Source organism: Alcaligenes sp. LTN-3 (assembly GCF_059735605.1).
The window spans coordinates 171,579-627,185 of sequence record NZ_JCAPDN010000002.1 but is presented as its reverse complement, the minus strand read 5'-3'; the positions used below and the strand labels follow the sequence as shown (position 1 = coordinate 627,185).

The 455,607-nt window shown below is 58.1% G+C and carries 429 protein-coding genes, 9 tRNA genes, 1 other RNA gene and 5 pseudogenes (2 of these 444 running past the window's edge); 212 read left to right on the top strand and 232 right to left on the bottom strand.

The features are described 5' to 3' along the window. The 13 genes from AC6I6N_RS11235 to rnpB form a co-directional block, all read right to left on the bottom strand. On the bottom strand, positions 1 to 675 hold the 5' portion of the coding sequence (locus AC6I6N_RS11235; protein ID WP_094195756.1) for a cell division protein FtsQ/DivIB. It extends 117 nt beyond the left edge of the window; only the first 675 of its 792 coding nucleotides appear in the window; the start codon lies at positions 673 to 675; its stop codon lies beyond the left edge, outside the window. A gap of 17 nt (positions 676 to 692) precedes the next feature. Beyond that, on the bottom strand, positions 693 to 1,643 hold the full coding sequence (locus tag AC6I6N_RS11230) for a D-alanine--D-alanine ligase (RefSeq protein WP_094195755.1): 951 nt from the start codon (positions 1,641 to 1,643) through the stop codon (positions 693 to 695). Then, complete coding sequence (gene murC / locus AC6I6N_RS11225; RefSeq protein ID WP_094195754.1) at positions 1,640 to 3,046, bottom strand: UDP-N-acetylmuramate--L-alanine ligase; 1,407 nt, start codon at positions 3,044 to 3,046, stop codon at positions 1,640 to 1,642. The genes AC6I6N_RS11230 and murC overlap by 4 nt, the downstream gene beginning before the upstream one ends. Next, entirely contained in the window at positions 3,043 to 4,116 is a 1,074-nt protein-coding gene (gene murG, locus AC6I6N_RS11220; RefSeq protein ID WP_108728034.1) for an undecaprenyldiphospho-muramoylpentapeptide beta-N-acetylglucosaminyltransferase, read from the bottom strand. Before murG ends, murC begins: the two co-directional genes overlap by 4 nt. Beyond that, the gene (gene ftsW, locus AC6I6N_RS11215; protein ID WP_497943513.1) at positions 4,113 to 5,306 is read right to left on the bottom strand and encodes a putative lipid II flippase FtsW; all 1,194 of its coding nucleotides are present in this window, start codon (positions 5,304 to 5,306) and stop codon (positions 4,113 to 4,115) included. The genes murG and ftsW overlap by 4 nt, the downstream gene beginning before the upstream one ends. Next, a complete protein-coding gene (murD, locus tag AC6I6N_RS11210; protein ID WP_094195751.1) occupies positions 5,303 to 6,832 on the bottom strand; it encodes a UDP-N-acetylmuramoyl-L-alanine--D-glutamate ligase in 1,530 nt (509 codons plus the stop codon). The genes ftsW and murD overlap by 4 nt, the downstream gene beginning before the upstream one ends. After that, positions 6,829 to 8,001 (bottom strand): phospho-N-acetylmuramoyl-pentapeptide-transferase, encoded by a 1,173-nt coding sequence (gene mraY / locus AC6I6N_RS11205; RefSeq protein WP_094195750.1) that lies wholly within the window; start codon positions 7,999 to 8,001, stop codon positions 6,829 to 6,831. The genes murD and mraY overlap by 4 nt, the downstream gene beginning before the upstream one ends. Continuing rightward, positions 7,991 to 10,768 carry a bifunctional UDP-N-acetylmuramoyl-L-alanyl-D-glutamate--2,6-diaminopimelate ligase MurE/UDP-N-acetylmuramoyl-tripeptide--D-alanyl-D-alanine ligase MurF gene (murF, locus tag AC6I6N_RS11200; protein WP_497943512.1) on the bottom strand — a complete coding sequence of 926 codons (2,778 nt, stop codon included), beginning with the start codon at positions 10,766 to 10,768 and terminating at the stop codon, positions 7,991 to 7,993. The genes mraY and murF overlap by 11 nt, the downstream gene beginning before the upstream one ends. Then, positions 10,765 to 12,504, bottom strand: a complete 1,740-nt coding sequence (locus AC6I6N_RS11195; protein WP_497943511.1) for a peptidoglycan D,D-transpeptidase FtsI family protein — start codon at positions 12,502 to 12,504, stop codon at positions 10,765 to 10,767. Before AC6I6N_RS11195 ends, murF begins: the two co-directional genes overlap by 4 nt. After that, positions 12,501 to 12,803, bottom strand: a complete 303-nt coding sequence (gene ftsL / locus AC6I6N_RS11190; RefSeq protein WP_094195747.1) for a cell division protein FtsL — start codon at positions 12,801 to 12,803, stop codon at positions 12,501 to 12,503. Before ftsL ends, AC6I6N_RS11195 begins: the two co-directional genes overlap by 4 nt. Further along, positions 12,800 to 13,870: a 16S rRNA (cytosine(1402)-N(4))-methyltransferase RsmH gene (gene rsmH / locus AC6I6N_RS11185; protein ID WP_094195746.1), complete on the bottom strand. Its 1,071-nt coding sequence runs from the start codon at positions 13,868 to 13,870 to the stop codon at positions 12,800 to 12,802. Before rsmH ends, ftsL begins: the two co-directional genes overlap by 4 nt. Before the next feature lie 7 nt (positions 13,871 to 13,877). Continuing rightward, on the bottom strand, positions 13,878 to 14,306 hold the full coding sequence (gene mraZ, locus AC6I6N_RS11180) for a division/cell wall cluster transcriptional repressor MraZ (RefSeq protein WP_003803565.1): 429 nt from the start codon (positions 14,304 to 14,306) through the stop codon (positions 13,878 to 13,880). A gap of 289 nt (positions 14,307 to 14,595) precedes the next feature. Further along, an RNA gene (gene rnpB / locus AC6I6N_RS11175) (RNase P RNA component class A) lies at positions 14,596 to 15,002 on the bottom strand. A 65-nt stretch (positions 15,003 to 15,067) separates the two neighbouring features. Here rnpB and AC6I6N_RS11170 point away from each other — a divergent pair. Next, positions 15,068 to 16,882, top strand: a complete 1,815-nt coding sequence (locus tag AC6I6N_RS11170; RefSeq protein WP_108728036.1) for an ATP-binding cassette domain-containing protein — start codon at positions 15,068 to 15,070, stop codon at positions 16,880 to 16,882. 16 nt (positions 16,883 to 16,898) lie between these two features. Here AC6I6N_RS11170 and yfaE read toward each other — a convergent pair whose 3' ends face one another. From yfaE to AC6I6N_RS11130, 8 genes are all read right to left on the bottom strand, one after another. Further along, positions 16,899 to 17,207 (bottom strand): class I ribonucleotide reductase maintenance protein YfaE, encoded by a 309-nt coding sequence (gene yfaE / locus AC6I6N_RS11165; protein WP_094195744.1) that lies wholly within the window; start codon positions 17,205 to 17,207, stop codon positions 16,899 to 16,901. After that, complete coding sequence (nrdB, locus tag AC6I6N_RS11160; RefSeq protein ID WP_094195743.1) at positions 17,204 to 18,340, bottom strand: class Ia ribonucleoside-diphosphate reductase subunit beta; 1,137 nt, start codon at positions 18,338 to 18,340, stop codon at positions 17,204 to 17,206. The genes yfaE and nrdB overlap by 4 nt, the downstream gene beginning before the upstream one ends. A gap of 18 nt (positions 18,341 to 18,358) precedes the next feature. Continuing rightward, a complete protein-coding gene (gene nrdA / locus AC6I6N_RS11155; RefSeq protein ID WP_094195742.1) occupies positions 18,359 to 20,638 on the bottom strand; it encodes a class 1a ribonucleoside-diphosphate reductase subunit alpha in 2,280 nt (759 codons plus the stop codon). A gap of 198 nt (positions 20,639 to 20,836) precedes the next feature. Then, positions 20,837 to 22,663, bottom strand: a complete 1,827-nt coding sequence (gene recQ / locus AC6I6N_RS11150; RefSeq protein ID WP_094195741.1) for a DNA helicase RecQ — start codon at positions 22,661 to 22,663, stop codon at positions 20,837 to 20,839. Between the two features lie 9 nt (positions 22,664 to 22,672). After that, the gene (locus AC6I6N_RS11145; protein WP_094195740.1) at positions 22,673 to 23,809 is read right to left on the bottom strand and encodes a fimbria/pilus outer membrane usher protein; all 1,137 of its coding nucleotides are present in this window, start codon (positions 23,807 to 23,809) and stop codon (positions 22,673 to 22,675) included. A 21-nt stretch (positions 23,810 to 23,830) separates the two neighbouring features. After that, entirely contained in the window at positions 23,831 to 25,603 is a 1,773-nt protein-coding gene (locus AC6I6N_RS11140) for a ClcB-like voltage-gated chloride channel protein (protein ID WP_094195739.1), read from the bottom strand. An 8-nt stretch (positions 25,604 to 25,611) separates the two neighbouring features. Then, on the bottom strand, positions 25,612 to 26,661 hold the full coding sequence (locus AC6I6N_RS11135) for a cytochrome d ubiquinol oxidase subunit II (protein WP_094195738.1): 1,050 nt from the start codon (positions 26,659 to 26,661) through the stop codon (positions 25,612 to 25,614). Continuing rightward, a complete protein-coding gene (locus AC6I6N_RS11130) occupies positions 26,658 to 27,998 on the bottom strand; it encodes a cytochrome ubiquinol oxidase subunit I (RefSeq protein WP_094195737.1) in 1,341 nt (446 codons plus the stop codon). Before AC6I6N_RS11130 ends, AC6I6N_RS11135 begins: the two co-directional genes overlap by 4 nt. 161 nt (positions 27,999 to 28,159) lie before the next feature. Between AC6I6N_RS11130 and AC6I6N_RS11125 the strand changes: the two genes are divergently transcribed. The 5 genes from AC6I6N_RS11125 (at position 28,160) to AC6I6N_RS11105 (ending at position 33,425) form a co-directional block, all read left to right on the top strand. Further along, on the top strand, positions 28,160 to 29,917 hold the full coding sequence (locus AC6I6N_RS11125; protein ID WP_497943510.1) for a glutamine--tRNA ligase/YqeY domain fusion protein: 1,758 nt from the start codon (positions 28,160 to 28,162) through the stop codon (positions 29,915 to 29,917). Positions 29,918 to 29,927: 10 nt separating this feature from the next. Next, the gene (gene minC / locus AC6I6N_RS11120) at positions 29,928 to 30,698 is read left to right on the top strand and encodes a septum site-determining protein MinC (protein WP_321277692.1); all 771 of its coding nucleotides are present in this window, start codon (positions 29,928 to 29,930) and stop codon (positions 30,696 to 30,698) included. Between the two features lie 223 nt (positions 30,699 to 30,921). Beyond that, positions 30,922 to 31,737: a septum site-determining protein MinD gene (minD, locus tag AC6I6N_RS11115; RefSeq protein WP_094195734.1), complete on the top strand. Its 816-nt coding sequence runs from the start codon at positions 30,922 to 30,924 to the stop codon at positions 31,735 to 31,737. A 1-nt stretch (position 31,738) separates the two neighbouring features. Further along, positions 31,739 to 32,017 (top strand): cell division topological specificity factor MinE, encoded by a 279-nt coding sequence (gene minE, locus AC6I6N_RS11110; protein WP_042483380.1) that lies wholly within the window; start codon positions 31,739 to 31,741, stop codon positions 32,015 to 32,017. A gap of 259 nt (positions 32,018 to 32,276) precedes the next feature. After that, positions 32,277 to 33,425, top strand: a complete 1,149-nt coding sequence (locus AC6I6N_RS11105) for an aromatic ring-hydroxylating oxygenase subunit alpha (protein ID WP_249461233.1) — start codon at positions 32,277 to 32,279, stop codon at positions 33,423 to 33,425. Positions 33,426 to 33,578: 153 nt separating this feature from the next. Here AC6I6N_RS11105 and AC6I6N_RS11100 read toward each other — a convergent pair whose 3' ends face one another. From AC6I6N_RS11100 to ettA, 3 genes are all read right to left on the bottom strand, one after another. Next, positions 33,579 to 33,806, bottom strand: a complete 228-nt coding sequence (locus tag AC6I6N_RS11100) for a YMGG-like glycine zipper-containing protein (protein ID WP_094195732.1) — start codon at positions 33,804 to 33,806, stop codon at positions 33,579 to 33,581. A 125-nt stretch (positions 33,807 to 33,931) separates the two neighbouring features. Further along, a complete protein-coding gene (locus tag AC6I6N_RS11095) occupies positions 33,932 to 34,468 on the bottom strand; it encodes an isochorismatase family protein (RefSeq protein WP_108728041.1) in 537 nt (178 codons plus the stop codon). A 10-nt stretch (positions 34,469 to 34,478) separates the two neighbouring features. Next, positions 34,479 to 36,152, bottom strand: coding sequence for an energy-dependent translational throttle protein EttA (gene ettA, locus AC6I6N_RS11090; protein ID WP_009455087.1), 1,674 nt, complete (start codon positions 36,150 to 36,152; stop codon positions 34,479 to 34,481). 162 nt (positions 36,153 to 36,314) lie between these two features. On the opposite strand from ettA, the gene AC6I6N_RS11085 reads away from it, so the two are divergent. Then, complete coding sequence (locus tag AC6I6N_RS11085; RefSeq protein ID WP_346549062.1) at positions 36,315 to 36,821, top strand: hypothetical protein; 507 nt, start codon at positions 36,315 to 36,317, stop codon at positions 36,819 to 36,821. A 117-nt stretch (positions 36,822 to 36,938) separates the two neighbouring features. On the opposite strand, the gene AC6I6N_RS11080 is transcribed toward AC6I6N_RS11085, so the two are convergent. Together AC6I6N_RS11080 and AC6I6N_RS11075 are read right to left on the bottom strand one after the other, a co-directional pair. Next, complete coding sequence (locus AC6I6N_RS11080) at positions 36,939 to 37,862, bottom strand: glycosyltransferase family 2 protein (protein ID WP_108728043.1); 924 nt, start codon at positions 37,860 to 37,862, stop codon at positions 36,939 to 36,941. A gap of 257 nt (positions 37,863 to 38,119) precedes the next feature. Further along, the gene (locus AC6I6N_RS11075) at positions 38,120 to 38,248 is read right to left on the bottom strand and encodes a hypothetical protein (RefSeq protein WP_003803595.1); all 129 of its coding nucleotides are present in this window, start codon (positions 38,246 to 38,248) and stop codon (positions 38,120 to 38,122) included. Between the two features lie 225 nt (positions 38,249 to 38,473). Between AC6I6N_RS11075 and uvrA the strand changes: the two genes are divergently transcribed. The 3 genes from uvrA to AC6I6N_RS11060 are packed head-to-tail and all read left to right on the top strand — an operon-like array spanning position 38,474 to position 45,919. Further along, positions 38,474 to 44,173, top strand: a complete 5,700-nt coding sequence (uvrA, locus tag AC6I6N_RS11070) for an excinuclease ABC subunit UvrA (protein WP_497943509.1) — start codon at positions 38,474 to 38,476, stop codon at positions 44,171 to 44,173. Beyond that, complete coding sequence (pabB, locus tag AC6I6N_RS11065) at positions 44,146 to 45,258, top strand: aminodeoxychorismate synthase component I (RefSeq protein WP_264672450.1); 1,113 nt, start codon at positions 44,146 to 44,148, stop codon at positions 45,256 to 45,258. Before uvrA ends, pabB begins: the two co-directional genes overlap by 28 nt. 10 nt (positions 45,259 to 45,268) lie before the next feature. Further along, positions 45,269 to 45,919 carry an aminotransferase class IV gene (locus AC6I6N_RS11060; protein ID WP_094195726.1) on the top strand — a complete coding sequence of 217 codons (651 nt, stop codon included), beginning with the start codon at positions 45,269 to 45,271 and terminating at the stop codon, positions 45,917 to 45,919. Here the strand turns inward: AC6I6N_RS11060 and AC6I6N_RS11055 are convergent. Beyond that, positions 45,896 to 46,696, bottom strand: coding sequence for a tRNA threonylcarbamoyladenosine dehydratase (locus AC6I6N_RS11055; protein WP_125277047.1), 801 nt, complete (start codon positions 46,694 to 46,696; stop codon positions 45,896 to 45,898). The genes AC6I6N_RS11060 and AC6I6N_RS11055 overlap by 24 nt on opposite strands. A gap of 252 nt (positions 46,697 to 46,948) precedes the next feature. On the opposite strand from AC6I6N_RS11055, the gene AC6I6N_RS11050 reads away from it, so the two are divergent. From AC6I6N_RS11050 to purU, 5 genes are all read left to right on the top strand, one after another. Continuing rightward, positions 46,949 to 47,620: a gamma-glutamylcyclotransferase gene (locus AC6I6N_RS11050; protein WP_042483350.1), complete on the top strand. Its 672-nt coding sequence runs from the start codon at positions 46,949 to 46,951 to the stop codon at positions 47,618 to 47,620. A gap of 9 nt (positions 47,621 to 47,629) precedes the next feature. Continuing rightward, positions 47,630 to 48,262: a pyridoxamine 5'-phosphate oxidase gene (gene pdxH / locus AC6I6N_RS11045; protein ID WP_094195724.1), complete on the top strand. Its 633-nt coding sequence runs from the start codon at positions 47,630 to 47,632 to the stop codon at positions 48,260 to 48,262. Between the two features lie 39 nt (positions 48,263 to 48,301). Then, on the top strand, positions 48,302 to 48,814 hold the full coding sequence (locus tag AC6I6N_RS11040; protein ID WP_249461224.1) for a flavin reductase family protein: 513 nt from the start codon (positions 48,302 to 48,304) through the stop codon (positions 48,812 to 48,814). An 87-nt stretch (positions 48,815 to 48,901) separates the two neighbouring features. Beyond that, the gene (locus AC6I6N_RS11035) at positions 48,902 to 50,017 is read left to right on the top strand and encodes an NAD(P)/FAD-dependent oxidoreductase (RefSeq protein ID WP_497943508.1); all 1,116 of its coding nucleotides are present in this window, start codon (positions 48,902 to 48,904) and stop codon (positions 50,015 to 50,017) included. 25 nt (positions 50,018 to 50,042) lie between these two features. After that, a complete protein-coding gene (gene purU / locus AC6I6N_RS11030; protein ID WP_166727032.1) occupies positions 50,043 to 50,897 on the top strand; it encodes a formyltetrahydrofolate deformylase in 855 nt (284 codons plus the stop codon). A gap of 320 nt (positions 50,898 to 51,217) precedes the next feature. On the opposite strand, the gene ggt is transcribed toward purU, so the two are convergent. Then, positions 51,218 to 52,963: a gamma-glutamyltransferase gene (ggt, locus tag AC6I6N_RS11025; RefSeq protein ID WP_108728046.1), complete on the bottom strand. Its 1,746-nt coding sequence runs from the start codon at positions 52,961 to 52,963 to the stop codon at positions 51,218 to 51,220. After that, positions 52,960 to 53,841: a LysR substrate-binding domain-containing protein gene (locus tag AC6I6N_RS11020; RefSeq protein WP_094195720.1), complete on the bottom strand. Its 882-nt coding sequence runs from the start codon at positions 53,839 to 53,841 to the stop codon at positions 52,960 to 52,962. Before AC6I6N_RS11020 ends, ggt begins: the two co-directional genes overlap by 4 nt. A gap of 301 nt (positions 53,842 to 54,142) precedes the next feature. Here AC6I6N_RS11020 and AC6I6N_RS11015 point away from each other — a divergent pair, with 301 nt between their 5' ends. After that, positions 54,143 to 55,336 (top strand): acyl-CoA dehydrogenase, encoded by a 1,194-nt coding sequence (locus AC6I6N_RS11015; protein WP_108728048.1) that lies wholly within the window; start codon positions 54,143 to 54,145, stop codon positions 55,334 to 55,336. 336 nt (positions 55,337 to 55,672) lie between these two features. Here the strand turns inward: AC6I6N_RS11015 and AC6I6N_RS11010 are convergent, their stop codons facing one another. Further along, a complete protein-coding gene (locus tag AC6I6N_RS11010; protein WP_094195718.1) occupies positions 55,673 to 56,119 on the bottom strand; it encodes a MaoC family dehydratase in 447 nt (148 codons plus the stop codon). A 528-nt stretch (positions 56,120 to 56,647) separates the two neighbouring features. On the opposite strand from AC6I6N_RS11010, the gene AC6I6N_RS11005 reads away from it, so the two are divergent. Further along, entirely contained in the window at positions 56,648 to 57,463 is an 816-nt protein-coding gene (locus tag AC6I6N_RS11005) for an alpha/beta fold hydrolase (protein WP_094195716.1), read from the top strand. A 64-nt stretch (positions 57,464 to 57,527) separates the two neighbouring features. Here AC6I6N_RS11005 and AC6I6N_RS11000 read toward each other — a convergent pair whose 3' ends face one another. From AC6I6N_RS11000 to AC6I6N_RS10965, 8 genes are all read right to left on the bottom strand, one after another. Beyond that, on the bottom strand, positions 57,528 to 58,553 hold the full coding sequence (locus AC6I6N_RS11000) for an L-threonylcarbamoyladenylate synthase (protein WP_497943507.1): 1,026 nt from the start codon (positions 58,551 to 58,553) through the stop codon (positions 57,528 to 57,530). Next, positions 58,546 to 59,718, bottom strand: a complete 1,173-nt coding sequence (locus tag AC6I6N_RS10995) for a 5-(carboxyamino)imidazole ribonucleotide synthase (RefSeq protein WP_094198263.1) — start codon at positions 59,716 to 59,718, stop codon at positions 58,546 to 58,548. Before AC6I6N_RS10995 ends, AC6I6N_RS11000 begins: the two co-directional genes overlap by 8 nt. Before the next feature lie 24 nt (positions 59,719 to 59,742). Further along, a complete protein-coding gene (gene purE / locus AC6I6N_RS10990; RefSeq protein WP_162496909.1) occupies positions 59,743 to 60,255 on the bottom strand; it encodes a 5-(carboxyamino)imidazole ribonucleotide mutase in 513 nt (170 codons plus the stop codon). Between the two features lie 240 nt (positions 60,256 to 60,495). Beyond that, complete coding sequence (locus AC6I6N_RS10985; protein WP_108728050.1) at positions 60,496 to 61,377, bottom strand: phosphoribosylaminoimidazolesuccinocarboxamide synthase; 882 nt, start codon at positions 61,375 to 61,377, stop codon at positions 60,496 to 60,498. Positions 61,378 to 61,517: 140 nt separating this feature from the next. After that, entirely contained in the window at positions 61,518 to 62,582 is a 1,065-nt protein-coding gene (gene fba / locus AC6I6N_RS10980; RefSeq protein WP_094195714.1) for a class II fructose-bisphosphate aldolase, read from the bottom strand. An 80-nt stretch (positions 62,583 to 62,662) separates the two neighbouring features. After that, positions 62,663 to 63,292 (bottom strand): molybdopterin adenylyltransferase, encoded by a 630-nt coding sequence (mog, locus tag AC6I6N_RS10975; protein WP_497943506.1) that lies wholly within the window; start codon positions 63,290 to 63,292, stop codon positions 62,663 to 62,665. Between the two features lie 80 nt (positions 63,293 to 63,372). Then, positions 63,373 to 64,131, bottom strand: a complete 759-nt coding sequence (locus tag AC6I6N_RS10970) for an SDR family oxidoreductase (protein WP_094195712.1) — start codon at positions 64,129 to 64,131, stop codon at positions 63,373 to 63,375. A 136-nt stretch (positions 64,132 to 64,267) separates the two neighbouring features. After that, complete coding sequence (locus tag AC6I6N_RS10965) at positions 64,268 to 65,710, bottom strand: aldehyde dehydrogenase family protein (protein ID WP_108728052.1); 1,443 nt, start codon at positions 65,708 to 65,710, stop codon at positions 64,268 to 64,270. Between the two features lie 75 nt (positions 65,711 to 65,785). On the opposite strand from AC6I6N_RS10965, the gene AC6I6N_RS10960 reads away from it, so the two are divergent. Both AC6I6N_RS10960 and AC6I6N_RS10955 read left to right on the top strand, forming a co-directional pair. Further along, entirely contained in the window at positions 65,786 to 66,628 is an 843-nt protein-coding gene (locus AC6I6N_RS10960) for an NAD-dependent epimerase/dehydratase family protein (protein ID WP_230019045.1), read from the top strand. Positions 66,629 to 66,637: 9 nt separating this feature from the next. Beyond that, positions 66,638 to 67,027: a type II toxin-antitoxin system HicB family antitoxin gene (locus AC6I6N_RS10955; RefSeq protein WP_125277051.1), complete on the top strand. Its 390-nt coding sequence runs from the start codon at positions 66,638 to 66,640 to the stop codon at positions 67,025 to 67,027. Positions 67,028 to 67,102: 75 nt separating this feature from the next. Here the strand turns inward: AC6I6N_RS10955 and AC6I6N_RS10950 are convergent, their stop codons facing one another. From AC6I6N_RS10950 to tkt, 3 genes are all read right to left on the bottom strand, one after another. Next, the gene (locus AC6I6N_RS10950; protein ID WP_275263375.1) at positions 67,103 to 68,293 is read right to left on the bottom strand and encodes a phosphoglycerate kinase; all 1,191 of its coding nucleotides are present in this window, start codon (positions 68,291 to 68,293) and stop codon (positions 67,103 to 67,105) included. Between the two features lie 62 nt (positions 68,294 to 68,355). Next, a complete protein-coding gene (gap, locus tag AC6I6N_RS10945) occupies positions 68,356 to 69,369 on the bottom strand; it encodes a type I glyceraldehyde-3-phosphate dehydrogenase (protein ID WP_094195708.1) in 1,014 nt (337 codons plus the stop codon). Positions 69,370 to 69,381: 12 nt separating this feature from the next. Beyond that, positions 69,382 to 71,427 (bottom strand): transketolase, encoded by a 2,046-nt coding sequence (tkt, locus tag AC6I6N_RS10940; protein WP_497943505.1) that lies wholly within the window; start codon positions 71,425 to 71,427, stop codon positions 69,382 to 69,384. Between the two features lie 194 nt (positions 71,428 to 71,621). Here tkt and AC6I6N_RS10935 point away from each other — a divergent pair, with 194 nt between their 5' ends. Beyond that, positions 71,622 to 72,350, top strand: a complete 729-nt coding sequence (locus AC6I6N_RS10935) for a 16S rRNA (uracil(1498)-N(3))-methyltransferase (RefSeq protein ID WP_108728056.1) — start codon at positions 71,622 to 71,624, stop codon at positions 72,348 to 72,350. Between the two features lie 10 nt (positions 72,351 to 72,360). On the opposite strand, the gene AC6I6N_RS10930 is transcribed toward AC6I6N_RS10935, so the two are convergent. The 4 genes from AC6I6N_RS10930 to AC6I6N_RS10915 form a co-directional block, all read right to left on the bottom strand. Next, positions 72,361 to 72,828 carry a barstar family protein gene (locus AC6I6N_RS10930; protein WP_009455142.1) on the bottom strand — a complete coding sequence of 156 codons (468 nt, stop codon included), beginning with the start codon at positions 72,826 to 72,828 and terminating at the stop codon, positions 72,361 to 72,363. Then, on the bottom strand, positions 72,828 to 74,024 hold the full coding sequence (locus tag AC6I6N_RS10925; RefSeq protein WP_125277053.1) for a patatin-like phospholipase family protein: 1,197 nt from the start codon (positions 74,022 to 74,024) through the stop codon (positions 72,828 to 72,830). The genes AC6I6N_RS10930 and AC6I6N_RS10925 overlap by 1 nt, the downstream gene beginning before the upstream one ends. 8 nt (positions 74,025 to 74,032) lie before the next feature. Beyond that, positions 74,033 to 76,327, bottom strand: a complete 2,295-nt coding sequence (locus AC6I6N_RS10920) for an NADP-dependent malic enzyme (protein WP_497943504.1) — start codon at positions 76,325 to 76,327, stop codon at positions 74,033 to 74,035. Positions 76,328 to 76,544: 217 nt separating this feature from the next. Then, positions 76,545 to 77,444: a hypothetical protein gene (locus AC6I6N_RS10915; RefSeq protein ID WP_125277055.1), complete on the bottom strand. Its 900-nt coding sequence runs from the start codon at positions 77,442 to 77,444 to the stop codon at positions 76,545 to 76,547. Between the two features lie 142 nt (positions 77,445 to 77,586). Between AC6I6N_RS10915 and AC6I6N_RS10910 the strand changes: the two genes are divergently transcribed. Next, positions 77,587 to 78,747 (top strand): pyridoxal phosphate-dependent aminotransferase, encoded by a 1,161-nt coding sequence (locus AC6I6N_RS10910; protein WP_094195702.1) that lies wholly within the window; start codon positions 77,587 to 77,589, stop codon positions 78,745 to 78,747. Between the two features lie 94 nt (positions 78,748 to 78,841). Here AC6I6N_RS10910 and AC6I6N_RS10905 read toward each other — a convergent pair whose 3' ends face one another. After that, positions 78,842 to 79,681: a lytic transglycosylase domain-containing protein gene (locus AC6I6N_RS10905; protein WP_094195701.1), complete on the bottom strand. Its 840-nt coding sequence runs from the start codon at positions 79,679 to 79,681 to the stop codon at positions 78,842 to 78,844. Between the two features lie 96 nt (positions 79,682 to 79,777). Here AC6I6N_RS10905 and AC6I6N_RS10900 point away from each other — a divergent pair, with 96 nt between their 5' ends. Beyond that, positions 79,778 to 81,322: a UbiD family decarboxylase gene (locus AC6I6N_RS10900; RefSeq protein WP_497943503.1), complete on the top strand. Its 1,545-nt coding sequence runs from the start codon at positions 79,778 to 79,780 to the stop codon at positions 81,320 to 81,322. 124 nt (positions 81,323 to 81,446) lie between these two features. Here AC6I6N_RS10900 and gloA read toward each other — a convergent pair whose 3' ends face one another. Further along, positions 81,447 to 81,863 carry a lactoylglutathione lyase gene (gene gloA / locus AC6I6N_RS10895; protein ID WP_230019040.1) on the bottom strand — a complete coding sequence of 139 codons (417 nt, stop codon included), beginning with the start codon at positions 81,861 to 81,863 and terminating at the stop codon, positions 81,447 to 81,449. A 94-nt stretch (positions 81,864 to 81,957) separates the two neighbouring features. Beyond that, complete coding sequence (locus AC6I6N_RS10890) at positions 81,958 to 82,881, bottom strand: LysR family transcriptional regulator (protein ID WP_238988587.1); 924 nt, start codon at positions 82,879 to 82,881, stop codon at positions 81,958 to 81,960. Positions 82,882 to 83,187: 306 nt separating this feature from the next. On the opposite strand from AC6I6N_RS10890, the gene AC6I6N_RS10885 reads away from it, so the two are divergent. After that, a complete protein-coding gene (locus AC6I6N_RS10885) occupies positions 83,188 to 84,567 on the top strand; it encodes an MFS transporter (protein ID WP_230019039.1) in 1,380 nt (459 codons plus the stop codon). A gap of 247 nt (positions 84,568 to 84,814) precedes the next feature. Then, on the top strand, positions 84,815 to 85,249 hold the full coding sequence (locus tag AC6I6N_RS10880; RefSeq protein ID WP_497943502.1) for a hypothetical protein: 435 nt from the start codon (positions 84,815 to 84,817) through the stop codon (positions 85,247 to 85,249). Between the two features lie 60 nt (positions 85,250 to 85,309). On the opposite strand, the gene AC6I6N_RS10875 is transcribed toward AC6I6N_RS10880, so the two are convergent. The 13 genes from AC6I6N_RS10875 to dacB form a co-directional block, all read right to left on the bottom strand. After that, on the bottom strand, positions 85,310 to 86,620 hold the full coding sequence (locus AC6I6N_RS10875) for an amidase (RefSeq protein WP_497943501.1): 1,311 nt from the start codon (positions 86,618 to 86,620) through the stop codon (positions 85,310 to 85,312). After that, positions 86,601 to 87,767 (bottom strand): oxamate carbamoyltransferase subunit AllG family protein, encoded by a 1,167-nt coding sequence (locus AC6I6N_RS10870; protein WP_321277716.1) that lies wholly within the window; start codon positions 87,765 to 87,767, stop codon positions 86,601 to 86,603. Before AC6I6N_RS10870 ends, AC6I6N_RS10875 begins: the two co-directional genes overlap by 20 nt. 9 nt (positions 87,768 to 87,776) lie before the next feature. Further along, entirely contained in the window at positions 87,777 to 88,391 is a 615-nt protein-coding gene (locus tag AC6I6N_RS10865; RefSeq protein ID WP_108728757.1) for an NAD-dependent dehydratase, read from the bottom strand. A 47-nt stretch (positions 88,392 to 88,438) separates the two neighbouring features. Then, on the bottom strand, positions 88,439 to 89,311 hold the full coding sequence (locus AC6I6N_RS10860; RefSeq protein WP_497943500.1) for an NAD-dependent epimerase/dehydratase family protein: 873 nt from the start codon (positions 89,309 to 89,311) through the stop codon (positions 88,439 to 88,441). 20 nt (positions 89,312 to 89,331) lie between these two features. Then, on the bottom strand, positions 89,332 to 90,297 hold the full coding sequence (locus AC6I6N_RS10855; protein WP_249461200.1) for a PDR/VanB family oxidoreductase: 966 nt from the start codon (positions 90,295 to 90,297) through the stop codon (positions 89,332 to 89,334). 18 nt (positions 90,298 to 90,315) lie between these two features. Next, positions 90,316 to 91,539, bottom strand: coding sequence for an aromatic ring-hydroxylating oxygenase subunit alpha (locus AC6I6N_RS10850; protein ID WP_094195694.1), 1,224 nt, complete (start codon positions 91,537 to 91,539; stop codon positions 90,316 to 90,318). Between the two features lie 496 nt (positions 91,540 to 92,035). Beyond that, positions 92,036 to 92,914 carry a LysR substrate-binding domain-containing protein gene (locus tag AC6I6N_RS10845; protein ID WP_094195693.1) on the bottom strand — a complete coding sequence of 293 codons (879 nt, stop codon included), beginning with the start codon at positions 92,912 to 92,914 and terminating at the stop codon, positions 92,036 to 92,038. Positions 92,915 to 93,073: 159 nt separating this feature from the next. Next, positions 93,074 to 93,463: a hypothetical protein gene (locus tag AC6I6N_RS10840; protein ID WP_094195692.1), complete on the bottom strand. Its 390-nt coding sequence runs from the start codon at positions 93,461 to 93,463 to the stop codon at positions 93,074 to 93,076. Then, positions 93,460 to 93,849 (bottom strand): phage holin family protein, encoded by a 390-nt coding sequence (locus AC6I6N_RS10835; protein WP_094195691.1) that lies wholly within the window; start codon positions 93,847 to 93,849, stop codon positions 93,460 to 93,462. Before AC6I6N_RS10835 ends, AC6I6N_RS10840 begins: the two co-directional genes overlap by 4 nt. A 158-nt stretch (positions 93,850 to 94,007) precedes the next feature. Then, entirely contained in the window at positions 94,008 to 94,325 is a 318-nt protein-coding gene (locus AC6I6N_RS10830) for an ElaB/YgaM/YqjD family protein (protein ID WP_094195690.1), read from the bottom strand. A gap of 145 nt (positions 94,326 to 94,470) precedes the next feature. Then, entirely contained in the window at positions 94,471 to 95,187 is a 717-nt protein-coding gene (locus AC6I6N_RS10825) for a hypothetical protein (RefSeq protein WP_108728758.1), read from the bottom strand. Between the two features lie 102 nt (positions 95,188 to 95,289). Further along, positions 95,290 to 95,940 (bottom strand): uracil phosphoribosyltransferase, encoded by a 651-nt coding sequence (upp, locus tag AC6I6N_RS10820; RefSeq protein ID WP_042483245.1) that lies wholly within the window; start codon positions 95,938 to 95,940, stop codon positions 95,290 to 95,292. Positions 95,941 to 96,010: 70 nt separating this feature from the next. Beyond that, a complete protein-coding gene (gene dacB, locus AC6I6N_RS10815) occupies positions 96,011 to 97,459 on the bottom strand; it encodes a D-alanyl-D-alanine carboxypeptidase/D-alanyl-D-alanine endopeptidase (RefSeq protein ID WP_094195688.1) in 1,449 nt (482 codons plus the stop codon). Positions 97,460 to 97,617: 158 nt separating this feature from the next. Between dacB and queA the strand changes: the two genes are divergently transcribed. The 5 genes from queA to secF all read left to right on the top strand — a co-directional run bounded on the left by queA (position 97,618) and on the right by secF (position 103,172). Continuing rightward, positions 97,618 to 98,682 carry a tRNA preQ1(34) S-adenosylmethionine ribosyltransferase-isomerase QueA gene (gene queA / locus AC6I6N_RS10810; RefSeq protein ID WP_094195687.1) on the top strand — a complete coding sequence of 355 codons (1,065 nt, stop codon included), beginning with the start codon at positions 97,618 to 97,620 and terminating at the stop codon, positions 98,680 to 98,682. After that, on the top strand, positions 98,679 to 99,815 hold the full coding sequence (gene tgt, locus AC6I6N_RS10805; protein WP_094195686.1) for a tRNA guanosine(34) transglycosylase Tgt: 1,137 nt from the start codon (positions 98,679 to 98,681) through the stop codon (positions 99,813 to 99,815). Before queA ends, tgt begins: the two co-directional genes overlap by 4 nt. An 89-nt stretch (positions 99,816 to 99,904) precedes the next feature. Beyond that, positions 99,905 to 100,249 carry a preprotein translocase subunit YajC gene (yajC, locus tag AC6I6N_RS10800; RefSeq protein WP_003803689.1) on the top strand — a complete coding sequence of 115 codons (345 nt, stop codon included), beginning with the start codon at positions 99,905 to 99,907 and terminating at the stop codon, positions 100,247 to 100,249. Between the two features lie 60 nt (positions 100,250 to 100,309). Then, the gene (secD, locus tag AC6I6N_RS10795; protein WP_094195685.1) at positions 100,310 to 102,181 is read left to right on the top strand and encodes a protein translocase subunit SecD; all 1,872 of its coding nucleotides are present in this window, start codon (positions 100,310 to 100,312) and stop codon (positions 102,179 to 102,181) included. A 52-nt stretch (positions 102,182 to 102,233) separates the two neighbouring features. Beyond that, the gene (gene secF / locus AC6I6N_RS10790) at positions 102,234 to 103,172 is read left to right on the top strand and encodes a protein translocase subunit SecF (protein ID WP_108728069.1); all 939 of its coding nucleotides are present in this window, start codon (positions 102,234 to 102,236) and stop codon (positions 103,170 to 103,172) included. Between the two features lie 589 nt (positions 103,173 to 103,761). Here the strand turns inward: secF and map are convergent. Both map and AC6I6N_RS10780 read right to left on the bottom strand, forming a co-directional pair. Next, positions 103,762 to 104,529 (bottom strand): type I methionyl aminopeptidase, encoded by a 768-nt coding sequence (gene map, locus AC6I6N_RS10785; protein ID WP_406611756.1) that lies wholly within the window; start codon positions 104,527 to 104,529, stop codon positions 103,762 to 103,764. Beyond that, the gene (locus AC6I6N_RS10780) at positions 104,526 to 104,747 is read right to left on the bottom strand and encodes a ParD-like family protein (protein WP_094195682.1); all 222 of its coding nucleotides are present in this window, start codon (positions 104,745 to 104,747) and stop codon (positions 104,526 to 104,528) included. The genes map and AC6I6N_RS10780 overlap by 4 nt, the downstream gene beginning before the upstream one ends. 263 nt (positions 104,748 to 105,010) lie before the next feature. On the opposite strand from AC6I6N_RS10780, the gene miaB reads away from it, so the two are divergent. From miaB to lnt, 5 genes are all read left to right on the top strand, one after another. Further along, a complete protein-coding gene (gene miaB, locus AC6I6N_RS10775; protein WP_094195681.1) occupies positions 105,011 to 106,411 on the top strand; it encodes a tRNA (N6-isopentenyl adenosine(37)-C2)-methylthiotransferase MiaB in 1,401 nt (466 codons plus the stop codon). 3 nt (positions 106,412 to 106,414) lie between these two features. After that, complete coding sequence (locus tag AC6I6N_RS10770; protein WP_125277061.1) at positions 106,415 to 107,410, top strand: PhoH family protein; 996 nt, start codon at positions 106,415 to 106,417, stop codon at positions 107,408 to 107,410. Further along, positions 107,403 to 107,879, top strand: coding sequence for an rRNA maturation RNase YbeY (ybeY, locus tag AC6I6N_RS10765; RefSeq protein WP_249461191.1), 477 nt, complete (start codon positions 107,403 to 107,405; stop codon positions 107,877 to 107,879). The genes AC6I6N_RS10770 and ybeY overlap by 8 nt, the downstream gene beginning before the upstream one ends. Before the next feature lie 147 nt (positions 107,880 to 108,026). Beyond that, positions 108,027 to 108,908, top strand: coding sequence for a CorC family transporter (locus AC6I6N_RS10760; protein WP_094195678.1), 882 nt, complete (start codon positions 108,027 to 108,029; stop codon positions 108,906 to 108,908). Further along, the gene (gene lnt / locus AC6I6N_RS10755; RefSeq protein ID WP_125277062.1) at positions 108,895 to 110,517 is read left to right on the top strand and encodes an apolipoprotein N-acyltransferase; all 1,623 of its coding nucleotides are present in this window, start codon (positions 108,895 to 108,897) and stop codon (positions 110,515 to 110,517) included. The genes AC6I6N_RS10760 and lnt overlap by 14 nt, the downstream gene beginning before the upstream one ends. 57 nt (positions 110,518 to 110,574) lie before the next feature. Here the strand turns inward: lnt and AC6I6N_RS10750 are convergent, their stop codons facing one another. Beyond that, the gene (locus tag AC6I6N_RS10750; RefSeq protein WP_497943499.1) at positions 110,575 to 113,403 is read right to left on the bottom strand and encodes an EAL domain-containing protein; all 2,829 of its coding nucleotides are present in this window, start codon (positions 113,401 to 113,403) and stop codon (positions 110,575 to 110,577) included. Between the two features lie 537 nt (positions 113,404 to 113,940). Between AC6I6N_RS10750 and AC6I6N_RS10745 the strand changes: the two genes are divergently transcribed. From AC6I6N_RS10745 to AC6I6N_RS10700, 10 genes are all read left to right on the top strand, one after another. Further along, positions 113,941 to 114,016 (top strand) — tRNA-Ala (locus AC6I6N_RS10745). 24 nt (positions 114,017 to 114,040) lie between these two features. Further along, positions 114,041 to 114,116: transfer RNA gene (locus AC6I6N_RS10740), tRNA-Glu, on the top strand. 24 nt (positions 114,117 to 114,140) lie between these two features. Further along, positions 114,141 to 114,217 (top strand) — tRNA-Asp (locus AC6I6N_RS10735). A gap of 124 nt (positions 114,218 to 114,341) precedes the next feature. Further along, positions 114,342 to 114,417, top strand: a tRNA-Ala gene (locus AC6I6N_RS10730). A gap of 24 nt (positions 114,418 to 114,441) precedes the next feature. Continuing rightward, a tRNA-Glu gene (locus AC6I6N_RS10725) sits at positions 114,442 to 114,517 on the top strand. 24 nt (positions 114,518 to 114,541) lie between these two features. Further along, a tRNA-Asp gene (locus tag AC6I6N_RS10720) sits at positions 114,542 to 114,618 on the top strand. 373 nt (positions 114,619 to 114,991) lie between these two features. Next, positions 114,992 to 115,603: a TetR/AcrR family transcriptional regulator gene (locus tag AC6I6N_RS10715; protein WP_094195675.1), complete on the top strand. Its 612-nt coding sequence runs from the start codon at positions 114,992 to 114,994 to the stop codon at positions 115,601 to 115,603. A 54-nt stretch (positions 115,604 to 115,657) separates the two neighbouring features. Then, the gene (locus AC6I6N_RS10710; RefSeq protein ID WP_108728076.1) at positions 115,658 to 116,743 is read left to right on the top strand and encodes an efflux RND transporter periplasmic adaptor subunit; all 1,086 of its coding nucleotides are present in this window, start codon (positions 115,658 to 115,660) and stop codon (positions 116,741 to 116,743) included. After that, positions 116,740 to 119,811, top strand: a complete 3,072-nt coding sequence (locus tag AC6I6N_RS10705; protein WP_497943498.1) for an efflux RND transporter permease subunit — start codon at positions 116,740 to 116,742, stop codon at positions 119,809 to 119,811. Before AC6I6N_RS10710 ends, AC6I6N_RS10705 begins: the two co-directional genes overlap by 4 nt. 191 nt (positions 119,812 to 120,002) lie before the next feature. Next, a complete protein-coding gene (locus AC6I6N_RS10700) occupies positions 120,003 to 120,485 on the top strand; it encodes a DUF3293 domain-containing protein (protein ID WP_321278121.1) in 483 nt (160 codons plus the stop codon). Here AC6I6N_RS10700 and AC6I6N_RS10695 read toward each other — a convergent pair. Next, positions 120,462 to 120,884, bottom strand: a complete 423-nt coding sequence (locus AC6I6N_RS10695) for an acyl-CoA thioesterase (RefSeq protein ID WP_094195671.1) — start codon at positions 120,882 to 120,884, stop codon at positions 120,462 to 120,464. The two genes, AC6I6N_RS10700 and AC6I6N_RS10695, sit on opposite strands and share 24 nt — an antisense overlap. A gap of 288 nt (positions 120,885 to 121,172) precedes the next feature. Between AC6I6N_RS10695 and bioB the strand changes: the two genes are divergently transcribed. Together bioB and AC6I6N_RS10685 are read left to right on the top strand one after the other, a co-directional pair. Next, positions 121,173 to 122,189 carry a biotin synthase BioB gene (bioB, locus tag AC6I6N_RS10690; RefSeq protein ID WP_094195670.1) on the top strand — a complete coding sequence of 339 codons (1,017 nt, stop codon included), beginning with the start codon at positions 121,173 to 121,175 and terminating at the stop codon, positions 122,187 to 122,189. 1 nt (position 122,190) lies between these two features. After that, positions 122,191 to 123,042 carry an EamA family transporter gene (locus AC6I6N_RS10685; protein WP_108728079.1) on the top strand — a complete coding sequence of 284 codons (852 nt, stop codon included), beginning with the start codon at positions 122,191 to 122,193 and terminating at the stop codon, positions 123,040 to 123,042. Positions 123,043 to 123,253: 211 nt separating this feature from the next. Here the strand turns inward: AC6I6N_RS10685 and AC6I6N_RS10680 are convergent, their stop codons facing one another. The 5 genes from AC6I6N_RS10680 to AC6I6N_RS10660 all read right to left on the bottom strand — a co-directional run bounded on the left by AC6I6N_RS10680 (position 123,254) and on the right by AC6I6N_RS10660 (position 128,886). Continuing rightward, complete coding sequence (locus tag AC6I6N_RS10680; protein ID WP_497943497.1) at positions 123,254 to 124,762, bottom strand: MFS transporter; 1,509 nt, start codon at positions 124,760 to 124,762, stop codon at positions 123,254 to 123,256. A gap of 165 nt (positions 124,763 to 124,927) precedes the next feature. Continuing rightward, positions 124,928 to 125,437, bottom strand: a complete 510-nt coding sequence (locus tag AC6I6N_RS10675) for a peroxiredoxin (RefSeq protein ID WP_094195667.1) — start codon at positions 125,435 to 125,437, stop codon at positions 124,928 to 124,930. Positions 125,438 to 125,825: 388 nt separating this feature from the next. Further along, complete coding sequence (locus AC6I6N_RS10670) at positions 125,826 to 127,151, bottom strand: TRAP transporter large permease (protein WP_230019029.1); 1,326 nt, start codon at positions 127,149 to 127,151, stop codon at positions 125,826 to 125,828. Further along, a complete protein-coding gene (locus AC6I6N_RS10665) occupies positions 127,148 to 127,783 on the bottom strand; it encodes a TRAP transporter small permease (protein ID WP_094195665.1) in 636 nt (211 codons plus the stop codon). The genes AC6I6N_RS10670 and AC6I6N_RS10665 overlap by 4 nt, the downstream gene beginning before the upstream one ends. 119 nt (positions 127,784 to 127,902) lie before the next feature. Beyond that, positions 127,903 to 128,886, bottom strand: a complete 984-nt coding sequence (locus AC6I6N_RS10660) for a TRAP transporter substrate-binding protein (protein ID WP_094195664.1) — start codon at positions 128,884 to 128,886, stop codon at positions 127,903 to 127,905. A 115-nt stretch (positions 128,887 to 129,001) separates the two neighbouring features. Between AC6I6N_RS10660 and AC6I6N_RS10655 the strand changes: the two genes are divergently transcribed. From AC6I6N_RS10655 to AC6I6N_RS10625, 7 genes are all read left to right on the top strand, one after another. Further along, positions 129,002 to 130,972, top strand: coding sequence for a PAS domain S-box protein (locus tag AC6I6N_RS10655; RefSeq protein ID WP_108728081.1), 1,971 nt, complete (start codon positions 129,002 to 129,004; stop codon positions 130,970 to 130,972). Next, entirely contained in the window at positions 130,965 to 131,603 is a 639-nt protein-coding gene (locus AC6I6N_RS10650) for a response regulator transcription factor (protein WP_123051116.1), read from the top strand. The genes AC6I6N_RS10655 and AC6I6N_RS10650 overlap by 8 nt, the downstream gene beginning before the upstream one ends. Before the next feature lie 80 nt (positions 131,604 to 131,683). Next, positions 131,684 to 132,187, top strand: coding sequence for a cyclic pyranopterin monophosphate synthase MoaC (gene moaC / locus AC6I6N_RS10645; protein WP_094195661.1), 504 nt, complete (start codon positions 131,684 to 131,686; stop codon positions 132,185 to 132,187). 19 nt (positions 132,188 to 132,206) lie between these two features. After that, positions 132,207 to 132,464, top strand: a complete 258-nt coding sequence (moaD, locus tag AC6I6N_RS10640) for a molybdopterin converting factor subunit 1 (protein WP_009463873.1) — start codon at positions 132,207 to 132,209, stop codon at positions 132,462 to 132,464. A 1-nt stretch (position 132,465) separates the two neighbouring features. Beyond that, on the top strand, positions 132,466 to 132,945 hold the full coding sequence (locus tag AC6I6N_RS10635) for a molybdenum cofactor biosynthesis protein MoaE (protein WP_094195660.1): 480 nt from the start codon (positions 132,466 to 132,468) through the stop codon (positions 132,943 to 132,945). Further along, positions 132,938 to 133,468 carry a molybdenum cofactor biosynthesis protein B gene (gene moaB, locus AC6I6N_RS10630; RefSeq protein ID WP_497943496.1) on the top strand — a complete coding sequence of 177 codons (531 nt, stop codon included), beginning with the start codon at positions 132,938 to 132,940 and terminating at the stop codon, positions 133,466 to 133,468. The genes AC6I6N_RS10635 and moaB overlap by 8 nt, the downstream gene beginning before the upstream one ends. Positions 133,469 to 133,568: 100 nt before the next feature. After that, positions 133,569 to 134,774: a molybdopterin molybdotransferase MoeA gene (locus AC6I6N_RS10625; protein ID WP_094195658.1), complete on the top strand. Its 1,206-nt coding sequence runs from the start codon at positions 133,569 to 133,571 to the stop codon at positions 134,772 to 134,774. Positions 134,775 to 134,887: 113 nt separating this feature from the next. On the opposite strand, the gene mobA is transcribed toward AC6I6N_RS10625, so the two are convergent. The 3 genes from mobA to AC6I6N_RS10610 form a co-directional block, all read right to left on the bottom strand. Then, positions 134,888 to 135,487, bottom strand: coding sequence for a molybdenum cofactor guanylyltransferase MobA (mobA, locus tag AC6I6N_RS10620; RefSeq protein WP_094195657.1), 600 nt, complete (start codon positions 135,485 to 135,487; stop codon positions 134,888 to 134,890). Continuing rightward, on the bottom strand, positions 135,484 to 136,518 hold the full coding sequence (gene moaA / locus AC6I6N_RS10615) for a GTP 3',8-cyclase MoaA (protein ID WP_249494420.1): 1,035 nt from the start codon (positions 136,516 to 136,518) through the stop codon (positions 135,484 to 135,486). Before moaA ends, mobA begins: the two co-directional genes overlap by 4 nt. A 284-nt stretch (positions 136,519 to 136,802) precedes the next feature. Next, positions 136,803 to 137,909 carry a substrate-binding domain-containing protein gene (locus tag AC6I6N_RS10610; RefSeq protein WP_162496910.1) on the bottom strand — a complete coding sequence of 369 codons (1,107 nt, stop codon included), beginning with the start codon at positions 137,907 to 137,909 and terminating at the stop codon, positions 136,803 to 136,805. 202 nt (positions 137,910 to 138,111) lie between these two features. Here AC6I6N_RS10610 and AC6I6N_RS10605 point away from each other — a divergent pair, with 202 nt between their 5' ends. Genes AC6I6N_RS10605 through AC6I6N_RS10585 form a run of 5 tightly spaced genes read left to right on the top strand, consistent with a single transcriptional unit; the run spans position 138,112 to position 144,265 of the window. Continuing rightward, the gene (locus tag AC6I6N_RS10605) at positions 138,112 to 138,618 is read left to right on the top strand and encodes a formate dehydrogenase subunit gamma (RefSeq protein ID WP_094195656.1); all 507 of its coding nucleotides are present in this window, start codon (positions 138,112 to 138,114) and stop codon (positions 138,616 to 138,618) included. After that, positions 138,615 to 140,183 (top strand): formate dehydrogenase beta subunit, encoded by a 1,569-nt coding sequence (locus AC6I6N_RS10600; protein WP_497943495.1) that lies wholly within the window; start codon positions 138,615 to 138,617, stop codon positions 140,181 to 140,183. The genes AC6I6N_RS10605 and AC6I6N_RS10600 overlap by 4 nt, the downstream gene beginning before the upstream one ends. A 13-nt stretch (positions 140,184 to 140,196) precedes the next feature. After that, on the top strand, positions 140,197 to 143,118 hold the full coding sequence (gene fdhF, locus AC6I6N_RS10595; RefSeq protein WP_094195654.1) for a formate dehydrogenase subunit alpha: 2,922 nt from the start codon (positions 140,197 to 140,199) through the stop codon (positions 143,116 to 143,118). Between the two features lie 32 nt (positions 143,119 to 143,150). Continuing rightward, positions 143,151 to 144,017, top strand: coding sequence for a formate dehydrogenase accessory sulfurtransferase FdhD (fdhD, locus tag AC6I6N_RS10590; RefSeq protein WP_497943494.1), 867 nt, complete (start codon positions 143,151 to 143,153; stop codon positions 144,015 to 144,017). After that, complete coding sequence (locus AC6I6N_RS10585) at positions 144,014 to 144,265, top strand: formate dehydrogenase subunit delta (protein ID WP_108728092.1); 252 nt, start codon at positions 144,014 to 144,016, stop codon at positions 144,263 to 144,265. Before fdhD ends, AC6I6N_RS10585 begins: the two co-directional genes overlap by 4 nt. Positions 144,266 to 144,416: 151 nt before the next feature. On the opposite strand, the gene AC6I6N_RS10580 is transcribed toward AC6I6N_RS10585, so the two are convergent. Together AC6I6N_RS10580 and AC6I6N_RS10575 are read right to left on the bottom strand one after the other, a co-directional pair. Beyond that, the gene (locus AC6I6N_RS10580; RefSeq protein WP_094195651.1) at positions 144,417 to 144,878 is read right to left on the bottom strand and encodes a universal stress protein; all 462 of its coding nucleotides are present in this window, start codon (positions 144,876 to 144,878) and stop codon (positions 144,417 to 144,419) included. A gap of 87 nt (positions 144,879 to 144,965) precedes the next feature. Further along, a complete protein-coding gene (locus tag AC6I6N_RS10575) occupies positions 144,966 to 145,307 on the bottom strand; it encodes a protein tyrosine phosphatase family protein (RefSeq protein WP_108728093.1) in 342 nt (113 codons plus the stop codon). A 50-nt stretch (positions 145,308 to 145,357) separates the two neighbouring features. Here AC6I6N_RS10575 and AC6I6N_RS10570 point away from each other — a divergent pair, with 50 nt between their 5' ends. Continuing rightward, the gene (locus AC6I6N_RS10570; protein WP_125277071.1) at positions 145,358 to 145,621 is read left to right on the top strand and encodes a GNAT family N-acetyltransferase; all 264 of its coding nucleotides are present in this window, start codon (positions 145,358 to 145,360) and stop codon (positions 145,619 to 145,621) included. Here AC6I6N_RS10570 and AC6I6N_RS10565 read toward each other — a convergent pair. Beyond that, the gene (locus AC6I6N_RS10565) at positions 145,597 to 146,355 is read right to left on the bottom strand and encodes a ChbG/HpnK family deacetylase (protein ID WP_125277072.1); all 759 of its coding nucleotides are present in this window, start codon (positions 146,353 to 146,355) and stop codon (positions 145,597 to 145,599) included. The genes AC6I6N_RS10570 and AC6I6N_RS10565 overlap by 25 nt on opposite strands. Before the next feature lie 60 nt (positions 146,356 to 146,415). Between AC6I6N_RS10565 and AC6I6N_RS10560 the strand changes: the two genes are divergently transcribed. After that, positions 146,416 to 146,793, top strand: a complete 378-nt coding sequence (locus tag AC6I6N_RS10560; RefSeq protein ID WP_121738104.1) for a GtrA family protein — start codon at positions 146,416 to 146,418, stop codon at positions 146,791 to 146,793. Here AC6I6N_RS10560 and AC6I6N_RS10555 read toward each other — a convergent pair. Next, positions 146,732 to 148,402, bottom strand: a complete 1,671-nt coding sequence (locus AC6I6N_RS10555) for an ArnT family glycosyltransferase (protein WP_497943493.1) — start codon at positions 148,400 to 148,402, stop codon at positions 146,732 to 146,734. The two genes, AC6I6N_RS10560 and AC6I6N_RS10555, sit on opposite strands and share 62 nt — an antisense overlap. 117 nt (positions 148,403 to 148,519) lie before the next feature. Beyond that, positions 148,520 to 149,539, bottom strand: coding sequence for a glycosyltransferase family 2 protein (locus AC6I6N_RS10550; protein WP_094195647.1), 1,020 nt, complete (start codon positions 149,537 to 149,539; stop codon positions 148,520 to 148,522). 344 nt (positions 149,540 to 149,883) lie between these two features. On the opposite strand from AC6I6N_RS10550, the gene AC6I6N_RS10545 reads away from it, so the two are divergent. Next, complete coding sequence (locus AC6I6N_RS10545; RefSeq protein ID WP_094195646.1) at positions 149,884 to 150,288, top strand: group III truncated hemoglobin; 405 nt, start codon at positions 149,884 to 149,886, stop codon at positions 150,286 to 150,288. A gap of 2 nt (positions 150,289 to 150,290) precedes the next feature. Then, positions 150,291 to 150,743 (top strand): RrF2 family transcriptional regulator, encoded by a 453-nt coding sequence (locus AC6I6N_RS10540; RefSeq protein ID WP_094195645.1) that lies wholly within the window; start codon positions 150,291 to 150,293, stop codon positions 150,741 to 150,743. Between the two features lie 76 nt (positions 150,744 to 150,819). Here AC6I6N_RS10540 and serA read toward each other — a convergent pair whose 3' ends face one another. The 7 genes from serA to AC6I6N_RS10505 form a co-directional block, all read right to left on the bottom strand. After that, on the bottom strand, positions 150,820 to 152,028 hold the full coding sequence (gene serA, locus AC6I6N_RS10535) for a phosphoglycerate dehydrogenase (RefSeq protein WP_094195644.1): 1,209 nt from the start codon (positions 152,026 to 152,028) through the stop codon (positions 150,820 to 150,822). A gap of 224 nt (positions 152,029 to 152,252) precedes the next feature. After that, the gene (locus AC6I6N_RS10530; RefSeq protein ID WP_094195643.1) at positions 152,253 to 153,254 is read right to left on the bottom strand and encodes a cytochrome-c peroxidase; all 1,002 of its coding nucleotides are present in this window, start codon (positions 153,252 to 153,254) and stop codon (positions 152,253 to 152,255) included. A 271-nt stretch (positions 153,255 to 153,525) separates the two neighbouring features. Then, a complete protein-coding gene (locus AC6I6N_RS10525; RefSeq protein ID WP_094195642.1) occupies positions 153,526 to 154,230 on the bottom strand; it encodes an ABC transporter ATP-binding protein in 705 nt (234 codons plus the stop codon). Further along, positions 154,223 to 155,044: an ABC transporter ATP-binding protein gene (locus AC6I6N_RS10520; protein WP_094195641.1), complete on the bottom strand. Its 822-nt coding sequence runs from the start codon at positions 155,042 to 155,044 to the stop codon at positions 154,223 to 154,225. The genes AC6I6N_RS10525 and AC6I6N_RS10520 overlap by 8 nt, the downstream gene beginning before the upstream one ends. Then, positions 155,041 to 156,003: a branched-chain amino acid ABC transporter permease gene (locus AC6I6N_RS10515; RefSeq protein ID WP_094195640.1), complete on the bottom strand. Its 963-nt coding sequence runs from the start codon at positions 156,001 to 156,003 to the stop codon at positions 155,041 to 155,043. Before AC6I6N_RS10515 ends, AC6I6N_RS10520 begins: the two co-directional genes overlap by 4 nt. A gap of 3 nt (positions 156,004 to 156,006) precedes the next feature. Next, positions 156,007 to 156,927, bottom strand: coding sequence for a branched-chain amino acid ABC transporter permease (locus tag AC6I6N_RS10510; protein ID WP_094195639.1), 921 nt, complete (start codon positions 156,925 to 156,927; stop codon positions 156,007 to 156,009). A 20-nt stretch (positions 156,928 to 156,947) separates the two neighbouring features. Further along, positions 156,948 to 158,117 (bottom strand): ABC transporter substrate-binding protein, encoded by a 1,170-nt coding sequence (locus AC6I6N_RS10505; protein WP_094195638.1) that lies wholly within the window; start codon positions 158,115 to 158,117, stop codon positions 156,948 to 156,950. 325 nt (positions 158,118 to 158,442) lie between these two features. Here AC6I6N_RS10505 and AC6I6N_RS10500 point away from each other — a divergent pair, with 325 nt between their 5' ends. The 4 genes from AC6I6N_RS10500 to AC6I6N_RS10485 all read left to right on the top strand — a co-directional run bounded on the left by AC6I6N_RS10500 (position 158,443) and on the right by AC6I6N_RS10485 (position 161,307). Next, positions 158,443 to 158,880 carry an Ivy family c-type lysozyme inhibitor gene (locus AC6I6N_RS10500; protein ID WP_427957473.1) on the top strand — a complete coding sequence of 146 codons (438 nt, stop codon included), beginning with the start codon at positions 158,443 to 158,445 and terminating at the stop codon, positions 158,878 to 158,880. 73 nt (positions 158,881 to 158,953) lie between these two features. Further along, positions 158,954 to 159,148 (top strand): heavy-metal-associated domain-containing protein, encoded by a 195-nt coding sequence (locus tag AC6I6N_RS10495; protein WP_022983238.1) that lies wholly within the window; start codon positions 158,954 to 158,956, stop codon positions 159,146 to 159,148. Positions 159,149 to 159,375: 227 nt separating this feature from the next. Next, the gene (ada, locus tag AC6I6N_RS10490) at positions 159,376 to 160,440 is read left to right on the top strand and encodes a bifunctional DNA-binding transcriptional regulator/O6-methylguanine-DNA methyltransferase Ada (protein ID WP_264672431.1); all 1,065 of its coding nucleotides are present in this window, start codon (positions 159,376 to 159,378) and stop codon (positions 160,438 to 160,440) included. 117 nt (positions 160,441 to 160,557) lie between these two features. Then, positions 160,558 to 161,307, top strand: coding sequence for an SDR family oxidoreductase (locus tag AC6I6N_RS10485; protein WP_094195635.1), 750 nt, complete (start codon positions 160,558 to 160,560; stop codon positions 161,305 to 161,307). Positions 161,308 to 161,366: 59 nt separating this feature from the next. On the opposite strand, the gene AC6I6N_RS10480 is transcribed toward AC6I6N_RS10485, so the two are convergent. From AC6I6N_RS10480 to ccmA, 10 genes are read right to left on the bottom strand one after another with little or no spacing between them, the layout of a single operon-like run. Then, positions 161,367 to 162,104: a cytochrome c biogenesis CcdA family protein gene (locus tag AC6I6N_RS10480; RefSeq protein WP_094195634.1), complete on the bottom strand. Its 738-nt coding sequence runs from the start codon at positions 162,102 to 162,104 to the stop codon at positions 161,367 to 161,369. A 1-nt stretch (position 162,105) separates the two neighbouring features. Further along, positions 162,106 to 162,981: a c-type cytochrome biogenesis protein CcmI gene (ccmI, locus tag AC6I6N_RS10475; RefSeq protein ID WP_094195633.1), complete on the bottom strand. Its 876-nt coding sequence runs from the start codon at positions 162,979 to 162,981 to the stop codon at positions 162,106 to 162,108. Then, the gene (locus AC6I6N_RS10470; RefSeq protein ID WP_094195632.1) at positions 162,978 to 163,451 is read right to left on the bottom strand and encodes a cytochrome c-type biogenesis protein; all 474 of its coding nucleotides are present in this window, start codon (positions 163,449 to 163,451) and stop codon (positions 162,978 to 162,980) included. The genes ccmI and AC6I6N_RS10470 overlap by 4 nt, the downstream gene beginning before the upstream one ends. Continuing rightward, positions 163,448 to 163,978, bottom strand: a complete 531-nt coding sequence (locus AC6I6N_RS10465; protein WP_094195631.1) for a DsbE family thiol:disulfide interchange protein — start codon at positions 163,976 to 163,978, stop codon at positions 163,448 to 163,450. The genes AC6I6N_RS10470 and AC6I6N_RS10465 overlap by 4 nt, the downstream gene beginning before the upstream one ends. Then, positions 163,975 to 165,948: a heme lyase CcmF/NrfE family subunit gene (locus tag AC6I6N_RS10460; protein WP_094195630.1), complete on the bottom strand. Its 1,974-nt coding sequence runs from the start codon at positions 165,946 to 165,948 to the stop codon at positions 163,975 to 163,977. The genes AC6I6N_RS10465 and AC6I6N_RS10460 overlap by 4 nt, the downstream gene beginning before the upstream one ends. Further along, positions 165,945 to 166,394: a cytochrome c maturation protein CcmE gene (gene ccmE / locus AC6I6N_RS10455; RefSeq protein WP_094195629.1), complete on the bottom strand. Its 450-nt coding sequence runs from the start codon at positions 166,392 to 166,394 to the stop codon at positions 165,945 to 165,947. The genes AC6I6N_RS10460 and ccmE overlap by 4 nt, the downstream gene beginning before the upstream one ends. Then, the gene (ccmD, locus tag AC6I6N_RS10450) at positions 166,387 to 166,572 is read right to left on the bottom strand and encodes a heme exporter protein CcmD (RefSeq protein WP_230019015.1); all 186 of its coding nucleotides are present in this window, start codon (positions 166,570 to 166,572) and stop codon (positions 166,387 to 166,389) included. Before ccmD ends, ccmE begins: the two co-directional genes overlap by 8 nt. After that, positions 166,572 to 167,303 (bottom strand): heme ABC transporter permease CcmC, encoded by a 732-nt coding sequence (ccmC, locus tag AC6I6N_RS10445; protein WP_094195628.1) that lies wholly within the window; start codon positions 167,301 to 167,303, stop codon positions 166,572 to 166,574. The genes ccmD and ccmC overlap by 1 nt, the downstream gene beginning before the upstream one ends. A gap of 5 nt (positions 167,304 to 167,308) precedes the next feature. Continuing rightward, positions 167,309 to 167,977 (bottom strand): heme exporter protein CcmB, encoded by a 669-nt coding sequence (gene ccmB, locus AC6I6N_RS10440; RefSeq protein ID WP_094195627.1) that lies wholly within the window; start codon positions 167,975 to 167,977, stop codon positions 167,309 to 167,311. Then, on the bottom strand, positions 167,971 to 168,591 hold the full coding sequence (gene ccmA, locus AC6I6N_RS10435) for a cytochrome c biogenesis heme-transporting ATPase CcmA (protein ID WP_108728103.1): 621 nt from the start codon (positions 168,589 to 168,591) through the stop codon (positions 167,971 to 167,973). The genes ccmB and ccmA overlap by 7 nt, the downstream gene beginning before the upstream one ends. A 222-nt stretch (positions 168,592 to 168,813) precedes the next feature. On the opposite strand from ccmA, the gene AC6I6N_RS10430 reads away from it, so the two are divergent. Beyond that, entirely contained in the window at positions 168,814 to 169,350 is a 537-nt protein-coding gene (locus tag AC6I6N_RS10430; RefSeq protein ID WP_497943492.1) for an ureidoglycolate lyase, read from the top strand. Positions 169,351 to 169,395: 45 nt separating this feature from the next. Here AC6I6N_RS10430 and cynR read toward each other — a convergent pair whose 3' ends face one another. Next, positions 169,396 to 170,283 (bottom strand): transcriptional regulator CynR, encoded by an 888-nt coding sequence (gene cynR / locus AC6I6N_RS10425; protein ID WP_094195624.1) that lies wholly within the window; start codon positions 170,281 to 170,283, stop codon positions 169,396 to 169,398. A 108-nt stretch (positions 170,284 to 170,391) separates the two neighbouring features. On the opposite strand from cynR, the gene AC6I6N_RS10420 reads away from it, so the two are divergent. Beyond that, positions 170,392 to 171,042 carry a carbonic anhydrase gene (locus AC6I6N_RS10420; RefSeq protein WP_094195623.1) on the top strand — a complete coding sequence of 217 codons (651 nt, stop codon included), beginning with the start codon at positions 170,392 to 170,394 and terminating at the stop codon, positions 171,040 to 171,042. A gap of 104 nt (positions 171,043 to 171,146) precedes the next feature. Here the strand turns inward: AC6I6N_RS10420 and AC6I6N_RS10415 are convergent, their stop codons facing one another. After that, a complete protein-coding gene (locus AC6I6N_RS10415) occupies positions 171,147 to 171,788 on the bottom strand; it encodes a DsbA family protein (protein WP_497943491.1) in 642 nt (213 codons plus the stop codon). Between the two features lie 488 nt (positions 171,789 to 172,276). Between AC6I6N_RS10415 and AC6I6N_RS10410 the strand changes: the two genes are divergently transcribed. Further along, a complete protein-coding gene (locus tag AC6I6N_RS10410; RefSeq protein ID WP_094195621.1) occupies positions 172,277 to 173,890 on the top strand; it encodes an ABC-F family ATP-binding cassette domain-containing protein in 1,614 nt (537 codons plus the stop codon). A gap of 366 nt (positions 173,891 to 174,256) precedes the next feature. Here AC6I6N_RS10410 and AC6I6N_RS10405 read toward each other — a convergent pair whose 3' ends face one another. Continuing rightward, on the bottom strand, positions 174,257 to 174,589 hold the full coding sequence (locus AC6I6N_RS10405; protein ID WP_108728107.1) for a hypothetical protein: 333 nt from the start codon (positions 174,587 to 174,589) through the stop codon (positions 174,257 to 174,259). Positions 174,590 to 174,857: 268 nt separating this feature from the next. Between AC6I6N_RS10405 and AC6I6N_RS10400 the strand changes: the two genes are divergently transcribed. Then, positions 174,858 to 175,541: a LuxR C-terminal-related transcriptional regulator gene (locus AC6I6N_RS10400; protein ID WP_108728108.1), complete on the top strand. Its 684-nt coding sequence runs from the start codon at positions 174,858 to 174,860 to the stop codon at positions 175,539 to 175,541. A 371-nt stretch (positions 175,542 to 175,912) separates the two neighbouring features. Beyond that, positions 175,913 to 177,409, top strand: coding sequence for a sensor histidine kinase (locus AC6I6N_RS10395; protein WP_230019012.1), 1,497 nt, complete (start codon positions 175,913 to 175,915; stop codon positions 177,407 to 177,409). Between the two features lie 61 nt (positions 177,410 to 177,470). On the opposite strand, the gene AC6I6N_RS10390 is transcribed toward AC6I6N_RS10395, so the two are convergent. From AC6I6N_RS10390 to AC6I6N_RS10375, 4 genes are all read right to left on the bottom strand, one after another. After that, the gene (locus AC6I6N_RS10390) at positions 177,471 to 177,623 is read right to left on the bottom strand and encodes a hypothetical protein (protein ID WP_162988100.1); all 153 of its coding nucleotides are present in this window, start codon (positions 177,621 to 177,623) and stop codon (positions 177,471 to 177,473) included. A 370-nt stretch (positions 177,624 to 177,993) separates the two neighbouring features. Continuing rightward, positions 177,994 to 178,878 carry an EamA family transporter gene (locus AC6I6N_RS10385; RefSeq protein ID WP_125277086.1) on the bottom strand — a complete coding sequence of 295 codons (885 nt, stop codon included), beginning with the start codon at positions 178,876 to 178,878 and terminating at the stop codon, positions 177,994 to 177,996. A 51-nt stretch (positions 178,879 to 178,929) separates the two neighbouring features. Continuing rightward, the gene (gene asnB / locus AC6I6N_RS10380; RefSeq protein WP_264672426.1) at positions 178,930 to 180,837 is read right to left on the bottom strand and encodes an asparagine synthase (glutamine-hydrolyzing); all 1,908 of its coding nucleotides are present in this window, start codon (positions 180,835 to 180,837) and stop codon (positions 178,930 to 178,932) included. A 101-nt stretch (positions 180,838 to 180,938) separates the two neighbouring features. Next, the gene (locus tag AC6I6N_RS10375; RefSeq protein WP_125277088.1) at positions 180,939 to 181,709 is read right to left on the bottom strand and encodes a crotonase/enoyl-CoA hydratase family protein; all 771 of its coding nucleotides are present in this window, start codon (positions 181,707 to 181,709) and stop codon (positions 180,939 to 180,941) included. Positions 181,710 to 181,805: 96 nt separating this feature from the next. Here AC6I6N_RS10375 and AC6I6N_RS10370 point away from each other — a divergent pair, with 96 nt between their 5' ends. Continuing rightward, entirely contained in the window at positions 181,806 to 182,603 is a 798-nt protein-coding gene (locus AC6I6N_RS10370; RefSeq protein ID WP_094195619.1) for an AraC family transcriptional regulator, read from the top strand. Between the two features lie 132 nt (positions 182,604 to 182,735). Here the strand turns inward: AC6I6N_RS10370 and AC6I6N_RS10365 are convergent, their stop codons facing one another. The 12 genes from AC6I6N_RS10365 to AC6I6N_RS10310 all read right to left on the bottom strand — a co-directional run bounded on the left by AC6I6N_RS10365 (position 182,736) and on the right by AC6I6N_RS10310 (position 192,728). Next, complete coding sequence (locus AC6I6N_RS10365; RefSeq protein WP_094195618.1) at positions 182,736 to 183,386, bottom strand: DUF799 domain-containing protein; 651 nt, start codon at positions 183,384 to 183,386, stop codon at positions 182,736 to 182,738. 11 nt (positions 183,387 to 183,397) lie between these two features. Continuing rightward, entirely contained in the window at positions 183,398 to 183,820 is a 423-nt protein-coding gene (locus AC6I6N_RS10360; RefSeq protein WP_497943490.1) for a DUF4810 domain-containing protein, read from the bottom strand. Positions 183,821 to 183,829: 9 nt separating this feature from the next. Further along, entirely contained in the window at positions 183,830 to 184,513 is a 684-nt protein-coding gene (locus AC6I6N_RS10355) for a CsgG/HfaB family protein (RefSeq protein ID WP_094195616.1), read from the bottom strand. Positions 184,514 to 184,824: 311 nt separating this feature from the next. Continuing rightward, positions 184,825 to 185,916 carry a redox-regulated ATPase YchF gene (gene ychF / locus AC6I6N_RS10350; RefSeq protein WP_094195615.1) on the bottom strand — a complete coding sequence of 364 codons (1,092 nt, stop codon included), beginning with the start codon at positions 185,914 to 185,916 and terminating at the stop codon, positions 184,825 to 184,827. A 131-nt stretch (positions 185,917 to 186,047) separates the two neighbouring features. Then, a complete protein-coding gene (locus tag AC6I6N_RS10345) occupies positions 186,048 to 186,869 on the bottom strand; it encodes a CPBP family glutamic-type intramembrane protease (RefSeq protein WP_094195614.1) in 822 nt (273 codons plus the stop codon). A gap of 3 nt (positions 186,870 to 186,872) precedes the next feature. Then, positions 186,873 to 187,469, bottom strand: a complete 597-nt coding sequence (pth, locus tag AC6I6N_RS10340) for an aminoacyl-tRNA hydrolase (RefSeq protein ID WP_094195613.1) — start codon at positions 187,467 to 187,469, stop codon at positions 186,873 to 186,875. A 128-nt stretch (positions 187,470 to 187,597) separates the two neighbouring features. Next, positions 187,598 to 188,197 (bottom strand): 50S ribosomal protein L25/general stress protein Ctc, encoded by a 600-nt coding sequence (locus AC6I6N_RS10335; RefSeq protein WP_094195612.1) that lies wholly within the window; start codon positions 188,195 to 188,197, stop codon positions 187,598 to 187,600. 96 nt (positions 188,198 to 188,293) lie between these two features. Further along, on the bottom strand, positions 188,294 to 189,244 hold the full coding sequence (locus tag AC6I6N_RS10330; RefSeq protein WP_162496912.1) for a ribose-phosphate pyrophosphokinase: 951 nt from the start codon (positions 189,242 to 189,244) through the stop codon (positions 188,294 to 188,296). Positions 189,245 to 189,348: 104 nt separating this feature from the next. Then, positions 189,349 to 189,425: transfer RNA gene (locus AC6I6N_RS10325), tRNA-Gln, on the bottom strand. 5 nt (positions 189,426 to 189,430) lie between these two features. Beyond that, positions 189,431 to 190,369, bottom strand: a complete 939-nt coding sequence (gene ispE / locus AC6I6N_RS10320; RefSeq protein WP_497943489.1) for a 4-(cytidine 5'-diphospho)-2-C-methyl-D-erythritol kinase — start codon at positions 190,367 to 190,369, stop codon at positions 189,431 to 189,433. A gap of 20 nt (positions 190,370 to 190,389) precedes the next feature. Further along, on the bottom strand, positions 190,390 to 190,986 hold the full coding sequence (locus AC6I6N_RS10315; RefSeq protein ID WP_121738076.1) for an outer membrane lipoprotein LolB: 597 nt from the start codon (positions 190,984 to 190,986) through the stop codon (positions 190,390 to 190,392). Further along, positions 190,983 to 192,728 carry a tetratricopeptide repeat protein gene (locus tag AC6I6N_RS10310; protein ID WP_238988589.1) on the bottom strand — a complete coding sequence of 582 codons (1,746 nt, stop codon included), beginning with the start codon at positions 192,726 to 192,728 and terminating at the stop codon, positions 190,983 to 190,985. Before AC6I6N_RS10310 ends, AC6I6N_RS10315 begins: the two co-directional genes overlap by 4 nt. 122 nt (positions 192,729 to 192,850) lie before the next feature. On the opposite strand from AC6I6N_RS10310, the gene mutM reads away from it, so the two are divergent. From mutM to fahA, 6 genes are all read left to right on the top strand, one after another. Then, positions 192,851 to 193,678, top strand: a complete 828-nt coding sequence (gene mutM, locus AC6I6N_RS10305) for a bifunctional DNA-formamidopyrimidine glycosylase/DNA-(apurinic or apyrimidinic site) lyase (RefSeq protein WP_094195607.1) — start codon at positions 192,851 to 192,853, stop codon at positions 193,676 to 193,678. Between the two features lie 164 nt (positions 193,679 to 193,842). Further along, positions 193,843 to 194,799, top strand: coding sequence for an MBL fold metallo-hydrolase (locus tag AC6I6N_RS10300; protein WP_094195606.1), 957 nt, complete (start codon positions 193,843 to 193,845; stop codon positions 194,797 to 194,799). Positions 194,800 to 194,823: 24 nt separating this feature from the next. Next, positions 194,824 to 196,497 carry an FAD-dependent oxidoreductase gene (locus AC6I6N_RS10295; RefSeq protein ID WP_125277090.1) on the top strand — a complete coding sequence of 558 codons (1,674 nt, stop codon included), beginning with the start codon at positions 194,824 to 194,826 and terminating at the stop codon, positions 196,495 to 196,497. Further along, the gene (locus AC6I6N_RS10290; RefSeq protein WP_009461092.1) at positions 196,485 to 196,694 is read left to right on the top strand and encodes a DUF2783 domain-containing protein; all 210 of its coding nucleotides are present in this window, start codon (positions 196,485 to 196,487) and stop codon (positions 196,692 to 196,694) included. Before AC6I6N_RS10295 ends, AC6I6N_RS10290 begins: the two co-directional genes overlap by 13 nt. Before the next feature lie 15 nt (positions 196,695 to 196,709). Further along, positions 196,710 to 198,014, top strand: coding sequence for a homogentisate 1,2-dioxygenase (hmgA, locus tag AC6I6N_RS10285; protein ID WP_094195604.1), 1,305 nt, complete (start codon positions 196,710 to 196,712; stop codon positions 198,012 to 198,014). Next, on the top strand, positions 198,011 to 199,336 hold the full coding sequence (fahA, locus tag AC6I6N_RS10280; protein WP_094195603.1) for a fumarylacetoacetase: 1,326 nt from the start codon (positions 198,011 to 198,013) through the stop codon (positions 199,334 to 199,336). Before hmgA ends, fahA begins: the two co-directional genes overlap by 4 nt. Positions 199,337 to 199,508: 172 nt before the next feature. Here the strand turns inward: fahA and AC6I6N_RS10275 are convergent, their stop codons facing one another. Together AC6I6N_RS10275 and AC6I6N_RS10270 are read right to left on the bottom strand one after the other, a co-directional pair. Further along, entirely contained in the window at positions 199,509 to 200,195 is a 687-nt protein-coding gene (locus AC6I6N_RS10275; RefSeq protein WP_094195602.1) for a phosphatase PAP2 family protein, read from the bottom strand. A gap of 21 nt (positions 200,196 to 200,216) precedes the next feature. Then, positions 200,217 to 201,632: an FAD-binding oxidoreductase gene (locus tag AC6I6N_RS10270; RefSeq protein WP_497943488.1), complete on the bottom strand. Its 1,416-nt coding sequence runs from the start codon at positions 201,630 to 201,632 to the stop codon at positions 200,217 to 200,219. Between the two features lie 129 nt (positions 201,633 to 201,761). On the opposite strand from AC6I6N_RS10270, the gene AC6I6N_RS10265 reads away from it, so the two are divergent. After that, complete coding sequence (locus AC6I6N_RS10265; RefSeq protein WP_094195600.1) at positions 201,762 to 203,150, top strand: phosphomannomutase/phosphoglucomutase; 1,389 nt, start codon at positions 201,762 to 201,764, stop codon at positions 203,148 to 203,150. A gap of 170 nt (positions 203,151 to 203,320) precedes the next feature. On the opposite strand, the gene AC6I6N_RS10260 is transcribed toward AC6I6N_RS10265, so the two are convergent. The 9 genes and pseudogenes from AC6I6N_RS10260 to AC6I6N_RS10220 all read right to left on the bottom strand — a co-directional run bounded on the left by AC6I6N_RS10260 (position 203,321) and on the right by AC6I6N_RS10220 (position 214,065). Beyond that, positions 203,321 to 204,436 (bottom strand): glycosyltransferase family 4 protein, encoded by a 1,116-nt coding sequence (locus tag AC6I6N_RS10260; RefSeq protein ID WP_335641838.1) that lies wholly within the window; start codon positions 204,434 to 204,436, stop codon positions 203,321 to 203,323. 207 nt (positions 204,437 to 204,643) lie between these two features. Next, positions 204,644 to 205,714: pseudogene (locus AC6I6N_RS10255) on the bottom strand (glycosyltransferase); the annotation flags it as partial. Continuing rightward, entirely contained in the window at positions 205,711 to 206,838 is a 1,128-nt protein-coding gene (locus AC6I6N_RS10250) for a glycosyltransferase family 4 protein (RefSeq protein WP_094195598.1), read from the bottom strand. The gene AC6I6N_RS10250 and the pseudogene AC6I6N_RS10255, both read right to left, overlap by 4 nt. Before the next feature lie 63 nt (positions 206,839 to 206,901). Next, positions 206,902 to 208,011: a glycosyltransferase family 4 protein gene (locus AC6I6N_RS10245; RefSeq protein WP_094195597.1), complete on the bottom strand. Its 1,110-nt coding sequence runs from the start codon at positions 208,009 to 208,011 to the stop codon at positions 206,902 to 206,904. A gap of 42 nt (positions 208,012 to 208,053) precedes the next feature. Then, positions 208,054 to 209,415: a murein biosynthesis integral membrane protein MurJ gene (gene murJ, locus AC6I6N_RS10240; protein ID WP_094195596.1), complete on the bottom strand. Its 1,362-nt coding sequence runs from the start codon at positions 209,413 to 209,415 to the stop codon at positions 208,054 to 208,056. Next, entirely contained in the window at positions 209,412 to 210,437 is a 1,026-nt protein-coding gene (locus AC6I6N_RS10235) for an SDR family oxidoreductase (RefSeq protein WP_094195595.1), read from the bottom strand. Before AC6I6N_RS10235 ends, murJ begins: the two co-directional genes overlap by 4 nt. A gap of 16 nt (positions 210,438 to 210,453) precedes the next feature. Continuing rightward, positions 210,454 to 211,728 (bottom strand): Vi polysaccharide biosynthesis UDP-N-acetylglucosamine C-6 dehydrogenase TviB, encoded by a 1,275-nt coding sequence (tviB, locus tag AC6I6N_RS10230; RefSeq protein WP_269467008.1) that lies wholly within the window; start codon positions 211,726 to 211,728, stop codon positions 210,454 to 210,456. 55 nt (positions 211,729 to 211,783) lie between these two features. Further along, complete coding sequence (locus AC6I6N_RS10225) at positions 211,784 to 212,908, bottom strand: MraY family glycosyltransferase (RefSeq protein WP_094195593.1); 1,125 nt, start codon at positions 212,906 to 212,908, stop codon at positions 211,784 to 211,786. A gap of 200 nt (positions 212,909 to 213,108) precedes the next feature. Next, the gene (locus tag AC6I6N_RS10220; RefSeq protein ID WP_094195592.1) at positions 213,109 to 214,065 is read right to left on the bottom strand and encodes a LysR family transcriptional regulator; all 957 of its coding nucleotides are present in this window, start codon (positions 214,063 to 214,065) and stop codon (positions 213,109 to 213,111) included. Between the two features lie 289 nt (positions 214,066 to 214,354). On the opposite strand from AC6I6N_RS10220, the gene uraD reads away from it, so the two are divergent. From uraD to AC6I6N_RS10190, 6 genes are all read left to right on the top strand, one after another. Continuing rightward, positions 214,355 to 214,885 carry a 2-oxo-4-hydroxy-4-carboxy-5-ureidoimidazoline decarboxylase gene (gene uraD, locus AC6I6N_RS10215; protein WP_094195591.1) on the top strand — a complete coding sequence of 177 codons (531 nt, stop codon included), beginning with the start codon at positions 214,355 to 214,357 and terminating at the stop codon, positions 214,883 to 214,885. A gap of 148 nt (positions 214,886 to 215,033) precedes the next feature. Then, positions 215,034 to 215,546 (top strand): ureidoglycolate lyase, encoded by a 513-nt coding sequence (locus AC6I6N_RS10210; RefSeq protein ID WP_094195590.1) that lies wholly within the window; start codon positions 215,034 to 215,036, stop codon positions 215,544 to 215,546. After that, entirely contained in the window at positions 215,543 to 216,334 is a 792-nt protein-coding gene (locus AC6I6N_RS10205) for a class II aldolase/adducin family protein (protein WP_094195589.1), read from the top strand. The genes AC6I6N_RS10210 and AC6I6N_RS10205 overlap by 4 nt, the downstream gene beginning before the upstream one ends. 24 nt (positions 216,335 to 216,358) lie before the next feature. Then, positions 216,359 to 216,544 carry a 4-oxalocrotonate tautomerase gene (locus AC6I6N_RS10200; RefSeq protein ID WP_094195588.1) on the top strand — a complete coding sequence of 62 codons (186 nt, stop codon included), beginning with the start codon at positions 216,359 to 216,361 and terminating at the stop codon, positions 216,542 to 216,544. 371 nt (positions 216,545 to 216,915) lie between these two features. Then, positions 216,916 to 218,400, top strand: coding sequence for a nucleobase:cation symporter-2 family protein (locus AC6I6N_RS10195; protein ID WP_094195587.1), 1,485 nt, complete (start codon positions 216,916 to 216,918; stop codon positions 218,398 to 218,400). Positions 218,401 to 218,598: 198 nt separating this feature from the next. Next, on the top strand, positions 218,599 to 219,474 hold the full coding sequence (locus tag AC6I6N_RS10190; RefSeq protein ID WP_108728134.1) for a hypothetical protein: 876 nt from the start codon (positions 218,599 to 218,601) through the stop codon (positions 219,472 to 219,474). Positions 219,475 to 219,537: 63 nt separating this feature from the next. Here the strand turns inward: AC6I6N_RS10190 and AC6I6N_RS10185 are convergent, their stop codons facing one another. Next, a complete protein-coding gene (locus AC6I6N_RS10185; protein ID WP_094195585.1) occupies positions 219,538 to 220,455 on the bottom strand; it encodes a LysR family transcriptional regulator in 918 nt (305 codons plus the stop codon). Between the two features lie 110 nt (positions 220,456 to 220,565). Here AC6I6N_RS10185 and gcl point away from each other — a divergent pair, with 110 nt between their 5' ends. The 6 genes from gcl to pyk all read left to right on the top strand — a co-directional run bounded on the left by gcl (position 220,566) and on the right by pyk (position 227,437). Continuing rightward, complete coding sequence (gene gcl / locus AC6I6N_RS10180) at positions 220,566 to 222,341, top strand: glyoxylate carboligase (RefSeq protein WP_321267690.1); 1,776 nt, start codon at positions 220,566 to 220,568, stop codon at positions 222,339 to 222,341. Positions 222,342 to 222,369: 28 nt separating this feature from the next. Beyond that, positions 222,370 to 223,158 (top strand): hydroxypyruvate isomerase, encoded by a 789-nt coding sequence (gene hyi / locus AC6I6N_RS10175; RefSeq protein WP_497943487.1) that lies wholly within the window; start codon positions 222,370 to 222,372, stop codon positions 223,156 to 223,158. Positions 223,159 to 223,197: 39 nt separating this feature from the next. Continuing rightward, positions 223,198 to 224,082: a 2-hydroxy-3-oxopropionate reductase gene (locus tag AC6I6N_RS10170; protein ID WP_094195582.1), complete on the top strand. Its 885-nt coding sequence runs from the start codon at positions 223,198 to 223,200 to the stop codon at positions 224,080 to 224,082. Between the two features lie 205 nt (positions 224,083 to 224,287). Beyond that, positions 224,288 to 225,565 carry a glycerate kinase type-2 family protein gene (locus AC6I6N_RS10165; RefSeq protein ID WP_108728139.1) on the top strand — a complete coding sequence of 426 codons (1,278 nt, stop codon included), beginning with the start codon at positions 224,288 to 224,290 and terminating at the stop codon, positions 225,563 to 225,565. Between the two features lie 22 nt (positions 225,566 to 225,587). Continuing rightward, the gene (locus AC6I6N_RS10160; protein WP_009461115.1) at positions 225,588 to 225,986 is read left to right on the top strand and encodes a GlcG/HbpS family heme-binding protein; all 399 of its coding nucleotides are present in this window, start codon (positions 225,588 to 225,590) and stop codon (positions 225,984 to 225,986) included. A gap of 29 nt (positions 225,987 to 226,015) precedes the next feature. Then, a complete protein-coding gene (gene pyk, locus AC6I6N_RS10155; protein WP_094195580.1) occupies positions 226,016 to 227,437 on the top strand; it encodes a pyruvate kinase in 1,422 nt (473 codons plus the stop codon). A gap of 611 nt (positions 227,438 to 228,048) precedes the next feature. On the opposite strand, the gene coq7 is transcribed toward pyk, so the two are convergent. Genes coq7 through AC6I6N_RS10125 form a run of 6 tightly spaced genes read right to left on the bottom strand, consistent with a single transcriptional unit; the run spans position 228,049 to position 232,937 of the window. After that, entirely contained in the window at positions 228,049 to 228,717 is a 669-nt protein-coding gene (gene coq7 / locus AC6I6N_RS10150; protein WP_094195579.1) for a 2-polyprenyl-3-methyl-6-methoxy-1,4-benzoquinone monooxygenase, read from the bottom strand. 31 nt (positions 228,718 to 228,748) lie between these two features. Next, complete coding sequence (locus AC6I6N_RS10145; protein ID WP_108728140.1) at positions 228,749 to 229,384, bottom strand: hypothetical protein; 636 nt, start codon at positions 229,382 to 229,384, stop codon at positions 228,749 to 228,751. Next, a complete protein-coding gene (locus tag AC6I6N_RS10140; RefSeq protein ID WP_094195577.1) occupies positions 229,384 to 230,019 on the bottom strand; it encodes an SCO family protein in 636 nt (211 codons plus the stop codon). The genes AC6I6N_RS10145 and AC6I6N_RS10140 overlap by 1 nt, the downstream gene beginning before the upstream one ends. Positions 230,020 to 230,040: 21 nt before the next feature. Next, on the bottom strand, positions 230,041 to 230,628 hold the full coding sequence (locus AC6I6N_RS10135; protein WP_497943486.1) for a c-type cytochrome: 588 nt from the start codon (positions 230,626 to 230,628) through the stop codon (positions 230,041 to 230,043). 55 nt (positions 230,629 to 230,683) lie between these two features. Further along, positions 230,684 to 231,274 (bottom strand): cbb3-type cytochrome c oxidase subunit II, encoded by a 591-nt coding sequence (locus AC6I6N_RS10130; RefSeq protein WP_094195575.1) that lies wholly within the window; start codon positions 231,272 to 231,274, stop codon positions 230,684 to 230,686. A 7-nt stretch (positions 231,275 to 231,281) separates the two neighbouring features. Continuing rightward, positions 231,282 to 232,937, bottom strand: coding sequence for a cbb3-type cytochrome c oxidase subunit I (locus AC6I6N_RS10125; protein ID WP_094198253.1), 1,656 nt, complete (start codon positions 232,935 to 232,937; stop codon positions 231,282 to 231,284). A 546-nt stretch (positions 232,938 to 233,483) separates the two neighbouring features. Between AC6I6N_RS10125 and AC6I6N_RS10120 the strand changes: the two genes are divergently transcribed. The 3 genes from AC6I6N_RS10120 to AC6I6N_RS10110 are packed head-to-tail and all read left to right on the top strand — an operon-like array spanning position 233,484 to position 235,208. Beyond that, the gene (locus AC6I6N_RS10120) at positions 233,484 to 233,906 is read left to right on the top strand and encodes an OsmC family protein (RefSeq protein WP_162496913.1); all 423 of its coding nucleotides are present in this window, start codon (positions 233,484 to 233,486) and stop codon (positions 233,904 to 233,906) included. A gap of 10 nt (positions 233,907 to 233,916) precedes the next feature. After that, a complete protein-coding gene (locus tag AC6I6N_RS10115) occupies positions 233,917 to 234,717 on the top strand; it encodes a thymidylate synthase (RefSeq protein WP_094195574.1) in 801 nt (266 codons plus the stop codon). Continuing rightward, positions 234,714 to 235,208 (top strand): dihydrofolate reductase, encoded by a 495-nt coding sequence (locus AC6I6N_RS10110; RefSeq protein ID WP_094195573.1) that lies wholly within the window; start codon positions 234,714 to 234,716, stop codon positions 235,206 to 235,208. The genes AC6I6N_RS10115 and AC6I6N_RS10110 overlap by 4 nt, the downstream gene beginning before the upstream one ends. Before the next feature lie 265 nt (positions 235,209 to 235,473). Here the strand turns inward: AC6I6N_RS10110 and gcvH are convergent, their stop codons facing one another. The 8 genes and pseudogenes from gcvH to apbC form a co-directional block, all read right to left on the bottom strand. After that, positions 235,474 to 235,848, bottom strand: coding sequence for a glycine cleavage system protein GcvH (gene gcvH, locus AC6I6N_RS10105; RefSeq protein WP_086060363.1), 375 nt, complete (start codon positions 235,846 to 235,848; stop codon positions 235,474 to 235,476). A gap of 86 nt (positions 235,849 to 235,934) precedes the next feature. Then, positions 235,935 to 237,164 carry a BaiN/RdsA family NAD(P)/FAD-dependent oxidoreductase gene (locus AC6I6N_RS10100; RefSeq protein WP_094195572.1) on the bottom strand — a complete coding sequence of 410 codons (1,230 nt, stop codon included), beginning with the start codon at positions 237,162 to 237,164 and terminating at the stop codon, positions 235,935 to 235,937. Positions 237,165 to 237,170: 6 nt separating this feature from the next. Beyond that, positions 237,171 to 239,444, bottom strand: a complete 2,274-nt coding sequence (locus tag AC6I6N_RS10095) for an arginine/lysine/ornithine decarboxylase (protein ID WP_264672411.1) — start codon at positions 239,442 to 239,444, stop codon at positions 237,171 to 237,173. Positions 239,445 to 239,453: 9 nt separating this feature from the next. After that, on the bottom strand, positions 239,454 to 240,017 hold the full coding sequence (gene dcd / locus AC6I6N_RS10090) for a dCTP deaminase (protein WP_094195570.1): 564 nt from the start codon (positions 240,015 to 240,017) through the stop codon (positions 239,454 to 239,456). A 127-nt stretch (positions 240,018 to 240,144) separates the two neighbouring features. After that, a pseudogene (locus AC6I6N_RS10085) lies at positions 240,145 to 241,185 on the bottom strand (translocation/assembly module TamB domain-containing protein); the annotation flags it as partial. 2,574 nt (positions 241,186 to 243,759) lie between these two features. Next, a pseudogene (locus AC6I6N_RS10080) lies at positions 243,760 to 244,218 on the bottom strand (translocation/assembly module TamB domain-containing protein); the annotation flags it as partial. After that, positions 244,218 to 245,996, bottom strand: a complete 1,779-nt coding sequence (locus tag AC6I6N_RS10075) for an autotransporter assembly complex protein TamA (protein WP_108728146.1) — start codon at positions 245,994 to 245,996, stop codon at positions 244,218 to 244,220. The pseudogene AC6I6N_RS10080 and the gene AC6I6N_RS10075, both read right to left, overlap by 1 nt. A 6-nt stretch (positions 245,997 to 246,002) precedes the next feature. Further along, on the bottom strand, positions 246,003 to 247,088 hold the full coding sequence (gene apbC / locus AC6I6N_RS10070; protein WP_094195567.1) for an iron-sulfur cluster carrier protein ApbC: 1,086 nt from the start codon (positions 247,086 to 247,088) through the stop codon (positions 246,003 to 246,005). A 102-nt stretch (positions 247,089 to 247,190) separates the two neighbouring features. Between apbC and AC6I6N_RS10065 the strand changes: the two genes are divergently transcribed. The 3 genes from AC6I6N_RS10065 (at position 247,191) to AC6I6N_RS10055 (ending at position 250,828) form a co-directional block, all read left to right on the top strand. Then, positions 247,191 to 247,448 (top strand): hypothetical protein, encoded by a 258-nt coding sequence (locus tag AC6I6N_RS10065; RefSeq protein ID WP_094195566.1) that lies wholly within the window; start codon positions 247,191 to 247,193, stop codon positions 247,446 to 247,448. A gap of 218 nt (positions 247,449 to 247,666) precedes the next feature. Then, positions 247,667 to 249,736 (top strand): methionine--tRNA ligase, encoded by a 2,070-nt coding sequence (metG, locus tag AC6I6N_RS10060; RefSeq protein WP_108728148.1) that lies wholly within the window; start codon positions 247,667 to 247,669, stop codon positions 249,734 to 249,736. Between the two features lie 195 nt (positions 249,737 to 249,931). Then, positions 249,932 to 250,828, top strand: a complete 897-nt coding sequence (locus AC6I6N_RS10055) for a cation diffusion facilitator family transporter (protein ID WP_497943485.1) — start codon at positions 249,932 to 249,934, stop codon at positions 250,826 to 250,828. A 45-nt stretch (positions 250,829 to 250,873) separates the two neighbouring features. Here AC6I6N_RS10055 and AC6I6N_RS10050 read toward each other — a convergent pair whose 3' ends face one another. After that, positions 250,874 to 251,776, bottom strand: a complete 903-nt coding sequence (locus tag AC6I6N_RS10050; protein WP_094195563.1) for a LysR family transcriptional regulator — start codon at positions 251,774 to 251,776, stop codon at positions 250,874 to 250,876. Between the two features lie 162 nt (positions 251,777 to 251,938). Here AC6I6N_RS10050 and AC6I6N_RS10045 point away from each other — a divergent pair, with 162 nt between their 5' ends. The 10 genes from AC6I6N_RS10045 to AC6I6N_RS10000 all read left to right on the top strand — a co-directional run bounded on the left by AC6I6N_RS10045 (position 251,939) and on the right by AC6I6N_RS10000 (position 263,009). Next, positions 251,939 to 252,130, top strand: a complete 192-nt coding sequence (locus AC6I6N_RS10045; protein WP_497943484.1) for a hypothetical protein — start codon at positions 251,939 to 251,941, stop codon at positions 252,128 to 252,130. A 158-nt stretch (positions 252,131 to 252,288) separates the two neighbouring features. After that, positions 252,289 to 253,125 (top strand): bifunctional allantoicase/(S)-ureidoglycine aminohydrolase, encoded by an 837-nt coding sequence (locus AC6I6N_RS10040; RefSeq protein ID WP_094198251.1) that lies wholly within the window; start codon positions 252,289 to 252,291, stop codon positions 253,123 to 253,125. Between the two features lie 173 nt (positions 253,126 to 253,298). After that, entirely contained in the window at positions 253,299 to 253,772 is a 474-nt protein-coding gene (locus AC6I6N_RS10035; protein WP_094195562.1) for a nucleoside deaminase, read from the top strand. A 128-nt stretch (positions 253,773 to 253,900) separates the two neighbouring features. After that, a complete protein-coding gene (locus AC6I6N_RS10030; protein WP_249461080.1) occupies positions 253,901 to 255,070 on the top strand; it encodes a YncE family protein in 1,170 nt (389 codons plus the stop codon). 371 nt (positions 255,071 to 255,441) lie between these two features. Further along, positions 255,442 to 256,851 (top strand): GNAT family N-acetyltransferase, encoded by a 1,410-nt coding sequence (locus AC6I6N_RS10025; RefSeq protein WP_497943483.1) that lies wholly within the window; start codon positions 255,442 to 255,444, stop codon positions 256,849 to 256,851. Positions 256,852 to 257,227: 376 nt separating this feature from the next. Beyond that, positions 257,228 to 258,013, top strand: coding sequence for an aldolase (locus AC6I6N_RS10020; RefSeq protein ID WP_427957805.1), 786 nt, complete (start codon positions 257,228 to 257,230; stop codon positions 258,011 to 258,013). A 39-nt stretch (positions 258,014 to 258,052) separates the two neighbouring features. Beyond that, positions 258,053 to 259,381, top strand: coding sequence for an MFS transporter (locus AC6I6N_RS10015; protein ID WP_094195558.1), 1,329 nt, complete (start codon positions 258,053 to 258,055; stop codon positions 259,379 to 259,381). Continuing rightward, a complete protein-coding gene (locus tag AC6I6N_RS10010) occupies positions 259,378 to 259,986 on the top strand; it encodes a 2-hydroxychromene-2-carboxylate isomerase (RefSeq protein WP_427957802.1) in 609 nt (202 codons plus the stop codon). Before AC6I6N_RS10015 ends, AC6I6N_RS10010 begins: the two co-directional genes overlap by 4 nt. A gap of 692 nt (positions 259,987 to 260,678) precedes the next feature. Next, positions 260,679 to 261,557: a helix-turn-helix domain-containing protein gene (locus AC6I6N_RS10005; RefSeq protein WP_497943482.1), complete on the top strand. Its 879-nt coding sequence runs from the start codon at positions 260,679 to 260,681 to the stop codon at positions 261,555 to 261,557. 312 nt (positions 261,558 to 261,869) lie between these two features. Continuing rightward, entirely contained in the window at positions 261,870 to 263,009 is a 1,140-nt protein-coding gene (locus AC6I6N_RS10000) for a calcium:cation antiporter (RefSeq protein ID WP_497943481.1), read from the top strand. Between the two features lie 28 nt (positions 263,010 to 263,037). Here the strand turns inward: AC6I6N_RS10000 and AC6I6N_RS09995 are convergent, their stop codons facing one another. Further along, positions 263,038 to 263,937: a LysR family transcriptional regulator gene (locus AC6I6N_RS09995; RefSeq protein WP_094195555.1), complete on the bottom strand. Its 900-nt coding sequence runs from the start codon at positions 263,935 to 263,937 to the stop codon at positions 263,038 to 263,040. Between the two features lie 193 nt (positions 263,938 to 264,130). Here AC6I6N_RS09995 and AC6I6N_RS09990 point away from each other — a divergent pair, with 193 nt between their 5' ends. After that, positions 264,131 to 264,904 carry an SDR family oxidoreductase gene (locus tag AC6I6N_RS09990; RefSeq protein ID WP_497943480.1) on the top strand — a complete coding sequence of 258 codons (774 nt, stop codon included), beginning with the start codon at positions 264,131 to 264,133 and terminating at the stop codon, positions 264,902 to 264,904. Between the two features lie 147 nt (positions 264,905 to 265,051). Here the strand turns inward: AC6I6N_RS09990 and AC6I6N_RS09985 are convergent, their stop codons facing one another. The 5 genes from AC6I6N_RS09985 to AC6I6N_RS09965 form a co-directional block, all read right to left on the bottom strand. Then, entirely contained in the window at positions 265,052 to 265,261 is a 210-nt protein-coding gene (locus AC6I6N_RS09985) for a helix-turn-helix transcriptional regulator (RefSeq protein WP_094195553.1), read from the bottom strand. Continuing rightward, positions 265,262 to 265,672 carry a hypothetical protein gene (locus tag AC6I6N_RS09980; protein ID WP_230018976.1) on the bottom strand — a complete coding sequence of 137 codons (411 nt, stop codon included), beginning with the start codon at positions 265,670 to 265,672 and terminating at the stop codon, positions 265,262 to 265,264. It abuts the gene before it with no gap. A gap of 206 nt (positions 265,673 to 265,878) precedes the next feature. Then, entirely contained in the window at positions 265,879 to 266,916 is a 1,038-nt protein-coding gene (locus tag AC6I6N_RS09975) for a DUF72 domain-containing protein (protein ID WP_497943479.1), read from the bottom strand. Positions 266,917 to 267,717: 801 nt separating this feature from the next. Continuing rightward, positions 267,718 to 268,422, bottom strand: coding sequence for a hypothetical protein (locus AC6I6N_RS09970; RefSeq protein WP_029578165.1), 705 nt, complete (start codon positions 268,420 to 268,422; stop codon positions 267,718 to 267,720). After that, positions 268,419 to 269,075: a DUF1889 family protein gene (locus tag AC6I6N_RS09965; protein WP_029578164.1), complete on the bottom strand. Its 657-nt coding sequence runs from the start codon at positions 269,073 to 269,075 to the stop codon at positions 268,419 to 268,421. Before AC6I6N_RS09965 ends, AC6I6N_RS09970 begins: the two co-directional genes overlap by 4 nt. 515 nt (positions 269,076 to 269,590) lie before the next feature. Here AC6I6N_RS09965 and AC6I6N_RS09960 point away from each other — a divergent pair. The 7 genes from AC6I6N_RS09960 to AC6I6N_RS09930 all read left to right on the top strand — a co-directional run bounded on the left by AC6I6N_RS09960 (position 269,591) and on the right by AC6I6N_RS09930 (position 275,225). Further along, the gene (locus tag AC6I6N_RS09960) at positions 269,591 to 270,352 is read left to right on the top strand and encodes a hypothetical protein (RefSeq protein WP_024889637.1); all 762 of its coding nucleotides are present in this window, start codon (positions 269,591 to 269,593) and stop codon (positions 270,350 to 270,352) included. 110 nt (positions 270,353 to 270,462) lie between these two features. Beyond that, on the top strand, positions 270,463 to 270,681 hold the full coding sequence (locus tag AC6I6N_RS09955; RefSeq protein ID WP_009461157.1) for an AlpA family transcriptional regulator: 219 nt from the start codon (positions 270,463 to 270,465) through the stop codon (positions 270,679 to 270,681). Between the two features lie 40 nt (positions 270,682 to 270,721). Then, positions 270,722 to 271,588 carry a ParA family protein gene (locus tag AC6I6N_RS09950; protein ID WP_024889635.1) on the top strand — a complete coding sequence of 289 codons (867 nt, stop codon included), beginning with the start codon at positions 270,722 to 270,724 and terminating at the stop codon, positions 271,586 to 271,588. Next, positions 271,572 to 271,820 (top strand): hypothetical protein, encoded by a 249-nt coding sequence (locus tag AC6I6N_RS09945; RefSeq protein ID WP_029578162.1) that lies wholly within the window; start codon positions 271,572 to 271,574, stop codon positions 271,818 to 271,820. The genes AC6I6N_RS09950 and AC6I6N_RS09945 overlap by 17 nt, the downstream gene beginning before the upstream one ends. Then, entirely contained in the window at positions 271,813 to 273,450 is a 1,638-nt protein-coding gene (locus AC6I6N_RS09940; protein WP_497943478.1) for a ParB family protein, read from the top strand. The genes AC6I6N_RS09945 and AC6I6N_RS09940 overlap by 8 nt, the downstream gene beginning before the upstream one ends. A 17-nt stretch (positions 273,451 to 273,467) precedes the next feature. Continuing rightward, positions 273,468 to 274,028: a DUF2857 domain-containing protein gene (locus tag AC6I6N_RS09935; protein ID WP_029578160.1), complete on the top strand. Its 561-nt coding sequence runs from the start codon at positions 273,468 to 273,470 to the stop codon at positions 274,026 to 274,028. Positions 274,029 to 274,031: 3 nt separating this feature from the next. After that, positions 274,032 to 275,225, top strand: coding sequence for an STY4528 family pathogenicity island replication protein (locus AC6I6N_RS09930; protein ID WP_497943477.1), 1,194 nt, complete (start codon positions 274,032 to 274,034; stop codon positions 275,223 to 275,225). 51 nt (positions 275,226 to 275,276) lie between these two features. Here AC6I6N_RS09930 and AC6I6N_RS09925 read toward each other — a convergent pair whose 3' ends face one another. Beyond that, entirely contained in the window at positions 275,277 to 276,494 is a 1,218-nt protein-coding gene (locus AC6I6N_RS09925; protein WP_196785118.1) for a phospholipase D family protein, read from the bottom strand. A gap of 237 nt (positions 276,495 to 276,731) precedes the next feature. Between AC6I6N_RS09925 and AC6I6N_RS09920 the strand changes: the two genes are divergently transcribed. Genes AC6I6N_RS09920 through AC6I6N_RS09910 form a run of 3 tightly spaced genes read left to right on the top strand, consistent with a single transcriptional unit; the run spans position 276,732 to position 278,463 of the window. Beyond that, complete coding sequence (locus tag AC6I6N_RS09920) at positions 276,732 to 277,520, top strand: PFL_4669 family integrating conjugative element protein (protein ID WP_032963671.1); 789 nt, start codon at positions 276,732 to 276,734, stop codon at positions 277,518 to 277,520. Further along, positions 277,517 to 278,065: a DUF3158 family protein gene (locus tag AC6I6N_RS09915; RefSeq protein ID WP_034365971.1), complete on the top strand. Its 549-nt coding sequence runs from the start codon at positions 277,517 to 277,519 to the stop codon at positions 278,063 to 278,065. The genes AC6I6N_RS09920 and AC6I6N_RS09915 overlap by 4 nt, the downstream gene beginning before the upstream one ends. Beyond that, positions 278,062 to 278,463, top strand: a complete 402-nt coding sequence (locus AC6I6N_RS09910; RefSeq protein ID WP_032963659.1) for a single-stranded DNA-binding protein — start codon at positions 278,062 to 278,064, stop codon at positions 278,461 to 278,463. The genes AC6I6N_RS09915 and AC6I6N_RS09910 overlap by 4 nt, the downstream gene beginning before the upstream one ends. 99 nt (positions 278,464 to 278,562) lie before the next feature. Here AC6I6N_RS09910 and AC6I6N_RS09905 read toward each other — a convergent pair whose 3' ends face one another. From AC6I6N_RS09905 to AC6I6N_RS09895, 3 genes are all read right to left on the bottom strand, one after another. Next, positions 278,563 to 280,269, bottom strand: a complete 1,707-nt coding sequence (locus tag AC6I6N_RS09905) for a UvrD-helicase domain-containing protein (RefSeq protein WP_497943476.1) — start codon at positions 280,267 to 280,269, stop codon at positions 278,563 to 278,565. Then, a complete protein-coding gene (locus AC6I6N_RS09900; protein WP_121372569.1) occupies positions 280,269 to 282,113 on the bottom strand; it encodes an ATP-dependent nuclease in 1,845 nt (614 codons plus the stop codon). Before AC6I6N_RS09900 ends, AC6I6N_RS09905 begins: the two co-directional genes overlap by 1 nt. A 336-nt stretch (positions 282,114 to 282,449) precedes the next feature. Continuing rightward, positions 282,450 to 283,181: a hypothetical protein gene (locus AC6I6N_RS09895; protein WP_051594437.1), complete on the bottom strand. Its 732-nt coding sequence runs from the start codon at positions 283,179 to 283,181 to the stop codon at positions 282,450 to 282,452. Positions 283,182 to 283,579: 398 nt separating this feature from the next. On the opposite strand from AC6I6N_RS09895, the gene AC6I6N_RS09890 reads away from it, so the two are divergent. The 6 genes from AC6I6N_RS09890 (at position 283,580) to AC6I6N_RS09865 (ending at position 289,517) form a co-directional block, all read left to right on the top strand. After that, positions 283,580 to 285,595: a DNA topoisomerase III gene (locus AC6I6N_RS09890; protein WP_497943475.1), complete on the top strand. Its 2,016-nt coding sequence runs from the start codon at positions 283,580 to 283,582 to the stop codon at positions 285,593 to 285,595. A 780-nt stretch (positions 285,596 to 286,375) separates the two neighbouring features. Continuing rightward, positions 286,376 to 286,612, top strand: coding sequence for a hypothetical protein (locus tag AC6I6N_RS09885; protein WP_080700298.1), 237 nt, complete (start codon positions 286,376 to 286,378; stop codon positions 286,610 to 286,612). A gap of 25 nt (positions 286,613 to 286,637) precedes the next feature. Further along, on the top strand, positions 286,638 to 287,030 hold the full coding sequence (locus AC6I6N_RS09880; RefSeq protein ID WP_124128847.1) for a hypothetical protein: 393 nt from the start codon (positions 286,638 to 286,640) through the stop codon (positions 287,028 to 287,030). Positions 287,031 to 287,280: 250 nt separating this feature from the next. Further along, positions 287,281 to 287,997 carry a DUF5983 family protein gene (locus tag AC6I6N_RS09875; protein ID WP_200291160.1) on the top strand — a complete coding sequence of 239 codons (717 nt, stop codon included), beginning with the start codon at positions 287,281 to 287,283 and terminating at the stop codon, positions 287,995 to 287,997. A gap of 290 nt (positions 287,998 to 288,287) precedes the next feature. After that, the gene (locus AC6I6N_RS09870) at positions 288,288 to 289,085 is read left to right on the top strand and encodes a GTPase (protein WP_497943474.1); all 798 of its coding nucleotides are present in this window, start codon (positions 288,288 to 288,290) and stop codon (positions 289,083 to 289,085) included. A gap of 66 nt (positions 289,086 to 289,151) precedes the next feature. Further along, the gene (locus AC6I6N_RS09865; protein ID WP_497943473.1) at positions 289,152 to 289,517 is read left to right on the top strand and encodes a DUF3085 domain-containing protein; all 366 of its coding nucleotides are present in this window, start codon (positions 289,152 to 289,154) and stop codon (positions 289,515 to 289,517) included. 130 nt (positions 289,518 to 289,647) lie between these two features. Here AC6I6N_RS09865 and AC6I6N_RS09860 read toward each other — a convergent pair whose 3' ends face one another. Then, positions 289,648 to 289,770, bottom strand: a complete 123-nt coding sequence (locus tag AC6I6N_RS09860) for a hypothetical protein (protein ID WP_268750658.1) — start codon at positions 289,768 to 289,770, stop codon at positions 289,648 to 289,650. A gap of 91 nt (positions 289,771 to 289,861) precedes the next feature. Between AC6I6N_RS09860 and AC6I6N_RS09855 the strand changes: the two genes are divergently transcribed. From AC6I6N_RS09855 to AC6I6N_RS09825, 7 genes are all read left to right on the top strand, one after another. Then, complete coding sequence (locus AC6I6N_RS09855) at positions 289,862 to 290,413, top strand: STY4534 family ICE replication protein (RefSeq protein ID WP_003141036.1); 552 nt, start codon at positions 289,862 to 289,864, stop codon at positions 290,411 to 290,413. 55 nt (positions 290,414 to 290,468) lie between these two features. After that, entirely contained in the window at positions 290,469 to 291,080 is a 612-nt protein-coding gene (locus AC6I6N_RS09850; protein ID WP_003141033.1) for a DUF3275 family protein, read from the top strand. A gap of 89 nt (positions 291,081 to 291,169) precedes the next feature. Further along, a complete protein-coding gene (locus AC6I6N_RS09845; RefSeq protein ID WP_020308045.1) occupies positions 291,170 to 291,535 on the top strand; it encodes a hypothetical protein in 366 nt (121 codons plus the stop codon). An 84-nt stretch (positions 291,536 to 291,619) separates the two neighbouring features. Then, positions 291,620 to 292,270 (top strand): hypothetical protein, encoded by a 651-nt coding sequence (locus AC6I6N_RS09840; protein ID WP_058875873.1) that lies wholly within the window; start codon positions 291,620 to 291,622, stop codon positions 292,268 to 292,270. Between the two features lie 65 nt (positions 292,271 to 292,335). After that, entirely contained in the window at positions 292,336 to 293,445 is a 1,110-nt protein-coding gene (locus tag AC6I6N_RS09835) for a DUF6094 domain-containing protein (protein ID WP_034365946.1), read from the top strand. 102 nt (positions 293,446 to 293,547) lie between these two features. Next, positions 293,548 to 293,853, top strand: a complete 306-nt coding sequence (locus AC6I6N_RS09830; RefSeq protein WP_019486119.1) for a hypothetical protein — start codon at positions 293,548 to 293,550, stop codon at positions 293,851 to 293,853. Between the two features lie 99 nt (positions 293,854 to 293,952). Then, a complete protein-coding gene (locus AC6I6N_RS09825) occupies positions 293,953 to 296,223 on the top strand; it encodes a helicase-related protein (RefSeq protein ID WP_176392681.1) in 2,271 nt (756 codons plus the stop codon). Between the two features lie 93 nt (positions 296,224 to 296,316). Here the strand turns inward: AC6I6N_RS09825 and AC6I6N_RS09820 are convergent, their stop codons facing one another. Further along, on the bottom strand, positions 296,317 to 297,243 hold the full coding sequence (locus tag AC6I6N_RS09820; RefSeq protein WP_497943472.1) for a ketopantoate reductase family protein: 927 nt from the start codon (positions 297,241 to 297,243) through the stop codon (positions 296,317 to 296,319). A gap of 111 nt (positions 297,244 to 297,354) precedes the next feature. On the opposite strand from AC6I6N_RS09820, the gene AC6I6N_RS09815 reads away from it, so the two are divergent. The 8 genes from AC6I6N_RS09815 (at position 297,355) to AC6I6N_RS09780 (ending at position 304,147) form a co-directional block, all read left to right on the top strand. Then, positions 297,355 to 297,951, top strand: a complete 597-nt coding sequence (locus AC6I6N_RS09815) for a helix-turn-helix domain-containing protein (protein WP_497943471.1) — start codon at positions 297,355 to 297,357, stop codon at positions 297,949 to 297,951. Between the two features lie 179 nt (positions 297,952 to 298,130). Further along, complete coding sequence (gene pilL2, locus AC6I6N_RS09810) at positions 298,131 to 298,715, top strand: PFGI-1 class ICE element type IV pilus protein PilL2 (RefSeq protein ID WP_320524261.1); 585 nt, start codon at positions 298,131 to 298,133, stop codon at positions 298,713 to 298,715. Beyond that, on the top strand, positions 298,712 to 299,359 hold the full coding sequence (locus tag AC6I6N_RS09805; RefSeq protein WP_279870453.1) for a hypothetical protein: 648 nt from the start codon (positions 298,712 to 298,714) through the stop codon (positions 299,357 to 299,359). The genes pilL2 and AC6I6N_RS09805 overlap by 4 nt, the downstream gene beginning before the upstream one ends. A gap of 71 nt (positions 299,360 to 299,430) precedes the next feature. Beyond that, positions 299,431 to 300,120 carry a TIGR03759 family integrating conjugative element protein gene (locus AC6I6N_RS09800; RefSeq protein ID WP_407722247.1) on the top strand — a complete coding sequence of 230 codons (690 nt, stop codon included), beginning with the start codon at positions 299,431 to 299,433 and terminating at the stop codon, positions 300,118 to 300,120. Further along, complete coding sequence (locus tag AC6I6N_RS09795) at positions 300,105 to 300,683, top strand: lysozyme family protein (protein ID WP_151181684.1); 579 nt, start codon at positions 300,105 to 300,107, stop codon at positions 300,681 to 300,683. Before AC6I6N_RS09800 ends, AC6I6N_RS09795 begins: the two co-directional genes overlap by 16 nt. Beyond that, positions 300,680 to 301,231, top strand: coding sequence for an integrating conjugative element protein (locus AC6I6N_RS09790; protein ID WP_279870451.1), 552 nt, complete (start codon positions 300,680 to 300,682; stop codon positions 301,229 to 301,231). Before AC6I6N_RS09795 ends, AC6I6N_RS09790 begins: the two co-directional genes overlap by 4 nt. A 10-nt stretch (positions 301,232 to 301,241) precedes the next feature. Next, positions 301,242 to 303,401 (top strand): type IV conjugative transfer system coupling protein TraD, encoded by a 2,160-nt coding sequence (traD, locus tag AC6I6N_RS09785; protein WP_497943470.1) that lies wholly within the window; start codon positions 301,242 to 301,244, stop codon positions 303,399 to 303,401. Beyond that, positions 303,398 to 304,147, top strand: a complete 750-nt coding sequence (locus AC6I6N_RS09780; RefSeq protein ID WP_034036927.1) for a TIGR03747 family integrating conjugative element membrane protein — start codon at positions 303,398 to 303,400, stop codon at positions 304,145 to 304,147. Before traD ends, AC6I6N_RS09780 begins: the two co-directional genes overlap by 4 nt. A gap of 83 nt (positions 304,148 to 304,230) precedes the next feature. On the opposite strand, the gene AC6I6N_RS09775 is transcribed toward AC6I6N_RS09780, so the two are convergent. From AC6I6N_RS09775 to mads1, 10 genes are all read right to left on the bottom strand, one after another. Further along, positions 304,231 to 306,066: a DUF262 domain-containing protein gene (locus AC6I6N_RS09775; protein ID WP_034036928.1), complete on the bottom strand. Its 1,836-nt coding sequence runs from the start codon at positions 306,064 to 306,066 to the stop codon at positions 304,231 to 304,233. A gap of 35 nt (positions 306,067 to 306,101) precedes the next feature. Further along, positions 306,102 to 306,533, bottom strand: coding sequence for a hypothetical protein (locus tag AC6I6N_RS09770; protein ID WP_153576318.1), 432 nt, complete (start codon positions 306,531 to 306,533; stop codon positions 306,102 to 306,104). A 76-nt stretch (positions 306,534 to 306,609) separates the two neighbouring features. Further along, a complete protein-coding gene (locus AC6I6N_RS09765; RefSeq protein ID WP_034036929.1) occupies positions 306,610 to 309,384 on the bottom strand; it encodes a DEAD/DEAH box helicase in 2,775 nt (924 codons plus the stop codon). Between the two features lie 10 nt (positions 309,385 to 309,394). Then, positions 309,395 to 309,892 carry a hypothetical protein gene (locus tag AC6I6N_RS09760; protein ID WP_034036930.1) on the bottom strand — a complete coding sequence of 166 codons (498 nt, stop codon included), beginning with the start codon at positions 309,890 to 309,892 and terminating at the stop codon, positions 309,395 to 309,397. Next, entirely contained in the window at positions 309,889 to 313,101 is a 3,213-nt protein-coding gene (locus AC6I6N_RS09755; protein WP_213152847.1) for a DUF1156 domain-containing protein, read from the bottom strand. Before AC6I6N_RS09755 ends, AC6I6N_RS09760 begins: the two co-directional genes overlap by 4 nt. Further along, on the bottom strand, positions 313,102 to 315,732 hold the full coding sequence (locus AC6I6N_RS09750) for a S8 family peptidase (protein ID WP_034036932.1): 2,631 nt from the start codon (positions 315,730 to 315,732) through the stop codon (positions 313,102 to 313,104). It abuts the gene before it with no gap. Next, entirely contained in the window at positions 315,732 to 316,760 is a 1,029-nt protein-coding gene (locus AC6I6N_RS09745) for an AAA family ATPase (RefSeq protein WP_034036934.1), read from the bottom strand. The genes AC6I6N_RS09750 and AC6I6N_RS09745 overlap by 1 nt, the downstream gene beginning before the upstream one ends. 34 nt (positions 316,761 to 316,794) lie before the next feature. Next, positions 316,795 to 317,796, bottom strand: a complete 1,002-nt coding sequence (locus tag AC6I6N_RS09740) for a hypothetical protein (protein ID WP_034036935.1) — start codon at positions 317,794 to 317,796, stop codon at positions 316,795 to 316,797. After that, complete coding sequence (locus AC6I6N_RS09735) at positions 317,796 to 320,522, bottom strand: DUF499 family protein (protein WP_249364538.1); 2,727 nt, start codon at positions 320,520 to 320,522, stop codon at positions 317,796 to 317,798. Before AC6I6N_RS09735 ends, AC6I6N_RS09740 begins: the two co-directional genes overlap by 1 nt. After that, positions 320,522 to 320,785 (bottom strand): methylation-associated defense system helix-turn-helix domain-containing protein MAD1, encoded by a 264-nt coding sequence (mads1, locus tag AC6I6N_RS09730; protein ID WP_034036938.1) that lies wholly within the window; start codon positions 320,783 to 320,785, stop codon positions 320,522 to 320,524. The genes AC6I6N_RS09735 and mads1 overlap by 1 nt, the downstream gene beginning before the upstream one ends. A gap of 176 nt (positions 320,786 to 320,961) precedes the next feature. Here mads1 and AC6I6N_RS09725 point away from each other — a divergent pair, with 176 nt between their 5' ends. The 10 genes from AC6I6N_RS09725 (at position 320,962) to AC6I6N_RS09680 (ending at position 329,382) form a co-directional block, all read left to right on the top strand. Then, positions 320,962 to 321,312: an integrative conjugative element protein, RAQPRD family gene (locus tag AC6I6N_RS09725; RefSeq protein ID WP_497943469.1), complete on the top strand. Its 351-nt coding sequence runs from the start codon at positions 320,962 to 320,964 to the stop codon at positions 321,310 to 321,312. After that, a complete protein-coding gene (locus AC6I6N_RS09720; protein ID WP_009463356.1) occupies positions 321,309 to 321,542 on the top strand; it encodes a TIGR03758 family integrating conjugative element protein in 234 nt (77 codons plus the stop codon). Before AC6I6N_RS09725 ends, AC6I6N_RS09720 begins: the two co-directional genes overlap by 4 nt. 83 nt (positions 321,543 to 321,625) lie before the next feature. After that, positions 321,626 to 321,925, top strand: a complete 300-nt coding sequence (locus tag AC6I6N_RS09715) for a TIGR03745 family integrating conjugative element membrane protein (protein WP_437340646.1) — start codon at positions 321,626 to 321,628, stop codon at positions 321,923 to 321,925. A 6-nt stretch (positions 321,926 to 321,931) separates the two neighbouring features. Next, a complete protein-coding gene (locus tag AC6I6N_RS09710) occupies positions 321,932 to 322,342 on the top strand; it encodes a TIGR03750 family conjugal transfer protein (RefSeq protein ID WP_124086392.1) in 411 nt (136 codons plus the stop codon). After that, positions 322,339 to 323,028, top strand: a complete 690-nt coding sequence (locus AC6I6N_RS09705) for a PFL_4703 family integrating conjugative element protein (protein ID WP_032958271.1) — start codon at positions 322,339 to 322,341, stop codon at positions 323,026 to 323,028. The genes AC6I6N_RS09710 and AC6I6N_RS09705 overlap by 4 nt, the downstream gene beginning before the upstream one ends. Beyond that, positions 323,025 to 323,912 carry a TIGR03749 family integrating conjugative element protein gene (locus AC6I6N_RS09700; RefSeq protein WP_279870438.1) on the top strand — a complete coding sequence of 296 codons (888 nt, stop codon included), beginning with the start codon at positions 323,025 to 323,027 and terminating at the stop codon, positions 323,910 to 323,912. The genes AC6I6N_RS09705 and AC6I6N_RS09700 overlap by 4 nt, the downstream gene beginning before the upstream one ends. Further along, positions 323,902 to 325,302, top strand: a complete 1,401-nt coding sequence (locus AC6I6N_RS09695) for a TIGR03752 family integrating conjugative element protein (RefSeq protein WP_279870437.1) — start codon at positions 323,902 to 323,904, stop codon at positions 325,300 to 325,302. The genes AC6I6N_RS09700 and AC6I6N_RS09695 overlap by 11 nt, the downstream gene beginning before the upstream one ends. After that, a complete protein-coding gene (locus AC6I6N_RS09690) occupies positions 325,283 to 325,714 on the top strand; it encodes a TIGR03751 family conjugal transfer lipoprotein (protein WP_043223459.1) in 432 nt (143 codons plus the stop codon). The genes AC6I6N_RS09695 and AC6I6N_RS09690 overlap by 20 nt, the downstream gene beginning before the upstream one ends. After that, positions 325,714 to 328,593, top strand: a complete 2,880-nt coding sequence (locus AC6I6N_RS09685; protein WP_497943468.1) for a conjugative transfer ATPase — start codon at positions 325,714 to 325,716, stop codon at positions 328,591 to 328,593. Before AC6I6N_RS09690 ends, AC6I6N_RS09685 begins: the two co-directional genes overlap by 1 nt. Before the next feature lie 12 nt (positions 328,594 to 328,605). Continuing rightward, the gene (locus tag AC6I6N_RS09680; RefSeq protein ID WP_279870435.1) at positions 328,606 to 329,382 is read left to right on the top strand and encodes a DsbA family protein; all 777 of its coding nucleotides are present in this window, start codon (positions 328,606 to 328,608) and stop codon (positions 329,380 to 329,382) included. A gap of 39 nt (positions 329,383 to 329,421) precedes the next feature. Here the strand turns inward: AC6I6N_RS09680 and AC6I6N_RS09675 are convergent, their stop codons facing one another. From AC6I6N_RS09675 to AC6I6N_RS09660, 4 genes are all read right to left on the bottom strand, one after another. Continuing rightward, positions 329,422 to 329,838, bottom strand: a complete 417-nt coding sequence (locus tag AC6I6N_RS09675; protein ID WP_279870434.1) for a nuclear transport factor 2 family protein — start codon at positions 329,836 to 329,838, stop codon at positions 329,422 to 329,424. A gap of 31 nt (positions 329,839 to 329,869) precedes the next feature. Further along, positions 329,870 to 330,463 carry a biotin transporter BioY gene (locus tag AC6I6N_RS09670; protein WP_114861715.1) on the bottom strand — a complete coding sequence of 198 codons (594 nt, stop codon included), beginning with the start codon at positions 330,461 to 330,463 and terminating at the stop codon, positions 329,870 to 329,872. A gap of 64 nt (positions 330,464 to 330,527) precedes the next feature. Next, a complete protein-coding gene (locus AC6I6N_RS09665) occupies positions 330,528 to 330,986 on the bottom strand; it encodes a PaaI family thioesterase (protein WP_279870433.1) in 459 nt (152 codons plus the stop codon). Between the two features lie 4 nt (positions 330,987 to 330,990). Next, the gene (locus AC6I6N_RS09660) at positions 330,991 to 331,785 is read right to left on the bottom strand and encodes an enoyl-CoA hydratase/isomerase family protein (protein ID WP_279870432.1); all 795 of its coding nucleotides are present in this window, start codon (positions 331,783 to 331,785) and stop codon (positions 330,991 to 330,993) included. Between the two features lie 200 nt (positions 331,786 to 331,985). Between AC6I6N_RS09660 and AC6I6N_RS09655 the strand changes: the two genes are divergently transcribed. The 7 genes from AC6I6N_RS09655 to AC6I6N_RS09625 all read left to right on the top strand — a co-directional run bounded on the left by AC6I6N_RS09655 (position 331,986) and on the right by AC6I6N_RS09625 (position 335,667). Continuing rightward, positions 331,986 to 332,297 carry a cupin domain-containing protein gene (locus AC6I6N_RS09655; RefSeq protein ID WP_279870431.1) on the top strand — a complete coding sequence of 104 codons (312 nt, stop codon included), beginning with the start codon at positions 331,986 to 331,988 and terminating at the stop codon, positions 332,295 to 332,297. Positions 332,298 to 332,440: 143 nt separating this feature from the next. After that, positions 332,441 to 333,034 (top strand): LysE family translocator, encoded by a 594-nt coding sequence (locus tag AC6I6N_RS09650; protein ID WP_320524247.1) that lies wholly within the window; start codon positions 332,441 to 332,443, stop codon positions 333,032 to 333,034. 4 nt (positions 333,035 to 333,038) lie between these two features. Beyond that, positions 333,039 to 333,431: a nuclear transport factor 2 family protein gene (locus AC6I6N_RS09645; RefSeq protein WP_279870828.1), complete on the top strand. Its 393-nt coding sequence runs from the start codon at positions 333,039 to 333,041 to the stop codon at positions 333,429 to 333,431. Next, a complete protein-coding gene (locus AC6I6N_RS09640; protein ID WP_279870829.1) occupies positions 333,428 to 333,829 on the top strand; it encodes a cupin domain-containing protein in 402 nt (133 codons plus the stop codon). Before AC6I6N_RS09645 ends, AC6I6N_RS09640 begins: the two co-directional genes overlap by 4 nt. Then, a complete protein-coding gene (locus AC6I6N_RS09635) occupies positions 333,826 to 334,125 on the top strand; it encodes a DUF1330 domain-containing protein (protein WP_024889585.1) in 300 nt (99 codons plus the stop codon). Before AC6I6N_RS09640 ends, AC6I6N_RS09635 begins: the two co-directional genes overlap by 4 nt. Further along, complete coding sequence (locus tag AC6I6N_RS09630; protein WP_279870830.1) at positions 334,118 to 335,080, top strand: alpha/beta hydrolase family protein; 963 nt, start codon at positions 334,118 to 334,120, stop codon at positions 335,078 to 335,080. The genes AC6I6N_RS09635 and AC6I6N_RS09630 overlap by 8 nt, the downstream gene beginning before the upstream one ends. A 191-nt stretch (positions 335,081 to 335,271) precedes the next feature. Then, complete coding sequence (locus tag AC6I6N_RS09625; RefSeq protein ID WP_279870831.1) at positions 335,272 to 335,667, top strand: VOC family protein; 396 nt, start codon at positions 335,272 to 335,274, stop codon at positions 335,665 to 335,667. Here AC6I6N_RS09625 and AC6I6N_RS09620 read toward each other — a convergent pair. From AC6I6N_RS09620 to AC6I6N_RS09605, 4 genes are read right to left on the bottom strand one after another with little or no spacing between them, the layout of a single operon-like run. After that, positions 335,619 to 336,326, bottom strand: a complete 708-nt coding sequence (locus AC6I6N_RS09620; protein WP_279870832.1) for an AraC family transcriptional regulator — start codon at positions 336,324 to 336,326, stop codon at positions 335,619 to 335,621. The two genes, AC6I6N_RS09625 and AC6I6N_RS09620, sit on opposite strands and share 49 nt — an antisense overlap. After that, a complete protein-coding gene (locus tag AC6I6N_RS09615) occupies positions 336,323 to 336,907 on the bottom strand; it encodes a peroxiredoxin (protein ID WP_279870833.1) in 585 nt (194 codons plus the stop codon). Before AC6I6N_RS09615 ends, AC6I6N_RS09620 begins: the two co-directional genes overlap by 4 nt. A gap of 4 nt (positions 336,908 to 336,911) precedes the next feature. Beyond that, positions 336,912 to 337,415, bottom strand: coding sequence for a GNAT family N-acetyltransferase (locus tag AC6I6N_RS09610; RefSeq protein WP_279870834.1), 504 nt, complete (start codon positions 337,413 to 337,415; stop codon positions 336,912 to 336,914). A 6-nt stretch (positions 337,416 to 337,421) separates the two neighbouring features. Continuing rightward, positions 337,422 to 338,336 (bottom strand): LysR substrate-binding domain-containing protein, encoded by a 915-nt coding sequence (locus tag AC6I6N_RS09605; RefSeq protein WP_029578117.1) that lies wholly within the window; start codon positions 338,334 to 338,336, stop codon positions 337,422 to 337,424. 181 nt (positions 338,337 to 338,517) lie between these two features. Between AC6I6N_RS09605 and ilvE the strand changes: the two genes are divergently transcribed. After that, positions 338,518 to 339,495: a branched-chain-amino-acid transaminase gene (gene ilvE / locus AC6I6N_RS09600; RefSeq protein ID WP_009463302.1), complete on the top strand. Its 978-nt coding sequence runs from the start codon at positions 338,518 to 338,520 to the stop codon at positions 339,493 to 339,495. A gap of 65 nt (positions 339,496 to 339,560) precedes the next feature. Here the strand turns inward: ilvE and ptsJ are convergent, their stop codons facing one another. Continuing rightward, positions 339,561 to 340,862: a MocR-like B6 salvage transcription factor PtsJ gene (gene ptsJ, locus AC6I6N_RS09595; protein WP_497943467.1), complete on the bottom strand. Its 1,302-nt coding sequence runs from the start codon at positions 340,860 to 340,862 to the stop codon at positions 339,561 to 339,563. A 70-nt stretch (positions 340,863 to 340,932) separates the two neighbouring features. Between ptsJ and AC6I6N_RS09590 the strand changes: the two genes are divergently transcribed. The 5 genes from AC6I6N_RS09590 to AC6I6N_RS09570 are packed head-to-tail and all read left to right on the top strand — an operon-like array spanning position 340,933 to position 344,507. Next, positions 340,933 to 341,736, top strand: coding sequence for a YggS family pyridoxal phosphate-dependent enzyme (locus tag AC6I6N_RS09590; RefSeq protein WP_052151667.1), 804 nt, complete (start codon positions 340,933 to 340,935; stop codon positions 341,734 to 341,736). Then, positions 341,733 to 342,446, top strand: coding sequence for a glutamine amidotransferase (locus tag AC6I6N_RS09585; protein WP_124086416.1), 714 nt, complete (start codon positions 341,733 to 341,735; stop codon positions 342,444 to 342,446). The genes AC6I6N_RS09590 and AC6I6N_RS09585 overlap by 4 nt, the downstream gene beginning before the upstream one ends. Next, entirely contained in the window at positions 342,447 to 343,289 is an 843-nt protein-coding gene (locus AC6I6N_RS09580; RefSeq protein WP_497943466.1) for a PfkB family carbohydrate kinase, read from the top strand. Next, positions 343,286 to 343,561, top strand: a complete 276-nt coding sequence (locus tag AC6I6N_RS09575; protein ID WP_024889575.1) for a hypothetical protein — start codon at positions 343,286 to 343,288, stop codon at positions 343,559 to 343,561. Before AC6I6N_RS09580 ends, AC6I6N_RS09575 begins: the two co-directional genes overlap by 4 nt. A 37-nt stretch (positions 343,562 to 343,598) precedes the next feature. Beyond that, entirely contained in the window at positions 343,599 to 344,507 is a 909-nt protein-coding gene (locus AC6I6N_RS09570) for a LysR family transcriptional regulator (RefSeq protein WP_029578113.1), read from the top strand. Between the two features lie 103 nt (positions 344,508 to 344,610). On the opposite strand, the gene AC6I6N_RS09565 is transcribed toward AC6I6N_RS09570, so the two are convergent. Continuing rightward, complete coding sequence (locus tag AC6I6N_RS09565; RefSeq protein WP_134552533.1) at positions 344,611 to 345,498, bottom strand: PhzF family phenazine biosynthesis protein; 888 nt, start codon at positions 345,496 to 345,498, stop codon at positions 344,611 to 344,613. Between the two features lie 61 nt (positions 345,499 to 345,559). Then, positions 345,560 to 346,297: a LysE family translocator gene (locus tag AC6I6N_RS09560; protein WP_497943465.1), complete on the bottom strand. Its 738-nt coding sequence runs from the start codon at positions 346,295 to 346,297 to the stop codon at positions 345,560 to 345,562. Positions 346,298 to 346,404: 107 nt separating this feature from the next. On the opposite strand from AC6I6N_RS09560, the gene AC6I6N_RS09555 reads away from it, so the two are divergent. The 12 genes from AC6I6N_RS09555 to AC6I6N_RS09500 all read left to right on the top strand — a co-directional run bounded on the left by AC6I6N_RS09555 (position 346,405) and on the right by AC6I6N_RS09500 (position 356,963). Further along, positions 346,405 to 347,016, top strand: coding sequence for an RBBP9/YdeN family alpha/beta hydrolase (locus tag AC6I6N_RS09555; protein WP_447721811.1), 612 nt, complete (start codon positions 346,405 to 346,407; stop codon positions 347,014 to 347,016). Positions 347,017 to 347,018: 2 nt separating this feature from the next. Then, positions 347,019 to 347,225: a DUF1737 domain-containing protein gene (locus AC6I6N_RS09550; RefSeq protein ID WP_043172047.1), complete on the top strand. Its 207-nt coding sequence runs from the start codon at positions 347,019 to 347,021 to the stop codon at positions 347,223 to 347,225. Positions 347,226 to 347,238: 13 nt separating this feature from the next. Next, positions 347,239 to 347,874 (top strand): LysE family translocator, encoded by a 636-nt coding sequence (locus AC6I6N_RS09545; RefSeq protein WP_497943464.1) that lies wholly within the window; start codon positions 347,239 to 347,241, stop codon positions 347,872 to 347,874. A 12-nt stretch (positions 347,875 to 347,886) separates the two neighbouring features. After that, positions 347,887 to 348,645, top strand: a complete 759-nt coding sequence (locus tag AC6I6N_RS09540) for a sulfite exporter TauE/SafE family protein (protein ID WP_029578107.1) — start codon at positions 347,887 to 347,889, stop codon at positions 348,643 to 348,645. 214 nt (positions 348,646 to 348,859) lie between these two features. Continuing rightward, the gene (locus AC6I6N_RS09535; protein WP_497943463.1) at positions 348,860 to 350,236 is read left to right on the top strand and encodes a CoA transferase; all 1,377 of its coding nucleotides are present in this window, start codon (positions 348,860 to 348,862) and stop codon (positions 350,234 to 350,236) included. 44 nt (positions 350,237 to 350,280) lie between these two features. Continuing rightward, positions 350,281 to 351,492, top strand: a complete 1,212-nt coding sequence (locus tag AC6I6N_RS09530) for an MFS transporter (RefSeq protein WP_497943462.1) — start codon at positions 350,281 to 350,283, stop codon at positions 351,490 to 351,492. Between the two features lie 11 nt (positions 351,493 to 351,503). Next, a complete protein-coding gene (locus AC6I6N_RS09525; RefSeq protein WP_497943461.1) occupies positions 351,504 to 352,082 on the top strand; it encodes an AAA family ATPase in 579 nt (192 codons plus the stop codon). Between the two features lie 203 nt (positions 352,083 to 352,285). Further along, the gene (locus AC6I6N_RS09520; protein ID WP_497943555.1) at positions 352,286 to 352,723 is read left to right on the top strand and encodes a TIGR03757 family integrating conjugative element protein; all 438 of its coding nucleotides are present in this window, start codon (positions 352,286 to 352,288) and stop codon (positions 352,721 to 352,723) included. Next, positions 352,720 to 353,670: a TIGR03756 family integrating conjugative element protein gene (locus AC6I6N_RS09515; RefSeq protein ID WP_497943460.1), complete on the top strand. Its 951-nt coding sequence runs from the start codon at positions 352,720 to 352,722 to the stop codon at positions 353,668 to 353,670. The genes AC6I6N_RS09520 and AC6I6N_RS09515 overlap by 4 nt, the downstream gene beginning before the upstream one ends. A gap of 11 nt (positions 353,671 to 353,681) precedes the next feature. After that, complete coding sequence (locus AC6I6N_RS09510) at positions 353,682 to 355,079, top strand: integrating conjugative element protein (protein WP_497943459.1); 1,398 nt, start codon at positions 353,682 to 353,684, stop codon at positions 355,077 to 355,079. Next, positions 355,076 to 355,426: a hypothetical protein gene (locus AC6I6N_RS09505; RefSeq protein WP_497943458.1), complete on the top strand. Its 351-nt coding sequence runs from the start codon at positions 355,076 to 355,078 to the stop codon at positions 355,424 to 355,426. Before AC6I6N_RS09510 ends, AC6I6N_RS09505 begins: the two co-directional genes overlap by 4 nt. Before the next feature lie 13 nt (positions 355,427 to 355,439). After that, positions 355,440 to 356,963: a conjugal transfer protein TraG N-terminal domain-containing protein gene (locus AC6I6N_RS09500; protein WP_134552030.1), complete on the top strand. Its 1,524-nt coding sequence runs from the start codon at positions 355,440 to 355,442 to the stop codon at positions 356,961 to 356,963. A gap of 14 nt (positions 356,964 to 356,977) precedes the next feature. Here the strand turns inward: AC6I6N_RS09500 and AC6I6N_RS09495 are convergent, their stop codons facing one another. From AC6I6N_RS09495 to AC6I6N_RS09485, 3 genes are read right to left on the bottom strand one after another with little or no spacing between them, the layout of a single operon-like run. Then, the gene (locus AC6I6N_RS09495) at positions 356,978 to 357,349 is read right to left on the bottom strand and encodes a DUF3742 family protein (RefSeq protein WP_024889561.1); all 372 of its coding nucleotides are present in this window, start codon (positions 357,347 to 357,349) and stop codon (positions 356,978 to 356,980) included. Positions 357,350 to 357,405: 56 nt separating this feature from the next. Further along, entirely contained in the window at positions 357,406 to 357,819 is a 414-nt protein-coding gene (locus tag AC6I6N_RS09490; protein ID WP_020649368.1) for a putative toxin-antitoxin system toxin component, PIN family, read from the bottom strand. Next, complete coding sequence (locus AC6I6N_RS09485) at positions 357,819 to 358,037, bottom strand: AbrB/MazE/SpoVT family DNA-binding domain-containing protein (protein WP_021205410.1); 219 nt, start codon at positions 358,035 to 358,037, stop codon at positions 357,819 to 357,821. Before AC6I6N_RS09485 ends, AC6I6N_RS09490 begins: the two co-directional genes overlap by 1 nt. A 331-nt stretch (positions 358,038 to 358,368) precedes the next feature. Between AC6I6N_RS09485 and mobH the strand changes: the two genes are divergently transcribed. Continuing rightward, positions 358,369 to 360,198, top strand: a complete 1,830-nt coding sequence (gene mobH, locus AC6I6N_RS09480; protein WP_320524239.1) for a MobH family relaxase — start codon at positions 358,369 to 358,371, stop codon at positions 360,196 to 360,198. Here the strand turns inward: mobH and pdxR are convergent. Further along, a complete protein-coding gene (gene pdxR / locus AC6I6N_RS09475) occupies positions 360,190 to 361,713 on the bottom strand; it encodes a MocR-like pyridoxine biosynthesis transcription factor PdxR (RefSeq protein ID WP_124086451.1) in 1,524 nt (507 codons plus the stop codon). The two genes, mobH and pdxR, sit on opposite strands and share 9 nt — an antisense overlap. A gap of 102 nt (positions 361,714 to 361,815) precedes the next feature. Here pdxR and AC6I6N_RS09470 point away from each other — a divergent pair, with 102 nt between their 5' ends. From AC6I6N_RS09470 to glyA, 3 genes are all read left to right on the top strand, one after another. Beyond that, positions 361,816 to 363,057, top strand: coding sequence for a benzoate/H(+) symporter BenE family transporter (locus tag AC6I6N_RS09470; RefSeq protein WP_279870843.1), 1,242 nt, complete (start codon positions 361,816 to 361,818; stop codon positions 363,055 to 363,057). Between the two features lie 65 nt (positions 363,058 to 363,122). Continuing rightward, entirely contained in the window at positions 363,123 to 364,355 is a 1,233-nt protein-coding gene (locus tag AC6I6N_RS09465) for an aspartate aminotransferase family protein (RefSeq protein WP_029578096.1), read from the top strand. Between the two features lie 42 nt (positions 364,356 to 364,397). Further along, positions 364,398 to 365,669: a serine hydroxymethyltransferase gene (gene glyA / locus AC6I6N_RS09460; protein ID WP_279870844.1), complete on the top strand. Its 1,272-nt coding sequence runs from the start codon at positions 364,398 to 364,400 to the stop codon at positions 365,667 to 365,669. 66 nt (positions 365,670 to 365,735) lie between these two features. Here the strand turns inward: glyA and AC6I6N_RS09455 are convergent, their stop codons facing one another. Next, the gene (locus AC6I6N_RS09455) at positions 365,736 to 366,035 is read right to left on the bottom strand and encodes a helix-turn-helix domain-containing protein (protein ID WP_029578094.1); all 300 of its coding nucleotides are present in this window, start codon (positions 366,033 to 366,035) and stop codon (positions 365,736 to 365,738) included. A 59-nt stretch (positions 366,036 to 366,094) separates the two neighbouring features. Here AC6I6N_RS09455 and AC6I6N_RS09450 point away from each other — a divergent pair, with 59 nt between their 5' ends. Further along, on the top strand, positions 366,095 to 366,763 hold the full coding sequence (locus tag AC6I6N_RS09450) for a LysR family substrate-binding domain-containing protein (protein WP_497943457.1): 669 nt from the start codon (positions 366,095 to 366,097) through the stop codon (positions 366,761 to 366,763). A 27-nt stretch (positions 366,764 to 366,790) separates the two neighbouring features. Here AC6I6N_RS09450 and AC6I6N_RS09445 read toward each other — a convergent pair whose 3' ends face one another. Both AC6I6N_RS09445 and AC6I6N_RS09440 read right to left on the bottom strand, forming a co-directional pair. Beyond that, complete coding sequence (locus AC6I6N_RS09445) at positions 366,791 to 368,716, bottom strand: tyrosine-type recombinase/integrase (RefSeq protein ID WP_124086457.1); 1,926 nt, start codon at positions 368,714 to 368,716, stop codon at positions 366,791 to 366,793. Between the two features lie 238 nt (positions 368,717 to 368,954). Next, positions 368,955 to 369,028: transfer RNA gene (locus AC6I6N_RS09440), tRNA-Gly, on the bottom strand. A 202-nt stretch (positions 369,029 to 369,230) separates the two neighbouring features. On the opposite strand from AC6I6N_RS09440, the gene trmB reads away from it, so the two are divergent. The 6 genes from trmB (at position 369,231) to AC6I6N_RS09410 (ending at position 373,476) form a co-directional block, all read left to right on the top strand. Further along, positions 369,231 to 369,998: a tRNA (guanosine(46)-N7)-methyltransferase TrmB gene (gene trmB / locus AC6I6N_RS09435; RefSeq protein WP_108728157.1), complete on the top strand. Its 768-nt coding sequence runs from the start codon at positions 369,231 to 369,233 to the stop codon at positions 369,996 to 369,998. Then, entirely contained in the window at positions 369,995 to 370,942 is a 948-nt protein-coding gene (gene pip / locus AC6I6N_RS09430) for a prolyl aminopeptidase (RefSeq protein ID WP_094195549.1), read from the top strand. The genes trmB and pip overlap by 4 nt, the downstream gene beginning before the upstream one ends. A 42-nt stretch (positions 370,943 to 370,984) precedes the next feature. Beyond that, a complete protein-coding gene (gene thiS / locus AC6I6N_RS09425) occupies positions 370,985 to 371,185 on the top strand; it encodes a sulfur carrier protein ThiS (RefSeq protein WP_108728158.1) in 201 nt (66 codons plus the stop codon). A 133-nt stretch (positions 371,186 to 371,318) separates the two neighbouring features. Further along, positions 371,319 to 371,762 (top strand): peptidoglycan-binding protein LysM, encoded by a 444-nt coding sequence (gene lysM / locus AC6I6N_RS09420; RefSeq protein WP_094195547.1) that lies wholly within the window; start codon positions 371,319 to 371,321, stop codon positions 371,760 to 371,762. A gap of 546 nt (positions 371,763 to 372,308) precedes the next feature. Further along, complete coding sequence (locus AC6I6N_RS09415; protein ID WP_159063891.1) at positions 372,309 to 372,533, top strand: hypothetical protein; 225 nt, start codon at positions 372,309 to 372,311, stop codon at positions 372,531 to 372,533. Positions 372,534 to 372,729: 196 nt separating this feature from the next. Beyond that, entirely contained in the window at positions 372,730 to 373,476 is a 747-nt protein-coding gene (locus tag AC6I6N_RS09410; protein WP_497943456.1) for a hypothetical protein, read from the top strand. Between the two features lie 171 nt (positions 373,477 to 373,647). Here AC6I6N_RS09410 and ffh read toward each other — a convergent pair whose 3' ends face one another. Continuing rightward, the gene (gene ffh, locus AC6I6N_RS09405; RefSeq protein ID WP_497943455.1) at positions 373,648 to 375,072 is read right to left on the bottom strand and encodes a signal recognition particle protein; all 1,425 of its coding nucleotides are present in this window, start codon (positions 375,070 to 375,072) and stop codon (positions 373,648 to 373,650) included. Positions 375,073 to 375,175: 103 nt separating this feature from the next. Here ffh and AC6I6N_RS09400 point away from each other — a divergent pair, with 103 nt between their 5' ends. The 3 genes from AC6I6N_RS09400 to ampD are packed head-to-tail and all read left to right on the top strand — an operon-like array spanning position 375,176 to position 376,887. Continuing rightward, positions 375,176 to 376,027 (top strand): cytochrome C assembly family protein, encoded by an 852-nt coding sequence (locus AC6I6N_RS09400; protein ID WP_094195544.1) that lies wholly within the window; start codon positions 375,176 to 375,178, stop codon positions 376,025 to 376,027. Further along, on the top strand, positions 376,020 to 376,271 hold the full coding sequence (locus AC6I6N_RS09395; protein WP_094195543.1) for a PP0621 family protein: 252 nt from the start codon (positions 376,020 to 376,022) through the stop codon (positions 376,269 to 376,271). The genes AC6I6N_RS09400 and AC6I6N_RS09395 overlap by 8 nt, the downstream gene beginning before the upstream one ends. 4 nt (positions 376,272 to 376,275) lie before the next feature. Then, positions 376,276 to 376,887, top strand: coding sequence for a 1,6-anhydro-N-acetylmuramyl-L-alanine amidase AmpD (ampD, locus tag AC6I6N_RS09390; RefSeq protein ID WP_321267642.1), 612 nt, complete (start codon positions 376,276 to 376,278; stop codon positions 376,885 to 376,887). On the opposite strand, the gene AC6I6N_RS09385 is transcribed toward ampD, so the two are convergent. From AC6I6N_RS09385 to AC6I6N_RS09365, 5 genes are all read right to left on the bottom strand, one after another. Then, positions 376,875 to 377,987: an alpha-hydroxy acid oxidase gene (locus tag AC6I6N_RS09385; RefSeq protein WP_497943454.1), complete on the bottom strand. Its 1,113-nt coding sequence runs from the start codon at positions 377,985 to 377,987 to the stop codon at positions 376,875 to 376,877. The two genes, ampD and AC6I6N_RS09385, sit on opposite strands and share 13 nt — an antisense overlap. A gap of 21 nt (positions 377,988 to 378,008) precedes the next feature. Continuing rightward, complete coding sequence (locus AC6I6N_RS09380) at positions 378,009 to 378,689, bottom strand: Fe2+-dependent dioxygenase (protein WP_264672399.1); 681 nt, start codon at positions 378,687 to 378,689, stop codon at positions 378,009 to 378,011. 98 nt (positions 378,690 to 378,787) lie between these two features. Further along, on the bottom strand, positions 378,788 to 380,983 hold the full coding sequence (locus AC6I6N_RS09375) for a TonB-dependent receptor (protein WP_230018973.1): 2,196 nt from the start codon (positions 380,981 to 380,983) through the stop codon (positions 378,788 to 378,790). 410 nt (positions 380,984 to 381,393) lie between these two features. Next, a complete protein-coding gene (gene htpG, locus AC6I6N_RS09370; RefSeq protein WP_264672398.1) occupies positions 381,394 to 383,298 on the bottom strand; it encodes a molecular chaperone HtpG in 1,905 nt (634 codons plus the stop codon). 93 nt (positions 383,299 to 383,391) lie between these two features. Beyond that, positions 383,392 to 384,276: an EamA family transporter gene (locus AC6I6N_RS09365; RefSeq protein ID WP_094195538.1), complete on the bottom strand. Its 885-nt coding sequence runs from the start codon at positions 384,274 to 384,276 to the stop codon at positions 383,392 to 383,394. 166 nt (positions 384,277 to 384,442) lie between these two features. On the opposite strand from AC6I6N_RS09365, the gene AC6I6N_RS09360 reads away from it, so the two are divergent. Continuing rightward, a complete protein-coding gene (locus AC6I6N_RS09360) occupies positions 384,443 to 384,754 on the top strand; it encodes a monooxygenase (RefSeq protein ID WP_108728165.1) in 312 nt (103 codons plus the stop codon). 140 nt (positions 384,755 to 384,894) lie between these two features. Here the strand turns inward: AC6I6N_RS09360 and AC6I6N_RS09355 are convergent, their stop codons facing one another. After that, positions 384,895 to 385,437 carry a carboxymuconolactone decarboxylase family protein gene (locus AC6I6N_RS09355; protein WP_094195536.1) on the bottom strand — a complete coding sequence of 181 codons (543 nt, stop codon included), beginning with the start codon at positions 385,435 to 385,437 and terminating at the stop codon, positions 384,895 to 384,897. A 131-nt stretch (positions 385,438 to 385,568) separates the two neighbouring features. Between AC6I6N_RS09355 and AC6I6N_RS09350 the strand changes: the two genes are divergently transcribed. Next, a complete protein-coding gene (locus AC6I6N_RS09350) occupies positions 385,569 to 386,423 on the top strand; it encodes an AraC family transcriptional regulator (protein WP_094195535.1) in 855 nt (284 codons plus the stop codon). Here the strand turns inward: AC6I6N_RS09350 and AC6I6N_RS09345 are convergent. Further along, complete coding sequence (locus AC6I6N_RS09345; RefSeq protein WP_094195534.1) at positions 386,415 to 387,308, bottom strand: LysR substrate-binding domain-containing protein; 894 nt, start codon at positions 387,306 to 387,308, stop codon at positions 386,415 to 386,417. The genes AC6I6N_RS09350 and AC6I6N_RS09345 overlap by 9 nt on opposite strands. Before the next feature lie 154 nt (positions 387,309 to 387,462). Here AC6I6N_RS09345 and AC6I6N_RS09340 point away from each other — a divergent pair, with 154 nt between their 5' ends. The 3 genes from AC6I6N_RS09340 (at position 387,463) to AC6I6N_RS09330 (ending at position 391,212) form a co-directional block, all read left to right on the top strand. Continuing rightward, positions 387,463 to 388,455 (top strand): Bug family tripartite tricarboxylate transporter substrate binding protein, encoded by a 993-nt coding sequence (locus AC6I6N_RS09340; protein ID WP_094195533.1) that lies wholly within the window; start codon positions 387,463 to 387,465, stop codon positions 388,453 to 388,455. A 15-nt stretch (positions 388,456 to 388,470) separates the two neighbouring features. Beyond that, positions 388,471 to 389,646 (top strand): amidase, encoded by a 1,176-nt coding sequence (locus AC6I6N_RS09335; RefSeq protein ID WP_094195532.1) that lies wholly within the window; start codon positions 388,471 to 388,473, stop codon positions 389,644 to 389,646. A gap of 252 nt (positions 389,647 to 389,898) precedes the next feature. Beyond that, positions 389,899 to 391,212 (top strand): ferredoxin reductase family protein, encoded by a 1,314-nt coding sequence (locus AC6I6N_RS09330; protein WP_094195531.1) that lies wholly within the window; start codon positions 389,899 to 389,901, stop codon positions 391,210 to 391,212. Between the two features lie 158 nt (positions 391,213 to 391,370). Here the strand turns inward: AC6I6N_RS09330 and AC6I6N_RS09325 are convergent, their stop codons facing one another. Then, positions 391,371 to 391,979 (bottom strand): TetR/AcrR family transcriptional regulator, encoded by a 609-nt coding sequence (locus AC6I6N_RS09325; RefSeq protein ID WP_094195530.1) that lies wholly within the window; start codon positions 391,977 to 391,979, stop codon positions 391,371 to 391,373. Between the two features lie 144 nt (positions 391,980 to 392,123). On the opposite strand from AC6I6N_RS09325, the gene AC6I6N_RS09320 reads away from it, so the two are divergent. From AC6I6N_RS09320 to AC6I6N_RS09300, 5 genes are all read left to right on the top strand, one after another. After that, positions 392,124 to 393,632: a DHA2 family efflux MFS transporter permease subunit gene (locus tag AC6I6N_RS09320; RefSeq protein WP_094195529.1), complete on the top strand. Its 1,509-nt coding sequence runs from the start codon at positions 392,124 to 392,126 to the stop codon at positions 393,630 to 393,632. 34 nt (positions 393,633 to 393,666) lie between these two features. After that, entirely contained in the window at positions 393,667 to 394,047 is a 381-nt protein-coding gene (locus AC6I6N_RS09315; protein WP_026484973.1) for an RNA-binding S4 domain-containing protein, read from the top strand. 434 nt (positions 394,048 to 394,481) lie between these two features. Further along, positions 394,482 to 395,636, top strand: coding sequence for a mandelate racemase/muconate lactonizing enzyme family protein (locus tag AC6I6N_RS09310; protein WP_094195528.1), 1,155 nt, complete (start codon positions 394,482 to 394,484; stop codon positions 395,634 to 395,636). Between the two features lie 30 nt (positions 395,637 to 395,666). Beyond that, positions 395,667 to 396,641 (top strand): Bug family tripartite tricarboxylate transporter substrate binding protein, encoded by a 975-nt coding sequence (locus AC6I6N_RS09305; protein ID WP_094195527.1) that lies wholly within the window; start codon positions 395,667 to 395,669, stop codon positions 396,639 to 396,641. A gap of 115 nt (positions 396,642 to 396,756) precedes the next feature. Continuing rightward, a complete protein-coding gene (locus tag AC6I6N_RS09300) occupies positions 396,757 to 397,398 on the top strand; it encodes an HD domain-containing protein (protein WP_497943453.1) in 642 nt (213 codons plus the stop codon). Between the two features lie 13 nt (positions 397,399 to 397,411). On the opposite strand, the gene AC6I6N_RS09295 is transcribed toward AC6I6N_RS09300, so the two are convergent. The 5 genes and pseudogenes from AC6I6N_RS09295 to AC6I6N_RS09275 all read right to left on the bottom strand — a co-directional run bounded on the left by AC6I6N_RS09295 (position 397,412) and on the right by AC6I6N_RS09275 (position 400,033). Further along, positions 397,412 to 397,786 (bottom strand): nucleotide pyrophosphohydrolase, encoded by a 375-nt coding sequence (locus AC6I6N_RS09295; RefSeq protein ID WP_108728172.1) that lies wholly within the window; start codon positions 397,784 to 397,786, stop codon positions 397,412 to 397,414. 70 nt (positions 397,787 to 397,856) lie between these two features. Beyond that, positions 397,857 to 398,318: a YaiI/YqxD family protein gene (locus AC6I6N_RS09290; RefSeq protein WP_094195524.1), complete on the bottom strand. Its 462-nt coding sequence runs from the start codon at positions 398,316 to 398,318 to the stop codon at positions 397,857 to 397,859. A 3-nt stretch (positions 398,319 to 398,321) separates the two neighbouring features. After that, the gene (locus tag AC6I6N_RS09285) at positions 398,322 to 398,588 is read right to left on the bottom strand and encodes a hypothetical protein (protein ID WP_094195523.1); all 267 of its coding nucleotides are present in this window, start codon (positions 398,586 to 398,588) and stop codon (positions 398,322 to 398,324) included. 360 nt (positions 398,589 to 398,948) lie between these two features. After that, positions 398,949 to 399,233 (bottom strand): annotated as a pseudogene (locus AC6I6N_RS09280) (peptidylprolyl isomerase); the annotation flags it as partial. A 98-nt stretch (positions 399,234 to 399,331) separates the two neighbouring features. Beyond that, the gene (locus AC6I6N_RS09275) at positions 399,332 to 400,033 is read right to left on the bottom strand and encodes a TerC family protein (protein ID WP_108728174.1); all 702 of its coding nucleotides are present in this window, start codon (positions 400,031 to 400,033) and stop codon (positions 399,332 to 399,334) included. A 289-nt stretch (positions 400,034 to 400,322) separates the two neighbouring features. Between AC6I6N_RS09275 and AC6I6N_RS09270 the strand changes: the two genes are divergently transcribed. Next, positions 400,323 to 400,571, top strand: a complete 249-nt coding sequence (locus AC6I6N_RS09270; protein ID WP_321267618.1) for a TonB-dependent receptor — start codon at positions 400,323 to 400,325, stop codon at positions 400,569 to 400,571. 103 nt (positions 400,572 to 400,674) lie between these two features. Here the strand turns inward: AC6I6N_RS09270 and AC6I6N_RS09265 are convergent, their stop codons facing one another. The 9 genes from AC6I6N_RS09265 to kynU form a co-directional block, all read right to left on the bottom strand. Beyond that, positions 400,675 to 401,484 carry a phosphodiesterase gene (locus tag AC6I6N_RS09265; protein ID WP_321267616.1) on the bottom strand — a complete coding sequence of 270 codons (810 nt, stop codon included), beginning with the start codon at positions 401,482 to 401,484 and terminating at the stop codon, positions 400,675 to 400,677. A gap of 9 nt (positions 401,485 to 401,493) precedes the next feature. After that, positions 401,494 to 402,336, bottom strand: coding sequence for a carbohydrate ABC transporter permease (locus AC6I6N_RS09260; protein WP_094195519.1), 843 nt, complete (start codon positions 402,334 to 402,336; stop codon positions 401,494 to 401,496). After that, positions 402,336 to 403,226, bottom strand: a complete 891-nt coding sequence (locus AC6I6N_RS09255) for a carbohydrate ABC transporter permease (RefSeq protein WP_094195518.1) — start codon at positions 403,224 to 403,226, stop codon at positions 402,336 to 402,338. The genes AC6I6N_RS09260 and AC6I6N_RS09255 overlap by 1 nt, the downstream gene beginning before the upstream one ends. Before the next feature lie 12 nt (positions 403,227 to 403,238). Continuing rightward, a complete protein-coding gene (locus tag AC6I6N_RS09250) occupies positions 403,239 to 404,501 on the bottom strand; it encodes an ABC transporter substrate-binding protein (protein ID WP_094195517.1) in 1,263 nt (420 codons plus the stop codon). Positions 404,502 to 404,520: 19 nt separating this feature from the next. Continuing rightward, positions 404,521 to 405,615 (bottom strand): ABC transporter ATP-binding protein, encoded by a 1,095-nt coding sequence (locus tag AC6I6N_RS09245; RefSeq protein WP_094195516.1) that lies wholly within the window; start codon positions 405,613 to 405,615, stop codon positions 404,521 to 404,523. Next, a complete protein-coding gene (locus AC6I6N_RS09240) occupies positions 405,612 to 406,382 on the bottom strand; it encodes a DeoR/GlpR family DNA-binding transcription regulator (RefSeq protein ID WP_497943452.1) in 771 nt (256 codons plus the stop codon). The genes AC6I6N_RS09245 and AC6I6N_RS09240 overlap by 4 nt, the downstream gene beginning before the upstream one ends. Before the next feature lie 165 nt (positions 406,383 to 406,547). Beyond that, the gene (locus tag AC6I6N_RS09235) at positions 406,548 to 408,410 is read right to left on the bottom strand and encodes an amidohydrolase (RefSeq protein WP_249461038.1); all 1,863 of its coding nucleotides are present in this window, start codon (positions 408,408 to 408,410) and stop codon (positions 406,548 to 406,550) included. 357 nt (positions 408,411 to 408,767) lie between these two features. Next, positions 408,768 to 410,141, bottom strand: coding sequence for an amino acid permease (locus tag AC6I6N_RS09230; protein ID WP_094195513.1), 1,374 nt, complete (start codon positions 410,139 to 410,141; stop codon positions 408,768 to 408,770). Between the two features lie 35 nt (positions 410,142 to 410,176). Then, the gene (gene kynU, locus AC6I6N_RS09225) at positions 410,177 to 411,427 is read right to left on the bottom strand and encodes a kynureninase (protein WP_497943554.1); all 1,251 of its coding nucleotides are present in this window, start codon (positions 411,425 to 411,427) and stop codon (positions 410,177 to 410,179) included. 143 nt (positions 411,428 to 411,570) lie between these two features. Between kynU and AC6I6N_RS09220 the strand changes: the two genes are divergently transcribed. After that, entirely contained in the window at positions 411,571 to 412,032 is a 462-nt protein-coding gene (locus AC6I6N_RS09220) for an Lrp/AsnC family transcriptional regulator (protein ID WP_094195511.1), read from the top strand. Positions 412,033 to 412,075: 43 nt separating this feature from the next. On the opposite strand, the gene AC6I6N_RS09215 is transcribed toward AC6I6N_RS09220, so the two are convergent. Together AC6I6N_RS09215 and AC6I6N_RS09210 are read right to left on the bottom strand one after the other, a co-directional pair. Continuing rightward, positions 412,076 to 412,780, bottom strand: coding sequence for a GntR family transcriptional regulator (locus tag AC6I6N_RS09215; RefSeq protein WP_094195510.1), 705 nt, complete (start codon positions 412,778 to 412,780; stop codon positions 412,076 to 412,078). Positions 412,781 to 412,887: 107 nt separating this feature from the next. Then, a complete protein-coding gene (locus AC6I6N_RS09210; RefSeq protein ID WP_094195509.1) occupies positions 412,888 to 413,316 on the bottom strand; it encodes a hypothetical protein in 429 nt (142 codons plus the stop codon). Between the two features lie 540 nt (positions 413,317 to 413,856). Here AC6I6N_RS09210 and lldP point away from each other — a divergent pair. The 4 genes from lldP (at position 413,857) to dld (ending at position 419,242) form a co-directional block, all read left to right on the top strand. Next, positions 413,857 to 415,524, top strand: a complete 1,668-nt coding sequence (gene lldP, locus AC6I6N_RS09205; protein ID WP_094195508.1) for an L-lactate permease — start codon at positions 413,857 to 413,859, stop codon at positions 415,522 to 415,524. 78 nt (positions 415,525 to 415,602) lie between these two features. Next, entirely contained in the window at positions 415,603 to 416,382 is a 780-nt protein-coding gene (gene lldR / locus AC6I6N_RS09200) for a transcriptional regulator LldR (protein ID WP_497943451.1), read from the top strand. Next, a complete protein-coding gene (lldD, locus tag AC6I6N_RS09195) occupies positions 416,379 to 417,518 on the top strand; it encodes an FMN-dependent L-lactate dehydrogenase LldD (protein WP_108728180.1) in 1,140 nt (379 codons plus the stop codon). The genes lldR and lldD overlap by 4 nt, the downstream gene beginning before the upstream one ends. Before the next feature lie 2 nt (positions 417,519 to 417,520). Then, on the top strand, positions 417,521 to 419,242 hold the full coding sequence (gene dld, locus AC6I6N_RS09190) for a D-lactate dehydrogenase (RefSeq protein ID WP_094195505.1): 1,722 nt from the start codon (positions 417,521 to 417,523) through the stop codon (positions 419,240 to 419,242). A gap of 204 nt (positions 419,243 to 419,446) precedes the next feature. On the opposite strand, the gene AC6I6N_RS09185 is transcribed toward dld, so the two are convergent. From AC6I6N_RS09185 to AC6I6N_RS09175, 3 genes are all read right to left on the bottom strand, one after another. Beyond that, positions 419,447 to 420,007 (bottom strand): GNAT family N-acetyltransferase, encoded by a 561-nt coding sequence (locus tag AC6I6N_RS09185; protein WP_427956642.1) that lies wholly within the window; start codon positions 420,005 to 420,007, stop codon positions 419,447 to 419,449. Between the two features lie 98 nt (positions 420,008 to 420,105). Beyond that, positions 420,106 to 421,107 (bottom strand): 2Fe-2S iron-sulfur cluster-binding protein, encoded by a 1,002-nt coding sequence (locus tag AC6I6N_RS09180; RefSeq protein WP_497943450.1) that lies wholly within the window; start codon positions 421,105 to 421,107, stop codon positions 420,106 to 420,108. 88 nt (positions 421,108 to 421,195) lie between these two features. Next, positions 421,196 to 421,717: a MarR family winged helix-turn-helix transcriptional regulator gene (locus tag AC6I6N_RS09175; protein ID WP_497943449.1), complete on the bottom strand. Its 522-nt coding sequence runs from the start codon at positions 421,715 to 421,717 to the stop codon at positions 421,196 to 421,198. Between the two features lie 101 nt (positions 421,718 to 421,818). On the opposite strand from AC6I6N_RS09175, the gene AC6I6N_RS09170 reads away from it, so the two are divergent. Together AC6I6N_RS09170 and AC6I6N_RS09165 are read left to right on the top strand one after the other, a co-directional pair. Further along, the gene (locus AC6I6N_RS09170) at positions 421,819 to 422,796 is read left to right on the top strand and encodes a Bug family tripartite tricarboxylate transporter substrate binding protein (RefSeq protein ID WP_497943448.1); all 978 of its coding nucleotides are present in this window, start codon (positions 421,819 to 421,821) and stop codon (positions 422,794 to 422,796) included. An 18-nt stretch (positions 422,797 to 422,814) separates the two neighbouring features. After that, the gene (locus AC6I6N_RS09165; protein WP_497943447.1) at positions 422,815 to 424,377 is read left to right on the top strand and encodes a sulfatase-like hydrolase/transferase; all 1,563 of its coding nucleotides are present in this window, start codon (positions 422,815 to 422,817) and stop codon (positions 424,375 to 424,377) included. A gap of 108 nt (positions 424,378 to 424,485) precedes the next feature. Here AC6I6N_RS09165 and chrA read toward each other — a convergent pair whose 3' ends face one another. Then, the gene (chrA, locus tag AC6I6N_RS09160; RefSeq protein WP_497943446.1) at positions 424,486 to 425,718 is read right to left on the bottom strand and encodes a chromate efflux transporter; all 1,233 of its coding nucleotides are present in this window, start codon (positions 425,716 to 425,718) and stop codon (positions 424,486 to 424,488) included. Positions 425,719 to 425,998: 280 nt separating this feature from the next. Here chrA and AC6I6N_RS09155 point away from each other — a divergent pair, with 280 nt between their 5' ends. After that, positions 425,999 to 428,182 (top strand): DNA/RNA helicase domain-containing protein, encoded by a 2,184-nt coding sequence (locus tag AC6I6N_RS09155; RefSeq protein ID WP_497943445.1) that lies wholly within the window; start codon positions 425,999 to 426,001, stop codon positions 428,180 to 428,182. A 30-nt stretch (positions 428,183 to 428,212) separates the two neighbouring features. Here the strand turns inward: AC6I6N_RS09155 and AC6I6N_RS09150 are convergent, their stop codons facing one another. The 14 genes and pseudogenes from AC6I6N_RS09150 to AC6I6N_RS09085 form a co-directional block, all read right to left on the bottom strand. Next, positions 428,213 to 429,388: a DUF4236 domain-containing protein gene (locus tag AC6I6N_RS09150; protein ID WP_497943553.1), complete on the bottom strand. Its 1,176-nt coding sequence runs from the start codon at positions 429,386 to 429,388 to the stop codon at positions 428,213 to 428,215. A gap of 1,124 nt (positions 429,389 to 430,512) precedes the next feature. After that, on the bottom strand, positions 430,513 to 431,193 hold the full coding sequence (locus AC6I6N_RS09145; RefSeq protein WP_497943444.1) for a DUF2290 domain-containing protein: 681 nt from the start codon (positions 431,191 to 431,193) through the stop codon (positions 430,513 to 430,515). After that, complete coding sequence (locus tag AC6I6N_RS09140; protein WP_497943443.1) at positions 431,190 to 433,400, bottom strand: DEAD/DEAH box helicase; 2,211 nt, start codon at positions 433,398 to 433,400, stop codon at positions 431,190 to 431,192. Before AC6I6N_RS09140 ends, AC6I6N_RS09145 begins: the two co-directional genes overlap by 4 nt. 144 nt (positions 433,401 to 433,544) lie before the next feature. After that, a pseudogene (locus AC6I6N_RS09135) lies at positions 433,545 to 433,651 on the bottom strand (site-specific integrase); the annotation flags it as partial. 550 nt (positions 433,652 to 434,201) lie between these two features. Beyond that, the gene (locus tag AC6I6N_RS09130; RefSeq protein WP_497943442.1) at positions 434,202 to 434,762 is read right to left on the bottom strand and encodes a MobC domain-containing protein; all 561 of its coding nucleotides are present in this window, start codon (positions 434,760 to 434,762) and stop codon (positions 434,202 to 434,204) included. Positions 434,763 to 435,157: 395 nt separating this feature from the next. Further along, positions 435,158 to 435,460 (bottom strand): hypothetical protein, encoded by a 303-nt coding sequence (locus AC6I6N_RS09125; RefSeq protein WP_086059791.1) that lies wholly within the window; start codon positions 435,458 to 435,460, stop codon positions 435,158 to 435,160. Between the two features lie 2 nt (positions 435,461 to 435,462). Continuing rightward, complete coding sequence (locus AC6I6N_RS09120; RefSeq protein WP_497943441.1) at positions 435,463 to 436,542, bottom strand: TrbL/VirB6 family protein; 1,080 nt, start codon at positions 436,540 to 436,542, stop codon at positions 435,463 to 435,465. Between the two features lies 1 nt (position 436,543). After that, entirely contained in the window at positions 436,544 to 436,804 is a 261-nt protein-coding gene (locus AC6I6N_RS09115; protein WP_497943440.1) for an EexN family lipoprotein, read from the bottom strand. Continuing rightward, positions 436,801 to 437,241: a hypothetical protein gene (locus AC6I6N_RS09110; protein ID WP_497943439.1), complete on the bottom strand. Its 441-nt coding sequence runs from the start codon at positions 437,239 to 437,241 to the stop codon at positions 436,801 to 436,803. The genes AC6I6N_RS09115 and AC6I6N_RS09110 overlap by 4 nt, the downstream gene beginning before the upstream one ends. A gap of 11 nt (positions 437,242 to 437,252) precedes the next feature. Beyond that, positions 437,253 to 437,981, bottom strand: coding sequence for a P-type DNA transfer protein VirB5 (gene virB5 / locus AC6I6N_RS09105; protein WP_497943438.1), 729 nt, complete (start codon positions 437,979 to 437,981; stop codon positions 437,253 to 437,255). A 239-nt stretch (positions 437,982 to 438,220) separates the two neighbouring features. After that, positions 438,221 to 439,093 carry a hypothetical protein gene (locus AC6I6N_RS09100; RefSeq protein WP_497943437.1) on the bottom strand — a complete coding sequence of 291 codons (873 nt, stop codon included), beginning with the start codon at positions 439,091 to 439,093 and terminating at the stop codon, positions 438,221 to 438,223. A gap of 578 nt (positions 439,094 to 439,671) precedes the next feature. Next, a complete protein-coding gene (locus tag AC6I6N_RS09095; protein WP_497943436.1) occupies positions 439,672 to 440,736 on the bottom strand; it encodes a site-specific integrase in 1,065 nt (354 codons plus the stop codon). Between the two features lie 135 nt (positions 440,737 to 440,871). Beyond that, a tRNA-Leu gene (locus AC6I6N_RS09090) sits at positions 440,872 to 440,956 on the bottom strand. 308 nt (positions 440,957 to 441,264) lie between these two features. Continuing rightward, a complete protein-coding gene (locus AC6I6N_RS09085) occupies positions 441,265 to 442,329 on the bottom strand; it encodes an AI-2E family transporter (RefSeq protein WP_094195494.1) in 1,065 nt (354 codons plus the stop codon). Between the two features lie 384 nt (positions 442,330 to 442,713). On the opposite strand from AC6I6N_RS09085, the gene AC6I6N_RS09080 reads away from it, so the two are divergent. The 4 genes from AC6I6N_RS09080 to AC6I6N_RS09065 all read left to right on the top strand — a co-directional run bounded on the left by AC6I6N_RS09080 (position 442,714) and on the right by AC6I6N_RS09065 (position 446,564). Beyond that, on the top strand, positions 442,714 to 443,094 hold the full coding sequence (locus AC6I6N_RS09080; protein WP_094195493.1) for a cupin domain-containing protein: 381 nt from the start codon (positions 442,714 to 442,716) through the stop codon (positions 443,092 to 443,094). 61 nt (positions 443,095 to 443,155) lie between these two features. Beyond that, entirely contained in the window at positions 443,156 to 444,154 is a 999-nt protein-coding gene (locus tag AC6I6N_RS09075; RefSeq protein ID WP_395013702.1) for a Bug family tripartite tricarboxylate transporter substrate binding protein, read from the top strand. Between the two features lie 17 nt (positions 444,155 to 444,171). Beyond that, positions 444,172 to 445,401, top strand: a complete 1,230-nt coding sequence (locus AC6I6N_RS09070; RefSeq protein WP_321267582.1) for a CaiB/BaiF CoA transferase family protein — start codon at positions 444,172 to 444,174, stop codon at positions 445,399 to 445,401. Further along, on the top strand, positions 445,398 to 446,564 hold the full coding sequence (locus AC6I6N_RS09065; RefSeq protein ID WP_108728196.1) for an acyl-CoA dehydrogenase family protein: 1,167 nt from the start codon (positions 445,398 to 445,400) through the stop codon (positions 446,562 to 446,564). Before AC6I6N_RS09070 ends, AC6I6N_RS09065 begins: the two co-directional genes overlap by 4 nt. A gap of 8 nt (positions 446,565 to 446,572) precedes the next feature. On the opposite strand, the gene AC6I6N_RS09060 is transcribed toward AC6I6N_RS09065, so the two are convergent. Next, the gene (locus AC6I6N_RS09060) at positions 446,573 to 447,328 is read right to left on the bottom strand and encodes an IclR family transcriptional regulator (protein WP_094195490.1); all 756 of its coding nucleotides are present in this window, start codon (positions 447,326 to 447,328) and stop codon (positions 446,573 to 446,575) included. 2 nt (positions 447,329 to 447,330) lie between these two features. Then, positions 447,331 to 448,158, bottom strand: a complete 828-nt coding sequence (gene nadE / locus AC6I6N_RS09055) for an NAD(+) synthase (protein WP_094195489.1) — start codon at positions 448,156 to 448,158, stop codon at positions 447,331 to 447,333. Positions 448,159 to 448,318: 160 nt separating this feature from the next. On the opposite strand from nadE, the gene AC6I6N_RS09050 reads away from it, so the two are divergent. Continuing rightward, on the top strand, positions 448,319 to 448,972 hold the full coding sequence (locus AC6I6N_RS09050) for a GntR family transcriptional regulator (protein ID WP_086059780.1): 654 nt from the start codon (positions 448,319 to 448,321) through the stop codon (positions 448,970 to 448,972). Positions 448,973 to 449,055: 83 nt separating this feature from the next. On the opposite strand, the gene AC6I6N_RS09045 is transcribed toward AC6I6N_RS09050, so the two are convergent. The 6 genes from AC6I6N_RS09045 to ilvD form a co-directional block, all read right to left on the bottom strand. Next, a complete protein-coding gene (locus AC6I6N_RS09045) occupies positions 449,056 to 450,504 on the bottom strand; it encodes an amidase (RefSeq protein ID WP_497943435.1) in 1,449 nt (482 codons plus the stop codon). Then, the gene (locus tag AC6I6N_RS09040; RefSeq protein WP_094195488.1) at positions 450,501 to 451,793 is read right to left on the bottom strand and encodes a TRAP transporter large permease; all 1,293 of its coding nucleotides are present in this window, start codon (positions 451,791 to 451,793) and stop codon (positions 450,501 to 450,503) included. Before AC6I6N_RS09040 ends, AC6I6N_RS09045 begins: the two co-directional genes overlap by 4 nt. After that, positions 451,794 to 452,306, bottom strand: coding sequence for a TRAP transporter small permease (locus AC6I6N_RS09035; RefSeq protein ID WP_094195487.1), 513 nt, complete (start codon positions 452,304 to 452,306; stop codon positions 451,794 to 451,796). A gap of 19 nt (positions 452,307 to 452,325) precedes the next feature. Further along, positions 452,326 to 453,348: a TRAP transporter substrate-binding protein DctP gene (locus AC6I6N_RS09030; protein WP_321278010.1), complete on the bottom strand. Its 1,023-nt coding sequence runs from the start codon at positions 453,346 to 453,348 to the stop codon at positions 452,326 to 452,328. A gap of 153 nt (positions 453,349 to 453,501) precedes the next feature. Continuing rightward, entirely contained in the window at positions 453,502 to 453,987 is a 486-nt protein-coding gene (locus tag AC6I6N_RS09025; RefSeq protein ID WP_094195485.1) for a cupin domain-containing protein, read from the bottom strand. A 172-nt stretch (positions 453,988 to 454,159) separates the two neighbouring features. Next, positions 454,160 to 455,607, bottom strand: partial view of a dihydroxy-acid dehydratase gene (gene ilvD, locus AC6I6N_RS09020; RefSeq protein ID WP_094195484.1) — the 3' portion only. It continues 412 nt past the right edge of the window; 1,448 of the gene's 1,860 nt are visible here — the last part of the coding sequence; the start codon falls outside the window, past its right edge; its stop codon occupies positions 454,160 to 454,162.

Below are 455,607 nucleotides of genomic sequence, written 5' to 3'. Positions count from 1 at the left end.
CTGCACAAATCGTTCGACACGAACCGCAAAGGGCAAAGCCCCTTTTCGGCCGTGCGGGTCGGCGATATCAGCCGCCGGGTCGCGGCCCAGGCTCAACTGCACACCGTTCGACAAAACCACATCCCAGGCATAGCGCGGGCTCAAGGTCACTTCACTGACCTGCACATCCAATGGGCCAAACCAGCGTGCCAGCTCGGCATAGCGCTGCACCACCAGACGCTCCGAGTTCGGAGGGCCACTTAACTGGGGTAAATCCACATCATCGGGCACCACCGCTTTATTAGCCGAAAATGACTCACCCCAGGTGTTGATCATCTCGTCTTCATTCCAATACGCCAGCGGCTGCTGCTCTTCAATCCGTACCGACAGGCTGTTGGGCCAGACGCGGCGAATTTGCGCACGTCGCACCCAAGGGGCCGTTTCAACCAAAGCGCGAGACTGATCCAGGTCTACCGTAAAGAAATTTCCCTGCAAACGACCGGCAATCGTGGCTTTCACCCCTTCTGGAGTGACGTAGGCCAGACGTTCGCCTTGCGAGGACTCGATCTGAATGCGCTCGATATTGAAGTACGGACGACGCACCGCCCAAACCACAACACCGATCACCAATGCCGATACCGCTAGCAAAGCCAGCGTATTGGCGATCAGGTTGGTCAGACGGGCATCGGAAAACATGACTCAGACTCCACGCTCTATAGGCTGCGGGCAATGGCCTGCACTTTGCAGCGTGCCGTTGCCAAAATGTTCACGCACAACTGGGCGTAGCTAATACCCTCCGCTTTGGCCGCCATAGGCACCAAAGAGTGGCTGGTCATGCCAGGAGAGGTGTTCATCTCCAGCAACCAGGGACGGTTCTGCTCGTCCAGCATGAAATCGGCACGGCCCCAGCCTTCGCAGCCCAGTGCATTAAATGCACGGACCGAGAGGTCCTGAATATGCGCCGTCAGTTCAGGCGACAGATCAGCAGGACAGAAGTATTGGGTTTCGTCCGAGTAGTACTTGTGTTCAAAGTCGTAATTGCCTTGCGGAGCCACAATGTCGATCACAGGCAAGGCACGCGCCTGGGCACCCACGCCGATGATGGGCACTGTCAGCTCGCGACCACGAATGAATTGCTCTGCCAACACGTTTGTGTCGTAATGCATAGCCGTTTCGAAGGCGGCAACAGCGTCCTCGGCGCGATCCACACGCACCACACCCACAGTCGAACCTTCATGAGGGGGCTTCATGATCAGGGGAACACCCAGACGTTCCACTGCGGCGGCAACCTGGCTGACATGATCCAATTGCGCAAAGCCAGGGGTGGGTAAACCCAGATGCTGCCAGACGTGCTTGGTCATGATTTTGTCCATGGCCAGACCGGAGGCCATCACTCCGCTACCGGTGTAAGGGATACCCATCCATTCCAGTGCCCCCTGCAAGGTGCCGTCTTCGCCGTAACGACCATGCAAAGCAATGAACACGCGATCAAAACCGGCCTGAGCCAGTTCGGTCAGTCCTTTCTCGCCCATATCGAACAAATGCGCATCCACCCCCATGCTGCACAGAGCTTCATGCACGCCTGCACCAGACATCAAGGACACTTCCCGTTCGGCGGACTTGCCGCCGTACAACACGCCGACCCGACCAAAATCCGCTGTCATGCCATTTCTCCCAATTGAGCAGGAATCCGGCTGATGGATCCTGCACCCATTACCAACACCACATCACCGTCACGGACAAAGTCCAGAACGGCTTGTGCCATATCGCTGATTTCGGCCACAAAAATAGGTTCGACCTTGCCCAGTACGCGCACGGCGCGACTCAAGGCACGACCATCGGCGGCCACCAGGGGCGCCTCGCCTGCGGGATAGACCTCACCCAGGAGGACAGCGTCAGCCTGGCTAAGTACCTGCACGAAATCTTCAAAGCAATCACGGGTACGCGTATAGCGGTGTGGCTGGAACGCCAACACAATGCGGCGATCAGGCCAAGCACCCCGTGCGGCCGCCAAGGTAGCAGCCATTTCGACAGGATGGTGACCATAATCGTCAACAACGGTAAACGTCCCGCCGCCTTGCGCCTGGGAAACTGGGAAGTCCCCCACCATGGAGAAGCGACGGCCCACACCGGTGAACTCTTTCAGGCCTTTGGCAATGACCTCGTCGCTGACACCCAATTCAGTGGCTACTGCAATAGCGGCCAAGGCATTGAGTACATTGTGTTTTCCGGGCAGATTCAGACACACGGACAGCAAAGGAAGCTCACCTGTTGCCCCTTTGCGCTGCACATCAAAACACATGGTGGTGCCACGGCTTTCGATGTTGATCGCGCGGACCTGAGCATCGGTATCAATACCGTAAGTGGTGACAGGGCGCGATACAAAAGGAATGATTTCGCGCACATTCGCATCGTCATTGCACACAATGGCACTGCCGTAAAACGGCAGGCGATGCGTAAAATCAATGAACGCACTTTTCAGTCGGGCAACGTCATGACCATAGGTGTCCATATGGTCTACATCGATATTGGTGATGATGGCCATCACCGGCAACAGATTCAAAAAGGAGGCGTCAGACTCGTCGGCTTCCACCACGATGTAATCACCCTGCCCCAAACGAGCATTGGCACCCGCCGAATTCAGGCGACCACCGATCACAAAGGTCGGGTCCAGATCAGCAGCCCCCAACAGACTGGCCACCAAGCTGGTGGTGGTGGTCTTGCCGTGCGTGCCGGCCACGGCAATACCGCGCTTTAAGCGCATCAGCTCGGCCAGCATCAGGGCGCGTGGCACCACAGGGATGCGGGCTGCACGCGCAGCCAGAACTTCGGGGTTGTCGCCTGCAATGGCGGTGGAAGTGACAATAGCGCCCATACCAGCGACGTTTTCAGCCTTGTGACCGATAACAATACGGGCACCGAGCTGCTCCAGGCGACGAGTTACCGCCGTTTCCTGGATATCCGAACCACTGATGGCAAAACCCAGGTTCAGCATGACTTCGGCAATGCCGCTCATGCCCGAGCCGCCAATCCCTACAAAATGAATATGTTGAATGCGGTGTTTCATTCCACCCTCCTTGCCGCCTGCTGACATGCTTCGGCAATTTGCTGCGTGGCATTCAACTGTGCATGTTCTTGCGCGTGGCTGGCCACGCGACTTAATTCTTCACGGTCCAGTCCTTGCAACCATTGTGCAAGCCACTGGGCCGTCAACTCCGATTGTTTCTTTAGCCACGCGCCCGAACATTCGCTCAGGTAACGGGCATTGGCGCTCTGGTGATCGTCAATAGCGTGTGGCAGAGGCACAAACAAGGCCGCCACACCAATGGCGGCGACTTCGGCCACCGTCATGGCCCCGGCACGACAAATCAGTAGATCGGCCTCTTTCATGGCCTGAGCCATATCACCAATAAAGGCTTTACAGTCCGCCTGTACCTGATGATCTGCGTAGCGTTGCTGCAAGCTCTCCAGATGCTGCTGACCGGACTGGTGTGTGACATGCGGACGCTGCTCGGCAGGGATCAGTGCCATGGCCTCAGGCACCACCTTGTTCAGTGCTGCCGCCCCCAGGCTGCCGCCCACCACCAGAATACGCAGCGGTCCTGTCCGTTTGGCATAACGTTGCGCAGCGGGGCCCTGACCTACGAAGGCATCACGTACAGGGTTGCCAACCGTCACAGCGCCAGGCAAGGCACCCGGAAAACCGGTCAATACACTGGTCGCCATTTTGGCCAAGTAGCGATTGGCCGTACCGGCCACCGCATTTTGCTCATGCACAACCAAAGGACGGCGCGACACAAAAGCCATCAGGCCACCCGGGAAGGCGACATAGCCACCCATTCCCAAAACCACATCAGGTTTGGCTTGCTGCAAGCAACGGTGTGCCTGCCAGCAGGCACTGATCAAGGTAAAGGGTAAAGAGAGCAATGCCTTCACGCCCTTGCCTCGTAATCCGGAAAATCGCAGAGGCAGCATTTTAATCCCATGCTGGGGGACCAAGCTACCTTCCATGCGCTCGGGATGACCTAACCACACCACTTGCCAGCCACGTTGCTGCATGGCCTGGGCCACCGCCAGTCCGGGCATGATGTGCCCACCTGTACCGCCAGCCATGATCAGGATGGTTGGAGTGCTCATGTGCGCTTACCTCGCATCATTTGCCGGTTCTCAAAATCAACCCGCATTAACAAGGCAAAAGCCACCAGATTCATCACAATGCCCGAACCACCATAGCTGACCAAAGGCAGCGTCAGGCCCTTGGTCGGCAAGAGGCCCAACACGACACCAATATTGATAAAGGCCTGTACGCCAAACCAAAGCGCCACACCTTGAGCAACCACACCACTGAACAAACGATCCATGGCGCAGGCCTGACGACCAATATTGAAGCCGCGCCAGATAACAAACCCAAAGGTCAGGACCAAGGCGGCAACGCCCACAAAGCCCAGCTCCTCGCCAATAACGGCAACGATAAAGTCGGTATGGGCTTCAGGCAGGTAATGCAGTTTTTCCACGCTGGAGCCCAAGCCCACGCCAAACCATTCACCTCGGCCCAAAGCAATCAGTGAGTGCGACAACTGATAGGCACTGCCATAGGCATTGTCAGGGTTCCAGGGGTCCAGATACACAAACAGACGCTCACGACGCCAAGGCGAGAGCCAGATCAGCAAAAGAAAGCTGCTAACCATAATCCCCAGCAAGGCAGAGAACAATTTTCCGTTAATCCCACCAATGAAAAGAATGCCCACCGCAATAGCCACGATGACCATGAAGGCACCGAGATCGGGCTCCATCAAAAGCAGCACACCGACCAAGCCCAAGGCCACCGCCATAGGCAGGAACCCTCGCACGAAAGCATGCAAATGCTGCTGTTTGCGCACCGTGTAGTCAGCGGCATACAGCACCATGGCCACTTTCATCAGCTCCGAAGGCTGAAAGTTGATGATGCCCAATGGAAGCCAGCGGCGTGCACCGTTCACTTCTCGGCCAACTCCGGGGATCAAAACAACCACTAACAGGAAAATAGCCAGTACAAACACGGGCACAGCCAGCTTCTGCCACACCCGCAAGGGAACCGTAGCCGCGAACATGGCCAGCACCACACCCACTACGATGAACAGGGCGTGACGTATTACAAAGTAATAGCGGCCATAACTTTCATAACGCGGTCCGTCAGCCAAAGCGATCGAAGCAGAATACACCATCAGCAGACCGAACAGAGTCAGCATCAGTGTGGCGGTCAGCAAGGGACGATCCAGCACAGGCAATGCCGTACGTCCAGGACGCACCGCATTGACACCTGAGGTCAGCTCAGCAAACAGGCTCATGCCAACTCTCCTTTGTCCAACGCCATCTCGGTCACGGCAGCAACAAAGCACATGCCACGATGGTGATAGCTTTTGAACATATCCATGCTGGCGCACGCCGGGGACAGCAAGACCACATCGCCCGAACGGGCCTGTTCGGCGGCTGCCTGCACCGCAGCTTCCAGACCATCACAAAAACGGTGACGGACATCGTGTGCGGCTAGAACAGCAGCAATCTGCTTGGCGTCCTGCCCAATCAGAAAGGCCTCAGCCACATTTTGGGCAGCAGCCACAGCCAGCGGCTCAAAATCCTGACCCTTGCCCAGCCCACCGGCAATCAGCCAGACGCGCTGATCGAAGCCACGCAAGGCGGCAACGGTAGCGCCGACATTGGTGCCTTTGCTGTCATCCAGATACTGAACACCATCGAGCACACGAATCAGCTCTACACGGTGCGGCTCGCCTTGATAGGTGCGCAGGCCATTGAGCAACTCCGCCCAACCCAGCCCCAGGCAGCGAGCCAGCAGCAAAGCTGCTTGAGCATTCAAGGCGTTATGACGGCCCTTGATCTGCAAAGCCTCAACCGGCATCAGACGCTTCAAGCCGCCCTTGCCACGCACGGCGGGCTCAAGCGGCGCATTACGTTTTTTCAGACCGGTGGCAGGCAGCTCAAAATCGGTAGGCTCGTTGGCCACCAGCCACTGCATACCGCCATCCGTCAACAAGCCCATATCGCCCAGCAAAGCGGGCTTGTCCAGACCGAAGCTGCGCACCGACTCCTGACCGGCATCGGGAATCATGGCCATGACGGCAGGGTCATCGCGATTGACCAAGGTCACATCGCACATGCCATACATACGTTGTTTGGACTGGATATAGGCATCCATGCCGCCGTGCCAGTCCAGATGATCCTGCGAAATATTCAGTACAACGCCAGCATCCGCCTGCAAGCTAAAGGTGCTATCCAGTTGGAAGCTGGACAGTTCCAGCACCCAGACTTGAGGCAAAGCGTTATTTTCCAGAGCGTCGCACAAGGCGGTCAGCGCAGCAGGGCTGATATTGCCCACAGCCAGCGCAGCGACACCAGCTTGTTCGAGCAAGTGGCGCGTCATGGCAGTGACCGTCGTTTTGCCATTGGTGCCGGTGATGGCCACTACGCGGCTTTCATGCCCTTGATCGGCCAAATCTTTCAGGGCACGAGCGAACAGCTCGATCTCGCCAATAACTTCAATGCCACGATCGCGTGCCTGAGCTAAAAAGTCAGCCAAGACAGGATCCACTGGCGACAGACCGGGGCTGATCACCACCGTGTGTACACCGCTCAGGCTATCGGCCTGCAAAGCGCTCTGCCCCAAACGCACATCCAGAGCCGTGCCAGTCAAGGCCTGGAGCTTGTCCAGACCTTGCACGTTTTCGCGCGTATCCGCCAAACGAATGCTAGCCCCCTGAGCCAAAGACCAACGAGCCGCAGCAAAGCCAGTCTCGCCTAACCCCAGGATAAGCATGAGACCGTCTTTACGGATCGAAGGAAAACTCAAGGCATTCATCGCAGTTTCAATGTAGATAGGCCAATCATGACCAGCATCATGGTGATGATCCAGAAACGGACCACTACCTGTGTTTCTTTCCAGCCGCTGACTTCAAAGTGATGGTGCAGCGGTGCCATACGAAATATTCGTCTGCCTTGTCCGTAACGTTTCTTGGTGTACTTGAACCAGGTCACCTGCAACATCACCGACAAGGTTTCCACCACAAACACGCCACCCATAATGAACAGCACGATTTCCTGACGCACGATCACAGCGATCGTACCCAGCGCCCCCCCCAGAGCCAGAGCGCCTACGTCGCCCATGAACACCTGCGCGGGATACGCGTTAAACCACAGAAAAGCCAAACCCGCACCAGCGATGGCCGCGCAAATCACTAGCAATTCGCCCGCACCGGGAATATAGGGAAACAAAAGATATTTGGAGTAGTCCACACGGCCGACCACATAGGCAAAAATGCCCAGTGCGGAGCCCACCAGCACGGTAGGCATAATCGCCAGCCCGTCCAGACCATCTGTCAGATTGACGGCATTGCTGGAGCCCACGATCACTGCCCAGGTCAACACGACAAAACCCAGCACTCCCAGGGGGTAGCTCACAGACTTGAAGAACGGCACGATCAGATCAGCCTGGGTCGGCAATGACATGGTGAAGCCGCTCAAGACCCATTCTTTGAACAGGGGCCACAATTCGGTATTGGCAGGCACCGAAACGGCAAAGCTCAGGTACACGGCCGCCACCATACCGATCAGGGCTTGCCAGAAGAATTTCTGACGTGAGGACATTCCCTCGGGGTCACGGTTGACGACTTTCTTGTAGTCGTCAGCCCAACCAATCCAGCCAAAACCGAACGTCACCAGCAAAACGACCCAGACAAAACGATTGGTCCAATCTGCCCACAGCAAGGTGCTGATACCGATAGCGATCAGGATCAAAACACCGCCCATGGTGGGGGTACCGTTCTTTTGCAAATGCGATTCCGGACCGTAGGCACGTACAGCCTGACCGATCTTCAGTTCGGTCAGCTTGCGGATAACCCAGGGACCTGCCAACAAGCCAATTGCCAGCGCGGTGGCGCTGGCCAAAATAGCACGCAGGGTGATGTACTCAAACACCCCAAAGGCGCGAATATGATCGTCCGATAGCCAGCGTGCCAGTTCAAGAAGCATGAGTGGCCCCTTCGTTATGGGAGAAATGGCTTTCCAAGGCGGCAACCACACGCTCCATACGAGCACTGCGCGAACCCTTGATCAACACATGGGACGGCTCCAAAGCCAATAGGTAAGCCACCATGTCCTCCAGCGTCTCGAATTGATGCGCACGTGCACCAAAAGCCTGAGCAGCATGGCTGGCATCGCCACCCAAGGTCAGCAATTCATCCATGCCGCGCTCTTTGGCGTAGGCACCAACTTCCGCGTGCAACTCAGAGCTGTTGTCACCGATCTCGGCCATATTGCCCAGCACCAGCACCTTGCGTCCTTTCAGTTGTGCCAGTACATCAATCGCGGCGCGCACCGAATCCGGGTTGGCGTTGTAAGTGTCATCAATCAACTGGTAACCGGAAGACAACTGCTTGGGCTGCATCCGTCCCGAGACAGGACGAAAGCTCTCCAGACCTTGCGCAATCGCGCTCAAAGGAGCACCGGCGGCATGGGCGCAAGCGGCAGCCGCCAAGGCATTACGCAGGTTATGAATACCAGGGCTGTTCAAGGTCAAGGCGCAGGACTGCCCTGCCACGTGCAGCACAAAACGGGTTTGGGCCGGCTCGACAAACATATCGGCTGCAAATACCGTCTCCTGACCACTCAGGCCAAAGCGCAACACGGTGCGCTGACCGGCTTGTTCGGCCCACATCGCACTGAAAGCATCGTCATCAGGAATGACCAGCGCGCCGTCTAGAGGCAGCGCATCAATAACGGCCCCGTTTTCACGAGCCACCGCTGCCACGCTGTGCATGAACTCCTGATGTTCGCGCTGTGCGTTATTGATCAGGGCAATCGTGGGGCGAGCCATGGACGCCAGCACGGCGATTTCGCCGGGATGGTTCATGCCCATCTCCAGGACGGCAGCCTTGTGCTCGGAGCTCAAACGCAGGATGGACAGGGGTACGCCCAGATCGTTGTTCAAATTGCCGCGAGTTGCCAGGCTTTCTGCTTCGCCCAACCAGGCGCGCAAGATAGCGGCAATCATTTCCTTGGTCGTGGTCTTGCCATTGCTGCCGGTCACGCCGATGACAGGGATGTCAAAGCGCGAACGCCATTCGGTGGCCAAGGTCATCAAGGCACGGCGTGTATCACCCAATACAAGTTGGGGCAGTTCAACTTCGGTATCCCGTTGAGCCACGATGGCGGCAACAGCGCCCTGCTCTTTGGCTTTCTCCAAATAGCGGTGACCATCGAATTGCTCACCACTCAAAGCCAGGAAAACATCCCCTTTGGCCAAGCTACGGGAGTCGGTGCTCAAACGCACACCACGCAACCACAGCAAGGCCGCTTTGGCCCAGTCGCAGTCATCAAACACAGAGCGTTCGCCCTGCACTTCCTGGTAGGTTTCATGCCCTTTGCCGGCCAGCAGCACAATATCGTCAGGACTGGCAGCCCAGATTGAGGACAGAATGGCGCGGGCGCGATCCATTTGTACGGCAGGCGCTTCAGGCATACCAGCCACAATCTGACGAATGATCTCGGCAGGATCTTCAAAACGAGGATTGTCAGTCGTCACCAGCACGTCGTCGGCCAGACGGGCGGCTATTTCACCCATGATGGGACGTTTGCTGGTGTCGCGGTTACCGCCACAACCAAATACGCAGATCAGCTTGCCACCCCGAACACTGGCCACTTCACGCAGTGCTTGCAGGGCACGCTCCAACGCGTCAGCGGTATGAGCGTAATCCACCACGACCAAAGGCAGAGGCTGACGGCCAGCGGTGCTCTTGGGCGTCACAATTTGCAGGCGACCAGGAACGGACTCCAGTTTGTCCATGATGCGAGCGATCTTGGAGACGGGCCAGCCCACCTCTTGCAGCACACCGGCCACCAACAGGAGGTTGGCCACGTTATGCTCGCCCAGCAGGTGGGTCAAAATCTGTGCAGTACCGTGCGCGGTGACCAGGTTGAATACCTGGCCATCAGCCCCGGTATGCACATCCTGTGCCAACAAATCCACCTCCGGTTGGCTCATGGAATACGAAATCACACGAGCAGCCAAGCCGGACTGCATCAGCTCACGGCCGGTTTCATCGTCCGCATTCACAACGGCGCTACGCAGACCGGGCCAGCTAAACAGGCGCAGCTTGGCCTGTTTGTATTCTTCCATGCTGTGGTGATAGTCCAGATGGTCATGCGTCAGGTTGGTGAACCCGGCAATATCAATGCGGACACCGTCCAGGCGGCCTTGCTCCAGGCCAATCGACGAGGCTTCCAGCGCCACAGCATTACCACCTTGGGCGCGAATGGCGGCCAAGCTGCGATGTACGGTCAGTACGTCCGGCGTCGTCAGTACGCCACCCAGATTGGAGCCGTCAGGCAAGGTCACGCCCAGCGTACCAATGGTGCCGCAAGGCACTTGGGAATGATTCAGAGCCGAAGCCACCCACTGCACCGTGGAGGTCTTGCCATTGGTACCGGTCACCGCGACAACCGTCATTTCCTCGGAAGGGCGGCCCCACCACTGATGAGCCACTTCACCCAACAAGGCACTGAGGTTGGCAACCTGCAAAACAGGTACGCCGGGATCCACCGCCTGATCGCCCTGCTCGCGCACAATCGCAACCGCACCTTGCTGCACAGCCTGAACTTCATACTCACGACCATCACCTTGATGACCAAGGCAGGCAAAAAACGCATCACCCGCCTTGATCTGGCGGGAATCCAAACACAGGTTAGCCGTGGGCGCTACATGCTGCGCCAGCCACTCCAGTATTGCTGCGGCGTTCATCGTACATTCTCCGCACCGGGGCCAACGGCCACCAGCGAATCTATGGGCGCATCAGGCTGGACACCTAGGCGTCGCAAGCTCCGGGCCACAATTTCTGAAAAAATCGGCGCGGCAATACGCCCGCCGTAATAATTGGAACTATGTGGCTCGTCAATCGTGACGGCCACCACAATGCGAGGATCAGAGACGGGCGCAAAGCCTACAAAAGAGCCGCGATACAGAGATTTGCTGTAACGGCCATCCACAATCTTGCGGGCCGTACCGCTCTTGCCAGCAACGCGATAACCTTGCACCTGAGCCAGACGGGCACCGGCCGGGCCTGCCGCCGCTTCCAACATGGCGCGCAGTTCCGCCGCCACTTTAGGGGTATAAACCTGAACACTGGCGGGTTTACCCTCGCGCTTGAGCAAGGTCATGGAAACCATATCGCCATTACGCGCAAACGCCGTATAGGCGTGGGCAATTTGCAGCAGGGAAACCGACAGGCCATAACCGTAGGACATGGTGGCGCGTTCGATAGGACGCCAGCGCTCCCACGGACGTAGTCGTCCGCTGGCAATACCGGGGAAGTCGGCCTGCGGAGAACGGCCAAAACCCAGCTCGGTAAATTTGTTCCACATTTCCTGCGATGTCAGACGCTCGGAAATCATGGTCATGCCGATATTGCTGGAGCGACGCAAGATTCCCGCAGCATCCAAGGTACCATTATGACGGCTGACATCGCTGATCACATTACCTTGGTAGCGATACTGACCATTACCCGTATTGAACAGGGTGGACGTGGTAATGCGGTTGATATCGAGCGCCAACCCCACCGTAAAGGGCTTCATGATGGAACCGGGCTCGAAGGTGTCGGTCAAGGCACGGTTACGCAGAGCCGGCCCCTTGCGGTCATCCCGGTCATTAGGGTTGTAGGTAGGCAGATTCACCAGGGCCAGGATTTCCCCGGTTTTTACATCCATGACCACAGCGGCAGCCGCATTGGCTTTGACGTCTTCCATCCCCTTTTTCAGGGCGGTATAAGCGTCAAATTGCAAACCAGCGTCAACTGACAGGTGCAAATCCTGACCGTGAGTAGGCGGGATGACGGCGCGTACGTCTTCAACCACACGGCCCAAACGGTCACGAATCACACGACGCGAACCAGGTGTGCCGGACAAGGCAGAATTAAAGGCCAACTCGATGCCTTCAATACCTTGGTCCTCAATATTCGTAAAGCCCAGAATATGCGCCATGACTTCCCCTTCGGGATAGAAACGGCGCATTTCCTCTTGCTGGTGAATGCCTGGAATTTTCAGTTCGGCAATCTGGGCAGCCACATCGACGTCCACCTGACGCTTGATGTAAACAAAATTACGGTCCTCGACGGACAAACGGCGCTCAATATCGGATGCACCCATGCCCAACAGCTTGGCCAATTGTCCGATCTGCTCGGGCTTGGCATTACGGGCATCATCAGGAATAGCCCAGATTGCCTTGACCGGCACGCTGGAGGCCAGCACCACCGAGCCACTGCGATCAAACACCTTGCCACGCATGGGCGGCAACACCTGGGTGCGCTCGTAGCGACGCTCGCCTTGTTGCTGCAAGAATTCAGTAGACAGGCCTTGCAAGTACAAAGCCTTGACGATCAGGGCGCCGAAACCCAGGAATAAAAGAACCAGCACCAAACGCGAACGCCAAAATGGCATCTGCACGCTCAGGGCGGGATTCTCGTGATAGCCGTATCGTTTCATGGCTGCGCTCCGGGCTGCGCCAGCGTCGAGCTGAGCTGACCACCTTGCACATAGAGAGTGCGCTCAGGAGAGCTAAGCACCAGGCCCAATTCATTACGGCCAATATCATCCACCCGGGCATTACGAGCCAGTTCGGCCCGCTCCAGTTGCAAACGACGCCAGTCCGTATCCAGTTCACCGGCTTTGGTGACCAGACGATCGGTTTGCACAAACAGTTCGCGCGCCTGATAGCGCGCCGTCACCAAAGAGATGGCCGACAGCATCAACACCAAAGAGAGGGTGATGACCAGGCGCATCATCGGCGGCCTCGCTTGCCAGCAGGCTGGCGGCTATAGGCGGCCTGTTGCAGCAGACGCTCGCTGGCGCTGCGCATCCAGTCCTGGGGAATAGGGGTGTCGGTGCGTTGCACCACACGTAATACCGCCGAGCGGGCTCGGGGGTTGTCGCTGGACTCCTGGTCGGTGGGCAAGATTCTGCCCAAAGACTGCACCAGAGGCTGGGGCAAGTCTTTTTCAAGAATAGGTAGACGTGACTGTTCCTGCGCGGGACGCGCAGCTGCGTTCATGAACTGTTTGACCATGCGGTCCTCCAGTGAATGAAATGCAATCACCGCTAGCCTGCCCCGAGTCGCCAATCGACTCAGAATTGACGGAAGCGCGTACGCGAGCTCTTCGAGCTCACGATTGAGGTAAATCCGTATAGCCTGGAAGGTCCTGGTTGCCGGATGTTGACCCTTTTCGCGCGTGCGGACGACACCGGCGACGAGCTCGGCGAGATCACGCGTTGTATGTAGCGGGCGGGATTGGCGGCGATCAACAATCGCCTTTGCAATCTGGAAAGCAAACCGTTCTTCGCCATATTCTGCAATGACCTCCTTTAAAACTTCCACGCTGACCTCGGCCAGCCACTGTTCAGCGGTCAAACCACCGCTGGTATCCATGCGCATGTCCAAGGGACCTTCGCGCATAAAAGAGAAACCTCGTTGTGCGTCGTCGATTTGTGGCGAGGAAATGCCCAAATCCATCATGACGCCTTGCAATGGCCCCACCTCCAGCTCGTCCAGAGCCTGGGCCAGATCACCAAAACCACTATGTACAACCGTGACACGGCTATCTTGTGCCGCCAGCTCCTGGGCCACGGCAATGGCCTGCGGGTCCTTGTCGATCACGATCAGGCGCCCCTGCGGGCTCAAGTGCGACAACAGCAGCCGGCTATGACCACCACGACCAAAGGTGCAATCGACGTACACCCCATCGACCAGGCCCTGGATTTCAGGGTTTTGCGCCCAGCGCCGGGCCTCAAAGGACGGATCCACGAGGGCCGCCACCGTAGGCTCCAACAGCACGGATCGATGTACCAGCGTCATGACTTACTCAGAAAGAAAAAGTGTCGAATACGTCTGTGGAGTTTTCAGCCAGATCCTGGGCCTGTCGGCGTTCCAGTTCCTGGGCATTCCACAACTCAAAATGGGTGGCCATACCCAGCAGCATGGCGTCGCGCTCCAGCCCCACTGCGGCGCGCAGTTCGGGAGCGATCAATATCCGACCAGCGGAGTCCAGATCAACGTCCTGAGCACTACCCAGCAGCAGGCGTTGCAAGAAACGGGCACTCATGGGAAAGCGGGCAATTTGTTCGCGCTTTTCTTCCCACACACTGCGCGGATACACCAGCAAACAGCCGTCGGGATGGCGAGTGAGGGTCAAGCGGCCTTGTTCCTGTTGCAAAAGCGCGTCACGGTGCCGAGTCGGAATGGACATCCGACCCTTAGCATCCAGTGTGAGTGCGCTGCTGCCTTGGAACACTTTTTTCCCCCACTTTTTTACACTATTTCCTACTTTTCCCCACTCTACGGGGGAAAGGCTTTTCGGTCAAGGCAGCGGTTGCAATTTTTTCAATCACAACAAGCACTTAGCGCACTATCCTAGAAGTGACGGAAAAAAAATACTGTGTTAAATCAAGAAATTGCGTTGCGCATTAAAAGTGAATTGTTATAAAAACGCGCACAAGCGACTCCTGCCAAGGATTCAACATCCTTAACAATTGCTTTCAAATGTACGAAATCAATGCAATTGGTGGCGAATGCCAGGAGAAGTGTGAGACAGGCCTATAGGCCGGATTCTGTATGCCAGCGGGAACCCGCTGACCGGCAATCATTCCTCTGGACCGACCATTGCTGGCCGGTTCTAGCTACCTACCCGCATACTAAGACGAGCCGCCTATCGGCTAAAAAGCCTGCGTATGCCTATTTGGTATTGCTCCGGGTAGAGGTTACCGCGTTTCACCCCACAGCACTTTGCACCGAAATGCAAGAAAACACGGAAGTGGCCGTATCTGTGCCTGCTTGCGCAAGCCCTTGCTGTGGTCTCGTCTCTGTGGCCCTAGTCCTCGGCTTATCTGACGTGATGCCAGCCTTGCCGGACGGCTGTTAGCCGCTACCCTGCTCTATGGAGTCCGGACCTTCCTCGATACTTGCGTACCGCGACTGCCCAGCCTGCCTCACAGATGCATTGTAACCTGCGACAATAGAGAAATTCGCAGGACGCGCTGTTTTATCTGGAGTCTTATGTCCAACAATCTGATTTCCCTGACCGATGTCCAGTTGGCATTCGGCCACCATCCCTTGCTGGACCATGCCGATCTGGTCATACAAAAAAACGAACGCATCGGTCTGATCGGGCGCAATGGTGCTGGCAAATCATCACTTCTGAAAATTCTGGATCAACGCCAGGCGCCTGACGACGGCCAGATCAAACGACTGGGTGGGCTGAAAATTGCCACCGTCGAACAAGAACCCGAGCTAGATCCCGAAGTCAGCATTTACGACTTTCTGTGTGGCGATTTCACCGAAACCGAGGACTGGCAACGCCCTGCCCGAGTCAATGCTCTGATGGACAAGCTGGGGCTGGACCCCGACGCCCTGACCGGCAGCCTGTCTGGCGGCCAGCGCAAACGCGTGGCCCTGGCCAATGCGCTGGTGGAAGAGCCTGATCTGCTCTTACTGGACGAGCCCACCAACCACCTGGACTTTGACGGCATTCTTTGGCTGGAACAGTTGCTGCTGGATTTTCGCGGCAGTGCCGTCATCATTACCCACGACCGCCGATTCCTGGATGTGGTAACTACCCGCATCATCGAGCTGGATCGTGGAAAACTCTTCAGCTTTCCCGGCAACTTCAGCCAATGGCAGGAACGCAAAGCAGAGTTCCTGGAAGCGGAAAAGCAACAAAATGCCAAATTCGACAAATTCCTGGCCCAGGAAGAAGTCTGGATTCGTAAGGGCGTGCAAGCGCGCCGCACCCGCGACGAGGGCCGGGTGCGCCGTCTGGAACAATTACGCCGTGACCGTGCCGAGCGTCGCGAACGTTCGGGCGACGTCAAATTCGCCATTTCTGAGGGCCAACGCTCCGGCAAACTGGTTGCGGAACTGCAAGGCGTCACACACGGCTACGATGGCCGCATCCTGATCAAAGACTTCTCGACCGTGCTGATGCGTGGCGACCGTATTGGTCTAATCGGCCACAACGGCGCAGGCAAGACCACCTTATTGCGCATCATGCTGGGTTTGCAGGAACCCAATTCCGGTGTAGTACGCCACGGCACCAAACTGAATATTGGTTACTTTGACCAGATGCGTAGCCGCCTGGACGAAAACGCCACGCTGGCTGACACCATCAGCCCTGGCAGCGAGTGGGTGGAAATTGGCAATCAGCGCAAGCACATCATGAGTTACCTGGAGGACTTTCTGTTCCCCGCCGCCCGCGCTCACTCCCCTGTACGTAGTCTGTCCGGCGGTGAGCGTGCCCGTCTGGCGCTGGCCCGTATGTTCGCCCAACCCACGAATGTATTGGTGCTGGACGAGCCGACTAACGATCTGGACATTGAAACGCTGGAACTGCTGGAAGACCTGATTCAGGATTACACCGGCACTGTGCTGCTGGTCAGCCACGACCGTACCTTCCTGGACAACGTAGTCACTCAGGTCATTGCTGCTGAGGGCGACGGCCATTGGGGTGAATATGTAGGTGGCTACGACGAGTGGCTGGCACAACGTCCGCAAACCAGAACCGAGACAGCGGCCAGCAGTGCTCCAGCGCCAGCCGCAGCCGAAAAATCTGCAACCGAGCGCAACACCAAGACTGCCAAGCCTGGCCGTCTGGCGCCATGGGAAGAAAAGGAACTGGAAGCGCTGCCCGAGAAAATTGCAGCCATAGAAAGCCAGCAAGCCGAACTGGCAGAACAACTAAGCGCACCGGATCTCTATAAAGATGGCTCTACCCTGGCCGACGAGATCAACAGCCAACTGGATCAGCTCAATAAAGACTTGGAGCAGCTATTTGAACGCTGGGAAAAACTGGAAGAAAAACGCTTAGCCAGCTAAAGGGGAGACGGGGGAATCAGGGATTCAGCCCTGTAAAGCCGAACTGATCCACAGATTCCTCTTCAGTCCGGGCAACGCGCTGACAATCGACCATGATCGGCTCGAGTACCGTGCAACAACACGGCAGAACCTCGCCTGGGCCGACATACGCTAAGGGCTGCTCTTTATAGGCAACCTTTCCATAAACAAGAGGAATACGGCAGGAGCCGCAATAGCCGCTCCTGCATTGGTACTCGACCTGATGGCCGGTTCGCTCCAAACCTTCCAACAAGGTTTCGCCGTCCCGCAACTGAAAGTAATCATCAGTTGTCCGGACTAGACTCATAGCTCAATACCGTCGAAGTCGCCAGCCGACACGGCCGAATCAATCTGACCGACCAGGTAAGAGCTCAACTCCACCTCTTGAGGTGCCACCTGCACGGTGTCCGAGGACAACCAGGTGTTGATCCATGGAATGGGATTGTGTTTGACAGACTCAAACGCAGGCTTCAGGCCCACTGCACCCATACGGATATTGGTGATGTATTCCACATACTGGCTCAGAATGTCTTTGTTCAGGCCAATCATGGAACCGTCGCGAAACAGGTAATCCGCCCACTGCTTCTCCTGCTCGGCCGCGTCTTTGAACATGTCAAAACACACCGGCTCTAGCTCATGAGCGATCTGAGCGAACTCAGGATCGTCACTACCAGAACGCAAGATATTAATGATGTGCTGCGTACCAGTCAGGTGCAGCGCTTCATCACGAGCGATCAGGCGAATGATCTTGGCATTACCTTCCATCAACTTGCGCTCGGCAAAGGCAAAGGAGCAGGCAAAGCTGACGTAAAAGCGGATGGCCTCAAGAATATTGACGCTCATCATGCACAGATACAGCTTCTTTTTTAGCTCATAGAGGCTCAACGTGCGAGTCTCGCCGTTGATCTCATGTTCACCAGCCCCCAACTGGGCGTACAACATGGTGTCACTGATCAGGTCGTCGTAATACGACGAAATATCGGCGGCACGCAACTGGATGTTCTCGTTACGCACGATGTCGTCAAAGATAACGGACGGATCATTGGCAATATTGCGAATGATGTGCGTGTACGAGCGTGAGTGAATCGTCTCGGAAAACGCCCAGGTTTCGATCCAGGTTTCCAGCTCTGGAATCGACACCAGGGGCAGGAAGGCCACATTGGGGCTACGCCCCTGGATGGAGTCCAGCAAGGTTTGATATTTCAGGTTGCTGATGAAAATGTGCTTTTCATGATCAGGCAGGTTCTGATAGTCGATCCGATCCTGAGTAATATCGACTTCTTCTGGGCGCCAGAAAAAGGACAGCTGTTTTTCAATCAGCTTTTCAAAAATCGGATATTTCTGTTGGTCGTAACGCGCTACGTTAACCGGCTGCCCAAAGAACATGGGCTCTTTGAGCTGATCGTTATCCGTTTTAGAAAAAGTACTATAGGTAGTCATGATGCTCTTTACCCTTGCTTAGATCTTGCACGCGCCGCCTGCGCAACCGTCGTCCTCTACTTCGCCATGCGAATCATCCGCTCCGTCGCGGGTGTTGTGGTAGTACAAGGTCTTCACACCGTATTTGTAGGCCAGCAGCAAGTCCCTGAGCAGTTGCTTCATCGGGACGCGACCACCCTCAAACCGCTGTGGGTCATAGTTGGTGTTTGCAGAGATCGACTGATCGACAAACTTCTGCATCACGCCAACCAACTTCAGGTAGTCGTCGTTGCCGGGCATTTGCCATAGCAATTCGTACTGATCCTTATATTTTTCAAATTCAGGCACTACCTGACGCAGGATGCCATCCTTGGATTGCTTGACGGACACCAAACCACGCGGGGGCTCAATACCGTTGGTGGCATTGGCGATCTGGCTGGAGGTTTCCGACGGCATCAGGGCGGTCAGGGTCGAGTTACGCAGACCATGCTTGACGATGTCAGCACGCAGGGCTTCCCAATCCAGGTGCAACGGCTCGTTGCAAATACCGTCCACGTCTTTCTTGTACGTGTCGGTAGGCAGCAAACCAGCGGCGTACGTGGTTTCGTCGAAGGCCTCGCAAGGACCGTATTCGCGCGACAACTGCACCGAAGCCTTCAACAGGTAGTACTGGATGGCTTCAAACGTGCGGTGGGTCAGACCCAAGGCAGCAGGATCGGAGTAGCGGGTGCCGTTCTTGGCCAGGTAGTACGCGTAGTTGATAACGCCAACGCCCAGGGAACGACGCTTGTTGGTTGCATTCAGCGCGGCCTTGACCGGGTAATCCTGGTAGTCCAGCAAGGCATCCAGAGCACGAACAATCAGTTCAGCCAGGCCGTCCAGCTCGTCCAGGGACTCCAGAGCCCCCAGGTTGAAAGCCGACAGAGTGCACAGTGCGATTTCACCTTCAGGATCGTTCAGATCGTTCAAGGGCTTGGTGGGCAGAGCGATTTCCATGCACAGATTGGACTGGCGCACAGGAGCGCGGTCAGCCTGGAATGGGCTATGCGTGTTGCAATGGTCCACGTTCTGAATGTAGATACGGCCGGTGCTGGCGCGCTCTTGCATCAGCAAAGAGAAAAGCTCCACGGCAGGCAGGCTGCGCTTGCGGATGGCGGGATCTTGCTCGTACATCTCGTACAGACGCTCGAACTCGTCCTGGTCGGCAAAGAAGGCTTCGTACAAACCGGGCACGTCATGCGGCGAGAACAGCGTGATGTGGCTGCCCTTGATCAGGCGCTGGTACAACAAACGGTTGATCTGAACGCCGTAGTCCAGGTGACGGATACGGTTTTCTTCCACACCACGGTTGTTCTTCAGGACCAGCAGTGTTTCCACTTCCAGGTGCCACATGGGGTAGAACAAGGTTGCCGCACCGCCGCGCACGCCGCCCTGCGAGCAGGACTTCACCGCAGCCTGGAACATCTTGAAGAAAGGCAGGCAACCTGTGTGTTGTGCTTCACCACCCCGAATTTCGCTGCCTACAGCGCGAATACGTCCACCGTTGATACCGATACCGGCACGCTGTGACACGTAACGAACAATGGCGCTGGTCGTGGCATTGATGCTGTCCAGGCTGTCGTCACATTCGATCAGCACGCAAGAGCTGAATTGACGGGTGGGTGTGCGCACGCCAGCCATGATGGGCGTGGGCAAGGAAATCTTGAATTGCGATACGGCGTCGTAAAAGCGCTTGATAAAGCCCAGGCGAGTATCGGCCGGGTAACGGGCAAACAAGCACATGGCCACCAGCATGTACAGGAACTGGGGACTTTCGTAGATGCGCTTGGTCACGCGGTTTTGAATCAGATACTTGCCTTCCAACTGCTTGACGGCACCGTAAGAGAAGTTCATGTCACGCCAGTGATCCAGATGCGCATCCAGCTCATCGAACTCGGCGCGCGTGTAGTCTTGCAACAGATGCGGATCGTAGCGACCCTCCTTGGTTTGCAAGGTCACATGATCAAACAGGCTGGGAGGCTCAAACTGGCCAAAAGCGATTTTGCGCAGGTGGAAAATCGCCAGGCGGGCGGCCAGATATTGGTAGTCAGGCGTATCTTCAGAGATCAGATCCGCCGCCGACTTGATGATGGTTTCGTGAATATCGCTGGTGCGAATGCCGTTGTAGAACTGAATGTGAGAGCGCAGCTCTACTTGAGAGACGGACACATTACTCAGACCTTCAGCAGCCCAATCAACTACTCGGTGAATCTTGTCGAGGTTAATAGGTTCTGTACGGCCATCTCGCTTAGTGACCATTAACTGTTCGGTTGATTGCATGTCAGTCTCGGAAATCGGTGGTGATTGACGGGGGACGCGGCTTTTGCAGCCGCCAGCGTCAGTTGATGCACACCATATATAGTGTGATATTGCCGCCATTCTACTACATATAGCGGATTGAGCGAATAGCGGATTTGTCTTTGCAACGCAAATTCAGCGCAAAAAAAATGCAACCAATCTTTGCGCCATTAACAATTTTTATTGCGTTTGCAGTTCTTGAACGCAGCGCAGCAAAGCCTCGCCATAGGCTTCTCTTTTGCGTACACCTATGCCTGTAATCGGCTCCAGATCAGCCTCTGAGCTGGGGCAACGGATGGCAACTTCCCGCAAAGTGGCGTCATGGAAAATGACATAGGCCGGTACGCCGTGTTCGCGTGCGGTAGTGGCACGCCAGGCGCGCAAAGCCTCGAACCGTCGCTGTTGATCGGGCTCCAGAGCAGGTCCGGCAGGCGCCTGACCTTTTACGCGATGGGCGGCTGGCCCACGTGTTACGGTTTCGCGCCGCAACATCAAGGTGCGCTCCCCTTTGAGCACTTCTCGGCTGGCCTCGGTCAGCAACAAGGTGCCGTACCCTTCCGGGTCGACCGCGACCAGACTATGCGCCAGCAACTGGCGCAGCACCCCGCGCCAAGCCTGATCGGTCAGTTCCTTGCCCACACCAAAGACGGTGAGCTTGTCATGCTCATGCTCTTTGACACGCTCGGTCAGCTTGCCCAACAAAATATCAATAAGATGGCCGGCGCCAAAGCGCTGGCCACGCTCGCGCCACAATCTATAAATAGTGGACAGCATTTTCTGCGCGGCCACAGTGCCATCCCAGGCTTCTGGAGCCTCCAGGCAAGTATCGCAGTTCCCACACGGTTCGATCTGCTGATCGAAATAGGCCAGCAAGCGCTGACGGCGGCAGGAAATGGTTTCGCACAGGCCCAGCATGGCATCGAGCGCATGGCCTTGCTGGCGCCGGTGTGCCGCATCGCCTTGCGACTGGTTAATCATGCGATGCAACTGCACCACGTCTTGCAGGCCATAGGCCAGCCAGGCGGTAGCGGCTTCACCATCGCGCCCTGCTCGCCCGGTTTCCTGGTAATACCCTTCTACCGATTTGGGCAGGTCAATGTGGGCCACAAAACGCACATCCGGTTTATTGACGCCCATGCCAAAAGCAATGGTCGCCACCATGACCACCCCTTCTTCTCGAAGAAAGCGAGCCTGGTTGATGGCGCGTTGCTGTGCATCCAGCCCTGCGTGGTAGGGCAAGGCATGAATGCCGTTCTTGCACAGAAACTCGGCCGTGTCCTCCACGCGAGAGCGCGACAAACAATACACAATTCCCGCATCGCCCGAGTGCTCTTCCTGAATAAAACTCAAGAGCTGCTTGCGCACCTCGTTCTTTTCGATGATGCGATAGCAAATATTGGGGCGATCAAAACTGGCGACAAAATGCCGGGCCTCTTCCAGCTTCAGGCGCTGGGCAATTTCTACCCGCGTCAACTGAGTGGCAGTCGCCGTCAAGGCAACCCGCGGCACCCCTGGCCAGCGCTGAGCCAGCAAATCCAGGCCCAGATACTCCGGGCGGAAGTCGTGCCCCCATTGCGATACGCAGTGGGCTTCATCAATGGCAAACAAGGAGACCTGGCCGCGTGCCAGCAAATCCAGGCAGCGATCTGTCAGCAAACGCTCAGGGGCGACATAGAGCAAGTCCAGTTGTCCCGTCAGAAACTCGCGCTCGACCTCGCGGGCGGTCTGCCAATCCTGGGTGGAGTTCAGATAGGCGGCATTCACACCCAATTCATTGAGCGCATCCACCTGATCCTGCATCAAGGCAATCAGAGGGGACACGACCACGCCGGTGCCGGGTCGCACCAAAGCAGGAATCTGGTAACAGAGCGATTTTCCGCCGCCGGTGGGCATCAAGACCAGGGCATCACCGCCTTGGATCAGGGTCTCGATAATCTCGTGCTGAGAACCACGAAAACTGTCATAACCAAAAACTTCCTGAAGAACCTCAAGTGCTGACTGGGCCATGCCGCCTGCTTAAAAAATCGGAATAGAAAAACGCAGCGCGATGTTCGACTGGCGACTTTCCAGATGACGGCGAGCTTGCAAACCCACCCTAAGGTGGGGACTGTACCAGAACTGCTGCGTGACCCCAAGGTAGCGATTCTGCCCACCGGCCATTGCCTGCTGCACCTCGTACTGGGTCTTGACCTCGCCCCAGCGACGCAAAGGCACGGACAGCCCCACCACCTGTCGGCTGCTGGCCGCATCGATCTTCATGCCCTGATAGCGGCTTAGATCCAGGAAGTGATCCTGGTAGCGTTCGCCTTGCCATTGCAGGTGCAAATCATCCAACACATCCAGGCCGTAAGCTGCCTGATAGCGCCAGCCCTGCCCGACCGCATGGGAAGCCTTGGCCACACTGGCCTGCCACACCCCAAAATCAGGAGAACGGTAGGTAGCGCCCACCCCGGTCAGGCCAAAATCACGCGCGCTTTCCATCTGGGTATCAATACTGGTCCTGCTGGTGACGTCGGTGCTGACCATCAAGCTGCTTGCCGACGATCCGTACACCAGATCCCCATTGTCTTGCTTGCCGGTTATATCCAGCGCACCGACGGCCAGCGCATAGCGCCAAGGACCAGCCGGGCCTTGTTCAAACTGCTGGGTAATATTGATGCCGCCCAGCTCCACAGGCCGAGCCCAGTCTGGGGCCGTCACCGTGTCATTACCTAGGGTCAACTGCAAGCCATCTTCATTGACGTAGCGCCAATTGCGCTCGCCAAACTGCCAGACCTGATCGGGTGCGCTGCTCAACCAGCGCCCATTCCAGATCGGCGAGGACTGCTGACTATATTGAATGGAGCGAGCCAGACTGGCAGTAGTGGAACCGCTCAGGCTGAAATCAGAAAAAGAAAAATCAAGGGACGCGGCAGGGTTGAGCAAATCCTGGTCGCCCTGGCGATGCCATTGCGAAGCATCAAAAAACGGCTCTACCGGGGGAAGGTCCTGAGAGGGAATCGCCTGGGCCTCATCCACACCATACACCTGCGTGGCAGACAGGTTCTCCAGCCCGACACGGTTTTGAGCAGTGGCCAATGGAACAGCGAACAGCATGGCAAGACCGACAATCAGCCCGCCTGCCAAGCCTCGCTGGCAAGCTTTGGTACGCATGGTTTATGTCACAAAAAGAGTTTAGCGCCGGGCATCCAACATCACTTCGCCGCTCGCATCCAAGGAGCGTTTGATGGCGGAGTATTTTTCCAGCACAGCAGACTTATAGACTACACCAATCAGGCGGCCCGAGCCGTCACCATTCAATACAGGCAGGCGCTCTCCAGCAAAGCTGACAAAGTGCTCCTGAGCCTCGTCCAGGCTCATATTCGGGTAGAGCGTCTTGACGAAATCCATACGCAAAATATCGCCCACCACACGCTCCTGGGCAGCGTTGTCGTCCAACAACATCCGGGTCAGGTCAGGCTGGGCAATCACACCTTGATAGATCTGCTCCTCGTCCACCACATAAAGATAGCGCACGGGATAATCCAGAAACATCTGCAAGGCATCACGCATTTGGGTGGTGGTGCTGACCACGGTATCGGCCGGACGCACCAACTCGGCCAAGGTGGTGTGACGCAATTTGTGACGTAGCAAGGCATCGCGTTCGCGCACCAGTGTGACTTCATACATGGCCACCTCGGCCACACCCCGCGAGACAAAATAGGCCATGACACAGGCCACGATCAGCGGCAACACCAACTGATAGCTCAATGTCATTTCAAACAGCATCAAAATGGCCATGAAGGGCGCACTGGTTGCCGCCCCCAAAAACGCCCCCATGCCCACCAGGGTGAACAGATACAAAGGCAAGTCCAGACCCGGCAAGATCAACACGCTCAACTGGCCAAATAAAGTACCAAAGGCGGCGCCCACAAAGATCGCAGGGGTGAACACACCACCGACAGCGCCCGAACCGACTGTCAGGCCCGTCGCCAGAACCTTGAGTGCCAGAATCAGCAGCACGCTGTACCAGGCCCAGTCGCTATGCAGCATGGAAGACACGACACTGAAGCCGTTACCTGCCACGCGCGGCATCACGATCAGCAAAAGCCCCAGCAACAGCCCCCCCAGCGCCAAACGCAAGGGCAGACCCAGGCCGGTACGCTTGAACAGGGTGCGAAACAGATTGAGCAACTTCAAGAAAGCGGGCGCAGCCAGACCAATCAGCACTCCCAGAACCAGAAAAGGCAGAATGTCCCAACCCGCAACCGCCTGCACATTGGTCATTTCATAAGGAGCGTGATAGCCGCCCAGCACACGCATGGTCAGATGGGCACTAACGGCTGCCATCAACAAGGGGCCAAAGCTGCTCATGGTCATGGTACCCAGCACAATCTCGGCCACAAACACAGCGCCGGCAATAGGGGTGCCATAGGCGGCAGCCACCCCGGCTGCGGCACCACAAGCCACCAGCAAACGCAGACGAGCTTCACCAAACAGCGTGAAACGGCCAATCGCAGAAGCAGACAAGGAAGCCAGGTGTACCATCGCCCCTTCCCGCCCAATAGAGCCGCCCGAGGCCACCGTCATCAAAGAGGACAAGGATCGCAGCAAGCCCTGGCGAATGGACAAACGGCCATCACCAATAGCCACTGCTTCCATATAGTCTGAATTGCTGCCCGACGGCAGACGCCCCGCCAGCCACAACAAGATACCGGCACACAGACCTCCCAAGGTGGGAAACAAAAGGCGCATGTACCAAGGCAAGCTTTCCGTTACCGCGACGATGCCACCGTGCTGTCCTGTGACCACTTGCTGCACAAAGCGCATGCCCTGATGAAAGGCCAAGGTCGCCAAGGCCCCCAGGATACCGGCCAAGACCGCCCAGGCCAGCATGGCGGGCATGTCAGACAACCACTTGAAACCCTGCAGACGCTTGCGCATCGACAGCACGGAATGGGCAATCATAAAAAAGGTCAGCCTTTAAAGCTGGGCGGCAAAGGTGGGCGGGACAATCCAAACATACGCCAATACACCCACACGTTAAATATCAACACGATGGGCAAGGTAATCACAATCGCCGACAGAATCAGGCTCAAGGCGGGTACCCCGGCGGCGGCGTCCCAGATCGTCATCTCGTCCAGAATCAAATAGGGAAAGAAACTGAAAGCCAAACCCGCCATGACACAGACCATGACGAACAAAGTCAGCAAAAAGGGCAAGGCGGTAGTGCGATAGCTGCTGTTGATCATGCGCTGCAGGCTCATTTCAATCGACACAAAGCAGCTAAGGATCAAGGCCCACAAGAACAGGACCAAGCCCCAGTAAGGCCCATCGCTCCATTTAAGCAGCACACCGGCATTCACAAAGGCCAACACCACCGAAACGCCCACCGCACCGGCCGCAAACCAACGCACCGAGCGACGCCCCCAGTTCACTGCACGGGCACGCAGTTCGCCTGCCTCGCGCATGATGAGCCAACTGGCGCCCAACAAGCAGTAAGCGGCAATAGCGCAAAAGCCCATGAAGATAGAGAACCAGATATAGCCCGCATCGCTTTGAAAACCTACCACGACTTGTGCCAACAAAACGCCATGGGAGAACGCCGTCAACCAGGAACCCAGGGCAAAGCCCATTTGCCAGCGAGACTGACGCTCTACCGGTGCACGCAGCCGGAACTCAAAGGAGACGGAGCGGACAAAGACACCCACGCCCAAGGCGCATAAAGGCGCATACAGTCCCCCCATCACTGCACCCCAGGCTTTAGGAAAGGCGCAGACAAACAAGCCCAAACCCAGAAACAACCAGAATTCGTTGGCATCGCGCCAAGGGCTAAGCAAGGACAGCATGCGCGGGCGCAGGGAATCCGGTGCCAGCAAGGACAGGCAGCCCACACCAATATCGAAGCCATCCAGAACCGTACCGGCCACAATAATCAAAAAGAACAGGGCCAAAAAGGCCAGCGGCATCCAGAACGCGGGATCATGGGCCCCCAAACCCAGCGCATTTGCAAAAGAATCAATCATGCCCGACCCCGATGACGTGCGATCGGCACCACACCAAAACGAACGGCATGTCGTAATTTCTGGAAAAAACCAATCATGCACAAGACGTAGACCAGGCTATAAAACAGCAAACCCAGTCCCACAGTAAAAACAGGTTCGGTACTTTGCACTTGTACGGCCTGAATATCGTTACCTACCAGATAAGGCAGAAAGCCCAGCAAGACATACGCTGCGCCGCCCAACAACATGATCCAGCCCAGTACAGACGCGACCACCATACCCTGGCGCTCTCTATAAGAAAGCGAATGCGGATCCAGGCCATAACGACGGGTACGCAACCAGACCCACATCAAGAGAAAAAACATCAATGCGCCGGCCAGCACCGCCACACGAAAGGACCAGAAGGTCAAGGTAACGGGGGGCATGGCTTCAGAAAACTGATCCAGACCCATCAGGATGCCACTGTCATTGCGGCCCAGCCAGCGACCACCGGCGTGTGACCAGCGCAACACACCCAGGACGCTGTCCTGCATGGCCGAGGGCGCGGCGACCAGAATCAGATCAGGTTGCGAGCCGCTTTCCCAATACGCTGCCGTCGCCGCTGCCTTGGCAGGCTGATGCTCGGCTGTCATGAAACCATTGCCCACCACCGCAAAAACCAGGGCCAGCCAAGCGGCGGCGCCTAAAAACAAGGCACTACGAAAAGCCAGACGCTCCTGATCGGTAACCGGTTTTTGCATGGTTTGCGCACAAGTCACGCCCAAAATAAAAAAGGCGACCGTCAGTAAACTGCCTGCAAATAATAGACCGGCATACCACGGCAAGGCCGGTGTGCTGAGCACATCCAGCCACTCCAGCACCACGTAATGGCCTTCAATAACATCCACCCCCGTTGGCACCTGCATCCAGGCCACCATCGCCACCAGCCAAAATGCCGTCACGGTGACGCCCAGGGCCACCATCAGCACCACCAGGGTATGAACCAGATTGGAGAGCATGCGCTGGGCAAACAGCATGACTCCCAGAAAACAGGACTTGAAGATAAACAGCGACAACATGGAGGCGGCCAGCATCGGGCCAATCACATCACCTACCTGCGCCATCAGCCCTGGCCAGACGCTGCCAAACTGAATCAGTACCGGCATGGAAGCAGCAAAACTTAAAATGAACGCCAATGCGAACAGACGCACCCAAAAACGGTACGCGCCCATCCAGGCCGTTGCGTTGCTGCCGAAGGTTCTGACTTTGAAATACAGCAACACCCAGGCCAACCCCAGCTCCAGAGCCAGAAACAGCAGCATGAATCCCAGACTAAGGAAAAACTGGGCATGAGACAGGGAAAGGGCGGAGTGCGTCATAATGAGCGCTAGTGTAGGGTGAATTGGCCAGCAAACGCCACCATACTACCCCAAGTTTCCTCCTGATTTTTCAGAACACGTTCATGGGGTAAATACCCCTCTAAAACAAGAACGTGGCAAAATGGCCGATTCGTCTGTCGGCTTCTTTATTTCAAACGTGTATGACCTCTGACACCACTCCCGCTCCCGTATCTAATTTTCTGCGCACGATCATCGACCAGGACTTGAGCGCTGGCCGTTACGCACAAAAGACCTGGGCCGGTCAGCCGGGCCCGGCAAGCACCCAGGAAGGGGCGGCTGTTGATGCCGCGCGTATTCGTACGCGCTTTCCCCCCGAGCCCAATGGCTATCTGCACATCGGGCACGCCAAAAGTATCTGTTTGAACTTCGGGCTGGCCAGCGACTACCAAGGCGCCTGCCACCTTCGTTTTGACGACACCAATCCTGAAAAAGAAGAGCAGGAGTACGTGGACGCCATTATCGACATGGTGAAATGGCTGGGCTTTGACTGGACCTTCAAGAAAGAAGAAAACCTGTACTTTGCCAGCGACTACTTCGACTATATGTACCAGTTTGCCGAAGCACTGGTAAATGCGGGTCATGCCTACGTTGACGAACAGAACGCTGAACAAATGCGTATCAACCGTGGCACCCTGACCGAAAAAGGCGTGAACTCGCCCTGGCGCGACCGCCCTGCCGAAGAATCCATCAAGCTCTTGCGCGAAATGCGTGACGGCAAGCACCCCGATGGCAGTATGGCCTTGCGTGCCAAGGTTGACATGGGCTCGCCCAATATCAATATGCGCGACCCGGCCATGTACCGCATCCGCCACGCGGAACACCATCGCACGGGCGACAAATGGTGCATCTACCCCATGTACAGTTGGGCACACCCTGTGGAAGATGCGTTGGAGCGCATCACCCATAGCCTGTGCACCCTGGAGTTTGAAGACCAGCGCCCCTTTTACAACTGGATTCTGGAGCGTCTGGTCGAGCTGGGTCAGTTATCCGACCCATTGCCCAAACAATACGAGTTTTCGCGTTTGAACCTGTCCTACGTGGTCACCAGCAAGCGCAAACTGCGTCAACTGGTTCAGGAAAACCGCGTATCAGGTTGGGACGATCCGCGCATGCCTACCTTGGCCGGTTTGCGTCGCCGTGGTTACAGCGCCGGCGCCATCCGTCTGTTTACTGACCGTCTGGGTGTGTCCAAAGCCGCCCAGCACGTGGACTACAGTTTGCTGGAACAAGCTTTGCGCGATGACTTGGATCCCGTGGCCGACCGTAGCGTTGCCATTCTGGATCCGATCGAACTGATCATCACCAACTACCCCGAAGGCCACAGCGAGCTGTGCCACGCACCGCGCAATCCGCACAATCCGCAGGCTGGTCAACGCGAGTTCCCTTTCTCCGGTCGCCTGTACATCGAGCGCGAGGACTTCAAGGAAGAGCCACCTAAAAAGTACTTCCGCCTGTTCCCCGGCAATACCGTGCGTCTGAAATATGGCTATGTCGTGCGCTGCACCGGCTGCGTGAAAGACGAGCAAGGCAATGTCACTCAGGTTCTGGCTGAATACCTGCCTGACACCAAGAGCGGCACGCCCGGTGCGGACTCGGTCAAGGTCAAAGGCAATATCACCTGGATCAGCGCCGAGCACGCGATTGCCGCCGAGATCCGTCTGTACGACCGTCTCTTTGCCCATCCCCAGCCCGACGCGGCCGACCAGGACTTCCTGGAGCACATCAACCCGAACTCGCTGCGCGTGATTCAGGGCTGGCTGGAACCCGGCACCAAGGCCACCCCCGATGCTCGCTGGCAGTTTGAGCGCCTGGGCTACTTTGTGGCTGACCGTGTGGATTCGACACCAGAAAAACCCGTTCTTAACCGTACAACGACTCTGAAAGACACCTGGGTCTAAGGCTATTGACGTGAACGATCAGACTCATGCCAAGGGGCCTCAAGCCCTGGATTTCAAAAGCGCCACCCTGTACGCCGTACGAGTGGTGCTGCGTTCGGCTGATACGGCCGAGCAATTAGCCGCACTGGCTCAACGCATGAAAGACGCTGGCTCCTTCTTTGAGGACGAACCCGTCGTCATCGATGCCAGCGCCATTGACGCGCCGGTGGACTGGACCGCACTGGTGGACGCGCTGCGTCAGCACAAACTGCATCCGGTCGGCATCATTGCCCACCCCGGTCATGCCGACAACGCCATCGACAGCGGTTTGCCACACGTTGAACTGTCCAACCCACCTGCCCGCCCTCAAGCCCAGGCAGCTCCGGACAAGGACGTGCCCGTGCTATCGCAAACGGCCCAGCAACAGGTACCCGCAACGCCCACCCCACCGCCGCCTGCTCAAGCCCCGGCTGCCCTTCTCATCAACCGTCAGTTGCGCTCCGGCCAGCGTATCTATGCGCGCCACACCGACCTGATTGTGATCGGGGCAGTCAGTCAGGGCGCAGAAGTAGTGGCCGATGGCAATATCCATGTTTACGGCCCACTGCGAGGCAAAGCCATGGCCGGTGCCCGTGGCGATACCAAGGCACGCATCTTCACGACCGAGCTGGACCCGGAACTGATCGCTATTGCCGGCGTGTATCGCATTATTGAAACGCGACTGGATGCGCAGTTACGCAACAAGCCAGCCGTGGTCACGCTGGAAGACGACACGCTCAGATTTGATCCCCTGAGCCCCTGACAGTACAAGGCGCCGGCATTTGCCGGCGCTTTTTATAGTGGCTTGCACTGAGAGCCCGCCTGAGAGCAAGCAAGTGCAAGTGCAACCGTGTAAGCTGACACGGAACAAAGCAATTGATATGTTTTGTTTCTAAGCAGTAGGTAAAGTGGCAGAACGGATGTCAAAATAAGGCCCGTTATGCTTTACGATTATGTGACTTGAAAAACAAAGGAATCCGATTGTCATGGCGCGTATAGTTGTAGTGACCTCCGGCAAGGGTGGTGTGGGCAAAACCACCACCAGTGCCAGTTTTGCATCTGGTCTTGCGATGCGCGGTCACAAGACCGTGGTCATCGACTTTGACGTCGGTTTGCGCAACCTGGATCTGATCATGGGTTGCGAGCGACGCGTAGTGTATGACTTCGTCAACGTGATCCAGGGCGAAGCCACATTGAACCAGGCCCTGATCCGTGACAAACAGCTGGAAAATCTGTTCATCCTGCCCGCTTCCCAGACGCGTGACAAAGACGCCCTGACCCGCGAAGGCGTGGAGAAAGTACTGGAAGAGCTCAAGGGCATGGGTTTTGAATACATTGTGTGCGATTCGCCCGCAGGTATCGAAACCGGCGCCTTGATGGCCTCCTACTTCGCAGACGATGCACTGGTTGTGACCAACCCCGAGGTATCCTCGGTTCGTGACTCGGACCGCATCCTGGGCATTTTGGCCGCCAAATCGCGCCGTGGTGAACAAGGCAAAGAGCCCATCAAAGAATATTTGCTGCTGACCCGTTACAGCCCCAAGCGCGTATCGGACGGCGAGATGCTGTCCTTGCAGGACGTGGAAGATATCTTGCGCATCAAACTGATTGGGGTCACTCCCGAGTCGGAGACCGTGCTGCAAGCATCCAACCAAGGAGTACCCGTTATCCATCTCAAAGAAAGTGATGTGTCCCAGGCCTATCAGGACATCGTAGATCGTTACCTGGGTGGTGAAAAACCGTTGCGTTTTGTGGATTACGAAAAACCAGGGCTATTCAAGCGCCTGTTCGGAGGAAAGTAATATGTCTTTCCTGTCCTTCCTGCTCGGTCACAAAAAAACCTCGGCAACGGTCGCCAAAGACCGTCTGCAACTGATCCTCATTAACGAACGTGGTCAAGGTGGGGTTGCCCCGGACTACTTGCCCCGCTTGCAAAAAGAGCTGGTCGAGGTCATCTCGCGCTACGTGAAGATTAATCCCGATGATATCAAGGTAAACCTTGATCGCCAGGACTCGCTGGAAGTGCTGGAAGTCAAAATCGAAATGCCGCAAATTGATGCCAGTGCGCTGGAAAACAAGTAAAGCGCCACTGGCAATCAAACGCTTGCTGCTTGAAATGGCCATCCCATGCGGATGGCCATTTTCTTGGCAGCTCCCTATACCAAAAGCAAGGCGAAAAACACCTGTGACGGCTGGCGCAATGCGGCTAGGTGGCTAATAGATAAGGTACAATTTCGCCTTGGTAATCGGCCAGTTCCGATTTTTCTTCGCGCCAGAGATGGCAAGCAATGCCATCCAATGCCCCCAGAGGCCTGGCTTATTGACCCATGCGGAGGGAATCATGACCGAGCTCGGTCAGATGGCACGTCTTGTGCCCGCTCACCCCCAGCTTCCTGTTAGCGCCTATTTTGACCATGCTCTGTTCGAGCGCGAACAAGAGCGTATTTTTCAGCAGTCCGCCTTATACGTCGGTAATGAAAAACTCGTTCCCGAACCCGGCGACTGGCGCACCTTGATTCAGGAAAATGCCGCCCGTACGCTGATACGGAGCCACCACGGCGTAGAACTACTCTCTAACGTCTGCAGACACCGTCAGGCCCTGATGCTAGGTGGCATGCCCGGCCAACCTAATCAGGCCAGCCATGGCTCCCTGAGCAGCACTGGAGGCAACATTGTCTGCCCCTTACACAACTGGACTTATAGCGCTCAAGGCAACTTGCTGGCGGCACCTCGCTTCAAAGACAAACCCTGTCTGAACCTGGAGCGCTACCCCTTGCAGGACTGCCATGGCTTGCTGTTTGAAGGCCCACGCGATCCAGCCAAGGATATGGCCGCCTTATTCAGCCGCCCCGAGTTCGACTTTCAGGACTATGTGCTCGATCACGTCGAAATCCACCAGTGCAACTACAACTGGAAGACCTTCATCGAGGTCTATCTGGAGGACTATCACGTCGCCCCCTTCCACCCCGGCCTGGGTCAGTTCGTGACCTGCGACGATCTGGAGTGGGAGTTCAGCGACTGGTACAGCCTGCAACGAGTCGGTGTGCATCAGGCTCTGGCTAAGCCGGGCTCACCCACCTATCGCCAATGGCATGACAATCTGCTGGCCTACCGTCAGGGCGAAGCACCGGACTTCGGTGCAGTCTGGGTAACCTATTTCCCCACCCACATGATCGAGATCTACCCGCACGTACTGGTGCTCTCCACGCTGTACCCCAAGGGGCCGCAGGAAACCATGAATGTGGTGGAGTTTTACTACCCGGAAGACATCGTGGCCTTCGAGCGGGATTTTGTAGAAGCACAACGCGCCGCCTATATGGAGACCGCAGTAGAAGATGACGAGATTGCCGAGCGCATGGATGCTGGCCGCCGCGCCTTGATGGAACGCGGGGTATCAGAAGTTGGCCCTTACCAGTCACCACTAGAAGATGGCATGAAGCACTTTCACGAGTGGTATCGCTCCATGATGGATGAGGATGCGTACCGATAGATCCGGACATGCCTGTCAGAAATCGCGCACAGGCACAGCAGCAAACGCCTGTTGGACGCATCATGAAAAAAGCCTCAAGGTCGGGATCCATTCCCAATGCCTTGAGGCTTTTTGCTTCGGCGAGCGTGTCAGCTCAACCAAACAATCTTCAATTTAACGGTTCTTGCCGACCTGGTCGCCAATCACACCACCAATCGCTGCGCCGCCCACAGTGCCCAGTACGCCGCCGCCAGTAATCACCGCCCCGGCCACGCCACCCACACCAGCGCCTGTAACGGCCCCCTTCTGACGCTTGCTCATACTATCCCAGGAAGAGCAGCCCGCCATCACGACGGCTAGAACCGTGGCCATACCTACTTTAGTGATAGTCGTCATTTTCATCCGTAAACCTCCGTGAAGTCTCCGTGCTTAACACGGCGTTAAAGTCTATCTTCACCCTATGGAGCAGATTAGTCCAGACCTGATTGTTAGGTAACGCAACAGATGTAATTCAGCTTTTGTTCAGTTTATTTAATCAAGGCCAGAACCTGCTTGAATGCGGGGTTAGCTGGCGTTTCCAGCCATTCAAACATGGCCATTTCGGCGCTAACGCGCTCCAGTCCGTGCATCGCCCAGCGATCCCAGGCGGCCTGGCGGGACTGGGGATGACGCGAGCCGACGCAATCGCCGACCAGTACCGGCTCATAACCACGCTCCATCAAACCCAGGCCAGTTTGTAACACACACACATGAGACTCTGTACCCAGTAACAAAACGCGCGTGCGTCCTACAGGCAAGGCTGGCAAAAAATCGGTTTCACGCGTGGCATCGAAATGGGTTTTATGCAGCACTTTGTCTATGTGGGGCAACAAGGCTGGATCAGTTGGGCCGATTTTCCCGGCCCAGTGCTCGGTTGCCAGAACCGGCACCCCTAAAAGGCGGGCCGCCTGTGCCAGCTTCCCGGCCCGTTCGACCAAGGCTTGGTGGTCTGCGATAGCGGGCAAGAGCCCGGTTTGCATATCAACAATCAAGACGAAAGACTGGTGGGCATTGAGCACAGGCATGGCACTTTCCTTATTTCAGGGACTTGTAGCGGATACGACGGGGTTTGGCAGCATCTTCGCCCAGACGTTTTTTCTTGTCTGCTTCGTATTCCTGATAGTTGCCATCAAAGAATACGACCTGCGAATCACCCTCAAAAGCCAGAATGTGGGTGGCGATACGGTCCAGGAACCAGCGATCGTGACTGATCACCATGACCGAGCCGGCAAACTCCAACAAGGCGTCTTCCAGGGCACGCAAGGTTTCCACGTCCAGATCGTTGGACGGTTCGTCCAGCAGCAAGACGTTGCCACCAGCAATCAGTGTCTTGGCCAGGTGCAAACGACCACGCTCCCCGCCGGACAGATTGCCCACGATCTTGTTCTGATCCGCGCCCTTGAAGTTGAAGCGGCCCAGATAAGCACGTGATGGCATTTCAAAGCGGCCCACCGTCAGCAGGTCAGCACCATCGGCAATCGCATCAAACACAGTTTTTTCATTGGCCAAGGCATCACGCGACTGATCCACATACGCCAGCTTGACGGTCTGGCCCAGTTTGACCGTACCGGAATCAGGCTGCTCTTTACCAGCCAACATGCGGAACAAGGTGGACTTACCGGCACCGTTAGGACCAATAATCCCGACGATGGCACCCGCTGGCACCTTGAAGCTCAGATTGTCGATCAGCAAACGATCGCCATAGCCCTTGCTGACATTTTCAAACTCAATCACCTCGTTACCCAGACGCTCGGCCACCGGAATAAAGATTTCCTGGGTTTCGTTGCGCTTCTGGTATTCATGCGAGGACAGTTCCTCAAAGCGGGCCAGACGGGCCTTGGCTTTAGCCTGACGTCCCTTGGGATTCTGGCGTACCCATTCCAACTCTTTCTTGATAGTGCGCTGGCGTGCGCTTTCCGAAGCCTCTTCCTGCTTCAGACGATCATCTTTTTGCTCCAGCCAGGAGCTGTAGTTGCCCTTCCAAGGAATACCGTGGCCACGGTCCAGTTCCAAAATCCACTCGGCAGCATTGTCCAGGAAGTAACGATCATGGGTTACTGCTACAACCGTGCCGGGGAACTGGCGCAGGAACACTTCCAGCCAGTCCACACTTTCAGCATCCAGGTGGTTGGTGGGCTCGTCCAGCAGCAACATATCGGGCTTGGACAGCAGCAACTGGCACAAGGCCACGCGGCGTTTCTCGCCACCGGACAGATTGGCAATGGACGCATCCCAAGGTGGCAGACGCAGCGCATCGGCCGCGATTTCCATCTGGGTTTCGATGTCGTCAGCACCGCTGGTCGCGGCGGCGGCAATAATGGATTCCAGCTCGGCCTGCTCTGCCGCCAAAGCGTCAAAGTCCGCATCGGGCTCGGCGTATTCGGCGTAGACCTGTTCCAGACGCTGGCGCGCCTCGAACACCTGGCCCAAACCGGCCTGCACAGCTTCGCGCACGCTGTGTTCGGGGTTCAGTTGAGGTTCTTGTGGCAGGTAACCGATCTTGATCCCCGCCATGGGGACGGCTTCGCCCTCGATTTCGGTATCTACCCCAGCCATGATCTTGAGCAAGGTGGACTTACCCGAGCCGTTCAGGCCCAGCACACCAATCTTGGCACCTGGAAAAAAGGACAAGGAGATATTGCGCAGAATCTGCCGCTTGGGCGGCACAATTTTGCCCACGCGGTTCATCGAATAAACGTATTGAGCCATATAAACCTAAAAGGGAAAAACAGGTCGTGTTCGGAAAACTGGGATTGTAGGCGTTTGGCGCCCAAAAGGCGCGCTTCTGTCTGGTCCAGAACGAAACACCCGGCCTGAATGCAGGCCTGTCTCAGGTAATATACTCACTTTTGCCGACAATCCAAAAACGCTATGTCCACACCTGACGCCCCTGAACTTGTATTTACCACTGAAGAGATCGAAACCCTGGGCCGCACTGCCGATGCGCTGAGCGCCTACCTGGGTCGCGCCGTACTGGCCGAGATCGTGGGCGCAGAAGAAACCGGCTTTGAATGGGTCATCTTTGCCATGCCCCTGGACAAGAACGAGGACGAAAGCGAATTCACAGTGGTTCAGGTCGGCGGCGCGCAGGCCCGCATCGTGGGCAACCGCGGTGGCCTGGACCCCAAGGACAATGCTGTCTACGCCTGCCGTTACCTGTGGGCCATCCAGTTAAGCGATGCCGAGCCCGTGCGCTTTATCAAAGTGGATGAAGAAGGCGAGGAAGTCGCCTGGACAGAAACCCTGGAAGAATTGCTGCCGTTCGCCTTGAGCGAAGATGCCTTTGCTCCCGAAGACGATACGGACGAAGACGACGACGATGATGATGATGATGATGACAGCCCGGAACCGGGTGTTCACGGTCATACCCTGCACTGATCGTGTCCGGCTCAATTGCCCGAATCTGATGTAAAAGCCAGGGGGCCGTGTTTTGACACCGCCCTACCTGTCGCATTGGTACGCCCCGCTCCCTGTAATACCTAGAGCCCCATAAGCTCAGGCCCGCCGCTTGTCGCGCAGATATAAAGCGACACCTGCCGGCCACATCAAAGCGACCAACAAATAAGAGGCCAGGCCTTTCAAGCCATAGCCTGGTGGTGGTTTGCGCCCGCTGGCGCGCAAGTGCAGCCCAAAGCGCGTGTAACGTGCGGCAGCCATCAAGAAAGCCTTGGGTTCGTAACGAAACCAGGGCAGGCACTTCACCACCGTATCCTGCGCCAGCAGCCACAAACCCAGTGCATGTTGCTGACTGGTCTTGCCTTGTACCGACAAAGAATCCGGGCTGTCGTGATAGACACGAAACACGGTATTTACGAAACGGTTTTTATAGCCTGCCCGGGCAATGGCACGCCATACCAGGCTTTCAGGCACAAAGCCTTCGATCTGATCAGGAAAGGGAAACTTGCGCAGCACAGCGGTGCTCAAACAGCCAAACTTTTCGCCCCGCACGTGGTAGCGAAAGCTCATGTCCAGGGAGCTGGCATCAAAGACATCCTGGGGAAACATATCCCCGACAACCTTGCCATCCGGACGCACACACAGACCGGTAATGCCTGCATAGCCTGCCCGCTCTGAGACGGGGATGTCGGCCCAGATCTGCGCCATGTCGTAGAGCGCATTGACCAGCAAGGTGTCATCACTGTCCAACGCGACGATCAGTTCTCCTTGGGCCAGGGCCACGCCGTGATTGAAAGCAGCCTTTTTGTGACGATTTTCCTGCCAGACATAGCGAATTGGAAAGGCAGCCTGCTGTTGCCAGCCCTCTACCAGCTCCCGTGTGCCATCCGTGGAGCCGTCATCAACCACAATCCACTCAAAGTCCTGACAGGTTTGCTCGCACAGTGAACGGTAGACGCGCTCCAGAGTATGAGCGCGGTTATAACTGGGTGTCAGAACAGTGAATAAATGGCGCCATTCCATGAGCTAATGTCCCCAAAATATGCAATCAGCCGTTTTGATTATTATTACGGGCAACGCTTACTTCTGCATGAAGATGACACCATCATAAGGCAAGCTTCTTCTTGGACAAGGTACGATGTGCAACAGATTTTCCGAACTCGCAGAAAAATCAAACGCGCACAAAAAAACCACAGGCAAGCCTGTGGTTTTTTTGCTGCTGGCTGTGATTTCAAGCTGGAAAATCAGATTCCTGCCTGTCCACCGCCCAAGCCAGGCACTTAGACGCGCTTGACTTTTTCCAGCATTTTGAAAACGCCCTTGGGTGCGCGCACAAACAGACGTTTGAATGCTTTACCCAGGCAACGACGCTCCAGCGTGTTGCGGCGAGTGCGTTTGATTTCCGCCATGGTGATCTCCGATCTTAATGTAAGCCCTGCCGGATGATCCCGACAAAAGCGCAATAGCTAACCAGAAATTCTACCGTAATCCGCGTTAAGATACAAAGGCTAGAGTGAGCATCCCTGGCAACACCTTGCTGGCATATACCGCTCTGACTGGCGCATGGGGCCTGTTTGACAGGCCTTTTCGCTGCCGCTTTCCCACCCAGCCCTCTCCAGAAAGCCGACCTTGCCATGAGCTCAGAAATTCGCATTTTTGGCGCCCGCCAGAACACTCTGAAAAACCTGAATGTACGTATCAAAACGGGCGAGTTACTGGTTATTACCGGCGTTTCCGGCTCAGGCAAAAGCTCGCTGGCCTTTGACACCCTGTATGCAGAAGGTCAACGGCGCTATGTGGAAACCTTCTCTCCCTATGCACGCCAGTTCCTGGATCGCATGGACAAGCCCCAGGTTGATCGCATTGAAGGCATCTTGCCCGCCATTGCCATTGATCAGGTGAACCCGGTGCGCAACTCGCGCAGTACCGTGGGCACCATGACGGAGCTGAACGATTACATCAAACTGCTGTACGCTCGTTTAGGCGAGCTGTATTGCCGCCAGTGTGCCCAGCCTGTACGCCGCGACAATGCCGACAGCATCGCCAAACAGATTCGCCAACTGGCGGTAGACCACGACGACCCCCGTCTGGTCCTGACCTTTGCCGTCAAGGTTCCGGCCAACTTCACGCAGCAAGAGATTGAAACCTTGCTGCATCAGCAGGGCTACACCCGCCTGCACCACGAAGAGACGCAGACCATCACGGCCAGCAGCACCAAGAAAGGCAAAAGCAGCAAAGCCGCCCCCACAGAACAAAAGCTTCTCTATGTGATCCAGGACCGTTTTCGCGTCAGCTCGGTAGAACCGGAACGTTTCATGGAGGCCATTGAAGCCGCCCTGCGTCATGGCCAGGGCAAGCTAACTGTCTATGCCTCGGCCAGTGCCGACGGTCCGGAAACTGCTTGGCGTTTCAGCCAGGGCCTGCACTGTGCCCCGTGCGATATTGAATACAGCACGCCGGTTGCCAGCACCTTCTCCTTCAACTCGCCCTTGGGCGCCTGTGAGTCCTGCCGTGGCTTTGGCCGGGTGATGGGGATTGATTACGGTCTGGTCGTTCCCGATCCCAGCAAAAGCCTGCTGGAAGGCGCGATCCGCCCGTGGCAGACGGCCAGCTACAAAGAATGTCAGGTCGAGATGGAACGCTACGCCCCAGCGGCAGGTGTCCGTTTGGGCGTGCCCTGGAAAGACTTGAGCCAGGAAGAACGCGACTGGGTGATTAATGGCACCCCGGACTGGAAGGGCGGCAATCAAGCCTGGAAAACCCAGTGGTACGGCGCCCAGCGTTTCTTTGACTGGCTGGAATCACGCGCCTACAAAATGCATGTGCGTGTGTTGCTGTCCAAATACCGCAGCTACAACACCTGCCCGGCCTGCGCCGGCTCTCGTCTGAAACCCGAAGCCAGCTTGTGGCGTGTGGGCGATCAGGCCGCCCCCGCCGATTCCCGCTACCCACGTTTCATGCCCGTGCATTCCAACTGGCTGCGCGAGCAACTGGATGCCATGCCCGGCCTGAGCGTCCCGGACCTGATGCGCCTGCCTATCGAGCACGTGCGCACATTTTTCCGTGGCCTGCACTTTGGCGACGCACGCGATGCAGCTATCGATCTGCTCCTGAAAGAAACACTATCCCGTCTGGATTATCTGTGCGATGTGGGCCTGTCCTATTTGTCCCTGGACCGCCAAAGCCGCACCCTGTCTGGCGGCGAAGTACAGCGTATCAACCTGACCACAGCGCTGGGCACCTCGCTGGTGAATACCTTGTTCGTGCTGGATGAGCCTTCGATTGGCCTGCACCCGCGCGACATGCACCGCATTATTGAAGTGATGCACCGTCTGCGCGGCAATGGCAACACCTTGGTGGTGGTTGAGCATGACCCACAAGTGATGGTGGCTGCCGACCGTATTCTGGACATGGGCCCCGGCCCTGGCGAGCGTGGTGGCCAGATTCTGTTTGATGGTTCGCCCCAAGCCTTGCGCGGCGCGCAAACGCTGACTGGCCGCTACCTGAGTGGCGAGCTGAGCATCGAATCGCCCCGCCCAATGCCGGTGGCCGAGAACACGCCCCGCCTGCTGCTGGAAGACGTCAGCGCGCACAATCTGTGCCATATCTCCGTGTCCATTCCGCTAGGCCGTCTAGTCTGCGTGACGGGCGTATCCGGCTCGGGCAAATCCACGCTGATTCAGGACGTGCTCTACCCGGCCATCCTGAAACAACAAGGCAAACCGACCGAAGCCCCAGGCCCTTACGGCGCCTTGCTGGGTGCCGAGCAAATTGCCGAAGTGGTGATGGTGGACCAGACGCCAATCGGCAAGACGGCCCGCTCCAACCCGGCCAGCTATGTCGGTGCCTTTGACCCTATCCGCAAGCTGTTCGCCCAGGCTCCGCTGTCCAAAGAACGCAGCTACACGCCCGGCACCTTCAGCTTCAATAGTGGTGATGGTCGCTGCCCGACGTGTGGTGGCACGGGCTTTGAACATATCGAAATGCAGTTCCTGTCCGATGTGTACCTGCGCTGCCCGGATTGCGATGGCAAACGCTTCCGCCCCGAGGTGCTGGAAGTGCGTATCGAACACTTTGGTCGCAGCGCCTCGATTGACGAGGTACTGGACATGACCGTGCATCAGGCCATGGAATTCTTTGAAGGCCTGCGCGATGTGCAAACCGGCCTGGCGCCGCTGGCCGATGTAGGTCTGGATTACCTGAAACTGGGCCAGCCTGTGCCCACACTCTCGGGCGGTGAGGCACAACGTCTGAAGTTGGCGGCTTATCTGGCCCAGGCTTCGCGCACTCGCTTGAGTCAAGTGAAGGTCGCCAAGAAAGGCAATCTGTTCCTGTTCGACGAGCCCACCACCGGCCTGCACTTTGACGATATTGCCCGCCTGATGCGCGCCTTCCGCAAGCTGTTGGCTGCCGGCCACAGCCTGCTGATTATTGAGCACAACCTGGACCTGATCCGCGCGGCCGACTGGATTATTGATCTGGGTCCAGAAGGTGGCGAACATGGTGGTCAATTGTTAGGCGCGGGAACACCGGCGGACATCATGGCCCTGGAGCACTCGCACACCGGCCATGCCCTGAAAGAGTACGAGCAAGCCACCATCGGTTCAGGCTCGGCTCTGTTCCAGGAACCTGCGGTGGACTACAAAGCCAGCTCGGGCGGCAGCAACGATGGCCAGATCGCCATCCTGAATGCGCGCGAACACAACCTGAAAAACATCTCGGTACACATCCCGCACAACACCTTCACGGTGGTGACGGGTGTATCCGGTTCGGGCAAATCCACCCTGGCCTTCGACATTCTGTTTAACGAAGGCCAGCGCCGCTATCTGGAATCCCTGAATGCTTATGCCCGTGCCATTGTGCAGCCAGCCGGTCAGCCCGATGTGGACGCGATTTACGGCATTCCGCCCACTGTTGCCATTGAGCAGCGCACCAGCCGGGGGGGACGCAAGTCCACCGTGGCGACCATGACGGAAATTCACCACTTCCTGCGCTTGCTGTACGTGAAGCTGGCCACCCAATACTGCCCGGACTGCCGCGTGCCCGTGGCCCCACAGACCGCCGAGCAAATCGCCGCGCAACTGCTGCGCGATCACAAGGGTGAGCATATTGGTTTGCTGGCTCCCTTGGTCACGGCCCGCAAGGGGTACTACACCGACCTGGCCAAATGGGCGCAGGGCAAGGGCTATACGCATTTGCGCGTGGATGGCGAGTTCATCCCCGTCAACCCTTGGCCCCGTCTGGACCGTTACAGCGAACACACGCTGGAACTGCCAGTAGCCGATCTGATCATTGACCCTCGCCACGAACTGCAACTGCGCCAAGCCATACGCGAAGCGCTGGAACTGGGTCACGGCTCCTTTAGTGTGCTGGCCCCCTTGACGCCGTCGGGCACCCTGTCACTGGAGCAACGCCGACAAGGTCAACCGCTGTCCAATGCCAGCCAGCAACATTTCTCCGTCAAACGGGCCTGCCCCTGCTGCGGCACCAGCTTCCCCGAGCCGGACCCGCGCATGTTCTCCTACAACTCCAAGCACGGCTGGTGTAAGGACTGCTTTGGTACAGGTTTGAAGCTGACTGGCTTCGACCAGGAACAAACGGGCGAGGAAAACAACTGGAACAACGGCTACGATGGCGAAGCGGTGGAATGCCCAAGTTGCCATGGTCAACGCTTGAACCCGGTCTCGCTGGCGTTTGAATGGCGCGACCAGTCCATTGCCAAGCTGGCCGGTCTGCCCGTGGACGAGGCACAGACTTTTTTTGGCAACCTGAACATGAGTGGCCGCGAAGCCGATATTGCGCGCGACATTCTGAACGAGATACGTAGCCGTCTGGACTTCATGCATGAAGTGGGCCTGGGTTATCTGGCGCTGGATCGTGCCGCCCCCACCTTATCGGGTGGTGAGGCCCAGCGCATCCGTCTGGCCGCCCAATTAGGCTCGAACCTGCAGGGCGTGTGCTATGTGCTGGACGAACCCACCATTGGCTTACACCCCCGCGATAACCAGATTCTGCTCAACGCCATGGCGCGTCTGGAAGGCAATGGCAACACGCTCGTGGTCGTTGAACACGACGAAGACACCATACGCCGTGCTCAGCACCTTATTGATATGGGCCCCGGTGCCGGCAAACGAGGGGGTGAAGTCATCGCCCAGGGCACACTGGCAGAAATCGAGGCCAACCCCAATTCACTGACTGGCCGCTATCTGCGCGAACCACTCAAACACCCCATGCAGGCACGCCGCCCTGTTCAGGCCGATGTGCCCATGCTAACGGTGCACGATGCCAGCCTGCACAACCTGAACAAGGTAAAGGCCGGTATTCCACTAGGCAAGCTCAGTCTGGTAACGGGCGTGTCGGGCTCCGGCAAATCCACCTTTGCCCGTGATGTGCTGCTGGATAATTTGCAGCGCGTTGTCGGCAGCAAAGAAAAGCCTGTGTGGCAGGGTTGCGCCAGCATCAGCGGCTGGGAAAGCCTGGACCGCGTGCTGGAAGTGGACCAGACCCCGATCGGCAAAACCCCCCGCTCCTGCCCGGCCACCTACATCGGCTTCTGGGACGAGGTGCGCAAACTGTTTGCCAACACCAACGATGCCCGCCTGCGGGGCTGGAGCGCCTCACGCTTTTCCTTCAATACTGGCGATGGTCGCTGCCCTTTGTGCGAAGGCCAAGGCATGCGCACCCTGGAAATGAGCTTCCTGCCGGACGTAAAGGTGCCTTGTGACGCCTGCCACGGCCAGCGCTTCAATCCGGAAACACTGGCGGTGACCTGGCGCGATGTCTCCGCCGGCCAGCTTTTGCAAATGGATGTGGACGAAGCTGTTGAATACTTTGCCGCACATCCTAAAATATTGCGCCCGCTGCAATTGATGCAAAGTGTGGGCCTGGGTTATCTGACCCTGGGCCAACCTTCCCCCACCCTGTCCGGTGGCGAAGCGCAGCGCGTCAAGCTGGTCAGCGAACTGGTCAAGGCCCGCCTGGACGAGGGCCTGACCCGTACGGGCCGCGCCTACAAGGCGCCGCATACGCTATATGTACTGGACGAACCCAGCGTGGGCCTGTCCATGGCAGATGTGGAAAAGCTGATTGTGGTGCTGCACCGACTGGTCGATGCCGGTCACACCGTGCTGGTCATTGAACATAATCTGGATTTGATTGCCGAAGCAGACTGGATTGTCGATCTGGGCCCCGAAGGCGGCTCGGGCGGCGGCAGGCTGGTGGTGCAAGGCACGCCAGATCAAGTACAAGCCAACCCTGCCTCGCATACCGGCATGGCCTTGGCGGAATTTTTAAAGGAACACGGCGCATGTATGGCCGATTTGAAGACAGACTAAAAGGCTATGCGCTGGAAATGCAGGGCTACCTGGGCCATATCCAGGCCCGTCGCCCTGAAGACTTAAGTACTGCTTTTGAACAAATCGAACAGGCTCGCCAGGCGGGCCACTGGGTGGCCCTGGCACTGGACTACGAACTGGCCGAACTGTTCGAACCCCGTCTACCCGCTCGTGATACTGCGCCACATGCGCTTCTGAACGCACTGGTATTTGAACAGGCACAGGAAGTGGCGTTATGGGATAGCCAGGCCACACCCGAGCTGACGGTCAAACTGCCAATCAACCAGCAAGACTATCGGGATGCGCTGGCCCAGGTTCAGCAGGGTTTGCAGGCTGGGGATTTTTACCAGATCAACTACACCATGCCCTTGAGCATTCAATCAGGCATGGCTCCGCGTGATCTCTATACCGCACTGGCCAGCCGCCACCCGGTGGCCTACGGTGCTTATCTGGATCTGGGTGATCGCCATATCCTGTCGCTGTCACCCGAGCTGTTTCTGGAAAAACGTGGGAACACCGTGCGGACCCGCCCCATGAAAGGCACACGCCCGCGCGATACCGACCCTGTTCAAGATCAGAAAAACGCCCAGGAGCTGCAAAGCAGCCTGAAAGACCGGGCCGAAAACCTGATGATTGTGGATTTGCTACGTAACGATCTGGGCCAAGTGGCCCGCACCGGCACCGTGCAAACCACCAGCCTGTTCGATGTAGAGCAATATGCCTCGGTCTGGACCATGACTTCCAGCATTCAGGCCGAAGTCGAGCCGGATTGCACGCTGGAAGCCTTGCTACGCGCCCTGTTCCCCTGTGGTTCGATTACCGGCGCCCCAAAGCTGGCCGCCATGCAATGCATACGTCAGCTGGAGACGCAGCGACGCGGTATTTACTGTGGCTCGGTAGGCTACCTGAACCCTAACGGCGACCTGTCCCTGAATGTCAGCATCCGCAGTCTGGAGCTGGACAATCACGGCCAAGGAAGGTTTGGCGTGGGTGGTGGCATCGTTCTGGACTCGGACCCGGACCAGGAGTGGTTGGAGTGCTTGTGGAAAGCACGTGTATTGCAGGCCCCTGTAACACTGACTTAAAGGCAGCATCATGAGCCAAAGCAAACCTGAATTGATAGAAACCTTGCGGGTAGACGCAGACGGCCAGATCCCCCTGTTGGAACTGCATCTGGAACGCGTGGCACGCAGTTGCGCGGAACTGGGCTACGACTGGGACGCACAAACCTGGCTGCAAGCCATGCATACGGCGCTGGGCCAGGCTCCCGTCAATACTCCCTTGCGGCTACGCATTCTGTGGAACGCAAAAGCCAGTGCGCAGGCCGAGGCGCAGGCCTTGCCCGCTCTGGAAGGGCCCTTGCAACTATGCTTATCCAAGACCCCTTTGCCGGCCCAGGACCCACTGCTCTCGCACAAAACCACGCATCGCCCCTGGTATCAGGACGCCGCTGCCCTGCTGGAAAAGCATCCCCAACTTTTTGATGTAATTTTTCTGGATACGCAAAACCGGGTTTGCGAAGGCAGCCGCAGCAATATCTATATCCAGGATGAGCAGGGCCACTGGTGGACGCCACCCGCACAAGGCTGGCTCCTGCCTGGTGTGCAACGACAGGCGCTCCTAAATAGCGGTCTGGCGCGTGAAACGGAGCTTTTTCTGGATGACTTGCTGCATGCACGGGCGATTCGTATTTCGAACGCCCTGCGCGGCTGGCAGAACGCCTTACTGGTTCAGAATCCGGTTTAAGGCGTAGTCGGCGGCCTGCATCCCCATGCTGGCCGTAATCGTCACTCCGGAGCCATAGCCTGCGCAGGCCAAACCTTGCAGGGCACCGTCTTCAGCCTGGGTCCAGTTTTGCGGCAAGCGGGTTTCCTGCTCGAACCACAAGCAATCCACACCCATGCGAGGCACGCGCTTCAAGGCACGGCCCTGGGCATCGCTGCCACGCGCAAAGCCATGCTGCTTGCGCAGGATCTGCCGCAGTTTGCCTAACAGGGCATCGTGGCGTGCCACCGACAAATCTCCCCGGCGCAAGGTTAAAGGGTCGGTTTTTCCGCCCGCCCCGCCACAACTCAATAAGGGGACGTTCAAACGCCTAGCCTGCAAGATCAGGGCGATCTTGGCACTGGCCTGATCGGTGCAATCCAGAAATACGTCGGGACGCTGCTCCAGCAGACTGGCTGCATTGTCCTCGGTGACGAAATCTTCGATCAATTGCAGTTGACAGTGTGGATTGATCTGCGCAATGCGCTGGGCCATGGCTTCAATCTTGGCCATCCCCAAAGTGCTGTCCAGGGCAGGCAATTGGCGGTTGATGTTGGACTCGGCAATATTATCCAGATCAATCAAGGTGATTCGGCCCACGGCAGAACGGGCCAAAGCCTCCACTGCCCAGGTCCCTACGCCCCCGATACCCGCCACCATCACATGGGCGGCAGCCAGACGCTCACGCGCGCCGGCTCCATACAAACGATCCAAACCACCGAAGCGGCGTTCGGCATCCATGTTGTGCTGCTCTGTCATGCAATCTGTCCATCACCGGCCCATGCGGCCAAACCCGTTCATTCTACGTCTAATTGCGCCTGCCCAGCCCCGGAAACAGGCCTTATGCCCTGGTGGCTTGACGGTGCTCTGCCAAATAGCAACACTCATATAAGCAAATTAGTATTTTTCCTTAGTTATCAGCGGCAAAGCCCGCTACAGTGGACTGTGCTTGCTCTACAATTGCCATAGGTTTCAAGCATCTGTGATTTTGGCTTACCACTTCTTTACGCCGTGAACATCGATTCTATTTCCGCCTCGCCTTCCGCCGTACCCACACCGTGCAGCTTTCGTGTCCTGACTGACGAAGAGCGCAACGCCTCTTTGCGTCAATCCCTGGAAGAGGCGCAATGGTGTGAAAAACAAGACCTGTGGGTCTACGGCTACGGCTCCCTGATCTGGCGTCCCGATTTTGAATTTGCCGAGCAGCGCCAAGCCTTGCTGCGCGGCTACCACCGGGCGCTGTGCTTGTGGTCACGAATCAACCGTGGAACGCCCGAGCAGCCCGGTCTGGTCTTTGGGCTGGATGTCGGTGGTTCTTGCCGTGGCATGGCCTTCCGTATTCCTGCCGAAAGCGTACCCAAAGTATTCGATGCCCTGTGGCTGCGCGAGATGCCCAGCGGGGCTTATATCCCCCGCTGGTTGCGCTGCCGCACCAGCCAAGGCGACATTCGCGCCCTGGTCTTTACCATGAACCGCAAGACCGATGCTTACGTACCCCGTATGCCGGACGAACAGTTGCGACAGGTGGTGTATTCGGCCCAGGGAACCAACGGCCCTTGCATCGAATACGTCATGGAAACCGCCTCGGCGCTGCAACGCTCTAAAATTCTGGATAAACGCCTGCAATCAGTGGTTCAATTACTACAAAGCCAGACTGCACTGCTTAATCCTCAACAAGCCTAAGAGCGCCCCATGTCCCTTGCCGATTTGCGTAACGAATACGAACGCTTTTCCCTGAGCGAAAACGAACTGTGTGCCGACCCTCGCCAGCAATTCCAACGCTGGCTGGATCAGGCCATTGAACTGAAGGAAGTCGAACCCACGGCGATGACGCTGGCCACGGTGAACCCAGAAGGTCGCCCATCGGCGCGCGTTGTCCTGCTCAAGGCTTACGATGAACAAGGCTTGGTGTTCTTTACGAACTACCTGTCTCGCAAGGGAACGGACCTGGACCACAACCCTTGGGCCAGCCTGTCCTTTTTCTGGTCTTCCATGCAGCGCCAGGTGCGCTTTGAGGGCCGCATCAGCCGCATCAGCGCGGCCGAATCCGACGAATACTTTCACAGTCGTCCTCTGGGCTCGCGCATTGGTGCCTGGGCCTCACCACAAAGCCAACCCATCAGCCGCGCAGAGCTGGATGCCCGTGCCAAGCAGTACACTGAAAGCTTAGGTGAACATCCCGCCCGCCCTGAACACTGGGGTGGCTTCCGACTGACTCCAGACCATGTCGAATTCTGGCAAGGCCGTGCTTCGCGCCTGCACGACAGGCTGGTGTTCGACCGCAAGGACCCATCTGATTGGCAGGTGAGCCGACTGGCTCCTTAACACGTTCCCTTGGGGACGCCTGCCCTCAGACTCGATGCAATGACTGTTTTTTCTTCTACTTTCGATAGCGACTTCTTTCGTTCGGCACTGGGCCGTTTCGCCACAGGCGTGACGGTCGTGACCGGCGCCAATAAAGACCATCCGGATCAGGCCATTGGCCTGACCGTCAGCTCCTTTAACTCTGTGTCTCTGGACCCGCCTCTGGTGCTGTGGTCGCTGGCCAAACGCTCCCAGTCCCTGCCGCATTTTGTGGATGGCGAAGGTTATGTGATTCACGTTTTAGGAGCCAGTCAGCTATCGCTGGCCAAACGCTTTGCCTGGGGCAGCCAGGCCGAGCGCTTTCACGATCACCCCACTAAACGCTCCCCGCACGGCTTACTCATGCTGGACGACGAGCGTTGCAGCGCCTGGTTTGAGTGCAAGCCTTATGCCGTTCATGAGGCCGGCGACCACCTGATCTTTATCGGTGAAGTCACCCATTGCGAACGCAGCGCTCACCAGCCCCTGATCTACCACGCGGGCGACTTTGACCTGACCCCTTCCCTGGCGTGACAGGGTGTTGCAAGGCCCCCCTGACGAGGGCTGCATGGCAGGAGTACACTACGCCTTTTGCTCTTACACGCCAATAAGGTCCTGATCATGGCAAACGACGTTGATTGCATAGTGCTGGGAGCAGGGGTAGTAGGGTTAGCCTGTGCCCGACAAATGGCCCAACAAGGCATGGAAGTTCTGCTGATCGAGCAAACCGCCAGCATTGGCAATGGCGTCAGCTCGCGCAACTCAGAGGTCATACACGCGGGCATTTACTACACTCCCGGCAGCCTGAAGGCCCGCTTGTGTGTAGAAGGCAAAGCCCAACTGTATGACTACTGCCAGAAACACCATATAGACCACGCCCGTTGCGGCAAACTCATTGTGGCGACCACGCCCGAACAACAAGCCGATCTGCTGAAGCTGCAGGCGCAAGCGCGTGCCTGTGGAGTGGACGATTTGCAGTGGCTGGATGCGGCCCAAGCCCAGGCTCTGGAGCCGGCCTTGAATTGCAGCGCTGCCCTGCTTTCCCCTTCTACCGGCATTGTGGACACCCATGCCTTGATGCTGGCTTTGCAAGGCGATGCAGAGAATAACGGTGCTCAGTTGGTTTTCAATACGCCCTTTGTCAGTGCTCGTGTCCTGCCCGGACAAGGCTTTGAAGTACACGTCGGTGGCGCAGAGCCGTTCAGCCTGACAAGCACCTGCCTGATCAATGCGGCCGGTCTGGGCGCTGTCGCCGCTGCACGCCAGATCGAAGGGCTGGATGCCAGCCATATCCCGAACGCCTATCTGTGCAAAGGCAGCTATTTCTCGTTGGCGGGTCGCTCCCCCTTCAAGCACCTGATTTACCCCATGCCCAATAAAGCCGGACTGGGTGTGCATCTGACGCTGGATCTGGCCGGTCAGGCCCGCTTTGGCCCGGACACCGAATGGGTGCAGGATGAGAACTACGATATGGACCCGCAACGAGGCCACTCTTTTTACGCCGCCGTGCGCGAGTACTGGCCCGCTTTACCCGATAACAGCCTAAACCCCGCCTATAGCGGCATCCGGCCTAAAATTGTGCCCGCCGGCCATGCGGCTGCCGACTTTGTCTTTTCCGGGCCTGCCACCCACGGCATCCCCGGACTGCTGAATCTGTTCGGCATCGAATCCCCTGGCCTGACCGCGTGTTTAGCGATTGCACGTCACGGCCAGGAAACCCTGGCCCAGGCAGCTTAAAAACTTTTCTGAAATCTTTACAATACTGTTGATGAACGATTACATCTTGACCCTATCCTGCCCGGATCGTACCGGCATTGTCCACAACGTTTCGGGCTGGCTGCTTGAGCAGAACGGCAACATTGTTGAGGCACAGCAGTTTGGCGACGCCGCCACCAACCGCTTTTTCCTGCGCATCCAGTTTTCCCTGCCTGAAAAGCAGGATGTGAACGCATTGCAAACCAGCTTCGCGCCCATTGCCGAAAAATTCAGCATGGATGCCAATATTTATGACGCCCAGCGCAAAGCCCGCCTGCTGATTCTGGTCAGCCGCCAGGGCCACTGCCTGAACGATCTGCTGTTTCGCGCCCATAGCGGCCAATTGCCGGTTGAAATTGCGGCCGTGGCTTCCAACCACACCGACCACGCTGGCCTGGCTTCCTCCTACGGCATTCCTTTCCATCACCTGCCTGTGACACCGGAAACCCGTCCCCAGCAAGAGCAACAGATCATCGACCTGGCTCGTGACCTGAAGATTGATCTGGTTGTGCTGGCCCGCTACATGCAGATTCTGTCCACCAATCTGTGTCAGTCCCTGTCTGGCCGCGCCATCAATATCCACCACAGCTTCCTGCCCAGCTTCAAGGGCGCGCGTCCCTACCACCAGGCCCATGCTCGCGGTGTGAAGATTATTGGCGCTACTGCTCACTACGTGACGGCGGATCTGGACGAAGGCCCGATCATCGAACAGGACGTGGAACACGTCACCCATGCTGTCAGCCCAGCTGAGCTGACCCAGATCGGTAGCGATGTGGAGTCTCTGGTTCTGGCCCGTGCCGTGCGCGCCCACGTTGAGCACCGTATCTTGCTGAACGATCAGCGCACCGTGGTATTTCGCTAAGCGACACGATCAGGTCTGTCTCAAGACTTAAAAAAAAGCCCTCAATGCTGTGGATATAGATCCACGCATTGAGGGCTTTTTACTGGTCACCCATTTTTTCAAAAGCCAGACGACTTGAGCCTGCTAGCTACTTGGCAATTAGTTCTACCAGCCTCTGGCAACGATCGACTGCTGTCTCTGCCAATCTCTGACGAGTATCTGCTTCACATCGCCAACAGCCTCTCCCGAATACTGACTGCTTCCCCAAGTCCGCCATGCGCTTGCAACATGTCTCGTAGGCAAGACCATGTTTACCTGGGGTACACGGCTACAAGCTCTGCTTACTGCCCTAGCGCCAAGCCTTCCCGTCGAGGATCTACCCCCGCCTCCAGTCCTTTCTGGGTCCAGCGAATCACATGCGTACCGCTGGGAAAAGGCTGCTCTCGTACTTCATGACCCATCGCTCTCAAAGCTTGGGCCTGCGTGGTCACCGCCGTTCCCGCTTCCAGCTCGGTCGCCCAGTTGCGGCTGCCGTAATGCGGCAGGCTGACTGCCCGTTGAGCGTCCAGATCCCACATCAACATGCCGGTCAGGGCCTGAGCCACGTAAGGAATGATGGCACTGCCACCCGGTGAACCCAGGGCAATGACTGGACGCCCCTGTTGCAACACCATCATCGGGGCCATGGAACTGCGTGGACGCTTACCTGGCTCCACCCGATTCACAGACAGGCGTCCCATCTCGTCCTTGGGACTCAAGGCAAAGTCCGTTAACTGATTGTTCAACAAAAAACCACGCACCATGATTTTGCTGCCAAAAGCAGACTCTATTGACGTGGTCATGGATACCACCTGCCCCTGAGCATCCGCTACGGATAAATGCGTGGTGGACGGCAGCTCGGGCGTGTTGTCACTGGCGGCTTGTGAGTCAGCCAACGGCTTGCCTGGTTGAGCATGCCCCATGGAACGGTCTGGCTGGATCAAGGCAGCGCGTGATTTCAGATACGCTGGAGCCAGCAAAGCCTGCTGGGGCACAGACACAAATGCCGGATCCGCCACCCAGGCATCCCGATCCGCAAAAGCCAAACGCCCTGCTTCAGAAAAATAATGAATCGCTTCCACAGATTGCGGTTCTGCGTCAGCAATGGGGGTGTGCTGTAAGATGCCCAGCATCTGCATCACACTGATAGCCCCCGAGCTGGGTGGTGCCATGCCACAGAGCGCCAACTGCTGCCAGTCCATACAGAGGGGTTCACGTCGCAGCGCACGGTACTGCTTCAAGTCGGACTCTGCCAAGTCACCCGCAATCGGGTCGGCGGCAACGGCAGCCACCATATCCTGGGCAAGCTCACCTTGATAGAAAGCCTGTGCGCCCTGTCTGGCCAAAAGGCGCAGCACCTGGGCGTATTCCTTGTTCTGTAAACGATGGCCGACGGGCCAAGGCCTGCCCTGTTCGTCCAGAAAATAGGCGCGTGTAGCGGCCTTGTCTGCCAGCTCAGGATTATCGGCAATCAAGGTATTCAAACGGGGGCTGACCTCAAAGCCGACCTCGGCCAGCTCAATCGCCGGATCAAACAAATTCGCCCACGGCAGCACGCCACCATCTTTATGCATCAACTCCAGGGCACGCAGCAAACCCGGTACGCCTACCGAACGACCACTATTGACCGCCTGTTTGAAGGACATGGTTTGGCCGTCCAGCTCGAAGCGATCCAGACTGCTGGCTGCAGGCACGGTTTCCCGTCCGTCATAGCTCATCAAGCCGGTCTTGGGCTGAAACATCAGTAAAAAGCCGCCGCCGCCAATACCGGAGGACTGTGGCTCGACCAGCCCCAGCACCAACTGGGCCGCAATGGCCGCATCCACCGCACTGCCGCCCTGGTCCAGAATGCGCAAACCGGCCTGAGTAGCCAACGGATTGGCCGTCACCACCATACTTTTTTGTGTGACGAGCTTGTCACGTTGCACGGCCCTGCTGGCGGTCTCCGGATTCAAATGCTGGCTGGCCGCTTCCCGAGCATGCGCAGGCAGCACCAAGGCTAGGGTCAAGGCCGCCGACAGCAACGCCGGTTTCCAGTGCAATCTCATGTATTCTCCTTTTCGTGCTCAAGCAGCCATTGTTCCAGCAAACGCACCGCCTCGCTGGGTTCATTGGCCGTGGGGTAACTAAAAAAGTAAGCCTCGCTCACTGGCATGGCATGGTCCAGCGGCATAATCAGCTCGCCCTGCTCCAGCGCCTGCTGCACCAAAAAGCGCGGCATCAAAGCCACTCCCATATCGGCATGCAAGGCCGCCATCACCAGGCTGAACAGCTCATAACGCGGGCCGGAGCTGACGCGCAGATCCGGCTCCAGCCCGGCAGACCGATACCAGTCCGACCAGCTATCGGGGCGTGTAGACATATGCAAGTGAATCAGCTTTTGCCAGTGGCCACTGGCAGCCAGCGTGGGCGAGCACACCGGCACCAGCTCGCCTTCGTCAAACAGCTTGATACCCTCGGTTTGGGGCCATAACTGCCGTCCATGATAAATGGCGGCATCAAAGGGATGGTCGCCAAACTGAAACGGAGTGGTACGCACAGACAGACTGACCGTAATGTCAGGATATTGCCGGGAGAAACGGGCCAGACGCGGCATCAACCACACCGTGGACAAGGTAGGCAGCACCGCCAGATGAATGCTGCGGCCCACGCCAGCACGCGCAATCAGGCTGAAGGTGTCTTTGCCGATTTGCTCCAGATGGTGACGGATACGGGCGGCATAATCGCGCCCCGCCGGGGTCAGCACCAGACGCCGCCGCACCCGTGTCAGCAAAGTCACACCCAGACGCTGCTCCAGGCCGCTTACCTGCCGGTACACCGCACTATGCGTCAAGGACAATTCCTCGGCCGCACGGGAAAAGGTCCCCAGGCGGGCCGTCGCCTCAAAGGCCTGTAATGCGCCCAGACTGGGCACGCCTTGTCTCATTAGACACTCTCCTGATTGTGAAACCTCTTCCCTGCCCACCCGTCGCTAGGCGGGATCGTTACGCCAGCACACGACATTGTGCAATTTTATCAATTGATTTGTGCGCTTTATGCACATTATGCTGAGACCTTACATGGATATCGCTTGTGCGCAGCCGCCTGACCATGCGCCACCTCTAACGCTATTGCCCACCGTTGCCAGTGCCAGCGATACTCACATGGCTCTTTTCTATTTCCCAGACCGATGGCGCCCATGTTGGCCCCACTTAACTGACCGTCTTTGATCTTCCCGGAGTACCTCTATGTCTGCCAATCCCTCTTTTCATTGGGACGACCCTCTGCTACTGAATCAGCAGTTGAGCGATGAAGAACGTATGGTGCGCGATGCCGCCCATGCCTATGCGCAGGAAAAGCTGTTGCCGCGCGTGCTGCAAGCCTTTCGTCACGAGCAGACCGACCCCGCCATCTTTGCCGAAATGGGCGCGCTGGGCTTGTTGGGAGCCACCATTCCTGAAGCCTACGGGGGTGCCGGTCTGAACTACGTCAGCTACGGTTTGATCGCCCGCGAAGTGGAGCGTGTGGATTCGGGCTACCGCTCCATGATGAGCGTACAGTCCTCTTTGGTGATGGTGCCGATTTTTGAATTTGGCAGCGAAGAGCAGAAACAGAAGTACCTGCCCAAGCTGGCCAGCGGGCAATGGATTGGTTGCTTTGGCCTGACTGAACCCAATCACGGTTCGGACCCCGGCGCCATGGAAAGCCGCGCTGTCAAAGTAGACGGCGGCTATCGCCTGAGCGGCAATAAAACCTGGATTACCAACTCCCCCATTGCCGATGTGCTGGTGGTTTGGGCCAAAGTCGTGGGTGGTGAAGACGACGGCAAGATCCGTGGCTTCATTCTGGAAAAAGGCATGAAAGGCCTGTCCACCCCGGCCATTCACGGCAAAGTAGGCTTGCGCGCTTCCCTGACCGGCGAGATTGTCATGGCCGATGTGGACATTGCAGACAGCCAAATGCTGCCGCATGTCTCGGGTTTGCGTGGTCCCTTCACCTGCCTGAACTCGGCCCGCTTCGGGATTGCCTGGGGTGCCTTGGGTGCGGCTGAATCCTGCTGGCATACCGCCCGCCAGTACACCCTGGACCGCAAACAGTTTGGTCGCCCCTTGGCCGCCAATCAGCTGATTCAGAAAAAACTGGCCGATATGCAAACCGAGATTACGTTGGCGTTGCAAGGCTGCCTGCGTCTGGGGCGCATGAAAGACGAAGGCACGGCGGCGGTGGAAATTACGTCCATCATGAAACGCAACTCCTGCGGCAAGGCACTGGATATTGCCCGTCTGGCACGCGACATGCTGGGCGGCAACGGCATCTCTGACGAGTTCGGCATTGCCCGCCATCTAGTCAATCTGGAAGTGGTGAACACGTACGAAGGTACTCACGATGTCCACGCCCTGATTCTGGGACGTGCGCAAACCGGGATTCAGGCCTTTTTCTAAGCGAAGCTCAATAAGGGCAAAGCAAAAAGCTTTGCCCTCTTTCATTCAGAATCTAATCAAACTTGCCGATTACATGCGGTGGGAGCGCATCGCCAGCTTGCATCCTTTTTACACCAAGCAAGCTCAAGGTAAAAAGTGTCCTCCAGGCAAGCAGTCTGCGAACCGTGTCGCGTGGCGACTTTTCTCTTACCACCGCGCCGTTCCCAAGATACCCCCTTCAGAGCGAGTAAGCCCAAAGCGTAGCGCGGAAGTTTTCTCGTGTCGCCAAGCCGTTCCAAAAATAAAAACCGGCCCCTCGAAGAGCAACAGGCCAAATAGATAAGTGGGTGGTCTTTCTTAGTCTTGTAAAACCTTCAACTCAAACATACTGGTGGCTTCCAGCTCCAGCACCCGTTCATCACGCTGGTTAAACACATCCCAATTCCAACGGATGATGCCTAAATCTGACCGGCTGCTGGACACACGCTTCGATATAACGGTGGCCTCCAGACGGATAGAGTCACCTGCCCGTACGGGCAGCACCCAGCGCAAACGTTCCAAACCTGGCGAGCCAAAGGACTCGGAGTCGTGCAAAGCAGAATCCACAGCCATGCGCATGGCTTTGCCACAAGTGAGCCAGCCGCTGGCAATCAAGCCGCCCCAATGGCCTTCTTCGGCTTGCTTATCGTCAATATGAAAGGACTGCGGATCGTATTTCTGAGCAAAATCGAGCATCTCTTCGCGAGTCACAGGTACAAGTGGGTGCTTGATGACCATACCCACTTCAAATTCAGCAAATTTCATGTTGTGGTGCAATGAAAAAGAGCCCCCACGCTGCACCTTCGGCTTGCGCTCCACCTCGCGGCTTGTATGCCGCTCGGATTCGCTAGGCACACAGCAGTCCGCAATGGACTGCTGTGTGTCCAGGCTCATCCCCGAGGGGGAGCTTTTTGCCTTAGGGCGGCCCGGCGGCAAAGAAAAAGCCCCCTCGCTACGCCTTCGGCTTGCGCTCCACCTCGCGGCTTGTATGCCGCTCGGATTCGCCAGGCACACAGCAGTCCACAATGGACTGCTGTGTGTCCAGGCTCATCCCCAAGGGGGAGCTTTTTGCCTTGGGGCGGCCCGGCGGCAAAAAAGACCGAGAGCGCCACTCTACCATCTCTGTCAAAATTTGCAGCACCTGCCCCTAAAGCGCCACAAACCGCAGCAAACTGTCCACATCGGGTATCGGGAAAAGCAAGCCTGTGCGTCCTCTACCAATCTATGGCATAAAGAGAGTTTCCTAATTACTTGAACGCCCAATTTGTTTGGGGTTTATGCACATCAACCGCTATGACAACACTAGCTTCATCTTTGCAATTTGCAAGCCTGACTCAAGGCACGCAAGCCATTGAACTGGAATATCAACGCATTTTCCCCGAGCGGGTCGCGGCTCCTTTGCTGGTGTTTCTGCATGAGGGTCTGGGTTCGATTGCCATGTGGAAAGACTGGCCAGCACAGTTGTGCGAACAAACCGGTTGTAGCGGTCTGATGTACTCACGTTACGGATATGGCCGCAGTACCCCGCGCCCCGACAATAGCCCCAAAGAGCCCGACTATCTGCACGAACAGGCACTGGACGTACTGCCGCAATTGCTGGAACAACTGGGCGAGGACGGCCAAAAGCGCCCGATTATGCTGGTCGGCCACAGTGATGGTGGCTCGATTGCCCTGCTGGCAGCCAGCGGCTTTGGCGACAAGCTGCAAGGCATTGTGGTGATGGCCCCGCACCTGTTTGTGGAAGACATTTCCTTGCGCGGCATTCTGGTCGCCCGCGAAGCCTACGAGCAAGGTTTTTTACGCGAGCGACTGGCACGCTATCACGATGATGTGGAGTCCGCCTTCTGGGGCTGGAACGCCACCTGGACGGAACCCCAATTCCGCGACTGGAATATCGAAGAGGACGTCAGCCGCATCACCTGCCCGATTCTGGCCATTCAGGGCGTGGATGATGAATACGGCACGCTGGAGCAAATCCGTCGCATCAAGAAGCTGGTGCCGCACACGGAGCTGCTGGAGCTGGAGCAATGCGGTCACCTGCCCTACCGGGATAAGGAAGCGCAGGTGAACCAGGCAATTGTGGATTTTCTGAAGCGAACAGCCCGCTAAACAGCGAACTCACCCAGTCCCTAAGCTCAGTCCCTAAAGCACACACGCCTACTAAACAGCAGCCTTACTCAAAGGCGGCGGCTGCTCGGCCCAGGCGGTCATTGACCGCCTGCCAGTCTGGCGTATCCGGGCAACGCTGCACCCAAATATGCTGATACTGGCCTTGGTCCAGACGACGCAACATGGCGTACAAATCCTGGGCATAAAGCTGCGCATCCGGGCTGCACACATACCAGTCGTGTACATCCGCCGAAAAGGGCGGCAAAGAGGCAAAGGCAACAATGGCCTGCTTGCCCCCTTCGGCCAAAGCAGCCTGCACCGTTGGCGCACTGCTTTCATCAAATAAAGACAAAGGGGTACGCGGCGCATAATGCGCTTTCAAGCTGCCCGACACTTGTGGGGCTTGTTGATCCGGACTGGCGGGTTCGTAGCCGATGACCTCGGCAATCATGGCTGCCGTGATATGGCCGGGCCGCAACAGCACCGCACCCACGCCTTGATGGGTACGCGAGACGTCCACAATGGTGGACTCGATACCCACTTCCGACGGGCCCGCTTCCACAATCAGCAGTTCCTCTGCGCTCATGTCCGCAAATTCATCGCGCACATGCTTGGCGGCCGTAGGCGATACCTGACCAAACTTGTTGGCCGAAGGCGCCGCCACACCGGCCTGACCGCTGGGCTTGAGTTCCGCCATGCGCTTGAGCAAGGCTTGAGCCACCGGATGGGAAGGACAACGAATACCAATGCTGCTTTGTCCGCCACTGACCGTATCCGGAATAGCCGGATTGCGCGGCAAGATCAGCGTCAACGGACCGGGCCAGAAGGCATCCATCAATTGCTGCGCCACGGGCGGAATATCCGTCACCCAGTAACGCAGGTCAGCACCAGGGGCCACATGCACAATCAAGGGATGATTCGCAGGGCGGCCCTTGGCCTTGTAAATCAGTTGCACTGCAGCCGGGTTTTCTGCATCCGCGCCCAGACCGTAGACTGTCTCAGTCGGAAAGGCCACCAGCCCCCCTTGTGCCAGCACACGGGCGGCTTGCTCTATCTGCTGCTCGGAAGGGCTGGAGGGGGTGTCAGTCATGATCAAAAGCGATGTGCAAAGCGGCGGCAGCTCGGGCAGTGCGCTCGCGCACTTGCTGATCCGACTCGCCCACAATATTCACGTGCCCCATCTTGCGGCCAACACGGGCCTCGGCCTTGCCATACAAGTGCAAGGACACACCAGGCACAGCCAGCAAGGCAGCCCAATCCGGCTCACGCATCTGGCCTTGTTCGTCAAACCAGATATCGCCCAAGATATTGAGCATCATGGAAGGACACAAAGCGCGGGTATCGCCCAAAGGCAAAGCGGCCATCACGCGGGCCTGTTGTTCAAACTGACTGGTGACGCAAGCATTCATGGTGTAGTGGCCGCTATTGTGCGGACGAGGAGCCACTTCGTTGGCCAGCAAACGGCCGTCTTCCAGAATGAAGAACTCCACACACAACACACCCACATAATCCAGCGTACGGGCAATAGCAGCCGCTGCCTGACGAGCCTGTTCGGACAAGGCATCGTCCTGAAACTGGGCACTGATCGTGGACACGGCCAAAATGCCGTCACGGTGCTCGTTACGGGCACATGGGAAGGTTTTGACCTGATCGTCCAGGCCACGGGCTAGGACCACCGAAATTTCGGATTTCAAAGGTTGCAGGGCTTCCAGCACACAGGCCTGGGAGCCGAACTCCTTGAAGGCAGCCAGCGCCTGCTCCCGGTCTGCCACACGCGCCTGCCCCTTGCCGTCGTAACCAAAGCGCGCTGTCTTCAGAATGCCGGGGAACAAGGCGCTGTCAGCGGCCTGCAAATCGTCCAGGCTTTCGATGGCGGCATAGGGAGCCACCGGCACACCGGCCTGCGAAATAAAGGCTTTCTCACGAATGCGATCCTGCACAATGCCCACAGCATCACCGGACGGCGTGACTCGGGTGTGCTGAGCCAGAGTCAGCAAGGACTGCGCCGGGACGTTTTCGAACTCGGTACTGACGGCTTGGCACAGTTCCCCCAGTTGAACCAATGCTTGTGCATCATCGTAGGCCGCACAGATATGCAGATCCGCCACGGCACCGGCCGGGCTATGGGTGTCGGGGTCCAGTACCGCCACTTTATAGCCCAGGCTTTGAGCGCTATGGCAGAACATGCGGCCCAGTTGGCCGCCTCCAATCATGCCCAGCCAGGAGCCAGGGACTAGTAGGACAGCATCAGTCATGGGGGTCATCATCACAAAATAAAATCAGGCAGTGGCAGGCGGAACACGCATCGCGCGGGCGGCCTCAGTCTGGCGGGCACGGTACGCAATCAGTTTTTCAGTCAGGATCGTATCGTTGACGGCCAGATTGGCAATCACGTGCAGCGCGGCATTGGCGGCACCCGCCTCACCGATGGCGAAGGTGGCAACCGGCACGCCCTTGGGCATTTGCACAATCGACAACAGAGAATCTTCACCGCGCAGATAGCGCGAAGGCACGGGTACGCCGAACACGGGCAAGTGCGTCAGGGCCGCCAGCATACCGGGCAAGTGAGCCGCACCGCCTGCACCGGCAATAATGGCTTTCAGGCCACGGGCTGGGGCCTGGGCGCCGTAATCCACCATATCAATCGGCATGCGGTGGGCAGAGACCACGCGGCACTCATAGGACACGCCAAATTCATCCAGAATGGCCACGGCCTGGCTCATGACATCCCAGTCGCTGGAAGAACCCATCACAATACCCACGGTGGGGGTCGCAGGAGTTTGTACGCTCATTAGAGATACGCCCTAAAAGGAAGAAGGCGCCATGCTACCAGGCGCCTTGGTCAATAGAAAAACAGCAGGGTCCATCCAAGGATGGGTTTTCCGGCGAGGCAGACTTTGCTCTGCCCATCGCCCTCCCCCAAAGCCCGGCTCGCTGTAGCAAGTCGTCCACGGACATGAGCCGCTTGGCACCCTGCGAAGGACGAGCAGGCAGCTCGTTGACGATGAGTGCCTGTCCGGGCTGCAAACCGTTCACGCCGTCAGGCGTTCCAGGGCTTCACGATATTTGTCAGCCGTACGCTGGGCCACTTCAACAGGCAAGCGCGGTGCGGGCGGCGTCTTGTCCCAGACCTGGGTTTCCAGCCAATCGCGCACAAATTGCTTGTCGTAGGACGGTGGGCTGATACCTTCGGCATAGCTGTCGGCTGGCCAGAAACGCGAGGAATCCGGAGTCAACACTTCGTCCATCAAATGTAGTTGGCCTTGATCATCCAGGCCAAATTCAAATTTGGTATCGGCGATAAGAATGCCACGGCTGGCTGCATAGTCGGCAGCTTCGGTATACAAACGCAGGGTCACGTCACGGATTTGCTCGGCCAGTTCCTGACCGACTTCCTTGACCACGTGAGCAAAATCCACATTCTCGTCGTGCGAGCCCATTTCAGCCTTGGCCGCTGGAGTAAACAACACGTGGGGCAGCTTGGCAGCCTGCTTCAAACCTGCAGGCAAGGTGATGCCGCAAACCGCACCAGTCGCCTGGTAGTCTTTCCAACCCGAACCAATCAGGTAACCACGAGCCACCGCTTCCACCATGATGGGCTTCAAGCGCTTGACCACCATGGAGCGGCCTTCGACTTGAGCACGCTCCTCAGGCGCCACCACATCAACCGGGTTCACGCCCGTCGTGTGATTAGGGATGATGTGTGCCAGCTTGTTCAGCCAGAATTCGGTCATCTGCGTCAAGACAGCGCCCTTGCCGGGAATGGGGTCGTCCAGAATCACGTCGAATGCCGAAATGCGATCACTGGCCACAATCAACAACTTATCCTCACCCACCGCATACATGTCCCGAACTTTGCCGCGCGCGAGTAGCGGCAAGGAGCTCAGGCTGGATTGATGTAAGGGCTCTTGCACGATTTCATCCTTAAAACGAAAACATCCCGCTGACTATGGATGCAGGCGGGACGACAATCCCGGCGCCTGCGGCACCGGGCAAAGACGCGGAGACCGAGGCGGGCAGTCGTGCTGCCCACTCCTGCCGCCGCCTGACAAAATTACTGAACGATCTGGGACAGCTCGCCGGTGCTGTACTGGCGGGCAATTTCCTGCAAAGGAATAGCCTTGATCTTGGAAGCCTGACCGGCGGCGCCGAACTGCTGGTAACGGGCCACACACACTTTCTTGGCGGCTTCGCGAGCAGGTTTCAGGTATTCGCGCGGGTCGAACTTCTCTGGGTTTTCAAACAGGAAACGACGGATGGCGGCAGTCATGGCCAAACGGATATCGGTGTCGATATTGACCTTGCGCACGCCGTACTTGATGGCTTCCTGAATTTCTTCCACAGGCACGCCGTAGGTTTCTTTCATGTCACCACCGAACTGACGGATTTCCGCCAGCAATTCCTGAGGCACGCTGGAGCTGCCATGCATCACCAGGTGGGTGTTAGGTAAGCGACGGTGAATTTCTTTCACACGCTCGATGGACAGAATGTCGCCAGTAGGCTTGCGGGTGAACTTGTAAGCGCCGTGGCTGGTACCGATGGCAATAGCCAGTGCGTCCAGTTGGGTGCGGGTCACAAATTCAGCCGCTTGCTCGGGGTCGGTCAGCAGTTGGTCCAGGGTCAGAACGCCGTCGGCACCGTGGCCGTCTTCCTTGTCGCCCTGCATGGTTTCCAGAGAACCCAGGCAACCCAGTTCACCTTCAACGGTCACGCCCAGTTTGTGAGCCATATCGACCACTTTGCGGGTCACTTCCACGTTGTATTCAAAGTCGGCAATGGTTTTGCCGTCGGGCAGCAAGGAGCCGTCCATCATCACGCTGGAAAAACCCAGTTCGATGGCGCCTTTGCAAATCTCGGGGGACTGGCCGTGATCCTGGTGCATCACCACAGGGATGTTGGGGTAGGACTCGACAGCCGCTTCGATCAGGTGACGCAGGAACGCTTCGCCTGCATATTTACGAGCACCAGCCGACGCCTGCATGATGACGGGGCTGTCCGTCTCCGAGGCGGCTTCCATAATGGCCTGGACCTGCTCCAGGTTATTGACGTTGAACGCTGGAATACCATAACCGTGCTCGGCCGCATGATCGAGCAGCTGGCGCATGGAAACTAGGGCCATGAGAAGACCTCCTGAAGACGAAAATAATTGAAAAACTTGGCTGGGCACGGTTCGTGTCCAGCCGATTGTTTGTAAGCGTATTAACTGGCGGTCCGGCGCGCCGACTTGGGGCGGAACGCTTGCACCACATGCTCGTGAGTTTGTGCGTAAGGTCCGCCAATCAGGTCGATGCAATACGGGACAGCTGCAAAAATACCCGGCACCAATACTTGTCCGGTTTCCGTATCCCGTAATCCTTCCAGAGTTTCCTGAATGGCTTTGGGCTGCCCAGGCAGATTGATAATCAGAGCAGCGTGGTCCTGAATTTCTCGGATGACCGCAACTTGCCGCGACAAAATCGCTGTTGGTACGAATTTTAAACTGATTTGACGCATCTGTTCACCGAATCCGGGCATTTCGCGCGTTCCCGCGTCCACCGTGGCCTCCGGGGTCACGTCACGACGGGCCGGGCCAGTGCCACCGGTGGTCAAAATCAGATCGCAACCGGCGTCCACCAGCTCGACCAAAGTGCCGGTAATCTGGGCTCGCTCATCAGGAATCAAGCGCTCCAGATAGGCAGGTGCGACCGTCAAGGCGGAATCCAGCCAGCGGCGCAGCGCCGGTATACCTTGATCCTGGTACTGTCCGTTGGAGGCGCGATCCGAAACCGACACCAAGCCGATACGCAATTGATCCGGATGCTCGCGGGGAGACTGTCGATTGAATGTCATGCTTTTCCTTGGAAGCGAAATAAATTACAGGCCCTGAACGGGCCTGCCAACCGCAGGATTGTAACGAATCGCAGTGGGGCTTAAATACAACGGCCGCCATCGACCTCGATGCAGGTGCCGGTCACAAACTCGGCCTCGTCCGAGGCCAGATACAGCGCTGCCGCCGCCACGTCCTTGGGTGTGCAAAAACGGCCCAGCGGAATTCCCGCCAAAAAGCGGCTGCGATTTTCCGGCGTATCGGGCATACCCATGAATTGTTCCAGCAATGCCGTGTCACCAATCACCGGATTAATGCAGTTGACCCGAATATTATCCGGGCCCAATTCGGCTGCCATCCCCTTGCTGATCGTCACCACTGCACCTTTGGTGCCGTTGTACCAGACCAATCCGGGGCGCGGACGCAAAGCGGCGGTGGAGGCAATATTGATGAACGACCCCGAACCTTGAGCCCGCAAGTACGGCACAAAGTGTTTGGCACTCCAGTAAATGCTTTTCACATTGACGGCATAGACCAGATCGAACTCGCTTTCGCTGACCTCCAGCAAAGGCTTGTTGCGGTGTGTAGTGCCTGCATTGTTCACCACAATGTGCAGCCCACCGCACTCACGCAAAGCAATATCCAACAGGGCATGCACTTCGTCCCCTTGCGAGACATCACAAGCGGCAAAAATGGCCTGACCACCCGCAGCCTGAATCTGGGCAGCGGCGGCTTTGCCTTGCTCCTCATTCAGGTCGGCAATCAATACACGCGCTCCTTCACGTGCAAAACGTTGCGCGATACCCAGGCCAAAACCCGATGCACCGCCCGTCACGATAGCCACTTTGTCTTGCAATCGCATCTTTGTCTCCTTCTGCTTTCTATATAAAAAATGGCGGCTTTGCGCCGCCATTAATGAAACCTGTTTAGCGTTCAGCTGCCATGCTGCCAGAAAACCCGGCCCACCACAGCCACGCTTACCCTAGATTCCCTCAAGATCAGTTCGCAGCATGACGCAGCGCAACTGTTTTCAAGGACGTCAGCGCATACAGAGCCTCAAACCCTTTTTCGCGTCCTATGCCAGACTGGCCGGTTCCACCAAAAGGCAGCTCTACCCCACCTGCCGCGCCGTAATTATTCACAAAGACCTGCCCGGCCCGAAGTTGTCTGGCCATGCGTACCTGACGGGCTCCGTCGCGGGTCCAGACCCCGGCCACCAGACTGTAAGGCGTACCATTGGCCATGGCGATCGCGTCCTCCTCGGTGCCGAAAGGCTGAGCGACCAGAACCGGACCAAATATTTCCTCCTGCGCCAGGCGATGATCAACTGGCACATGCCCCAATAAGACAGGCACTTGATAAAAACCACCAGCCGGGGCCTTGGAGTCCAGCTTGCCTTTGGCAAGCACCACAATGCCGTCCTGGTCCAGATTTTCCAGATAGGAGCGCACTCGCGCTTGCTGCTGGGCGCTGATCAGCGGACCGCAATCCAGATTGTCGCTTGCCGCCCCGGTCAGCAAGGCTTTAAAGGCCTCGATCAAACGCTCGGTAAAATCACCATAAATAGCGCGCTGAATCAGCACCCGGCTGCCTGCCGAGCACGTTTGCCCTGCGTTCTGCACAATCGCGTTGACCACGACCGGCAAGGCCGCATCCAGATCCGCATCCGAGAACACGATTTGCGGAGACTTGCCGCCCAGCTCCAAGGTGACTGGCACAAAGTTACGCGCCGCTTGCACGGCTACCTGACGGCCCGTGCCGGGAGAACCAGTGAAAGAAATATGATTGATGTCGGGATGTGCGGACAGGGCCTGCCCCGCCTCGCTCCCCAGCCCCGTGCAGATATTGAGCACACCCGCCGGCAAGCCCGCTTCGTGCAACAACTCGGCCACCCGCAGCAAGGACAGGCTGGCATCTTCCGCCGGTTTCACCACGCAGGTGTTGCCTGCCGCCAGGGACGCGGCCACGCTGCGCCCAAAAATTTGCAAGGGGTAATTCCAGGGAATGATATGCGCGGTAACCCCCAAGGGTTCACGCAAGGTAAAGGCCGTCATTTCCCAGCCCAATGGGATGGTTTGACCGTGCAGCTTGTCCACCGCGCCCGCATAGAACTCAAAATAGCGGACAATGGCAGCAGCATCGGACTGGGCCTGGCGTAAAGGCTTGCCGGTATCGCGGGACTCCAGCCGCGCCAATTCCTCGCGGGCATCAGACAGGGTTCGGGCGCAGCGCAGCAGCAATTGGCTGCGCTGGGCGGCAGTAAGATGGCTCCAGGGCCCCTGACTGGCACGTCGGGCGGCCTGTACAGCCCAATCAATATCCACCTCGGACGATTGTGCTAGCCGGGCAAAGATTTCGCCCGTGGAGGGGTCGATAACCGGTAGCAAACCACCGCCCTCCGCGCCAAGCTGCTGTCCGTCAATCCAATTGCGACACTCCATGACCGCCTCCAATGCTATTGTTATCCCAGCCAATCGAGCTTTGCTCGAGATCATTCTACTCAAGGACTTGCCGCTTTGGACTCTCGACAACGTACTTTGCTCTTAGCGGGCGCTGGCGATCTGGGCACCCGCACCGGTATGCTGGCCCGCCATCACGACTGGCCGGTGATCGGTCTGCGCCGTCATCCCCCTTTGGACGATGACAGCGGGATTGAATGGGTGCAGGCTGATTTAAGTGAGCCCTCCTCCCTGCGCCTGAAACACCGCAAAATCAGCCACGTACTTTACGCTGTCTCCCCCGGCCAGCGTAGTCAGGCTGCTTATGAACAGGTATTTCTGCACGGTCTGGAAAACCTGCTCAACGAACTGGACCTGAAAGCCCTGAAACGCTTCGTCTTTGTTTCATCCACCGCCGTCTACGGGCCAAGCAATGAATGGGTGGACGAGAACTCGCCCACCGAACCGGCACAATTTAACGGGCAAGTGCTGCTGCAGGCCGAGCAGTTGCTGCACCACCGGATTCCAGCCCAGGCTGTCGTCATCCGACCCAGCGGCCTGTACGGGCCAGGACGCACCCAATTACTGGATCGTCTGCGTGAAGGCCGCGCCACCGTGCCAGACGACCCTGAACATTGGGCCAACCGCCTGCATATTGAAGATGCTGCGCGCGCCTGCTGGCACCTGCTACGTGCTCCTGCGCCCTTCCCTTGCTATATAGGCACTGATAGCCGTCCTTACCGGATTACGGAACTGTATGACGGACTGGCTGATTTGCTGAAAGTACCGCATCCCGAACGGCGTCAGTCCAATGAAGGTGGCAAACGCCTGAGCAACCAGCGACTGCTGGACAGCGGCTTTCAGCTGGACTGGCCCGATGCCATGCAAGGGTATGCGCAGTTGATTAAAGATGGGGCGTAAGCGCAGCTCATACTCTATCCCATCCACGTACACAAAGAAGAACATAGCGCCTATGGTGCATCCTTTCCGGACTTTCCAGGTTGTTTTGCAGCGGCTGACGAATTACAGGATCTACCTAAGGCGGCTCAAGAAGCCGTTGAGGCCCATTTCTTCGGCGACAGCTCATCCATTCCTGCTCCGACCACACCTGAAAGCTGGTCTTGGCACGATGACTATAAAGACGGATTTTGGATGATGGTTGATATTGACCTATCCAAAGTCAACAACAAAGCCATTCGCTTGAATATCAGTCTGCCGGAGTCCTTAGTCCACCGCATTGATGCTGTCGCAAAAGCCCAGCATCTATCCCGCTCTGCATTCCTGGCAAAAACTGCTGAACGCGAAATGGCCAATGCCTGAACCATAAAAGCTATGCACACAAAAAAGCCAGTCAACTTGCGTTGACTGGCTTTTTCTTATGCAGCCAAAACTGACTTAAGCCTTGTCTTCCAACGCAGCCACAGCAGGCAAACGCTTGCCTTCCAGGAATTCCAGGAATGCACCGCCGCCGGTGGAGATGTAGTCCACATCCTCACCAATATTGAACTGGGCAATCGCGGCCAGGGTGTCACCACCGCCAGCAATCGAGAAGGCCTTGGAGTCTGCAATCGCGCGTGACAGGGTTTCGGTGCCTTGTGCGAAGGCCGGGAACTCGAACACGCCCAGAGGGCCATTCCAGACCACGGTGCCAGCCTTGGCAATGATGTCAGCGATCTGCTGAGCCGTTTGTGGGCCCACGTCCAGAATCATGTCATCGTCCTGGACTTGATCAGCAGCCTTGATTTCAGCCGCTGCATCAGCAGCAAAGGACTTGGCGCACACCACATCCACAGGGATAGGCACTTCCGCACCGCGCTCTTTCATGATGCGGATCACTTCGCGGGCTTCTTCCAACTGGCTGTCTTCCACCAGGGATTTGCCCACGGACAGGCCGCTGGCCATCATGAAGGTATTGGCAATGCCGCCACCGACCACCAGTTGGTCAACCTTTTCGGCCAAAGCGCGCAGGATGGACAGTTTGGTGGATACCTTGGCACCACCCACAATCGCGACCAGAGGACGTGCAGGCTGATTCAGGGCACGGCCCAAGGCTTTCAACTCGGCTTCCAGCAAGGGACCGGCGCAAGCTACAGGAGCAAAGCGGGCGATCCCTTCGGTAGTCGCTTCAGCACGGTGAGCCGTACCAAAGGCGTCGTTTACGTAAACGTCACACAAGGCTGCCATTTTACGGGCCAACTCGGGATCGTTCTTCTTTTCCCCCACGTTACAGCGGCAGTTCTCCAGCAAGACCACCTGACCGGGCGACACTTGGACGCCATCGAGCCAATTGCGACGCAGCTCAACGGGCATGCCCAACAACTCGGATAAACGTTGCACCACGGGTTCCAGCGAATCCACAGGCTGGCACTCGCCTTCTTTAGGGCGACCCAGGTGAGACGTGACCATCACCGCAGCGCCGGCATCCAGCGCCATGCGAATGGCAGGTACCGAGGCACGCACGCGCGTGTCTTCGGTAATACGTCCGTCTTGCAGAGGGACATTCAGATCAGAGCGGATAAATACCCGCTTGCCTCGCAGCGCGTCCGTTTCGGCCAGCGCAGACAAGGTCTTGATGCTTGTAGACATGGTTTTTTGTTCTGGGAATTAACGTGACAGGGGCGGGAAATCCCGCCCCTGCTATTCAGATCTTACTTGGCCGACATCAGTGCGATGGTGCTGTCGAGCATACGAATGGAGAAAGCCCATTCGTTGTCGTACCAGGCCGCCACTTTGACCATATTGCCGCCGGTAACTTTGGTCAGCAGGGAATCAACCGTGCTGGAAGCGGTGGTGTGGTTAAAGTCGATGGACACCAGAGGCTCGGTGCAGTAGTCCAGAATACCCTTCATGGCGCCTTCCGAAGCTGCCTTCAGAATGCCGTTCACTTCTTCAACGCTGGTGTTGCGGCTGGCCACGAAAGTCAGGTCAACCATGGACACGTTGATGGTAGGAACGCGCACAGCGTAACCGTCCAGCTTGCCATTGAGTTCTGGCAACACCAGACCCACAGCCGCAGCCGCGCCGGTCTTGGTAGGAATCATGCTGCTGGTGGCCGAACGGGCACGGCGCATGTCCTTGTGACGCACGTCGGTCAGGACCTGGTCATTGGTGTACGCGTGGATGGTGGTCATCAGACCGCTGACCACGCCCAGTTCCTTATGCAAAGGAGCAACCAGGGGAGCCAGGCAGTTGGTGGTGCACGATGCGTTGGAGATAACGGTGTCGGTGCTTTTCAGAATGTCGTGGTTCACGCCGTACACGATGGTGGCATCCACATCCTTGCCACCGGGGGCCGAGATGATGACTTTCTTGGCACCGGCTTGAATGTGCTCACTGGCTTTTTCCTTGGTGGTGAACGCGCCGGTACATTCCAGCACCACGTCCACACCCAGTTCAGCCCAAGGCAGGGTCAGCGCATCGCGCTGGCTCAGCAGGCGGATACGGTCACCGTTGACCACCAGGTAGTCGCCATCCAGCGACACATCGGCGTTGAAACGGCCATGCACGGAGTCATAGCGAGTCAGGTGTTCATTGATCTCGGCACCGCCCGAGGCGTTGATGGCCACGATCTCGATATCGTGTTTTTTGCCGTACTCGTAGTGGGCACGCAAGATCATGCGGCCGATACGACCATAACCATTGATTGCGACGCGAATCGTCATGTCAGACTCCAATTACAAAATTTCTTGAACGGCCGCAGCGACCTTCTCTGCTGTCAGACCAAAATGCTTGAACAGGACGCCAGCCGGGGCGGATTCACCGTAGGTATCAATACCCACTACGGCGCCTTCCAGACCCACGTACTTGAACCACAGACCGGTGGTCCCGGCTTCAACTGCAACGCGTGGAATGCCTGGGGTCAGGACCTGATCGCGCCACTGCTTGTCTTGAGCATCGAAAAGGTTGGTACAAGGCATGGACACCACGCGGGTCGCAATCCCTTGCTGAGCCAACTGTTCCTGGGCTTGCAGCGCCAAACCGACTTCCGAGCCGGTTGCCATGATAATGGCGCGCGCATCTTGCGCGTCACGCAGCACGTAGCCACCACGACGGATGTTCTGGATGGTTTGCGCATCGCGTTCGACGAAGGGCAGATTCTGGCGCGACAAGAGCAAGGCGCTAGGACCGCCGCTCTGTACGTCCATGCCGATGCTGGTAGGACGCTCGACCGAACATGCCCAGGCCACGGCAGTTTCCGTGGTATCACAAGGACGCCAGACGTGCAGGTTGGGGATCAGGCGCAGGCTGTTGGCGTGTTCAATGGACTGGTGTGTAGGACCGTCTTCGCCCAGACCGATGGAGTCGTGGGTAAAGACGTGCACAACGCGCTGCTTCATCAAGGCAGCCATACGAATGGCGTTACGCGAGTAATCGGAGAAAGTCAGGAAGGTGCCGCCAAAAGGCAGGTAGCCACCATGCAGGGCGAGACCATTCATGATGGCGGCCATGCCGAATTCACGCACACCGTAGTTGATGTGGCGACCAAAATGCAGACCATCAGCGTGAGCGCGAACCGCTTCGGCCCCTTTCCAGTCGGTGAAGTTCGAGCCGGTCAGGTCAGCCGAGCCGCCCAGCATTTCTGGCAGCACATTGACCAAGGCGCTGATGGCCAATTGCGAGGCTTTACGCGATGCAATGGTTTCGGCCTTCTGAGCGGTTTCTTCAATAAAGGCCTGGACTTTGGCGCTGTAGTCAGCAGGCAGTTCGCCTTTCAGACGACGGGCCAGTTCGGCGGCCAGTTCAGGATAAGCCTGGCTGTAGGCGTCAAAACGCTTTTGCCATTCGGCTTGCTGAGCACCACCTTTTTCGCGGCCATCCCAGCCTTGGTAGACTTCCTGAGGGATTTCAAACGGACCGTGGTTCCAGTCCAGTGCAGCACGGGTGGCAGCGATTTCATCAGCGCCCAGTGGAGCACCGTGGACTTTCTCGGAACCGGCGGCATTAGGAGCGCCCTTGCCGATCACGGTACGGCAGCAAATCAGGGTAGGTCCCGTGCCCTCTTTCGCGTTGCGGCGAGCCTGTTCAATCGCGCTATTGATCGAAGCGGTATCGTGGCCATCAACCGCGCGAATCACGTTCCAGCCGTAGCTTTCAAAGCGGGCGGGAGTGTCATCACCAAACCAGTTCTCGACCTTACCGTCGATAGAGATGCCGTTGTCGTCGTACATCACGACCAGCTTGGAGAGCTTCCAGGTACCGGCCAAGGAGCAAGCCTCGTGCGAGATACCTTCCATCAAACAGCCGTCGCCAGCGAAAACCCAGGTCAGGTGGTCGACCACATCGTGGCCTTCGCGGTTGAACTCGCGCGCCAGCAAGGCTTCAGCCAGTGCAAAACCGACCGCGTTACCCAAACCCTGGCCCAAAGGACCCGTGGTGGTTTCCACGCCAGCGGTAATACCCACTTCAGGGTGGCCCGGAGTGCGCGAATGCATCTGACGGAAGTTGCGCAGCTCGTCCATGGGCAGGTCGTAGCCGCTAAGGTGCAACAAAGCGTAGATCAGCATGGAACCGTGGCCGTTTGACAACACAAAACGGTCACGATCAAACCAGGCAGGGTCGGCAGGGTTGTGTTTCAGGTGCCGGGACCAGAGAACCTGGGCGATATCGGCCATGCCCATGGGCGCACCGGGGTGGCCCGAATTAGCTTGTTGCACGGCATCCATAGACAAGGCACGGACGGCATTGGCTAGGGTTTTATCAGAGGCTGACGCAATATCCATTAGAAGCTCATTGGGGCGGCGGCGCGACAATTCCGGCAAGCGGACGGCTCACGACCCTGATTAGTTTATAAAACGCGCTATTTTAGCATTGCTGGCGCTAAATCGCCCCCACTAGAGCTGGGGCCTTGTGCTTTCTCCCCCAAGCCCGGGTACGGTATGCTTGTGCGGTTTTTTATGCTTGATGGTGTCTTGATATGGCAGCTCCCCGCTTCTACCACCCCTTGGGCCTGACGGCCCAGACCGAGATCGCCCTGCCCGAGGCACTGGCGCATCATGCCATCCGGGTGCTGCGTTTAAAGGACGGCCAGGACATCGTCCTGTTTGACGGACTCGGGACTCAATACCCCGCCACCTTGCGCATTGATGGCAAAAAAGGTTTCGCCGCCCTGGGCGCTGCCCAAACACCGGTCCGCGAGCTGGCCGGTCGCATTACCGTCCTGCAAGGCATTGCCTCCAGCGACAAGATGGACTGGATTATCGAAAAAGCCGTGGAAATGGGCGTCAGCCGCCTTGTGCCGATTCGCGCGCAACGCAGCGTACTGCAACTGAATGCGGAGCGGCAGGCCAAACGCATGGGCCATTGGCAAAGAGTGATCGAGTCGGCCAGCGAGCAATGTGGTCGCAACCGCTTGATGGAACTGTCTGCGCCGCTGACATTGGCCGAGTACTTTCGCGAGGCTGAAACTGGCCTGCATCTGTTTTGTGATCCCGATGCGCCCCTGCAACTGGCGCAGGCCATTGGACCGCAGGATCAGGCCATGACGATATTGATTGGCCCCGAAGGCGGTTGGTCGCCCGAAGAGCAAAAGGTGGCACTGGGTGCCCAGGCTCGGGCGATTCGTTTCGGGCATCGCGTGCTGCGAACCGAAACTGCCGCCTTGGCGCTGACAGCAGCGATCAGCGCCTTGCAAGGCTGGGAATAAAACCGATAACTTATTCCTCGTCCTGGCTGGAGTAGGAAGCAGGCGTCTCGCCCGGTTCGGGGTCAGGGTGCTTGCCAGCGTGTAGAACGACACAAACAAAACGGCGCTCGTTGTTCGAGGCCCAGGCATGTACATCTTCACACACGCCCAAAATAGCCTGAGCGTCTTTTTCCAATGCGGGATCACCACTGTGCAGATTGTCCAGCCACAGGGCCAGGCCTGCTTTCTGGTCCAGCACGGTGTCACACAGGCAATCGTAGAGCGCATCCAGATTGCCACCAAAAAACTCAGGGTAATCGACAGCCTTGGCGACTGCTCGCAGCACAGCGGAACGATTGCGCGCACGATCGCAACTTACTTCCAGGGCGGTAAGCCCCTGGTCCTGTGCCTGCTCCAGAAAATCAGCAGCCGTCAGGCCCGTTGCGTCGAGCACGCCGCCTTGTTGCAAAGCCTCTTGCAAAGTCAGGGATTGGCTCATCAGGACGCTTCCTTAAAAAACGCTAATACTTCTTCACGACGACTCATGGTATCGGTCTTTCCTAACTCGATCAGCTCTTGGGTATAGCCGGACTCGAATAACAAATATGAGATTAATGCACCGCCTGTGGTCGGACCGGACTTTGAAGATACACCAAGTACTCGAAATAGGGTACGTGCAGCAGTTGGCATCTGATGAATATGCCGAGTGGCAATTTCATCCAGCGAGCGGCTGGGAGTGATGGCAAACGTGCTGACAGGACGCAGCGATTGGCTTTGTAATACATTTGCAGGCATATAGGCAAGCAATGTATTGATGCGTTCCATACGCTCAATATCCGTTGACACACTATCGAGGAATATGTTGGATAAGGCATAGCCACTGATCTGCGCCAAAGAGGGATAGGGCGGATCCTTGCACTCTTGCTCGTGGTAGGTGTTGTCCGCGTATCCCGTCCCTACAATCAGGACCTTACGCGCCCCCAGATGAATCGCCGGGCTGATAGGGGCCAACTGACGCATCGTCCCGTCCCCACACCACTGGGTTTGCTTGCCTACCCGCAAGGACTGGGCCGGAAACATGAAGGGAATCGCACTGGAAGCCATCAGGTGATCCACCCCGATCACACCGGGGATGGCTCGGCGCAGATTACGCGTCCAAGGGCGAATACGCTCGTCACATTGATAAAAAGTCAGGTGCTCACCCGTGGTGTAGGCAGCCGCCGTAATCGCCAACGCCCCCAGGTGCTGTTGAGCCAGATTGCGCTGCAAACGATCAAAGTCCAGATTGTCTTCCAGCAAGTCGCGCAGCGGCGAATTGTCCAGCATGGAGTGCGGCACATGGTCACGCAGACGCGGGGCCAGCCAGCCCAAAGCCAGCGTAGCCACCCAGTGCGCACTGGTGGCCAGCAACTGCAACGGGTCGGCATGAAAAATATCGTTAGTGTGCAACGAGCCCCACAGCTGTTGTATATGGTCGACAGCCTCGTGAGGCTTGTCAGCACGGCAAGCCAATCCGGCAGCATTGATGGAGCCTGCCGAAGAGCCACAAATAATATCGAAAGGGTTACGAAACTGAGGGTTGCGGTCCGGGTCCAGCAGTTCCAGCAAACCAGCCAACACCCCGGCCTGATACGCGCCGCGCGCCCCGCCCCCATTCAAGATCAATGCCACGGAAGCGGGAGAGCGCTGGATCATGACAGGTATCAGCCTTCAGTAGCAACGTTGGCATCGACCACCGTGACCGCCGTCATATTGACGATACGGCGCACCGAGGAGGTGGACGTCATGATGTGAACCGGTGCCCGTGCCCCCAACAAGAAGGGACCGATCGCCACGTTGCCACCGGCCGCCGTCTTGAGCAGGTTGTAGGCAATATTGCCCGCTTCCACGTTGGGGCAGACCAGCAAGTTCGCCTCGCCAGTCAGGGCCGAGGTGGGCAGGATTTGATGGCGGGCCTTTTCATCCAGCGCGCAATCGCCGTGCATTTCCCCGTCCACCTCCAAACTGGGATCGAGCTTGCGCACGCGCTCCAGCGCACCACGCATGGTGACCGCCGCGGGCGAATCATTGGTCCCGAAGTTCGAGCTGGACAGCAACGCCACCTTGGGTTCGATATTGAACTGGCGCATCTTGCGAGCCGCCGCCAAGGTGATCTCGGCCACCTGATCCGAATCGGGATCGTGGTTGATATGCGTATCGGTCAGGGCCACGCTGCGCTCACTGAGCAGCAGAATATTCATGGCGGCATAGGTTTTGACGCCGGGGGCTTTGCCAATTACCTGATCCACCAACTCCAAATGGTTTTCGTAACGCCCCACCGTGCCGCAAATCATGCCATCGGCATCGCCCAGGTGCAGCATCATGGCGCCGATCAAAGTCGGACGACGACGCATTTCAACACGTGCCATCTCTTTGCTGATGCCACGACGCGACATGATTTCCCAATAGCTGGTCCAGTAACGGTGAAAACGATCATCCTGCTCGGGGTTGGTCACTTCCACATCAATGCCTAGACGCAGGCGCAGGCCGTAGCGCTCAATACGTTGCTGCAGGACAGCGGGACGGCCCACCAGAATGGGGCTGGCCAGCCCTTCGTCCACAATAATCTGTACGGCACGCAACACGCGCTCGTCCTCGCCTTCGCTGAACACCACACGCGACTTGGCGCCGTCTTGCACCAGGCCACGGGCCAGCGAGTAAATCGGCTTCATGAACGAGCCGGACTTGTAGACGAACTGACGCAGCTGATAGATGTAGCTGTTCAGATCCGCAATCGGACGGGTCGCCACGCCCTCTTCCATGGCCGCTTTGGCAACCGCAGGAGCGATACGCATAATCAGGCGCGAATCAAAAGGGCGGGGAATAAAGAAGGACGGACCGAAAGACACTTCTTCCAGACCATAAGCGGCAGCAACGCCTTCATCCTGCTCTTCACGTGCCAACTGACAAATGGCCAGCACAGCGGCTTTTTCCATGCCGCGCGTAATCGTGGTGGCGCCCACGTCCAGTGCGCCACGGAAGATATAAGGGAAGCACAGCACATTATTGACCTGGTTCGGATAATCCGAACGGCCAGTTGCCATAACCACATCATCACGCACGGCGTGAGCATCTTCAGGCAAGATCTCGGGGTTCGGATTGGCCAAGGCCAGGATCAAGGGCCGGGGAGCCATTTTCTTCAGCATCTCGGGCTTGAGCACGCCACCGGCGGACAAGCCCAGAAACACATCGGCCCCATCAATCACGTCACTCAAAGTACGGGCGTCGGTCTGTTTGGCAAAGCGGGCCAGCTCGGGCACCGGATTACCGGGACGGCCTTCGTACAACACGCCCTCAATATCCGTCACCCAGATATTTTCCAGCGGCAGCCCCATATCAATCATCAGGTCCAAACAAGCCAGCGCGGCAGCACCTGCACCCGAGGTCACTACTTTGACCTGCTTAAGGTCTTTTTCCACCACGCTCAGGCCATTCAGAAAGGCAGCTGTCACGCAAATTGCGGTGCCATGCTGGTCGTCGTGAAAAACAGGAATGCTCATGCGCTGGCGAAGCTTGCGCTCTACCTCGAAACACTCGGGCGCTTTGATGTCTTCCAGATTGATGCCGCCAAAGGTCGGCTCCAGGCCTGCAATAATATCGACCAGCTTGTCAGGGTCGGTTTCATTGATCTCGATATCAAACACATCCAGACCGGCAAAGCTCTTGAACAGCACGGCCTTGCCTTCCATAACCGGTTTGGCAGCCAGAGGGCCAATATTGCCCAGGCCCAGCACCGCAGTGCCATTGGAAATCACTCCAACCAGATTACCCCGACCGGTATAGCGAAAGGCATTTTGCGGGTCGTTGACGATTTCCTCGCAAGCAGCCGCAACCCCGGGCGAATACGCCAGCGCCAGATCCCGCTGGTTAGAGAGTTGCTTGGTCGGCGTGACCGATAACTTTCCGGGCCTGCCCTGCTCATGATATTCCAGAGCTGCTTTCCGAAAATTGGCGTCCATGCTGTATACCTACCAAAAAATCCATTTAAAACGGACCGGGATCGCCAGAAAGCGGCCATTGCCTGTCAGCGTGAATTCAAACCAGCGCGTGGCTTGATACGCTAAATGCTGTTCTTGTCTCCGAAACCCCGATCGCCTTGCCTGGCCCTCAAGGCCAAAGCAAGGACCATTCTAGCCCTTGAGTTACAAGCTGGGTCAAGCGCAGGCCAGGACAAACTTACAGCGTCTGGCCTGGGTAAGAAAACCGGTCAGTAGGATCAAACAACGCCTTGATACGGCTATCCACATCCTGAGCCTGCCAGGATTGCTCCTGATTCGGCCAGGACCAGTCTTGCGGGTCCGAGCCGCTTAACACAGCCTCATCCAGCACCAGCCATTCCACCCAGGCCAAATCACCGCCGTGGCCTAGCATTAAATGAGCCAGATTGATGCCCTCGCCTTCAACCGGTTCCAGCGCGTCCAGCCTATAGCGGCAAGGCCATTGCTCTTGTCGCAGGGCCTGGGTGTCCGACTCGCCCATCAACTGGAACAAGGCAGGAATCAATTGCTGCATGCGCAGGCTATCAAGGGGATTGCGATTGTCCTGTCCAAAAGGGCCCAGGGCCGCTTGCGTGTTGTCCGCCAGAATGACTGAACAATGCAACACACCTGACAAGGCCGTGCGACCACTGGGCCAATCATGCTGACGCCGGTCGGCCAACCAGGCAGCGACGGTCATGCCTGCCGGGGCATTGGCCAGACCTTGAAAACCTTTGGCTTCCATCTCGCCCAGCAGACAGCCGGGCTGAACAAACCAGCGATTGGAGTTCGGTTCCAGACGGTCACAGCGGGCCATCTGTCGGCCTGGGGCCAGGACTATCATGGGGTCATCGGTTTCACTGGCCTGCGGCACGCCTTCCAGACACACCGTCACGCCGTACTCGGCCGCCAGCGTCAACACCATATGCACGTCCGCACTGGAAGCGGGCTCCAGACGAGCCTGCTCGTGATGCGCTTCAGTGCCAAGTTCGGACCACTGGCCCTGCACTCGGGCTTTCAGGCGCGAACAAAATGTCTGCCAAGCCGTCTGGGGAGGACGACGCCCCATCAAAAATGCACGCCGCGACGAAGAAACCATAGACTTTTCCTGCAACAAACCTAAACTTGAGTCTCACTGGCCCGCCGGTTTGCACCCCTACTGGGCACACGCACACGCCACAGCCACCTGACGCCCTTTTGAGCAAGGTCCTACAATACACTTTTTACCCGAGATTTGCCGCATGTCCCGCCTCGCCCGTCGTACCGAACACGTTCTTCCCTTTCACGCTGTTGAACTCTTCAAACAGGCCAATGCCTTAAAGGCCACTGGCCGCGACATCATCAGCCTGGGCATAGGCGAGCCGGACTTTACCGCCCCGCAAGCCGTGGTCGATGCACTGCATCAGGCCAGCAATCAAGGTTTAGGCCAATACACCGCCCCTGCCGGTCTGACCGCTCTACGTGAACGCATCGCCCTGTATTACGAGCAGCAGTTCCAGGCCCGTGTCGACCCCTCGCGTATTGTGGTCACGGCGGGCGCATCGGGTGCCCTGTCTCTGGCTACGCTGGCCCTGATCAATCCCGGTGACGAAGTACTGATGCCCGATCCGTCCTACCCAGCCAACCAGAACTTCATCATGGCCGCTGGCGGCACAGCCCGCCTGATTCCCGCATCGGCAGACGAACGCTTTCAGCTAAGCGCCCAGCATATTCGTGAACACTGGGGTCCCAAGACCCGTGGCGTTCTGATTGCTTCGCCCAACAATCCCACTGGCGCGACGATTTCCCGCCCTGCCCTGCAAGAACTGATCAAGGAAGTGCGCGCCCGTGACGGCTTCATCATCATGGACGAGATTTATCTGGGTCTGTTTTATGAAGAAGCCCCCCTGAGCGCCCTGACCTTGGATCAGGACATTATTGTGATCAATAGCTTTTCCAAGTACTTCCACATGACGGGCTGGCGTCTGGGCTGGTTGATTCTGCCCACCTGGATGACCGAAGCCTGCGAGCGCATGGCCGCCAGTCTGGCAATCTGCGCCCCCTCCCTGGCCCAACATGCCGCCCTGGCCTGCTTCGAGCCGGAAACCATGGCCATTTATGAAGAGCGTCGTCTGGCCTTTAAACAGCGCCGTGATTACCTGCTGCCCGAGCTGGAGCGTCTGGGTCTGCGCGTGCCCGTACGCCCGGATGGCGCTTTCTATATTTATACGGATATTCGCGAATACAGCCAGGACAGCGATGCCTTCTCGCAGCAACTGCTGCACGAGGCGGGTGTGGCGGCGGTGCCGGGCCGGGACTTTGGTACGGCCCATGCGCCTTATACCTTGCGTCTGTCCTACGCAACCGGCATGGATCGCCTGCAAGAAGCGATCAGCCGTCTGGGGCAGTTTCTGGGCCGCTAAGCCCAGCCTCTTTTCCGTCTGTCGGGCGATCAAGCCCGATTCCATAAAAGTATTTCGGGCCGCAAGGCCCGATTTCTTTTTCTATCCAGACTGCTTAGCGTGCCCGAATCGGAATACCCGAGGCCAAGGCAATACGACGGCGTTCAGCCAGTACCTTCGCGCCATAACCACCATCGCTAGGACCGGTGGCTCCCACATAACAGGCCAACCCCCCCTCCAAAGACCCACGGCGACGGATGCAGTCCGACAGAATCTGCCCGCCCACCCGAATATTCGCTTCCGGGCTAAGCACGGCCAGCGTGCCTTCCATATAGATATCAAACTTCTCTTTATGGACTTTGGTCATCACCTGCATCAGGCCCTGCGCACCCACATGGCTTTCTGCATAGGGGTTGTAGCGCGACTCAATGGCAATCACCGCCAGAATCAGTTGCGGGTCCAGGTTCTTTTCCTTGCCCACAATAAAAGCGGTGTGAATCAAAGCACCCGCCACCGAATAGGCAATCTTGTACTTGCGCGCCAGGTAACTGCGCAAAGCCTGCTGCTGAGCCGCCGTGACGCCGGCAATAGGCTGCCCGGTGACCGACGCACGCAGATTCTTCATGAAGCCCTGATAGGTAGAGACCGCTTGCTGCTGCTCCGCCTGACTCAAGTCTTCGCCTCCTTCCGACAGGTTGGGCTGAGTTTTATCCGCAGGCCAGACTGCCTGGCTGTACGCATCGTATTTCAGCGCCTCAGGGCGCAGGGTTTGCACGAGACCGGTGTAAAGCTGGTTAAACTGAGCGCGCATCGATGGCACAACCACACAAGCTGCGATCGTGACCAGTACGGCAATGCCCAGGTACATGGCACATACGTGCACGAACTCGCCGATGCGATACGTCAGGGTGCGGGCCGAGCGACTAAGTACATAGTCCATATCTTGGAAGCCCATGGGATCATCCTTAGTATTGCTAACTGCCCGATGTTAACCTTAGAACCTGTTCAAGGTCTTAACCAAACATATCTGCAAGCGGAGCCCCGTTCTTCTGTGAAATACCGTGACTTGAGAGACTTTATTGCCCAGTTGGAAGCCAAGGGCGATCTGAAGCGGATTACGCAGCCAGTTTCCACCTCGCTGGAAATGACTGAAATCAGTGACCGGGTACTACGTGCCGGTGGTCCGGCGCTTTTGTTTGAGAACGCCCAGCATCAAGGCGCTAAAGCTGCCATGCCTGTCCTGGCCAATTTGTTCGGTACGCCGCAACGCGTCGCCTGGGGTATGGGCGCGCAGGATGTGTCGGCATTACGCGACACTGGCGAACTGCTGGCCAATCTGAAAGAGCCGCAAGCGCCCACCGGAATGCGCGATGCGCTGTCCAAAGTGTCCATGCTCAAGTCCGCCCTGTGGGATATGAGCCCCAAGAACGTTCGCTCTCCCGCTTGTCAGGAAGTAGTGCTGGAAGGCAAGGATGTGGACCTGAACCAGATCCCCTTGCAACTGTGCTGGCCCGGCGACGTGGCCCCCTTGCTGACCTGGGGCTTGGTGATTACCAAAGGCCCCCATGCCAAACGCCAGAACCTGGGCATTTATCGCCAGCAACTGATTGGCCGCAACAAGCTGATCATGCGCTGGTTGTCCCACCGAGGCGGGGCGCTGGATTTCCGCGATCACGCCCTGACCAACCCCGGCAAACCCTTCCCGATTGCTGTGGCTCTGGGCACTGACCCTGCAACTATTCTGGGTGCAGTCACCCCCGTGCCTGATAGCCTGTCCGAATACCAATTTGCCGGTTTGCTACGCGGCTCGCGCACCGAAGTGGCCAAAGCCTTGGGGAGCGACCTATCCGTGCCCGCCTGGGCCGAGATTGTGCTGGAAGGCCATATCCTGCCCAGTGATCACCCGGAGGCTCTGGCCCCCGACGTGCCCGAAGGCATGAAACCGCCCGCAGACAGCAGCTATGAAATGGCACTGGAAGGCCCTTACGGCGACCACACCGGCTACTACAACGAGCAGGACTGGTTCCCGGTCTTTACCGTCGAGCGCATCACGATGCGCCGTAATCCGATTTACCACAGCACCTACACTGGCAAACCACCCGATGAACCTGCCGTTCTGGGTGTGGCACTGAACGAAGTCTTTGTGCCCCTCCTGCGCAAGCAATTGCCTGAAATTGTGGATTTCTACCTGCCACCCGAAGGCTGCAGCTATCGCCTGGCCGTCGTGTCGATTCGCAAGCAATACGCAGGCCATGCCAAGCGCGTGATGTTTGGCGTCTGGAGCATCTTGCGCCAGTTCATGTACACCAAGTTCATCGTCGTGGTGGACGAGGATGTGAACACGCGTGACTGGAAAGAAGTGATCTGGGCCATGACTACCCGTATGGACCCGGTGCGCGACACCGTGCTGGTGGAGAACACACCTATCGACTATCTGGACTTTGCCTCGCCGGTCTCGGGACTAGGCGGCAAGATGGGCATGGATGCCACCAACAAGTGGCCCGGAGAAACCCAGCGCGAATGGGGTACGCCTATCAAGATGGATGAGGCCACCAAGAAAAAAGTGGACGATATGTGGGGATCGCTGGGGCTGTAAACCAGAACGCACCTTCATCCGGCGCATTCAACAACAAACAAAGACCATCACCGCAAGGGTGCATGGTCTTTGTTTTATTCAGCTCATCAAAGCGAGCCATCCCACACGGCGCCCACAACCGACGCTAGGTCGGCAAGGCCAGTGGCTCCACCAGCTCAATCAGGTACTCATCCGGGTCAAGCACAAAGGCAATCGTGCGTTTGCCGTGATTCATCTGCTTGGGAGGCGTCTTGACCCTGACGCCCTGCTCTTCCAGATAACGCACGGCCTGATGCACGTCCTGGACCATCAAGGCCAGATGACCAAAAGCCCCGCCCTTCTCATATGACTCTTTTTGGTCCCAGTTCCAGGTCAGCTCCAGACTGGACTGCGTGCCCTGATCAAAACTGAGAAACACATTGGTGAAGCGGCCGGACTCATAGTCCGTATGGCGCACAACATGCATGCCCAGAATATCGCGGTAGAACGCCAGGGATTGTTCCAGATCCAGGACGCGCAACATGACATGATCAAGGCCAAACTGTATTTCGGAAGTGCTCATAGCGAGGGGCAGAGGGTGGAAAATTGCAATGTAGCAAAACCGCCCCCCTTGCATCATGACCGCTCATCAAGGGTCCATGAGAAATACTCAAGCCTTACGCACTGGCCGCCATCAGCTCCGACGAGATGGTCTGGATGAATAAAGGCACACAGGGATTGGCATTGCTTTCCTGCCACATGATGTTGATGAAGGACTGCGGATGCTGCCCCGATAAGTCCAGATCAATGGCCACCAAATCACGGTGTACGTACTTGCGCAAGGACTGCGATAAGACAGCAATGCCAATATTGGCCGCCACCATGCTCATGATGCCGGTAATGGTGCTGGCTTCCTGCACGGAATTGGGATGAAAACCGGCATGTCGGCACAGTGAATAAAAATAGCGCCGCCAGACCTGCCAATGCGTCTTGCTGCCCACCACAAAACGCTCATTGGCCAGTTCCACCAAGGGGATGGATTTTTCCTTTGCCAAAGGGTGATCGCTCTGCAAAAGAACGATAGGGTCATCATGACAGACCGGCTTCCACTGCACGCCCAGTTCCTCGGGATCATCAGAGAAAGCAAAGCCAAAGCCCAAGTCCAGGCTGCCCTGCTGCAAGCCCTGAATTTGCTGCTGCGTGGGCATATATAACAAATCGGTTGTGATGTTCGAATACTGCTGCTTGAAGTGCTCCAGCGTTCTGGGTAACACGTCCTGCACCGCGTAGTCGTTATAGGCAATGATCAGGTGTCCGATATCGCCAAACTTGGCTTTCTGGGCCAGTTCGATACCGCGCTCCAGATGCACAAAAACCTGCTCGATTTCCTGCAGCAGCAAAAAGCCTGCCGCTGTCAGCCTGACTTGGCGGGTGCTGCGTTCAAACAGATCCACCTGCAAGTCCTCTTCCAGCTTTTTGATGATGCGCGTCAGCCCCGGTTGCGTGATGTGCAACCGCTCCGCCGCCTTCTTGAAATGCAACTGTTCGGCCACCGTTTTAAAGGCGCGCAGGTGATGCAAGTCCAGGCGTGCGGGAATCATGGTTTCGCTCATTTTTTAGATTGATAACATCGCGATCAATAATAGTGCGCGAATAGTGAATGGACAAGCAATTTGCAGAGGATTAGCTTATCTAGCACGCACTGGATGGCGCTTTGCAAGCATGCCAGGAGCGGATGCCCAGCCCCACAGAAAGGAGGAACTCATCCTGTTGCAGCCGATGCTCTAACCGAGCTTTCAACCAATACCAAGAAAAGACAGACACGTATAAATAATAAAAAAACCAGCTACCCCCACAGGGTTTGATTTCAAAAAACAGATAGTCCCAATACTTGAGGAGACATAAGTATGCAAAGGGAAAGCACCGTGGCCGAATCGGAACATACCGATACGGGTCACATCAAGAAAGTAATGATGGGTTCAGCGGCCGGTACGATCGTTGAATGGTTCGACTTTGCCTTGTTCGGCTATATGGCCGTGTACATTGCACAAAACTTCTTCCCCACGGAAGACAAGATGGCGGGCTTGCTGGCCACCTTTGCAGTATTTCTGGTGTCCTTTATTGTTCGCCCCCTGGGCGGGATCTACTTTGGCCGACTGGGCGACCGCATTGGCCGCAAGAAGATTCTGGCCCTGACCGTCTTGCTGATGTCCGGCTCGACCGCGGCCATTGGTCTGATTCCAACCTATGACAGCATTGGCATCTGGGCTCCGGTTCTGCTGATCATCATCCGCTGTATTCAGGGGCTGTCGGCCGGTGGCGAATATACCGGCGCCACCATCTACACCGTTGAACACAGTCCCATGAACAAACGCAACTCCTACGCTTGGGCGATGTCCGGTGCCACCTATTTTGCGTTTGCACTGGCAGCAGGGATCAGCGCCGGTCTGGCCGCCATTGTCGGTACCGAGGCCATGGGCGATTGGGGCTGGCGCACCATCTTCCTGCTGGCCGTTCCCATGGGCATCGTGGCCTTTTTCATTCGCGACCACCTGGCCGAATCGCCCGAGTTCCAGCAGATGCGTGCGGAAAAGAAAGGTCAGCTCAGCTACAGCGCTTCCCAGGTGTTCAAGGCAGAGGGTTCCAATATTGTGAAGCTGGGTGGCTTTATCGTGCTGTACGCCCTGTCCTTCTACATTTTCTCTACCTATATGAACACCTTCTTGCGCACGGTCATTGGCTTGTCCTCCGTCCAGTCCCTGACTGCGAACATGGTTGCCCTGCTGTTCGTCACTGCCCTGACCCCGCTTGCCGGTGTGATCTCGGACCGGGTGGGCCGCCGTCGCATGATGCAATTTGCCGCTGTCTGGCATGCGCTGTTCACCATTCCGGCCTATATGATCGTCAGCAAGGGAGCTTCTTTGGAGGCCGCTATTTTCGGCATGCTGATTATCGGTATTGGTCAGGTGGCAGCCAGTGTGGTGGCCGTCACTCTGCTCTCGGAGATGTTCCCTACCGACATGCGCTATACCGCTTCCAGCATGTGCTACAACATCACCTTCGCGATTTTTGGTGGTACTGCACCGTACCTGGCCATCTGGCTGACGGCGCAGACAGGCAGCTATCTGGCCCCGGCGTTTTATGTCACGGTGGTCGCGGTTCTGTGCTTTTTCTGGGTGACGGTGCTGATGCCCGAAACCGCCAACAAGCCTTTACGCCGCTATCACACCGAACCGGCTCATGATGCCAAACCGGCAGTCAGCATGGGCAAGGCAAGCGCCAGTTAAGCCCTCACCATTCCCGCTGGTTTTCCGTCATCAACAGCCCTGATTTACAGGGCTGTTTTTTTTATGGAAAAAGAGCATTGATTTACATTAAAAGCAATTCACATAAAGCTGATTCTGCCTATACAGAAACCGTATTACCATACCGGCTTCTATAGAATAGCCTTCTATAGCCCGCGTCAAATATAGACTCACCTCCTGCCTTAAGCAGGCAGAAGAATACGCTTGCACTGCCCAAGGAATTTGCACCATGACCACCATCAGCCTCACCAACGTAACCGTAAGCAGCGACGCCAACTCGCATGCCCAAGGGTGGCTGACGGTTCAATTCAGCAATGGCTACAGCATCCAGGCCTACTGCCCCGAAAGCAGTGACAACTGGGCCCAAGGAGCCCGGCAGCTGTGCAAACCAGGACATCACGACGGTCTGGCCCCCACGCAGGTAGACGAGCTGCTGATGCAAGCGGCCGACGATGGCAGCTATGTCGTCCTGCAAGCCACTCTGCCCAAGGCTGCCGTTCCCATGACTTATGCCCGGCCCGCTGACGAGCACGTCTATATGGAGCTGTCCCACAAACAGCAAAGCGTTTTCAGCGCGGATTTCCTGGCCATTGCCGCGATTATTTTCGGGGCGCTGTATGGTTTGAAATGGCTATTGGAAAAGTATCTGCTGCCAAAACTATAAAAAAACGCAGCCTAAAAAAAAAGCGCCCTGTAAAAACAGGACGCCTAAAAAAAAAGAAAACTACGCCGTCAGCACTGAGCTGCTATTTAAAAAGCGCTGCTGCAACTGACGCGCCTGTAAAAGCAAAACATCATCCTGATGCGGTTTACCAATCAACTGCAAACCCATGGGCAGTTTCTGGAAATAACCCAAAGGCAAGGACACCACGGGCAAGCCCAATAACTGCCAGGCACGACTCATGAATGGCGCCCCCGTTCCTTCGGTTTTATAAGGCGCAACACCGGCTGCCGCAGGCGCCAGAATGAAATCCGCCCCACTATCTGCAAACCACTGCAACACTGCCTGTTTGAGCGTGTCCGCTCTTTGCAAGGCAGCAATGTACTCCATGTAGGGAAAAGCCAGACCCGTGCTCATCAAGGACTGCATATGGGCACTCAAGGTTTCATGCTGCTGTTGCTCGTACACCAGATTCCGGGCCACTTCATATGCCATGATCTGGGCATGCAAGGCCGTCAACTCAACGACGGCATCCTGCAAGGGGAAATCAACCAACGTATGTCCCTGTTCCGACAAATCCTTCTGGCACGCCTGCAAGGTCTCCAGCATCTTGCCCTGAACTTCGCCCAATGCTTGCCCAGAGAAAACACCGAACACACAAGCCGCCTGCGCTCCCGGCGTGCTCAAACTCAAGGGTTTGTGCAGCAGGATGTTGCGCAGCAAGAGCGTGTCGAGCACATCGTTGCTGAGTATGCCCAAAGAATCCAGCGACTGCGCCAGCGGTTGAATATTACGCAAGGAAAACTCGTTCTTGCTGCCTACATAGCCAATGCAGCCGCAGTAGGATGCGGGCCGTATGACCGATGCCGCCGTCTGTGTGCCGAAGGCTACCGGCACCATGAAATCGGCCACGGCAGCAGCAGAGCCGCTGGAGGAGCCGCCGGGTGTACGTTCAGCATCATGCGGGTTATTCGTCTTGCCAGCCTGAAAGTAAGCAAACTCGGTTGTGACCGTCTTGCCCATCAAAATGCCCCCTGCCGCTTTCATCGCGGTAACGCAGGAAGCATCCATATCCGGAATCCGATCCTGGTGAATGGCTGAGCCCATTGTGGTGGGAATACCGGCCGTATCAATTACGTCCTTGACCGCAAAGGGCAGGCCCATCAAGGGCGAGGCCTTGTAAAAATCGCTGCGGCTTTCGTACTCGGCCAGATAGTCGTCTTGATCAATCAGATACTGCCAGGCACCAATCTTGTCATCGCGTGTGGCAATGCGCTCGTAGAAGGAAGCCACGATCTCCGGCAGACTGGCTTCGCCCGTATGCAGAGCGTGCAGCAATTGATGCAAAGGCAGCTTAAACCACTGTCGTTTCATGCTGCCACTCCTTGAGAGCTTGAAATAAAGAGGCATCCACCGTCGCCACTCCACCGCCAATACGACCGCGCTCTCCGGCACCGTCGATCATGCCCAGCAACACCAAAGGCCCGGTATTGCTGGCAATCACTTGCGCAAAATCACTGATGCCATTGCGCCCGGCCAGAAAGGGCAAGCGGGTTTTCAGAAACAGGCTTTGACGAGTCAGGTAGTTCGAGGGCAAAAAGGCATGCAAATTCTTCGCACTAATCCCGGCCAGATCCAGACACTGACCACCCAGCCCTACAAAATCCACCACCGCACTATCGCCCAAGGCTCCCAGCGCGTTTGCCTGTTCATTGCCGGGTTCTTTATTGCCAGCAATAACAGGGGCATCCGTAACCAACCAAGTTGTCGAACTGGCCAATTGCAGACCAAAGCGCAAGCCATTGCCGCCGACTTTAACGATGGCATCCGCGCCATCAGCGGGCGTCTGGTTTGCCAGAATCAAGGCACTGGCGGCCATCCAGTAATTCAAGGCCCAGGCCATCGCACCGTACAGAAAGCTCTGGCTGGCTTGGTCATTAATGCCCCAGGAGACAATAATGTCGGCCAGTTGCCTGGAGCCATGCATGGTACGAGCATGGCCATCATCACCATTGAGCAAGGAAGCCTGGACAATGGAGGCCAGATCTACCGGCCCCTGAAACTGTGCAGCCAGCCGTGCGCCCAAATCCTGATGCAGCCAACGCAGATGCGGCACCATTTCATCAGCAAAAATACCCAGGCGGGTGCACCACTGCATGCCTTCATTCAGCACCGAGTATTTCTTGTTTTCGGGCTGATTGCTGTCGCTGACCTCAATCAAATACATGGACGGCGTGACGACTCCGGCCAATGGCACCACCACGCCGTAATCCTGCGCGGGAGCCAGTTGCACGCCCCCTGCGTCCAGCAAGGCTTGCGCCTCTTGTTTGTTGCCCGCCCAGCCCTCATACAGAATGCCGATCAAAACCGAATTTCGGATTGCGGCAGGCAGCTCCTGCGCATCCCGAAACGGTGGCCCGGCATGCAGGACCAGGCGGCTTTGCGAGGGCAAAATGGATTGCAGGGGACGGACTCCCGTCCAGGCTGGCATCACGGCCTGCGTCTCTACATGCTGAGCCATATCGTCTCCTTACGCTACGCGCACCCAGGTTTCACTATTCGCCAGGCTGGCGGACTGCGCACGCGAGCCGTTAAAGTCTCGCTCTATGGTGTTGCCTGGCAAGGCCTTGCCATTGATCAGCACTCTGGCTTGCTGCGCCGGATGGAATACACACATCATTTCGTGCTTCTGGGTTTGGGTCTGGCTTTGCGGCAGGTCCACACAAATCGCGGGCTGCGTCATTTGATGCCATTGCAATTCCACCGTCAGACCTGCACTGGCGGAGGAGACAGACTCGCTGACCAGCTCAGGGAAACGGTTCACCGTCTGGAAAACGCCGTCACCCAAGACCTGCAACTTATCCAGCGCCACCGCCTTGCGAAACAAGCCAAAATGGCGCACAAAATCCCGTACCAGATACTCGGCCAAAGGCTGGTTGTCTGTAATCAGCAAACGTGCGTCGCTGTCCTGCCCGTCCTCGTAGGGCTTGTCCAATACCAGAATGGCCTGGCCGCTGCCATACGCCGAGCTGGCAATGCGAAAGTACAGGGACAAGGACGACCAGTCCTGCTCAGGGTCGGTCTTCAAGTAAATAAAAGGGTTGTCACCCGTCCAATCCAAGGTGCCGGTTTTAATTCCCGTCATGCTCAAGTCTCCGTGTTCAATGTATTCGTTATGGGAGCCTGGGCGTTTCACGCCAGGTCTTTTTCCACCGCGTATTCCTGGCGCAGTTGCTGAAAATCCGTGCTCGGCTGCCAGCCCAGAATTTCCTTGGCCGCATGGCTGCTGAAAATAGAGGCACGGGGATTATTCTGATACCAGCGCGGGTTCTTGATTTCAGGCACAGGGCCAATAATCTGCTGATACCAGTCTGTGGTTGCCAAGGGGTGGGAGCTATCGTCTGCGCTGATGAAAAACACGCCGTAGCGCAAACCTTGCAGATTCACGGCGGCCTCAAAAGCACGCGCCAGATCCGCAGCCCAGATGTAATAGAACAGCCAGTTACGCTGCGGGCTGTCAACGAACTGGATGTACTCGGCAATGGTTTCCGGCAGCACCACAGCCAGCGGACGCAGGCAGATCACTTCCATATCACCGGCATCGCTAAAGCTTTTTGCCATCTGCTCCATGACAATCTTGCTGACGCTGTAGGCCTGATAAGGCTTGTTTTCATGGGCCTCGTCTACAGGCAGATACTGAGGTTTCCAATCGGCGCGCATCTCCGACAGACCGCAGGCTGAAATACTGGAACACAGCACCACTTTCTTGACGCCGTTTTCACGACAGGCTTGCAGCACATGCCAGGTGCCGCGCACATTGACGTTGATGTACTGCTCCTCAGCAGCCTTCCAGTCGAAATCAATCGCCGCCAGGTGAATCACGGCATCGGCATCTTTGGTGGCCGCACGCACGGCCTCCAGATCCATCACATCCGTTTGAATAAAAGAAACCTGATGCTGGCTGGGTTTCAGATCCGCCACGACCACATCCATGGTCTGCATCAATTGCTGTACGACGTACGAGCCCACACGGCCCGAGCCACCTGTAACCACCACTTTCTTCATGGTGTTTCTCCTGTTTATTGTTATAGATCCAAAACCAATTCAGCCGACAAGGCGCGCGAAACGCAGATCATCATGGTTTCATTCAGCCGCCGTTCTTCTGGCGACAGCACAAAATCCCGATGCTCCGGCAAGCCGGAAATCACTACGGTCTCGCAGGTGCCGCAGGTGCCGTTCTGGCATGAGCACTTGACCCGTATGCCTTCCCGTTTCAAGGCGGCCAGAATCGTTTCATCCCCCGCTACCGCGATGCTTTTGCCCGACTTCTTCAGGGTCACGGTAAAGCCCTTGCCTTGCAACATGGCCGGATCGGTCTCTACCGAGAAGCGCTCCAGCACCAGTTGCCAGCCAATATCGGCCTGTTCCTGTTGATAGTTTTCCAAGGCGGTCAGCAAAGGCTGCGGACCGCAGGAATAAACGACGGTTTGCGCATCCAGCGCTTGCAATGCGCCTTGCAGATCAAACAGACCGTCCTGATTGGAGGCATGCGTGGTGATACGCGCGCCATCCACTTCTTGCAGCTCTTGCAGAAAAATAAAATCCGCTGCGTTTCTTGCCAGATACAGCAAGTGCCAGTCCAGACCCGCTGCCGCAGCGGCCTGGACCATGGGCACGATAGGCGTGATGCCTATGCCCCCGGCAATAAAGAAGCACTTCTTGTTTGCAGCAAAGGGAAAGTGATTTTTCGGAATGCTGACGGCCAGTGCATCACCTTCCTGCAATACCTCATGGATATACGCAGAGCCGCCCCGCCCGGCATCCTCTTTCAGAACGGCAATTTGCCATTCGCGGGTATTGGCCTGTTGGCCACACAGCGAATACTGACGGTAAAGCGGCTCGGTCTGCGACACCGCCAGTTCCAGCTCAATGTGCGCCCCTGGCTCCCAGACGGGAAACGCGCCCCCGTTTTGCAAACCCAGAGTCAGACCCACAACGCGCTCTGACAGCCTGGTTTTCTTCAGCACGCGTGTTTGCAAAGTTTGCTGCATGATGCTGCTCCTGCTCCCTTAGGCAATCGCTCGGATCGGCAATACCCGGCTTTGCTCGTCCGCACGGCGCTCTTCGGCGCGGTACAGATCAATCAGCCAGTTTTGCAAACGCTTGATGACCAGCTCTTCATTGGTCAAGCGGCCACGGGAAGCAAAGTTCGATTGCATGCCCTGATGCGAACGACGCCAGGCAAACAAATCCTCGATCATCACGGGGTACAAATCATCGTGTTCCTGATCGAACTTCTCTTTGTGATCCTCGCGCTCCAGTGTTTCTTGCGGATACATCCAGGACACGCCGTAGGTCGATTGCTTGGCGCTTTTGGGTAGCCACATGAAGTACTTCACCTTATCGGGCATGGCCACCAGCAAGAGGTTAGGAGCCACCGTCACGTAAGAAAGCTGGGTCCGCTCCTGATCGGTCAGACCATCCATGGGCGGCTGCAAGATGGAACCGGTATGCGTCGGCGCGGCGTCCTTGTGGGTGGAGAGCAGGTTGTAGGACACAATGCCATTGGCTACGTCATTAAAGACAGCAGTTTCATCGACACGATCCGGATTGGTTTCGTACATGCCGCCCCAGGACGAAGCGTGCAGGAAGCTGCAGTGGTAGCACTCGTCATTGAAGATCTTCCAGTTCCAGTCGAAGCTCTCCATCTTCAGAGGCTCCGAGGACTTCAACTCGGACATGCGGTAGTTCGCCAGTTGCTTACCCAAATTGCCCAGGCGGGTATGCAAGGCAGGCGCCATGGCGTCGTAGTTGATGAAGATGAAGCCTTCCCAAACCTCGGCACGGATTTTGGGCAGACAGACGCTCTTGGGGTCAAAGCTGGCGCCGGTATCAGTCAGACCAGGGGCGGAAACCAGTTCACCTTCCATGTTGTAGACCCAGGCGTGCAAAGGGCAACTGATACGGCGCACATTCCCTGCCCCTTCCAGCAACAGCATATTGCGGTGACGACAGACGTTGGATAGCACATTGATGCCACCTTCACGAGTGCGGATAGCGAACAGCGCATCATTACCTACGTCAAAGGTGAAAAAGTCACCGGCATTGGGAATGTCAGTCGCACGGCCCACACAGAACCACTGTTTTTTCCAGACGGCATTCAGTTCAAACTGGAAAAACTCTTCTGAGTTGAAACACTCGGGGGGCAAGGCGAAAACCTCATCGGTTTCCTGTTGAAAGTAGCTGCGGTCAAATTCTTCAATCGCAATGGGTGAGCGTAGAGCGGTAGTCATCTCAATATCTCCTCTGGTTTGCATGAGCACCATGAATGGCTTTTATTAGGTCAGGCCAATCATGCGACAGGGAGCGACCCTTGAAAATTGAGCAAATTTGACGGAACGATGAGTTTTTTTTGTTGTTGAATTGGACTAAGGGAAAGCGGTGGATCGCAAACACTGCAAAATGAAGCCGTTCTCGACGACGTAAAGTCCGATTGAGGACTGCGTGTCAGCTACTTGGGACTAGGTATGAGCGATGTGAGAACTAGGCGGAGCTTGATAAAACCTCCAGCCACGCGCGTCAGATCGGGTTTCCACACCCTGATCGATGAGAAATGAGCAATGAACGAAGTGCGATGTGCATCCAGCCTGGTTCGGGAAGGCCGATACATAAAAAAACCTGCATATTTGCAGGTTTTTTAAAGACGCAGGCACAGCGACACGGTCAGCAAAGAACAAAGAAAGCCCAGTCACCGAACGCAGTATAGGGGCGTCGCCAATCAACTACCGCCTAACGAATTGCAATCGACGCGACCCAATCCACAAACTCCTGCTCCTGTCGGCTAAGGTTCGCCTCCTTGGGGTAGGCCAGGAAATAGGCGTACTCTTCCAGGCAAACATCGAAAAGCTGGACGATCTCTTTCTTGTCGATCAAAGGCTGCAGCAAGGCCGGACAGCCCAGCATCACCCCTTGGCCGTTCAAGACGGCATTCATGCGCACATTGGTGTCATCAATGTGAAAGCTCTTCTTGGCCGTCAGCTCCTGCCCCGCCGCCTTGCGTAACCACTGCTCCCAACAAAGCTGATTTTCCTCGTGAATCAGCACATGCTGGTTCAGATCCGCCGGAAATGTGATCTGGCCATGCGCCTGCAAATAAGACGGCGCACACACAGGCGTCAAATTGCCGGGAATGATGCGCAAGGTCTGCAACTGCGGCCAGTCGCCCTGCTTGCCCCAGACAATTGCAAAATTGATGTTGTCCCTGAAAAAGTCCGGTGCCTGCAACCTGTGAAGCAAGTTGATTTCAATGTCCGGATGCTTCAGCCAGAAATCCCCCAGTTGCCCAGTAAACCACATGCTGGACACAAAGGGCCGCAGGGACAGATTGATGCGGCTCTTGCCGTGCGGCATGCGCAATTCACTCAAGGCCTGATTGATCTCGTAAAAAGGCCGTTGCAAACGGTCGAACAAAAACTGGCCCTGATCCGTCAACTCCAGGGAACGGTTTTTACGCAGAAACAGCTTGCAGCCCAGATACTCCTCCAGCACCTTGATCTGGTGACTGACTGCCGAAGGAGAGACCAGCAGGTCTTCTGCCGCCTTGGTGAAGTTCAACCTTTGCGCGGATACCGTAAAGGTTCTTAAGGCATTCAGTAATGGCACCTGCATGACGGGCTATGTCTCCTGATGTGGCTAGCTTTGTTCTGAAATTATTTATTATCGGAGCATAAGCCTTGCCGTCTTCAAAAACCAGTCGGCTGAACACGGGGTCCCTCAAGCGCGCATAAAAAAACCGGCCTGGGCCGGTTTTTGAAAATACAAACAGACTTACTCGTTCGCATCGGTTTTGCGCCGTACCGGAACCAGAACATTGCGTGCTTGCTCGCGTGCCGACTTGGAAGCATCAAACAATTTCCAGGCTCCCAGAGCCAAGGCTCCGATACGCAGCCAGCGCCCGCCAAAGCTACTGAGCACCGCCGAGGCACCAGATAACAGAAACGGATAACGGCGTGACAAGGACAATGCACTGGCCACCACACCGCCCATGCTCAAACCCGACGGCTTGACGCTGTTCCACAAGTTGCCGGGGCTTAAATCTTCCCCCAGGGAATGGATCTGGGACGACATGGCCTGCCGCTCCAAGGAGGCGCGGACTCGCAACAGTTCAATACGCACCGCCCGCTCCTGGGCGGACATGCTCTCTTGCTTCGTGCTCATTTCCCGTCTCCCTCGGAATCCCTCAAGCGCTCAATAAACGCGACATCGCGACGCAGCTCGGACAAGGTCGCTGAAAAAGGAATTGGACCTGTCGTCAGACGACGACGTACGGCCAGGAAAAGCCCCACTCCCAAACCGGCATACAAAACGACCAGTCCCCCCAAGGCCCAGTAACGATACTCCGTAGGCCAGAAGTACAAGGCCAGCAACAAGCTGAACACCAGCACCGCCAGAGTGGAGAACAGCAGTGCGCCAAACACCATAGTGAAAATAGTGATCAGGCTCGCCTTTTGCTGGCCGGCCTCCAGAGCAAACAGCTCCAGCCGAGTACTGACAGCTCCTATCAAGGTAGAACCAAGCTGACTGATAGTTTGCCTAAGCGCCATGATTTATCCCTGCTCTGCGACATCTTGTCCTTACCTGCAAGGACAAGAGCCTGGTTTCTAAAAGGCTGCCGATCTGGACGGCAAAGTCCAGATCGGCAGGGTCGCTTTTTATGCTGCTGCAGCCCTACGAAAGGCCCGCAGCGCAGAGCACAGACAGATTAACGACGACTGATCAGCATGCCGAACATCAGGCCCACAATACCGGCCACGCCAATAGCTTGCCAGGGCTTGTCGTGGACATAATTGTCGGTTGCTTTGGCTGCACGCAGGCTGTGATCAACCACCGCTTCCTGGGCATCGTGCAAGGAATCCCGGGTCAGACGCAATGAGCGCAAGGCTTTTTCCCGCAATTCACCGGCTTTGTCGCCCGTGGCTTCGGCTGCTTCACGCATCAGTTGTTCTGCTTCATCCAAGCTCGCTTTCACTTCCTCGATGAATTTGTCTCCGCTGTTTTCCAGACTTTTCTTGGTAGCCATAAATAACTCCTTGCCGTTGAAAGGGACACGCGACAAATACGTATCGCCAAGTGAATGGCGCCATAGCAGCGCCGCACAAAATTCTTTAACCCGCACTTTTCAGGATAAAGATACTCGGTGAACCTGTGAGATATTCATCACAAGCTTACTTCAGTTGGGTTACCTCTACCGTAGACGGTACACCGTTCTGAATACTTTCTTGCTTCATGACCATCTGCACCTCCGGACAATACCAATCGGTAACCTGTGAATTGATTCCCGGAATAGGCAGGCTGATGCCACTGAAACTGGCCTGGGTAGGCTCAATCTCGCGTTGATAGCGAATAGGCCAGCACTGGTAATTGCCCAATGCAGTCTGTATGGATTGTTGGGAGCCGACCGTCTTGGCACCAGTATGAATGCGCAGAACATTGGCCTGGCTACGCTTGTCCAGATTGATCTGATAGCTCTGACGGGGGAAAGTCTGTCCGTCTTGCAGACCACCATGTTCGTAAGAGAACAGCCCCAGCAAACGCAGGTCAAACGAGCCTGGAACGGCTTGCAGACCACCCCGGCCATCATCACGTTGGAAACGGGTGCGACCATCGCGCACGGTCATGACATAGTCAATATTAGGCTTGCTGGCAGGCAAACCCGCCAAGGCCACGCTGGCCTTGCCCTGTACGCGAGCCTGGCACTGATCGCCGCCCTGCTTTTTCACATCAGAAAACGCCAGATCAGCGCCCAAGGCCAGAAAACCCGAGCCAGTCAGTTGCACCTGACCGCCGTCACGCATAAAGGGGACGTCACACAAGCCGGCCTGGGCCGAACCCAGGCCCAAGGTAAGCAACAGAGGAGCAGCCATCCAAGCATTCAGTTTCATATGCATTCTGGATTCAGTGAAACGTAGACTTAACGCTTTATTATGCCTATCCCCCCTGCCATGCTGGCAAGGGATTGTAAAAAAGCACAACAAGTTCCGGAATTACACCTCGCCGTCCTGAACCTTCTGACGCGTACCAAAAATACGGTCGCCCGCATCGCCCAGGCCCGGCACGATATAACCGTGTTCGTCCAAATGCTGATCAATGGACGCAGTATAGATATGCACGTCAGGATGGTGTTTTTCAAGAGTGGCGATGCCTTCAGGGGCCGCCACCAGCACCAGGGCACGAATATTCTTGCAACCCGCTTTTTTCAGCAGATCGATCGTGGCAACCATAGAGCCGCCGGTGGCCAACATGGGGTCGATAATCAGGGCCAGGCGCTGGTCCAGCTCACCGACCAACCGTTCCAGATAAGTCTGGGCCTCAAAGGTTTCTTCATTTCGGGCGATACCGATCACGCTGACCTTGGCGCCGGGAATCAAGCTCAACACCCCGTCCAACATGCCAATACCGGCGCGCAAGATGGGAACAACCGTCACTTTCTTACCAGCCAGCTTTTCCACTTCCACATTGCCACACCAGCCTTCAATAGTGGTGGGTTCCAAGGGCAAATCCTTGCAAGCCTCGTAGGTCAGCAAAGAAGCAATTTCCTGGGACATTTCGCGGAAATTTTTTGTGCTCAGATCTGCCTTGCGCATCAAACCCAGTTTATGGCGGATCAAAGGGTGGCGTATTTCGTGTATGGGCATGATTGCTTCATCAAATTAGGGACTAACTAAAAACGGGGCTGCTGCACAGCAGCCCGCACTATCGTGATCGTTAACGCACTGCCAACCACTTCACCACCGAGTCAAAAAAGGGCCGGGCAGCGGCAGAACGTTCGTCATTGACCATCATGACAACAATATACCGCTTTCCGCTGGCTCCCAGCACGTAACCGGCCAGCGCACGACTATCGCGCAGTGTGCCGGTTTTCAGGTGAGCACGGCCCTGAACCTCGTCATCGCGCAAGCGCGAACGCACCGTGCCATCCACACCGGAAATCGCGAAGGAGGAAATGTACTCGGGCATCCAGTTCGAGCGCCAGGCAACCTTCAGCATGTCGGCCATCCCGCCCGCCGTAACGCGTCCATTACGCGACAGACCGGAGCCATTGTCTACCGTCCAGCCAGCCGTGTTGACACCCTGACGGCCTAATACTCCCATGACTGCCCGTTCACCACTGGCGACGGTCGCACCCGGACCGCTCATCTCAGCGCCCACGGTCAGCAAAATGGTCCGAGCCATCACGTTATTGCTTTGCTTATTAACAAGGCGAATCAAATCAGACAATGACCGCGAGTCATGCCAGGTAATCGCCTGGGCACGGGCAGGCACGCGGCCTGTCTTGATATCGCGGGCCAAGGTGCCGCCCAGATCGCGCCACAGGCTACGAAACAGTTTGTCGAAAAATTCGGTTTGGGAATGCACCAGTCGGTACACGCTGAACTCACCGCAAGAAGCAGCGGCCTTGCCACTGACACGCACCACCATGCCACCGGCTTCAGGCTGAATCTGGGTTCCAACTACAGGTGAACCAGGGCAGGTGGCCGTCGACCACTCGACTTCACCCTGAACGCGCACACCCGGCAGGGGCGGGTCAATAATCGCAATCCATTTGCGCGCCTGGGTATCGGGTTGGAACACCAGGCGGGACGCCCCCAGCCCTACCATCATGGCGTCCGGGCTGGCGTTATAGGGACGGTCACCCGCATTATCGAAGTCGCCCGGATTAATGGTGACGTTACCGAAAATGGAACGATCCACAATAACGTCGGTCAGATTCTTCACCCCACGCAAGCGGAGCTCGCGCAACATGTCCCACAACTGCGGCACGGTCAAAAACGGATCGCCCCCGGCCTTGATATACAAAGGCCCTTTCAGCGTGCCTTGCTCGTCCACTTGCAGGCCATCCTGGGCCATCAAGGTCGTGCGCCACGTGTATTCTGGCCCCAGAGCGGACAGACCAGCCCAGGTGCTGACCAGTTTCATCACCGAGGCAGGGTTACGCGGCTCTTGGGCGTTGACGCCAATCAGACGCGGGCCATCAGCCTCGTCCACCACGATGGACAGGGACGATTGTGGCAAACGGCTGGCATTCCAGACCGAAGCCAGCTCGGGCGGCAAGGCCTGGGCCAGGGCTAGCGATGCGCCTTGCACCATGAGCAAGGTGGCCAAAGCCACATGCTTGCAACGACTCAAAACAGGCTTTGCCTTTAAAACGCCCATGCCCTCGTCTCCAACAGATCAATTCAGGAAAGATCCAAGCATACCGAAAGAAAAACACCACGGATATGGCCGTTTCAGCAATCTGGCGGCAAAGCGTTAAAATAGTCGGTTACCCCACCAGGCCCGGTCTTTTGGCCCACGGCCCTTTACGACAAACCATGAGCATCGACCCCTCTTTAACTATCGCCCAGTTCGACTACGAGCTTCCCCCTGATCTGATCGCTCAAAGCCCGCCGGCCCAGCGCCAGGGCAGCCGTTTGCTGCATCTGGACAGTGCCAGCCAATTGCATGACCGCCAATTCACCGACCTGCCCAGCCTGCTGCGCAAGGGTGACCTGCTGGTCTTTAACGACACGCGCGTTATCAAGGCCCGCCTGCACGGCCAAAAAAGCAGCGGCGGCAAGGTGGAAGTGCTGATCGAGCGCGTGACCGGCCCTGATACGGCCCTGGCCCATATCCGCGCCAGCAAATCCCCCAAACCCGGCACCTTGCTGGAACTGGCCGAAGGCCGCGTACTGGCCGACTGCACCGGACGGGAAGACGCCTTGTTTGCCCTGCGCTTTCACGAGCCTGTGCTGGACATGCTGGAGCAGTACGGCGCAACACCTCTGCCGCCCTACATTACCCACGCGGCCGATGAACAGGACGACTCGCGCTACCAGACTGTCTACGCCCGTCACCCCGGTGCCGTAGCCGCCCCCACAGCAGGCCTGCACTTTACCGACGACATGCTGGCCACCTTGCGCGAGCAAGGCGTGGACCAGGCCTTTGTGACCTTGCACGTGGGTGCAGGCACGTTCCAGCCTGTGCGCGTGGACAATATCAGCGAGCACGTCATGCACGCCGAACGCTACCACGTCCCCGCCGCCACCCTGACCAAGATTGAAGCCACCCGCGCTGCTGGTGGCCGCGTCATTGCCGTGGGCACCACCAGCGTGCGTTCGCTGGAATCTGCCGCCAGCAAAGAGCCCGGCATGAACCAGCGCTGCGCCGATGGCAGCATTGAAGGCGACACGCGTCTCTTTATTACCCCCGGCTTCCAGTACCAGTGGGTAGATGCGCTGATCACCAACTTTCATTTGCCCCAGTCCACCTTGCTGATGCTGGTATCGGCTCTGGCGGGGATCGAACCCATACAACGTGCCTACCAGCACGCCGTCCAATCCCGGTATCGCTTCTTTAGTTACGGCGATGCTATGTTCATTGAGCCCCCTACCCCATGAGTGGACTGAAGTTTGACCTTTTAAGCACCGATGGCGGCGCTCGCCGTGGCCAGATCACCCTGAACCACGGTGTGGTGCAGACCCCCATCTTCATGCCGGTAGGCACGTATGGCAGCGTCAAGGCCATGATGCCGCACGAGTTGAACGAGATTGGCTCGCAGATCATTTTGGGTAACACCTTTCACCTGTGGCTGCGTCCAGGCACGGAAGTCATGGACAAGTACCAGGGCCTGCATAACTTCATGCAGTGGGACAAGCCCATCCTGACGGATTCGGGCGGTTTTCAGGTGTTCAGCCTGAAAGGCATGCGTAAAATTACCGAGGAAGGGGTGAAGTTTGCCTCCCCCATCACCGGCGAGCGCCTGTTTCTGACACCTGAAGTGTCCATGCAAATCCAGTACTCCTTGAACTCCGACATTTCCATGGTGTTCGACGAGTGCACTCCCTACCTGATTGATGATCGCCCCGCTACGCATGATGAAGCGGCCAAATCCATGCGTATGTCTCTGCGCTGGGCGCGTCGTTCGCGCGAGGAATTCAAGCGTCTGACCAACCCCAATGCCCTGTTTGGTATTGTGCAAGGCGGCATGTACGAAGATTTGCGCGACGAATCCCTGGCCGGTCTGACCGACATCGGCTTTGAAGGCTACGCCATTGGTGGCCTGTCCGTAGGCGAGCCCAAAGAAGACATGATGCGCATTCTGGCGCACACCACACCCAAACTGCCCACCAACGCCCCCCGCTATCTCATGGGGGTCGGTACGCCAGAAGATCTGGTGGAAGGGGTCAGCCAGGGTGTGGACATGTTTGACTGCGTGATGCCCACCCGCAACGCCCGCAATGGCTGGCTTTTTACGCGCTACGGCGACATCAAAATTCGCAATGCCCGCTACCGTGACGACACACGCCCGCTGGACCCAAGCTGCACTTGCCATACGTGTCAGCATTTCTCACGGGGCTACTTGCATCATTTGCAGCGTTCCAATGAAATTACCGGCTCGCGTTTGAATACCTTGCACAACCTGCATTTCTATCTGCAGATCATGCAAGAGATGCGTGATGCCATTGAGCAAAAGCGTTTTGCGGCCTGGCGCGAGCAATTCCACCAGGATCGAGCACGCGGCATTGAATGACACGCGGTTTGTGATACCGCAATAAAGTGCCGCTACAATACACCGTTAGTTTTTGACAACCCACACAAAAAAATCCTCAGGAGCCCCACATGTCCGCTGTTGACATTCTGACTCTCATCCCCGCCCAGGCAGCTGCCGGCGGCGAAAATGCCTTGATGGGCATGCTGCCCATCATCTTGATGTTCGTTGTGCTGTACTTCTTGATGATTCGCCCTCAAATGAAGCGTCAGAAAGAGCACCGCAATCTGGTGTCCAACCTGGCCAAAGGCGACGAAGTCATCACCTCCGGCGGTTTGCTGGGCAAAGTCAGCAAAGTTCACGACAACTACCTGACCGTTGAAGTGGCCAACCTGACCGACAAGCCTGTTGAAGTTCTGGTCCAACGCGTGGCCGTTACGACTGTTCTGCCTAAAGGCACCATCAAGTCGCTGTAATGCCTCCGACCCCGGACCTCGGTCCGGGGTTGCCATTTCTGCACCCGTCGTAGATATCCCATGAATCGTTATCCCCTCTGGAAATATGTCATCGTCTTGGTCGCGCTGGCGATCGGCCTGATCTATACCTTGCCCAATCTGTTTGGTGAGTCTCCTGCTGTGCAGGTTTCCAGCGCCAAATCCACGGTCCGGCTTGAAACCAGCCTGATCAGCCATGTTGAAGAGCTGCTCAAGCAAAACAATATTCCTACGACGGGCTCGTATTTTGAGCAAAACGGACCCAACGCCACCGCGCGTTTCCGTTTTGAGTCCACCGATGTTCAGCTCAAAGCCAAAGATCTGATCGAGCGCGAGCTGAACAAGGACTCCACAGCGACCGCTCCCGACTACACCGTCGCTCTGAACCTGGTGTCCGCGTCGCCTGCCTGGCTGACCGCATTGGGCGCGCATCCCATGCACCTGGGTCTGGACTTGCGCGGCGGCGTTCACTTTCTGCTGCAAGTCGATATGCAGGGCGCACTGCAAGCCCGCTACGACTCCATGGTGGCTGATGCCCGCAGCGTGCTGCGCGAAGCCAAAGTACCTGTCGGGACCATCGAGCGCGATGGCCAGTCCCTGCGTATGGACTTTGCCTCGGCTGAGAATCGCGACCGCGCCCAGTCCGAAATGCGCCGCGCCATGCCTGATCTGGAGTTCATTCCTGCCGGCGATAGCGGCTTGACCGCTCGTTTGACGGAAACCGCCACCATCCAGGTACAGACCAACGCGCTGACACAAAACATCACCACCTTGCACAACCGCATCAACGAGCTGGGCGTGGCCGAACCCGTTATTCAACAACAGGGTTCGGACCGCATCGTGGTTCAGTTGCCCGGGGTACAGGATGTAGCGAAAGCCAAAGAAATTCTGGGCCGTACCGCCACGCTGGAACTGCGCATGGTGGAAGACTCCCCCGCTGCCGTTGCCGCGTTGAACTCGGGCACCGTGCCCTTTGGCCTGGAGCGCTACACCGAACGTGGCGGTGCTCCTTTGCTGCTGCGCCGTCAGGTCATCCTGACCGGTGAGAACCTGCAGGACGCCCAGCCTGGCCGCGACTCGCAAACCCAGCAGCCCACCGTCAACCTGACGCTGGACAACAAGGGTTCACGTATCTTTCGCGACATTACCCGCAACAATATCAACAAGCGCATGGCTATTGTGCTGTTTGAAAACGGCGTGGGTGAAGTGGTGACAGCTCCGGTTATCCGCAGCGAAATTCCTAACGGCCAGGTACAGATCAGCGGCAGCATGAATGCTCAGGAAGCCGCCGATATTTCCCTGCTGTTGCGCGCCGGTTCGCTGGCCGCCCCCATGAGCATTATTGAAGAACGCACGATTGGCCCAAGCCTGGGTGCCGACAATATTCGCCAAGGCTTTAACGCCACGCTGTACGGCTTTATTGCAATTGCCATCTTCATCATGCTGTATTACCACTTGATTGGCCTGTTCTCCACCATTGGCCTGACCTTCAACGTGCTTTTGCTGCTGGCTGTGCTGTCCATGCTGCAAGCGACCTTGACCTTGCCCGGTATTGCGGCCATTGCCTTGACACTGGGTATGGCCATTGACGCCAACGTGCTGATCAACGAGCGTATCCGCGAAGAATTACGCAATGGCGCCTCACCGCAACAAGCCATTCACCAGGGTTTTGATCGTGCCTGGGCCACTATTTTCGACTCCAACCTGACCAGTCTGATTGTGGGCGTTGCTTTGCTGGCCTTTGGCTCGGGCCCCATCCGTGGTTTTGCGGTGGTACACGTGATCGGTATTCTGACCTCCATGTTCTCTTCGGTGGTTGGGGTCCGTGCCCTGGTCAATCTCTGGTATGGCAACCGTCGTCGCCTGCAAGGGATTTCTATCGGCCAGGTCTGGAAGCCACAGGACAAGAAGTAAAGCGCCGGGGCCGGTGCAAACCGGCCAGGCCCAACTACAGGCATAAAGCATCATGGAATTTTTTCGTATTCACCGCACTATCCCGTTCATGCGCCATGCTTTGGTGCTGAACCTGATCAGTTTTCTGACGTTTATCGCAGCGGTCGTTTTCATTATCTTGCGCGGCTTTCACCTGTCCATCGAATTTACCGGTGGTACGGTCATCGAAGTGCACTATCAGCAAACTGTACAGGTTGAGGATGTGCGCCGCTCGGTTCAGTCTTTGGGCTATACCGATTTTCAGGTGCAGAACTTTGGAACGTCGCAGGACATCATGATCCGCTTGCCCGTTCTGGACGGACAAGATTCGACCCAGCAAAGCGAACAAGTGCTCCAGGCCCTGAAGCAGCAACACTCAGATGTAGAGCTGCGCCGCGTGGAGTTCGTCGGCCCTCAGGTCGGGCAGGAGTTGTTAAATAACGGCTTGATGGCCCTGGCCTTTGTGGTTGCAGGCATCTTGCTGTACCTGGGTTTTCGCTTTGAGTGGAAGCTGGCTTTGGCATGTGCCCTTGCCAACTTGCACGACGTGGTCATCATTCTGGGCTTTTTCGCGTTCTTCCAATGGGAGTTCTCGCTGTCAGTGCTGGCCGGTGTTCTGGCTGTCCTGGGTTACTCGGTGAACGAATCCGTTGTGGTGATGGACCGTATCCGTGAAAACTTCCGCAAGCAGCGCAAGATGTCGGTATCGGAGATTATTGACCTGTCCATTACCCAGAACATCTCGCGTACCATCATCACCCACGGTTCTACCCAGATGATGGTGCTGTCGATTTTCTTCTTCGGTGGCCCCACGCTGCACAACTTCTCGCTGGCGCTGACCATCGGTATCTGGTTTGGTATTTACTCCTCCGTGTTCGTGGCCGCCGCTATTTCCATGTGGCTGGGCGTGAAACGTGAGGATCTGGTCAAGCCAATCAAGAAAGACGAAGGCGGCGAGGTTGTAGAAGGTTAAGTTGCTTCTTTAGTCGTTGTTCAAGACTAGCCCGACATTGTTGTGATGCCGGGCTTTTTTGTTTCTGGAGCTGCTAGATTGCGGGTAATAGGGTGGCAGGCGTTTGTTTTATTGAGGGCCGGAGCAGGTCGGCTTGGCGGGTTATTCGCCCGTGCTGCGCACGGGTCCCCTTGTCAGAGGCCAGATGCGGGCGGGTCGTGAACTCGGAGCGCGGTTTGTCCCCCGGACAAACCGCAAGCGTGCTCCTCAAACAGCACGCCCCTTGCACCCCGCATCCAGCCTCCGCCCACGGCGAACAACCTGACTCGCCCGCCGACCTGCTCCGGCCCTCAATAAAACAAAAAGGGGTTTACTGCTGCCACCCTATATTCGGAATACTTCGGCACGATGGCTATACAACAAGCGATATTGCGATGGCAATATGGCGGAACTTCACTACTGTAGCGATCACGACAATGTCTACAGAGAAGCTCATTTCCATCAGGCTGATAGAACTTGCCGCAGTCATTTTCAGATCACAAGCAGCAAGGATCGGATAAGGCACGACAAGCCGACGGTGTGGGGAACGAAATGGTCGCAGACGACTTAATTAATGCGGGATGGTTTCATCCGGCCGCAACGTCAATACGCGCACACCACTTTCCGTCACAGCCACCGTGTGTTCAAACTGTGCCGACAGCAAGCCATCGCACGTACGTACGGTCCAGCCATCTTTCCCGGTTTGCACCGCATGGCCGCCTTGATTCAGCATAGGTTCAATGGTGAACACCATGCCCTCTTTCAGTCTCAAGCCTGTCCGCGGTGTCCCCCAATGCAGAACCTCGGGGGCTTCGTGCATTTCTCGCCCGATGCCATGCCCGCAGTAATCGCGCACAACGGAGTAGCCATTCTTGCGTGCGTACTGCGAGATGGCAAATCCTACATCGCCCAAAGTCGCACCGGGACGTACGGCTTGTATGCCCTTCCACATCGCCCTATAGCAGGCATCGACCAGTTTTTGCGCAGCAGGAGCAACCTGCCCCACCATGTAGGTTTTGCTGGAATCCGCAATAAAGTCGTTCTTCTCCAGGGTGATATCGAAGTTCACGATGTCTCCCTCTTTGAGCACATCCGCCGTGGACGGCATACCGTGGCACACCACCTGATTAGGCGAGGCATTCAGAACATAGGCATAACCGTACTGCCCTTTGCTGGCGGGCCGGGCTTGCAGATCTTCCACGATGTAGCTCTCGACCAGATCATTGATCTGCATGGTGCTCATGCCAATCAGATCCAACTGATCCAGGTGCGTGAACACTTGAGCCAACAAACGACCTGACTCGGCCATCAAGGCAATTTCATCCGCCGTCTTGATCATGCTGACTCCATCTGATCCAGCGGCACAGCAGGCTCACCCAAACCGGCCGCCTTCATTTCACGAGCAACAATGTCGTTAAAGCTCAAGGTCGGATTCAGTTCGCACAGCAGCCCCATACGTATCCAGAAAGCGGCCTGCGCATTGATGGAGCGACATGAAACGGTGCTCGCTTTGCGTAACTGATCGTGCAGCTCGTCATCAATATTCACGATACCCATTTCCCAACCCCTATATGATTCATATACGAATCATATATTTCACAAAAACAGGACGCAAGCAAAACCTGGCCGAGAATCCTTATCCAACTCGATGCCCTGGCAAGGCTGCTTCCAGTTATCACCAGCCAAAGGGCGGCTTGTCTGCAACAAGTCCCACCACAGGAATCCCTGCTTGCTTGTGGCTCAAGCGAAGCTGGGCGTTATAATGCTCGATTCATCATTTTCAATGGCCCGCGGGATATACACCCGTCACGGCTCCTTCTATGACCGACACCACAATCTCTCCCCCCGCCAGCGCGGACGCTGCCACCAAGCCTGCCCGCAAGCTCTTCATCCGCACCTTTGGCTGTCAGATGAACGAGTACGACTCCGAAAAAATGGCCGACATCCTGAATCAGGATCGCCCTGTGGAGTTAACCACCAACCCCGAAGAAGCAGACATCATCCTGTTCAATACCTGTTCGGTGCGCGAGAAAGCGCAAGAAAAGGTGTTCTCGGATCTGGGCCGGGTTCAGCATCTGAAAGCGCTCAACCCTGATCTGGTGATTGGTGTGGGTGGCTGTGTCGCCAGTCAGGAAGGCGACACGATTATTCGCCGTGCTCCCTACGTGGACGTGGTGTTCGGGCCACAGACCTTGCACCGCCTGCCCGAGCTGATCGTCAAGCGACGCAACAGTGGCCGCTCGCAAGTGGACATCAGCTTTCCGGAAATCGAAAAATTCGATGCCCTGCCCCCAGCACGTGTGGAGGGATACTCGGCCTTTGTGTCCATCATGGAAGGTTGCAGCAAATACTGCAGCTTCTGCGTGGTGCCCTATACTCGTGGCCCCGAGGTCTCCCGCCCCTTTGACGACGTCCTGATGGAAGTGGCCGATCTGGCCGACCAGGGTGTGCGTGAAGTCACACTGCTGGGCCAGAATGTGAACGCCTACCGTGGCCCGACCGACGTCGCGGGCGAGATTGCCGACTTTGCCATGCTGCTGGAATACGTACACGAGATCCCCGGTATCGAGCGCATTCGTTACACCACCTCGCACCCCAAGGAAATGACCTCGCGCCTGATTGCCGCGCACGGCAACCTGCCCAAACTGGTGCCCTTCCTGCACTTGCCCGTACAGGCCGGCAGCGACCGTATTCTGGCTGCAATGAAACGCGGCTACACTTCGCTGGAGTTCAAATCCATCGTGCGCCGCCTGCGCGAAGCCCGCCCAGACATTGTCTTGTCCTCGGACTTTATCGTGGGCTTTCCCGGTGAGACTGAAGAAGATTTCCAGAAAACACTGAAGCTGATTCGCGATGTGAATTTCGACCAGTCTTTCTCTTTTGTATATTCCCGTCGCCCCGGTACGCCTGCCGCTGACCTGGAAGACACCACCACCAAAGAGGAAAAGCTGGACCGCCTGCATCGCTTGCAAGCGCAAATCAACGAGCAGGCACAGGCCATCAGCCAGGCCATGATTGGCAGCGTGCAACGCATTCTGGTCGAAGGCACCTCGCGCAAAGACGACTCGGAACTGAAAGGCCGTACCGAAAACAACCGCATCATCAACTTCCCCGGCGATACTCGCCTGATCGGACAAATTGTGGATGTGCATGTGACCCAAGTACTGACCAACACCCTGCGCGGAGAAATTGTGACCCATGACCGGGTTGCAGGAGCCTAATCGATGACTAGCCAACGCCGCCGCATGCCCACTGCCTTGCGTCTGGATGGAGACAATACCCATCTGGCCAATCTGTGTGGCCCTTTGGACGAAAACATCAAGCAAATTGCCATTGCCTACGGGGTCACCTTGCGTCGGCGTGGCAGCCATGTTTCGATTGAAGGCGAGCGCGCGGACGAAGCCGCCAAGGCCATTGACTGGTTCCATTCGCGTGCCGTACACCGTGCGCTGAATATCGACGATATTCAATTGGGCCTGGTCGAGCTGGGTGCCAGTCGTAGCCACGAAAAAGAGGACAAACCCGAGCCCCTGCCCGAGCTGCCCCCCGTAGGTCAGGAAGAAATTTCCCTGCGGACCGCCAAGCGCGACCTGCGTCCTCGCACACCCGGCCAACGCGAATACCTGCGCAATATCCTAAGCAACGACATCAACTTCGGCGTCGGTCCGGCCGGTACCGGAAAAACCTGGCTGGCAGTGGCCTGCGCCATTGATGCTCTGGAGCGCGAAGCCGTCCACCGTCTAGTGCTGACACGGCCCGCCGTAGAAGCCGGTGAGCGTCTGGGGTTTTTGCCCGGCGATCTGGCCCAAAAAGTAGACCCCTATCTGCGGCCACTGTACGACGCGCTCTACGACTTGATGGGCGTGGAAAAAGTACAGCGTCTGTTCGAGAAGCAAGTCATCGAGATCGCACCACTGGCCTATATGCGCGGCCGCACCCTGAACCACGCTTTTGTGATTCTGGACGAAGCCCAGAACACCACACCGGAACAAATGAAAATGTTCCTGACCCGCATCGGTTTTGGCAGCAAGGCCGTAATTACCGGCGACCCCACCCAGGTGGACTTGCCCAAAGGCCAGCGCAGTGGTTTGAATCACGCCGTCCAGGTACTGGAAAACGTGCAGGGTATTTCCTGCTCGCGTTTCAGCAGCCGCGATGTGGTGCGTCACCCCCTGGTGGCGCGAATTGTGGACGCCTACGAGCGAGCCGGTGATGCCTGATCTGTCCCTGAGCGTCCAGTACGCTGTTGATTGCCCCGAGCTAAGCCGCTCCCGTATCCGCCGCTGGATGCAGCGCACCATTGACATGGCCGTTGAACGCATCCACCCCGAGGATCGCTTCACCGCGCTGTCCGCCACCTTGCGCATTGTGGATACCGAAGAAGGCCAAAGCCTGAACCTCAGTTACCGGGAACGCGACTACGCCACCAATGTGCTGACTTTTGAATATGGTCAGGACGAAGACGGTGTGGTCAGCGGCGATATCGTGCTTTGCCTGCCAGTGCTGGAACGTGAAGCCCAGGAACAGCAGAAACCGTTTCTGCACCACGCAGCCCACCTGGTCGTGCACGGCTGTCTGCACTCCCTGGGCTACGACCACCTTGAAGAGGATGAGGCCAAAGACATGGAAGCACTGGAAACTGCAATCCTGGCCAGTTTTCGCATCCCCAATCCCTATGAAGAGCGCTAGACCATCTGGGTACAGCGACTCGCGGTCAGCCATCAAAAAACAGCCCCAACACTGACCGTCCTGTGCGCATTCCGAATGATGACAGGTACATACCTTGTCATCGTTTTTCGGTTATGCTTAATTATTCCTTAACTCGTCCTTCGGACAATGTCAGACTCTGCTCCCGACCCCGAGCCCCGTCCTTCAAAGACCAGCTCAAGCAATCCCATCTCTCGCTTAAGTGCTTTTTTCAATCGGCGTCACGAACCCGAAGACCGAGAAGACCTTAAGTCTGTCTTGGTTGCGGCCCACGCCCGCAACGTTATCGACGACGAATCGCTGTCCATGATTGCCGGCACGTTGGACATGGCCAACAAAACCGTGGCCGATATCATGGTGCCACGATCCAAAATCGATATGCTGGACATCGCCAAACCGTTGACCGAGATGCTGCCCATCATTATTGAGACGGGCCACAGTCGCTTTCCGATCTACGAGACAGAACGCGACAACATCATCGGTATTTTGCTGGCCAAGGACTTGCTGCTCTCGATTGCCAATCCCACGCTGGATTTGCGACCGCTGATCCGTCCTGCCGTATTTATCCCCGAGACCAAGCGCCTGAACGTCTTGCTGCACGAGTTCCGTGGCAGCCGCAACCATCTGGCCGTCGTGATTGACGAGCACGGCGGTACGGCAGGCCTGGTCACCATGGAAGACGTGCTGGAACAGATTGTGGGCGACATCGAAGATGAATACGATGAGGACGCCGAGCAGACTATCTTCCAGGCCGGCCCCGACAGTTGGCGTGTCATGGCACTGACTGAAATTCCCGATTTCAACGAAGCATTCCATACCAGGCTTCCTAACGACGACTTCGATACAGTCGGTGGTTGGCTGGCATCCGAATTAGGGCACATCCCTCGCCGGGGCGATGTGGCCCAACTCGATGGCATCAGCATCACCGTTGTACGCGCCGACGCCAAGCGAGCCTTATGGTTGCACGTTCAGCGAGCCACACCCGCCGAGCCCGATCTTGAACAAAGCTGATTCCAAACCCTTACCCCAGGCGCTAAGCGTCGCTTTATTGCTGGTCCTGGGGGGCTTGCACGCCCTGTCCTTCTCCATTGGCCCGCTGCCATCCTGGCTTCTGCCCTTCTACCAGATCACCTTGCTGGCTATCGCCTGCTCACAGATCATGGGCTCCAGGTCGGTGCGCCAAGCGTTTGGACGCAGCTACTTGTTTGGGCTTGGCCATTTTGGTGTAGGAATTTACTGGCTATACATCAGCATGCACCAATATGGTGGCATGCCTTCCTGGATGGCCGCTTTGGGTGTTCTATTGCTAGCCGCTGCCCTGGCCCTCTTTCCGGCCCTGGCTTCAGCGGTATGGCAAAGATTGCGACCCAAGCACGATAGTGATTCCTGGTTACCACGATTGCTATTGTCCGCAGGCTGGGCAAGCTGTTGGGCACTCAGCGAATGGCTGCGCGGCAATTTACTCACTGGTTTTCCTTGGCTCAATATCGGCTACGCCCACGCGGAAGGGATGTTTACCGGCTGGGCACCCGTTGTGGGTGTATATGGTCTGGCCTGGTTGTCGGCTTTCAGTGCCGCTGTGATTGCACAATTTGCCGCGTCCAAAGACAAGAACCAAAGCCCGTCCAGCGCGATCGGCATTGGTATCGCCATGATTTTCGGCCTGATCGGCATCAGCCTGCCGCATATTGCCTGGGTCCAATCGCATGGCGCGCCCTTTATTGCCCGCCTGGTGCAAGGCAATGTCGACCAAAGCGCCAAGTTCGGCCCTGATATGAGCGAGGGCATAGAGCGTTACTACGAGCTGGCGAACTTGCCCGCCAAATCCCCCGAAGACGCTCCGCGACTGATCGTTCTACCTGAAACCGTCATCCCTATCTTGCAAAACCGCTTAGAGAGCAGCTTCTGGCTGCGCTGGACGGAACTGGCACAGCGACATCAAGCCAATCTGGTGCTGGGCGTCCCCATGGACCGTGGCACCGTCAACGGCAAGCTCAGCTATACCAATAGCGCTTTGCTGATCAGTCCCGAAACTCAACCCCAAGACATCATCAACAGCACGGCCAGCTACTACGACAAACATCATCTGGTGCCTTTTGGTGAATTCATCCCCACCGGCTTTCAATGGTTTGTGGACATGATGAACATCCCCCTGGGGGATTTCCATCGCGGCGCTTTACCTCAAGCCCCCTTCAAAATGGCAGAGGGCCGAGTGGCCCCCAACATCTGTTATGAAGACGTGTTTGGCGAAGAGATCATCCGGGCTGTCCAAGGCGGCCCTGATCAGGAAGGTGCCACTTTGCTGCTGAACATCAGCAATCTGGGTTGGTTCGGCGATTCCTGGGCTTTGAGCCAACATTTGCAAATCTCCCGCATGCGGGCTTTGGAAACTGGCCGCCCCATGCTACGTGCGACCAATACCGGCATGACAGCCGCCATTGATCCTTATGGCCGGATTCGCGCAGTCTTGCCACCGCTGACCCCAGGTGTGCTGGATGTGGAAGTACAAGGCACTACCGGCCTGACGCCCTATGTCAAGTACGGCAATTTGCCCTTTTTGATTTGGGCGGGTCTGATTCTGCTTGTTTTCGCCTGGCGGTCTCGCCGCCACCAACCTTAAGCGGCACACACGCCCTCGCAGGTGTTGCGACTTGCCACTGAGCATGAAACGCCTCTACTACTGCAAAGTCTGGGGGGCATTGGCGGTGATATTGAATCGTCCCACGAACCCGCCTGCCTGCCTTTGGTTCCAGGCTTTACACCAGTCCACAAATTCATTGGCTGGGATAGGTGCGGAACACAAATAGCCCTGCATGAAGTCGCATCCCGCGCCGTTCAACAAATCCAGCTGCTCTTGAGTAGTCACCCCTTCTGCCACGACATGCAAGCCCAGCTTTTGGGCCATGACGATCATGGCCTGGGTCAGTACCAGATCCTCGCTACTCAATGCCAGATTACGGATATAGCACTGGTCGATTTTGAGCACATTGATAGAAAACCGCTTCAGGTGCGACAGAGACGAATATCCCGTACCAAAATCATCCAGCGCCACACTCATACCGTATTCACGCAAGAAGCTTAGTTGTTGCAAAGCCTGCCCTTGATCGTCCAACAGCAAGCGCTCGGTAATTTCTACCACCAGCGCATCGCCCGGGATACCTTCGGCTTGCAAATACTGCACCCATTCGCGCGCACAAGAGCCATTCAGTTTGAATTGTGCAGGCGATACATTCAAACTGACTCTGAAGGCAGGGTCCAACTCTTGTCGTAGCTGAACAGCGGCCTGAGCAGCCGTCTCAAACACCCACTCACCGATCAGGACAATCAGCCCGGAATCCTCGGAAAAGGGGATGAACTCTGACGGTGGCACCAAGCCCAGTTGCGGGTGCTCCCAGCGAATCAGGGCCTCGGCACGCGTGACACGCCCGGTACGCAAATCGACAATGGGTTGGTAATAAAGCTGAAACTGCTGCTCGCTCAAGGCGTTTTGCAAATCCTGGGAGAACCGAAGACGCGCCTCCACGGCTTCGCTCATGGCAGGCAAAAAGCGGCAGTATTGATTGCGGCCACACGCCTTGGCGGCGTACATGGCCATATCCGCATTTTTCAAAAGCTGCCCAGCATCGTCGCCATCCTCGGGAAACAGAGTAATGCCCACGCTGGCAGAGACGGATACCGAGTTATTGTCCAACTGAAACGGCTCCTCAATCGTATCCAGCAAACAGCGACAAGTACGTTCCACAATTGAAGTATCACTGATATCCGAGATGATGACAGTAAACTCGTCCCCGCCAATTCTGGCCACGGTATCCGTTACCCGCACGCAGCGCTGCAAGCGCTGCGCCACTTCCTGCAAAAGTACGTCGCCCTTTTCGTGCCCCAAGGAGTCGTTCACATCCTTGAAAAAATCCAGATCCATAAAGATGAGCGCAAAGGGTAAACCGGTGCGGCGGGAGCGTTCTCGAGCTTGCTGCAAACGATCCTGGAACATCTGACGGTTGGGCAAACCCGTCAAATGATCGTAATGCGCTTGCTTCCACATCTGTGCTTCACGCTTTTTATGACTGGTAATGTCGGTGAACAAGCCAATGTGGCGATACACCGTACCATCCGGATTCCAGGCGGTACTGATAGTCAAACGTTCGGCAAAGTCCTCACCATTCTTGCGACGATTCCAGATATCGCCCTGCCACCGCCCCGTCTCTAAGATCTCGCGCCACATCTTGCGGTAGAACTCGTTGTCCTGCCGTCCGGAATTCAAAATAGACAGGGTACGGCCACGAACTTCGTCCAGCTCATAGCCCGTAATGCGGCTGAAAGCCGGGTTGGCATCGACCACATGACCAAAACGATCCGTCACCACGATAGCTTCACAGGTGTTCTCATACACTACGGCGGCCAAGCGCCCTGTCACCTCATTGCGCACCCGGGTGGTGATGTCCTGCACCACCGCCACCACGGCCATACGTCCGTCCAGTTGGATGGGAATAGCACAAATCTCTACATCAATGGATTTGCCGTCATAGCGCAATGCCCGTGTTTCATAACGCAAACTGCTACCACCAGAACGCGAATCGGGCACTACTTGTGTCAGGGACGGGAATCGAGGTGACAAAAAAACTTGATCAACCGTGAACTCCTGACGCAATTGTGAACGGCTATAGCCCAATGTTTCAGCAAGCTTTTTATTGACGAAATCAAAGCGGCCATCGCGAGATATATAAACCCCCAATAAAGGGTTGTGACTCAAACTACGGTATATGGCGTTGAGCTGAGATAAATGACGTTGCTGAATAGAAAGCTGTGCATCCAGCTGTTGGATCTTCAAACCGCAGGCATTCAAAATTTGCGACAAATAGCGCGTTTCGCTGGTACCGGAACTGGTACTTTTGGCCCGATAATTACCATTCGTAAAGGCATGCCCTTGGGTCATCAACTGTCGCAAGGGATCGGCAGCCCAGGCACGCAACATGAAGTAAAACAGGCACAAAGCGACCAAATCCAGACCCAACATGAAAAACACGGTCCAGCGGTGCTGAGCCAGTGTGCTTTCGCGTGAGGCGTCAAAGGCATCCAGCAATTGCTGGGTATTATGGCGAAACAGGGAGTCTTCCGCATTCAGGCTGGCAGCCGGCAAGAGCACCTGTTCCGAGCTGACCGGAAAGTCCAGACGCATCAAACGCCGCTGCCATTCATTGGTCAGCTGTGACACCAGCCCCAGCAAGGGTTTGTCCAACGGCAGCAGCATGACGCCATCGACCATGCCCCCTTCTCTGAGCAGATGCACTACCCCCTGGAACTGTTGATCCACTTGACGCAAGCGAGCGGGGGTTGAACTGGACGGTACCGCCAAGGCGACGGAATAGCTGATATCCGAGAGCTGGCGCAAGAGGCCGCTACTGGCTTGCAGACGCGTCTGTGCCTGATTCTGCTTGTAAATGACCGTAACCGTTGCCGAGATCAACAACAACCAGGCCAACAGCACCCAAATCAGCAAGGCACTCAAACTGATTCGTCTTTGTGCATCCACTGGAACTGGCAGAGGTGATGATATGCACTGCTTTGCTGACATAGCGCCATTAAATAAGAAAATGCAGGCTAAGAGATCGACCTACAAAACGTAATTATTGCAGGTGAAATGTTACTCAACGAAGCATAACATCATTAGATTACAGAGCAGCGAAAATTTCCTATAAACCCTTCATTTATGCGCCTAAGGAGCGGCGTAATGTTCCTTTGAAGGAACAAAAAAGCGATGCTAATACAGGAAATCATTTTCTTTTATTAGCCCATAAATGAAATACTACGACACAAATAGGCACAAAGTTTTGTAACAAACAAAAAGATACAAGAACCTCCCAGGACTAGGCCCCCCCTTTACCCCCTCCCCCGGCTGGGACATCATTTTCTGCCCCCCCAAACCGCGTCATCTAAAGTTTTTTCACTTTATTTTGTTTTTTTTCTTCAAAAGACTTGCACAAAGGCAAAAACATCTTCATAATCTCAATTCTTCGTTGGTGGTCAACACAAAGAACACCGAAATGGGGGTATAGCTCAGCTGGGAGAGCGCTTGCATGGCATGCAAGAGGTCAGCGGTTCGATCCCGCTTACCTCCACCAAAACGAAGATTAGCTGTAAGTCCTGTCCCCTTCGTCTAGAGGCCTAGGACACCACCCTTTCACGGTGGGTACAGGGGTTCGAATCCCCTAGGGGACGCCAAAGCTTTTGCTTGGCAACCGCTGCGGAGCGGTAGTTCAGTTGGTTAGAATACCGGCCTGTCACGCCGGGGGTCGCGGGTTCGAGTCCCGTCCGCTCCGCCAAAAGATTTTAAAAATCAGTCTTGTACTGGTTTTAGCAGTTTGAAGTGGCAAGCCTCGTCAAGCCTGACACTTATTTCGATACTTGGGTGTTTTGACACAGTCAAAATACAAAGTAAAGAAAATTGGGGGTATAGCTCAGCTGGGAGAGCGCTTGCATGGCATGCAAGAGGTCAGCGGTTCGATCCCGCTTACCTCCACCAAAACGAAGATTAGCTGTAAGTCCTGTCCCCTTCGTCTAGAGGCCTAGGACACCACCCTTTCACGGTGGGTACAGGGGTTCGAATCCCCTAGGGGACGCCAAAGCTTTTGCTTGGCAACCGCTGCGGAGCGGTAGTTCAGTTGGTTAGAATACCGGCCTGTCACGCCGGGGGTCGCGGGTTCGAGTCCCGTCCGCTCCGCCAAAGAATTCAAAAAGCCTGATAGATTTCGATCTATCAGGCTTTTTTCATGCCCGCTACTCAAGTTACCTAGCTTCAGCACCAGACACACCTCAAAATGGCAGCTCTGGTCCATTATCAGATCTCGATCCTCTATAGCTGGCACGCTCATCAGACTCCCAGAAAGCCAGATAGCTCTGCTGACATCCAGCAGGTTCCTCACCTTCTTTCTCGCCAATCCACAAGCACGTTGCTGCGTAGCCGGACGCGGCACCCCAACCACCAACCCCTCCGCGACCAAACAGTCAATTCGTGGTTTCAGGCACGCAATTATCTTGCCCCTGAGACGCAAGGAAGTTAATGTATTGCGTTATCGTTACTTCAACATTCAACTTCCATGTCCGCCAGCACCTTGGGCCAGCGAGGCCCGACCGAGCACCATCGCCGCGAACAGATTATTGAGCAAGCCAATGCTCATTTCCGGCTCTACGGATATCGCAAGACCTCGGTTGCCAGCCTGGCCAAGTCCATAGGCGTATCCAGCGCCTATCTTTATCGTTTTTTCGACTCCAAACAGGCCATTGGCCAAGCAATTTGTCATTCCGTGCTCAATGGCATGCACGTGCAACTGCAGCAAATTGTTGAAGGCGATTTACCGCCTATTGAACGCCTGCGCCATTTCATTGAAACCGCCTGCAATCTAAGCCTGGAGCTGTTCTTGCGGGAAGGCCGCATGCAAGAGGTGGTGATTGAGGCTCTGCAAAACAACTGGGCCACAGTCAACCAGCACAGAGAGGATTTGCTGACCCAAATTACCGCACTGGTGCGTGCGGGTCGGGAAAGTGGCGACTTTGAGCGTCGTACTCCCCTGGACGAAGTGGTCCAAGGCATCTTGTTTGCCTTGACCGCCTGCCTGCACCCCGTCTTGCTAGAAATACACCCCCCTGAAAAAACCCGTCAAGGCTTGCTGGTGGTCACCCAGCTAATCCTGCGCAGCCTGATGCCCTGAGCATCAAATCCCAAGTTACAGTTCATCCAACTCTTTACTTACCCGGAGTCCTGCATGGCTCTTTTCCGCTCTCTTAGCCCCGTTTTAAGTTTGTCTGCCGCCCTTGTACTGATGGGGTGTAGTCAGCAGACCCAAGAGGCAGACCCTCGCACTCAGGCTCCTTTGGTAATTCAAAGTGTTGTTGCGCCCAAGGCCGATCAGCAGCGGCGTTTCCTGGGCTTGGTTAGCGCGCGAATCGAGAGCCCGCTGGCATTTCGGGTAGGCGGCAAGATTGATACGCGCCAGGTCCAAAACGGCGAGCATGTAAAAAAGGGTCAGCTCTTGATGACTCTGGATCCCAAGGATCTGCAACTGGATCATCGCGCTCGTCTGGCTGCCGTGCAGGCGGCCCAAGCTCAGGCAGAACAAGCCCAGTCAGACTACAAGCGTTTATCCCTGCTTGTCGATCAGGGGGGTGTCTCCCGTCAGGCCCATGAGCAAAGCAGACAAGCGCTACGCAGCGCCCAGGCGAACTTGAAGTCAGCGCAAGCACAGGCTGACCTTGCCCGCAACGCAGGCCAGTACAGTTCCCTGAAGGCTGAGGCCAGCGGCATCATTACCGCCCAGTTGGCTGATGTCGGTCAGGTTGTCAGTGCGGGGCAAGCCGTGCTGCGCCTGGCCCAGGACGGCCCACGTGATGTCATCGTCAGTTTGCCCGAACAATGGGATCTTCCACTGGGCACCCGCGCCACGATCGAGCTGACTGACTCCCAGGAAAGCCTGCCCGCCCAACTGCGTGAGTTGGCACAATCCTCTGACCCCGCCACTCGCAGCTATCAGGCCCGCTTTTCCTTCGAGGGTGAGAACGTCACTGCCCGACTAGGCTCCAGCGCCATCGTGCATTTGACACCTCCCGATGCAGACGCCTTGAATCAGGTGCCACTGACCGCCATTTACGATGCAGGCAAAGGCCCCGGCGTATGGGTCATTGATAATCAGAAAACCGTGCACTGGCAGCCTGTGACGATTGCCAAACTGGCCCAAGAGTACGCCTACCTTTCCAAAGGCCCTGAAACCGGTACAACCATTGTGGCCCTGGGTGCCAATCTACTGCACGAAGGCCAGGAAGTACGCCCAGAAATGCGCGGGGCCAAACCATGACAGGCCGCTTCAATCTTTCAGCATTGGCCGTGCGCGAACGGGCCATCACACTGTTCCTGATCATTGCTCTGGCAGCCTCCGGCATTTACTCCTTCGTGAAACTGGGACGAGCCGAAGACCCGGCGTTTACCGTAAAAGTGCTGACGGTCACTGCCATGTGGCCCGGAGCGACGGCTCAGGAAATGCAGGATCTCGTGGCCGAACCCATGGAAAAACGCATGCAGGAGCTGCGCTGGTTTGACAGGGTAGAGACGGTTACCCGCCCTGGCACAGCCCTGATGGTCGTGACCTTGAAAGACACCATGCCGCCGGCGGACGTCCAAAGCGAGTTTTATCAACTACGCAAAAAGCTGCAAGATCAAGCTCCACGTCTGCCCAAAGGCGTGCAAGGCCCCTTCGTGAACGATGAATACTCGGACGTGTCCTTTAGCCTGTTCGCCCTGCAAGCCCCAGGCTTGCCACCGCGATTACTGACTCGCGAAGCCGAGAAGGTGCGCAGCCAGTTGCTGCAGGTTCCCGGCGTCAAGAAAGTCAACATTCTGGGCGAGCAAAGCGAGCGCATCTTTGTCGATCTGGACGAGGCCAAGTTGCACAATCTGCAACTGAATCCTCAACAGATCCTGGAAGCCTTGTCCAAACGCAGCGCCATGACCGCCAGTGGTGCGGTCAGCACCGATGGACCACGCATTCATCTTCGCCTCAGTGCCGGACTGGATGATATAGAGGCCATCAGCAATACCTATATCTACGTACAAGGTCACACCTTGCGACTGGGCGATATTGCCACAGTCAGCCGGGGTTACGAGGACCCGCCCAGCTTCGAGATTCATCACAACGCCCAATTTGCCATGCTGCTGGATGTCGTGATGCAGGAGGGCTACAACGGCCTGTATCTGGGCAAGGATCTGGAAAAGGCACGGGAAGATATTGCCGCTGCCCTGCCTCTGGGTTTCTCGCTGGAGACCGTGACCAACCAGTCGGTGAATATTGCTTCGGCCGTGGGCGAGTTCATGTTCAAGTTCTTCGCAGCACTCAGCGTCGTGCTGCTGGTGTGTCTGATCAGCATGGGCTGGCGTGTGGGAATTGTGGTGGCAGCAGCCGTCCCCCTGACGCTGGCCATGGTGTTTGTCATCATGATGATGACGGGCAAGGTGTTTGACCGGGTGACGCTGGGCGCGCTGATTATCTCGCTGGGCCTGCTAGTGGACGACGCCATTATTGCGATCGAGATCATGATCGTCAAAATGGAAGAAGGCATGGACCGCCTGAAAGCCGCTGCCTATGCCTGGAACCATACGGCTGCACCCATGCTGTCCGGCACACTGGTGACGATCATCGGCTTTCTGCCAGTGGGTTTTGCCCGTTCCTCTGCTGGAGAATACGCGGGCAATATCTTCTGGATTCTGGCCGCCGCCTTACTGACTTCCTGGCTGGTTGCCGTGGCTTTCACTCCCTATATGGGCGTGAAACTGCTGCCCGCCATTCCTGCCCGTCCAGGCGGTCACCAAGCCATTTATGACACCCCCAACTACAAGCGTCTGCGCCGCATGATTGCCTGGTCGGTACACCACAAGTTTCTGGTGGCCGGCATTGTGGTGGGTGCCTTCGTGCTGGCAGTTGTAGGCATGGGTTTCGTCAAACAGCAATTCTTCCCCACCTCCGATCGGCCCGAGCTGCTGGTAGAAGTGCAGTTGCCTGAAGGCAGCAGCATTCAGTCCACGCAGGCCGTTACTCGCAAGGTCGAGAGTTGGTTGCGCGAGCAGCCCGAGACCAAGCTGGTGACCAGCTATACCGGGCAAGGCGCACCGCGCTTCTTTCTGTCCTACAACCCAGAACTGCCCGACCCTTCTTTTGCCCGTCTGGTGGTGCTGACCGCCGATTATCACGACCGCGATGCTCTGCTGCAACGCTTTCGCCAGGTGGTGGCCGATGGTTTGACGCCAGAAGCTCGAGTGCGCGCAACGCAACTGGTGTTCGGCCCATCCACCAAATACCCCGTGGAGTTTCTGGTGCGCGGCCCCGACCTGAACACGCTACGCGATATTTCCGAGCAGGCCATGACGATTATGCGTGCCGACAAGGACATGCGTCAGGTGAACGTGGATTGGGGTTCGCGTGTGCCCGTCTTAAAGCTAAATGTAGACCCTCAACGCCTGCAGGCACTAGGCCTGAATCGTCAGAGTCTGGCAGAACAAATCCAGTTGCAGTTGGACGGCGCAACGGTTGCGGAATACCGCGAGGATTTACGTAATGTACTGGTCGTAGCGCGCAGCTCGGCCGTCAACCGCCATGATCCCACTCGCCTGTCCGGCCTGACCGTCATGAATGATCAGGGCCAGAATCTACCTTTGGAGCAAGTCGGCAAGCTGGAAGTCATGCAGGAAGAACCCAAGCTGGCACGTCGCAACCGCCTGCCTACCATGACGGTACGGGGTGATATTGCTCCGCACGTACAACCGGCAGAGGTCGCCAACCGGGTGATGAAGGAGTTTGCCTCCTTGCAAGCTTCCCTGCCCCCTGGCTACCTGATCGAGATGAGCGGCATTACCGCCGAGGCCAAGAAATCCAACGACGCGCTGCTGCCCGTTTTCCCGGTCATGATTGCGCTGATGCTGCTGGTTATCGTGATTCAAGTGCGTTCGCTATCGAACATGATCATGGTGTTCCTGACGGCCCCCTTGGGCCTGATCGGCAGCGTACCTGCCTTGCTGATTTTCCAGCAGCCCTTTGGCTTTACCGCGATTCTGGGGCTGATCGGTCTGGCGGGGATTTTGATGCGCAATACCTTGATTTTGATTGAGCAGATCAAGACCAACCGGGCCGAGGGTGCCTCGCCCTACGACGCCGTAATCGAGGCCACCGTACAGCGTGCCCGCCCCGTTATTCTGACGGCGCTGGCGGCGGTACTGGCCTTCATCCCGCTGTCCTTCTCCGTGTTCTGGGGCTCCATGGCCCTGACGCTGATCGGTGGCACGGCGATTGGCACCATCCTGACCCTCCTGTTTTTACCCAGCTTGTATTCGATCTGGAATCGAATCCAGGACCCGCGCGTCTCATCACTTGCTTGAAGGCTGAAACTATGTAAATAATGGATGCATGGTTTGGACCGAACCCCGCACGCGAGGCAGGCATACCGCCTGCCAGCCGCCCCCACAAAAGGGAGCATTTTTTGCCCACGGACGGGGGTTTGTGAGGGAAAAACCATGTGTCCCACGGCCAGTCTTGTGGGCCTGGAGAACAGAACGACGCCAGTTAGCTTATGTCTACACCGAACAACTTGCCCGCCGCCCTGTCTCACGCTTTCGAGAAGGCAATTTACCGAGTACACAGCCCTCAGGGCGATATAGACGTGCGCATCGGCCAGCTCAACCGCACTCTGAATCAATTGCTGGAACAAGAAAACAGTTGTGGCGCAGCGATTTTGACCGCCTGCAATCCAGGCGCCCAAATTTGCAGCCGCGCCTTTAACGATGCCGTTCAGGAAACCCTGCTACGCGATTTGCAAAAACAGGACCTTCATTGGTGGCCCGCCGTGAACCTGGACCCCAAAGGCAAATGGCCGGATGAACCCAGCTTGCTGGTATTGGACATCAGTCTGCAACAAGCGCGCTGGCAAGCACGCCTGTTCAAGCAATTGGCTTTTGTCTATATCCCGACCAATGGCAAACCACAGTTGCACCACGTGCAGCAGCGACTGCCTGTCTCCAATCAGGCTGATTTAAACAGCCCTGCTCCCTTCTAGACGCTGACGGAAACCATCGGCAATGGCAGCTCCTTTCAGCCGCCCCTCCGGCAAGACCCGCGCCCAGGCACGCCACTCGTGGCCAGTTGCTACCAGCACACCATCCATATTGAAGACTTGATATTCAAGCTTGAAACGCCGCTCCAGCCATTGGGTCACATGCACACAAACGCGAATTTCGCGGTCATAGGTAACAGGTGCGCGGAAGTTGGCACCGACATCCACCAACGGGGTTACGGCATCGTATTCTTGTCGCAAGACACGCTGGCTCAAACCAGCCTGCCGCAGCCACGCCTGATACGTGCAATCAAACCAGTAAAAATAGTTGGGATAAAAAACAATCCCGGCCTCATCGCAATCACCCCACTCCACCGTGATGCGGCGCTCGAACACGTGCATGTTTATCCTTTCGCAAAATCACCGGTCAGTTTACCGCGGATAAAAAGGTGGAAACCACGCTAATCAGGTACTAAACCAGCAACAGAAACATTTTGCAAACACTGACCAAGAAACAATTTGTATCGCGATCAGGCATATCAATTAAGCGAAGTTAGCAACAATTTCGCTTAATTATCACTGAAAAAAGCCTCTGAAGAGGGAAAACCGTCACGCCCAAGCAGGGACAGAAGTCGTCTTTCACAGGCAGAGCACCTAGCATAGCCGCGTCACTGAATAAGGTAGCCTGCCATGTCTGTAAATAACCCCGCGCCCTGGACAATTCGTCGCATCATGGAGCTTTACGAACTGCCCTTTATGGATCTCGTATTCCAGGCGCAAAGCGTACATAGACAGCACCACCCCGCCAATCAAATCCAGCTCTCCAGCCTGCTGTCCATCAAGACTGGCGCCTGTCCCGAGGATTGCTCCTACTGCCCGCAATCCTCCAAATATCAGACCGAGCTGGAACCCGAACCCTTGATGCCTCTGGAACAGGTACTGGAGGCGGCCCGCGCGGCCCAGGCACAGGGCGCACAGCGTTTTTGCATGGGTGCCGCCTGGCGTTCCCCTACAGAAAAGCAGTTGGACCAAGTCATTGATATGGTCAGTGCCGTCAAAGCGATGGGGCTGGAAACCTGTGTCACTTTGGGCATGCTGAAAGACGGTCAGGCCGAACGCCTAAAAGAGGCTGGGCTGGATTACTACAATCACAACCTGGACACCTCTCCCGAGTTCTATGGCCAGATCATCAGCACACGCACCTACCAGGACCGCCTGGACACGCTGGAGCGCGTACGTGCAGCCGGCTTGAACAGTTGCTGTGGCGGGATCATTGGCATGGGCGAAAGTCGCCGCGAGCGTGCCGGCCTGCTGGCCCAGTTGGCCAATATGCGCCCCTACCCCGAGTCCGTGCCCATCAACCAATTGGTAAAAGTGCCAGGCACACCGCTCGATCAGGTCGATGACCTGGACCCCTTCGAGTTTGTACGCACTATCGCCATTGCACGTATCCTCATGCCCACCAGCGCCGTGCGCCTGTCAGCGGGCCGCGAAACCATGGATGACAGCACACAGGCCCTGTGCTTTATGGCGGGGGCCAATTCCATTTTCTATGGCGAGCAATTGCTGACCACCGGCAACCCGCAGTTTGTAGCGGACCAGGATCTGTTTGCCCGCCTGCAACTGGAAGCGGCCAAAACCACACTGTCCGAACCTCCTTTGTCTTTGGAACAAACCCGTCCACGCGCGATGGTCGAGGCCCTTTAATATGCTCACTTTGATCGCCAGTATTCTGTGCAGTGTTGCTGTTTCCATTCTGCTCAAAGTTGCCCGCCAGCGGCAGATCGATGTCGCCCAGGCCATCATGGTCAACTACGGCGTGGCAGTAACCTTAAGCCTGGTCTTGCTGCAACCACACCCCAGCAGCCTGCTCAATCCCGCCACACCCTGGTGGATTCTGATTGCCTTGGGCGTGCTTTTGCCTAGTGTCTTTCTGTTCATGGCGGCAGCCGTACGCCAGGCCGGTATTGTATTGAGCGATGCCGCCCAACGCCTGTCTCTGTTCATCCCCTTGCTGGCGGCCTTTCTGCTGTTTGGCGAACATCTGGGCGGACAGAAACTATTGGGCATAGGCTTGGCCCTGACCGCCCTGCTGTGCTTGCTGATACGTCCCCACCAAACCAGTAAGCAGGACGCGGGTTCCGGACATCCGGCCCTGATGCTGCTGGCGGTCTGGCTGGGCTATGGCGTGATCGACATCATGTTCAAGCAGCTCTCCAAAGCCGGCGCCGCTTTCTCCAGCAGTCTGGTGGTGTCCTTCTCCTTGGCAGGAGTGCTGATGCTGTGCTGGCTGCTGGCCAAGCGCACCAGTTGGCACAAAGGCAGTCTCTTGGCTGGTCTGGTACTAGGCCTGCTGAACTTCGGAAATATTTTCTTTTACATCCGCGCCCACCAAATCTTCCCGGAAAACCCCACCCTGGTGTTCTCGGCCATGAATATTGGCGTCATTGCCTTGGGGGCCATTGTTGGAGCGGGCTTCTTCAAAGAAAAACTCAGCGCCCTCAATATCGTGGGGGTTGCCCTGGCAATAGGCGCGATCGTGGCCCTGATTCCACGTTAAACAGTCCCAGGCGTATCTCATACACGCCTGCGTAGTGCAGCGCGGCAGCAGGATATTCTGGCTGGCAAGATTGAGCTTGAAGCTAAATCTAACGGGCTTGAATTCCAGATTTAAGATCCGGGCAAAGAAAAAACCCAGGCCTGGCCTGGGTTTTTTTGAGTGAATCATGGTCGTAAAGCGCCACGAAAACAGGCTCGATTCTGTCGACTGTTTACGGAGCTGGATCTGACGGTTTCCGCTTGCTCTCTGCCTCTTGCGCACCGCCCGGGCTATCCACATCTGCCGGGTTCCCAGAATCATCCAAGCCTCCGGAACTCCCGGAACTTCCCACAACAGGATCAACCCTCTTGTCGTCCTCGGCAAGTGTCGCTTCTACGGCCTCATCCTCCGCCTGGCGCTCTACCGCAGTACTTTCCGTTGTCGCAGGCACGCGCTCCTCAACCGGGGGCAGATCCTCGAACACCGGGTCGTGTGACACGTCAGAACTGATATCGACCCGAGGATCCAATGCCACCGCCGCAGCCGAGCTTTGCAAGCTATCGGGCATAGGCACAAAGTTGGTTGGCGCATCCTGGCTCAAGTGATCGCCCAGCACTTTTTGCGGACGAACCAACAGAACCAGTGCCAAACCACAGGCCGCCACGAAAATGTAGTACAGGTTGCTGCCGATGTAAGTCATCAGGCCGCCGGCAAGCAGCGGCCCCAAACAGGCCCCCAAGCCATACACCATGTACAGGATGGCGCTCAACCCGACCCGCCGCTCTGGGTCCACGTTATCGTTGGCAAACGCCGCCCCCAAGGGGTAGAGCGTAAATTGCAGAATCCCGAACAGCGCGGAAAAAACCAGCAAGAACCAGAACGGTGCCTCGAACCAGCCCCACAAGGGAATAGCCAAGACCAGCAAACAGATTGCATTGATGCGGATGAGCTTGACGCGATTCATGCGATCTGCCAACCAGCCTACCGGCCACTGAGCCAACACCCCGGCTGCCACCGACACCGCAACAAACAAGGCCGCCTGCTCACTACTTAAATGGACACGCACCGCATATACCGGGGCCAGCCCGTAGAAGGCCCCGGTCAACATGCCAGCCACCAGCAGCACCATCAAGGACAAGGGCACGCGGTCTACGTAGTAACGCGCATTAATGGGTGCGGGGACTTGCAAAGGCGGATGACTGCGACGGGTAATCGCCACCGGCACAAGACTGAAGGCCGAACAGATCGCCACAAAAACCAGGGGTTCGTAATTCAGATGCGGGAACAGCGTTAACGACAACTGTCCCAACACCGTGCCCAGACTGGAGAACACCATGTAAATGGCAAAAATTGTACCGCGCTGGCTATTGTCGCTTTGCTCGTTCAGCCAGCTTTCAATACCCATGAACTGCACTACCATCGCTGCGCCCGCCAAAAAACGCAACAGCAGCCAGACATACATGGAGTCGATCAGAATCTGCACCAGCACACAGATGGTGACAATGGCAGCACTGGCGGCGTACGCACGAATATGGCCCACGCCCATGATCAGGCGATGGCCCATACGAGCACCAAATACCAGGCCCAGGTAATACACCGCAATCAGCCCACCAATCCATACCTCTGACACGGAGATGGCCGTCAGGCGCACCCCCATGAAGGTGTTGAATAGGCCCGAGCTGAGCAAGAGCATCAGGGTCGCAAAGTACAGGGACGAAAACGCACCCACCGATGACAGCATTCACACATCCTATAAAAAACAGCAGCACCGTGCTTACTCTGGCTATCCCCCACACTCCAGCCGGGGTGCCACGACAAAAGCACGGTAAAAAAAGCGCCAGCTTGCAGCCAGCGCTTTGTAAGCTTTCACTCCCACGCCTGGCCGGACTGGCGCAGGGTCAGATACTTAAGACTGTACCTGTTTGAGCAGAGTATCTGCATCCGACGTATGCAGGCCTCCGTCGTTCTCAATGTTCAATTGTTTAACAACGCCATCATCGAGCAAGGCGGAAAAACGTTTGGAACGAACGCCCAGACCTTTGGCCGTCAGATCAAACTCCAGACCCAGTTTCTTGGTCCAGACCGCACTGCCGTCAGCCAACAAGCGCACTTTGCCATTGACATTCAGGGACTTACCCCATGCACCCATCACGAAAGCATCGTTCACAGACACGCACCAGATTTCATCCACGCCAGCAGCCTTGAACTCATCTGCCTTGGCGACAAAGCCAGGCAAGTGCTGTTCGGAGCAGGTGGGAGTGAAAGCACCAGGGACGGCAAATACGGCAATTTTCTTGCCTTTAACCAGATCAGCCACCTGAAAGTTATTGGGGCCCATCGGGCAACTTTCTGTGGCGGTTTCAATGTACTCACTAAGGGTCGCGTCTGGAACGCGCTCACCGACTGAAATGGACATAAGGTCTCCGTATGAATAAACACCGCCAGTATGGCGGCCCGATCAAACTATGATACTAATAGACTAGCGTGTCTGATAGACAAATAATACTTATCAGTACGTTTCATTTGCCTACACAGCCAAGAAAAACTATTCAGCGCTGAAAGACAATCAGACCAGCACACGTAGACAGCAACCTTTGGTGGATGCTGGAATCAGCCAGTCCCGGCACTCAAAAAATACAGTCCATACAGCAAAAAATCTGTCAATACCAAAACACTCACCCACAAAAAAAGCCGGGCTTTTTGCCCGGCCTTCCAGGTGATTCACGTTTTACGCCGATTGCATAAAGCCGTACTGCCCCATCATGGGCTCACCTTGCCCTGCTCGCCGATAGCGATCAGGACCTCTACAGCCATCCCATCATGCGGGGCAGCCAAAGCGTAATTCCTGGAATGAAGGTAATCATCAAGAGGAAGGCCAGGCCCGTCAGCAACCACGGCATGGTGGACTTGGTCACTTCGGTCAGGCCCAGCTTCGATATGCTGGACGCCACATACAGATTCAAGCCAACCGGCGGCGTCGCCAGCCCGATCTCCATATTCACCACCATCATAATGCCGAAGTGAACCGGGTCCATGCCCAGCTTCATGGCAACCGGGAACAAAATGGGGGCCATGATCAGGATCAGCCCCGATGGCTCCATGACCATACCGATCACCAGCAACAAGACATTGACGAACAGCAAGAAGGCAATCAGCCCCATCCCTTGCGACACAATCCATTCGGCAATCGCTTGTGGAATCTGCTCGGAGGTCAAAATGAAGGCAAACATGACCGCGTTCGTGATGATGTACAGCAGCATGGCACTCATGGCCGCCGACTCCAGCACAATGCGTTTTACCTCGCGCAGCTTCACATCCTTGTAGACCCAGACCGCAATCACAAAGGCGTACACGGCACTGATGGCGGCAGCTTCGGTCGGCGTGAACACACCGGAGTAAATTCCCCCCATCACAATAACGATCAGCATCAACCCCCAGATGGAATCCATGAAGGCACGCCAGCGCTCTTTGAAAGAAGCACGCGGCATACGGGGGTAGTTCATTTTCCAGGCGCGGAACATGGTGGTCGCACCCAGGGCAAGCGCCAAGATCAAGCCCGGCACCACACCTGCAATAAATAGCTGACCAATCGAGGCGGTGCCTACTTTGGCTCCATCCGGGCCTTCGACCATCATGCCGCTGGTAGCCACCGCGTACATCACCATCACAATTGAAGGTGGCAGCAAGATACCCAGACCACCAGAGGTAGCCACAATGCCGGTTCCGAACTGTGCGGGATAGCCTTGTTTGACCATCGCCGGAATCATGATCGACCCAATGGCCGCCACGGTAGCTGGCGAAGAACCACTGATCGAGGCAAACAAGGCGCAAGCCAGTACCGCTGCCAAGCCCATGCCGCCGGGCAAATGGCCCACCATGGAGGCCGCAAAGCGAATCATGCGCTGCGCGACCCCACCATGCGTCAGGAAGCTACCGGCCAGAATGAAGAACGGAATCGCCATGATCTCGAACTTCTCGATGCCGGTAAACAGCTTCAGAGCAATACTGTCCATGGGCACGTCTGTCATGGTGAACAGGAACCCCATCACCGTCAGACCCAGGGCAATCGACACGGGCATGCCTGTCAACAGCAGGATAGCCAGCAAGGCAAAAATAATCAGGGCGGTCATGCGCGCGCTCCTTCGGATTCAGATACACCGCGCTCTGTTTCAGCGATCAGATCAGCCGCAGGCTCGTGATGGGGCAACTGGCCAGTCTGAATGAAATTCATCAAGGCTTGCAGGAAACGAAAACACATCAGCAGGGAACCCGCAGGCACCGCCAGGTACACAATCCAGACAGGCACTTCCAGGTCAGCCGACACTTGAGCTGTATGGGCAATGTCGTAGACAAAGCTGCCGCCAATCCAGGCAACCATGGCGGTAAACAAGGCACCGGCGAACAGGGAAATCACCACCAGCAGATGGCGCCAACGCGGCCCTACCGCGTTAACCAGCACGTCCACACCCACGTGGATACCCACGCGTACGCCGTATGCGGCACCAAACTTGGCCATCCAGACAAACAGGTAAATACACAGCTCCTGCGCCCAGAGCAAATTGATGCCAGCCACACTGCGATAGCTTGAACGGGCCATCGCCATCACGGATTCGTAACCCTGAGCCCGCGACCAGGACACCAGATCAGCCAGCATGCTGACCGAGTAACGCTGGCAGACCGCTACGAAAATAATCACCACGGCGGCCACCATGAGAAGCGAGATGAACGCCTCCTCAAAGCGGTCCAGAATACGTAAGAACATGGGTAGCTCCAGACTACAGCGGGCCCACCCGGATCACGGGCAGGCGCGGCGCAGTAGCGGGAAGAAAAACGGAGCAGGTCTGAAACAGACCTGTACAAGATAAGCGGAGAAAACCGACTTTATTCGGTCGCCTTGTAAAAGGCATCGATCACGTCCTGGCCGATACGAGATGCCATTTCCTTATGAACAGGATGCAGTTGCTTGACCCACTCCTGACGCTCGGCATCGCTCAACTGATAGAACTGAGTCTTGCCGGACTCTTGCATAGCCTTCATGGAATCGTTGTTCTCTTGCTCGGCAATATCGTTGGCGTAAACCGTGGCTTCGGCCATGGCCTTTTCCATGCCTTGGCGGATATCGTCAGGCAGACCTTCCCAGAACTTCTTGTTCACAATCACGGCATAGCCCAGATAACCGTGATTGGACACGGTGGCGTGCTTTTGCACTTCATGCATTTTCTGGGTGTACATATTGGACGGCGGGTTCTCGGTGCCATCGACCACACCGGTTTGCAGGGCTTGGTACACCTCCGAGAACGCCATCACCTGAGGCACGGCATCCAGTGCCTTGAACTGGGCTTCCAGAACCTTGGAGGACTGAATACGCATCTTCAGGCCCAGGAAATCGTCCACGCTTTTCAGGGGCGTATTAGCGCTCATGACCTTAAAACCGTTGTCCCAGTAAGCCAGGCCCTTGATGCCCTTGGGCTCCAGTTTGTCCAGCAGCATGCGGCCCACAGGCCCTTCGGTGACCTTACGCAGATCGTTGCGGTCATTGAAGATGAAAGGCAGGTCGAACACCTCAAATTCACGTACGCCCAAAGGACCGAACTTGGCCAGCGATGGGGCCAGCATGTGTACCGCGCCCAGTTGCAGGGCTTCAAGCTCTTCCTTGTCTTTGTACAGTTGCGAGTTCGGGTAGACTTCGACAACGACCTTGCCCTCGGTGTATTTTTCGGCCAGTTCCTTAAAGCGCACAGCGCCCTTGCCCTTGGGTGTGTCTGGCGACACAACGTGGCTGAACTTGATGATCATGGGGTTGGCCAGAACAGGCGCGGACAGGAATACGGACGCCAGCAAGCTGGCCACAAGGGTCTTTTTCATGTTTGCCTCCGGTCGGTGGGGAACCGACACGTGTTATTGATTGATTTGCTTGAAAGCGTGTAGCTTAAAAAAGCAGTCCCGAATTATCTATTGTGGAAATCCGAAACCTTTTGTCATGATGCGTCTTGCCCGTCCGTCCGGATTCATGCGCCAGGCTGCCTCACGCACCCTGGCCGCCCACCCGATCAGCACCTATGTGCCTATTTTGGCCATTCTGATTATTGTGCTGCTGATGGGCGTGTTTGCCTGGGCAGTCAGCAAGGAGCGCCATGAGGAGCAATCCAACGAGCTGATACGCAATGCCCTGTGGGTGGAGCAGTCCCTGTCCTTTCAATTGCGCTCGCACGAGAACAATTTAAGCCGCATTGCCAGTGAAATTGAAGTTCACTCCCAGCCCGCCACCACCCAGACGGCACTGACACAGTTACAGCACTTCAAAACCATTCACCCCGATCTGCTCAAAGTCGCGGTACAAGATCGCTTTGGCACCACTTTGCTGGTGCGCCCTCCCGGTGCCGACACCCGGATTGCGGCCCACGTCAGCACGCCCCGCACGTCCACCTGGTTACCTGCCTACTACTCCAATGAGCACCAGGAAAGTGTGCTGGATCTGGTGGTGCCCATTTACGAGGACAACGAGATTGTCGGCACCTTGCGCGCCACCTTTTCCCTGGCCACCATTCTGATGGAAAACGTGCCCTGGTGGATCGCCGAGCAGTATCACGTCTCCCTGATCGACCAGGGCGACCAGACGCTGGCTACACGCTCCAAAGGCGAGCCGGGGCAAAGCGAATTACGTTACGCCATGTCGGTAGACCCGCCTTTGCATGGCGTACGTTTGCTGATGACACCCTATCCGCAAAAAAACATTCCCACCTTCACCTTGCTGCTGACCGTCATTGCCGGTCTGGCTTTACTGGCTGTGGTGAACCTGGCCATGCAACATCACTACGCACGCAAACGCCGTGATGCCGAGCTGGCCTTGAGACAGGAACAAGCCTTTCGCAGTGCCATCGAGAACTCCATGGTGACCGGCATGCGCGCCCGCGATCTGGACGGCAAGGTGCTGTATGTGAACCCGGCGTTTTGCGAACTGGTCGGGCGCAGCAGCGAAGAAATTATTGGTCTGGCACCGCCCATGCCCTGGTGGGTGCCGGAGATGATGGATGAAACGCTGGAGCGCCGGGACCGCCTGAAGTCCTCCCGCTCCGTGCAAGTCTTTGACACGCTGTTCCAACGTCCGGACGGCTCGCGCGTCGATGTACAGGTCTTTGAGTCCCCGCTGATTGACGCCCAGAAACAGCATGTGGGCTGGATCAGTTCCATCATTGACATCAGCTCGCGCAAGCAGGCCGAAGCCCTGGCCAGCTCACAGTCCGAACAATTGCACCACACGGCCAAACTCATCACCATGGGCGAGATGGCCTCCACGCTGGCCCATGAACTGAACCAGCCGCTATCGGCCATTGCCAGCTATGCAGCCGGCTCCCTGAACCTGCTGGGTAATGAACCACTGGATCCGACACTGCTGCGTCGAGGCCTGGAAAGTCTGGCCGAACAAACACGCCGTGCCGGGCAAATCATCCACCGCATTCACGACTTTGTACGTAAACGCGATCCGCAGCTCAGCCCCCTGAATTTGCCCGATGCCTTGCAAGGCGCCTTGGCCATGGCCAAGGCGGGCCTGCGTCATCATCAGATTCAGTTGATCGTGCCCTCTCACCCCGAGAACCTGCCCGTGATGGGCGACAAGGTGCTGCTGGAACAACTGATTTTCAACCTGCTGCGTAATGCTGCCGAAGCCATGTCCGGCCTGGAGCCGGAACGCCGGGTACTGGAAGTCAGCATGCAGGCCAGCAACGGTGTGGTGCTGGTGATGGTGGCCGACCAAGGCCCCGGTGTAGCAGCGACCATCATGGCCGAGGTGTTCCAGGCCTTTACCACCACCAAAGCTCAGGGCCTGGGCATTGGTCTGAATATTTGCCGCTCCATTGTGGAGCTGCACCATGGCAAACTCTGGTTTGAAAACGGGGTTCCCCACGGTGCCACCTTCCTGTTTTCCTTACCCTTGATCGAACATGACTAAGCACGCCCCTTTGGTCCACATCGTGGACGACGACCCGGCCATCCGCGATGCCCTGTCCTGGCTCTTTGCTACCCGTCAGGTCAATACCGAACGCTGGGAATGCGGCGAGGCCTTTCTCAATGCGCTTGGCCCCGAAACCCAAGGCTGCATTCTGCTCGACATACGCATGGATGGCCTGTCCGGCCTGGAGGTGTTTGAGCAACTACGCCAGCGCCAGTCCTGCCTGCCCGTTATTTTTCTGACCGGCCACGGCGACCTGCCCCTGGCCGTGACCGCGCTGAAACAAGGCGCGGCAGATTTCATCGAAAAGCCTTTTAACGATAACGATCTGGTGGACCGCGTGCTGGAGGTGCTGCGCAACTACGAGGCCAGCCAGAAAGCACGAGACCACGAGCAGGCTTTGGAACAACGGCTGGATACCCTGTCTCAGCGCGAACGTGAAGTGTTGGCCCTGGCGCTGGAGGGACGACTGAACAAACAGATTGCCCAGGACCTGAACATCACCATGCGCACGGTGGAAGTACACCGTGCCCGAGCACTGGAAAAGATGCAGGCCCGCACGCTGATCGAGCTGGCCCGACTACTGGACCCAGCCCGCCTGCGGGAAGACCGCAACCCGCCGGGGCCTTAGTCAAAGCCACCGGGGCGGGTGTATATAATGCAGCCATAAACTATTAGAACCGCGCACTAGGCCCGGTCCCCGGAGCGATCATGAGCACCACTACCGAAAACACCGATTTGCACCTTTCCCATCTGGATGAAGATGGCAAAGTTCAGATGGTCGATGTCAGCCACAAATCGGCGACATCCCGTTCTGCCACTGCCCGCGCCGTGGTACGTTTGAGCCCGGCTGCCTATCAACTGCTGTCAGCCCAGCACAATGCCAAGGGCGAAGTGCTCAACACCGCCCGTGTGGCAGGTGTGCTGGCCGCCAAACGCTGTGCCGAACTGATACCCATGTGCCACAGCCTGCCCCTGGATTTTGTCGGCATTGATTTTGAAAGTGATGCGGCGGCGGGCACCATTGCGGTGCTGGCTACCTGCCGCACCCGCTATACCACTGGCGTTGAAATGGAAGCCATGACGGCCTGCTCCATTGCCGCCCTGACCATTTACGATATGTGCAAAGCGGCCGACAAAGGCATTGTGATTGAACAGACCCGTTTGCTGGAGAAAACCGGCGGCAAAAGCGGGACCTGGACAGCTTTTGCCTAAGCCCTTTCACGGAGATAGCATGACAAGCCCTTTAACATTGCGCGTCCTGTACTTCGCCCAAGTGGCCGAACGCACAGGCCAGCGCCAGGAAAACTGGGAATGGCCCCAGGAAGGCACCGTCCAGCAATGGACTGAGGCCCTGCTGCAACGCCACCCGAATTTGAGCGATATGGCAGGCCGCCTGCATGTGGCGGTGAACCAGTTTCACGCCAAGCCCACCGACCCTGTCCGACCCGGCGATGAAGTGGCTGTGTTCGAGCCCGTCACCGGAGGTTGAGATGATTCGCATCCAGACCGAAGATTTTGATGTTGCCACCCTGAACGCCGAACTGCGTACCACGGCTGGCGGCAAGGCCGGTGCCATGGTGACCTTTACCGGCTATGTGCGCGATCAGGTCGATGGCACTGCCACCGAATCCCTGTTCCTGGAACACTACCCTGGCATGTGCGAGCGCGAGATCGAAGCGGTTTGCGATCAGGCCCGCCAACGCTGGCCCATTTTGGATACGCTGGTCGTACACCGTGTGGGCGAACTGCATCTGACCGAACAAATCGTTTATGTTGGCGTGACCAGCGCCCACCGGGGCGATGCTTTTCGTGCCTGCGAATTCATCATGGATGTGCTGAAAACCCGCGCTCCTTTCTGGAAACGCGAAACCCTGGCTGACGGCAAACGTTTCTGGGTACAGCAGCGCGACAGCGACGCCCAGAAAACCGATGCCTGGAATACTTCTGCGGACACCAACAAGCATGTCTAAAGCCAAGAGCGACTTACCCGCTGCCCGATTGAATGTGGCCGTCCTGACAATTTCAGACCGCCGTGGCCCAGATGAAGACACATCCGGCGACTATCTGGCAGCCAGCCTGACGGACAGCGGCCACTACTGCGTACGGAGAGCCATCAGCAAGGACAATATCTACGCCATCCGCGCCCTGCTCAGCCAATGGATTCTGGACCCGGAAATCAACGTCATCATCTGCAATGGCGGTACGGGTTTCAGCCATAAAAAATCCACGATTGCCGCAATCACGCCTTTGCTCGATCAGGTCATTACCGGCTTTGGCGAACAGTTCCGCTACCTGTCCTATCAGGATATTGGCTCCTCGGCCTTGCAATCCGATGCGCTGGCTGGAACGGCCAACCGGACCTTGTTGTTCTGCATTCCCGGCTCGGGCGGTGCCTGCAAACTAGCCTGGGAAAAAATCCTGAAAGAACAACTGGACAGCCGTCATCGCCCGTGCAATTTTGCCTCTGAATATCTGGAGCCAGCCAAGTCCTGATGCCTGCAAAGGCATGGCAGTGGCTGCTCCGGAACGACCTCCTTTCCACCGTGCTCTGACGCCCTGAGCCACGAATTGTTTTATCGAATTTATCCATCCTATGATCGAATTTGACGTAGCACAGCAAAGGCTGGCCCAGGCAGGGCAAGTTCCCACCCAAATCGAGACCTGCGACTTGTCGCAAGCCTTGGGACGTATTCTGGCCCAGGATATTCAGGCCCAGTTGGACATGCCGCCCGCTGACAATAGCGCCATGGACGGCTATGCCCTGCGCTTGGCTGATATTGCCGATGGCAAGGTATTGCCCATTCAGCAACGCTGCTATGCCGGCGATATTCCTGAAACGCTGCAAGAGAACATGGCGATTCGCATCTTTACCGGCAGCATGCTGCCGCCCGGTGCCGATACCGTGGTGATTCAGGAGAACTGCCAGGAAGACGAACAGGGCGTGCGCATTCTGGAAATGCCCGTGGCAGGCGTGAACATCCGCCGCCGTGGTGAAGACATGCGCATCGGTGAGGTGCTGATCACCACAGGCACCAAGCTGACAGCAGCCCATATTGCCCAACTGGCTGCGCAAGGCCACGCTCAGCTACAGGTCTACCCTCGCCTGACGGTGGGCATTCTGACTACAGGTGACGAACTGACCCCCGCCGGTCAGCCCCTGAAAACCGGCCAGATCTACAACTCCAACGCCCCCATGCTGCGTGCACAGCTTCAAGCACTAGGGGTTGAAACAGTCCATGCTGTCCATGCCAAAGACACACTGGAAGCCATTCAGGACGCCCTGAAAGCACTACTGCAACGCTGCGATCTGGTGCTGACCGTAGGCGGTGTCTCGGTCGGTGAAAAGGACTTTGTGAAGCCAGCCATCGAAGGGATAGGCGGTCAGCTAGATCTGTGGAAAGTGCGCATGAAGCCCGGCAAACCGCTGGCACTGGCGTACATAGACAACAAGCCCCTGGTCTGCCTACCCGGCAATCCGGTGTCCTCTTACGCGGTGTTTTCCTTGATGGTGTCACCGCTGATTCGTCGCCTGCAAGGCCGCCACCAAGTACTGCCTGCGATTCGCTACGGCATTTTGCAAGGCGAGCGCCACTTTGAAGGTGACCGCGAAGAGTTCATCCGAGTACAAGTGGATAGCGACGAACAAGGCCGCCTGCTGGCGCGGCCATTCAATAATCAGGGTTCGGGCGTGATCAGCTCCCTGCCCTGGGCGCAAGCACTGGCCCGCATCCCTGCCGACTCCCATGTCTCCCCCGGCGATGTGGTGCGTCTGTACGAATACAGCCAGTGGCAGGCTTGAGAGCTACCACTTCAGCCTTGGCTTCGCCATAAAAAAAATCGCCCTGATCAGGGCGATTTTTCGTGCTGTTTATTTGGTGCTATTTACTGGTCGACGAAAGCACCACAACCGGCTTACCAGCTTTGTGCCTGATCCAGATCCTGCGGCGTATTGATATTGAAAAAAGCATGTTCCGGTGCATCGCGAAAGTCCACTGCCACCGCAGCTATGCTTTCCAACCAGCTCATGACGCGGCGTTCACCGCTCAGCAGATACTGTTTCAAGCTAGCAGCCTGATCAGTACGCAGCAGCAGACAAAGAGGATGGCTGCGTTCAGCTTGCGCATAAGCGGCGACAGCGCCCTGCTCTTCTACAGCTTTGATCAAGCGTTTGCCCAGATCCTTTGGCACAAAGGGCAAGTCCACGGGACAGGACAAGGCCCACGGGGTAGAAATCTGATCCAGCACACTGGCCAGACCGGCCAAGGGGCCCAGATAGCCTTCCAGCTCCAGCGCATCGGGCACCACCCGCCCCCAATGGACATACTGTTCAGGATTGCGATTGGCACTGATCAAGATAGTCCCCACCTGCGGGCGCAGGCGACGTACCAGATGCTGAACCAAAGGCTGGCCCTGTAAAAGCAGCAAGCCTTTATCGACCTGGCCCGACAAATCAAAACGCCGGGCCTGTCCGCCTGCCAGCACAATACCGCTGATGTCCTGTGTGCTTATCATCCGCCGATGTAACTCATTTCTATACGGTCACGACTCGTGGTGTGCTCACCCCGAATCTCGGAATATCGGTCTTGCCGCCCCGTCCAAACACCGTGCATATAGGCGGCTAACTGGTCGTCGGAAGCACCCGAGCGCAATTGCGCCCGCACATCATAACCTTGAGAGGCAAACAGACACAGAAACAGACGTCCCTCCGGGGAAAGACGCATGCGTGAACAGTCCCCACAGAAGGGTTGCGTCACGCTGGTAATCACGCCCACTTCCCCTGTGCCATCCTTGAAACGCCAGCGGCTGGCTACTTCGCCACGGTATTGGGCCGCTACCGGCTCCAGCGCGAAACGGGACTGGATACGTTCCACAATCTGCGCACCGCTGACGACCTCTTCCAAATTCCAGCCATTGCTGGTGCCCACGTCCATATATTCAATAAAGCGCAGAATCTGACCCGAGCCTTTGAAGTGCTCCACCATAGGCAGAATCTGGTCATCGTTCAGCCCTTTGCGCACCACCATATTGACCTTCACCGGGCTCAAACCTGCTGCCTGCGCCTTGGCAATGCCATCCAGCACGGTGGACACGGACACGCCGCTGTCGCTGAGTTGCGTAAAGCGGGCATCGTCCAAGGCATCCAGGCTGACAGTGACACGATTCAAGCCCGCGTCTTTCAACACCTGAGCTTTGCGACCCAACAAGGTGCCATTGGTGGTCAAAGTCAGCTCTACCGGATCACCTTCCGGTGTGCGCAGCTTGGCCAGCATGGCAATCAGCACTTCAATATTTCGACGCAAGAGCGGCTCGCCGCCCGTCAGGCGCAGCTTGCGCACGCCCAGGGAAACCGCCTGCCGTGCCACGCGCTCGATCTCTTCAAAGCTGAGCAGGGAAGAATGAGGCAGGAACTCGTAGTCCGTGCCAAACACTTCCCTGGGCATACAGTAGGTACAGCGAAAATTGCACTTGTCGGTCAGAGAAATACGCAGATCGTGAAACGGACGGTGGCGCTTGTCCAACGGTTGCTCAGACACCGCCGCCATGCGCACGGTGGGACGGCGCGCAGGTTCAGCAGCACTCGTTTGAATCCCCTGTTCAATGCCTGACAGTACAAGCCCCGATCCAGCAGGCGCCGCGTCAGTCCGCCCCGACGACAAAGCCCCGGCGCCTGGAGGAGCCGCTTTTTGATGTGGCCCGGTCGAACCCCCGCCTTCAGGCGGGGATTCAAACGTTGGCCCATGATCATCGCTCATGGTGTTCTCTTTCGTTCAAGGACAGGGTTGGCCCCGTCTCATGGTGTATGTGTGTTTTCGTCAAGCAAAGGGGTCTAACGCCAGAGCATGTCGGCGGCCTGGCCGAATGCCTGTTCCAGCGTCATGATCTGCCCTAAACCGCGTGGGTCATAACCCACCAGATCTTGCATGAATTGACTATACGCGGAACCGCCAATCACGTTCATCAGTTGCTGCATAGGAGCCTTATCCAGCGCTTCTTGCTCGACCGCGATGAAGTAACGCTCCTGCGCCAGGGGAATAAACTCCAGCCCGCATCGGCTGGCCGCTGTTTCCACACCCAGGCCGGTATCGGCCATGCCACTGGCAACATGGGCCGCCACCGCCATATGCGTCAATTCTGTTGTTTCAAAGCCCAGGACCGCATTCGTGTTTACCCCTAACTGACCCAGCAGCAAGGTGGCCAGAAAGCGTGTGCTGGACCCCATCTGACGGTTCACAAAGCGCACATCGGGCCGTAGCAAATCCGCCATGCCCGTGATGTTCTTGGGGTTGCCCTGTTCCACAAACAGGCCCGTTCGGCGCGTGGACAGGAAAATCAGCCGGTGACGCGCCGGTGACAGCCATTGCCCATAACGGCGCATGGCAGCCACCTCGAACTCGCCTACCGGAACCTGGAAACCGGCCAGGTCGCAGTCCCCACGCTCCAGCGAAGCCAGTGCTTCAATAGCGGTGCGATAGCGCAGTTCCAGCGGCAAGCCCTCGTGTTCGTTGGCAAAGCGCATCAAGCCTTCAATCGCAAATCCGTGACTGGCTTGAAAGCGCAAACGGTCCAGAGGCTGAGCATACAAGCGACCCAGCTCTTCTTCCAGTTCGGAGGCCATGCTCTCCAGGGTCGGCGTCAGACGCGCATCCAGGCGCCGGTTTGCCCATAGCAAACGCTGGGCAAACTCGGTCAGCTTGGTGCCTTTACGCCGGGACGTTTCCAGCAAGGCGGCATCAAACTGTTGTTCGGCATTGCGCAACAAGCCCCAGGCATGTCTGTAAGAAAACTGGCATTCCTTGCTGGCTCCCGCCAAGTGCCCCAGTCGCTCGATGGCACCCAACAGACGCAGCACATCCCCCATGAGGAGTTCCACGCCGTCTGCATTTTCCAGAATCCATTCAGAGCGCAGCCGGGCTTTGAATTTCTGTTTGGTCATGTGTTTTTGTCGACCAGTGTATTTTCGTATTTATGTTTTGTGCTGCATGTACCAAACATTATATATGCGAAATATTGCTTATTGAAGTTATGGACTTAAGTGGTTAGATTACAAGGGAAAACACTGTCAAATAATATGCACGGCTGTGCATAAAAAAACATGGAGGCGCAGGCTCCCTACTCGGGCACCGCGCACACAGGACATGCAAACAACCCCTCATCACCAGGAGCAGGACCAGTCCGGCCTGACGCCTGAAGAGGTCACCTTACAGGCCGTGCAGGAGCACGCCGGCCAGAAAGGTAACCTATTGCCTATTTTGCACACGATTCAGGACCGGATTGCCTGTATTCCCGAGTCCGTGGTGCCGGTGCTGGCCGAACAACTGGCTCTATCCCGGGCGGAAATCCATGGCGTTATCTCTTTTTACGCCCACTTTCGCACCCAGCCTCACGCGACTCATACCCTGGAAATCTGCCGGGCTGAAGCCTGTCAGGCGCGGGGCGGGCTGGAGCTGACGGCTCATGCCCGTCGCCGCCTGAACTGCGACTTCCACGAAAACAGCGACGACGGCCAGTACACACTGGAGCCCGTCTACTGCCTGGGCCTGTGCGCCCAATCCCCCGCTGTCATGCTGGACGGCGTTCCCCATGCCCGCGTCACCCCCGAAAAACTGGACGCCCTGCTAAGCAGCCAGGAGGCCCAGTCATGAGCACCATCACCGTTTACATTCCGCGCGACACTGCGGCGGTCGCCATGGGCGCCCATGAGATTGCCCAGCAACTGGCGGCCCAGGCTCAGGAGCGCGGTCTGGACATACAGATCGTGCGCAATGGCTCACGCGGCTTGCTCTGGCTGGAACCTCTGGTGGAAGTACAAACGGCAGCAGGCCGCGTCGCTTATGGCCCTGTCCAGACTGAAGATTTGCCCGGTCTGTTTGACGCCGGTTTCATGCAAGGTGGTACACATAAGTTGTGCCACGGCCTGACGGACGCCATCCCCTACCTGAAGAACCAGGAACGCCTGACATTTGCCCGCGTGGGCATTATTGATCCGGTCAGTGTGGCCAATTATCAGGCCTGTGGTGGCTTTGAGGGTTTGAGCAAAGCACTGGCCATGGAGCCGGCCGCTATTGTGAAAGAAGTGACCGACTCCGGCCTGCGTGGTCGTGGCGGTGCGGCTTTCCCCACCGGCATCAAATGGAACACGGTACTGAACACTCCGGCGCAGCAGAAATACATTGTCTGTAATGCCGACGAAGGCGACTCGGGCACCTTTTCTGACCGCATGCTGATGGAAGGCGACCCACTGTGCCTGATTGAAGGCATGACGATTGCTGGTCTGGCCGTCGGTGCGACCTATGGCTACATCTACGTGCGCTCCGAATATCCGCTGGCCGTGCAAGCGCTGAACGAAGCCATTGAGGCAGCGCGCGCGGCGGGCTGGCTGGGCAAGAATATTCAGGGCAGCGGCTACGAGTTCGACCTGGAAGTACGCAAAGCAGCCGGCGCCTACATCTGTGGCGAAGAAACCGCCCTGCTCGACAGTCTGGAAGGCAAACGCGGCATGGTGCGTGTGAAACCACCTCTGCCCGCCATCAAAGGCTTGTTCGGTCAGCCTACCGTGATCAATAACGTGGTGTCGCTGGCTTCCGTGCCGGTGATTCTGGCCAAGGGCGGTGCTTACTACCAGAACTACGGCATGGGCCGTTCGCGTGGCACCTTGGCGTTCCAGTTGACCGGCAATCTGCAAAACGGTGGCCTGGTGGAAAAAGCCTTTGGCGTCACCTTGCGTGAACTGCTGTACGACTACGGTGGCGGCAGCGCCAGCGGTCGTCCTTTGCGTGCGGTGCAAGTAGGTGGCCCATTGGGTGCCTATCTGCCCGAGCACCAGTGGGATGTCCCGCTGGACTATGAAGCCTACATGAAGATCAATGCCATGGTCGGTCACGGTGGTCTGGTGGCCTTTGACGACACAGTGGACATGGCTCACATGGCGCAGTACGCCATGGAGTTCTGTGCCATCGAATCCTGTGGCAAATGCACGCCCTGTCGAATCGGCTCTACGCGTGGCGTGGAGACCATTCAGAAAATCCGCCGCCGTGAAGATATGGACAACCATGTCGAGCTGCTGCGTGATCTGTGCGACACCATGTTCTCCGGGTCCTTGTGCGCCTTGGGCGGCATGACCCCGTATCCCGTCCTGTCCGCGCTGGAACACTTTCCCCAGGATTTTGGACTGGCCCCGCAAACCGAGCAGGACCTGGCCAAGGTCTAAGACGGAGATCACCATGAAAGAAACAGTCGCCGTACGCGAACGTGACCTGGGCACCCCAGCCTCGACCCAGACCGAGATGGTCAACCTGACCATTGACGGCAAATTGATTGAAGTGCCCGTTGGCACGTCCGTGATGCATGCGGCCGCCTTGGCCGGCATCAATATTCCCAAACTGTGCGCCACCGACTCGCTGGAAGCGTTTGGCTCCTGCCGTCTGTGCCTGGTGGACATTGAAGGCCGTCGCGGCCACCCTGCTTCCTGCACCACCCTGGTGGAAGAAGGCATGGTCGTCCAGACCGAAAACGACACCCTGCACAAGCTGCGCCGCAACGTGATGGAGCTGTACATCTCCGATCACCCGCTGGACTGTCTGACCTGTCCTGCCAACGGCAATTGCGAACTGCAGGATATGGCCGGTGTTGTGGGCCTGCGCAGCGTGCGCTATGGCTTTGAGGGTGCCAACCATCTGGACGACAGCACCGACAACTCCAACCCTTACTTTGCCTACGACTCCAGCAAGTGCATTGTCTGCAACCGCTGTGTGCGCGCCTGTGAGGAAGTTCAGGGCACCTTTGCACTGACCATCGACAAGCGCGGTTTTGAGTCGCGCGTCACCGCCGGCCAGAACGACGATTTCCTGGGCAGCGACTGCGTATCCTGTGGTGCTTGTGTCCAGGCCTGCCCGACCTCTTCCCTGATGGAAAAATCCGTTATCGATCTGGGCCAGCCCGAGCACGCCGTCATCACCACCTGCGCTTACTGCGGTGTCGGTTGCGGCTTCAAGGCCGAGATGAAGGGCGACAAGGTCATTCGCATGACCCCCTGGAAAGACGGCAAGGCCAACCGTGGCCACGCCTGCGTGAAAGGCCGTTTCGCCTGGGGTTACGCCACTCACCAGGACCGTATCCTGAGCCCCATGATCCGCAAGAGCATTACCGATCCCTGGCAGGAAGTGTCGTGGGACGAGGCCATCAATTACGCCGCGTCCGAGTTCCGTCGCATTCAGGATCAGCACGGTCGTGACGCCGTGGGCGGTATTACGTCCTCGCGTTGCACCAACGAAGAAACCTATCTGGTGCAAAAGCTGGTTCGCGCCGCCTTTGGTACCAATAACGTGGACACCTGCGCCCGCGTGTGTCACTCCCCTACCGGCTACGGCCTGAAGATGACCCTGGGTGAGTCCGCCGGTACACAAACCTTTGACTCGGTGATGCACACCGACGTGGTGATCGTGATGGGTGCCAACCCCAGCGCCGCCCACCCCGTGTTTGCATCGCGCCTGAAACGCCGCCTGCGCCAAGGTGCGCGCCTGATCGTGATCGACCCGCGCCAGACCGAACTGGTCAGCTCACCACACATCCAGGCCGACTACCACCTGCCCCTGCGCCCCGGCACCAACACCGCCATACTGACTGCCATGGCCCACGTTATCGTCACCGAAAATCTGGTGAACGAAACCTATGTGGCCGAGCGCTGCGATACTGCTGCCTTCAATGAATGGCGCAGCTTTGTCAGCCAGCCCCAGAACTCGCCAGAAGCCATGGCCGAGATTTGCGGCGTGTCCGCCGAGGACATCCGTGGCGCAGCCCGTCTGTACGCCACCGGCGGCAACGGCTCGATTTACTACGGCCTGGGCGTGACTGAACACAGCCAAGGTTCCACCACCGTGATGGCCATTGCCAATCTGGCCATGGCCACCGGCAACGTGGGCCGCGAAGGCGTGGGTGTGAACCCGCTGCGTGGTCAGAACAACGTGCAAGGCTCCTGCGATATGGGTTCCTTCCCGCACGAATTCCCTGGCTACCGTCACGTCTCCGACACCAGCGTACGTCAGCAGTTTGAAGAAGCCTGGGGCGTGTCCCTGCAATCCGAACCCGGCCTGCGCATTCCCAATATGTTTGAGGCCGCCTTAAGTGGCAGCTTCAAAGGGCTGTACTGCCAGGGCGAGGACATTGTTCAATCCGACCCGAACACCCAGCACGTAGCCGCCGCCATGGCCGCCATGGAATGTGTGGTAGTGCAGGATCTGTTCCTGAACGAAACCGCCAAATACGCTCACGTATTCCTGCCCGGTTCGTCCTTCCTGGAAAAAGACGGCACCTTCACCAACGCCGAGCGTCGTATTTCGCGCGTACGCAAAGTGATGGAACCCAAGGCAGGCATGGCCGACTGGGAAGTCACCTGCGCCCTGGCCCGTGCGCTGGGCTACCCCATGAGCTACGAGCATCCCGGCCAGATCATGGACGAGATCGCCCGCCTGACACCGACCTTTACCGGCGTGTCCTACGATCGCATTCAGGAACTGGGTGGCAGCGTGCAATGGCCTTGCAACGAGCAAGCGCCTGAAGGCACCCCCACCATGCACATTGACGAGTTCGTGCGCGGCAAAGGCCGCTTTATGCTGACCCAGTATGTGCCTACCGAAGAGCGCAGCAGCCGCAAGTTCCCCTTGCTGCTGACGACCGGCCGCATCCTGTCGCAATACAACGTGGGCGCACAAACCCGCCGTACCGACAACGTGGCCTGGCATGCCGAAGACTTGCTGGAAATTCACCCGGTGGATGCTGAAGATCGTGGCATTCGTAGTGGCGACAAAGTTTCGGTCAAGAGCCGTGCGGGCGAGACTGCCTTGCGTGCGACGGTGACCGAACGGGTACAACCTGGGGTGGTCTATACTACTTTCCACTTTCCCGAGTCGGGCGCCAACGTGGTCACCACCAACAACTCGGACTGGGCAACCAACTGCCCCGAGTACAAGGTGACGGCCGTGCAAATTCAGCGCGTGACCTCCGAGTCGGCCTGGCAAAATCGCTGGAACCGTTTCCACGATATTCAGCAACGTCTCCTGCAAGGCGAGACCGTCCCGGCCGAGGATTTGGCCCAGGCGGATCATAGCCACTCGCATGAGCCTGCCGAGGCCGTCGCGAAAGTATGATGCGTCTAAACAGGCCCTAAGGAGTTGCCCACGTGAGCCAGGCAGATTTTCGTGATGCCAGCGCCCCTGCCACCGTATGGCGGCAGGCGCGTACCCCAGCGCAAACACAAGCGGACACCCTGCCCCAAGAGGATCAGGATGCGCTGGCGCGCGAACAGGCCGTTGCCCTGGAATTCAACGGCATCAGCCATAGTGCCTTGTTGTGCAGCCCCAGCGATCTGGAGGATCTAGCTTACGGATTTTCCATGACCGAGGGCATAATCCGTACGGCTGACGATATACGCGGCGTGGATGTGCTGGAAGGCGAGCGCGGCAGTTTGCTGCAAATCGAAATTGCCAGCGCTTGCCAGCATCAGCTCAAGGCGCGTCGCCGTCAGCTCGCTGGCCGTACGGGCTGTGGCCTGTGTGGTCTGGAAAGCCTGGACGAGGTACGCCGACAACTGCCCCGCCTGGACGCCCCCGAGCACAACCCCGATGCCGCCGCCATCTTCCAGGCGCTGGATGCCTTGCGCTCCAGCCAGCCTTTGCATCGCCTGACAGGGGCTACCCACGCCGCTGCCTGGTGCAATCTGCAAGGCGATATCCTGGCCGTGCGTGAGGACGTAGGCCGCCACAACGCGCTGGACAAGCTGCTGGGCCACATGCTGCGCAACAATATTGATCCCCGCTCTGGCATGGTGCTGATCTCCAGCCGTGCCAGCTTCGAGATGGTCCAGAAAGCCGCTGCCATGGGCATCAACTTTGTGGTGGCGGTCTCCGCCCCCACCGCCTATGCCGTGCAGATTGCTGATGAACTGGGTGTCATGCTGGCCGCCTTTGCCCGTGACCGCAGCTTCACGCTGTACAGCCATCCCCACTACCTGAATTCTGCCGAGTCCCGCTCGGCCACATCACCATGAATATTGTTCCTTTGATTCCCATGGCCAACCAGATCGGCCAGTTCTTTGAAACCCTGAGCAATCGGGAGCAAGGCCTGCGCGAGATTGCGGAACATATCCAGAAATTCTGGGACCCGCGCATGCGTCGTTCCCTGCTGGACTTTGTAGAGCAAAATCCCAGCGGTAAAAGCGAAGACGGCGAGCTTTTGCCTATTGTCTTGCAGGCGGTCGTCGCCCATAAACAGCAGTTGGAGCCACGCAGCTATTAAAGTGGGCGGCTCTGGCGATCCTGAAGATCAGCCACCGCGAACAGCACGCCTCAAGAGCCAACGAACCCAGTTACGGTCAGCCACTGCCAGACTCACCGCAGACACAAAAAAACCCGCCTAAGCGGGTTTTTTCTTTGGGCTAAAACACGAATTAATCGTGCTCTTTAACGCGATACACCAGCACCGTGTTCTTGGCCATATTCAGCACTTTGATGGTTACGCTACCCAACAACAGGCGGGACAGACCACTACGGCCATGACTACCGATAAAGATCAGATCGCAGCCTTCTTGCTCGGCGACCTGCACAATACCATCGGCCACGTTAAAGTTGGACACGGATTTACCGGTTGCCTTCACACCGGCGGTTTCGGCACGGTCCAGAATCTGTTGCAGGTATTTCTGCGACTGTTCTTTGGCGGTCTTGTCGTAGTCCTCGTCGGTAATGGCATAGGCAGCAGCCATACCATCAAAACCAACGGTGGCCGCAAAAGGCTGCGTCACGTGCAAAGCCAGAACCTCGGCACCCATTTGACGGGCAAAGGTCACGCCTTTATTGGCAGCTTGGGAAGAGAGCTCGGAACCGTCAGTTGGAATCAGAATTTTCTTGAACATGGCATAACCCCTTTGAATGGAGACAGATAGCTTACCGCTGCATACCGACACAGGACAAGCTGGTATAGACCTGAACCTTGAGCCAGGTCAGGATTCGTTCAATGCACGGAACAATACGGCACAGCGAGTACCTGTGCGGCAATAGGCCAAAGTCGGGCCTGGCAAAACCTCAAGCAACTGACCAAAACGGGCAACATCAGCAGCGCTAATAGCGCTACCCACAACGGGCTGATACTCCACCTGCAAGCCTGCTGCCTGGGCCGCCTTCATGACGTCTGCCGACAAAGGCTGGTCGGGACCGCCTTCCAGATCGGGACGATTGATGATGACACTTTTAAAACCAGCATCGGCCACGGCTTGCATGTCCTCTCCCGATAACTGCGGCGCGACGGCCAATTGCTCGGTCAAAAACTGATGGGGGAAGGACATAAAAACTCCTGAAATCGGAATAAGCAAAAAGCACTGAAAGGAAAAATAGTATGTTCCCCCCCGAGAGTACGCAAGCCCCTTTCTCCCTGGCCTTGCCACAATTCAATTACGCCGGCACCTTAGTAATCCATCACGCCGCGCTGGACGATAGGGCAACGGCGCAATCCATCTTTGCCTATCATGTGCTGCACAGCACAGCGACCTGTACGCCAAGCCCGTCGAATGAACAGGAAATGCGTACACGTCTTACACACGCCCACCAGCCTGTGCATTGCCTGGGAACGGGTACTCAGGCAATACGCAGGCTGTATTGATCCAGCCATTGCTGCATTTGAGCTCCTGCCAGCACCTCGTACTCCGCCAAACGTTGCCCCCCTACAGGATCATCCTGCACACTGCGCAAGGATGGATGGCACATCATACTGTCACCATGCTGCATCACCGCCAGCCAGGCCTGGACCAAGGCGCCATAGCGCTCCTTGCCCCCCTGAAAGTCGTACACGCCGGTAAAACCGGTATTCAAGGTAACGCCCTTGGCCCTGGCCAGACGCAGCAAGTCCTTGGACCCTAGCCCGGCGATAATCTGCGCCTTGAATCTATCTTTAAACGCAAAACCCGTGGCCAGACGCTCGGCGCCGGTATAGCGCAGCCAGGGCATGGAAGCGGCATAACGGCGCTCCATTTCAGCCAGCAAGGCCTCGCGTATCATGGGCAGTTGATGCACGTGCTGATGCCCATCTATATAGTCCGGCCCCTGCCCCATCACCTCCTCAAAACGATCCAGTTGGCGGGCCACGCTGTCCTTAACCTTCTGACTATCCAGACAATGCAACAGGCTACGAATAATCACCTGCTTGAGCGGCATGGCATACACGCCCTTCTGGGAGGCAAACTCGGTAAAATTCAGGTGCAAACCTTTTTGCAGCGTGCTCTGGCGCAGTGCCGGTGCGTTTTGCACAAAGCTGTCCCCATCGACCAAGCAGGATGTTCCTGTCAGGCGTCGGGCCTGGGCCAATGTCAGTATGGCCTCGTCCACGGCAGGGGCCATCCCAAAATCATCCGCGCATATACTGATCTGCCTATCCTTGGCCACTGCTCGCTCCGCTTTATGTCTCGTCAAATCATTCTGTTCATTCTAGTCGGCACCTTGGCCGCCTTCACACACTGGGGCATTGTAATCGCCCTGGTGCAAACGCTCAGTCTATCTCCCTTGCTGGCTAATCTTTTTGGCTGGCTGATTGCATTTCTGGTGTCTTTTGGCGGCCATTACTGGCTGACGTTCCGTTCCCAGAATGCCCGTTTTTTCCCGGCTCTGACGCGTTTTTTTCTGGTGTCTGCCGCTGGCTTCGCGGTGAACGAAGCCAGCTATGCGTTTTTGCTGAATCACTCCGGCCTGCGCTATGACGTGCTGCTGGGCCTGATTCTTATCGGCCTGGCTGTGCTGACGTTTCTGGCTGGGCGGCTTTGGGCGTTTCGCCGCACATAAGCGCAAACTCATCATGATCAAAACGCCACAGCGCGATGCGCTGATCGTCATACAGGCGCTGGGCATGGTTGAGCACCTGACTTTGACGCACGGCATCTGGCGAGCCAATCAGCCAAACTACAGCCTTGCTGTCCCGGCATAGCTGCTGACGCAAGGTTTCCCGGTCTATCAAGGTCATCGCCCCACGCTGCGGCTCAAAACGGGCGGCTTCCAGCAACTCTTTACGCCAGCTATCGGTGCGCATGATCTCCGGATCATCCCAGCGTTCCATGACGCTGATGTTCTGCAGACCTGGAACGTAGAAGCCCAGATCGTAGCGGTAGGTATTCAGAAAGACGACCCGGTCCCCCTGTTGATATTCACTCGCCAGCACGCGCCCCAGGGCCTGACTATTAGCCTGTGGTCGCAATATCATCGCGCCCACCGCAACCGCACAAATAGCGACACAAACACCCAGGCTCCAGACCGCAAAGCGCTCTACCTTTGCTGCCCCATCCCGCTGGCTACGACGAATCACTCCATCGGCCAGGAAAAAAGCCCAGGGGCCAATCGCAGGCAAGACATAACCCACCAGCTTGGACGTAGGGATGGAAAAGAAAACCAGCACGGTCAGCAAGGCAGACAGCATCAAGCCCCGTACCGGCCCCAAACCATCTGGACTATTAACAGAGCCACGAAGGCGCTTGAATAAAAATGGCGTCCAACCCAAGGTAGCGACAGGCATCAGGGCAAAGTAGAACCAGAAAGGCTGAGGGTTGTTGAAGCCCGTTTCCAGAAAGCGCTGAAAGTGCTGATAGACGATGTAATAGTCAAAAAAACCGGGGTAACGTGCCTGCATGAGCCACATCCAGGGCGTGGCGACCAGCAACAAGACTCCCAGGCCGGTCAAAGAAAACAGACGCAGCAAGGTACGCCACTGTCCTCGACCCAACAGCCAGAACACCAAGATACCGCCGGGGATCAAAATCCCGATCAAGCCTTTTGCCAGGAAGGCCAAACCTGCGGTGGCATACAGCCCCATCAAGGCCCACCGATAGGGACGCCCCTGCTCCATCTGCAAGGCAGCATGGCCGCCCAATAGCACACAGCTACTGATCAAGGCAGCAACCGTCATGTCCAGATTGGCGTAATGGGAGGCTCCAAACAGCAATGGGCTGCTGACCAGAATCAGAGCCGTCCAGCCCGCATGTTGCTGGCTAGCATGGCGCTTCAGAAAGGCATGCATACCAGCAATCAACAAGGCCGCCATCAAGGCAGGCACCAGACGCGCACCCACAAAATTCACGCCCAGCACTTTCAGGCTCAGCGCAGTGAGCCAGTAATGCAGAGGGGGTTTATGGAAAAACGGCAAGCCGTCCAAACGCGGCACCAGATAATCACCGGATTCCAACATGGACAGAGCCACACCGACATAGCGCCCTTCGTCCGGAATCAGCAGGGGATAGACACCTAGGGTCAGCGCAAACCACAGCAGCGCCAGCAGACCCACAGCCAGGCTAGAGAGGGTGCCCAGGTTTCGTACGCCTTGCCCCAGCCAGTAGGCTGGGCCACGCGCGCGCCCAAGAGGCAAGGTTACGCCAGAAGGGGGAAAAGAATTCTCGATACTCATCGACTGTCGCCAAACCAAAAGGGTTAGGCAGCCACCTTCGTGGCTGTCAAAACAATTCAGAATATCGATGTAGCGTCCAATGACACTTGAAAGCAGAACGGCAATTAAACGACTGGATCAGTCCTGTTGCCGAGCCTGACTTTGGGTGCTGCCTTGATCCTGACTGTGAGCGGGTTCCTGATCCGGAGCCAAGCCTTGCCCCCGGCGACGATGCACCAAATACAAAGGTCGGTTCTTGACCTCGGCAAAGATGCTGGCGACATACTCACCTACCACGCCCAGCGAGAGCATATTCACACCCGCAAAGAACAGCACTACGGTGATCAAGGTGGTCCAGCCCCGTACGGCGTCTCCATAAATCAAATGCTTGAAGATAATGAACAAACCGTAGCTGAAAGACAGCATCGCCAGCACCGCACCCAACAAACTCAACAAACGTAGCGGCCAGGTGGTAAATGCCGTCAAACCATCCACTGCAAAGCGTAGTAGTTTGGCGGGGCGGAATCGACTGACCCCATACAAACGCTCGGCGGGGGAGTAGTAAATAGGCTCGGACGGAAAACCCACCCAGGCAAACAAGCCTTTCATGAAACGACTGCGCTCGGGCAAGGCCATCAGGGCATCGACCACACAACGATCCATCAAGCGAAAATCGCCCGCATCACGAGGTACGCGTAGGCCATTGGATGTACGCATCAACTTGTAGAACACACTGGTGCCCACACGCTTTAGCCAAACTTCGTCCTCGCGGGTTTCCCGTACGGCATAGACCATTTCCAGCCCGGTAGACCAACGCTCCAGCATGGTTTCAATCAAGGCAGGAGGATGCTGCAAATCCGCATCCATACACACGACCACCTGCCCGCGACTGGCTTCCAAGCCTGCCGTCAACGCCGCTTCTTTACCGAAGTTGCGTGATAACTGCAGATAAACCAATTGGGGGTAAGTTTGACGCAATTGCTCTATGACCAAAGGCGTTGCGTCAGTGCTGCCATCGTCAACGAAAATGATTTCAAAAGCCGGAACCAGTTCACGCAACGTTGCCACCAGAACGGGCAACAGTGCGGGCAAGTTTTCTGCTTCATTCAAACCCGGGATAACGCAAGAAAGTGTCTGCGCCTGTCTCTTTGTAATCATTATTCCTTGAGCACCATGCTGTAACAAAATTGAGGGCTAGCCAACAAAAAGTAATCGTAGCCTGCCAGCCCGACTCGTGCAATTTACCCTACGCGCTGCTTGCCTTAGCAAAAAAACGCCGCTCAAGATCATCAAGTCCTCTAAAAACCACCTTTCAAGGAAAAAACACCTGAAACACAACATCCATACTCTGAAACTTGGACTCAGTGTAGGAAGGCAGGCGTTGAATCTGCGTGAAATCCGACGTGAACATATCCCGCATCCGAGCGTTTTCTTTCCGGCTTGACCCCGGTGAGCCCTACCAATAAGATAGATAAAATATATATCTTTAAATTAAAAATATTATGACTCTCAACGCTTTGTGTACCCGCCAGGAAATTCATGACCTGGTCTGGGACTTTTACGATCGCATCCGCATGGACGAAGTCCTTGGCCCGATTTTCTCCGAGCGCATTAAGGATTGGGATACACACCTGGGTGTAATGGAAGAGTTCTGGTCGTCCCTGCTGCTCAAGACCGATGGCTTCAATGGCAACCCCATGGCCAAGCACTTGTCGCTCCAGCACATTCAGGCCAGCCACTTTGAACAATGGCTGCGTCTGTTCAAGGAAACCTGTCAGGAACGCGAAAATCAGGCTATGGCCAAGCTAGCGCTGGAGTACGCCCAGCGTATCGCCCGTAGCTTCTGGTTTGGCTACCAATTCCAGCACAACCCCACCAAAGTAGCCAGCGAACTGCAACTGCCCTGATCATGCGCCTGACCAACCTTACCGACTACGCTCTGCGTCAATTGATGTATCTGGGCCAGAACGAAGACAGGCTTTGCACCATCGCGGAAATTGCCCAGTACCACCAGATTTCCCAAGCCCACCTGATGAAAGTCACCCACCTGCTGTCCAAAGGCGGCTGGATTCAGACGCAGCGCGGGAAAAATGGCGGGATGCGGCTGGCGCGTGCTCCTGAAGATATCAATCTGGGCGAGCTGGTGCGCTATACAGAAACCGATCTGGCCGTGGTGGAGTGCTTGGGCAGTGGCACCCATTGCATCCTGAGCGGTCGCTGCAATCTAAGCAATATCCTTAAACAGGCACTGGTCCAGTTCCTGAGTTATCTGGACAACTACACGTTGCGCGACATTATTGTTCCCGGCAGCAGCCCGGAACAGACCATTTCCTGGCCCACCAAGTCGATGCACTCCGCCTGATAGCAAACGGACGGATAGCAAACGGCCCCGGATTTCAAAGAATCCGGGGCCGTTTGTCGACGGTCTGACTCAGGCCTTACGCCGGAAAAATCAGCTCGCTGCGTACGGTACTGGAGTGAGCACGCACGGCGTCCAGCAACTCCTGTTCTGGTACACGATCCAGATCTGTCATGGCATAACCCAGTTCACCTTGTGTTTGCAGCTGCTGACGAGTGATGTTGATGCCGTGTTGGGCCAAAATATTGTTCAAGCCCCCCATTGCACCAGGAACATTGCGATGGACATGCAACAAACGCACGGCGCCTTGAATATCGTAGTACGACACTTCCGGAAAGTTCACTGCGCCCTTGGTGGCACCGCTACGCAAGTAACTAACCAGTTTCTCGGCCACTTCACGGCCAATATTTTCCTGCGACTCCTGGGTGCTACCGCCAATATGCGGCGTCAGAATCACATTGGGCATGCCGATCAACGGACTCTTTAAAGGCTCGTCCACACTTTTCGGCTCAGTGGGGAAAACATCCAGTGCCGCACCTGCCAAATGACCACTGACCAGGGCCTGATGCAAGGCATCAATGTCCACCACTGTGCCGCGCGACGCGTTGATCAGGATGGAACCTGGCTTCATGGCCGCGATCGTCTCGGCATTCATGATGTTATGCGTGCCCTGCCCGCCTGGGACGTGCAAGGTCACCACATCGGACTCGGCCAGCATTTGCTTAAGGCTGCCGTAGACACGGGCATTGCTCAGCGGCAGTTTGGATTCCACATCATGGTAGAGCACGCGCATACCCAGCGCTTCAGCCAAGGTACCGACCTGAGAACCAATATTGCCGTAGCCAATCACACCCAAAGTCTTGCCACGGATCTCGAAAGCGCCATCGGCACTCTTGTCCCAGAAACCCTGGTGTACGCGCAGGTTCTTCTCGGGGATACGACGCAGCAACAAGATGGCCTCACCCAGCACCAGCTCGGCAACCGAGCGGGTGTTGGAGAACGGCGCATTAAAGACTGGTACGCCGTGGTTCTGGGCTTGGTCCAGATCCACCTGGTTGGTACCAATACAAAAACATCCCAGCACTTTAAGCTGGTCTGCGTGCTCCAGCACCCGGCTGTCAAACTGGGTACGGGAACGAATTCCGACCACTTCGGCGCCTTTGACAGCGTCCAGCAGCTCCTGACCCGACAAGGCTCCCTTGTAGGTCTGAATATCGGTCAAACCAGCAGCCTCAAAAACTTCACGGGCGCTAGGATGAATGTTCTCAAACAGGACAATGCGACTCATGATGGTTCCAGTCATTTAAATAGTATCTAAATGGTACTATTTTTTTAGCCCACCGGATCGAGCATCAACAATAGCAGCAGGGGATTCAAGTCTGACTGGCAGACCAGAACGATGAATCCAAAGCCAAATACAAAAACCCAGGCTCAGAAAACAACGTCCAAGACCTGGGTCATTCAAAGGCAGCTCAAGCCCTTAAAAGCGCTTGCTGCCTGCACAGACTGCTATCAAGAACCAAATGGCACCGGGCGTGGTGTGTTGTCACGCGAAGGGGGCAAAATGGGCAGTACGATTTCAGGCTGTTTGCCCGTCAGCGTTTTCAAAAACGCGACGATCTGGGCATTTTCCTCTGCAGAGAAACTGCGACCCAACTGCAAACGACCCATTATATCCACGGCTTCGGTCAAGGTATTTACCGCACCATCGTGGAAGTAGGGGTAGGTCAGCTCGACGTTACGCAAGGTAGGAACCTTGAAGTTGAAACGGTCGGCATCTTTACCCGTCACAGCCGCACGGCCTTCGGCAGGATTGGTGGTTTGGTAGGGCTCGATCAGCCCCATTTTCTGAAAGGACGTACCACCCAGGTTGGGACCGTTGTGGCAAGCTACGCAACCACTACCCTTGAACAGTTGATAGCCAGCCAATTCCTGATCAGTAATGGCTTTCTTATCGCCTTTTAGCCACAGATCAAAGCGCGAATCAGGCGTCACCAAGGTTTCCTCAAACGCGGCAATCGCGGAGGTGACTTCATCAATGCCAAAGTCGGCCTTGCCAAAGACTTGCTTGAACTCGGCCTTGTACTCGGGAATGGAGCTCAGGAACTCCATGGCCAGTTCGTGCGTAAACGCCATTTCCTTGGGATTGGCAATGGGGCCGCCAGCCTGCTCTTTCAGGTCGCTAGCACGGCCATCCCAGAACTGGGCCAGATTCAGGCTGGAGTTCAAGACAGTGGGCGAGTTGATGGGGCCTTCCTGCCAGCGATCACCGATGGAGGTACGGATATTGTCCGTGCCGCCCATGCTCAGGTTGTGACAGGAATTACATGAGATAAAGCCCGAACGGGACAAGCGGGGTTCAAACCACAGCTTTTTACCCAGTTCAACACGTGCCGGGTCGCTGACAACAGCAGCGGGAATCGGCTGTACAGGTTCATTTTGCTGGGCTTGCGCGACGCTGCCAAGCAGTAAGCCGGAGGCTAGAGCCGAGAGAGTGAACAGGCGTAATTTCATAACAACTTCCTTATGGGATGACAGAGCTTCCTGCCAGTGAGGTCCGGGTAGGACCCATAACCCTGCTGGCCTTATGGATATCGTAAGGAATGCCATTTCATTACACATTGATACATCGCAAGGAAATAATCTTTCCAGAGATGCTTAGGGAACTTTCAGAGGAAAGTACAACTAAGCCGCCACGTTCTCTATAGCGCCTTGACGAAAGGCAAAAAAAATGCCGCCTGCGATCAAGCAGGCGGCACCTCAGATTTGTTGCAAATTGTGTTTTTTACACGCCCAAATAGCGCGTCCACAAAGTGCGATCGGCCCCCAATGCGTCGGAGTTCCCCTGCCAGACCAATTTGCCACGTTCCAAAATGATGTGGTGATCGGACAAGGCCATCAAACGCTCGACATATTTGTCGATCAGCAAGATGGTCTGCCCCTCTTCACGCAAGACGGCCAGACAGTTCCAGATTTCCTCACGCACCTTGGGCGCCAGGCCCTCGGAGGCTTCGTCCAGAATCAGCAGCTTGGGGTTGGTAACCAGGGCACGACCGATGGCCAGCATCTGCTGCTCCCCCCCTGAGAGCTGATTACCCATATTGGAGGCGCGTTCACGCAAGCGCGGGAAAAACTCATAGACACGCTCGGGCGTCCAGGTTTTGCTGGCTTGCGGGTTGCGGTTGCAAGCAAACGCCGTCAGGTGCTCGGCCACCGTCAGGTTGGGAAAGCACTGGCGCCCTTCGGGCACAATGGCAATCCCGGCACGGGCAATACGATCCGGATTCCAGCCCGCAATAGACTGGCCGTCGAACTTCACATCCCCACCGCGCACCGGCAACTGGCCCAGAATGGTTTTCAGCAAGGTGGTCTTGCCCATGCCATTGCGGCCCAACACCGTCACCACCTGTCCGCTGCGAATGGACAGATCTACCCCGAACAGCACTTGGCTGGCGCCATAGCCGCTTTGTAATTGAGTTGTTTCAAGCATGGCTTTCCACCTTAGTTGGCACTGGCGTGTCATCGTCACCCAGATAAGCTTGACGCACAGCCTCGTTATCACGGATTTCGGCAGCCGTACCCGTGGCAATAATGTGACCTGCCACCAGCACAGAAATCCGGTCAGCCAGACGGAAAACGGCTTCCATATCATGCTCGACCAGCAACATGGTGGCTTTGCCACGCATGGTTTCAATCAGTTCAGTCAGACGCAGTGTTTCATCCGGCCCCATCCCGGCCATAGGTTCGTCCAGCAAAAGAACGTGCGGCCGGCTGGCCAACGCTAGGGCGAACTCGACCTTGCGCTGCTCACCATGTGGCAAAACACCAGCCTGAGTGTGCAGCAGCGATGCATTAATGGCGCATTCGGCGGCCAACTCACGGGCCTGCTCATACAACTCGGTTTCCGCCTGACGAGCACGCCAGAAGCGGAAACTGCTGCCACTGCATGCCTGCAAAGCCAATACCAGATTATCCAGCACCGTGTAATTCTTGAAGATATTGGTGATCTGGAAGGAGCGCGCCAGACCGGCGGCAACACGCTCGTGACCCGACAAGGACGTCACGTCACGCCCGCCCAGCAAGAGCTGGCCCGAATCCGGACTCAAGGTGCCCGACAACAAATGAATCAAAGTGGATTTACCCGCACCGTTCGGGCCGATCAAACCATGGATTTCACCGGGCACCAGGTCCAAAGACACATCATTGGTCGCCTGCAAGGCGCCAAAGCGCTTCATCAGACCACGGGCCTGCAAGGCGGCCGAGCCACTGCCTGCCTTGGAGGTGGCTGCTATCGTATTCGTCATGTTTGCTCCTTGGCGGTAGTAGCTGGATCAGCGACCGAGCGGATACGTACCAGTCCGGCCAATCCCTTGGGAGCAAAGAACACCACCAGCAGCAATAAAATACCCAAAGGCATGTGCCAGTACTCGGTCCAGTTGCGCAGCAACTCTTCCAGCACCAGCATCACAAACGCCCCCAGCGCACCGCCATACAACAGACCAATCCCCCCCACCAGCACCATGATGATCAGGTCCGCTGATTGGGTCCAATTCATCAGGCTAGGCGAGACAAACAGGTTATGGTTGGCCAACAAAGCCCCAGCCAGCCCCATGATGGCACCACTCAAGGTGTAGGCCGTTAAGCGAATGCGGTAGACGGGGTAGCCCAAGGTCGTCATGCGACTTTCGTTTTCACGCGTGCCCATCAAGGCCTGTCCGAAACGAGCATTAACCAGACGGTTGATCAGGAACAGAACCGCCAGTAACAGAGCCAGAACCAGGTAGTAAAAGCTCAGTTCATTGCCCAAATCAATACCGGGCAAAGAGGAATGGTTGTACATGTTCAAACCGTCCTCGCCACCGTACTGCCGCAAGGAGATGAACAGATAAAAGATCATCTGCGCAAACGCCAGCGTAATCATGATGAAGTACACACCACGAGTACGCAGCGACACGGCACCAGTCAGGAAAGCCAGCAAACCGGAAATCAGCATGGCGGCTGGCCAGGTGATCAGGCCGCTTTGCACACCTTCAGTGGCCAAAATGCCCACGGTATAGGCCCCGGCGCCAAAGAAAGCAGCATGCCCCAGAGCCACCATCCCGCCATAACCGAGCACCAGATTCAAGGCAGTCGCTGCCATGGCATAGATGAAGATACGGCGTACAAAGGAAATATAAAACTCAAGCCCGTACAGCGGTGCAATCAAGGGGAAAGCCAACAAGGCCACCAGCGCCAGGACCGATAAAATACGCGAAGTAGACATACATTAACCTCGCGCCGGGAACAAGCCCGAAGGACGGAAAACAAGAACAACAGCCATCAGAACATAGATCGAAATGGCAGCAATCGTAGGCCCGACACTGGATGCCACATCCGCCGGGAAGACGTTACGCAGCAACATCGGCAGGAAGGCACGGCCAGCAGTATCAACCATACCCACCAGCAAGGCACCTACAAACGCACCACGAATCGAACCAATGCCGCCGATCACGATGCACACCAGGACCAGGATCAGGATGTCCTCGCCCATACCGATCTGAACCGCTGTAATCGGCCCGAGCAAGGCACCGGCCAGCGCAGCCAAAGCGGCTCCAAGAGTAAATACCCCCAAGAACAGGATAGGCACGCGAACCCCCATCAGGGTCGCCATTTGTCGGTTGGATGCACCTGCCCGCACGAGCACCCCGGCTCGGGTTTTGGTCACGAAGGCATACAGAGCCAGTGCCACCACCAGACCGACCGCAATAATCATCAGACGGAAGGCGGGATAGAGGAAATCAGGCAAGAGTTCGACCGGCCCGGACAACAAGGCAGGCATATTCAACATAACGGGGGTTGGGCCCCAAATCATTTTGACCACATCATTGGCGATCAAAATAACGGCGTAGGTTCCCAATACCTGAGCCAGGTGATCACGAGTGACCAGCTTGCGCAGAATGAGAATTTCCAAGGCAATACCGACCAGGGCTGTCACTGCCACCGCCACCACAATGGCGGCGGTAAAGGACCCTGTACGCTGCATGGTTTCCGCGGCCACATAGGCTCCCGCCATATAGAGGGAGCCGTGGGCCAGGTTCATGATATCCATAATGCCAAAGACCAATGTCAGGCCGGCGGCAATCAGAAACAACATCAAACCAAACTGCAAACCATTCAGCAATTGCTCGCTAATCAGAATGAGCGACATGCTTTTACCACCTGTGAATCTTAATTAAGTTTGCAATCTTTGGCGTAGACATCCTGGTAGGAGTCAAACACCTTGCTGACCATACGGTTTACAAGACGTCCGTCCTGATCCTTGACCACCTCACGTAGGTAGTAAGCCTGAATGGGGAAATTGTTGTTGCCGTAGGTAAAGGGGCCACGAACCGAGTTGTAGTCGGCCGCTTTCAATGCCTTGAGCACCGCTTCGCGGTCAGACACCTTGCCATCGACCTGTTTGACGGCGGCGTCGATCGCCAAAATCACGTCATAAGCCTGGGCGGCGTAAACCGAGGGGTATCGGCCGTCGTAGGCTTTGCGAAACTCCTCAACAAAGGTCTTGTTGGCCGGAATATCCAGATCTGGTGACCACTGGGCGGTATTGAGCATGCCCAGAATAGGCTCGCCCACGGCGGGGATAATGTCTTCATCACCCGAGAAAGCGGGGCCCAGCAAGACCACATCCTTGTTCAGGCCTGCAGCCACGAACTGTTTGATGAAGTTGATGCCCATGGCACCGGGCAGGAAAAAGAACACGGCCTGAGGCTTGGCAGCACGGATTTGTGCCAATTCAGCCGAGTAATCGATCTGGCCCAACTTGGTGTAGAGCTCATTGTCAACGGGTTTGCCATAACCTCGTTTGAAGCCGTTCAAGTGGTCTTTGCCGGCTGGGTAATCAGGGGCAATGATGAACATTTTTTCGTAATTGCGATCCGCCGCCACTTTACCGGCAGCCTCGTCAAAGGCGTCGTTCTGGTAGGACACGCCAAAGAAGTACGGATTACAACCAGCGCCGGCCAGTTGGCTGGGGCCCGGGTTGCTGGTCAGATAAGGTACTTTGGCCGAGAACAAGGCGGGAGCCACTGCCAGGGCGACGTTGGAGCCGACAGGGCCAGTAAAGAAGTCGATCTTGTCGCGTTGAACGAAACGATTGACCAATTGGCGGGCCTGATCCGGATTACCGGCCATATCCTGTGCAATGAACTCGGCAGGAAAGCCGCCCAGCTTGCCATCCAATTGCTTGATGGCCAGATTGAAGCCATCGCGAACCTCGCCCCCAACAGCCGCAAACGGACCGGATGTATCCATTGCCATCCCCACTTTGATGGTATCGGCATGAGCCAGAGAACCACCAAAAGCCGCAGCCAACGCCACGGTCAATGCAATACGTTTCATGTTATCTCCTTGCGCCACCGCGCTTATAGGCTGTCTTTCTTTAAGATGCACAGCAGATCGAAACACCAATTCAACTATGCCAACCATTCATTTATAAATAGTTTAGTTATCAAACAATTTTGCTGACAAGCTGTGGTTTTTACCTACACCCCTTCAATGTCCAGGTCATTCGACAAGAAACAGAGCACCGTACCAACTCCCTGTACGGATAAGCACTATAACGACTGTAGAGATAGCCGTTTATGCACGTTTTCCTTGATTTTGTTAACAATATTGCGCCAGACCCGCTGCTACACTGACGGCTTGCGTCATTATTGGAGATCCCATGCGTATTTCCCATTCTCTGTGTCGCCTTGTCCTTGGCAGCGCCCTGCTCGTTCCCGTCCTGAGCCATGCACAGTCCTCGGAATCCGTGTATCTGGCTGATCTGGCCAAGTCCAACAAGCAAGTGGCCCAGCAATATCAAAACCTGATGCAGGACGTTGCCAAACGCGCCAGCTGGGTAAAAGAATTTGGTACGGCTTCACCGGGTGAGACCGTTTCCCTGGATGGACGCCATTACCAGGTCTTCCAGGGCTGCAAGCCTCATGACTGCACCAGCTCCAGCTACGTTGTCCTGCTGGATGCACAAGCGCAGACCCTCTCCTACGGCGCTTTTGTCGAAAACAAGGAATCGGGCCCAGGTTGGGCCAGCAGCCAGATTCAATGGCTGGGAAATCCCGAGCTTGATCAGATCCGTTTGATGTCGCCTGCCCTGTTCTAAAGCAAACAGCACTTGACCTTGCCCCCGTGGCAAGCCTTAAGCTGGCTCCATTGTTTTTATCAAGGAGTCAGCTATGTCCACCTTCTCCGTACCCGACATGACCTGCGGCCACTGTGTACGCAGCATCACCGAAGCCATTCAGGCTGTCGCCCCTCAAGCCACCGTCAGCACGGATCTGGAAAAACACCAGGTTACTGTTCAAGGTCTGGATGGCGCGCAAGCCCTGAAAGTGATTGAAGAAGCGGGTTACACCCCCAGCGCCCTGTAAGCATGCCGCGCCTTTCATGGCGTCAATGCTGCAGAGCGAAAAAGGCCGGTTGATACCGGCCTTTTTCTATCGCGGACTTGGCGGGCACGAGCATACCGGCAATGGCTGCACACCTCTGAGACAATACCGGTCAAGCCTGCCAATATTGGCCGCAAGAATCGGAGTGCTTGCGATGAAAGACCAGCGTATTCTGGCTTCGTAATGAATGATGTCAGGACATATGCCTCATGACTAAAAAGCGTGCTTACGAAACTGAGGATCAGCGCTGGGCAGCCGTGCAAGCGCGGGACTGCGCCGCCGACGGCCAGTTCGTCTATGCGGTACGCACCACAGGCGTGTACTGCCAACCCAGCTCGACAACACGGCTTCCCAAGCGCGAAAACGTCGAGTTTTTTGATTCGGCCCAGGCTGCGGAAGCAGCGGGCTACCGTTACAGTCGTCGCGTCCGTGGCAACCAAACCAGTGCCGCAGCCGAACGAGCCGCGATCGTGGCGCGTGCCTGCCGCCTGATCGAAACGTCGGAAACACCCCCTTCGCTGAAGCAACTGGCCACCGCAGTAGGTAAGAGCCCCTTTCATTTCCACCGACTGTTCAAAGCGGAAACCGGCCTGACGCCCAAGGCATACAGCTCGGCCTATCGCGCTCGCAGACTGCGCGAGGAACTGAGCAGCCCCAACGCCTCCATCACGAACGCAATCTACGACAGCGGATTCAACTCCAACAGCCGCTTTTATGAAACCTCTGGACAGTTGTTGGGCATGCGCGCGCGCGAGTACCGGGCCGGTGGTGCCGGTGCGCTTATCCGTTTCGCGGTGGGCCAGTGTTCGCTGGGAGCCATTCTGGTCGCCCAGAGCCAACGCGGCATCTGTGCCATCCTGCTAGGCGAGGACCCCGAACAACTGGTGCGCGATCTGCAAGACCAGTTTCCCAAAGCCGAGCTTATCGGCAGCGACGGGGATTTCGAGCAATTGATCGCCCAGGTCGTGGGCTTTATCGAAACCCCTTCAATTGGTTTGCACCTACCGTTGGATGTACAGGGCACGGCCTTCCAGGAGCGTGTCTGGCGCGCCTTATGCGAGATCCCACCCGGCACCACCGTCAGCTACACAGAGATCGCCGAACGCATCGGCGCTCCCAAAGCGGTGCGCGCTGTGGCGCAGGCCTGCGCCAACAACCACATTGCCGTGGCTATCCCCTGCCATCGCGTCGTGCGGCGCAATGGCGACCTGGCCGGCTACCGCTGGGGTATAGACCGTAAACGTGAACTACTGCGTCGTGAAGTACAAGACTGATAGTCGGCTGCCTGCCCCATCATCAATAACGGGTTTTGAAGGCAAGAAACGGAGTTCCCCGTCAGGCCAGGATACATACGATATGAGCTCCCAATAGAAATACAGGAGATTTCACTCATGGCTTTGCTTGATGGAAAGGTTGCCCTTGTTACCGGAGCATCCTCTGGTATTGGACGCGCCATCGCATTGATGTTTGCTGAGCAGGGAGCGGCACTTGTTCTTACGGCAAGGCGCAGCGCTCTGCTTGAGGCCGTCGCCAAGGAAATCCGGCAGTCTGGCGGCCACGCTGAGTTTGTGGCCGGGGACATTACACAGGCCCAAACCCATGAGCAATTGATCGAAACCGCGACCAAGCAATTCGGAGGTCTGGATATTACGATCAATAACGCCGGTATTGTCGGCGCCCTCAAGCCACTGGCCGAGATGTCAGAAGAGGAATGGCAAGCAACGCTGGATACCAATCTTACAGCGGCTTTTCTGGGGGCTCGCAGCCAAATTCCGGCCATGCTCAAGCGCGGTGGCGGTTCGATTGTTTTCACATCGAGCTTTGTAGGCACCAGTGTTGGCCTGCCCGGTATGAGCGCCTATGGGGCCGCTAAGGCGGCACTCATGGGATTGGTCAAAGGCATCACTGCAGACTATGCGGCCAAAGGCATACGAGCCAATGCCCTTTTACCGGGCGGAACCGATACAGACATCGCCGGAGACCAGAGCACCAAAGAATGGGCGGCTGGGCTGCACGCCATGAAACGAATCGCCAAACCTGAAGAAATTGCATCTGCTGCGCTTTTTCTTGCCAGCCCCATGTCCAGTTTTGTTACCGGCTCCGCCCTGTTTGCGGATGGCGGCAATGCGGCTGTGAAATGACAAGGCGGTGCTTCCTGACAACAGAGGAAGCACCGCACGGATTCCAGGTAGCCGAAGGCTTAGCCCAACTGCCCTAAAACCGGGAACGTCTTGAGCACCCAGATAGCAAAACGCGCCAGTTCACCTGTGGCCATAGCCCAGCCCATTACAATCAAAACCAGACCCGCACCCCAGCGCACATAGCGCCCGATCTTCCTGATTTGCGTCATGCGTTGCAAAAACGGCGTCACAAAGCAGGCAGCCAGAATAAAAGGGACGCCCAGGCCCAAGGCGTAAACGGACAGCAGAATACTGGCTTTGCCTGCGCTGGCGGTACTGGCCCCCATCATCAGAATGCCAGCCAGAATCGGGCCGATACAGGGAGTCCAACCAAAACCGAAGGCCAGGCCCATCACCGTTGCACCGCCAGGACCCGCCGCCTTGCCGGACTCAAAGCGATAGTAGCGTTGCAGGCTCATGGGCATGCGCAGTACACCCATCACACTCAAACCTGCTAGCGCTACCATGACGCCCGCCGCCACATTCAGCTCATAACGGTAGGCCATCAACAACTGGCCCAGATACGACAGGCTGGCCCCCAAGGCGATGAACACCAGCGAAAAACCGGCGACAAAGCAAACGCTGCGCCCCAGTAGCTGGCTGCGCTTGACCTGCGTATACACCTGTCCGTCCCCAGCCAGATAAGACAAATAACCGGGGACCAGAGGCAAAACGCAGGGGGATAGAAACGAAGCCATCCCCGCCAAAAACGCCGTTGTCAGAGCGATCAAGCCCAAATCCAAAGACACTATTTCCATATCAAGGGGCCGTAGCAGGTTCCGCTGCAGGCGTGGCCGGCATACGCATACGTTCGCGCGCCAGTTGCAAGCCTTGATTCACTACCTTGGCGGTTTCCGAATCTGGCGGGAACTGCGCCAACAAACGCTGCCAATAATCGATCGCTGCCGGGTATTGCTCGTTATGCAAAGCAGCCGCTCCAGCTAGCATCAAACCCAAAGGTTCTTCGGGGTACAGATCCAGCGACCGCTTGACCAGGCGGCCTGGCAAGCCATCCAAGGTGTCGATACCTGCCAACAGCATGGACTCGGCATACTCGGCAAGCGCAGCCGGATCTCCGTCCACGACCGGCATGGCTTTGGCATAAGCTTCTGCCGCTTGCTGGTGACGGCCGTAATAGCGATGCGAACGGGCCATCATCAACCAGGCACCAGGATCATCCGGATTGTCTTTGAGACGCTGCTCCAGACGGGCCACCATGGCCTCAATATCCACGGGCTGGGCGTTGGCCTGCTGCTGCACGGCAGCCGGGTCCAGCATCACCGGATTACCCAGATAAAAATACAAGGCGATGGCGGCAAGCGGAATACTCAGCATCAAGGTCCAAGCCAGCCTGGGTGCACCGGTTTGTTGCACTGCTTCCGTTTTCAGGCCCTCGTTCTCTTCCAGTACACGTTGGCGCAAATCCATCTGCGCCTGCTCGAAATCCTGAGCAGACAACACACCCGCCTGCTTGTCTCGCTCAATCTCTTTGAGCTGCTCGCGCAAAATCGCCAGATTGGCCTGTTTGTGTTCCACCACTCGCTGCAAGGCCGGTTTGCGCTTGACGCTTAACATCAAATACAGCGCGCACACCAAGACCAGCAGTGCGGCCACGATATAAAAAACAATAGTCACGATTGTTCATCCCGAGAAGAACCTTGCAAAAGCGCATCGGCTTGACGACGCTGCTCATCGGTCAGGGCCGTGTCATCACCGGCACGGTGTCGACGGCGCAAGGTAAAGGCATAAACCAGAAAACCGATCAACAGCAACAGGGCAGGCCCCAACCAAAGCATCACCGTGCTGGCTTTGAAAGGCGGGCGATACAAGATGAAATCACCGTAGCGGTCCACCATGTATGTACGGATTTGATCCGGGGTACGGCCCTGGCCCAGCTGTTCCATGATCTGGTGGCGCAAGTCCACGGCCAGCTCGGCACGCGAAGCCGCAATAGACTCGTTCTGGCACACCAGACAACGCAGTTCAGCCGCAATTTCCAGCATCACCGACTCCTGCGCGCCTTGCACCCCCGACTGGGCTTGGGCAGACGGTAGAAAAAGCCACACACTGGCAACCAGTGCCGCCATCCATTGACGCATCATCATGGCTGCTGCTCCAAACGACGAATTAAGGGCAACAAGGTTTCCTCCATGGACTCACGCGACACGGGGCCTATGTGCTTGAAGCGCACAATGCCCTGCTTGTCGATCACAAAGGTTTCCGGCACACCATACACACCGAAATCAATGCCCACACGCCCGTCCCGATCCATAACGGAAACCTCGTAAGAGTTGCCATTGCGCAGCAACCACTCACGGCTTTCCTCGGGTACATCCTTGTAGTTCAGACCCACAACCGGCACCTTGTGCTTGGTGGACAGCTCCTTGATAAAAGGATGCTCTGTCAAACACGGATAGCACCAGGAGGCCCACACGTTCAACAGCCAGACGCGGCCTTTCATTTGCTCCCCCGAAAAACTGGCTTCAGGCTTGTGCAATTGAGGCAGGCTGAACGCCGGGGCCGGTTTATCGACCAAGGGCGAAGGCACCTCGCTGGGTTTCAAGGTCAAACCAATACCCAGAAATACCAACAACAGCACAAAGCCGATCAAAGGGACGGTAAAACGGTTCATGCCTGCACCTGCTTGTGCGTATTCATGGCCTTGTTCTGCACAGCGGTACGAGTTTGCTTGACACGATAGCGTCGATCACTGATCGCCAGTGCGCCACCCAAGGCCATCAGCAAACAACCCAGCCAGATAAAGTCCACCAGCGGTTTGTAGTACAGACGTACACTCCAGACGCCTTGGTCATACTTATCGCCCAGCGCCACGTAAATATGACGCAAGCCATTGGTATTGATCGCCGATTCCGTCATGGGCAAGGCCGAGGACAGGTAAGTGCGATTTTCCGGGTACAAGGTAGCGACCACCTTGCCATCCCGCAACAGCTCCACCGTGCCACGCTCGGCGGAGTAATTCGGACCGGGCACAATGTGTACGCCTTGGAAACGCGCGTCATACGCGCCGACCTGCGCGGTCTGTCCAGGCTGCAACAGAACGTCGGTTTCTGTTTCGTAATGACTGACCATGGTCACGCCCAGAACAAAAACCGCCACCCCCATATGCGCCAGATGCTGTCCCAGCCAGCTACGTGGTTGCGAGAACACGCCTGAACGCGTGGCGCGCACACGCTTGACCACATCGAACAAGCTGCCCAGCACGATCCACACGGCCAATCCCGCCCCCAAGGCGGCAGTGCCCTGCCATTGCCCATACAGCAACGGAATAGCGGCACCCAACACGACGCTGAACACAATCACCAAGGTCAGTTGGCGCACCAGATCCAGAAGGTTGGCTCGTTTCCAGTTCGCCAGCACACCAAAGACAATCAAGACCAAAGCCGGAATCATCAAGGGGACAAACACCTTATTGAAATAAGGCGGGCCTACCGAGATTTTGCCCAGGCCCAAGGAATCCATGATCAGCGGGTACAAGGTTCCTAGCAAGACTGTACCTGTCACCACCACCAGCAAAACATTATTGACCAGCAGCAAGGATTCACGCGACACCACGGCAAACTGCCCGCCTGCCCCGACACGCGGTGCGCGCCAGGCAAACAGAATCAGGGAGCTACCAACAATGACGGCAAACAGACTCAGAATGAACACACCACGGGCCGGGTCTGTCGCAAACGCATGCACCGACGTCAGCACACCGGAGCGCACCAGGAAGGCGCCCAAGATGGACAAGGAGAAGGTGCTGATTGCCAGCAATACGGTCCAGTTCTTGAAGCTGCCACGTTTCTCCGTGACCGCCAAAGAGTGAATCAAGGCAGTACCCGCCAACCAGGGCACAAAGGAGGAGTTCTCCACCGGATCCCAGAACCACCAGCCGCCCCACCCCAGCTCGTAATAGGCCCACCAGCTACCGACCGCAATCCCCAAGGTCAGGAACAACCAGGCCGAGGTTGTCCAGGGACGCGACCAACGTGCCCAACTGGCATCCAGACGGCCTGCCAGCAAAGCAGCAATCGCAAAGGCAAAGGCCACAGAAAAACCCACATAGCCCATATACAGCAAGGGCGGGTGAATAATCAGACCAATATCCTGCAAGAGCGTGTTCAGGTCCAAACCTTCAGCCGGCACCGGGAACATGCGCTCAAAGGGGTTGGAACTGAGCAGGACAAACAGCAGGAAACCGGCGGTGATCAGCCCCAATACACCCAGCACCCGAGCCAGCATGGCTTCAGGCAAGGAGCGCGAGTAAACACTGACGGCAAAAGCCCAGCCTGTTTGCATGAACATCCACAGCAAGAGCGAGCCTTCGTGCCCTCCCCATACTGCGGCAATGCGGTAGAACAAAGGCAGCTTGGTGCTGGAGTTCTGCGCCACATAGGCAACAGAAAAATCAAAGCTGACAAAGGACCAGGCCAGACACAGCAAGCTGAACGCCACCAGACCGAATTGCCAGCGCGCTGCCGGGCGCGCAAAGGCCATCCAGGCCAGATTGCCGCGCCAGGCCCCGTACAAGGACACAATGCCTTGAGCCAGCGCCAGCACAAAGGTAAGAATCAGGGCAAAGTGCCCAAGCTCCGGGATCATGGCTGGGCTCCTTGTTTGGCACGCTCGGCCTGCTCCATGGCATGCATGGCCTCAGGCGGCATGTAGTTTTCATCGTGCTTGGCCAGCACTTCTTCCGCTACAAAATGGCCCTGCTCGTTCAGGCGGCCTTGGGCCACCACGCCTTTCCCCTCTTGAAACAGATCCGGCAAAATTCCGGTATAGCTAACGGGCACCTGGGCCGCACCGTCTGTCACCACAAAATTCACAGCCATACCTTGGGCTCCACCACGGCGAATACTGTCCATCTGCACAATGCCGCCCACCCGGAAAGTCCGGTTTTCAGGGCTTTGCCCCTGGCTAACCTCAGTAGGGGTGAAAAAGAACACCAGACTGCTTTGAAAGGCGTTCAGGACCAAAGCCGTTGCCGCTCCCAGTACCACTAAAGCGCCCAGAATCAGGGCAAGACGATTCTGTCGCTTAGTCATGACGCTGCTCTCCCAGGGCGCGCTCATCACGCACCCGTTGCCAGGCGCGTGCCCGTCCTGCCCGTACGCTGAGCACTTCGCCCAGCAACAATACGGTACAGGCCAGCACCGAGCCCCATACGTACACGGCGTAGCCGCCCATAGCGAAAAAATCGCCCACACTCGACCAATGCATCATCAGCCCTCCGTCAAGTTGCGAACCCAGGCGGTATGCGCCTCACGTTCAAGAATCAAATTGCGCACCCGATACAGTGCGATGGCAATGCTGTAGCACCACATGGCCAGACTCATCAGCAACATGCCCGTCAGCATGACGGTCGCCATGGAAGGCGAGCTGGTCAGCGATACCGAAGCCCCCTGATGCAAGGTGTTCCACCATTGCACCGAGAAATAGATAACGGGCACATTGACCACCCCGACCAAGGCCAGAATGGAGGCGGCTTTATCCGCGCGGCGCGGGTCGTCGATCGCCCCGCGCAAACCCATGAAACCCATATACAGAAACAGCAGCAACAATTCGGACGTCAGACGGGCATCCCAGACCCACCAGGCGCCCCACATAGGCTTGCCCCACAGCGCACCAGTCACCAAGGACAAAACCGTACAGATCGCCCCGGTCGGTGCCAGTGCAGCGGCCATCATGGCTGCCGTACGGCTATTGAAAACCAGGCTGATCAAGGACCAGAAACCCATGGCCAGGTAAATCAGCATGGACATCCAGGACACCGGTACATGCAGAAAAATAATGCGGTAACCCTCGCCTTGCTGGAAATCCGTCGGGGCCAGGAAAAAGCCCACATAAGCCCCTGCCACGAACAGCAACAGGGCCAATGCAGCGGCCCACGGCACAATGCGTCCGGCCAGGACATAAAAGTTTTGAGGGGCGGCGTAACGATACAAAAAGTTCATGGAATTTACTCAAGAGCAAGGCGCAACGCCGCTGCCGTAGCAAGTGGCGCAAAGAACAAAGCCAACAGTAAAAAAGCGGCCAGAACGGACAGATGCGCTTGTGCACCCAACCCGGCCTGAACCGCTTGCACCGCCCCCGCCCCAAAGACCAGAACGGGAACGTAAAAGGGCAAAATCAATAGAGCCAGCAAGACACCTGCTGAACGCAAACCCAGCACCAAGGCCGCGCCAATCGCCCCCAACAAGGTCAGGACGGGCAGCCCCAGCGCCAGGGACACCATCAACACACCCAGACTGGACGTAGGCAGACTGAATTGCAGCCCCAGAATGGGAGCCAACAACAGCAACGGCACGCCAGTCAAAAAGGTATGCGCCAACACCTTGCCCAAAACCCAGAGGCTAAGCGGCAAATGGGAAAACAGAACCTGCTCCAACGCGCCGTCCTGCTCGTCCTGTTCAAACAGGCGGCTTAATGACAGCAGCGTGGCCAGCAAGGCCGACACCCACAGCACACCCGGGGCCATCTTGGACAACAAGGCCGCATCTGCTCCCACGCCCAAAGGGAACAGGCTGCACACCACCAGAAAGAAAACCAGGGGAATCAGCACATCGCCGGGCCGACGCATCGCCAAGCGCCACTCGCGCTTCATCAAGGCTAAAAAGAGATTCAACATGCCTGCCCCAGATCCAGGTGCTGCACCTCCAAATCCCAGGGCAAGGTCTGGTGACTGGTCAGAATGACAGCGCCCTGTTTGTGCAAATGCTGTGCAATCAACTCGCCCAGAAACTTCTGACCGGCACTATCCAGCGCGGTCAGTTGCTCGTCCAGAATCCATAAGGGACGGTTGCTGAGCGCCAGACGCACCAAAAACACACGGCGGCGTTGCCCTGCCGACAACTGCCTTACCGGCACTCGACGGTAAGCCAGCAAACTGCCTGCCAGCAGCGCCTGATCACAGGCGTCCCGCTCCAAAGGAACACGATCCTGCATAAGCAGGCTGTCCAGGTTTTCTTGCACCGATAAGCTGCCATTCAAGCCGGGGGCATGGCCGCCGTACACAAGCTGTTGCCGGTAATCGCTATCGTTGCTTTGCACAGGTCGGTCGCGCCAGATCAGTTGGCCTTCATCGGCCTGGGCGATATTGGCCAAGATACGCAGCAAGCTGGTTTTGCCGCTACCATTGGGCCCACTGACCAAAAGGCATTGGCCAGCGTCAAGCCTTAGGCTCAGCTCGGAGAACACACGACGCTGGCCCCGTTTACAGGTCAGCGAAACAGCGTCAAGCACAGCACCTCCTTATCAAGAAAGCAGACAGAGCGAAGCCGCCCATCGAAAAAGGCGGCTTGCTTAGCTCGCTAAGTAATGACGAGCCTCTTTCAAGACAGGGGATACCTGACTTAGTTCCGCAATAACCGTCAGAAACTCAAGCTTATTGATCTAGGCCAATCCTGACCCGAGTTGCCATTTTTGCTAATATGCCGCCATAGCACTTTCTTCACGTGATTGATCATGAATACTTCAATTAATCTGGTTCCCCAGCCGCTAAGCCCAGAGGCGTTTGAGCCTTATGGCTGGATGTTAGGGAAAGGCTTGGCTACTGCACCTGCGACGGCTGCTTTCAGCAATGCCGCCACAGACTTTTGGCACGAACATGCGTTTGACACAGGTCAAAACAAGCAGACCGAAGTGTTATGGGTGAATTACCGTATTCAGGATCCCACCATCACAACCCTGGAAAATCACCTGCTAACGCAACAGGCACTGATCCCGCTGACTGGCGAAGTGATCCATATCGTGGCCGAAAGCACAGCCGAAGGCCGCCCGGATTTATCCACCCTGCAAGCCTTCCGCATTGCTCAAGGGCAAGGTGTGTGCATGCGGCCCGGTTGCTGGCACAGCAGCCGTGTTGCCCAGGGTGAAGTGACCTGTTTGATGTTGACACGCATGTCAACCACAGTCGATCTGGTCGCCCATTTGAACGAGGGCAAACCGGCTGTAGAAAGCGAGCTGCGCCCTCTGGAGCAAAGTGTGCTGGTGTCGCTATAAGGTGCCTGCAGTAGCGCATCACAATCGCTCTGTCCGACACCTACTTTAAAACGTCGATGCCGCGCCGTATTTCAGCGCCAGCTCAATAAAGGCGCGCATGGCAGCGGACTGGTAAGCGCCCTTGCGCTGCATCAAAATAGCCCGCCGTTGTGGCGGGGCCGGTTCCAGACTCACCGCCACCAAATACTCGCTATTGCTGGCAATCGCAGCAGGCAGCAAGGTCGCCAGACCCGTGCGCCGCACCACCTCGATCACGGCATTGAGCGAGTTCGACTCCATCGATACCTTCAAGTCCAGATCATGTTGTCGGCAATAACGTTCGATCTGTTCACGTGTGGCAAATTCCGGCGTTAGCAACACCAAGGACTCACGCGTCAAGGTGTCTCTATCAATGCTGCGTCGCTCGGCCAAAGGGTGGGTACGACTCATGACCAACGCCAAGGTCTCCACCAATAATGGCTGGAACTCCACCGCAGTTGACGTGGGCTTTTCAAAAGCAATACCAATATCCAACTCGTCCTCGACCAGTTGCGTTTCCACGCGCTCCTGCAACATTTCCTGCACCACCAGGCGCACATTGGGATAGCGCCGGTAAAAGGCCTCCACCAAAGGACCAATCAGGTAAGAAGTAAACGTCGGTGCCACCGCCACACGCAAGGAGCCTCGACTCAAGTCACTGACATCATGCAAGGCCCGCCGCCCTTCTTCCAGATCCTGCAAGGCTTGGCGGGCATAACGCAGATAGACCTCACCCGCATCCGTTAAACGCACCAGCCGCCCAGTACGATCAAACAGTTGCACGCCCAGATGTTCCTCCAACTGACGCACCTGTTGTGACAAGGCCGGCTGAGACACGTGCAAGGCACGCGCAGCGCGGGTAAAGCTTTGATACTGGGCAACCGCCAGAAAGTAATTAAGATGGCGCAAAAGCATACAGGACCTTTCTATAAGTAAACCCAATGGAAAGCATCAGAATTCGGTATTTTACCTTATGACCGTGAAGCGTTAATCTTCTATCCAAGCCGAACTACAAGGACAAGGATGAAAGACATTATCGACGGTTTCCTGAAATTCCAACGGGAAGCCTATCCCAAGCGCGCCAAGCTCTTCAAAAATCTGGCCACACAACAAAACCCCCGCGCTTTGTTTATCTCTTGCTCCGATAGCCGTCTGGTCCCAGAGCTGGTGACACAACGTGAACCCGGTGATCTGTTCGTGATTCGTAACGCTGGCAACATCGTTCCCTCCTACGGCCCGGAACCCGGTGGGGTGACCGCCTCGGTAGAATACGCCGTGTCCGCCCTGCGCGTGTCCGATATCGTGATCTGTGGTCACTCGGACTGTGGCGCCATGACCGCGATTGCTTCCTGTCAGTGCCTGGACCACATGCCTGCCGTGGAGCACTGGCTGCGTTATGCCGACTCGGCACGTCTGGTCAATGAAGCCCGCACCCACGCCAACGAGCAGGAACGTATTGCTTCCATGGTGCGTGAAAACGTGGTGGCCCAACTGGCCAATATCCAGACCCACCCTTCGGTGCGTCTGGCCATGTCCGAAGGCCGCTTGACCTTGCATGGCTGGGTCTACGACATTGAGTCGGGCACCATCGACGCCTATGACGGTGGCAGCATGAAGTTTGTGTCCTTGGCAGACAACCCGGATGTATGTGTTGCGCCCTTAAGACGCGGCTAAGCCCTCCCAGATTTGAATAGAAAACGCCATGCTTTTGCATGGCGTTTTTAATTGCTCCTTGCCAGCCTTTTAGCCAAGCGCAGCACACTATGGCTACATGTTGATCAGCCCAACAAGGAGTCCAAGGACTGATTCAGCATTTCCAAAGGAGTCCCAACCGCAGGTAGCGGCGTCACTTCTCGACCATCCACAAACAATAAGGTCGGATAGGATTGCACGCCCAAGGCTCGCGCCAACGCGAAGTCCGCCAAGGCTTGCTCCCGACCTGAACCGTCAGTTAAATGGCGTCGAACCATCTCCACATCCAGACCACCGACAGCGGCAATCCCCAGGCAGACCTCCTGATCCGACAAGCTGCGTCCGTTCACGTAGAAGGCCTGCTGTAACTCGTGTACCCAATGAATGGCCCGCTCCGAGTCTTGCGCACGCAGCACAGCCAAGGCAGTTGCCGCATCCAGAGAGTCCATAACCGTAGTCCCTTCCTCTGCCAAAGCTTGATAAGCAGCCCCAAACCTCGCCCCTGTCATTTGCGTGATGCGCTTGTTGGACTCGGAAATGTAAGGGTAGCGGGACATGGGAGCAGCCCGATCACCCACGAACAAGCCCCCTGAAACAGCGGTAAACGGTATCCGGTGCTTGTTGGCCACCTCGAACTCGACCATGCGTTCGGCAAAACCCCAGCACCAACCGCAATACACATCCTGCACATACACAATCGAGCGGGCGGGTAAATTGAACGTGTTCATGGCATTCCTTCAAAATGGTGTGGCTTCCCGGAATGGGAGAGAAAAGGCACTCCTGATCCTGGCCTCCAGACATGAAACGACGCAGAGGATGAAAAGCCGAGAACTCCACTTTATTGAATAAACGTCAGGAAATAAACTTCGTTTCCTGCTGGGTGGCCGTCTCGCGCGGCTCGTTATTTCAAGCGATCTACAGCAACAAAGCCCCCACCGCGCTGAGACCGATAAGACAAGATCTCCAAACCGTAAGACAAGCCCAGGCTTCTGAACCCAAACCAGCTCCTGTGATGAGATGACACGACTTTCAATGCTCTCTTGAGAGCCCGGCCGGCTTTACCTTCCCGGCAAAATCCTTTTATAGTGTGGCTTCGACTCATTTCCCCTGAGGTATTCGTCCAATGCGCCACTAATGCCGCCGTCCCCTAGACGGCCAGTCTCCACCCACCCCCATCACGCAGGGGGAGTTCTTGGCATTAATGAAAGCATCTCGTATGACGAATCCTTATCTGACGCTGGAAGGCGTCTCCTATACCTTGCCGCAAGGCAAGACTCTGTTTTCCCAACTGAACGAAACCTTCGACTCGCGGCGCACAGGCCTGGTCGGACGCAATGGCGTGGGCAAAACCATTCTGGCTCAAATCCTGGCTGGGCAACTCCAACCCAGCAGCGGCCGTTGCCTGCGATCGGGAAAAGTCCATTATCTGGCGCAGCAAGTGGCGTCCGTCAGTGGCTTGCGCGTCGCTGATCTGGCGGGCGTAGGCCCAACCCTGGACGCACTGGCCCGGATTGAAGCTGGCAGTAGTGCCGTGGAAGACTTCAATCTGATCGAGAACCGTTGGGATATTCGACAACAACTCCAGGAAGCGCTGGCGCGCAATGGCTTAGGGCATCTCAATGCCGAGACACCTGCCGAAACGTTAAGCGGCGGCCAGGCTATGCGAGTATCGCTGATCAATGCCTTGCTGTCTCAGGCCGATTTCCTGATTCTGGATGAACCCAGCAACCACCTGGATCGCAACAACCGGCTTGCCTTGATCGAGCAATTACGACACTGGCCCCACGGCCTGCTGCTCATCAGCCATGACCGCCAACTGCTGGACACAATGGAGCGCATTGTGGAGCTATCTTCCCTGGGGCTGCGTAGCTATGGCGGCAATTACAGCCACTACGCCGAACAGAAAGCCCTGGAACAGCAAAGCGCCATGAACCAACTGGAGCACCGCAAGCTGGAACGTCAGCGCGCGCAAAGCACCATGCAAGAGCAACGCCAACGGCAAGAGCGTAGACAGGCACGCGGGAATCAACAAGGCAAGCAAGCCAATCAGGCCAAAATCCTGCTGGACAGGCAAAAGGGCCGCAGTGAAGCCACCACCGGCAAACTGCACCAGCAACACGTGACGGCTCAAAAGCAGTTAGCACAACGCATACAGGAAGCCGCCGAATTGATTGAGCAGGACAGCACCATCAATCTGCACGCCCTACCCTTGATGCCGCTGACCCGTCAGCGCGTTGTGGAACTGGATGAGGTGAAACTCCCCTATGTCCCGGCCGACCAAACCCCAGTCACGCTGCTACTAAACGGCCAGCAACGGGTAGGTGTCATAGGCCCGAACGGCTGCGGGAAATCCACGCTGCTCAAGGTCATTGCAGGCCAAGTGGAACCGCTTGCTGGACACTGCAAAGTCGTGCCACAACATGTTTATCTGGATCAGGGCTTGGCCGATCTGGATCCACAGCAAACCGTGCTGGAACAGATACAGGCCGTCAACCGCAAAAGCAGCGAGGGTGACTTACGCATGCGTCTGGCACAACTGGGACTGGATGCCCAAAAAACCATCGGCCCCAGCGGTGCCTTGAGCGGTGGCGAGCGGCTAAAAGCCGCTCTGGCCTGCGTGCTGTACGCTGATCCCCCACCACAACTGCTGCTTCTGGATGAACCTAGCAACCACCTGGACCTGCCGTCCACCTTGGCCCTGGAAACCATGTTGAACAGCTACCAGGGCACGCTGATGGTGGTTTCGCACGACGATGCCTTCATGAACAATCTTGGGCTGACGAAGCGTCTGGAATTTAGTGAGGAAGGTTGGAGCTTGCGGCCTTGGTAGCAAGCACAAACACCAGTGACTCGCCCCCGTTATCTATCATTAACTAGCCACCTGTCTCGTTCAAGTCAGAGACAAAATGAAGTACTGGTGAACTTACGCCATCCGACCAAGATCTCACCGCCTGAAAAAACTCAACCCTTATGCACTGGCCTCACACAGACACACCGACCATTTCGCAAGACAAGCAATAAATTGACCACCCTGCCTGTATAAAGTCTGAGCTGAATTCTCTCCAGGCTACCTTGTCTATATGACCCCAAAAGAAAAGAAGCATACGTACAAGGTGCGACATCCGTACTTTAATTCGCCAATTAAACGTGCTTATGGCACGACCAAAATGTACGGATAGATCAAGATCTATCTGGATTACTCAAACGTAAACTCTTCCAACACGCAAACGTCATTCTCCATACTAGTCACAACATCACCATCAGAAAACGTACCCATAAAATCGTACTCACAGGCGCCCGTGCCATCATCAACATTCACGATCATGGATTGACCAGACCTCAATGGCTGGCCTGCAATAATATTTTCTTCCCAATCCCCAACCTTCGAACGCGAAGCGTGGAACTCCACCAAGGTAACACCCGACTTGTTAACGAGTTTTACGCGCCGGTCCGCTGCCGAAGCTGTCGTAGGCAACACGCTACCACCCAACACAACAACAGAAAGCAAAAATGAGCTGACTTTAAACATAGTAGATCCGTAATTGAATATAAATAGACCATCAAATGGGAACGCTGAGTCATAGAACCACCTCACGACCCAGCAATTTAGTTAATGTCCAGATATTACGGTGCTGACATTTTTTGCCATATCCCTGAAACCCGGTAATTTGCAATCCCCACTGCAAGATTTCAGCTTTGCTCATGTCCAAAGCGTATTAATACTCTTAGAATGCCAGGACACTAAGAGATGTGGATTCCACCCTCCCCCTTCTACAGCCACCACTCCGATTTCAGGCATGAGCGATTCTTTATTCCTTCCCGTTGATATTGCCCTGCCGGTCCCTGTCCTGGTCGTCGAGGATGAGCCGTTGCTGCAGCGGCGTTTACAAGACATTTTGCTGCAACTCGGCTACCCACAAGACGCCTTACTATTTGCGGGTTCATTGGCACAAGCCAGGGACTGCCTAGATATGGGCCCTGTCGCTCTAGCCCTAGTCGACTTGATGCTGCCCGATGGCAACGGACTAAGCCTGATAGAAGCGATGCGCAAAGATGACCCAGGACTGGGGATACTGGTTATCTCGGCCTGGAGCACGGAAGAATCCATCTTGAGCGCGTTGCGTGCAGGGGCTACCGGTTATGTTTTGAAGGAACGGGATGATATTGAGGTAGCTATGTCAATACGCAGTGTGCTGCGGGGTGGTGCCCCGATCGATCCATTTATTGCGCGACGCATCCTCGAGCTATTGCCAACCCTCCCTACCACCATCAGCGCCCCCCAAGAAGAGCGACTGAGTGACCGTGAACGACAAATACTACTTCTGGTGGCTGATGGCCTGACCAATAGGGAAATAGCCGAACGGTTGTTTCTATCGCACCATACGGTAGAAAGCCACGTCAAACGGATTTATCGCAAATTGGCAGTTTCCTCACGAACGCTGGCCATCAAGACTGCACGGGCACGTGGGGTCATTCCATGAGCCTGCGCGCTGGAGCGCACTTACTGTATTTATTGCTAATCACACTGAGCCTCTGGGGTAAGCCCGCCTTAGGAAATCCAAATTGCATCCCCAACAACCTCTTAATCAGCGCGGCTCCTGAAACCAATAAGCTCGCAGTCAAACCAGATACCGGGTGGACGACTATTACCCTGCCTGATCTGTGGACAACACGCTGGCCAAGGCATGAAGGAGCTGTCTGGTATCAACTCACCTGGGCTACAAATTGCCCTTTTGAGGAACTACTCCGCACCCCCATTGGCGTAAGTGTGGACGGCATCAGCATGGCCGGAGAAATTTACATTAACTCCACCTTACTCTGGCGAGATAGATCACTTACCGAACCTCTATCCATGAGTTGGAATATGCCCCGCTGGTGGACACTGCCTGCCCCTGCCTTACTGGCCGGAGAAAACACCATCTGGATACGTACTTCCGGCCCCGCCACCTTGTCACCAGGCTTGGGGAGAGTCAAGATCGGTTTGGCCACCGATATTCAACAAACGCACACTCAAAGTGTCTGGCGTCAACGCTTGATTTACTACATCACCCTGGGCCTATCCAGTGCACTGGGCTGCGTGTTCTTTGCTGTCTGGTGCTTGCGCCGTAGCGAACGGGCCTACGGCTGGTACGCTGTCATGTCCTTATGTTGGGTAGTCTATCTGTCTACTATTCTGGCTCTGTCTCCTTGGCCATTTAACTCAACACTCTGGTACTCCCGCGCCAACAATATCAGCTTTCAACTTTATGTATTGAGCTTTTGCTTGTTCACATGGCGCTTCACCGGACAAACACTGCCACGCATAGAACGCATCCTCTGGTTATGTAACGCCTTGGGTATACTGATCTCGCTTTTCGCCCCCCGTCCGCTAGTTGAACTGGTTTGGCTAACGTCTGCCCTGATCTTTCTAGCTACGTGTGTGCACTGCCAAATCATCGCCTGGCGCAACCCACAGCCTCAGCACCTGTTATTGGCCGCATGTTGGCTCATTTTCCTTATCGTCGGCATTCATGACTTAATACGTCTGTTGGGAGGCTGGCAAGCCCATCAAATGTGGGGGGCCATAGCGGGTCTCATGGCCACTTTAGTCATGGCATCCCTGCTAGGAGCACGTCTAGTTCTATACATGCAACGTATTGAATCGTTCAATACTGAACTGGAGCAAGGTATCGCCCTTGCTCGCCAGAGTCTGAAAGACGTTTTGGAGCGAGAACATGCGCAGGCCATCCGACACGCCACACTCCGTGAACGCCTGGACATCGTGCATGATCTGCACGACGGCCTAGGTGGTAGTCTGGTGCGCAGTATGGCCTTTGTTGAACAGTCGTCCGTAGCACTGTCTAACGAACGTATGCTCTCTTTGCTAAAAACCTTGCGGGACGACTTGCGTCAGGTCATTGACCACGGCTCCAGCGCTGGGGCCAATGCTCCGACCTCCCCCATTCAATGGGCTGCTCCGTTACGCCATCGCTTCACGCGATTATTCGAGCAATTGAATATTCAGTCCACTTGGCAACTGGATCAACATTGGAAAACACAGCCTAGCACCCTGATATGTCTGGCCCTGACTCGTTTGATCGAAGAAGCGTTGGCCAACGTTATTAAACACAGCGCCGCCCGATCAGTCACTATTGTCTGCTCTCAAGCCGACACAGACTCACTACATATACGTATTCAGGATGATGGCATTGGATTTAACGTGGACTCCGTACTCAATGCCGGACTCAGTGTAGGCATGCGGAGCATGGCTGCTCGCGCTCAGCGTCTGGGGGGAAGTTTCAATATTGAATCAAACTCACAGGGAACCCTGGTTTTCCTCAGTATCAATCTAAACACACCTACAAGCTGAAGCGGGGGCTCTTGAACACCAATACCCCCACTCCAGCCTTACTCTATTGCCTCGGCACAGGTCAGACGTTGAACAAGAAGTTCTGCACGCCGCCATCTTTGACGCCTGCGGTGAAGTAGGTTTGCAGACCCAGCAGGCTGTAGGCGGCGCGGATAACACTGGAGACGACTACCCTGGTAGCGATGAAAAAACATGGGTGACTCGTCCCCGTCATCTTGACTGCGAACACTGAGGGCGGTGGATCCGAGGGCCGAATTCAGCAGCAATTGCCCACTGACAACAAGGTCTTGAAGCTATTGTGCTTAGCGAATTGAAATATCACGATCAAACTCACTGCCTCTATGCGAGAAACCTGACGCTTTCCAAAGCATCAAAGCCGCGTGATTTTTGACGCACCCTTACAAAGCCTGCTTAAGGCTCCCAAGTAGTTCCCGCGCCAAACGTTCTGCTTCCTCTCCCCTTGTGTCACAGCGATCCGCCACCTGACCGACATAAGCCAGACGCGCATACTCCAAAGTCTAGGCTGACTCCGTAGACAGCTTCTCGTACAAGGACTCTGCGCCTACTGGCAAACCCCAAAGCTCCTAACGCGTCGCTGAATAGGAAACCGGACGCATCGGCCCTTTATAAAGCCCAAAGGCCAGACCCGCAATAATGGCGCTGATAGACAGGGCCTCCACAAAGCTAACCTGCTCGCCCAGTATCAGCATGGAACTACCCAGCCCAAACACCGGGATCAACAAAGACAAAGGCGCCACCGTGGAAACCGGGTACAGCTTGAGCAAGGAATTCCAGCCCCAGTAAGAAAAATGCGTTGCCAGATAGACCTGAAACAGAATCGACATCACCGACATCAGGTTGATCGCCTCTGGCAAGGTGGTGAAAGGCTCGGCCCCATGCAGCCAGTACGAGACGATAAATAGCGGGATAGGCGGGAACAAGCTGGCCCACACCATGAACGAGAAAATCTCCTTCACACCAGAGAGCTTGATGATCACATTCCCGATACTCCAGGACACGGCACTGAGCACGACCAGCACCAGCCCAAAGGTGGCATCCCCACCACCTTGCGACAAGAGGATCCCCACCAGCCCCACAAACGCGATCACGGCTCCCAGCAACTGCGTGGCTCGCAAGCGCTCCTTGAACAGCAAGGCGCCCCAGCCCATGGTAAAGAAGGCGCTAAGCTGAATCAGCAGCGAGGCCACGCCCGGATGGACACCCACCTCAATGCCATAGTTGATAATCCCCCACATGCCCAGACCAAAGATAAAGCCATAAATGACGACATAGCGGAATGGAATATTCGGCTTGGGGATAAAGAACACCAACGGCAAAGCCGCCAAGGTAAAGCGTATCCCCGTCAGCAGAAAAGGCTCCATGGATAGCAGCCCTAGCTTGGTGATCGGGAAATTCACTCCCCAAACCAGCGTGACCAAAATGGCAAGAATCAGGTGTTTTTTTTGCATGTCCGACAGCTCCAGACAAGACCGGGGGTTCGAATCCCCCGGCCTGCTTCACTAGTTGATTGAAAACCGCTTCTGCATCAAGCAAAGCCCCGCGATTTCCATCAACAAGTGATCGGCAGACAAGCGCTGCTCGCTGGAAAGCGAGGGGATTTTCTTCAGGAAATTTCTGACTCGACCGGCATCAAAAAAGGGCACACGATTCAAAAGATCGCTATGCAAGGTGTCGCTGACAAATTGATGTAGTCGGGACTGAGGCGCCAAGCTAGCTGGCGGCGCACGAAAGTACTGCTTTTTGCGCCCGTAGATTTCAGCAGGCAGATAAGGCCGCATTGCTTCACGCAACGCGTACTTCTCCGTCTTGCCGCGCACCTTCATGGGTACAGCCAGGCTGCACGCATATTCCACGACTCGGTGATCGAGCAAGGGCGGCCGCCCTTCCAGGCTGCCTGCCATCTCCATACGGTCACCTAGCGAAGTCAGCACCAGATTGGGCAGACTGGATTTGGCGACCATATACAAGGCGCGATTCACGGGCGACCAAGCCGCAAAGGAATGCGGTTTAAGGCGGTTGTAGAACTGACCGTAAGGATCGCGATACGCGTTTCTGTCCATAAAGCCGGTGCTGTACAGACTAGCCAAAGGATCAAAAATCCCTGCCTGTCCGTCCAGCCAGGAAACCTTGTGCCCCAACTCGCGGTTCACCCAGGCAGTTCCCACTTCCTGGCTGTCCAGATAACGGCTGGAACCAGCACCCATCTGCTGCAAGAGCTCGGAGACCACGGCCTGATCCTGCCCCTGGTTGTCGTACAAGACCATGTCCCGACGGCTATAGGGATAACCGGCAAAGACCTCGTCGGCCCCTTCCCCCGTAATCACCGCCCGCATGCCATTGTTTTGCACGAATTTGCACAGCAAGTACTTGCCTACGCTGTGTGCATTGGTGAACGGCACTTCAGCATGCCAGAGAGCATGTTCATAATTGTCTGCAAGGTCGTTGGAGCTGACGCTAAGTACATTCATGTGCGCCTGATTATGCTGGGCGGCAATCTCGGCAAAATGGCGCTCGTCATAGCCCTCTTCCCCTTCAAAGGAAAGGTGGAACGCCTGCAACTGCTGACCTTGCAATTGAGTACACATGCCCAGCATGGCCGAAGAATCCAGACCACCACTCAGACACACCCCGATGGGTACATCCGCATGCAGACGCAGCTTGACGGACTCCTCAATCACCGCGCGCAAACCTTCAATTTGCTCTTGCTCAGAGCGGGCTTCCATGGCCTTGGCAGAATCCGGGAAACTCCAATCCCAATAGCTCTCGGTCTGGACTCCGCTTTGATCCACAATCAGCCAGGAGCCTGGTCGCACGCTACGGATTTTCTGAAACACCGTACGATCGCGCAAAATGAAGTAGCGATTCGCGTACGAGTCCTCATCCCACTGGGCAGGAACGCCGGCTGCCAGCAAGGCCTTGATCTCGGACCCAAAGTACCAGCGACCATTGTGCTCGGCGTAGTACAAGGGTTTGACACCGATCCGGTCCCGAATCGCAATCAGTTGACGACGTGCGCGATCATACAAAAGAATCGAGAACTCGCCACGCAGCTCTTTAAGAGCGCGCACGCCATGACGCCGGTACAAATGCAGCGCAATTTCACTGTCCGAAGACGTCTTGAAGCGGCAGCCGCTCTCTTCCAGCTCTTTGCGAATGCGCTTGTAGTCATAAAACTCACCATTCACCATCAGGACCAGGTCGCCCTCGTCTGCAACGATAGGCTGGGTACCATTTCCCAACCCCACCAAGCCAAGTCGTACATAACCAAAACCCACTTGCCCCATGGGATCAAACCAGGTGCTGGAACTATCTGGCCCGCGATGATGGATTTCACGCAGTGCCTGATCAAACATATTTCTAGGCAAGTCCGTAGGGACTGCAGAGAACATCCCGACATAACCACACATACAGATCTCCCTTACTGCTCATTTGTTTTTGATGCCAAGTCATAGCAATTGCTTGATTGGCGATTTAGTTGAGAAACTTCTGCTTCTTGTCGATGCCGGGTTTAGCTCACCTTGTTCTTTTTCTTGTCCAAAAAGTCAGCCAGCCTGGTGCTGGTTTCCGGATCAGACTGAACAACGGCGGCAATCAAGGCCTCGGTCAGCAAGCCGTCTTGCTGACTTTGATCGGTAATACGCGGCAATACATGAGTGATGGCGTAATTCGTCATGGGCAGATTGGAGGCAATCGTCTTGGCCAACTCCTTGGCCTTGCTCAAGGCTTCACCAACAGGAGTCAGGTATTGAGCAATACCTCTGGCAAGGCTTTCCTCGGCATAAACGCTACGTCCCGTCAGCATCATGTCTGTCATCAAACTCAAACCCGCCAGACGCGGCAGACGCACGGAGCCACCCACGCCGACGTAAAGACCACGCATCCCTTCAGGCAAAGAAAAAAATGCGGTTTCATCGACCACGCGGATATGGCAGGCCGTGGCAATTTCCAGACCGCCACCAATGGCGGCACCCGACATCGCGGCTACCACGGGCACCTTGCCGTACTGGATCAACTCAAAGGTGTCGTGCCATTCGCGAAAGAAGTGCACGCAATCAATCACCGACTGATTACGCACTTCACCCAAATCCAGGCCAGCACAAAAATGCTTGCTGGTGCTGTAGAGCACGGCGGCCCCAATCTCGCTACCTATAGTGGAAAAAACCCGCCGCAATTCATGCATCACTGCCAAGGACATGGCGTTGCGTTTTTCTGGTCGGTTCAAGCCCACCAGCAGCACCGCGCCTTCCCGTTGCACCGTTAAATACTCAAAATCCTCCATTCCCTCTTATCCCCAAGTAATTGATGTTTGCTGATCTTATGGGGACTACCAAATTCACACCTTTAAAAGCGGGTCAGTTTTTGGCAAAATTGGGCCATGAGTATTTCTCTGAATGACTACCCTCTGGAAAACTCGAACTGGGATGTGGAAGTCAGCCTGCGCGCCTTCACATCAGGATCGATTTTTCCCAACCACGTGCACCAGTGCGGGCAACTGGCTTATGCGGCGTCGGGGGTCCTGTCGATGTTCACGGAGAAAGGAAATTGGGTAGTGCCCAGCAAACGGGCGCTGTGGGTACCACCGGGTGTGGCGCATGAAATGCACATGCGCGGTGATGTCACCATGGTGAACACTTATCTGACACCCCAAGCCATCGAGCAGGCGCAACTGCCGGATAATTGCCAGGTGTTCGGCGTCTCCCCCCTGCTGCGGCACCTGTTCAGCGCGGCCATGGAGCTACCGGCTGAACGGACTGACTGCGGACGTACTCATCACGTCATTGGTTTGCTGGTGGAAGAAATCCGGCTGATGCCCAGACTGGGCCTGAGTGCTCCCCTGCCCTCTGACAGCAGATTAGGGGCCGCATGCCAGCGCTTTCTGGATAATCCGACCCAGAACATCTCTACAGACGAAATGGCCGCCTGGGCCATGCTAAGCCGCCGCACCTTCACCCGCCGCTTCAAGGAGCATATGGGCATGACCTACCTGGCCTGGCGGCAGCAAATGTGCCTGCTGGTGTCAATTACTCGTTTGGGGAATGGGGAGCCGATAACCCGAGTGGCCTCGGATCTGGGCTTTAGCAGCCCCAGCGCGTTTTCTACTATTTTTCGTCGTGCATTAGGGCAGCCGCCCAGTCAGTATCTGGCGACGAGCAAGGAAACGCCGGTTTATTGAGCGGATGTGTTGCTTGAGCAAGCAGCGGGAAGATGATCAGGCGATTGCTTGAAAGCAAAACACCCGATGAGTTTCATCGGGTGTTCAGTCCATAAGGTGCTGACGAATACTGCCCAGTGGGCAGGGCTCACATTACTGTGTTTCGTAATGCGGCGAACGGGGGCCATAAAGTATGCCGCCAGGCTGGCCTGCGCTAAGCAGCGCCTGGTTTGTCATCCCGGCCACCTGATAGCCACGATCCGACAAGGTGTTGATCACCTGATCGACCACAGCCTGAATCAACATGCCCAGAATCCCACCACCACTACCACCCGCATAGCTGACCAACTTCTGTCCGCTCCACAGCTTGGTACCCGTGCGCAGATCTACCAAGTCGGCCTCAATACTAACTGTGACCGTACTGGCCAGCACGACGTACTGCGCACCGTACTCTTTCACCGTCATATATAGTGCCGAGTCTGCGCCAAATATCTCGCGCAATTTGGGTGCTGGCACATCGTGGATATCTGTTGGTGTGACCAACCCGTTCTGCCTAAACGTTTCTTCCATCACCGCGACAGGCAGGACGTAGTAACCGGACTCTGCCAATGGCATAGTAGCTTGCGACAGCACCGCCGAAGTGGCAGCCACATCCACAGAATCGTTAAGCGGCGGAAGCACCAGAATAGAAGCAGGTTTGCTTTCACGAAATGCCGAGTAGTCAACTTCGGCCTGTGGAGCAGCACACCCTACCAAAGTCATCGCCAGGGATAGCATTGCTACCCGCATCAAATTATTGATCATGGAATAACCTTTTATTGAGCTTGGGCGGGTACATCTGCTTGCGCCGTGGTGTGGCGCAACAAGAAGTTCATGAATGGCGACGACTCCGGGAAAGCATTCTTTTCACCTTCCCATTGCTCCACGGCCTTCGCTCCATCACCCAGCTTCAAATAGAGCAAGCCCAAATGTGCTCGAAAACCGGGCGGCAAGGCCTGGTCAGCCGCACGCGCCGACTCTACATTCTCTTCAAGAGTTTGGACTTGTGCTGCATAGTCCTCACCCTCTTCTTGCAGATACGCATACACCATAGGCTGGTAAGAGTCCCAGCTATACAGGCTTTTGGGTTGTGCGCAGGCCGTCAGCACACCGACTGACAGGCAGATACCCGCCCAGCGCAGACCACGCCACAGGCGCGGACACCGTGGGGCCTTGTTGGAAAACATAAGTGAACTCATGGCCGCCTCTTATTTGCCAGCAGGCTTCCAGGCGCCTCGTTCAATGCCTTCGATCAAGTGATCAACCGCTTCACGAATAGCCAGATCCAGGACTTTCCCGTTCAGGGTGGAGTCGTAGCCGGCAGTGCCACCAAAGCCAATGACTTCCCGGTTCGACAAAACGTATTCACCCGCACCCGAAGCAGAGAAAACCACTTCCGATGTGCTGACATCGACCACATTCAGATCAACCTTGGCATAGGCCGTCTGTTCCTTGCCGCGCCCGAGAATCCCGAACAACTGCTGGTCCCCAGTCACTTTGCGGCCAAACGCCGTCACGTCGCCCGTCACAACGTAACGCGCTCCCTTGATCTGACTGGCTTGTTTATTGAAACCCGCCTCTTGAGCAATCTCGGACAGGTTGTCACGATCCAGCACCTGGAAACGGCCTGTTTGCTGCAAATGGCTAGTCAGGATTGTTTTGGCTTGTCCTCCCAAACGATCCACGCCGTCGGAAAACACACCACGCAAGTAGTTGGTACGGTTATCAAACTTACCAATGGAAATCGGGCTACGCTCACCTTGGTAGGTAGCACGAGTGGCTGCGGCTGCCGTTGTTGGAACAACTACACTTTGTGAGCGCTCGGTAGCGCATCCTGCGATTACAGCAGACAGGCTGAGCACCACGCCCACCTTGATCAAACCATTCAGCATCGTATCTCCAAGTACGTAGGTCATAGCACATACCAACGCTATGCATTAGAACAAGCGAGCCGACACTATAACAAAAAGATACACTTTGGGCTTTGCGTTTTCCCTAGGGGAAAACGCCTTCGATTCTTTATGGGCAGATGCCGGGCATCATGTTGGCCACTGATCATATTGGTGGTGATGCAAAGTGCTGTTTTCAGACATCAATGAACAAAAAAACGCTTGGAAGGCCAATATGTATGGCAAGCCCTTGATTTCAAAAGGTCTAACCATACACACGGCACTACCAAGCGTTCCTGACTTCTGAAAAATCCTTAAACGTTGAACAGGAAGTTCAGCACGTCGCCATCTTTGACGACATATTCCTTACCTTCAGCGCGCATCTTGCCGGCTTCCTTGGCGCCTTGCTCACCTTTGCAAGCGACAAAGTCCTCAAAGGCGATAGTCTGTGCACGAATGAAACCACGCTCGAAATCGGTGTGGATCACGCCAGCGGCTTGAGGGGCCGTATCGCCCACGCGGATCGTCCAGGCGCGAACTTCTTTGACGCCTGCGGTGAAGTAGGTTTGCAGACCCAGCAGGCTGTAGGCGGCGCGGATAACACGGTTCAGGCCGGGCTCTTCCATGCCCAGGTCGGACAGAAATTCGAGCTTGTCGGCGTCGTCCAGTTCAGCAATTTCAGCTTCTACGGCAGCACAGACGGCCACCACTGGAGCGCCATCAGCCGCAGCGTAGTTCTGCACGGCTTCCAGGTGCGGGTTGTTGGTAAAGCCATCTTCTTTCACGTTAGCCACGTACATAGTGGGCTTGGCGGTGATGAAGCCGTAGGATTTAATCTGGTGCAGCTCGTCTTCGTCCAACTTCAGCGAACGCACGGACTTGCCTTCGCCCAGCGCTTTCTCGATACGTTCGAGCAAGGCTACCAGCTTGGCAGCGTCTTTATCGCCTGAGCGAGCCAACTTCTGATTACGGTGTAAGGCTTTTTCAACCACGCCCAGGTCAGCCAGCGCCAATTCGGTGTTGATGATTTCGATATCAGCCAGGGGGTCCACTTTACCGGCTACGTGAATGACGTTCTCATCGGCAAAACAGCGCACTACATGCACGGTAGCGTCGGTTTCGCGGATGTTGGCCAGGAACTGGTTACCCAAACCTTCGCCCTTGGAAGCACCAGCAACCAGACCAGCGATGTCTACAAATTCCACCACGGCAGGCAAAATGCGCTCGGGGTTCACAATCTTGGCCAGATCTTGCAAACGCTGATCTGGAACCTCGACCACGCCGACGTTCGGTTCAATGGTGCAGAAAGGGTAGTTTTCAGCCGCAATGCCGGCTTTGGTCAGAGCGTTGAACAGAGTGGATTTACCAACGTTGGGCAAGCCAACGATGCCGCATTGCAGTGCCATGAGTATCCTGAAAATCAAAGAGTTATATAAACGATGCGCTATTGTAGCGCCCTTGGGCGCTACAGAGCCTGTAGACGGATCAGAACAGTCGTGCCGGGGACACAGGATAGCGCCTTGAAACGCGGGCTTGCTTAGACAGGAATGCCGTCAAACAGCTTGAGCAGGCCAATAATCAGCAAGACCGGGCCACCATTAAAGATGGCATGAAGTACGATCGAGGCACCAATGCCGCGACGCACTCGCAGCCAGGCCAGTACCAGCCCTGTCAGGCACTGGGGCAACACCAGCAAAGGCAGCAAATACCAGCTCATGCTGTTGAGCTGAAAGTTATACAAATGCAGCGCGCCAAAGGCCAGTGTTGCACCATAAAACACCCAGGGAAAGAAACGCCAATAGCGTCGCATAGACGAAAAGCGCCACGCCCTTCCCTGCAAGGCACCCACCAGTTTGCGCCACCAACGGCTGCCGGCGGGCAAAGCCTGGCGTGGCATGCCGGTATAACGGCTGATCCAGACCGCCAGGCACAAGACCAGCAAACCTTGTATCAACCACCAGCTTGGTCCCTGAAACATCAGAAACACCGCCAGCGGAACAACTGTCAGCCATTGTGATGGCCGTCTAAGCACAAAACGAAAAACCAGTTCTTCCACAATAGGTGCCCAGATAATGGCTTGCACCCAGGGAATACGCGTCGGGTCCAGACGATGCTGCGCGCCGCCCACACCCGCTACCGAGACAGCAATTGGCCCCAGTACCAGCGCATTAATCAACCAAAGCATGCCCGCCCATTGCAGCAGACGTTTCCAGGGCAAGGGGGCAAACCAGTCCAGATACCAGCCATCGCCCTGCGCTCTGCCAGGCAAGCGCCGGGCGCTGCGTGGGTGACGCAGAAAGTAAAAGAAATCTTTAAGCTCGTCCCGGAAACGCATCTGGCTGCTTGGCGCTGGCTTCATGCGTCAAGCCTTCTGGGGTGCATAAAGCTGGCGGGTCGCCTGCTCAAAGTCGCCACGCAGCAAAGCAGGCATCATGACTCGGCAACGATTCATACCGTCTTCAATCTCACGCAGCTCTTCATTGCGGGGGGTATGCAGAACAAAATTCACCACTTGCTGAGCCAAGCCCAAGGTGCGGGGGTGACCAATGCCTAAGCGCAAGCGCCAGAAATCTGGTGTACCAAAGGCAGACTGGATGTCACGCAGACCATTATGTCCGGCGTGTCCACCGCCTTTTTTTATCTTGACCTGACCCGGCAATAAATCCAGCTCATCGTGCAGAACCAGCACTTGTTCGGGCTTGAGTTTGTAAAAACGCATCAAAGCACCGGCGGCTTGTCCGGACTTGTTCATGAAGGTAATAGGTTTGGCGATGATGACGTTCTCACCTTCAAAACGCGCTTTAGCCACCCAGGCGAAAAAGGACTTTTCCAGGTTGAACGTCGCATGCAGATCATCGGCCAACTGGTCTGCCAACCAAAACCCCGCATTGTGACGGGTGGTTTCATACTCGGGGCCAGGATTACCCAGGCCAACAATCAAACGGATAGGCTCAGACATGAATGTTTTCGCAGAAAGCGCCTACGCCAGCAAGGGCGCAGGCACAAATAACAAACCCCCGCCAGCATACGCTGACAGGGGTTGATTCGCCAAGCTGCAAGCCGACCGAAGCCGGCTGGCAATCTTGATTACTCGGCGCTTTCTTCTGTTTCTTCCGAAGCAGCAGCACCACCGCCAACTGGCAAAGCAGCAGCCAGCAGAGGGTTGGTGTCATTGCCAGCGTAAGTCACGCCACGTGGCAGCTTGATGCTGTCCAGGTGCAGGTTGGCGTTGGCAGTCATGCCGCTCAGGTCCACAGTGATGGACGCAGGCAGGTTAGCTGGCAAGCAGGTGATTTCCAGCTCAGTCAGGATGTGGCTGATGACTTGGCCGCTCAGCTTGACGGCTGGGCACACATCGCCACCTTCAAAGTTCAGAGGAACTTTGGTGGTAATAGCTTGCGAAGCCAGAACGCGCTGGAAATCAACGTGCAGAACTTGCTGTTTGTAGGGGTGCCACTGAACCGAGCGCAACAGCACTTTCTCAGCTTTGCCGTCCAGCTCCATGGTCAGAATGGAAGCGTGGAAGGCTTCTTTGCGCAGGTTGTGGTAGATCTCGTTATGATCCAAAGAGATCACGACGGGCTGTTCTTCGCCACCGTAAACAATAGCAGGAACTTGGCCAGCGTGACGCAGGCGGCGGCTCGCACTCGTACCTTGTACATCACGCGACGTAGCGGTGAATTTCATGGAAAACTCCAATTTGCAGGATCATAAGATCACTGCGAAAAAACGGTAGTTGCCTACCTAGTTGACGTACGCCGCGACCAGCGCACGCTAAAAAACTTAGTCAGAGAACAAGGAGCTGACGGACTCGGCGTTCGAGATGCGCAAGATGGTCTCGCCCAACAGAGCTGCACAGGACAACTGGCGAATCTTGCTGCACTCGCGAGCTTTGGCGGACAAAGGAATGGTGTCCGTCACCACCAGCTCGTTCAACTGGGAATGCGTAATACGTTCGATGGCCTCGCCCGAGAGCACAGGGTGCGTACAGTAAGCGTAAACTGCCTTGGCACCGCGCTCTTTCAGGGCTTCAGCCGCTTTGCACAGCGTACCGGCTGTATCCACCATGTCGTCCATCAAAATGCAGGTGCGTCCGTTGACGTCACCAATGATGTTCATGACTTCGGATACGTTGGCACGTGGGCGGCGCTTGTCGATAATGGCCAGATCTACTTCCAGTTGCTTGGCCAGTGCTCGTGCGCGCACCACACCACCGATGTCAGGCGAGACAACCACCATGTCCTGGTAGTTACAACGCCAGATATCGCCCAGCAAAATGGGGGAAGCGTAGATATTGTCGACAGGGATATCGAAGAAACCCTGGATTTGGTCAGCGTGCAGATCCATCATCATGACACGATCAACACCGACCACTTGCAACATATTGGCTACGACCTTGGCAGAGATCGACACACGCGCCGAACGGGGGCGTCGATCCTGGCGGGCATAACCAAAGTAAGGGATGGCAGCGGTGATGCGACCGGCCGAAGCGCGGCGCAAGGCATCGACCATCACCATGATTTCCATCAGATTGTCGTTGGTGGGAGCACAGGTGGGTTGCAGAACAAAAACATCGCGACCGCGCACGTTCTCGTTGATTTCAACCATGGCTTCCCCGTCAGAGAAGCGACCCACCGTCATTTTCCCCAGCGACATATCAAGGTGGTTGACGACATCGACAGCAAGGCGAGGATTAGCCGTGCCGGTGAAGATCATGAATCGGTCTTGTGCCATGATGGGAGATAGATTTTGATGCAGGAAAAGCAAAGCTGTTGATCGAGACCCCTACAAGGAAACGACTCAACAGCTTTACATTATCGCAGGCTAGGCCTGAAAGGTGGCTGGGGAAGAAGGATTCGAACCTTCGCATGCTGGAATCAAAATCCAGTGCCTTAACCAGCTTGGCGATTCCCCAAATGCTTACTTAATCCAGTAGCGTAGCGGATGATCTTGCAATCCTGAACAAACCCAAGTTTGTTCGACCAGCAATTTACCACCACTTGTTTCTGCGCTACCAGAAAAATCTATTTTACTGCTATTTCGATCAATTTCAACCTGACCGATCTTGGCGCTTTGCTTGTCTCTGCACTCAACAAACAAACAAGAACCTGAGCCCGTCATTCTAGCATTCAATTTTAAACTTTGCAAACCCTGCTTTAAATTTTTTAAACCAGGATAAAGACTGAATGCCACTGACTCCAGATTATTTCTACCAAAATAAGGATTATTATCCTTGGCTTGCCAGAATTTTTCTTGCCAATCAGTAAAGAACGTCATTGTGATGGGTTTTTCATCACGTGTCAAGCATTCGGAGCTAAATATTTTTCCCGTGGATATAAATTGCGGTGGACGGATGATGATGTAATCCCGGGGCGGCATCTGAATGGCTTGCAGTTGCTCGCCCACCCCTTGCGCAAAAGCAGCCTGTCCAAAGACAAAAACCGGCACATCAGCGCCCAGGGGCAAGCCAATATCCATCAAGGCCTGACGGCTCAGGCCCAGGTTCCATAAACGGTTCAAGGCAATCAAGGTCGTGGCCGCATCGCTGGAGCCACCGCCCATCCCTGCTCCTGAAGGAATGTTCTTGATACAAGAGATGTCTACGCCTTGCCGGGTGCCTGTCGCTTGTTGCAGGGCGCGAGCGGCTTTGATCACCAGATCCTGTTGGGGCTCTACATCACTTAAGGTGCTGTGTGTCCGATGAATCTGCCCGTCGCTGCGCGGCACAAAGCTTAGGTAATCATTCAGATCGACGAAACGAAAGGCGGTTTGCAAAAAGTGATAGCCGTCTTCACGACGCCCGGTAACGTGCAAAAACAAATTGATCTTGGCCGGAGCCGGGACGTTGTAGAGCGCCATTACACAAACCTGCTCGGGCTTTACTGATCCACAACCAAACGCACGCTGATGGAGCGGTTGGCTTCGTGTCGATTCAATTGCAGCAAACGCGGGCCTTGTTCGTCGTAACGCGACAGCGTCACACGCCAGCCGGACTGCTCGAAACTGCTCAGCTTTTGTTGATCGTCTCTGCGCTCGCTTTGAACAGGGGCACTGCCCGTGCGGCCATGCAGCCAGTCACGCAAGCCTGCCACAGGAACGGGACTGCCCAAGACCTGTTCAACCAGGGCATCGGGATGGGAGGCAACTTCCTGACTGCCATCCGTGCGCTCCAGCAGGGCCTGACCTGGTAACACCCAGACACGCGCCAAGGTATTGCCCAAAGGATTGCTCAGGTCCAACATCAGCTTGCGACCATCATCGCGCCAGGAAAAGCCCCCCTGCACAGCCTCCACCTGGGAACTGGAGTGAGTCACGCTCAGCGCAAAGCGACCGGAACGAGACAAAGCGCTTGCCGCTTGGGACGCATCTGCAGCATTGCCAACATCGGGTTTGGGCGGTGTCGCACATGCGCTTAGCAAGGCAAACAGGACCAAGGCCCCTGCCCGGTTCCAGACTCGCTGTTTCAAGATACTCACGGCAGCGGTACTCCCAGACGCTTAATGGTTTCTTTCAACGTTCGGTTTTCGGCGTCCTTGCTCAGAGCAGCCCGAAATACCAGCATGGCATCATCACGACGGCCTTTTACCCACAGCACTTCACCCAGATGGGCGGCAACGTCAGCTTCAGGCAGGCGTTCGTAGGAGCGCTGCAAATACTCCAGTGCCGCTTGCAGATCACCCATACGGAACAGGTACCAACCTACGCTATCCAGAATATAGGGATTGTCCGGCTCCAGCTCCATCGCGCGTTCCAGCAAGTCCTGAGCCTCGTCCATGCGACGATTCTGATCCGCATAGGTGTAGCCCAAGGCGTTATACGCATTGGCATGGTCCGGGCGCAGTTCAATGACACGACGCATCAAGGCTTCAAACTTGTCGTGCTTGGCACGCTGCTCGTACAGCATGGCCAGGTTGTATTTGATCTCAGCGCTATCGGGCAACTCACGATCGGCGCGCTCCAGCACTTCCAGCGCCTGATCGGTACGACCGCTCTCTTGGTAAATAGAGGAATACGTCAAAGCCACGACGACCTGTTCACTCATATCGCGTGGGCGAGAGTTTTCCAAGGTAAGACGTGCTTGCGGCAGATTCCCTTGGCGGGCTTGCAGGACGGCTTTATGAATCTGGGCCTGAAAACGCAGCGCCGGTTCCTCTATCAAATCCAATTGACGAATCGCCTCGTTCATATCGCCTTGGGCTTCGGCGATTTGCACCAACGACAAACGCGCTTCGGAAATACTGGCCAAGGCGGTGTTAACGGCATCGTTCAAGGACTGGCGTCGCTGCTGCTGAACCGCAATATATTGCTCCAGCAATTTACGGGCTTGGTCATACTCTTTGGCACGAATATGAATTTCAGCCTGGGTATACAACAGATCAAAATCTTCGGGATTGGCACGCTGCAAGGCCCCCACAATAGCCTGGGCTTCGCCAAACTGCTGGCGCTCAACCAGACGGTTGGCCAGCAATAGTTGCAGCTTGCGGCTGTCCGGGTTGTCTCGCACAAAAACGCGGGCACTTTGCAAAGCAGCCGAAGGATCAACTTTGATACCGTATTCCAGCACGCGCTGCGCGGCCGCTTCAGAATGTGGGTCCAGTTTCAGGGCTTCACGCGCTTCGCGTTCCGCACGGTTCACATCACCGGCACTCCAGGCGGTGTCTGCCAAAGCCAGACGAGCGATAGGCAAGGAACGTACGGGCTGCTGCAAGGCCTTGTCCAGCACTTCCAGCGCTAGACGACGATCCACCATTTTGCTGACCATGCTCATGGCCTGCACCACGGCTTGCTCTTTATCCTGGGCACGGGAGATACGCAGCCACAAGGCATCGGCCAAACCTTCAGTCTGACCGCTGGAAGCTTCCAGCGCCAGGGCCGTCGCTTTGGCTTCGGGATCGTTGGGGGCCAGCAAGGCCCACTCTTTGGCCGCACGCAGCGCACGGCCTAAATCACGATCGGCCATGGCGTACTGAAAGGCACTTTGAGCCAGGCGCGGATCGCTGGTATCTCTTGCCAAAGCAAGAAACGTCTGGCTGGCAATATCATATTCACCGCGCGTCGCGGCGATCTCAGCAACCAAAATGCGATACAGAATATCCGGGGTCAAACCGACCAAGGGCAATTGCCCACTACGCAAACGGATGGTGTCTGCTGGCGGCTCCGCCTTGAGGATGGGAAGAGAGGTTTGTGCTTGCGCCGAAACCGCTGCAAGCAACGACATCAGGCCCAGCTTTAGTGCTAAGGTCAGAGCATTCATCCAGAAAAACCCGTGCCCTGATACGCGCGAGAAAACGCCCGATGGCACAATAAAGGAATCAGATTTGTTGATGGTATCACCCCCCCATGCCTGAACTGCCAGAAGTTGAAACAACTCGTCGCGGAATTGCGACGCTTATCCAGGGAAAAAATGTCCGACAATTCCTGGTTCACGAGCCTCGTCTGCGCTGGCCCGTGCCTGCCTGTTTACCGCAATGGATTGAAGGCCAGGCCGTCAACAATTGCACGCGTCGAGGCAAATACTTGTTGTTGCATTTTGAACAAGGCGTCCAGATCATCCATTTAGGCATGTCCGGCTCCTTGCGTCGTGTGGATCAGAACGAAGAACGCCGCAAACATGATCATGCGGAATGGATTTTTGATCAGGCCCGCTTCCTGCTGCACGACCCACGACGGTTTGGTGCGATATTATGGCACGCCCATAGGGACGGCCCTCTGGAAAACCACCCTTTACTACGTACTTTAGGGATCGAACCGTTTGATCCCTTGTTCACCCCGCAATACCTGCACCGCTACTTGCAAGGACGACGCATCGCCATCAAGCAAGCTCTACTGGGCGGCAAGATTGTGGTGGGGGTAGGCAATATTTATGCGTCCGAGTCCCTGTTCCTGGCCGGTATTCACCCCGAGCTGCCTGCCGGTGAGGTCTCCTTGCATCGCTGCGAAAAACTGCATTCGGCCATCTTGAGCACCTTGCAATCTGCTCTGGACTCAGGCGGCAGTACCTTGCGCGATTACGTCAACGCCAGTGGCGAACCGGGTGCCTACTTCGATATTCACGCCAATGTGTATGAGCGTGTGGGCAAACCCTGCACTCGCTGCCAACAGCCTATCAAACGGATAGTCCAAGGCCAACGCGCAACGTATTACTGCTCGCGCTGCCAGCGCCGCTAAGCCTCCTCTCCCCCCTCTCTAAAACACCTGATGCCCAATAAGGCAGGCAGGCGCTCGTCCGCCTGTTTCCCATCAAGCCTGCCCTATTCAGGTATTCACCTATATCTAACTGATTCGCCATAAACTAATCTGACACCATCCCTATCGACTGTGGAGTCATTTTCATGAGCAAGTCCTTCGCCTCGCATAACGACCTGGAAGACAAAGTCGTTGCCTTTGAAAAACTGTCCGACAACGCCTACGCCTACACGGCTGAAGGTGATCCCAACACGGGCATCATCATCGGTGACGAGGCCATTATGGTGATCGACACCCAGGCCACGCCTGTCATGGCTGAAGACGTGATTCGCCGCATCCGTGAAGTCAGCGACAAGCCCATCAAGTATGTCTTGCTGTCGCACTACCACGCCGTACGTGTGTTGGGCGCCTCGGCCTACGACGCCCAGGAAATCCTGGCCAGCCGCGACACCTACGACTTGATTGTGGAGCGCGGCGAGCAAGACAAGGCCAGCGAAATTGGCCGCTTCCCCCGCTTGTTCCGCAATGCCGAGTCCATTCCCCCCGGCCTGACCTGGCCCACCATGACCTTTGAAGGTCACATGACGGTAGACCTGGGCAATCTGGAAGTACACCTGATGCAAGTGGGCCGTGGCCACACCAAGGGCGACACCATTGCCTGGCTGCCCAAGCAGAAAATCCTGTTCGCCGGTGACCTGGTTGAATACCAATCCACCCCTTACGCCGGCGACTGCTACTTCCGCGAATGGCCCCGCACACTGGATCGCCTGGGCGAGTTCAACGCTGAACAAATGGTGCCAGGCCGTGGCCCGGCACTGAAAAATGCCACCGAGGTGCGTCAGGCTCTGGCCGGCACGCGCGCATTTTTGACAGACCTGTACGCCAGCGTGCAGCAAGGCGCGGCAGCCGGTAAAGATCTAAAGACCATTTACCGCGAAACCTACGATTTCATGAAGCCTCGCTACGCAGACTGGGTCATTTTTGATCACTGCATGCCCTTTGACGTGTCCCGTGCCTACGACGAAGTCAACGGTCACGAAGACCCACGCATCTGGACTGCCGAGCGCGATCTGGAAATGTGGAAACAGCTCGAAGGTCAGTAAGACGCAAGGCCGGGGAGAAAGAAAATGGGAGACATTAATTACCAGACCCTGGAGCTGACGCAAGCGCCCCCACCGGCTACCCATGCCCGCCACCCGGTGGTGGTGGTGGGTGCTGGCCCGGTGGGGCTGACCATGGCTCTGGATCTGGCGGCCAAAGGCCACCAGGTCGTGATTCTGGACGACGACACCAGTCTGTCCAAGGGATCACGGGCCATTTGCTTTGCCAAACGCACTCTGGATATCTGGGACCGATTGGGCGTGGGCTCACGCATGATGGACAAAGGTGTGTCCTGGAATGTGGGCAAGGTTTTTTTCCGCAACCAGGAAGTCTGGAGCTTTAATCTGCGGCCCGAAGAAGGCCACCAGCGCCCTGCCTTTATCAATTTGCAGCAGTACTACTGCGAAGGCTATCTATACGAGGCCGTCTGCGCCCAGCCCCTGATCGAGCTGCGTTCCGGCCATAAAGTGCTGAACGTGGTGAACCAGGCGGAAGGTGTACATCTGGACGTAGAAACCCAGCAAGGCAATTACACCCTGGAAGCAGAATGGCTGCTGGCCTGCGACGGCTCGCGCTCGGCCATTCGCCGTGCCTTGGGTGAAAGCAGCAGCGGACGCGTGTTCAAAGACCGCTTCCTGATTGCCGATGTACGCATGCAGGCCGACTTCCCCGCTGAACGCTGGTTCTGGTTTGACCCGCCTTTCCATCCCAATCAATCTGTTCTGCTGCACAGCCAGCCGGACAATGTCTGGCGCATCGACTTCCAATTGGGCTGGGATGCCGACCCGGTTGAAGCCGTCAAACCCGAAAACGTGCTGCCCCGCATTCGCGCTCTCCTGGGAGCCGACGCCCCCTTTGAGCTGGAATGGGTCAGCATTTACACCTTTGCCTGCGAGCGCATGGAACGCTTCCGCCATGGCCGTATTCTGTTTGCCGGGGACTCGGCCCACCGTGTCTCGCCTTTTGGTGCACGCGGCGCCAATAGCGGTATCCAGGACGCCGACAATCTAGCCTGGAAGCTGAATCTGGTTCTGAATGCCCAGGCTCCCGACAGCCTGCTGGACAGCTATAGCCATGAACGTGAACTGGCCGCGGACGAGAACATCCGCCACTCCAGCCGTTCAACCGATTTCATTACCCCTAAAAGCGAAGTCAGCCGCCTGTTCCGTGATGCGGCCCTGATCCTGGCACGTCGCCACGCCTTTGCCCGTGTACTGGTCAATAGCGGCCGCCTGTCTTTGCCCAGCGCCTATCCGGACAGCCCCTTGAATACGGCTGACACACACGAGTTTTCTGCAAGTGCCACCGCGCTAGGCGCCTGCGTGCCCGATGCACCTGTTCAAAAGAACGGTCAGGACGATTGGTGGCTCGCTCAATTAGGAGCCGGTTTCACCCTGCTGGAGTTTGGCGAAGGCCAGGTCAAACAACCTGAAGCAATCGAGGAACTGGTCGCCCAAGGGCTGTTGACCCGCCTGCGCGTCTGGCCCGCAGGCACTAGCGCAGCCCAGGCCCAAGGCGGCATCATCGACAGCCAGGATATGCTGCGCCAACGTTACGACGCTCAGCCCGGTTCCTGCTATCTGATCCGCCCTGATCAACACCTGTGCGCCCGCTGGCGTCATCTGGACGGACAAGCTGTCCAGACTGCCATACACAAAGCCTGTGGCCATTTCCTGGAGAGTGCTTCATGTCTACACTGAATACCGATACCCCCCTGGAACGGGCTGACGATTTCTACCAAATGTTGATCGATGCCCACCAAGGCCTGAGCACGGCACAAAGTCATGCCATGAATGCCGCTTTGGTACTTTTGCTGTGCAATCATGTCGGCTCGCTGGATGTGATCAAGCAAGCCTTGGATGCCGCCCGCCAGACCTGCCTGGAGCAGGCTGCCTGAATCTGGAGACCCCTAATGAGCTCGTTGAACTATCAGATTGGTTTTGGTAACGCTTTTGCCACCGAGGCGCTGCCCGGTGCGCTGCCCATTGGACGCAATTCGCCCCAAAAGTGTCCGTATGGCTTGTATGCCGAGCAGTTGTCCGGCACAGCCTTTACCGCGCCGCGTGCCGACAACCGCCGCTCCTGGCTGTACCGCATTCGCCCCAGCGCCAAGCAAGGGGCATTTACGGCCTTTGAAGGCGCTCCTTATTGGAATGAAGACTTCGGACAAGGCCCGGCCAACCCCAACCGTTTGCGCTGGAACCCGCTGAACCTACCCGGCAAGCCAACCGATTTTCTGGCCGGCGTCCATACCTGGGCAGGCAATGGCAGCAGTGATTCGCAAAGCGGCATTGCCATCCATCTGTACGCCATCAACCAGTCCATGGGACGGCGCGTGTTCTATAACGCCGACGCCGAAATGATGTTCGTGCCTGAACAGGGTCGCCTGCGTCTGGTCAGCGAACTGGGCATCATGGAAATCGAGCCTTGCGAGATTGCCGTCATGCCGCGTGGCGTACGCTTCAAGGTCGAGTTGCTGGACGACGTGGCACGCGGTTATCTGCTGGAAAACTTCGGTGCTCCCCTGCGTTTACCTGAACTGGGCCCGATCGGCTCTAACGGCCTGGCCAATGCCCGTGACTTCAAGACACCCGTGGCCTGGTATGAGGACGTGAACGAGCCTCATGAGCTGGTCACCAAATTCACAGGCGGCTTCTGGGTTGCCCAACTGACGCACTCACCGTTGGATGTGGTGGCCTGGCATGGCACGCACGCCCCCTACAAATACGATTTGCGCGACTTTAACGTGATCGGCTCGATCAGCTATGATCACCCCGACCCGTGCATTTTCAGCGTACTGACCTCGCCCTCCGACACCCCCGGCACGGCCAACCTGGACTTCGCCATTTTCCCTCCACGCATTCTGGCCATGGAAAACACCTTCCGCCCACCGTGGTTCCACCGTAACTTCGCCAGCGAATTCATGGGACTGATACACGGTGTGTACGATGCCAAGGCCGACGGCTTTGCACCGGGCGGCTCCAGCCTGCACAATTGCATGAGCCCGCATGGCCCCGACGCCAACACCTTTGACAAGGCCAGCTCTGCGGACCTGAGCAAGGCGGACTATCTGCGCGGTACCATGGCCTTTATGTTCGAGACACGCAAAGTTATCCGCCCCTCGCCACAGGCCTTGCAAAGCGGCAGTCTGCAAGCCAATTACGATGCCGTCTGGGACGGACTGGAAAAACACTTCTCTACGGAACAAAAGGCATGACCCGACCTTATCTGAATGACACTCACGACCCCAAGCTGCAAAGCTGGGTGCCCGGCGCGAACGAGGCCGATAACGGTTTCCCCATCCAGAACCTGCCCTTTGCCGTGGCCCGTCGCCGTGACAGTCAGGAGGACTTTCGCGTCATGGTGGCCATTGGCCCTTACGCGCTGGACCTGGGGCTGTTGGCCAGCGATACTCCCTGGCACGGCCAAGCCGCCGACGCCTTGGCCGCTTGCGTCAAACCTGCACTCAATGAGCTGATGGCCTTGGGCCAGGAATACTGGAGCGCGCTACGTGCGGCCTTGTCGCATGACCTGCGCCAGGGTGCTTCGGCCGAGTCGCGCCTGCGCCCCATGCTGATCGAGCGCAGCAAGCTGGAATACGCCCTGCCCGCCCAAATTGGCGACTACACCGACTTCTACATTTCCGTGCACCACGCAACGGCGATAGGAAAACAGTTCCGCCCCGATGCGCCCTTGCTGCCCAACTACAAGTGGGTCCCGATTGGCTACCACGGTCGCGCCTCCAGCATCGGCGTATCCGGCCAGCAGTTCCCACGTCCTGTCGGCCAGACCCGCCCACCCGAGGGGCAGGAGCAGCCCAACTTTGGTCCTTGCCAACGCCTGGACTTCGAGCTGGAAATGGGCATTCTGATTGGCAAAGGCAACGAAGCGGGTCACCGTATCCCTATCGCTCAGGCAGACGAGCACGTTTTTGGTCTGTGCCTGTTCAATGACTGGTCGGCCCGCGATCTGCAGGCCTGGGAATACCAACCTTTGGGCCCTTTCCTGGCCAAGAACTTTGCCTCGACGATCTCCCCTTGGGTGGTGACGCTGGAAGCCCTGGCTCCCTTCCGTCGCCCATTCAACCGCCCCGAGTCCGATCCTCAGCCTCTGCCCTATTTGCAGGATCAGGCCAACCAGGAAAGTGGCGTTCTGGACGTGGAACTGGAGGTGTACCTGAGCACCGAGCAGTCTCGTCAGCAAAAGAAAGATCCGGCCTTACTCTCGCGCAGCAACTTCAAGGAAGCCTATTGGACCGTGGCCCAACTGGTCGCCCACCACAGCGTCAACGGCTGCAATCTGCAAACCGGCGACCTGCTGGGTACCGGCACCTTGTCCGGCCCAGCCAAAGGTCAGGAAGGCTCCTTACTGGAGATGAACCAGGGCGGTAAAAACCCCATTGATCTGCCTTGGGGCGAACAACGCAAGTTCCTGGAAGATCAGGACGAGATCATCTTGAAGGGCCAGTGCCGTCAAGAGGGCTACCCGACCCTGTCTTTCGGTGAGTGCGCCGGACGCGTATTGCCTGCCATACCTTAAGCACAGGCGGCCCATGCCTGCCAAGGTCTGATTGGCAAGAGACGCTTGCTTGTGAACGACACCCCGAAGCCCGCATCTGGCTTCGGGGTGTTTTTACGTACCAGCTCTCAAAAACAGGACTCGTTAAAACGACAAAGGGGACTTGACGTCCCCTTTTGCAGATTAAAAACCACTAAGCAGGCAATTGCTTGCGTCTGGCCCAAGACCACAGGATATAAAACAGCGCACAGCCGTACAACCCTAAAACAGCACCTGAGGCCAACACTTGGCTAATGAAATGGTAGCCCTGCATAATGCGCAAAAAACCAAACAGCAAACCTGCGCTGATACCCAGCACAAAGCCCCCGATGGCCAACTTGCGGCACCCTATCATGAGGCCTACAAAAAACAGGGACAAGAGCACAAAGCCAGATGCGGCATGGGCACTGGGCAAGGCATTGCCCGCCTGCGCCCAAGAGTGCGCCCAAAAATAGTCAGGCATGGATTCTGTACCACCAAACATGGCCAAATTAAAGGGACGCGGCATAGCGGTCAGATGTTTCAGCACACCCACTAACAAGGGGCCACTGCCCATGAAGAAAGCCGCCCCCGCCCAAGCCAATTGGCGGCACGAGCCCTTGGGCTGGCGCCAAGCCACCATCGTCCATATGACTGCACCGCCAAAAGGGACGAACCACACCAGTCTGCGCCCGAACAAATCCACAAAAGGCTGCAGACGCCAGGAGAAGTCCTGGACTTGCGAATCATAGAAATAGGCGCTGAGTGACAGATCCGTTGCCGAACCCATCGTCACTGCCGCGACGATTCCCAAAACCGTAAACAAGACGGCACTGGCAACGATATAAGGACGAAAAAACATCTACACACCAAGTAACTTCGGTCAGTCGGGCAATACCTTACCGGGGTTCATGATTCCCAAAGGATCCAGCGCCGTCTTGATTTGCTTCATCAAGGCCAGGGAAACGGGATCTTTATAACGTGGCAGCAGTTGGCGCTTGAGTTGACCCACACCATGCTCGGCGCTGATCGAACCATTGAAGCGGTACACGCTGTCATGTACCAGGGCGTAAATCTCGTCCTGGCGCTTTAACAGCTCTTGTTCCGTGAAAGCCGTCCCACGCGCCACGTTGTAGTGCAAGTTGCCGTCGCCCAGGTGCCCGAACGTTACGTTTTCCAGACCGGGGAAGGCTTCCTGCAAGGCCTTGTCCGTCTCATGCACAAATTGGGACATCACAGACACGGGAAGGGAAACATCATGCTTGATGCTTTTGCCATAGGTTTTTTCAGCCAGCGGAATGCTTTCACGCAAGTGCCAGAGCGCCTTGCTTTGTGCAATGGTCTCGGCAATGACGGCGTCTTGCACCAAGTCTTGCTCCAGGGCCTGACCGATCACGCTTTCAAAGCGCTCGCGGGCATGCTCCAGGCTCTCGCTGTCGGACAGCTCCAGCAAGGCATACCAGGCCGCTTTTTCTGCCGGGCCCTGGAAGGGCATGCGTTGATCAGGATAGCAATGCAGCACGGCTTGCAGGCAATTGCCTGCAATCAGCTCAAAGCCGGTCAAGGAAGCGGCCAGACCCTGACGGGCCAGCGCCAACACTTGTATGGCATCTTCAATGGTGTTCAGCGCCAGCAAGGCGGTACATGCCGCTACTGGCTGGGGATAGAGCTTGATGGTGGCGGCGGTGATGATGCCCAGGGTACCTTCGCTACCAATGAACAGGTTGCGCAGGTCGTAGCCGGTATTGTCTTTACGCAAGCCAAGCAGACCATGCAGGATCTCGCCCTGGGCCGTCACGACCTCCAGCCCCAAAGTCAGGTCACGAGCATTACCGTAACGCAGAACCTGTGTACCACCCGCATTGGTGGCCAGATTACCACCAATGGTGCAACTGCCTTCTGCGGCCAGACTTAAGGGAAACAGGCGCTGATGGTCGCGAGCAGCTTGCTGCACGTTTTGCAAAATGCAGCCTGCTTCCACCACCATGGTGTCGTTTTCCGTATCCACACTGCGAATCTTGTTCAAGCGCTCCAAAGACAGCACTAGTGCTGTCGCGCTATTGTCCGGCGTCGCCCCCCCACACAAGCCGGTATTGCCGCCTTGAGGGACGATGGGCACACGATGCTCGGCGCATAGACGCACGACCTGGGCCACTTCTTGCGTCGTTGCAGGCCGGGCCACCGCCAAAGCAGTACCGATATAGCGTCCACGCCAATCTTCCAGGTACTGCTGCATGGATTGTCCCGTCAGCACGTGCTGCTGACCAATACGCTGTTCAAGTTCGTTCAGAAAAGTCATGACCCAAGCCACTCAAGAAAAACAATCAGGCGCTCTTGCTGTCGCGCTACAGCTCTTAATGGTAACTCACGAAAGCCGGGGACATTCGCGCTAAACTGCTTTCTTTGTTTATCCCCTTCAGGACGCGACGTGACCCAACTTCCTGCCCTACCGACTGCCGTATTCAAAGCCTACGATATTCGAGGCACGGTCCCCGAACAACTGAATCCTGACTTTGCCTACCAGCTCGGCCTGGCGTTGGCCGCCTCTGCCCGTGAACAAGCCGTCCAAACCTTAGTCGTGGGCTATGACGGCCGTCACAGCAGCCCGGCCTTGTCTCAAGCCCTGCAAAAAGGCATTCAGGCCGGTGGGGTCAATACCGTAGATCTGGGCATGGTTCCTACTCCCGTCGTCTATTTTGCGGCCAATGTGCTGGAAACCGGCTCGGGCGTGGCCATCACGGGCAGCCATAATCCGTCCAACTACAACGGCTTCAAGATGATGATGGCTGGCAAAACCTTGCACGGCCAGGACATCCAGAGCCTGATGAAGCGCATGCAAGCCGGTATTGAACCAACGGCTCAGGCAGGCACGGGCGAGAAAAAGGACTTGCTGGGCCAGTATGTCAACACGATCGCTGAACGTGTCAAACTGGCCCGTCCCATGAAAATTGCCCTGGACTGTGGCAACGGCGTGGGTGGCGTTGTGGCCGCCCGCCTGTTCAAAGCTCTGGGCTGCGACGTGGATATGCTGTTTGAAGAGGTCGATGGCAGCTTCCCCAACCACCACCCTGACCCGGCCGAGCCGCACAATCTGCAAGACCTGATCGCCCATGTTCAAAACACGGACTGCGAAGTGGGCCTGGCCTTTGACGGCGATGCCGACCGCCTGGGTGTGGTGACACGCTCCGGTCAGATCATCTGGCCCGACCGTCAATTGATTCTGTACGCACGCGACATTTTGCAGCGTGAACCCGGCTCCACCATTATTTTTGACGTGAAATGCAGCCGCCACGTTGCCCTGGAAATTGCCAAGGCCGGTGGTGAACCTTTGATGTGGCAAACCGGCCATTCGCTGATCAAGGCCAAACTGGCCGAGACAGGCGCTCCTTTAGCTGGCGAGATGAGCGGCCACGTGTTCTTCAAGGAAGGCTGGTACGGCTTTGACGATGGCCTGTATACCGGTGCACGCCTTCTAGCGATTCTTTCACGCGGCGACAACCCGACGGCCGAGCTGGAAGCCTTGCCACAAGACCTGTCTACACCGGAACTGAAGCTGCCTCTGGCCGAGGGCGAGCCGCATGCCTTGATTGCCCGCCTGCAAAAAGAAGGCCGTTTCCCCAGTTCCAATCAACTCAATACGATTGATGGTGTACGTGCCGAGTACCCGGATGGCTTCGGCCTGGCTCGTGCCTCCAACACCACACCGGTCATTGTGCTGCGCTTTGAAGCGCAGTCCCAAGAGGCGCTGGATCGAATTCAGGGTGAATTCCGCGCGGCACTGCTGGCCTTGAAGCCGGATGCTGCTTTGCCTTTCTAAGCTTGCTGCCCCCAAGGGGGCACTTTTTACCAGGGGCGACTAGCCTTGGCGCGACCCGGCGGTAAGAAAAGAGCTGAACTGTCTCTGAAACCGTGGATTCAACCCCAAGTCACAGCAAACAGTTCAGCCCGTTTTTTATGCCTTGGTCCAGGACCAAGGAAGTCCAAGTCTTAACGACTCAAGTACTGATACAGATTCAGATGAGCCGCACTGATGCGGTCAATATCAAAAGCCTCTTGCGCCAAGCGGCGGCTTTCCGCCCCCATGGCTTGTCGCTTGGCCGTATCCTCGCCCAGTTCCATCACGGCTGCCGCCAAGGCCTGTGCATTACGCACTGGTACCAGCACACCCGTTACTCCAGGCTCAATGGCATCCCGACAACCGGGTACATCAGTCGTCACCACCGCCCGCCCGCAAGCCGCAGCTTCCACCAAGGATTTAGGCAAACCTTCACGATAGGACGGCAGCACGGCAATGTGCGATTGAGCATACAACTGCGCAATATCGCTACGTTCACCCAGGCACTGCACCACACCCTGCTTTTGCCAGCTCTGCCACTCCTGCTCGCTGATACTGGCGGGGTTGCCGGGATCCGGGCTGCCCGCCAATACCCATTTCACCGGGCTGCCTTGAGCAGCACTGATGCGTGCTGCTTCAACGAACTCTCGTACCCCCTTGTCCACCAATAGGCGCGACACCATCAAAGCGACGGGGGGGCCTTCTGGCTCTGGCACCGCCTGAAACTCGTTCAGATCTACGCCGGAACCACGAATCAGGACACACTGATCGCGTTTGACCACACGATCCTCCAGCAAGACATCACGGTCATTGCTGTTCTGGAAAATCACTCGGCTATTGGGATGTCCCAGAGCAATGCGATAAAGCTGCAGAGCAATCCAGCGCACGGGATCAAATGATTTGTCGCGCTTGGTAAATACATAACCCAAGCCAGATACGGCAGCCAGAAAACCCGGCACACCGGCCAGTCGCGCAGCAATACCGCCGTACAAAACAGGTTTGATGGTGACCGCGTGTACCAGTTCGGGGCGCTCCCGACGAAACAGACGCCACAAGGCCCAGATGGTTTGCAATTCTTGCAAGGGATTGGTTCCGCTACGCGTCATGGGCAAAGCATGATGGTGCAAGCCGTGACGCTCGATCTGGGCGACTGCCGGGCCATCCATGGTGGCCACATGCACGTCATAGCCTTCACGCCGCGCAGCTTGCGCCAAAGGCAAACGGTGTGACAGGAAAAAAGCGGGGTTATTGACCACGAACATCAGCATGCGTGTTTTCTTGCTGGAATCGTCCGTCAACACATTCAAGGCTTGCCGACTACGCTTGCGTTTGGGCGGATACTGCGCTGTCAGTGTCTTCCAGGCCTGTGTGTAGTTCTTGACCATGCCTTCCAGAGAAAACAGACGGGCAACCCGTTCACGGGCATGCTCATGGCGAGCCTGCCAGGAAGGCGCACCCAGCTCATCAACCGCACTATTGATGGCACCAGCCAAGGCTTCGGCATTACTGGGAGGCACAATCCAGCCCTCATTGCCCACGATCAAGGCAGCATCACCCACATCGGTAACGACATTGGACACACCGGCAGCCATGGCTTCACATACCACGTTCGGAAAGCCCTCCGCCGAGCTTGACAGTACATGCACGTCCAGCGCATTCATCAAGCGGGGTACGTCGGTGCGTCGCCCCATCAGGATGACGCTCTCGCGAAGTTGATGCTGATCCAGCAAGCGCATCAAGGTTTCGTTATCGCTGTCCATACCGTCACCAATCAGCAGGCAACGCAAGCCAGGATGACGATGCAGACTACGGGCTAAAGCGGCCAGCAAATTAGGGTGGTCTTTCAGTGGATTCCAGCGGGCCACACTACCGATAACAGGCGTATCCAGTGACAACCCCAATTCATCACGTACTTCCTCGCGTGCTTGCTGATCGGGGTGCCAACGGCTCAGGTCGTAGCCATTGGGGATTACCTTCATGATGTCGGCGCGATAACCCCATTGCTTATGGCGTCGGGCAGCGTTTTCTGCGCAGGACACAATCAGATTAGGGATAAAGCGTGACAAACGGGCACACAACCAGGCCACCATACGAGCCTTCGGGCTGCCTTGATACAGATTCGCGCCGGAGTTGCGAATACCCCAGGACACTGCGGGAATGCCAACCAGTCGGGCGGCGGCGCCACCAATCAGGTCGGAGTGATACATCCAGGTCTGCACCACATCGGGCTGCACCTCACGCAACACGCGTGTCAAGGATCGCAAGCCCTTCAAAAAGCCCAGCGGCGAGTGCATATGCAGGCAGTACAAAGGAATGTCAGCAGCACGCAATTGCGGTCCAAAAACATCCTCCTCGCCCAGAGAAATCACAATATGTTCGGTATCTTGGCCAGGAGCCGTCACCAGACGGAACAAGACCGTCTCTGCCCCGCCCTGCCCCAGTCCCGCAATAATGTGCACGACACGCAAAGGCGGCGTTGTTTTCTCCAGCGCGCCATCCACGGCGTTTGTTTCCTGATTCAACGACCTTGGCTGCAATGCACTCATGCTTTGGCTCCTTCTTCTATACCGCCACGGGCGGCCTGAAAGACCTGGTCCCAGTTACGCAAAACCTGCTCTAGTTCATAACGCTGGCGCACCGCTGCAGCGGCACGTCGGCCCAATACACCCCGAAACACGCCATCACCCATCAATTCGGCCAGGGCAGCGGTCAAGGCGCCTTCGTCCCCCACCGGAACCAACAAGGCGTCTTTGCCATCGGAGCTGATCTCGCGCGGGCCGCTGGGGCAATCAACCGTCACGGTGGGCAAGCCCATCGCCATGGCCTCCAGCAGCACGTTCGGGAAACCTTCCACTTCCGAAGTCATAACAAAAGCATGGGAGCGCGCCATTTCCTGCCAGGGCTGGGCCGTTTTTCCAGCCAGCTCGATACGGTCAGCAGCACCGGACATGGCAATCTGCTGCACCAATTGGGCCCGCTGCGGACCATCGCCCCAGATTTTCAATTTCCATTCCGGGTACTCGGCAGCCAGTCCTGCAAACACGCGGATCAAAACATCAAAGCGCTTGGAAGGCACCAGACGCCCCATCGCCATCAAGGTGCAGTGTCGGTTCTCTTCTACCCGTACCTCGCGTTGCACGGCATCCAAAGCCTGCGGCAAAGGGTTGGGCACGACCATGACCTGTTTCATGCCCGGCACCATGGCCTGAAACGCCGCGACACTGGCTCGGGTCTGAACGGTGACCACCTGAGCCTTGGGATACAGACGACGGCGCAGACTTTGCAACAGCTTGCCCGCACTGCTGCTAAAGGCCGGGTTGGTACGCTCGCCCACCACAATAGGGACGCCCATGCCGCCCAGTCCCAGCAAAACATTGATATTCACATTGGTCAGAAACGACACGATGACATCGGGCTGTTTTTCACGCACCAACTTGCGCATGGCGCGCAGCTTGGTCAAAGGTTTAGGCAGCCAACTGCCACGCATGCGGTGGGCCAACCACACCAGCTCCACCTTGGAGTCGATAGGGTAAAAAGCACTGCCCCCACCGCTGTAGGTCGGCACCAGGGTGACCTGATCGCCTCGCAGCCCCCAGGCATTGGCCAAGGTAGAAGCGACACGCTCGGCACCGCCTGCGTTCAGGGAGCTGACGAAAAACAGAATATTCACTGGGCCTCCATGGGCTCATCGACCGGGTAGTTTGAGCCTGCTGGCACTAAGAAAAGCGCCATTTTAAGGCCGACGCCAACACTGTTCCAACACTTGCTGCCACAGCGCCAGAACGCGGGCCGAGGAAAAGCGGTCGCGCACATCTATGGCACGACGCGCCAACCTCTGGCGTTTGTCCTCGTTGGACATCAGATCGGATAAATGGGCGGCCAGCGCTTCCACATCTTCGACCGGACGTACCAAGACACCGTCGATATTGGCGCGAATGATCTCACGCGGGCCGGTGTCGCAATCAAAGGCTACCGCCGTCAAACCACTGGCCATCGCTTCCAACAAACTGTTGGACAAGCCTTCCATTCGGGAACTGAGCACATACAGATCAGACTGCTCGTACCAGTCCGCCATATTGCCGACCCGACCGGGCAGCGCAATCCGCTCTTGCAGCTCCAGCTCTTCAATACGTGCTTCCAAAGGAGCGCGCTGCTCGCCTTCGCCCAGAATCACCAAATCCCAATCGGGCAAATAGTTGGACAGCATGGCAAACGATTCAATCAGGGTGTCAAACCCCTTGACCGGGTGCAGTCGCCCTACGGCCAATAAGCGTTTACGCCCTTTTGGCAGCTCGGGCACGGGCACAACAGGTTCGGTGCTGTCCATAGGCCAACGCACGGCATTGGGGATCACCTGCACCTGACTGCCGGGCACATGCTCGCGCAGCCAGTCTGCCGTACCGGCAGTCAGGGCAATCACCGCATGGGCTTGGGGATAAGTACGCAAACGGGCCTTTTGCCAGAAAGAAGACATGGACTGGGAGGGAGGATGTGTATGCTCGGTCGCAATCACCTTGCAGGGCAAGCCTTTGGCGGCAGAAATGGCCAGAACCGAGGAGGTTGTCATCATACCCAGCACCACATCGGGCTTGGTTTTGCGTATCAGCGAGCGTACTCGGCGTACTCGGCGCCAGTTCTTCCACAAGGCATCCAGACGCCCACGACTGCTACCTGCCGTCCCGAGCACATGGCGCTCCACGCCTTCTGCCACGGTATACGCATCTTTATCACGGCCAGCCTGAGTCACCAAAGACACTCGATAGCCACGCGCCACCCAGGCTGCGCTTAAATCGACGGCAACACGTTCTGCCCCGCCTCCACCCAAAGAGTGGATAAGCAGCATGATATGAGGGCGAACGACCGAATGACTACTGTGCACGTTTTCCTATTCCTGCGAACCAGACGCGAAGGCACTGGCTGGCCTCAAGGCCAAGATGAAATAACAAGTGAAAGAAGCCGCATACATCAGACTGGTCGCCAGCATGATGCCCGACGGGCCCATGCGCGCCGCCAGAATCGGGTTCAGGGCCGCTTTCACCAAAAAATTGATCACGGCAATGATTGCCATGGATTTATAACGGTTCTGACTGGCCAGCAACTGCACCAGAATCAGCACCCCAAAATAAAAGGGCAGTTGCACCAACCCCCAGCTAAACACCTGGGCGACAGTGGCCGTATCCTGCGCCGTGAACGCACCACGCTCAAACAGCAGTGCCACCCCCCAAGGAGCCAACAGAACGCCAATAGCGGCAGCCACCCCACCGGCCAGCAACATCATGACCGACCACTTCAAGGCCATGGAGCGAGCACGGGCGTTATCACCCCGACTTTGAATATCAGCCAGTACAGGCAAGGCAGCACGGCCTACGGAGGCAGCACCCACCCCCAGCACCAGAGCCAGCAAACGAGTGGCGTAGCCCAACGTCGCGTTGGCATTAGCCCCCAAATTGGCCGCCGTATATTGGTCGATAGGGCCGACAAAGCTCATGGCAACCTGCCCCACCAGCATGATGGTGGCGGCCTTGAGCAAATCCGGCCACTGCTCGGCACGCAGGCTGATTGTGGGGCGAGCCCAGATCTGATCGGCCCGTGAGGCCAGAATCATCAGCCACACCGCCTGAATGGTCATGCCCAGTAAGGTGCCCCAAAGCAAGGGACCAATACCGGCATTCCCGCCCGCTGCCAGCACCCAGATCAGAATGACAAAGGCTGGGACACTTTCCAGCAAGGTATTGATATGCCGCTCATGTGCCCGCAAGCGGGCGGCACTCAGGCCAATCATCAGCGTTAGAACCGCCGCAGGCGCAAAGGCAAACAACAACTCCCGGCTCATTTCATGAACGGCAGGGCTTAGCCCTTGTCCGGTCCATTGCAGCACCCAGGGCCAGCTAATCCAGATCAAGACTCCCAATACGCAGCCCAGCACAATGCACCAGGCTTTGAGCTCACCCAGAAAACGGCTGCGCGCAGCCGGTTCCAGGCGATGCAAGCGTACCAGCACGGGAATCAACACTACAGACATAGAGCCGACAATCGTCACTGGCAACCAGTTGGCCATGACCATTGTGAACTGGTAGGCATCGACGACATCGCTTACACCGTAGCGATAGGCCACCGCCATTTCTTTGAAAGCGCCCGCTGCCTTGCCCAGCAATAGAAAAAACGCCACTCGCATCGCCCCCAGGGCGATGCGGCGGTGGTCGTCATGCAGACTAGACAGACGTGCTTTCAGGCCGGCCCAAATCAACTCAGAAACGCCACGTACCAGGGCATGGCTGTATTCAAGCCCTGCAACATCGTGTGAGTCGGCTCGTAACCCAATTGTGTACGAGCCTTGGTGATATCCGCTTGGGAGTGCAGTACATCACCGGCGCGAAAATCGGCATAGATGGGCTGCTTGGTGTAATTCACACCATTGCTGCTCAAGGTCTGCTTCAAGTGCTCGAACAACTCGTTCAGGCTGGTGCGGGCATTGACAGCGACGTTATACACCTCAGCCACAGCCGGCTTTTGCTGCACGGCGGCCAGGATATTCATTTGAATGACGTTGTCGATAAAGCAGAAATCGCGGCTGGTTTGGCCATCCCCATTAATTTGCACATCCTGGTTCTGGATCATGGCCGAGACCCATTTGGGAATCACTGCGGCGTATGCACCGTTAGGGTCCTGACGTTTACCAAACACGTTGAAGTAACGCAGGCCCACGCTGGAAAAGCCATAGGCACGGGCAAACACATCCGCATACAGCTCGTTCACGAATTTGGTGACCGCGTAGGGGGACAAAGGGCGACCAATCGTATCTTCCACCTTGGGCAAGCCGGGGTGATCACCATACGTAGAGCTGGAAGCCGCATACACAAAGGCTTTAACCTGTTCGTCACGCGCTGCCACCATCATATTCAGGGCACCGCTCACATTGACCTCGTTGGACGTGAGCGGATCGTTCAAGGAACGTGGTACCGAACCCAGAGCCGCCTGGTGCAGCACATAGTCCACGCCCTTGACGGCTTCGCGACAGGTATCCAGGCTGCGAATATCTCCTTCAATAAAGCGAAAACGGGCCCAGCGCTCGGCACCGACCTGATCACGCACTTCATCCAGATTGTATTGGTGGCCGGTTGCAAAGTTGTCCAGGCCCACCACCTGCTGATCCATTTTCAGCAGAGCTTCCAGCAGGTTGGACCCGATAAAGCCGGCACAGCCCGTAACCAGCCAGGTTTTGGGCTGGTTACGCAGTTGCTGGGTCGCCTGTTCAAATGCAGAGCTCATAAAATGCTTTCCAAGATTAAAGGCGCAGATCGGACTGATCGCGATCAAACACATACTTTAAATCGTAGAGCACATGCTCAGGCTTGCCCCACTGGCGCACGCCCTCGACACCCAGATCCTTGAACTGCTTGTGAGCTACGGCCACGATCACACCGTCGTACTCACCCGCTTGGGGAGCTTCGATTGGAGTAATGCCATACTCGTGCTGTGCCTCTGCGGGATCAACCCATGGGTCATACACGTCTACATGGACATCGTATTGCTTGAGTTCATGCACGATATCGACAATTCGGGTATTACGCAGATCCGGGCAGTTTTCCTTAAAGGCCAGACCCAATAACAGGACGCGCGCACCTTGCACCTGGATGCGGCGCTTGGTCATAGCTTTAACCAGTTGTGAAGCCACGTAGCCGCCCATCGAGTCGTTCAGACGACGACCAGCCAGAATGATCTCGGGGTGGTAACCGATGGCTTGCGCCTTGTGGGTCAGGTAGTAGGGGTCTACGCCAATGCAGTGACCGCCCACCAGACCGGGACGGAAAGGCAGGAAGTTCCACTTGGTGCCCGCCGCTTCCAGCACGTCCAGGGTATCGATGCCCAGACGGTTGAAAATCAGGGCCAATTCGTTGATCAGAGCGATATTCACGTCACGCTGGGTGTTCTCGATCACCTTGGCAGCCTCAGCCACACGAATGGAGCTGGCCTTGAAGGTGCCCACCACAATGATTTCGCGATACAAGGCATCCACTAACTCAGCCACTTCAGGCGTCGAGCCGGACGTTACTTTTTTGATGGTGGAAACGCGGTGTTCCTTGTCACCCGGATTGATACGCTCCGGACTGTAACCGGCGTAAAAATCCTCGTTAAAACGCAGACCCGACACTTGTTCCAGCACGGGCACACACACTTCTTCGGTAGCGCCAGGGTAAACCGTGGATTCGTATATGACGATATCGCCACGCTTGAGCACTTTACCGATCGTCTCGGAAGCACGGACCAGCGGGGTCAGATCAGGCTGCTTGAATTGATCAATAGGTGTCGGCACGGTCACGATGAACACATTGGCCTGAGCCAGCTCATCAGCCTCGCAGGAATAGCTCAGACCACTAGCCTGGGCCAGCTCTACGCTCTCGACCTCCAAAGTACGGTCTACCCCTTCCTTGAGTTCGGCGACACGACGCGCGTTAATGTCAAAACCAATAACGGAACGCTTTTTGCCAAACTCTACCGCCAAAGGCAAACCGACATATCCCAAGCCGACTACGGCCAGTTTCACATTCTCAAGTTGCAACTTCATTCTCCAGTTAGCGCTGTGCGCAAGGAATAATCTTGAACGCCTGACAGTATCAGTCCCGATCTACTCGCCGCCGTACCGAGGGCAACAGCAACCAGGAAGGGCGACGCCACGAAACCAGACGGGAATAGAGCCAGATATAAACCAATGAGAAGGCCAGCATGCTGGCACACAACGCCCAGGTATTGTCCCACCAGATCGTGGCCGGAACCAAACCGATCAAGGCCAAAACCCATAAATAAGGCGAAGTCATGGCATTACAAAACGTGGGCAAGGCCCCACCGCTGTCACGACTGAACGTGGAACGCACCAGACGACGAAACACCAGTTGGTGCAGATGCAGTGCATCGGGCTGATCCACGGGCACGCCACGCTTGAAGCGGCGCCGCCAGATCGAAAACATCGTTTCAAAAACAGGATAAAACAGCACGGCCAAGGCGTAAAACGGCGACACACTGGGGTTGCGCACCACCAGTTGCACAGCCAGTTCAGCCAGCATGAATCCCAGGAAATACGCGCCGCCATCCCCCAGGAAAACTCGTCCGAATGGAAAATTCCACACCAGAAAGCCCAAGGTGGCCGAGGCCAGTGAGGCCGCAATCAGAAAAATAGGAATGTCCTGCACCTGCAAAGCCACCAACGCCAGCGACAGAGCCATCAAGGTGGCGATCATGCCCGCCAGGCCGTTCATCCCGTCAATAATATTGAGGGCATGTGTACAGCCGCCCACGGCAATCATGGTAAAGAGCAGCGAAATGGGCCAGAAGCCCAGAACCCAATCGGCCCAGCTGACTCCAACGCGCGACACGCCACCCAGCAACCACCAGGCAATCGCCGCCGACAGGAAGGCAGCCAGCAAACGCTTCAAGGAGCCGACGTCCTTGGTAATGTCCTCGACCAGACCCGCCACAAAGACCGGCATGGCTGCCAGAAACAAGACCGGCCACAGCCAGGTCAGTGTCATATTGCTGGGACCCAGAACCAGCAAACCGGCCAAACTGCCTGCAACCACGGCCAGCCCACCCACGCGAGGGGTCGGGCGGGAGTGGGACGCTTGAGGTTTACTAAGGTCGCTGTCCCCAGTCAGACGGCCATGCCAACGCTCGGAGGCCACAATAAGCCCGCCGACCATAAAAGCCACGACACAGATATACAACCAAGTTAGGGACTCCCCCATCTGAGGTAAAGACACCGCAAAACACCCTGCAAGGTTAGGAACTACATCATTATCAACCTGCCTTCCGGCTTGTGTCCGTGACCAGTCGCTTTAAATGCAACAGTTTCCGTCAAGTTCCGTATCACTTTTGTGTCGGCAGGAGTAGCTCGCTAATTTGCCCGAGCACGGGCCTGAAAGCAAGTATTTTAGGGGTTTAGGGCTCAGGAATCGGGTTGCGACAACGGTTCTGTCGAGGCCAACTGATTCCCGCACTCGGTCAGGAGCCGCCGTAACCAGCGATGGCTGGGCGAATGCCGATTACGTTCATGCCAGAGCTGATAAAAACGCATGGGAGGAAACTCCAGCGGTGCCTCCAAAATAGCCAGGGGCAATAAACGGCAATAGAACTCGGCAAAATGACGTGAAGTCGTAAAAATCAGGTCTGTATTCTGTAGCAAATACGGCGCTGCCGAGAAGGACTGCACCGCTACGCTTTCATCGCGCTGAATACGCAAGCTGGCCAAGGTCGTGTCGATCACACCGCGTTGGTTGATGGAGTACGGCATGGGCACCACGTGACGCGCCCGCACGTAATCGTCCATGGTCAAGCCCTTGCGCGCCAAAGGATGCGTCGCGGCAACCAGGCAGACGATCTGATCTTCCAGCAACACGGACAAGTGCATGCGATCCGGCGGTTCGGGCCAGTTGCCAATAACCATATCCAGATCGCCTTCAGCCAAAGAACGCTCGAAATCAAAACTGGCATCCAGAGAGTGCAGATTCAAACGCGCGCCCGGTGCCTCACGGCGCATGCGCTCGACCACACCACCGATAAAGACAGGGGCCAGATAGTCCGGCGCTCCGATATGAAACTCACTACGGCTGACCTGAGGATCAAAACTGTCTGGCGCGTTGACCATGCAGTCGATCTCGGCCAAGGCTCCTTTGGCATGAGCCAGCAGACCCATGGCACGCTCGGTGGGCACCATGCCCCCTTTTTCGCGCACCAGCAAAGGATCGCCAATAATGTCACGCAAGCGTCGTAAGGCCGCACTGATAGCAGGCTGCGACTGGTTCATTTTGAACGCGGTACGCGAGACGCTGCGCTCGGTAACGAGTAAGCAAAATACCCTCAAGAGATAGGTATCAAGCGGGTTATCCCCACGTCGGGCGGCCATCTTATTCTCTCCTTCTTATGCTTTTTTCCAGCATGATAATGACATACATGCACAATACGAGATGGCGTATATCATTTATACGCCTAATTCTATTTTATTTATAAACAGAAAACTTAAACTGGTCCCATATAAGAAAATCATAGCCCACAGGCGGTGGTTTATAAGGGTTTGAATACATCAAACAGACTGTATAAACGTCCACCCACCACCCTTGATAAAACGGTCCCCAGGCCTGATCCTGGAGCCGCCTGGGCTCGCACTCTTTACGCTTAGACAATCGGACTGACACATGACCACTCAAACCCTTACCACCACACATGCGCTAGCTGAACTCTCCAGCCTGGATCAGAGGCAATTTGTGGATAGACTCGAAGGTATTTTCGAACACTCCCCTTGGGTCCCTGAGCGTAGTTGGAACCAGCGTCCGTTTGACAGCGTGGATCAACTGCATGCCTGCATGGTGCAGGTGGTCCAGGACGCCTCGTACGAAGAACAAAAGAACCTGATCTGTGCTCACCCCGAACTGGCTGGCAAAGAAGCCGAGCAAGGGACACTGACCAGCGCGTCAACCGGAGAACAACGTGGCGCCGGCCTGGACCAATGCTCGGCCGAAGAATTGGCCCGCCTACGTGGCCTGAACGCCCAGTACCGTGAGCGTTTCGGCTTTCCCTTCGTGATTGCCGTCAAGGGTTTGAGCCGTTACCAAATCATGGATACAGTAGAAGCCCGCCTGAACAACGATGCTGAGCTTGAGTTTCAAACTTGTCTGACCGAAATCGGCAAGATTGCCCGTTTCCGTCTGGATGCGTTGCTGGCCTGATTTTCCCGCCTGCTGGCTCGTCCAGAAGATCCATCCCGTTCACGGGGTAGCACCAGCCTTCGGGTACGCTCCCCCTTGTTTGCTCTGAGCTTTCGTGGCGCGGCTGCCTACCGCCCCACGCGAGTCTGTCTTATCAAGGACCTCTGCCATGACAATCACATTGAAGTTGGAAACCCTGACAGCCGAAGCCTTCGCCCCTTTTGGTGATGTCATCGAGGCCTGCGACACGGTTCAGCACTTCACCATCAACGACGGCAATACCGAGCGCTACCACGATCTGGCCAAGATTGAACCGGGCCCAGAGGGTCACGCGATTGTGTCCATTTTTCGTGGCCAGCCACGCACCCTGCCCTTTACCGTGGAAATGATGGAGCGCCACCCCAAGGGGAGCCAGGCCTTCATTCCCCAGTCCGGCCAGCCATATCTGGTGATTGTGGCCCCCGCCGGCCCCACTCCCAAGGCAAGCGATCTGCGCCTGTTCCTGGCTCGTGGCGATCAGGGCGTGAACTACGCAACCGGCGTATGGCATCACCCCTTGATGGCCCTGAATCAAGTAGCCGACTTCATTGTGATTGACCGCAAAGGCCCTGGTGACAACTGCGATGTGATTCAGTTGGAAGAAAAAGCCACCATCGCTGAACTGGAAACCACGACAGCGTGAGCCAGTCCTGTCCTATCACGCCGGACATCGAGGCCATTTATGCCCATCGTCCGGCGGATATTGATCCCGAGCACTGGCGCGCCCGCGTCAATCTGGCCGCCGCTTACCGGCTGGCGGCCCGCCAGGGCTGGGACGATATCATCTACACCCACCTTTCCCTGCGCCTGCCCGGCCACGACGACATTTTCCTGATCAATCCCTTTGGTCTGCGCTTTGATGAAATCTGCGCCTCCAATCTGCTCTTGATTGATACCCAGGGCCAAGTTGTGGACGGCACAGGCCGCCGTGCCAACCCCAGCGGTTTTGCCATTCATGGTGCCGTCCACCGCGCTCGAGCCGATGCACACTGTGTCATTCATTTACATACAGATGCCTCGATTGCGGTCTCGGCCCTGTCCTGTGGATTGCTGCCCCTGTCGCAACACGCCATGCGTTTCTGGCAGGATATTGGCTACCACCCTTACGCCGGCCTGGCCTTTGCGCCCGACGAGCAACAAGCTCTGCTCCAGCACTTAGGCAAACACCCCGCCCTGCTTTTACGCAATCACGGGGCGCTGACCTGCGGGCGTACGGTGGCCGAAGCCTATGTCCTGATGGACGCGCTAGAGCGCGCCTGCCGCATTCAACTGTCTGCCATGGCAGCAAGCCCCCAATTGCACCTTCCTACCCAGGATGTACTGGCTTTGACACACCGCCAACTTTTGCCGGGGAACGAGCCAGAGGGCTTGTTAGAATGGCCAGCCTTGCTGCGCAAGCTCTACCAGAGCGAGCCGAATTTTTGCCGCTAATCCCATCCCCCTTACGGAGTCTCTATGCCTTCTATTAACGTACAACTATTCGATGGCCGTCCTGTGGAAATCAAACGTGAACTTGCCCAGGCCCTGACCAAAGAAGCCTGTCGCGTGCTTGGCTGTACACCAGAGGCGGTTGATATTGTCTTTACCGACGTCAAACGCGAGAACTGGGCCACGGCCGGTGTTCTGTGGTCGGACAAATAAGCAGATTTCCCAAAGCGGCTGACAAGCCGCTTTTTTATCCCTATCAGTTTCGCCGCCCCCGCTAAAACCATGCACCAACCCGTAGTTTGGCGGCTTCTAACACAGTTTTTGAGACGGGACTAGGTGGGCAATACCCCTAGCGGCGTAAAACACATGAAAAAAGCAGGAATTGGCTCGTCCCTGGCTTGAACACAGCGCCCCGTCTACCGGGCTTATCTCCTTTCACCATTACACCAATCAGCCTGCCATACGCTTTTACGTATTCTACTTATCAAGCCGTACTGCCTTCCAGTGATACAGCCCATCCGATAACTTTATGCTTACGCGCCCAGGCATCGGCTGCGCATAACGTATTAATAAAGGAGACCCGGATGTCCGCCAACCCAGAAGTGTCCACACCTGTTGCTTGTGACGGTGTAGATGAACGCCTACCAACGGGGCGCCTGGCAACCCTTGGTTTGCAACACGTCATGGTGATGTACGCGGGCGCAGTTGCTGTCCCCCTGATCATTGGCGCGGCTTTGGGCCTGTCTAAAGAACAGATCGCATTCCTGATCAATGCCGACCTGCTGTGTTGTGGCCTGATTACCATCATTCAGGCTCGCGGTCTGGGCATGTTCGGCATCAAGCTGCCCGTCATGATGGGTGTGTCGTTTGCAGCGGTCAGCCCCATGATCGCCATCGGCCTGGACCCACAACTGGGTCTGCCCGGTATTTTTGGCGCCACGATCCTGGCCGGTATCTTCAGTATTCTGATCGCTCCGGTATTTAGCCGTCTGATGGGCCTGTTCCCCCCTGTTGTGACCGGCATCATCATTACCGTCATTGGTGTAACGCTGATGCGCGTGGGTCTGAACTGGATTGGTGGCGGCGCTCCCACCATTACAGATCCGGCCACCGGCATGTCCATCCCCAATCCCGACTACGGTTCGTTGGAAAACCTGGGCATTGCCCTGATGGTGCTGACCGTCATCTTGCTGATCACCAAGTTTGCGCGCGGTTTCCTGGCAAACGTGGCGGTGCTGATTGGCCTGCTGGTCGGTTTCTTCGTTTCCTTGGCCATGGGTCGCATCACCTTTGAAGGTCTGGATCAGACCAGTTGGTTTGCTGTGGTGACTCCATTTCACTTTGGCGTTCCGACTTTCAGCTGGGCCCTGCTGGGCGCAGCGGCGGTCCTGTCGCTGATCATGGTGGTGATCATGGTTGAATCGCTGGGCATGTTCCTGGCACTGGGTTCCATCTGCGGCCGTCCTACCGACCGTGAAGCGCTGGTGCGTGGTCTGCGCACCGACGGCCTGGGCACCCTGGTGGGCGGCATCATGAACACTTTCCCGCACAGCTCTTTCTCGCAGAACGTAGGGTTGGTCAGCGTGACCGGTGTGCGCAGCCGCTGGGTATGTGTCATGGGCGGTGCCTTCCTGATCATGCTGGGCCTGTTTCCCAAAATGGCGTTCATCGTGGCCTCCATTCCCAACTATGTTCTGGGTGGCGCTGGCATCGTGATGTTTGGGATGGTGGCTGCGACTGGCATCAAGATCCTGATGTCGGCCAACCTGAACCGCAACCCTTACAACCCCTACATCGTGGCCATCAGCCTGGGCTTTGGCATGATCCCCCTGGTTGCCGAGCACCTGCTGGACAAAATGCCACCCGCGCTGGCTCCCTTGCTGCATAGCGGAATCTTGCTGGCTGCCGTCTCTGCCATCTTGCTGAACCTGTTTTTCAACGGCATGGAAAAGTACGCCGACCAAGGCCACGCTGTTGAGTCCACCGCAGCCACCCAGGCTCGCAAACAGGCCAACGCCCAAAAAGCGGCTGAAGAAACCAGCAATCAACTAGCCTCACAAAACGGCTAAGTCCCCCTTTTGAATAGCCGCCCACGCGTGAAACCGGGCGGCTATTCAAATTTCTGCAATACCTTCATAAAAGTATCGACTGTCCATAATTAATCCAAGCAAGGTCAGTAGCACCCACGCAAAAAAAACTACAGCAGCAGGCCACAAGGGACACCAGATCCCAGGGACCTGTTTGCGCCCATTCAAAGAGGAGACACCATGAAACACCGACACCCTGCTCGCTGGGCATACGCCCTGCTAGCCGCCCCCCTGCTGTCCAGCCCCGCTTTCGCAGCCGACTGGAGCGACACCTTTTTAGGCTACCGCTTCAGCACGCAGTACACCGAGCCGATGAACGACCGGACTATCCAGAAGCACATCCTGAGCCTGACCCACGTCAATGGCTACAGCTTGGGGCAGAACTTCTTTAACCTCGACATCCTGCAATCGGACCGCTACGACCCCTCCAATGGCAACGGCAGCAATGGCGCCACCGAGTTCTACGCCACCTATCGCCACCAGCTCTCCATGAGCAAGGTATTCGACAAGAATCTGAGCTTTGGCCCCGTGAAAGATGTAGCCGTCACAGCGGGTTTTGACCTGAATACCAAAAACACCGCCTTTGCACCGCGCAAACGCCTACTGGTGCTGGGCCCTACCTTTAAATTCGATGTGCCCCGAGGCTTTGTAGATCTGAGTCTAATGGTTGGGAAAGAGTGGAACCACTGCGGTCTGGGCGCTCCCGCCTGCCCGGACAGCCGCCGCTCTTTCGACACCCAGTTTCTGGCCAGCCTGAACTGGAATCTGCCCTTTGATGTGGGTTCAGTGCCTTTGAAGTTCCAGGGCTTTGCCAACTATGCCGGCCCCAAAGGTGACGACTACGCCGGTATCAGTACCAAGTCTGAAGTGCTGGTTCGCACGTCTTTGATGGCTGACGTGGGTAAAGTGGCTTTCGACAAGAAGAACACCTTGTGGGTGGGAATTGGCTACGAGTACTGGTACAACAAGTTCGGCAACCGCTACAAGGCAGACGGCAGCCTGAAACCCGGTATCAAAACCAGCGCCCCGACCGTACAGTTGGAATGGCATTTCTAAGTCGTACGCAGCAAAAAAACCGCTTTTCGAAGCGGTTTTTTACAGTCGAAATACGCAAAAACGCTAGAACTTCACCTCGCCATCCCAGTAGCCCGGCGTGTTATAGATGGCGCGCAAATAGTCAATAAAACGCCGCACCTTGGCCGGTAAATAGCGCTGCTGCTGATACACCGCCTGGATATCGTAGCTGGGAATCTCGAACTCATTCAGCACCGTTACCAGCTCGCCCCGCTTGAGTTCTGGCTGAATTTCCCAGGTAGATCGCCAGCCTATGCCCCAACCTTGCTTGACCCAATTAAAAAGCAGTTCACCGTCATTGCAATCCAGGTCCCCATCGACTCGTACCGCCAAAGGCCGGCCATCACGCAGGAAGGTCCAGCCGCGTTGCTGACCGCCTTGCAAGTTAAAGGCCAAGCAGTTGTGACGCGCCAGATCTTCAGGCACGCGCGGTACACCATAGCGCTCAAAGTATTCAGGCGTGCCGCATACCACACGCCGGTTCGGATACAGGCGAACGGCCACATAGTTGGGGTCAGTCACTTCACCAATCCGCAAGGCCATGTCATAGCCCTCACGCACCAGATCCACCACGCTGTCGGTGAAGTTAAAAGACAGCTTCAGCTCGGGATAACGCTTTTTGAAGGACAAGGCATGGGGCGCTACATGACGGCGCCCAAAGGCCGCCGGAGCCGATACCACCAGGTGTCCGCGCACCACTTTACGCTGGGCGCTGATACTGGCTTCGGCCTCTTCAAAGTCCTTCAGAATTTGTTTGCACTGCTCCAGAAACTGCTCGCCCAGATCGGTCAATGTCAGCCCGCGAGTGGATCGGTGCATCAAGCGCACCCCCAGACGCTGCTCCAACGCATCCAGGCGGCGACCCATGACCACGGGGGTGACTCCTTCGACCACGGAAGCGGCCGCAAAACTGCCTTTTTCAGCGACCAATGCAAAACTTCTAATTTCGGTGTAACGGCTCATTCAATACTCCAAGTATCGATAGAAACAATCGTACCACCATTTCTAGGCAGGTCCATCACTCCTTATTATCGAGTTGTGAATTTCGTCAAACGATGATCTAGGAGATATCAATGGCTCGAATGAGAGCAGTGGACGCCGCCGCCGCAATTTTACGTAAAGAAGGCGTGAGCACCGTATTTGGCGTGCCCGGCGCCGCCATCAACCCCTTCTACTCCGCCCTGCGCAAAGAAGGTGGCTTTGATCACATTCTCGCCCGTCACGTGGAAGGCGCTTCCCACATGGCCGAAGGTTTTACCCGTGCCAATCCCGGCAATATCGGCGTATGTATCGGTACTTCCGGCCCCGCTGGCACCGACATGATCACCGGCCTGTACTCCGCATCGGCTGACTCGATCCCAATTCTGTGCATTACCGGTCAGGCCCCTCGTGCCCGCCTGTACAAAGAAGACTTCCAGGCGGTGGACATTGAATCCATTGCCAAGCCTGTGACCAAATGGGCTGTAACAGTTCGCGAACCCGATCTGATCCCACGTGTGTTCCAGCAAGCCTTTCACATCATGCGCTCGGGCCGCCCCGGTCCTGTGCTGATTGATATGCCTATCGATGTACAAATGGCCGAGATCGAATTCGATCTGGACACCTACTCACCACTGGAAGCCTACAAGCCAACCGCCACCCGCGCCCAGGCTGAAAAAGCCATCGAACTGCTGAACGCTTCCGAGCGTCCGCTGATCGTCTCCGGTGGTGGCGTGATCAACGCCAACGCATCCGAGCTGCTGCAAGAGTTTGCCGAGTTGGTCAACGTCCCTGTTATTCCAACCCTGATGGGCTGGGGCACGGTTGCCGACGATCACCCGCTGATGGCCGGCATGGTGGGTCTGCAGACCTCGCACCGCTACGGCAACCAGACTTTGCTGGCTTCGGACTTCGTATTCGGTATCGGTAACCGCTGGGCCAACCGCCACACCGGCTCGGTAGACGTCTACACCGAAGGCCGCAAGTTCGTGCACGTAGATATCGAACCCACACAGATCGGCCGCGTGTTTGGCCCTGATCTGGGCATTGCCTCGGACGCTGGCGCTGCACTGAAGCTGTTCATTGAAGTGGCCAAAGAATACAAGGCTGCCGGCAAGCTGCGCGACCGTGCCGCCTGGGTTGCCGATTGCCAGAAGCGCAAAGCCACCTTGCAGCGCAAAACCAACTTCGACAACGTGCCCTTGAAGCCTCAGCGCGTATACGAAGAAATGAACCGCGCCTTTGGCCCTTCGACCACCTACGTCAGCACTATTGGTCTGTCGCAGATTGCGGCCGCCCAGTTTCTGCACGTGTACAAGCCACGTCACTGGATCAACTGCGGTCAGGCAGGCCCATTGGGCTGGACTATTCCCGCCGCTCTGGGTGTGGTTGCGGCTGACCCCGGCCGTGAAGTAGTGGCCATTTCGGGCGACTACGACTTCCAGTTCATGATTGAAGAGTTGGCCGTGGGTGCGCAATTCAAGCTGCCTTACATCCATATTCTGGTCAACAACGCCTACCTGGGTCTGATTCGTCAGGCACAGCGTGGCTTCGAGATGGACTATTGTGTACAACTGGCCTTTGACAACATCAACGCCCCTGAAACCGAAGGTTATGGTGTGGATCACATCACTGTGGTGGAAGGTCTGGGTTGCAAAGCCCTCCGTGTACACAAACCCGAAGACATCCAGCCTGCCATTGAACAGGCTCGTGCATGGATGAAAGAGTTCAGCGTGCCGGTTGTGGTCGAACTGATTCTGGAGCGCGTCACCAACATTGCCATGGGCACCGAACTGCACAATGTGACGGAATTCGAGTCCCTGGCCGAAGCGGGTATTGACGCCCCCACCGCCATCTCGCTGATGGACTGATTGCTGATTTAAAAAACGGAGTAGCACTATGCCAAAATTTGCCGCCAACCTGACCATGCTGTTTAACGAGCACGACTTCCTGGATCGCTTCCAGGCAGCGGCCCAAGCCGGTTTCAAGGGAGTGGAGTACCTGTTCCCCTACGCCTACGACAAACAGCAACTGGCTGACAAACTGCAACAACACGGTTTGACCCAAGTGTTGCACAACCTGCCTGCGGGCGACTGGGACGGCGGCGAGCGCGGCATTGCAATCCTGCCCGAGCGTGTGGGCGAATTCCAGGACGGCGTTGGCCGTGCCATCGAATACGCCACAACGCTGGGCTGCAAACAGGTGAACTGCCTGGCCGGCAAACTGGCCGAGGGCGCTGATCGCGAACTGGCCCACAAAACGCTGGTCAGCAATCTGCAGTTTGCAGCCGCCAAGCTGAAAGACGCTGGTCTGCGTCTGCTGGTTGAACCCATCAACACCTTCGACATCCCCGGTTTCTACCTGAATCGCACCGAACAGGCTGTGGCTCTGTTGCAGGACGTGGGTTCGGACAATCTGTTCATCCAATACGACGTCTACCACGCCCAGCGCATGGAAGGCGAGCTGGCCAACACACTGAAAAAGCACCTGGACAAGATCGCACACATCCAGATCGCGGATAACCCAGGTCGCAACGAACCGGGCACAGGCGAGATCAACTACGCCTGGCTGTTCAAGTACATCGACAGCATTGGCTACCAGGGCTGGATCGGCGGCGAGTACAAGCCCGCTGGCGTGACCAAGGATGGCCTGGGCTGGATGACTGAACTGACTGAAGTCACCGCCTGATCGTCAGATACCTGCAAATAATTATTAGGAGATTACACAATGGCTAAAATCGGTTTTATTGGTTTGGGCATCATGGGCGCACCCATGGCCGTCAACCTGATCAAGGGTGGTCATGAGCTGTTTGCCTACACCCGTGGCGACTTCCCCAAAAGCGTGAAAGAAGCCGGTGCAACCGTTTGCGCCAACGGCACCGAAGTCACCCGCCAGGCTGACATCATCATCACGATGGTGCCCGACACCCCGCACGTGGAAGACGCACTGTTTGGCGAAGACGGCGTTGCCGCCGGTCTGACCGCTGGCAAGATCGTGGTGGACATGAGCTCCATCTCCCCCGTGGCCACCAAAGGCTTTGCCGAGCGCATCGTCAAGCTGGGCTGCGAATACCTGGACGCTCCGGTATCCGGTGGCGAGGTCGGCGCCAAAGCCGGCTCGTTGACCATCATGGTGGGCGGCAAGCAAGAAGCCTTCGACAAGGTCAAGCCGCTGTTTGAACTGATGGGCAAGAACATCACCCTGGTCGGCGGCTACGGCGACGGTCAGATCACCAAAGTGGCCAACCAGATCATAGTGGCCTTGACCATTGAGGCCGTGGGCGAAGCCCTGTTGCTGGCCTCCAAGGCCGGTGCCGATGCAGGCAAGGTTCGTGAAGCGCTGATGGGCGGTTTCGCGAACTCCCGTATTCTGGAAGTGCACGGCGAGCGCATGGTCAAGCGCACGTTTGATCCGGGCTTTCGCATCGAACTGCACCAGAAGGACTTGAACCTGGCCCTGACTACCGCACGTCAGCTGGGCGTGGCTCTGCCCAACACCGCAACGGCCCAGGAACTGTTCAACACCTGCGCCGCTCACGGTGGCGCTGCACAAGACCACTCCGCCATGGTCCGTGCTCTGGAAATCATGGCCAATTACGAGATTGGTCAATAAGACCGGTTCAAGGATGCTCCCGTCCGGGCTGGTTTTTCTCTCCATTCAACCAGCACGGCTGGGACGTCCGGCAAGCGGGCTGCTGCCCGCTTTTTTACCGCCAGGTCCCCCCATCTTCGGAGCAGCAAGTCGAAGCGGGGATGTGAAGGCGTGTTGTCGCGCAGTAAGATGGCCTGTTGCCATCGCTCTGCTTTAGGATTGCCCCATGAAGATCGAGCCACAAGACTTACTCAGCAAAATGTTTCAGGCTGCCGTCAACGCGGCTCAACCCGAACACTGCATCCCGCCCTACCTGCCCGATGCTCCTAAAGGGCGCACCATTGTGATCGGCGCGGGTAAGGCATCAGCAGCAATGGCCCAGGCCCTGGAGCGTCACTGGGACAAAGGTCCTATCAGCGGCGTGGTCGTGACCCGGTACGGCTACAGCGTGCCGTGTGATCACATCAAGATTCTGGAAGCGTCCCACCCTGTGCCCGACCAGGCCGGCGAAGACGCAGCCCGCGAAATTTTGCGCACGGTCAGCAATCTGAACGAGGACGATCTGGTGATTTGCCTGATTTCCGGAGGTGGCTCGTCTCTGCTGCCTCTGGCCGCAGAAGGCATCACCCTGGCCGACAAACAAGCCATCAATAAGGCGCTGCTGAAATCGGGCGCCTCGATTGGCGAGATGAACACCGTCCGTCGTCACCTGTCTGCCATCAAAGGGGGGCGTCTGGCTGCGGCTTGTGCTCCTGCCCGTGTTCTGAACCTGCTGATTTCCGATGTTCCCGGCGACAAGCCCATGGACATCGCTTCTGGCCCCACGGTGGCCGATCCCACCACGTGCGAGCAAGCGCTGGAAATCATCACCCGCTACGGCATCGACATTCCCGCCGCAGCCCGTGCCCTGCTAGAGAGCGGTGATGGCGAAACCATCAAACCCGACGATCCACGCCTGACTCATGTCACCACCCATTTGGTCGCCACACCACAACTGGCCCTGCTGGCTGCCGCTCGTGTCGCTGAGGCCCGGGGCGTGCGTCCCGTCTTGCTGGGCGACAGCATTGAAGGCGAAGCCCGCGATGTCGGCAAAGTCATGGCCGGTATCGCCTTGAGCGTTGCCCAACATGAGCAGCCTGCCCAGGCTCCCTGCGTGCTGCTCTCGGGCGGAGAAACCACCGTAACCTTACGCGGCCAGGGTCGAGGCGGTCGCAATGTGGAGTTTCTGCTGTCCACCGCCATCGCCTTGAACGGGGCACCCGGTATCTACGGCTTGGCAGGCGATACCGACGGTGTGGATGGCCAGGAAGAAATTGCCGGAGCCTTCTGCGGTCCGGACACGTTGGAGCGTGCCTGGCAACAAGGTATACGCCCCAGGGCCAGTCTGGACAATAATGATGGTCATGGCTTCTTTGAAGCCTTGGATGACGCCTTGGTCACGGGCCCGACCCTGACCAACGTCAACGATTTCCGTGCCATTTTGGTTTTATCCCCTAGCGATTAACGCTTTTCATAAAGGACTGGACATGAGAGACACAAAAGTACTGACCCTGGCCGATGTTAAAAAAATAGCTGCCGCTGCCGAGCAAGAAGCGCTCAAGAACAACTGGGCTGTCAGCATCGCCATTTGCGATGCAGGCGGTCACGCGCTCTGGATGCAGCGTATGGACGGCGCTCCCTTGATGAGCGCCCAGGTTGCCCCCGCAAAAGCACACACCTGCGTACTTGGTGGTGGCAAGCCCAGCAAGGTATTTGAAGACATGGTCAACAATGGTCGCTTTGCCGCTCTGTCCATGCCCATTACGCCACTGGAAGGCGGCGAGCCGATTGTGGTGGACGGTCAAGTCATTGGTGCCGTCGGCGTGTCCGGCGTGAAAGCACCTGAAGACGCTCAGATCGCCCGCGCCGGTATCGCTGCTCTTTGAGCTATCGATCCCCCTAAGGACAACAACCCATGAAACGTCAACGTCATTCCCGCATTCTGGCTACGCTGGGTCCTGCCAGCTCCACGCCAGAGCGCATTCGTGAATTGTTCGAGGCCGGAGCTGATGTATTCCGCCTGAACTTTAGCCACGGCAGCCACGAGGACCATGCCGCGCGCTATCACACCATTCGTCAGATTGAAAAGGAAACCGGTCGCAGTATCGGTATTCTATTGGACCTGCAAGGCCCCAAGCTGCGCGTTGGCACAATGAAAGATGGCCGCGTGACATTGGAAACCGGCCAGAAGTTTCGTCTGGATCTGGACCCTGCCCAGGGAACCAGCCAGCGTGCCTACCTGCCCCACCCCGAAATCTTCGCCGCTCTGGAAGACGGGACAGACCTGCTGCTCGATGACGGCAAGCTGCGTCTGCGTGTGGACAGCTTTGGTCCGGATTTTGCAGAAACCACCGTCATGGTTGGCGGTCCCCTGTCCGATCGCAAAGGCGTGAATGTACCCGGCGTGGTACTGCCTATCTCGCCCTTGACCGAGAAAGACCTGGTCGATCTGAAGTTTGGACTGGAATTAGGCGTGGATTGGGTTGCGCTGTCCTTTGTGCAGCGTCCTGGCGACATTCGTGAAGCCCGCGAGCTGATCGGTGACAAGGCCTGGATCATGGCCAAGCTGGAAAAACCACAAGCGTTGGAGCACCTGGAAGAAATCGTCCAGCTGTGCGACGGCGTGATGGTGGCACGTGGCGACCTGGGCGTGGAAGTCCCCCCCCAGCGCGTGCCTGTGTTGCAGCGTCAAATCGTGCGTACTGCCCGTGCGGCAGGGCGACCGGTGGTCGTTGCCACACAGATGCTGGAATCCATGATCTCCTCGCCTGTCCCTACGCGTGCTGAAGCCTCCGACGTGGCCACCGCCATTTACTCGGGCGCCGACGCCGTCATGCTGTCTGCCGAGTCGGCCGCAGGCCAGTTTCCACTGGAGGCTGTGTCCATCATGGACAGCATCATCAAAGAGATCGAAAACGATCCTAGCTGGCGCACCATTCTGGAAGCCAACCACAGCACCGCCGAAGCCAGCACCGCAGACGCGATCTGCTGCGCCCTGCGTCGTGTGGCCAGCATTCTGGAACCAGCAACAAACGTGGCCTACACCACGACCGGCTTTAGCGCCTTGCGCGCCAGCCGTGAACGGCCCATCGCCCCTATCCTGGCACTGACACCCCGTGTGGAAACCGCACGCCGTCTGACCTTGGCCTGGGGTGTACATGCCGTGCCTTGCGAAGACGTCAGCGATCTGGGCGAAATGATTGATCACGCGACCGATATGGCAGCGCAGCATGAGTTCGCTCAGGCTGGCGACACCATCGTAATGATTGCCGGTGTTCCCTTTGGCACCAGTGGTCGCACAAACTTGCTACATGTGGCTACCGTTCCACAAAAGTAAGTTCACCCAAAGCAGGTAAAAAAAACCTTGTCCATCAACATGCTGGACAAGGTTTTCTACATTCAGGCTCCCGCTTCATAACCGGGCTCAGCCCCCAGATCAAGCTTGCACATCCACACTTACTGCGACACCCGCCTAAGGAGGCCCTGGCACAGGCTTTCACGCTATACCAAGCGCTCCGACAAACACAGGCAAAAAAAAACCCGAGATCTAAAGATCTCGGGCAAATCCACCAAAGGAGGAGGGTGGAGGAGACAATCGTGGCAAGTTGGGCTACTAGATAAAATATCGAGCCAGAAAGCTAAGGGTTATTACGCTTGTGCTTTTGCTTATTCCCGCTTTCTTTTCAACATCCAATAACTGCAGTCTACCTACAAAAATGCTGCAATGCAAGATAAATGCTGAGGAAAACCCTTAGATCGCCATCTTGTCGCTTTAATACATCAATTTGCTAGCGCAAATCCCCTGTCAGGTATCTAGTCGTTAACCCTAGGCCGTCTATCAAGCCTTGAGGCTATAAATCAAAACGGGCCAACTATTGGCCCGTTTTACCCGCTACCGCTCTGAAAACCCAGTACTCAACGATGAGCGACTTAGCCAGAAAACTTCTTTTACAGGCGATAAGCCGTGGTCGTCATCACCTTGGACATCATGCGCATCAAGGTTTTTACCGGAGGCGGCAAACCGGCTGCACCATGATTCTCGGCGGTACGACGATGTTCAATTTCGTCATCGCGCATTTTTTCTACAATGCGGCGCGAGCGATTATCGGTGGCAGGCAAGGACTGCAGATGACTTTCCAGATGCTCTTCAACCTGACGTTCAGTCTCGGCCATAAAACCCAGGTTATACGGCACCCCTGCCCGGCTGGCGAGCAAGCCCAGCGCAAAGGATCCGGCATACCACAAAGGGTTGAATACGCTGGGACGGCTGTCCAGTTCACGCAGCCGGTCATCGCACCAGGCCAGATGATCAACCTCTTCCTGCGCGGCTTGCAACAGCACTTCCGTCGCCTGCGGATCTTTACACAGCATGGCCTGGCTACGGTACAAGGCTTGGGCACAAATCTCGCCCACATGGTTCACACGCATCAAACCTGCCGCATGACGGGCTTCGTCCGCCGTGATCTCGGACACTTCCTTACCCGCGGGATTCGGGCGCGAAGCACGTGCGGAACGTCCCAATACTTCCAAAGCCCGATTCGTCTCGCTCAGAATCTGGTCAAAAAAGCTGTTGCGCCGGTACAGGCGATTATCGCTATTGGAAACGGTATGGCTCATGAGGACACCTGCAAAACAAAATGGATGGGTATTATTGCCGCAAAAAGGCGATCACGGCCTTGCTCTCGGACAAGAGCCAAAGCAATGGCAGCACACAAGCCATGATAACCAGCCCTATGCCGGCAATCTCTTGGTCGGACTGTAGGTAGAAATTACAGAGCCGAACCGGATTGTCGTAATACAGCAAACCCACAATGGCCATCATCCAACTGAAGTTGCCAAAGAAAAACAGGCGAAACACCAAGTGGGCACGTCGCCAGGACTCCATAAACAACATACCCATCAGCACTAGACCAATATATTTGGCAGTGGCCATCGAAGGCGATACCAGAACATCATCCAGCGCCTTGGGAACCATCCAGTAAGCCGCAGCAAAACTGACCAGGATCAGGCCGGGCAAACCATATTCATTCATGGCGTAATAAGGGCGCAGCAAAGCCTGCATGGCAGGCGAACGGCCTACCCCCTGATAGCGCAATGCCAGTTGCAAGGCAACGCCCGAGAGCACCAGCAGCGGAATATGCACCAGCATGTGCAGACTCATGGATACCGTCAGGGGACGATCCCAAAAAGCAGCACACGCAAACAGCACGGCAGCCAGCAAGGCCAGCGCGCTACCTAAATAGGGACGTACCGTGGAGGGCGCAACAACACGTTTCAACGACATTACAGCCCCTCCGTCTTGTTCAGGTTCTCTAAGGCCCGTTTGGCGTAGGCCAGGGCCAGCATAGGCTCGCCATAATCCACGATACGCCCCAGGCGCGGCTCGGGGCTGACGACGTGGTAGGCCGCGTTATGCTCGTACTCGTCAAAGGGGGCAGGAATCACGATGATGCCAAAATCATCCAGTACACGCTGGCGCTGGTCCCCCGGCATCATGGTGACAAACTGCCAGACGTCGGGATTGGCCTTCATGGTTTTACTGTAACGGCGCAAGTGATCGGGCGAGTCGGTGGGATCGAAGCTGATGCTCAGCAGACGTATGCGATCCTGCAAACCTTCGTCCACAATGGCTTTTTGCAGTTGCTGATACTCCGAGCCCATCGCCAGACATAGCGTGACGCAGCGGGTATAGATGAAATTGACGATGGTGATGCGGCCATCATTTTGCAGCAGAGAACTTAGCTGGGTACTGCCCCCGGCTGGGAGCAGTACTTCGACATCGGATATCAGACGCGGCGAAGCGGCGACATCATTGCGACGGGCCGTCTCGGCGGTCAGGGCAGTGAACCCTTGTGTCAGATGAGCCAGAGCCCCAATACCCAGGGCAAAAACCAGGAGAATACTTATAAATAGTCTCATCGCTGGCCCATCATTTCAGTCCTACTGTTCCATGGGAGCCAAGTCGGCGTCCCCATTCCAAGCATCGGTTTTATCAGCTGTTTTTTCACGTTCGGCTTTGACAAAGGCCACGTCTACAGGATCGGCGCTATTGCCACCCAACTCTGTACGCAGGTAATTAACAACAGCCGTCATTTCCTCGTCGTTGAACTTCTCGCGGAACTCAGGCATTGCACCATTGTACTTATTACCCTTGACGGTAAGCTCACCGGTAATACCATGCAGCATGATCTGAACCAAAACTTCTGGCTTGCGCAGCACCCACTCGGAACCAACTAGTGGAGGGAACACGCCTGGAACACCTGCGCCCGTTGCCTGGTGACAGGCGGAACATTGGGCTACGAACAACTGCTGACCATCAACCGCGCCTTCAGGCAATTCGAAGTCGGCAACGATACGGTTGTCACCTACGGTTGAGTCATGGCTCAAGTCGCTGCTGAAAATATAGTAGATGCCCCACAGGAACAGACCCGCAATGATCAGCAGAACTACCCAAGGAATCGGCGCTGCATTTTCTTCCGGATCAGCATTCTCACGCAGCTGCGCGTCATATTTACGTTTGTCGCTCATTCTAATTCTCCGAGGCGCCCCGCCTTGCGGGGCGCGCTAGCTCAGCAATGCCTGTTTATTTGATAACGCTGGCTGGCGATACGGGATACGTACGATCCAGCGCCAACAGGTATTGAACCAGGTCCAGGGCCTCTTGCTTGGCCACAACCACCTTACCCTCAGGCGCAAATTCACCGGGTAGATTGACAACTTTATCGCCTTCCTCTGCCTTGTCCTTGAGCTCGAACATGAAGGGGTAAGAAGGCATATTGCTGCCAGGGGTGTAGGCGCGAGGCTGATACAAGTGACCCAGGTGCCAGTCCACGCTAGGCTGACGAGCACCAATATTGAGCAGGTCAGGACCGGTACGCATGGTGCCGAGCAAGTGAGGTGTGTCGTAGTAGTAGTCGCCTGCCACCGAGGCACGACCCCAGCCACGCTGGAAGTCGGGAGCCTGGTTTTGGCTGCGTGGCTGCTGCGAGTGACAGTAGACACAGCCCATATCGATATATTCCTGACGGCCGCGCAGTTCTACCTCGGTGTAAGGCTTGAGCCCTGGAGAGGGCTCCACCCTTTTCACCTGCAGATAAGGGACAACGACCAGAGCCGATGTGGCCAGGGCCAGCGTCACCATGGCGCCGCCCAATAGTTTGTATTCGCTTTCCATGACTAAATCATGCCTCCACTACATTGCGAGTTGCCGAGCGCTGGTGAAACAGGGCTGGACCAATACGACGGCTGCCATAGCGCAAAGCCATTGCCACAAAGTGGAAGGCAAACACAAGGTGACCCAAAGTCATCAAACCGCCACCAATCGAGCGCGACTTCAGGTAAGGCATCGTGACAAACACCGACTCCATGAAAGACTTAGCCGGATCAAGCATGGCCACACCTTGCAACCAGCCGCCAATGCTCAAACCGATGGCGTAAATGGAGAAACCAATCACGACCAGCCAGAAGTGCAGGGAGATCAGTTTGGGGTAAGGCCATTCCCAGGACATCACACGTGGCATCACATAGTAGATGGCGCCGAACATCACGATGGTAAAGAAGCCATACAAGCCGATATGGGCGTGGGCAACCGTGAAGTGCGTGAAGTGGGTAATCGTGTTGATGCTGCGCAGCGCTTCAAAAGAACCTTGAATGGAGCTGACGGTGTACATCATGCCACCCAGCACGATAAAGCGCAGAGTAGGCGAGTGAATCAGGGTACGGAAGTGCCCTTTCATGGTGTAGTGCTGGTTAATCGAGAACGCCAGCACAGGGATGATCATCATCATGCTTTGCACGATGGACAGCGTGATCATCCACTGCGGCACAGGACCACCGACTAGGTGGTGACCACCGACTTGACCGTAGAAAAATGCCAGGCCCCAGAAACCCACCAGAGACAGGTTGTAAGAGCTGATAGGCTGGCCAATGATCTTGGGCAGGAAGTAATACACCGTAGCCAGGGCCATCGGCGTGTAGAACAGACCCAGCACGTTGTGACCAAACCACCAGTTCATAGTTGCTTGCTCAACACCCACGTGCACGGCAGGCAGGTTACCGACCAGGAACAGGATGGGGAACCAGAACAGGGCTGCGCCCATGTACCACACCGACACATACAGGTGGTGAGCACGACGGTTTTGCAAGGTGAAGACCAAAGGCAAGGCAGCCAGAGCACCACCGATAACCATCAGGATATCAACCTGCCAGGGCATCTCCAGCCATTCCATACCGTCGGTGATACCCATTGCGATACATGTCAGACCGATAGCCAAGCCGATATTCCACAAGATCCCGCCCGTAATGGCATAACGCGCACCGATCAAAGGAGTCTTGAGCAAACGCGGCAGCATCCACATGGCAACGCCGAAAGCGGCCATTGGCGCCCAGCCATACGCCACACCGTTCAGGTGCAGCGTACGCATGCGCCCGAAAGTCATCCAGGCGTGCTGCGTCAGAAATTCGGGATCGTGCAACTTGATCGAGCTGATCAAACCTGCCGTCGAGGCAAACAGCAGCCAAAAGACCGAACAGGCCAGCAAAATGAACGTGACCGAAGCGGTGGAGCGGTCAGCTTCAACGCGTTCTGCCAACTCAAGACTGAGCGCCTGACGGTCTTCAGCAGAAATCGTCTTGCGACCCATTTCTTCTTGAAGTGCCTGACGTTGTTCAGGGGTGGCGGAAGGGTCATCTACCTGCCCGATTTCGCCTTTGGAGAAGATCTCACGCGAGGCAGCGGGACTGTGGTCAAAGAAGTTACGTCGTAACGACCAGATGAAAACAAAGAGTCCTGTAACGGACAATATGAAAGCTAGTAGCAGTATTGAAACGGTATTCACAATGATCCAGGCCTGGTTAATGTGAAGCTGCCAAGCAGCTCGGCGGCACTTGACGCGTCGCAGATCGAAAGAGCATGGACGCAAAAAATCTGCGACTGCCTAGGTCGCGAGAGCCGTCATGTTAAAACACCCGTCTGTTACGTCTGAATAAAGCCCCCATTGAAAGCAGGGTTTATTGAGGCAGAACAAATACGAGCACGACATTTTTTGGTATACGGGCGACAGTCATTATAGGCGAGGGTAAACCCCTGTGACATATCTGTTTCAAAATGCCGTGTACCGAACAGCAGTTTATCCTAGGTCAAATAACAAAACCAGTCCAAATCTTACAAAGAGCACCGTTCTGTTCTGATTTGTCTATATGGAATTTCTTATACGGGCACGGAACACACGCCACAAAATCGCAAGCAGCTGTAACAGAGCCAGCCCGTAGGCATCGCCCCACAGACTATCTACAGACGCTGCACGCAAGCGCGTCAAAAAGTACAATCAGCGCTATCTATCTACTGACGAGTCTTGGCTCGCACTGCAAACAAAGGAATTCTTATGGAATGCACAATCGACTGGGGCGGCAAAGACGGCATGTTGTTCCTTGCCCGTACCGGCAGCGGTCATGTGACGGCCATGGACGGTGCACCCGAAGGCGGCGGCAATAACCTGGCTCCCCGACCCATGGAAATGTTGCTGACCGGCGCGGGTGGCTGCGCGGCCTACGACGTGGTGCTGATTCTCAAACGCGGCCGTCACGCCATTACCGGCTGCCAAGTCAAGCTGACCGCCGAACGCGCCGACACCGATCCCAAAGTCTTTACCAAGATTCATTTCACCTTTGTGGTCACTGGCAAAGACTTGCCCCAGGCGGCCGTGGAACGTGCCGTACAACTGTCGCACGACAAATACTGCTCGGCTTCGGCCATGCTGGGCAAAACTGCCGAAATCACCTACTCCGTCGACATTCAGCAAGCCTGAGGCCACACACATGTCCCTTTATCCCTACGAAGACCTGCTGCGCCTGGTCTACACCCAAGGTACCCCAAAAGGGGATCGCACCGGCACCGGCACAAACTCGGTATTTGGTCACCAAATGCGCTTCGATCTGTCGCAGGGTTTTCCGCTGATCACCACCAAGAAGCTGCATACCCGCAGTATCTTTATTGAATTACTGTGGTTTTTACGCGGTGAGTCCAATGTACGCTGGCTCCAGGAACGCGGCGTATCCATCTGGGACGAATGGGCCGACGAGAACGGCAATCTGGGCCCGGTCTATGGCGTGCAATGGCGCTCCTGGCCTACGCCCGATGGTCGTCACATCGACCAGATCAGCCAGTTGGTGGAACAGATCCGCAAAAATCCCGATTCGCGTCGGCTGATCGTCTCGGCCTGGAACGTGGCCGATGTCGGCCAGATGGCCCTGCCTCCTTGCCACGCCCTGTTCCAGTTCTATGTCGCCGACGGCAAACTCTCCTGCCAGCTCTACCAGCGCAGTGCAGATATTTTCCTGGGTGTGCCCTTCAATATTGCCAGCTACGCCTTGCTGACCCACATGATGGCCCAGCAATGCGATCTGGAGGTAGGCGACTTCATCTGGACAGGCGGCGACTGCCACCTGTACTCCAACCACTTCGAGCAGGCCGAACTGCAGTTGTCACGTGAACCGCGACCCTACCCCAAGCTGACGATCAAACGCAAACCTGCCAGTCTGTTTGATTACGAGTACGAAGACTTCGAAATCACCGACTACGACCCACATCCCCATATCAAGGCGCCTGTTGCCGTATGAGTTCCAGCCCTATTATTCGTCTGGTCGTTGCCTATGCCGCTAATCGCTGCATAGGCAAGGATAACGACCTGCCCTGGCGTCTGCCTTCAGACCTGCAGCACTTCAAGCGCGTGACTATGGGTTTGCCCATCATCATGGGTCGCAAGACCTGGGAGTCACTGGGCCGTCCCCTGCCCGGCCGCCCGAACCTGGTGATCAGCCGCAATGCGGATTACCAGGCAGAAGGCGCACAGATATTCAGCAATCTGGACGACGCGCTGGCCGCCTGCCCTGGCTTCGACACCGCTTGCGTGATTGGTGGCGAGCAGCTCTTCCGTCTGGCCCTGCCTATGGCGCAAGAGCTGATCGCAACCGAGATCAAGGCTGATGTGGACGGCGACACCTTCTTTCCAGAGCTACCCGTTGGCCAATGGCAGGAAGTAGAACGTCTGCCCCAGCCCGAGGAAAATGGCTTCACTTACGACTATGTGACCTATCGCCGCCGTCGTTAGGAGCAAGAGCGACGCCGAAACCCCACCAATCTGGAGATCAATGGACACGGGAACTCAAGCCCACCCGTGGCTAAATTTCAGGTTCTCTGACAGAAGCCAGACACGTGTTTCAAGCAGCCATCTGCCCCGTCCCAAGCTCAGACTCGCAGGCTAGAACCACATAAAAGGCCTGAATCCGTGAAATCGGATTCAGGCCTTTTTGTACGATCAGCCCGACTGGAACAAGCAGGGCCAACACGCCTTCCTGTCAGATCAATATCTGAACTTACTCGGCCACAGCCGCATAGGCGGGGCCATCCAGCAAGCCTTGCAGATCGGCTGGATTGTCAGCCTTGAGCTTGAAAATCCAGGTATCAAACGGAGCTTCGTTGATCAGATGCGGGGCATCGGATAAGGCTTGGTTGAACTCCACCAGCTCGCCCGCCACAGGCGCATAAATATCCGAGGCCGCTTTCACCGACTCCACCACACCCGCCGTTGCACCCGCAGCCAAACGCGTACCTGGAGTGAAGTCACCCACAAATACCAAATCGCCCAACTGATCCTGAGCAAAATCGGTAATGCCAACCAGCACAATACCGTCCTCATCCTTGGCCCACTCATGGCTTACTACGTACTTTCTATCTCCTGGCAACTGCATATCGCCTCCCAGACTCACCAGCCCACAATCCTGTTAATGTCAGAAGCGACCGCAAAGACTGCGTCTTGCCGCTTCCACTCGCTTCCCTAGCTCTGACCTGCCTGCGCCTTCAGTGCGCGTGCACACGCTGCTGCAGACGCCCAGGCCCATTGGAAGTTATACCCACCCAGCCAACCGGTGACATCCACCGCTTCACCAATAAAGAACAGGCCAGGTACTTTACGTGCTTCCATGCTTTTCTGATTGAGCTCGCGTGTATCCACGCCACCGCTCATCACTTCCGCCTTTTTATAGCCTGCGGTGCCACTGGGTTTCAACTGCCAAGCGTTAATAACCTGCCCCACCGCACGCAATACGCGATCGGGCAGATCCGCCAGACGTTGTTGCCCCACGCCTTTAGGCAACAAGTCCGAGGTATCCAACCATTGCTCGACCAGACGGCGTGGCCACAAAGTGGACAAGACCGTGACCAGTTGCTGGCGGTTACCCGCCTTCAAATCCAATAACTGCTGCGCAATATCCTGACCGGGAGCCAGATCTACACTAATACTTTCACCCGATTGCCAGTAGCTGGAAATCTGCAAGATACCCGGCCCGGACAGGCCACGGTGCGTGAACAGCAAATCTTCCAAAAAGGCTTGACGCTGCTTGCCCTGCCCTGTGCTGACTTCCACTTCCAAAGCCATACCGCTCAAGGCCGAAAAGGGTTTCCAATCCCGGCCATCAAAGGTCAAGGGAACCAAGGCCGGATGCGGTTCAATCACTTTCAAACCAAAGTGACGTGCCATACGCAAAGCGTAGTCCGTGGCACCGAGCTGCGGAATCGCCATGCCGCCTGTGGCAATCACCACCTGCAAGGCATTCAAATCGCCCTGGCTGGTACGCAGCACAAAACCTTCTTGCGTGCGGCCAATGGACTGCACCGAACAGGGCATGCGCCAGGATACCTGCCCTTTCAAACACTCCTGACGCAGCATCTGGATGATGGACTCGCTGGAATCATCACAGAACAACTGGCCTTTATGCTTTTCATGAAAACCGATGCGGTACTCTCGCACCAGTTGCAGAAAATCCTGGGGGGTATAGCCCGCCAAGGCGGAACGGCAAAAATGCGGATTCTTGGACAGGAAGTTCTCTGGCGAAGTCCCCGTATTAGTGAAGTTGCAACGCCCTCCACCTGAAATACGGATTTTCTCGGCCAGCTTCTCAGCGTGATCAATCAATACCACTCGCAGACCACGCTGGCCTGCGATACTGGCAGCCATCATACCGGCCGCACCTGCGCCGATGACGGCAACATCAAAAAAAGGAATCACGCGGGTTTACTCGTTGGTTTCAGACTCAAGCACGCAATCTACGTAGTAGCGCGGCAGTCCATCGGGGCCAATATCCTGCGCCAGTCCATGCACATAGGTTTCAAAGCCAGGGAAGCGGGCATTGAACTCGCGCGCAAATTGCAGATATTCCACAATACGCGAGTTAAAGCGTTCGCCAGGAATCAGCAAAGGAATGCCGGGTGGGTAAGGCGTCAATAAAACACCCGTCACACGACCTTCCAGCTCGTCAATACCAACACGCTCAATATCGCCGTGCGCCATCTTGGCATAGGCGTCCGAGGGTTTCAGAGCGGGAATCATGTCGCTCAGGTAGACCTCGGTGGTCAGGCGGGCCAGATCGTACTTGCGGTAAGCCTGATGAATCTGCTGACACAGGTCACGCAAGCCCATGCGCTCGTAGGTGGGCTGGGTTTTGCAAAAGTCCGGCAAAATACGCCACATGGGCTGGTTGCGGTCGTAATCATCCTTGAACTGTTGCAAGGCCGTCAGCAAGGTATTCCAGCGACCCTTGGTAATGCCAATGGTGAACAGAATAAAGAAGGAGTACAGGCCGGTTTTCTCGACCACCACGCCGTGCTCGGCCAGATACTTGGAAACCAGAGCCGCAGGAATACCCTGCTCGGCAAAGGTGCCGGAAATATCCAGGCCGGGAGTCACGACTGTGGCTTTGACCGGATCCAGCATGTTGAAGTTGGTCGACAACTTGCCAAAGCCATGCCATTGCGCGTCAGAGCGCAAAATCCAGTCATCGCGCTCGCCTATGCCCTCTTCGGGCAGATTGTCCGGCCCCCAGACCTTGAACCACCAGTCGCTCTCGCCATATTCCTTGGAGACCTTGCGCATCGCACGACGGAAGTCCATGGCCTCGCAAATGCTTTCCTCAACCAGCGCGGTGCCACCGGGCGGCTCCATCATGGCCGCAGCCACATCACAGGACGCAATAATCGCGTACTGCGGGCTGGTGCTGGTATGCATCAGGTAGGCTTCGTTGAATACGTTGCGGTCCAAAGGGCGGTTTTCCGCATCCTGCACCGTAATTTGGGACGCCTGCGACAAACCAGCCAGCATTTTGTGCGTGGAATGCGTGGCGTAAATCATGGTGTCTTTGGTGCGTGGACGATCGGCACCAATAGCATGCATGTCGTGATAGAAGTCGTGGAAAGCCGCATGCGGCAACCAGGCTTCATCAAAGTGCAGCGTGGGGATCTTGGAATCCAGGGTTTCCTTGATCATTTCCACGTTGTAGATCACGCCATCGTAGGTACTTTGCGTTAGCGTCAGAATACGAGGTTTCTTGTTCCTGGCCTTGCAGGCAAAGGGGTTGGCCTCAATCTTGCGCGCAATGTTTTCTGGCAAGAACTCTTCTTGCGGGATAGGACCAATAATGCCCAAGTGGTTGCGCGTGGGGCGCAGAAAAACCGGGATAGCGCCCGTCATGGTGATGGCGTGCAGAATCGACTTATGGCAGTTGCGATCCACAACCACCACATCGTTATTGGCCACATTGGCGTGCCAGACAATCTTATTAGAGGTGGACGTGCCGTTGGTCACGAAAAAACAGTGATCGGCATGAAAGATACGGGCCGCGTTGCGCTCGGCATCGGCAACCGGGCCAGTGTGGTCCAGCAGTTGCCCCAGCTCGTCGACCGCATTACAGACATCGGCACGCAGCATATTTTCACCAAAGAACTGGTGGAACATCTGACCTACCGGGCTTTTCAGAAAAGCGACGCCACCCGAGTGCCCTGGACAGTGCCAGGAGTAGGAACCATCAGACGCGTATTTGACCAGTTCGCGGAAAAACGGCGGTGCCAGGCTTTCCAGATAGGAGCGGGCCTCACGGATGATATGGCGCGCCACGAACTCGGGTGTGTCCTCGAACATGTGAATAAAGCCGTGCAGCTCGCGCAGAATATCGTTGGGGATATGCTGAGAGGTGCGTGTCTCGCCATACAAATAAATAGGGATGTCCTCGTTGCGAAACCGCAGCTCACCAATAAAAGAGCGCAGGTTCTTGATCGCGTTGGCAACATCCTCCGGGGAATCCACATCGAATTCCTCATCATCAATCGACAAAATGAAGGCGCTCGCGCGGCTTTGCTGTTGCGCAAAAGAACTAAGGTCACCATAACTGGTGACCCCGAGAACCTCTACGCCTTCGGCCTCTATCGCCGAGGCCAGGGCTCGAATGCCCAGGCCCGACGTATTTTCGGAACGGTAGTCTTCGTCGATGATGACGATAGGAAAACGAAACTTCATCCAGAACTCCTAGGTACGGGGCAAGGTAACGCCCTGTTGACCCTGATATTTGCCGCCGCGGTCGCGGTACGACACTTCGCACACTTCATCGCTTTCAAAGAACAGCATCTGTGCGCACCCTTCACCGGCGTAAATCTTGGCTGGCAGCGGGGTGGTGTTGGAAAACTCCAAGGTGACATGGCCTTCCCACTCGGGTTCCAGCGGAGTCACGTTCACGATAATGCCGCAACGGGCATAGGTGCTTTTGCCCAGACACATGGTCAGCACACTGCGAGGAATACGGAAGTACTCAACCGTACGGGCCAGCGCAAAAGAATTGGGCGGAATAATGCACACATCACCGACGAAATCCACAAAGGACTTTTCATCGAAGGCCTTGGGGTCCACGATGGTCGAATTGATGTTGGTAAAAATCTTGAATTCGCTGGCACAACGCACATCGTAACCATAGCTGCTGGTGCCGTAGCTGACGATACGTTGTCCGTCTACATTGCGCACTTGGCCTGGCTCGAAAGGTTCGATCATGCCTTGGGCAGCAGCCCGCCGAATCCAACGGTCGCTTTTGATACTCATAAGAAATTAGCCGCCTTAAATCAGTAACCGGTTATTTTATCGTTTAGATACACACACAAGCCAATTGCGGCGCAAATATATCATTTGCACCACAATTGGCTGCCCGTTTGAAGCCGGGCAGCCTGCATCAATCTTTCGAGAACCAGCGGTAAATCAGGGCCAGACCGTTTACCGTACCCGCGCTGACTTCAGCGGTCAGGCCCCGCGCCAAGCGGTAGCTGGCCCGACCTACCGTGCCGGTATCGGCCATGGCCTGCTCCAGGCTGACCGAAAAATCGGCCGTTAACGCCTTGGTAATTGCAATGAACTTACGCTCTTCATTGCTGGTGCCACTGTTCAGGGATTTGACCACACTTTCGACTGGCAAGATGCTACCAGCACTACCCAGGTCGCCTGAGCGCATGGCCACCTCATCAATACCGAACTTGCGGTAAAAGGGCTCGCCGTCCCCTAGAAAAGAGGTGCCCACACTGAGCAACAAGGCCATGTCGCCACCGGAGTCATCCGGGCCATGGCCCAACAAAAGCCAGGACAGTTTTTCGACTTCACTGACTTCCGGATAGGACACCAAATCGATTCGGGGTCTGCGCGCCGTGCCAACCACCTTAACACCTGCCTCTACCGCCAGCCCGGTACGCACGGCTTCAATATCCAGGATGGGCGAGGTGATGTCGCCCTGAAACGTCACCGTACCGCGCTTGAGCAAGAGCTTCTGCCCATACAGTTCGATACGACCACCACGAGTACGCAAGGCGCCAATGCCGGTTAACTTGCCACCGGCCATGGTGATCCGCAGATTGCCGACCAAGCCCGAGTTCACACCATAACCGGTCAGATAAAAGCGTCGGCCCAAATCCACATCAATGTCCATACTCATATCAGTGGCAGCCTGAGATGGCTCGGCAGCAGGCTCATCGCCAGCCCGCACAATCACCACGTCGCTATCTACCGTGGGAATGCCGCCCAACATATCCAGATTGAACCATCCTGCATCAGCCACTACCTTGCCGGTAATCGCAATACGAGGCAGCTCCATGTCCAGATTGATATTGCCGGACATCATGGCGTAACGGTCAGAGCGTTGCAAAATGGGGAAACGGAAAATATCGACGCCAAATGCCCCTTGCTGAGTACTCAAGTTCCACTGCCCGGACACTGTCAGCTTGCCATCCTTGGCATCCGGACTCTCTTTCAGCCACGTAGCCGTACGCCACTCTTGCGGCTCTACCCGCAGACGGGCCGGGAAAGTCAGCGAATCCAAGCGGAAAATATCGCCATCAAAACTGGCATCCAACTGCCCGTCAATCAAACGGATACCGTCATCGAGACGAGTAAAGCGCAACTCGCGGCCCGTTACCGTGCCTCGGCTGGTCCAGGCCCATTTCGCGCCCACATCAATATTCACGTCCGCATTCAGACGGCCGCCCAATTCCATGGCATCACCCAGGAACAGGCGCGTCCAGCTCAGGTCATCAATATTGGCTTGAATGCTGACCGTTTTGCGATCGTTCTCGTCCAGGGTCAGCCCGTGAATGGGGGTTTGAGCCTTGGCAGTGACGTAGCCCATGTCCTTGGTACGCACATCCATCTGAGCATCCAGACGGCTGGTAGTACCCGAGGTAGGTTTCGCATCAATGACGATGCTCAGATCCTCCAGGCCCAGAGACATGGGAGGTTCGGCAAAAACCTGGACATCACCCGCGACACGATCCACACGCACTTGCCCAGCCAAGGCGCCATTGAACTTCAGGTCCCAACGGGCTTTGATATCAATTTCAGGCGGCTGGGTTTTCTTGTTCCTGGCAATCTTGACCCCGCCCCCTTTGGCTTTCTCCGGATCTTCCCGCACCCCTACCTTGCGCAACAAACGCGCGATGCGAGGTTCGGACAAGACCAGATCCAGCAATTCACCCCGGCTGGCCCACTGTCCCGGCTGATACGTGGATTCCTGATGACGCAGATTGATCCAAGGCTCGCTATCGACGGAGGTGCTCAAGGTAGCCGCACCCACGCGAACCGACCAGGGTTCCAGAGGTGGCTGGGCAGCGCGCACTGCGGCTGCACCACCCTCCATCGATGCCGCTTTGTCAGTTTGTGCCGCTCCGCTACCATCTGCCGCATTGACTACCGAGCCAGTACCCGCACCCTGTTGTACTTCGTCGACCGGCCTGGCTCCTTCATTCGCCAAAGCCGGGGCCGGAGCCACGCCAGGCTCTACCGCCGGCTGTTCTGCAAACGTCGCATCTGTCTTGGCAAGGGATTCTTTTCGCGCTGGCTCGGGTGCACGCAGTGCATCCGTAAAACGCAGTGGCATAGCCGACTGCAAACGCACAGCCAGACCTGCATGGTCAGCCTGCAAACGGCTTAGCTGGCCATCCCAGTAGGCTGCCTTGCCTTGATCGGCGAAATGCCAGCCGCCTTCCAAGGCCAGATCCGCTTGCGCGATGCCCTGACCCAGCTGAGTACTGTCTTTGCCACCCAGATCGTATTGGCCTTGTAGCTGTAAGGTGTGGCGCGACACGTCGCCACGCAGTTGGCCTTGCGCCGATGCCACACCCAACTCCAGGCCGGGCCACAATTGTTCTGCTTTGGGCATCTTGACTTGCAAATCCAGCGCCGCCGTGCCGCTTATACCCAAATCGCCCTTTAAGAGCACCTGGTTATCGCCCACTTTCAAATCAGTCAGCACATCGCTCAAGTGCAGTTGACGCCACCAGGTCGGCTCACCCGGCTGCGCTGGTGCGGCCGCTTTCGCCTTGATCTGCCCAATCGCCGGTTGTTTGTTCCAACGGCTGCCTTGCAGCAGTTGAATATCGACATCCGCAGAAAGTATTTGTTCTTTATCCGCCAGCACCACATCAAACTTGCCCTGACTATTGAGCAGAGCGTCAGGCAAGACATCGCCTAATAATGCATGCAAGTCCAGCTTGTTGCTGCTGAACTGACCTTTGAAATGATCCTGAACGTGCACACCCTCCTGTGTGGCATCCCAGGCAAAGTCTGCATCCAGCAAGGACTCGTCTGGCAATTTCACGGCCAGCTTGGCCTGACGCACGGGTACGGAATCCAACGGACTCAATTCTGCACTGGCGTCCAGGCTATAACCCTGACCATGCCCCTTAAGTAGCAAGGTGGCTTGTTCCAAAGAGCCATTCAAGGTGATTTGCGCATTGACCACACAATCGGGCAAAGGCTCGGGCTCAGGAACAGCAACCGGCTCCTGGATACGTTCTTCATCAACAAGACCTGCACTGCCCCCGGGCTCGGAGCTGATGACTCCGGCGGCACTAGGGGTATCTACAGGCTGATCGACCGATTGGCTGTCAGGGGCGAGCTGGCCCTGCGTGTTGGCCTTGGTTTGGCTTTGCTGAGGAGTTTGTGCCGCAACAGAGGCCGCCGCAGCCTTGGCATTGGCATTGGCATTGGCTTTCAGCGTTTGTGCAGCGGCTGTCGTTGTGGACTGAGCAACGGCGACTTTTGCAGCAGGCCGGTCGGACTTCGATTGCTCCGCATACGCGGGCAAATACTGCTTGGCGCAAATCGGAGAATCCGCCGTCAAACCACGAGCAATGATTTGGATATCGGCTCGTGCCGGATATGGCGCTTCCAGGCCCGCCAGCTCTACTTCACCCTGAAAACCAGCGCGAATGGACTCATTGGCCACCATCAAATCGTACAGACGCAACTGTGCGCTGTCGGAATCCACAGCCAGAGCCGAGGACAAATCCGCAATGGCTACCGGCAAGGGCGTACCATCTTGCGTCAACAGGAACTGACCCAAGGCCAGTTTGTCCACGGCAATACTGATAGGCAACTCAGGCATTTTGAAGGGGGCGTCGGACTTGGGCTCGTCCGAGGATGTCAAGGCCACATCCACTTTATGGGCACTGAGCTCCACCACATGCAAGCGTCGCTCCCAGAGCTCTTTCCAGTTGGCCTGCAGGCGCAAACGTTCGATATCGACATGGGTATCGGGCAGGGCCAGCACCAGGTGGTCGATACTCAGACCGTCCCAGATCGTTCCGCGTACGCCTTGTGCACTGCCCTGTGCATAAGGCAAGGCCGTGCGCAGCGCCCAACGGGTACCAACCTGACTGGCCAGCACCCAATACACAAAACCACACACAAGCAGCAGGGCCACCACCACAAAGGGGATGCCCCACAATGCAAAATATCGGAACCAGCGCCGAACCCAAGCCATTAAAATGCGATTCCCAAAGAAAAGCTCAAACGTAAACGTTTGTCCCGCTGACCATAGGCCAGATCAAGATTGAAGGGCCCGGCAGGGGTTCGGACCACCGCTCCCAAACCGTAACCCCAGGCCAAGTCCATATCACCAAAGCTGGACGCCGCATCGCCCACGTCCACAAAAGCACGCATGCCGTACATGCTGGTGAAAAAATGCGTGTACTCCACACTAGCAACCGCCATGGCCGGCGCGCCCACCACGGCGTCGCTGCGTTCAAGACCAATACTTTGATATTTATAGCCCCGGATGCTGCGCGCGCCCCCAGTGCGATAACCGAAATCAGGCGGCGTCCGATCCGTCATCCCCCACACTTTGCCGACTTCCCCGCGTACGGACAAGACGTCCCGATCCCCAACCGGCCACCATTGTTGGAGTCGCAAATTGCTGCGGTAGAACCTTTCGCCCCGATCCAGCGTGACACCAGCACCGACACCAAAGTCAATCAAATTGCCTTCGCGCGGATCGTATTTCTTGTCCACATCGCGGCGCAGCCACTGCCAAGTTGCAATGGCAGAAGGGGTTTCACGAGTGGGCAGGCCAGAAATCTTGGTCTTGTCCCAGGCCCCCAGCACACCCCACTCAGTTTCGTACTCAACGCGGCTATTACCCGCCGCCTTTCGTTCTTGGCGCAGCTTCCAGCCCAAGGCCAAACGCTCAGTGTCCAGGCCTTCAACGTCAGAGCGATCATACAAAACACCGAAACTGTTCTTGTAGCCACGAATCGTGGGCGGCAAATGGATGTCATAAAAAGCCCTCTGGCGGTTTTTATCCACCCCAAGACCGGCCTCGGACCAAATGGGCAGGCCAAACACAATATTCTTTCGGTACAGGGCTTCGGCACGCGCTCCGTGGTCGCTGTCAAAACCCAAAGAGCCGGTGAACTGCTTGGATGGTGCTTCGGTCACTCGCACCCTTACAGGCAGCTCTACATCACCATCAGGAAGCTCTTTCTTTTTGCTGGCCTGCTCATCCAGAGTGACAAAGGCACCCCGAAAAAAAGTGGTGGCCGCCAAAGATTGCTGCCACTCGTCCAGCTTGTCCTGATCGTAGGGGTCACCGGGGGTATAGCGCACGTAGCGGTCCACCAGTGACTGGGGGACTCGCTTCAAGCCGGTGGTCTCCAGAGGCCCCATGCGAACCCGTGGCCCGCTATCGACGTTCAGGGACAGGTCGGCCACCCCTTCGTCAGCCAGTACCGTCGCCCGCGTGTCTATATAACGAGCGTAGTAAAAGTCCTGGCGCTGTACGCTTTCCAACAAATCCGCCTTGGCCGACGACCAGACTGAATTTAAAAAAGGATCGTCCACTTTCAGGGGAAAACTGGCCTTGATCCCTTCCAGACGCACTTGGTATTCCGGCTCCTGGATCTTGCCTTTGAAGTCCAAGGCAATGTCGCGCACACGCGTGATTTCACCTGGCTGAATAATAATGTCCCAATATTCCCCGCTGGAATCTTCACCCACCTCCAGCGTAACCACAGAGTCAAAATAACCCTGAGTCTGCAAGGCGGAAACGGTCGCATCATGGGCCCGGCGCCGCAGACGCGAGACCTCTCCCAAGTCCTGATCTTCCGCCAAACGCGTAATGGCACTGACCGCACGCTGAATTTCTTTCAACGCCTGGGGGGGCACGCCCCCCGGATCAATAATGACATCAGGAACGGAAGACTGAGCCCACACGGCAGGGCTCAGGACTATCGAGAACAACAGGCAAAAGCCGGATTTGCGCATACGTACTCAAAGAGGACGAGGAACAACCTTGGGGCGCTGCCCCGACGTGTCTGGAGGTAGTTGCGACAAGTTAGCCGAAACGCGATTGGCAATCTCATGATAGAGCCGAGCCTCGGGGCTGTCTGCGCTGGCAATCACGGTAGGGGTACCGGAGTCGGTCTGAGCCCGAATGCTCATTGCCAGCGGCAAGGCACCCAGCCAAGGCACGTTGAATTGGCTGGCCATATCGCGGCCACCGTGTTGGCCAAAGACCGGGTCAGCGTGACCACAGTTCGAGCAAATGTGAACCGACATGTTCTCCACGATACCCAAGACTGGCACATTGACCTTCTGGAACATGTTCAAGCCACGCTTGGCATCGATCAGCGCCAGATCCTGCGGAGTGGTCACAATCACAGCGCCCGTCAGCGGGACTTTCTGCGACAGGGTCAAGGCAATGTCGCCCGTGCCCGGAGGCATGTCGATGATCAGATAATCCAGATTGTCCCAACGCGTTTGTGTAAGCAGCTGTGTCAGCGCCTGGGTTGCCATCGGGCCGCGCCAGATCGCTGGAGCGTCCTCATCCAACAAGAAACCAATCGAGTTCGCTTGCAGACCGTGGCCAATCAGCGGCTCCATCATCTTGCCGTCTGCACTGCGCGGACGCTCGTGCAGGCCCAGCATGGTGGGCACGCTAGGGCCGTAAATATCCGCGTCCAGCAAACCGACACGCGCACCTTGCATATGCAAAGCCAAGGCCAGGTTCACCGACGTCGTACTTTTACCGACCCCGCCCTTGCCCGAGGACACCGCAATAATGTTGCGGATATTGGGCATGGGGCGCAAGCCTTCCTGCACGGCATGTATACCAATGCGAGGGCTCAAATGCAGCTTGGACAGGGTGGCACCCACGCCCGCCAAAGCTTGCTCGATACGTTCGCGCAGCTGCCCCTGAATGTCATAAGCCGTGTAGGGCAGATGCAAAGTCAGCTCAACCTGGTTCTGGTCAATGCCCAGTTCGCATCGACCCGCATCGACCGATAACTTCTTTAACGTGTTGGGATCGGTCACACTCGCCAGGGCTTGCAACACGCGCTCGGAACTCACTGTCATTTATACAAAACCTTGATATAAAGAAACATCACCATACCTTTAAACCAGAAATTTAGCGGTTCAAGAGGAATTTTTTTACACTTATGGTGTCATACTAAACCTATGAGCACATTTAACCAGATTATCCGCACAGCCCTCTTTGTCTTGCTGACAATTTTCGGTGCAATCATGGCGTTTATCTTCATGGTTTCCACCGCGATTGCGATCGGCATTTTATACATTGTGGCGCGTATTAGTGGCCGTCCTTTCGGCGTTAAAGCCTATTGGGACCAACGCCGCCGCCCCACTACTGCCAGCAAACAGTCGACAGCACCACGTTCGCGTGATGTCACCGACATCGAGATGCGCGAGATTCCTTAACAGTTCTTGACTGTGCGCCAAGCAGTTGGTTCACAGCAACGCTGAATAGGTATTGCCCCCGAACACCCTGAGTCGTCATAGGCTCAGGGTGTGTGCATTTGTATCATTCGCAATTCCTCCTCAGCACTTTACCCGTGGACATTCCTCGGTCTGGCGCTGCACAAGTGTCCAATAGACCGTAGAATCCTTGTTCCCTTTCTCTTTTATTTTGTTAAGTCATGTCACGAACGATATTTGTTACGACCGCCCTGCCGTATGCCAATGGCTCGTTTCACATCGGCCACATCATGGAATATATCCAGGCCGACATCTGGGTTCGGTCCATGCGAATGTCGGGACATACGGTACATTTTGTGTGTGCGGACGACGCCCATGGCGCCCCCATCATGCTCAAGGCAGAAAGCGCGGGCATTACCCCCGCCCAGTTGGTAGACAAGATCGCGGCCGAACGCCCCACCTACCTGAACGGCTTTAACATCAAGTTCGACCACTGGCACCGTACGGACTCGCCTGACAACGTCGAGCTGGCCCAGGATATCTACCGTACGCTCAAAAGCGCCGGTTTCATCGATACACGCACCATCGAACAGTTCTATGACCCGGTCAAAGGCATGTTCCTGCCCGATCGTTACATCAAGGGCGAGTGCCCCAAATGTCACGCCAAAGACCAGTACGGCGACAGCTGCGAGGTCTGTAGCGCGGTTTACGCCCCGACCGAGCTGATCGAACCTTACTCCACCCTGACCAATGCGCGTCCGGTGTTAAAGACCTCGGAACACTTCTTCTTCCGTCTGTCCGACCCGCGCTGCGTGGCCTTCCTGCAAGAGTGGACCACAGGCAAGAACGCCCAGGGCAAGCCACGTCTGCAATCGGAAGTGCTGGGCAAAACCCGCGAATGGCTGGGTACAGGCGAAGGGGCCGAAGCGTCCCTGAACGACTGGGATATTTCCCGCGACGAACCTTACTACGGCATTCCGATTCCCGATGCGCCCGGCAAGTACTTCTACGTCTGGCTGGACGCGCCTGTTGGTTACCTGGCTTCCTTGAAAGCCTACTGCACCAAGGCCGGTCTGGACTTTGATGCCTTGCTGGATCCGGAGGGCAGCACCGAGCAGGTGCATTTTATCGGCAAGGACATCGTGTACTTTCACGCCCTGTTCTGGCCTGCCATGCTGAAATTCTCCGGCCGTAAAGTGCCTGATGCACTGAACGTACACGGTTTCATCACGGTTAGCGGCGAAAAAATGTCCAAAAGCCGTGGCACAGGCATTTCACCCCTGCGCTACCTGGAACTGGGTATGGATGCCGAGTGGATGCGCTACTACATGGCCGCCAAGCTGAACTCGCACGTTGAGGACATGGACTTCAATCCTGATGACTTCATTGCCCGCGTCAACAGCGACCTGATTGGCAAATACGTCAACATCGCCAGCCGTGCCGCCAACTTCATTAGCAAGCACTTTGATGGCAAGCTGGCCTACCAGGGCGACACCTCCGAGCTGCAAAACCAGCTCAAAGAAGTTGCCGAGAAAGTCCGCTCCGATCTGGAAAGCCGCGAGTACGGCCGTGCTGTGCGCCAGATCATGGCTCAAGCCGACATCATCAACCAGGCTTTCGATACAGCCCAGCCCTGGGTCATGGCCAAAGGCATTGCAACTGCCGAGCAAGCCCAGAAAGATGCGCTGCAAGACATTTGCTCGCGCACCCTGGCTGGCTTCAAGGGTCTGTCTGTCATGCTGACCGCCATTTTGCCTACCCTGACCGATCGCGTTGCCCGCGAGCTATTCGGTCTGGATCGCAGCTTTGTCTGGGATGACGTGGCTGCCTTGCCTGATCACATCGCTCCATTCAAACACCTGATGCAGCGGGTAGACAGCGCCATGGTGGACGAACTGCTGGCCCCCCCGCCAGCCCCAGTCGTCCTGCCCGGTGGCGAAGCGATTGCCGACACCATCGACATCAAGGACTTCATCAAGGTTGATCTGCGCATTGCCAAGATCGTCAGCTGTGAAGCCGTAGAAGGGTCGGACAAGCTGCTGCGCCTGAGCCTGGATGCTGGCGAAGGTCGTTTGCGCCAAGTGTTCTCTGGCATCAAGTCGGCTTACCAACCCGACGACCTGATCGGCAAGCTGACGGTTCTGGTAGCTAACCTGGCTCCTCGCAAGATGCGTTTTGGTGTGTCCGAAGGGATGGTTCTGGCTGCCAGCCATGCTGATGACGCCGTGGACCAAGGTATCTATATTCTAGAGCCCTTCCCTGGCGCCCAGCCCGGCATGCGCATCAATTAAGACGCATTCCTGATACGCCCAAAAGCCTCGCTCAAAAGCGAGGTTTTTTTGTATCCATATACCAAAGAATAGGCTCAAAACAGCCTGCCAGGCCCCTTTCAGCACCCTACAGGCCGGGAAAGTCGATACACTCTTTATCTTGAAACTGCTGTATTGATACACAGCCTGCCGCTTTGCTTGCAAGGACCGTTTGGCATGAAAAACACCCTCCCTTCTGATCTGGACCGGCACCGCGGCGCTCAACGCTCCACCTGGGTCAGCGTCCTTGTCAATATTGGTTTGAGCGTGCTGCAACTTGTGGTGGGCCTGTTTGCCCATTCTCAAGCCCTGATTGCCGACGCCATTCACTCTTTATCTGACCTGCTGTCGGACTTTGTAGTGCTGATTGCCAACCGCCATAGCCGCCAAGGCCCAGATGCAGACCACCCCTACGGTCACTTGCGCTACGAAACGGTCGCTACCTTGGCCATTGGAGGCCTTTTGCTGGCCGTGGGCGCCGGGATGTTGTGGAATGCCGTCTCTGCCTTGCGCGACCCCAGCAGCATCGAGGCTGTACACCCCATTGCCTTGGCCATTGCCTTGACTGCGCTCTGTAGCAAAGAACTCCTGTTTCGCTACATGTTGCGTGTAGCCAAACGGTTACGCTCGACCATGCTGGCTGCCAATGCCTGGCATGCACGCTCGGATGCCGCATCCTCCTTGGTTGTCAGTGTCGGAGTCATGGCGAACTTGGCAGGCCTGCCCTTGGGCGACCCCTTGGCTGCCAGCATTGTGGGCTTGATGATTCTGCGCACGGGCTGGAAGTTTGCGATAGGCGCCTTCCACGATCTGACAGATAAAGCGGTCGATCAGGAAACGGAAGAGCGCATTGCCAAACTCTTGCGCGAGACGCCCGGCGTAGAAGGGATACACCAGTTACGCACCCGCAAGCTGGGCGACATGATCTGGGTAGAGGTAGACCTGGAAATGGATGGCAAGCTGACCATCAGTCAGGGGCACGAGATTGCCGTGGCTGCACGGGCGCGTGTGATGGCCGAAGAACCCGTGCTGGATGTAATGACGCACTTTGATCCAGTCACGCCCAAGCACTAAAGCCTGACGCGTCTTTGTCACTCTCGCAGGCCGAACACCCAGGTATCAAACGCGGTGCTCACTCTCGGGAGCCAACATTTCTACCAGCACACGGGATAAGGCCGTCACCATCTCATTGGCGTGGGGCCTATGCAAAATCGCCAGCTCAAAAGCATCAATCCGGGGCAGGCCTTGTGCTTGCCCCAGCTCAATATGGTCGTCCCGCACAGCACGCCGTGGCAACAGGCTGATGCCCATCCCGTCTGCCACCGCTCCTTGAATGCCGCTCAAGCTGGAACTGGTAAAACTGATGCGCCAACGCCGCCCCAAGGACTCCACTGCACTGATAATCTCCTCACGGTAAACACCACGGCGTGGGAAAGTAACCAGGGGGATAGGGTCCAGATGAAAGACCGGATCGGTCGCGCTATCGACCCAGGCCGTCTGCTCGGGTAAACAGACCACCGCTTCGCGGGCATTATGACGCTGCTTGACCAGCACCAGATCCAGCTCACCCTGATCGTAGGCGGCCAGCAAATCGCTACTTAAACCGCTGCTGACTTCCAGCCGCACCTGCGGAAACTGCCGATTGAAACCCGCCAGGGCCCGCATGGTCTGGCCGTTAGTAAAATCCTCTGGCACACCCAGCCGTACCGAGATAGTCACCAACGAACCCGACAAGGCTTCTGACAACTGATGATTCAGGGCCAGCATCTGGCGGGCGTAACCCAGCAAGGTCTGCCCCGCTTCGGTCGTGCTGACTCCCCGGCTGGCCCGATCCAGCAGACGCAGTCCGGCCAGCTCTTCCAGACGTCGCACCTTCTGGCTGATCGTGGACTGGGTGGAATGCAAACGCGTCGCTGCTGCCGTAAAGCTGCCGCAATCGACCACCGTCAACAAGGCCAGCAACAGGTCCAGGTCGTACAAGGGCCGATTCAGGCTGGGACTGCTCGATAGTTGATGATCCATATCTTCAAAATCCTTCTGACATCACGCCTTTGGCCCAAGCAAAGTGCTGGCTATCGCCTGTGGATACTAGCTGTGCATCAAAGATGGCTCGTGAGGCCCCAAGCTACTGGGTGTGGGCACGGAGCGTAGATCAACCGCTGTTCCAAGACAGACGCGACATCAATGAGCATCAATATAGGTAGTAACACTGCTGCCTGCTTCGGCATTGGTATTAAAGCACTTGCAGCAGTTGTTGCTGTTGCTGTTGCTGTTGCTGTTGCTGTTGCTGTTGCTGTTGCTGTTGCTGTTGCTGTTGCTGTTGCTGTTGCTGCCAACAGGCTCCACAGCTCAATACATTCAAAAAACAAATACTAGAGATTTATACATTTAATTTGTAAATATCACCAGCAATCGTTACTGTGTATTGGTCCCGCGCATTACAACGACATCCCGCCTGTGCCTTTTGCCAACCGCCGGGATTGCGCCGTGCCGTTCGACAGATTTTTCCTTACTGAATGTCAATGGGAATCAACATGTCCAAAGTCAATTACTACGCCCCTCCCGGTGGCCATCCTCCTCAGACTCAGTTGCTGACAGATCGCGCCATGTTCACCGAGGCCTATGCCGTGCTGCCCAAAGGCGTGCTGCAAGACATCGTGACCAGCTTCCTGCCCGGTTGGGAAAATACCCGCTTATGGGTATTGGCTCGTCCTCTGTCCGGCTTTGCCGAAACCTTCTCCCAATACATCATGGAAGTGGGTCCTCAAGGCGGCAGCAACAACCCTGAGTCCGATCCCGAAGCCGAAGGCGTGATTTTTGTCGTCAAGGGCCAATTGGAACTGGTTCTGGAAGGCACCAAGCACATCCTGGAAGAAGGCGGCTATGCCTTTATTCCTCCTTCCACCAACTGGACCTTGCACAACCGCACGGGCGAGTTGGCCAACTTCCACTGGATCCGCAAGCGTTATCAGCGTGTGGAAGGCCTGGAAGCACCTGAAGCCTTCGTGACTAACGAGAAAGACGTCACCCCCATGGTGATGCCCGACACCGAAGGCCGCTGGAGCACCACGCGCTTTACCGATATGTCCGATCTGCGTCACGACATGCACGTGAACATCGTGAACTTTGAACCCGGTGGCGTCATCCCCTTTGCTGAAACGCACGTCATGGAACACGGTCTGTACGTTCTGGAAGGTAAGGCCGTTTACCGTCTGAACCAGGACTGGGTTGAAGTGGAAGCTGGTGACTTCATGTGGCTGCGCGCCTTCTGCCCACAAGCGTGCTACGCGGGCGGCCCAAGCCGTTTCCGCTACTTGCTGTATAAAGATGTGAACCGTCATGCCAACCTGACTATTGGCGGCCATCGCTAATAGGACCCGAAACAAAACAGCCGCTGCCCGTCAGCGGCTGTTTTGCATTACCAACACGCCCAACCAGAACGCATCTCCCTTTGCCACCTGCACCCGCAGGCCTGCCACAAGGCACAAACACAGACTCTGGTTTCAAGGCTCATTCCAACCCTGCTTCTCTACAGGAGAAAAACATGAACGATAAACACTATCTGCTGCGCTCGATCCAGATTGCAGCAGAGAATGTCGCCCGTGGCGGCCAGCCTTTTGGTGCCGTGCTTGTGCGTGACGGCCAGGTTCTGGCCGAAGGGGTCAATGAGACCTACCTCGCCCACGACCCGACCGCCCATGCCGAGATCCAGGCACTGCGCCACGCCAGCCAGGCGGTAAAAAGCAGTCACCATGCAGGCAGCACCATGTATGCCAGTGGCATCCCCTGCCCCATGTGTATGGCCGCCATGATCGCCTCAGGCGTAGAGCGTGTGGTGTATTGCGCCGACGACGAACAAGGCGAACCCTTTGGCTGGTCCACCGAATCCTTCTACAAAAAAATGCAGCAGGATTTTGGCAAGCAGGGCGTGAAAATGGAACACCTGCCTTTACCTGAAAAACGCCAAGTGTATGAAGCCTGGCAAGCCCGTTTTGGACAAGGCTCCCAGCAAGACTGAAAACGTCATTCAAAACCCTGCGATCAAGCAGGGTTCTACGTATTTACATAGACAGGCAGGTCAGAAAAGTTTATAAAACAGAGCAGTTATAGTAACGATTCTCATTTATTGAATCCCAAAGGAAATACATGATTGCGTCCCGCCCTGCCTCTTTAAAAATGATTGTTGCCTCCGTAATGGGGGCCTTGCTGCTCAGCGCATGCCAGACCGCACCGCAATCGCAACAAGTGGGCCAAACATCGTCTTTCAATGCAACTGCCCCTCAAGCACAAGTCACTTTCCGTCAGGACACCATTGAGGGTGCCTACGAAATTCTGGCCGCCAAGGACAGCAAGCAATTATTCGTTGCCGCCACCCCCTTGTTTGAAGACCGTGCGGCCGGCTTTCTGCATGTTCTGGACCAGGACACTCTGCGTGAGTCGCAGCGCATCCAGTTGCCACGCCGTGCTTTCGCACTGGGCCTGAACCAGAAAACTCACACTCTGTACGTGGGTAACACTCTGGACGGCTCGCTGCTGGCGATCAACAGCCTGAACGGCACCGTCAAGCAACTGATTCAACTGGGCCAGAAAGAAGGCAAGGACGGCTGGGAACACACCCGTAAAGTCGTGATTGACGAACAGGACAACCGCATCTTCGTGACCAACCCCTCTGAAGGTGGCCGCGTATGGATTGTGGACGGTGCCCAAGGCCGCATCCTGCACAATATCGACAACGTTGGCCTGTGGCCTGCCGGCGCTGCCTACGATGCCAACACCAAACGCCTGTTCGTGGGCCACGGCGGCAAGGATGAAATTGCGGTCATCAACCCGGCTACAGGCACTATCGAACAGCGCTTCACGACAGGCGATGCGAAAAGCGACAAGCGGGAAGATTCCCGTCACTTCTTCGTGAACATCGCCCTGAGCGCAGATGGCAAGAAACTGTTTGGAGCTGACGCCAACACCGGCAAGATTTACGTATTCGACACCACCTCCGGCAAAGTGGAAAACACGGTTGAAGTCGGTCTGGGGCTGCTGGATATCGTGTACAACGACGCTCGTAAAGAACTGATCGCCACCAACCGTGGCGTGGATCGTCAAACGCCTGCCGGTACCGGTTCGGTAACCATTCTGGATGCCAACACCCTGGCTGTGAAACACCGCATTAGCGCTCCTGTACACCCCAACAGCGTGACGCTGAGCGCTGACGGCCAGACCGCTTTTGTCACCATCAAGATTCCTCACGGTGACAAGAGCCCGCACTACCTGAAAGGTGCCAAAGACAGCGTTCTGCGTCTGAACCTCAACCAGCTCTAAGCCTCTGGCGTCAAGCCTGGACCCAAGCCGAGACTACCCACCAGGTAGCTCGGCTTTTTTGATGCCTGCCACTTTGGTCTGCCCAACCGACGCTACGGCATCTGTGCTTAGCGCTCAGGATAGTTGTGTCTGCCGTTCAAATCCAACGCCAAGGCCCGCCAGGGCCGGCTCCGTCACGTTTCACGGCCATCTTCTCAATGTGGTCTGGGAGCAAGCAAAAAAGCGGATTGCTGTAACCGGCCACTTGCTCAATAGAATCAATTAGTGGCCTAGCACAACACCTGTTGTCCCCCAGCCCCGCCCTCCCCTTTCCCGCCTCCCGATGTGCCACGAACTGGCATTTCAGGAGCGTTTTCTATTGAAGACATCTCATGGTTCAGTTGAACGATTATCACCAGCCTATCGGCCCCTCGCTCCCTCATTGGCAAGCCCGCCCGCGACCCACCCGCTGTGTTTTGCACGGTAAGTACTGCCGACTGGAAGCAGTGAACCCGGAGCAACACGGCGACAGCCTGTACGAGGCCTACAGCAGCGCCAACGATGGCCGTGACTGGACCTACTTGTCCGTAGGGCCCTTTACCAGCCGTGGGCAATTCGATCAGCATCTGCATACCATCAGTCAGGCCGACAACGCCGTGCATTACGCCGTCGTAGAACAAGCCACAGGGCGGGCATTGGGCACCTTGTCCCTGATGCGGATTGACCCGCAAAACGGCTGCATTGAAGTGGGTTTTGTAGCCTGGTCACCCGCTCTGAAGCAAACCCGCATGGCCACCGAAGCCCACTATCTGTTGATGGCCTATGCCATTGACGGCTTGGGCTACCGCCGCTACGAATGGAAGTGCGATACGCACAATGCTCCTTCACAAGCGGCTGCACGACGACTGGGCTTTCGTTATGAAGGCATTTTCCGCCAAGCGATTGTCTACAAAGGGCGCTCACGCGATACAGCCTGGTTCTCGATTACCGACACAGAATGGCCTGCCCTGAAAGCAAATTTCCAGGCCTGGCTGGCACCCGAGAACTTTGATGAACAAGGCCGTCAAAAGCACCGCCTCGGGCAACAAGAGACGATTATCCCAGCCGGCTCTGGGGCCCGCCGCCTGAAGCAGATGCTGACCCTGCAAACCGAGCTGAATCACCTGATCGACCCCAACTGGCGAGTGGCCAAACAGGACTACTACCGGGCGATCTGGCTGGAGTGTGCAGAGCTGGCCAACTACCTGGATTGGAAGTGGTGGCAACACCGCGAACGCAATCTGCCGCAACTACAGCTAGAGCTTATCGACATCCTGCATTTTGGTCTGTGCGATGTATTGCGCGCCAACGACCTGCTGCGCGAGCAAGAGGCCGCCACCGCACTGGATCAGCTTGAGCAGGCCCCTGCAAGCGCCAGCGACTCTGCAACCCTCATGACGGCGCTGGAACACTTTGCTTTGCGGGTGCTGCAGACGCGTCAGTTCGACTTCAGCGGCTTTGTTCAACTGGCCCGCCTCAGTGGTCTGACGCTGGACACGCTCTACCACTCCTACGCGGGCAAAAACGCCTTGAACCGCTTGCGTCAGCTACGCGGCTATCAGCATGGTCACTATCACAAACAGTGGGGTGACCAGCAGGACAACGAGCATCTGGCACGGCTGCAATCGCAACTGCCCGCCGAGCAGGACAACTACCCCGAACTGATCCTGCATGCCCTGCAAGACAGCTACAACTCGTTTTTCTCGGGAGGCACCCAGGCCCAGAACAGTGCCTCGCTACCACCTCCCCTTTCTTTACGTTGACAAAGGACTGTCCATGTACATCGACTGCGATTGTGCCACTAGTGTCTTTCTAGACTCGCCCAAGCCGGACTCCAATCCCGTGGAAAACCATGACACACGTCATCCACCTGATCCCCGGCCACAACCGCATAAGGTGCAACACCCCTGGTCCCGCTCTCGACGCCGCGAACGCTCTCGCTGGCGCCAAAGCTGAACCCGGCCCCGATTGTCTCCTAGCCCGGCACTCGAGCCGGGTTTGCATGGGTGACACCGTCTTGCAAGCAAATGGAATAGGAGCTATGAGCCACCGAACATAGCTCCTATTGATTTAAATCAAGACAATGAATCCCATCGTCGGCACAAGGATCGACGAGGCATACCAAAGGAGACAAATCACATGGATACCCCACTCAGAGACAAATCCTATTTTGATGAACGTGCCACCAAAGAGATGGCCTCTCATCTGCAGCACGTACAACGCGACACCCGCGAAACCATGGCATTTGCCTGTCGCATCCTGGCCATGACCGAGCAGGAGGCCGGTCTGGCAGGCCAGATCAGTGTCCGTTCCGAACGCCCTGGTGCCTACTGGACCTTGCGCTTTGGTCTGGGTTTTGACGAAGCCACCCCTGAAGACTTCATTGAAGTTGACCGCGACTTAAATACCCTGAGCGGCCAAGGCATGGCCAACCCGGCCACCCGCTTTCATTTGTGGGTCTATGAGGCTCGCCCGGACGTCAACTCCATCATCCACACGCACTCGCCCTGGGCTACCGTGCTGGCCACCGCCCGTCAGCCTTTGGTGATTTCGCAAATGGACATGACTCCCCTGCACAATGACTGTGCCTTTTTGGGCGAATGGCCAGGTGTCCCCATTGCCGACCAGGAAGGCGTCATCATTTCCAAAGCTCTGGGCGACAAGCGGGCCATTATCCTGGCCCACCACGGTTATCTGACCGCAGGCCAAAGCTGTCAGGAAGCCACGTATCTGTCCGTGTATCTGGAGCGTGCTGCACGCCTGCAAGTGCGCGCACAGGCGGCCTTTGGCCCGCTTACCCCCGTGGACGACACCCTGGCGGCCGAAGCGCACGACTACCTGCTCAAGCCCTCCATTGTGAACGCGACCTTTGATTACTGGGCCCGTCAGACCCAAGGCATTGCGCCCTTAACTAAAACTCGCTGACGCCCACACTCAACACCCCGCTTCCACCAGGAGGTCGCTATGACGATGCCTAATCATGGACAGGCGCGTTCGTCGCGCCAGTACGTTACCGCTGGCCTGGCCAGCATGATGGGAACCACCATAGAGTGGTATGACTTTTTCCTGTACGGCACCGCTGCCGCACTAATTTTCAACAAGATCTTTTTCCCCGCCTTTGACCCGATTACGGGCACACTGGCGGCCTTTGCCACCTACTCCGTGGGCTTTTTTGCCCGTCCCTTGGGAGGATTTGTTTTCGGCCATTTCGGTGACAAGCTGGGCCGAAAATCCATGTTGTTGATCACGCTCTTTCTAATGGGGATTCCCACTATCCTGATCGGCCTGATCCCCTCTTATGAAAGCATTGGCTATTGGGCCGCCGTTCTGCTGGTCCTGATGCGTTTTCTGCAAGGCATTGCAGTAGGCGGCGAATGGGGCGGCGCCGTGCTCATGGCGGTTGAACATGCCCCGGAAGGCAAGAAAGGCTTTTTCGGCAGCTTGCCACAAACAGGCGTTGCCCCCGGCCTGATCCTGTCTTCTCTGGCCATGGGAGCGGTCGCCAGCTTGCCTGAAGAAGACATGCTCTCCTGGGGCTGGCGTCTCCCCTTTCTGGCCAGTGTTGTCTTGCTGCTGGTGGGCTGGTGGATACGCGCCAAAGTGGCCGAGTCACCTGACTTCGAGCAGATGAGCAAGAAAGGCAAACAAGTGGCGATTCCCGCCCTGGAAGTCCTGCGTCATTATCCACGTGAAGTCCTGCTGGTCGTGGGGGGCCGTCTAGCTGAAGTGACCTGGTTCTACACCGTAGTGACCTTTGCCCTGGCCTATGCCACCACCACCTTGGGAGTTGATCGCGGCGTGATGCTCGATGCGACCGTCTGGGGAGCATTTGCCGCCCTGTTCACCATGCCTTTGTTTGGCGTACTGGGAGACAGGATCGGCTTCAAATGGGTATTCATGGCCGGCACGGTCTGCATGCTGGCGTTCTCGTCCACCTTCTTTTCCATGTTGGGAAGCCTGGACTCCAACACCATTACCCTGGCTTTGGTGATTGCGATTGGCCTGGTCTACGCCGCACTGTATGGCCCGCAAGGTGGCCTGTTCTCCACGCAATTTCCACCTGAAGTGCGCTACAGCGGCATCTCCATTGCCGTGCAGGTATCCGGTGCCATCGGTGGCGGCCTGGCTCCCTTGGTGGCCACCTCCTTGCTGGCCTATGGCGATGGCCAACCCGACTACATCGTCTGGTATCTCAGCGTGCTGGGTCTGATCGCCTTTGCCAGTACCTGGTTCATGCACGGGCCGACGCATTTCTCCCTTCCCGCCTTATCCAGCCCAAAGGTACGCACATGAACAGGCCCGGCATTCACTACTACTTCTGGATGAATTCAGACTGGGCTTACCTGGGGGCCGACCAGCTGGAGGCGATTGCCCGCCAACAGGGCGTGCCGATCCACTACAAACCTGTGGACCTGCCTCAGGTCTATGCCCGTACGGGCGGTGTTCTACTAGGACAGCGCTCGCCCGAACGACAGGCTTATCGCATTACAGAGTTGCAGCGCTGGTGTCGCAAGCTGGACCTACACGTCAATCCCACACCACGCTTCATGTGCCCAGACGCCACGCTGGCCTCCCTCCTGGTGATCGCCATCAACCAGGCTGGCTTGCCGGTGCGGGATTTGTACAAAGCCATTTTGCGAGCGCAATGGTGCGAGGACCAGAATATTGCCGATCCCGTGCTACTGGCCGGGATCTTGCAAGCTCACCAATTAGATGCAGACTACTGGCTTGAACAAGCACCGCTGATGCAAGCGCAGTATCAAGCCCACACCGAAGAGGCCATTGCAGCCGGTGTCTTCGGTTCACCCTCCTATGTGTACCAGGGTGAGCTGTTCTGGGGTCAGGACAGGCTGGACATGCTGGACCAGGCCATCACCGGACACCCTGCACCAGCTTGAGCCAGGCTCCACACCAAGCCTGGGTATGGTGAAAGCAAGGGCGGGACAAGGGAAATAAACCTTGTCCCGCCCTTCTTGTTTTTTGCTTCGTCAACCGGCTCAGGCCCTGCACCGGGCCCACCAAAATGATTTAACCGCCCTATACCAAACTCGCTCTAACAAGCATAACAATCTGTAAAAACTGAACGCCCAAACTAGATCAAAAGCCAACAAAAAAACGGCAAATAAACGCCTTGCCTCGGGCCGTGCTTCCTGCACCTGCGAGTCATCATAAAAAGAGCTTCACACACTTCCCCGACAACATCTGTCCAGATGCACACTAATGCGGGCAAAACCACGGCAAACCTATCTGGACATGGTCTTTTGTTCAGAGGTAAAAGCCGTAGAATCACGCCTTTTCCTATCAGGAAAATTCACCGATACGCCAGCGTAGCATTCCGGATATTGGACTTTTTAGGTCCTGCTTACGGCACGGGTTTCGGGCTTTCGGCATGCCGCCTGCCAAAAATGAAATGCAATGAGCAATTTTGAAAATTTACTTTTCCCACTAATACAGAATGTTATGTCTGCCGTACGAATCATATCGATAGATTTTATCTATTCATTGAGTCTGTATTCTGAGGAAATTGGCTACTTGAGCAATGTCAGTAAAGGTAGCCGTCTTCATCAGAAGAAGGGCGCGGGGCTTTATATTGAACAAATACGCCACTATAAAGTATCAGCCAGATCAAAAAATCAGGATTCTGCTGATCTCCAATAACACTCGACAGCACGAACAACTTCTTCAGGCGCTGCTGGCTGGTGCGTTTCGAGTTTCTGTTGCTGCTGACGGAGTGCAAGGATATACCAAGGCCCAATTAACCCTGCCGGAACTTATCCTGGTGGATAAGCAATTGACAGGGATAGATGCTTTGTCCTTAACCCATATGCTCCAAGGATTAAAAGCCACAGCCCAAATCCCCCTCATCATTCTGGATTCGCGCATGGACGGCAGTAGTGAGGAATGTGTCACTTTTTTAAAAGCAGGGGCGGTGGACTACATTGGCAATCCATACGCCGTCGACGAGGTCAAAGAGCGTATCAACGTGCCTTTGCGTTGCCCAAAAAAAATATGGCCAGCCATGGTTTCAGGCAAGGTGCAAAGCCCGCAGCCCAGCACGACCGCTGAAACCAGCATGCTGATCCATGCCATTCAGAAAACGATAGATGCCAATCTGGGCTCTCCACCCAGCCAAAAAGAACTGTGCGATATGTTCAAGATTTCACGGCGCAAAATCATGAATATATTTCAACGTAATTTTGGCTTGAGCGTCAGTAGCTACATCCGATTGCAACGTATGTATCGGGCCGAGTACTTGCTAAGAACCACAGCCTTGAAAATTGACGTCATTGCGACTGACTTAGGATTCTCCAGCCCGGCCAATTTCTCTACCGCATTCAAAACCTATGCGGGTGTAGCCCCTGGAAAGTTTCGACAAGCCATTGAAAGAAACAAACCCTATACGGATAACAAACCGTGTATGCGCTCCATGGGGCCACCTGTTTTTTCATCGGGCTGGTGTCCACCGTAGCGAGCAACAGGAAAAGAATCATTCCCACAGCAGGCTTGCCCCAAAACTCCATCAGAAAAATAAAACCGCTGGCTGACAACGCCTGAAAGAGGATAAAGGCCTTTGCCCTTCACACCTTCATCGTGGCCTGACGAGCAGGAAGACGGCTCCAAACCACAAAGGGCCGCTTACGAACGAACCGTAGTTGCCACTTGAGGTTCAGGTGATAAAATTGTGGCTACTTGAATTGTTCAATTCAAAACAGATCCGGGACGACCTGGATCTGCTTTTTCAGCACAGGGACGGCCCTAGCTTTTAGGCGGAGCATTCACAATGGCCTACCCTGCATCTCCCTCTCCTGAACTCATTACCCCTGTCACCTGGCTGCGTCTGCTCGGTTCCTGGTCTATGGTTGTCCTGTTCATGATTTTTGGCGGGCAATGGCTGGGAGACTCTTTGAACGGCACCACCGCGGCCATCGTCTTTCTGGCCCTGTTTGTGACCATTCTGGCCGCCTCCTTTGGGGTGGTGCGTGAAGCAGACCACCTGGCCCATCAACTGGGCGAGCCTTACGGCACCCTGATTCTGACTCTGTCCATTGTGCTGATCGAAGTCATCCTGATTGCTTCGGTACTGCTGGGACCAGGGGACTTCCCCAGCATTGGTCGGGACTCGATCTATGCCGTGATGATGATCATCCTGAACCTGATTACGGGCCTTTGTCTGATTGCCGGCGCCGCGCGCAATGGCGATCAGGAGTTCAACCGCCAAGGCACCCACACCTACTTGTCCATGATTGTGCTGCTGACCAGTGTGGGCCTGATTCTGCCCAACTACACCCGCAATGCAGGCGAGTTCAGCACAACCCAAGCCATCGGCATTTCAGTGCTGACGGGGCTGATTTATGCCATCTTTCTGTATCTGCAAATGGGCAGTCACCGCCATGACTATGTACAACCCAATCAGGTGGTGCAGAGCGCTAAAGATAAGGCACCCACACCACGCGATCCTCAGGCGACCCGCGCCATGCTGATACGCAGCCTGGTGCTGATCGCCCTGATCCTGCCTATCGTCTTGCTGGCCCACGATCTGGCTATCGTGACGGACTACGGTATCGCTGCCTCGGGCGCCCCCGTCGCCGTCGGCGGTGTACTGATCGCGATTATCGTGTTCACCCCCGAGTCCATTACCGCCATCAAGGCGGCGATGAACAATGAGATGCAACGGGCCATCAACCTGTGCCTGGGCGCCTTTGTCTCTACCGTAGGACTAACGGTGCCAGTGGTGTTGATGATTGGCCTGATTACCGGCAAACAGGTGATCATGGGCATCAGCAAGACAGAAACCGTTCTGTTTCTGATCACTGCCCTGCTCAGCATCTTGAGCTTTAGCGGCAAGCGAACCTCCCCCATTCAGGGTTATCTGCACCTGATGGTTTTCGTGGTGTTTGGGCTGCTGCTGTTTTACCCCTAACTGCTTTGCCTTGCTGCGTGACTCTGCGCTACAACGCACAGTCGCGCAGCAAGGTTTCCAACCAATCCGCAAACACCTGAAAACGGCGCGACAAGTGCTGGCGATGCAAGTACAACAAAGACATAGGCATAGGGGCTGCGCGATGCTCCGGCAACACCTCCAGCAATTCACCTGCCTGCAGGTGTGCCTGCACGTCATAGGCAGGAATCTGGATCAACCCCAAACCGGACAAACAACAAGCGATATACGCTTCGGCATTATTCACGGTCACGCGACCTGGTAAGTCCAACACCTGCCGCTTGTCCTGCTCCATCCATTCCCAAGGGGCGACGCGCTCACTGGTGGGCGAGGCGTAGCGCACCATTTGATGGTTCTCCAGATCCGCAGGCGTCTGAGGCATACCATAACGGGCAAGATAAGCGGGACTGGCTACATTGATCAAAGGCAGGCTGCCCATTTTTCTGGCGATCAAGCCCGAATCGCCTAAGGCGCCCACCCGCAGCACGCAATCCACCTGCTCCTCGATCAAATTCACCTCGCGGTCAGTCACGCCCAAATGCACATGGACATGCGGATAGCGCTCCAGAAACTGCGGCAAGGCAGGCGCCACAATCAAGCGGCCTACCCGCGCGGGCACATCCACCTTGATCGTGCCTATTGGCCCGACACTGGCTTGGCGAAACAGGTTCTCGGTTTCCTGCACATCGGCAATCACGCGCAGGCAACGTTCATAAAACGCCGCGCCATCTTGCGTGACAGTCACTTTGCGCGTGGTGCGATTGAGCAAGCGAGCACCAACTCGGCCCTCCAGCTCCTGAATGGCCATCGACACCGAAGAGCGCGGCATACCCAAGGTATCGGCCGCGCGGGTGAAATTGGCACACTCCACGACCCGCGTAAAGATGCGAAACAGGTCAATGCGATCCATGGCCTTCTCCAGATAAGCAGCCGCAACTCGCAGCTTGAACTGCCAACCCGAGTCTGCTCAAGCAGCAACGATTATTGTTCGTTTTTTTTGACAAATGATGTCAGAAATAGGTGATTTAAACAATTTCAGCGACTTATATCATGAAAAAACGAAACGGCTTGCACGTCGCAGCCCACACTAGCAAGGAGTCATCATGGCAAAGCACAGCATCAAAGGTAAAACCGTTCTGATTGCAGGCGGAGCAAAGAATCTGGGTGGCCTGATCGCCCGCGACCTGGCAGAACAAGGCGCACGCGCCATTGCCATTCACTACAACAGCGACAGTTCCAAAGCAGAGGCCGACGCCACCGTCAAAGCCATCCAGGCAACTGGCGCACAAGCCGTCGCCTTCCAGGCTGACTTGCGCTTGGCCAGCGCCATGGAAAAACTGTTTAGCGATACCGTCGCCGCCATTGGCCGCCCCGATATTGCCATCAACACGGTCGGCAAGGTACTGAAAAAATCACTGACCGAGGTCAGCGAAGCCGAGTACGAGGAGATGAGCGACATCAACTCCAAAACTGCCTTTTTCTTCCTGAAAGAAGCCGGCAAGCACGTGCAGGACAATGGCAAAGTCTGCACCCTGGTGACGTCCCTGTTGGGGGCCTTCACCCCGTTTTACGCCGCGTATGCGGGCACCAAAGCGCCGGTAGAACACTACACTCGCGCCGCCGCCAAAGAATATGGCGCACGCGGTATTTCCGTCACGGCAGTGGGCCCTGGCCCTATGGATACGCCCTTCTTCTACCCCGCCGAGGGCGAGGACGCTGTGGCCTATCACAAGACGGCTGCCGCGCTGTCCCCCTACTCCAAGACCGGACTGACAGACATTGAAGATGTCGTGCCCTTTATTCGTCATCTGGTCAGCGACGGCTGGTGGATTACCGGCCAGACTATTCTGATCAACGGTGGCTACACCACCAAATAAGCCAATAAGAAGCAGACAAGGCAATGCTTGCGTCGAGTCCGCAAGATCACTGCTTCGGATTGGAATAATGGCGCTCTTTCGACACTTGCCTGCTGACTCCAAAAAGGAATTAGCAGGCAAGTGTGCCTTCCAGGCCGTCATCCCCGATTAGGCCCGAGGTCCCCGATACGGATTCTCGAAAATCTCTTCTACGGTCTGCCCGAACACAGCACTGATCTTGAAGGCCAGATCCAGGGACGGTGCATGTTTACCCGTTTCCAGCGCATTGACCGCCTGCCGGGACACGCCCAAGCGCTCTGCCAAATCGGCCTGCGTCCAATTCGCTTCAGCCCGCAATACACGCAATCGGTTTTTCATTTAATCGCTAGTCCGGACAAAGGGTGAAACCAGGGCAAACACAGCCCAAAAGAAGGGGTAAATCAACCAGGCGGGAATATGGGGCGCAGCGGCATAGGTTTCCCCAAAACCCCAGGCTGTCCACAAGGTCAGTGTCGCTCCCGAAGCCAGCACAAAGCACTTGGCCACAATCACCCGCACGAACTCATCGCTTTGCGCCATCAAACCCAAGGTGGCCCACACTTGTCCGGCAACCGGCAAGGCGACGGCAATGGCAATCAGCCAGCCAACAGGTCGACCAAGCAGGCTGTCGAACAGCCCCACAATGGTCAAGGCATTGACCAGGATATACACGCCCATAAAGAGCAAAGTGCGAATCAGATAGCGGCGGCCTGCTGATGGCGCAGAAGAGGAATTGCTGTTGGTGAGCATGTTTGAGCACCTGAATGTAAAGTAAACCTGACTTTATAGAAGTCAAAAATACCTGTCAATAAGTAAAGCAAACCTTACATATATTGAGTAAATCTGACAGCAAAGACAAGGTCTGCATGCCGCACATTTCTTTCAATTCAGTCCCCAGCCCAGCACAAGCCACAACACAGACGCTGTGAACGGTCCACCATTCACAAGACCCGTTTTTACTTTTCTTGTGCCACAACAAGTTGCGTCAGCCGCTGAATGGAAAGCGGCGCACAGCCTTCCGCATCATTGCTGATCGTCACATAAGCCGCCTGCCTCGCCCCCGTAATTCCACGAATCGTGCGCGCCAGCACCGTGCGGGTATGCAGGTCCTCGCTGACGATGGCATCGAAGGGGGTATGCTTTTTTTGAGCATCGGCATAGCCGTAAGCACCAAACTCCCGGTTCAAGTTCCAGCGACACACCAAGGGTCCCGGCCACAAGGCACGCAGTACAGGCAGTTGCTCCTCAATCGGCGGCATCTTGCCGTGCAGACCCAGACAAAACGTCGCGCCATTGGCCTTGAGCGTATCGACAAGACTTTGGGTCAGCAGCTCCGGGTCTCGGACTTCTACAGCAAGCACGACTTGTGAACCCTGCGGTAAAGCCTCTCGCGCCGCCGCCAGCATCTGCCCCAATTTGTCGAACATCTCTGCCGGGCGATTCAACCAGCCCCAGGACAGTGGGCTTAACTGGAAGACCAGCACGCCCAGCTTTTCACGCAAACCCTCGAGCGCAGGCTGCACAAACTGCTCTACAGCCAAACGGATATCCAGAAAGTCAGGATTGGACTTGCGCACCTTGCCCTGCTCATCACGAACTTGAGCATCCGTAATCATGGACGGGCATTTCACAACGAAGCGGAAATCGTCATCCACCTGCGCGGCGTAGGCGGAATACTGCGTGACCGTCAAAGGACGCCAGAAGGTGCGATCGACACAGACTGTACGCATCAAAGGATGCTGGTGATAGGCCTGCAGGCCGTGCTTAGAGAGGATATTCGACTCGTACTCGCCATCCCAGATCAAGCCCTCCCAACCGGGGTAAGACCAGGTGGAGACACCGAAACGCAGGGTTTCAGGAAGCTGGGCCGCCAGATCGCTTAGCTCCAGCGCGGAAGCAGCAAGGCTGACTTTGGTGATTTTGCGTCGGGAGGGAGCGGCGGGCTTTGAAGCGGGTGGCTGAGCAATGGCATCGCCGAAAAGATCTTCTTGCATGCTGGGTATAGTGCCATGGGAATGAAGTTAAGCAAATGCCGGCTCAAAATCCACCAGATCCGTACTTTGCATGCCTAACCCTTTGGCGACGCTGCGCCAACGACTGACAGCCTGAACAAGCTCCGCCCAGATTGCTTCTGCTTCCCCCACCGTTAACCTGAAGTATGGTGCCCCACAATATGCGCACTCGAACCCAGGTGCACCTCCAGGTCTGAGCGCTTGGCAGATCGTGTCGTCATCAGAAACCTTCCAACTTGTCAGGATCCACAGAGTCCGAATCATCTTGCGACTTGGCCCCCGCGGTTTGACCCGCTTTAATACGCCGTGGGCGCCTGACGCGCTGGGGTAACTGCTCACGCAGCAAGCTGACCCGGATTCCAAGCCGTAGCAAGAGCCATGATTCAACATTCCGATTTCGTCGACACGTCAATAAAACGTGTACCCAATTTCGATAAATAGCGACATGTATCAAGTTTCGCTTGAAGGATCAGCGGCTACCACCGTCTAAGAAGTAGAAATGCAGTCGTGTTGCAGGCCAACACACCCAGCTCCCGAGAGCAGCAAAGCCTGACTTGGGAAATCGTTGCAGAAAAACGGGGGAGTTGGAAACAAAGCAGAACTGGAGCGGGTGAAGGGAACATCACGCCGCACTCAACCCGTTGACTGATAACGGGTTTCTTCCGTGAGCGCCACGGAATTAGACCAGATTATGTACCAGCCCCACCTGCCCGGCAACCCGGGATCGTCTGCCATCGCCCAGCAACGTCCATGCACAGCCACCAGGCTCATGTCCAGATGCGCCTATAGGCCGAGACTGTGCTTCGCTGCGCCGAAGTTTGGGGCGTACTCCACACCAACGTCCTCTAGATCGGCAGCGATTTCATCTTGAAGACGTCGGGTGTTCGGCGCGAAATACTCCTTCGTATTCGACGAGGCGAACACGATCGGCGCCACCAGCCCTGCGGAGCGAAGCTGGCCAGCCGCCTCGATATAGGCTTCGACGATCACGCAATCCTTCATTGATTCTTTACCCAGTCGGGCGGGAGCACGAGGTTCGTTGACTCGCTTGAACGCACGGCTGGCGACCCCATCGTTGTGCGGCACCACGCTGGCAACGTCCCGCCACCTGTTCAGCACTGTCCTGGCCCGCGCGACGTGTCCCTCAAGGTGGTCCAGCGGCAACATTCCCTGGGCACCGTAGGCCAAGGCCACTTCATGGATACGTTGAGCTTGTGCCCGGAACCTTGCCAAAGCGTTTCGAGCCTCTACCTCGACGCCAGCGACATGAGCAGCAAGCTCGATGGTCACCTGTTCTGCCATCAGAACAATCAGATCGGAGCCGGCCTCGGCTGCCGCAAGCAAGGCAAGCCCGGCGCTGGCATCGTGTGCTACCGCTGTTTCGCGCGTGATGTCACGGATGACGTCAAGGACGGTGCATGTATCCACGCACAACACTGGCGCGTTTAAAGCAACCAAGTCGTCAATGACTGAAGTATTCAGGCTCATGTATGCGACTGGTCATACTGTTCAAGCAGTCCGAGTGCGAATTCATAGTCGATGGCCAAGTCCTGCGCCCGCCCTGCGGACCAGGCCTCCACCTCGACAAGCCACCGTGCCAATTGGTCACTATCCAGTCGTTTCGATGCACGGTGCGCGGCAATCAGGAACGCGTACCAGCGCTCCTTGTCCATGGGATGGGCCGCACCTGTGGACTTATTGGCGAGCCGCGAAAAGCGCCGCAGGGCTGCTGCCGGTTCGGCATCCAGCCAATCATCAAGAGTCTGGTTGGGAGAGGTCAGTTCGACGCCGAAACCGCCGGCCCGGGACGCCGGTTCCGCGACTTGGGCGACGAAATCGCGAAGAATCGCGTTGTACTTGTCAATACCAAGCTCACCGACGTTTCGCGGCACAATATTGGAAACCTTGTAGCCATCAGGCTCTTGCCACAGCACCAGAGCCGATTCATCGACGTCGTCGAATGCAGATCGTACAAGCACGATCACATCGTCGTCGCCCATGTGTTGCTTGAGGTCTTCTTCCCGCTCAGCGTCGTGACGCCAAGAGCCACCCACCTGCGCGAGGATGCCACTGCGCATTGCGGTTGCTGTCTTGCCCCTGAGGTGAAGATGCTGGAAGACCGTGATCGGCTTTTCTGTCATTTCGGTTGCCCGCAATAGAACTGTTGATGTTCTGAAACTTGTCGGTAAATCGATGGCATTCGCCTGTCATTCTTTCTTGATCTGAACGAAGACCCGTGCCGTCTGGCTCGAAGCCTCATCGTTGCCCGTCGAGACGGCGTCGCCGCGCCTGGTGCCACCCGAACCGCGTCTGCTGAAAGACCCTCGGCGTCTGACATGCGGGTGATGCCCAGACTTGAAAGCACGTAGACCGAATGCGTCTTTCGCCGCGATGGCATCTGTAGCAAAACCTCACCACCAAGCCTCCCCGCCTCGGGCGAGAAACATCTTGAAGCATACCGCCACGCAGAGGCTCGGTGTTGGTGGACAAGGTGCCACATCGACTGGTTGCTGGGGTGAGCATTGCAGCCATTCGCCGTCACTACAACCTTTCCACAAGCCAAGTCGCCACCGCTCCGCGCCGCGAAGGTGTGGATGGCGTCGACCAGACCACGAGAAAAGCCGATGTCCTGAACCCGTTCACCAGGGAGTAGCCCATGAGAAAGTCATCTTCTTCCGGCGCCCAAGCCAAGGTCTTCTATCGTCCGATCGAGGCGGCCATCCAGTGGGCGGGACTGTCACGCTTCGAGCGCCGTATCCTTGATATTGCCGAAGGGATGAACCGGCTGCCGGAGCACGCTGCGCTGGCGCGCTGGCCACAGCTTCGCCTGAACGCGGAACGGATCTACGACGCACTGGTGCATCTCGACCTTCCCTACGGCAAGGATGGCCTCACGAGCAACGATCCCGCCTTGCTCGATGATCCTGGCCTCACGATCCGCCACGTCGATCTGAAGGCTTGGATGATCCGTTTCTATCCCGACCAGCGACCGGCATTCCTGTTCGATGCCTTCGAGCGTCACCTGCATCCGGCCGTCAGTGTCGATGCCGTGCAGGCACTGGTCATGGATCGCGAGGCGTTGAAGCTCCAGCTTGCCGACAAGGTGCAGGCCTGGGACGCGCTCTATGAGCAGTTCCAGACGCTCAGCCAGGAGCACCAGGCGCGCACGGAGCGCGAGAAGCGATCCGGGATGCCGGGCGCCCGCAGTGAATCCACCTACCTGAACATCGTTGGCGGTCTTCTGACCCTGCTGTTGGGCAAGTCACCCAATGGCGTTCCCTATTCGTCTTTCGAGACGCTGGAATCGGTCATCAATGCGCTGGTTGCCCATTACGGCGACAAATCCGGAATCAGCGAGCGAACGCTGTGGGCGAAGTTTTCGGCAGCCAAGCGTCATCTCGCTACCCAGGACCGCTGACTGCAAGTGCAGACGGCGTGTCTGCACTTGCGGTGACCGCGCGGGAACCGCGCTATTGAATACGGGGCACTTCCATCACCGCCGCTACACAGCACCAAGGAGTGTCCCTCGTGACTGCCCAGACCATCGCCACCGCGACGCCGAACGAACACCGCATCCTGCGCCGCGCGGAAGTCGAGGCCAAGACCGGCTTCAAACGCGCCCACATCTACAACCTGATCAAGGAGGGCAAGTTTCCTAAGCCCCTGCGCCTCGGGGTACGCGCCATCGGATGGGATTCGGTGGAGATCGATCAGTGGATCACCGATCGACTCAGGGAGCGGGCGTGAGCCCGCGCCCCCCGGAATCCCTTCCACGAGGAGTCGCACCATGCAGGTGGTATCCATCATTTCGACCAAGGGTGGCGTCGGCAAGACGACCACCGCAGCGAACCTGGGCGGCTTCATCGCCGATGCGGGACTGCGCGTGCTGCTGCTGGACCTGGACGTACAGCCCACCTTGTCGAGCTACTTCACGCTCGGCACGCATGCGCCTGCCGGCATCTATGAGATGCTGGCCTTCAATGAGCAGCGTATCGAGCAATTGGCTTCGCAGACCGCTGTGGCGGGTCTCGACCTGGTGGTGTCGAACGACCATCGCGGCGAACTGAACACACTGCTGCTGCACGCACCCGACGGTCGGCTACGCCTGCGTCACCTGCTCCCCGCGCTGGCGTCGCACTACGACCTGCTGCTGATCGATACCCAGGGAGCGCGCAGTGTGCTGCTGGAAATGGCGGTACTGGCCTCCAGTCTGGCGCTGTCACCGGTGACGCCGGAAATCCTGGCGGCGCGTGAGCTGAGGCGCGGCACGCTGCAACTGATCGAGGACATCGCTCCGTATCGGCACCTCGGCATCGAGCCGCCACCGCTGCGCTTGCTCATCAACCGTGTGCATCCGGTTTCGTCGAACGCCCGACTGATCCAGCAGGCCCTGCGACAAGTGTTCCAGGCGCACGCTGGCATACAGGTCCTGAGCACCGACGTCCCGGCCATTGAAGCCTACCCACGTGCCGCAACACGGGGGCTGCCAGTGCATCGCGTCGAATACCGGCAACCAGTGGGCCGTACTGCGCCTGCGGCGTTGGAGACGATGCGTGCGCTGGCTGGCGAGCTGTTCCCGGCATGGCGGGAGCGCTTTGCATGCGTTACCGGCAGAGGCCGCGCAGGAGGAGCCAGTCATGGCGATCGGGCATGAACTGGCCCGCGGCCATGCGCGGCTACGCGCGCTGATCGAGTTCGCGCTGGGCGAAGGTTGGCACGTGAAACGCACGCGCGGCGGGCACCTGATGTTCACCAAGCCCGGCTGCGCCGCGATCTATACCAGCTCGACTGCGAGCGATCACCGCGCCAGCCGCAACGCACGCGCGCAGCTTCGCCGCGCCGATCGACAGGCACTGACGGCATCTCGGGAGAGCAGCGATGGCTGATCCGACGCCGCAGGACATGGCCACCAAGCTGCTGGCCAAGGGCTTCGAACGCAACGGTCCTTCGGCCGCGGCGTTGACCGACCCCATCGCCGACACACCGATGGTGGTGACGCTGGACGAGCTGCGCCCCTATGAACATGACCCACGCGTGACGCGCAACCCGGCCTACGAGGAAATCAAGACCTCGATCCGCGAGCGCGGGCTGGACGCACCGCCCGCGATCACGCGCCGGCCGGGCGAGGCGCACTACATCATCAGGAACGGTGGCAATACGCGGCTGGCGATCCTGCGCGAATTGTGGAGCGAAACCAAGGAAGAACGCTTCTTCCGCATCGCGTGCCTGTTCCGCCCGTGGCCGGCGCGCGGCGAAATCGTGGCGCTGACCGGGCATCTGGCCGAGAACGAGCTGCGTGGCGGGCTGACCTTCATCGAGCGGGCGTTGGGCATCGAGAAGGCGCGCGAGTTCTACGAGCAGGAAAGCGGCCAGGCACTGTCGCAGAGCGAACTCGCGCGGCGGCTGACTGCCGACGGTTATCCGGTGCCGCAGTCGCACATCAGCCGCATGAACGATGCGGTGCGCTACCTGCTGCCGGCGATCCCGACGCTGTTGTACGGCGGACTGGGCCGGCATCAGGTGGACCGGCTCGCGGTGCTGCGCAAGGCGTGCGAGCGCACCTGGGAGCGGCGTGCGCTGGGCCGCACCGTGGCCGTGGACTTCGCCACCTTGTTTCAGGACGTGCTGACGCAGTTCGACACACAACCGGACGACTTCTCGCCACAGCGGGTGCAGGACGAACTGGTGGGCCAGATGGCCGAGCTGCTGGAGGCGGACTACGACACGCTGGCGCTGGAGATCGACGACAGCGAAAGCCGCCAGCGTGCGCTGACCAGCGAACCGGCGCCTGTCGTGCCTGCTGCTCCTTCCGCACCGGTCTCCGCGCCTCAGCAGCCACCCGTGTCGTCCGGTCCGCGCGACACCACGCCGGTCTCGCCTGCGGCGTCAGCAGCGCCACCGCCTGCATTGCCCGAAGCGCCGCAGGACCAGCACGGACAACGCGACGAGCGCCTGCAAGGGCACATCGTGACACCGGCACCGACCACCGAGCGCCTGCAGTCCATCCAGCGGATGGTCGCCGACCAGCTCGGCGACAAGCTGCCCGACTTCGAGGCCGATGCGCTGCGTGCGATCCCCGTGCAGGCGGGCGGGCTCTATCCCATCTCGGACGTCTGGTACATCGAGCCGAGCTTGGACGTGCCGGATCGCCTGCGTGTGCACATCGCGCAGTTCGCGCGCGAAATCGGCGAGGAAGCGGCGGTCGCCGACCACATCGAGGCCAGCGTCGGCGGCATCGGCTTCGTCTGCGCGGCGCCGGTTGTGGGCCAGGCGAAGGCGCTGCCGGCGTTCGCGCGGGCGGTGCTGACCCTGCTGCATGTGCTGAGTGCGGCGCCGCCCTCCGCGAACGGAGTGGACCGCGCGCGGCTGGCCGATGAGCTGGCTGCGCTGCTGCATGGCCATGGCGGCTCGGCTACACGCCTGAGCGATGCTGCGCTGGTGAAGCTGTTCCGTCTGCTGCGCCTGGCGCGCCGGCTGCTGGATCTGGAAGCCGGCGTAGCGAGCCAGGATTCCTGAGCGCAGGAGGCTTCCGCATGTCGGCACCGCACCCACTCAACCAAGCCGTGATCGCTCAGGCCCTGCATGACTTGCGCAACGGCCAGTTGCGCCGCTGCAAGGCCATGGGCTTCGGCGAGGAAGAGCTGGATGCGCTGAAGCACCCCGAACTCGTGAGCATGCTGGTGAATGCCACGGTATCGTGGTGTTCGGTGTCGGTGAACCGGGATGTGTTGAAGCGGCTGCTGAGCCAGATGCACGACGTGGAGCGGGAGATCGCCACGGTGGACCGCATGCTGCGCCTGGGAGCGAGCACGGAGATGGTCAGCAAGTTCTACGGCCTCACGCATCAGGAAGTGGCGCTGCGCCGCGACATCCTTGGGCTGCCCAAGCGCAAGGGCCGGCATCCGGTGCTCGACGAGGCACAGGACGTGACCTTGTGGGAGCGCTGGAAGGCCGGCGTCACCGAGCGCCATATCGCCCTGTCCGACGACATGGCGATGCTGGCGCTGACCATGGACCTGGCCGAGGCGTTGAGCCTGCCGATGTCGGTGGTGTGGGCGGCGATACGGAACTGGATCGACCAGGGGCTGGTGTAGGCCATGACCACGGGCGGCGCACCACGGCGCGAAGGCCCCGTTGCGCTGTCCGCGCTCTTCGACGAGGCCCTGCAGCACCTGCAGCCAGCGCAGGGAACGGCGCCGGCCGCCGACGGTTTCCTCTACAGCGGCAACCGCCATGAGAGCGTGCCGCGCAGGCTGTTCCTCGACCGGCGCCTGACGCCGCTGGAGCGCAACGCCTGGCAGGTGTTCCGCCTGCAGCTCAACGAAGACGGCGTGACCGCCTTTCCCACCTACGACCAATTGCGCCCTTACCTGGCCTCGATGCCCTGTGCAGCGCAGGCCTCGCACGAGACCGTGGCGCGCGCCTTGACGCTGCTGCGGCTGACGCGCTGGCTCAGCCTGGTGCGGCGGCGGCGCGATCCGAAGACCGGCCGCATTCAAGGCAATCTCTACGTGCTGCACGACGAACCGCTGTCACCTTTCGAGGCGATGCAGCTCGATGCCGACTACCTCGGCCTGGTCAGCCAGGCGCTGACCCATGCCGCCAAGGCGGTGCAGATCGTGGGCATGAACACGCTCAAGGAGATTGCCGAAGACCCGCTGCTCAGCGGCCGCACGCTGCCGACCCGCCTGCAGGTGCTCGCGCAGCGCATGGCGCTGCATGGCTGGACGACGCCAGGTTATCCACAGGAGGGTGCGGACCACGAATCCGAAGAAGGCCAGGAAGCCCTTCTTCGGAATGCTGCGCGCCCGTCTTCGGAATCCGAAGCAGGGCCGAAACCCGCGCCGGATAGCTCTCTTCGGATTCCGAAGGAGGACCGTACAGTACGTAATGATCGTATAAATGAAGTACGTACAGTACCGCGCGCGAGGGCCTTGCAGAACCTGCGACTGCCCGAGCGTTTCCTGCGCTTGAAGGATGAGCAGCAGGCCGGCGCTCTGGTGGCCCTGCAGCAGGTGGACGAAGCGCAGCGGCAGGCCGTTCTCGACGAGTGGGCGGCACGCTGCCACAACAGCGCGGTGCGCAACCCGGCCGGCTACCTGTTCGGCATTATCCAGAAGGCGATCCGCGGAGAGTTCAAGGCGTGGGCGGGCACCGACGCAGTAGCGCAGCTCGCGCCGCGAGCTGCGGGGCCCGCGTCATCGTCGTCGCCTTCGGCCTCCCGCCCAGCCGACCCCGAGGTGGCGCGCGCCTACCTCGCACGGCTGCGTTCAGCCTTGCGCGATCCCTGAGCTATCCCCAGGGGATAGACGGAACAGGTCGCCTTCCGTCGGGTGATCCGGTCAGGTCGCGGCTTCGTCTTCTTCCGTTTCCCGCCAATAGGCGTAGTTGAACAGTGCATCCAGCTCCGTGAAGTCGTCCAGGCCCAACGATCGTCTGACCGTATCGGCATGCCCGCAGTACCTTGCGTAGCTTTCCGCACTGACGTTCTGCTTGGTTGGATGCAGTGGGTAGTCCCGGATGCCGGCGAGCGCCAGTCCCGACACCGCGTTCTGGTTCATCACGGCGAACCGCTTGTTGTCCAGCGCGTGCAGAATCTCAGTCAGCAGGTTGATGCCTGCTCCGGTGATGGCGCCGAAATGTCGATGTAGAACGGTAAACGCTTCGGCAGGCGAAAGGTTTCGCCGGTCAAGGATGTCCGCCACTGCGGCCACGAACTGCCCTGGGTGGTTGGCGATCCGGCTCTTGCCGCGGTGCAGCCCGCCGGAATGGAACAGGCCGATCAGCGCGTCGTAGTTACTCGGAAAGTCCCGCCTGGCATTGCTGCTCAGGGCCGCCAGCTCTGCCAGCCTGCGCCTTGCCTGGCGCAGGTTTCCCTTGCGGCCGTTCTTCTGCGCAGTGAATCCATGCGCTGAATCGTCGCTTTTCATCAGCTCCAGGAGGTCGGCCAGGATCGTGAAGTCCGGCCCCTCGGTTCGGCTCGCCTTCTGCGCGCGCTTCTTGGCCACCTTCCGGCAAGTGTCGTGGATGATGTATTCCCGCTCGTAGGCATCAATCCGGGGCTTGGTCGCTGGCACGAGAATCCTGTCCGCGACCAGCGCATCGAGGTGTCGCGTGACAGATGCCATCAGCGCGCCGCTCGCGTCGTCGATGAGGGCCGATGCCTCGTAGTTTCCGTAGAAGCCTCCGTGGGTGAGGTTGGCCGAGCCGACGATCACCGAGCATTGCTTGCCATTCTGGAAGGCGTAGATCTTCGGGTGGAAGGTGTCGCTGGCGTTGCTGAGGTACAGGACGAGCGCGTGCTTCTCGGCGAGCGCAAAGAGCTGTCGGAGTGCTTCGGGTTCGGTCAGGTAGAAGTCCAGACCTATCGCAAACCTGGCCTTCAATCCGCTTTCCAGCGCCTTGCGCAAGGGCTTCAACAAGTCGCCGAGGGCCGAGGTCTTCGCGAAGGCCACCAGGCATTCCAGGCGTTCCGCCCGCTTCAGCAGCTTCTCGACCACGTGGCCGTGCCCGTGCTCTTCCTCGTTCAACAGCAACTGAACGGCTTTCCCATCCTGCATGTTTTCCCCTCGTTCTTCTGCGCAGCAACCCCAGGTGCGATGCGCCCCCGGTCATTGTCATGGTTCAAGCCCCGACATCAAGCATTGGTGGCTCAAGACCTATCCCCAGGGGATAGCCGGCACACACAGCCTTCCGTGCGGAACAAACCGGGCGCGCATGGGCTGCGGTTTGTTGACTGACGGCCTTCCGGCCGATGCCGATGCTGGCGACTCGCCCCTTCACCGCGAGTCGCTCCCATGGCCAACGAACGCACAGAACCCCTGCAACTGAATCTCGGATCGCTGCGCAGCGCGATGTCGCTGACGCTGCACACGCACCACGCTTCGCGCATCTGGCACGGCCGCGCGCCGACCGAGGGGCGCCCAGGCATCATCGGTCTCAACGGCTTCATCGGCGCCATGAACAAAATGAAGCGCGGCGCCGAGCAGGACGACCCGTACTCGGACTGGTGGATGTTGCGGATCGAGGACAAGCTCGCCGACACCAAGACCCGTCTGCAGACCCTGCGCGAACAGGTGGATCAGGCCTTGGCCGACGTGCCAGCGGCGCTGTCGCTGGGCGAGAACATGAACGTGCAGCCGGTGAAGCTGCCGCTGTTCGTGAACGCCCAGCTCGGCTTCATGGCGGTGTATCTGCTGGCCGACTACGACGACCTGGCACGCAAACTCATCCTGGCGCACCACACGGCGCTGATCGACCGCAGCACCTTGGAGCGCTGGCTCAATGATGGTGCGCACGCGCTGCGCAGCCTGTTCTCGCTGGCCCAGCAGTACCGCTACTCGGGCACGACGCGCGACGACTTCGCGGCGAAGAACGCGGCGGCGCGGGCGGCGTTGGAGAAATTCGGCGAGCTGCCGCTGGATGTGCTCGAAGGCACGCGCCGTTCGCGCTTTGCGCCACCGATCGCGCGGCGGACAACCAAGCCCAGCACGCCGCCTGCTGCGCCTGCCATCGTGCCCGATGCGCACGCTCCCACGGGTGGCGCAGCCGATGGTGCTGCGGGCGATGAGGGTGCTGGCGCATGACAGCATCGCCCCCTATCAGCCACTCCACGCGCTTCGTGGCGCTGGAACAGGCGGACTTCCAGCGGCTGGAACACGCAGGCTACCTAAAAGGCCTTTTACAGCCTTTTAAGGGTAAGGGGAGTCTGGAGACCTGGGCCAACCAGTGCGCAGCGCTGCGCGACGACGTGATTGGCCTGGCGCAGCGGCGCGTGCTGCCCCAGGCGCGCGCCTACCCCTTCAGCCTGCTCGACGTGCAACTGGCCCAGCAGGCCACTGGTGCAGGGACGACCTTCCTGCGCTGGCGCAACCTCGACCGTTCCTCCATGGGCGTGGCGTTGTGGGAGGCCCTGCTGGCCAACCCCGCGACGCCGGCCTCGCTGATCGACGAGCTGTACGCGATCGAACTGCAGCGCATCGTGCTGAACATGCAGATCAGCCTGACCCACAGCATCGCTCGCCAAGCCCTGGAATGCGCCAACAAGGCCGCGCAGGCCGAAGCGGCTTACCTGCGGCGCGTCCACGGGCATACCGCGTCCGTTCCACCCACCACCAAGGAGTCACCATGAGCACGCACTTCGTCGGCGAGGGCAACATCGGTTCTGCGCCGGACTACCGCGAATTTCCGAACGGCAACGACGAGCCGCGCCGGCTGCTTCGCCTGAACGTCTACTTCGACAACCCGATCCCGAAGAAGGACGGCGAGTACGAAGATCGCGGCGGCTTCTGGGCGCCCGTGGAGCTGTGGCACCGCGACGCCGAGCACTGGAAGACGCTGTACCAGAAAGGTATGCGGGTGCTGGTCGAGGGCCGCACCGTGCGCGACGAATGGGAGGACGCCGACGAGAACGAACGGGTGACCTTCAAGATCGAAGCGCGGCGCGTGGGCATTCTGCCGTATCGCATTGAGGCGGTGACGTTGGGTGCGAAGCCCTCTGCATCTGATAGTGGTGCGCCGCAATCCTGACCAGCCAAGCAGGATCCCCACGGCTGTTCCCGTTCAGCTTGATGACGAGGACGGTCGCGTCATCGGTCGCCTTGTTCGTCAGACTGGCCACCGATCCGCTCAATCGACCAGCGGCCGGGCATTCTGCGGTCGCACGATCGTCACTAGCGTCCTAGCCCGCGTCAGGCCGACCCGCAGCAGCCGGCGGCTACGTTCAAACGGCGGCTGCTCATTCCTCTCATCGAAGAAGCTCGACTTGAAAGCGCCTTCCACGAGAACGACCCCATCGAACTCCTTTCCCTTGGCCTTGTGCATATTCATCAGGATGCAGCCTTGGGGGTCGCGCTCGGCTGCCACGAGCCGCTCCTGCTCGAGGATACGTTTGACTAGTTCGCTCGCACCTGCATAGCTGCTCAAGGCGAGCCAACGCTCGCCGAGTCCGGAGGCCAGAGCGTCGGTCGCCCTGAACAGCCGCACTAGCCGGGCCTCGCGGAACAGCTCATTCAGCGCTGGAATATCGTGAAGCACCCAGCGCGCCGCTTTCCAGTCCGCGACAGGTTCTCCGACCAGATCGATGCCAGCCTTGTAGACCGCGACGAGGGCTTTCGCGGCATTGATGCGCGGTCCTTCGCCCGTCGCCACCTTGGCTGCCGCCTCGTCATACTTACGTGAGTGCTCCGCCGCGGCGTTGGTCGGCTCCTCCGCGTTCTTCAGCTTGTAATATCCAGCAATGACCCGGAGCGTCCGCGCAAGGGTCTCTTCGGCCGGGCCGGTCGGCCATTCTAGGATTGACGCCACGACCACCGCCGCCGCCGCGGAAAGCTCAGCATCCCAAACGACATCATGTTCGATGACGGGTAGGGTCTGCTTGTTGTAAGTGTGCGTCTCCGACAGGATCACCGAAAGGTCGGCGATGAGCGAATTGCTTCTCGACAGCACCGCCACGCTCGGATGCTCGACCCCCTTCTTCCGCAACGCGCTGAAGGTCCATATCACCGCTGCATGGACCGTTGCGGCAAACGTGTTCTGCCAGTACGAAACCTGTTTGATGTCTGGGGTGGCCGGCAGCGGACTGTGGTTGTGCAGTACTGCGTCGGCGAACTGAAGGATTCCCGCGTTTGGGCTTCTGTGGTTTTCCCCGCCCAGATCGAACTCGGTGACCTGGATATCCTCTCGGAGAATATCCAGCCGGCGCGGATCGATATCATCCCGGTAATCAAAGATCCGCTGTTCTGGATCGGCAAGGCAGAACACGTCCGTGACTTCAGCCAGAGCGCGAACGATCCGCCACTGGTTGTCGTCGGTGTCCTGGAACTCGTCGACGATGATCATCGGAAACCGATCGGCAATGAGCTCGCGCAGCGCCGCGCATCCCTCCAGTAGGTCTGCCGCGCCCGCTGCGAAGAGATCGAAGCAGTAGAGCCCTTGCTCCGATGCCAGACGTCGTCGCTCGACCATCCAATCCCCATCGAACGCCGATTTCTGAAGACGTTCCTCCCCGGGGTAGAGAAAGCGGATCGGCCGGCCGTGCAGGAGGCGGCCGTGGGCTTCCAGAATCTCCATGCAAAAGGCGTGATAGGTCTGGACGGTGACGGCCCGCCGTTCGGCTGGCGTCAGGATCTCCTTGCAGCGCAGGAGAACCTGGCGGATGGCAGCGCGCGAGAAGCTGAGAAAGAGGATTCCCTGTCCTGGCTTGAGCGTCGCAGACTGGCGCTGAGCCTTCAGCAGGGCGATCGTGGTCTTGCCGGAGCCGGGCCCGCCGAGGACCAAAAGGTGTCCGCCTTGTGCGATGACCGCCTTGCGTTTTTCGCACAGCTCCAGCTTCATTAGAAGAGATCCTCCAAGTCGTCCGGCGGCGGTGCTGCGACATCTTCGGAAACGGCGCTCAGCGCCTTGTGGATGGTTTCAAGGATTTCTCGGATCGTCGCCGGTAGCTGGTCGGCGTGCTGGCACTGGCTGATCATCATGGCGGCATAGCCGTAAGCGTCGCCCTTGCGCGCCTTCAAAACCTTCGTCGCCAATGCAGTTACCTCACCATCGCCCGCCGCCGGATCATAGACGCCGACACTGGGATAGTCGGGTCGATCCTTCACCTCATTGAGAAACCGCCTCACAACTGCGATGGGCGTCTCCTTTACGAGCAGCTCCTCAATGCCCTTCTCGGGGGACTCCCAAACCTGCGTATAGCTCTTCAGCTTGTCCATCGCATCCTGGTTCAGCGGGGCGTTGGGTTTGTCGTAGAAACCGAAGGCGAGCTTTCCGAGCGCCGAAAACACCGGACCATGACGCGGTACCGAGCCATCCCCGCCGGCATTGAAAATGCTGACGCCAGCCAGATCGAGGTGGGTGTAGTCCTCCGGATTGAGGGACGCCTCCATGATCGACGAAGCTACCGGAAATAGGGCTGCCTCCGTCGATCCCTCCACGACCAGCACCGCCCGGCTCAGAATTGCCTCGGCGAATTGACGCCGTTCGACGCGGAACGTCTTGGACTTAATCGCCTGGCCATCGATCGGCTGGCCTGTCAGAGCGCCGGTCTCGTTGCGGTTCAGGATGACAATCTGCTCATGATCGAACTGTTCGATCACGTAGGGTGAATGCGAAGTGACAATCGATTGCCCCATTTCCGCGAGCACGAACCGCGTCACCCGGCGCTGCGTGTGTGGCGGGAGCGCAATTTCCGGCTCCTCCATCGCGAAGATCACCGATTGCTTGTCCTTCAATTCGGCAATGAAGGTCAGGAGAGCGAAGACCAGCAGGTTGATTGAACCAGTACCCAGCCGACCGAACGGTACGAGATGCTGACCAGGTTGAGCTGCGATAAACAGCCGCACGACTTCCCGGAGATGCTCGCGCGTCAGGTCCGAAGCAAAGAAGGCCGTCGCATCGTCACCAGGCGCCAAGTTGACGAAGCGTCCCATCCGGGATCGTAACTCTGAGCGGATATGCTTCAGTTGCTCGATCTCGCCGATTGCCGGGTCAAGCGCTTGTAGTCTGGCCAGAGTGTCCCGCCACATCTCGACGGCACCGGCGCCGCCCAGCTTCAATACGGAATCGAGCAACGAACCGCGCTGCAGGCTGAGAGCGCGTGAACCGGTCCGCAACGTCCGCAAAAACACAAAGCCGCAAAGGCGCTTGTGCACACGCGTGAACGGAACACGGCCCTGACCGAGCTTGACCTCGGTTTCTTCGTCGAGAGCATCGACCTCTTTGGTTGGATGGTCGAAGAATGTGTTGCCGACGAAATCGTCCTCTTCCGGGTCGTACCGACCGACAAACAGAAGTGGTAGAGCCCAGATCACTGCCGGACCATCGGCCTTTCCAAGACCATCCTGCTCCTCGTCTATGAACGTACCCGCCAAGTCGTCCCACCTGCGGAGATGGCCACCAAAGCGCCGCTGCGCCTCTTCGGAAAGATCGACCAGGATCGCCTCAATGCGAATTTCAACCGGCGCGCCTTCCGCATTCAGATAGCGGCCACAATGAAAGTCATGCTCGTCAACGACAGGCCTGCGGAATATGCGCTCAGGACCGAGGACGAGATCAAGAGCCTCGCACACCGTTGACTTCCCAATGTTGTTGCCTCCGACCAGAAGTGTGTGCCCAGCAAAATCAACACTCCCTTGAGAGACGCATCGGAAGTTTTCAATCTTCAAACGCCTGACGCGCATATATCCTCCGTCCCCGCATCGATTATTCGCTATCGCGGTTATAGCGCAGTTACCTGCAGCGGTCTTGTTTCCCTGGAGTCCTGGCTTGGATGCGACGAGTTCACGACTGAGGAGGAGAAAGGACTTGCTGGCGTGTTCGGCTTTCTGAGCCCAGGCGCGCATCGCCCTGTTGGCATCCCGGAAGGTCAGATGACGCGCCTTGGCCGTTCCTTCGCGCTCAACATGTGCTGGTTCCTACTCAAGAACCATCTCGTACCAAGGTAGTTATCTCGGTGTGACGAACCGCAGAACAAAGACTGGCGGCAGTTTCCACTGCCGCCGGAGCTTGTCGCTTCATCAGTTCGCCGGATTGCTGCCCAAGCTCTGCTGATACGCCCATTCGTCATCGCGATCCAGGTCACGCCAACTGTCGTCGGCTCCACCCGTTCCATCGCCCTCGATGAACACCAGCCCGGCGCGACCTGCCTTGCGGTAGATCAGCCAGCCACGGCAGTTCAGCGTGTCCCCATTGAACATGCGATCACCTTCGGGGTCGTATTCGCCCGTCATGGTGCCGTCGGCCTCGATCGTCCATTCGTCGACCGCCGCCCACAGGTCCGTCGTCGGGGGGCACTCGATGTCCATATCGGGCTCGTCGGGGAACGAGGCATTGCTCTCAGCCATCGCACCGGCCACATCATCGGCGTTGTAGATCGTTTCGGCCAATGCCTGGCGGGCATGCAAGTCGTAGAAGTCGGCCACACTGACGTACACGTCCGTGGAGCCGGCGCTGGCCTTCAACGCCTCGACGCAAGCCGTGGTGACGGCCGACGGTGCCGCGCCCGCCGCTGCAAGGCCGAGTTCCGCGGCCCGCCTCTCGCCCATCGGCAGGTTGAGCACGAGGATCTCGGCATCCTCCAGGTGGTAGTCGAGCTTGGGATCCGCCTCCTCAACGGACAGTGCCGCGTGCGTGCGGTATCCCAGCAACGCGGCAATGACCTCGGAGAGGTGGGAACGCTTGACCGTCAAGCCTTGCGCAGCAAGGACCCGGGAAGCCGCGAAGGCGGCTGAACGTACATAGTTGCTCATCGGAATACTCCGCTACTGTTCGAGCGCTGGACGTTTTGTCGCTGTCGAACAGCCGGTACTCCGGATGATTGAAAGCGAGGGGTACTGCGGGGAGCTGCGAATGCCTGTTTCAAGCTGTCCAGAGCTTGGGCGGGCGCCTGACTATGGATGCTACCCCTGAAGGCCATCTCCCGCAATCCGAATGCCGACGAGGTCTGTCCGGCCACGCGATCCCCCGTCCCCCAGGAAGCGGCTGTAGCAGCCCGCACCCGCTTCCCTTGCGCCAGCGCATCTGCCGCCCGCGTTCTGCACCAGCACAACCTGGTGTCCTCCGTTTCCATTTTGTTTGCTGCCGCGCACACGTCGGCCGGGAATGCTGACGTCCATTCGATGACCGTCACGCACACCCAGGAGGCTTCATGCGCGTGTTTCTGTGCGAGAAGCCCTCCCAGGGCAAGGACATCGCCCGTGTGCTGGGCGCCGGCCAACGCGGCAACGGCTGCTACAGCGGCGCGGGTGTCGTCGTGACCTGGTGCATCGGTCATCTGGTGGAGGCGGTTCCGCCCGAAGGCTACGGCGAGCAATACAAGCGCTGGGCCATCGAGCAACTGCCCATTCTTCCTGAGCGTTGGCGTGTCGAGCCCAAGGCGGCGACCGCAGCGCAATTCAAGGTCGTGCAGCAGCTCGTCGCCAAGGCGGGCGAGCTGGTGATTGCGACCGACGCCGACCGCGAGGGCGAGATGATCGCCCGCGAGATCATCGAGCTATGCGGCTACTGCGGGCCGATTCAGCGTCTGTGGCTGTCGGCGCTCAACGATGCGTCGATCCGCAAGGCACTGGGTGCACTCAAGCCGTCCGCCGAGACGCTGCCGCTGTATTTCTCCGCACTCGCCCGATCGCGCGCCGACTGGCTGATCGGGATGAACCTGAGCCGCTTGTTCACGCTTCTAGGTCGGCAAGCCGGCTACACTGGCGTGCTGTCGGTGGGGCGCGTGCAGACGCCGACGCTGAAGCTGGTCGTCGATCGTGATCGCGAGATCGCGCGATTCGTCTGCGTACCGTTCTGGGCCATCGAGGTTGCGCTTTCGCATGCAGGCCAGTCCTTCGTCGCAAGCTGGACGCCGCCGCAAGGCAGCGCCGACGATGCGGGCCGCTGCCTGCAACAGCCGGTGGCGCAGCAGGCCGCCGAGCGCTTGCGGACGACCGACTCCGCCCAGGTGCTGTCGGTAGAAACCGAGCGCGTGCGCGAAGGGCCGCCGCTGCCGTTCGACCTGGGCACGCTGCAGGAGGTGTGCTCCAAGCAGTTGGGCCTCGACGTGCAGGAGACGCTGGACATTGCCCAGGCGCTGTACGAGACGCACAAGGCGACAACGTATCCGCGCTCGGATTCGGGCTACCTGCCCGAGAGCATGCTGGCTGAGGTACCGACCGTACTCGACAGCCTGGTCAAGACCGACCCCAGCCTGCGGCCGCTGATCGAGCGCCTGGATCGCCAACAGCGCTCGCGTGCATGGAACGACGGCAAGGTGTCGGCTCACCACGGCATCATCCCGACGCTGGAGCCCGCCAACCTGTCGGCCATGAACGAGAAGGAACTGGCCGTCTACCGGCTGATCCGCGACCATTACCTCGCGCAGTTCCTCCCGCACCATGAGTTCGACCGGACGGTGGCGCGGTTCTCGTGCGGCAGTCAGTCGCTGGCGGCCGTGGGCAAGCAGATCGCCGTCACCGGCTGGCGTGAGGTGCTGGCGACGCTGGGGCCGGACGATGCCGATGGCGAGGATGCGCAGCGCAGCCAGGTGCTGCCCGCCCTGCATGCGGGCCTGTCCTGCCCGGTCGGAAAGGTGGATCTCAAGGCGCTGAAGACGCTGCCGCCCAAACCCTACACGCAGGGCGAGCTGATCAAGGCCATGAAGACCGTCGCCAAGCTCGTGACCGACCCGCGGCTGAAACAGAAGCTGCGAGATACCACCGGCATCGGCACCGAGGCGACACGCGCCAACATCATCAACGGTCTGATCGGTCGCGGCTACCTGGTCAAGAAAGGCCGCGCCGTCCGCTCTTCCGACGCGGCATTCACGCTCATCGACGCGGTGCCCTCGGCCATCGCCGACCCCGGCACCACGGCGGTGTGGGAGCAGGCGCTCGACATGATCGAGGCCGGCCAGATGGCGCTGGACACCTTTATCGAGAAGCAGTCCGTGTGGGTCGGCCAGCTCGTGCAGCAGTACCGCGGCGCAACGCTCTCGCTCAAGCTGCCGCCGGCGCCGGCCTGCCCGCAGTGCGGCGCACCGATGCAGCAGCGCACGGGCAAGAGCGGCGCGTTCTGGTCCTGCTCGCGCTACCCGGACTGCAAGGGCACGTTGCCGATCGAGTCCCCGACGGGTCGGCGCAGCGCACCGCGCAAGCGGCGCGCTGCCTCCAAGGCGTCCTGATCCTCGCTTCCCCCTGCCGCGCCGGCCCTTCACTGGCGGCGAGGCAAACGTCCCGCACCGCGCGGGACTCCAAAGCGCGCGTCTCCTTCTGCAACGGTGTGCGCGCCCCGTCTGCCCACCATCGGGCGACGGGGCGAGAAGGTCATTGCTCCACGAATCGCGCCCGCCGCCATTCCCTTGATCGGTGTGCCTTGCCTCGGTCATGAGGGGCTTCCTGACGCCTTGCCGCCGCGCGAGCCGTGAGGAGGCCCCTTGGGCCGAGGGTATTCCGTGCCGGTGCCCGCCGGCGGAACAACGGGCTCCCTTTGTGCGCGTATGCGTGCCAAAGGTTTCCGGCCCCAGCCACGAAACGGGCCGGGTGCGATTGCTGACGCAGCGAACGGCTTTGACGACGGCCCGCGCTGACGCAGCCCACAGGTGGTTTTCCTTCCTCTCCAGCCGAAGGCCCGCGTGGCCTTCGGCGCCCTGGTCTTTGCCTTGTCCCGTGACGCCGGCCATTGCCCTAAAGCGGGCCGTCCGCGATTCGGTTTTCCCTGCGACGGCAGCCATGCTTCGCGCCCATCCTCACGCCATGCGTTGCTGACAGTCGTCAGCGGCATGCCCTGGCAGTCTCGGTCTTCAAGACTGCAACGCGGTTCGCCGCGTTGACCGAACCAGTCCGCTTCGCATCGCCCACCGCGGACGCTCGCCGGCCTGGCGACGATGCACTTTTCTCAACCACCCGAGGGGAACCCCATCCCCTGCGGGATGCGTGCTCCCCGACCCACCAAGGAGCACGGCATGTCTGAACCTTCCGCATCTTCCTCTGCAACCGCAGTGCGCAGTGGTGCGCTGGCGCTGACCTGGACCGGCAAGCGTTTGCCGCTACAGGTGCTGCGCAGCGCGGCCGGCCACTACATCGGCACACAAGACGACGAAGGCCCGGTATCGCGGGAGTCCGTCGAGTATTTCCCGAACCACCTCGCAGCACAGCGCGCCCTGGATACCCATGCCTGGACACAGCGCGCTCACCCCTGATTCCCACCCTTCAAGGAGTTCTCTCATGAATCTGTCTTTACCCGAAGACGTGCTCGATCAGATGGCGCTGGAACAGGCGCACTTCAACGCCGCACCGCAGGCCTTCTTCGAGGCCTGGAAGCGCGGCGCGCAGATCGCCGGTCACGAGTGGTTCGGCGACGGCACACGCGAAGGTCTGCAGCGTGCCACCACCAAGTGGGACCTGCGGCCCAACATGCTGATGCTCAACGACGCCTTGGGCGTGCTGAGCAGCGGTCAACGCATGTTCCTGTCCGCGATGGTGAGCTTCTACAACTCCCGCGAGGGCGGCGCGATGCTCAAGCGTTGCGGCTTCGAGGGGCTGTCCGACTTCGGTGGCCTCGATCTGGAACGGCGCCAGGTCATCGCCGACCTCACGCTGCACTACAACGGCTGGTGAGCCGCGCCTGGCAACCCGCCGTCTTTTCATCCCACCCCACGAGGGACATGCGTCCCCGTTCGGGGCCATGTCCCTCCTTCCTTTCGCAGGAGCGGCCATGTCCCGAATCAGCATCTTCCACTGACCTGCACCGCCCGCCACCAGGGCGGCCCGACGCCGCGGCCGGCTGACCGGCTGCCACTTCATCCACTCGCTGGGGTTCAATCCCCGGCAGGGGATTGCCTCGGCCATCCTCTGCTGGAGGAATCCCATGTCCCATTCCAAAAACCCCTTCGTCCGCGGCTACGATGGCCTGTCCGTGCAGCGGCTGCTGGCGATTTCCTACGATGACGACTGCCCGCTGAGCTACCTCCCGCTGCACGTCTCGCAGTCGCACCTGCCGGACAGCCAGGTCGAGCGCCATGCCTGCGTCTTCTGCGACGACTTCGCGCTGATCACGGAAGGCCAGAACGTGCCGCCCGAGCTGGACGCGCAGTGCCCCAGCCACGGTATCGCCCGAAACCTCGTCTACGCCGTCATGGCCGAAGAAGCCGGCCAGCCGCTGCACGTCGGCGATACCTACTCCGAGGAAGCCGCGCGCGAGGTGGTACGCCGCCTGCGCTTCGAGACCGGGTTCTACAGCCGTGCTTGGGAAATCAGTTCGGCGCATATCACCGAGGAGGCCGGCCGCTTCCTCGCCGAACTGGCGGACATCGCCACGCCGAGCGGTTTTTTGTTTGTGGCCTTCCGCATTCCCTACAGCCCGGCGGTCGGCGTGAAGCTGATCGCCACCCCCTGGACGGATGCGAACCTGCAGCATGTCGAGGGCATCACCGCCGAAGAGCTGCGGCAGGAGCACCGGGCCAAGGGCGTGCCGGAGTCCCTCGTGGAAGTGTTGCACCTGGCTGCGCTCGCCGACGTTCGCATGTTGGTGTTCGATGCCGGCGCGCCCGTGCTGGACGGGCTGACGCTCTACGACGACGAGTAACCCGCAACCCATTCGAGCCCCCACGTCGGGGCTCTTCTTTTTCGCGGAACGCGGTGCCGGCGCATTGCCGATTCCCAACGGACGGTCGCCGCCATGTGCCGCACGCTGGCCGCATGTTCGCTGGCGTTGCCGGCAGCATGCCCAGGCAGTCGAGACCTTCAAGACTGCGGCGCGGTTCGCCGTGCTGGTTGCTTCGTTCTCCGGGCGCACCCGCGTCCATCCACCTCACCCTCAAGGGACAGACCTCCCTTGCGGGCGGGAGTCCCTTGGTTGCCACAAGGAGTCTCCCCATGGATACCCAAGCCATCCGCGCACAGATGCCGACGCTCGTTGTCGGTCATGTGCCTTCCAACGTCCGTTCGTTCAAATTCAACATCTTCGACGGCCAGCCCAAGGTTTCGACGCTGGGCTTTCACATCGACCCGAAGCCTTTCGAGGGCAAGGTCATCGCCACCACCGACGAGGCCATCGTCGTCAAGACGGGACGAGCCGAGTTCGCGGTGCTCGATCGCACGCTCGTGACCGAAGTGCCCGACGAGGGCGCCAAGGTGCAGGTCGAACCCTATGTCAGACGCCGCTTCGACGGTCAGCGGGCGGACACGCCCGAGGAGCAGACCGAGTTCACCGCCGACGGCCAGCCCTACACGGTGAAGCGGTTCGTGCTCGGGTCCGCACCGGCGAAGCTGCCGATCCCCGAGCCGCGCTGCCCCGAGCTGCAGGAACTGATCGTCCAACTGGAGCAGTTGCCCGCTCCCGACGGTTTCCGGCGCATCACCCACATGCTGGTGGATGCCGGTGCGCGGGACATCACCTGGGTCGATCCGCTGCCCGCCGACATCATCAGCACGCCACCGGCCATCGGCTTCACCGTCGCCACGATGAAGTTCCAGGGTCGCGTCACCGTGCTTTATGAGCGTGGCCTCGACCTCTACGCGGTGGAGCTGCACCGCGACGGCGAGCTGGTCGAACGGGTCGATGAGGTGTTCTTCGACACCCTCGGCGAGACGCTGGAACGGCTGATCGACGACGGGAGCTGGAGACGCATCCGCGTGCAGTGCCTGTCGGGTCGCAAGGCTGTCCGGCACTGAGCTCCCAGCAGCTTCCCGCCCTCGCGGCGGGAAGCCTCTCTTCCTGCCCCCCTGGAGATCACACCCATGACTGTTCGATTCAAAGGCACGGAGCTGCGGCCCGTGCTCGCCGAAGCGGTGGCGAATCAATGCCGCGTCATCCTGGTCAAGGATCAGGGCGTGTACTTCCTGGCCGAGTGCGGCGAGCGCCGACCCGATGGTCGCCATAAGACCATCGCCTATGCCGCCGGTTGCAACCCGGATGTCGATGCCTTCGACGAATGGTGGGAACTGGCGCGTGCCGAGTTCGGTGGCGACGACTTCGGCGAGTTCTTCGATCCGCAGGAGGGCGTGTTTGCGCGCATCCTGCGCAGCGAGGACGACCTCGACGTGTCCGCCACCGCGACACACCTGTCGCTGCAGGCGGTTCCTCCCACGCCCAGCGGTAACTGACCGCCCATCCCTGGCCCCCGCTCCGGGGGCCTCTTTCTTCCCGGCAATGCGGACAGCCGCGAGTGCCGATTGCCGCTCGCCTGCGCGCCGTCCCGGCGCCACGCTTCCGGCCATGTTCCGCTGACGTCCGTCAGCGACATGCCCAGGCAGCCACGATCTTCAAGGCTGCGATGCGGTTCCGACCGCGTTGATCACTCCAGTTCGCACCGGCATCCATGCGCGAACGGCCATCGGTTCTCGATGGCGATGCCACCAAGCTGTTCCATCAACCCACGCGGGGGTTCCACACCTTCCCCGCCTTGGGTCGGGTGTGTCTCCGCCTCATTGTTCCCAGGAGATTCACCATGACCACTTCCACCGAAAAGTCCTACTTCGATCTGCACATCACCGGCCTCGGGTATCTCAATCGCATCCGCGAAGTGAAGCCCAAGAAAGGCGATGCGTTCCTGGCCTGCGACATCGCAGCCCTGAACGGTCCCAGCGATGACGTCTCGTATGTGCGTTTCGACACGCGCGTATCGGGATCGGAAGCGCAGCACCTGGTGCGCCGCTGCATTCAGGCGGTCGACGCCGAGAAGAAGGTGATGATCGGCTTCCGCCTGGGCGACCTGTGGACCGACACCTTCACCTACTCCAAGGGGAAGCGTGCCGGCGAGCAGGGTGTGAGCCTCAAGGCCCGCCTGCTGTTCGTCAGTTGGATCAAGGTCGACGGCAAGCTCGTCTACAAGGCCGAACCCAAGCCGACCGAGACCGACGAGCGCGACCCGGAAGTCCCTGTGACGTCCGACGCGCCCGCCGCGCAGCAAGCCTCGGCACCGGAGCCTTCCAAGCCCGTCGCCGATGCTGCCGACGACGCTGCCGATGCCCCCGCATTGGCCGTTGCCGAGTCGTTCTGATCCGCAAGGCCCCATCCCCGGGGCCTTGTCTTCTCTTCGTCAGCAGGAGACCTTCATGATCACCATCCCCGGCCAACTGGCCATCAAGACCATCCACGGCAGGAACGGCGACTTCAACGTCGGCCGCCTGGCGACCTCGATCGGCGAGTTCGTCGTGAAGAACGCCGAACTCGATCAGTACCGCGAGGGCAAGTACGACGGTGATTTCGTCATCGTCGAGATTCGTCCCTCCACGTACAACGCCAACGGCCGCATGGTCATCGAGATCCGCGCCCATCTGGGCGGGATGACACTGTCCAACATCGACGCCCTGAGCCGCGACGAAGCCCGCCGGCTGAGTCCGCAGGAAGTTGATCCGATCGACGAGGAGGCGCAGGCCCCCGTGCCGGCAACGCCCCCGGCCAAGCCGAAGGCGAAGCCGCGCAGTCCGCGCGATCCCCTGGTCGATACCACGCCGTTCGGCAGCGAACCGGCTCGTGTGTCCGCTGCGGCCTCGGCCGAGGCAGACGACGCGGCGCTGTTCGGTGCCTTGTGGCCCCTGGGCGAGACCGTGAAGCTCGATGCGACCGTGGATCGTCGTGTGCTGCGTCAGCAGCGCGACCGTCTCGACAAGCTGGGCTACGAGTTCGCTCCGTTGTCCCAGGACTGGCATCTCAAAGCTGCCTGATCCATCCGCCGCCTTGCGCGGCATTCCGCCACCCGCCGGGGTTCTCCCCCGACGGGGAGGGCTCCGGCCATTTCTTCAAGGAGACCTTCATGGGCTGGACCTTCGTTCGTCAGACGCGCGATCAGTTGATCCGCGAGCTGATCGCTCCGCAGGCGTCCGAACGCGCTTGCTGCGAAGTCATCGACCACACGCTGGACGGCGACGTTCTGTGGACCGTGGTTCGCGTCACCGCCAGGCAGGCGGGCGTCATGGGCCTCGCGGCCGGTGAGTCCGTCTGCTACATCGGCTGCCATCTGCTGGAAAGTTCGGGCGGCGATTGGGGCTACAAGTCCCTCGATGAGTCCGTGCATCCGTACTACTACTCGTGCCCGCTGCGCTATCTCGACATGGCGCCGGTGCAAAGCTCCGAGTGGCGCGAGCGGGTTCACCGCTTCCACGCGGGGCGCGCTGTCTAGCGGCACGCATCTTCCTTCACCCAACCGGGGCGAGCACGGCCCCGCGGGCTGTGGTTGCTCCTTCTTTTCCAAGAGGACATCACCATGCCTGCACCTTCTTCCGCGAAACCGCTGTACCGCATCGACGAATGCCCCGACCTCATGGCCGACGGTTGCGTCGGTGACGAGCAGGGCAATCTCGTCTTTCTCTCGATCTGGGCGCGCGACACCGCCGTTCAGGAGTTCCTCGCCCGCCTGACCCTCAGCCGGGATGAACAGGGGTTGGACCAGTTCCACGTCATCACCGAGCAGGGCACATCCATCCCGGTCTTCGTCGGCAACGCCGAGAACCTGGAAAAGCGCATCACCCGCGCCTATCGGCGAACGCTGTTCGGTTCGCTGACGAATGTGTGGCTGTTCGATCGTCGCTGCGTGAAGCCAGACAAGGCCAACGCCAGCGCGCTGGCGCTGCTGCCCAGGGATTCCGCTCACCGGCTCGACCGGCTGTGGACCCTGGTGCAGGACACCTGCCCGCTGCCACTGCTCGACCACTGGCGCGACACCGTGCTGGAGCTGTTGCAGACACGGCGGATGCTGACCGGTCTTCCCTTGGCCCTCGGGCCGCTGGAAGGCCATCGGCTGGCCCTCGATGTCCCGGCGCTGACGAAGGCGTTGGGCGAGCTGATCCGCAACGGCACCCTCGGCGCCACGCAGTACGAACTGGCCGCGAACGCACCGCTTCGGCGTGTGGCGTGAGCCATCCCCACGGGCATGCGCGCCGCGCGTGCCCGCCTTCCCTCATCCATCACCAGGAGAAATCCATGACACTCATGTTTCCGCGCCTGGCGCGCAATTTCATCCGTAACGGCTACTTCCCCACCGACGAACCGACGCTGGAGCGGGCCTTGTCCGCACTGGCGCCGTCTCCCGGCGCCATGTCCATCCTCGATCCCTGCGCCGGCGAAGGCGTGGCGATCGCCGAAGCCGCTCACGCCCTCGGGCGCGAGCAGGTCCAGGCCTTCGCCGTCGAGTACGACGCCGAGCGCGCCCGCCACGCACGGCAACTGGTCGATCGCTGCATCCAAGGTGACCTGATGGACACGCTGATCTCGCGCCAGTCCTTCGGGCTGCTGTGGCTGAACCCGCCGTATGGCGACCTGAGCAAGGACGTGAACGGCAACATCGGCTATCAGGGCCAGGGCCGTGCGCGGCTGGAGAAGCTCTTCTATCAGCGCGCGCTGCCGCTGCTGCAGTACGGCGGCGTGCTGATCTTCATCGTGCCGTCCTACGTGCTCGATGCCGAGCTGGTCGGATGGCTGACGCGCCACTTCGCCGACCTGCGCATCTACCGTGCGGTGGAAACTCAGTTCAAGCAGGTGGTGATCTTCGGTCGCAGGATTCGTCAACGCGACCAGGCGTCGGAGTCGGCCAAGTCCTTGCGCGGTCTGCTGCTGCAGATCGGACAGGGTGACGCCGAAGCCGAGGAACTGCCGCTCGAATGGCCGTTCCTGCCGTACACCGTCCCTGCCAGCCCGGCCGAGCCGGAGCACTTCTATCGCGTGACGATGGAGCCCGAGCAGTTCGCCGATGAAGTCGGCCGGCTGCAAGGTCTCTGGCCGGCGCTCGATACGCACCTGGGCGCCGCGCAGCAGTCGCTGCGTCCGCCCGCGCGGGCCTTGTCGCACTGGCATCTCGCCTTGGCCTTGGCCGCAGGCGCGATCTCCGGCGTAGTGAAGTCCAAGAGCGGGCGCGTGCTCGTCGTCAAAGGTGATACCCACAAGGAGAAGACCCTCCAGACGGAATACACCGAACGCGACGACGGCTCCGTGGCCGAGACGCGCATCCTCACCGACAAGTTCGTGCCGGTCATTCGTGCATGGGACTTGACGCTGGGCTCGCCCACGTGGGGCGAAGTGCTGACCATCCGCTGATCCCTGTTCCCTGACGGTTCGCCGTCGCTTTCATCCACCCACCGGGGTCACGTTGCCCCCGATGGGGTGCCGTGGCCCCTTCTTCCAGAAGGAGAAACCACCATGGCACTCGCAATCCTCAACCTCGCATCACAAGCACGCTTTTCGCCCGGGCAAGTGGTCATGACCGCCGGCGTCGACGAGCTGGTCCGACAGGGCCGGCTCAATCCCAGCGCGTACCTGCGCCGCCATCTTCATGGCGACTGGGGCGACCTGGACGACAGCGATCAACGGCAGAACGATGCCGCGCTGAAGTCCGGCGAGGATCGTCTGTTCTCGTCCTACCAGGTCACGCGCGACCTGAAGCTCTGGATCATCACCGAATGGGATCGCAGCGTCACCACGCTGCTGTTGCCCAGCGAATACTGATCCACATCCAGCGGCCTCGCGCCGCTTCTTTCTTCCCACCCAGGGGCATGTCACCGCCCCGTGGGGGAGGTGCATGCCCCATTGCTCTGGAGCATCACCATGTCCCTCGATCTCGAAACCGTTCCCGAAACCGCTGTGCAGCGCGACCTCCTCGAAGCGGCCGCTTCACCCCTCACGCTCAGCCTGCAGGACTTCGTGTCCGAGTTCGGCGACGAGTTGCTCGACTCGCTCAACCGCGCCAATCCTCCGGTCTACACCGGCCAAGTGCGGGTGCATCGGCAATTGATCCTCGCCGCGCTGAAGCGCAAGCTGTTCCCGGCGCAAGCCGATGTGGTCCACGCCGTCACCGAGCTGTTGGTCGACCGCGGCGAACGTGCCGCGATCGTCAATGGCGAGATGGGCTGCGGCAAGACGACGGTGGGTATTGCCACCGCAGCCGTGCTCAACGCCGAAGGCTACCGCCGTACCCTGGTGCTCTCGCCACCCCACCTGGTCTACAAGTGGCGGCGCGAGATTCAGGAGACGGTGGCCGGTGCCAAGGTCTGGGTGCTCAACGGCCCGGACACGCTGGTCAAGCTGCTGAAACTGCGCGAGCAGTTGGGCGTGCCGGCCCAGGGCCAGGAGTTCTTCGTCCTGGGCCGCGTGCGGATGCGGATGGGGTTCCACTGGAAACCTGTCTTCGTTCGGCGGCGCACGCCTCACGGCGACGTGGGGGCCTGCCCGGATTGCGGGCATGTCATCACCGACCTCGACGGCGAGCCGATCAACCCGGTCGAACTCGAAGCCGAGGAGTCCCGCCGCAAGTGCAGCCACTGCCGTGCACCGCTGTGGTCGTTGATCCGTCCCAGAGGCCTGTCCGCCAGCGACCAGTCCTCGACCGTGCTCAAGGCACTGAAGCGCATTCCTACCATAGGCGAAGTCACCGCGCAGAAGCTGATGCAGAAGTTCGGTGACGCCTTCCTCGCGTCGATGCTCGGGGACAACATCCACGAGTTCATCAACCTGATGGATGGCAACGGCGAGCTGGTCTTCTCGGACCGGCAAGCCCATCGCATGGAACGCGCGATGGCCAACATGGAGTTCGGCTTCGGCGAGGGCGGCTACCAGCCGTCCGAGTTCATCAAGAGGCAGCTTCCCCAAGGCACGTTCGACCTGCTCATCGCCGACGAGGCACACGAGTACAAGAACGGCGGCTCCGCACAGGGCCAGGCCATGGGGGTGTTGGCGGCCAAGGCGCGCAAGACGCTGCTGCTCACCGGCACACTGATGGGCGGCTACGGCGACGACCTGTTCCACCTGCTGTTCCGAGCCCTGCCGGGGCGGATGATCGAAGACGGCTACCGGCCGACGAAGAGCGGCAGCATGACGTCGGCCGCGATGGCGTTCATGCGCGATCACGGTGTCTTGAAGGACATCTACTCCGAGAGCACCGGCACGGCGCACAAGACGGCCAAAGGCACCAAGGTATCGGTGCGCACGGTCAAGGCGCCGGGTTTCGGTCCCAAGGGCGTGCTGCGTTGCGTCCTGCCGTTCACGGTCTTCCTCAAGTTGAAGGACATCGGTGGCAACGTGCTGCCGCCCTACGACGAGGAGTTCCGCGAAGTCGCGATGGACACGGCGCAAGCCGCGGCCTACCGCGATCTGGCGGGTCGCCTGACCCAGGAGCTGAAGCAGGCCCTGGCGAAGCGCGACACGACGCTGCTCGGTGTGGTCCTCAACGTGTTGCTGGCCTGGCCGGACTGCTGCTTCCGGTCGGAGACGGTGGTGCATCCGCGCACGCGCAGCACCTTGGCGTTCGTGCCGGCTCAGTTCAACGAGCTGGAGGTGATGCCTAAGGAACGCGAGCTGATCGAGATCTGCAAGCGGGAGAAGGCAGAGGGTCGCAAGACCCTGGTCTATTCGGTCTACACCGGCACGCGCGACACCACGTCGCGCTTGAGGGTGCTGCTGGAGCAGGAAGGCTTCAAGGTGGCGGTACTGCGCGCGAGCGTGGATGCTTCCCGCCGCGAGGACTGGATCGCCGAGCAGTTGGACCGTGGCATCGACGTGCTCATCACCAATCCCGAGCTGGTGAAAACCGGCCTGGACCTGCTGGAGTTCCCGACCATCGTATTCCTCCAGTCCGGCTACAACGTGTATTCGCTGCAGCAGGCCGCCCGGCGCTCATGGCGCATCGGCCAGAAGCAGCCGGTGCGCGTGATCTACCTGGGCTACGCCAACTCCTCGCAGATGACCTGCCTGGGGTTGATGGCCCGGAAGATCATGGTGTCGCAAAGCACGTCGGGCGACGTGCCGGAGTCCGGGCTTGATGTCCTGAATCAGGACGGAGACTCGGTGGAAGTCGCGCTGGCACGACAGTTGGTGTGCTGAACCTCACTGCTTCACTTCAACGGCTCCTCCGGGAGCCGTTCTTTTTTGGTCATCCAGACGGTGACATCGATCCGGGAAGCGGAAGACAGGGCCTCATCCACCGCCATGGGCCATGCGGGTCGCCTCGTAGGCCTGCATGTGTGCAAGGCTCACCCTCAGCAGCGGCGCATCCAGTCGAGCTTCATGCGCACGACGCAGCATGTCCCCAATGATGTGCTCATGCTCGGTGGGGCCACCACGTTGCAGATCGCGCAGCATCGATGCGGTGCCGGTGGACCCGCGCTCGGACAACGTTGTGAACATGCGGGCATAGGCGTCCTGCGATGGGATGTACCCTGAGGCGGCGGCGGTCGCCACGCATTCGCCAAGCATCTGGCGCACCAGCGCTTCGCCATCTTGTGCCTGCACGATTGCGCCAACGGGCGCGCGCATCAGCGTGGTCATGCCGGCATAGGTCGTGAAGAATACGAACTTCTCCCACATCTCCTGCAGGATGTCCTGGCTCAACACCGGTGCGAAGCCGCCGCGCTCCATCAATCCATGCAGCGCCTGCGCCGCGTCCTGCTGGCTGTGGGTGCGTGCGCCGAGGGCGAGGCGCTGCAGCGTATTGAGATGCTGGATTTCTCCGGCCGGGCCGAGCGCAACACCGATATGGCACAGGCCGCCCAGGACGCGCTCGGCGCCGAAGCGCGCATCCAGGTGATCCAGATGCCGCACCCCATTGAGCAGCGGAACGATGCATGTCGAGGGGCCGATGGCGGGCGCGATGGCGGCCATCGCGCCCTCAAGATCGTAGGCCTTGCAGGCCAGCAGCACGGCATCGACGGAAGGCGGCGCCTCGACGACTGTTTTGACGGGAAGGATTAGGTCGCCCAAAGGGCTCTTGATGACGAGCCCGGTCTCGGCGAGCTGTGCGGCGCGTCTCGGCCGAACCAGAAAACGCACGTCCACGCCGGCCGCGGCCAGACGCCCGCCGAAATAGCCTCCGATCCCACCTGCACCCAGCACCAGAAGACGCATGGCCATGCTCCTGTTTGAATTTGAGAATTTCTACTATAGTAGAAAATCGTGGCGCGATCGATTTCAGCGTCATCAAGACCCCACGCATCCATCCTGACTTGATTGCGGCCCATGCCGAACTCCTCCGCTCCCCGGACCAGGCAGAAAGGTGAGCGCGCCGAAGCGCTCCCAGCCAATCTTCGACGTCTGCGCCTGGAGGCGCAGCTCACCCTCGATCGGCTCGGGGCGTTGTCGGGCGTGAGCCGCGCGATGATCTCCAAGATCGAACGTGGCGCTTCGGTTCCCACTGCCACGGTGCTGGGCAAGCTTGCCGCCGCACTGCAGGTCAGTCTGTCTCAACTCCTGGGGGGATTCCATGCGCGCCAGCCCAGGCTGCATGGCAGGGAGCGCCAGGCGGTCTATCACGACCCCGCTTCCGGCTTTGAACGCCGTTCTCTTTCGCCGCTGTTCGAGGACGGCGCGGTCGATCTGGCCTTCAACGTGTTGCCACCGGGCAAGTCCGTCGAGTTTCCCCCGCACCATGCGGGCGTGGAGGAGTTTCTCGTCGTGCATGAGGGGGCGCTTGCCGTGGTCATCGACGGAAGGCGCTTCGACGTCGCTGCCGGAGATACCTTGTTCTTTCCCTCGGATTGCGTGCATGAGTTTCGCAATGAAGGCGGCGAGCCGGCTGTCTTCTATATCGTGATCAACGATCGGACGCGGCGGTAGGCGGCGAGATCGCATCGGCACGACGACTCGCCGCGGCATGATCCCGACATGCATCCTGGCGACCGCGCGGTTGCCGGCATTGCTTTCGGCAAATCGGGAGCCGACGGATTCGCTTTGTTTGCTGTGACAAAGGGCCGGCGCGGCGATGGTGATGGCTCGTTGTTTCAGGACACCGATCCATGCGCCCATCCCGCCAGCTCTTCCGTATTGCCGGACGCAGCCATCTGATCCGTTTGCCCGGCTTGCTCCTGGCCGCCATCGCCAGCGGCTGCGCGATGACGAACGCCGTGCCACCGACGCCCGTATCCAAAGTCACCGACATCGCGCCCGAAGCCGTGATGGAGTTCGTGCCGGTGACGCGGTATGGCCGCTACACCCTGGTCGAACTCGCGCCCACAGCGGCCCAGCACGACCTGTTGCTGCAGGTGGTGGATGTGGAGATCCCCGGCACGCTGGGCGCCACCGTCGGGGATGCCCTCCGGCACCTCGTTCTGCGTTCCGGCTACCGGCTGTGCGATGAGCAGTCCGCCGATCTGTTGGCCTTGCCGCTGCCGGCGGCTCACTACCGGCTCGGCCCGGTCCTGCTGCGCGATGCGCTCTTGACACTGGCCGGCCCCGTCTGGGATCTGCAGGTCGACGACGGTGAGCGGAAGGTGTGCTTCATCCGCAGCCTCAGGGAGGCTCATACGCCGCACGAGCCCAAGCCACCGGAAATCAACCGTTCGGCGGAGAGCCCTCCGCTGATCCGGGAGGTTTCGCCATGACCATCCGGGACTCAGCGACGGGCCAGCGCACGACGCTGCTGCGGGTCGCGGCCGCAACCTGGTTGTTGCTCGTCAGCGCGGTGGTGCTGGTGGATCACATGGCCTTGTCCGGGCTGGCTGAACAGACCCAGGCCTTCGCGCCCACCGCGCAGGTGTCCCTGCTCGAATCCCGAGTGGATGGCCTATCGCATCGGGTCGAACAACGCCATACTCAGCCCGCCGCCTTGCCGCAGGCGCGCTACGAGCAGGACACCGCGGCGTTGGACCAGCGGCTGGCGGCGATCGAGCTGGCGCAGGCCCAATACGCCGCCACCGATGCGCTGCACGCATTGGAAACCCGCGTCACGCGACTGGAAGCCCGCCCGGGCTCGCGCCAGCCCAAGCTGCCCGCACCACGGCCATCCCAACCTGTGGCGGCCCAACCCAAGCCTGTTGAGCCTTCATTCCGCCTGATCGGAGTGGAACTGCGTGCGGGAGAACACTTCGTGTCGGTGATGCCTGCCGATGGCACCGGTTTGGCCGATGTCCGCCTGCTGCGCGCCGGAGAGTCGGAGGGTGGCTGGCGACTGGACGGGATCGAGCGCGATGGCGCCGTCTTCCGGCAGGGAGACGAGATCCGCAGGCTGCCCATCCCGCCCCGATAAGGAGGCCCACACCGATGGTCCCGCGCCACTTGACCCCGACGTTGCTGGTTGCATTGCTGGCCGCCTCCGCCATGCAGGCGGCGCTCGCGCAGCCCACCGGCGCAACCACCGCGGCCAGGACGGCGCCGAGCCGTGAAGCTCCTGCGGCCATTGCTCGCAGCGACGAACAGCGGGCGCAGGACTGGGGGCTGCGCACGGATGAATGGACGCGCTATCGCGAGTTGATGCAGGGGCCGCTGGGCGTCTACTCGCCCAGCCTCGACCCGCTCACCGCCCTTGGCATCGAAGCACGTTCCGACGAGGAGCGCCGCCGCTACGCGGAATTGCAGGTTCGGGCCGAAGCCCGGCGGGTCGAGAAGACGCTGGCCTACCAGCGTGCCTACGACGCCGCCTGGCAACGGATCGCGCCGGGCATGGCGAGGGTCAACCTACCCGGGGCCAAGCCGACCGGCGCGGGCACCGCCATCGCATCAGGCACCGACCGAACCGCCATCTTCGTGAAGGACGGCTGTACCGCCTGCGACCAGGCCGTGCAGCGGCTGCAGGCGTCGGGCGTCGAGTTCGATGTCTATGTCGTCGGCAGTCGCGCCGACGACGCGCGCATCCGTGAATGGGCACGCCGGGCCCGTATCGACCCGGCGAAAGTGCGCGCCCGGTACATCACTCTCAACCATGACGGTGGCCGCTGGCTGTCCCTCGGCCTGCAGGGCGAACTGCCCGCCGTCGTGCGCCAGGTCGGCGGCCAATGGCAGCGACAGTAGGCCTCGCGCGTCTCCCGCTCCTGCTGCTGGCTTGCTGGGCACTCGGCCAGGCGAAGGCGGGGGAGGTCCCGCCGCCGGCCTACCAGTTCGCGGCACAGCGCGCGGGCATCCCGGCGGAGGTGCTTTACGCCGTGGCCTTGCAGGAGAGTGGCGCCCAGTACCACGGCCGCCTCGTGCCCTGGCCCTGGACGCTCAACGTGGCCGGGGCATCGCGTCGATTCGCCACCCGTACCGAGGCCTGCGCCGGCCTGCACCAGGCATTGCGTGACGTGCCGCGCACCCGCATCGACGCTGGCCTGGGCCAGATCAATTTGGGCTACCAGCGTCACCGCTACGACCACCCCTGCGAACTGCTCGATCCCTATCGGAACCTGGCGCTGGCCGCGCAGATCCTGCGCGAGCAGCACGCGCCTGGCCAGGACTGGCTGATCACGATCGGCCGCTACCACCGTCCCGCTGGTGGCGCACCCGCTGCGCGCTACCGCCAGAGTGTTGGCCGCCACTTGGCCCGCGTACTGGGCGAGCCAGCGCGGGGCTCGGATACCCGGAGAACCCTGCCATGAAGCCTCGAATCTTCCGTCCCGCTACGCGGTGGCTGATCGGCTTGCTGCCGCTCGTGTCCGTGCCAGCCGCTTTCGCACAATCGCCGCCCTTGATCGTCGTCGAGGATCACGGCGGTGCCTCCGCGTTGCCTTACTACCAAGCCCTAGACCTGCAACCGCGCACCGGAAGCAGGTCATCTCCCAGGATCGAGATGCCACGCCTGCCCGAAGGGCCTTCTGGCGAGGCGGCCATGCTGCCGGTGCGTTCGGCCCATTTGGCCCCTGGCGATGTGGCTCCCCGGGCGATCCAGGCGCCGGGGCTCACGCCGATGTTCCTGGTTGGTGATGACCAGCGCTCCCATGCCTGGCTGCGCCAGCGTGCCCCGGCGCTGCGCGAGCTCGGGGCCGTGGGGTTGGTGGTCCAGGTCGAGTCACCGCAGGCACTGGCAGCGCTGCGTTCCCTGGCGCCCGGGCTGATGCTGGCACCGGCGTCCGGGGACGAACTGGCCGAGCGCCTGGGGCTGCGCCACTACCCGGTGCTGGTGACCGCCACCGGCATCGAACAGTGAGAACTGCCCGATGGCCCAGCCGCACGCCGTCGAAGTCCTGCTGCGGCCAGCAGTGGAGCTATACACCGTTGCCGTATGCGCAGGCGCCGCGGTGGTGTGCGTGGTGGCACCGTGGTCGCTCGCGTTGAATCCGGTACTCGGCCTCGGCAGCGCGCTGGCCTTCCTGGCCTTCGGCGCGGTCCGCCTGCGCGACGCCTGGGCCATCCTGCGCTACCGCCGCCACATCCGTCGTCTGCCACGCTACGTGATGACGAGCCGCGACGTGCCAGTGAGCCAGTACCGCCTGTTCGTTGGGCGTGGCTTCCGCTGGGAACAACGACACACCCATCGGCTAACGCAGACCTACAAGCCCGAGTTCCGGCGCTACGCCGAACCGACGACGTTCTACCGCCTGGCGCGCCGCTTGGAGGAGCGGCTGGAGTTCGCGCCGCCGCCGCTGCCTAGGCTGGCGCGGGCATTGGCCTGGGACAACCCGCTCAACCCGGTCCGGCCTTTGCCGCCAGTGGGTGGCATGCCGCGCCTGCATGGCATCGAGCCGCACGAGACCGACGTCACCCTGCCGCTGGGCGAGCGTGTGGGCCACACCCTGGTGCTCGGTACCACGCGCGTGGGCAAGACGCGCCTGGCCGAACTGTTCATCACGCAGGACATCCGCCGCAAGGTCCATGGCGAGCACGAGGTGGTGATCGTCTTCGATCCCAAGGGCGATGCCGACCTGCTCAAGCGCATGTATGTCGAGGCCCGGCGCGCCGGACGCGAAGGCGAGATGTACGTGTTCCACCTGGGCTGGCCCGACATCTCGGCACGCTACAACGCCGTGGGCCGGTTCGGGCGCATCTCGGAAGTCGCCACCCGCATCGCGGGGCAGCTTTCCGGCGAAGGCAACAGCGCCGCGTTCCGAGAGTTCGCCTGGCGCTTCGTCAACATCATCGCGCGCGCCCTGGTGGAACTGGGGCAGCGCCCGGACTACCTGCTGATCCAGCGCCATGTCGTCAACATCGACGCGCTGTTCATCGAGTACGCCCAGCACTTCTTTGCCCGAACCGAGCCCAAGGCCTGGGAGGTGATCGTCCAGCTCGAAGGACGCCTCAACGACAAGACCATCCCGCGCCATATGGTCGGGCGAGAGAAGCGGGTGGTGGCACTGGAGCAGTACCTGTCGCAGACGCGAACCTATGACGCGGTGCTCGACGGCCTGCGCTCCGCGGTGCGCTACGACCGCACTTACTTCGACAAGATCGTCGCTTCGCTGTTGCCGCTACTGGAGAAGCTCACCACCGGCAAGATCGCGCAACTGCTCGCCCCGAACTATTCCGACCTGTCCGACCCGCGCCCGATCTTCGACTGGATGCAAATCATCAGGAAGCGGGCCGTGGTCTATGTGGGGCTGGATGCGCTGTCCGACGCCGAAGTGGCGGCGGCCGTCGGCAACAGCATGTTCAGCGACCTGGTGTCGGTAGCGGGGCACATCTACAAGCACGGCATCGACGACGGCTTGCCTGGAGCATCGGCCAATGCCAAGGTCGCCATCAATGTCCATGCGGACGAGTTCAACGAACTGATGGGCGATGAGTTCATCCCGCTCATCAACAAGGGTGGCGGTGCGGGCATGCAGGTCACGGCCTATACGCAGACGCTCTCGGACATCGAGGCGCGCATCGGCAATCGCGCCAAGGCCGGCCAGGTCATCGGCAACTTCAACAACCTGTTCATGCTGCGGGTGCGCGAGACCGCCACCGCCGAACTGCTGACGCGACAACTGCCGAAGGTGGAGGTCTACACCACCACGCTGGTCAGCGGCGCCACCGACAGTTCCGACATCCACGGCCCGACCGACTTCACGAGCAACGCGCAGGACCGCATCAGCACGTCGAGCGTGCCGCTCATCGAGCCCGCGCACGTAGTCGGCTTGCCCAAGGGGCAATGCTTCGCCCTCATCGAAGGCGGTAACCTGTGGAAGGTCCGCATGCCGTTGCCGGCGCCCGATCCAGACGAAGCCATGCCCCGGGACCTGCAGCAGCTGGCCGGCTACATGCGCCAGCACTACGCCGAGGCGGGCGAATGGTGGGAGGGCAACGGGCTGCCCCGGTTGCACGACGACGACGCGTTGCCAGCGGATCTGGCCGAGGAAGTGCAAGAAGGCACGCTGGATGAAGAGGCGCCATCGTGAAAGAGCCCGCCGCGACCGCCGAGCGACAGCAGGCACGCCAGCGCAGCCTGGTCGCCAGCGTGGTCACACTGCCATGGCGCCTGTTCGGCGTGTTGGTCGCCTCGCTGCTGCTGTCCATCGTCATCGAATGCGTCGGCATGCACCTTTTCTGGCCCGACCAGGGCTGGCGCCACGCGCAGGGCATGCTCGACTACGAACTGAACCAGCTCTCCACCCATTTCACCCGGAGCGCCGTCGTGCAGGAGCCGGGACGCACCGCAAGCTGGCTGGTGGAGGGGGCCTACGAGTGGGTTTTCGTGAAGACGGGCTTGCTGGACTGGATGCGCGACGCCTCGGCGCAGGCCAGCGCACCCAGCCGAGGCGCGCACCGGGACTTCCGCTATTACCTCGCCCAGGTCTATGTCTGGACCGAGCGCTATCTGATTGCCGCCGGCTTCACCGTCCTGACATTCATCGTCCGCCTGCTGGTCCTGGTGCTCACGCTGCCGCTGTTCCTGCTCGCGGCCTTCGTCGGCCTGGTCGATGGACTGGTTCGCCGCGATATCCGCAAGTTCGGCGCCGGGCGGGAATCGGGCTTCGTCTACCACCGGGCGAAGGCGGCCTTGATGCCGCTGGCGGTGCTGCCGTGGGTGACCTACCTGGCGCTGCCGGTGTCATTGCACCCTTTGATGATTCTGCTGCCTGCAGCGTTTCTGCTGGGACTGGCGGTGAACATCGCGGCGGCGAGCTTCAAGAAGTACCTGTGACTAAGCACAACCTAACTGAACGAAGAGAAGTCGAACCAGCGCCTCAATTGCCCTGCACAGACTGCTGAATCTGTGGAGCCACCTCAGATATCAATGGGTAGCGCCTTCCAGACATCCTGCGCCAAAGTTATCAGCAGTCCGTGGCGCTCCTCGATGGTCTTGGCGTTCCACGCAGGAAATGCTTTCAGTTTCTCGTTGATTCTGGAGATGGAGGTGTTCTGGCCAACACTGGTCAGTTCAACCAGACTGCGGGTCAGGTAGTTGCCGCTCTTGCGGTACTCAACCTGCTTCGCCGTGTAGAAGTCGTTGCCCGCGACGATGTTGATGGGCTTCTCCAGCAAGGTCAGGTTGCCCAGCCGGTTCTTGTAGTCGTCGTAGGCCGTTCCCGAGTTCTCGGTGGCCCACTTGCCGCGCAGATCGGCCTCCGGCTTGTTGGGCAGGATGTGCTCGATTTCCAGATTGGTGAACGGCTCCAGACTGCCCGGAGTCTTCAACCCGCTGAAAGCCATCTCGACGTGTTGCGTCAACCGCGCCAGCAAGTAGCGCGTGCGGTACTGCTGCATCGAATGCAGGGTGAAGCGCCGGAGCGCGTCCACCAGCTCCTGCGACTTGCCCGCCATATTCGTGTCGAAGCGGTCGGCGATGAATCCGTTGAACTGCACCTTCTGCTTGACGGGATCGGTCGCGCCAGCAATCGCGCGCAGTTCATCGGCCCATTGGGAAAAGCTGCGCTCCAGATCTTTGGTCGGCGTCTTGGTGAAGATGTAGTAGAAAAGAAAGCTCTCCAACTGCGCCACGAAATGATCGAACAGCGGCTTCGGAAAACTGGCCGCCGCCAGCAGAAGGACGTAGTGCAAGCTGAAAGCGCCGCCCGCCAGTCGTTTGAGGCTGTCCATCGCAAGGCTGGGCTTGCCATCGTTGCCCAGACCGTTTGAAAACGCGAGGTAGTGCTCGACGTTGCGGATAACCTTGCGGACGAATTCGAAGGGCTTTCCCGCGTAGTCGCACAGCGCGGCGTTCTCCTTGTCCACGAACCAGTCGTAGATTTCGTCCTCGCGCACTACGGCGTCGCCACGGTCGTTCTTGATGACGTAGTTCGCCATCAGGAAGTAGCGCAGGAAGCGCAGAGGTTTTTCCTTCTCCTTCTCCAGCGGTTTGGTGATCTTCTTCCACTCGTCCTTGAGCTGAGTGAACTGCGCCTGCTTCACCTGCGTGAACAACAGGTTCTTCAGCAAGTCCATCGGGTTGAGGCCGACGCCGCGCTCGTTGATGGTCTCGAAAATCTTCAGGGCGCTGCTCACGTCCGTGGAAATCTGGATGAACACCACGTTGTTGGCGAGATAGCCCCAATACTTCTTCAGCTTGGCCGCGCTGTCGTAGTTGTCCTTCAGGTAGCGGTGCAGCGTGCTATAGGCACTGATCAAGTTTTCCAGCGAACCGAAGCTGGCGATGCCCGACGATTGAATGCCCGCGCGCACGGCCTGCGGATCGGCGTCCAGCTCCACCAGCTTGGTGATGACCTCGCCTGCATTCTCGTAGCGCGGCTCCAGCTTCAGGCTGGTTCGCGTCTCGCCATCGCTGTCCGTGTAGCTGGTCGAGATCAGACCGCTGACGATCTGCCGCTGCGGTTCACCCTGAAACAGGTGCTTCAGCGCGCACAGCAGCAGGAAGAACGTGGTCAGGCGTTGCTGACCATCGATGACCTCGTAGTGGTTTTTCTGGTCGGTCGGCGACACCAGCACGGTGCCGATGAAGTATTCCCGCGTCGTCCCCGCATCGATCTGCTCATCGATGTCTTCGAGCAACTGATGCACTTCCTTGTCCGTCCAGACGTACTCGCGCTGGTAGTCTGGCACGATGTAGAAGCACTCCCTGAAGGCTTCTTCGATGCTGTATTTGTGGTTCTCGATGCGAGCCATGCGCTTCCTCTGCTTCACCTATCAATGGTCACGCATCACAGATATTCGGCCATCAATCTGAGCACCCTTTTGAATTCATCATCAGCACCTCCCCCTCCACGACGTGTGCCTCCAAGTGTTGCTGTCGTATTTCTTTTGAAAGAGTCATAGCTATAGCCGTAAGCGGCACGGCCAAAGGTTCCATTTTGACCCGCAAGCCAATTTTTTAGATCGTTCTGCAGCTGCCGGTGAGCGGCAACATCAAAGGGAAGAGTTGGATCAGATGCTTTGATAACTGCGGAATACGCAGGAAACGAGGTCAAAAATTCTTGACTAACGCCAACAGCTTGCATGACGTGTCCGCGCGTTCCATCGGATTGACCGATCCCTTTCTGAAGAACACTCCACGCAAGGTGCGAAAAGCGCCCGTAGTCCTTGATTTCGGCCAAACATTTCTTGAAGAACCACTCTTTGGATTTAAGAGCCATAACGATTTCCTTTTTTTGAAGAAGAAAGCCACGTAGTCACGTGGCGTTGCTGTGCGGGGGGCTTTCCAGGCAAAAACTACCCACTCGGGGCGATTTCAATGTATCCGATCAATTCCGCAGAATAGCTGCCGTCGCCGTTCGCGGCTCCCTTGTGCTTCAGCTCACGCTGCAAGGTCGGTTCAACTGCTCTGGCGAACAGATCGATCCGCTGTTCTGGTTGGAAGGTCGGCATGGCTGGCGGTGCTTGCAGGTACTTTTCGCACAGGCGCTCGACCGCCGGAATGCGTGTGCCGTCCTTCTTGACGGCGATGGGCTGCACCACCACGCGGCGTTCGCCCTTGCCAGCGGATGCTTCAACTATCCACAGCGACATCAGCACCGGCTCGTCCACGTCGCTGGATACGGCAATGCCGACTTCCTCCGGCGGTACGCTGCGCCAGCGTCCCAGCTCCTCCTGTACCAACGGGTGATCCAAGCCCATCAGTTGCAGATTGTCCTGATTGGTCGCCGCCTCGCGGCTCAGGGTGAAGCGGGCGCGGCGCGTGCCTTCGACGGCGACGAGGTCGTAGGTCGCATCGTCCACCTTGACCAGCTTCTGCTGGCGATCCGCGACCGCCGCCGAGAGGAAGCGCACCAGTCGATCCAAGCTGGACGACACGTCCGAGAAGGGCTTGTAGTCGTCGAGGCTGAATCCGTCGAGGTCTTGGAACAGGTCGAACACCACCTGCCGCGCCTCGCGGGAGTTCGACAGCGCCGCCTCCAGCTCCACCTGCGTGCGTTTCAGCTCCGGGTCGGACAGCGCCTCCTGGTACAGGCGGTCGTAGTTCAAGCGTTCCGACAACTGCCCAAGAATCTGCGCGCGCAGGTCTTCGGCCGCATTGCCCTGGTCATCCACCTTGCCGACCGTGCGCGCGATCTCGGTGAGCTTTTCGTCCAGCAGCAGGAAAATGCGGCCCTCGATGGTGTCCGACAGCACGAGGTTGTAAACCTGCGCGGTGTCGCGCTGGCCGTAGCGATGGATGCGCCCGATGCGCTGTTCCATGTCCATCGGGTTCCACGGCAGGTCGAAATTGAACAAGACACGCGCAAATTGCAGGTTGATGCCTTCGCGCCCAGCCGCCGTGCAGACCAGTACGCGCGGGCCATCCTTCTGGCGAAAGCGCCGCTCTGCCGCTACCTTCGCGCCGTGGTCGCCGCCGCGCAGCACGGCAACGCCCTGGCCGGGGAAGGTCTGCTCGATCTCGCGGGCGATCATGTCCACCGTACCCAGGTAGGTGGCGAAGATCACGATTTTCTCGTTGGGGTTCTGCCGCCACAGCGTGCCCAAGCCATCCAGCAGCTTCTGCATCTTGGTTTCGCGTTGCGCCGGGAACACGCGCAACAGGTCGCCGATGCGCAGACGTTCCTCCGGCAGATGCAGGTTCACCACCGCCGAGGCGGCTTCTTCCGCGTGCGTGGCCGAATACTCGCTGGCGTAGGGGTCGGAGGCCATCTCCAGCGCTTCTTCATCCAGCTTCTTCACCAGCCGGTACTTCAGGTCGGCCAGCACGCGATCCACCTCGCTGCGCCCGACGCTATCGCGGGGCAGGCCAAATTCCTCGTGGATAAGCTCGCGCGCCTCCTCGGTCAGGCGCTCGCGGCCTTCGATGTCCAGCTCCTTGTCGCGCAGGAAGGCTTCATGCAGCGTCAGCATCAGCAGACGGCGCTTGAGTGTGCGGCGCACGGCGGCGAAGCTCGATGCCGCGATCTTCTGGAAGACCGCCATCAGGAAGCCCAGCGCACGACCCTGATTGCCTTGGCGGCGCGCGAGGTCGAAGCCGTCCTCCAGGTACTCGCGCAGCTTCTCGTAAAACAGCCGTTCGGCCTGGTTCATAACGAAGGATTCGGTGTGAACCCAGCGCCGCGCGAACAACGGCGAGCCATCCGGCTGGCAGGCGTCCGCCTTGGTGCGGCGGAACATCACCGTGTTGAGCCGGTGCCGCTCCTCCAACATCTCCTCGGGGCTGCGGAACAGCGTTGGGTTCAGCAGTTGCGCCAGCATCCAGAACTGGAAGTGATTGCCCTGGTGCGGTGTGGCCGACAGCAGCACGAGGTCACGCGAGTGATCCTTCAGCGCCTCGGCCAGCTTGTAGTTCTCGGTCTTGCGCACCTTGCCGCCGGTCTTGTAGGCCGTGAGGTGATGCGCTTCGTCGAACACCACCAGATCCCAGCGCGGCGCGTCCAGCAGGCGCTTGATGCGCGCCGGGCGCTTCAGGGTGTCGATGCTGGCGATCAGCCGATCATGCTTGGCGAAAGCATTGGTCTTGCGGTCGGTGATGTCGCCTTCGGAACCGAACACCTCGAAGTCGAGGTTGAACACCTCGTTCAGCTCGCGGTGCCAATTGTTCACGAGGCCAGCAGGCACCACCATCAACGCGCGGCTCAGTTCGCCACGGCTGGCCAGTTCGCGCAGGATCAGCGCGGTTTCGATGGTTTTGCCCAAGCCCACCTCGTCGGCGATCAGGTAGCGCCGGGGCGACGCGGTGGCTATACGGTGCGTCAGCACCACCTGATGCGGCAACAGGTCGATCTTGGCCGAGGTCAGCGCCGAGGCGCTTTCCATCACCGGCAGTGCATGGGCTTCATAGGACAGCCACGCCTTGCGCCCGCGATCCGCACTGCCATCCACGGCGCGCAGGATGCGCTCGGTGCGCGTGAGTTCGCGCCGCAACGATGCCACCGGCACGCGGCGTTCACCGACGCCGAAGAACGCGCGCAAATACCCGTCACGCGCTGGGTCGAGCACGACGCCTTGGCCGTACTCGTGGTGGGTGATGCGTTCGCCGGGTTGGAACTGAATCTCTGCCGTCACTCAGCCACCCTCAAGTAATCCGCAGGTGGAATAGGCCAGCAGGCCTGCCGCCGTCGCGCAGCAGAATTTCCTGCGGGTACTCATTGGCTTGACCCCAGAGGATGCGCCCGAAGTCGATTTGGTGACCGTGGGGCGTGTGGCACAGCCAGCTCACCTCATCAGTAGCGGCATTCGCCCCGATACGGTTGTGGCCACCAGGCAGCCAGAACACCAACGCGCCATCGCTGCCCCATTCGTCCTGAAAAGACAGCACCGCAGGTTTGATGGTGTCCGCCAGCCACATTTCGGCATCCGTTGGCATCAGCAGATCGAGGCTGCCATCCAGCCCGGCGACCACTAGTGTTCTGCCGCCATTGCTCGGCAGGTCGTCGGGCCATTGACCTTTGGCGCGCAAAAACTGGCGCAGGCTCCACACCTCACTGGCCACGCAGATCTGGTTGCGGGCCTCTTCGTCCCATACCCAACTGGTGCCGCGCACCTGCCAGACCGAGTCGCGCAATTGCCTCATTGCCCGTACTCCCCATCGTCATCGAACAGCGAAGCCTGTTGGGGCTTCGGAGCCTGGCTGGCTTGCCAGGCGGTGAATATCGTCACTGCGCGGGATGCTGCGTTGCGAGTGGTTTGATCCGGGCCGTTCTTTTGCAGCCACTCCAGCAGTGGCTTGAGCGCGACATGTGGCTTGAAGTTTTCGTTCTTCAGCGTGTCCGAAGCATTGATGCCACTGCCATCCACGCAGGCACCAATCAGCACCAGCGCCTGATCCAGATCAGACGTCAGGCGACGGCGGTGCCTGCCTTGCCATTCACGGGCGAAGTCCAGCGGCGCAGTGCGAGTGAAGACTTTCTTCACCTCGCTGCACCAGCCGCGTTGCACGAAGTCATCCGGCGTGGTGATGCTGCCGCGCAGGAACTTCTGCAACTGGTCGCGCTTTAGCTCGGTGGCCGCGCCGAAGGTGCGCAGGAATTGGCGCGTCATGGGTTCGGCGGTGACCGGCGGCGGTTCCGCGCCCTTGTTGGCATCCTCGTCGATGAGCTGGTTGATGCCGACCAGCGCGTCGCGCACGGAGATGGTGCGGCCTTCATCCACATACACCTTGCCGTAGTGACGCGAGAAGTATTCCAGCGCCTTGCCGCGCCGGATGACCTGAATGTCGGCGGCAGGCAGGCCTTCCTTCGCGTGGTTTTCCAGCATCGCCTGCAACTGGCGAACGTCCGCCATCACCTCGCGGCGCATGCGGCCCCAGCTTACCGGCTTGGGTTCTTCGGTGCGCTTGCGGCAGACGTGGATGATGTCGTACTCGATGGTCTTGGAACCGAACTCGCCTTCGCCTTTGGTCTCATCGGAGCGGATGGGATACGTCGCTTCAAGGTAGTAGCCCGCGTCGAACAGCGATTCCAGCACTGCCACCCACGGTTCATCTTCGCTGTGGTGGAAGGTGAAGGCCAGAATGCCGCTCGGTTTGAGGACGCGGTGCGCTTCGCGCCAGCACTGCGTAAGCAGGCGCTGGTAGAAGCCATCCGGGTCTTCCGGTTCGCGTGCGCGGTTGGCAACCGCCTCCAGCGACTTAGGCGTGTAGTCGGCGCGGAAGTAGTCGGGATATTTGTCCTTCAGCGCGAGGCGCAGCCAGACGTAGAAGAAATCGGACAGCTCTGAGTAATGCAGCAGGCCACCGAAGGGCGGATCGGTGATGACCAGATCGAGGCTGGATGTGGAGACGTGCGCAAGATCGGTGGACGATCCTTGGAACACGCCAACTTCGCCGACAGGATCACCGGGATAGACCTTCTCGCTCTTGCCAGCAATCTGTTCTGCCAATGCAGGAGCCTGACGCTTCAGGGTTTCAAGGCTTACTGCTTCCCAAGGAGCTACAGCCCATTCGCGTCCCTCAACGATGCCCTCGACGCAGGCCGCCCAGTTGCCGCGCCCAAGCGCAGGGAACACACAGTTTTCGACAACAGTGGACTTAGGATGAAAGTTATTGTTAGCAAACTGTGGTTCCAGCTTGTCGCCTTGCACATTCCATAAAGTGAATTGACTCTGATTGCGAAGATATTGCTGGAAGGCGCCAAGCACATACTCGCGTGTTTTCCATTCGTAGCCTCCAACCTCGACAATCGCCTTCAGAAGTTGTGCGTGAACGAGCAACTGACGCGGGTTGAACATCGTCCACCAGTGCGTGAATCCGTGGTTCGGAACGCCGCCTTGCAGGTGGTGGGTCATGAAGCCATAGGCCAGTTCGGAGCGCGGCCAGTAGTCCTTCAGGTCAGCGTCCTTGCGCTCTTCCCATTCCGCAAACGCGCTGTCGTACTGCCGGGCGTGCGCCGCGTCGTAGGCAGCGAAGAAGCGTCCGCTGTAGGGCTTGCCAGCTTCGTCTCGCTTGGGGGCGTAGCCCTGCACCGCGTAGGCCGCCATCGGCCCGGTCTTGCCCGTGGCCTTGATGGTGGTCAGCACATCCTGCACCGTGCCGCAGGCTGAGCAGGCGTAGTTCGACTTCTTCGGCACCGTGCCTTTCTCGGGCGCAAAGGTGACGCCCGTTTCCGGGTCGGTCACTTCATCCGGAAGCGTGCCGCGCACTTCCAACAGGCGAATCTTCGCGGCGCGTGCGGCATCCCAACGCGTGGTCGCCGCCACATCGTCCTGCGCCGAACCACCGTAAGGCTGGCCGTTTGCATCCTGCTTCGCTTCGCCCGCCAGCCATTGCGGATGCACCAACAGGCTCAGCTCCACCTTCTTGTTCTTGCCCTTGCCCAGATTCACCATCGCGGTGTGGCCGCAGTGCGGGCACATCACGCCCTTCTTGCGGTCGAGCACGGAGTACGGCGCTTCGGTGGGGGCGACTACGAGCGGCACATCGGGTGCCATGCGCGCGGCCTCTTCCTCCACGTCGAAGGCTTTGCCGCACTTGCCGCAGGTGTGTGCCCAATGCTTGACGGTGAGCGTCTTCACCGCCATCACCGGGCTGGTCATGATCGGCGTGCGGTGGCCGCAGCCCGTCACCTGACACGGCCCGTGCTTGGCCCAGAAGGTGTAGATGATCTCCGGGCCTTCGTAGCGGTAGTCCTTGCGCTCGTCACGCGGAATGGCGAGCGGGTCGAAGTCGGCCGGCATCGCCTTCTTGCTGGGCAGGTGCGTCCACTTGCCTTTCTCACCCTGCGGGCCATCGCAGTAGTAGTACGGCAGGATCTGCGGCTTGACCTCGGCCTCAATGTCGGCGAGCAGCTTTTTCACCTCCTCCAGATCGACATTGGCGAGTTCCTGCTTGACCACGAACCACGCGACCGGGTTGAGGTCGTTGCCGACCATCTGCATCCCGAGGCGCGAGCCTTCCACCAGCGTGGTGCCGCCGCCCATGAAGATGTCCGCCACCTTCAGGTGCTTGAACGCGCCTTTTTTCTGGTGGTTGGCGTAGTAGTTGTCCCACACCAGCTTGGCCGCGTGCGAAGGGTCGTCCGGCGCTTTGGTGGCCGCCGCGATCAGCATGGAGCGGAACACGCTGGAACGCCGCCGCGCCCACCACTTCGACATCTGGTAGATCGGCTTGCCCGCGTTGCCTTCGATGATCGCCACCTGATTAACCGGCAGGATCGGGAAGTCCACTTCCAGGCAGGTCTTGGGGCGGTTCGGGTCGTTGAAGTCAACCGTTTCGAGCGCGACCGCCTTACCTGCGCCGACGGCTTTGGCGACGGCTTCTTGGAGTCGTTGCTTTTTTGTGGCCATTTAAGGTGTACCCCCAACTGCACCGACAGCGACTTGAGGCTGGAGCCGCGTGCGCAGTTGTTCGTAAATTGGAATCTGGATGCCTTCGGCCACCTCCAGGGTGACAGCCAGACCATAAGGAATGGCGTCGTCGAGACGTGCCGTTGCGTCCTTCTTGCACGCGATGTGCAGCAAGATGTTGTCGCCGTCTTGAAATGCCGCGATTTGGTCTGTGCCTTCAAGCACCTCATGCTGCACCGTTCCACGCAGCACCTGATTGTGATCTCCGTCTTGACGCGCAAGTTTCAGCGGTAAAGCGCCCCAATTACTGGCAGGGGACATTTCCAGCTTGGCCTCGCGGAAATTCCGATGGCCAGGATTGACTGGGCTGAACCATGCCAGGGTCACCACCATGCGACGCCATTCCTGGCTGCTAGACAGGCTTGGCGGTAGCGGCAGGCGATACTCGTGGATTTCGTTCTCACGGATTTCGCCACAGCCCAGTACCGTGCCGCGCTGCTCAGCACACGCCAACACACGGTCGATCTGCACTGCGCCATAGCCAAGGTAGCGCGCCATCACCTCTTTGAATTGGCGTGAGTTATCTCGCGTTTTCAGCGCGGCGGTGATGGCCTTGCAAGCATCATCATCCTGCTTGGCACCATGAACCAGTAGCGCTTTGATGAGTACGGAAATTAGCCTCTGCGGAATGCTGCCTTCGTGTTCCCCGCGCAGCGCATCCAGCACTTCATAAATGCGTGCCGCACTGCGCGTGGCAAGGGCGGTGGCGTTGCTGGTGCCGCGTGTATGGACGGTTTGCGACAAAGCGCCAGCCTGGTTGCTATCCCAGGCGACTTGTTGCCCCGGCGCTGCAAGCCCGCCATCCAGTTGATAGACAGTTTGGCTGTCCAGCACCGGCGTGCGATACAACTGCCGACCACCGGGGAACAGAATTTCCGGCTTGACTGAGCGACGGAAGCCATGCCCAAGCCGTGCGGCAGGGCTGAACAACGATGCGCCGGGCAGCAAATCTGTCCGCTGCCCTTGGTAGTAGTTGCCACCGCTGTCGGCGTGGGTTGCGCCGACCGTGATGGCATTGATGGATTCTGCCGGGGACAGGATGCGCCGCCTGGATAATTGGGCCTGAATGCACTTGAGCACATGCTCCACCTTTTGGGGGTCGGTCAAAGCCAGGTAGTCCGTTCCAGACAATGCAATGTCGATGGCGTCGGGATAGTTACCGGCGCTGACGCAGAAAAGTACGCGGTATTTCCACGACAGCCAATCCAGCAGTCTTGCCCAAGGGCTGGGTGTATGGATGAAGGGGCGTGCGGGGTCGCCGATGGAGAGGTTGATGACGCAGACGCTGGGGGCCTGTGCAGGCACCGCGCCTTCGCCCTCAAACATCCGCCGAACTGCGCGCGCGATGCGATCCTCAAAAAATACCTCGTCGGGGACGTGCTCGATTCTGTTTCTCGGATCAGAGAGGGGATCTGGCTGCATAATGGGCAGCACGTACACCAGACGTGGCAAAGGCTCTGCTTGGTTGTCAGCCATATCGCCATGCACCACCAAAGATGCCATGGCTGTACCGTGCTTTCGTTCGCCCGGTTGATACTGCGCAGAAAGATTGTCCGGATCGTCCAGCAGCAAACGGCCCTTCAGTGCCTGATGCTGCACATTGGGCACGCCGTCGAGAATGGCCGCGATGGGAGGAAAGCTAACGACCCCTTCGGCTATTTCTGTATCGACGCCTTCACCATCTTCCGTGACGGCAAGGCTTTGCCCGGTTGGGCGGAAATACATGACGCCATGAAATTTGAAGAGCTGTATGTCGGTGTCGTGGCTCTGGGATTCCAGGTCGTTCAAAAGCTGCTGGATGCGCTCTGCAGGCAATTCAGCCTTCACCGCATGAAAGGCGATTTCCGGCATGTCGATGAAACCGCCCAGGGCTTTACCGCCCGCAGCTTGCAGAAGGGTGGCGACGTTGCGTTCGTTCTGTCTGCGCTTGTCTTCTGATCGGCGATAGAACAACTCGATCTGAAATCGAATCTTTTTCGCTGGATCAATAGGGTTCAGTAAATCCTGCCAGCGATCCAGCATGCCTGTCTCGCGCAGCGCCTCTCCAATTCCCCAGCGGCGGATTTGTACGGTCTGGTTGAACACATCGCGCCATTTGGTTTTGCCGTTTGGCAGCGTTTTGTTGTCCCGCCACTTCTCCCACAGCGAGAGAAGTTCCCGCATTCCTGCTTCGTTGCCGAGCGAGAGGAACATGCGTCCTTTGACGGCCTTGTTCGTGCGTTCCCCTTTAGTGTTGCGCTCGAAAAAATCCTCATCGGGCGGAATGTCGTCAATATCCCATTCGCCCATCCACTCCAGGCCAATGGCTTCGACAGCCTGCCGAAACTCGTTGACGCTACCTGCAATTTCGATCACCAAGACCGTTTCAGGCTCAAAGCCAGCCACGGAGCCGCTGACGCTGGCTTTGTAGCGATCAAAGTCTTGTTGCAGCGTGGTCAGTTGCGCGCCCAGGCGCGTCACCTGCTTTCCATGTCCGGGAACATGGGGTTGGCCGATTACGATAGGCCGTCCTTTGGGCGGTGGGATGGTTCTCGCTTGCGGAAACATCAGAAGAGGGAGAGAGGTTGCCATCAGCGGTTCGTCCCCTCTTCAGTCACATCGCCAGCGGCTTCTGTGCGCTTTTTTTCGGCTGGCTTCAGGCGGCCTTTCCACTGTTCCAGCTTCAGCTTGGTAATTTGTTGGGCGTTTTCCGTTTTCATGTCGAGTACGGCACGACGAACGACACCCAAACAAAATTCTTCGACCTCTGCAAAATTCAGCCCCAGCAGGTGCTTCGCCAACGTTTCGGGTTCATAGCCGAATTTCACGCCGCATCGCTCGCCAATGGAGGCGATGTATTGCGTCAGTTGCTCACGGGTTGGAGTCGCCAGCTCAATGCGCAACTGAAAGCGCCGCCAGACGGCCTTATCCAAAAGCTCGGGGTGGTTGCTGGCTGCAACGACTACTACGTAGTCAGGCATTTCATCCAGTTGCATCAGCAAAGAGCTGACGACGCGCTTTATTTCTCCCGTTTCATGGGTATCGCCGCGCTCCTTGCCCAGCGTTTCAAATTCGTCGAAGAACAGAACGCAACGCTGTGTTCTGGCGTAGTCCATCACGTTCTTCAACCGGCTGGAAGTTTCACCCAAATAGCTGCCAACCAAGGTTTCGTAGCGAATGACAATTAGCGGATACATCAGCTCGAATGCCAGCGCCTCCGCCAAGGTGGTTTTCCCATTACCTGGTGGTCCAGCGAGCAGGACACGGTTTCTGGCGCGCAAGTTGTGGGAGTGCAGCAACTCCGCCCGATGCTGTTCCTCCACCAATTCTTGTATCTGTGCCTTGATCTTTTCTGGCAATACGAGGCTTTGCAGGTCTCGCTCAGGTGTAATCTCATAGAACAGGTCTTTGTGCGGGCTGTTGCCCACGGCCTTGCCCGCCGGCGGGCGTGCGGCCTGAATAGCGCTGGGGTGCAATGCCTTCGCGAGCCGCTCCGCAAGCAGTCGGTGCCCCTTCTGCTTCTCCTCTTGGATCAGCGCTTCAGCCGCTTTGCGAAAGGCAAGCTGATCCCCGCTAGTCGCGGTTTTGATCAGATCAACTAATAAATCAGCTTGCGCCATTAGCCCATGCTCCGAAAAATGTGCCCAAACACGCTCATTTGCCTATCTCAATCCATGGCGACAGAACTTCCAGCAGCGACAAGCCGCCATGCGTGAGCGTCGGGTAGCCGCCTTGGCTGCGCCACTTCCTGCGGCCCAAGGCCAACAGGGGTGCGCCGTGGGGGCTGTTGATCTGCAATGCCACGGGCGGCACGAAGGGGCCGCAGTCGTTTTGTGTGAGGCCAGCACCTGCCTTGTTGCGCCCGCTTGAAAAGGTCTGCTTGAGGAACTGGCCGACCTCGCCATCGGCATCAGGGAAGTAGCCGGTGGCCGCGTAGCCGTGGTCGGAGGTGATGACCAGCCGCCGCCCGGTAGCGAGACGCTCGACGAAGCTCCAGAAGTCGTCGCTGCTCAGTTGCTCGGCAACGTCCTTGGTCAGCGGTTCCAGCCCCTGACCTTGGCCTGCAATGTCGTGCAACTTGGCGTCGGGCCAGTGGTGCCAGAAGATCTGGTTCGGCACGCTGCCGATCAGGGCTTCACAGTCCTTCCACGGCAAGTCCACGGTTTCTGTGTTAGCGGCTTGCAGCTTGTGCGCGAGGCCGCCACCGTTGTTCTGGAGCCTGCTGCGGCTACTGAAGCCGAGCGCGCGGGCAAACTCGTCGGTTTCGCCGGGCAGTTCGGAGGCGCAGGCAGCGACCTCGTGCGTGGTGAAGCCGCGCTCTTTCGCGCCCTGCAACAGCCACGGCAGCTCGCGCAGGGAAAGGCCATCGAGAATCAGCACCGCCTTGGCGCTGAAGGGCTCGGCCCACCAGCGCACCAAGCGATCCGAGGTGCGCTCCACGCTGTCGCCGAAGGCTTGCCACAAATCCCAGCCGCTGGAGGCGAGGAACAAATCCAGTGCACCGATCTCGCGGTCGCGCTTGACGACCTCGCTGAGTGCGTTGCCTGCGGCCAGCGGCTTGCTGGCAATTTCGACTGCGTGGCCGACGATGACGCGCCAAGCATCGGTGTCGGAGTCTTGGGTCAGTGCCTGCAAGGCGCTGGCGGTCAGTGCCATCAGTCGTCCTCCTTCTCAAGGTTCAGCTCGAAGGTCATGCCTTCGGGCAGCTTCTTGAGCAGTTCCTTGAGCTGTGCGCCGGTGGCGGCAGACACCTTGATGGACACCTCCGCGACCTTGGTGGCCGGGCCGATGCCCCAACCCTCGATCTTGCCGATCAGGTTCAGCGGCGATGTGGCCGGGTTCGATAGCGCCGTACGCGGCTTGGTGGTGCCGCCGTCGACGCCGAAGATGCCGCCCGGCGTGGACCCCGGTGTAGGTGCGGGCGAACCACCTGGTGTGGGAACGGGCACGCCCGGCGTGGGAGCAGCACTACCTTGCGTAACACCACTCGGCGACGGCGCAGGCGGTGTAGAGCCACCCGTTGCGGGTACAGCCGAGGGCAGCATCACGAACACGTCGTCGAGGTGGCGACCCGTGAGCGAAAGCTTGGGGCGCAGACGCCGCCACGCGGTGTCCTCGTCCTCGCCAGGATTCGTTTGCAGGTACTCCATGCCGCGCACATTGATGGCGACCTTGCCTTTGGCGCACAGGCGCAGCAGGCGCTCCTTCATCGAAGTTTCGCCCAGCCACGGGATGCAGTCCTGCCCAGCCGGTCGCGGCTCTTGCAGTTCGCGCAGCAGCTTACCGACCGATTCGTTGTTGTTGGCGAATTCGAGCACCAGCTCCTCAAAGTCCTCCGGCACGAACAGGTCGCTGGTCAGCGCCTCCTCGATGGCCTCGGGAATCTGCGAACCCTGTTTGTCCAGACGTTCGACGCTGAATTTGCATTGCGCGGGGTCGCCGAAATTCCAGCGATGCAGCACGGCGAAACGGTCGAACCGCTTCTTGAGGTTGTCGCGCAGCGTGTTCTCGAATTCCTTGTGCAGCTTCTTGTATTCGGGGTTCTGGCTGCTCCACTCCTGCGCCTTCATTTCGGCGCGGGCGAGGATGAGCAGGTCACGATCCATGAAGGAGTTGGTACTGCCCGAGCGCGGCAGCAGGAAGCGCACGGTGTTGCGACGCTTCTGCAATTGGTCTTTGAGCCAGCGGCCCAGCGTGGCGTCGAGCTTTTCCGGTTCTTCTGGCAGTACAAGGATGGGCAGGCGGTCGTCCCATTTGTCGGGTTGCTCGGCTTCATCGAGCGACGTCCACGGATCGTTGCTCCACGACTTCGGCAGGGCGATCACGCGGAAGGTCTTGGCAACTTCATCGCTGCCGCCGATGACATAGCGCACTTGTCGGGCGAGCTGCGCCTGATCCGCGCCATCGGCGAACAGCTTGTCGTTGCGGGCGTAGGCCATCAGCTTGGCACGCGGGTTCTCCTCCTCGCGAAACAGCAGCTTGGTTCCTTCTTGATGGATGTTGAAGCTGTTCTCGACAATGGTTGCCAACTCGACTTGGAAGGCGTTGTCGTCTACCGGCTTGTCACGGGTGATGTCCAGTTGCAGCGTCGCAGGCTCGGCTCCGGCGAGGTTGCCGACGGCAATCGAGCGCAGCCACAGCGCGCCGATGATTTCTTGCAGGTGTGGCGCGATGCTGGCGTGGTCGTGCCGCGCCTCCTGCACCGAGATGATGTTCTGTTGTGCCTTTTCGCGCAGCGTGCGGTGATGCTGGTTGGCGACCGCTTCGAGCAGCGCGCCGATGCCCGAGGTGTCATCATCCAGCCGGAAGTCGGCGGCAGTGAGTACCGGTACGGCCTCGCCACGGCTCTTGTAGAGGTTGGCGAGGATGCGAATCAGGTCGCGCGTTTCCTGTGCGTCGGTGGCGATGAGTACCTGTTCTTCGAGCAGGCGCAGCAGGTGCGGCGCGTAGGGCCACGATTCGATGAATTCCCGGCGCTTGCGTTCCTGTTCGGCGGGCGGCACGTCGAGCAGGCGAAAGGACTCGGCGACGTGTTGCGCGACCAGCGATTCGATGGTGCCGCTGGCGATCTGCAAGCGGTTGTCGAACAGACGGTGCAGCAGCATCCGGCGGCGATCCTGCTGGATGCGCTCAGCGCTGCCGCCCGCCTTGAAGTCGATAGCGACCGGGTTAACGCGATGCACCTGCTGATAGGCGTCGCTACCGCCGTTGCGCACCGAGATCACCAGCACCAACAGGTCGGGCCGCTCCTTGGCGATCTCCGAAAGAATCTGGATGAAATTGAATGCCCAGTTCTTCCACGGATACTGCTTGGTGTTGGTCAGGCCGTCGTACCACGTCTGGAACTCGTCCAGCAGCAACATCGTCGGCTTGTTCTCCAGCAGCTCAACGATGAGTTTATCGGACGGGATTTCCGTCTTGGATGCACCTTGACCTTCCCACTTGCCCTTGATGTAGGTGCCGTAGGGATGGTTCTCGAACAGCACATCCCACAGAAACTTGTAGCGATGGCGATGCAGGCTTTCGCCGATGACGTGCATCCCTTCGCGCAGCGCGATCTTGCCGACGTTGGGATCGGCCAGTGTGGTCGCCCACGCAGTGAGCCATGCGCTCGTCGATGCAGGATCGGTGACGGCGTGAAAGAGCGCGGCCATCAAGTGCGATTTGCCGAGGCCACGTTCGCCGATCACGACCACGGGGCGGCCTTGACTGGGGCCGACGGCCTCGATCCCTTTCAGCAGGTCGTGCGTGGGGTAAGTGATCTCTAGGAATTGCTTGGCTGCAATCTGGGTCGCGCCCGTGTGCTGGTCGTTGGACAGCTCGATAGCGGTGCCCCTGAGGCGCTTGCCCCGGAATTCTTCTCGTAGCGTCAGTCCAAGCATTACTTGCGCTCCCCCTTGTGCAGTTTCTCCTGCGTTGTAGGTTCTAGATGGCCCGTCGATTGCTGCTTGATCCAGACCTCAATGTCCGTGCGCAGGAACCGCCAAGTGCCTCCGACCTTAAAAGCCGGAATTCTTCCCTCCGCTGCCAAGCGATAAACCGTTCGCTTGCCTGCTTTCAGGTAGTTGGCCAGCTCGTCAATGGTCAGGATTTCATCGGGATCGGTTGGCATCGCACAGCAGCCCAGGGAAGCGTTGATTCGCATATTTTGCCACTGATTTACCTTGTTTTGGGAGTTTTTGGCAATCTTGGCAAGTTCTTGCGGTTGCTGCTAAGCCGGTGACGCGCATCTATGCGGTAGCGCCACAGTACCTTTTCTTAGGTGCAGCCGAGACAGCTACCGAACAGCATCTGGCCATCCGCATTCATGGGAATGGCTCGATGGCGCAACCCAACCGTTACACGCTCGCATGGCCGCTGCTGGCCATGTTGCTTGCGGCCGGGCAACCCGCCAGCGCGTCAGACGATGCCATCGAACGCGAGCAGCTTGCGGCCTTGGTTCGCCAGATCGACCTGATTGACCACCAGGCCGAGTACGCCGTCCTTACCGCTCAGCAGCAGCGCGCCCGCTACCACTTCGACCATGCCCGCCTGCGCGAGGATCTTCAGCGCGTCCGGGCGGGCATCCAGGACTACCTGACGCCGCCGCGCGCCCAGCCGCGCGATACGGTCGAGTTGTCCGGTGACTACCGCCAGTCCAGCCCGCCCTCCGACCAGGAGGCACCCCAATGAACGCCGCCCAGGTCAGTGCCTTCCAGGCCAATGGCGGCTTCGCCCCAGCCGCCGTTGCCACGGTGGTGCTCGGCCTGGTGTTCGCCGTCCTGCTCCTGTGGGGGGTGTGGGCCATGCGTACCGCCTACACCGGGTGGGCCGAGCAGCGCCTGTCCCAGCGCCAGTTCCTGGGCGTCGTCGTGCGATTCGTCGCGATGTACCTGGTGCTGACCTATTTCCTCCTGTCCTGACCACCACGAAAGGCCCTACCGCCATGAAGACCCATCCGATTCCCCATCGCGTTGCCACCACCATCCTCGCGCCGCTGGCACTGATGGGCTTGCCGTTGGCGGCCCGGGCGCAGGGCCTGCCGACCATCGAGGACCCGTCGCGCGGCCAGGGCAGCGGCATCATGCAGACGCTGCAGAACTACGGCTATGACATCGTGCTGCTGATCGCGCTCCTCGTGGTCGCCTCGATGTTCGTCGGCGTGTGCTACCACGCCTATACGCGCTACTCGGAAATCCATACCGGTCGCGCCACCTGGGGCCAGTTCGGTCTCACCGTGGCCGTGGGTGCGATCCTGCTGGTGGTCGGCATCTGGCTGCTGACCAAGGCCACTGGCGTGCTCTGAGCGGCGATGGCTGCCTTGAACGATATCGCGCGTGACGGGTTGGTGACCTTCCTGCCGCACAGGCTGAACCGCCAGCCCGTGGTGGTGAGGGGCCTGACCGCCGACGAACTTTGGATCTGCGCCGGTCTGTCCGCGGTGGCGGGGTTCATCGCCGGCGTGCCGCTGGCTTGGGCCACGCACAGCGTCGCCATGGTGCCGACCCTGATCGTGGCCGGCGTGGCGGCTGGCGTGTTCGGTGGTGGCGGCTTCCTGCGCCGGCAGAAGCGCGGCCGCCCGGACATCTGGCTGTACCGGCAACTGCAGTGGCGCCTGGCGCTGCGCCATCCGCTGGCAGCGTCCTCGCTCGGTGGGCACCGTCTCATCACGCGGTCTGGGTACTGGACCACCCGGCGCTCACGCGGAGCAGCCGCCTCATGAGCCGTTTCAGGAATGAAGTCCATCACCTGCAGGCCCATGTGCGCACGCTGCGCCTGGGCGCCGGTGCGTTGTTCGTGGTGGCGCTGCTGCTCGGTTTCGGCTGGTGGAGTGCGCCGAGGCAACTGACGATCCACGTGCCCCCCGATCTGCGCTCGGGCAGCACCCGCGCCTGGTGGGATGTGCCGCCCGAGAATGTCTATGCGTTCGCCTTCTACGTCTGGCAGCAGGTACAACGTTGGCCGACGGATGGCGAACAGGACTACCCGCGCAACCTCCACGCGCTGTCGGCCTATTTCACACCGGCCTGCCAGGCCTTCCTGCGCCAGGACTACGAGCACCGGCGCAGCAGTGGCGAATTGCGCCAGCGGGTGCGTGGCATCTACGAGATTCCGGGGCGCGGCTTTGGCGACAACCCCACGATGCGGGTAAAGACGGTTTCCAGCCGCGACTGGATCGTCACGCTCGATGTCAGCGCGGACGAGTACTACGGCGCCGAGCAGGTCAAGCGGGCCCTGGTGCGCTATCCGCTGAAAGTGGTGCGGCTGGACGTCGATCCCCAGCACAACCCCTTCGGTCTTGCGCTGGACTGCTATGACGGCGCGCCGCAGCGGATCGAGGCACCGTCGCCGGCAGTGCCTCCGTCCGGCACGCCCGGCGGCGGCCTTTCGCAGGGAGGCAACCCATGAAACACCACGTCTTCACCATCGTGGCGAGCCTGGCCGTTGGCTTCGGCCTGGTGCCGGACAGCCATGCCATCGAGGTCCTGCGCTGGCAGCGGCTGCCGCTGGCCGTCCCGCTGGTCGTCGGCCAAGAGCGCGTGGTCTTCATCGATCGCAACGTGCGTGTCGGCCTGCCCCCGAGCCTGGGCGAGCGGCTGCGCGTGCAGAGCGCGGGTGGCGCCATCTACCTGCGCGCCAGCGAGGCCATCGGGCCGACGCGGCTGCAACTGCAGGACGTGGAATCCGGCGCCATCGTGCTGGTCGACATCGCAGCCACGGACGCCGGGGAAGGCGAGCAGCCGCTGGAGCCTGTACGCATCGTCCTGCAGGAGGCCGTCGCGGAGGCCAGCGGTGACACTGCCGCCGGTCCAACCCAGGCAGCGCAACCCGCGAGGCGTCGGCAAACGCCGATAACCGTTGTCCTGACGCGCTACGCGGCGCAGAACCTTTACGCACCGCTGCGCACCGTCGAGCCCGTGGCCGGCATCGGGCGCGTGCCGCTGCGGCGCCCGCTCGCGCTGGACACACTGCTGCCAACGCTGCCGCTGAAGGCGCGGGCGCTGGCGGCCTGGCGACTCGAAGACCAGTGGGTCACCGCGGTGCGCCTGACCAACACCTCGCCTCACCGTATCGATCTCGATCCAAGGGTGCTGCAAGGCGACTTCGTGGCCGCGACCTTCCAGCATCCGGACCTGGGGCCGGCGGGCGCTTCGACCGACACCACGGTGGTCTATCTGGTCACGCGCGGCCGTGGCCTGGCCGAGTCCCTGATGCCGGTGCTCAGCCCCATCGATGCCGGCACGAACTTGCCGCCGGCCGCCGCTGCGGGGAGGACGTCCGATGAGGAGTAATCCCCTGTTGAAGTGGCTGCTGATTCCGATGGCATTGTTGCTGGTGTTCGTCGGTGCCAGGCTGTTCTCAGGCAGTGACGCTGCGCCTGGCAAGCAGGATGTTCCGGGGCAGCTCACTCCCGAAGAAATGAAGGCGCTCGGCATCGCGGGCGACACCCCGCGCGACACCGTCGCCACCCTGGTCGCGCAGGTCAAGCAGCTCCGCACCGAGCTGCAGACCGCGCTGAGCGACAACCGCCAGCACAAGGCCGAGAACGAGCGCCTGCGTACCCGCGAGGGTGCGATCGACCAGCGCATCCAGAACGCCCTCGACAGCGAACGCCGCCGCCTGGAACAGGAGCGCACCCAGGCCGCCAGCGACCGGCAGCAGACGCAAGGGCTGATGCAGGACTTGCAGCGCCGCCTGGACGGACTGTCCGGCAAGGGCGATGCCGCCGACCTGCCGATCGGCCTTGGACTGGACGGGCATGACGGCGGACCGCTCACGGATGGCGGCATGCGCTGGATCGAACCGGCTGACGCCCGGCCCGATCCCAAGGGCGGTTCGAGCAGCCTGCGCTTGCCCGCCTTTCCCTCCAGCTTCGGCCCGGCCTCGGCGGAGGCCGTCAGCGACAGCACGGCGCAGGCTGTTGGCGGCACCACCCAGGCGGTCTATACGGTGCCCACCAATGCCACGCTGATGGGCTCGGTCGCCATGACTGCACTGATCGGTCGCATTCCCATCGACGGCGCCGTCAACGACCCGTTTCCCTTCAAGGTGCTGATCGGGGCCGATAACCTGGCGGCCAACGGCATCGAGATTCCCGACGTGGCCGGTGCGGTGGTCAGCGGCACGGCCTCGGGCGACTGGACGCTCTCGTGCGTGCGTGGGCAGGTCCGTTCCATCACCTTCGTGTTCAGCGACGGCACCATCCGCACGGTGCCGGAGGACGACGGCAAGCGCAGTCGAAGCCAGAACAGCACCAGCCTGCTGGATGGCCTGGGCTGGATCAGCGATCCCTACGGCATCCCGTGCATCTCGGGCGAGCGGCGCAGCAATGCCCAGCAGTACCTGGGATCGCAGGCGTTGATCACCGCGGCCGGCGCGGGCGCCGCCTCGCTCATCAAGTCCGACAACGGCAGCGTGGCCGTGGTCGCTAACAACAACGGTTCGCTGGGCACGGTCGGCATCTCGGGCAACGAGGCCATGGGCCGCATCCTGGCCGGTGGCGTGCGCGACATGGCCGACTGGGTCAACAAGCTCTACGGCCAGGCCTTCGCGGCGGTCTACGTGCAGCCCGGCGCCAGGGTGGCCGTGCACCTGGAGCAGCCGATCGCCATCGACCACGACGCCAAGGGACGCCGGGTGAATCACCTCATGGGAGAAGCACATGCATCGGACCTGGATTGACCGCCCCCTTGTCCTCCTCGCCGCCGCCGTTCTCGCGGGTTGTGCCACCAGCTCGGAAAAGCTGCTACCTCGGGGCGAGCACACCATGCAGGACATCTGGGAGCACGAGACTGGCGGCTACAGCGGCGGCCAGGCCGGCCGCCTGCTGCTCGACGCACGCCAGGACCTGCGCCGTCCGCTGACCGACGCTGACACCCTCGCGGCGTCCGCCCGGAACGCGGCCTACACCCGCACAGCAGCGAACGAGATCCAGCGACAGTTCCATCGACTGCCGAACCCCGATCTGGTGATGTACGTCTTTCCGCACCTGGCCGGCACCGACCCAGTACCGGTGCCCGGCTACAGCACCGTCTTCCCGCTCTACCAGCGCGTGCAGTACGCGATGCCCGGCGAGCGGCTGGAGGACTACTGATGGGCTGGCGACTGCCGTGGCCGCGTCGTCCGGCCCCCAGGCCAGTCCAGGCCGACATCGAGCCGGACGCCTGGACGCGGCATGTCGACCGCCTCGCTGCGCACGGCATCGACGCACCTGGCGCCGCCCTTGGGTCGAATCATCGGCGACCCGCGACGCGGGCCGACCACGCGGCGCTCTATGACGTGGCGCCGTCTTTCGCCGACCTGCTGCCCTGGGTCGAGTACCTGCCGGCCACGAAGAGCATGCTGCTCGAAGATGGCCAATCGGTGGCGGCGTTCTTCGAGTTGCAGCCGATCGGTACCGAAGGGCGCGAGACCGCCTGGCTGTGGCAGGCCCGCGATGCCTTGGAGAATGCGCTGCAGGACTCCTTCGACGAACTGGACGAGAACCCGTGGGTGGTGCAGCTCTACGCGCAGGACGAAGCCGATTGGGACCACTACCTGCGCACGCTGGAGGCGTACCTGCATCCACGCGCGCAGGGCAGCGCGTTCAGCGAGTTCTATCTGCGCTTCTTCGGGCAGCACCTGCGCGCGATCGCGAAGCCGGGCGGCCTGTTCGAGGACACCACGGTCACTCGCCTGCCGTGGCGCGGCCAGACCCGGCGCGTGCGCATGGTGGTTTATCGGCGCACCCCGGACGCAGCATCGGCCCGGCGGGGGCAATCGCCCGAGCAGGCCCTGGCGACGATTTGCGACCGCCTGGTCGGCGGCCTGGCGAATGCCGGCGTCAAGGCCCGGCGCCTTGGCGCGGCGGACATTCACGACTGGCTGCTGCGCTGGTTCAACCCGAATCCCGGCGCGCTGGGCAGCACGGCCGAAGACCGGGAACGCTTCTACGCGCTCGCCCGCTACCCGGAGGAACGGGAAGAAGGTGAGATCGAACTGGCCAGCGGCGACTTCGCACAACGCCTGTTCTTCGGTCAGCCGCGCTCGGATGTCGCCCGCGGCCTGTGGTTCTTCGACGGCATGCCGCACCGGGCTATCGTCATGGACCGCCTGCGCTCGCCGCCCGCGACCGGACACGTGACCGGCGAGACGCGCAAGGGCGGCGATGCGATGAACGCGCTGTTCGACCAGATGCCTGAGGACACGGTGATGTGCCTGACTCTGGTCGCCACGCCGCAGGATGTGCTGGAGGCGCACCTCAACCACCTGGCCCGCAAGGCGGTTGGCGAGACGCTCGCCAGCGAACAGGCGCGCCAAGACGTGCAGCAGGCCCGCGGCCTCATCGGCAGCGCGCACAAGCTGTACCGGGGCACGCTGGCGTTCTACCTGCGCGGCCGCGACATGGCGCAGCTCGACGCCCGCAGCCTGCAACTGGTCAATGTCATGCTTAATGCGGGCTTGCAACCGGTGCGCGAAGAGGACGAGGTGGCACCGCTCAACACCTACCTGCGCTGGCTGCCCTGTCTGTTCGACCCGGCGGCGGACAAGCGGCAGTGGTACACGCAACTGATGTTCGCGCAGCACGCGGCCAATCTGGCGCCAGTGTGGGGGCGCAGCCAGGGCACCGGCCATCCGGGCATCACCTTCTTCAACCGGGGCGGCGGCACGATCACCTTCGATCCACTGAACCGGCTCGACCGGCAGCTGAACGCCCACCTGTTCCTCTTCGGCCCAACCGGCTCCGGCAAGAGCGCCACGCTGAACAACATCCTCAACCAGGTCACGGCGATCTACCGGCCCAGGCTGTTCATTGTCGAGGCCGGCAACAGCTTTGGCCTGTTCGGTGACTTCGCCGCTCGGCTGGGCCTGAGCGTGCATCGCGTGAAGCTGGCACCCGGCGCGGGCGTGAGCCTGGCGCCATTCGCCGATGCCTGGCGCCTGGTCGATACACCGGGCCAGGTGCAGACGCTGGATGCCGACGCTCTGGACGAGGACGGCGACACCCATCCGGCCGACGACGGGGATGACCAGCGCGACGTGCTCGGCGAACTCGAAATCACCGCCCGGCTGATGATCACCGGCGGCGAGGACAAGGAGGAAGCGCGCATGACGCGCGCCGACCGCAGCCTGATTCGCCAGTGCATCCTGGACGCCGCCCAGCGCTGCGTGGAACAGGCGCGCACGGTGCTGACCCGCGACGTGCGCGACGCGCTGCGCGAACGCGCCCGCGACGCCAACCTGCCGGATGCCCGGCGCGCGCGGCTGCTGGAGATGGCCGATGCGATGGACATGCTCTGCCAGGGCGCGGACGGCGAGATGTTCGACCGTCCGGGCACGCCCTGGCCCGAGGCGGACATCACCATCGTGGATCTGGCCACTTTCGCGCGCGAGGGCTACAACGCGCAGCTCTCCATCGCCTACATCTCGCTGATCAACACGGTGAACAACATCGCCGAGCGCGATCAGTTCCTGGGCCGGCCGATCATCAACGTCACCGACGAGGGCCACATCATCACCAAGAATCCGCTGCTCGCGCCCTATGTGGTCAAGATCACCAAGATGTGGCGCAAGCTCGGTGCGTGGTACTGGCTGGCGACGCAGAACATCGACGACCTGCCCAAGGCCGCCGAGCCCATGCTCAACATGATCGAGTGGTGGATCTGCCTGTCGATGCCGCCCGACGAGGTGGAGAAGATCGCCCGGTTCCGCGAACTGTCGCCCGCGCAGAAGGCGCTGATGCTGTCCGCGCGCAAGGAGGCGGGCAAGTTCAGCGAGGGCGTCATCCTGTCCAAGTCGATGGAAGTGCTGTTCCGCGCCGTGCCGCCCAGCCTCTATCTGGCCCTTGCGCAGACCGAGCCGGAAGAGAAGGCCGAGCGCTACCAACTCATGCGCCAGTACGGCATCGACGAACTGGATGCCGCCTTCAAGGTGGCCGAAAAGATCGACCAGGCGCGTGGCATCGCATCGCCGCCGCTGTCCCTGCCGAAATGACCGGAGCGCGTCATGTCCTCGAAGCAAACCACCTTGCCGAGCCGATCCCAGGCCATTCGCAAGCGCGCTGGGCGCCTGCCACGGCTGCCCTGGGTGGTCGCCGGCATCCTTGTAGTCGGCCTGCTGGGCTGGCTCCTGTACCGCACGCCCGGTGCGCCGGCACCACGCACGGGGCCTGAGGCCCCGCAGGCGCATCCGGCCGGCCCACCCTGGCGCCACGGCCCAGCCGATGCGCGCTTCACGCTGACGCTGTACGCCGACCTGGAATGTCCGTTCTGTAAGGCCTACTACCCGACCCTGATGGCCTGGATCGATGCCCATCCCGAAGCCAGCCTGCGGTGGCATCACCTGCCGCTGGCGATGCACGATCCCGAGGCGAGTCGGCTGGCCCGCGTGGCCGAGTGCGCAGGCGAAGCGCAAGGCCACGAGGCCTTCTTCGGTGCCATCGCCTGGCTCTACCAAAACACCCGGGGCGATGGCCAGGGGCTGCCCACCGATCAGGCCTGGCCAGGTCTGACGACCGCCATGCGGGCCTGCCTGGACAGCGATCGCCCCGCAGCCATCGTTCGCGCGCAGGCCGACGAGGCTGTGCGTAGCGACATCAACGCCACGCCCACCGTGCGGCTTGACGACGGCCTGACGGGGAAATCGCTGCTGCTGCACGGTCCGGTCGAGGGCGATGCGCTGCTGTCGGCTCTGGACTTGGTCGCGTCAGAAGAAACTGTTGGACCCAAGGCATCCGAATCACCGAAAAGCGATGCCACTCTGACCGAGAGTCGAGCGAGATAGCATGATTGTCAAGGCGGCAACACTTCCCGCCCTGCCGGTTCATTCGCTGTTCTGCGGCTCGATAGCTGCGGCAATTCTTGCCAGTAGCTCGGAGCGGTCGAAATACACTTCGTTGCGGCGAATCTTGCCCGCATGGTCCAGTTGCACCAGGCATACGCCGACCACGGTCAACACCTCGCCGCCGACCGGGATGTCCGCGCGCCATTTGTTGAGGAAGCCATCCTGCATGGGGATGCCCTCGACCTGCGTCCAGACCCACGCCGGATTGCGTGCCAACAGGCGCTCGAAATAGCCCAGCAACGCGGGCTTTCCCCGCAGCCCTTGGGGTACGGCAGGGTCGAGATAGAAGGCATCCTCGGAATAGAAGGCAGCCAGCCGCTGGGGATCGTTGCCGGTCCAGGCAGGCAGCCACGCCTGCGCAAAGCGCCGCGCTTGCCCCACATCGAGGGCGTTCATCGTGATGTATCGGGCCGGCCCGAGACGCGCGTCATCGGTGCGCCGCCTTGCGGGTACCGCTGTCGATGGCCTTGAGCAGCGCTGCACCAAGCACCGACTTGAGCACGCCGCCGATGACGAAGGGGGCCACGCCCACGGCGATGGCTTTCTGCACGCCAACCATCGCGGCCAGCCAGGCGCCGCCGAGCAGCAGGCACAGGGCATTGCCGATCAGCATCGCCGCGAAGGCCAGCACGACGCGCTCGCCTTGCCAGCCGCGTTCGACCAGCCAGCCGGTCAGCGCGCCGGCCACGGGAAAGGCCAGCAGGTAGCCACCCGTCGGTCCCAGGAAGCGCGCCAGACCTCCCGTGCCGCCGGCGAACACCGGCAAGCCGAGCGCGCCCTGGGCCAGCCAGACGAGGATCGTCAGGCCACCCAGGCGCCAGCCGTACAGTGCGCCGACCAGCGTAACGGCCAGCGTCTGCATGGTCATTGGCACCGGCACCATGGGCACGCTGACGTGGGACGACGCGGTGAGCACGAGGGTGCCGAACAGCACCGCCAGCACCTTGGTCGCGTTGGACTGTCCACGCAGCCAGCGGGTTGTGTCGAGGGGCCCGAGGGTTTGGGTCGAGGTTGGGGTCATGGGTTCTCCTTCATGAATGGCGGAACTGGCCGCCGAGCGCATCCTTGCGCGGACACCGGAAACGTCATCGATCCTGCTTGCCCTGCAGGCAGATCAGGGTCTGCTGGCCGAGCGCCACCTGGGCTCGTCCCTGTTCGGTGACGCCGAAGACTTCGAGCTGGCAGATGGTCAGGGTGCGTCCGGAGCGCACCACCGTACCGACCGCTTCAAGGTAGTCGCCCTGCGCGGGGGCGAGCAGGTTGATCTTGAACTCGACGGTCAGCACGGAGCTGTCCGGTGGAAACAGCGTGAAGCCCGCGTAGCCGCCGGCCGAGTCGGCGATGGCGCTGGTGCCCCCGGCATGGAAGTAGCCATGCTGCTGGGTGAGGGTTTCGCGGAACGGTAACCGGATGCTAACCCGTCCGCGCGCAACCTCGTGCAGTTCGGCGCCCAGGTGGTGCATCAGGCCCTGGCGGGCGAAGCTGTCGCGGACGATTCGCTCGACCTGGGGATCGAGCGGCAAGGAGGGAGCGGTTTGGTTCATGGCTCTAAGGTTCCTTTGCAGTGGAGAGGGGGTTGAATAGAGGTGGCCGCTTCTCCAGGAATGCCCGCATGCCTTCCTCTCGATCGGACAGCGAAAGGGTGCGGTGGAAGGCGGCCCGCTCGCGGCGCAGTCCTTCGTCCATGGGCAGGCTGGCGCTGGCACGCGCGGCCTGCTTGATCAGGACCAGCACCTCGCCCGACAGCGACGCCATGTCGGCGGCGAGCCGGCGGCCCTCTTCGAGCAGGTGATCGGGGGGCACGATGCGCGAGACCAGCCCGCTGCGTTCGGCCTCGCGGGCGTCCATGCGACGCCCGGTCAGCAGCAGGTCCAGCGCCTTGGCCATGCCGAGCAGGCGCGGCAGGCGCTGCGTGCCGCCCGCGCCGGGCATGGTGCCGACGCGAACCTCCGGGTGGCCGAACACGGCGTTCTCGGCCGCCAGCACGATATCGCACATCTCGACCAGTTCGCAGCCGCCGCCGAGCGCGAAGCCCTGCACCAGCGCCACCACGGGCTTGGGGAACGTGCCCAGCGGCGCGCAGCAACCGGCGAAGTCAGTAGCCCGCGCCTGCTCCGCGCTGATGCCCAGCATTTCCTTGAGATCGGCACCGGCCGCGAAGTGTTCGCCTTCGGCGCGCAGCAGGACCACCCGCACGGCGGCGTCGGCCGCCAGCCTGTCGAGGTGCGCGGCCATCGCATCGGTCAGTGAGCGGCACAGGGCGTTGCGGGCTGCCGGCCGGTCGATGACCAACTCGGCATAGCCGTCTGGGTGCGACGCGCATCGAATGAAATCGGAAGACATGGGTTCTCCTGCGAGGAACCGCCCGAAGTGCCGGGCCGTCATCGATTCGGCAGCGCCGGGCAGTACCCGAGAAGTCTGCTGCGCGATGACGCTTGCGGCCAAACGCGAATATCTCAGGTGGGACTGAAAATTTCTCGCTGGAGCAGTCGCCGACATCTTTGAAGAATGCCGGCCAACACATCGACAACGGAGGCGATTCCATGAAGGTTGTCCGTGGCCGGGAGGTCACCACCAGCAGACCCTGGGGTGCTGTCTCCATTGCCGAACTGTCCGGCCTATCCGTGAAGATTCACTGGACCGACCAGGCCTATCGCTGGCACATCAACGACGGCGAGGAGGTTTTCGTGGTCCTGGACGGCACGGTGGACATGCACCATCGAGTCGATGGGCGGGAGCAGGTGATTGAGCTGGGCGTCGGCGATGTCTTCTTCGCGGAAACGGGATGCGAGCACCGCGCGGTTCCTCGTGGCGAGGCACGCCTCCTGGTCGTGGAAAGGGTGGGCAGTCCGTAGGTGGCGTCGGGCGCCCACAGAAATCTCAACGCCGGCTGAAAAAAACTCGCTGGAGCCAACGCCTTGCCCGTCCCAGAATCGATTCGCGAACGGGCCTCGTCTTTCCCTCAACGCTCAGGTACTCCCCGTCCCAGCGAATTCCCATGGAACACACTGCCTTCGTGGCGCTGATCGTCTACGCCTTCGTCATGTCGATCACGCCCGGTCCCAACAACGTGATGCTGATGTCCTCGGGCCTGCTCTTCGGCCTGGGCCGAACCTGGCCGCACCTGCTGGGCATCCCCGCGGGCGTGATGGTGCAGCTCGGGATCACCGGCGCCGGCCTCGGTGCGGTGTTTGCCCTCGAACCTCGCCTGCAGGTCGCATTGAAGGTCGTGGGCAGCCTCTACCTGCTCTGGCTGGCCGCGCGCCTGTGGCGCGCGGCCGAACTGGAGGAGACCGAAGCCGGCCGGCCCATCGGCTTCATGCAGGCGTTGGCCTTCCAGTTCGTCAATCCGAAGGCCTGGCTGATCTCGGTGACAGTGGTGTCCACCTTCCTGCCGCCGGGCGAAGGCTACGCGCTGCGCCTGCTGGTGGTCAGCCTGGTGTTCGCCGCCATCGGACTGCCCTGCATGCTGGTCTGGGCCGCCTTCGGCGCTGGCCTGCGGCCCTGGCTGCGCGACCGCGCCGTTGCTCGCGCGATCAACCGTGCAATGGCGGCCCTGGCCGCCCTGACCGTTCTTCTCTTCTGGATCTGATGCCATGACGACACTCTCCCATGATCAACTCCGGGCCCATGCGCTGGCCTGGATCGACGACTGGAACCGGCGCGACGTGCCGGCGGTGCTGGCGGCCTATGCCGACGATGCTCTGTTCGTGAGCGCGCTGGCGCAGCCCTATACCGGTGGCACGCGGGTACAGGGCAAGGACGCGCTGCGCCGCTACTGGCTGGCCGCGCTCGCCGACAGGCCGGACCTGCGGTTCGAACTCATCTCGGCGATCTGCGATGTCGAGGCGCAGACCGTCGTCGTCCATTACGTGGCGCAGGCCGACGGCAAGCGCACGCGCATGTGCGAGATCATGCGCTTCGAGAGCGGGCGGCAGGTCCATGGCGAGGCCCTGCACGGCGTCCCTGCCGAGGAGGGCACGCCATGACGGCACTGCTGCGCGCCGTCCAGACCGACGACGGCAACCGCTATGACTGGGGCGGGGTCTGCCTGGGCTGGCGACTGCTGGAACTGCAACACATGCAGGTGCGGCAGGAGTGGATGCCCGCAGGCGGCGCCGAAGCACCCCACTGGCACGCCAGGGCGCACCAGTTCTTCTACGTGCTCAGTGGCCACCTGCGCCTGAGCACGCCCGACCAGGACGTGCTGCTGGCAGCCCGTCAAGGCGTGCATGTCCCGGCCGGCACTCGCCACATCGCCGCCAATGGTGGCGACGAGGACGTGAATTTTCTGGTGTTCTCCAGCCCCAGCACGCAGGGCGACCGCATCGAATCGACCTCGGCCGCCGAACCGGATCGCCATCGCGACTCGGAGCCTGCATCATGACCGTTTTCGCCATTGCCCAACTCACCATCCACGACCGGACCGCCTACGACCGCTACCAGGCGCGCTTCATGGAGGTGTTCCGACACCACCGGGGACGTCTGCTGGCCGCGGACGAGCAGCCTCGCACCATCGAAGGCACCTGGCCGCACCAGAAGCTCGTGCTCATGTCCTTTCCCGACGAAGCCGCCTTCCATGACTGGGCGGAATCGGACGAGTACCAACGCATTGCCCAGGATCGCATGGCCGGCGCGCAGGCCGTGGTGCTGCTGGTCCAGGGTCTCGCTGTGAATGACTGAGCCCATCGACATTCGCGCCGCCGACGGCTATGCACTGGGTGGATTCGCCTGGCGCCGCCCCTGCGATCCACGACGCCCGCATCCGGTCGCGGTCATCAACGCTGCCACCTCGGTGCGCTGCCGGTACTACGGGCGCTTTGCCGACTGGCTCCACAGCCACGGATGGGACGTGGTGACCTACGACTACCGCGGCATCGGCGAATCGCGACACCGTGGGCTGCGTCGGCTGCAGGCCGACTGGATCGACTGGGGGCAGCACGATTTCGAGGGTGTGCTGCAGTACCTCGCCTGGCGATTCCCCAGCCAGCCGATCGACGTGGTCGGCCACTCCGCTGGGGGCTTCGTGATCGGGCTGGCCGCGTCCGCACACCGCGTGCGGCGTATCTTCACCATGGGGGCGCAGTACGCCTACTGGCGCGACTATGCGCCCGCCGCGCGCCGCGCCATGTTCCTGCGCTGGCACGTGGCCATGCCGCTGCTGGCGCGGGTGCTTGGCTACGTGCCGGCCAAGCGCCTGGGATGGATGGAGGACACGCCCAAGGGCGTGGCGCTGGACTGGGCACGCATGGGTCCCCGCTTCGAGGGCACGGTGCGCCGAGGCCGGGAGACACTGGAAGGCGAGCCCGAAGCCGAAATGCTGGCACGGCGCTTCGGCCAGGTGCGCGCACCGATCCTGGCGCTGGGCATCGAGGACGATCCATTCGGCACGGTACCGGCGCTGGACCGCCTGCTGGATTACTACACCGGCAGCGAGCGCCATCACCTGCGCTTGGCTCCCGCGGCCATCGGGCAGGCCGAAATCGGCCATTTTGCCTTCTTCCACGAGCGCTTCCGCGAGGCGCTGTGGCCCCTGGCGCTGGACTGGTTGCGCACCGGCGAGCCACCGACCCGCCCCCTCGGCGCACTGAAGCATCGACCTGCGGACAATCCTCGGGCAGCGAGAGGTACGGCATGACTGTGGATGAGGCCCATTCACCACGACTGAAGCGGAAGCGCTGGCCGATCAAGATCACATCAGTAGCGATTCTGCGGCTTGACTGAACGTGATCGTGGGGTGCTCACTGGCATGCACCTGTCGCGATCATTCAATACAGGGGATGAAGCCTGGCCCAGAATCCATCTCTCCATCTAACTTGGAGAGCTGAGATGATTTTCAGATACACGATTCTCTACGTCGAAGACGTAGCCGCCTCGCTGGCCTTTTACGAACGTGCTTTTGCCATGGAGAGGGGTTTTCTGCACGAGTCGGGGGACTATGGTGAACTTGTCACGGGGGCAACCAAGCTGGCTTTTTCTTCCGTCAAATTAATGCGAACTCTGGGCAAGACACCCGGCAAGCCCGCACCCGAAACCCCGGTATTCGAGATCGCCTTTGAAACGGAAGACGTATATGCGGCCTATACGCGTGCCTTAGCCGCAGGCGCACAACCTGTGCAGGAGGTTAGAAGTGAACCTTGGGGGCAGACGACGTGTTACGTCACCGATATCGACGGTTATCTGGTGGAGATTTGTTCGCCCGCCCAGTTGCCCAGCCCGGGTTGACGCAGGCGCTCAAGGACGTCGGCTTGCCTGCGCAACTGCGCCGGAGAATGGCCGAACCAGCGGACAAGTTCGCGGGTCATGTGGGCTTGGTCGCTGAAGCCACATATGCTGGCTATTTCGGCAAGAGGTTCACCTGACGAAAGCAGTCCGGTTGCCCGGCGCGCTCGTCCCAAGAGCCGCCAGTAGTCCGGCGGTGGGAGTCTTCTGCCCAGAAAGACTCTTTGCATCGTTCGGATGGAAATGCCAATGCTGCGGCAGGCGGCGCCAACCGTTGCACCCGGAAAACTGAGCGCCAGGATGGCCTCGTCCAGATGCGTCCAGGCTTCGCACTGCTCGTCGAGAATTTCCCCGATTCGATCATGGTCTGCGGCAATCGCCTGCATGGCAGGCGCGCTCACGCCCGCGCCCGGGCGCAACCTATAGCCTGTGATCGTGGTGCCGGGAAGCAGATCGACCAGCCGAGGCCGAACATCAAACCCGGTTGACATGATCTGAACCAAGCCATCCGCATGGCGGATGCACAGTACGTCTTGGCATCCGTCGGGCAGCACCAGATAGCGCTTGGCCCTGTTCACCGGGTAAACCCAGCGGTGGAAGCTGGCAATGTCTTGCATGTCGGGAAATTCACTCCAGGAACCGCCGAATGATCCGATATTCATGGTTTGCCGGATTGATTGGCATGATGGCCTTTGAGCCACTCGATGACATCGTCGGCATTCCGGTCCGGCGGGAACACCGGATAGAACACATGCTCGATCACGCCATCGTGCGCAATCAGGGTCAGCCGCTTGAGCAGCGTCAGGCCTTGCACCTCGAAGACCGGCAGACCGAGCGCGGTTGCGAATGAAAGGCGATGGTCGGACAGCAAGGGAAAAGGCAGGTGCAGGCGCGCCACCGCCTCGCATTGGTACGCGGTGTCCTGCGTGGACACGCCGAGCAACTGGGCGACGCCCAAGGACTTCAGTTCGGCGAAATGATCCCTGAAGGCACAGGATTGCGGGGTGCAGCCCCGTGCTCCTGGAATCTCGTCCCAGCCTGGAGGCAGTGCGACATCCGGCCGGCCCGTCATCGGGAAGAGATAAAGCACCGTGCGTCCGCGCAGGCGCGAAGGATCGATACGGCCACCATCCGTCGATGCCAGTTCAAGCGTGGGCAGGCGCATGCCCTTCAGGTGGCGAGCCCCTCCATCATCCTCCGGCTGCGGAAGACGCGACCAATCGACCTGTTGCAGGTTGTTCATGGCTTTACCACCGCTCGTTACCGGCCAGCCAAAGCACGTAGCTCTTCCAGCCGGCGGGTTCGGCGAAGCGCGTGTAGGCCCGGATGGCATCGGGGTTGTCTTCGGGGACCAGCCAGCGCAGATGAATCCAGGCGCGTGATCGCCCGGTATCGGCGATGGCCGTGATGAGCCGCTGCGCGAGTCGTTTCCCGCGCGCGGCGGGCAGGACGTACAGGTCGTCGAGCTGGCCCGACCGCCCTCCGGAGATCGCCTCGGGCAGATCGAAGAACACTGCGAAGGCGACGAGTTCGTCGCCGAGAAAGCCACCCAGCACTTCCGCGATCGGATCGGCGATCAAGGCATCGGCACGGGCCAGTGCATTCGCCCCGGCGCCTTGCCCGTGGCGCATCTCGTCGCCATAGGCGGCCAGCAGGGAGGCAAGCGCAACGGCGTCATGGGCAACGAGCCGTCGAAGCGTCACATCGTCATCCGGCGGTGCTTTCTGGTCTTTCGGATATGCGGTATTCATACGTGTCTATGCTGTCCGCGCTTCTGGGTTCCGAGTTCCGCTTTCCGACTGACATTGCTCGCGCAGCCAGCCGCGCAGGTTATCCAGCCGTCGATCCTCGGATAGCGCCTCGGGATAGACGAGCCAAAAGCCGACACCCGCGCTCACGGGGTGGTCGAAGACCGAGGCCAGGCGTCCGAGCCGGACGGCACTCTCGGCCAGTTCGCAGACGGCGATCGACACGCCAGCCCCATCGGCGGCCGCCTGCATCGTCAGGCCGCCCGAATCCACGCGGGTCACGACAGCCGGCTCGAACGGCCCGCCGGGCAGGCTGTCCATCCAGCGCTGCCAAGTGAGGCAATGCCGCGAAACGAACAGGTTGGCGCGCGCGACCTGCTTGAGGCGTTCCCGGCGCGAGCCGGTGGCAAAGCCCGGGCGCGCGTACAGATCGATGGTGGCCTCGAACAACAGGTCGGCCTGCAGGCCGGCCCACTGGCCGTCGCCATACCAGATGCCGGCATCGGCCACGCCGGCGGCCAGATCCACGTCGTCCTGCGTGGTGGAGATGTCCAGCGAGAAGCCGCGCCGCTCGAACGGATACAGGCTCAGGCGGGGCGACAGCCAGTTGGTCGCGAAGGTCGGCAGCATGTTCACGCGCAGGGGCCCGTCGCGCCGCTCCTCGCGCAAGCTGCTCACGCCCTCGGCGATCAGGGCGAAACCCTCGTTGAGGCTAGGTGCCAGCCGGCGGCCGGCGCTGGTCAATTCCAGCCGCGTACCGATGCGGCGCAGCAGTTCGACGCCGAGCATGTCCTCCAGCGTGCGCAACTGGTGGCTGACCGCCGAGGGGGTGACCGCCAGTTCCAGGGCCGCGTCCTTGATCGAGAGATGGCGCGCCGCAGCCTCGAAGGCGCGCAAGGCATTCAACGGGACAGGGATGCGCATGGGGGATTCACCCTCCTGGAAGTCATTGGTCGTTCATGGACTCATTAAACCGGAAATCGTCGTCTCCACGCTCGCCGACACGAGGACCAAAACTCAGCATCGTCTGAGATTTGCTCACTCGTGCCGACGGCGAACCGGCCGCACACTGACGCCATCGACAACCTGTACAGCGGTGCGCACCATGCTCAATTCCCTTGACGATCGCGATGGCCTGATCTGGCTCGATGGCGAGCTGCTGCCCTGGCGCGAGGCGCGCCTGCACGTGCTCACGCATGCGCTGCATATGGGCGGGGCCGTCTTCGAGGGCATGCGCGCCTATGGCGGTCATGTCTTCCTCAATGCGCCTCACCTGGAACGCTTCCAGCAGTCCGCCGCGCTGCTGGACTACCACCTGCCGTGGTCGCAAGGCGAACTGACACAGGCCATCGAGGCGGTGCTGTGGGCCAACCAGCTCGACGACGCCTACATCCGCCCGGTGGCCTGGCGCGGCGCGGAGAGTGTTTCCATCGCTTCGCCGCGCGCCCGCATCCACGTGGCGATCGCGGCCTGGGACTGGCCCACGGCGGCGTCCCAGGGCCGCGCCGAGGAAGGCATCCGGCTGCAGCTGGCGAGTTGGCGGCGTCCCCGTCCTGACACCGCACCCACCGCGGCCAAGTGCTCGGGGCTGTACATGATCGGTACCCTTGCGCGCCATGCCGCCGCAGCGGCGGGCTGCGACGACGCACTGCTGCTCGACAGCGAAGGCCGGGTCGCCGAGACCACGGCAACCAACCTGTTGATGGTCCATGACGGGGTGCTGGTGACCCCATTGCCGACCTGCTTCCTCGACGGCATCACCAAGCGGCACGTGATGGGACTGGCGCGCCAGCGCGGGCTGCGGGTCGAGGAGCGGACCGTGACGCTGGACGAACTGCGCGCCGCCTCCGAGGTATTCACCGCCGGCACCTCGGTCGAACTGCAGCCGGTGGTGGCGCTGGTCGAGGACGCGGCGACCACCGAATGGCCCGTGGGGCCGGTGACGCGACAACTGATCCGGGACTTTCGCGCGTCCGTGACCGAGGCGAGCCAGGTCGGCCGGACGCTGCGGGAACGGGAGACCGGCTTGTTGGAACGGCGCCCGTGGCCCGCTCGCGTCGCCTCCGCCTTGCAGGCGCCGTAGCGCGCCATGGACCGGTACGCAGACGGACCCGCGAGAGGACAGGCACGATGCCATGCAGACTGGCTTCATACACGCCCCAGACAGTCGCGCAGTTGCGCGGCAAAACGCACCGCGTCCCCGGGTTCGAGCGTCGAGACCGTGACTCGCAGCGCGGGGGCCGCGGGCGCGATCGCGAAGGCATCGCCGGTTCGCACGGCCCAGCCGCAGCGTGCGAGGCTTTGCGCGGTGCGGTGAACGTCACGGTCTTCCGGCAACGGAATCCACACATTGAACCCGTCGCAGGGCTGCCTGGCGGCGATGCCCACGGCGCCGAGCGCATCGATCAGGGCCTTGCGACGCGCGGCGTAGGCGGTCTTGGCCGCATGCAGGCGCGCCGTGGCCGCGTCGGATCCGAGCAGGCCGCGCACGGCCGCCTGCAGCAGGTGGCTGACCCAGGTCGTGCCGGGAGCCAGTCGCATGCCGAGCCTTGCGGCGGTCCCCGCATCGGTAGCGATGAAGGCCAGCCGCAGATCCGGGCCGAAGCCCTTGGACACGGAGCGCACCAGCGCCCGCCGCGTGGTGGCCGCGGGCGCGATGGAGAAGTACGGCGTCTCGGCCAGCAAGGCGAAGTGGTCGTCCTCGATCACCAGCACGTGCGGATGGCGGGCGAGCACGCGGCGCAGTTCGCGGGCGCGCTGCTCGCTCAGGCCGCAGCCGGTGGGGTTTTGCGCCCTTGGTGTGCACAGCACCGCCTGGGCGCCATTGGCCAGCGCCGCTTCCAGCGCCTGCGGGCGCATGCCGTGCGCATCCATGGCCACGGGCACCGCTGCCAGGCCCGTGCTGTGCAGGATGTTGAGGCTGCCGAGGAAGCACGGGTCCTCCACCGCCACCTTGTCGCCGGCGACGAGGTAGGCAGCCAACAGACGCTCGATCGCATCGACCGCACCATGCGCCAGCACCAGACCGTCACGCTCCCGGAGATCCACTCCGAACCACTGCCGCGCCAGCCGTTCGAGTGCTGGGTCGAGTACAGGCTGGCCATACAGCGCGGGCCGGTAGCCGCTGGCTGCCAGCGCCTGCAATGGATCGGGCAGCCAGGCCGGGTCCGGATTGCCGCTGGCCAGATCCGCCAGCGCCGAGCCGGGCTGCAGGCCCTCCTGCTCACCGAGACGCGCCGCTGGCCGGATCACCGTTCCGTTGCGCCCCAGCGTCTCGGCAATGCCTGCGGCCACCAGCTTCCGGTACGCAGCGGCGACCGTGTTGCGGTTGACGCCCAGTTGATCGGCCATCTCGCGCACGGACGGCAGTGTCTGGCCCGCGGCAAGCTGGCCCGCATGTGCCTCGCGGCGAATGCGCTCAAAGATGTCCGATGCGGTCTTTTCTGCCATTCCCGTTTGTCCCGTGACAATGTATATTTTGTCCTATGACAATGTTAGCAGCACGGAGAACCCCTTGTCCATGAACGCGCAGACGCATCCCTGGCCCACCGCACACAGCGTCGAGGACTTTCGGCGCAATCTGGCGGCGGTGCATCGGCGCATCGCCGATGCCTGCTCCCGCGCGGGACGCGATCCGTCCGATGTGCGCCTGCTGCCGGTCAGCAAGACCGTGCCGGAGGAGCGCATCCGTCTGGCTTACGCCGCCGGCTGCCGCGACCTGGGTGAGAACAAGGTGCAGGAGGCGCAGCGCAAGGCCGAAGCGATGGTGGATCTCGCCGACCTGCGCTGGTCGGTCATCGGCCACCTGCAGACCAACAAGGCCAAGGTCGTGGCACGCTTCGCCAGCGAGTTCCAGGCCCTGGACAGCCTGCGTGTGGCGGAGGCGCTGGACCGTCGCCTGCAAGCCGAAGGGCGCGCACTGGATGTGTTCGTGCAGGTCAACACCTCGGGCGAGGCCAGCAAGTTCGGCTTGCCGCCTTCCGAGGTGGCCGGCTTCGTCCGGGCGCTGCCGGGCTTCTCCGCCCTGCGCGTGCGAGGCCTGATGACACTGGCGCTGCTGTCGGCCGATCCGGCGCGGGTCCGTCCCTGCTTCGTGCTGTTGCGCGAACTGCGTGATCGGCTGCGCCAGGAGGCGCCGGCGGGCATCGGCATGGACGAACTGTCGATGGGGATGTCCGGCGACTTCGAGCTGGCCATTGAGGAAGGCGCCACCGTCGTGCGCGTCGGCCAGGCCATCTTTGGCGCTCGCGCGACGCCGGACAGCCATTACTGGCCCGACGACGACCGGGCTGCGACATCGACCGCATCGGAGCAGACCGCATGAAGACCGCCCTGGCCCTGCGCCACATCCATTTCGAAGACCTCGGCACGCTCGAACCGCTGCTGCGCGAGCGTGGATTCGACGTGCGCTACCTCGACCCCGCGACGGACGACCTGGCCGGTGAGGAGGCCGCGGCAAGCGATCTTCTCATTGCACTGGGTGGGCCGATCGGCGCCTTCGACGAGCGGGCCTATCCCTTTCTTGCCGACGAACTGCGTCTGCTCGAACGGCGCTTGGCCAGCGGCCGGCCGCTGCTCGGCATTTGTTTGGGCGCGCAATTGATCGCGCGCCTGCTCGGCGCCGCCGTCGCCCCCATGGGCTTCAAGGAGATCGGCTTCGGCGCGCTGACGCTGACGGATGCGGGCCGCCGCTCGGTGCTGGCACCGCTGGCCGGCGTGCCGGTGCTGCATTGGCACGGCGACCGCTTCGAGCTGCCTGAGGGCAGTGAACTGCTGGCGAGCACCGAAAGCTGCGTGCAGCAGGCCTACGCGGTCGGCAACCGGGTGCTGGGTCTGCAGTTCCACCTGGAAGCCGATGCCAGCCGAATCGAACGCTGGCTGGTCGGCCATTGCTGCGAGCTGGGCCAGGCCGGCGTCGATCCGCGCACGCTGCGCGCGGATGCCGAGCGGCATGGGGCAACGCTGAAGGCTGCGGCCCACCGCACGATCGGCGCGTGGCTGGACCGGCAGCAGGACACGGGGGGGGCGTCCTGAATGACGGTGACCCAACCTGTGCCCATCGATGTCATCAGCATCCAGTCCCAGGTGGTCTACGGGCGGGTCGGCAACAACGCGGCGATTCCCGCGTTGGAAGCCTGCGGGCTGCTTACGACCGCGGTGCCGACCGCGCTGCTCAGCAACACCCCGCACTATCCCTCGGTCCATGGCGGTGCGGTGCCCGACGCGTGGTTCGCTGGCTGGTTGGATGACCTGGAGGCGCGCGGCATCCCCGCGTGCGCTCGCGTTGTGCAGGTCGGCTTCCTCGGCGCGCCGTCGCAGGCACGGATCCTCGCATCCTGGTGGTCGACGATGCGCGAGCGCCACCCGCAACTGCGCCTGCACCTGGTTCCGGTCATTGGCGACTACGACCAAGGCGTGTATGCGGCGGCTGGCATGGCCGAGGCCTGGCGCACGCTGCTGATTCCAGAAGCCCACGGCCTCGTCCCCAATCGGTTCGAGCTGGAACAGGTCACCGGCAGAACGCTGCAGGGTCTGGCGGATTGCCGCGAGGCTGCCCGTGCGCTGTTGCGCGGCCCCACCCAATGGGTGGTGGTGACCAGTGTCCAGGATGATCCTAAAAGCGCCGTCGTCCAGACGCTGCTGGAGACGCGAGAGGGGGTATCGCGCCTCTTCGAGCATCCCCGCGTGCCCTGCGTGGTGAAAGGGGCCGGCGACTACTTCGCCGCGCGCCTGACCGGCCATTGCCTGCTTGGCATAGAGATGCCTCAGGCCGTCGAGCGCGCCTGCGGCGAAACCGCCGAGCAACTGACCCGCACCCGGCGCCTGGGCTGGGAGGAAATGGCCATCCACGCTATGGCCGGGAGCGTCCGGCCATGAATGCCTACCGCCTCGTGATTTCCCGGCATAGCCGGCTGCTGGGTCAGTTCGACAGCGAAACGCCCTGGGCGGGCGACGCGATCCGCGACCTGCTACAGCGACTTCCCGAATGCGATGGCTATCGCACCGAACTGTTCGTCGCGCGCGAAGAGCGCCGATTGCTCGAAAGCGGTCCTGGCGGCCTGAAGGTCCTCGGCCGCGAGCTCTTGTTCCAACCCTTGCCGATCACGGCGCTGCTGTCTGGCACGGCGCCCGAGGAGCCGCTCGCGTGAATCAAGCTCCCGGCCTCATGTACGCGTAGGTGGCGCGATGGAGCTGCGACACCTGCGCTGTTTCGTGGCAGTGGCCGAGGAACTGCACTTCACGCGTGCGGCGGTGCGGCTCCATATCGAGCAGTCTCCGCTGTCGCGCACCATCCGGGAGCTGGAGTCTGACCTCGGCGCCACGCTGTTCGAGCGCAATCGGCGCGGCACCCAGCTCACCTGGGCGGGCCAGGTCCTGCTGGAAGATGCCCGCCGCGTGTTCGCGGTGCTGGAACAGGCACGAACCAACGTCCGGGCCGCCGCCACGGGCTATCGCGGCATGCTGCGCCTCGCGCTGTCGGACGGTATCGCGCAGACACGCCTCGCGGCACTCCTGGCCCTGTGCCGGGAGGAGGAGCCCGATGTGGAAATCCGCCTGTTCGAGACGCCGCTCGCATCGCAAGTGCGCGGGTTGCGCGACGACACTTTCGATGCCGGGTTTGCGCAGTCTGACGAGGCTGGAGAGGGCATCCTGTGCGAGGCGGTCTGGTCCGATCCCATCCTGGTGGCCATTCCGACGCGCCATCCTTTGCTGGCCTTCAGGCAGGTCCCTCTGGATGAACTGCTGCGCTATCCCCTGATCAAGTGCCACCCGGAAACCTGCGAGGGTGCGTACCGGCAGATCAAACGGCTGCTCCGGACGGCCGCCATCCAGCCCCGGATCGCAGAGCGGGTCGCGACACTGGAATTGATGCTGACGCTGGTGGCCGCGGGCTACGGACTGGGTTTCGCCACGGCGGCGCAGATTTCGGTCTGCCGTCATCCCGAGGTCATTGCGCGGCCCCTGTCGGACCCGTCGGCATGCATGACCACCTACTTGTTGCGGCCGGACAGTGAGCCCTCGGAACCGCTGCAGCACTTCATCGAACGCGCCATGCTCTCGCGCGACGACAGTCCCGCCGTCGATCCGATCTAGCCCTGGGCAACCGCGTTCCTCGCAGCGCAGACCTTCGTCGGGGACGCCGCGCAGGTGCCATGGCAAGCCATGGGCGACCGAGCGGCTGAACGTGCCGCCGCGTCTACAGATGCAGGGTGCCGCTGGCGACGGTCACGGCCTGGCCACCGACGCGCACCGTCAATTCGTCGCCGTTTCGGGTCCATTCGACGTGGATCAGGCCATCGCGTCCCATCTCGATGCCTTGCTCCGCAAGGTAGCCACCCTGGAGAGCCGATGCGTGCCGGTGCCTTGCCAGGAATGCCGCGACACACCCGTTTCCAGACCCGCAGACGGGGTCCTCGGCCACGCCTTCGCCTGGCGCAAACGTGCGCAGGCGCAAGCGTACCGGCGCGTCGGCCTCGTGCTCGGCAAAGACGGTCACGCCGACGGCACCCGATGCGCGGCAGCGTTCGGCGATGCGAGGCAGGTTGGGACGCAGCGACGCCAGGGCGGCGACGCTGCGCAGCTCGGCGATCAGCCACGGGATGCCGGTGGAGACGACTTCTACCGGCATCGCGGCCAGCATGTTCGCATCGCAGCCCAGCAGGGCCGACATTTCCCCAGGACCGATGGCCGTGTTGCGGAACTGCGGGCTGGCCTGGGTCATCCAGTAGATCGGCGAGCCCTCGGTCGGAACGACTTCGACAGGCACGATGCCGATGCCGCAGGCCTGCCGCAGCAGACTTGCATCGACCAGATCGCCACGGTGCGCACGCACCGCGCTCGCAGTGGCGATGGTGGGGTGCCCCGCGAACGGCAGCTCGCTGGAGGGCGTGAAGATGCGCACCCGATAGTCGGTGTCGGGCGATTCCGGGGCCAGCACGAAGACCGTCTCGGACAGGTTCATCTCGCGCGCGATCCGCTGCATGGTCCGCGCATCGAGGTCGTCGGCATCGAACACGACGGCAGCCGGGTTGCCCCTGAGCGGCTGGCTCGTGAACACATCGACTTGCAGGAAGGATTTGTTCATCGCTTCTCCAGGTTCGGTCGCACCGCCTGTGCTCGGTTGCGTGCGCGTGGCCGGGGACGAATCATGCGGCCAGGGCCTTGGCGCCGCTCGACGGCCTCCACAAAAGAATCCATGCGGCGAATCCGAGGAAGCCGATGCCCGCCAGGCGCGTGCAGCGCTGGCGCCAGACGGAAGTGCCCAATGCTCCCCGCGCCCGGCTTGCAATGGCGGCATAGCCGGTCAAGGTGGCGCCGCTGAGGATCACGAAGATCGCGGTCAGGCCCATGAACTGAGGGATGAGCGCCTGGTCGGCCCGGATGAACTGGGGGAAGAAGGCGGTGAAGAAGAGGATCGACTTCGGATTGGATGTCGCCACCAGGAATCCTTCCTTCGCCAGCGCGAAGGCCTGCACCGGCCCTGCGTCATGAGCATCGGCGTCCGGCGACCGCGTGTGTCTGCCCTGCACAAGCAGGCGAAGACCGAGGTACGCCAGATAGGCGGCGCCGGCCAGCCGCAGTGCGGTCATCGCGTGAGCGGAGGCAAGCAGGAACAGGCCGACGCCCCACGCGGCCGCCGCGGAAACCACGAGCAACCCCAACATGTTGCCCAGCGTCGACCACAGGCTCGCGACCACGCCCTGGCGAGCGCCATTGCGCATCGCCAGCAGGATGGCCGGGCCGGGCGTAAGGATGGACAGCCAGGCCGCCAGGACGTAGGAAATCAGGAGCGGGATATCGAACATGGCGAACTCGGTGAGCTTCTTCGTCGGTTGTGAAGGAAGTGCACTTCGACGATAGCCAAGGCCATTCGAGCTGACCATTGAGCTTTTCTCGACGCTTGCTGAGACCTTCTCACTCGGCAATTCGACACATCGGTCTTAAGGTTTCCAGCCAGACAACGTCACTCCGGATATCCGCGCACGCCACCATGAGCCACCTTCAGACCGTTCGCCTCTTGATGCTTCCCGGTATCGGCAACTCCGGGCCGGAGCATTGGCAGACGCGCTGGGCGTCGCGCCAGGAGCATGGCCGGCGATTCCAGCCTGCCGACTGGGACAGGCCGGACCTGGCCGACTGGCTGCAGGCACTCGATGCGGCCATCGACGAGTGCGCCGCGCCCGTCGTCCTGGTCGCGCACAGCCTGTCGTGCCTGCTCGTCGCGCACTGGGCATCGCGGCCGGGAATCGGGGAAGACATCCAGCATCGGATCGCCCAGGTCCGGGGCGCCTTCCTCGTTGCCGTCCCGGACCCCGGCGCACCGGCATTTCCGGGCGAGGCGAGCGAGTTCGGCCCGCCACCGACCGACCCCATGCCGTTTCCCGCGCTGGTGGTCGCCAGCAGCGACGACCCCTATGGCTCGCTGCAGCACGCCCGGCGCATGGCCATGGACTGGGCAGCGGGATGCGTGGAAGTCGGCGCCCTCGGGCATATCAATGCCGCCAGCGGCGTGGGCGACTGGGACACCGGCTGGCATCTGCTGCAGGCATTCGGAGCGGGGCTGCGCGTCCAGATGCCGGCATCGAATCGACCGGGAGCATGAGCATGCGCGCGTACCGCTACCTGACCGGCATCGACGACGCGGCGTTCTGCCACCGCGTCACCGCGGCCCTGAACAGCGGCTGGGCGCTGTATGGCGAGCCGAGCCTGACCTACGACCCGGCGCGTGGCGCAGTGATCTGCGGCCAGGCCATCGTCAAGACCATCGAATCGACGACGTACAGCGAGTCGCTGGACTTGTCTGTGCTCTGACGGAGATCCCCCAATGGATGTATCGACCGCGATCCTGGGCTTCACGCTGACGGCGCTGCTGCTCACCTTGACCCCCGGCCTGGACACGGCGCTGGTACTTCGCACGGCGGCTGTGGAAGGGGGGCGCAAGGCGATGAGGGCGGGCGGCGGCATCGTGACCGGCGTGCTGATCTGGGGGCTGATCGCGGCCCTCGGGCTCGGCGCGGTGCTCGCGGTCTCCCGACTCGCCTACACCCTGCTGCAGATCGCGGGCGCGGCCTATCTGCTCTGGCTCGGCTGGAAGCTGTTCTCTGGCGCGCTCAAGAGCCGGCCGACGCTGCCCGCAGACGATCCGCCGCTCGTGAGTGGCGAGCGCTGGTTCCTGCGCGGTCTGCTGACGAATCTGCTCAATCCCAAGGTCGGGGTGTTCTACGTGAGCCTCCTGCCACAGTTCGTTCCCGCCGACGTGCCGGTGGTCGGGTTCAGCGTGCTGTTGGCCGGCATCCACGCCGCGATGGGACTGCTCTGGTTCGCCGCACTGGTGCTGGCCACGCGGCCCCTGGCACGCTGGCTGCGCCGGCCCACGGTGATGCGCTCGCTCGATGCGCTAACTGGCCTGGCGCTGATGGGGTTTGGCCTGCGTCTGGCCCTGTCCAGGCCGACGAGCTGAGGTGCGAGCGGCATGGACATCGGAACCTTCCTGCTGCTGGCCGGTGCTGGCATGATCGGCGGCATCTGCAATGCGGTGGCCGGCGGCGGCACATTCTTCACCTTTCCCGCGCTGCTGGCTGCCGGCGTACCACCCGTGGTGGCCAACGCCACCAGCGCGGTGTCGATCTGGCCGGGGCATGCGAGCAGCCTGCTCGGCTATCGCAGCGAACTCGGGCGCCACCGCGCCGCGTTGCGGCGCAGCCTGCCCGTGGTCGGTGCCGGTTCGCTGGTGGGCGCCACACTGTTGGTGTTCACCGGAGATGCACAGTTCAGCCGTCTGGTGCCGTGGCTGATCCTCGTCGCGACAGTGCTGTTCGCCCTGGGACCCTGGCTGCGCCAGGCCATCGAGCGGCATGCTCGCGGTCAGGTGCCGCACCTGGCGGCTGCGGGGGCGGAGTTCCTGACCGCACTCTATGGCGGCTACTTCGGCGCCGGCCTGGGCATCATGCTGATGGCGATCCTGACCTTGCTGGGTGTGCGCGATGTCCAGGAGGCCAACGCCGTCAAGAATGCGATGGCTACCGTCGTGACCAGTGCCGCGGTGATGCTTTTCGTCGCCACCGGGTCCATCGCTTGGGCGCAAGGCAGTGCGGTCCTGCTGGGCGCGATCTTGGGGGGCTATGCCGGCGCGCGGTTGGCGCGCTGGATTCCGCCGCTGGCGCTGCGTTGGACGATCGTGGCGACCGGCCTGGCGCTCTCTGCGTACTTCGGGCTGAAGGCGGGCGCATGATGGATCGCTTGCAGCGGGCGCGCGACGCCCACGCCTGTGCTAGCACGGCGCTCCCCGGCATCGCCGATGGCGGGCGATGCTGCTTTCCGCGCTCTGCTGCGTTTGCGGACAACGTGGCACCGACCCTGCCACCCGCCTGGATCTGCCAACCCGGCTCGACCAACGAGGCGCCGTGTCGATTCAGTTGGCGAACTTTCTGTGAGGAGTCCATTCGATGAATTCACTTGATGCACTGACCGCGCTCTGGTCGCTGGGCGGGCTGCCGCCGCAGGCGCTGGCCGGAATCGCGCTGACGGGCAGCGACCCGGTGTTCCCCTCGTCCTTCGCCGTCGGCACCGCCGCGCAGACCAGCATTGCCGCGGCTGCGCTCGCCGCCTGCGAACTGGGCCATGAGCGGGGTGTTCCGCGCCAGCGTGTCGCGGTGGACATGGCCCACGCCGCCGCCGAATGCACCGGCTGGTTCACGCTCGACGGCCAGGAGCCCGAGCTGTGGGACCCGTTCGCCGGCCTGTACCGCTGCGCCGATGGTCACGTGCGTGTCCACACCAACTTCCCGCACCACCGCGATGGCGCGCTGCGCCTGCTGGGCCTGGACCCGGAAACCGCCACACGCGCCGACGCCGAGCAGGCCCTGCGGGGTTGGAAGGCGCTGGACTTCGAGCAGGCCGCGGCCGACCACGCGCTGGTGGCCACGGCGCTGCGCAGCTTCGCCGAGTGGGATGCCACGCCCCAGGGGCAGGCGGTGGCCTCGCAACCCCTGATGACCATCACCCGAATCGCCGATGCGCCACCGCGCGCACTGCCGCCCCTGGCCGCTGATGAGCGGCCGCTCGCCGGCCTGCGCGTGCTCGACCTCACGCGCATCCTGGCCGGCCCCGTCGGTGGGCGGGCGATGGCGTCGTCCGGCGCGGACGTGATGCTGGTCAATTCACCAAACCTGCCCAACATCGCCGCCATTGCCGAAACCAGCCGCGGCAAGCGCTCGGCGCACATCGACCTGCGCAGCGAGGCCGGACGCGAAGCATTGTGGCAGCTCCTGGAAGACGCCCACGTGTTCTCGCAGGGGTACCGGCCCGGCGGCCTGGCCGCGCTCGGCTTCTCGCCCGAGGCCCTGGCCGCGCGCCGGCCCGGCATCGTCGCCGTGTCGCTGACCGCCTACGGCACGCAAGGGCCCTGGGCCGGTCGGCGCGGTTTCGATTCGTTGGTGCAGACGGCGATGGGTTTCAACCACGCCGAGGGCGAGGCGGCGGGCGACGGCAAGCCGCGCGCGCTGCCGATGCAGATCCTCGACCAGGCCAGCGGCTTCCTGATGGCTTTCGGCGCCGCCGCCGCGCTGTGGCGACAGTCGCGCGAAGGGGGAAGCTGGCACGTGCAGGTGTCGCTGGCGCAGACCGGGCACTGGCTGCGCGGTCTGGGGCGCATCGAAGAGGGCCTGCGGGCCGGCAGGCCGGACCTCAGCCCTTGGCTCGCCGACGAAGTCTCCGGCTTCGGCCTGCTGCGCGCCGTGCGCCCCAGCGCGCAACTGGCGCGAACACCGGCCGGCTATGCGCGACCGTCAGTGCCGCCGGGAACGGATCGCCCGAACTGGTGAGAACTTGTCCGCAAGCCGAGAGTTGATACGGCCGGACACCTTGAATGAGCGATATCCCAGGTCACCCCGGCGATGCATTGAGTGCCGCACCGATGCCTGCCACGTCAGCCTTGCCCTCCCATCTGCTGTGGACCATTGCCCTGGCGGCGGGCGCATCCGTGGCCAACAGCTACTACAACCAGCCGCTTCTCGGCGAATTGAGCCGGGAGTTCGCGCTCTCTGCGGGGACCGTGACCTGGCTGCCCGTGCTCACCCAGGCGGGCAATGCCCTGGGCGTGCTGTTCCTGGCACCACTGGGTGACCGCCTGGAGCGCAAGTCGCTCATCCTGCGAACGCTGGCGGCGCTGGTGCTCTCCTTGGTGCTGGCAGCCGCGTCCTCCGGCTTCGTTCAATTGGCACTGGCGAGCCTCGCCGTGGGCTTGTGCGCCACCGTGGCGCAGCAACTGGTTCCCTTGGCCATCCACCTGGCGCCCTCCCACCGCAAGGGGCAGGTGCTCGGCGTGGTGACGGGCGGCATCCTGATCGGCATCCTGCTGGCCCGTGTGGTGAGCGGCTGGATGACCGAGCTTTGGGGCTGGCGGTCCGTCTTCGGTTTTTCTGCGGCACTGATGCTGGTACTGGGCTTTCGGCTGGCATGGACGCTGCAGGTGGTACCACCGTCCTCCGATCTCGGCTATGGACGATTGCTGCTGTCGATGTGGCATTTGGTGCGCAAGCACGCTTCCTTGCGCCAGGCTGTGGCCGTCCAGTTCCTGCTGTTTGCCAGCATGATCGGCTTCTGGGCAACGTTCGCGCTCTGGCTGGAGCGGCCGCCGCTGCAGCTCGGCGCGGTATCCGCAGGCCTGTTCGCGCTGGTTGGCGTGTGCGGCGCGTTGGCTGCACCGGCGGCTGGCCGTTTTGCCGACCGGCGCGGACACGGCGCAGTCGTTCGTGCCGGCGCAGTGGGCACCGCCATGGCATTTGCCGTGCTGTACCTGGGGGGCTCATCGATCCCCGCACTCGTCCTCGGCATCTTCTTGCTCGACGTGGCCGTGCAGTCGGCCCAGGTGGCGAACCAGACCATGGTCTATGCATTGGATGCGGGTGCACGCAGCCGGCTGAACACCGTGTTCATGGGCACGATGCTGCTTGGCGGGGCCTTCGGCGCTGCTGCATGCGGGTGGGCCTTCACTGCCCATGGATGGGCCGGGGTCTGCGCCTTTGGCATGCTCAGCACCACCATTGCGTGGGGCCTGTCTCTTCGGCTAAACCAATGATGAGAAGTGAATTGACAAACCGTCTGCTGGTCGAAGCAAACCCTGACATGACGCCGATGCCACCTCAGGTGGTCATATCGGGGTGCTCCGGCGGCGGCAAGTCGATCCTGCTCGGGGAACTGCGGCGGCGTGGTCATGCGACCGTCGCCGAACCCGGGCGGAGGATCATCGCCGAGCAGATTCGACAGGGCGGCAACGCACTGCCATGGACCGACATGGCGGCCTTTCTGCGCGAGGCGCTGAGCGTCGCCGCCATGGATCTCGAAGGCGCGGCACGGGACGCTGGTCCGGTTTTCTTCGACCGAGGGCTGATCGACGCCGCTGCAGCGCTTCAACGACTCTGCGGCGTACCGTTGGCGCAAAGCCTGGGCGAATCCCGCCCTTATGGGCGGCTCGTGTTCCTCGCACCGCCCTGGCCGGACATCTATGGCGCCGACGAGGCGCGGCGGCACGGCTTTCCCGAGGCGGAGGCGGAGTACGCCCACCTGGATGCAACCTACCGGGCACTCGGCTACGAAGTCAGGTTGCTTCCGCGCGCCAGTGTGGCCGAGCGGGCCGACTTCGTTCTCCAGGCGATTCATCGCTGCTGAAGGCGAGACGAACGTGCGGCGGCCGCCCTGGCTGTCGATCCGAACACGTCCTTGTCGCAGGCGCACTCGCAGGCACCGTTTGGGGTGACACGCGATGACAGGGATGGCGAAAACGGGGCGGCGCGGTCTCCGGATTGTTTGTCGTGTCGAAGCCGGATTTCGGTTCGACTGTCACCGGATTGGCTTCCTTCCGGTGTTGTCTCATGGACTCTTGCGCTGTTCCTCATGCCGCTCGCGCTCGCTCAGCATGGTTTGCTTCGGGCATTGCCATCCTGGCATTGGCCACCCGCGCCGCCGCGGCGGAAGTATGGGTCGTTACCGACTCGCATCATCCGGTCCATGGCCAGGCTGACCGACACCTCATCCTGGACGCGGCCGCGGTGCTCGAAGCGGAGCTGGCCGACAACCTGCCCACCGATCCTGAGCGCGCCAGCGCCATCGTCCAGCAACGCCTGAAGCTGGGCGGTACAGACCTGCAGCGAAGGATCGGCACCGCCTACCAGGGCATTGCCGACGCCTGGAGCCTTGGCGTCGCCAAGGTTCCGGCCATCGTGGTGGATCGCCGATACGTGCTCTATGGCGAGACGGACGTGGCCCGTGCGGTTGCCCGCATCGACCAATACCGGAGGACGCAGCCATGACGAGGCGTCCGTTCGCGCCATCCCGGCGCCAGCGGTTGGCCATCGCATCGCTTTTGCTGGGGTGTTCCGCATCGTCCTTTGCACTGAACACCGCCACCATCGTAGCCTCCACCCTGTCGCCGGATTGCCTGGAGTACCGCGTCACCGGCATCTGCTACTGGCTCTATTGCACCTGGACGGGATGCACCGTGCGCACCTCGGTCAAGGTGCGCCACTACATCCCGGATGCCGTGGTGTCGAGCTACTCGAACACCGGCGAGAACCCTTGGATCGAGGTGCGGGCGATGAGCCTGCCGAACCCGACCGCGAAGGCCGGCGGCGACGGCACCACCAACGAGGATCACGAGAACAACCTGGCGAAGTTCAAGAACGCCGACGTCATCGGCCATCCCGGTGGCCATGTGTTCAGCCAGTTCGCCAGCGCGTCCGGCTACACCTGCGAGGGCGCCGGCACAGCCTTCATGCCCTATCTGCTGAGCACGCTCGACACGCTGGCATGGCGCTACAACATCCCCGAGGCGCTGTATCCGGAAGCACTGATTCCCGGTCGGCGCGAGATCGGCACGCGCACGGCAATGAATCTCTGGGGCAACGTCTATCCGCGCGGCGGCTTCCTGCACCAGGTGGATGACCACAAGGCCGCAGCCGTGGTCGCCCAGCGCGCGGGTGACATCGTGACGCGCCGCAACCAGATCCACGTCTACCAACCGCTGCTCGCCAGTTCGCGCGATGGCTACTGGCCGGCCGGCGCCCTGATGGAAACCGATGCCGCCACGGGCAAGTGGCAGGAGCTGACCCCCACGCTGTCCAGCAGTTGCGCGGCATTCCCCCACGGCAATGCCAAGGTGCAGGCCCGGCGAGGCGACTACGCCTGGGCATTGTGGCGTCCTTATAGCTGCTGCCAGCGCCGCGGCCAGGTGTTCCTCGGCAGCGTCGATTTCCTGTGAGACCCGATGCCATGACGAATTCATTTCCGAGCGCCTGTCGATTTCTGTACGTCGCATTGGCCGTTGTCGCAGCGCTGAGCTACTCCAGCGCCGGGGCGCAGACCAGCGTCAACGAGTACGGCGTCCAGCATCAAGGCAGCGTGATCGGCGACGACGTGCTCTACAGCATTGGGGGCGGCCGCGCGGTGTCCATGAGCGGTGCGGCCAACATGCACTCCATCGGCGTTGGCGTCGGCTGGAACAGCAACCTGATCTGTGGCGACATGAGCATCACCACCACGCTGCAGAACCAGTTGAACGGCATCACCAATGGCTTCCAGGCCATCATGTCCTCGGTGATCCAGAACGCCACCGCTGCCGTGGCGTCGCTGCCCGCCTTGATCATCCAGCGCGCCGATCCAGGGCTGTACAACCTGTTGACCAATGGGGTGCTGCAAGCCAGGCTGGATTTCGATCGCAGCAAGCTGACCTGCCGTGCCATCGCCAATCGCATGGCCGACATGGCGGGTGGGCAGCTCGGCTGGGACCAGCTCGCCGAAGGCATGGCGCTGAAGCAGGCGGTCGCGAGCACCGATGCGGTCTCGGCGATCGACGACGCCGAGGCGAACCGTGGCAACAATGGCGTGCCGTGGGTCGGCGGAGACAACGCTGGCGGCGCGGGCCAACGTCCGGTGCGTGTGGTCGGCGACGTGACCCGCGCCGGCTACAACCTGCTCAATGGCCGTGGCGTCGGCGATGCCAGTTCGATTCCGCAAGCCAGTTGCAGCGGCAACTTGGCATGCCAGACCTGGAGTTCGCCCGATGCCGCCGCAGCCTGGGCCATTCGCGTGCTGGGCGAGCAGGAGCAGCGCACCTGCGATGCATGCACCAAGACCGTCACCACGCCGGGCGTTGGCCTGACCCCGCTGATCCAGGAGGAATACGAGGACAAGCTGCAGGCCCTGCAGGAGCTGGTCGCCGGCAGCCGTCCGACCACGGCGCAGAACCTGCTGGCTGCGAGCAGCGCGTCGCTGCCCATCACCCGTGGCGTGATCGAGGCGCTGCGCGACGAGACGGACCAGGACATCCTGGCTCGGCGCCTGGCCTCGGAGGTTGCGCTGGCCAGCGTGCTGGAGAAGGCGCTGCTGCTGCAACGCACGCTGCTGACCGGGCGCAAGGAGCCCAACGTGGCCGCCAACGAACTGGCCCAGAAGGCCGTCACCCACGAAAGCGACATCCTCGATCGCGAGATTCACAACCTGAAGGCAGAGCTGGAACTGCGCCGCGAACTGGCCAGCAACTCGCCGATGGCGATCATCCAGCGCCACAGCACCCGCGCCGCCGGTGCGCGTGGCATCTACGAGGGTGACCCGGTACGCAATCGGGTCGATGAACTGCAGCGGCCGCCGTCCGGCGGAAGCCATCCATGAATACCGTGGGGCGGTGCCTGCGCTGGCTGTCCAGCCGGCGTGCCATCCTGGTGCTGGTGTGGGCGGTGTCGCTGCTGATCGCCGCGACCGCCGTCAATGTGGTCGGCATCCGCATTGCGGGCGGCATCGAGGGCTGGCAGCGCTGGATGGCGGCGCAATCCGGGGCCTTCCTGGCCTGGCGGCTATTGCTGTACGCCGCCACAGCCTGGGGTTGGCTCTGGATGCGACGTCGCCTGCGCGCGCGGGAACCGGAGCGCGCTGCCGGGCACCGGCTGCTGCGCGCGGAGGTTGCGGCCATCGTCGCCGTGATCGTGCTGGAAGCCAGCCTGCTGATGCAGGCACGGTAGCGCGAGGTTCGCCATGACGCTGTACACCACCGACTACCTGGAGTACTACCTGACGCTGGTGTCCTGGGTGGTCCACAACGGCATCTGGTCGGTGCTGGTCGCCAGCGGCGTGTTCGCCGTCCCGTTCCTGGCGATCGTCATCCAGGAATGGTTGAAGGCCCGCGCGGAAGGCGCGGATGAAGGCAACAAGGGCGTGCTGTCCTCGGCTCGCATCGAGAACCGCGTCTTCGTCGCCATCGTGGTGATCATGTTCGCGGGCATTCCCTTCATCGACGTCGATCTCAACACCATCCGCTACGACCATTCGCGCTCGACGCAATGCCAGGTAAGCGTCCCGGAGCCGACCGATACCGGCTGGTCGCAATCGTTCAGCACGATCAACAACCAGTCGGCCAAGGTGCCGGTGTGGTGGTTCGCCATGCACGCGATCTCGCGCGCGATCACCGGTGCTTCGGTCGCGGCCATTCCCTGCGGCACCGACCTGCGGCAGATCCGCATGGATATCGACGCGACCCGCATCGACGATCCGGTGCTGGCCCAGGAGGTCAGCGACTTCACCCGCGACTGCTACGGCCCCGCCCGCGCCAAGCTGTTCATGACCCGGCCCAGCCTGAGCGAGGAGCAGATGCACGACGTCACCTGGATCGGCTCCAGCTACTTCGTCGGCACCGCCGGCTTCTACGACAGCTACCGCTCCAGGACTCCGCGCGATGCCTGGCCGTTCGACGCCACGCGCGACGCGGGCCTGACCCAGGTGCCCGGCGGGGGCGGCTACCCGACCTGCCGGCAGTGGTGGTCCGACGGCGGCCACGGCCTGCGGGCACGACTGCTGGCCCAGGTCGATCCCAGCCTGCTGACGCGACTGGCCGGCTGGGCGGGCTTCCTGAGCCAGTCCGAGGTCAACGACTCGGTGATCCGCGCCGTCGCAAGCCCTCGCCAGCAGAAGCTCAACCGGGGTGCGGTCTACACGGACTACGGTGGCCAGATCGACATGACGCTGCCCAACATCGTCACCCGCGCCGCCAGCGACGTGGGGCTGACCGTCGGATCACTGGGCTATTTCCCGGCGATGGACGTGGTGCGGCAGGCGCTGCCGATGGTGCTGTCTCTGCTCAAGATGGCGCTGGTCATCTGCATCCCGCTGGTGCTGCTGATCGGCACCTATGACCTCAAGACCGTGGTCACGGTGAGCGTGGTGCAGTTCGCGCTGTTCTTCACCGACTTCTGGTTTCAGCTCGCCCGCTGGATCGACTCGACGATCCTCGATGCGCTCTACGGCCGGGGATGGGGCTGGAACCGGCCGCACACGAACTTCGATCCGCTGGTGGGCCTCAACAACACCTTCGGAGACATGCTGCTGAACTTCGTGATGGCCACGATGTTTTTGATCTTGCCCACGTTCTGGGTGGCGGCATTGGCCTGGGCTGGTATCCGTGCAGGCAACGTGCTTCAAGGATTGAGTACTGGCACGCGGGATGCCGGACAAGCCGGTGGCAGGGGCGGCGGCTTGATGATCGGTGCGGCCAAGCAGAAATAGCTCCAACCGCCGGTTCAATCGTCTTCGAATCGTGGATCTGGGTCATCGCTGTAGTTGATGGGGTCGTAGGCAAGGCTTTCGCGATGATCCAGCTCTTCGGCCTTGCGTCCGAGGAAATCATCGTCACCTTGCGGCGCTTGCTCCGCCATCCTGGCTGCCACAGCGAGAGCGACCAGCAACAGCGCCGCCCAGACCGAGACATACAGCAACACGCCGAGGGTCGCCAGCTTGACCCCCCAGATCAGCACCGCTGCACCGCCCGCCGGCAGTCCTTGCGCCATCAGCCATTGATGCACCCGACGCTCCGCGCGCAGGCAACCGCCCCATACACCGCCCAGCCAGCGGCCGAGTCGCGCTGCGGTGGTCATGCGTGCGGTGTGCTTCATGGTTGGCTACCTCATGGTCGTTCCACGGTCGTTGGGCAAGGCCGTGCCGGTTTCCTTCATGCCTGCCGCGCCGCGAATGCTTCGGCGGTCATGATCAAGCCGGGAAAGTCCTCTCGCATGGCGAGAATGTCCGCATCCCCCGTGATCAACGCATCCGCCTTGCCGACATGCGCGAGCACCAGGAACACCTGGTCCTTCTTGTCGCGGCAGACCGGCAGGTCTGGCCATGGCGCAGGCAGTTCCACCACATCGGCGTAGGGCAGAAAGTCCGCCAGCAACTCCTGCTGTTCCGAGGTCGACAGCTTGAACTTGGGATAGGCCAGGACGCGCAGGAGTTCACTGGCCGTCTCCCGGCAGACCAGCGGCTGCAACTGCTGGTGCTGCCAGGCGTGGCGTATCCAGGCCAGGCGTCCGGCACTGAAGATCAGCGCCGACAGCACGATGTTGGTGTCGAGGACGACCCTGCGCATCACTGCCGTGCCCAGGCCACGGCATCCTCAACGTCCTGCTCGGTGATCCCGAGTTGCTCCAGCTTCTCGCGCACAGCCTGTGCCTTCTGGACGCGCACGGGGGTCAGGACGATCCGACCGCCCTCGACGGTGACGTCGAAGTACTCCGCCGCATCCACGCCGGACACGGCCGCCTTGGGCAGCGTGATCTGATTTTTCGATGTGAGCTTGGCAAGCATGGGAGGCCTCCATAAGTTTCAAAGGAAATCTTACTTCCTTACTTCATTCTCGACAAGCATGCCTTCGGGCGCAGGGGTTTCAGGGCCTGCTGCGCTTTCAGCGCCGGTTGAAACGGACTGATCTGGTGAAAACACAGTGCCTGTTCCGCTCGATCCTGGAGCGCACCGGCTCCGCATTGATTGCGGCACACGAAGCCGACTGCCCCTATATCAAAGGGCTTGTCGAAGGCCAAAGGGCTGGGGATGGAGCAAGGGAATGGCCTCAAGGGGAAAGGCCCTACCCGAAAAGGCCAAAAGGCTCCTCCGGCCAGCCCATCACCAGGATGTCGCCATGCTTTCGCTGTTCCAGCGCAAACGGGTGCCGCTGGCCACCGCCGCCGCGCCACCTCCTGCCGAGCCTGCCAAAGGGCTGACGCCACCGCAGTCGGCCGCAGCGCTGCTGGCGGAGCCGCGCCGGCAGCGGCTGCTGGAACACATCTGGCAGCGCACCTCGCTGTCGCGTCGGCAGTTCCGCTCGCTGTACCTCGCGCCGCTGGAGCGCTACGCCGAGCTGGTCCAGCAGTTCCCGGCCTCGGAGGCGTATCACCATGCATGGCCGGGCGGCATGCTGGACCACGGCCTGGAGATCGTGGCCTACGCGCTCAAACTGAGGCAGTCCCACTTGCTTCCGGCCGGCGCCTCGCCCGAGGCCCAGGCCGCGCAAGCCGAGGCCTGGACCGCCGGGACCGCCTACGCCGCGTTGCTGCACGACATTGGCAAGATCGCGGTCGACCTGCACGTCGAGCAGGCCGATGGCCTGGTCTGGCACCCCTGGCACGGGCCGCTGCGGCAGCCGTACCGCTTTCGTTACCGGACGGATCGCGAGTACCGGCTGCATGGCGCCGCCACGGGACTGCTCTACACCCGTGTGCTCGATGCCGGCATCCTCGACTGGCTGAGCGACTACCAGGACCTGTGGTCGGCGCTGCTGTACGTGCTGGCGGGCCAGTACGAGCATGCCGGCACGCTTGGAGAGCTGGTCGTCAAGGCTGACCAGGCATCGGTGGCCCTGGCGCTCGGCGGTGATCCGGCCAGGGCGATGGCGGCGCCGAAGCATGCGTTGCAGCGCAAGCTGCTGGATGGCCTGCGCTACCTGCTGCGCGAGGAATTCAAGCTGAACCAGCCCGGCGGCCCGTCGGATGGATGGCTGACCCCGGAGGCACTCTGGCTCGTCAGCAAGACGGTCAGCGACAAGCTGCGCGCGCACCTCCTGTCGCAGGGCATCGAAGGCATTCCATCGAACAACACCGCCGTCTTCACGGTGCTCCAGGACCATGGGATCGTGCAGCCCGCCCCGGATGGGAAGGCGATCTGGCGGGCCACCGTCACGAGCGGCACCGGCTGGTCGCACAGCTTTACCTTCCTGCGCCTGTCGCCGGCCTTGATCTGGGAGTCCGGCGAGCGTCCCGCACCGTTCGCCGGCACGGTCACGACGGAAGAGGCCCTCCCTGGCGATGAGGCAGCGCCGGCCTCCGCCGGCATCCCGGCCACCTCACCGTCCCCTGGGGTGGCGGATTCCCCGGCCGGGATCGCGGACCCGGTCTCCGATCTGCTGTCGATGCTTGATGCGTCCGACGCAACCACCACCAGTGCATCGTCCGCCAGCGCGGAACCGCCATCACCATCCGCCGCCGCAACTGCGGCAGTGAGTCATTTGGCGCCGACCAGTCCTGCCACCATGCCGGCTCCCACCAAGGCCACGCCGTCCGGGGAAGACTTCATTGCCTGGCTCAAGCAAGGCATCGAATCGCGCAAGCTCATCATCAACGATGCGAACGCACTGGTGCATACCGTCGTTGGCACGGCGTACCTGGTCAGCCCCGGCGTTTTCCAGCGCTACGTGCAGGAACATCCGGAGATCCAGGTGCTGGCCCGGCAGGACAATCTGCACGACTGGCAATGGGTGCAGAAGCGCTTCGAGAAGCTGGGACTGCACCGCAAACAGGACAGCGGCCTGAACATCTGGACCTGCGAAGTCACCGGGCCGCGCAAGTCGCGGCGGTTGCACGGCTATCTGTTGGCGACGCCTTCGACATTGTTCGCGGAAGTCCCGCCGGACAACCCCTACCTGTCCCTGACGCGGAGCTGGCAGCACGAAAGGCGCCAGCGCGCCTCATGGTGATCGGCGACACAGCGCACGCAGCACGCTTGCCAGCTTCTTGACAGCGATCTCCAGTTCATGGGGTGCATGGGCAGCAAATCCCATGAGGAAACCGGCCCCATCCCTGCCCGATGCATGGCGGCGCGATGCATGCAGCGCGGTCAGCCCCAGCAGGTCGATGCCGACCCGCCGTGCCGATTCCACCGCCTCGCGCTCGGGAATGTCGCGGATGAACACGCAAGGCATCTGCATCCCGCCAGCGGGCACCCTGGGCTCCACGAAGTCGGCCAGGTGCTGGCGCACCAGCTGCGCCAGCACATCGCGGCGTTCCGCATAGACGGCCCGCATGGTTCGCACATGGGCTCCGAAATGCCCACCCTCGATGAAGCGAGCCAGGGTGAGCTGCGGGATCGGTGCGCTGTGCCCATCCAGCAGGGTGCGGGCCACGGTCATGGGCGACACCAGAGCCTCCGGCAGCACCATGTAGCCGATGCGCAGGCCGGGGAACAGCGACTTGGTGAAGGTGCCGATGTAGATCGTGCGGCCGTGGGGGTCGAGCCCCTGTACGCATGCGGTGGGCTTGCCTTCGTAGTGGAATTCGCTGTCGTAGTCATCCTCGATGATCCAAGCCTGGTGCTGGCGGGCCCATTCGATGACGGCCAGGCGCCGGTCCAACGCCAGCGTAGCCCCGGTTGGGAACTGGTGCGAGGGCGTCAGGAACACCGCCCGGGCGGCATTGCAAGGGGTCTGCGCCTTTGCCAGCAGGTGCGCTATCTGCATGCCTTGGTCATCCATCGGCACGGGCACGCAATCCAACCCGGCGGCGTCAAATGCCTTGCGCGCCCCGTGGTACACGGGGTCTTCGATGAAGATGCGCTCGCCAGCATCGAGCAGCACGGTGGCGCACAGGGTCATGGCCTGTTGGGAACTGGTCAGCACCAGCACGCGCTCGGGTGTGGCCTGCGCGCCTCGTTCGAGGTTGACGTAGGCGGCAATGGCGCGTCGCAACGGCTCCATGCCCTGCGGTGGGCTGTGCAGCAGCGCCAGGGTGCCGTACTCCTTCAACACCTGCCGCTGCAAGCGCTCCCAGGTTGGCAGCGGAAAGCTGCGCGTCTCCGGCACGCCGGGCGCGAAGGGGCGCGACATCAGGAAGTCGCGCACGCCGCCGCCCTGGAGCATGGCATCGCCGCGCCGGCTCAGGCGCAGGGGTGCCTTGCGATCCACGCTCGTGCGCCGTGGTCTGCCGCGCCCGGGCAGCCACCGGGCCTGCTCGGACACGAAGCTGCCACTGCCGACCCGCCGCTCAATGAAACCTTCGGCGTGCAACTGGCCATAGGCCGACTCCACCGTGTCGCGGGACACCCCCAGCGACTTCGCCAACGCGCGCGACGCGGGCAGGGGGCGGCCTACATCGAGCGCGCCATCCAGGATCAACTGGCGAATGGCCCGCTGTACCCGTGCATGCAGGGGCAAGGCGCCGTGCGCGGGGTCGCCGAGCCAGGCTTTGACGGATTCAAGTTGGGCATGCTTGAACAATTGGTAGGTACTTCATCTGGAAATTGGTAGGGAACATCATGCCATTACAAGTCTATCGTCTCATGGTCATTTCATCCCCATGCCAGGAGCCCAATTCAGATCATGCCGTCGGATCCTTCAGCTTCGCCCGTTCGTTGGAACGATCTCACCCATCCCGTCGTGGCCGGACTGATTTCGGTCATCGTCAACTATGGCGGCACTTTCATCCTGGTGTTCCAGGCAGCCAAGGTCGCGGGCCTGAGCCCGGAGCTGACGGCCTCGTGGGTGTGGTCGATTTCCATTGGCGTGGGCGTGACAGGCATCATTTTGAGCTGGGTATCCCGCGAACCGATCATCACCGCCTGGTCCACGCCGGCAGCGGCGTTTCTGGTCACAGCACTGGCAACCACACCTTATGCCGAGGCCGTCGGGGCATACCTGATCTCGGCTGCCGCCTTTGTGCTGCTGGGCCTGTCGGGTTGGTTCGAGCGCGTTATCCGTTTGATACCGCCAGGCGTGGCTGCCGGGCTGCTGGCCGGCATCCTGCTGCAATTCGGCACTGGCGCCTTCGGCGGCTTGAGCGTCGATCCGCTGCTGGCGGGACTGCTGATCGCCGCCTATCTGGTGTTCAAGCGCTTTTCCGCGCGCTATGCGGTGGTGGGCATCCTGGTGCTGGGATTGGTATTCCTGCTGGCGCAGGGCCGCGTCGATCTGTCGGGACTGAGCCTGAAACTGGCCGCGCCGGTGTTCACCATGCCCGCGTTCTCGCTCAACGCCTTGTTGAGCGTGGCGTTGCCGCTGTTCCTCATTACCCTGACCGGGCAGTACATGCCGGGCATGCTGGTATTGCGCAATGACGGCTTCAAGACCAGCGCCAACCCCATCGTGACCATCACGGGCCTGGGTTCGCTGCTGATGGCGCCGTTCGGTTCGCACGCCTTCAACATCGCGGCGATCACCGCCGCCATCTGCACGGGCCGGGAGGCACACGAAGACCCGTCCAGGCGTTGGATCGCGGGGATGGCCGCTGGGGTGTTCTACGTTCTGATCGGCGTGTTCGGGGTGACGTTGGCCGCGGTCTTCATGGCCTTCCCGGCGACCTTCATCACCACGCTGGCGGGCCTGGCCCTGCTGGGGACGATCGGCGGCAGCCTAGCCACCGCCATGTCCGATGCCAGGACCCGGGAAGCCTCACTGATCACGTTTCTGGCGGCCGCCGCCAACATCACCCTGCTGGGCATTGGCGGGGCGTTCTGGGGGTTGGTGCTAGGGCTGGCGGCGCATGCTGTGCTCAACGGGCAGGTGCTGCTGCGGGTACGTACATCGGTCATTACGCCTACGCCTGCAAACGAGAGGGTGAAGTGATGACCGAGGCTTTCAACACACGGACTGACGGTTACGCCAACCGTGCCGAATTCGAGGAATCTCCCATGCAGACGACCGCCCCTCACCTGATGCGCGCCTACGCCCGCCAACCTGTCTCTTTCGTGCGCGGTAACGGCGCGCGGCTCTGGGACGATCAGGGTGTGGAGTACCTAGATGCCATTGCCGGTGTCGCGGTTACCAGCCTGGGTCATGCCCACCCGGAAATCGCGGCCGTCATCGCCGAACAGGCCGGGGCGCTGCTGCACACTTCCAACGTGTTCCGCATCGACTGGCAGGAGCAGTTGGGGGAACGCCTGTGTGCGCTGACCGGGATGGAAAGCGCCTTCTTCTGCAACTCGGGTGCGGAAGCCAACGAAACCGCCCTCAAGTTGGCCAGGCTGCATGCCCATCGCAGGCAGGTGGCACGACCGCAGATCCTAGTCATGGGCAACGCCTTCCATGGCCGCACGCTGGCCACGCTCGCCGCCACAGACAACGCGGCCAACCAGCAGGGTTTCGGGCCGTTGCTGCCTGGCTTTCTGCGTGCTCCCTACGGTGATATCAGCGCGGTACGCCAGGCGGCAGAACAATCCCCGGACATCGTGGCGGTGTTGATCGAATCTGTACAGGGCGAGGGTGGCATTCGGGTGGCCAGTGCCGAATACTTGCGCGAACTGCGCGCTTTGTGCGACCAGAGGGACTGGTTGCTGATGCTCGACGAGATCCAGGCCGGCATGGGGCGCACCGGCGCGTGGTTCGGATACGCGCACGCGGGCATCTCACCGGATGTGGTGACCCTGGCGAAAGCGCTGGGCAATGGCTTTCCCATCGGCGCGTGCCTGGCGCGCGGTATTGCGGCAGACCTGTTCTCGCCGGGCCAGCACGGCTCGACCTTCGGCGGCAATCCGCTGGCTTGCCGGGTGGCCTGCACCGTCCTCGACATCATGGCCCGTGACAGGATGCCCGAGCGCGCCATGGTGCTGGGCGCTCGCTTGCTGGTGGGCCTGCGCAAGGCGCTGGCAGGTCACCCGCACGTCCTCGCCATTCGCGGCCTGGGACTGATGGTGGGTATCGAACTGGACCGGCCCTGCAAGGAACTAGTTGGGCGCGCGCTGGCTGAGCAGCGCCTGCTCATCACCGTGACCCGAGACACCGTGATCAGGCTATTGCCACCATTCGTTTGCGACGAGCGTCAGATTGACGACATCGTGGTGCGTGTAGCGCGCCTGCTTTCATCGGACCTGGTTGATTGCGAGGTTTGGTCTGTTCCGGCTCAGCCGATGGACATCACCGTATGACGTCCAACCCCAACCGCTATCCGCCCGACCAGGACGCACACCATGTATGACACTTCTGTTGCCCTCGCCGATTTCGACCCGGAACTTGCCCTGGCAGTCCACCACGAAGCGCGCCGTCAGGAGGATCATGTCGAACTGATCGCCTCCGAGAACTACGCGAGCCCTTTGGTGATGGCCATCCAGAATTCGGTGTTCACCAACAAGTACGCCGAGGGTTACCCAGGCAAGCGCTACTACAGCGGCTGCGAGCATGTGGACGTGGCCGAACGCTTAGCCATCGAGCGGCTCAAGGTGCTATTCGACTGTGATTGGGCCAACGTCCAGCCCCATGCCGGCGCCCAGGCCAACGCAGCCGTGTTTCTGGCGCTGGCCAACCCCGGTGATACCGTGATGGGCATGAACTTGGCTCAGGGTGGCCACCTGACCCACGGTAACCCATCCAACTTCTCCGGCCGCCATTACAAGATCGTGCCTTATGGACTCGACCCCCTAACCGGGCTGATTGACTACGACGAGATGGAGCGCATCGCGATGCAGGCACGGCCGAAACTGCTGATCGGCGGCTTCTCCGCCTATTCGCGGCACAAGGACTGGGCACGCATGCGCGCCATCGCCGACAGGGCGGGTGCCATCTTCTGGGTGGACATGGCCCATGTCGCCGGCCTGGTGGCGACAGGCGAGTATCCTGACCCGTTGCCCCACGCTCACGTGGTCACCAGCACCACCCATAAGACCCTGCGCGGCCCGCGTGGCGGTATCATTCTCTCGAAAGGGCAGGACGAGGGCCTTTACAGAAAGCTCGACTCCGCCGTATTCCCCGGCGTCCAGGGCGGGCCGCTGATGCATGTTGTCGCCGCCAAGGCGGTGGCGTTCAAGGAGGCGCTGCAACCTGCATTCAAGGCCTACCAGCGCCAGGTGGTGGCGAACGCTCGCGCCATGGCCGCCGTGATCCAGCAGCGCGGCCACAAAATCGTTTCGGGCGGTACCGACAATCACCTGATGCTGATCGACCTGTCCGCCAGGCCCTACACCGGTAAGGATGCGGACGCGGCGCTGGCCGATGCCTGGATCACCACCAACAAGAACAGCGTGCCGGGCGACCCGCGTTCGCCGTTTGTGACCTCTGGCGTGCGCATCGGCACGCCCGCCGTGACCACGCGCGGCTTCGGCGTGGCCGAGTGCGAGGAACTGGCCGGCTGGTTGTGCGACGTGCTGGATGCATTGGAAACCGGTGGTGTTGGATTAATTGCCGTGCGGGATCGAGTAAGACAGCAGGTGGCGGATCTGTGCCGTCGCCATCCCGTCTATCGATAGGTAATCACTGACGGCAATGCGGCGCCTGCGTACTACCTCGTTGTAGGTGAGAGACGCAACGCCGACCTAGACAGCGTCTTCCTGTTTTTCGGACAGTTGCGCCTCGGTCGCAGCCATCAGTGCCGCGGCCGAGCAACCCAGCCCCTTCGCGATCCGCAGGATCAACACCAGCGTGGGCATGTGCTCGCCGCGCTCGATCTTGCCCATGTGCGACCGGGCGATGCCCGCCTGTTCCGCGAGCACCTCCTGCGCCAGCCCCTGCGCGGACCGGGCCTCGCGCACGGCAACGCCGAAAGCGCGCGCTGGCTCGCTTTCATAGGTTCTTGTTCCCGCAGGTCTCCCGCGTTGCACCGATCGCTTCTGCATCAACAGAAGCGTTACGTGTCAAGCGAATTTAAACCACGTTAAACTTATCTCATTGACCGATGGCACGCGGTTTTTTCCAGTGTCGGCGTTGTGCAGGTGACACGATGATCGCTTCCGATCCTTTGAACATTGCCCTGTCGGACTGCCTGGCCTATCCACGGTTGTCGGTACCGATGGCAGAACATCGTAGGCGTCATCCGGACAACCCGATTCGTCTTCACGAACAGCGCCTGGAGGATCAGCATCGAGGACTGCTCGCGGGGGCTTTCGAGGCAGGCCTCTGCCAATCGCCCGCAGCACCTGAAGGCATCGAAGTCCGACCCGTCTGGCGCGACGCGCTGGCATTGGCCGTGTCGGCTCATCACCCCTTGCTGGCCTTCGCGTCAGTGTCCCTGGAGCAAGCGGCCGACCACCCTTGGATCGCCCTGGATGGGCGCGACTGTGTCGGCTACTGTGGGCAAATCGACTCACTGCTGACGGTGGCCGGCGTCGTCCCCTCGGCCGTCACGACGGCCACATCGTTCGGGTTGATGATGACCTTGGTGGCCGCCGGCTACGGTGTCTGCCTGGCACCCGCCGCCCGCATCGAGGGCCATCGTGCCCTTGGCGTTGTCCAGCGTCCCTTGCAAGAGGGAGCACTGATGCTCACCACGTACTTCCTGAGCCGTCGAGATACGGACAGCACCCGCCTGGAGCCGTTCTTCCAAGCGCTCCAGGCAAGCGCCTGACCGAACTTCGGCGCGACCCTGGCTCGATCAGTCTCCGGGCGTCACTTCGGCGGCATCGGCAGCTACGGCTTCGCGCACCAGCCGCTGCACGCTTTGCCGGACCTGCTCAGGGAACTCGGTCGTCACGACTGGTTCGCTCGCCTGCATGCACTGTGCGGCCACCAGCCGCGCGGCAAGGTGCAGGTTCGTTGGGTTGACAGCTTCGACGGCCGGCCGTGTCCCGAGAGCCTCGTACGAGCGCAGGAGTGCGTGGTAGATGTCCCAGGTGTCGATGCCCCGTGGCAGTTGCTTCAGGACGGACTGGACCAGCCTGCGCTTGAGCGGATCGAGCTGCCAGTCTGGCACGCGCTGCCCGCGATGCCCCATGTGGATCGACAGCAGGTTGCCGGCCTGGATCTCGTAGGTGATCCAGCGGCGCGACTTGCCCGCGAGCTTGGCGTAGTCCGCCACCGAGAGGTTGTGTGGCGCCTCGAAGGTCTCCAGCACCTGCAGGCGTTCGCGCTGCGCCTCCGACAGGCGCGGTCGCGCGTACTCGGGCATGCGCACGGCCGACAGCCGCTGCACCGATGCCGGCGCTTCGGGTTGGTTGGACGTCGGCGCGGTCACGATCAGCTGCGGCGCGGTGAGGTCGACCACCGGCGGCTGCACGGTCGCCTGGCCGGCAATGGTCGGCAGGCCCTGAAGCGTGATGGTCAGATGCCGGCTGGCAACCTCGACCTGGTTCTGCTCGAACAGATCCAGGCGATCGGCCCAGTCCTGCATCATGACGCGGCGTTGCTCGACGTATTCGGCATGGTTGTAGGTCGCGCTGATCTTGTCTGGATCGGCATGCGATAGCTGGGCGTCCACCCATTTCTTCGGGTAGCCGAGTTCGTTCAGCGCCGTCGAGATCGTCGCCCGGATGCCATGCCCCGTGAGCTGGTCCTCGTAGCCCATGCGCTTGAGCGCGGCGTTGAGCGTGTTCTCGCTGATCGGGTTCTTCAGGCACCAGTCGCCTGGGATGAGATGGACCTGGGCAGGCTTGCATTGGTCCAACAGGTGGCGAACGATCTCCTGCGCCTGCACCGACAGCGGCACGATGTAGGGCGGGATGTCGATGAGACGCTTGCGCTTCTTCTTGGTCAGCAGCTTGCGCTGCTTGAGCCTGGCCACCGGGATGACCCACAGGCCCCGGTCGAGGTCGAACTGATCGGGCGTGGCGAAGCGAAGCTCGCCGGTGCGCACACCAGTGAGCATCAGCAGCCGGATGCCCAACTGCGTGTTCAGGCGCCCGCGGTACTTGCGCAGTGTCTGCAGCATGACCGGTAGCTCGTGCATGCGCAGGAACGGGTTGTGTTCGACCGGCGGCAACGGCAGCGCGACCACTTCCAGGTCTCTGGACGGGTTATCGCCCATGTTGGGAATCGCCACCGTGGCGTAGGTGAACAACTGGGTGAACCAGGTCCTCAGCTTCTCGGCCACCGACAGCGAGCCGCGCTTTTCCACCTTGCCGATGATGTCCAGCAGGTGTGCGCGGGTGATCTCGTAGATGGTCAGGTGCCGCAGCGAGGGGAACACATCTTTCTTGAAGACGCGGCCGATCTGTTCCAGGCTGGTCTGCCGTCCTTCCTCCAGCGAGAGCCGGCGATGGGCCAGCCATTGCTCGTAGACGGCCATGAAAGTGTGCTCGCCGGCCAGGACGATCGCGTGCCGCTTGCGCTTGCGTTCGCTGTGGGGATTGATGCCCTTGGCGAGCAGCGAGCGGGCTTCATCGCGAAGCGCACGGGCGTCCTTCAGGGAAAGCGCCGGATAGTTGCCTAGGGTGATGCGCTCACGCTTTCCAAACCACGAATAGCGGAAGTGCCAAGCCTTGGTGCCGATGGCGGAAACGTAGAGATAGAGGCCGTCGAAGTCGGCCAGTGCGTATGGCTTGCCGGTGGACTTGGCCTGCCGGGCCATGAGGTCTGAAAGCATGATCCCAACTCCATGAAAGCGAGTTGAGTGCCATGTTTCCCATCGGGTCCCGGCTCCTCCAGCAACAATGCGGCGGGGGAAGTTCGCGCATTGTTTGGGCCACTTTTTGTACCAGTTTGGGCCGGCCGTCAGTGGATTTCGCTGGACATCACTGGAACGGCTTTTCTGGAAAAACCGAACCGTGACAATGACTTGCAGCACTCCATGGACTTCCTTGGAACACCATGGAAAGTTGAAGTGGAGCGGGTGATGGGAATCGAACCCACGACGGATGCTTGGGAAGCATCAGTTTTACCATTAAACTACACCCGCCCTGATGGAGAAGTCTGCGTCAAAAGCAGACGATCCCGCGAATGGGGAAGCGAAAATTATAGCGCGATCTCCGGCTCATGCGTTGCCCCCACCCTATCTTTTTCACGCACTTCCCCATGAATTCAGCGGCAAGACTCACTACAATAGAGCTTTCCCGCTTTTAGCTAATACGCGAGCCATTCCTGATGCCCGCGCCCCAACCATGACCACCAGCAACGAAAAACCATCCCTGCTCTCGCCCAATGTCGCGAACAGCAACTCCGGCGAGACCCATATCCGTAGCTTTGTTCATCGGCGCGCGCACATTACGCCCAGCCAGGAACAAGCCTTGGCGCGCCTCTTGCCTCTGTGGTCGATCAGCTACCGCGACAGCATTCTGAAACCGGAAACCGTGTTTGGCAACGACCATCCCCTGATTTTGGAAATCGGTTTTGGCATGGGTGAAACCACCCAGAAAATTGCTCAGGCCCGCCCCAACGACAACTTCCTAGGTGTGGAAGTGTTTAACGCCGGTGTCGGCGCCTTGCTCAAGCGTATTGATGACAACCAGATCAGCAATATCCGCATCATTCAACACGATGCCGTTGAAGTCGTGCGTGACATGATCGCCCCTGCCTCCCTGGCTGGCATTCATATTTACTTCCCGGACCCTTGGCCCAAGAAGCGCCATCACAAGCGTCGTCTGGTGCAATCGCCCTTTATCCAGTTGCTGACCAGCCGTCTAAAACCCGGCGGCTACATTCATTGCGCAACGGACTGGGAAAATTACGCCGAACAAATGCTGGAAGTGCTGTCGGCCGAGCCTATGCTTAGCAACACGAACGAAGGCTATGCACCCCGCCCTGACTTCCGCCCACTGACCAAGTTTGAAAACCGTGGGCTGCGTCTGGGTCATGGCGTGTGGGATCTGATCTTCACCCGCAATGACACCCCGACCCCTGAACTGAACTGGCCCAAGAAAGAACAATGAGCGCTACCCTGTTCCCGCCTATAGAGCCTTACGCCCAAGGCACCTTGCACACCGAGGATGGGCATCATATCTACTGGGAATGCTGCGGCAACCCGGCAGGTAAACCGGCTATTTTCTTGCATGGTGGGCCGGGATCAGGATGTTCTACCGATCACCGCCGCTTGTTCGACCCGCAAAAATATAATGTGCTGCTGTTTGATCAGCGCGGTTGCGGGCGTTCCTACCCTCATGCCAGCCTGGAGAACAACACCACCTGGCATCTGGTTCAGGACATGGAGCGGCTGCGCCAGGAAAAGCTCAAAGCCGACAAGATGCTGGTCTTTGGCGGCTCCTGGGGTTCGACCCTGGCGCTGGCCTATGCCCAGACCCACCCCGAACACGTCAGTGAATTGATTGTGCGCGGTATCTTCATGGCCCGCCCTGAAGAGTTACGCTGGTTTTATCAGGAAGGTGCCTCGCGCTTGTTCCCGGACATCTGGGAACAATATTTGGCCCCCATCCCCAAAGAAGAGCATGGTGACCTGATTACCGCCTATCACAAGCGTTTGACGGGCGATGACCCCGCTGTACAGCTACGCGCCGCACATGCCTGGTCGCAGTGGGAAAGCAATACGATCACGCTCTTGCCCAGCCAGCATCACCTGGATGCCAAATCCAGTGATAAAGCCGCCCTGGCCTTTGCGCGTATTGAAAACCACTACTTCATGAATCAGGGCTTTTTGGAGCCGGATCAGTTACTTAAAAACGCCCACCGCTTGCATGGCATTCCAGGCGTGATTGTGCAGGGACGCTATGATGTGTGCACTCCAGCGCATACAGCCTGGCAACTGCATCGCGCCTGGCCACAAGCAGAGTTTCACATGGTTGCAGACGCAGGCCACGCCTACGACGAACCCGGCATTCTGGCTCGGCTGCTGGCCGCCACCCAGAAATTTGCCATCTGAATCACTCGTCCGGCACTATCCGGACCATATCCAGAGACAAGAATGAACATTACCCTGAACGGCCAGAGCAAGGCTCTGGCAAACTCCGACACGGTTGGCACACTGATTATCGAGCTGGGCTATGAGAACAAGCGCATTGCCGTAGAGCTGAACGGCGACATCGTGCCCAAAAGCCAGCACGCCAGTACCCCTATTCAAGAAGGCGACACCATCGAGATCGTGGTTGCCGTCGGTGGCGGCTGAGACTCACCCTTTAAAATGCACAATTGCTGACATTCGAGTACGGCTTTACGGCTAAAAATAAGGTCATAATGAACCGTCTCGCCTGCCATCACGCAGGTAGCAGCCATAGAACCCTAACTTCAGGAGCAAAGCGATGGGCGTATTCAGTTTTCTTAAAGATGTCGGCGAAAAACTCTTTGGTGCCAACGAAGCCAACGCAGCCACAGCAGACGAACTCCAGAAAGAACTGGCCAAACACCAACTTTCCGCCGACGGTCTGAATCTGGCGGTTGATGGCGACAAAGTCACGGTTAGCGGCCAAGCTGCCTCCACTGAACAAGCCGAAAAAATTGTGCTGGCTCTGGGTAACACCCTGGGGGTGTCTCAAGTCGACAACCAGCTCAGCGTTGCTCAGCCTTCCGCCGAAGCCACCATGTACACCGTACAGAAAGGCGACACACTGTGGAAAATTGCTGAAACCAATTACGGCAAGGCAAACGGTGCAAAATACACCGTTATCTTCGAAGCTAACCAACCCATGCTTAGCCATCCTGACAAAATCTACCCTGGTCAGGTACTACGTATTCCGGCGCTGTAATTCTCGCCTCTGCCGGCCATGATCCCTAGGTGCCAAACCTGTGGGATTACGGCCCAGCCAAAATGAAACGCCCGATGCAATGCATCGGGCGTTTTTTATTTACACAAAGATCTGCTGACAAAGCGGCATTAAGACTACATGGCAAACTTACTCGCAACGGGTTCCGTAAAAGTGCAGCGTGCCATCGCAAGGCAACAGACTCTCCAACTTGTCTCGCCCACTATTCCAAAACATCCCATTTCACTTTTTTTTGCCTTGGCTACTTTTCCTACAAAATACGATTAGCAAGCTAAGTATTTGATAAATAATAAATTTCAGACAAACCACGACATTTGTATAGTAAAGTTACTTTTATTCCATTTAGTAACCAATAGATCGACTTGAACTTTGAGATACCGGTACGAATAAAAGAACAAGAACGTAGCAAGCTCAGCCATACCCAGAATAAAAGCACATATATTGCTCAATACAGTCTCGCTGCCTTAATCAAGATTTATCGGTCTACTTCTATCAGCAACCGCCTTAATCAGGCCAGGAGATCGATTCATGCTTGTCAAAACATCGTCACGCGCTGTTGTTGCAACCGTAGTCATGCTTAGCAGCATGACGGCTTATGCCGGCCCCTTAGTGACGGTTACCTTCAAGAATCTGAGCGATAAAGATGCTCATCACACCATCATCTCTGTCAATGACTCCAACACTTACCTCTATGCATCTCCTAAACCTAAAGCAGTGGTGACTCCAGGTACGCAAGTTTTACACCGTCTATAGAGATGTCCCCCCTTCCTCCGGGCTTAAACCTCATACAGTAGACGCCACTCCCTCTGGAGGCGCAATTTGCACCGCCAACATTACATCCATTAATGCCGTCACCAAAGCCTGGAGCGTCGAATTCACGATGCGTTGATTGACCCTTGCTACGCTTCATCCCCAGTGGCGTAGCCCCCCTTCTCCACAGCACGCCACTATGAATACTCTGAATCAACTGAACCCAGTGCCTGAAGTGATCGCTAATTGGCCTGCGAATACCTCGTTGAAACAAGCATCCCCTACACCGGACGCTCCGCCTGAAGCCGGGGTAAGTAAAACGAACAGCGTCAGCGTTTCCTCGCTTGCCCAACAGCTCAGTGAAGCAGCACAGCGATCTGCTGAACGGGAAGCCAATCTGACTCGTCAGGAGCTGGCCCAAAAAGGCCAGGCGCTTTTAAAGGTTTTTACGAGTGACAGCTACTATGACAACAAAAAAGTCCATGATGCGCAGGTCCCTGATACAGAGGACCCTGCACATCTAGCCCGGGCACGACAAGCCACTGCCTTTCTCAATGCCCCCAACAAACCCAACCCTTTCAAGGGCTTGAGCCAGGAACAACTAGCCCTGATTGCCTACGATGAAAGCAGCACCTTTACCGTGAATGAACGGCGTGCAGCCTGGATCGAATCCAATGCCCAAGACCAAGTCCAACGACGGATACTCTGCAAAAAAATGGAGGATGAGTACAACCGCACGGGAAAGGTCGCCAATACCTTGCTGGACGTCTACAAGCACTACCAATCTCTACCCAGTATAGAAAGAGCAGTACAGATTCCAGCCGCCTATGAAGATCAACTACTGGCCCGTATTAACGCAGGCGCAAACTTCCAAACCCGTCAGGAGCTATGGTTCCTGAATGCAGAGTTAGGTTGGAATCTTTCCTTGCCTGCACTGGGCACCTAAAGCGATCAGCATCATAGGCAAACAAAAAATCCAGCCCAAATAAACAGTCCCCCGAAGGTTGGATCTGAATCCAACTTTCGGGGGACTGTCCATGAAGCACGTTTGTCATCTGGTCAGCGTGTAATGCTACAGCCAGACTCCGTTCATCCGGGTCCAGAATCAACTTGCTGCTTAGCGAAAGCCCTTGAAGCCTTTACCAGCCAGACCTTTCAAGGCGCCCATACCGCCCAGGCCGCGCATCATTTTGGCCATGCCGCCTTTTTTCATCTGCTTCATCATGCCTTGCATTTGCTCGAACTGATTCAGCAGGCGGTTAACCTCTTGCACCGGCACACCCGAACCCGCCGCAATACGGCGCTTGCGCGAGGCCTTCAACAATTCAGGCTTGGCGCGCTCGGCTGGCGTCATGGAGTTCAAGATGCCTTCGGTACGACGCAATTGCTGCTCGGCTTGGCCGCCTTGCAACTGAGACGCCGCCTGGGAGAACTGCGCGGGCAGTTTTTCCAGCAAGGAGCCCATATCACCCAGCTTTTTAACTTGCTGTAGCTGGTCGCGGAAGTCGTTCAAATCGAACTTGTCGCCCGCCTTGATCTTGTCGGTAATCTTTTGCGCATCAGCAATGTCGATATTGCGCTGGGCTTGTTCCACCAGAGAAACAATGTCGCCCATACCCAGCACGCGCTGAGCCATACGCTCGGGGTGGAATGGCTCCAGACCGTCCAGCTTTTCCGACACACCCACAAACTTCAGCGGTTTGCCGGTGACATGGCGCACCGACAAGGCGGCACCACCACGGGCGTCACCGTCCAGCTTGGTCAACACCACACCGGTCAGCGGCAAGGCGTCTGCAAAGGCTTTGGCGACGTTCACCGCGTCCTGACCCTGCATGGCATCGACCACAAACAAAGTCTCGATGGGGCTCAGCAGGTCGTACAGAGCGCGAATCTCGCGCATCATTTCTTCATCAATACCCAGGCGACCGGCCGTGTCGACAATCAGCACATCAAAGTGGTGACGCTTGGCGTGGTCCAGGGCATTGCGGGCAATGTCGGCCGGTTTCTGGCTGGGATCGGAAGGCAGGAACTCGACGCCCACTTGGGCGGCAACGGTTTTCAACTGCTCGATAGCGGCGGGACGGTAAACGTCAGCACTGACCACCAGCACTTTTTTCTTGCCCGTTTTACGACCATGCTGAACATGACCGCCTTCGCTCAGCCATTTGGCCAGCTTACCGGTGGTGGTGGTTTTACCCGCCCCTTGCAAACCCGCCATCAGAATAATGGCCGGTGGCTGCGCCGCCAGGGACAACTCGCTGGCGTCATCGCCCAGGTCTGCCCCCATCAGATTGGTCAGTTCCTGGTGGACAACCCCCACCAGCGCCTGACCAGGATTCAAACTGTCGGCCACTTCAACGCCAAGTGCCTTTTCTTTGACCCGTGCAACAAAATCGCGCACGACAGGCAAGGCCACGTCCGCCTCCAACAGCGCCAGACGCACTTCCCTCAACATCTCCTGAGTATTGGATTCGGTCAGACGAGCCTGTCCGCGCATGGTTTTCACCACACGCGACATACGCTGGGTCAGATTTTCAAACATAGGACTGGGTTCGCTTAAACTAGGTTATCGTGTGGTCTACGAATAAGAATAAAATGGCCACTTGAGGTACGCCCCGTACCGTTTTTCAGGAAATCCGGGACTTATGTCTGCAAGTATTGTATTTCACTTGCTCGCCGCACTGGCGTACATCGTGCTGTCGATCTCGCTATGGCGTCCGTTGACTCGCGGCAGCACCCGAACCGTACTGAACGCCCCTAGCCGGGTGGCTTTGCTCTGCGCCATCATTGTGCACGGAGCGGGTCTATTGCTGACGATTGTACTGCCCCAAGGGCTGCATCTGAGCTGGGCACTGGCCCTGTCGGCGGCAATCTGGCTGGGCATGGTGGTGTTCTGGTTCCAAAGCCTGTATCTGCGTCTGGACGGCCTGTTGCTCATTCTACTGCCTGCGGCCACAATCGTCAGCCTGCTGGCCATGGCCTTTCCCAATGGCCATATCGTCCACCATGCAGGCAATGAATGGCTACGCATCCACTTGCTGATTGCACTGGTCGCCTACGGGCTGAGCACCGTGGCCGCCCTGCACGCCGTCTTGATGACAGCGCTGGACCGCCAGTTGCACCGCCCTATTTTGCATCAGGAACAACGTGGTTTATTCAGCCGGGTGCTGGACACCATGCCGCCCCTGCTGGTGCAGGAAGAACTGCTGTTTCGCCTGATCCGCGTCTCTTTTGTCATTTTGACTTTCACGATCCTGAGCGGTGCCGCCGTCTCCATGGCAATAGACGGTAAATTTTTACCCGCTGACCATAAAACTGTCTTTACCTTGCTATCCTGGGTTACATTTGGTGGCTTACTATGGGGCCGAAAACAGTATGGATGGCGGGGTCGCGTTGCTTTGCGCTGGACCTTGGCCGGTTTTGCCTTCCTGCTGCTGGCCTATACAGGCAGCCACTTTGTACTGGACGTCATCTTGCAACGAGGGAAAATTGGGTAAAGTCTTATTCTGGGTTGTCGCTATCCTGGTGGCCATGATCATTGCCCGCATCGTGTCACAAAACAAGGCCCGCAAACGCAACCCACCCAACCCGACCATGCGCCCGCCACGCAAACCAGGCAAGGCAGAAGAGATGGTTCGTTGCGCGCACTGTGGCATTTTTCTACCTCGCTCCGAAGCCCTGATGAGCAATCATCACACTTGGTGCAGCCTGGAACACGCCAAGCGCGGCCCGCGCAGTTAAGCTCATGGCCCGCATGCACCACGCCTATGACCTGGACCGCCAGGGCTGGCTTAAACCCCATGCCAATGTCCTGCGTGCCTTGTCACCCAATCAGGATGACCGCCCCGAGGGCGATAGTCCCACCTTGTTGGTGCTGCACAATATCAGCCTGCCACCGCAAGAATTTGGCGGGCCGTATATCCGGGATTTCTTCCAGAACAAGCTCGATATCAGTGCACACCCCTGGTTCGAGAACATCCGGGACCTGAAGGTTTCAGCCCACTTTCTGATCCAGCGTACCGGCCACATCATCCAGTTTGTCCCTACTACCCGCCGCGCCTGGCACGCAGGTGTGTCGCGTTTTAAAGACCGCGAACGCTGCAACGACTTCTCTATTGGTATCGAGCTGGAAGGCAGCGATTTCGAGCCCTTTACTGAAGCGCAGTACCGGGAACTGTCCCGTTTGAGCCGCGCCTTGCGCATGCGCCATAACCTGAACGCAGTACGAGGCCACGAACATATCGCCCCAGGACGCAAGACAGATCCGGGGCCGTTCTTTGACTGGGAACGGGTAAAACGCGAGCACGGCTGGCCCAAAGAAACCTTGCCGGAACAAGAACTGGATCAGGGCCGATAAAGTACGTCGGGGCTGATATCGGCCAAAGTATTACAGCCGGTCAGTGCCATGGCCACTTCCAGCTCCGCCCGCAGAATATGCAATACATGGGCCACACCAGCGGCTCCGGCAGTCGCCAAACCATAAATATAGGGACGGCCAATCATCACCGCCGTCGCCCCCAAAGTCAGAGCCTTGAGTACATCGGTACCGCGTCGAATACCGCCATCCATCAATACCGGCACCCTCTCCCCCACGACCTGACAAACCTGTGACAGGACGTCCACAGAGGCGGGAGCACCATCCAAAGTGCGCCCACCATGATTGGACACAACCATTCCGGCGACCCCTACATCAAGCGCTCGCTGAGCGTCACGGGGGCGCATGATTCCCTTAACCCAAACAGGCAAAGGACTGTGCTGCACCAGCCAGGCAAGATCATCCCAGGTGGGGGCACTATTTAATAGGCCACTGCCAAATAAAGGGCTGGTGCCTGCTGCACCTAAAACCGCCTGCTGCCTGGGAGCGCCCCGCAGATTCACGGCGTCCACACCCTCGGGCAAAGCAAAACCCGCACGCTGCTCCTGATTACGCAAGCCATTGACAGCAGCATCCACCGTCAACATCAAAGCGGCATAACCCGCTGCCTTGAGCCGTCCCAATAAATCCGACGTAAATGCGCGATCCGTTTGCCAATACCACTGTGCCCACAACGGGGCATGCGCCTGTGCGGCAATCTCTTCAAAGGAATGACTGGCCTGCATGCTGATTACGCTGGTCGCGCCCATCGCACCCGCGCCCAGCACACTGGCCAATTCACCTTCAGGATGAGCCAAGCACTGATAAGCCACGGGCGCCAGAAGAATCGGGTAGTCCATAGACTGCCCTTGCAGTGTCAAACGGGTGGAAGGCTGATCAAACTCACCTAGAGCAGCAGGCCATAAACCCCAGCGCCCGAAGCTGGCCAGGTTGTCTTGCACAGTAAACTCATCGGCCGCCCCTGCACTGAAATACGCCCAGTCCTGTGCGCGCATACGCACACGGGCATAGGGTTCGTAATCCCTCAGGCAGGCAATCTGGGCCGGAATATTACTGAGCGGGGGCAGCCGTTCTTGGGACATGATCAATCAAGCTCCTGGCGATCAGACATCGCTCCATTCACGCAGCAAATTATGATAAATCCCCGTCAGGCGCGACAGCTCCTGGGCATCTGCGTTCTGCTTGGCCAGTTGCTGAATGCTCTGATCCAGCTCCCACAGCAGTTTGCGTTGATGCGCATGACGCACCATGCTTTGCGTCCAGAAAAACGAGGCATAGCGTGTTCCTTTAGTCACCGGCTGTACACGATGCAAACTGGTCCCCGGATACACCACCATGTGCCCTGCAGGCAGTTTGATGGACTGTGTTCCGTATATATCTTCGATGATCAGCTCCCCGCCCTCGTATTCGTCGGGGTCGCTAAAAAACAAGGTTGTGGAGACATCAGTACGCAGACGCTGTCCCGTGCCAGGAATCGTAAAAATCGCGTTATCGATGTGGTTGCCGTACTCCCCGCCGCCTTCGTAACGGTTAAAACGTGGTGGCAACATACGCAGGGGCAAGGCAGCGGCAATAAAGCCGCTGTGCTGACCCAATACATGCATTAAAAACTCCCCCATCTGCCTGGCGACAGCTGTATCAAGAGGCAATTGCAGATTGCGTTTGCTGTGCTGGGCCAGATAACCCGCCGTCGTGCGCCCATCCTCCCACTGTGCCTGCTCCAGGGCCTGGCGACAGTCATGCAACTGTTCAGCATTGAGCACATCGGGGATCGTAATCAGCATGGGTCACCTGCCAAAAAAAAAGGAATACAAGGTAAAGCAAGAAACAGACAGGCCGCCCCAAAAGGCGGCCCATCTGAATTTACACGACAAAACGCAACTTACTCGAAGCGGTAAGAGGCATTGAACATGTAAGAGCGGCCTGGGCCAACGTTGGCAAAAAGGCCGACGTGGGAAGCATCATACATGCGCACATTGCTGATGTTGTTGACGTTGAACTGGAAAGATACGTTCTTGTTCAGGTCGTAGCGCGCCATTGCATCGTAGCGCCAGTAGGAAGGCAGCTTCAATTGATTGGCGTCATCCACAAAGCGTTTGCCCACAAACGTGGCACCTGCGCCCAAGGTCAGCTCGGGCATGACTTTGTAGGTCGTCCAGACGTTGAAGCTCTGCTTGGAGATGAACTTCATCTGCTTACCGTCAAAGACATTATTGCCGCTGCGGTATTTCTTGATCTTGGGGTCCAGATAGGTGTAACCCGCCCATACATTCCAGTTCGGGGTAATTGCACCGGCCGCACCCAACTCCAGGCCACGTACACGGTTGCTGCCGCTCAAGGACACATCGCCAGTCAAAGGATCGGTAGAACGAGCATCTTTCTTGTCGGTCTGGAAAATGGCCGCTGTCAAAGACAACTTCTCGTCGGCCACGTCCCACTTTGTCCCCAACTCCCAGCTGTAGCTGCGCTCGGGCTTCAGGTCACGAATAGCGGCGCCACCTGCCGGGCCATCTGCACCACCGGCCTGACCCAGGTTCTCCCCTGTCGGGTTGGAAGAGGTGCCATAGCTCAGGTAGATAGAACCATTGCGCGCTGGCTTATAGACCACACCCAACTGATAGTTCCACATATCATCTTTGCGGGACTCCTGGGTATTGTCGACCTCAAAACGATCAAATCGCACGCCACCATTGACCGACCATTGCTCATTAAACGCAATGGTGTCAAAGATATACGCCGAGCGTGTCTTGATATCGCCTGCTTTGGTTTTGGAGCCATAGTTCAAGGAATAGCTGTAGCTGCGATTGGGATTCGGATTATAAAAAGAGTCCGTATCCGAGCCAGGTGTGCCCGTGATGCTTCGGTTGTAGATATCCTCCTTGCTGAACTCAAGCCCGGCTACCACATCATGTTTCAAGGTACCTGTTGTAAACGTACCGTATACGTCGGTTTGGTTCAGCAAGGACTCCGAACTGCGCCAGCGCGCCCGATCCGATCTCGTGAACAGCAAGCCCTCCCCCTCGCTGGCGCACGCACCACCCGAATTGGCCTTGCAATTGTCAAACGACGGTCTGGTCATCAAGTAATGATTCAAGGTCTTGCCATAGCGCGTCACGTTGCGAACTGTGAAACGCTCATTAAGGTCATGCTCAATCTGTGCCGTGGCGGTATCTGCCGTATATTCACGAAAATCGACCTGATGACGACCGTAGAAATTGTCTCGGTCTGCTTCCAAGGGGGTCACACGATCCGGATTGGCCGCGTTCCGGAAGGGAAAGCCCAGGTCCGGCATATCTTTGTTTTCAAGATGCGAATACGACAAGGTCACACGTGTGGGGGTACCCAAACCAAAAGCAATGGAAGGAGCGATCCCCCAACGGTCGATTGTCACGCCATCACGACCTGCGACGTCCCCCCCCATGCGCATCAGGTTCAAGCGGATTGCACCTGTGTCCGAAAAAGCATAATTGCCGTCTGCCGTCAGACGATATTGGTCCGACGTCCCGTAACCTGCTTCCACCTGGAAAAAGTCTTTCAGCTTGGGAGACTTGGTCACCAGATTCAGGCTACCGCCAGTGCCGCCACGGCCTGTATACGCCGAGCTGGGGCCCTTCAAGACTTCAACCGATTCCAGGTTGAAGGTCTCGTGCGAGCCACGGGAGTAATCACGCACACCGTCAATAAAAATATCGGTACTGGCCTCATAACCACGGATAAAAGGACGATCTCCCACGGGAGTGCCGCCTTCGCCCGAACCCAAAGTAATGCCGGGAGTGGTGCGCAACACGTCTTGCAGCGATGTCGCACCACGATCCTTGATCACCTCCTCTGGGATCACGGTGATAGAGCGCGGTGTGTTGAGCAAAGTCTCAGAGAACTTCACCGATTGCGCTTTATGGGCCTGAAAGCCCTCAATGCCATTGGCATCTTCCGAGCCTTGAACTTTGATCGACTGCAACTCGGTCACGCCTGGATTGGCGGTTTGAGCGATCACAGGACTCGTCAGGGCGGCAAACAGGGCAGCAGACAAGACCGTCTCGGCAAAGCGACGAGGCGGCACAGAGGAAACGAACGACATTACCAGCTCCATATGGTAGGTATCACTTTTTCAAGGCTGTGCGATCAAAGCAGGGTTGATCGCGCGCATTAGCGGTGTTTCGATGCCTGATAAGTGCTTTTAATAGGAACCGTAATATTAATCATTCCTATTATTAAGTCTATCCAAATATTACGATTTCCTTAAATTCAACTCAAAACTAGCGGGTTTTGGCCCACAGTGTCGTGTGCATGCATCGTATTACGATCAATTCTCATTAAGATAGACAAAAACCAAAAAATCGCTTAACACCCCTTTCCCTTTAACTACGCCCTTCTTCCATCAATGGTCTGTCAACACGCACAAAAAAGGCCTCTATCGTACACATCACGATAGAGGCCTATGTATTGGCAACTGACTCCACCTTCAGGCAGAGCCAGCAAGCTTCAGATTTACAGATTCAGCAGCAAGCGATTCACACGTTTCACAAAGCTGGCGGGATCTTGCAAGGCGGCTCCTTCAGCCAGCATGGCTTGTTCCAGCAACAACTGGGCCCACTGTTCAAAGGCTTCATCGTCAGCGGCCTGAACCTTGGTGATCAAAGCATGCTCCGGGTTGATTTCCAGGATTGGCTTAACTTCAGGGGCTTCCTGGCCAGCGGCTTGCAGCATGCGCAGCAAATGCGGGCTCAGTTCGTTGGCATCGACCACCACGCAAGCGGGGGAATCGACCAGACGGGCCGTAATACGCACTTCCTTGACCTTCTCGCCCAGCGTGGCTTGCAGACGCTCGACCAGCGGCTTGAAGGTTTCAGCCACTTCGGCTTGGTGTTTCTTTTCTTGCTCGTCTGCCAGCGAATCCAGGTCCAGACCGCCCTTGGCCACGGACACCAGTTGCTTGCCTTCAAATTCGCGCAGATAGGACAGCATCCACTCGTCCACGCGGTCGGACATCAGCAGCACTTCGATGCCTTTCTTGCGGAATACTTCCAGATGCGGGCTGTTCGATGCAGCAGCAAAGGTGTCAGCGGTGACGTAGTAAATCTTGTCCTGACCTTCTTTCATGCGACCGATATAGTCGTTCAGGGACACGGTCTGGGCCGAGCCTTCCTGATGCGTGGACGCAAAGCGCAGCAAGGCTGCAATACGAGCCTGATTGCCCATGTCTTCGCCGGTGCCTTCTTTCAGCACCTGACCAAACTGGCCCCAGAACTCGGCGTATTGCTCGGGCTGGTTCTCGGCCAGATCTTCCAGCAAGGACAGAATGCGCTTGGCGCTGCCTTCACGGATGGCACGGACATCACGGCTTTCTTGCAGAATTTCACGCGAGACGTTCAGCGGCAGGTCAGCCGAATCGATCACGCCACGCACAAAGCGCAAGTAGGCGGGCAACAGTTGGTCGGCGTCATCCATGATGAACACACGCTTGACGTACAGCTTTACGCCACGGCGGGCATCGCGGTCCCACAGATCAAAAGGAGCTTGCTTGGGAACGAACAGGAGCTGGGTGTATTCGCTACGGCCTTCGACCCGGTTATGTGTCCAGGCCAGAGGGTTCTCGTAATCGTGAGCGATGTGCTTGTAGAACTCCTGGTACTGCTCGTCGGTAATTTCCGACTTGGAGCGTGTCCACAAGGCGCTGGCCTGGTTCACGCTTTCCCATTCGTCCTGCGTGACTTGTTGCTGCTTCTCTTCGTCCCACTCTTCCTTGCGCATTTGCACGGGCAAGGAGATGTGGTCGGAGTAGCGACGCAGCACGTTGCGCAAACGCCAGCCGTCCAGGAAATCGTCCTCGCCTTCACGCAGATGCAAGGTGATGGTGGTGCCGCGCTCGGCTTTTTCAGCGGCGGCAATGGTGAACTCGCCTTCGCCGGAGGATTCCCACAGCACCGCTTCCTGATCCTCACCGGCGCGACGTGTCAGCACGGACACCTTGTCAGCCACGATAAAGGAAGAGTAAAAGCCCACGCCAAACTGACCAATAAGCTGAGTATCTTTTTGCTTGTCGCCCGTCAGTTGGGAAAAGAACTCTTTGGTGCCCGAGCGGGCAATAGTGCCCAGGTTGGCAATTGCCTCGTCACGCGACATGCCAATGCCGTTGTCGGAAATGGTGATCGTGCGCTGTTCTTTATCGAACTGCACACGGATACGCATTTCCGGATCGCCTTCCAGCAAAGCTGGATTGTCGATGGCCTCGAAGCGCAGTTTGTCACAGGCATCCGACGCATTGGATACCAGCTCACGCAGGAAAATCTCCTTGTTGCTGTACAAGGAGTGAATCATCAAATGCAATAATTGTTTGACTTCAGCCTGAAAACCTAGGGTTTCGGACGTATTCGCAGTGTCAGTCTGGCTCATGGTGAAAAAGCAAAAAATGGGTTGATTGCCGCGCGCCAAAGCACGCCCTATTGCAAGCAGATAGGGACAGCCTGCGATATTTCAAGAGAGCGATCAGGCAGCAGGACCGGAGGTCAGGGCAATAACCCCGCTGATCATGACGGCACAGCCCAACAAACTCCAGATATTGGCCTTCTCGCGCAGCACGACCATGCCCAACAGCGTGCCTGCCATCATGGACATTTCACGAGCTGGGGCCACCATGGACAAGGGTGCTCCCAGCCTCAAGGCCTGCAAAACCAGAATGTAGGACATGGGCGAGAGCAGGCCCACGGCCGCCGCCAATTTCCAATAAGGTTTAAGTTTGACGAAACCATCGCGCCCACGCTTGGCGATGAAGGGGGCCAACATGCCCAGCCGCAGCACATTGCTGAACCAGTCCAGCAGAAACGGCGAGATCAACAAGACGGTAACGCCATAGGCATCCACCACGGTATAGGCGGCAATCAGAACCCCAGTCTGCATGCCCCAGCGCACCCCCGTCAATGCAGAGGGGCTGAAAAAACGTCGTAGGTGACCTTGTGTGGCAATGAGCAAAATCCCCATCACCACCAACAAAATACCGAGCACGCCCAAAGGCCGTACCGGTTCGCCCAGCAAGATGAAGGCACCAATAGACGAGAGCATGGGCCCGGTGCCCCGAGCGATGGGATACACCACCGATAGGTCTGCCACCTGATAGCCTTTTTGCAGACTTAGGCTATAGCCCATATGCAGCAAGGCGCTGAGCAGCAAACAGGTAATGGTTTCGCTGGTCCAAGGCATATTGCCTTGAGTGAAAACCACCCACAGCATGATGGGGAAGTAAAACAGGATGGCGAAAAAAGAGTAGGCAAATACGAAATGCGCTCCTGCCATCGCAGCCCGTTTTGAGAGCAGATTCCAACCCGCATGAATGAACGCAGCACACACCACCAACAACAACGCGGTCCAGGACATGAGGGCTTCCAGCAGCAAATAGCAAAAGAAAAACTATACGCGCCCTTCATGGGCGAGGCCAGCCAATCAAGCCGCCCGAAACGTCCTATGACAAATAAGAGACAGTAACGGGCAATTCAACCATCAAGGTATGATGTTCGGCACGTATTTTGATATGGAGCCAATCATGAGTACCTTGCTGTATGTTGATTTTCCTTACCCAGGCCCGTGGGGGTCAGAGATGAGCGACGCCATGCAAGAACTGGCGCAATCAATCAGCCTGGAACCGGGTCTGATTTGGAAAATCTGGACAGAAAACAAGGAACAATCCAAAGCAGGCGGGGTCTATCTGTTCAAGGACAAGTCCAGCGCGCAGGCGTATCTGGACATGCACAGCAAGCGGCTCAATAGCTTTGGCATCACCGACATTGATGCACGCTTCTTTGATGTGAACCAGCCACTGACAGACATTAATTCTGGCCCCTTGTCGGCCAAGTAAAACACGGCCTGCAAACGTAGAAAAGGCCCCCACGCTGCGCCTTCGGCTTGCTGCCCCCCGAGGGGGGGTTGTCTTGGGGACGGCCCGGCGACGGAAAAGGCCCGCCTGCCAATACGCGGGCGGGCCATCACACAGCGTGCTTACGCAGTCAGTTCAACAGCCTTGAAATCAACCGGGACTTCCAGCGCGTTATTGATGTAGTTGGTGAACAGGTTCAAGGCGGTCACACCGACCAGTTCCACCACTTCACCTTCAGAAAAACCGGCATCGCGCACGGCTTGCACATCGGCAGCCGACACTTGCCCACGCTGATCCACCAGCTTGAGCACAAACTTCAAGGCCGCTGCGGTACGTGGATCATCGGACTGACCACGCTGGGCCTGGGCCAGCGTCTCCGGGCTCAAGCCGGCATTGGCACCGAGCACGTTGTGGGCGGCCAGGCAGTATTCGCAACGATTGCGATCAGCAATGGCTACGGCCAATTGCTCACCTAATTTCGCACCCAGTTGGCCACCGGCAAAAGCGCCGAAGGAGCCCCACATGCTGCGCAAGGCGGCGGGCGAATTGGACACCATACGGAACATGGCGGGCACGCTGCCACCAAACGCTTTTTGAATTTCCTGCAAAGCGGGCTGGCTGGCAGCGGGAGCTTGGGCAACGTCGGGCAAAGTAAGGCGGGACATGGTGATCTCCTGGTGAGGACGGCCAAGGTGGCCAAAAAGAAGCGAGTAGACATAGTGTCTCGCCAAGAGCAGGATCATTGGATAAGATTAGTCTCGACAACTTACCTTTTCATCCAGACAAGGATGGTTTCATGAACCTGGATCGCCTCTCCCTTCTGCTGGAACAGTTCCGCGTTCGCGCCCATTTGTTCTACAACGGCTCTTTATGTGGGGTAACCCGCTTCTCGGCCCAACCAGGGCGTGCCTTTTTGCACATTCTGCGACGCGGTCAGTTAAGCGTGCGCCACGACCCGCGTGATCCGGTGCCGGAAATCATGACGATTGATCGCCCCAGCCTGTTGTTTTATCCTCGCCCGCTGGAGCATGCCTTTTACGATCTACCTGAGGAGGGCTCGGACTTCACCTGCGCCACCCTGGATTTTGACGGGGGAGAGCATCACCCCTTGGCCCGCTCTCTGCCCGATCTGATTATTGTCCCGCTGGAAGAGGCCGCTGGTCTGGAGCAGGCACTGGACCTGCTCTTTGCGGAAACGGAGTCGGTACGCTGCGGCCATCGGCTGTTGGCGGACCGTCTGTTCGAGATTGTCTTGTTGCAATTGCTGCGTTGGCTGTTTGACCATCCTGATCGTTGCGAGATTCCCGTAGGTTTGTTTCGCGGCTTGTCGCACCCGCCTGTGGCGCGAGCTTTGCTGGCCATTCAGGCCGATCCGGGCCGGGACTGGACCGTGCAATCGTTGGCACAGGAAGCCAAGATGTCACGCAGCGCATTTGCCGTGCAGTTCAAGCATTGGGTCGGCGATACGCCAGCCGACTATCTGGCCCAATGGCGCCTGTCGCTTGCCTGTCAGCGGCTGGCCCAGGGCCAGTCTGCCAAACGCATTGCCCTGGATCTAGGCTATGCCAATCCCTCTGCCCTATCCCGTCTGTTTCGGCAGCGCACGGGCCAATCCATGCGGCAATGGCTGGCTGCCCGTCAATCAGCTTGAGCGATGCTGCTCCAGCACCGCCAGAAAATTCACCAAAGCCGGGTTGGTATTGTCCGAGACATAAGCACTCATTAGCTCGGCCGTAATATCGTCTGCGTCCAGCAAAGGCAGATACTCCAAGGTATCGGTACGCAAGCGCGCCAAGGACGCGGGCACAATCGCTGGAGCAATACCCGCTTCGACCATGACCAGCACCGTAGGCACCATGCTTTCCTGCGCAAAGCGCGGCAAGCAGCCCGAGCGCTGCAACATGCGCTGCTGCAGCAGATGAAAATAACGCGACTGCTGGCGTGAGTACGTCACCATTTCATAAGAAAAAGCCTGATGCAAGGTCAGTCCCTGGCTATGTTCCTGGGCACGTGGATCATCACGCCTGAGCACAAACATCATGGGTTCGGACTCCACCAACTGCGGGTTCAAGTCCGGCACAGCAAAGGAAGGCCGGATCATGGCCACATCCACCCGGCGCTCGTACAGGGCAGCGGGCATCTCGCTGGAATTCATCTCGTAGATCTGAATATCTACTTGGGGGAAGTCCTGGCGAAAGCGATACAGATGCTTGGACACGCCGGCATAGGCACTGCTGGGCGTCAGTGCAATACGCAACATGCCGGTTTCGCCTCTATGCACTTGCTGTACCGCCTGCAGCGTCTGCTCCAGCTCGTTGCCGATCAGGCGCAGGCGGCGCAGCAACTCCTGTCCGGCCGCCGTCAATTGCACCGTGCGCGTGGTGCGGATAAACAAGGTCGCCCCTATCTGTTCTTCCAGCCTGCGTATGGCCTGACTCAAGGGCGGTTGGGTCATGAACAAACGCTGAGCAGCACGGCCAAAATGTAGCTCTTCGGCCACCACCAAGAACATCTCGCTTAATTTGGAGTCCAGCATATGCCCGCCAATCAGGTTTAAAAATGAATTAATAATGACTATTTTTAATATTAGACAACATAATTAGCGCTTACTACCATCCATCCTGACACTTATCAAAAACAGGGCCATACTGCACGTCACTGCGAATATTGGCCCAACGCAGGAGATGAACATGACTGTATTCAAGCATCGCGCCCCCTTATTGAGTGGCCTGCTCACACTGACGTTGTTGGGTTCCGGTTCGGCCATGGCCGACGCGCCTTACCCGTCGCAAGCCATTACCTTTGTGGTGCCTTACGCTGCAGGTGGCAGCTCGGACACCCGTTCGCGCATGCTGGCTCAAAAAATGAGCGACAGCCTGGGGGTGACGATTGTGGTGGAAAACAAGCCCGGAGCCAGCGGCAATATCGGCACCAGCATGATTGCCCGCGCCAAGCCCAACGGCTACACCATCGGTCTGGGCAACTTTGGCCCCATGTCGGTGAACAAGGCACTGTACGGCAGCAACCTGCCCTTCGATCCTGAACAGGATTTGCAACCCATCGCCCTGATCGAGCGCGGTGCCATGGCGCTGGGTGTGAACAGCAGCTCGCCCTACCAGTCCTTGGCCGATCTGGTGGCCGACGGCAAGCAAAACCCCAACAAACTGGACTACGCCTCGACCGGCGCAGGCGGTGCATCGCACTTGCTAACTGAACAATTCAAGGCCACCTCCGGCTTTGATGCCGTACACGTGCCTTACCGTGGTGGTGCTCCCGCATCGAACGATCTACTGGCCGGTAATATTTCCTTCTATCTGGAGCTGGCCAGCTTGTTCCTGCCCCACATGCAAATCGACAACCCGCGCCTGCGCGTGCTGGGCGTGACCTCGCAAGAGCGTCTGAAAGCCATGCCGGACACCCCCACCTTCAAAGAACAAGGGGTGGACCTGGTGGCCTCGAACTGGTTTGGCGTGATTGCTCCCGCAGGGTTGCCCGCTGATGTGCTGGAAAAACTGAACACTGCTGTCAATGACGCCCTGAAAGATCCAGACTATCGTCAGATTGTGGAGTCCCAAGGTGCGCAAGTCGTAGGTGGCACGCCTGAAGAATTCACCGCTTTTGTGAAAGAAGAAACCAAACGCTGGACTGCACTGATCAAGGATCAGAACATCTCGATCCAGTAACCCTGCTTCTCCCTTATGACTGCCCCCCCTTCCTCTCTCGCTTTGCAGGACCAGTCCATCCAGGCCTGGTCCTGGCTGGCTGATCCGGCCACCTGTATCAGCACTGCCCCCGACGGCCCCTTGGCCGGCCTGACTTTCGGCGTAAAAGACGTGTTGGATGTCCAAGGCATGCCGACACGTTATGGTGCACATTTCCCCCATGCCTTGCCCGCAGAGCGCGATGCAGCTTGCGTCGCCTTGTTGCGCCAGGCCGGCGCCATTGCCATGGGCAAAACCGTAACCGCCGAATTTGCTTACGCCGCCCCCGGCCCCACCCGTAACCCGCTGAACCTGGACCACACGCCTGGCGGTTCTTCCAGTGGTTCAGCAGCAGCCGTAGCGGCCGGTATGGTGGATTTTGCATTGGGCACCCAAACGGGAGGCTCCATGATGCGCCCCGCTGCGTTTACCGGCATCCTGGGTTTCAAACCCAGCTTTGGTGCGGTGCATCGCAGCGGTCTGTTCTTGTTGTGCGACAGCCTGGACACCATTGGCTACTTCAGCCGGGACTTGCCTGTGCTGCGCCGTGTCGCCTCGGTCTTGCAAGGGTTACCGGATAGTCGAGTCCCCAGCGCGCCACGTATCGGCGTGCTCGATGGCAAAGACCTGGGCCCGATTACCCCCGCTGCGCTGGCCGCCTTGGAACAGGGCTGCCAGCACCTGGAGCAACAAGGCGCCCGACTGGAACGTCTGCTTGCAGATGCGCAACTGAAAGAACTGCTGATCCTGCAAGGACAGATCATGGCGTATGAAATGGCCCGCAGCCTGCTGCCCGTCTGGCAAGCCAGCCCGGATGCCTTGCGGCCCGTTACGGTGCAAGCCATCAAGCAGGGCCTGGATCTGCCCCCGGCGGACTACCACGCCTGGCAAGCGCGCCGCCGTCAACTGCAACAGGAATGGCAGGATCGCTATGGGCATTTTGATGCCTTATTGACCCCGGCTGCTCCTGGGCCTGCGCCCTATGGGCTGGACAGTACCGGTTCTTCAGTTCTGAACCGCCCCTGGTCCTTGCTGGGCTGGCCTACCTTGAGCCTGCCCGCACCGGGACAAGACAGCCCGCTGCCTTTGGGTTTGCAACTGATCGGACAAACTCATCAAGATGGGGCATTGCTAGACCTTGCCTCACTGCTGTGCTCCGTCAAACAAGTCTGAAAAGCAATCGAGCCACTTACTCTGCAACACGCGGAAACAGAGTAAACAGCAACCAGAATCATTAACAAATATTTTAAATAACAACTATTTAGAGGTGTTTTGAGCTTTCTCAACTGGCCCTTGAATACAGGCTCCACAAACGACTAGGCAACGTATTACCCTGAATGAAGTGTTTTCAGTGCGCTGCGTCAGTACGTTCTTCACATCACGACCACGCAGCGCCCAGTTCTTTCAAACAATTCGGAACAGGCCATGCGTCGCCCTCTCTTATTGCTGCTCTCTGCCTTCTTTTTGATCTGGGCTGTTGAAGCCCTGTGGCTTGCCCCTTCGCCGCCTGGCGATACGCTGTGGGTAGTCCGACAAGAAGGCATGCTGCTGACCGGCATTCTGGCCTTGGGCACCATGACGGCCATTATGGTCCTGGCCCTGCGCCCCCGCCGTCTGGAGCCTTGGCTAGGGGGCATGGACAAAGCCTACAGACTGCATAAGTGGCTGGGCATCATCGCCATTTTGTTCAGCCTGGCCCATTGGCTCAGCAAGGAATCCAAAGGTCTGATTTCTGCGGCGATTGGCACGGGCGGCCGGCTGGCCAAAACTCCTGTTCCTGAATGGGTCAGCCTGTTCAAACCTTATGCCAAATCACTGGGCGAATGGACGTTTTACGCGCTGATTCTGATGCTGATCATCACGCTGGCGCGCCGTACGATTTCCTATAAGAAATGGTACAGCCTGCACCGCCTGATGCCCGTGGCCTATCTGATCCTGATCTTTCATGGTGTGGTGCTGACACCCCCTGCCTACTGGAGCGGCATAGGCGGCTGGGCACTGGCCATCACCATGGTGATCGGGACGGTAGCAGCCGGCATCCAACTGCTACGCAACCTGAGTTCGGCCTATCCACACACAGGCACCGTCATCTCCTGTACGTCACAAGGCGATGTGCTGGAGGTGCAATGCCGCATGGACCAGTCCTGGCCTGGACACCAGGCCGGACAGTTCGCCTTTCTACGCTTGAAGGGGGAATCTGAAGCCCATCCATTCACCTTGTCCGATGCCGATCAGGACAACCAGATTGTGCGCTTTCATATCAAGCAACTGGGCGACTGGACACGCGAATTGCCCGAGCGTTTGCATATCGGCCAAAACATTGAGCTCGACGGCCCCTATGGCCGCTTTACTCAGCCGGAACGTGACGACAACGGTATCTATATCTGGGTCGGTGCCGGTGTGGGCGCCACGCCCTTTCTGTCCTGGTTAAGCCAGGAGCACAAAGAAGGTCATGCTCCCTACGCCTATCTGCAATATGCCTGTCAGCATGGCTATGATCCGCTGGCGCAAGCGTTGAGCAAAGCCGCCAAGGAACACCCGGATGTGGATCTTGAAATTTATGCCGATGGCCGTCGTTGGTCACCCAAAGAGGTCATGCAACACTATCACGCCGACAAGCCCATGCATATCTGGTTCTGTGGGCCGGCGGCCATGGGCAGGCAATTGAAGCGCGAACTCAAGCAGACCTTACCGGCGAAATCCTGGACTTTGCACAAAGAACACTTCCAGTTCCGCTAAGTCTTTGCTGATCCAAAAACTGGCCCTGCTTCGATTAAGGAGCAGGGCCAGTTCTGTTGATGACTGTCTGCATCCAGGAAACACCGCTCTGAGACCGCTACCGGTTCTGGTTCAGCTTTTCTGAATGCCGCGTAAACACACAGCACCGCTCTACCACGCTATTTATACGGGTGAGGGAGCTTCGCCCCAAGCATGGACACAAAAAGAGTCACCAGATTGTCTTCCAGGGCTGCCCACTGCTCAGCGGTTTCCAGACCCATATTATCGACTGCGCCGTGCATGCCCTGGTAGATCACCCAGGCGGTCAAATCCACATCCGCCACAGACCAGACTCCGGCGTTTTGCCCTTCGCTCAGGATCCGGTGCAGTGGCTCGGTCACCACGTTGCGCTCACCCTGGTAATTGCTGCGTATATGGTCTGAAAACACCAAATCATGCATGTCCAGCGTGTCTCTATACCCCTGTACCGAGGCCCGAATCCAACAGGTCAGACGCTGCACCCAATCATCTTCCGGGGCCTGCTCCAACGCCCCTTGCACCCGGTCATGAAACTGCTGGATGAACTGCTCGCGCAAGGCGGCCAGGATCTCCTGTTTGGAACTGAAATAGTGATAGAACAAGCCCTTGGACATGCCGGCCCGCAACACAATTTCATCGACTGGCGTGGCATCAAACCCCTGTTGCAGAAACAAGGCGGCGGCCGCCTCCAATAAATCTCGGCGACGAACTTCAGAGGGTTGGGTACGAGGTGTTTTAGCGGCGGTCATGGGCGTCAAGGTATCAGAAAAAACCCGACAATGTGCTTGGTCGGAGCTTACCGCGTTATTTTAGCCAGCCTGTTTATTTTTCATTGACTGACAGTCAGTCAATATTTTATAGTCGTCGATAATAATTCTCATTTATCAAATCTTATGACTCGCCGACTTGCTCTAACCATCGCCATTTACCTGGGGACCTTCATGGTTACCCTGGACATCAGCATCGTCAATCTTGCCTTGCCCCGCATGCAGCAAGCCCTGCAAACCGATATGGCCGGGCTGCAGTGGATTGTGGATGCGTATGCGCTGTGTCTGTCCGCCTTCATGCTGTCCGCCGGCCTGCTGGGGGATCGCTACGGACGCAAGAAAAGCTGGCTGCTGGGCGTGCTGGCCTTCACCGTCGGCTCCATGATGTGCGCCTTGGCCGGTTCATTGAGCGCCCTGCTTTGGGGCCGCATCGTGCAAGGCATGGCGGGGGCTTTGCTTATTCCCGGTGCCTTGTCCATCCTGACACACGCCTTTCCGGACACGGCCCAGCGTGCCCGGGTGATTGGCGGCTGGTCCTCCTTCAGCGGGCTGGCCCTGGTGCTGGGCCCGATTCTGGGCGGTGTGCTGGTTGATGTGGCCGACTGGCCTGCGATCTTCAGCCTGAACCTGCCATTGGGTCTGCTGACCTTGGGCTTGGGCATGTGGGGCATTCAGGAATCGGCCAACCCCGAACACGCGGCCTTCGACCCGATCGGCCAGTTGCTGAGCGTTATCTGGCTCGGTTCCCTGACCTACGGCCTGATCAGCGCGGGTGAACAAGGCTGGCACGCCACCGAGACGCTACGCTCCCTGGGCGTGGCCGCGGTCACTTTCGTGGCGTTTATCTATGCCCAAACCCGCGTCGCCCGCCCCTTGCTGCCGTTAAGCCTGTTTCGGGACTACCGCTTCAGCACCGCTAATATCGCCTCCTTTGTGCTGGGTTTTGCCGCCTACAGCAATGTGTTTTTCCTGTCTCTGTTCTTCCAGAACGCCTTAGGCTGGAGCGCAACCCAAACCGGCTGGGGGCTGGCCCCGCAGTTCATCAGCATGGCCGTGCTGGCCTCCCGTTTCGGTGCCTTAAGCCAACGCTTTGGCTTGAAGCTGATCCTGACTACGGGTTTTGGCCTGATGGCAGCCGGTTCCTGGTTCATGATGTTGTTGCAACCTGGCACTTCCTACTGGATGGCGGGTGTCGCTTTGGCCGTACTGGGCATAGGCATGGGCTTGTCTGTTCCGGCATGCAGTACCTTGGTCATGAATCTGGTGCCGCGTGAGCGTTCCGGCATGGCATCGGCCACTACCAACGCCATCCGCCAAACCGGCATGACCTTGGGCGTTGCCTTGCTGGCGTCCTTGATGAGCCAGGGCGCCGTCAGCTCTTTGTCCAGCCGCCTTGATCCGGTCAATCCCCTGCTGGAGCAGGCTCAGCACATCATTAGCTCCGGTCAGGTAAATCTGCCTGCCTCGGCCGATCCCGTGTTCTGGATGCACGCCATCCAGCACGCCTGGGCGGACGGCTTCCACCGCGTCATGTTCTGGGCCGGATTGCTGGCCGTCTTCAGTCTGGTTCTGCTGCTGCGTCTGCGTTTGCCTCGTGTGCAGGCAGCGCCTGCCGCTGCGGTGGAACTGCATTAAGCCCAGCTATGACAGACTGGATTTACAATAACGCATGGACAAATTACGACTGGATAAATGGCTCTGGGCAGCGCGCTTTTACAAGACGCGCAGCCTGGCTTCTGAGGAGATCACCAAAGGACGGGTTTTGCTGAATCAGCAAAGCACCAAGCCTGCCCGCGAAGTCTCCATTGGTGATGTGATTACCCTGCGCAAAGAAACACCGGCCATGGAAGTTCACGTCACCGCATTGAGCGGCGTGCGTGGCCCAGCCCCGGTTGCGCGCCAGTTGTATCAGGAAACGGAAGAAAGCAGCACACGGCGCGCCCAGGCCGCCGAACAACGCCGTCTGGCCCCCGAGCCTGCACTGGATTTTGATGCGGGGCGTCCGACCAAAAAAGATCGTCGTCAAATGCAGTTGCTGCGAGGTAAATAGACCGCTCGCTGCGCATACTTCGCACGACTGAAAAAGCCCTGCCACGCTGTCCTGCTTGGCAGGGCTTTTTTGTGAACCGCTCTTTTGGCGCGTCTATCAACCGCGTTTCACAACGATCTAGACAGGAAGTAAAACCAACCACTGTTTGCCTTTTCCCCGCTGGTCTTCCGACCTACTCAACAAGCCCCTGTGCTGCTGCTAAACAGCGTACAAAGCGTCTGCTTTCCGTCCTCCAAAAGATTTTCTTATCCTGCAAGCCCTCCCCCGAGAAGCTAGCCACGCACTCCAGAAATTCGTTTTTGATATATCAGATTACGAGTATATATATCAATTAAATCAAGGGTTTACACCATTGATTGCGCTTGCGACAAAAAGCTATAAATCTAAAACAATTACATGCAAACGCATTCAAAAAAGTGTGAGGAGACAGGAAAATGAAGATCACGGCCGTACGCGCCATTCCCTTGAACGTGCCTTTTCAGTTCGATAGCGCGGGCATCAAAAAACCCACGAATCTAGCCATCTGTCATGTCGAAATCGAGACCGATGAAGGCATCACCGGCTATGGACTGAGTGCCATTACCGAGGAGCACCCCGTTGCCAGCACCATCAACGATATTCTGGCCAGCGACCTGATCGGGCAAGACCCCTTGAACACCGAGCGCCTATGGGATCGCATGTACTGGAACGTGTGCCCTCGGGGCCAGACAGGTTATGCCATGCACGCCATCTCGGCACTGGACATCGCTTTATGGGACATCAAGGGCAAAGCCCTGGGTCTGCCGGTATGGAAACTACTGGGCGGTGCCCGTGAAAAAGTGCCTGCCTACGCGACGTTCGGCTTTGCCTTTCTGGGTGAAGAAGAGTTGGTCAAAGTCGCTCGCGACTGCGTGGATCAAGGCTTCAAAGGCCTGAAAATGGTGGTGGGCCATCACGGTCTGCAACGTCGCGACGAACCGCGCCCGCTGGCCGACCTGATCCGCCAGGACATGCGCCGCATGAGCCTGGTACGCGAGGCCATTCCCGCCGACATGTCGCTATACATCGACGGCAACTGCAGCCTGGACTATGTGCATGCCAAAGCCATCGCCCGTCATGCCCGCGATCTGGACGTCGGTTTTTTTGAGGAACCCATTACCCAGAACGACACGGGCCGCCTGCGTGAACTGCGCCAAAGCACAGGCATCACCATTGCCGCTGGCCAGAACGAAGGCCAGTCCTATCGCTTCCGTGATCTGCTGATGCAGCAAGCCGTGGACATTCTGCAACCCAACGTGCTGATTTCCGGCGGCTTCACCCAGTCCCGCAAGATCTTCGCCCTGGCAGAGAGCTTCAACGCTTCGGTCGCCAATGGCGGGGCTTTCCCCTCCCACAACGGTCACCTGCACTGCGGCCTGTTAAATGGCGGCGATGTGGAATGGCACCTGGCCGCCAGCGCCATGATGGCCGAGATCTACACCGGCCTGCCCCAGCCCGAACAAGGCTGGCTGCGCATGCCTGACGCCCCCGGCCTGGGGCTGACACCACGACACGATCAAATCGACAAGCTGCGCAGCAACCCCGGCAGCCTGGGCTCTGGCAAAGGCTGAAACCAACAACTACCGAGGAGGTAAAAAAACATGAAACCCTGGTCCCGTGTTGTACTTGCCCTCAGTTTTATCTTTGCTGCCGCGCCCCAAAGCTGGGCAGCGCCCCCCGCCTGGGCCGAGCGCCCGGTGCGGCTGATCGTCCCCTCTGCCGCAGGCGGTTCGGGCGATACCCTGGCCCGGCCGCTCGCCGAAGCCTTGGGCAATGAAATTGGTCAAACCGTTGTTGTGGAAAATAAAGGAGGCGTAGGCGGCGTGCTGGGTGCCAGCATGGTGGCCAACTCCAGCCCCGCAGACAATCAGCTTTTGTTTGGTGCCGTGCATCACATGATTGCACCTGCCGTGTTGAAAAACTTTCCCTACGACACCCGCAAAGACCTGAAAGCCGTCACCCTGATTGCCGCCATGCCCAATGTGCTGGTGGTGAACGCCAATTCACCCCATCACAGCGTAGACGACCTGCTGGCCGCCGCCAAACAAGGGGCTGGCGTGAACTATGGCACCAGCGGCGTGGCCACCATGCTGCATCTGATGGCGGGCAAGCTGGAAAAGAGATCCGGCACCACCATGACCGCCGTGCATTACAAAGGCAGCGGTCCGGCAGTCATGGCGCTGATCAGTGGCGATCAGGTGGACTTTATGTTCGAGACCATGCCATCTGCGGTGGCGCAGATACGCAATGGCCGCTTGCGCGCCTTGGCGGTTTCCAGCCCCGAACGTGCTCCTGCCCTGCCGGATGTGCCGACCCTGAAGGAGCTGGGCATGGATGAAATCAGCGCCCAGACCTGGTACGGAATTTTCATGCAAGGGGACGTGCCGGACACCACCGTACAAAGCGTGGCAGACAGCATCCACCGTGCCTTGAATACCGACAAGATCAAGGAAATCTGGGAGGGGAACGGAGCAACTCTGGTCACCAATAGCCCAGCCGAATTCACCGTGTATGTGGATCAGCAGTTGAACTATTGGGCCGACTCGGTCAGTGATCTGGGGCTGAGCAACTTCTAACTCTACAAGCGTCAATTCGCCTTAAGGGCTGCCACTGGCGGCCCTTTTTCTTGAGCCTGTCCTGCCCCTCCTACTTCGCGTTATGCTGTGGCACCATCTACAGCGAACCCTAGCCATGTCCAGCCTGTTCCACCCCTTTGAAGGGCTTGCCGCCCAACTCTTACCCCACAGCAGCACCAGTCACAACGACGGCTCTCACGACCAATCGCACTTGCAACGGGTCTGGAAGAACGTCTGTGCGATTCAGGAAAAAGAAGGTGGGGATCTGCGGATTTTGCTGGCCGCAACGGTGCTGCACGATTGCGTTGCAGTGGAGAAAAGCTCGCCTTTGCGCTCTCGTGCATCCACCCTGTCGGCCGAACAAGCGCAGCATATTCTGGGGGCGATGGGCTGGTCCCAGCAAGACTGTGAAGCCGTCGGTCAAGCGATCCAAAGCCACAGTTTTTCAGCGAACATAGCGCCAGCCAGCCTGGAAGCCCGCATCTTGCAGGACGCAGACCGCCTGGATGCCATTGGTGCTTTAGGGATAGCTCGCTGCTTCTACACAGCGGGACGAATGGGATCCAGCTTGTATGAGCCGGAAGATCCACAAGCAGAACATCGCCCTCTAGATGACAAGCGCTACGCGCTGGATCACTTCCCGGCCAAGTTACTCAAACTGGCCGAGGGGTTTCAGACAAAGCGCGGCCAGGAAATCGCGCGTGAGCGACATGAACGAATGGAGCGGTTTGTAGAGGAAATGCTGAGGGAGCTGTAAGCCCTAGCTTCTTTCACAACTCCGTATATTTCTTGTTCGTCCCCCGCACCTTATCGGCGGGGTATTTCTGGGCGTTTTTCACCAGCTTGTTGGTGACAGCCTCATTCATATCCACCCCCAGAACGAAGGCCAGACGGCTCAGGTAGATCTGCACGTCAGCCAGCTCATCGCGCACGGCTTGGGCGGTTTTCGGATCGTTACCAACCTCGCGGGACTGGTCTTCTGTCAGCCATTGGAAGATTTCAATCAATTCGCCCACTTCGTTGGTCAGGGCCATGGCCAGATTTTTGGGGCTATGGAATTGGTCCCACTCACGCTCACGCGCAAACTGGGCAACGGCCTCGTTCAGGCCAGTCAAAGTCATCAGGGGGCGTTTTGAGTCTGTCATTCGGTACGTCACTTAAAAAATCTCAATCCAGCGACAGACTCACACAAGGGCCGGGGGATGGCAAGTCTGTTTACGATCTCGCCGCCGCTTTCAGGCTCATCATCAGGCGGTCCAGTGCATTGGCAAACTCGCGCCGGTCAGCCTGGCTAAAGGGGGCCGGGCCTCCGATATCCACGCCGGTGCTGCGCAGTTCTTCCATCATGTCGCGCATGGCCAGCCGCTCGCCGATGCTGTTGGCATCCAGACGTTCCCCCCTGGGGGTTAGGACCAGAGCTTTGCGCTCCAATACCTGTGCGGCCAGGGGAATGTCGGCAGTAATCACCAGGTCTCCGACGCTGGCATGCTGGACGATGTAATCGTCTGCCACGTCAAAGCCCCGTGCCACCTGCACCGCCCGCAGCCAGGGCGACGGCGGGGTACGTAACATCTGGTTGGCCACCAAGATCACGTGGCGGCTCCAACGTTGCCCGGCACGGTAAAGAATTTCTTTGATAACCACCGGACAGGCATCGGCATCGACCCAAATCTGCATGGATTACAGGTCCAGGGCTTGGGCCAGCAGGCGATCAATCACTTCATGGGTCGATACGCCTTGCTCGGCAGCACGAGCCCGCACGGCATCAATAACAGGTTGAGTCAGCTTCACGGGAAAAGACACCAAACCAGCAGCCTGATCCAGGCGACGCTGTTCGCGCCGATCAGTTGCCGCAGAATCACCTGCAAAGCGTTGTGGCGTACCCGCTTTTTTTACATTACTCAGCAGTTTGACGGCGCTGAGTTTTTCCATATCGGTGCGTTTCATGGGTTTTCTTTAAAAGAATGGGCTGATTCGCTCAAGGTAAGCGAACAATACGGCAACAAGACCGTTAGCCTGTATGGCTGGCATACTGCGCAGCTTGCGGGAAAATGTCCAGGTTTTTTATGTATACGCCCTGATAATCAACGTATTAGCTTTCATAAGCAGGCCTGTTTCACCAGGAAAGAGACAAAAAAGCAGCCTCTTTATCGGGTGTCACGTCAGTTTTAAGGGCTACTCAATGCTTGTCTGGCCCGTCAGCCTCAGAAACCGCCAAGTCCGGCTCCTAATCAATAGCCACCAGTTACCAGAGCCCAGCATGCACAAAAAAACCCGCCGAGGCGGGTTTTTATTGGCCTGATCGTATCAGTCCTGACGTGCAGTCACTTCTACCAGGTGGTAGCCGAACTGAGTCTTGACGGGGCCTTGTACAACGCCAACGGGGGCGCTGAACACAACCTGATCGAACTCGGGCACCATTTGGCCACGGCCAAATGTTCCCAGCTCGCCGCCCATGCGGGCCGATGGGCAGCTGGAATTTTCCTTGGCCACCTGAGCAAAGTCAGAACCACCTTCGATAGCGGTTTTCAATTCGTTCGCTTTCTCTTCGGTGCTGACCAGAATGTGGCGTGCGGAGGCTTGTGCCATGGTGTACTCCTTTTTTAGAAAATCGTTTGAGCTTAACCCAGAACCATGCCGGAAGCGAAGCCCCCGGCCCTGGTTCTACACCTGCTGTTTCAATTTCAGGCTTAGGCAGCTTTCTTGCGCTTGGCCGCAGCAATGCCATGACCCAAAACAACGATCAGCAAGGCACCCGCCACTTCCGCAGCCAACTTGACCGTGGAGCTAGGCTCACCGAAGTACTCGATGTATTTAACATCTGTCACCAGCATGCCACCTGCAATCCAACCCAGCAAAGCGGCACCCAATGTCACAACCATAGGGAAACGGTCGATCAGTTTCAGCACCAAGGTGCTGCCCCAGATAATAATAGGCACACTCACGACCAGACCAAAGACAACCAGACCGATCTGATGATCCGGATCTGCAGTTTGAGCCGCACCCGCAATCGCGATCACATTGTCCAGACTCATTACAAAGTCGGCAATAATGATGGTCTTGATGGCTTTCCACAAGGTGGCACCACCCTCAACATTGCCGTGCCCATCTTCTTCAGGAATCAAGAGCTTGACGCCGATCCAGACCAGCAGCAAGGCACCGACCACTTTCAGATACGGTACGGCCAGCAAAGTCAGGGCAAAGGCAATCAGGACAACACGCAAGCCAATTGCACCGGCTGTGCCCCACAAAATACCTTTCACGCGCTGTTGGGCAGGCAAATTACGGCAAGCCAATGCAATAACCACGGCGTTATCGCCCCCCAGCAATATATCGATCAAAATGATCTGAAATACTGCCGCCCAACTTATCGTCTGCAAAAACTCCATCATAGGTAAGACCGCCTTTTTATATTGTTTGATTGAACGCTGACGACCATCTTGCAGAACTGTACAACGAAAAAATGACGGGCGTTGTACAAAACAAAAATGGCCTGATCCATTAAGGACACAGGCCATCTCTTTGTGGAGGATGCACCTTGCCCGTTAATGGCAAGGTCTTGCTTGCAACCCTGAGATTGCCCGGGCACCGGGAATACGTGAAAAACACAAATTACCGTGATGACGATGCGCCGGAAAGTAAGCTACTCCCCCTGATAGTTCGCAAGTATAACGATCTTGCGTGAAACAACAAAGCTTTTCGCCGGACATGGCGTTTTTTCGAGGCAAGTTCCGGATCGACGTTGCACGCTCGCGTCACGCTCTGGTCGATCTGATTGGTCGCTACGACTTCAGCAAGCAGTTGACAGCCACCTTGAACATCAACAATCTGTTCAACCGCAAATATCTGAGCACACTGGATCAGACCTTCTACACCGGCTATTACGACGCACCGCGTAATGCCATGCTGAACCTGCGTTATTCCTTCTAAGCAGCACAGGGCCAAATAGCAACAACGGCTCCCGAGCTCTGGCTTGCCTCCAGGCATCGGGAGTCGTGTTCAACAAGGCCACCCTGTTATTGCACAGCCGGGGTCAAAGGCACTTCAAGGCTCGTAAATCGCCCGTGTACGGAAAACGCAGCTCTTCGTAACCGAAGGGCTGGAAGTGCACGGTCAGGCCGTCTGCATTGGGTAAGATCACCGCATAGCTGGCCGGCTCAAACGTGGACGTGGCCGCCCCTTCGCGTTCCAGATCCAGCTCGTGCTGGTGATTGGTGCCGCTGACCGTCACAAAATGCAGCCCATTCCACACGCCGCTGGCGCAGCGATGCACATGGCCGGAGAACAAATGCACGGGTGCGGGATGCGCTTTCAACACAGGCAAGAGCTCCGGCGCATTGCTCAAACGCAGCCAATCCATGGACGGGTACTGCAGGGCCGGCAAAGGATGGTGCGAAAACAGCATCACCGGCCCACTATGCGCGGCCAGTTCCTGCTGCAACCACTCCAGACGACGTGTACACAAATAGCCGTTGGTGTAGCCATCTTCCAAAGTATCCAGATAAATCAGACGCCAATCCCCCCTGGTGTCGGCATGCTGCACAAAGCCGGGCAAATCGGTTGCGGCCTGTGGAAAAACGCTGTGAAACGCGCTGCGGCTGTCGTGGTTGCCCATCAACAAACGCACAGGTGGAATCAAGTCCTGCAGGCCTTCGCGCAGGCGCTCATAAGCACGTGGATGACCGGCATGGGTCAGGTCACCGGTCAGCACACACAAGTCTGCATCAGCATGATGGCGGTTCACGTGCTGCACACAGCGACGCAAGCGATCCAGAGGGTCCGAGCCAAACAACAGGCCATCGGGCGGGGTAATGTGCAGATCCGAAAACTGGATGATCTTCATCAGAATTCCTTAACGAATGCCGGCGCGTAAAAAGGCCTGCATGAACTGCTTTTGAAACAGCAGAAAGCCCAGCAACAGCGGCAAGATAGTCATTAATGTGGCGGCACTGATCAGAGAGATGCTGACACCACTTTCCGGTGCGCCAAACAGGGATAAACCCACTGTCAACGGCCGGGTGTGGTCAGAGCTGCTGATCACCAAGGGCCATAGAAAATTGTTCCAGTGCGTGGACACCGACACCAGGGCATAAGCCAGGTACACAGGCTTGACCAGCGGCACATAAACACGCCAGAGCACACCCAGACGGCTGCACCCTTCCAGACGTGCCGCGTCCTCCAGCTCACGCGGCACTTGTTTGAAAGCCTGACGCAACAAGAACACACCAAAGGCACTGGCCATATAGGGCACACCCATGCCCCAGACCGTGTCCGTCCAGCCCAGCAAGGCCACCATGCGGTAGTTTTCGACAATCAGCACTTCGGGCAGGATGAACAACTGCAAAAGCAGCAGCATGAACAGAAACTGGCTGCCAAAGAAACGAAAGCGGGCAAAGGCGTACGCGGCCAAGGTACACAATACAAATTGACCGACCAGAATGGTCACGACCAGTACGGTGGTGTTGAAGATGTAGCGCAGCCAGGGCGCACGGTCCCAGGCGGCGGCAAAGTTATCCAAAGTCCAGCCTGCGCTCCAGTCAAAACTCAAGGCTGCGGACGGGTCACGAAACGCAGCCCAGCACGCGTACAGCAAGGGAGCAATCCACAGCAGGGCCAAAGCGTGCGCCCCCACTGTGTCCAAAGATGGCAAACGCAGCGGGCGGCCAGGAGCAGTCAAAACGGTGTCCATGTTCATCACTGGTAATGCACGCGTCGTTCAGCGTAGCGGAATTGAAAAATAGCGACGGCGCCCAGCCCCAGCAAGAGCACAACCGTCAGCACGGCGGCGCTAGGCGTATCCATATAGGCAAAGGCGGTTTCCCAAATCCAGTACAGCATCAGCTTGGAGGCGTTATTGGGGCCACCTTTGGTCAAGATAAACAGGTGATCAACCAGCTTGACCGAGTTGATCAGCGCATTGATCAAAATGAACAAGGTTGTCGGTGCCAGCAAGGGCAGGAGTACGCGACGGCCATACTGCCAGCGCGTCGCCCCTTCCAGGCGGGCAGCATCACGCAGTTCGGGCGGAATGGTTTGCAAGGCCGCCAGATAAAAGATCATGAAAAAACCGGCCTCTTTCCAGATCGTCACCACCATGACTGCCCCCAAGGCGGTTTGAGGCTGGCCCAACCAATTGGTGGCCCCACCGCCAAACAGCTTGGCAATCTGGTCCAGCAAACCCAGATCCGGCGTGTAGAAAAACAGCCATAGGTTCGCAGCGGCAATCATGGGCAACATGGTGGGCGTGAAATACGCGCAGCGCACCCAGGCCCGCATACTCATGGCCCGGTTGGCCCACAAGGCCATCAACAAGGCCAGTGCCATGGATACCGGGATCACAATGGCGGCGTACCAAAGATTGTTCTTCAAAACCAACCAAAAGGTCGGGTCTGCCAGCATGGCATCGTAGTTATCCATGCCCACAAACTGGGCGGGACGACGAGCCGTACCTTTGCTCAACAGGCTGGACCAGAACGTGTGCAGCGCCGGGATAAAGGCAAACACGCTTAGCAGCACAAACAGCGGCGTCAACAAGAGGTAAGCAAATACCCACTCTTTACGCAGCACACGTAATGGTTCAGCCATTCCTGCACCTGCTTAGTTGAAAGGACGCAGCAGACGGTCTGCGGCAGTCTGGGCTTGATCCAACGCGTCCTTGGGCGTTTTGGCATTGGTCAACACGGCTTGCACGGCATTGGACAGCAGCTCACGAACACGTGCTGTCTCGTAAGTGGCAAACTCGGGCGAGGCCACGGCCAGTTGATCACGGGCGACCAGTGCCTGCGGGAAGGTTTTGGCGTATTCGACCAAGGCCGGCGTTTCGTAAGCGGCGGGGCTGACACCCACATAGCCCGTGGCCATGGACCACTTGGCAGCACGCTCGGGGGCCGTCATCCAGCGCACAAAATCCAGAGCCGCTTTTTTCTGCTCGTCGTTAGCGCCCTTGAACAGGTAGAAGTTGCCACCGCCAGTAGGCGAAGCGGCTTTTTCCTTGGCAGGCAGCATGGCAACGCCAAAGTCGAACTTGGCTTCATTCTTGACGGCTGTCAGGTTGCCCGTGGTGTGCCACATCATGGCCGTCTTGCCCTGAACAAAAGCCTGACGCAGCGTGCCCCATTCGATGGTGCCGGTGGGGCTGACTTTGTGCTTGTAGGCCAGGTCATGGAAGAACTGCAAGGCTTCTACCGACTTGGGGTCATTGAAATAGACCTGAGTGCCTTCTTCATTCATCAACTGACGGCCATTTTGCAAGGCCATGGCCTGGAACATCCAGTAGGGGTAGCCAGTCGAGGGGATCATCAAACCGTGGTGCTGATCGTTGGTCAGCTTCTGGGCGGTTTGCACCAACTCGTCCCAGGTTTTAGGTGCTTGATCGGGATTCAGGCCCGCTGCGCGGAACATGTCCTTGTTATAGAACATGACGATGGTAGAGCGCTGGAACGGAATACCCCAGACCTTGCCCTCCAAGGTGCCATTGGCCATCAAGGCAGGATAAAAGCTTTTCAGCCAATCCTGGCTGGAGGCGTCCTGGGCCACATCGCTAAAGGCTTCAACCAGACCTTGTTCCACCAGATCATGGGTGTCCAGTGCGCCCAATACAGACAACTGCACCGGCTCGCCTGCGCGCAGGGCCGACAATGCGCGCACACGGGTTTCATCGTAGTTGCCGGAGTACACGGCCTTGACCGTAACTTCCGGATTTTGGGCCTGGTAGTCCTTGATCATGCCATCGACCACATCGGTCAATGGACCACCCACGGCAATGGGGTAATACATGGTCAATTCCACCGCGCTATGGGCATTGGCGCCCAGGCTCATCAACAAGGCGCTGGAGGTAGCAAGCAAACAATTCTTCAACATGGGTAGACTCGCAGTACGTTTAGGGAAGAACAGCAACAGGAGCAGCAGTCAGAGCATCCGCAGACGGTGTCGGCAGGCGAGCCCCGCTGTCCTGGTTAAAGTAAAAAGCGTGAACGGGATTCCAGCTCAAACCACAGCGAGCGCCCGCCTGGACGCTGCGGCTGTGCGGCGCGCGCACGATCAGGGTATGGCCGTCATCAAGCTGCACATACACATAGGCATCAGCCCCCTGAAACTCCTGATGCACTACGGTGGCGGCCACATGCTGTTCGCCCGCTTCGTGCAAATTCAGGTTTTCGGGGCGCACGCCCACCAGCACACGATGTGGCTGGTCGTACTGACGACGCGACGGCCACAGTTCCACGGGAACGTGGTCGCTGTGAATCATCATCATGGGCGGGCTGCCAATAAAACCGGCGGTAAAGACACTATTGGGCTGGCCGTACAAATCCTGGGCACTGCCCTGCTGCTCGATATTTCCAGCATTGAGCAACACCACGTGATCAGCCATGCCCATGGCTTCGGTCTGGTCGTGGGTAACGTAGACCACGGTCAGACCCAGGCGCTGCTGCAAGGAGCGAATTTCATGGCGTACGGTATGGCGCAGCTTGGCATCCAGGTTCGAGAGTGGTTCGTCCATCAAACAGATGCGATGACCCGACACGATGCTGCGTGCCAGCGCCACACGTTGCCGCTGTCCGCCCGAGAGCTGACCCGGCTTGCGCTCTTCCAGCCCCTCCAGATTGGTCAAGGCCAAGGCTTCGCGCAGACGCTCTTTTTGTTGTTGACGATCGGCACGCCGTACTTGCAGACCGAACAAGATGTTGTCGGCCACATTCAGATGCGGGAACAAGGCGTAGGACTGGAACACCATGCTCAGGCCACGCTTGGCAGGCTCCATATAGGTGGCATCCTGACCATTGATCAAGAGACGACCCTGATCGGGTGTTTCCAACCCAGCAATGATGCGCAGCAAAGTGGATTTTCCGCAGCCCGACGGCCCCAGCAAGGCCGTGAACTTGCCTTCCTGAATGGACAGATCCATCTGCTTGAGCACGGCCTGCTCACCCCAGGCTTTGCCTATGCCTTGCAACTCGATAGCGGCGCGACTCATGCCTGCACCTCATCGGCAATCACCACCTGAACGCGCGCCGGAATCTGCTCGCGGTAAGGCTCGGGAATAGGCTGGTCACTGACCAGAATATCCACATCATCCAAAGAGCCGCTACGCACAGGCGCACGACGGCCAAACTTGGTGTGATCCAGCACCAGGATCCGCACCCGGCAATTACCGCGCAGGGCTTTGTGGCAATCGGACTCGGCCATATCAAAGTCCAGCAAGGCACCGTCCGAATCAAAGCCCCCTACCCCGGACACGCCAAAGTCGGCCTTGAAGCTGTTGAACAGGCGCTCGGCACCGGGGCCCAGAATCTCAGGATTGGGTTGACGCAGCTCACCGCCTGTCAGCACCACGCGGTGGCTCATATTGTGAGACAGGGCCAAGGCCGCGCTGATGTTATTGGTGACCACGGTTAAGTCACGATGATCGGCCAGCGCCAAGGCAACTTGTTCAGGAGTGGTGCCAAAACCCAGCAGCAGACTGGCACCGGGAGGAATCAGTTGGGCAACCGCTCGCCCGATACGGGCCTTGGCTTGCAAATGGGTAATGCGTCGCGTCTGAAAAGGCGCATTGCGCTCGACCACGTTCAGCTCGGCACCACCATGACGGCGGCGCACCAGATCGGCTTCATACAAGTAGTTCAGGTCGCGCCGTATGGTCTGGGGCGTCACCCCGAAATGTGCGGCCAAGCCATCGACTGACACGGCCCCTTGGGCGGCCAGCAAATCCACAATAATGCTTTGCCTGACAGATAGGTTCATAACACGGCATCTAGGTTTCGTTTGAATACCCGGCAGTGTAAGAACGCGACGTTACGACTCGGTGACGCTCAGATGAAAGTTTTATGACGCCAAAATGTTCATATGAACATTTTGGCGTCTGAACCGGGCAGCCTGGCTGCCCGGATGTCTTGCCTGCAAACGGCCTTACTCCATACCCTGCAGCAAGGCGCCCATTAACAACTCCGGACCATGACCATGATCCGTCGAGCCCGCCTCATGAGCCTGATGCTGCCACTCATTCAAAAAGCGGGAAATCATCTCTCCAGTCTGTAACTGGCTAAGCCGTTCGCCCTCTGAGGCTGCGCCCTGCTCGTAGATCAGTTTGCCTCGCTTGATCGTCTGAATGACCTCCAGGGTCGACAACTGCTCGGGATCAACCGCTGTCGGATCCTGAGACAGAACCACAAAGTCCGCCAACTTACCCGGCTCAATCGAGCCTTTCTCCTTTTCCTCAAAATGCTGGTACGCCGGCCAGATCGTCATGGCTTTCAGTGCCGTTGGCACATCCACCCGCTGATCCGGGCCCAGGATGTCTCCGGATCGGGAACGACGCGTGACCGTGGCTGACAACACACGCATCGAATTCGGAAAGGCCACCGGGGCATCATGATGCGAAGAGAACATCAGGCCGTGCTCGCGCACCCAGCCAGTGGGAGAAATATTATCGGCATTGACCGGCCCCACCGTGCGGTCACGGTGCCAGTCCCCCCAGTAAAAGGTGTGCATGGGAAACAAGGACGGAAACACATCCAGCTCGGCAATGGTCGCCACCTGATCCCGACGCAAGAACTGCCCATGAATCAGTACTGCGCGACGGTCCTGCGGGCCGTATTTCTCGCGTGCGGTTTTAATTGCCGCCAGCAGCAGATCTGATGCTCCCTCGCCATTGGAGTGCGTCAGAATCTGTATTCCATTCTTAAACGCCCAATCCACCGATTCAAACACCTGATCAGGCGTTGCGGCCACGTAGCCCCGATAATCGGCACGGTAACCGGCAGGCGGGTTGTAGTAAGGACGATCACGATAGGCGGTAAAGCCTTGTGGCGAGCCATCAATGGTCAACTTGGCACCGGCCACCCGAAATCCGTCGGTGTACTCCCGCGATGCGTTGCGTAGAATAAAATCCCGATCCTGCAAGATATCCACATACGTGGCGACATCAATATCAATCTTGCCGGCCTTGGCTGCCGCTTGCATCAAAGGAACGATGCTGGAGGTTGCCCGCCCTTCCTGCCCGGTTGTATACCCATAGCGTTTGAGCAGATCGGTTCCGGCCACAAACAAAGCCTGAGCCTGCTCTGGCGTGAGCTTGCCCATCTGACTGGCCACCCCGGAGAAAAACGCCATTTCCTCCAGCACCCCATTCGGTTGCTGACTGCCCTCTTCCCGACGGATCACGCCACCCTCCGGATTAGGGGTCTGGGCCGTAATACCCGCCATTTCAAGTGCCTTGCTGTTCAACACCCCAATATGACTGGACTGGTGAATGATGACGATGGGCAATGACTCAGAGACCGCATCCAGATCATGACGGGTGGGATGCCGCTGCTCGGCCAACTGGGCATCGTCGTAGCCAAAACCCAGAATCAGCCCGACTTGCCGGGTCTGGCTTTGTTCATCAAGCCACTGCTTCAGCGTTTCCTGCAAACTCTTGATGTCTTTCACTTGGCCGTCGGGGGCCGCCAACAAATTGGCTGACATGGCTTGCACGCCAATCATGAACGCATGCCCATGCGCATCGACAAAACCCGGCAGCAATGCCTTGCCTTGCAAGTCAATCGTATTCGTCCCGGTGCCTTTGTAAGCCTGCATCGCCTGCAGTGTGCCTACATCCAGAATACGGCCATCTTTGATCGCCACCGCCTCTGCGGTCGGCTGACGATCGTTCATCGTCAGCACCGGCCCCCCCATCCAGATTTGATCAGCGACTTGCGCCGACCAGGCCGGTGCACTCAGCAAGACGCTCCCGGCTAGGACATGTACTTTCAATCTGCGTTTGAACGACATGCGCTCCCCTTTTTTGCTTAGCAAAAGTTGTCGATTCTTTTAATTTGCCACAAAAAGCTACATAACGTCCTGCTTTATCTTCACGCAGCGACACATTCGATAGGCATCGAACACCCGCAATAAACTATCTGTTGCCATGACCCAGCCTGAACAAAGTCACCCTAGAAAGCCTCCTCTCCCTCCCTCAAAGCGCAATACGGCCATGCCTTCACAACTGAATCATGAACGTATCAAACTCACGTAAAAAGGCCTGAGCGCGGTGCAATACCGGACTCAGGCCTTCGGACCTTGATATTCAAACGGCCCAAGCTCTTGAGATCAGTTCAACAGCAAGGGGGTATGAAACCAGTACAACCATTAAGGAGTTCGGATCCGTGTCCGCACCAGGTAAGCCCCGATCAGGATCAGCAAAAACGGCACTCCAAACAACAGGGTGTAATGGAAGATATCGATGAACCAGGTCGTCACCAAAATCGCCACAATGCCAATCAGACCCAACAAGGTGCCAATCGGATAGGCGGGCATACGAAAGCGTAGTTGCACACCATCCTGAGCCACACGACGGCGAAAGAACAGATGGGTCAGGAAAATCATGCCCCAGGTGAACAAGGCGCCAAACATGGACAAGGCAATCATCACCGGAAAGGCAGTTTCCGGATTGTAGGCATACACCACTGCAGCCACAGCCACACCGCTGGCCGACAAAGCCAGCGCATTCAAAGGCACACCATTGCGAGCCACTTTACCCAGCGCCGCAGGCGCATCACCAGCACGCGACAGGCTGAACATCATGCGGGTCGAAATGTAGAGCATGCTGTTCATGGCCGACAAGGCCGCAATGATCACGATGAAGTTCAAGATGCTGTCGGCATAAGGAATGCCCACGGACTGCATCACCGTAATGAAAGGACTGGTGGTGCCCTCTGCAACCAGCACCTGCCAAGGCACCAGCATCACGATCAGAGACAAGGACAGCAGGTAGAAAATGATCAGGCGCCAGATCGTGGCCTTGAAGGCCTGGCGCACGGCTTGCTCGGGGTTTTCGGCCTCACCCGCCGCCACGGCAATCATCTCGATACTCAGATAACTGAAGATAGAAATAATCACACCCACCCACACCCCATACCAGCCATTGGGCATGAAGCCTCCCTGGCCGAACAGGTTTTCCTGCACCTGCGCGGGCTTGTAATAACCCGTCAACATGCCGATGGCCAGCACGATGAACGCAATAATCGCAAACACCTTGATCAGGGCAAACCAATACTCCACCGAGCCAAACGCCTTGACGCTGTAAGCATTGACCGCGATCAGCACAGCCGAGAAAAAGACGATCCAGATCCAGGGCGAGACGTCCGGGAACCAGAACTTCATGTAGTCCGCCACCGCCGTTACCTCGGTGCCCACCGCCAGAACAATGCAGGCCCAATAGCTATAGCGCACCAGAAACCCGGCCAGCGGATGAATGTAGAACTCCGCATAGGCCCCAAAGGAACCCGATGTGGGATGTTCCACGGTCATCTCGGCCAGGCAACCCATCAGGACCAGCGCGATAAAGCCGCCAATCACATAGCTCAACACCACACCGGGACCGGCAAAACCAATAGCAAATTTGCTGCCCAGGAACAAGCCGGTACCAATAGCGCCCCCGATCGCAATCATGCTCATTTGACGGGCGCTCAGTTTTTTATGCAGCCCGGCTTCGCGCGATTGAATTTGCTCAAATCGACTCATGTCTCCTCCTTATGATTATTTTTCTGTCGTCGTCATCAAGTCACCTTGGAGCGTGTTTTGTAAGCCGGCTTGTCCCATTCCTTATTCGCAAACACGGCCTTGATGTGTTGCACGGCCTGCCAGATATCCACAAACGACAAATACAAAGGCGTGATTCCAAAGCGCATGACTTCGGGCTCGCGGTAGTCCCCAATCACGCCACGGGCGATCAGGGCCTGGATGGCGGCATAGCCTTGCTCGTGCGCAAAGCTGACATGGCTGCCACGGTAGTGATGATCGCGTGGGGTCACCAGACGCAGGCCAAACTCGGCACACTCCTGTTCCAGCAGAGCGATGAACAAGTCTGTCAGGGCCAGGGATTTACGGCGCACGGCTTGTAAATCGGTTTGCAGGAACACATCCACACCACAAGCGACCAGGCTCAAGGACACAATGGGCTGAGTCCCGCACAAAAAACGCTCGATACCATTGGCCGCTTCGTACGAAGGGCTCATCGCAAAGGGGTGCTTATGCCCCCACCAGCCAGACAGAGGCTGACTGATCTGGCTCATCAGCTCAGGGTTCACCCACAGCAGGGCCGGTGCGCCCGGACCGGCATTCAGGTACTTGTAGGTGCAGCCAATGGCAAAGTCCGAACCGCTGTCTTTAAGCTCGATCGGCAAGGCGCCCGCAGAGTGGCACAAGTCCCAGATCACCAGCCCCTGGTGCTCGTGCACCAGCCGGTTGGTCGCCTGCATATCGTGCAGGTAACCCGTGCGGTAGTTCACGTGGGACAGCACGACCACGGCTGTTTCAGCATTGACCGCGGCTTGCAGCTCTGCCGGCTCATCAATCAGCTCCAGCCTATAGTCTTTGCCGAAGAAGGCGTTAAACCCTTCAATGATGTACAGATCGGTAGGGAAAGAGTCGCGCTCGGCCAGAATCACTTTCTTTTCCGGATGGCGTTCTTTTTGCAAATTGACGGCGGCAGCCAGCACCTTGAACAGGTTCACGGAGGTGCTGTCGCTCACGATGGTTTCGCCTTGACCGGCACCAATCAGGGGCGACATCTGATCGCCCAGACGCACCGGCAAGGTCCACCAGCCTGCCTTGTTCCAGCTATTGATCAGGTCGGTGCGCCATTCCTGGCCAATCACTTCCTGGGCGCGCTCCATGGCATGCCGGGGCATGGCCCCCAGGGAATTTCCGTCCAAATAAATCGTATTGGGCGGCAGGTCAAATTTGGCCTTAAAGGCAGCCAGCTCATCGGCTTGATCCCACTGCTCACATTGCGGCAAAGTAATCATGTTCATGCTCCTCGATTCTGCTTTTTACGTCATTTAGTCTAGCATCGAGGCCCTGGCGAATTATTCCAAATCAATCAGGATTATGCTTAAATCTGGAAGAAAATTCGATTCTAAAAACACATAAACATAGATAATTCTAAAACATGAGACTAGACGAGACAGACTTGAAAATCCTGCGCCTTTTGCAGGGCAACGGCAGGCTTAGCAACCAGGAGCTGGCTGACCTGATCGCCCTTTCTCCGTCCTCCTGCCACCGGCGGGTAAAGATTCTGGAGCAAGAGGGCTTGATCGAGAGCTACAGCGCCAATCTCAGTGCGAGCAAGCTGGGTTTTGCCATTGAGGCCTTTGTGGAAGTCAATATTGCGCAGCTCAACGAGAGCGAACATCAGTACCTGAGCAAGGCATTAGCCAACATGGATGAAGTGCTGCATGCCTACATCGTGACCGGGCAGGCGAACTACATGCTGCACATCCGCACGCGCAACTTCGAGACCTTCTCTAATTTTGTGGTCCACAAGCTCAACACGCTGCGCGGCGTCACCAAAATCCATTCACAGATTGTGCTGTCTTGCATCAAGGCCAAAGGGCAGCATTTGCCTGTGTAAACCGCAGTACCGACAAGGTCTGGGTTGGCACCAGCACCGGATTTCAGATGTAGTTCAATTTGAAGCGTCGTTTGAAATGCTCGCTGCGCCACCAGCCCTTGCCACTTTGCACCGGCTTGCCATCGGTATCGAACAAGTCGATACGCTGCACGATCACGGCCTGGTTTTCCTTGATCCACAACTGCTTGGCCATCTCCGCCGACGCATTGGCCATACTGATCTCCTCTTGAGCATGCTGGATGGGCACAGCCAGCACGCAGGTCAACATCTCCACCATGGTGCGTGTTTCCAGTTCCTGCACCGGGATGCGTTCGCCGATCGAGCGCAGCAAGTAGTTTTCCGCCCAATACAGAGGAACAGCCGACTTGTAGCGCACCGCCTGCAGCTTGTAGACCGGTTCATCGGACGCAAAGAACTCGGCAATCTCGGCAGGGGGGGCCACCAAGGACCAGTTGGCAATACGGGTGGTCGTGTCTTTGCCCAACTGCACCAGATCATTGATGGAGCCTAACTCCCAGGAGCCCGTCTGTTTGCGCTCCAGCACAAAAGTGCCACGGCTGGCAAAGCGTTCAATCAAACCGTTGCGCGTCAGTATCGCCAGACCTTGGCGAACCGTAATTCGGCTGACGCCAAACATTTCGCCCAACTCCGCTTCGGTCGGCAAGCGGTCCCCCGGTTTCAGACGACCGTTCTGGATATAACGGGTCAGCTTGTCGGCAAGCTGTTCATAAAGTGGCTTTGTACTCACTGTCTTATCTCGTTCTTATAGATGGCAAGGCGCTGCTGCTGGGCTCCCGATGCACTGCGTTCAGCAAGCATCAGGCCCGTTGCTTGGAGGCCCGCGAGCAGCATCGTTTACGCCCGCTCCAAGAGTCCCTTGATCAAGAACATTTCAGCCTCATGCACACAAGAGATTTGCTCCCACGCGGCATCGCTCTGCGTTGCCAGCCTCCAGGTCAACAAGCTCACCACACATTTGTCCGCGCCCAGTTTAAGGACCTCTCCCGGAATCACACGCGACATGTTCCGAAACTGCATGCTTTCCTTGCTGGTGCCGACGTCGTAATCAACCTGGAAACGCTCGGTATCTACATTCAGACGCACATACGTGTCCTGACCGTTAAAGACCGATGTGCCCTTGAACAGGCCCGGCTCCACCTCGGTGCGATTGGCACTGCCCCAGGCCCACTGACCTTGCTGGATGCCATCGGACATGATGGCAAACGCGATTGGCGCGGGCCGCTCAACCAGGATGCTGCTGGAATGACAATGTGGATCTTTCATTGACTGTCTCCTGTGGTGTTTGACTATTGTTATGACAATATAGGCATTGTCATGCCAATACTGACGTGAAGCCAGACGGGAAAACACGTAGGTAATCACTCACTCGTCCTGGGTAGCCCAAAAAACCACTCACTTTCCCGAAGGACAATCAGCGGTTGTAGAAGCAGGCGACACCTCAGGTCGGCAGAAGAACACCATCTGGCGCCCCAATTAATTGGGCGACACCCATTTCTGGGTAACGGCATGCAGCCCCCATGCAAGCGCAGGACAGGATATTGCTCTGCGATCAAGCCCAGCAAAGGCATTAACTCGGCAGGTTTCCCTGACTTATTTCCATTAATTGGTCAGACCATTCAATAAAGAAAAAACCAATTAGTCTTAAATTATTAGGGTAAACACTGAGATTCAAGCCAATAAACCCGTGGATACAATGCGCTCTACCCTTGACGATCTCAAGAAATGGTCAGACCAATCCGCTGACCTTCAGGTTCGCTTGCGTTACAAGCGCCTCCCCTTTGCTCCTGCGGAGATAGAACAAACATGCAACAAGCGTGGCTGCAGCAATACGATCCCACCGGCAATATCTGGCTGTCGGCACTGATCGCCCTTATTCCAATCATCTTTTTTTTCCTGGCCCTGACCAAGTTGCGCATGAAGGGCTATCTGGCGGGCACGATTACGGTGCTGCTGGCTCTGGGCGTTGCCCTGTTCTTCTACCGCATGCCGGTTTCTGCGGCGCTGGCCTCGGTGGTCTATGGCTTTTTCTATGGTCTGTGGCCCATTGCCTGGATCATTGTGGCCGCCGTTTTCCTGTACAAGATCTCGGTCAAGACTGGCCAATTCGACGTGATTCGTGCCTCCATCCTGTCCGTCACACCTGACCAGCGTCTACAGCTGATTCTGGTCGGTTTTTGCTTTGGCGCGTTCCTGGAAGGGGCGGCCGGTTTTGGTGCACCCGTTGCCATCACCGCAGCCTTGCTGGCAGGTTTGGGTTTCCGCCCCTTGTACGCTGCCGGTCTGTGCCTGATTGCGAACACCGCTCCGGTTGCCTTCGGTGCCATGGGTATTCCTATCATTGTGGCCGGTCAGGTATCGGGTATTGATCCCTTTGAAATCGGCCAGATGGCCGGTCGCCAGCTACCTTTCATGACTATCATCGTGCTGTTCTGGCTGATGGCCATCATGGACGGCTGGCGCGGCATCAAGGAAACCTGGCCTGCGGTGCTGGTCGGTGGTGGCTCCTTTGCGATTGTGCAGTTCCTGACGGCCAACTACATTGGCCCCGAACTGCCGGACATTACCTCGGCCCTAGTTTCCCTGGTCGTGCTGACCTTGTTCCTGAAAGTGTGGCAACCCAAACGCATCTTCCGTTTTGAGACGCAAGAAGGCACGGCCCCCCAGAACAAGACTGCCGAACAGGCCCCTGCAGCACTGACCACAGGCCGCATCCTCAAAGCCTGGTCGCCCTTCATCATCCTGACTGCCATGGTCACGATCTGGAGTGTGCAGCCCTTCAAAGTGCTGTTTGCCGCCAACGGTCCGCTGGCTTCGACCATCGTGAACATTCCCGTGCCCTTCCTGCACAATCTGGTCGAAAAAGCACCACCCGTGGTCGCCTCGGCCACACCCTATGGCGCGGTCTACGCCTTTAACTGGTTGTCTGCGACCGGCACGGCCATTTTGCTTGCCGCCTTGCTCACGATTATCTTCTTGCGCATGAAGCCCGCAAAAGCGGTCGAGACCTTGGGTGAAACCTTCAAGGAGCTGGCTGTACCTATCTATTCGATCGGTATGGTGCTGGCCTTCGCCTTTATCGCCAACTACTCGGGCCTGTCTGCCACCCTGGCACTGGCCCTGGCCCACACGGGCAAAGCCTTCACCTTCTTCTCGCCGTTTCTGGGCTGGATCGGTGTATTCCTGACCGGTTCCGACACATCTGCCAACGCCTTGTTTGGTGCCTTGCAGGCAACCACGGCGCAGCAGTTGGGCCTACCTGAAGTGCTGATGGTGGCCGCCAATACCACTGGAGGCGTCACCGGCAAGATGATCTCGCCCCAATCCATTGCCATTGCCTGCGCCGCCGTGGGACTGGCTGGCAAAGAATCCGATCTGTTCCGCTTTACCGTCAAGCACAGCCTGGTCTTTGCTGTCCTTGTCGGCCTGCTGACGACCTTGCAAGCCTATGTGTTACCTTGGATGATCCCCTAAGGGCCCGCCCTCATCCTTTATCAGCAAGGTGCACAGACTCGCGCCTTGCTGATTTATCTTTTCGCCACTTCAAGAACTATGCGCCTCTCTGATCACGTCGCCCAACAACTACTGGCGCTGATTCAATCCAGCGATTTCAAGGCAGGGCAACGTCTGCCCGCCGAGCGTACGCTGGCAGCCCAATTGAACGTGTCGCGTGCTTCGCTGCGCGAGGCCATTCAGCAACTGAACAGCCAAGGCATTTTGCGCAGTCAGGTTGGCTCAGGCACCTACCTGACTTCCCAAACGTCTCAATGGACGCAGCGTTCTGTAGACCCGCTGGCCGCCTTGATGCTGTCCGATCCCCAGTACCGCTACGATGTGCTGGAAGCACGCATTGCTCTGGAAAGCAGCACCACCTGGCACGCCGCCCTGCGCGCCTCCCCCGACGACAAAGACAAGATCCTGCAGTGCTTCGAGCAAATGATTCGCTACCAGCAAAGTGGCGACACCGAGCAATCTGCCCGGGCCGATGCCCAGTTTCACCTGGCCGTTGCCGAAGCCTCCCACAACCTGGTGCTGGTTCAAGTCATGCGAGGACTGTTCGACCTGGTGCTCAGCAGTGTGACCCAGAACCGGGACATCATCATGTTTGTGCACGACTCGCCCGAAACCATCACACATCTGACCGCGCAGCACGAGGCCCTGGTCAAAGCCATTATTGATGGCGATGCGGCCCGTGCTCGCCACGTTGTCAATGAACACCTTGGTTACGTACGCAACACCCTTATTCAGGCCGACGAAGATCTTGCTCGCCGCGAACGAGCCGCGCGCTTGCAGACACTGCCCTCGACCTTAACGGACTCCGCCCTGCCATGATTATTTCCTCCTCGACCGACTACCGGCGTGCCGCCCAAAAACGACTGCCTCCTTTCCTGTTCCACTACATTGACGGCGGTGCCTACGCCGAGCACACCCTGCGCCGCAATGTGGATGATCTGGCCAATGTCGCCCTGCGCCAGCGTGTGCTGAAAGACATGAGCCAACTGGATACCAGCATTGAACTGTTTGGTGAAAAGCTGTCCATGCCGGTGGCGCTGTCCCCGGTGGGCCTGACTGGCATGTATGCGCGTCGAGGCGAAGTACAAGCGGCCCAGGCGGCCGATGCACACGGCATTCCCTTTACCATGTCCAGCGTGTCGGTCTGCCCGATCGAGGAAGTGGCCCCACGACTGACACGGCCCATGTGGTTTCAGTTGTATGTGCTCAAAGACCGTGGCTTCATGCGCAATGCACTGGAACGGGCGCAAGCCGCTGGCTGCAGCACTCTGGTCTTTACCGTGGACATGCCCGTACCCGGCGCACGTTACCGTGATGCCCATTCAGGCATGAGCGGCCCGAACGCCGCCCTGCGCCGCTACGCACAGGCCGTCATGCACCCGCGCTGGGCCTGGGATGTGGGCCTACTGGGCCGTCCGCATGATCTGGGCAATATCTCGCGCTACCTGGGCAAGCCGACGGGCCTGGCCGACTATATGGGCTATCTGGGTGCGAACTTCGACCCTTCCATTTCCTGGAAAGACCTGGAATGGATACGCGAATTCTGGAAAGGTCCCATGGTCATCAAAGGCATTCTGGACCCCGATGACGCGCGCGATGCAGTACGTTTTGGTGCCGATGGCATCATCGTCTCGAACCACGGTGGCCGCCAGCTTGATGGCGTCCTGTCCTCGGCCCGCGCCCTGCCCGCCATTGCCGATGCCGTCAAAGGCCAGATCAAGATTCTGGCGGACTCTGGTGTACGCAGCGGACTGGACGTGGTGCGCATGATTGCACTGGGTGCCGATGCTGCCATGCTGGGCCGCGCCTACATCTATGCACTGGCCGCCGCCGGACAATCCGGCGTCGATCACCTGCTTGGCCTGATTGAAAAAGAAATTCGGGTCGCCATGACGCTGACCAGTGTCAGCAGTATTTCCCAGATCAGCTCTGACCTGCTTGTACAGGAGTCTTGACCATGTCAGTTTCCACCGGCGCTGCGGATTTGTTGCAGCAATTGCGCGCTATTGTCGGCAACCCCCACGTCCTGACGGACGACCGCAGCACGCGTCGTTACCGCAAGGGCCACCGTACGGGTGAAGGCAAGGTGTTGGCCGTAGTGCGGCCTGGAACGCTGCTGGAACAATGGCGCAGCCTGCAAGCCGCTGTCGCTGCCGATTGCATCGTGATCATGCAAGCGGCCAATACCGGACTGACGGGCGGCTCCACCCCCGACGGTGACGACTACGACCGTGACATCGTGCTGATGAACACCATGCGCCTACAAGGCATACAGGTCATTAACGATGGTGAGCAGGTTGTCTGCCTACCCGGTGCCACGCTCGATCGTCTGGAACAGACCCTGGCCCCGCTGGAGCGTGAACCCCATTCGGTGATTGGCTCCTCGTGTATCGGTGCGTCTGTGCTGGGCGGTGTTTGCAACAACTCCGGCGGTGCACTGGTGCGACGCGGCCCGGCCTACACAGAATTGACGTTGTACGCGCAAGTGCTGGACGATGGCACCTTGCAACTGGTCAATCACCTGGGCATCCATCTGGGGGATACCCCGGAAGAAATTCTGAGCCGCCTGGAACAAGGCAAGTACAGTGTCGCGGACATCATCAACGACCCGGAACGCAAGGCCAGCGACCCACGCTACGCCGAAGCTGTGCGCGATGTGGATGCCCAGACCCCAGCCCGTTTCAATGCCGACCCTTCACGCCTTTACGAAGCCTCCGGCTCGGCCGGCAAGCTGTGCATTTTTGCCGTGCGTCTGGATACCTTCCCCAAAGAGGCCAGTACCGTTTTCTACATCGGCACCAACGACCCGGACGAGCTGACTGCCGTACGTCGCCACCTGCTGACGGACCTGCCCCGCCTGCCTATTGCGGGCGAGTACATCCATCGCACCGCCTACGATATTGGCGAACAATACGGCAAAGACACCTTCTTGCTGATCGACCGTTTTGGTACGGCCAAAGTGCCGTCCGCCTTCGCTATGAAAAGCCGTATCGATGGTTTTTTTGAACGCTTTGGCTGGCGCGGCGTCACCGATCGCGTGATCCAGGCAATCATGAACCGCCTGCCCAGCCACCTGCCGCCGCGTATGCGTGAATGGCGTGATCGCTTCGAGCACCACCTGCTGCTGCGCGTCTCCAACGACACCGCCCAGGCCACGCGCGAATTTCTAAGTCAGCAATTTGAAGGCAGCCAGCAAGGTGCCTATTTTGAGTGTGATGCTGAAGAAGGCCGCAAAGCCTTTCTGCACCGCTTTGCCATTGCCGGTGCCGCCATCCGCTACCGTGAGTCGCACCCCGACAGCGTGGAAGATATTGTGGCGCTGGACATTGCCTTGCGCCGCAACGACAAGGAATGGGTGGAGCAACTGCCGGACGATATGGAAAAAGACATCGTCCACAAACTCTACTACGGCCACTTCCTGTGCCACGTGTTCCACCAGGACTACATCGTCAAAAAAGGCGTGGTTCCTCTGGATATGGAACACCGCATGTGGAAGCTGCTGGATGAACGCCGTGCCGAGTACCCGGCCGAGCACAATGTGGGCCACCTGTATATCGCCAAACCTGCCCTGGCCGGGTTTTACCGCGAGCTGGACCCGACCAACACCTTCAACCCCGGTATCGGCCACACTTCGCGTCGCAAGTGGTGGACAGTTTGCTGCGGCGGCAAGCACGACTAAAGACCGCCTTTTCTTGAAGGCACCCACAGGCTGCCAGCCACTCTTTTTCTTGTCCTGCAGCCTGTCTCTTTCATGCCCCCTTCGTTGAGACCCGCAAGTCGCTGGCCTGCCCAACGGGCAAGCCTTACTCACTACACGGTAACCGTCACTGTGGCGGGAGCAGGAATAACGGTTGGCTGACCGAACTCGGTCGAAACCAAGTTTCTATTCCAAGCAACACAGCAGATGGATATCTTCCGGGTCCAGCTCAAACAAACGGGCATCAGGCTCTGGCGCGATTTCAAAACCATGCGCCCTATAGAAATCCACCGTATTCACTGAAGGCGTGGCCGAGGCATAGACCGCCTTCGCACCCCATTCCACAGCCTGTTTCTTGGCCTGATCCAGCAGCCATACGCCCATGCCCTGCCCTCGCAAGGACTGGCTGACATGCAGAAAGAAAAGTTGACGCCAATCGCCTTGTGGCCCCAAAGGCAAGCTGTCCAGACCCACAGCAGCCAGCAAAGTCTCCCCCTTGAATACGCCCATGAACCAGGCGCCACGATGAAAGGCGTCCTCATGTTCAGGGTGATATTTTTCCGGGTCGCCCTCCGGCCAGCCGCGCAGATCAATATCAGCCGCTTGCTTGTGCAACACGCCATTACGCAGCTCGTACAAACCGTCGATTCGCTCGCTACGGTCTATGGACCACAGCAGGTTCAGTTCGGATTCTTGAAGGGGACGAAACGTGCAGCCGTCAGGCAGAGAAAGAGAGGAGTCAGGCACAGTATTCCATGCAGATGATGGGATAAAACAAGAGTTAAAACGCATAAGGCTCGATAGTAAACAATCGCCACAGGCGCTGCTATGCAGACATGGCCTGCTCAAGGCGTAAAAAACACACTCACATGCAGGTTCTGCACCTTCACTCCGCGTTTAAGCACCATACCGACAGCCTCATCCACCATGGAGGGTGACCCTGCCACATACACCTTCCAGCCATTCAGATCAGGCAGGTCCTGGCCCACCGCATCAGTCACCATGCCCCTTCGGTACGGTGCCACCGGCATCCCCGATAACACAGGCGTAAAGCTCAGATTGGGGTAACGTTCTTGCAAGGCTTTGAACTCGTCTTCGCAGTACAAGTCCCGCCGCTCCCGCACCCCAAAATACACATGAATAGGCTGGCTCATGCCCCAGCCCAAGGCCGTCTCTACAATCGACTGGATCGGTGCCAGGCCTGTCCCACCGGCAATACAAAGCATCGGCCCGCCATAGCCATCGCGCAGATAGGATGAGCCTAGTGGCACCGTCAGGCTGACCGGCTCACCTTGCTGCAAGACCGTATGCACATAGGCCGAAGCCACCCCACGCGGCACGCGGCGCACGTAAAAATCCAGCTCTGGCGCCCCCGGAGGATTGGCCATGGAATAACTACGCACCGGAGCCTGTCCAAACTTGATATCCGCGTACTGCCCCGCAAAGAAAATCAACGGTTCCTGACCATCCAAACGTATTCTCACCAGCCGGATATCGTGGGTCAGATCCTTGATACAGGACACGGTGCCCGTCAGTTCCCGGGACGGGATCAAGCCCCGAACATCATCGGTCCCTATCCAGCCCACCGTCACATCGGTTTTAGGAACCGCTCTACAGGCCAGAATCAGGCCCCTGGCCTTTTGTTCCTCGGTCAGCGCAAAGCGGGAGTACTCCATCATCTCCACCTGCCCCTTGACCAAGCGCGTCTTACAGCCCCCGCATACCCCTGTCTTGCAGCCGTGAGGGTAAGAGATCCCGTGCTCCAGGGCAGCCTGCAAAATGGTTTGATGATCCTGTGCCTGAATGTGCTCTTGTCTCTGCTGGATAAGAATAGTTTTGCCAGCCATGCTTGCCTCTCCTCGCTCCTTTCGGGCCATAGTGCTGCACTCTTGCTCGCGAAGCAATCAGAAGTCATAAGCCGGTGCGCGGACCAACTTAACGATTCCGACGAGCCCGCTCCTGCACCACATTACTTTCCAGCACTAAAGCCGCCCGGCTGCTAATCCGGTCCAGCATGCTGCTCAGGGCCGTCATTTCTGCGGCACTCAGGTCCTGAAAGATCTCCTCGTTCAAGGAAGCCACAATCGGCATGACCTCCTTGTAACGCTGCATACCCAACTCCGTTACCGAGACATGCACCACACGCGTGTCTTTGGTATCGCGCGTGCGCTTTAACAAGCCCTTTTCACACAGAGAGCTGACCGCCCGGGAACAGCGTGCCGTATCCAGCGATACAGCCTCAGCCAAGGACGTGCCCGTCAAGGCGGGGTGCATGCTGGCGATAGCCAGAATGCGCCATTCACGGCGCGTGATATTGAAGCGCCCCTCGCACAAGCGAATGAAAATCGGGTTGCCTGCTGACCAGGCCCGATACAACTGGAACATCATCATGGCCGGAAGCGTAGGAGCCGGAGCGGCGCTTACCGGGGTAGAAGAAGACGGGGAGGGGCTAACCATAGAAGGACCTTTAGCCTTAAAGATACTTGATTAGAACAAGTATCAGCCCCCTTGGTAAGCTGCGGTAAAAACTGATGGAAATCAAAAAAAGGAGACAAATCATGACCAAGAACCGCCTTCGCGCCACGCTAACAAGCTGTCTGCTGTCAGGGCTGTTGTTCACTGGCTTATCCCATGCGGCCACCCCCATTGAAAACCTGACCGTCGTTGTCCCTTATGCCCCCGGAGGCGCCTCTGATCGAGCTGCCCGCATTGTGTCAGACAGCCTGCACCAAAAACTTGGCATTCCCGTGGTGGTCGAGAACAAAACCGGCGCGGGGGGCCGAATTGCCGCCCAGTATGTCAAAAATACAGCAGCAGACAAGAATGTGCTGATCCTGGCCAATCCCGCCATCATGGTGGTCGCCCCCCTGGTTTTCAACGACATCCCATACAAGCCCGACAGCGACTTTCAAGCGGTTTCCATGGTGACCGAATACGGCTTTGGGGTGGCCGTATCGGCAGACAGCGACATTAAAACCATGGATCAACTGATCACCTGGGCCAAAGCGCATCCCGGTGCTTTCAATATCGGGGTTCCCGCCACTGGCAGTCTGCCGCACTTCTTTGGCCTGATGCTGTCCCAGCAAATTGGCTCCAAGGGCGAGATTATTGGCTACCGTGGCTCGGCCCCTGTGATTACCGACCTGATCGGTGGCATTTTGCCCGTGGCTATTGATACGCTGGATGTGCTGACCACCCAACACCAAGGCAAACGCATCCGCATTCTGGCTACCTCCGGCAGCGAGCGTGAAACCGCCCTGCCAGACGTCCCCACCCTAAAGCAGTCGGGTGTTGAGCTGGAAGCCTCGGGCTGGAATGCTTTCTTCGCCCCCGCCTCCATGCCTGCCGACAAAGTGACCCAACTGGGCGAAGCGATCAAGGCTGTCACCAGCGACCCGGCCCTGCAAGAGACACTGCTGAAAAATGAATTGATCCCTGTGTCTGCCAATGCAGAAGAAACCCGCGTCCGCATCGAACAATTCCGCCAACAATGGGCACCCGTTATTCAAGCCTCCGGCTTTAAAGTCACGCAATAAACCAGCAACACAAACAACATGACACAACGCAAGAACGTCCTGTTCATCATGGCCGATCAGCTACGCGCTGATCACCTGGCCTGCTACGGGCACCCTCATATTCGTACCCCCCATCTGGATGCACTGGCTGCCAAAGGGGTGCGCTTTGATCGCGCTTTCGTTAACTCCGGCGTTTGCGGCCCATCGCGCATGAGCTATTACACAGGCCGCTATCCCTCTACCCACGGCGCCACCTGGAACCGCGTGCCCTTGTCGGTAGGCGAGGTCACCATGGGCGAGTACTTGCGCGCCGGTGGGCACAAGCTGGTGCTGGCGGGTAAAACCCATATCATGGTTGACCACAAAGGACTGGAGCGACTGGCACTGGACGGCGGCAGCGAGCTGGCCCGCCTGCTTAAAACAGGTGGCTTTGAGGAAATAGACCGCTACGACGGCCATCACGAACCGGGCGAAGAAAGCGGCTACCCGGCCTACCTGCGACGCCATGGCTATGAGTCCGACGACCCGTGGACAGACTTTGTCATCTCCGCACGCGGGCCGGATGGAGAAGCCGTCAGTGGCTGGCATATGCGCAATGCCCGCTATCCCTCTCTGGTGGAAGAAAAGCATTCAGAAACCGCCTACATGACGGATCAGGCCCTGTCCTTCATGGAGCGCATGGGGGACGAACCCTGGGTCCTGCACCTGAGCTACGTCAAACCCCATTGGCCCTATATTGCCCCCGCGCCCTACCACGATATGTACAGCGCAGATCAATGCCTACCCGTGGTCCGCAACGAGGCCGAACTCAGCAACGCGCACCCTGTGCTAGAAGCCTACCGCCAGCAAGAAGAATGCGTCAGCTTCTCCAGCGACGCCTGCGTGGAGACCGTCCGCCCCGCCTACCAGGGGCTGATCACCCAATTGGACGACCACCTGGGTCGCTTGTTCGACTTCATGTCCCGCAATGGCCTGATGGACAACACCCTGATCATCTTCACCGCCGATCACGGGGACTTCCTGGGCGATCATTGGCTGGGCGAGAAAGAGCTGTTCTACGACACCGTGCAGCGCGTGCCTTTCATCGTCTACGACCCGTCTCCGGAAGCGAACGCCACGCGTGGAACCGTCGATGACAGAATGGTCGAAGCTGTGGATGTACTGCCTACCATGCTCTCCTGGCTGCGCCTGCCACCGGCCCCGCACCGCATTGAGGGACGAGACCTGCTGCCCCTGCTGCACGGTGCCCAGCCCCCGTGGCGCGACTGCGTGTTTTCCGAACTGGACTACAGCTATCGACTGGCGCGCGTGCTACGTGACAAATCACCGTCCAATGCCAGAGCCTGGTCCCTGCGCAGCGACCGTTGGCGTTATGTGTATTGGCTGGACGAGCCCGAGCAGCTTTACGATCTGCATGCAGACCCAGAACAGTTCAACGACCTGGGCCAATCTGCCGAGCATGAGCACATACGGGAAGAATGCCGGGAACGCTTGCTGCAATGGTTCACCAGCCTGAAACGCCGTACTACCGTGACGGAAGAAGAAGTCGAACGCGGCACCAATGCATATAAAAAAGCAGGGGTGTTTTTTGGGCAGTGGTAAAGCCTAAAGCCATAGCTGGCTTGGCTTGGCGCTTTCAGTCTAAGGGCTGAAAGCGCCAAGCCACCGTCTTTCTACAGCTCAAGAGCACGCTACCAGGAGCCGCTATCGTCAAAGGACAGAGATCCCCCAGGCTCCCAACCCCGCCAAAAGCACCACCACGACAGGGGGCACCCGCCCTACCGTCAGCAAACCGAACAGAAGCAAAGCCAGCGCAAAATCTGCCCGACTGTGAATGGCACTGGTCCACACCGGGTCATACAGAGCCACACCCAGAATGCCGACCACACCTGCATTTACACCGGCCATCGCCGTCCGCATCCCTGCCCTATGCCGCAAGCCCTGCCAAAAAGGCAAAACGCCAATCAGAATCAAGACCGCCGGTATAAAAATCACCACCAATAAAACCAGCCCACCCAGCCATCCGTGCAAGGGCCCTTGAGCCATCGCCCCGATATACGCCGCAAAGGTAAACAAGGGTCCCGGTACCGCTTGAGCGGCACCATAACCCACCATCAAATCCGCATTGCTGACCACCCCGCTCGGCACCACCGAGGCCTGCAATAAAGGCAACACTACATGCCCACCCCCAAACACCAAGGCCCCGGAGCGATACACCCCTTCCAGCAACTGCGCCGTAGACGAACCCGTCGCCGCTGCCCAAACAGGCAAGGCAATCAGCAGGCCCGCAAACAGCAGCAAAGCCACTACCCCCACCTTGCGCGACACCGGATACGCATGGGCCTGCGCCGCACCTGCCTGAATGACATCCAACCTCCACCAGGCCAGCAGACCCGTGATCACAATAGCAGCCACCTGCCCAAACGCAGAGGGCAGCAAAAGGCTCAACAAAGCCGCCAGAATCGCCAAAGCCGCTCTGGCGCGATCAGGACATAAAGAGCGAGCCATCCCCAGCACCGCCTGCGCCACAATCGCGACGGCCACAATCTTGAGGCCATGCACCCAAGCAGACTCGGCAACCCCCTGGAACCCGGCCAAACTCAAGGCAAACAGAATCAACACCATCGCCGAAGGCAAGGTAAAACCCGTCCAGGCAGCCAGTAAACCCAGCCAGCCCGCACGCCCCAAACCAATCGCCATCCCCACCTGACTGCTGGCCGGCCCCGGCAAGAACTGACACAGGGCGACCAGATCCGAATAACTGCGATCATCCAGCCAGCGACGACGCTCCAAAAACTCGGAACGAAAGTAGCCCAGATGAGCGATAGGCCCACCGAATGAGGTGAGGCCCAGTTTCAGGAAGGCCCAAAAGACCTCCAGAGGCTTGCCTTGTTGAATCGCCGCCTGCTGCGGTAAAGGCTTGCTGCTAGAACCATTCGTCACCGTTTGAACTCCCCCGAAAGTCGTCAAATGCACTGACACGCTGTGCCTGAGTCTACTTGTCTTTCGTTATAGCTATGCGAGATTGCTGGCAGTTAACACCATCCTGATCCACGTATCTGAAACCATGACACGCCCTGGCATCCACATCGGCCTGCCCAACTTAAACAGAAAAGGTCTCAAAACCAGCTCATCCCAATAGGCTATGATTTACCAGCCATGTCAAACGGACAGAAACTGAGCAAAACTTACCCCAAAAAATAGAGATCATTCATCCAGCGCCATGAGTCAGCCACATCGTGTAGAAGTGAACCAATACCTGTTTTCAAACCTTGCTTTGGCGGAGATAAGATCCAATGCTTATGCTGCTGGGAACTGGCCCTTGGTTTACATCCTGAGTCACAAAGCCAAACGACGCGCCTATGTCGGAGAAACGACCAATGCGCTAAACCGCCTGAACACTCACCTGCTACACGAGCATAAGAAACTGCTCAACACCGCCCATTTGATCAGCAGCTCACATTTCAACAAATCCGCTACGCTCGATATTGAGTCCACTCTGATTAAATATATGGCGGCTGATGGGTGCTTCGAGCTGCTCAACGGAAATCTTGGCCTGACCGATCACAACTACTATCAAAAAGATGAGGTCTACAGCCAAATCTTCCGGGAGGTCTGGGACAAGCTACGGGGCCAGGGAATCGCCAAACACTCGCTGGAGTCGATTGATAACTCTGATGTTTTCAAATACTCACCCTACAAAGCCTTGTCATTCGAGCAACGCCAGAGCCTGATTGAAATCATGCGCGCTTTGCTTGATGACAACTTTCGCCACTTGCTGGTGCAAGGTGGTGCAGGAACCGGAAAATCTGTTCTGGCAATTTTCCTGTTCAAACTGATCCACACCGACCAAGCAGAGCTAAATCTTCAGGAGTTCTCGGAAGAAGAAAACGAGCTTCGTACACTTCTGACTCAGTTCAAACAACGCTACCCCAAACCCCGCATGGCCCTCGTGGTTCCCATGGCCTCATTTCGGACCACGTTAAAACGCGCTTTCAAGAACGTGGCTGGCTTGCATCCTGATATGGTGATCAACCCATCTAAGCTGGCCCAGAAGGAATACGACATCGTCTTGGTCGATGAGTCACACCGACTACGCCAACGAGTAAACCTTGGGTCCTACTATAAACATTTCGACCAGGCATGCGCCGCCTTGGGTTTGGACAAACACACATGCAGCGAAGTGGATTGGGTAACGCAACAGGCAAAAAAAGCTGTTTTCTTCTACGACCCTAATCAATCGATCAGGCCATCGGATGCGAACGCGGCGGACTTCCAAAAAATAAAACAGTCAAAAGGCTCGAGGATCATGACCTTGACCTCTCAATACCGCGTCCAGGCAGGCCAAGACTATGTGGATTTTATTGACCGGCTCCTTCATATCCAGCTCTCAGACAACGAGCAACTGCGAACCGGGAAATATGAGTTTTTGTTCTTTGACAACGCAGCTGACTTAGTCAGGGAAATTGCGCAAAAGAACCGGCAATATGGCTTGGCTCGACTAGTGGCCGGCTACGCCTGGCCATGGGACTCCAAGAAAAACCCCAATCTTCACGACATCGAAATAGACACCGTAAAACTGCGTTGGAACCGAACCAATACAGACTGGATTAATACAATCGGCGCAGAAAATGAGGTCGGCTGCATTCACACAACCCAAGGCTACGACCTGAATTACACCGGCGTTATCTTTGGAAAAGAGATCCGCTACGACAAAGCCACCAACGAAATTGTCATCGATGAAAGCAACTACCTGGATCGTAATGGCAAACACTCCAAAAAAACGGCAACTGAGCTGAAGCAGTACATCCTCAATATCTACAACACCATCATGCTTCGTGGGATCAAAGGCACCTACGTGTATGCCTGCGACCCGGCGCTGCGCGACTACTTAAAGCAGCATATTCCCAGCTACCGTCCCACCCAGCCCCAAGAACTGCCACCAGCACCAACACTCGCGCCGTGGGTAAATGCAGTTCCTCTCTACGATCTGCAAGCCGCCGCCGGCAACTTCAGCGAGCAGCAGCACGTAGAACAAACACAATGGGTTGGCGTGCCACAGAATGTAGAACCCAAAAAAGACATGTTCGCCTGCCGGGTTGTCGGCGAGTCGATGAATATGATCATCCCAAATGGTTCTATTTGCCTGTTCCGCCAAGATTCAGGCGGCAGCCGGAACGGCAAGATCGTCCTGGTGGAATGCCTAGCGCCCCAAGACGGCGATGAAGGCACACAATTCACCGTCAAGGAATATGAAAGCACCAAAACCCATACTGAGGACGGCTGGGTACATAACAGGATTTTCTTGAAACCCCGCTCCAGCGACCCGAGCTATGAAGTCATCGAATTAAATGCCGATACCACCTATCGCTATCGGGTGGTAGGGGAGTTCGTGATGCTGCTCTGACCAGCAGCATCCACCCTCATAACGCCACCATCAAAAAGGTTCAATGGCCTTGAACACACCTGTCTTGCTCATATTGCGCCGAAGATCAAACTGAGCCAGTGCCTCCACCACATCAATCATGGGCAACATCTCAAAATTTATCCCTGCCCATGCCTCCCGACTCACATTCACAGAATACAAATAGTCATCACGCAACTGCCCAGTAGCTGGGTCATGGCGCTGAGAAAAACCCGATAGCGTAATGCGCTGAACAACGGGAAGTGCCGCAAAGGTCTCACCAATAATTCGGAAGCCTACCCCATGCACATGGGCCATATAACGCTTACGAGCCTGAACCATGGGCAGCTCCTTCACAGATAACTTCAACCCCCTTGCCGGAACCGCAGCAATCTTCGAGGGCATGTCTTCAATCTCCGGCAAATCCACATCCAAACAAACACGAGCCCCCTGCTCCGTAATCTCCAGCGATATCAATGTCTCCCTAGGCCACGCAATATCCTGCAAAGTGGCTTCCAGCCATTGCTCCATCGCGGCTGTATCGTGATAGATGTCCTGTTCTAAAAGCTTACGCCGCTGCTCTTGTTCATAAGCATGTTGGGATTGCTCACTTTTCCACGCTGCCAACAAACCTTGATGCTCCATGACCCTCTGCTGATTACGCAGATTCAGTTGCTCCACACGTCTCGGGAATAACTTCTCCCACCACTTGGCTCGCGGCAAGACAGGGGCTATAGGCTCGGGGACATGAAACAGATCCGGGACGTACTTAGGGGCAATATCAGGAGCAGGAGTATCTAGATGAATGCTGGCCACCGCCTCACACTCACTATTTATTTCATCGCATTTACGCTGGATCAAGCTTTGGATAGCCTGGCGATTTTGCTTCTTAGCCAACTCCACAAGCGACTCAGAAACAGGCTCTCCGTCCTGATCATGGAAAGTCAACATCCCTTGATCCGTGACCTCACACACCAAAGAGAAAGTCTGTACTTGCTTAACAGACTGGCGCGGCTTGGGGGCAGGCGCTGCTTTATATAAGGAATGACGGGCAGAAAAACCCAAAAAACTGGTATTGAGATGAGCCCCACGTTTCCCAACATTCACCGTTGAGCCTCTCGGCCCCAAAGTCCAGCTCATACCCGAGCCACTCAAATTCATGCGTATGCCTGGAGCCAACTTGATAGATCGCCGAAAACGTACAGCCACAACTCCCTCCACGCTTTTTAATAGTTTTAGAAGCTTATGATTTTTCAGAAAAAGGCTTTGAAATGCCGAAAATCTGATGGAGATATATAACACTGAGCCGCCATTAACTCAAAGCTAAAGGCAGCGAACGACATGGCCTATCTACTGCAGGGAGATAGGCAGAAAGGAGCAAGAAATGCGACAGCTACAGACAAAGGGAAACGGCACAGTAGCTATTCTGTATTTTTCTAAATGCTCGGAAAAATTCCCTGATCGGGGATTAAAACTGCGCCTACCTTCTAATTATTTGAGCTGTGGGAAGTTTTAGGGATGGAGCCAGGGCCTAAGTCGGGCCAGCGCGTCTTGCGGCGGGGGATTTTGAGTCGCGAAGAAACAGTGCTTTATGAAGTAAAACCATTCACTTTAAGTTAGCATAATAACACTATAAATAACTTAAGAATCAGTAGGTTAGTCAACTTAGCGCAATTTAGTGAAAACTACTCACTGTACCGATACTGTACCGAAATTAGGTGACGGTACGGTACATAGTTACTTTTTTGTTAGCCGATTAAGCTAGGGGAAGCGATTGTTTTAAAATTGCTGTATTGCTGCTCATGTATATGGCGTCCCCCGTATAAGTATGTTCTTGCCCAGGAGTTGGGTGTGCTGCGTTTTCCTGTTCCTGATCTCACCAGCTATCTCTGGTTTATAGGCTATGACTTCATAAGCACTTAAATGAGGAGGATGTTAACCGCAGCGCAGTTGCTAAGGCTTCTGTAGCTTCGTACAACAATCTCAGCTATTTTGAGTAAACAAAAAGCGGACAACCAATACAGCCGGAACTCTTACCCTCAAGTCGTGTTCCTTCCTCGGGCCGAAGAAACTGACCACAGACACGCTCCGGCTAGAACTGGAGAAAATTAACGGGCACAACAGCAAAGCCTTAGTCGAATGGAACAACTTCATACCCGAGGAACAGCAGCGTCGAATCCTTGAATTCAGAAAAATAAAGTTTCATGACGCTGCCGTTCGAAATGAAGCTCCCTAGTCTGAGCCACGGAGCAAACAGGACGAAATCCAAATTTCCCTATAAGCATTGGACCACACCATCAGGGGATTGCGTGGGGATACCTGTATAGATTGATCTAACCGTGCCCTAAACCAATCAAACCTATTGGTCGTTCAAGAATTAAACGATGATTTCTTTCAAATCCCAATAACGCGGAGTCTATCTCCTGAATATCAGGAATCATACATTGACATAGTTGAATAAATGCCATTGGTTGTGGAAAAAAGTCAGCGGGAAGTCTAAACTCTTGAATCGCACCTAGCTGTAAATGGGATTTACAATGGACAGTCACCTTACTGTCATAATCGAACCGAAGATGCGAAGTATTAGCAGGAAAAAATGAAGGCTGTAATTCCATCATTTCTAGCCAGTTCAACAAATACTTAGAAACATCATCATCGCCACGATCTGCCGCTTCGTCAGCAGCTTGCCAAAGTATATCTTCTTGATCGCGGATAGGTATTGGGCGAGGATAAAAAGCCTGTTTCCCAAGAATCAAACAATCTTTATCATCAAATTCGAAAAATAACTGGATGAATGAGCCATCTCTCAAAAGATATGAATACTGCTGATTATCTATAAGAAACTGATACTCCAACGGGTATCCAGAATTGCGCATCACTCCAGGCTGATAATTCGACCAACTCACCAACTTTCGGTTTCGATCTATAACGATATTATTAATCTGAATCAAGCCCAGCTGATTAAGAAAAGTGGTTACGTTATTCACACCTTGAAGGAGGCGAGCAAAGTTCATTCACCTGCCCCTTGATCCCTTTGACGGATTAACTCACGAATTTCCGGACTATTCTCATAGATCTCTAGAAATTTTGCAATCTCGTCAAGTTCCTTATCCGATTTGTTGAGAAAACTCTTACTGGACTGGACTACCTTAGGATCAGGGCAAATAAACTTAAAATATGGTAAGTCTTTTTTAAGTGCCTCAACCTCTTCAAGCAAGCGAATAATTCCAGCCCCCCAACCATAGATATGACACCAACCACGAGAGCGCGTAACCGCAACGAAGAAAGCATTTCTCCCTCGCAGAGTATAATCACTTGCTACATTCTGGGCATTTATCACAAGAACTACATTAGCCTCATTCCCTTTCGCTCGAAATGGAGTAGTAAGGGTCACAAATCCAGCAGGCTTAAATACATCGGAACTTTCCACATACCCAGGAACTACCGACTTAACACCAGCCGACATTAGCTCTCGTTGATACTCAAGCATCTCTATTTTATTGTTACCAGATCGAAGATTAATTATAATAATCTCCTCAGGAGGAACCCCATGGCTATTTATTAATTCCGCCACTTTATTAGCAACTTGAATTCGTTGCTCATTTTTATCTTCGCACGATTGCACATGCACAAGATTTCTCGCGTTCTTTCCTGAGTTTTTCAATAAATTTTCTAGCAAATTCTTGCTATTTTCATCTGGCCGCTCAATCTCTACAACATCACCTGCATCAATTGATAGAGCTCTTGGGACATTAACATTATAACCAATAGCCTGCCACTCGCCGGGATAATAAAACATTTCAGTGGGTTTCCCTGAATACAATCCCATCGCGACACCATGCGCAGTCATAAGCACTGGCCTAGGTGTCCGGTAACAATTCGGAAGGATAAAATCCTTCGGAATTTCACCAGCATAAGTACCTTGCAAGACAGAGTCCGGCAAATTTGGAGCGCCAGACGAATCCGTTCCAAATAACTCAGCGGGCCCTTTTATCTGAGTATCTCGAAGCGATTGGAATTCATCGTATGCCCAAATAATTCTTTTTTCAGCTCCATTTCCTTTCGCCAAAAGATAGGCAACTTCGAAAACCTCTCTGGGAAAATCTTGAGCCTCATCAATTAGCACAAGATCATACTCCGGCTTAATACTTCCACGCGTCCTATTGAGAAGATCCTTATATATATACCCAAGCGCATCTTTCGCGCCTCGTACATCTGAAAGAGTCAAAGGAGTGATCCCATGCTTCTGACACAAGGTAGAATATAACCCTGGCCGTTGTCTTCCACCCCATGCATGGAATACATGTAAGGTAGAATCAAAATCCGGCGCTTTCTTCGCCTCTAACGTATAGTATTTAGATATTAAACCTTGAACGTGTTGATACAGGCTCTGTGTATTAAATAAATAAAGAATCTTGAAAGATGGAAAACGTTTATGTGTTATTGCAGCCTTAATAGATAAAACGATAGTCTTACCAGTTCCTGCAAGCCCTCGGATACGTTGCGGTCCAGGAGGTAGTTGAAGCGATGCTAAACGCTGGGAATCATCCTGCTTAAATGTCGTTTGGAGAGATCGTTGAATATAATCATTGACACTAACTAGAGGAGCTTCCGAAAAAGGAGCCCGCTTGGACTCATAGACAAAAGTCCCCTCAAGCAGCGACAATATTTTCCCGACTGTTTCATCTGTTCCGCTAAATCCTTTATCTATTCCCTCAAGCCACTGGTCTAACCCATCAAGAGATGTTGCATCACAACTTATTTCCTCTAAATCGATTAAACCACTTATTTCATCAATACTATTTTTACAAAAAACGATGCAGCTCGAAATCGGTATTTTCGAACGTTTAAGTTTTCTATCATATAAAGAAAGATCATTCTTAAGTCGACTATTTATTTCATCTTCATATATATCTACAACCAAATCCCTAGCTATAGACAGACTACCATTTTCTGATTGCCAATATACAGTTTCCTCGTGGTCGATCCGTTGATTTACATATTCTTCCACGACATCTATTAGCAGTATCCCAATCTCTTTTGATATAACAATAAATGATGGCACATCATCATCTGAAGCGCGTCCAAGAGTAGTTAATTTATATGCAAGATAACCCTCTAAATTTTTGAAAGCACCTCTAATATGGTCAGCAACATTGACGTGAAAAGGCTTTTCTTCCAGCATCAAAGAGCCAGCTAGATACTTAAAACTATCTGCCATGATTAATTCTCATTCTATAAAATCAGCTTGCAATTCTCAAAAAAATGGGTAGCTGTGATGGTCTATCTCGCAGGTAATTGCCGACAAGAGGAAACGCAGTGTTACCTATGGATCGGGCCACTAGATAAGCCTCTTGGTCAGTTGCTATGCTTGGGGGTGATAGTAACGCATCAATAAGCTTGAATCCTTATGCCCTGTGATCTTGTTAGCACATGCATTGGAAATATAGACGCCAGTCTAGGGGCTTGGTGTCAAAGGTCACGAAATCACAAACCCATCAGACACCCGCTCCAACTCATCCTTCTAAACAGCGCGTGCATCATCCCCGAAGAGGCCCCCTCCATGTCCCCAACTGGGTTGGTAAGGTTTTCCATGCACCATTCCTTGCACTACACACTAAACACAGGCAGCCGTCACAATACCCGTCGCCCGCACGTAGTCCTTCAACCAGCCATTCTACGAACTAGCCAAGGCGAATCGACGCCAGCGGCCGCACGGCCAACAACGTTTTAATGACGGAGGCCTTGGTACACCTTGCCTTTCTTGTGCAGCACAATCTCGACCTAGTAGCACTCCAGCGCCTCCCGGAGTGTTGCAGACTCCGCTTCGCCACGATTGATCTACACGTCCCGAGCCATTTCTGACTCGATTCTCTTCGCGCGAGGTTGCCACGCTTGCGAAAAACAACCCTATCACAACAGCTAAAAATTGATATGCAAGTAACCCATTGATCTTTTAAGTTTGTAAGTTGCATTCGCAACACAAAGGTCGAACCGAGCCTAAACGGGATACTAGAGACGGTCACCGCAGATTCCACCGCTCAACATTTGCCCTTATGCTGTCACTCGCTTGTTGAACGTGTGCATCAATAATTTCTCTAAGTTCTTCAATACGTTCAACAGTGATAGGCTCATATTTGTCTTCGTTCAAGCGCCGGGCAATTTGGTTTAGATTTCGTCCTACTGCTAATAGTTGAAAATTGGACTCTCCCAGGATCTCAATCTCTTTCATTGAAAGCTGTGGCTCATGGGTAAGAGCAGCTCGCAACGCATCAATCACAAACTGACGCCCAGAGCAGTTTTCCTCATTGGCTCTAGCTGCAAGGGCATCTCTTTCAGAGTCCGTTAGCATAATTTCAAACCGTTTTTTGGCTTTGTGCTGAACCTCCTCCACTGGCTTAAAAACCGTCTTGGGCCTGCCTCCCTGCAACCCAGCAAGTTGTCTTTCAATCGTTTCACGCAAAGCAGCACCCGGTTTTTTACCCACAGACGCGCAATACTCAACCCAAGGGGTTTTGAGGTCGCCTAGGTAAACGTCCATATACAGGGACGCTTTCTTAGGTTTTTCTTGTCCTCTGCCCATAACGACCACCTAATCCCATTCAAATTGACCAAATTTGCAAACTACCCCGGTAGTTCACCGGCGGTTAGCCTATCCTGCAATAGTCCTTACCCCATTCCGTTTCTTGGTCATGACCAAGGAATCCCAATCCGACAAGTCAAGAGGCCTCCAACCGTGCTTGGCGTCTATGGGTGTCAAGGGCAACACCGGAAGCCGCAGCGCCCACCAGGGCGACTGGGTGAGGATGTTGGGCGGTAGCCTTCACCCTTGATGCTCATGGATGCCTTACAGCCTATTGGCAAGGGGTAGGAGCAAGGCAAAGCCGCTGAGCCTGCCCCCGCAGCCTGTCCGGCAAGATCGGACGCGGGATGCAACCCGAAGGGAGTTCCTCTGGGCACTACACGACTCAAACCCTGTTAGCGTTCATGCTCTTGGCTTGGTAACGGGTAGGAGCGGGCAATAATCTCCATGAAGTTTTCGTATTCACGGCGACCGAGGGTAGAAGGTTTGGCTCCAGTGCGATTTGCAGCCAGAGTTATTTCCTCAACGTCTCTAGCGCGGCTAAAGACAAGATCAGCCTGCAACGCAGTTAAAGATGCTGGATCATTCATGCGATCCCATTGCTGTAGCCAGTGAGCAATGGGTTTACTATCGGGAACGCCTCCCATCGACACCCGCATGAGACGTAGCAGGGCGTGGTGCTCATTGATCGTAAACATCGCTAATCTCCTTTGCTCGCAGTGCCGCCTTGGCGGCCCCACTGGGTTTTCTGTAGCCTTTCTATAACGTGCTGACGGTAGGCGGGATTAAGCATCGAGTTCCCCGCCGCAAGGTGGTTCAAACGACCAGCTGTGACCATTTGTCCACTTTGCAGGTCTCGTCTCGTGCTTTGCCTGTTTAGCCCATGAGTTACAGGCGACGCAGCAGCCTGGGCAACATCTCGCAGAGTGATGCCAGCCGAAGAGATGCCTCCAGCCAAGGCCGCTCCGGCCGCATATGCCCTCTGCAACAAAAAGAGCGTCACGCCCGTAACAATCAGGATTTCAAGCATGGTAGCCATCGGGTGATCAGTAGTCACTGCCAACACCTTGGCTGTAAGCGAACTGAAAAACTTCGTCCCCATGCCTAGAACGGTGGTCACCAAAGCGATCTGCATGATGGGGGTCATCACCTGCCCAAACCAGCTATCAAACCACTTGGCCGTCACCGGAAACATCAGCATTGCGATGAAAAAGGGGCCGATACCCAGCATGACAGTCAGCATGACTTTGGAGGTAATAACCATGGCACCGGCTGGAATGGCGATAAGAAGCATAGCGATATAGATGATGATGGCGTTCAACAAGTCCCAAAACACCATGCCGATTTCATACCAGCTTCTCTTGCCCATTTTGTCGAGCATTTCACCACCAATCTGAAAGCCATCCGATACGACCTTATCCATGACCTGATAGACGGAGGTCGCTGCCACGCCACTCCTTGATGCCGAGAAAGCATCCGCCAAGCCTGCCTCGAAACCGCGCAGGGCTTCAACTACCCAAGACAGGTAAGTCGGAGCGCTTAACGCCAAGCCCCCTATGACTAAGAACTTGCCGCAGGTTTTGAGAAAAACAGATGCAGGGATTTCCACATATCCCAGGACAGTAGCGAACCCCATCAGCACGAAGGTCAACGTGCCACCGAAGATCAGAGTGTCGGAGAACATGGAAATGACATTGCTTGACGTGACCTGCACGAACATATCCAACGTCATATCGATGCTTTCGCCAATCCACCCAAAGATGTTCGATTCAATAGCCATATCACTGCTCCCCTTCCAGCGCATTTATTGGGGCATGTTTCGTATAACCCCGTTTCTCGACAGTCAGATGGTTTGCCGCTGTAATCGCATTGATGCAGTTGGAGGATGTGCCTAGTTCGCCTGGATTGGCCTTGCACTTGGCAATCATCGCTGTGCGCTCAACCTCATGGGTCTTGTACCAATCGACAGTTTGAACGGAAGTGTTCTCGCCGCAGCCGGTCAAGAAGGCCGCAACGACCAGGGCGATAGAAAGCTTTTTCATTTCCCTACCTCCCGGGCTTCGTGCTGTTGCAGGATGCCCAGGGCGTGGGTCAGCTCAGCGGCGTCGATGATGCGTAACATTGCCACTGTACGCAGAGCACTCTCCCGGGTGCCTGCCCAATGACCAGCAAAGCGGTCGCCAGAGTTACCCAACACAAATACGCTAGCACCCAAGCTTGCCAAAGAGAGAAGAACAGCAACAGGGGAGGAAATCACAGTCTGTCCCAGCATAACGAAACCAAGCCAGTCCAGCACGGCAATTACAAACGGAGCCACGGCGAACGTCACAGCCAAAATGTCACCCCTTACAAGTGCAGGAGCACGGCGACCAAGCTCACGAACAAAGCCCATACGGCTAATGCACAGCCACCACCTCTGCATAGACAAGAGCATGAAGAAGCAAGCAATCAGAATAGGGATGTGAATATAAGAAGTCATGATGCTTCCCCTCATTCGCTCAACAGGTTGAAAGGCTGATGCTTGGTGTACTCTCGGTTGGCAAGGACCTTGGCATTGATTTCACGCTGCCGCTGTTGCTGCAAGCGATCTTCAGCCGAAGCAACCATTGAGTACATCTGCAGCTTGGTCTGCTCGTTTTGAATCAACGCTTGCTCAGCCGCGATACGCCCTTGCAGCTCTGCGATCGACTTAGGGTCTTGTGTGCGATTGATCTCTTGCATCAAGGCATCAATCTGCCCTAAGCGCTCTTTGGCCTTGTCGTAGGCATCCAAAGCAAACGCCTTATCTTGAGCACCCTTCACTGCTTGCGCTTCGCAACTGATCCGGCTTTGCTCATCCGTATGGTTTACGCAGGTGTCGTAAATTTTGTTGTCGTTATAGACCTGGTCAGCCCGGCCACTTAATCCTGCATAGCCAGCACTTTTAACGCTGTCATAGACGCCTTGCCAGTCGTCCGGAAGGTAGTCTCGCAACGCAGGGTTGTTCAAAACATCGCCCAAGCCGCGAACCCCAGTAATTGACTGATACTCCTGCTTCATCTGGTCGATCTGGCTGACCATTTGATCGTATTGCAGCTTCCATTTCGCCATGGTTTCCACTTGCTGCTGAACACTCGTTTTGATGGCTGCTCCATCAGTCACAGGTATCTGGGCCAGCGCCTGCGAGGAAATTAGGACGAGAGAAACCGCTACGCCCATGGGCATAGAAAAGATTTTCATGCTATTTGCTCCGAAGTATGGAAAGACTTGCGGACACTGGGCGGTACTGTTCCCGTCTGTCAGACCTTGTTTAAGGGTCGTACCCGGCTCGCTACGCGTTCTTGGGGTGTGGTCTAAGCGGTCGTTCTGTTCCCGACGGTCAGGGCTGTTTTAAGGCCCGCATCCAGCACGAATGATTTCGTTCTTGGGACGGTCAGTATCCTTACTGCTGAAACTGCTAGATGTACAACTTACTGCTTCTAAGCCTGCTTTTTATGCCTTGAGGTTGCCAGTAGCTCCTTCAGCCTCCTAGCTTCTTTTTGGCCTCTTTGCCTGTCTACCGGAGGTGCTTCTACAGGCGGCACTAAGCCTTGTTCTGAAGCCTGCTTTCGTTGACTCGCAATTTTGCTAGCTCCTACCGGATTGAATTGCCCCGCCAGAAACTTCTTTTTCACGGAAAACAGCCAGCCGACTCGCGATGATTTAATCTTGCTCGCTTGAATGGCGTGAGCAAGCTCGTCCAAAAGCAGTTGCGCATCCTGCGCCGATAGGCCCTTCAGTTCATTGATGATCTTTTGGTGCTCCTCGCTTGTCAGTTGAGGAGGGAACATCAAGTCGCGATGCGCCTTAGTAGTAGTATTTATTACAGATAGTATTTGTTCTGTATTAGTACTTATTAGGGTCGGGTTTGCCTTTGCTGGCTTTTCCTGAAGCGGTTTCACCACGTTCGGGTTTTCCGGATATGGAGGAAGATCGATCTTCTCAAGGCATCCCGAATCAACCATATTCGGTTTTTCCGAACATGGTTGATTCGCTGCTTTCGTATAAAAATCAGGCTCCTCAGAGACCTCCCAGAAAACCCCTGTAAACCGGCCACATTGACCACGCTCCCGCGTAATTTTGATATACCCGCAGCTCTCTAACTCCTTGATGCGAGCACGGGTAGAATCGCGTTTGTCCGAGCACTGTTTCGCCAAGTGAGACAGCCGAAGCTTAAAGTTATCTGGCAAGTGCAAGATGTATCCCATGAGTCCCTTGGCCCCCCAAGACAATCGACCATCTCTCCAGATCACGTTGGGAATAAATGAGAAAGAAGATCTTTTCTCTCTCTTGGTTATAAACGGATCACTCATTCCTCAGCCTCTGTAGCTTCGAGCTGAAGAACGTCATGCACCTGGGCAGTACGAAACCGAACGCGTCGTCCAATTCGAACAATTGTCGGCTTCAGACGCTGCGCAGTTTCATTGTTGTTGGAAATCGAGTTTCTGACACTCACGGCTGACCGCCCTAAAACCTGGGCAAGATCCTCTACGGTCATTAGAGGACCGAATTTATCTAACATATATTTTTTACCGTCATTACAACTCCTAGCGCACACGCAAGTAAGTTAAATAATCTGCTCACACAAAATAAGAGCAAGTACGGTTATTGTTGTTAGACACACCCTCTCAGTCAACCACCAAAAACAACGCAAGTCATTGAAATAAAACCAAAATACCCTATTTTGGTTTTCCTTTAGGAATAAATTATTGAATAGTGTAGCTTTCACAAGCCAATGAATACATTGGCATTAAAGAAGCCAAAAAACCAATATATATAATTTTGGTTTTTACATATAAATCTGTTTTTCCACGCTAAAAAATAATTTTGTTTCGCTTTGTAAATTAAGAAATTCCCTCCACATTCAAGCTCTAAAAGGTGCAGCTATATCCTAAAACAGCTTATCTAGCTTGCCGACCAAGTCCTCTGCACGAAGATGGGTGTAGCGTTTGAGCATTTGCATGGACTTATGACCGCTGATCGCTGAGACCTCCTGGTCACTAAGACCCGCCTCAACAAACCGGCTAACAGCCTCGTGTCGCAGGTCATGAAAGCGAAAATCCACTAAGCCAACCTCTCGCTTAGCATCATTCCAAGCCTTATCGAACAGGTAAGGACGGCGCATCCCGTCCCGCCCAGGCTCACCGAAAAAAATCAGGCTGGTCTCACCCGGACGCATTGGGTTATTTAAGGCATCGCGAAATGTGGCCGTAGCTGAAACGGTAAGCGGGACAGTCCGAGGCGAAGAGTTTTTTGTGTGTTCCAGGCGTACTATTCGACGTTCCAAGTCCACCTGTTCAACACGTAGCGTTGTTATCTCTGACAAGCGCATACCCGTCTCTACGGCGATTCTGACGATCCACCCGAACATCGGGTTGGAATGTCTGTCTGCGGTCGCTAGAAGGCGTTTCTGTTCGTCTGGGGTCAATCGACGATTACGCCCAGCCCCAGGCGCGGGGCGTCGAATATTGGCGACTGGGTTGGTAGGTAGGCCGATGCCCCATTCTTTGATGGCAATCGTAAACAAGTGCCCCAACAGAGCTAGTTCAAGCCGTACCGTGTTGTTGCTTCTCGGCTTACGTATCCCCTTGGCATCCTCATCACCTGCAAGCCGCATATCTCGGAAGTCAGCAATGATGTCAGGGGAGAGTGCGGCAAGGGAATACTTACCAAGATGATTGATGATGGTTTGAGCTTTCTTGTGCTCGCCAACTTGCGTAGAAGGACGCTTGGTAGGAGTTACCTCCTTCAAGTAGCGCTTGAGTGCCGCGGCTACCGTCATGCGCTCAGCAGGGGCACGTTGAATGTACACGCCACGCACCATCTCATCTTCGGTACGGCGAGACCAATCTTCGGCATCGCGCTTGGTACGAAATGTTTTGGCTACTGGGGGCCAACCCGTTTTACGAATGAGTGCTTTCCAGGTGCCAGAGGGTGTCTTAACAATCGTCGCCATACATGCTCCGTCGAACGCATTGCGCTGCGTCAGTGTACCGAAACTGTACCTAAGCGAACTTTTAAGAAAATCCCCCAATACTGGGGCTATGACTTGAATCGCGCTAAGTGCTTGTAAACACTAGGGATTTTTGAGTGGTGCCCGGGGCCGGAATCGAACCGGCACGCCTTGCGGCGGGGGATTTTGAGTCCCCTGCGTCTACCAATTTCACCACCCGGGCTAGGTATGGCAACCTGGGAATCCAGGCTTGGAAGGAAAGATTAGTATTATACGCAGATTACTGGGGGTTTTGGCAAGTGCTGCTGCAATTTTTTTAAATTTAGCCGGGGCGCGAACAGATTGCCGTCTAAAACCTGCCTGAAATCGCGTTTTCTGCCTGCTTTGTCACAACTGCTTAAGCAATAACAGGCCGTTCTAAGTGGGCAGAAAGCACGCTCGTTGCTGCCCCTGCTCCAGCCAGAACCCCAAATAAAAAACAGGCCAGGTACATTGCCCTGGCCTGTTCATTTCTTGCTCTGTATTCGGGGGCTAGTCCCCTGCTACTGCCTGTCCGTTACGAATCCACTCGCGCCAGATGGCGACCAGCAAGGCCATCAGGACCGGGCCGATGAACAAGCCTACGATGCCCATTGTTTGCACACCGCCCACCAAGCCAAAGAAGGTTGGAAGGAATGGCAGTTTTACCGGGCCGCCGACCAGTCGTGGTCGAAGGGTTTTATCAACGATGAACAGCTCGATAGCGCCCCACAGGAATAGGCTGACGCCTGCAACCAGGTGACCAGAACCTATCAAATACAAAGACACCATTGTGAATGACAGAGGGGCACCCCCTGGGATCAGCGCCATGAAGCCGGTAATCACCCCCAACAGGACGGGCGATGGAACTCCTGCAATCCAATAAGCAATCCCCAGAACAACGCCCTCGCCCAAGGCGATCAGGCCCATCCCGGTGACAGTGGAGTTAACCGTAGCTGGCACAACGCGGGAGAATCGCTGCCAGCGGCCTGGCAAGATTCGCTCGCCCACAATATCCAATTGCACCAGCAAGCGGTCGCCATCCTTGAAGATGAAAAACAGCGTGATCAGCATGAACAGCACGGTCAGCAGCAGGTGGAATACGTTGCCGGTCGCGGACAAGACCATGCGGTAGATATTGCCCAGATGCTGGCCGCTGACCATCTCGACCAGTTCACCCAGCGCGTGGGGTTCACCCAGATAAAGCTGCCAATAGTCTGTCAGGCGTTCGCCCACTAAGGGCATGGCCTTAATCCACTCCGGGGTGGGTGTGCCGTATCGGTTGGCGGCTAGCGCCCAGGTGATGAAGCTGCTGGCTTCCTGAATGGCAAAGGACAGGGCTAGTGATAAAGGCACCACCAGCACCACGATCACGACAAGCAGTGCCAGTGTGGCCGCCAGGGCATGGCGGCCATTGCAGCGTACGACCAGTCGTTTATAAAGGGGCCAGCCGGCCAGTCCTATGATCAGCGCAGCCAGAACAGGGACCAGAAATCCCTTCAAGAAGTAAACGCCTGCGGCCAGCAAAAGCAGTAATAGCCAGCGGGCAATTAAAAATGCGGGTAAGACGGGTTGCATAAACGATGGAGACCCTCGTGTCTATTGGGTGGGCATGGGTCGGTGCCCGAAAGTTTTTTGACAATAGCATGATCATCGCCCAAGGAATACCCGTTTCTAAGCGCAAACCGGGCAAGTTGTTGAGCCCAGAAAATCAGCACTCTACAAAACGAGGAAGGGCACTAGACCGTGGCCATCCAGAACACGGGTTCTGGTTCGGCGCCCTGTTACTTGCCATTTCAACAGAACTCGGCAGGTCAGGGCGTTTATATCTTACGCCCTTCTGCTGGCGGATACCGCTAGCGTGCCCCGTCCAGATCTGCTTTGACCTCACCCACAGGTAAACCCCAGTTTTTTTTAATTTTCACATACGTAAAATATTTTTCTCACACAGGAAATTAAAACATGGAAAAACCATCTTGGATTGTTAGCCCGGACGATGTGCTGCCCTACTCGCCAGCCAACCACACGGGCACGGTTAATCGTCGTTTGATCAGCCAGGCCAATGTGGGTGCCAAGCATGTAGAAGTGCTGTTGGGCGTCATTGAAAAAGATCAGGGCGCCCTACCCCATGCGCACCCTGGTATTGAGCAGGTCTGCTATCTGCTCAGCGGTACAGCCGATGTTGAAGTTGATGGCGAGCGCGGCCAAATGAAAGCCGGCGAGTGCTGTTACTTGCCCCCCGACAAAAAGCATGTCTTTACCGTTACCAGTGACGAGCCAGCCCGACTGCTGGTGATTTACTCCCCCCCTTACGAAGAGCATCCCGACCGGGTCATTCGCTGACCCAGGCGCGTTTGCCAGCTTGGCTCACCGTACCAAGCCCATCCACCACAAGGAGACACCCATGACTTTCAAGAAAAAAAACCGTTTGCTATCCCTGCCCGCACGTCTCAAGACTATTCTGGCCGGCAGTGCGGCCATGCTGCTGCTAACCGGCAATGCCTTGGCTCAATACCCTGATCGCCCCATTACGCTGATCGTGCCTTTTCCGGCCGGCTCCGGCACCGATGCCGTAGGCCGGATCTTTGCAGAAGAGATTGGCAAACGAGTCGGGCAAACCATCATTGTGGAAAACCGCCCCGGTGCCAATGCCACCATTGCGGCCAACTACGTCAAACGTGCCGCCCCCGATGGCTACACCTTGTTTGTGACCACCAACACCTCGCATTCAGCCGCACCGTGGTTAATGAAGAACGTCCCCTACGACCCGGTAAAGGACTTCACCCCGATTGCTCGTGGCGGCAACCTGCCATTTATTCTGGTCACCAATCCTGATCGGCCTTACAGCACGGTCGAACAAATGCTGCAATACGCCAAGGACAACCCCGGCCAAATTACCTACGCCTCGGGCAATAGCACCGGTATCGTGGCAGGTGGCACACTGGATTTCCAGACAGGCATGAAGGCCTTGCACGTTCCCTATAAAGGCACACCTCAAGCATTAACCGATCTGGTGGCCGGACAGGTGGATTTCATGTTTACCGATGTCACCTCCGGGCTACCTTTTATCAATAGCGGCCGCCTCAAGGCCCTGGCCGTTTCCACGGCCAAACGCAGCGCCTTGCTGCCTGATCTGCCTGCGATGGAGGAGGTTGGTTTGTCGGACTTTGATATCACCTCTTGGAATGGTTTTTTCGGTCCGGCAGGCATGGACCCGGAACGAGTTCAATTGCTCAACCGCAGCATTAATGAGGTCATTCAGGACGACGCCGTACGCCAGCGATTGGCTCAATTGGGGTTCGATGCCTTCAGTGGCCCGCCTGAAGAGTTTGCCCAATTTGTTCAAGAGCAATACACGCTGTGGGGCAAATTAATTACCGACGCCAAACTTGGCCCTCAATAGTTGCCCAGGCGCCTGCTATGACAGAACACAAGAAGGACAATGTAGGGCCATTAAGCGGTATCCGCATTCTGGATCTCAGCTCGGTAGTGATGGGGCCCTTTGCCACCCAGATCCTGGCGGATCTGGGGGCCGACGTGATCAAGGTGGAGTCCCCCAGCGGGGACACCATGCGGGCCGTCGGCCCGATGCGCAACGCAGCGATGGGGGCCTTGTTTCTGCACCTGAACCGCAATAAACGATCTGTGGTGCTGGATTTAAAAACCCCAGCCGGTCAAAAAGCCTGCCTGCAACTGATCCAGGAATCGGATGTGCTGCTCTACAATCTACGCCCGGCCGCCATGGCACGTCTGGGCCTGGATTACGAGCGCGTTGCTGCTGCCAACCCAGCCATTGTGTATGTCGGCGCCTACGGCTTCGGGGAAGATGGCCCCTACGCGGGGCGCCCCGCCTACGATGACTTGATCCAGGGCATGACGGGACTAGGCCATCTCTATCAGCAGCAATCTGGTGATGTCCCCCGCTACACACCTTTGACATTATGCGACCGCACCGTGGGTCTGCATGTGGCCGTAGCGGTGCTGGCTGGTGTCATTGAGGCTCGCCAAAGTGGCCAAGGCCAGGCCATTGAAATCCCCATGTTCGAGGCAATGGCGCATTTTGTATTGGGTGACCACTTGGGCGGCCATTCTTTTAAACCAGCACTAGGTTCCACCGGCTATGCCCGTCTGCTGGCCAAAGAGCGCAAGCCCTATCAAACCAGTGACGGCTTTCTGGTGCTGTTGATCTATAACGACAAGCATTGGACCAACTTTTTTTCCCTGATCGGCCAACCCGAACTGCAACAGGACCCACGTTTCAGCTCGCACTCGGCCCGTGCCATGCATATTGGCGAGGTCTATGATTTTGTGGCCTCGCAGATCAAGCAAAAGGACACGGCATATTGGCTCCACGCCTTGCACCAGGTCGACATCCCGGCCGCCCCCTTGTACTCCATCGAACAACTGATCGATGACGAGCATCTACAAGCGGTCAAACATCTACAGCATATGGATCACCCGACCGAGGGGCCTATCTGCACCCCCTCTCCCTTGGGCAAGTATTCGCGCACCCCGCTCAGCATTCGACACCATGCACCCAGTCTGGGCGAACACACGGCCCAGGTTCTGGCAGAGCTGGGCTACAGCGAACAAGACATACAAGCCATGCTGGCCAGCGTCCCCCCCTCACCCCGAGAACAGATCGTATGAATATCGAATTAAGCGAAGATCAACGCGCCTTGGTCCAGGCTATTGAAGCCGTTTGCCAGCAGTTTGATGACGAATACTGGCTGGCCCGTGACCAGGACGGCGTCTACCCCCATGACTTTCATCAAGCCCTGGCAGATGGGGGGTGGTTGGGCATTGCCATGCCAGAGCAATACGGCGGAGCGGGCCTGGGTATGATGGAAGCGGCCTTGATGATGCACACCATCTCGCGCACAGGCGCCGGGTTTTCAGGGGCCTCTGCCGTGCATATGAATATTTTTGGTCTGAATCCGGTCGTGGTGTTTGGCAACGACGAGCAGCGTGCTCGCTTTCTGCCGCCCTTAATTCAAGGCAAGGACAAAGCCTGCTTTGGCGTCACCGAACCCAACTCCGGACTAGATACCAGCAAGCTGGAAACCCGTGCCGTTTTGCAGGGTGATCACTATCAGGTCCATGGGCGCAAAATCTGGATTTCCACGGCACAAGTGGCCAACAAAATCCTGCTACTGGCCCGCACGACCCCGCTATCAGAAGTCAAAAAACCAACGGATGGCTTATCGCTGTTCTACACAGACCTGGATCGCAGCACCATCGAAGTGCGTCATATCGACAAGATGGGGCGCAACGCAGTGGACTCCAACATGCTGTTTATCGACGGGCTACGCATCCCTGTCGAGGATCGCATCGGCGAGGAAGGCAAAGGCTTTGGCTATTTGTTGCACGGGCTCAATCCTGAACGGATTCTGATCGCCTCCGAGGCCATTGGCTTGGGTAGAGCCGCTCTGGAAAAAGCCACCCTCTATGCCAAAGAACGGCACGTGTTTGGGCGGCCAATCGGACAGAACCAAGGCATACAACACCCGCTGGCTCAAGCCTGGATGCAACTGGAAGCCGCCGATCTGGTCACGTTGAAGGCGGCGGCTTTGTATGATGCAGGCAAGCCTTGCGGGGAGTACGCCAACGCTGCCAAATACCTGGCCGCCGAAGCCGGTTTCCAGTCCTGTCAGACTGCAATTCAAACCCTGGGAGGCATGGGGTATGCCAAGGAATACCATGTAGAACGCTATCTGCGTGAAAGCTTTATTCCGCGACTGGCTCCCGTCAGCCCGCAGTTAATCATGTGCTATATCGCGGAAAAAGTGCTGGGACTGCCCAAGTCCTATTGAGCCGCCTGCTAGGCCTCTTCAATAAAACGGCAGGCTACACGCAGGCGCTCCGCGTAACTTTGCAGGTTCTGTTCAATACGATAAACAGGACCTGCAATCGAAATGGCATACACCCCGCCCGAGATCCGTATCGGCCAGGCAATACCGCCCACATCGGACATGGACTCACCCATATTGCCGTACCAGCCGCGCTGCGCGGCAGTCTCCAGGTCAGCATTCAAACTGTCCAGGCTGGTCAAGGTCTTGCTGGTAAAGGCTTCCAAAGGCCCATCACCCAAAAGCTGGGAACGCTCTTGCGGTGTCATCTGGGACAGCAAGGCTTTACCAATGGAGTTGGCATGCACGTGGCGCTGGGTGCCCGCCACCGCCACATAGCGAATGGGGTGCGGGGAAGAAATTACCTCCACATAGACCACTTTCTTATCCAAATCCAGCTTGCCGAACACCACGGTTTCCTGCGTGGTGTCGCGTAATTCTTCCAGGCTGGGGCGGACTTTTTCCAGTATCGGGTCTGCTTGAGAAATGCGCTGGGCCATCGCCAACAAACGGCCCGTCGGGTAATAACCTTGCCGGCGTCCCGTCTCGTAGATATAGCCCTGCCGAGACAAGGTACGCAGCAAAGCCAGGCAACTGGACACAGGCGCATCCAGCAAGCGAGCCATTTCAGAAAGTGCCAATGGCCGCGTCTCGCGTGCAAACAGCTCGATGATCTCAATGACGCGCAACGCCGTTTTGACATTGCTCTCGGCAGGTTTGGCACTCATGGTCAGGGCGCCACCGGCAACGCACGTTTATGGGCCGAAGCACGGAAAGTCTTGATGATGATCTGCGCAGCTTCATCCGCAATGACCTTGCCCTCTAAGAAATCATCAATCTGATCGTAGCTGACACCAAAAGCGTCTTCGTCAGGCTTCAAAGGAGTCAGGCTTTCCAGATCAGCGGTGGGAACTTTGAACACCAGGGCATCGGATGCGCCCATTGCAGTCGCCAGGGCGCGCACGCGTCGTTTATTCAAGCCCGCCAAGGGGGTAATATCAGCCGCGCCATCACCGAACTTGGTGAAAAAACCCATCAAGGCTTCAGCAGCGTGGTCGGTGCCAACCACCAAGCCCCCATTCGCCCCTGCAATCGCATACTGCGCCACCATACGCTGACGGGCTTTGATATTACCCATCAGGAAATCCTGTTGCGCCGCGTCGCGGAACGTCAGGCCGCCGGCCAGCAGTTGATCCATCATGGCATCAGAGGCGGGCTTGACGTTAACAACCAGAATCTGGTCGGGATTGATGACCTTCAGGCCATCTTGGGCGTCTTTCTCATCAGCCTGTTCACCATAAGGCAAACGCACCGCGATAAATTGCGCCGAATGACCTTGCGCGCGTGCCTGCTCGACGGCTCGCTGCGCAAGACACCCGGTTGTCAGGGAGTCCACGCCACCGCTAATGCCCAAAACCAGGCTGCGGCAACCAGTACGCAACAAATAATCACTTAAAAAGCGGACGCGATGTTCGATTTCTTGCTGAACATCAAAATGATCCTTTACGTCCAATTCCACACGGATACTGGCTTGCAAAGCGCGTTGATCATCAGTCATGGCGCAGGCTCTCTACACAAAGTGAACAATAATCCGATTGTAAGGGACGGGCACAGTTGTGGGATATGGGATCCTTATTTATAAAAAATGGATTCTGTATATAATCGTCGATCAAGAAAAACGAATTCGCCCTTACTGAGACAAGCCCTGTTACCTGCCGATGAGATCCTCAACCGAAATCGCAGACGAAATCCTTAGACGTATTCAGTCCGGCCACTACCGGCCCGGCGACTCCCTGAGTCAATACGAGCTTGCCGAGGAGTTTCAGACCAGCCGCACCCCTGTTCGGGAAGCCTTGCGCTTTCTGGAGGCGCGCCGTGTCACGTCACTGACCAAGACCGGGCGCACAATTGTGGCTATCCCTTCTGCCAAATCAATCCGCGAAGCGTTTCAGATTCGAGCCGAGCTGGAAGGTTTGGCGGCGCAACTGGCAGTGGACTGGATCAAGGACTCGGACCTGGAGGTCTTGATGCAGCATCAATCCGACTATGCCCGCACCTTGCGAACACGTGTACGCAGTGAAGAAGGATCGGAATGGTTGCAGCACAACCGCTCTTTTCATGACCTGATTACGATCACCAGTCACAACGAGCGCCTGCACGAGCTGATTCAGGAGCTCCAAAACGATAGCGTCTCCAGTGCCTTGAGTTTCGCTTCCAAAATGCCGCCGCGCCTGATGGAAGAAAATATTCTGGAGCACGAGGCTATTATCGCTGCGCTGGCCGATCGCAATGGCACCGCCGCCCGAGAAGCGATGACCGAGCACGTTGCCAAGACCATGAACCTGGTACTGGACTGGCTGCCAGAGCGCTAAAAAAAAACGGTGTCACCCGCAAGGAGAGGTGACACCGCACAATCAAGGTGCTTGGCAATTTCCCAGACAAAACCACCCGATTGCTAAAACCGCAGCCTGCGCACTTGCAGGCAATCCTCGACCCGTTGGGCAAGGTCTACCAACCATTCATCCTGATACAGCCCCGCCACCATCTGCAGCCCCACGGGCAAGCCAGAGGCGCTGACTCCAGCCGGCAAGGAAATGGCGGGCTGCCGCGTCAAATTAAAGGGATAGGTATAGGGATTCCAATCCAGCCAATTTTGCGAAGCGGCGTTGGCCGGAGCGTCACGGCCCGCTTCAAAAGGCAATATCGGCACGGTAGGCGTCAAAACCAGATCAAACTGCGCAAAATGCCTAAGCATGGCCTCCCCCAGCTTCTGTCTGCCTATCAAAGCCTGGTAATAGTCCGACAAGCCGTTCGTCTCGCCCTTGCTGGCAACCTGGCGCAAACCTTTATCCACCAAAGGGCGCTGCTCAGCAGCGACCTGATTCACCAGCCAGGCGGTACCGGCTTCCCAATGTGCGGTAATCAGCTCTTTCGCACCGGTCAGGGGTAGCTCGGTCAAAACAATATGCGCCCCCTGTTCTTGCAACTTGTCCGCCGCCGCCTGGATGATGGCCCTGACCTCGGGGCTGCATTGTTGATCCAGATGCAGGCCAATACGCAGGCCCTGCAATGTATCGGCAGAAGGCCGCACATGACGCGGCAAGGGCACCGAATTCCAGTCGCGTGGATCGGCTTGCATCATGACATCCAGCAAGCGTTTCAGGTCCGCCACAGATCGGGCCATAGGGCCGACATTGGATAGAGTCAGTAGCGGTCCGGCAGGCCAGGCGGGTACGCCTCCAAACGTGGCTTTCATGCCGGTAACACCGCAAAAGCTGGCGGGGATCCGGGTGGAGCCACCCCCGTCAGTGCCGATCTGCAACGTCCCCATACCCGCCGCCAATGCCGTGGCTGCACCGCCGCTGCTCCCCCCGCTGGTTAAACTGAAATCCCAAATATTGCGCGTGACTCCTGTTAAAGGGCTGTCTGCCGTCCCCTTCCAACCAAACTCCGAGGTCGTCGTTTTTCCGACCAGGACGGCACCGGCCTCACGCATCCGTGCCACCGCTGGCGCATCATCCTGGGCGGCATCGGTGATCCGTGCTGCGCTTGAGCCATAGCCTGTAGGAAGTCCACGCACCAACAGCAAATCCTTAACGCCGTAGGGTATGCCATCCAAAGGACCTCGTGCAGTACCGGCCATCCAGCGCGCTTCGGACTGGGCCGCTTCATGCAAGGTCAAGGCTCGGTCCAGATAACAGTAGGCATTAACAAGGGGATTCCAGCGGTCGACCGCATCCAGCGTTGCCCGCGCCACGTCCACTGGAGACACCTGCTTGCTTTGGTACAGGCGGTACAGTTCGTCAACGCTGGCGTAGATCAGATCCCTGGGACTTGACAATGCCATACCCACGCGGCTCTCCGGCTTGTCGATAGATTCGGACGTTTGCGAGCCAGACATCATGCTGAAGCCTCCATTAAACGAACCAGCACCAAAGAGATATCAGGCACATACGCCAAAATGAGCAGAACAATGATGGCCGTGATCACAAAGGGCATGACACCTCGCACCACAACTTCGTAAGGCTGACCAGATACAGAAACCGTTGTGAACAGATTCAAACCAAAAGGCGGTGTAAAGAAACCCACCACCAAATTGACGCAGAACACCACGCCCAAATGGATAGGATCCACCCCCAATGCAATACCGATAGGAACCAGAATCGGGGCCAGAATAACAATACTGGCTGCCACATCCATCACACAACCGACCAGCAGCAAGAACACCACCAGCAAGGCCAGATACACAAACTGCGTATCCAGCAACGGGGTCAGTTCCGTCACCATCAACATGGGAATACGTGCCGAGGCCAGAATCCAGCCAAAAATACCAGCTACGCCCAGGATAATCCCGACCATGGAGGCGGTATCCACTGAGCTTTTCATGGCCTGCCACAAGGTGCTGAGGGTGAACTGCCGATAACACACCCCCAGCACCAAACTGAACACCACACCTACGGCGGCGGCCTCGGTTGGCGTGAATACACCGCCATAAATACCACCCAAAATCACTACGGGCATCATCAAGGACGGAATCGCCCTTAATGCAACCAGCACCATTTCTTGTGGGGTATAGGCGCGTGCGGCAGTTTTGGGCACCTTCAGTTTTCTGGTCAACAGTGCATGAGTCAGCATGAAAGCCAGGGCCATCAACAAACCCGGCAGAATATTGGCTACAAACAGCTTGGGTATAGAAACATTGACGGTTGCGCCATACAGAATCAAGGCAATGCTGGGTGGAATGATATTGCCCAAGGCACCGGACGAGGCTGTTATCCCGGCAGCCAAGGAAGCCGGATATCTCTGCGCGATCATCGCGGGCATCATGATGGCGCCAATCGCCGCCACGGTAGCCGGCGCCGAGCCGGTCAAGGCACCAAACATGGCACACGCAATCACCGTCACGTAACCCAATGCGCCATGCACCCGCCCGACCAGCATGTCGACCAAATCAATCAAACGCTTGGACAGGCCCGCTTTCTCCATCAAGTTTCCCATCAGGATGAACAGGGGTACCGCCAGCAGGGGAAAGGAATCCAGCCCCGCCATCACGCGCTGCGGCACAACAATCAACGGCCTCATGCCGGTCAAGAGCAGGAACAGTACGCTGCATAACAGCAGAGCAAAAGCGATAGGAATACCGGCGATGAACAGCGTGAACATCAAGCTAAAGAGCAGGAGAGCTTCTTGCATTTACACGCCCTCCAACTGGCAAGCAGGCCGGTCCCGATACCCGTCCAGCAAGGCATTCACACACTGCACGGCGATGATGGCACCGCCCACCGGCAAAGCTGCATACACATAGGCCATGGAGATGCGCAGGGCAGGACTGAGTTGCTGATAAACGATAGCAATCAGTTGCACGCCCTGCACCAGCAAGACCAGCGCACACGCCAGCATGGCGATCTGCACCATGCCGTTGTGAACGCGGCGGGCTTTGCCCTTCAGGCGCATGACCAGCAGGTCAATCACCGCATGGCCATTGCTTTTAACCAGCACCGCAGTACCCAGCATAATCATCCAGATAAAGCTGTGTCGTGTGATTTCCTCAATCCACGGTGGGGAGTACCCCATAAAATAACGCCCAGCTACCTGCACAGAAGCCGCCAGCACAATCAGCCCCAAAAACACCGCTCCAAAAATTCTGCATAGCGTATCCAGGCAGGTACTGACTCTATCGGCCCAATCGAGCAAAGAGTGTTTCATGATGGATGTCCGCCGAGGATTATTGAGACAGTGCCAGCGCACGGGCAACCAGATCGGGATCAATCACCGTTCTGTATTTTTCATAAATAGGTGCAACCGCTTTGCGAAACTGTGCCCTATCCACATCCGCATTGATCGACACACCCGCATCCAGCAGTTTTTTCTCAACCTGCGCTTCGCTCTGAATCAGGAACTGGCGCTGCTCCTGCACCGCTTGCGTGGCCGCCTGTTGAAAGATCGCTTTTTCATCGGCAGACAAGGTATCCCAGACCCGTCCGGAAATCACAAGAGGAATTGCGTTATAGACGTGCTCTGTTCTGGACAAATAGGGAGCCGCTTCATAAAAGCGACTGGTATGAAAAAGCGCCGTTGGGTTCTCTGCACCATCAATCGTCTTTTGTTGCAGACCGGTAAATAGCTCCGGATACGCCATCGGGGTGACATTGACACCCAAGGCCCGCCAGGTATCCACATAAATGGGGCTTTCCGGCGTACGCACTTTCATCCCGCTTAAATCCGACAAGCTACGGATGGCCTGCTTGGAGTTGTACAGATTACGGAAACCGCCATGGCCCCAGCCCAGAATTTTCAAGCCCGATTTTTCCAGATCAGCCTCAATCGGATCCGTGAAGCTGGAATCCAGGGTTTTGAATGCAGTCTGGTAGTCCTTGAACAGATAAGGCAGGTCTATCACCATCGCTTTTTTCTCGAAGGAGCCTAGTGTGAAACTGGCCAGCAGGCTCATATCCACCGTACCCAACTGCATACCCTCGGCCACATCGCGCTCGCCGCCCAACTGGGCACCGCCCAGCACTTGCACCTTGATTCCACCCTTGGTTTGCTCCTCCACCCGCTTGGCAAAGTTCGTTGCCAAGTAGTGGTACATATCTTCGCTCTGTTCTACCGAAACGTGGGCAAGCTGTAGCGTTCGTGGGCCCTTGCTGTCATTGTGTGCCGTGTCGCCCGATCCACCTTTGCCACATGCGCTCAGCGCACCCAGCATCACCAGAACCGCGATCCCCACTTGTGTCATCCGTTTCATTATTAGTCCCCCTGCATCCTGTGGTATTGAATTTCTGTTCAGTTCTATTCGTTTTCCAAGCCAGCCCTGATCGGGCTTTTTTTGCTTGTTGATGCTGCCCACGCATTCCGGCATGAGCAGCTTTCCTGTGGCTCGCTATCCAAGCGGCACCGCTTACACCGCTCTGGATTCTTCCTCTAGGGAACGGCGGGTTTTCATATTGAAGCGGCCTTCATAAATAGCCGGTTGGCGGGTCGTTGGCCCCATGTACTGCACGTACAGAATCTCGCCATCTTCCAAAGTGGTCAGTGCATGCTCAAAGTGCGGATCGGGGTGAAACACCATCGTGCCTTCGCCATACACCACACCATTGATCTCGAACTTGCCGGCCAGGATGTACCAGATCTGGGCAAAGTAATGGCTGTGCAAAGGGTGGCCAGACCCCTTCAAGTACTTCACCACCCCGGCGTTGGGAACGGTGGGGTCGTCCTTGGTGGGGTGAAACATCATCTTGGTGAACTGCCCTTCGTAGCGCAGATTGTCCCAATCCAGATCGTCCCGATGTTTGACCGTCATTTCCCGGTGAGCCGCTGTCAAAGGGCCACCTATCCCTCCCGGATTAAGAATCGGAGCCAAGGTAATTGGATCTATTTCACTCATCACGTCCTCCTTAAAAAACCAAATTAACAAAACGGGATCCCATTTTGGATAAAACGGATTCTATCAGGGTGATAGGGATGGAATATTCGTATTTACCCGATACGTTTGTTCCGGACATAAAAAAACCCCACCTGCCAAAGGCAGATGGGGTTTTGACGAACTGGGCTAGTGCTTAGCGATCCAACTGTGACACGTCGCGCACGGCACCACGGTCAGCCGACGTCGCCAAAGCGGCATAGGCTTTCAGGGCTTGGGACACAACGCGCTCGCGGTTCACGGGCTTCCAGGCCTTGGAACCACGCGATTGCATTTCCGCACGGCGCGCCGCCAATTCTTCATCGCTGATCGCCAAGTGGATACGACGGTTGGGGATGTCGATCTCGATGGTGTCGCCATCTTGTACCAAGGCGATGTTGCCACCTTCAGCCGCTTCGGGCGAAGCGTGACCGATCACCAAACCAGACGAGCCGCCGGAGAAGCGACCATCAGTAAACAAGGCCGAGCTTTTGCCCAGGCCCATGGATTTCAGGTAGGAGGTGGGGTACAGCATCTCTTGCATACCCGGGCCACCTTTGGGGCCTTCGTAACGAATGATGACCACATCGCCCGCCTTGACCACGCCGTCCAGAATGGCGGCGACAGAATCGTCCTGGCTTTCGTAAACGCGAGCGGTGCCGGTGAAGGTCAGAATGCTTTCGTCCACGCCAGCGGTTTTAACGATACAACCGTTGATGGCCAAGTTGCCGTACAGCACAGCCAAACCACCGTCTTGTGAGTAAGCATTCGCCTTGTCACGGATACAGCCTTTGGCGCGGTCGCTATCCAGATCCTGGTAATAACGATCCTGGCTGAACGCCACTTGAGTAGGAATACCGCCGGGGGCCGCGCGATAAAAGTCGCTAATCGCTTTAACGTTGTCACCCTTGATGTCCCAACGCTTGATCGCTTCACGCAAGGTGCCACTGTGTACGTTGCCTACATCCAGGTTCAACAAGTTGGCACGGCCCAGCTCGGCCAAAATCGCCATGATGCCGCCCGCGCGGTGCACATCTTCCATGTGGAATTCGGGGGTAGCGGGGGCCACTTTGCACAGGCAAGGCACGCGGCGCGAAATCTTGTCGATATCGGCCATCGTAAATTCCACACCGGCTTCCTGGGCTGCCGCCAGCAAGTGCAGCACGGTGTTGGTGGAACCGCCCATGGCCACATCCAGGGTCATGGCGTTTTCAAAAGCCTGGAAGGTGGCGATATTACGTGGCAGAACGGAGTCGTCGTCTTGCTCGTAGTAGCGTTTGGCCAGATCCACGATCAGGCTGCCAGCACGCTCGAACAAACCTTGGCGACGCGCGTGGGTGGCAACAATAGTGCCGTTGCCGGGCAGGGACAGGCCCAGCGCCTCGGTCAGGCAGTTCATGGAGTTGGCAGTAAACATGCCCGAACAGGAACCACAGGTAGGGCAAGCGCTACGCTCAACCGCTTCAGCCTGCTCATCGGTCACGTTAGGGTCAGCGGCTTGAATCATGGCATCCACCAGATCCAGCTTCTGCACCACGGTTTTGCCGTCTGGCGAATAGACCTTGCCCGCTTCCATCGGCCCACCCGATACAAACACCACAGGAA

Excerpts from the sequence above, each read along its gene's own strand:
- AC6I6N_RS11230 (WP_094195755.1), bottom strand. The coding sequence starts at position 1,643 with ATGACAGCGGATTTTGGTCGGGTCGGCGTGTTGTACGGCGGCAAGTCC.
- murC (WP_094195754.1), bottom strand. The coding sequence starts at position 3,046 with ATGAAACACCGCATTCAACATATTCATTTTGTAGGGATTGGCGGCTCG.
- murG (WP_108728034.1), bottom strand. The coding sequence starts at position 4,116 with ATGAGCACTCCAACCATCCTGATCATGGCTGGCGGTACAGGTGGGCAC.
- ftsW (WP_497943513.1), bottom strand. The coding sequence starts at position 5,306 with ATGAGCCTGTTTGCTGAGCTGACCTCAGGTGTCAATGCGGTGCGTCCT.
- murD (WP_094195751.1), bottom strand. The coding sequence starts at position 6,832 with ATGAATGCCTTGAGTTTTCCTTCGATCCGTAAAGACGGTCTCATGCTT.
- mraY (WP_094195750.1), bottom strand. The coding sequence starts at position 8,001 with ATGCTTCTTGAACTGGCACGCTGGCTATCGGACGATCATATTCGCGCC.
- murF (WP_497943512.1), bottom strand. The coding sequence starts at position 10,768 with ATGAACGCCGCAGCAATACTGGAGTGGCTGGCGCAGCATGTAGCGCCC.
- AC6I6N_RS11195 (WP_497943511.1), bottom strand. The coding sequence starts at position 12,504 with ATGAAACGATACGGCTATCACGAGAATCCCGCCCTGAGCGTGCAGATG.
- ftsL (WP_094195747.1), bottom strand. The coding sequence starts at position 12,803 with ATGATGCGCCTGGTCATCACCCTCTCTTTGGTGTTGATGCTGTCGGCC.
- rsmH (WP_094195746.1), bottom strand. The coding sequence starts at position 13,870 with ATGACGCTGGTACATCGATCCGTGCTGTTGGAGCCTACGGTGGCGGCC.
- AC6I6N_RS11170 (WP_108728036.1), top strand. The coding sequence starts at position 15,068 with ATGTCCAACAATCTGATTTCCCTGACCGATGTCCAGTTGGCATTCGGC.
- yfaE (WP_094195744.1), bottom strand. The coding sequence starts at position 17,207 with ATGAGTCTAGTCCGGACAACTGATGATTACTTTCAGTTGCGGGACGGC.
- nrdB (WP_094195743.1), bottom strand. The coding sequence starts at position 18,340 with ATGACTACCTATAGTACTTTTTCTAAAACGGATAACGATCAGCTCAAA.
- nrdA (WP_094195742.1), bottom strand. The coding sequence starts at position 20,638 with ATGCAATCAACCGAACAGTTAATGGTCACTAAGCGAGATGGCCGTACA.
- recQ (WP_094195741.1), bottom strand. The coding sequence starts at position 22,663 with ATGGCCCAGTCAGCACTTGAGGTTCTTCAGGAAGTTTTTGGTTATGAC.
- AC6I6N_RS11145 (WP_094195740.1), bottom strand. The coding sequence starts at position 23,809 with ATGCGTACCAAAGCTTGCCAGCGAGGCTTGGCAGGCGGGCTGATTGTC.
- AC6I6N_RS11140 (WP_094195739.1), bottom strand. The coding sequence starts at position 25,603 with ATGATTGCCCATTCCGTGCTGTCGATGCGCAAGCGTCTGCAGGGTTTC.
- AC6I6N_RS11135 (WP_094195738.1), bottom strand. The coding sequence starts at position 26,661 with ATGATTGATTCTTTTGCAAATGCGCTGGGTTTGGGGGCCCATGATCCC.
- AC6I6N_RS11130 (WP_094195737.1), bottom strand. The coding sequence starts at position 27,998 with ATGACGCACTCCGCCCTTTCCCTGTCTCATGCCCAGTTTTTCCTTAGT.
- AC6I6N_RS11125 (WP_497943510.1), top strand. The coding sequence starts at position 28,160 with ATGACCTCTGACACCACTCCCGCTCCCGTATCTAATTTTCTGCGCACG.
- minD (WP_094195734.1), top strand. The coding sequence starts at position 30,922 with ATGGCGCGTATAGTTGTAGTGACCTCCGGCAAGGGTGGTGTGGGCAAA.
- minE (WP_042483380.1), top strand. The coding sequence starts at position 31,739 with ATGTCTTTCCTGTCCTTCCTGCTCGGTCACAAAAAAACCTCGGCAACG.
- AC6I6N_RS11105 (WP_249461233.1), top strand. The coding sequence starts at position 32,277 with ATGACCGAGCTCGGTCAGATGGCACGTCTTGTGCCCGCTCACCCCCAG.
- AC6I6N_RS11100 (WP_094195732.1), bottom strand. The coding sequence starts at position 33,806 with ATGAAAATGACGACTATCACTAAAGTAGGTATGGCCACGGTTCTAGCC.
- AC6I6N_RS11095 (WP_108728041.1), bottom strand. The coding sequence starts at position 34,468 with ATGCCTGTGCTCAATGCCCACCAGTCTTTCGTCTTGATTGTTGATATG.
- ettA (WP_009455087.1), bottom strand. The coding sequence starts at position 36,152 with ATGGCTCAATACGTTTATTCGATGAACCGCGTGGGCAAAATTGTGCCG.
- AC6I6N_RS11085 (WP_346549062.1), top strand. The coding sequence starts at position 36,315 with ATGTCCACACCTGACGCCCCTGAACTTGTATTTACCACTGAAGAGATC.
- AC6I6N_RS11080 (WP_108728043.1), bottom strand. The coding sequence starts at position 37,862 with ATGGAATGGCGCCATTTATTCACTGTTCTGACACCCAGTTATAACCGC.
- AC6I6N_RS11075 (WP_003803595.1), bottom strand. The coding sequence starts at position 38,248 with ATGGCGGAAATCAAACGCACTCGCCGCAACACGCTGGAGCGTCGTTGC.
- uvrA (WP_497943509.1), top strand. The coding sequence starts at position 38,474 with ATGAGCTCAGAAATTCGCATTTTTGGCGCCCGCCAGAACACTCTGAAA.
- pabB (WP_264672450.1), top strand. The coding sequence starts at position 44,146 with ATGTATGGCCGATTTGAAGACAGACTAAAAGGCTATGCGCTGGAAATG.
- AC6I6N_RS11060 (WP_094195726.1), top strand. The coding sequence starts at position 45,269 with ATGAGCCAAAGCAAACCTGAATTGATAGAAACCTTGCGGGTAGACGCA.
- AC6I6N_RS11055 (WP_125277047.1), bottom strand. The coding sequence starts at position 46,696 with ATGACAGAGCAGCACAACATGGATGCCGAACGCCGCTTCGGTGGTTTG.
- pdxH (WP_094195724.1), top strand. The coding sequence starts at position 47,630 with ATGTCCCTTGCCGATTTGCGTAACGAATACGAACGCTTTTCCCTGAGC.
- AC6I6N_RS11040 (WP_249461224.1), top strand. The coding sequence starts at position 48,302 with ATGACTGTTTTTTCTTCTACTTTCGATAGCGACTTCTTTCGTTCGGCA.
- AC6I6N_RS11035 (WP_497943508.1), top strand. The coding sequence starts at position 48,902 with ATGGCAAACGACGTTGATTGCATAGTGCTGGGAGCAGGGGTAGTAGGG.
- ggt (WP_108728046.1), bottom strand. The coding sequence starts at position 52,963 with ATGAGATTGCACTGGAAACCGGCGTTGCTGTCGGCGGCCTTGACCCTA.
- AC6I6N_RS11020 (WP_094195720.1), bottom strand. The coding sequence starts at position 53,841 with ATGAGACAAGGCGTGCCCAGTCTGGGCGCATTACAGGCCTTTGAGGCG.
- AC6I6N_RS11015 (WP_108728048.1), top strand. The coding sequence starts at position 54,143 with ATGTCTGCCAATCCCTCTTTTCATTGGGACGACCCTCTGCTACTGAAT.
- AC6I6N_RS11010 (WP_094195718.1), bottom strand. The coding sequence starts at position 56,119 with ATGAAATTTGCTGAATTTGAAGTGGGTATGGTCATCAAGCACCCACTT.
- AC6I6N_RS11005 (WP_094195716.1), top strand. The coding sequence starts at position 56,648 with ATGACAACACTAGCTTCATCTTTGCAATTTGCAAGCCTGACTCAAGGC.
- AC6I6N_RS11000 (WP_497943507.1), bottom strand. The coding sequence starts at position 58,553 with ATGACTGACACCCCCTCCAGCCCTTCCGAGCAGCAGATAGAGCAAGCC.
- AC6I6N_RS10995 (WP_094198263.1), bottom strand. The coding sequence starts at position 59,718 with ATGACTGATGCTGTCCTACTAGTCCCTGGCTCCTGGCTGGGCATGATT.
- purE (WP_162496909.1), bottom strand. The coding sequence starts at position 60,255 with ATGAGCGTACAAACTCCTGCGACCCCCACCGTGGGTATTGTGATGGGT.
- fba (WP_094195714.1), bottom strand. The coding sequence starts at position 62,582 with ATGGCCCTAGTTTCCATGCGCCAGCTGCTCGATCATGCGGCCGAGCAC.
- mog (WP_497943506.1), bottom strand. The coding sequence starts at position 63,292 with ATGACATTCAATCGACAGTCTCCCCGCGAGCATCCGGATCAATTGCGT.
- AC6I6N_RS10970 (WP_094195712.1), bottom strand. The coding sequence starts at position 64,131 with ATGCGATTGCAAGACAAAGTGGCTATCGTGACGGGCGGTGCATCGGGT.
- AC6I6N_RS10965 (WP_108728052.1), bottom strand. The coding sequence starts at position 65,710 with ATGGAGTGTCGCAATTGGATTGACGGACAGCAGCTTGGCGCGGAGGGC.
- AC6I6N_RS10950 (WP_275263375.1), bottom strand. The coding sequence starts at position 68,293 with ATGTCTACAAGCATCAAGACCTTGTCTGCGCTGGCCGAAACGGACGCG.
- gap (WP_094195708.1), bottom strand. The coding sequence starts at position 69,369 with ATGACGATTCGCGTCGCAATCAATGGTTATGGTCGTATCGGCCGCATG.
- tkt (WP_497943505.1), bottom strand. The coding sequence starts at position 71,427 with ATGGATATTGCGTCAGCCTCTGATAAAACCCTAGCCAATGCCGTCCGT.
- AC6I6N_RS10935 (WP_108728056.1), top strand. The coding sequence starts at position 71,622 with ATGGCAGCTCCCCGCTTCTACCACCCCTTGGGCCTGACGGCCCAGACC.
- AC6I6N_RS10930 (WP_009455142.1), bottom strand. The coding sequence starts at position 72,828 with ATGAGCCAATCCCTGACTTTGCAAGAGGCTTTGCAACAAGGCGGCGTG.
- AC6I6N_RS10925 (WP_125277053.1), bottom strand. The coding sequence starts at position 74,024 with ATGATCCAGCGCTCTCCCGCTTCCGTGGCATTGATCTTGAATGGGGGC.
- AC6I6N_RS10920 (WP_497943504.1), bottom strand. The coding sequence starts at position 76,327 with ATGGACGCCAATTTTCGGAAAGCAGCTCTGGAATATCATGAGCAGGGC.
- AC6I6N_RS10915 (WP_125277055.1), bottom strand. The coding sequence starts at position 77,444 with ATGGTTTCTTCGTCGCGGCGTGCATTTTTGATGGGGCGTCGTCCTCCC.
- AC6I6N_RS10910 (WP_094195702.1), top strand. The coding sequence starts at position 77,587 with ATGTCCCGCCTCGCCCGTCGTACCGAACACGTTCTTCCCTTTCACGCT.
- AC6I6N_RS10905 (WP_094195701.1), bottom strand. The coding sequence starts at position 79,681 with ATGGGCTTCCAAGATATGGACTATGTACTTAGTCGCTCGGCCCGCACC.
- gloA (WP_230019040.1), bottom strand. The coding sequence starts at position 81,863 with ATGAGCACTTCCGAAATACAGTTTGGCCTTGATCATGTCATGTTGCGC.
- AC6I6N_RS10890 (WP_238988587.1), bottom strand. The coding sequence starts at position 82,881 with ATGATTCCCGCACGCCTGGACTTGCATCACCTGCGCGCCTTTAAAACG.
- AC6I6N_RS10885 (WP_230019039.1), top strand. The coding sequence starts at position 83,188 with ATGCAAAGGGAAAGCACCGTGGCCGAATCGGAACATACCGATACGGGT.
- AC6I6N_RS10880 (WP_497943502.1), top strand. The coding sequence starts at position 84,815 with ATGACCACCATCAGCCTCACCAACGTAACCGTAAGCAGCGACGCCAAC.
- AC6I6N_RS10875 (WP_497943501.1), bottom strand. The coding sequence starts at position 86,620 with ATGAAACGACAGTGGTTTAAGCTGCCTTTGCATCAATTGCTGCACGCT.
- AC6I6N_RS10870 (WP_321277716.1), bottom strand. The coding sequence starts at position 87,767 with ATGGCTCAGCATGTAGAGACGCAGGCCGTGATGCCAGCCTGGACGGGA.
- AC6I6N_RS10865 (WP_108728757.1), bottom strand. The coding sequence starts at position 88,391 with ATGACGGGAATTAAAACCGGCACCTTGGATTGGACGGGTGACAACCCT.
- AC6I6N_RS10860 (WP_497943500.1), bottom strand. The coding sequence starts at position 89,311 with ATGAAGAAAGTGGTGGTTACAGGTGGCTCGGGCCGTGTGGGCTCGTAC.
- AC6I6N_RS10855 (WP_249461200.1), bottom strand. The coding sequence starts at position 90,297 with ATGCAGCAAACTTTGCAAACACGCGTGCTGAAGAAAACCAGGCTGTCA.
- AC6I6N_RS10850 (WP_094195694.1), bottom strand. The coding sequence starts at position 91,539 with ATGACTACCGCTCTACGCTCACCCATTGCGATTGAAGAATTTGACCGC.
- AC6I6N_RS10845 (WP_094195693.1), bottom strand. The coding sequence starts at position 92,914 with ATGCAGGTGCCATTACTGAATGCCTTAAGAACCTTTACGGTATCCGCG.
- AC6I6N_RS10840 (WP_094195692.1), bottom strand. The coding sequence starts at position 93,463 with ATGAGCACGAAGCAAGAGAGCATGTCCGCCCAGGAGCGGGCGGTGCGT.
- AC6I6N_RS10835 (WP_094195691.1), bottom strand. The coding sequence starts at position 93,849 with ATGGCGCTTAGGCAAACTATCAGTCAGCTTGGTTCTACCTTGATAGGA.
- AC6I6N_RS10830 (WP_094195690.1), bottom strand. The coding sequence starts at position 94,325 with ATGGCTACCAAGAAAAGTCTGGAAAACAGCGGAGACAAATTCATCGAG.
- AC6I6N_RS10825 (WP_108728758.1), bottom strand. The coding sequence starts at position 95,187 with ATGAAACTGAATGCTTGGATGGCTGCTCCTCTGTTGCTTACCTTGGGC.
- upp (WP_042483245.1), bottom strand. The coding sequence starts at position 95,940 with ATGCCCATACACGAAATACGCCACCCTTTGATCCGCCATAAACTGGGT.
- dacB (WP_094195688.1), bottom strand. The coding sequence starts at position 97,459 with ATGGGCGTTTTAAAGGCAAAGCCTGTTTTGAGTCGTTGCAAGCATGTG.
- queA (WP_094195687.1), top strand. The coding sequence starts at position 97,618 with ATGAGCATCGACCCCTCTTTAACTATCGCCCAGTTCGACTACGAGCTT.
- tgt (WP_094195686.1), top strand. The coding sequence starts at position 98,679 with ATGAGTGGACTGAAGTTTGACCTTTTAAGCACCGATGGCGGCGCTCGC.
- yajC (WP_003803689.1), top strand. The coding sequence starts at position 99,905 with ATGTCCGCTGTTGACATTCTGACTCTCATCCCCGCCCAGGCAGCTGCC.
- secD (WP_094195685.1), top strand. The coding sequence starts at position 100,310 with ATGAATCGTTATCCCCTCTGGAAATATGTCATCGTCTTGGTCGCGCTG.
- secF (WP_108728069.1), top strand. The coding sequence starts at position 102,234 with ATGGAATTTTTTCGTATTCACCGCACTATCCCGTTCATGCGCCATGCT.
- map (WP_406611756.1), bottom strand. The coding sequence starts at position 104,529 with ATGATCAAGACGGCGGATGAAATTGCCTTGATGGCCGAGTCAGGTCGT.
- AC6I6N_RS10780 (WP_094195682.1), bottom strand. The coding sequence starts at position 104,747 with ATGGGTATCGTGAATATTGATGACGAGCTGCACGATCAGTTACGCAAA.
- miaB (WP_094195681.1), top strand. The coding sequence starts at position 105,011 with ATGACCGACACCACAATCTCTCCCCCCGCCAGCGCGGACGCTGCCACC.
- AC6I6N_RS10770 (WP_125277061.1), top strand. The coding sequence starts at position 106,415 with ATGACTAGCCAACGCCGCCGCATGCCCACTGCCTTGCGTCTGGATGGA.
- ybeY (WP_249461191.1), top strand. The coding sequence starts at position 107,403 with ATGCCTGATCTGTCCCTGAGCGTCCAGTACGCTGTTGATTGCCCCGAG.
- AC6I6N_RS10760 (WP_094195678.1), top strand. The coding sequence starts at position 108,027 with ATGTCAGACTCTGCTCCCGACCCCGAGCCCCGTCCTTCAAAGACCAGC.
- AC6I6N_RS10715 (WP_094195675.1), top strand. The coding sequence starts at position 114,992 with ATGTCCGCCAGCACCTTGGGCCAGCGAGGCCCGACCGAGCACCATCGC.
- AC6I6N_RS10710 (WP_108728076.1), top strand. The coding sequence starts at position 115,658 with ATGGCTCTTTTCCGCTCTCTTAGCCCCGTTTTAAGTTTGTCTGCCGCC.
- AC6I6N_RS10705 (WP_497943498.1), top strand. The coding sequence starts at position 116,740 with ATGACAGGCCGCTTCAATCTTTCAGCATTGGCCGTGCGCGAACGGGCC.
- AC6I6N_RS10700 (WP_321278121.1), top strand. The coding sequence starts at position 120,003 with ATGTCTACACCGAACAACTTGCCCGCCGCCCTGTCTCACGCTTTCGAG.
- AC6I6N_RS10695 (WP_094195671.1), bottom strand. The coding sequence starts at position 120,884 with ATGCACGTGTTCGAGCGCCGCATCACGGTGGAGTGGGGTGATTGCGAT.
- bioB (WP_094195670.1), top strand. The coding sequence starts at position 121,173 with ATGTCTGTAAATAACCCCGCGCCCTGGACAATTCGTCGCATCATGGAG.
- AC6I6N_RS10685 (WP_108728079.1), top strand. The coding sequence starts at position 122,191 with ATGCTCACTTTGATCGCCAGTATTCTGTGCAGTGTTGCTGTTTCCATT.
- AC6I6N_RS10680 (WP_497943497.1), bottom strand. The coding sequence starts at position 124,762 with ATGCTGTCATCGGTGGGTGCGTTTTCGTCCCTGTACTTTGCGACCCTG.
- AC6I6N_RS10675 (WP_094195667.1), bottom strand. The coding sequence starts at position 125,437 with ATGTCCATTTCAGTCGGTGAGCGCGTTCCAGACGCGACCCTTAGTGAG.
- AC6I6N_RS10670 (WP_230019029.1), bottom strand. The coding sequence starts at position 127,151 with ATGACCGCCCTGATTATTTTTGCCTTGCTGGCTATCCTGCTGTTGACA.
- AC6I6N_RS10665 (WP_094195665.1), bottom strand. The coding sequence starts at position 127,783 with ATGTTCTTACGTATTCTGGACCGCTTTGAGGAGGCGTTCATCTCGCTT.
- AC6I6N_RS10660 (WP_094195664.1), bottom strand. The coding sequence starts at position 128,886 with ATGAAAAAGACCCTTGTGGCCAGCTTGCTGGCGTCCGTATTCCTGTCC.
- AC6I6N_RS10655 (WP_108728081.1), top strand. The coding sequence starts at position 129,002 with ATGATGCGTCTTGCCCGTCCGTCCGGATTCATGCGCCAGGCTGCCTCA.
- AC6I6N_RS10650 (WP_123051116.1), top strand. The coding sequence starts at position 130,965 with ATGACTAAGCACGCCCCTTTGGTCCACATCGTGGACGACGACCCGGCC.
- moaC (WP_094195661.1), top strand. The coding sequence starts at position 131,684 with ATGAGCACCACTACCGAAAACACCGATTTGCACCTTTCCCATCTGGAT.
- moaD (WP_009463873.1), top strand. The coding sequence starts at position 132,207 with ATGACAAGCCCTTTAACATTGCGCGTCCTGTACTTCGCCCAAGTGGCC.
- AC6I6N_RS10635 (WP_094195660.1), top strand. The coding sequence starts at position 132,466 with ATGATTCGCATCCAGACCGAAGATTTTGATGTTGCCACCCTGAACGCC.
- moaB (WP_497943496.1), top strand. The coding sequence starts at position 132,938 with ATGTCTAAAGCCAAGAGCGACTTACCCGCTGCCCGATTGAATGTGGCC.
- AC6I6N_RS10625 (WP_094195658.1), top strand. The coding sequence starts at position 133,569 with ATGATCGAATTTGACGTAGCACAGCAAAGGCTGGCCCAGGCAGGGCAA.
- mobA (WP_094195657.1), bottom strand. The coding sequence starts at position 135,487 with ATGATAAGCACACAGGACATCAGCGGTATTGTGCTGGCAGGCGGACAG.
- moaA (WP_249494420.1), bottom strand. The coding sequence starts at position 136,518 with ATGGCGGCGGTGTCTGAGCAACCGTTGGACAAGCGCCACCGTCCGTTT.
- AC6I6N_RS10610 (WP_162496910.1), bottom strand. The coding sequence starts at position 137,909 with ATGACCAAACAGAAATTCAAAGCCCGGCTGCGCTCTGAATGGATTCTG.
- AC6I6N_RS10605 (WP_094195656.1), top strand. The coding sequence starts at position 138,112 with ATGCAAACAACCCCTCATCACCAGGAGCAGGACCAGTCCGGCCTGACG.
- AC6I6N_RS10600 (WP_497943495.1), top strand. The coding sequence starts at position 138,615 with ATGAGCACCATCACCGTTTACATTCCGCGCGACACTGCGGCGGTCGCC.
- fdhF (WP_094195654.1), top strand. The coding sequence starts at position 140,197 with ATGAAAGAAACAGTCGCCGTACGCGAACGTGACCTGGGCACCCCAGCC.
- AC6I6N_RS10585 (WP_108728092.1), top strand. The coding sequence starts at position 144,014 with ATGAATATTGTTCCTTTGATTCCCATGGCCAACCAGATCGGCCAGTTC.
- AC6I6N_RS10580 (WP_094195651.1), bottom strand. The coding sequence starts at position 144,878 with ATGTTCAAGAAAATTCTGATTCCAACTGACGGTTCCGAGCTCTCTTCC.
- AC6I6N_RS10575 (WP_108728093.1), bottom strand. The coding sequence starts at position 145,307 with ATGTCCTTCCCCCATCAGTTTTTGACCGAGCAATTGGCCGTCGCGCCG.
- AC6I6N_RS10570 (WP_125277071.1), top strand. The coding sequence starts at position 145,358 with ATGTTCCCCCCCGAGAGTACGCAAGCCCCTTTCTCCCTGGCCTTGCCA.
- AC6I6N_RS10565 (WP_125277072.1), bottom strand. The coding sequence starts at position 146,355 with ATGGCCCCTGCCGTGGACGAGGCCATACTGACATTGGCCCAGGCCCGA.
- AC6I6N_RS10560 (WP_121738104.1), top strand. The coding sequence starts at position 146,416 with ATGTCTCGTCAAATCATTCTGTTCATTCTAGTCGGCACCTTGGCCGCC.
- AC6I6N_RS10555 (WP_497943493.1), bottom strand. The coding sequence starts at position 148,402 with ATGAGTATCGAGAATTCTTTTCCCCCTTCTGGCGTAACCTTGCCTCTT.
- AC6I6N_RS10550 (WP_094195647.1), bottom strand. The coding sequence starts at position 149,539 with ATGATTACAAAGAGACAGGCGCAGACACTTTCTTGCGTTATCCCGGGT.
- AC6I6N_RS10545 (WP_094195646.1), top strand. The coding sequence starts at position 149,884 with ATGACTCTCAACGCTTTGTGTACCCGCCAGGAAATTCATGACCTGGTC.
- AC6I6N_RS10540 (WP_094195645.1), top strand. The coding sequence starts at position 150,291 with ATGCGCCTGACCAACCTTACCGACTACGCTCTGCGTCAATTGATGTAT.
- serA (WP_094195644.1), bottom strand. The coding sequence starts at position 152,028 with ATGAGTCGCATTGTCCTGTTTGAGAACATTCATCCTAGCGCCCGTGAA.
- AC6I6N_RS10530 (WP_094195643.1), bottom strand. The coding sequence starts at position 153,254 with ATGAAATTACGCCTGTTCACTCTCTCGGCTCTAGCCTCCGGCTTACTG.
- AC6I6N_RS10525 (WP_094195642.1), bottom strand. The coding sequence starts at position 154,230 with ATGCTTGAAACAACTCAATTACAAAGCGGCTATGGCGCCAGCCAAGTG.
- AC6I6N_RS10520 (WP_094195641.1), bottom strand. The coding sequence starts at position 155,044 with ATGACGAATACGATAGCAGCCACCTCCAAGGCAGGCAGTGGCTCGGCC.
- AC6I6N_RS10515 (WP_094195640.1), bottom strand. The coding sequence starts at position 156,003 with ATGTCTACTTCGCGTATTTTATCGGTCCTGGCGCTGGTGGCCTTGTTG.
- AC6I6N_RS10510 (WP_094195639.1), bottom strand. The coding sequence starts at position 156,927 with ATGTCGCTCATTCTGATTAGCGAGCAATTGCTGAATGGTTTGCAGTTT.
- AC6I6N_RS10505 (WP_094195638.1), bottom strand. The coding sequence starts at position 158,117 with ATGAAACGTATTGCATTGACCGTGGCGTTGGCTGCGGCTTTTGGTGGT.
- AC6I6N_RS10500 (WP_427957473.1), top strand. The coding sequence starts at position 158,443 with ATGCGTATTTCCCATTCTCTGTGTCGCCTTGTCCTTGGCAGCGCCCTG.
- AC6I6N_RS10495 (WP_022983238.1), top strand. The coding sequence starts at position 158,954 with ATGTCCACCTTCTCCGTACCCGACATGACCTGCGGCCACTGTGTACGC.
- ada (WP_264672431.1), top strand. The coding sequence starts at position 159,376 with ATGACTAAAAAGCGTGCTTACGAAACTGAGGATCAGCGCTGGGCAGCC.
- AC6I6N_RS10485 (WP_094195635.1), top strand. The coding sequence starts at position 160,558 with ATGGCTTTGCTTGATGGAAAGGTTGCCCTTGTTACCGGAGCATCCTCT.
- AC6I6N_RS10480 (WP_094195634.1), bottom strand. The coding sequence starts at position 162,104 with ATGGAAATAGTGTCTTTGGATTTGGGCTTGATCGCTCTGACAACGGCG.
- AC6I6N_RS10470 (WP_094195632.1), bottom strand. The coding sequence starts at position 163,451 with ATGATGATGCGTCAATGGATGGCGGCACTGGTTGCCAGTGTGTGGCTT.
- AC6I6N_RS10465 (WP_094195631.1), bottom strand. The coding sequence starts at position 163,978 with ATGAACCGTTTTACCGTCCCTTTGATCGGCTTTGTGCTGTTGTTGGTA.
- AC6I6N_RS10460 (WP_094195630.1), bottom strand. The coding sequence starts at position 165,948 with ATGATCCCGGAGCTTGGGCACTTTGCCCTGATTCTTACCTTTGTGCTG.
- ccmE (WP_094195629.1), bottom strand. The coding sequence starts at position 166,394 with ATGACTAAGCGACAGAATCGTCTTGCCCTGATTCTGGGCGCTTTAGTG.
- ccmD (WP_230019015.1), bottom strand. The coding sequence starts at position 166,572 with ATGATGCATTGGTCGAGTGTGGGCGATTTTTTCGCTATGGGCGGCTAC.
- ccmC (WP_094195628.1), bottom strand. The coding sequence starts at position 167,303 with ATGAACTTTTTGTATCGTTACGCCGCCCCTCAAAACTTTTATGTCCTG.
- ccmB (WP_094195627.1), bottom strand. The coding sequence starts at position 167,977 with ATGTTGAATCTCTTTTTAGCCTTGATGAAGCGCGAGTGGCGCTTGGCG.
- AC6I6N_RS10430 (WP_497943492.1), top strand. The coding sequence starts at position 168,814 with ATGAATACTTCAATTAATCTGGTTCCCCAGCCGCTAAGCCCAGAGGCG.
- cynR (WP_094195624.1), bottom strand. The coding sequence starts at position 170,283 with ATGCTTTTGCGCCATCTTAATTACTTTCTGGCGGTTGCCCAGTATCAA.
- AC6I6N_RS10420 (WP_094195623.1), top strand. The coding sequence starts at position 170,392 with ATGAAAGACATTATCGACGGTTTCCTGAAATTCCAACGGGAAGCCTAT.
- AC6I6N_RS10415 (WP_497943491.1), bottom strand. The coding sequence starts at position 171,788 with ATGAACACGTTCAATTTACCCGCCCGCTCGATTGTGTATGTGCAGGAT.
- AC6I6N_RS10410 (WP_094195621.1), top strand. The coding sequence starts at position 172,277 with ATGACGAATCCTTATCTGACGCTGGAAGGCGTCTCCTATACCTTGCCG.
- AC6I6N_RS10405 (WP_108728107.1), bottom strand. The coding sequence starts at position 174,589 with ATGTTTAAAGTCAGCTCATTTTTGCTTTCTGTTGTTGTGTTGGGTGGT.
- AC6I6N_RS10400 (WP_108728108.1), top strand. The coding sequence starts at position 174,858 with ATGAGCGATTCTTTATTCCTTCCCGTTGATATTGCCCTGCCGGTCCCT.
- AC6I6N_RS10395 (WP_230019012.1), top strand. The coding sequence starts at position 175,913 with ATGAGTTGGAATATGCCCCGCTGGTGGACACTGCCTGCCCCTGCCTTA.
- AC6I6N_RS10390 (WP_162988100.1), bottom strand. The coding sequence starts at position 177,623 with ATGACGGGGACGAGTCACCCATGTTTTTTCATCGCTACCAGGGTAGTC.
- AC6I6N_RS10385 (WP_125277086.1), bottom strand. The coding sequence starts at position 178,878 with ATGCAAAAAAAACACCTGATTCTTGCCATTTTGGTCACGCTGGTTTGG.
- asnB (WP_264672426.1), bottom strand. The coding sequence starts at position 180,837 with ATGTGTGGTTATGTCGGGATGTTCTCTGCAGTCCCTACGGACTTGCCT.
- AC6I6N_RS10375 (WP_125277088.1), bottom strand. The coding sequence starts at position 181,709 with ATGGAGGATTTTGAGTATTTAACGGTGCAACGGGAAGGCGCGGTGCTG.
- AC6I6N_RS10370 (WP_094195619.1), top strand. The coding sequence starts at position 181,806 with ATGAGTATTTCTCTGAATGACTACCCTCTGGAAAACTCGAACTGGGAT.
- AC6I6N_RS10365 (WP_094195618.1), bottom strand. The coding sequence starts at position 183,386 with ATGATCAATAATTTGATGCGGGTAGCAATGCTATCCCTGGCGATGACT.
- AC6I6N_RS10360 (WP_497943490.1), bottom strand. The coding sequence starts at position 183,820 with ATGAGTTCACTTATGTTTTCCAACAAGGCCCCACGGTGTCCGCGCCTG.
- AC6I6N_RS10355 (WP_094195616.1), bottom strand. The coding sequence starts at position 184,513 with ATGCTGAATGGTTTGATCAAGGTGGGCGTGGTGCTCAGCCTGTCTGCT.
- ychF (WP_094195615.1), bottom strand. The coding sequence starts at position 185,916 with ATGGCACTGCAATGCGGCATCGTTGGCTTGCCCAACGTTGGTAAATCC.
- AC6I6N_RS10345 (WP_094195614.1), bottom strand. The coding sequence starts at position 186,869 with ATGAAGCCAGCGCCAAGCAGCCAGATGCGTTTCCGGGACGAGCTTAAA.
- pth (WP_094195613.1), bottom strand. The coding sequence starts at position 187,469 with ATGTCTGAGCCTATCCGTTTGATTGTTGGCCTGGGTAATCCTGGCCCC.
- AC6I6N_RS10335 (WP_094195612.1), bottom strand. The coding sequence starts at position 188,197 with ATGAAATTCACCGCTACGTCGCGTGATGTACAAGGTACGAGTGCGAGC.
- AC6I6N_RS10330 (WP_162496912.1), bottom strand. The coding sequence starts at position 189,244 with ATGGCACAAGACCGATTCATGATCTTCACCGGCACGGCTAATCCTCGC.
- ispE (WP_497943489.1), bottom strand. The coding sequence starts at position 190,369 with ATGGCGCTCTACAACGTCCCGGCTCCGGCCAAGATCAATTTGTTTTTG.
- AC6I6N_RS10310 (WP_238988589.1), bottom strand. The coding sequence starts at position 192,728 with ATGTCGTTGCTTGCAGCGGTTTCGGCGCAAGCACAAACCTCTCTTCCC.
- mutM (WP_094195607.1), top strand. The coding sequence starts at position 192,851 with ATGCCTGAACTGCCAGAAGTTGAAACAACTCGTCGCGGAATTGCGACG.
- AC6I6N_RS10300 (WP_094195606.1), top strand. The coding sequence starts at position 193,843 with ATGAGCAAGTCCTTCGCCTCGCATAACGACCTGGAAGACAAAGTCGTT.
- AC6I6N_RS10295 (WP_125277090.1), top strand. The coding sequence starts at position 194,824 with ATGGGAGACATTAATTACCAGACCCTGGAGCTGACGCAAGCGCCCCCA.
- AC6I6N_RS10290 (WP_009461092.1), top strand. The coding sequence starts at position 196,485 with ATGTCTACACTGAATACCGATACCCCCCTGGAACGGGCTGACGATTTC.
- hmgA (WP_094195604.1), top strand. The coding sequence starts at position 196,710 with ATGAGCTCGTTGAACTATCAGATTGGTTTTGGTAACGCTTTTGCCACC.
- fahA (WP_094195603.1), top strand. The coding sequence starts at position 198,011 with ATGACCCGACCTTATCTGAATGACACTCACGACCCCAAGCTGCAAAGC.
- AC6I6N_RS10275 (WP_094195602.1), bottom strand. The coding sequence starts at position 200,195 with ATGTTTTTTCGTCCTTATATCGTTGCCAGTGCCGTCTTGTTTACGGTT.
- AC6I6N_RS10270 (WP_497943488.1), bottom strand. The coding sequence starts at position 201,632 with ATGACTTTTCTGAACGAACTTGAACAGCGTATTGGTCAGCAGCACGTG.
- AC6I6N_RS10260 (WP_335641838.1), bottom strand. The coding sequence starts at position 204,436 with ATGCTGATGTTCGTGGTCAATAACCCCGCTTTTTTCCTGTCACACCGT.
- AC6I6N_RS10245 (WP_094195597.1), bottom strand. The coding sequence starts at position 208,011 with ATGCTGCTTATCCACTCTTTGGGTGGAGGCGGGGCAGAACGTGTTGCC.
- AC6I6N_RS10235 (WP_094195595.1), bottom strand. The coding sequence starts at position 210,437 with ATGAGCTCTGCATTTGAACAGGCGACCCAGCAACTGCGTAACCAGCCC.
- AC6I6N_RS10225 (WP_094195593.1), bottom strand. The coding sequence starts at position 212,908 with ATGGGGGAGTCCCTAACTTGGTTGTATATCTGTGTCGTGGCTTTTATG.
- AC6I6N_RS10220 (WP_094195592.1), bottom strand. The coding sequence starts at position 214,065 with ATGGCCGCCCGACGTGGGGATAACCCGCTTGATACCTATCTCTTGAGG.
- uraD (WP_094195591.1), top strand. The coding sequence starts at position 214,355 with ATGACCACTCAAACCCTTACCACCACACATGCGCTAGCTGAACTCTCC.
- AC6I6N_RS10210 (WP_094195590.1), top strand. The coding sequence starts at position 215,034 with ATGACAATCACATTGAAGTTGGAAACCCTGACAGCCGAAGCCTTCGCC.
- AC6I6N_RS10200 (WP_094195588.1), top strand. The coding sequence starts at position 216,359 with ATGCCTTCTATTAACGTACAACTATTCGATGGCCGTCCTGTGGAAATC.
- AC6I6N_RS10195 (WP_094195587.1), top strand. The coding sequence starts at position 216,916 with ATGTCCGCCAACCCAGAAGTGTCCACACCTGTTGCTTGTGACGGTGTA.
- AC6I6N_RS10190 (WP_108728134.1), top strand. The coding sequence starts at position 218,599 with ATGAAACACCGACACCCTGCTCGCTGGGCATACGCCCTGCTAGCCGCC.
- AC6I6N_RS10185 (WP_094195585.1), bottom strand. The coding sequence starts at position 220,455 with ATGAGCCGTTACACCGAAATTAGAAGTTTTGCATTGGTCGCTGAAAAA.
- gcl (WP_321267690.1), top strand. The coding sequence starts at position 220,566 with ATGGCTCGAATGAGAGCAGTGGACGCCGCCGCCGCAATTTTACGTAAA.
- hyi (WP_497943487.1), top strand. The coding sequence starts at position 222,370 with ATGCCAAAATTTGCCGCCAACCTGACCATGCTGTTTAACGAGCACGAC.
- AC6I6N_RS10170 (WP_094195582.1), top strand. The coding sequence starts at position 223,198 with ATGGCTAAAATCGGTTTTATTGGTTTGGGCATCATGGGCGCACCCATG.
- AC6I6N_RS10165 (WP_108728139.1), top strand. The coding sequence starts at position 224,288 with ATGAAGATCGAGCCACAAGACTTACTCAGCAAAATGTTTCAGGCTGCC.
- AC6I6N_RS10160 (WP_009461115.1), top strand. The coding sequence starts at position 225,588 with ATGAGAGACACAAAAGTACTGACCCTGGCCGATGTTAAAAAAATAGCT.
- pyk (WP_094195580.1), top strand. The coding sequence starts at position 226,016 with ATGAAACGTCAACGTCATTCCCGCATTCTGGCTACGCTGGGTCCTGCC.
- coq7 (WP_094195579.1), bottom strand. The coding sequence starts at position 228,717 with ATGAGCCATACCGTTTCCAATAGCGATAATCGCCTGTACCGGCGCAAC.
- AC6I6N_RS10145 (WP_108728140.1), bottom strand. The coding sequence starts at position 229,384 with ATGTCGTTGAAACGTGTTGTTGCGCCCTCCACGGTACGTCCCTATTTA.
- AC6I6N_RS10140 (WP_094195577.1), bottom strand. The coding sequence starts at position 230,019 with ATGAGACTATTTATAAGTATTCTCCTGGTTTTTGCCCTGGGTATTGGG.
- AC6I6N_RS10135 (WP_497943486.1), bottom strand. The coding sequence starts at position 230,628 with ATGAGCGACAAACGTAAATATGACGCGCAGCTGCGTGAGAATGCTGAT.
- AC6I6N_RS10130 (WP_094195575.1), bottom strand. The coding sequence starts at position 231,274 with ATGGAAAGCGAATACAAACTATTGGGCGGCGCCATGGTGACGCTGGCC.
- AC6I6N_RS10120 (WP_162496913.1), top strand. The coding sequence starts at position 233,484 with ATGGAATGCACAATCGACTGGGGCGGCAAAGACGGCATGTTGTTCCTT.
- AC6I6N_RS10115 (WP_094195574.1), top strand. The coding sequence starts at position 233,917 with ATGTCCCTTTATCCCTACGAAGACCTGCTGCGCCTGGTCTACACCCAA.
- AC6I6N_RS10110 (WP_094195573.1), top strand. The coding sequence starts at position 234,714 with ATGAGTTCCAGCCCTATTATTCGTCTGGTCGTTGCCTATGCCGCTAAT.
- gcvH (WP_086060363.1), bottom strand. The coding sequence starts at position 235,848 with ATGCAGTTGCCAGGAGATAGAAAGTACGTAGTAAGCCATGAGTGGGCC.
- AC6I6N_RS10095 (WP_264672411.1), bottom strand. The coding sequence starts at position 239,444 with ATGAAGTTTCGTTTTCCTATCGTCATCATCGACGAAGACTACCGTTCC.
- dcd (WP_094195570.1), bottom strand. The coding sequence starts at position 240,017 with ATGAGTATCAAAAGCGACCGTTGGATTCGGCGGGCTGCTGCCCAAGGC.
- AC6I6N_RS10075 (WP_108728146.1), bottom strand. The coding sequence starts at position 245,996 with ATGCGCAAATCCGGCTTTTGCCTGTTGTTCTCGATAGTCCTGAGCCCT.
- apbC (WP_094195567.1), bottom strand. The coding sequence starts at position 247,088 with ATGACAGTGAGTTCCGAGCGCGTGTTGCAAGCCCTGGCGAGTGTGACC.
- AC6I6N_RS10065 (WP_094195566.1), top strand. The coding sequence starts at position 247,191 with ATGAGCACATTTAACCAGATTATCCGCACAGCCCTCTTTGTCTTGCTG.
- metG (WP_108728148.1), top strand. The coding sequence starts at position 247,667 with ATGTCACGAACGATATTTGTTACGACCGCCCTGCCGTATGCCAATGGC.
- AC6I6N_RS10055 (WP_497943485.1), top strand. The coding sequence starts at position 249,932 with ATGAAAAACACCCTCCCTTCTGATCTGGACCGGCACCGCGGCGCTCAA.
- AC6I6N_RS10050 (WP_094195563.1), bottom strand. The coding sequence starts at position 251,776 with ATGGATCATCAACTATCGAGCAGTCCCAGCCTGAATCGGCCCTTGTAC.
- AC6I6N_RS10045 (WP_497943484.1), top strand. The coding sequence starts at position 251,939 with ATGAGCATCAATATAGGTAGTAACACTGCTGCCTGCTTCGGCATTGGT.
- AC6I6N_RS10040 (WP_094198251.1), top strand. The coding sequence starts at position 252,289 with ATGTCCAAAGTCAATTACTACGCCCCTCCCGGTGGCCATCCTCCTCAG.
- AC6I6N_RS10035 (WP_094195562.1), top strand. The coding sequence starts at position 253,299 with ATGAACGATAAACACTATCTGCTGCGCTCGATCCAGATTGCAGCAGAG.
- AC6I6N_RS10030 (WP_249461080.1), top strand. The coding sequence starts at position 253,901 with ATGATTGCGTCCCGCCCTGCCTCTTTAAAAATGATTGTTGCCTCCGTA.
- AC6I6N_RS10025 (WP_497943483.1), top strand. The coding sequence starts at position 255,442 with ATGGTTCAGTTGAACGATTATCACCAGCCTATCGGCCCCTCGCTCCCT.
- AC6I6N_RS10020 (WP_427957805.1), top strand. The coding sequence starts at position 257,228 with ATGGATACCCCACTCAGAGACAAATCCTATTTTGATGAACGTGCCACC.
- AC6I6N_RS10015 (WP_094195558.1), top strand. The coding sequence starts at position 258,053 with ATGACGATGCCTAATCATGGACAGGCGCGTTCGTCGCGCCAGTACGTT.
- AC6I6N_RS10010 (WP_427957802.1), top strand. The coding sequence starts at position 259,378 with ATGAACAGGCCCGGCATTCACTACTACTTCTGGATGAATTCAGACTGG.
- AC6I6N_RS10000 (WP_497943481.1), top strand. The coding sequence starts at position 261,870 with ATGGCCTACCCTGCATCTCCCTCTCCTGAACTCATTACCCCTGTCACC.
- AC6I6N_RS09995 (WP_094195555.1), bottom strand. The coding sequence starts at position 263,937 with ATGGATCGCATTGACCTGTTTCGCATCTTTACGCGGGTCGTGGAGTGT.
- AC6I6N_RS09990 (WP_497943480.1), top strand. The coding sequence starts at position 264,131 with ATGGCAAAGCACAGCATCAAAGGTAAAACCGTTCTGATTGCAGGCGGA.
- AC6I6N_RS09985 (WP_094195553.1), bottom strand. The coding sequence starts at position 265,261 with ATGAAAAACCGATTGCGTGTATTGCGGGCTGAAGCGAATTGGACGCAG.
- AC6I6N_RS09980 (WP_230018976.1), bottom strand. The coding sequence starts at position 265,672 with ATGCTCACCAACAGCAATTCCTCTTCTGCGCCATCAGCAGGCCGCCGC.
- AC6I6N_RS09975 (WP_497943479.1), bottom strand. The coding sequence starts at position 266,916 with ATGCAAGAAGATCTTTTCGGCGATGCCATTGCTCAGCCACCCGCTTCA.
- AC6I6N_RS09970 (WP_029578165.1), bottom strand. The coding sequence starts at position 268,422 with ATGAGCCTGAATACTTCAGTCATTGACGACTTGGTTGCTTTAAACGCG.
- AC6I6N_RS09965 (WP_029578164.1), bottom strand. The coding sequence starts at position 269,075 with ATGACAGAAAAGCCGATCACGGTCTTCCAGCATCTTCACCTCAGGGGC.
- AC6I6N_RS09960 (WP_024889637.1), top strand. The coding sequence starts at position 269,591 with ATGAGAAAGTCATCTTCTTCCGGCGCCCAAGCCAAGGTCTTCTATCGT.
- AC6I6N_RS09950 (WP_024889635.1), top strand. The coding sequence starts at position 270,722 with ATGCAGGTGGTATCCATCATTTCGACCAAGGGTGGCGTCGGCAAGACG.
- AC6I6N_RS09945 (WP_029578162.1), top strand. The coding sequence starts at position 271,572 with ATGGCGATCGGGCATGAACTGGCCCGCGGCCATGCGCGGCTACGCGCG.
- AC6I6N_RS09940 (WP_497943478.1), top strand. The coding sequence starts at position 271,813 with ATGGCTGATCCGACGCCGCAGGACATGGCCACCAAGCTGCTGGCCAAG.
- AC6I6N_RS09935 (WP_029578160.1), top strand. The coding sequence starts at position 273,468 with ATGTCGGCACCGCACCCACTCAACCAAGCCGTGATCGCTCAGGCCCTG.
- AC6I6N_RS09930 (WP_497943477.1), top strand. The coding sequence starts at position 274,032 with ATGACCACGGGCGGCGCACCACGGCGCGAAGGCCCCGTTGCGCTGTCC.
- AC6I6N_RS09925 (WP_196785118.1), bottom strand. The coding sequence starts at position 276,494 with ATGCAGGATGGGAAAGCCGTTCAGTTGCTGTTGAACGAGGAAGAGCAC.
- AC6I6N_RS09920 (WP_032963671.1), top strand. The coding sequence starts at position 276,732 with ATGGCCAACGAACGCACAGAACCCCTGCAACTGAATCTCGGATCGCTG.
- AC6I6N_RS09915 (WP_034365971.1), top strand. The coding sequence starts at position 277,517 with ATGACAGCATCGCCCCCTATCAGCCACTCCACGCGCTTCGTGGCGCTG.
- AC6I6N_RS09910 (WP_032963659.1), top strand. The coding sequence starts at position 278,062 with ATGAGCACGCACTTCGTCGGCGAGGGCAACATCGGTTCTGCGCCGGAC.
- AC6I6N_RS09905 (WP_497943476.1), bottom strand. The coding sequence starts at position 280,269 with ATGAAGCTGGAGCTGTGCGAAAAACGCAAGGCGGTCATCGCACAAGGC.
- AC6I6N_RS09900 (WP_121372569.1), bottom strand. The coding sequence starts at position 282,113 with ATGCGCGTCAGGCGTTTGAAGATTGAAAACTTCCGATGCGTCTCTCAA.
- AC6I6N_RS09895 (WP_051594437.1), bottom strand. The coding sequence starts at position 283,181 with ATGAGCAACTATGTACGTTCAGCCGCCTTCGCGGCTTCCCGGGTCCTT.
- AC6I6N_RS09890 (WP_497943475.1), top strand. The coding sequence starts at position 283,580 with ATGCGCGTGTTTCTGTGCGAGAAGCCCTCCCAGGGCAAGGACATCGCC.
- AC6I6N_RS09885 (WP_080700298.1), top strand. The coding sequence starts at position 286,376 with ATGTCTGAACCTTCCGCATCTTCCTCTGCAACCGCAGTGCGCAGTGGT.
- AC6I6N_RS09880 (WP_124128847.1), top strand. The coding sequence starts at position 286,638 with ATGAATCTGTCTTTACCCGAAGACGTGCTCGATCAGATGGCGCTGGAA.
- AC6I6N_RS09875 (WP_200291160.1), top strand. The coding sequence starts at position 287,281 with ATGTCCCATTCCAAAAACCCCTTCGTCCGCGGCTACGATGGCCTGTCC.
- AC6I6N_RS09870 (WP_497943474.1), top strand. The coding sequence starts at position 288,288 with ATGGATACCCAAGCCATCCGCGCACAGATGCCGACGCTCGTTGTCGGT.
- AC6I6N_RS09865 (WP_497943473.1), top strand. The coding sequence starts at position 289,152 with ATGACTGTTCGATTCAAAGGCACGGAGCTGCGGCCCGTGCTCGCCGAA.
- AC6I6N_RS09855 (WP_003141036.1), top strand. The coding sequence starts at position 289,862 with ATGACCACTTCCACCGAAAAGTCCTACTTCGATCTGCACATCACCGGC.
- AC6I6N_RS09850 (WP_003141033.1), top strand. The coding sequence starts at position 290,469 with ATGATCACCATCCCCGGCCAACTGGCCATCAAGACCATCCACGGCAGG.
- AC6I6N_RS09845 (WP_020308045.1), top strand. The coding sequence starts at position 291,170 with ATGGGCTGGACCTTCGTTCGTCAGACGCGCGATCAGTTGATCCGCGAG.
- AC6I6N_RS09840 (WP_058875873.1), top strand. The coding sequence starts at position 291,620 with ATGCCTGCACCTTCTTCCGCGAAACCGCTGTACCGCATCGACGAATGC.
- AC6I6N_RS09835 (WP_034365946.1), top strand. The coding sequence starts at position 292,336 with ATGACACTCATGTTTCCGCGCCTGGCGCGCAATTTCATCCGTAACGGC.
- AC6I6N_RS09830 (WP_019486119.1), top strand. The coding sequence starts at position 293,548 with ATGGCACTCGCAATCCTCAACCTCGCATCACAAGCACGCTTTTCGCCC.
- AC6I6N_RS09825 (WP_176392681.1), top strand. The coding sequence starts at position 293,953 with ATGTCCCTCGATCTCGAAACCGTTCCCGAAACCGCTGTGCAGCGCGAC.
- AC6I6N_RS09820 (WP_497943472.1), bottom strand. The coding sequence starts at position 297,243 with ATGCGTCTTCTGGTGCTGGGTGCAGGTGGGATCGGAGGCTATTTCGGC.
- AC6I6N_RS09815 (WP_497943471.1), top strand. The coding sequence starts at position 297,355 with ATGCCGAACTCCTCCGCTCCCCGGACCAGGCAGAAAGGTGAGCGCGCC.
- pilL2 (WP_320524261.1), top strand. The coding sequence starts at position 298,131 with ATGCGCCCATCCCGCCAGCTCTTCCGTATTGCCGGACGCAGCCATCTG.
- AC6I6N_RS09805 (WP_279870453.1), top strand. The coding sequence starts at position 298,712 with ATGACCATCCGGGACTCAGCGACGGGCCAGCGCACGACGCTGCTGCGG.
- AC6I6N_RS09800 (WP_407722247.1), top strand. The coding sequence starts at position 299,431 with ATGCAGGCGGCGCTCGCGCAGCCCACCGGCGCAACCACCGCGGCCAGG.
- AC6I6N_RS09795 (WP_151181684.1), top strand. The coding sequence starts at position 300,105 with ATGGCAGCGACAGTAGGCCTCGCGCGTCTCCCGCTCCTGCTGCTGGCT.
- AC6I6N_RS09790 (WP_279870451.1), top strand. The coding sequence starts at position 300,680 with ATGAAGCCTCGAATCTTCCGTCCCGCTACGCGGTGGCTGATCGGCTTG.
- traD (WP_497943470.1), top strand. The coding sequence starts at position 301,242 with ATGGCCCAGCCGCACGCCGTCGAAGTCCTGCTGCGGCCAGCAGTGGAG.
- AC6I6N_RS09775 (WP_034036928.1), bottom strand. The coding sequence starts at position 306,066 with ATGGCTCGCATCGAGAACCACAAATACAGCATCGAAGAAGCCTTCAGG.
- AC6I6N_RS09770 (WP_153576318.1), bottom strand. The coding sequence starts at position 306,533 with ATGGCTCTTAAATCCAAAGAGTGGTTCTTCAAGAAATGTTTGGCCGAA.
- AC6I6N_RS09760 (WP_034036930.1), bottom strand. The coding sequence starts at position 309,892 with ATGAGGCAATTGCGCGACTCGGTCTGGCAGGTGCGCGGCACCAGTTGG.
- AC6I6N_RS09755 (WP_213152847.1), bottom strand. The coding sequence starts at position 313,101 with ATGGCCACAAAAAAGCAACGACTCCAAGAAGCCGTCGCCAAAGCCGTC.
- AC6I6N_RS09750 (WP_034036932.1), bottom strand. The coding sequence starts at position 315,732 with ATGGCAACCTCTCTCCCTCTTCTGATGTTTCCGCAAGCGAGAACCATC.
- AC6I6N_RS09745 (WP_034036934.1), bottom strand. The coding sequence starts at position 316,760 with ATGGCGCAAGCTGATTTATTAGTTGATCTGATCAAAACCGCGACTAGC.
- AC6I6N_RS09740 (WP_034036935.1), bottom strand. The coding sequence starts at position 317,796 with ATGGCACTGACCGCCAGCGCCTTGCAGGCACTGACCCAAGACTCCGAC.
- AC6I6N_RS09735 (WP_249364538.1), bottom strand. The coding sequence starts at position 320,522 with ATGCTTGGACTGACGCTACGAGAAGAATTCCGGGGCAAGCGCCTCAGG.
- mads1 (WP_034036938.1), bottom strand. The coding sequence starts at position 320,785 with ATGCGAATCAACGCTTCCCTGGGCTGCTGTGCGATGCCAACCGATCCC.
- AC6I6N_RS09725 (WP_497943469.1), top strand. The coding sequence starts at position 320,962 with ATGGCGCAACCCAACCGTTACACGCTCGCATGGCCGCTGCTGGCCATG.
- AC6I6N_RS09720 (WP_009463356.1), top strand. The coding sequence starts at position 321,309 with ATGAACGCCGCCCAGGTCAGTGCCTTCCAGGCCAATGGCGGCTTCGCC.
- AC6I6N_RS09715 (WP_437340646.1), top strand. The coding sequence starts at position 321,626 with ATGGGCTTGCCGTTGGCGGCCCGGGCGCAGGGCCTGCCGACCATCGAG.
- AC6I6N_RS09710 (WP_124086392.1), top strand. The coding sequence starts at position 321,932 with ATGGCTGCCTTGAACGATATCGCGCGTGACGGGTTGGTGACCTTCCTG.
- AC6I6N_RS09705 (WP_032958271.1), top strand. The coding sequence starts at position 322,339 with ATGAGCCGTTTCAGGAATGAAGTCCATCACCTGCAGGCCCATGTGCGC.
- AC6I6N_RS09700 (WP_279870438.1), top strand. The coding sequence starts at position 323,025 with ATGAAACACCACGTCTTCACCATCGTGGCGAGCCTGGCCGTTGGCTTC.
- AC6I6N_RS09695 (WP_279870437.1), top strand. The coding sequence starts at position 323,902 with ATGAGGAGTAATCCCCTGTTGAAGTGGCTGCTGATTCCGATGGCATTG.
- AC6I6N_RS09690 (WP_043223459.1), top strand. The coding sequence starts at position 325,283 with ATGCATCGGACCTGGATTGACCGCCCCCTTGTCCTCCTCGCCGCCGCC.
- AC6I6N_RS09685 (WP_497943468.1), top strand. The coding sequence starts at position 325,714 with ATGGGCTGGCGACTGCCGTGGCCGCGTCGTCCGGCCCCCAGGCCAGTC.
- AC6I6N_RS09680 (WP_279870435.1), top strand. The coding sequence starts at position 328,606 with ATGTCCTCGAAGCAAACCACCTTGCCGAGCCGATCCCAGGCCATTCGC.
- AC6I6N_RS09675 (WP_279870434.1), bottom strand. The coding sequence starts at position 329,838 with ATGAACGCCCTCGATGTGGGGCAAGCGCGGCGCTTTGCGCAGGCGTGG.
- AC6I6N_RS09670 (WP_114861715.1), bottom strand. The coding sequence starts at position 330,463 with ATGACCCCAACCTCGACCCAAACCCTCGGGCCCCTCGACACAACCCGC.
- AC6I6N_RS09665 (WP_279870433.1), bottom strand. The coding sequence starts at position 330,986 with ATGAACCAAACCGCTCCCTCCTTGCCGCTCGATCCCCAGGTCGAGCGA.
- AC6I6N_RS09660 (WP_279870432.1), bottom strand. The coding sequence starts at position 331,785 with ATGTCTTCCGATTTCATTCGATGCGCGTCGCACCCAGACGGCTATGCC.
- AC6I6N_RS09655 (WP_279870431.1), top strand. The coding sequence starts at position 331,986 with ATGAAGGTTGTCCGTGGCCGGGAGGTCACCACCAGCAGACCCTGGGGT.
- AC6I6N_RS09650 (WP_320524247.1), top strand. The coding sequence starts at position 332,441 with ATGGAACACACTGCCTTCGTGGCGCTGATCGTCTACGCCTTCGTCATG.
- AC6I6N_RS09645 (WP_279870828.1), top strand. The coding sequence starts at position 333,039 with ATGACGACACTCTCCCATGATCAACTCCGGGCCCATGCGCTGGCCTGG.
- AC6I6N_RS09640 (WP_279870829.1), top strand. The coding sequence starts at position 333,428 with ATGACGGCACTGCTGCGCGCCGTCCAGACCGACGACGGCAACCGCTAT.
- AC6I6N_RS09635 (WP_024889585.1), top strand. The coding sequence starts at position 333,826 with ATGACCGTTTTCGCCATTGCCCAACTCACCATCCACGACCGGACCGCC.
- AC6I6N_RS09630 (WP_279870830.1), top strand. The coding sequence starts at position 334,118 with ATGACTGAGCCCATCGACATTCGCGCCGCCGACGGCTATGCACTGGGT.
- AC6I6N_RS09625 (WP_279870831.1), top strand. The coding sequence starts at position 335,272 with ATGATTTTCAGATACACGATTCTCTACGTCGAAGACGTAGCCGCCTCG.
- AC6I6N_RS09620 (WP_279870832.1), bottom strand. The coding sequence starts at position 336,326 with ATGAATATCGGATCATTCGGCGGTTCCTGGAGTGAATTTCCCGACATG.
- AC6I6N_RS09615 (WP_279870833.1), bottom strand. The coding sequence starts at position 336,907 with ATGAACAACCTGCAACAGGTCGATTGGTCGCGTCTTCCGCAGCCGGAG.
- AC6I6N_RS09610 (WP_279870834.1), bottom strand. The coding sequence starts at position 337,415 with ATGAATACCGCATATCCGAAAGACCAGAAAGCACCGCCGGATGACGAT.
- AC6I6N_RS09605 (WP_029578117.1), bottom strand. The coding sequence starts at position 338,336 with ATGCGCATCCCTGTCCCGTTGAATGCCTTGCGCGCCTTCGAGGCTGCG.
- ilvE (WP_009463302.1), top strand. The coding sequence starts at position 338,518 with ATGCTCAATTCCCTTGACGATCGCGATGGCCTGATCTGGCTCGATGGC.
- ptsJ (WP_497943467.1), bottom strand. The coding sequence starts at position 340,862 with ATGGCAGAAAAGACCGCATCGGACATCTTTGAGCGCATTCGCCGCGAG.
- AC6I6N_RS09590 (WP_052151667.1), top strand. The coding sequence starts at position 340,933 with ATGAACGCGCAGACGCATCCCTGGCCCACCGCACACAGCGTCGAGGAC.
- AC6I6N_RS09585 (WP_124086416.1), top strand. The coding sequence starts at position 341,733 with ATGAAGACCGCCCTGGCCCTGCGCCACATCCATTTCGAAGACCTCGGC.
- AC6I6N_RS09580 (WP_497943466.1), top strand. The coding sequence starts at position 342,447 with ATGACGGTGACCCAACCTGTGCCCATCGATGTCATCAGCATCCAGTCC.
- AC6I6N_RS09575 (WP_024889575.1), top strand. The coding sequence starts at position 343,286 with ATGAATGCCTACCGCCTCGTGATTTCCCGGCATAGCCGGCTGCTGGGT.
- AC6I6N_RS09570 (WP_029578113.1), top strand. The coding sequence starts at position 343,599 with ATGGAGCTGCGACACCTGCGCTGTTTCGTGGCAGTGGCCGAGGAACTG.
- AC6I6N_RS09565 (WP_134552533.1), bottom strand. The coding sequence starts at position 345,498 with ATGAACAAATCCTTCCTGCAAGTCGATGTGTTCACGAGCCAGCCGCTC.
- AC6I6N_RS09560 (WP_497943465.1), bottom strand. The coding sequence starts at position 346,297 with ATGGTCAGCTCGAATGGCCTTGGCTATCGTCGAAGTGCACTTCCTTCA.
- AC6I6N_RS09555 (WP_447721811.1), top strand. The coding sequence starts at position 346,405 with ATGAGCCACCTTCAGACCGTTCGCCTCTTGATGCTTCCCGGTATCGGC.
- AC6I6N_RS09550 (WP_043172047.1), top strand. The coding sequence starts at position 347,019 with ATGCGCGCGTACCGCTACCTGACCGGCATCGACGACGCGGCGTTCTGC.
- AC6I6N_RS09545 (WP_497943464.1), top strand. The coding sequence starts at position 347,239 with ATGGATGTATCGACCGCGATCCTGGGCTTCACGCTGACGGCGCTGCTG.
- AC6I6N_RS09540 (WP_029578107.1), top strand. The coding sequence starts at position 347,887 with ATGGACATCGGAACCTTCCTGCTGCTGGCCGGTGCTGGCATGATCGGC.
- AC6I6N_RS09535 (WP_497943463.1), top strand. The coding sequence starts at position 348,860 with ATGAATTCACTTGATGCACTGACCGCGCTCTGGTCGCTGGGCGGGCTG.
- AC6I6N_RS09530 (WP_497943462.1), top strand. The coding sequence starts at position 350,281 with ATGAGCGATATCCCAGGTCACCCCGGCGATGCATTGAGTGCCGCACCG.
- AC6I6N_RS09520 (WP_497943555.1), top strand. The coding sequence starts at position 352,286 with ATGGACTCTTGCGCTGTTCCTCATGCCGCTCGCGCTCGCTCAGCATGG.
- AC6I6N_RS09515 (WP_497943460.1), top strand. The coding sequence starts at position 352,720 with ATGACGAGGCGTCCGTTCGCGCCATCCCGGCGCCAGCGGTTGGCCATC.
- AC6I6N_RS09510 (WP_497943459.1), top strand. The coding sequence starts at position 353,682 with ATGACGAATTCATTTCCGAGCGCCTGTCGATTTCTGTACGTCGCATTG.
- AC6I6N_RS09505 (WP_497943458.1), top strand. The coding sequence starts at position 355,076 with ATGAATACCGTGGGGCGGTGCCTGCGCTGGCTGTCCAGCCGGCGTGCC.
- AC6I6N_RS09500 (WP_134552030.1), top strand. The coding sequence starts at position 355,440 with ATGACGCTGTACACCACCGACTACCTGGAGTACTACCTGACGCTGGTG.
- AC6I6N_RS09495 (WP_024889561.1), bottom strand. The coding sequence starts at position 357,349 with ATGAAGCACACCGCACGCATGACCACCGCAGCGCGACTCGGCCGCTGG.
- AC6I6N_RS09490 (WP_020649368.1), bottom strand. The coding sequence starts at position 357,819 with ATGCGCAGGGTCGTCCTCGACACCAACATCGTGCTGTCGGCGCTGATC.
- AC6I6N_RS09485 (WP_021205410.1), bottom strand. The coding sequence starts at position 358,037 with ATGCTTGCCAAGCTCACATCGAAAAATCAGATCACGCTGCCCAAGGCG.
- mobH (WP_320524239.1), top strand. The coding sequence starts at position 358,369 with ATGCTTTCGCTGTTCCAGCGCAAACGGGTGCCGCTGGCCACCGCCGCC.
- AC6I6N_RS09470 (WP_279870843.1), top strand. The coding sequence starts at position 361,816 with ATGCCGTCGGATCCTTCAGCTTCGCCCGTTCGTTGGAACGATCTCACC.
- AC6I6N_RS09465 (WP_029578096.1), top strand. The coding sequence starts at position 363,123 with ATGCAGACGACCGCCCCTCACCTGATGCGCGCCTACGCCCGCCAACCT.
- glyA (WP_279870844.1), top strand. The coding sequence starts at position 364,398 with ATGTATGACACTTCTGTTGCCCTCGCCGATTTCGACCCGGAACTTGCC.
- AC6I6N_RS09455 (WP_029578094.1), bottom strand. The coding sequence starts at position 366,035 with ATGCAGAAGCGATCGGTGCAACGCGGGAGACCTGCGGGAACAAGAACC.
- AC6I6N_RS09450 (WP_497943457.1), top strand. The coding sequence starts at position 366,095 with ATGGCACGCGGTTTTTTCCAGTGTCGGCGTTGTGCAGGTGACACGATG.
- AC6I6N_RS09445 (WP_124086457.1), bottom strand. The coding sequence starts at position 368,716 with ATGCTTTCAGACCTCATGGCCCGGCAGGCCAAGTCCACCGGCAAGCCA.
- trmB (WP_108728157.1), top strand. The coding sequence starts at position 369,231 with ATGACCACCAGCAACGAAAAACCATCCCTGCTCTCGCCCAATGTCGCG.
- pip (WP_094195549.1), top strand. The coding sequence starts at position 369,995 with ATGAGCGCTACCCTGTTCCCGCCTATAGAGCCTTACGCCCAAGGCACC.
- thiS (WP_108728158.1), top strand. The coding sequence starts at position 370,985 with ATGAACATTACCCTGAACGGCCAGAGCAAGGCTCTGGCAAACTCCGAC.
- lysM (WP_094195547.1), top strand. The coding sequence starts at position 371,319 with ATGGGCGTATTCAGTTTTCTTAAAGATGTCGGCGAAAAACTCTTTGGT.
- AC6I6N_RS09415 (WP_159063891.1), top strand. The coding sequence starts at position 372,309 with ATGCTTGTCAAAACATCGTCACGCGCTGTTGTTGCAACCGTAGTCATG.
- AC6I6N_RS09410 (WP_497943456.1), top strand. The coding sequence starts at position 372,730 with ATGAATACTCTGAATCAACTGAACCCAGTGCCTGAAGTGATCGCTAAT.
- ffh (WP_497943455.1), bottom strand. The coding sequence starts at position 375,072 with ATGTTTGAAAATCTGACCCAGCGTATGTCGCGTGTGGTGAAAACCATG.
- AC6I6N_RS09400 (WP_094195544.1), top strand. The coding sequence starts at position 375,176 with ATGTCTGCAAGTATTGTATTTCACTTGCTCGCCGCACTGGCGTACATC.
- ampD (WP_321267642.1), top strand. The coding sequence starts at position 376,276 with ATGGCCCGCATGCACCACGCCTATGACCTGGACCGCCAGGGCTGGCTT.
- AC6I6N_RS09385 (WP_497943454.1), bottom strand. The coding sequence starts at position 377,987 with ATGTCCCAAGAACGGCTGCCCCCGCTCAGTAATATTCCGGCCCAGATT.
- AC6I6N_RS09380 (WP_264672399.1), bottom strand. The coding sequence starts at position 378,689 with ATGCTGATTACGATCCCCGATGTGCTCAATGCTGAACAGTTGCATGAC.
- AC6I6N_RS09375 (WP_230018973.1), bottom strand. The coding sequence starts at position 380,983 with ATGTCGTTCGTTTCCTCTGTGCCGCCTCGTCGCTTTGCCGAGACGGTC.
- htpG (WP_264672398.1), bottom strand. The coding sequence starts at position 383,298 with ATGAGCCAGACTGACACTGCGAATACGTCCGAAACCCTAGGTTTTCAG.
- AC6I6N_RS09365 (WP_094195538.1), bottom strand. The coding sequence starts at position 384,276 with ATGTCCTGGACCGCGTTGTTGTTGGTGGTGTGTGCTGCGTTCATTCAT.
- AC6I6N_RS09360 (WP_108728165.1), top strand. The coding sequence starts at position 384,443 with ATGAGTACCTTGCTGTATGTTGATTTTCCTTACCCAGGCCCGTGGGGG.
- AC6I6N_RS09355 (WP_094195536.1), bottom strand. The coding sequence starts at position 385,437 with ATGTCCCGCCTTACTTTGCCCGACGTTGCCCAAGCTCCCGCTGCCAGC.
- AC6I6N_RS09350 (WP_094195535.1), top strand. The coding sequence starts at position 385,569 with ATGAACCTGGATCGCCTCTCCCTTCTGCTGGAACAGTTCCGCGTTCGC.
- AC6I6N_RS09345 (WP_094195534.1), bottom strand. The coding sequence starts at position 387,308 with ATGCTGGACTCCAAATTAAGCGAGATGTTCTTGGTGGTGGCCGAAGAG.
- AC6I6N_RS09340 (WP_094195533.1), top strand. The coding sequence starts at position 387,463 with ATGACTGTATTCAAGCATCGCGCCCCCTTATTGAGTGGCCTGCTCACA.
- AC6I6N_RS09335 (WP_094195532.1), top strand. The coding sequence starts at position 388,471 with ATGACTGCCCCCCCTTCCTCTCTCGCTTTGCAGGACCAGTCCATCCAG.
- AC6I6N_RS09330 (WP_094195531.1), top strand. The coding sequence starts at position 389,899 with ATGCGTCGCCCTCTCTTATTGCTGCTCTCTGCCTTCTTTTTGATCTGG.
- AC6I6N_RS09325 (WP_094195530.1), bottom strand. The coding sequence starts at position 391,979 with ATGACCGCCGCTAAAACACCTCGTACCCAACCCTCTGAAGTTCGTCGC.
- AC6I6N_RS09320 (WP_094195529.1), top strand. The coding sequence starts at position 392,124 with ATGACTCGCCGACTTGCTCTAACCATCGCCATTTACCTGGGGACCTTC.
- AC6I6N_RS09315 (WP_026484973.1), top strand. The coding sequence starts at position 393,667 with ATGGACAAATTACGACTGGATAAATGGCTCTGGGCAGCGCGCTTTTAC.
- AC6I6N_RS09310 (WP_094195528.1), top strand. The coding sequence starts at position 394,482 with ATGAAGATCACGGCCGTACGCGCCATTCCCTTGAACGTGCCTTTTCAG.
- AC6I6N_RS09305 (WP_094195527.1), top strand. The coding sequence starts at position 395,667 with ATGAAACCCTGGTCCCGTGTTGTACTTGCCCTCAGTTTTATCTTTGCT.
- AC6I6N_RS09300 (WP_497943453.1), top strand. The coding sequence starts at position 396,757 with ATGTCCAGCCTGTTCCACCCCTTTGAAGGGCTTGCCGCCCAACTCTTA.
- AC6I6N_RS09295 (WP_108728172.1), bottom strand. The coding sequence starts at position 397,786 with ATGACAGACTCAAAACGCCCCCTGATGACTTTGACTGGCCTGAACGAG.
- AC6I6N_RS09290 (WP_094195524.1), bottom strand. The coding sequence starts at position 398,318 with ATGCAGATTTGGGTCGATGCCGATGCCTGTCCGGTGGTTATCAAAGAA.
- AC6I6N_RS09285 (WP_094195523.1), bottom strand. The coding sequence starts at position 398,588 with ATGAAACGCACCGATATGGAAAAACTCAGCGCCGTCAAACTGCTGAGT.
- AC6I6N_RS09275 (WP_108728174.1), bottom strand. The coding sequence starts at position 400,033 with ATGATGGAGTTTTTGCAGACGATAAGTTGGGCGGCAGTATTTCAGATC.
- AC6I6N_RS09265 (WP_321267616.1), bottom strand. The coding sequence starts at position 401,484 with ATGAAGATCATCCAGTTTTCGGATCTGCACATTACCCCGCCCGATGGC.
- AC6I6N_RS09260 (WP_094195519.1), bottom strand. The coding sequence starts at position 402,336 with ATGAACATGGACACCGTTTTGACTGCTCCTGGCCGCCCGCTGCGTTTG.
- AC6I6N_RS09255 (WP_094195518.1), bottom strand. The coding sequence starts at position 403,226 with ATGGCTGAACCATTACGTGTGCTGCGTAAAGAGTGGGTATTTGCTTAC.
- AC6I6N_RS09250 (WP_094195517.1), bottom strand. The coding sequence starts at position 404,501 with ATGTTGAAGAATTGTTTGCTTGCTACCTCCAGCGCCTTGTTGATGAGC.
- AC6I6N_RS09245 (WP_094195516.1), bottom strand. The coding sequence starts at position 405,615 with ATGAGTCGCGCCGCTATCGAGTTGCAAGGCATAGGCAAAGCCTGGGGT.
- AC6I6N_RS09240 (WP_497943452.1), bottom strand. The coding sequence starts at position 406,382 with ATGAACCTATCTGTCAGGCAAAGCATTATTGTGGATTTGCTGGCCGCC.
- AC6I6N_RS09235 (WP_249461038.1), bottom strand. The coding sequence starts at position 408,410 with ATGTCGTTCAAACGCAGATTGAAAGTACATGTCCTAGCCGGGAGCGTC.
- AC6I6N_RS09230 (WP_094195513.1), bottom strand. The coding sequence starts at position 410,141 with ATGAGTCGATTTGAGCAAATTCAATCGCGCGAAGCCGGGCTGCATAAA.
- kynU (WP_497943554.1), bottom strand. The coding sequence starts at position 411,427 with ATGATTACTTTGCCGCAATGTGAGCAGTGGGATCAAGCCGATGAGCTG.
- AC6I6N_RS09220 (WP_094195511.1), top strand. The coding sequence starts at position 411,571 with ATGAGACTAGACGAGACAGACTTGAAAATCCTGCGCCTTTTGCAGGGC.
- AC6I6N_RS09210 (WP_094195509.1), bottom strand. The coding sequence starts at position 413,316 with ATGAAAGATCCACATTGTCATTCCAGCAGCATCCTGGTTGAGCGGCCC.
- lldP (WP_094195508.1), top strand. The coding sequence starts at position 413,857 with ATGCAACAAGCGTGGCTGCAGCAATACGATCCCACCGGCAATATCTGG.
- lldR (WP_497943451.1), top strand. The coding sequence starts at position 415,603 with ATGCGCCTCTCTGATCACGTCGCCCAACAACTACTGGCGCTGATTCAA.
- lldD (WP_108728180.1), top strand. The coding sequence starts at position 416,379 with ATGATTATTTCCTCCTCGACCGACTACCGGCGTGCCGCCCAAAAACGA.
- dld (WP_094195505.1), top strand. The coding sequence starts at position 417,521 with ATGTCAGTTTCCACCGGCGCTGCGGATTTGTTGCAGCAATTGCGCGCT.
- AC6I6N_RS09180 (WP_497943450.1), bottom strand. The coding sequence starts at position 421,107 with ATGGCTGGCAAAACTATTCTTATCCAGCAGAGACAAGAGCACATTCAG.
- AC6I6N_RS09175 (WP_497943449.1), bottom strand. The coding sequence starts at position 421,717 with ATGGTTAGCCCCTCCCCGTCTTCTTCTACCCCGGTAAGCGCCGCTCCG.
- AC6I6N_RS09170 (WP_497943448.1), top strand. The coding sequence starts at position 421,819 with ATGACCAAGAACCGCCTTCGCGCCACGCTAACAAGCTGTCTGCTGTCA.
- AC6I6N_RS09165 (WP_497943447.1), top strand. The coding sequence starts at position 422,815 with ATGACACAACGCAAGAACGTCCTGTTCATCATGGCCGATCAGCTACGC.
- AC6I6N_RS09155 (WP_497943445.1), top strand. The coding sequence starts at position 425,999 with ATGAGTCAGCCACATCGTGTAGAAGTGAACCAATACCTGTTTTCAAAC.
- AC6I6N_RS09145 (WP_497943444.1), bottom strand. The coding sequence starts at position 431,193 with ATGAACTTTGCTCGCCTCCTTCAAGGTGTGAATAACGTAACCACTTTT.
- AC6I6N_RS09140 (WP_497943443.1), bottom strand. The coding sequence starts at position 433,400 with ATGGCAGATAGTTTTAAGTATCTAGCTGGCTCTTTGATGCTGGAAGAA.
- AC6I6N_RS09130 (WP_497943442.1), bottom strand. The coding sequence starts at position 434,762 with ATGGGCAGAGGACAAGAAAAACCTAAGAAAGCGTCCCTGTATATGGAC.
- AC6I6N_RS09125 (WP_086059791.1), bottom strand. The coding sequence starts at position 435,460 with ATGTTTACGATCAATGAGCACCACGCCCTGCTACGTCTCATGCGGGTG.
- AC6I6N_RS09120 (WP_497943441.1), bottom strand. The coding sequence starts at position 436,542 with ATGGCTATTGAATCGAACATCTTTGGGTGGATTGGCGAAAGCATCGAT.
- AC6I6N_RS09115 (WP_497943440.1), bottom strand. The coding sequence starts at position 436,804 with ATGAAAAAGCTTTCTATCGCCCTGGTCGTTGCGGCCTTCTTGACCGGC.
- AC6I6N_RS09110 (WP_497943439.1), bottom strand. The coding sequence starts at position 437,241 with ATGACTTCTTATATTCACATCCCTATTCTGATTGCTTGCTTCTTCATG.
- virB5 (WP_497943438.1), bottom strand. The coding sequence starts at position 437,981 with ATGAAAATCTTTTCTATGCCCATGGGCGTAGCGGTTTCTCTCGTCCTA.
- AC6I6N_RS09100 (WP_497943437.1), bottom strand. The coding sequence starts at position 439,093 with ATGAGTGATCCGTTTATAACCAAGAGAGAGAAAAGATCTTCTTTCTCA.
- AC6I6N_RS09095 (WP_497943436.1), bottom strand. The coding sequence starts at position 440,736 with ATGGCGACGATTGTTAAGACACCCTCTGGCACCTGGAAAGCACTCATT.
- AC6I6N_RS09085 (WP_094195494.1), bottom strand. The coding sequence starts at position 442,329 with ATGCAACCCGTCTTACCCGCATTTTTAATTGCCCGCTGGCTATTACTG.
- AC6I6N_RS09080 (WP_094195493.1), top strand. The coding sequence starts at position 442,714 with ATGGAAAAACCATCTTGGATTGTTAGCCCGGACGATGTGCTGCCCTAC.
- AC6I6N_RS09075 (WP_395013702.1), top strand. The coding sequence starts at position 443,156 with ATGACTTTCAAGAAAAAAAACCGTTTGCTATCCCTGCCCGCACGTCTC.
- AC6I6N_RS09070 (WP_321267582.1), top strand. The coding sequence starts at position 444,172 with ATGACAGAACACAAGAAGGACAATGTAGGGCCATTAAGCGGTATCCGC.
- AC6I6N_RS09065 (WP_108728196.1), top strand. The coding sequence starts at position 445,398 with ATGAATATCGAATTAAGCGAAGATCAACGCGCCTTGGTCCAGGCTATT.
- AC6I6N_RS09060 (WP_094195490.1), bottom strand. The coding sequence starts at position 447,328 with ATGAGTGCCAAACCTGCCGAGAGCAATGTCAAAACGGCGTTGCGCGTC.
- nadE (WP_094195489.1), bottom strand. The coding sequence starts at position 448,158 with ATGACTGATGATCAACGCGCTTTGCAAGCCAGTATCCGTGTGGAATTG.
- AC6I6N_RS09050 (WP_086059780.1), top strand. The coding sequence starts at position 448,319 with ATGAGATCCTCAACCGAAATCGCAGACGAAATCCTTAGACGTATTCAG.
- AC6I6N_RS09045 (WP_497943435.1), bottom strand. The coding sequence starts at position 450,504 with ATGATGTCTGGCTCGCAAACGTCCGAATCTATCGACAAGCCGGAGAGC.
- AC6I6N_RS09040 (WP_094195488.1), bottom strand. The coding sequence starts at position 451,793 with ATGCAAGAAGCTCTCCTGCTCTTTAGCTTGATGTTCACGCTGTTCATC.
- AC6I6N_RS09035 (WP_094195487.1), bottom strand. The coding sequence starts at position 452,306 with ATGAAACACTCTTTGCTCGATTGGGCCGATAGAGTCAGTACCTGCCTG.
- AC6I6N_RS09030 (WP_321278010.1), bottom strand. The coding sequence starts at position 453,348 with ATGAAACGGATGACACAAGTGGGGATCGCGGTTCTGGTGATGCTGGGT.
- AC6I6N_RS09025 (WP_094195485.1), bottom strand. The coding sequence starts at position 453,987 with ATGAGTGAAATAGATCCAATTACCTTGGCTCCGATTCTTAATCCGGGA.